Origin of the sequence: Corynebacterium appendicis CIP 107643 (genome assembly GCF_030408415.1) — a bacterium.
Lineage (GTDB): Bacteria > Actinomycetota > Actinomycetes > Mycobacteriales > Mycobacteriaceae > Corynebacterium > Corynebacterium appendicis.
The window spans coordinates 391,683-845,199 of sequence record NZ_CP046976.1; the positions used below are offsets into that span (position 1 = coordinate 391,683).

The window sequence follows — 453,517 nt, forward strand, 5'->3', positions numbered from 1 at the left end:
CGACGCGTGGCTGCTCGGCCACGTCCACGAGCGCGTCGTGCTATTCAACGACCCCTTCATCGGCTGGGTCGGCATGGGCAAGGCGCTTATCGCTTCGCTTGATGGCGGAAAAGTCTCTATCAGCGACGTTTTCTAAATGTGCGCGGAGTCACACTCGTTGCGCTAACCTCGTGCCATGCTTGGTCGCAAGAAGGAAAAGAATAAAGGGAAGTTTTCTCTTCGTGCCGCCATAATCATGGGATTGTCGAGTAACTACGAAGAGTTCATGGAGTGGACGGTCGATCCTTCTAAAGGGGACTTCAGCCACGTTGAAACGGGCGCACTCCCGGTTGAGCTGGGCCTTGGTATTTCGCTCATGATGCCGTTCGGTGAAAGTGAACCGACACCGGTGGATGCGCCCCCAAAGGTCGTGGCGGCGCAGAGCACGCCGGAGGAGCAAGGGCTGTTCGCGATGATCGCCACCATGTTGGAACAGCAGTGGGGCATTACGTCCAGCGACGAGCTGTTGGAAGCGGTGTCCTTTCTGCTGTCCAACCCGATCGATGCGGAGTATGTCGCGTTGCGCCCCTACATTCAGCAGCTTGCGGATCTGCCTGTGAAGGAACGCGATAATGCAGTCCCGCAGATCGCAGAGATGGCGGTGGCTGACTTCCGGCAAACTGAGATTCCAGAAGATGTCGTTCGGGAGGGGCTCGAAAGCTGGCTGGATTTGTACACCCAAGAGCACAACGAGTGCCTGATTCCGCAGAAGCTTCCGAGCAGTCTCGCGGGGTGGGAAATTGGACGCGCTGCGCGCGTAGCCCGAATGGGCTGCATAGTCGGGATGATCGATCCGGATCAGTACGTGAATATTTCCTCAACTGCGCTTACTCTCACCAGGGAATATTCGGAGAGCTGGCGCGACCACGTGGACCAGTTCCTTCTCGGCCGCGCGAAGTGGCAGGAATTTCTGGATGAAGAAACCCTGGACCACCGCGACATGATGCATGTGCGGTTGCAGCACCCTGATTCAATGTGGTTCAAATACCCGCTGCACGGCGACTACAGAACGGAGCCGAACTCCTAGATTCGCGACGGGTAGTTAAATCTCGTAGTTGCCGCGCTGCTTGGCCAGGTCCGTCGCGGACGGGGTCTGGTCGGCGAGCGTGATAAAGTTGCGCAGGATGTGGCCCATCTGCCGGGTTTCCACGAGGAAGGCGTCGTGGCCGACGGGGGAGACGATCTTATTCATGGCCAGCAGGTTTCCGATATTGCGGGACAGGTGCTCCTGTTGGTGGAACGGGTAGAGGATGTCGGTGTCCACGCCCACGACCATGGTGGGCACGCTGATCTGCGCCAGCGCGCGGTTGAGCCCGCCGCGTCCGCGTCCGATGTCGTGGCGGGAAAGGGACTCGGTGATGGCGACATAGGAGCCGGCGTCGAAACGCTTGACCAACTGCTCGCCCTGATAGTCGAGGTAGCTCTGCACAGCGAAGCGCTGGTGCTCGTCGCGGTAGGCGCCTAAGGGGTTCTCCCCGGGTTGGGACATGGTGCCGAAGCGCTCGTCGATCTCCTGCTCGCCGCGGTAGGTCAGGTGCGCGATGCGGCGGGCGGCGGCAAGCCCGGCGTCGGGGGCGCGGCCGGTGCCGTGGTAGTCGCCGCCCTGCCAGTCCGGGTCGCGCACGATCGAGGTGATCTGTGCGGTCTGAATACCGATCTGCCACGCGGACGCGCGGGCGGACATGGCGATCACGCAGGCGTAGTTCGCCCAATCCGGGTACATCAGCGTCCACTCGAGGGCACGTGCGCCGCCCATGGATCCGCCGACGAGCGCGTGCATGCTGTTGATACCGAGGGTCTCCAAGAACTGTGCCTCAGCGCGCACCTGGTCGCGAATGGAGATGGCAGGGAAACGCGACCCCCATGCGCCGCCATCAGGGTGCTCGCTCGACGGGCCGGTCGATCCGGAGCAGCCACCGAGAACATTCGTGCACATGACGCAGAAGCGGTCGGTGTCCAGCGGCGCGCCGGGGCCGATGAGGTCCTCCCACCACCCGGCGGCATTGGAATCGCCGGTCAGGGCGTGCTCGACCAGGATGAGGTTGTTGCGGCCGTGGGGGTCGCCGGTGAAGGCGCCCCAACGTCGATAAGCGATGCTCACATTGTGGATCGTCGCGCCGGCTTCTGTGCGCACGTCCCCGATCTTCTGGGTGGCGAGCTCGCCTTCGGGCGGGAGGTTGATCATGCGATGGCCTCGAAGCCGCGGTCGAGGTCCGCCAAGATGTCGTCGATGTCTTCGATACCGACAGACAGGCGGATCGTCGCCTGCGTGATGCCCGCGCGTGTGAGGCCGGCCTCGTTGGACTGAGAGTGCGTTGTGGTGGCCGGGTGGACGACGAGCGAGCGGACATCGCCGATATTCGCCAGGTTGGAGTGCAGCTTCAGCGCGTCGATGAACCTCCATGCCTTCGTCTTGTCATTCGCGTCGCCCTCGAGGTCGAAGGACAGCACGGAACCGGTGTACCTCAGGCCGAGCTTCTCCTTCGTTGCGTAGTGCGGTGAATCCGGCAGGCCCGCGAAGTTCACGTGCGCGACCTCGTCCTTGCCCGCAAGGTATTCAGCGACCTTCAGCGCATTCGCATTGTGCTTATCGACGCGCAGGCCCAGCGTGTCCATCCCCTGCAGCGCCACCCAGGCGTTGAACGGTGAAATGGCCGCACCTGTGTCACGGAGGATACCGGCGCGGGCTTTCAACGCGTATGCCGGTGCGCCCAGGTCCGCGTAGACGAGGCCGTGGTAGGCGGGGTCGGGGTTGACGAAGTAGGGGAAGAGCGGTTCGCCGTCGCGGGTGACGGTCCAGTCGAAGGAGCCGCCGTCGATAATTGCGCCGCCGAGGGCTGCGCCGTTGCCGGTGTAGAACTTCGTGGTGGACACGACCACGATGTCCGCGCCGTGCTCGAGCGGGCGCGCGATCGCCGCGGTGGCCATGGTGTTGTCCACGATCAGCGGCACCTGGTTATTGTGGGCGACCTCCGCGACGGCTGGGATGTCCAGCACGTCCGCGATCGGGTTGCCGAAGGTCTCGCCGTAGAGTGCCTTCGTATTCGGCTTGACTTCCGCCTGCCAGCTGGCCGGGTCATCCGGGTTGTCCACGAAGCTGACCTCGATGCCCAGGCGGGGGAGCGTGACCTCGAAGAGTGTCTCCGTGCCGCCGTAGAGGCGCGGAGAGGTGACGATGTGGTCGCCCGCACTCGCCAGGTTCGTGATCGCCGCGGTCTCCGCCGCCATACCGGAGGCGAACGCCACTGCCGCGACGCCACCTTCCAGCGACGCGATGCGGTTCTCCAGCGCCTCCTGTGTCGGGTTGGTGATGCGCGAGTAGATCGGGCCCGGATCAGCCAGAGCGAAACGGTCCTGCGCGTGCTGCGTGTCGTTGAACACGTAGGACGTGGTCATGTAGATCGGCTGGTTGCGCGCACCGGCCTCCGCGTCGACGCTCTGGCCCGCGTGGATCGCGCGGGTGTTGAAGGACCAGTCGCTCGCTGCGCTGTTGTCGTACCGGGTCTTCTGCTCGTTCGTCATGGCACCAAGCTAGGAGTCGGCACGGGAGGCTGCAAGCACTTTTGGGTGCGCCGGAGGGCTGCCGCGGCAGAAATGCGAACCAAGCTGTCTATTTGATGGTGTGGGCTGGCTGGTCTGCGTGAATCTAATTCGGCGGCGGAACCTGTTTGCTGCCGGTGCAGTCTAAAGGGGCATGGCCATAGACAGAAAAAACCAGAAAGAACTTCAGGAATGGGAAGAGAGGAAGGGGGAGCTGAGGGCGGTGATCGTCGATAGGCGGAAGCGTGTGGCCGATGAAGATTTTCAGGGCGACGTTGAGGAGCTCGCTGCCTCGATCTTCTACCCGTTGGACCAGTGGGAGAAACTGACCTACCGCGAGCAACAGTGGCTGCGCGTCGAAGCCGCAGCGATGGTGAGCACGACCGCCATTCTGACCGGGCGGTCCGCCGCGCGGAAACTCGGGATATGGGTCGTGGCAGGCACCGAGGAGAAAGTAGAAGTGAGCCTCCCGTCCCGGGGCGTGTCACGCAGCCGGATGGACTCCGGGAACTACGAATTCCGGCATTCACGCATCCAGCCGAGCGAAGTAGCGGTGTACGAGGGGCATGCAGTCACCGGCCCCATCCGCACCTTCATCGACATCGCCCGCTACCACGGCTTTCTCGAAGGGCTCATCGCCGCCGATTACTTGCTGCGCCGCGGAATCGAGCGCTCCGAGATTCTGCGCGGAATCCAGAAAATGGGGCGCACCAAGGGGATTAAGACTGCGCGCCGGTGCCTTGAACACGCCATCCCGGACTCTGATTCGCCCTACGAATCACTCGCTCGTGGGCTTCTCATCGAAGCCGACATTGGGCCCATCCAGCCCCAGTTCAAAGTGGGGAAATACTCCGTTGACCTGCTCATGGGAAGCTGGCTTGCGATCGAGATCGACGGAGAGAAGAAATACTCCGGCCCCGACGCCGAGAAAGTCCGCCAAGACGAATTCAACCGACAGAAACTCATTGCAAACCGTGGCTATGTGTTCCTCCGCTACGCCCCTTGGTTTGTGCGCAAGTACCCCGACCGGTTCCTCGCCGAGGTGCGCCAGACGCTGGCTGCCAGCGGGCTCATAGGGGAGCGCGTGGCGCAGTAGGGGGCGCAGTGGGATTCAGAAGATGTGAACGCCGGTTGTTAGCCCTCGTTGTTAGCCCCAGTTGTTAACCCCAGTTGTGAACCCCGATGAGGATGTTAACCCCAGAATTTAGTTACCCCAGGTCGGCATTTTCGGCCGTTTTTCGGCGACCAGGGGAAACTAAATTTCGGGGTTAACAACTGGAAATGCACCGCTACGCGGCGCAATGCTGGCGCCAAATGACGCGGTGCAGGCGCCAATCGACGCGGTGCTGGCACGAAAAGCCGAAGCCCGGCCCCGCAATACCAGCGGGACCGGGCCGAAGGGTCGAAACAGGCCGAAGCGGCGTGTAGTTAGTTCTCCAGCTGGTCGATAATCCGGTTGAACGTCTCGGACGGGCGCATGACCTTGGTGACCTTCTCCTCGTCGAACCAGTAGTAGCCGCCGAGGTCGGAGGGGGAGCCTTGGACGTCGAGAAGCTCCTGCAGGATGGTCTCCTCGTTGTCGCGGAGCTCGGCGGCGATCTTCTCGAAGCCGGAGGCGAGCTCGGTGTCGTCGGTCTGCTTGGCCAGCTCGTCGGCCCAGTAGCGGGCGATGAAGTAGTGGGAGCCGCGGTCGTCGATCTCGCCTGCCTTGCGGGACGGGGAACGGCCCTCGTCGAGGAAGGTCTCGATGGCGCGGTCTAGGGTGTCGCCAAGCACGCCGGCGCGGGCGTTGTCGTTCTTCTCCTGCTCGTGGCGGAAGGACTCGGTCAGGGCGAGGTACTCGCCAAGCGAATCCCAGCGCAGGTGGTTTTCGGCTTCGACCTGCTGGACGTGCTTCGGTGCGGAGCCGCCCGCGCCGGTCTCGAACAGGCCGCCGCCGGCCATGAGCGGGACGACGGAGAGCATCTTGGCGGAGGTGCCCAGCTCGAGGATGGGGAACAGATCGGTGTTGTAGTCGCGCAGCACGTTGCCGGTGACGGAAATGGTGTCCTCGCCGCGGCGGATGCGGTCGACGGTGATCTTGGTGGCTTCCTCCGGGGATGCGAAGGAGATGTCCAAGCCGTCGGTGTCCAGGTCGGCGAGCTGCTTCTCGGCGATCTGCTGGATATTGGTGTCGTGGGCGCGCTTCGGGTCGAGCCAGAAAATGGTCTTCATGCCGGACTTGCGTGCGCGGTCGACAGCCAGCTTGACCCAGTCGGCGATGGCGGGGCCGCCGGTGTGGCAGGAGCGCCAGATATCGCCCTTTTCAACGGAGTGCTCCATCAGGACGGTGCCGTCGGAGGAGACGACCTGCATGGTGCCGTCGAAAGGCATCTTGAAGGTCTTGTCGTGGGAGCCGTACTCCTCGGCCTTCTGCGCCATGAGGCCGACGTTGGGGGAGGTGCCCATGGTGGTCGGGTCGTAGGCGCCGTTTGCGCGGCAGTCGTCGATGACGGCCTGGTAGACGCCGGCGTAGGAGGAGTCCGGGATGACGGCCAGGGTGTCTTCTTCCTGGTCGTCGGCATTCCACATGTGGCCGGAGGTGCGGATCATGGCTGGCATGGAAGCGTCGACGATGACGTCGGACGGCACGTGCAGGTTGGTGATGCCCTTGGCGGAGTTCACCTGTGCTAGAGCCGGGCCGTCAGCCATGGCCTTGTCGAAGGCGGCGCGGATTTCCTCACCGTTGTTCAGGTCGTTGAGGCCGGAGTAGATGGCGCCGAGGCCGGATTCGCCGTCGAGGCCGGCCTCGAGAAGCTCGGTGCCGTATTGGTCGTAGACGTCCTTGAAGAAGGCGCGGACGGCGTGGCCGAACAGGATGGGGTCAGAGACCTTCATCATGGTGGCCTTGAGGTGGACGGAAAAGAGGATGCCCTCCTCCTTGGCGCGCTTGACGGCTTCGAGCAAGAACGCGTCGAGCGCCTTGACGGACATGAAGGTCGCGTCGACGACGTCACCGGCGGCGACCTTCACATCGTCGCGGAAGACGCGCTCCTTGTCCTCGCCGACGAGCTTCATGGTCAGCGTGTCGTCCTTGTCCAGGATGACGGACTTCTCGTTGTGGCGGAAGTCGCCGCTCGTCATGGTGGCTACGTTGGTCTTGGAATCAGCGGACCATTCGCCCATGGAGTGCGGGTGCTTGCGGGCGAAGTTCTTCACCGAGCGCGGTGCGCGGCGGTCGGAGTTGCCCTGGCGCAGGACGGGGTTGACGGCGGAGCCCTTCACAGCGTCGTAACGCGCGCGGATGTCCTCCTGCGTCTCGTTGGTGGGGTTTGCCGGGTAGTCGGGGATATCGAAGCCGGCGTCCTGCAGCTCCTTGATCGCCTTGCGCAGCTGCACGAGCGATGCGGAGATATTCGGCAGCTTCACGATATTGGCGTCGCGGGTGCCCGCCAGCTCGCCGAGCTCCTCCAGGAAGTCAGGTACCCGCTGGTCGTTGCCCAGGTAGTCGGGGAATTGCGCGAGGATGCGGCCGGCGAGGGAGATGTCGTAGGTCTCCACGTCGACGCCTGCGTTGGAGGCGAATGCTTCGACGATCGGTTTGAGGGAGTAGGTCGCTAGAAGCGGGGCTTCGTCCGTCTTGGTCCAGATGATTTTGGCCATGGGTCACCTCAAATAATCAGAATGTTCTATTTCTCAATGTGTCAGCCCACCAGCGTACCCACTAACCTTTTGGTCCGCCGACTAGGCTCCGTGCACCGCACGGTAAGGTGGGCCCGCATGAGCCTCACTATCGCATCCGTCAACGTCAACGGCATCCGCGCGGCCACGAAGGTGCGCAACGAGAACAATCCGGGCATGCTCGCCTGGCTCGAGGAGACATCGGCTGATGTGGTGCTAATGCAAGAGGTCCGGGCGACTCAGGAGCAGTCGGAGAAGGCGCTCGCGCCCGCGATCGAGCAGGGTTGGCACGTCTATTTCGCGCCCGCCGCGGCGAAGGGGCGCGCAGGCGTCGGCATCGCGTCGCGCACACCGCTTTTAAACGTCCGCATCGGCATCCCCGAGTTCGAGGATTCCGGCCGCTTCATCGCGGGCACGCTTGACGACGGCACCGTGGTCTCCTCCCTCTACCTCCCCTCCGGCAGCACCGGAACGGAGAAGCAGGACGAGAAGTGGCGCTTCTTGGACCAGTTCGAGCCGTTGCTCAACCAGTGGGCTGAAGAGAATAAGGACATGGTGATCGGCGGTGACTGGAATATCTGCCACCGCCGCGAGGACCTGAAGAACTGGAAGGGCAACCAGAAGTCCTCCGGTTTCCTGCCGGGGGAGCGCGCGTTCATGGACTCTGTCTTCGGCTGCTTCCCGGATGATGAGGCGCAGGACGTGGACGCCAAGGACGAGGCCGGTTTCTTCGGCGCTGTTGAATATGTCAGCGACCTCCGCCGCGCCGCCTGCGCCGAGCCCCGCTGGTTCGATGTGGCCCGCCGCCTGCAACCCGATGATGCTCCTTATACCTGGTGGACCTACCGCGGCCAGGCATTCAACAACAATGCGGGCTGGCGCATCGACTACCAGGCCGCCACCGCCAGCATGCTCGAGCGCGCTCAGCGCACCTGGGTGGAAAAGGCTGCGACGGTGGAGGAGCGCTGGTCCGACCACTCGCCGCTGCTCGTCGAGTACAGCTAGGAGCTACCGGTTCGCCGCAGCCCCCGGCGAAATGACGTTGAGGCCGCTGTTCTCTGCGGCCTCTGCAATGCGGTGGTCGTAGGTCACCATCGTGGTGCAGCCGCCCAGCATTGCGGCGGAGATGTGAATTGCGTCGAGCGACCTGAGGTGTTTTCCGGGGAGGGTGCCGGCGTGTTGGAAGGCCAGCCGATCGAGGTCGAAAATCTGAAGGCGGAATAGCAGATCGTTGACCGATGATGCGTCGAGTGAGGCGCGTCTTTGGCGGGCGCGGTTGAGCTCGGTGACGAGCAGCGTCGACGACGTGAGAAGAGGTTTCTCAGTGTCGATGGCCTCGACAAAGGCCGGAGATTCCTCTTCGAACACGAGCAGTTTCATTGCCGCAGATGTGTCTAAATACCAAGTGTCCATCGCGGCTACAGCCTTTTTTCCCGGAGACCATCGAGCAGTTCTGCAGTGCTGATATCGAGCTTGATCATGTTCTCGGTATTGAAGATCTGCGGCTTCGACGGCGGGGTGTAGGTCAACCGTGAACGGTAGGGCCCACGGAGGCCGGTCAGGCGGGCGACTGGGCGCCCGCGGTTGGTGATGATGAATTCGGCGCCCTGCTCTACTTCGCGCAGGATCCTGCTGCTGTCGTTGCGCAGTTCACGCTGCGGGATCGTGCGCGGCTCGGAAGGGGAGCTGGGGCCGTCGGTTGTGGGAGTGTGTGGAGTGGGTTCGGACGGATCGGACGAGTTGGGAACTGGTGCGGTAGACATGCTACGAGCGTAGCAACAGGGGCGAACCATGCGGAAGGGTTCGGTAGCGGGGCTGGTGGACAGCGCGGGGCGCGAGACCTTGATAAGCGGTGGTTCGCTCGGTCGCTAGACTGTTGCCCATGACTGCTGCTGACAACGCTTCCGCATCCGAATCCCAGAACCAGACCGGCGCAGGATCCAAGCGGGTCCTGTCGGGCATCCAGCCGACGGCGGACTCGTACCACCTGGGCAATTACCTGGGGGCGCTGAAGCAGTGGATTGACCTGCAGGACGACTACGAGGCGTTCTACTTCATCCCGGATCTGCACGCGATCACGGTGCAGCAGAACCCGGAGGAGCTGCGGGAGCGCACGCTCAAGGGCGTGGCGCAGTTGATCGCGCTGGGCATTGACCCGGACAAATCGACGCTGTTCGTGCAGTCGCACGTGCCGGAGCACGCGGAACTGACGTGGGTGCTGCAGTGCCTGACGGGCTTCGGCGAGGCCAGCCGCATGACGCAGTTCAAGGACAAGTCGCTAAAGCAGGGCCAGGACCGCACGTCGGTGGGCCTGTTCACCTACCCGGTGCTGATGGCGGCGGATATTTTGCTGTACTCGCCGCAGTTGGTGCCGGTGGGCGAGGATCAGCGTCAGCACCTGGAGCTCACCCGCACCCTGGCGGAGCGCTTCAACGGCCGTTACGGAAAGACGTTCGTGGTGCCGGAGGGTTTCATCCCGGAGGGCTCGGCGAAGATCTACGACCTGCAGGAGCCGACGTCGAAGATGAGCAAGTCTGGGTCGAACCCGAAGGGCATTATTAATTTGCTCGACGAGCCGAAGACCTCGGCGAAGCGCATCAAGTCCGCGGTGACGGACAACGACGGTGTCATCGCGTTCGACCGCGAAGGTAAGCCAGGCGTGTCCAACTTGTTGGCTATCCAGTCGGCGTTGACGGGCAACAGCATTGATTCGATCGTCGCGGGCTACGAGGGCCAGGGCTACGGCGCGCTCAAGGGCGACACAGCGGATGCGCTCGAGGCGTTCACCACGCCGCTGCGCGCCCGCTACGACGAGCTGATGGCTGACCGCGCGCAGCTCGAGGACATTCTCGCCCGCGGCGCCGCCCGCGCCCGCGAGATCGCGCAGCCTCTGCTCGCGGACGTCTACGAGAAGACGGGCTTTCTCGTTCCCCGTCGCTAGAAGCACGCTTATCGACGGCGGCGTGAACCCCACCCTCCCCACACCGGCCCGGCACCTCCCGCCACGCCATTACGGCGCAGGTGTCGGGCCGGTGCTTTACCATGTATGAGCGAAACTTAGGAAAGGACTGGAACACCCATGGCAACAGCTACGTCGCCCCGTGAGGGCTTCACGGATGAGCAGGGGATTGAGCGCGCGCACCCGACGCAGCAAGACGGCGGCGCGGTGGAGAAGGTGAAGGAGAAAGCGCCGCCGGTCGCGCACGCGATGCGCATGAACGAGCGCTTCGGGGCGCAGGGCGGCAATCAATTCGCCGCCGGCATCACGTACTTCTCCGTGTTGTCGATCTTCCCGTTGGCCATGCTGCTGTTCGCTGGCATAGGTTTCGTCCTGGCGGCGCGCCCGGACCTGATGGCGCAGCTGCAGGAGCAGATCGCCAACTCGGTCGAGGGCGAGACCGGTGAGATGGTCAATGAGGTCGTTCAAACGGCGATTGACCAGCGTGGCGCCGTCGCCGGCATCGGTTTGCTGACCACGCTGTGGTCTGGCCTGAGCTGGATGAACCACCTGCGCACGGGTATTTCCGCCATGTGGTCGCTGGACGCGAATGAGGGCGGCGGAAACTTCGTCACAAAGAAGCTCGCGGACCTGGTCGCGCTCATCGGCTTGCTCGTGTTGTTTGTGCTGGCCTTCGCGGTCACGGCGGTGGGCTCGTCCAGCCTGACCACCACGGCGATGGAGCACTTCGGCATCGGCAACTTCCCGGGCGCGCGCTTCGTGGTCTGGGTGGCAGGCCTGGTCGCCGGTATCTTCGCCAACTTCTTAGTCTTTTGGTGGATGATCGTGTTCATGCCTCGCACCAAGGTGCCGCTCAAGTCGGGCTTCAAGGGAGCGCTTTTGGGTGCCGTGATTTTCGAGCTGATCAAGCAGTTCTCCACCGTCATCATCGGCTCTGCCACCGGCAACCCGGCGGGCGCGCTGTTCGGCCCGATCATCTCTCTGATGGTCGTGCTGTACCTGGTCTGGCGCGTGGTCCTCTACGTCTCCGCCTGGACGGCGACGACGGAGGAATCTCTCGCGCAGGAGAAGCCGGCGATTCCGGAACCGGCCGTGATCAACGTCCGCGCCGGGATCAACGAGAAGGACAACACCGGCCTTAACCTGGGCATCGGTGCCGCGATCGGCGCTATTGGCGTTGCCGCCGTTTCTTTGCTGACGCGAGACTAAGCCAGGTCGCGAGCCCGGCTAGGGCCAGCACGCCGCTGAAGACGGCGATGCCTTCCCACTGGAGGGTGTCGTCGTCTTCGGCATTTCCGGAGGAGTCTTTTCGGTCCTCGCCGGGGGCATCGGTGACGGGGGTGCCGGTGTTGGAGGGCTCGGCGGTGACGTCGTCAAGCGATGCGATGGCGTCGTCGGACGTGAACTTGTAGCCCTCGTGAATGAGGTCCTGCGATTGCTCCCACGCGCGGCCCTTGTCGATGGTGGTGTCGAGCACGATCGCCATCAACCGCCGGCCGTCGCGCTCGAGCGCGCCGACGAATGTGTGCTTCGCGTCGTCCGTGTAGCCCGTCTTGCCGCCGATACCGTCCGGGTCGTTGAGGTAGAGCTGGTTGTCGTTGTAGACGTCGAAGCCCGGAAGCTCCTCGCCGTCGGGGCCCGTGTAGCCGGGGAAGGGGTACATCTCCGTATTCACGATCTCGCTGAACGTCGGGTTCTGGTACGCCTTCGTGTACGCGATGCCCATGTCCCACGCGGAGGTGGACATGCCAGGGGCGTCCAGGCCCGAGTAGCTCGCGGCGCGGGTGTCTGTCATACCCAGCTCTTGGGCCTTCGCATTGACCTTGCGCAGCGTCTCCTCGTCGCCGCCCAAAACCTGGGCTAGAGCGTGCGCGGCGTCGTTGCCGGAGACCATGAGCAGGCCGTGCATCAGGTCGTCGACCGTGTACGTCCCGTTCGGGCCGAGGCCCACTGCGGACCCCTCCTGGCCGGCGGACTCCTCGCTGACCGTGACCTCTTTGTCCAGCGGTAGCTCGTCGATGGCCACGAGCGCGAGCAGCACCTTGATGATCGACGCGGGGCGGTAGCGCCCGTGCGGGTCTTTCATCGCGATGACATCGCCCGTGTCCGCGTCCGCCACCAGCCACGATGTGGCCAGCACCTTGTCGGAGACCGTGAAGCCGTCCGGCGCGATGACGCCGCAAGGGCCGTCGTATTCGACCGGCAGTGGCGTCGGAGTCGGCATGCCGGGCGCGATGCGCTCCGACGTGCTCACCGGCTCCTGTGGCTGCGTCGCGTTCGGGCACTCGTCGGTGTTCGGGGCTTCCTCGCGCGGGTCCGGGTAGTGCGGCGCGTCCTCGTCGGTGGCTTCGGCCTGGGCGTCTGCGCCGGCCTCGGCGTTTGCCGCGGCACCCGGCGCTCCCGGCTCTTCAGCGGCCGTGACGGCAGTCTCCGCTTCCTGCGCTAGAGCGGCGGGCTGAGCGGGTAGAGTGACCGGCGTGATCGCTGCGGGGGCGATCGCCGCAGCCAGCGCGAGAGAAAGCTTCTTCTTCATCGTGCGATAAGTGTAGGAGCAGGGGTCCGAAATGCGCTTTATGACCCGCTGTGCCCCAGTTTGTATCCGCGGCAACCAAGCGCAGCCTCACCTCAAAAATGCCCTCTCACCTGCGGTAAGTTAGCCTTAACTTGCTTGCGGTGTTGACTAAGGGCCGGGTAGAACTATGGCCATGAGTGAAAAACAGAAAACTTCTGCTGCCGAGGAGCAGCAGGTCACCCCGGATGACCTCGAGAGGAACTACCTCGAGAACGACGGCTCTTCCGAGGTCGAGGTTGAAACCCACGGCATGGGGGAGAAGCTGAACCGTCTCCGCGCAGCCGTGCTCGGCGCGAACGACGGCATCGTTTCCACCGCGGCTGTCGTCGTCGGCGTCGCCGGTGCGACCGACAGCACCCGCGAGATCTTCACCGCTGGCCTCGCCGCCCTCGTAGGTGGCGCAATCTCCATGGCGCTCGGCGAGTACGTCTCCGTCTCCTCCCAGCGCGACGCTGAAAAGGCCGCCGTCGACACCGAGAAAAAACTGCAAGAGCAGGACCCCGAGGCGGAGTTCCGCCACCTGGTCCAGGCGTACAAGAACGACGGGCTATCCCCGGAGACCGCTCTCGCCGTGGCCCGCGAGCGCACCGAATCCGACCCGCTGTCCGCGCACCTGGAGGTCCACTACGGCCTCGACCAAGACGATATCGTCAGCCCGTGGTCCGCCGCGATCGCGTCGTTCCTGTCGTTCTTCGTCGGCGCGTTGCTGCCCCTCGGCGCGATCATGCTTGGCGGCGGCGCCACCACCCGCGTGGCAGTCTGCGTCGTGGTCACCCTGATCGCCTTGGCTGTCACCGGCGCGATGTCCGCGAAGCTCGGCGGTGCCAAGCCGGGCCGCGCTGTCGTCCGCCTCGTTGTCGGCGGCGGGTTGGCCCTGGCTGCGACCTTCGCGGTCGGATCGCTGTTCGGCACCGCGGTCGGGTAGTTCGGGGTGGCTTCCGGTCCGGCGTTGTTCTTGGCGCCGGCTGGAGGGGCTTTTTCAGCGACCTGGAGAAACTACATTTTGGGGTTCACATCTAGTTTTTGGCCGGGGGTTGGGCCTGAGCCTAGCCGGAGCAGCCCAGCCGGAACCTAGCCAGCAGGCCGGGCCCTAGAACCTAGAACTTCGAGAAGCGCTTCACCAGCAGATCCTCGAGCTCGCGCCACCCCTCGGCCTTGTCGGTGAAGGGGGCGGAGGGGACGTAGCCGGCTGCTTCGGTGGAGCCCATCATGTAGGCGAGGTAGTCCTGCATGCGGGGATTGGCGAGCAGGTAGGAGTTGAGCGAGTCGTCGTCGGCCCAGTCGGCGGCGTCGGCCATGAGCTCGTAGGCCTTGGACATTTGCTGGGTGTCGACAGTGTCGACACCCTTCTCGATGTCGGAAGCGATGCCGTTGAGCGAGTAGGAGTTGTCAGGGTGGACGGTGACCTCGAGCTCACCGGCGTTGGCGAGGTTCTGCAGGTCGGACCAGGTGCTCACGCGGGCGAGTTCGTGGTCGTCGTTGTCGACGATCCAGCGCAACATGTGCTTGGTGGTCGGGAAGGTGAAGATCTCGCCGAATTTGCCCAGGAAGACCGGGGCGTCGCCAAGATAAGTGCGCAAGGTGTAGACGCTCTTGCCCTGGACGGTGATCTTGACCGGGTCGATGCCGGCCTCGGCCCAAGCGGAGGAGTCGTACGGGTCGGCCGCGTCGCGGGCCTCCTCGGCGTTCTTTTCGGACTGGGCGCGCTGCTCTTCGCGGGCGGCGGTGGCGGTGGCGATGGATTCGGCGGCGGTGTGGACGCGACCGGCATTCAGCTCGCCGTCGGCGACGACGCGGACGGACTCGTCGAGCGAGGTGACGACGTTTTCCCAGTTGGCCAGCACGGCGCGGCCGACGCCGGACCACTCGTCGAGGCCGGTTGGGCCGGCGTAGTGCTCGTGGCCGCGGTGGACATTGTTCAGGATCGAGTGGGACGCGAAGAAGATGGACGCGTCCTGCGCGGCGGCGACCTCAGCGAGCGAGCGGGAAAGCTGGAAGGTGCGGGAGACCGCGGAGACATTCTCGTGGCTCGGGCGGCCGGCCAGGAAGGACGGCAGACCGACGATGTCGTAGTAATTCTTCTCGCCCGGCACGACACGGTCGTCGCCACCCGACTGGAAGGCGGACCACTTCGGGTGGTCCACCAGGTCATGGTCATCGTGGTCCTCGAGGTAGACGAGGAGCGCTTCGGGGCTATTGAAGACGAGGACGTTGTCGGCGTCGCCGAGGAAGGCCTGCCACTCGGAGCCGCCTTGGCGCCAGGTCGGAGCCCAGAGCGTGTAGAAATCGCCCTCCGTCAATGAGATCTTCACCGGGAGAATCGCGCGCGTAGTCATGGGCACTCACATTACTAAACCCGTGTCCAATTCCTCGAGCTAGGCCGTCGGCCGCCAGAACCCTTTGAACGGCATGCCGATATTGGTGGTGCGCACCGGGTTCATCTGCACGGGGTCACCAGCTTCGACCATCATGCCGTCGCCGGCGTACATGGCGACGTGCCCGGTCCAGACGATGAGATCGCCCGGCTGCAGGTCGTCGTGGCTGACTTGTTGGCCGATGGCCTGGTTTTCAGCGGTGCGCGGGATTTCGACGCCGGCTTGCCGGTAAGCCCAGGAAGTCAGCCCGGAGCAGTCGAATCCGCCGGGCGCGCTGCCGCCCCACACGTAGGGCGTGCCCAGCACGCTTTTCGCCGCGGCGACGGCGGCGCGCCCCGCTTCGCTGTCACCGGCGGGCACAGGCTCGTCGGAGAGATCGGCGGGGGTCACGGAGGGGGCCTCGGCGGCGACCGGCGTCGTCTCCAGAGCCGCAGGCTGCGTGGGAGCGGTGCGCAGCTCTTCCTCGGCGGCCTGCGCGGACGCCGACGGCACGAGCGGGTCGCGCGCCAACGCATCGGCGACCACGGTGTCCAGGCGCTCGATCAGAGGATTCAGGTCCTCTTCCAATGCATCGAGGCGCTTATCGACGTCCGCCAGCGCCCCTCCCGCCAACACCGTCAGCTCTAGGACTGCGCCGAATCCGGCTGGTCCCGCGAGCAGACCCGGCAGAAGCGGGGCGGCGTCAATGAGGAATTGCTTGCCGGTCTGGATGATGTCGGCGGCGGCAGACTCGATGAAGGGGATTGCCTCGGCGATGACGGTTTCGATTTCTCCGCGGTCGGCGGCGAGGTTTGTCGCGGCGCCGAGGAGACGCGACGGGTCCGCGCCGACGAGATCGGCAAGCGCCTGGGCAGAGGCGAACTCGGGAGTGGAGCCGACGGTGATCTCCGGCAGGGGAGTAGGTGCGGCCTCCAGGATGGAGCACAGCACCGGCTCGATCAGGGTGGAGCCGGCGGCGGCAAGCAGCGGCATGAGCCCAAGGCCGGACGCCATCGGGTCAGTCGGTGCGGTGAAGGACGGGGTCGGCGGGGAGGTCGGCGGCGAAAGTGTCAGACTCGCGGTCATGGGTGCAGGGCCTTGAAGGAGTGGGCGGTGGAGACGTCGATAAGCGATGCTTTGTCGCTGAATACCGACATGTTGTCGGCGACGCGGCGTGCTTCATCTGTGAGCAACACAGCTTGGTCGTTTGCGGCAGCCACGGCATTGGTGATCGCGGTGGCGAGGCCGGCGAGCGGGCCGGCGGCCGGCAGCTGCGGCAGGGACGTGGGCGTGAGCGCGTCGGCGTCGGCGCGCAGAGAATCGAGGTTGGTTTCTGTGGCGGCAGTGTCCAAATTCAAAATGTGCATGCCTTATTGGACTGGTTCAAGCGCCGTTCGGTTCCATCGGGCCGGAAATTTCCGCGATAGCATGGGTGCCTATGGAGATCACGATCATCGACCATCCGCTGGCCCAAGCACGTCTGACCCGGCTGCGCGACGAGCGCACGAATAACTCGGGGTTCCGCGCCGCACTGTCGGATCTGGGGGCGATGCTGGTCTACGAGGCGTCGCGCGACCTCGAAGTGGAGACCTACGAGTGCACCACCCCGGTCGGCACGGCGGAAGGGTCGCGGCTGAAGAATCCGCCGATCATCGTGCCGGTGATCCGTGCGGGTCTGGGCCTGGTGGACCCGGCGCTGTCGATGATCCCGGACGCGCAAGTCGGCTTCATCGGCCTGGCGCGCGACGAGGAGACGCATGAGCCGGTGCCGTACCTGGAGGCGCTGCCGGACGACCTGTCGGGCCAGCCGGTGTACCTGGTGGACCCGATGCTGGCCACGGGCGGTTCCCTCGTGCACGCGATTGAGCTGCTCACCGCGCGCGGCGCGGACGACATTACGGTGATCTGCGTTGTCTCGGCGCAGCCGGGTGTGGATCGTCTCGCGGAGATGGGGGTGCCGCTGCGGCTGATCACGGCGGCGGTGGACCCGGCGCTGAACGAGGACGCGTACATCGTGCCGGGTTTGGGTGATGCGGGCGACCGTCTCTACGGACCTCGTAATATTCACCTCTAGTCGTCTTGTGTGGCGCGACTCACACATTTCAATTACCTTCCAAAGCTAAGTGAAAGCTTGAAAACTTAAGGGGGGCTTAGAGTTGGATGAAGTTTTGCCGTCGCGCAATTGGGTGAGTTTCGGGTACAGCCTGTCAGCGCGTCTACGTCTGTTGCGGAATATGAGGGGGATCAGCCAGATGCGTCTGGCTGAATTAGCCGGGCTGTCGCGCAGCCTGGTGTCGAATTTGGAGCGCAACAGCTCCGGCGCGACGCGGTCGTCAGATCCGACGATGAGCACCATTTACCGCCTGGCCTACGCACTGCGCGTGCCGCCTGCGGTACTGCTGCCGGCCGTGGGGGAAGAGGTCGGCGAGCTGTGCTGGGAGGCGCTCGAACGCGTGGTGGAAAAGGCGAAAGATCTTGACACTGAAGAAGGGGAGCGAGAAGTGCGGCGCGAGTGGAGTCAACTGAGCACCACCGTCGCCTGGCCGGCCCGTCCGGAGGACACGAAGCCGTTCGCGTCGAAGAAGTGAGCGCATCCGCCGAAGCGTGTCGGCGGAGTGGACTTCTGCAAAAACCCGGCGATTATTCGCCCCGACTGTCTGTACAGCTTGGTCTAGTTGTACACTTCCACGCAGAGCAGAACTGAATGCGCGCGGACGGCTCGCGGACACTAGTCGGGGCCGGCGCGCAGACGTTGTCAAGGCGAAGGGGAGTGTGCAGGGTGTCAATAGCGGCTCAGATCGACGCATGGTTGGTGGCGCACCGTGACCAGGTCGTGGAGTGGCGCCGCCATCTGCACTCCCATCCGGAGCTGTCCCACGCCGAGATTGAGACGACGCAGTTCATCGCCGGCATCCTCACCGATCACGGTCTTGAGCCGCAGCTCTTCCCCGAAACCGGCCTCTACGTCGACATCGGCCCCGAAAGCAGCGATCGCCTGGGTTTCCGCGCGGACATCGACGCGCTGCGCGTCGAAGAGGTCTCGGGCCTGTCGTTCGCGTCGCGCACCCCGGGCATGTCGCACTCGTGCGGCCACGACGTCCACACCACGATCTGTCTGGCGCTCGCGTGCGCCTTGTCGGAGATCGACTTGCCGTTCGGTATCCGCATCATCTTCCAGCCCGCGGAGGAAGTCATGGACGGTGGCGCGCGCGATGTCATCGAGTGGGGTGGATTGAAGGGTGTGTCCAGCATCTACGCCGTCCACGTGGAGCCGAAGCTGCGCGTCGGCCAGGTGGGCGTGCGCACGGGCGCGATCACGTCCGCCGCCGATGTTTTGCGCATCGACGTCACCGGCCCCGGCGGCCACACCTCCCGCCCCCATTTGACCGCCGATGTGGTCTACACCCTGGGCAGTCTGGTCACCCAGCTGCCGGGCCTGCTCTCGCGCCGGGTGGACCCGCGCACCGGCACCGTCCTCGTCTTCGGCCAGATCGAGGCGGGCTTCGCCGCAAACGCTGTGCCGAAAACAGGCCGCGTCTCCGGCACGATCCGCACCCAGGACATCGGCACGTGGCGCTCACTGGAGCCGCTCATGCGCGAGCTTATCGACGACGTTGTCGCCCCCACCGGCTGCAATTACGAACTGTCCTACACCCGGGGCGTTCCGCCAGTGATGAACGACGACGTGGCCACCGCGGCACTGGCCGGAGCGGCGCAGAACGTCGACCCGCATGCGGTGGTGCAGGCCCCGCAGTCCAGCGGCGGCGAGGATTTCTCCTGGTACCTCGAGCACGTGCCGGGCTCCATGGCGCGACTGGGCTGCTGGCAGGGGGCTGGCCCGAAATACGATCTGCACCGCGGCGACATCATTGTCGACGAGCGCTGCATCGACGTCGGTGTGCGCCTCTTCGGATCGCTGGTCGAACGCTATGAAGGCGGTCTTATCGACCCCGCTTCCCTGTAAGCCCCGCCCAACCCCTGGCCCGGTCGGCGGCATGCGCAGCTGACAGCTACAGTGGACTCCCGGAAACTGTGCAGACGCGAAGCGCAAAGGAGACATGCGTGTCCAAAAAGATCGTGATCATCGGCGGCGGCCCGGGCGGCTACGAAGCAGCGCTCGTTGGTAGTTCGTACGGCGCGGACATCACGTTGGTCGAGGATCTCGGTGTCGGCGGTTCCGGCATTCTGCGCGACGTGGTCCCGTCGAAGGGCTTCATCGCGGGCACGAACATCAAGACCGACCTCCGCCGCGCCGACGCCATGGGTCTCAAGCACGGCCTGGGCGACGTGAACCTGTCGGTCCCAGCGCTCAACAACCGCGTGGTCGCCCTCGCCTCCGAGCAGTCGCGCGATATCCGCAACCAGGTCCAGCGCGCCGGCGTGCACCTGATCAACGGCCGCGGCCGCTTCGCCGAGAAGCAGGAAGGCCACACCACCCACCGCGTCGAGGTAGCGCTTAACGACGGCACCGAGGAGACGATCGACTGCGACATGGTCCTGATCTCCACCGGCGCCTCCCCGCGCGTGCTGCCGAAGGCGAAGCCGGACGGCCGCCGCATCCTGAACTGGCAGCAGATGTACGACCTGATCGAGATGCCGGAGCACCTCGTCGTGGTCGGTTCCGGTGTGACCGGTGCCGAGTTCGTCTCTGCCTACGCCGAGTTGGGCGTGAAAGTGACCATGGTCGGCTCCTCCGACCGCATCCTGCCGCATGACGACGCGGACGCCGCAGACGTGCTGGAGCAGGTCCTGTCCAACCGTGACGTGACCCTGGTGAAGGATGCCCGCGTGGATAGCGTGGAGAACACCGGCGAGGGCGTCATCGTCCGCACCAACGACGGCCGCGAGATCACTGGCTCCCACTGCCTTATGTCCATCGGTTCCATCCCGAACACGAAGGATTTGCGGCTCGAGTCACAGGGTGTCGATGTCACCCCGTCCGGCCACATTCACGTCGACCGCGTCTCCCGCACCAATGTCGCCGGCATCTACGCCGCCGGCGACTGCTCCGATCTCATGCCGCTTGCGTCCGTCGCTGCGATGCAGGGCCGCATCGCCATGTATCACGCGCTGGGTGAGGGAGTGGAGCCGCTGCGCATCCGCACCGTCGGCAACGCCGTGTTCACCCGCCCGGAGATAGCTGCGGTGGGCATTACGGAGCAGCAGATCCACAGCGGCGAGTACTCCGCCGACATCATCAAGCTCGATCTGGCCACCAACCCGCGCGCGAAAATGCGCTCGCTGAAGACCGGTTTCGTGAAGATCTTCGCCCGCAAGGGTTCCGGCCAGGTGCTCGGCGGCGTGATCGTCGCCCCGACCGCTTCTGAGCTGATTCTGTCGCTCACCATCGCCGTGACCAACCACCTCACTGTCGAGCAGCTGGCCAATTCCATGGCGGTCTACCCGTCCCTGTCGGGCTCCATCACCGAGGCCGCCCGCCGCTTGGTGCACAAGACAGACCTGAACTAAGCGCCTGAAACACCAGGCCGAGGGGAAATATAAGAAATATAAGCCGGCGACGACATATAAAGAGTATAAAGAATATAAGCCGTATAAAGGCTGACGCCGAAATCACTCTTCCGCTCCCTCGACCAGGAGGTTCGCCGTGGGTGCATCGCCGCGCAACCCGTTCATTCCCACCTTCGGTGTCTCGCCCAGCGTATTTGCGGGACGAAATTCTGTTGTCGAGTCGTTCGGGCGCGGGCTGGAAGGTGGTGTTGGTGATCCGCGCCGCGCATTGCTTCTGTCGGGTCCGCGCGGCATCGGCAAGACCGTCACCCTGAACGAGCTGGAGGACGAAGCGAAGCGCCGCGGCTGGGTGGTGCTCCGCGCGCAGCCGCACAACCTCGTTCAGCTCTTGGTGGACACTGCGATACCGCATGCGCTGTCGGCGTTGAGCCAGCAGCCGGAGGGGCGCCGCAGGATCACTGGCGTGAATATCGCGGGCATCGGGGGAGTGCGCAGCGAAATCGATGATGGGCACGATCCCGCACCGTCGCTCATCACGGGCCTGAATTCGCTTGCCGACGAAGCCGGCGCCGAATCCGGCATCCTGATTACCGTCGACGAGGTGCAAAGCGCGCCGTCGGACCAACTCTGGGAGCTCACCGCCGCGGTGCAGGACCTGATGCGGGACAACCGCAACATCGCCTTTGCGGCCGCTGGCCTGCCGGAGGGGATCGCCACCTTATTGCAGCACCCGGGCACGACATTTCTGCGCCGCGCGCAGCACTCTAACCTGGGGCCGATGTCTCCGGAGCAGACCGCGGAGGTGCTGTCCCAGACCGCGGAGGCGGGCGGCGCCCTATTCGACAATGAAGCATTGCGCCAGGCGGTGGGAATGAGCCGAGGATATCCGTTCCTGATCCAGCTCATCGGCTTCCATCTTTTCGAACGCGCCGGTAACGGCGGGACGATCGCGGCCGGGGATGTGGAGGCGGTGCGCGACGATGTCCTGGGCACTCTCGGCCAGCTAGTTCACGCACCCGCGCTGAGCGGTGTTCCACCGAAGCAGGAAGAATTTCTCGTCGCGATGGCGAACGTCCAAGAAGATCTGGCGGCAGTGCCGACGGCGGCGATCGCGCGCGAGCTCGGGGCCGCGCCGCAGTCGCTGACCATGGCCCGGCAAGCGCTCTTGAGGCGCGAACTGGTCTACAGCCCGAAGCACGGCTACCTGAACTTCACTATCCCGCACATGGGCCACCACCTGCTGGGGCGGGGCCTGCGCGACAGCGGCTGGGACTAGGCGTTGCCGGACAGAAAGTGGCGGAAGGCGGCCCGCGCGCCTCATTGTTTCGGCATACTAATTAATGGCGCGGAACACAACGGTGTTGCGCAGTGACATGAATCGCGGCGATATTCCCAGGAGGTTTGCTGTCCATGATCGAGCACGAGGTGCGCACACGCAGATCGGCGGAGGAGTTTCCGTACGAGGAACACCTCGCCTACAAGGTGGCCCAGGTGGCGGCGGATCCGGTGGCGGTCCCGGAAGAGGCCGCAGAGATGATCATTAATCGGATCATCGACAACGCCGCCGTCGCAGTGGCTTCGGTGGTGCGCCGGCCGGTGACGTCGGCGAGGGCGATGGCGCAGGCACATCCCGTCGATAAGCATGGCGCTTCTGTTTTCGGTGTGGACGGACGCTTCTCCGCCGAGTGGGCGGCGCTGGCTAACGGCACGGCGGTGCGCGAGCTGGATTACCATGACACGTTCCTGGCCGCGGAGTACTCGCACCCGGGCGACAATAATCCGCCGCTGCTGGCGGTCGCGCAGCACAAGGGGCTGGACGGCAAGGCGCTGATCCGCGGCATCGCCACCGGGTACGAGATCCAGGTGAACCTGGTCAAAGGTATCTCCCTCCACGAATTCAAGATCGACCACGTGGCGCACCTGGGGCCGAGCGTGGCGGCGGGCATCGGCACCATGCTGGAGCTGGACGTCGACACGATCTACCAGTCGGTCGGCCAGGCGCTGCACACGACGACGGCGACGCGCCAGTCGCGCAAGGGGCTGATCTCCTCATGGAAGGCGTACGCCCCGGCCTTCGCCGGAAAGATGGCCATTGAGGCCGTGGACCGCTGCATGCGCGGCGAGGGTGCGCCGGCCCCGATCTGGGAGGGCGAGGACGGTGTCATCGCGTGGATGCTGCACAGCCCGGACCGCACCTACACCGTCCCACTGCCTGCGCCGGGGGAGGAGAAGCGCGCGATCTTGGACACCTACACCAAAGAGCACTCCGCCGAGTACCAGTCGCAGGCGCCGATCGACCTGGCGCGGCGGATGAAGCAGACTATCGCCGACGCCGGGCGGATGACGTCGGAGATCGAGTCAATCGTCCTGCACACCTCGCACCACACGCACTACGTCATCGGCACCGGCGCGAACGACCCGCAGAAAATGGACCCGGCCGCTTCGCGCGAGACGCTCGACCACTCGATCATGTACATCTTCGCCGTCGCGCTCGAGGACGGCACCTGGCACTACCGCGACTCCTACTCGCCGGAGCGCGCCGGACGCCCGGAGACGGTCGAGCTGTGGCACAAGATCTCCACCACGGAGGACCCCGAGTGGACGCGCCGCTACCACTCGACGGACCCGAACGAGAAGGCCTTCGGCGCTAGGGCAGTGATCACGTTCAGCGACGGGGCAGTGATCGAAGACGAGCTGGCAGTGGCAGACGCGCACCCGCTCGGCGCACGGCCGTTCGAGCGCGCCGACTACATCGCGAAATTCCGCGCGCTTGCCGACGGGCTGGTCACCCCGGAAGAGCAGGACCGTTTCATCGTGGCGGCGGAGAACCTGGAAAACCTCACCGATCTGAACGAGCTCAACGTCCGCTTGACCGACGAGGCGCTGGCTACCGCGCCGTCGACGCCGGAGGGCATTTTCTAGAACCTGTCCCAGGGCCTGGCTTCATCCAGGCCCACTTTTTCACCCAAAAATTAGTTTTGTTGAGGAGAGAAACTATGTCGGAGCAACCAGAAATCCGGAAGGGCCTCAACGGCGTCGTCGCCGATTACACCGAGGTGTCCAAGGTCAATCCCGAGACGAACTCGCTGCTATACCGCGGCTACCCGGTGCACGAGCTGGCCAACAACGTCAGCTTTGAAGAAGTGGCCATGCTCTTGTGGAACGGGGAGCTGCCCAACGAGGAAGAATTGCAGGAATTCTACGATGCGGCGCGCAGCCGCCGCGTGCTCGACGAGGAGCTCATCGGCGTCATTGAGGCGATGCCGAAAGACTGCCACCCGATGGACGTCCTGCGCACGGCAGTGTCGTTTCTGGGCACCCGCGACCCGGAGAAATTCACCCCGGATTCCGACCACATCCGCGATATCGCGCTGACTCTACTGGCTAAGCTGCCCACTATTGTCGCGCTGGATATCCGCCGCCGGCGTGGGGAGGGCTACATCGAGCCGGACACGTCCAAGGGCTACGCGGAGAATTTTCTCTGGATGGTCTTCGGCGACGGGGAAGGATCGCCCGCGACGATCGCGTCGGATATCGAGGCTTTCGAGAAGTCGATGATCCTGTACGCCGAGCACTCCTTCAACGCGTCCACATTCACCGCGCGCGTGATCACCTCCACGCAGTCCGACACCTGGTCGGCGGTAACCGGCGCGATCGGCGCGCTGAAGGGGCCGCTGCACGGCGGCGCCAACGAGTTCGTCATGCACAACATGGTTGCCATCGGCGATCCAGCGAAGACTGAAGAGTGGACCCTGAACAAGCTGAAGAATAAGGAGCTGGTCATGGGGTTCGGCCACCGTGTGTACAAGAAGGGCGATTCGCGCGTGCCCACGATGGAGGAGGCCTTCAAAAAGCTCGCCTCCGAGCATCCGGAAAAAGACGGGGCGAAGTGGGTGGAGATGTACGACATTATGGCGAAAACGATGTACGAGAACACGTCCATCAACATCATGCCGAACCTGGATTTCCCCGCGGGCCCGGCGTATTACATTCTCGGTTTCGACATCGAGTTCTTCACCCCGCTGTTCGTCATGGCGCGAATCACCGGTTGGACCGCGCACATCATCGAGCAGTTCGAGAACAACACCATCATCCGCCCGCTGGCCGCATACAGCGGGCCGGCCGAGCGGCACGTCCCCGGTGCGCCGGAAACGTAGGGGAGGTCACAGGGCCGCCGCCATGCCCAGCCTTTAGAATCGTTGGGTGGTAATGCACCTTTCTAATTCAGGGGAGAAATCCATGACTGGTCCTGACCACACGGCCGGAACCGAATCGGCGCACCTGCCCACATTCAACAAGATTCTCGTCGCCAACCGCGGCGAGATCGCGGTGCGCGCCTTCCGTGCGGCCTTCGAGACGGGAGCGAAGACCGTCGCGGTGTACCCGCGCGAAGACCGCCACTCCTTCCACCGTCCGTTTGCGGACGAGGCAGTGCAGATCGGCGAGGAGGGGCAGCCAGTCCGCGCCTACCTGTCCATCGACGAGATCATCCGCGCCGCGGAGAAGACCGGCGCGGATGCGGTCTACCCGGGCTACGGCTTCCTCTCCGAGCGCGCCGACCTGGCGCGCGCCTGCGCCGAGCGCGGCATCACCTTCATCGGTCCGACTGCCGAGACACTCGACCTGACCGGTGACAAGGCCGCCGCAGTCCGCGCCGCTGAGGAGGCGGGCCTGCCGGTGCTCAAGGACTCCGAGGCCACCACCGACATCGACGAGCTGGTCAGCTGGGCGGACGATTTCGAGTTCCCGGTCTTCGTCAAGGCTGTGTCGGGCGGCGGCGGAAGGGGCATGCGCTTCGTCGATAAGCCGGAAAACCTGGCGGCGCTGGCTGCGGAAGCGTCCCGTGAAGCCGAGGCCGCGTTCGGCGATGCGAATGTGTACCTCGAGCGCGCCGTGATCAACCCGCAGCACATCGAGGTGCAGATTCTGGGCGATGCCTCCGGCGACGTCATCCACCTCTTCGAGCGCGACTGCTCCGTGCAGCGCCGCCACCAGAAGGTCGTGGAGATAGCTCCCGCGCAGCACATCACCGACGAGCAGCGGGAGCGCATTTGCCAGGACGCGGTGAATTTCTGCCGCCACATCAACTACCAGGGCGCCGGCACCGTCGAGTTCCTCGTGGACGAGCACGGCAACCACGTCTTCATCGAGATGAACCCGCGCGTGCAGGTCGAGCACACGGTGACCGAGGAGGTCACCGGCGTGGACATCGTGAAGTCCCAGATGCACATCGCGGCGGGCGCCACGCTGGAGCAGCTGGGTCTGCGCCAGGACGAGATCACGCTGACAGGCGCCGCACTGCAGTGCCGCATCACCACAGAGGACCCGAACAACGGCTTCCGCCCCGATTCCGGCGTGATCACCGGCTACCGCTCCCCGGGCGGCGCCGGCGTGCGTCTCGACGGCAATATCTCCGTCGGCGGCGAGATCACCCCGAACTTCGACTCCCTGCTGGTCAAGATGACCTGCCGCGGCAAGGATTTCGAGACCGCCGTGGCGCGCGCCCGCCGCGCGCTCAACGAGTTCTCCGTCAACGGCGTGTCTACCAATATCGGCTTTTTGCGCGCGCTGCTCTCCGAGCCGGACTTCATCAACAAGCGCATTGCCACCAGCTTCATCGCGGACCACCCGCACCTTCTCGAGGCGCCGGCGGCCCCGGACGAGGCCGGCCGCATCCTCGAGTACCTGGCGTGGACGACGGTGAATAAGCCGAACGGCCCGCGCCCGACGAATATCCGTCCGAGCGAGAAGCTGCCGGAGCTCAACTACACCTCGACCCCGCGCGGTGCGCGCGACGAGCTGCTCGAGCTCGGCCCGGAGAAGTGGGCGGAAAAGCTGCGCGGCCAGACTGCGCTCGGCGTCACCGACACCTCCTTCCGCGATGCGCACCAGTCGCTGCTGGCCACCCGCGTGCGCACGAACACGCTCGTCGCCGCAGCGAAGCACGTCGGCCACCTCACTCCGGAGCTCACCTCTGTCGAGGCGTGGGGCGGCGCCACCTACGACGTGGCCATGCGCTTCCTCCACGAATCGCCGTGGACGCGCCTCGAGGAGCTGCGCGACGCGATGCCGAACATGAACATCCAGATGCTGCTGCGCGGCCGCAACACGGTCGGCTACACGCCGTACCCGGATTCCGTGACCAAGGCATTCGTGGAGGAAGCAGCGTCCACCGGCGTCGACATCTTCCGCATCTTCGATGCGCTTAACGACGTTAGCCAGATGCGCCCGGCCATCGACGCCGTGCTGGACACCCAGACCGCCGTGGCCGAGGTCGCGATGGCGTACTCGGGCAACTTGATGGACCCGAACGAGGACCTGTACACCCTCGACTACTACCTGCGCCTGGCCGAAGAGATCGTGGAAACCGGCGCGCACGTGCTGGCCATCAAGGACATGGCAGGCCTGATGCGCCCGGCCGCCGCCGCGAAGCTGGTCGGCGCTTTGCGCGAGCGCTTCGATCTGCCGGTGCACGTGCACACCCACGACACTGCCGGCGGCCAGCTGGCCACCTACCTCGCCGCCGCCAACGCCGGCGCCGACGTGGTGGATGTGGCATCGGCTCCGCTGGCGGGCACGACTTCGCAGCCGTCCATGTCCGCTCTGGTCGCGGCCTTCGCCAACACCGAGCGCGACACCGGCCTGTCGCTCGAGGCCGTGAGCAATCTCGAGCCGTACTGGGAGGGCGTGCGCCAGCTCTACGCCCCGTTCGAGTCCGGCATCCCGGGCCCGACCGGCCGCGTGTACCGCCACGAGATCCCAGGCGGCCAGCTGTCCAACCTGCGCACGCAGGCTGTGGCACTGGGCCTGGGCGACCGCTTCGAGCTCATCGAGGACTACTACGCCGCGGTGAACGAGATGCTGGGCCGCCCGACCAAGGTGACCCCGTCCTCCAAGGTCGTTGGCGACCTCGCGCTGCACCTCGTCGGCGCCGGCGTGGACCCGGCGGAGTTCGCGAAGGACCCGCAGAAATTCGACATCCCGGATTCCGTCATCGGCTTCCTGCGCGGCGAGCTGGGCACGCCTCCGGGCGGCTGGCCGGAGCTGCGCGACCGCGCCCTCGGCGGCCGCAAGGAGACCCCGAAGGTCAACGAGGTCCCGGACGACCTGGCTCAGGACCTCGAGTCCGACAACCACCGCGTCCGCCGCGCAAGCCTGGACAAGCTGCTGTTCCCGAAGCAGTACGCCGAATTCCTGGAGCACCGCCGCACGTACGGCTTCACCGACCAGCTCGGCGACAAGACTTTCTTCTACGGCCTCCAGGAGGGCGAGGAGACCATGATCTGGTTCGGCGACCTGGAGAAGCAGCAGACCCCGCTGGTGGTCCGCCTGGATGCTGTGGGCGAGCCGGACGAGAAGGGCATGCGCCGCGTGATCATCAACGTCAATGGCCAGATCCGCCCGGTCACCGTCCGCGACGAGAACGCGGAGTCCTCCGTCGCGGAAGTGGAGAAGGCTGATTCGTCCAACCCGAACCACGTCGCCGCGCCGTTCGCCGGTGTGGTCACCGTGACCGTGAAAGAGGGCGATGAGGTCTCCGCCGGCGACCAGGTCGCCTCCATCGAGGCGATGAAGATGGAAGCCTCCATCTCCGCCCCGAAGGACGGCGTGGTCGAGCGCATCGCCTTCACCCAGGCCACCAAGGCGGAAGGTGGCGACCTCGTCGCCGTGATCCGCTAAGCGCCGCAGCCGCGTAGCACAGGCAAGCCGCTAGGCACCGCCCCAGATACGTGGGCGGAACCTAGCGGCTTTCTGCTGTGGAAGGGGGGAGGAAGGAGCGGGCTATGTGAGCAGCTCTTCCATCTCCTTCATCTCGGCGGTCTGGACGTCGACCATCTCCTGGGCCATCTCGCGCAGCGGGGCATACCCTCCGTTGTCGATCTGGTCCTGCGTCATGGGGATGACATGCTCGTGGTGGTAGTGCATCATCTCCAGGAAGGTCGTGCGCAGCTCGTCGCCCTCCAGCGAAGCGAACTCTTCGAGCTCCTCCGGCTGGAACATGCCGTTGGCGATGTGTGTGGAGTGCATCTCCATGTCGTTCTGGATGCCCCACTCGTCGGCCCAGGCGCGCATCTGCTCGTTCTCGCGCTCCTGACCGTCCTTGATGCGCTGAGCCAGGTCGCGGACCTGCTCGTCGTCGACATCGGATTCAAGCAGCACGTCGGACATGTCGATGGCCTGCTGGTGGTGGGGGACCATCATGCCGAGGAAGTGGACATCCACCTCGTTGTGCGTCCCTTCCGCCTCGTCCCCGCCGCCGCTGAAGGCCCCGCGGACCGTCGGGCCGAGCGCGGCGATGAGCAACACGAGCGCGGCGATGATAGCGAGGGCTACGACCCACGGCTTGCGGTTCGGCCGCGTCAGCTCGTCGGATTCAGTGTCGTGGACATCAAGTCCATTATTGAATTCTCTGTCTACCATTGGCATTCCCTTTCAGTGGTTCACGGTCAGCCTAGCGGTTATGCCCAGGTGAACGCCATAAAAGTGGGGCAGACCACTTATCCCTTCACACCGCCGGCGGTCAGGCCGGAGACGATGCGGCGCTGGAAAGCCAGCACCATGAGAATCAGCGGGACGGTCACCAGGGATCCGGCGGCCATGATCGCCGCATACGGGTACTCGAAGGCGTTGGGGCCGGAGAAGCGGGCAATCGCCACGGTCACCGGCTCAGTCGCGTTGGTGGACAGCTGGCGGGCGAGCATGAACTCGTTCCACGTGGCGATGAACGCGATAATCGCCGTGGTGAAAATGCCCGGCGCCGCCAGGGGCAGCAGCACGAGGCGGAAGGCCTGACCGCGGGTGGCGCCGTCGACACGCGCCGCTTCCTCGAGCTCCCACGGCAACTGGCGGAAGAAGGAGATGAGCGTGTACACCGTCAGCGGCAGCGCGAAGGAGATATTCGGGATGATCATGGCGCGGTAGGTGCCGATCCACCCGATGTCGCCGAAGAGCTGGAACAGGGGAGTGACAAGCGCGATGCCGGGGAACATCGACGCGGCGAGAATGATGCCGGTGACAATGCCCTTGCCGCGGAAGTTCAGGCGCGCCAGCGCGTAGCCGGTGAACACGCCGACCATGACGGCGAGCGCGGTGGTGATCACGGAGATGATCAGGGAGTTCATGATCGCGCCGAGGAAGTCGTTGCCCTTGTCGGTCGCGAGCGCGTCGCGGAAATTCTCCAACGTGACGTGCGTGGGCCACGGGGTGGTGTCGAATGTGTGGTTCTTATCGCGCAGCGCGGTGACCAGCATCCAGTAGAAGGGCGCGAGACCCCATACGAGAATGAAGACCACGCCGAGCTTGTGGCCGATATTGCCGAAATTCTTCTTCATCGCGCTGCCTCCGTGCTCGTCGTCGCTGTGGCCGCGGCATCACGCGCCGCCGAATCAGCTCCGTCAGCGGAACTGCTCTTGCCCCGCTGTTTCTTCGCCTGCTTCTTTGTGGCGCGTTTCTCGCGCCGTGCGCGGGTCTCCTCACCGCTGACATCGGCTCCGCCGAAGCGGACCAGCAGGAACGCGACGGTGAAGATGAGCAGGAAGATCAGGGTGGACAGCGCCGAGGCCGAGTTGAAGTTGTTCTGCCGCATGTCCTCGACCACCAGCTGGGAGATCGTGGCGGTCGGCGAGTTCGAGGAGCCGGAGATCATGATGACCGGAAGGTCGTACATGCGCAGCGCATCGAGGGTGCGGAAGAGGATCGCGACCATCAGCGTCGGGCGCACGAGCGGCAGCGTGATGCGGGTGAAGGTCTGCCACGCCGACGCGCCGTCGACACGCGCGGCTTCGTAGACGTCCTTCGGGATCATCTGCAGTCCGGCAAGAATGAGCAGCGCGACGAACGGCGTTGTCTTCCACACGTCAGCGATGATGACGGCCACGCGCGCGGCCCACGGGTCCGTCGTCCACGCGATCGACTGGCCCAACAGCGAGTTCACGATGCCGTTTGGGGCGAACATGAACTGCCACAGCTTCGCGGTCACCGCCGTGGGGATCGCCCACGGGATGAGCACGGCCGCGCGGATCAGCGCGCGCACGCGCGACGGGTGGTTCATGATCAGCGCCATGACCATGCCCAGCACGGCTTCCAGCGACACGGTCACCACAGTGAAGAACAAGGTGATGCCGAGTGCCGGCCAGAAGTCCGTCGCCAGCACCCCGGGCGGGCACTCGCCGACGGTGCCCGTCGGGGTCATGCAGCGGTTCTGGATCCAGTACAGGTAGTTGTCCAGGCCCGCGAAGCCGCCGTCGACGAAGACGCCGGTGGACGGGTCGAGGTGGCGGTTGGCCTGGAACGACAGCCAGATAGCGCGCAGGATCGGGTAGCCGATGACAATGGCCAGCACGATCAGCGCGGGTGTGACCAGGCCCCACGCTTTGCCCGCATCACTGCGCGGGCCCGCGTTCTTCTTGGCGGGCTCCGCGTTTTCCGCAGTTCCGCGCCGCTTGACGACGGTACTCATGAACTCTCCTTAACAACCAGCACGCGTGAAGATGTGTGCGCTGCGCGCACATGGTGCAGGCCCTGAAATGAACAGAGTCTGCAGCCTCAGCCCATGGAAAATGGGCCGAATCTGCAGACTGATCTTAAACTGTTCCTCCCGCCCCGCCTATGGGTATGTGCGGGGCGGGGGAGTGCGCTACACCTTATTGCTGGGCGGCCTGCTTGATGGCGGCAGCCATGTCCTTGGTGGCGTCGTCGACGCTCTTACCGGAGGTCAGTGCTGCGTAGGTGTTGTCCTGGATGGCCTTGGAGATCGCCGGGTAGAACGGGGAAACCGGACGCGGCTTCGCGTTCTCGAGGGACTCCTTGAGTGCCGGCAGGTACGGGTGCTCCTCGATCAGTGCCTCATCGTTGTAGATGGACGAGAGCACCGGCGGGAAGGACGCCTTGGCGAAGGAGAGCTGGTTCTCCTCGTTGATGATGAACTCGATGAAGTCCTTGGCAGTCGCCTTGTGCTTGGAGTTGACGTTGATGCCGTTGTTGTAGCCACCGAGGGTGGACACGCCGACTCCGGACTCGCCGACGAGCGGCTGGACCTCGAAGTTCAGGCCCTGCTCCTCTGCATTGGAGTACATGTACGGCCAGTTGATGGCGAATGCGGTCTGTCCCTCGGTGAAGGCCAGGTTGGTCTCCTCCTCGGTGGCGGCGGTGGAGCCCTTGGCAATAGTGCCGTCCTCGTACGCATCGACCAGAGCCTGCAGGCCAGCCTTGGCCTCGTCGGATTCGACGGTCGGCTCACCGTTGTCGCCGATGACGGTGCCGCCCCAGCCGTTGATGAAGCCGAGGGCGTTCACCGTCAGGCCCTCGTACTGCTTCAGCTGGGTGGTCAGGCAGTCGCCCTCGACAGCCTCGCAGGCGGACTTGAGGTCTTCGAAGGTGTCCGGTTTGGACTCGACCTTGTCCAAGTTGCGGAAGAGCAGCTGGCCGTTGGTGTTCTGCGGCAGCGCGTAGAGCTTGTCGTTGTAGGTCGCAGATTCGACGGTGGACTGCAGCAGACCGGAGGTGTCCACTTCGAAGTCGCCCTCGAGCGGCTCGAGCCACTGGTTGGCCGCGAAGTCGGCGGTCCACACGACGTCGAGTGCCATCACGTCGTAGTCGGAATTGCCTGCCTGGAGGGACTGCACGAGGGTGTCGCGCTGATCGTCAGCCTCACCGGCGAGCTCCTTGAGCGTCACCTGCTCGTCCGGGTGCTCCTCGTTCCACTTGTCGATGATCGGGGTCACCTTGTCGGTGTCGTTGCGGCCCATGGCGAAGGTGATGGGGCCGCGCTCGCCGGCGCCATCGGAGGAACCGCCGCCACCGGAGGAGCCGCCGCCATCGGCGGAATCACTGGAGCAGGCTACGAGGGTGGTGGCGGACAGAGCGACTGCGCACAGTGCGGCGCCGGTCCGGCGGGTTGCGGAGAGTTTCATGCGTACACCTTTCAGGTCGGAGGTTTCCCCAATCTTAAATAAGACGTGCCTGGAAACCGGGATTTCGTGAACTTCAAGTGAACAATCCTGCGCAAACGTCGCATCAGCTACCCCCGACACGGGGGGATTGTTCTAAACATACGCCCGTTTCGTCCCATGCGTTGTGCCTGAAACGTGGATTTCTCCCCGCCGTCCACCCCACAGTGAGGGGGATTTTCCAATGCAAAACCGCCGCGTCCCCAGCAGAAGAAGGGGCCGCGGCGGTGTGAGCGCGTCTTCGCGAGTGAACCAGGCGCTTAGGCCAGGTCGCGGTACATCACATTCGGGTTCGCCTTGGTGGGCACGAAGCCGAACTTTTCGTAGATATAGCGTGCGCGCTTATTCTCCGGCATGACTTCGAGGGCGATCCGCTTGGCTCCCTGGTCGATGGCGAGCTCGCACGCGGAGTGCAGCAGCACAGCACTCAGGCCGTAACCGTGGGAGCGCTCCTCGACGGCGAGGATCAACTCCGGGACATCCGGGCCGAGATTGGCTTCGCTGGTCGTGTCGCCTTCCTCCCAGTAGCGCAGCCAGATGCCGCCGGCCGGGGTGTGGTCCTGGTCGTGCGCGATCCAGCCACCGTCGTCCTCCGGCGACCAGTCGTCGACAAAAGCCTTCACCTGGGACTGGCCGCAACCGAGCGGCTTGGACTCGTCCCCGAACACATCCGCCAAGTAGTGCAGGCGGCGGATGTAGGTGCGGTCCGATTCAGTGGCGGGTTTCAGCTTGAACTCCATGCGGCTAATTGTAACCAAATAGATCACTGATAGGAGCTAAAAATGGAAAGCTCACATTGACATATTCAGCGACCAAGCGCATCGGCACCTAGAGCTTCGACGCGCGCACCAACGTGCACTTCGTCGGTGTGCGCGATCCGTACGCCACATAAACAAGGAGCGGAGGCCCGCAGGGATCTCGCGCTAGCGGATCTCCAGGAGCACGGCGGTCTTATTCACCTGATCACCCTGCTCCACGGCGAGCCCCTTCACGGTGCCGGACTTGTGCGCCTTGACGGGGTTCTCCATCTTCATGGCCTCGAGGACGAGCAGGATATCGCCTTCGTTGACGGTGTCGCCCTCGGCGACGTTCACCTTGACCACGGTGCCCTGCATCGGCGCGGGCACGGCGTCGCCGGACAGGGCGGCGGCGGAATTGCGGCGCTTCTTGGCCTTGCGCTTGCCGTTGCCGCCGATGACCAAGGACGAGGGGAGCGCGACCTCGATGCGGCGGCCGTCAATCTCCACAGCGTAGGTGCGCTTCGCACCCGGCTCCTCGCCGTCTTCCTCGTCGTCGGTGTACGGCGGGATCTCTGCTCCGAATTCCTCTTCGATCCAGCGGGTGTAAACATCGAAGCCGCTCTCGTCGCCGATGAACGCCGGGTCGTTCAGCACTGCGCGGTGGAAGGGGATCACGGTGGGCAGGCCGTCGACGACGTACTCGGCGAGGGCGCGGCGGGCGCGCTGGATGGCTTCCTCGCGGGTCTCGCCGGTGACGATCAGCTTCGCCAGCATCGAGTCGAACTGGCCGCCGACGACATTGCCGGCGCGCACACCGGAATCAACCCGGATGCCGGTGCCGGCGGGCTCAACGTAGCGGGTGATCGTGCCCGGAGCCGGCATGAAGTTCATGCCCGGGTCCTCGCCGTTGATGCGGAACTCGATGGCGTGGCCGCGCGGGGCGGGGTCCTCGGTGTGGCGCAGCGGCTCGCCGCCTGCGACGCGGAACTGTTCGCGCACCAGGTCGATGCCGGCGGTCTCCTCGGTGACGGGGTGCTCCACCTGCAGGCGGGTATTCACCTCGAGGAAGGAGATGATGCCCTCCGGGTGCTGCTCGTCGGCCGGGCTGACCAGGTACTCGACGGTGCCGGCACCGTAGTAGCCGGCTTCTTTGACGATGGCCTTGGCGGACGAGTGGATCGCCTCGCGCTGGGCATCGGACAGGAACGGGGCGGGGGCTTCCTCCACGAGCTTCTGGAAGCGGCGCTGCAAAGTGCAGTCGCGGGTGCCGGCGACGACCACGTTGCCGTGCTGGTCGGCGATCACCTGCGCCTCGACGTGGCGGGCGCGGTCCAGATAACGCTCGACGAAGCACTCGCCGCGGCCGAAAGCGGTGACAGCCTCGCGGGTGGCGGATTCGAAGAGCTCCGGGATCTCCTCGCGGGTGTGGGCGACCTTCATGCCGCGGCCGCCGCCGCCGTACGCGGCCTTGATGGCCACGGGCAGGCCGTGCTCGTCGGCGAATGCGACGACCTCGTCGGCGGAGTTCACCGGCTCCTTGGTGCCCGGAGCCATCGGCGCGGAGACCTTCTCCGCGATGCGGCGGGCCTCCACCTTATCGCCGAGCAGGGCAATGGCTTCTGGGGAGGGGCCGATCCAGGTCAGGCCCTCGTCGATCACTCGGCGGGCGAAGTCGGCGTTTTCCGACAGGAAACCGTAGCCGGGGTGGATTGCGTCGGCGCCGGAGGCCTTCGCGGCGCCGATGATCTTGTCGAAGCTGAGGTAGGAATCGGCGGCGGTGTTGCCGCCGAGAGCGAATGCCTCGTCGGCGAGCTCGACGAACGGGCTGTCCGTGTCCGGCTCGGCGTACACAGCCACCGACGCAATGCCGGCATCTTTCGCGGCACGGATGATGCGCACGGCGATCTCGCCGCGGTTAGCAATGAGAACCTTCGAGACGGTCGACGGTGTAGACACTCTCAACAACGCTTCCTGATCGGTGAATAATTCGTGGAGGTAGATTTCAAGAACTCTACTAGGTCCTATCGATCGGCATCCGCACCATGTTTCCCCACTCGTACCAAGACCCGTCGTAGAGGGAAACATTCTCCAGGCCAAGGGCGTAACGGAGGATGAACCACGTGTGGGCGGCAGATTGGCCGTTGCCGGAGTATGTGATCACCGGGGCGTCGGCGGGGACCTCGGAATACGCGGTGGCGAGGGAGGCGTGGTCCTTCACGCGGCCGTTCGGGTGCACGGCATCGCCCCACGGGTGGTTCACCGCGCCCGGAATGTGGCCGTGGCGCAGGACAGGGGAGGCGCGCAGGCGGTCGTTTTCCAGTTCGTTTTCGGAGCCGGAGAAGAATTCGGGGCCGCGGACGTCGATAAGCATGCTCTTTTCGTCGCGGTCCCGCACCTCGTCGACGAATGTGCGCCACGGCTTATCCGTGCGCTCGACGACCGGGTAGTTCTGCGACGGGTACTCCGGCACGGCGAACGAGGTGTCGCGTTCCTCGCCCATCCACGCGTCGCGCCCGCCATCGAGAATGCGCACGTCCGGGTGGCCGAAGAGCTCGAAGACCCACGCTGTGTACGCCGCCCACCAGTTATTGTGGTCCCCGTAAATGACCACTGTGTCGTCGCGGCCGATGCCGCGGGCGTCCATCAGCTTGGCGAACGCCTCGCCGTCGATGAAATCGCGCACGACCTCGTCGTTGAGGTCTTTGTGCCAGTCGATGCGCACTGCGCCCGGGATGTGGCCGATGTCGTAGAGGAACGCATCCTCGTCCGACTCCACCACGCGCAGGCCGTCGACACCCAGGCGGGCGGACAGCCAGGAAGCGGAGACGAATTTCTCCGGGTGCGCGAAGTCCTGGAACAGCGGGAACGGGTCAGCGGGAATTCCCATGGGATAAACCTCTCCGTGCGACGTGGGGTGCGGCGACAATGAACATCGGGGACAAAAATATGGCTACACACCTCAGTGCTGCCAGTCACTGCCAACCCTACCTGTGGACCCCCGGAGCACGGACAAGGAGCTGTGAAGTTTCGCGCGTGTGAGCTTAATTACTATCCAATTCACTCGCCCGGCGGAAGAGTGAAGAACACTTTAACCTCATGGAGGGAACCTCCGGTGAAAAAGGGACTGGGCGTTCCTCTCCGCATTCAAGCACTGATCAATAAGGGGATTCACCGTGCACAAGGCAATCGTCGTCTTCGAGGTCGAAGGCGGATCCGACAAGTACTTCGACGGGCACCGCAAGGACACCATGCCCATCGTCAACGCCATCAAGGACAAGGGCTGGAACTCCGAGGTCGTCTTCTTCCGTCCCGAGTGGTCCGACGACATCTTTGAGTACGTCTCCTCCAACTTCGACGCCTACATCTCGCGTGTGAACCCGGGCAATGTCCCCGGCGGCGAGAAGGGCTACTTCGACCTTCTCACCCGCCTGTCCGAGGCTGGCCTGGTTGGCATGTCCACCCCGGAGGAGATGGTCTCCTACGGCGCCAAGGATGCCCTGGTCAAGCTGAACAAGACCGACCTGGTCCCGGAGGACACCGCCGCGTACTACGACGTCGAGTCCTTCCACGGCACCTTCCCGACCTCCCTGTCCTACGGTGAGCGCGTGCTCAAGCAGAACCGCGGCTCCACCGGCTCCGGCATCTGGCGCGTCCGCCTCGCCGACGAGTCTCTCGCCGAGTCCGTCGAACCGGGCACTGCACTGCCGCTGGACACCAAGCTCAAGTGCACCGAGGCCGTGGACAACCACACCGAGGACCGCGAGCTGGGCGAGTTCATGGACTTCTGCGACCAGTACATCGTCGGCGACAACGGCATGCTCGTGGACATGCGTTTCATGCCGCGCATCGTCGAGGGCGAGATCCGCATTCTGCTGGTCGGCCCGCACCCGGTCTTCGTCGTGCACAAGAAGCCGGCCGAGGGCGGCGACGCATTCTCCGCGACCCTGTTCTCCGGTGCGAAGTACACCTACAACAAGCCGGAGGAGTGGCAGGAGCTCGTCGACATGTTCGCCGAGGCCCGCCCGGTCATCGCCGAGAACCTCGGCGGCGACAACATCCCGCTGATCTGGACCGCCGACTTCATGCTTGCGGACGACGACGAGACCGGCGAGGACACCTACGTCCTCGGCGAGATCAACTGCTCCTGCGTCGGCTTCACCTCCGAGCTGGACATGGGCATCCAGGAAATGGTTGCCGAGGAGGCCATCAAGCGCGTCGAGGAGAAGCACGCCTAAGCAACCTCCGGACCGCCTTCATCACCGGCACGCGCGGCCCCACTAGATCCGTTTGAAACCCCCTCCGTAAAAGCCCAGGTGGCGTGTTGCCAGTGGGGCAGGAGGGGTTCGGATTTCACACGCATCTAGTGGCGGCTTTGGTGCTGGGGCTTTTGCTGCCTGGCTGGGCCGGCCCGCCCGGCCGGGCGGGCCGGACCGGGGCACGCCGCTGGCCCCGCGCCCGCAGGGCCTATGCCTCGCCGGCGACCAGCTGCGCTGCGCGCTCACCGATGACGTAGCAGGTGATATTCGGGTTGATGGCCACGATCTGCGGCATCACCGAGGCGTCGGCGACACGGAGGTTCTTCGTGCCCTTGACGCGGAGCTCCGGGTCGAGCGGGGACATCTCGTCGTCGTCGGAACCCATGCGCACCGTGCCCACCGGGTGGTAGACGGTGTTGTGGGTCTTCGAGATGTAGTCGGCGATCTCCTCGTCGGTCTGCACGTTGGCTCCGGGGGAGAGCTCGCGGGCGACAATGTCCTTAAGGGCCGGCTGGCCGGCGATCTTGCGGGCCAGCTTGATGCCCTCGACGGCGATGCGCATGTCGTAGCCCTCGTCGTCGGTGAAGTAGCGCGGGTCGACCTTCGGCTTATCTCGGTAGTCATTGGAGCGCAGCCGCACGGTGCCGCGGGAGCGGGCGTGGCAGACATTCGGGGTCAGGGCGAATGCCTCGTCGGCCTGCGGGTAGCCCTGGCGGGCGGTGTGCATGTCGAAGGGGGTGCAGCCGTAGTGCATCATCAGGTCCGGCAGATCGGTGTCGTCGTCGATCTGGGTGAAGATGCCGATCTCCCACCACTGGGTGGAGTCGCGGACCATCGGGACCTTGGACTCGAACTGGATCACAGCCTCCGGGTGGTCCTGGAGGTTGGAGCCGACACCGGGGGCGTCGACACGCACGTCGATGTTGAACTCCTCGAGGTGCTCGCGCGGGCCGATGCCGGAGAGCATGAGCAGCTGCGGCGTGTTGATCGCGCCGGCAGAGATAATGACTTCCTTGTTGGCCGTGATGGTGGCCTTGCGGTTGAAGGAGTCGGCGAGGTACTCGACGCCGGTGGCGGTGTTGGTGTCGTCGTCCGCGAACAGGATGCGGGTGACCCACATATCGGTGAGGATGTCGAGGTTCTCGCGCTTCTCGTTCGGGTGCAGGTAGGACACGGCCGATGAGGAGCGGGTGTTGTCCTTATGCGAGTTGATCTGGAAGAACCCGGCGCCGTGCTTGACGGTCTCGCCGGTGTTGAACTGCTTGCGCGGCAGACCGGCTTCCTCACAGGCGTCGAGCACAGCGGTGCCCACCGGGTCGACCTGCGGGACGTCCATGATCTCCACCGGGCCGTCGTGGCCGTACTGGTCGCCTTCGCGGGAGTTGTTCTCCAGCTTTTTGATCAGGGGCAGCACATTTTCCGGGGTCCAGTCGTTGGCGCCCAGCTTCTCCCAGATCTCCAGGTCTTCCGCCGGGGTGTGGAAGGCGATGCAGGAGTTGTGTGAGGAGCAGCCGCCGAGCACCTTTGCGCGGGCGTGGCGCATGAAGGAGTTGCCGTTTTCCTGCTCCTCGATGGGGTAGTCCCAGTCCAGGCCGGACTCGAGCAGCTCTGGCCAGCGCTTCAGGGACAAAACCTCGTCGAATTTGCGGTCGTCCGGGCCGGCTTCGAGCAGGGCGACGGTGACGTCGGGGTTCTCGGACAGGCGGGCGGCGACAGCTGCGCCGGAGGAACCGCCGCCGACAACGATGTAATCGTAGGAATCACGGATGGCCATGAAAGATCTCCTTTGAAAACGAAGAGTGAAAACTAGGACTGCTTGTTCGGGAACCAGCCCGTCACTGCCGGCTCGGTGTTGTGGTAGATGTGCTTGGACTGCTGGTACTCCTCGAGCCCGGTGTGGCCGAGCTCGCGGCCGATGCCGGAGAGCTTGTAACCGCCCCACTCCGCCTGCGGGATGTACGGGTGGTAGTCGTTGATCCAGATCGTGCCGTGCTGCAGCGCGCGGGACACACGGTTGGCGGTGCCCATGTCGGAGGTCCAGACAGCGCCGGCGAGGCCGTAGTCGGTGTCGTTGGCGATCTGGATTGCTTCGTCCTCGGTGGAGAAGGTCTCCACGGTTATCACGGGACCGAAGCCTTCCTCCTGCACAGCCGGGTTATCGCTGGAGCACTGGTCCAGGACGGTGGGGGAGTAGAAGAAGCCGTCCTTGTGCTCCTCGCCGCCCCAGTCGTGGCCGCAGCGCAGGCGGGCGCCGGCCTTGATGCCGCGCTCGACGTAGTCGGTGACCTTGTCGCGGTGCTCCTTGGAGATCAGCGGGCCGGTCTCGGCCTTCTCGTCGAAGGGGCCGCCCATGACGATGTCCTTGGCGCGGGCGACCAGGTCGTCGACGAAGCGCTCGGCAATGGATTCTTCGATGACCAGGCGGGTGCCGGCGGAGCAAACGAGGCCGGAGTCCATGAACGCGGCGTTGAGCGCGTTGTCTAGGGCGGCATCGTAGTCGGCGTCGGCGAAGACGACGTTCGGGTTCTTGCCGCCCAGCTCGAGGGCGACCTGCTTGACACCTTCAGCCGCGGACTTCGCGATGATGCGGCCGGTCTCCAGACCGCCGGTGAAGGAGATAAGGTCCACCTCCGGGTGGGAGGAGAGCACGGAGCCGACATTGGCGCCGTCGCCGGTGACCACGTTGGCCACGCCCTTGGGCAGGCCGAGCTCGTCCATCAGTTCCACGATCTTGATGGTGGTGTGCGGGGTGAGCTCGGACGGCTTGATCACGAAGGTGTTGCCGGCGGCAATGGCCGGGGCGATCTTCCACGATGCCTGCAGCAGCGGGAAGTTCCACGGCGTGATCATGCCGCAGACACCGATCGGCTCGGTGACGACGCGGTCGATGACGGTGGCATCGGCGGCGTCGACAAGCCTGCCCGGATTGGAATCTGCGACCTTGCCGAAGTAGCGGAAGCAGTTGGCGATGTCTTCCATGTCGCCCTCGGCTTCGACGAGGCGCTTGCCGGTGTCGAGTGCCTCAGCCTTGGCGAATTCGTCCTTGCGGCGCAGAAGCTCGTCGCCCACCTTGATCAGGAAATCGCCGCGCTCGGCGGCGGGCGTGTTGCGCCACTCGCCCTTCTCAAAGGCGGCGCGGGCGGCCAGCACGGCGCGCTCGGCGTCGCCGGACGTGCCCTCGGACACGATACCGACCTCGCGGCCGTCGGCGGGACAGCGGATCTCGCGGGTCGCGCCGTTTTCGGCGGACACCCACTCACCGTCAATGAACAAGGTCTGAGCCTGCGGCATTGGAATAACGGTCCTTTCGGTTAGTGGCGGAAGCGTGAAGATGAAAAGCCCCACGCTCGTGATGCGCGAACGCCGCCCACGGCCCCGCAGAGAAATCCGCGGAAGCGAGAGCGGCGTGAAAGCGCGTTCCCTCAAACGAGGGTACCTATCTGTGGATTTACGGCTCGGTGTTCTCGGCCACATCGATGTCTGCGCCCGCGTCGTCCCACGTGGTGGGTGCCGGCACCGACGAGTCGGCGATGACCTGGCCACTGGCCTCGTCCGCCATGTCCATGTAGAAGAGGTGTCGGTCAAAGTAGTTGATCACGTCCTGGATGACCTGGTCCGTGTTGTACGTGATCACGTTGTGGCCGCGTGTGCCACGGGCGTTGAAGACCTCGACGCGGTAGAAGTGCTCCTGGCCTTCCCTGGCGTTGGTGGCGTAGCTGGGCACCTCGTAGGCCAGCGGGTAGAGCTGGTACTTGAACTCGTCGTGGTCACTGAACGCCATAGTCAGGTCGATGAACGGCAGGCCGGTGTCCGCGTTGACGTCCTTGACGAGGTGCACGTCGCTGCCCAGGTGCTTGAGCTCCGCGGCGACTTCTGCCATGGCGGGAGAGGCGATGTCGTTCATGAAGGCCACAGCATCGTCGCGGGTGGGGAAAGAAACGCGGCGGGCGAGTCGTTCCCTCCAGTCGCGGTCGTCGTCTACGACAGCAGTGCCCGTCATCGAGCGGGACACCAGCGCGCGCGTCGCGGAGTCGGCGGCGCGTTTCTCGGCGCGCAGCACCTTCGCGACAGACGCCATGAGCAGGTACATCACCACGGAGAACGGCAGGCCGATCAGGACGGTGGCGGCTTGGAGGGTGTACACGCCGTCGACAAGCAGCATGGCCAGGGTGAGCGCGCCGATGATGACGGCCCAGAAGATGCGCAGCCACGGAGCGCCGTCGGAATCGCCGCGGGTGGCGTACGAGGTCATATTCGCCATGACCAGCGCGCCGGAGTCGGCGGAGGTGACGTACAGCAGCAGGCCGACGATGACGGACAGGCCGATCAGGAAGGTCGCACCCGGGTACTGCGACAGCAGGTTGAAGTAGCCGGATTCGGGGACCTCCACGGCCTCGTTCAGGAAGGCCTCGTCGCCCGCCTGGAAGTGCGCCAGCGCGGAGTTGGACAGGATGGAGATGAACAGCAGGATGAATCCCGGCGGGACGATGAGCACGCCGATGATGAACTCACGCAGCGTGCGGCCGCGAGAGATGCGGGTGAGAAACAGACCGACGAACGGCGCCCACGCGATCCACCAGGCCCAGAAGAAGATCGTCCAGTCCTGCAGCCACTGGTCCGCCGGGTAGTCGGCGGCGCCGCCGGTGTAGCCGAAGGTGGCGAAGAGCATGTGCGGCAGCTGCCCGATCGAGTCGCCGGCGTTCTGCACGAGCTGCTTGAGCAGGGTAGGGGTGTCGCCCGCGAGGAGGATGTAGAGCAACAGGCCCAGGGCAAGGAAGACGTTGGTCTCGGAGAGACGTCGAATGCCCTTATCGACGCCTGAGACTGCCGACACCGTCGCCATTGCCACCGACACGATGATCAGCGCGATCCAGACAGTCAGGTTGTTCGGGATGCCGAACAAGGCGGTCAGTCCGTAGTTGAGGAAGACGACGCCGATGCCGAGCGAGGTGCCGATGCCGAAGATTGTGCCGATGGTGGCCACGACGTCGACGGTGTCGCCGGCAATCCCCTTGACGCGCTTGCCGAAAAGTGGGGCGAGCGCGGAGCGGATGGACAGCGGCAGGTGGTAGCGGTAGGCCGCCAGGCCGAGCGCCACGCCCATCAGGGCGTACATGGACCAGCCGGGGATGCCGTAGTGGAAGATGGTCCACCCCGGCGCCATCTGCGCGGCGGCGTCGGAAAGCGGCTCGCTGTCCGGCGGGGTCAGGTAGTTGACGGCCGGGCCGGAGATGGCGAAGAACATCAAATCCACGCCGATGCCGGCGGCGAAGAGCATCGATGCCCAGGTGAACAGGCTGAATCGCGGCCGCGAGTGGTCGGGGCCCAAGCGGATATCGCCGAATTTACTCAAGGCGACTGTGAGCACGAAGATCACGATGAGCGCGGCGGTGAGGACGTAGTACCAGCCGAAGGTGCGGCCGATCCAGTCCATGGAACCGAAGATCACGGTCTCGGCCTGGTCGGGGAAGATCGCGGACCACAGCACGAAGGCGATGATCAGGATGCCGGAGGCGATGAAGACTGGTTTGTTGACGCGGGAGTAGCCCTTGGCGCCCAGTTCTTCGTGGGCCTCGTCGTGGAAATTCTCCACGACGATCCCGTCAGTATTGTGTTTTTGTTCACCTTTAGTTTTTGCAGGGGCTGAAGCTCGTGCGCGCGACGCGTCGGGGCTCACTGTTGCTCCTTCATATTCATTTGAGAAAACGGAAAATGACAGGTGTCCTGCGCCGTGTGGGCGCACAAACACACCACAATAGCGATAAGGCGAGCGCTTATCGGTGCTGAACCGTAGACTGTTTTAGGTCTGACCGCGAAATTTTGTAAAGGATTGCTCATGTCTACTCCGTACAACCCTGAGAATTCCTCGAACCCGGACTACGGCTCCACGCCGGATTACGGTGCGAACCCGTCGACCTCCGGCGCCGATAACTCCAGCTCCGGCGCCCACGCCGCACCGGGCAATTACGGTTCCTCCGATTCCTTCGGTTCCTACGGCGCATCCAGCACTGGTGCGGCATCGACCGGCTTCGGCGCATCCAACACCGGCGCTGACGCCACCGAGACCTTCGGTGCCGCCGGCTCGTCCTCCAGCAGCCAGGACAGCGCCTCCGCTACCGGTTCAGGCGCGATCAACTCCGGCTTCGGTTCCTACGGTGCTGCCGACACCACCGCTGCCGGCAGCGGCACCGGTGCAGGCGCATCCGCGACCACCGGCGGCTTCGGCCAGACCTCCCAGCAGCCGACCTACGGCGACCAGTACGGCCAGCAGCAGTATGGCCAGACCACCCAGTTCGGCCAGACCACCCAGTTCGGCCAGGGCCAGCCTCAGAACCAGGGTTTCGGTGGCGGTGCCTTCTCGCAGGACGCACCGGCCGCTGCTGCTAAGAAGAAGGATGGCTTCTTCGGCGCACTCTTCGACTTTGAGTTCCGTCGCTTTATCACCATCGACTTCGTCAAGGTCCTGTACATCATCTACCTGGTCTTCGCTGCCCTGATGTGGGTCGGCGGCCTGATCCTCGCATTCACCGGCTTCACCGAGGGCGTCGGTATCGGTCTGCTGATGCTCTTCGGCTGGCTGATCTTCGGCACCCTGTGGGCGCTGTTCCAGGTCGTTATTTCGCGCGTGATGCTCGAGGTTCTCGTCTCGGTGGTCCGCATCGCGCAGAACACGACTGAGCTGGTGGACCAGGGCGAGGCACGGAAGTAGCAGCCTTGCGCTGACCCGCAGCGCACTGCACCAAACCGAACCGCCCCGCAACCCCGTAAGGACAAACAGTCCGCTCACGGGGGAGCGGGGCGGTTTTCGTGTGCGCCGCTAAAATTTGTGACCGTGACGTTCATCATCTTGCTCATCGTGATCATGCTGGCGGTCATCGCGCTCGCGGAACCGTTGGGGGAGCGCATCGGGGTGGTCGCTCCAGTACTTCTGCTTGTCCTCAGCGCGGCGGTGGCATTCGTGCCGCAGGTGCCGGAGGTGGTCATCGACCCGGAGATCATTCTGGAGTTGATCCTGCCGCCGCTGCTGTTCGCGACGGCGATGCGCATGCCGGTGCACGATTTCCGCCGGAATTTCAGTTCGATCTTCCTGCTGGCGGTCGTGCTCGTGGTGCTCACGGCAGTGTCGGTGGGCTGGGTGATCCACCTGATCGTCCCGGCGATCCCGCTGCCGATCGCGATCGCGGTGGGTGCCGTGGTCAGCCCGTCGGACGCGGTGGCTGTGGGCATTGTGAAGAAGGCGGGTGTGAATAGGCGCATCATCGCGATCCTGGACGGCGAGGGCTTGATCAACGATGCCTCCGCACTGGTCACCCTGGGCACGGCGCTGCTGGCGGCGCGGTCCAAGGTGACGGCGGGGGAGGTGCTGGCCAACTTCTTCTGGGCGGTGGCCGGCGCGGTGATCGTGGGCCTGCTCGTCGGTCACGGCGCGATGTTCCTGCGCCGGTTCGTCCACCATCCGACATCGAACACGGTGCTCTCGCTGGCCATCCCGTTCGCGGCGTTCCTCCCGACGGAGGAGATCGGCGCGTCGGGCCTGGTGGGCACGGTCGTGGCCGGTCTCGTGGTGGCGCGAAAGAGCGTGGGGGTGCTGGGGCCGTCGGTGCGCATGTCCGACGCGCAGACTTGGGACACGCTCGGCCTCGTCCTGGAGTCGCTGGTCTTCGTGCTGATGGGCTTGCAGATGCCGCACCTGATTGACGACGCACGGGCATCTGGCTACACGTTCATGATGTCGTTCACCGTAGCGATGGCCTGCTGGGCGACGGTGCTCGTGGTGCGCACGCTGACAGTCACCCCGATGATGTACGTGATGCGCTCGCAGGCGGAGCGCACGCTGAAGCGCATGGAGCGTCTCGACGTTCTCGACAGCCGCATCCAGGAAGTCTCCGCCGACCCCCACATGCAGGACGAGCGTGCGCAGCGCCGCCTCAGCTCAGCGCAGCAGACAGTCAGCCGCCGCTACGGAGACGCGCGCTATTTCGCGGAGAAATCGCTCGGTTTCCGCGCCGGCGCCGTCATCGTGTGGGCGGGCATGCGCGGCGCGATCACTCTGGCCGCGGCGCAGACGCTTCCGCACGACACGGAGGGACGCGGTTTCCTCGTGCTCGTCGCGTTCATCGTCGCGGGCGCATCGCTCATCGTCCAGGGTGGCACGCTGGGCTTGCTTGTCGACGTAGTCAACCCCGGGCAAGACGAGCCGAGTTCGTGGGAGGAACGCCAGCGTCAGCGCACGCTGCTCCGCGACGCGGCGACTGCCGTGCCGGTTCCGGCGGATCTGGAGCGCGCTCTGCGCTACGGCGGCCTGTCGGAGGAGAAGATTCACGCGGCGAAGGTCGAGGACCTGCTCGGCGTGCTCCGCAATCCACACGGTTTCAGCGCGGCCGCCGACGAGGAGGAAGAGGTGGACCTCAAGGCGATTCCGCAGCAGCTCGCGGACTACGGCATCGCGCGCGTGAAGGCCCAGCGCGAGGCACTCGTCGCGGACCGCGACGCCGGGCGTATCGACGCCGACGATTTCTCCTACCAGCTCCGCCGCCTCGACGGTGCTCAACTGTCCATCGAGGCCCAGTCGGAGAGCTTCCTGCGCACGGGCATCATGGGCGGGAACGAACCGGCCAGGGAGGAAGAGGAGGTCAGCGGTTAGGATCATCCGCCGAAGACCAACTCGGTCCGCGGCGGATGCGGATGGGGCCCTTCACCGTCTCCAGATCGACCGTCTGCGAGCCCTGGGTGACGATCACGGTGCCCTCAGACACCAGTTCCCCTGCGGCAGCCCGGACTGGGTCCATGAGGTCGCGCCACCCGTCGGGCGTGCCAAGCGCGCGTGCGACGTCGGAGGGGCAGATGGACGACTCCGGTTTGCGGGAGCTGAGCAGCTCGATGATGCCGCGGCGCAGTTCCGCTGCGGATGGGCGAGTGTCAAACACAGCGGCTAGACGCCCCGGGCGATGTCGATTCCGGCGCGGATGAGCGGAATCTGCAGCGGAAGCCGGCCCAGCGAGATGATCTGCCTGTGCCAGGGCTTGTCCCGCCACAGATAGGCCATGTAGAAATTGCCCGGCCACACCAACGTGAACAGCGTTGCGGCCGCGAACCCGCCCGCCTGACGCGTTGCCGGGTTAGCCAGCAGCGCAGCGGTGGCAAGCTCAGCTGCGCCGGAGGTATACGTATAGGTGCGTTGGCTACCGGGCAGTTGCGGCGGCACGATGCCGTCGAAGGACGCAGGCTTGAAGAAGTGGAGGGCACCCGCCCCGGCGAGCAGCGGGACGAGGGATTTCTTCACCGCACGATCGAGGCGGTCGGTATTGCCAAAGCTCATGGAACCAGCATAGGCGCGATCAGCGCCAGAGATCCGAGGCGTTCACACCGAAGGAGTAGAGGGCCTTCCGGAGAAGTGGCAGGGACAGGCCGATGACGGAAGTCTGGTCGCCCTCGATGGAGTCGATGAACCAGCCGCCGAGAGCCTCCAGGGTGAAAGCGCCGGCGCATTCGAGGGGTTCGCCGGAGCGGGCGTAGGCCTCGATATCAGCGTCGGTGGCGTCGCCGAAGTGGATGCTGGTGGACACGGTGTCCACCACCCACTCGCCCTTGTAGCCGATGGCGTGGCCGGTGACCAGCTCGGCGGTCTGGCCGCGCTGGGCGCGCCAGCGGCGGATCGTCTCCTCCACGGTGTGCGGCTTGCCTTTCAGCTGGCCGCCGAGCAGCAGCATGGAATCGCAGCCGACCACGATGTCATCGGGGTACTCCGGAGCCACTGCATCAGCTTTGGCGCGGGCAAGCGCCGAGACCACGTCCGCCGGGGGAGAACCTGCCAGAGACGAGATGATCGCATCCTCATCCACGTGTGCCGGGTGTTGGATGGGATCCACTCCGGCGTTGTGCAGGATCATCCGACGGGACGGGGACTGGGAAACGAGAACGAGGCGCATTATCAGTAGAGAACCTAAAGCAGGACGCAGAGCCTAGAACAGCGTTTGCGAGTTGAACGCGGACGGGTTGAACACCACCGGGCCGTGCTCGCGCGGGGTGGGGCGGCCCCACAGGTTGCGGTGGCCGCCGGAGGTGCGGGCCTTGGCGGCCTGCTGCAGGTCGGTGAGCACCTGGGTCAGCGCGGCGAGCTCCTCATCGGTGGGCGCGCCTTTAACGACGGTGAACAGTGGTTGAGCCGTGGGCTGGGACATCGCAGGTGTGACCTCCTTACAGGGTGTGATAAAGAAAACAGGAACTTAGAACGGGATATTGCCGTGCTTCTTCGGGATCGAGTAGACGACCTTGCGCTCCAGCAGGCGCAGCGCTTCCAGCACCTGGGTGCGGGTCTGGGACGGCTCGATGACGATGTCGACCAGGCCACGCTCGGTGGCCACGTACGGAGTCATGGTGGTCGTGGCGTATTCGTCGACGTCGACGGAGAGCTGCTCGCCGGCGGTGGTGGCGTCGGCAAGCGCGATCTGCGCGGTCGGCCATGCCAGCACGATATCGGCACCCAGGTCCTTCGACCCCATGGTCACGTACGACGGGCCGATTGCGCGGCGGAGGATGACGGTGACCTTGCCCACCTGTGCCTCGGCGTACGCGAAGGCGAGCGCCGCACCGTGCGCGGCGGAACCGAGGTGCTCTTCCTCCTCCGACGGGTAGAAGCCGGGGGAGTCGACGAACTCGACGATGGGGATATTGAAGGAATCGCACACGCGGATGAACCGTGCGGCCTTGCGCGCAGCGGCGTGGTCGAGGCAGCCGGCGAGCACGCTCGGCTGGTTGGCTACGATGCCCACCGCACGGCCGGAGATGTGCGCGAAACCGGTGACGATATTGTCCGCGTACCCGCGGCTGAGCTCCATCAGGCCCTTGTCGGTGACGCGGGTGATCACTTCGCGGACGTCGTAGGACTCCGCGTCCGAGTTCGGGATGAAGGTGTCCAGGTCGCCGGTCTCCGGCTCGGTGGAGCTCTCGTTGATGGGGGAGGCCGCGCGGTTATTCTCCGGCAGGAAGCCGACCAGGTCGCGGACGGTCGACATCGCCTCGAGGTCGGTCGGGGCGACCAGGTGCGCGATATTGGTGATCTTGGAGTGCACGTCGGAACCACCCAGGGACTTCGCGGTGGCCACGCGCCGGGTCACCTTCGTCACCGCACTCACGGACGTCAGATGCATGGTCGCGTCCTTGACCATCACGGTGATGTCGCTGACCGGCACGAGCAGCGCCGCCAGCGACGCGACCTCGCCCGCCACGACGGAGATCTGCGGCACCACGCCGGACGCTTCCGTCGCCTTGCGCAGGATCTTCGCCGACATCGCCGCGGTGACCACGCCTTCCTGCAGACGCCCGCCGGTCGAGTCGTGGATCGCGATGACCGGCACGCCCGTCTTAATAGCCAAGTCGTAGATTTTCAGGATCTTCTCGGCGTAGACCTCGCCCATCTGACCGTCGAAGATGGAGGAGTCGTGGGAGTAGACGGTGACCCGTCGGCCGTCGATAAGCCCGTAGCCCGTGACCACGCCGTCGGTCGCGGGCTTGGTGCGCCCCATGCCGTAGTCCTCGACGCGGTGGCGTGCCAGGGCATCGGTTTCGACGAAGCTGTCGTTGTCCAGCAGCGCCTCGACGCGCTGGCGTGCGGTGGAGATTCCCGCCTCGCCCGCGGCGCGGGTCGCTTCGCTGCCCATCGGCTCGCGCGATTCAGCGAGCCTGTTGCGCAAGTCTTCGATTTTGCCAGCGGTCGTGGTCAGGTCGGGCTTCTTGTCGGTCATAGCGCTCCACTTTACGGGCTCACAGCTTCTTCATCAGGTTCCACACCGCCTATCGGTCCGCGCGTCCCCAATGTTTCGCGAAGCGCTTATCGACGCCCCACCACGCCGCCCCCTAGTCGTAGTGGCCGAGCAGGAATTTGTTGCGGGGCTCATTCCAGTGGCCGCTGAAGTCCTTCGCATTGCCGCTCAGCGGCACCATCGTGCCATCGCGCGGCTCAATCGTTGCCGTGTAATAGGCGGTGATGCCCTCCGCGGTGGAACGGGTGCGCTCGCCCCAGGTGAAATCGACGGAGCCGTCGGGGTTGGCAGTCACACTTTCGACCTGGGTGAACAGGGTCATTTCGTCGATAGGTTCGCCGTGGACGTAGAACGCGATGCCGTTGGTCATCGAGGCGCCTGTCTGCGCGGGGTGGTCGGCGTCGCCGAGTCCGCCGCGGAAGATGATCCAGCTGACCGGGGCGCAGGGGTCGTAGTGGTTCTCAATATCCCCGATCCAGAAGTTGTAGTCCTCCCAATCCTCCGCCGGCATGCGTCCCGGCGCACTTCCGTCCGGATACTGGTCGCGCGGGTCCTTGGGCAGGGAGGCGCACTTTTCCTTCTTCTTGGGTGCGTCCTTCTTCGGCTTCTCCGCCTTTGATTCTTCCGCCGGAGCTTCCTTGGTCACCACCTCCGTGACCACTTCCTCCGCCGTATCCTCCTGGGTTGGAGCCGCAACCGTGCTCAGCGCAGGCTCCTCGAGATTCCCGGACGTGGAGCAACCCGCAGCGAATGCGGCGACAGCGGCGAGGACAGCGATGACGGGGGCGCGGTGGGTTCTCATGGGCAGGAGTGTAGCCCGGCGGCGCAACCAGTTCAGGCCAAAACCCGGTGGAGAGTCCCTCAAGAGAAAGCGAGGTGTGCCTCTACTGTTTAATTGACTCATCCAAGTACGGCGCTTATCGACGAAAGGCCGCTCATGTCCACTGCTTCCGGCACCCCAACCCCGAATTCGTCTGACAGCGGCACCGACGACCTGCCGGAGCTGCACAGCGAGGAGCACCTGGAGCAGGCCCGCGAGGAGTTCGAGATGGACCACCTCTCGGACGCCGACCGGGAGTACATCGAGGAGCAGGCGGCGAGTAGCGACGTCCCCGACGGCTCCGTGATGTCCTGGGCGCTCACGCTCTTCGGCACCGCCGTCGGCGCCGGCATTTTGTTCCTGCCTTTGGACGCCGGCACGTTCGGCTTCTGGCCGCTGCTGATCGCTACGTTGTTCATCGGCCCGCTGGTGTTCTTCTCCCACCGCACCTATGCGCGCATTGTTTCCGGCTCACCGATGCCCGGCTTGGACGTCCTGCAAGTAGTCACCGCGCTCACTGGACGCACACGCGGCTTCATCACGGCCCTGGTGTATTGGCTGGCGGTCTATCCGACGGTGCTGATCTACGGTGTGTCCATCACCAACACCATCGATAGCTTCATTGCCAACCAGTTCGACGGCCCGGAGATCAGCCGCTGGGTGCTGGCGCCCATCTGCGTGGGCATTCTCACCGGCGCATTCGCATTCGGACAGAAGGCCACCCTGGCCATGGCGAATTTCCTCGTCTACCCGCTCATCGTGGCGCTGGCAGGTGTCTCGCTGTACCTGATCCCGCGGTGGGACATCCAGAGCTTCATGTCCTACCAATCCGACACCCCGCTCTGGCAGTCACTGCTCCTACTCCTGCCCGTCCTGGTCTTCTCCTTCAGCCACATGGCCGCCCTGTCGCAGTTCGCCCTGGATGTGCAAAAGAAGCATGACGACGACGTCGCCGCAACCGAGAAAGACGTCACCAAGATCGAGCTCATCGCCGCGGCCGCGCTAGTGCTGTTCACCATGTTCTTCGTCTGGTCGTGCGCATTCGCTCTCGGCGCCGACGGTCTCGATGCCGCGGCGGAGCAGAACATCCCCGTGCTGTCTTACCTGGCGAACGAGACCGGCACCCCGCTCATGGCCTGGTTGAGCCCTATTGTGGCCATTTGCGCGATCGCCTCGTCCTACTTCGGCCACATGATGGGCACCGAGGAGGGCACGACGTACCTGCTGCGCGTCGCCGCACCGAACTTCGCCCAGCGCGTCAGCGAGAACGCCCTGCGCTGGGTGATCGACCTCTTCGTCTTCGTCACCGGCACCCTGATCGCGGTGTTCAACCCGTCTATCATGACGCTGATCTCCGTCGTCGGCGGCATCTTCGTCGCCTTCTTGGTCTACATCGTCCCGTCGCTGCTCTTCCGCCAGGCCACCGCGTACAAGCACTACGCCAACCGCCCCGACACCATCTTCGTCGGCGTCATGGGCATCGTGATCGTCGGCGTGACCATCTGGAACATGGTGCGCTAACGCCCGAGTCAGCGGGAAACCTCCCCAGGCAGTCACAACCCCCACTCCTCGAAGGCCGCCCGAACCACAGGGTGGCTGCCGAATTCGGCCTTCAGCGCGCGGACTTCTGCTTCCCAATCGATGCGGACATCTTCTGAGCCAGCGGCCTTTTCCACCGTCTTGCGCAGCATGACAATCCGCTCCGTGATTCGGGCAAGCGATGCACGCTGCACTGCCTCCGATCCCCGCACAACTGATCGTGAGAGTTGCTGGCGGATATTCACGAAGATCACGCCCACTGCCCATACCGGGTCGTATTTCATACCGACGGCCGACGCGAAATCCTCCGCCATCCTTGCACTGGGACCACCGGTGGTGATGACGTCAAAGCCGATGTCGAAACGCTCAAACCACGTTGCCGCCAGCAGTGTGTAATCCGGATTCGTAGCGACGTCTTCCACCGACTGGAGCGCGAACACCGCCTCAGCGAAGTCCACGCCGGGCGCACGGATGAAGTCGAGGAAGTACTCCAACGACGGGGCCGCGAAGAACCAGTAGCGGTGGTACATCCGCATTCCGTCATCACCGAAGTATTTCGCTGCTGCTTCATAAAGCACCTCGGGGGAGAACACAGTCGGATCGTTCGCGGATAGAGCATCCGTGACCAGCTTCTCCGCGCCTACATCCATCCCGTTGCGCGGGAGTGTCGGGAAGTTTGTGTGTGAGGCTCTGATCTAGAAGGAGTTTCACCGATAATGACTACGGTGTCACCGAAGAAAGGCCATGACCCGGCGAGGGTCAACGAGATCAGCGAGAAGCTGATGGAAAATCCTGAGCTGGCCAGCTTGATCAGCGAGCTGTCGACGTCCGCTGATGATGCAAGCGACCTGGTCAAAGGCCCGCTGCAGGCATCGATCAACGCTGGTCTGCAGGCAGAGATGGATGCACATTTGGGCTATAGCCATTCCGACCGCAAGGCCAAAGCCCAAGTGGAAACCGCGCAGGAGAGCAATCACCGCAACGGGTCGTACACCAAGACCGTCAATTCTGGCTACGGCGCAGTGGAAGTGACCGTGCCCAGGGACCGTGTCGGCACGTTTGCACCGAAGATGGTGCCCAAGGGAGCACGCCGGCTGACAGAGCTCGACGACATGATCGTCTCGCTGTATGCCGGCGGGATGACAGTGCGCGATATTCAGCACCATCTCGCAACCACGCTTGGGGTGGATATGAGCCCGGATACGATCAGCACGATTACCGATGCGGTGTTAGACGAGGTCATGATCTGGCAAAACCGCCAGCTCGACGAGTTTTACCCGGTGATCTTCCTCGACGCACTACGAGTCAAAATCCGTGACGGTCACCGCGTGGTCAACAAAGCCTGCTACATGGCTGTTGGCATCGACATCGACGGCATCAAGCACATCTTGGGATTGTGGATCGCTGATAATGAAGGCGCCGCATTCTGGGCATCGGTGTGCGCGGACCTGGCCAACCGGGGTGTCCAAGACGTGTTCATCGTCTGCTGCGACGGGCTGAAAGGTCTACCGGAAGCCGTGGAGGCAACCTGGCCAAATTCTATGGTGCAGACCTGCATTGTGCACCTGATTCGGGCTGCGAACCGGTGGGTGTCCTACCAGGACCGCAAATCTGTCTCCCGGGCGCTGCGTGAGGTCTACACGGCCGCAAACGAGGACACCGCCCGTGCCGGCTTAGACGCCTTCGAGGCCTCAGAGTTGGGCCAGAAATACCCGCAGTCGGTCAAAGTCTGGCGCGACGCCTGGGAGCGGTTCATACCGTTTCTGCAGTTCCCGCTTGCGGCACGGCGGGTGCTCTACACCACCAACTCGATCGAATCGCTCAACGCTTAAACTGCGCAAAGCCACCCGTAACCGGGGCCAATTCCCGAACGATACTGCGGCACTGAAGACGCTATGGCTGATGATCTGCAACATCGAGGACAAGCGCGCTGCCCAGCGAGCGAAGAAAGCGAAACGTGACATCGAATGCAACGGCTATATTGAAGGAGCGAAAGCCACCGGATGGAAACAAGCCATCAACCAACTAGCCGTGGCGTACCCCGACCGATTCGCGGACTACTTGTAACCCAAGCCCCCGCACACAAACAATCGGACACTCTCCCGCGACTTCTTCCCCAGATGGCTTCCAGGCTGGCGTTGGCGCACTCGCGGATCAAGTCGCGTTCGAATTCTGCCAGGATGACCGGACATACTATTCCAATGGATTTCATCTACCAGGACTACGCCCTGGAACCCCTCGGCCAGCTCTGCATCGACCTCGCCAACAGCGTCAACGAGCTGGCTCGCAGCGGACGAGCAATTACTGACGACGAACGCGCCAACATCAATGAAAAACTAAAAGCCACCGAGCCGGGAACCGCTCGGTACGAAGTCGCAAAGCTGCCAGACGACCAGAGCACCCTAGTCGCACAATCTGCCGGGGGAGCTCTCCACGCTATCGGACATATCCTCACCACTGGCGTGACAGCACCCTTAGCCCCTGCAATCCTCGCTCGAACTGCAGTAGAGAACTCTGCAGTTCTGAGCTTTCTCTGTGAGCCCGCCGATCATCTCGCTCGCGTCACCCGTGCCGTAAACCTTCTGGATAAGACTCTCAGAGAAGACGGGGCAATGAAAGCTGAACATCCCTTCTCGCCCATTCGTAATGAATTCCTTCCAGTCCAGAGCATCCTCGGGCAGATGGGATATATGAAGTCCAACGCCGCCCCGAGCGGCTACCAGAATCTGGCCGACAACCACCTTTCTCCAATGGATGGAGGAAGGCTCTACTCGGAGTTGAACAAATACGTCCACTCGAATCTGTTGACCCAACTAGCAATGGCCACTTATGCGGACCATAGGCCATGGTCCAATCATTGGAGGACGTATGACTTCGTTCTCGCTACTGCGGGCATTGTCGCCTACTCCACGAGCATGATGGAGCCTCATCGCAGCGGTAACCCCCAAGACTTTCACGCAGCCGCTCATCAAGTGACCCAGCGGGTTATGGTCTTTAATTCGGACTCACGGTTCCAAAGCCAGTAGCAAGCCACCTGACCCCTGTGCCTACTGGGCGCGAGGATCATTCTCTACTGTGAGACGCTGGGTGACGGCTTCATCGTCCAAATAGTAGTTAATATGGGCGCGGGGAAAGTCGAAGAACTGCCCCCACCCCTTCCCGTTCGCCAGGGGGTTTCCGCCCCATTCAAAGTGAAGTGTCCTGGGTTTAGTTCCGATCATTTCTAGAGAAGGATTGGAATCATGCCAAGGAAGTACAGTGACGAGTTCAAGGCCAAGGCAGTGCGTTTGGCTGAGGACCTCGTGGAGCTCGAAGGGTGTTCGAAATGGGGTGCAGCCGTAGAGATCGGTGAAAAGCTCGGCATTCCAGCGCACACGCTCAACGATTGGTTGAAGCCGAATATGGTCTCGTCCGATGTTGAGATTGGCGCCGGCGAGTCAACGGCTGACGAACTGAAGCGGCTGCGGAAAGAGATTAAGGAGCTACGCAGGGCTAATGAGATCTTGAAAACCGCGTCAGCTTTTTTCGCGGCGGAACTCGACCGTCCCACCAGAAGATGATCGAATACATCGATGCGTATCGCGATCGCTTCGGGGTCGAGGCTATCTGTCGCACATTGAAAGAGACAGAATGTGGGTTCATCACCTCTCGCGGTTACCGAGCAGCGAAAACACGAGCGCCGTCGGCGAGGAGTTTGTCAGATGCGCTGCTTATTCCTGAATTGGTGAGGGTCTACGAGGACAACTTCAGCGTCTACGGGGTCCGCAAGATGTGGAAGGCTATGCAGCGCGCCGGCTGGAACATCGGTCGTGATCAGACCGCGCGTTTGATGAAGCAAGCTGGCATTTACGGCCGCAGGCGCGGCCGCACACCGATGACAACGCTTCGGGCCAACGTGCCGGATTGCCGCCCTGACCTGGTCAACCGAGACTTCACTGCCCCCGCACCGCACCGGTTGTGGGTCGCTGACATTACCTATGTGCGCACCTTGTCTGGTTTTGCCTACACCGCGTTTATCACGGATGTGTACTCCAGAAAGATCGTCGGTGTCGCGACTCGGGCGAGCATGCGTACCGATGAACTGCCGCTGGAGGCCTTTGAGCACGCCCTGTATCACGCTGGTGATCTTCGCTCAGAAGGGCTTGTCCACCACAGTGACCGCGGCTCGCAGTATGTGTCGATCCGTTACGGTGAAGCGCTCGCCCAGGCGGGTATCGATCCGTCTGTCGGCACCGTTGGCGACTCCTATGACAACGCGTTGGCTGAAACGGTCAACGGGCTCTACAAAACAGAGCTGATTTATCCCCACCGGCCGTGGGCATCGGTCGGTGAAGTCGAGATTGCCACCCTTCGCTGGGTGTACTGGTGGAACAACCAGCGACTTCATCAATCCCTGGGATATATTACTCCACAGGAGATGGAGGACGCTTACTATCAACGGTCAGGCGCTCAAACGTTGGGCGTTAAATAAGCGGAACGAAAACCAGGACACTTCAAAGCGCACCCCGACCCCTAGAATGTAGTACGCACAAGTGCTAGCAACTACCTCCTTCGTGTGCTCGTCCTGGATCCCTATGTGTGGGGAAATCCAAAGCTCGTAAGGGAGTATCCCGCGACGTATCTGCTCGTTGCACACCACATTCAGCCGCACATCGTTCATTTCTGCGCCACCGTTGAGGAAGTTCACCATCGACTCCGGGACTGGCACACCATTAGAAACCATCCGGCATCCAAAGTGCTTGATGAAGTACCGAGCCACGTTCAACATCTCGGAGCGCCACTCCCCGCCAAAGATGTCAGGAAACGACACGTAGCCGCGATCATGAATCTCAGGTGTGGTCGCTATATACTCCGCGAACTTGTCGTAGGACAAGTCAAAGACTTGGGAGTGCTCGTTATTGCATTTTTCGCACAAGGATGGCTCGAACTTCAGCACTCTGTGCCGGTCGCGGTTGATCGCATTGCAGCCTTTGACGTCCCTCCGTGTGCCGTTGTCGTCCATCCAGACGATTGCGGCGGGATCATCTTTAAACATGACTCGGCGGAGGTCGGAGGCCTTGAACTTATGTTCTTTGGAGTCGGCGGGGCGCTCTTTGCACCACCAGCAGGTCACCTGGGAATCTAGGTCATTCACGAAGAAACACTATAAGGGGATGAACCTGCCCCTTTGGTCCCATCTTTCGACCCCGTAACAGAGTAATGCCATGATGAAGCATACCCACTGATTCCTCAGGTCTAGGCTATGCCCGGCGCATGTGTGTCATGATGCGCCTCAACGGTGACGGACCGCTCGTGTCGCGACGACGAGGCCAAGTTCGGTCCGTTCGCGAACGAGTTTTACGGCAGCGACAAAGCGGTCTGCAGCCACAAGCGCATCGACCTCTGCCCCCAACGGCTCCGGAAGCAGAACGGGAACGGGCTCCGGATTAGGTCCCCGACGGAAGAAAAAGTTCATTGGCGTAACTCCACCCTATAATCCTGGTTTTCGTTTTCGGAAGCCTCTTCATGACTCTTGCGCAACGGCGGGACGTGCCTGGCCATCAACTGTTGTTTTGGGGTACACCCCAATAGGGCAGTTTTAGAATTTCTGTCGCCCAAGCGTGGTCGAGTCCCTGCGGCAGCGGCCTTTCACAACTTCATAGGCGGTTCAGTTGATGCCGGTGAGGAAACCTAGAGAGGCCCTAGGAGCGCAGGAGATGAGCTTATTAAAGGCCGAAGGCGCCGCCGCTGAGGAGGATGAAGATACCCAGGCCGATCAAAACGATCGGGAACAGCACATGCTCCCAGCGTTCGAGAACCTCCGCGATGGGCGGACGGGTGGCCACGAACTTCGCCAACAGGACCGCATTCATCCCCTCTGGGAGCCCCTCCTCAGTGGCATCGACGCGCTCCCCTTAGACAGGGTGATTCCGCCCGGATCCTCACCCCCGTCGCCAGGTTGGATTAGCGACAAGGAGGGAGGCGCAAGGGACTTCGCTAAATTAGGACCAGCTTTTTCGAGGATCTTCCCGTGCTACCTGTCGTACCTGACTGTCGACCATGGCCCAACCGGGGTAACTCTCGTCAATGGCTCTGAGCACGGCAAGCATGTCGTTGAGTCGGCTTCGCATGTTGGTCTGCAAGAGGTTTTCTTGGTGTGACACCCTGTTGCGCAAATGCGTCAATCGCTCGAACTTCTTGCCGATGTCCTCTCGCGAGCGGTCTCCAGGATCGACGTTGGGAAAGGCTCTGTGCAGGCATTCCCTCCACAATATTTGGGCATTTGGCCGATGGACCGGTAGCGCCTCTCCCAGCAGATTGGACCAGTTGCCGAGTGTGAGCTGGGCTACAACATCATCGTGGTTGAGGGGAGCGTTCTTGCGGGCGTGTCCGTGGTGTCGACGTCTCGACTCTTTCCTCGCCCACTTCCTGGCCTGTCCCATGGGGCGGTTGAACATGGCATATAAGAGTTCCGCTGATTGGTTCTCGAGGGACCAGTCTCTGTGGCCGCATTCCTTATCGTTCCAGTCTTGGAGGGTGCGGTTCATGGCATTGCGTGTAAGGACCTCGAAGTAGGACAGCTGGGTGTGGAGAGCGCCTGCCAGGCGGGTGTTCCATCGGTACAGCTGTACTGCCTTTTCTGTGTCTTTGCTTGCAGCCAGGTAGTACGTCTCGAAGCGGGCTGCTCCGAGCATGGCGTCTAGTTTGTCTTTGCTCCTCATGGAGGTTGATGCTATCCTTGATGTAGTGAGCGTCGATGTAGATCGACGCACCGTACCCCACGACCCCGGGCCTGGTGCTCGGGGTTGTTGCATTCTGGGCGCACGGGGCGGTGAAGTGGACCTGCCTATCGTCTTGATTAGACACCGTTGTCCGGGTCTACGCCTCCTCGAGGTGCGCTCCTGGAGCGGCCAGCAGCACATTCCTGATCTCCTCTGCATTGAGGTGAAGTCGACCGCCTCGGTCTACGGCCTTACGCCAGATGGGCTTGAACTCCGCCAACATGGAACGGTATGTGGGGAGCATCTCGCTGTGGGAGTTTCCTCGCGTCTTCTCAAGGAATTCCCTTTGCTCTTCCCAGCGCCCCGTCCAGACAAGATAGTCGACGTATCCACTAAGCCTTGACTCAAGATCGATCTGGCCGTCAAATCCTTGGAATGTTCCGTAGTGCTCAGCATCGACGACGCCGATCTGTTGCCAGCCACTTTGTCCCAAGTTGCGAACGCTGAACTTGATCACCCTGAACATGTCGAGGATGTCCCATGCGAGCCTGCACTCATCGTGGCTCAATCCTTTGTCGGTGCCAGCAAAAATTTGGTGGTACTCACCCGCGTACCCGCGTTCCAAGGCTTCGACGGAGTGGCGGAAGGATTCTTCGTCATACAGCTCGGTGGGCAAGTCTCCCTGGGAGGCCAGAAGGAGCTGATACCCCAGCGCCAACGTCTTACGCTCCGCCGCGTTGAGCGATACCTCTTGGATTGGCTCCCTCCTAACCTGCCCCGCATGGGTTTCGATGAGTTGTCGTAGATAGTCGCTCTGGGTCTGCCCCTTCTTCTGCGCTTCAGCGGAGATGAGGTTTTTCAGTTCGACCGGGATGCGAATGGTTATAGATTGCATGGCCCTCCTAAGGCTGCACTCGTGTCTTACGCCAAAGAATACGCGCTTACATGGGATCGAGCAACGCTGTCCCCTTGGAGTACACCCTGTAGAACATAATTCCCCTTGTTGGGGCTTCAGTGTCTTCGCGAATGGCACGAAAAGAACATATGGCGTATTTTTTGTGTCATGAAGGGTGCAGAAGCGGCGGAGGTGGTGGGGGATCTGGCTTCCCAGCAGTGGGGTCTGGTCACCACCGCCCAGGCCACGGCCTGTGGGGTTGATCTGCAGTCTCTGCGGCGTTTGGTTACGCGCGGGGTTCTCACCCGCGTCAGGCACGGGGTCTATGCCACCACCGGGACTTCTCCCTCTGCGGAACTCGAGGTCAAGGCGCATTGGCTCGCGCTTCGCCCGGAGCTCATGGCCGCCGAGCGCACCGGTGATCCACACCTCGCCGCAGAGGCGGTGGTTTCGCACACGACCGCCGCGGAGATGTGGGGGATGGGTGATTTGTGGCCGGACGGGGCACATTTCACGGTGCGGTCGCGACGCCGCAGCCGACAGTCGGGCGTCCGGTTCCACCGCGCCGATCTGGGGGATGATGACTGGATGCTTCACCCGGTGTCGGGCCTGCCGGTCACGACGGCGGCCCGCACCATCACCAATCTCGCTGACGAGGGTCACGAACCCGGGTATCTGCTCGACCTGGTGGCGGACGCCGCCGGCGCCTCCCTGGTGGAAAAGTGGGAGCTTCTGGAGGCTCTGACAGGGAAAGAGGAGGCCTTCGACCTGCCTGCGGGGGATGCGGCGGGGTTGGAGGATGTGCTGGGGGAGTATTTCCCGGCCCCCGAGTTGGACGGGCGGATGCGCGCGGCGATCGATGAGGCGGTGCGTCCTCTCCGGGAGCAGATCGACACCCTCATGCGGTCCCTGGCTCCGCGGGTCACCGTGGGTGAGGAGGTGGCGAAGATGGTGGCCGGGACAGCTCTGCCACCCGGGTTTACAGCGGCGCTCCAGGAAAAGATCGCAGCCGGCAAAGGTGCAACACCCCTGGATCTTATTCGCCCCACAGAGTGGGAGGACGAATGGAACGACGAACTACTGGATTTGTTGAGGATACTCACTAGAACGGTCGAGCTTGGTGTACAGCAGATCCAGCTTCTCGAGGAGATTGTGCAGAGCGAACTCATCACAACCGAGCAGCTTCCCTCGCCCACGGATGCTGAACGAAAGGTGCCGAAGACAATCAAACGGGGCTACGGCCAGACTTCGCTCACCTTTTAGTACTACTGGTGGATTTCGGTTTTGGTGGGGGGATTAACGCCGCCGGCTTCGGTTTTTCCGTCGAGGAGGTCGTTGACTACTTCCCGATGGTGAAATGGGTCGATGGTGCGGTAGAGAGGAACCAGTCACCTGGAAGAGATCGATCCAGTCGCTGGTGTGCAATCTGGGAGGTAGGGTCGCGGGGTCGATTCCTCGCGAGCGCAACCATGATTGTGTTTCTGAACGTGATGAAAACAACCCTGCCCTTCGGAGAATTTCCCCTATCCCGCGTCCCCGGGCGGTGAAAACGGTGTGCACCATCGCCTGAAAGGCTTTGCGCTGCTCTATCGGAATCTTCGGGTCACCCACCCGGCGGATCACTAAGATCCCCCCGTCAACGTTTGGCTGTGGCCGGAAAGCAGACCTTGGTACTCGGGAACCAAGGTGAAATGTGAACCATGGGGACCACTGAGCGGTCATCATCGTGCTTGCGCCTACCCCGGCCCGGCGGCGAGCGACTTCCCACTGCATGAGGAGTACAGCGTCAGTCCATGCCGGCGCATGCAGCAACTTTCGAAGAATGGCAGTGGTGAGGTGAAAGGGAATGTTTCCCACGATGACGCAGGGGGTGGCGGGTAACGGGAAGTTAATGAAATCATCATGGACCACTTCGACCGCCGCCGAGGAGGTTTCTTGTGTGAGTTTGGCAGCTAGTTTTGCGTCCACTTCAACTGCCGTTATTGCCCTCCCAAAGTGGGCCATCGGGTGAGTGAGGGCACCGCTTCCTGGTCCGATCTCAATGATGGGGCCGGAGGTTTGTTTTACAAGGTCGATGATGGAGTTGATGATCTTGTGGTCGGTGAGAAAATTTTGGCCATGTTCGTGACGGCCGTGTCCGTATGCAGACATCAGGTGTGCTCCGTGGAGTTGAAAGGGAGCCGGGCATGGCAAATGGCCGCCCGGCTAGAGAACCGGAGCGGTTTTTAACCTACTGGGTAGGAAACCGCCTTAGCGGTTGGTGCGCAACCGCATGAAAGCGGTACCTGAAATCAACATGGGCCTATTATATCCATTCTGGCGGATTTCGTCTCTGGGCAACGAGGGGGAGTTACCCTACCTCCGAGCGTTTTTAAAGTACACCCGTGCGGGACCGATGAGGATTCGGCGTTGACTGTGACTTTCGCATTTAGATGGCGAGGTTATTCCGACGCTCCGTGGCGGCCTCGCTCACGCAGGCGCGCCGACGTAGTTTGAGATCGGTGGTAGGTGTGCCCCGAGGAAGGTTCGGCTTACGGGACGTTCCTTCGCGGGGGATTGGGAGAGGCTGCTGTCCTCGGTCCAGCACGAAGTCGTGGGGCTGATCCGGCAGAATCGAACCGGAGAAGTCGGGCGGAGGGGTCTCGCGTCGACGAGGATGGACGGTGAAGGGAGCGACCGTGATTAAGATCCTCAACCGCCTCGTCGATGAGATCGAGCAGCGCCTCGGTGACGACCTCGACATCGACGAACTCGCCCGCACGATGGGAACGACGGGCTACCACGCCCGTCGCATGTTCTCGTCGCTGGCCGGGATGCCGGTCTCCGACTACGTGAGGCGGCGGCGGATGACCGTCGCTGCGACTGATGTCGTCGGGGACGAGGATCTGCTCACGATCGCCGTGCGCTACGGATACGGATCGACCGAAGCCTTCGGGCGGGCGTTCCGTTCCGTGCACGGCGTGAGCCACGGCGATGTCCGTCGCAACGGTGGCCCCCTTCGCAGTCAACCGCTACTCAGGTTTCACCTGACCGTCGAAGGGAGCACTCCCATGGATACCCGAATCGTCGAACGCCCCGCATTCCGTCTAATCGGCCACGCCGCTCGGGTGCCGCTGATCTACGAGGGCGTCAACCCACACATCCAGCGGCACATCGAGTCGCTGCCCGCCTCCGAGCACGAGCGACTCAAACAGCTCAGCAACACCGACCCATCCGGGCTGCTGCAGGTCAGTGCCGATGTCGATCCCGACTACACCGAGGGAAGCGAACTGACCTATCTGCACGGCGTGGCGGTCCGCGCCGAGGCCCAGGTTCCCGAGGACCTCGACACGATCGACGTCGACGCGGGCACGTGGGTGGTCTTCCGAACCTCTGGTCCGCACCCGGCGGCCCTGCAAGAGGCGTATGCGGCGTCCGCAACAGAGTGGTTCCCCTCCAACCCTTGGCGGCTGCGCCCCGGCCCCTCAGTCGTCTCGGTGCTCGACCACGCCCCGGACTTCAGCACGGCGACGTGCGAGATCTGGATCCCCATCGAGCGCGCCTGAGCGAGATGCGGGCCGGGCTCCGGCGTTTCTGGAGTCCGGCCCGGCGCATGTGCTGCACCCGAGAGCCTCCGTACAGGCCCTGTCTACTTGGTAGGTACCGTTCGGCCATCCGCATACGGAACGCGGTCCACGGTCCGTCGCCTGCGTGAGCGAGGCCGCCACGGAGCGTCGGAAGAGCCTCGCCATTTAGCGGACGAAGTCACAGGTAGTCCGCTCGATCCGTTGTCTCTTTGGGGTACACCCAAGCGCCACAATCTGCACCGTTCGCCATGGATTGCCCCAGCTTTTTGCTGTAGTTTTTACTGCTTCTACAGAAAGCAAGCACGCTTTGAGCTCGTTCGAGTTACTGGAGCTTGAACTCTACGATGTCGACTTTGTCATCGGCAGCTAATCCGGGATAGTGAGTATCTAGCGCTTCCTGAAGCTCGGAAAGGGAGCCAAAACCGTCATTTCTAGCTTGCTTTTCCGACAATTCACTTCGCTGGGTAGAGGCAACGGACGTAACCTGTGCCTGGATAGTGACGACCTCTCCGGATTCTTTCTCGAAGACAATTTGGGCACTTCCTTCATGGAAAGGATCATCTACCCGGATGGTTTGTTGCTTTTCTCCGCTACGAATTGATTCCTCGTAGCCTTCCCACATGTAGATGCGCTGCTCTTGTTCCATATCTCGCCAGTTGAATGCGAATGGCAAGAGTTCTTCTACGGTAGGTGCTTCAAGTCCATTGCTTCCGCGCACGATGCACCGGATGGACGGATCAACATCAAAAAGCACCTGGCGGCATTTACCGCAGGGAGGAATAATTTGACCAGTAGGTCCGTATACGGCGACTACTGCTTGGATTGGGTCCTCTGGATAACTAGCAGCATGGTTGGCTAAAGCCGAGATCTCCCCGCAAGGACCACCGAGGAAATGGTGCGCGTTCAAACCGAGTACGTGTTTTCCTGATTTGGTAAGGAGCGCTGCGGCTACAGTGTGGTCTTCTCCGTCCTGAAAACGCTGTGCATGGGTGGTTGCTTTGGCCAGTAAATTTCGAAGTTCGTTGGTAATCACTCTTTAAGGGTAATAATTGCCAACGCGCTTTATCTATGTGAAGACAGAGATCGTGAACACCGGGGTTTCTGAGATGTACGGGAGTGTCAGGAAGTTTGTGTGTGAGGCTCTGATCTAGAAGGAGTTTCACCGATAATGACTACGGTGTCACCGAAGAAAGGCCATGACCCGGCGAGGGTCAACGAGATCAGCGAGAAGCTGATGGAAAATCCTGAGCTCGCCAGCTTGATCAGCGAGCTGTCGACCACCGCTGATGATGCAAGCGACCTGGTCAAAGGCCCGCTGCAGGCATCGATCAACGCTGGTCTGCAGGCAGAGATGGATGCACATTTGGGCTATAGCCATTCCGACCGCAAGGCCAAAGCCCAAGTGGAAACCGCGCAGGAGAGCAATCACCGCAACGGGTCGTACACCAAGACCGTCAATTCTGGCTACGGCGCAGTGGAAGTGACCGTGCCCAGGGACCGTGTCGGCACGTTTGCACCGAAGATGGTGCCCAAGGGAGCACGCCGGCTGACAGAGCTCGACGACATGATCGTCTCGCTGTATGCCGGCGGGATGACAGTGCGCGATATTCAGCACCATCTCGCAACCACGCTTGGGGTGGATATGAGCCCGGATACGATCAGCACGATTACCAATGCGGTGTTAGACGAGGTCATGATCTGGCAAAACCGCCAGCTCGACGAGTTTTACCCGGTGATCTTCCTCGACGCACTACGAGTCAAAATCCGTGACGGTCACCGCGTGGTCAACAAAGCCTGCTACATGGCTGTTGGCATCGACATCGACGGCATCAAGCACATCTTGGGATTGTGGATCGCTGATAATGAAGGCGCCGCATTCTGGGCATCGGTGTGCGCGGACCTGGCCAACCGGGGTGTCCAAGACGTGTTCATCGTCTGCTGCGACGGGCTGAAAGGTCTACCGGAAGCCGTGGAGGCAACCTGGCCAAATTCTATGGTGCAGACCTGCATTGTGCACCTGATTCGGGCTGCGAACCGGTGGGTGTCCTACCAGGACCGCAAATCTGTCTCCCGGGCGCTGCGTGAGGTCTACACGGCCGCAAACGAGGACACCGCCCGTGCCGGCTTAGACGCCTTCGAGGCCTCAGAGTTGGGCCAGAAATACCCGCAGTCGGTCAAAGTCTGGCGCGACGCCTGGGAGCGGTTCATACCGTTTCTGCAGTTCCCGCTTGCGGCACGGCGGGTGCTCTACACCACCAACTCGATCGAATCGCTCAACGCTTAAACTGCGCAAAGCCACCCGTAACCGGGGCCAATTCCCGAACGATACTGCGGCACTGAAGACGCTATGGCTGATGATCTGCAACATCGAGGACAAGCGCGCTGCCCAGCGAGCGAAGAAAGCGAAACGTGACATCGAATGCAACGGCTATATTGAAGGAGCGAAAGCCACCGGATGGAAACAAGCCATCAACCAACTAGCCGTGGCGTACCCCGACCGATTCGCGGACTACTTGTAACCCAAGCCCCCGCACACAAACAATCGGACACCCTCAGATGTACCAATCGCTTACATAGCAAGACAGGACCATACGAGGACGTTGAGTGGATAGAGCGTGCCGCACCCCTATATTTAAGGATGTGGAATCGCCTACCCCTCCGGGTTAGAACCCGCTAGATCCACTTCGCAATCGGGTACACCCAAAGCGAACAGTCTATGATTCATGAGAGTGCCTGTTCGTTAGGGTGGGTTTATGGATAAACGAACAGATGTGTCGCTTCCTCTAGACATTCCCGAACAACCAGAGGCTGTTGCGGGGCAGAAAATCGGCTACGCGCGTGTTAGCTCCAAAGACCAGAATCTCGACCGACAGTTGGCGGCGTTGAAGAAGGAAAAAGTCTTCCGCATCTTCACCGATACGGTGAGTGGTTCGTCCACCCAGCGCCCCGGCTTAGATGGGGCGCTTAATTATGTGCGCGCCGGCGATCAACTTGTGGTTATGAGTATGGATCGGTTGGCGCGGTCGTTGATTGACTTGCACCGCCTGGTCGATTAGCTGACCAGTCAGAATATTGTCGATTAGCTGACCAGTCAGAATATTTCGGTGAAGTTCCTGAAAGAGGGGCAAACCTATTCGTTGAATTCGACGCCGATTGCCAAGCTCATGCTCGGGTTGCTTGGCTCGGTGGCGGAGTTTGAACGCGCGATTATTCGCGAGCGCCAGGCCGAAGGTATTGCCAAAGCGAAAGCCCGCGGCGTCTACAAAGGACGCGCCACAGTCCTCAACGAGGAACAAGTAGCGCAAGCGCGCACGTGGGTGGGGGAGGGCATTCCCAAAGCGGAAGTCGCCCGCCGCCTCGGGATAGGGCGCACCACACTGTATAAGTACCTCAACCAGTAAGGCCTGACGTAACCCGGTCTCTGTGGAGCTGTGGGAGCTCCCCTAACCAGAGCACGGGATTAGCGGCGTGTGACGGTGGGTTTGTGCGGCAGGTGCCAGTTGGTGGTGTGGCTGCTACCAGGTTCCCGGTTCGGACTTGGTGAAGGAGCCGTTGAATATGTTGCGCTTGTAGTACGCCTGGTTTTTCAGGTAGTCGGTGAGGAGCCACCCGTCGCCGATGCCGGCGCCACTTTGCATCCTTAGCATATTGTCATCGCAAAAGCGGTACAGGGAGTCAGAGTCGGGGAAGGAGTCGGGGAAGTCTTCGGGGCGGATTTCTTTGTACATGGTAAGGTTTCTTGTCTTATGGTGTGGTCGTGCTGGTTCTATCAATCCAGACGGCGGCTTCCCAGTCAAGAGGGCAGGTGTATTTGTCGGTGGATTCCACCATCTGTCGGAGTCTGTGTTGATAGTCGATGTATTTCTCGGAGGTTAGTGTTGACCAGGCGTTGGGTGCCGCGGGTCGTGTGACACCTGCGCTGGCGGCTTCCTTGTAAACGTACTGATCGACAGGGACGTGCAGGTAGGGATAGAGGCGCTGCACATCGGGGTGGTCGAGGACGGCGAGATATTTCAGCGTCATGTTCAGCCACTTTTGGGCTTGGCCGTAGTGGAAGGAGAACGGCCGGCTGCCATGCTCATGGTGTGCGAAGTTGTCGCAGGTTGTGCGACACCAGTGGTCGTGCTGGGCATCGAAGCTGGCTTGCGAGTCGATGGTCGCGAGATTATCGACGAAAGATTGAATCGAAGCAATCGTTGATCTCTTGAGTTCGGAGCGTGATTGGTGGGTGCCGAAACCGCGTAGGGTGCGTTGCAGATCAGCGTAGGCGCGACGTGCGACACCGTGGATCGCCTGCTCGCTGGTGACGTTGGCTGTAGCGACCTTTGTGCCGAAGTAAAAAGCGATAAGGCTGCGACGTTGAATTTGGGTGTCCATAGCCTCATTCTTCCAAAAAACGGACGCACCCCGCCTCCTGATCAAACTTCTTCGGCATGTTCGAAGATTTTCCCATCTACTCAAACGGAACAAAACCAGGGGCACTTCACTACAAAAGCTCACATATCGCTGCTTTGCGGAGGGGTGGGATATTTCTGCACAATGTCCGGCGGGGCGGCCTTGTAGGCGTTGGGCTGTCGTGTGACCGACGGGAGGGTTGCTAGTCCATCTGTAGGACCATGCGCAGCTCCGTGAATGGTGCGGGGCAGACGCTGTGGGTGACGGTTTTTCCGCGGCGGATTTTGGTGAGTAGGCCAGCGTCGGTGAGCTTCTTCAGGTGGTGGGAGACCGTGGGCTGGCTCAGGCCGGATTGCTCAGCGAGCTCGGAAACGCTGATCGGGCCGCAGCCGTCTTCGGCGAGCTGGGAGAGGAGTCGTAGGCGTGCTGGGTCGGCGAGCACTTTGAACAGCTGGGCGTAGCGGTCGGCTTCCTCGTCGGTGAGCAGACCGGCGCTCAGCGAGCAGCAGGCTGTTGGGTCTGCTGCCGGTGGGGTGTTCGGGGAGGTCATGATTCTCTCTCTCATATTGACAGGGATCAATAATAGCATTACGTTTCGTATTGACAATCGTCGATACGAAAGGTGGGCTATGTCCGACCCAGTTGCGGCGCAGGAACCTGCGCGCATGTCATTTCTCGACCGATTTCTGCCTGTGTGGATCATCCTGGCGATGGCGCTGGGGCTTGGACTAGGGAACTGGTTCCCTGGACTCAGCGGGGCGCTGCAGGGCATGGAGGTCGGCGGGATTTCTCTGCCGATCGCGCTCGGCTTGTTGGTGATGATGTACCCGCCGCTGGCGAAGGTGCGCTACGACAAGACGAAGGAGATCACCAGCGATAAGAGGTTGATGATGGTGTCGCTCATCCTCAACTGGGTCGTCGGCCCGGCGGTCATGTTCGCGCTGGCATGGATCTTCCTCGCTGATGAACCAGAGCTGCGCACGGGCCTGATCATCGTTGGCCTGGCGCGTTGTATCGCGATGGTCCTGGTGTGGTCGGACTTGTCGTGCGCGGACCGGGAAGCCACCGCGGTGCTCGTGGCGATCAACTCGGTCTTCCAGGTGCTCATGTTCGGCGTGCTGGGCTGGTTCTACCTGCAAATCCTGCCCAACTGGCTCGGGCTGTCCACCACGTCGGTGAACTTCTCCTTCTGGGCGATTGTGACTTCCGTGTTGGTTTTCTTGGGCATCCCACTTCTTGCTGGCGTGCTCTCGCGCATCATCGGGGAGAAGACCAAGGGGCGCAATTGGTACGAGGAGAAATTCCTCCCGGCGATCTCCCCGCTGGCGCTGATCGGTTTGCTGTACACGATCGTGCTGCTGTTCTCCCTCCAGGGTGAGCAGATCATCGCCCGTCCGTGGACGGTGGCACGGGTGGCGGTGCCGTTGCTGATCTACTTCGTCGGCATGTTCGCGGTGGGACTCATCGCATCGAAGATGTCGGGGATGGGATACGCGCAGTCGGCATCGGTGGCGTTCACCGCTGCGGGCAATAATTTCGAGCTGGCGATCGCTGTGGCCATCGGCACCTTCGGCGCGGAGTCGGCGCAGGCGCTCGCGGGCACCATCGGCCCGCTGATCGAGATCCCGGTGCTTGTCGGGCTCGTCTACGTTATGCGGGGGATTGGCCCGAAGCTGTTCCCCGGCGACCCGACGCTGCCGGAACGACAGTCGTCCCCAGCGGGCGCATCCGCGTAAAAAGGAGTACATGATGGCAATTACTCCGAAGGTCCTGTTCGTCTGCGTCCGCAACGGCGGCAAATCCCAAATGGCTGCTGCATTGGCGGAAAAGCACGCGGGGGACAAGCTCGACATCCACTCCGCCGGCACGGAACCGGGGACGTCGATCAACGCTGAATCGGCCGCTTCTCTGGAAGAGGTCGGCGCCGACATGTCGGGCGGGCACCCGAAAGCGATCGACCCGGAGCTTCTCCGCACCGCGGACCGTGTCGTTGTTATCGGTGAAGAAGCACAGCTCGAACTGCCCGACGACGCAAAGGGCAGTCTCGAGCGGTGGGTGACGGACGAGCCATCTAAACGCGGAATCGAGGGCATGGAGCGCATGCGTTTGGTTCGCGACGACATTGACGCGAAAGTCCGCGCACTCGTGGGTGACGTGCTCGGGGAATAACAGTGTTGCCTGTTAGCGGCCAGCTATAAGTGGACGACCTCCACCCCGGCCCACTTTTCGGCCAGGTACTCCGCAGCCACGATGCGGTGGCAGGTGGAGGGGTCGGCCTCGGAACACAGCAAGGCCGCGTGGTCGAAAGTGGCCTTGGTGGGCATCTCCCGGTCGTCGAATTGTGCGCGGAGTTTGTCCGCAAACTCGTCGAACGGCAGACCTTCCTTCCTGTAGGCGTGCATGAGGTCTTCACTCGGCGCGAGTTCGAGAACGTGCTCGTAATCGATGTCGGCGATGGTCTTGAGGAACCAGGCGAGGTCGTCCTTCTTGGTGAAGCCGGCGAGCTGATTCGTGTTGTGCCGCCGGATGTCCACAACCCGCTTCACGCCGTTGTCGCGCAGCAGGTCGAAGAATTCCTCGGCGCTCTTCTGCGAATATCCGATGGTGTAAAGCTTCATGTCCGACATGGCGACCAGTGTAGGTCTGGCGGTGCGGCTGCGGAGCGGGACAAACACGCAGGAACTCCGCAGTGCGGAGTCGGCGGAGTGCCGGTTGCCGTTGAACTTCCTGAGTGGGGTGGTGACGCTGCGCGCCTTGCTGCAATGTCCCGATATTGTGGTGCGCATGACAGTTCAGGACATTGCTCGCATTGAATCTGAAGTAGCCCAGTACTGGGGTGAGGTGCGCTACGTGGAAACGGCGTCCTCGACGAACACGGAGCTGATGGCGTCGGGGGAGCCGGGGCACGTGCTCATCGCCGAGCAGCAGACCGGCGGCAAGGGGCGGCTCGGCCGCGTGTGGGAAGCGCCGGCGGGGGCGAGCCTGCTCATGAGCGTGGCGATCGAACTGGTGCACACCGACGACCTGGGCCTGGTGTCGTTGGCGGCGGGATTGGCCGTGACGGACGTGATCCCGAACGCCCAGCTGAAGTGGCCGAATGACGTGCTGCTGAACGGCAAGAAGTTCGTGGGGATTCTCGGCGAGATCGACACGACGGCGGAGATCCCGAAGCTCGTCGTGGGGCTCGGCGTGAACGTGGCGTGGCGTGAAGAGGACCTGCCCACCGACTGGTCGACGGCGCTGAATCTCGAGGGCATCGACGTGGACTGGGACGAGTTCACCATCGATCTGCTGGGGGCGCTGGGGCGCCGGCTCGAGCAGTGGCAGGACCGCGACGAAGCGCTTCTCGACGACTACCGCGCTGTGTCTGCCACCATTGGCCAGCGGGTGCGCTTGGACACGGTGGAGGGGATTGTCGAGGGGATCGCGGGGGACGTCGATAAGCGGGGCGCGATTGTCGTCGATGGTGTCAGCTACTCGACTGGCGACGTGACGCACCTGCGTACGAGCGATTAATCTCTTGGCCGTGGCAAAGATCAAGCTCGGTAGGGGAGAAGTCGTCCTGGCGGACATGACGCCGCCGCTGCGCGGCGTGATCTTCCCCTTCCTCGAGCTGATCATCGCGACCGCCCTGTTCTGGATGCTCATCGGGTGGATGGATGCCGCCGGGGTCGACGCGGGCATCCGCAACGCCGTCGTGGGCATTTGGTTCATCGTCGTGCTCTGGCGGTTTGTGCTTCCGCTCATCCGGCAGCGGCGCCAGCGTTTCATGGTGACCAATAAGCGCGTGATGTTTGTGCCCGGCGGGCGCGGGCGGACCGAATCCATCCCGCTCGCGCAGATCAGCGGCGTGCGCCGGCGGCGCGGCGGCATCGACATCGGTCTCCTCGGCTACGGCGAGGCCGTGCACTTTCCCGACGTCGGGCGTGCCCGGCGGGTCGAGGCGCTGATTGCGGAGAGGTTGTTTTAGGCGTCGGGTAGGTTTTGTGCCACTTATCGGTCAGGTGGTGGCACGAAAAGTGTCTATTTGATATGTTTTGTGCCATGGAGAGTGGCGAGGCGACTGAATTGTTGGGGGATCTGGCGTCTCAACAGTGGGGGTTGTTCACGTCTGCTCAGGCGCGCGATCTGGATATCAAGACATCGGATTTGCTGCGACTTGAGAAGGCCGGAGTGCTAGAGCGGGTTCGTCACGGCGTCTACGCCATAACGGGCACCGCATTGTCAGCAATGGTTGAACTCAAAGCCCAGTGGCTGGCGATCCGGCCCGACATGATGGCAGCCGATCGTTTGGGTGATGAGTCCCTTGCCAAAGAAGCAGTTGTTTCCCATTCCACTGCAGCAGATCTTTGGGGGATTGGTGACTTGTGGCCGGACGGCTACCACTTCACGGTCCAGAAAAGGCGCCGAAGCCGCCAGCCGGAGGTTCATTTCCACAGAGCCGATTTGGAGGACGGCGCATGGGAGATTCATAAAGAAGCCGGGCTGCCAATCACTACCGTCGCTCGAACAATCGCCGATCTTGCGGATGCTGGCCACGAAGCGGAGCATTTGATGAGTTTGGTCTCTGATGCGGGGAACAAGAATCTGGTTAGTCACACGGAGCTGTTCGAAGCACTCTACGGAAAAGAGACAGCCCTAGGTTTGAACATGGGAGAGGAGGACGGTCTGCGCGCACTTCTCGCCGACCGTCTTGGCACTTATGACTTCGATCCTCGAATCGCGCAAGCCATTGACCTCAGACTTCAGCCGATTAGGGAATCGTTCAGTGGAATCGCACAAGCCATCTGGAGTGACACAACGATGTCTAACGAACTCAAGTTGGCTATGAAGCAAGCAACAGAAGCAATGAACCAGTCTTTTTCCACGGGGATAAATGCTGATCAAATCCTCCGTCATGCGTTGCAAAACAACCCAAAAGGAAGCCGAGGGAAATGACTGATCGGCCCGCTAAGGTCAGGAAGACGCACAATCAGATAACCGGCGCGCTGAAGAAAGAGGCGAAGTCAAGAGGGCTGCAGCCGAACACCGTTTATAACCAGTTTTTTCGAGAGGTCTTCCTCAACGAGCTGATGCAAGCGGACGCCGGATGGGTGTTGAAGGGTGGAACTAATGTCTATTGCCGAATCCCGGGGGCTCGACATCGGACCTGACCCCTGTTTGGTAGACACCTCTGATTCCGGCTGTGTTGAGTCGGGGAAAGGTAATCTACCTCCATGCCTAGGAAGGTTTATTCGGATCAGTTCAAGCGCGACGCGGTCGCGATGTACGAGAACGATCCACAGGTGTCGTTGAACGCTGCGGCCGCTGATTTAGGGATCAACCGCTCCACGCTTCGCGTATGGGTTGATAAGTACGGAACTGGCACGAAACCCCAGCTTTCAGCGGGCTTACGTGCTGATCGTGCGAGGCAACTGACCGATGCTGAGAAGCTACGTCAGCTGCAACAGGAAAACGCCCGCCTGAAAGAAGAACGCGATATTTTGCGTAAGGCAGCCAAATATTTCATGGAAGAGACGAACTGGTGATCCGCTTCCGGTTCGTTGATGACCACCGCACCGATTACTCGGTCAAGCGGATGTGCACCGTACTCGGGTTAAACCGCAGCTCCTACTACAAATGGAAAGCTAGCAGCGCCCAGCGGCACCGCAGACTGGTTGATGATGCCATACTCGGAGCCAAGGTCCAGGCCATCTTCGACGACAAGAAGCAGCTCTACGGCGCAAAACGCATTGCCGCCGAGCTGACTTTCAACGATGCGTACAGTAGCACCGGACCGGTCAACCATAAGCGCATCGCCCGGATTATGAGGAAGCTTCAGCTGCGCGGCTACACGAAAAAACGTAAGGTCACGACAACGCAGCGCGGGAGTCATCGCTTTATATTCGCTGACCTGGTCAAGCGTAACTTCACTGCGCCAGCTGCCAATAGGATCCTCGTCGGCGATATTACCTATCTGCCGATCGCAGACGGGTCGAATATGTATCTGGCTTCTGTGATTGACTGCTACTCGCGGATGCTCGTCGGCTTCGCGATCGCAGACCACATGCGCACCGACCTCGTCGAAGAAGCGCTCGAGCATGCTCGCCGTGCCCGTGGCAGTCTCTCCGGGGCGATCTTCCACTCAGATCATGGCAGCGTGTATACCTCATCGCAGTTTCAGGCTGTCTGCCGAAGACTCAACGTCACCCAGTCGATGGGAGCAGTTGGCAGCAGCGCTGATAATTCACTCGCGGAGTCGTTTAACGCGGCGTTGAAACGAGAAGTACTCAAAGACCAGAAAGTCTTTTCCAATCAGCTAGTCTGCCGGCGCGACGTCTTCGCATGGTGTGCGCGCTACAACACCACCCGAAGGCATTCCTGGTGCAAGTACCTCACACCCATTGAGTACGAAACTCACGCTTCCTAACAATGCGCTAGAGTAAAGCCAATAATTTCACCCCCACGGTGTCTACTTTCCGGGGGCCGGGCCCGACGAAGGATCTGGATCTTTATCGACACGTAGATCCGACCTCAGCATTGAGCGCAGCAGAGTTTCTGGTGGAAGTCATGAATGGCCATCAAGCAGGGCCGTACACCTTTGATTTAGAGCGGACCTTTAGGAAAACGATGGCGGGACCTGTCGAGAACGAGCGGGTAACAGTGGCTGTTCTGCGCGGTGCGGGGAACGAATTCGCAGAATTCAATATTGATGTCAGCGGTGACCTTGATGTCAGCGGCTCCGTTGATGAGGTGACAGTGAAAGCCAGCTTTGACCTCGTCACCGATTTCTTTCCTAATGCCTTCCAAGTCACTTCGTACCCAGTGGAAAACCAGATCGCGGACAAGGTCGCTGCAATGTATGACCGTTATGGAGAAACACCACCGGGGAAAGCGTCAACCCGCTATCACGATTTCTTTGACATCGCCCTGATGGCATCAAAGCTCTCGGTTGCAGCAGATTCGCTGAGACGCGCGTTGGAACAACAATGCAAACTGCGCGGGGTAGACCTTCCAAACCAAATGAGGGAGCCTGAACCAGGGCGGGGATATGCTTACGAGCGGAAGGCGACCAAGCTCGGTTGGGGGAGCGAAGAACTTTGTGCCTTCGAAGGGGCGCTGGCGATTGCGAGTCGGCTTCTCGACCCGCTGCTAGCTAAAGCCCCGAGTGTTCACGGCGCGACCTGGGATCCCGTTACCTCCTCCTGGAAGGTTGACGGTTAGCTCTTCACTTCCGTGGTGTGGATCTGCTCGTCGATGTCGTCGGGGGAGAGGTTCCCGGCGGCGAAGTCCGCGGACAGCGGAAGGTGGAGCTCCATGTCGGTGCCGGGGCACAGCTCGATCTTTGCGTCGTCTACCGTGTAGTCGAGGACGTGGCCGCCGGACGTGCGCTCCTCGTCGATGAAGTGCACGTGGCAGCCTGGGATGCCGATGCCCTTCGCGTACTTCGGGGTGCGGAAACCGCCGATGATGCCGTGGGCGTTGTCGAACGTGATCTCCTTGTCGTCGCCCACCGCGTCGCGCATCGGCGGGTACGGCTTGGACTGCTTCGTCACCGTGCGCGTAGTCACGGTCGTGAACGTGCCCGTGATGCGCACCGCGTGGAAGTAATTGCCCGACGGCTCGAGGTCGTCGATGAACTTGGACAGCTCAGCGCGCTTCATGCCCTTCGGCGCGTCCGCGACGATCTTCGGCACGAAGTTGGTTACCTGCGCGAACGGGCTGCGCTGGTCCAGGTCGGCGATGGTGGCGGTGCCGTCGCTGCGCAGCTGGTAGCACGTGCCGTCGAGAATGAGCATCTCGCCGTCCAAGCCGTCGAAGGTGCCTAGGCCGAAATTGCCCTTGGACAGGATCTGCCCGATGGTCATCTCCCCGTCGTAGATTCCGTCGAGAAGCGCGGACATCAGGGAGTTCTGGAAAACCGTGTGGCGGCCAAATGTCGTCATGGGGCCGATGGTAGCTGTCTCGGCGGGCGGCGGGGCACTGCTGCGCGTCGGCGGCTGGGCTGAATGCGTGCGGTACCTGCTTGTTCACTACAGTGGGCAAGCGTGACTAACACGCAGAGAGATGCACAGGGAATGCCGATCATCGCGGTGATCGGCGACGGCCAGTTGGCCCGCATGATGCACACGGAGGCGATCGAGCTGGGGCTCGCGCCGCGGGTGCTCGCCGGCAGCGAGGACGCGTCGGCGGCGCAGGTCTTCGGCGACGTGCGCATCGGCGACTACACAGACCTGGACGACCTGAAGGCAGTCGTCGACGGGGCAGCGGCGGCCACGTTCGACCACGAGCACGTGCCCAACGAGTACCTGGACGAGCTGATCGCGGCGGGCGTGAGCGTGCAGCCGCAGCCGCGCGCGCTGATCTACGCCCAGGACAAGCTCGAGCAGCGCCGCAAGATGAAGGAGATCGGGGCACCGGTCCCGGAATTCGCGCCGATCGAATCCGCGGCCGACGCCGGCGAGTTCTTCGATTTCGTTTCCGGCGAGATGTGCCTGAAAGCCACCCGCGGCGGCTACGACGGCCACGGCGTGTGGTTCCCGGACTCCCGCGAGGAGGCGGAGACCCTCGTTACGGACCTGCTGGACAAGGGCACGCCGCTGTACGCCGAGCGCAAGGTCGACTTCGTCCGGGAGCTCTCCGCCATGGTCGCGCGCACCCCGTCCGGCGAGGTTCAAGCATGGCCGGTCGTGGAATCGCGCCAGCGCGACGGCATCTGCGTCGAGGCCATCGCACCCGCGCCGGGTATGAGCGACGAGAACGCCGAGTACTGCCGCGAGCTGGCTGTGAAGATCGCCACCGAGCTGGACGTGACGGGCGTGCTCGCGGTCGAGCTGTTCGCCGCGGGTGGTGAGATCACTGTCAACGAGCTGGCCATGCGCCCGCACAACACCGGCCACTGGACGCAGGACGGTTGTGTCACCAGCCAGTTCGAGCAGCACCTGCGTGCGGTGCTGGACTGGCCGCTGGGCTCGGTCGAGACCACGGCGCCGTACACCGTCATGGTCAACACCCTCGGTGCGGACACCGAGCCATCCGAGCCGATGGAGGAGCGTGTGAAAGAGGTCATGCGCCGCTACCCGGACGCCAAGGTGCACCTCTACGGCAAGGGCCACCGCCCCGGACGCAAAATGGGGCACGTCAATATCGCCGGCGACGACCTGGACACCGTGCTGGAGCGGGCCACGGCGGCGGCGGACATCATCGTCAACGGCGCTGGCGCCGCTGAGTAAGAGAGCGAGGGAGCGCACATGGAACCGCAGGTAGGAATCATCATGGGGTCCGACTCGGACTGGGACACCGTCGCGCCCGCGGCGGAGGTCCTCGCCGAGTTCGGCATCCGCTTCGAGGTCGGAGTCGTCTCCGCGCACCGCACGCCGGAGAAGATGCTGGCGTACGCCAAGGGAGCGCACGAGCGCGGCCTGCAGGTCATCATCGCCTGCGCGGGCGGAGCGGCGCACCTGCCGGGCATGGTCGCGGCCGCAACACCGCTGCCGGTCATCGGCATTCCGCGCGCGCTAAAGGACTTGGACGGCCTCGATTCGCTGCTGTCCATCGTGCAGATGCCAGGTGGGGTGCCCGTGGCCACCGTGTCCATCGGCGGCGCGAAGAACGCCGGCCTGCTCGCCGCGCGCATTCTCGGCTCCTCCGACCCGGCGATCCAGCGCCGCATGGTCGACTACCAGGCGAATATGGCCCAGGAAGTCGAGCGCAAGGACGAGGCGCTGCGCGAGCGCCTCCTCGGCGGCGGTGAGTAGCTCACCCGACCCCGTGGTGGTGCTCGGGGCGCGCATCAAGGAGGGCCGTCCCTCGCGCATGCTCGAAGCACGCTTATCGACGGCTCTTACACTCGCCCATTCCCGCCCCGCCGCTCCCGTCGTGGTGACGGGGAAGGGGGAGTCGGGCGTGATGGCCCGGTGGCTCATCGCGCACGGGCTGCCCGCCCCGCGCATCGTGGAGGAGCCCGAGGCGACCTCGACCAACGAGAACCTGGAAAACTCCCGGAAGCTCTTTCCGGATGCCGCACGCCTGGTCGTTGTCACCAACGGCTTCCACGTCGCGCGCACCAAGGTGTGGGCGGCGCATCTCGGCGTGCCCATCACAGTGGTGGCCGCGCCGACGCCGAAGAAATCGCGGCTGAAGAACTACGCCCGCGAGGTCATTGCCGTCCCGCACTCCGCCGCGCGCGTGGTGTGGCGCAAACTCGCGCGCCGCTGGTTCGGGCGGTGAGGGGTGCTGTGCGGCCCGCTGCGGCTATGCGCGGCGGGCGGTGACCTTCTCGGCCTCGGCGATCTGCTCGATGCGGTCGGCGGACGCCATGCCCGCGATGACGACGACGGAGCCGCCGGCGGCGAGCGTGGCCATGACATCGGCGTCGAATTCCTCGCGCTGCGTCCAGGCCGGAATGAGGACGCGTTCGACGGTGCTTGCTGCTGCGCCCTTCCAATCGGAAAGCTCGGGGGAGTTGCCGAAGTACTGGTCGCCGTAGAAGCGCACGGTCGGGCCGAAATCGACCACGCCGGGCGGCAGCGTCCCGCCCGTCTCCGTCACGCCGCGGCCGAACGGGTCGTCGGAGACCGCCACGACGTCTGTGCCCTGCGGCCAGTTCTCCACGCGGTCGACCGTGGTGAAGACGAGATCGGGGGCTGTTGCGGGTGCTGCGCTCTGGTCGTCTGCGCTGTTACTGCTGTTCTGGCCGACGGTGAAGGTGAGGCCGGCGTTGTAGATGCCGATGGGCAGTACGGCGGCCTGCCAGGAGACGGGAAGGTCCACAAGGATCGCCGGGGTGTCGTCGGGGTCGTCGAACTCGAATTCCTCGACGAGCATGTTGGCGATCTTGTTGGCCCAGTTTTCCAACGTCACGCCGGAGAACTCCATGCGCGTGCCGGCGGCCTCGTCATAGACCGTCAGCCGGGGGCTGGCCGGGTCGGTGGACACGATCGGTGCGAGCAGGCTCATGGCGTCCCATCGTAGGGAAAAGACTGTGGCCAGGTGAGGGCCGGGGTGCGGAACGTGGACAGTCGTCCGGGTTTTGCCAGGCGGAGGCGCTAGTTCACGCAGCGGGGGCCGGTGCCGCCGGCGTTGATCTCGGGTGCGACCTCGGCGGCGCCGAAGTCCTCGCCCGGAGTGCCTACGGTGTCCTCTTGAGTGGGTTCCTCGGCGGTGGTGTCAGTGGCGTCCACCTCGTCGGAGGCGGGGCCGGTGTAATCGTCGGCGGTGACCACGATGACAGAACCCGGGGTGAGGGACTCGTTGACCGTCACCGGCAGGCCGCCGAGCAGCTCGGCGAGCTCGTTGGCCGCCGGGTCGTCGGCGGTGGGGGCGACGATCTGCGATTCGGTGTAGATGCCCGGGGTGGCGTTGCCGATGCTCTCGATCGTCAGCTGTTTTTCCTCCAGGAAGCCGCCGACAGCGGCGGCCATGCCGGAGGCGTTGCCCGCGTTCAGGAGCGTGACCGAGGCGTTGGCCAGGTCGGGGGAGAGCTCCGTGGCGGCGCCGCCACCACCGTCGCCGTTGTCGCCAGCGTCTTGGTTCTCGCCGTCGGCGGGGGGCTCGGCCTCCTCCTGCTCCTTGGCCAGGTTCTCCATGAAGGTGTGCACCTGCTGCGGGTCGACGGTGACGATGGACTCTCCGTAATCGCCCACGCCGTTGACGGAGGTGACCGGGATGGTGGAGAACGTGACGTTGCCGGCAGCCAGGTCGGACATCTGGCTCACCAGGGACATCACATTCCAGCCGGAGTCGACGTTGACGGAGCGCTCGACTGCGTTGGACAGCTCACGCAGCTTCGCCGGGTTGGACAGCGTGCCTGCCGAGATCGCCTCGTTGACCAGGGAGGCCATGAAGACCTGCTGGCGGACGATGCGGTCCAAATCGCCGCGGGGCAGGTCGTGGCGCTGGCGCACGAACGCGAGAGCTTCCTTGCCGTCCAGGGTGGAGCGGCCGGCGGGGAATTTCGCGCCGGAGAGCGGCTCGTCGACAGCCTCGTTCAGGCAAACCTCCACGCCCCCGACAGCGTCGGTCAGCAGCACGAAGCCGAGCAGGCCCACCTGCGCGTAGTGGTCGACTTCGACGCCGGTGAGGTCGGCGACGGCGTCGATAAGCCCTTGCTGCGCGGCTTGGGCGACTTTCTCCTCGAGGTCCTTGCCTTCCTTCTCCCCGTCGGCGAGGAGCTCTTCGCGCTTGTCGTTCGCGTACTGGCCGTAGATGCCGTTGATCTTCGTGTTGCCGTACGTCGAATCGTGGATGTACGTGTCGCGCGGAATGGACACAGCGGTGGCGCGGGAACCGTCGTTGGGCACGCGGATCACCATGATCGTGTCCGTGTTCAGCTCGCCGTCGGACTCACCCGCGTTCAGGCGCGCCAACTCCTCCTCGGACAGGGGATTGCCCTGGGCGTCTGTGCGGGAATCGGAACCGACCAGCAGGATGTCCACTGCGCCGTCCTCGCCGTCGAGCTCATCGTCCGAAAGCGATAGGTCCGACGACGACAGGTTTCCGCCCAAGCGGCCCACGGAGTAGTAGCCCATGCCGGAGACGATCAGGATGAGGGCAGACAGCACCGCCAGCACCGTCTTCAGTGCCGGGTGGCCTGACTGGCTGATGTCCTTCACGCGCGACGGGGCCGGCTGGATATCGCGCACCGGCCGGTATTTCTCGCTCACGAAACGCTGCCCCTCTAAATCGTCCACACCTTTTTCGCCCCCGTCCGCGTGGTGCGCACGCTGCTGCGGGGCAGCCCGGCGCAACCCAACGCGAAGGGTTGGTCACAATAGGTGGGAAGTATAGTGCACGCATCCGCGCGCGCCGGGATCCAATAGCAGCTGTCGGTTGTAAGCTGCCACACTGTGAGTACGACTTTTGGACGAGACGCCGCGGCGGCGGGGGATGCTGCACCGCTGGCTGTGGTCACCGTGACGTTCTCGCCGGGGAAGCACCTGGCGGGGCTCGTCGATACGCTTGCTCAAGCGACGGGGCGCGCAACGCGCCTGATCTGCGCGGACAACGGCTCCACCGACGGCGTGCCGGAGGCGATGGCCGCCGAGCGGGATGACGTGGATTTCCTCCCCACCGGCGGAAATATCGGGTACGGCGCAGCGATCAACGCCGCCGCCCGGCACCTGTCCTCCGCGCGTGAAGCGGGCGAGATCGACAGCGAGTACTTCCTGATCGTCAACCCCGACGTGGAATTCACGCCCGGTTCTCTCGATGCGTTGCTCGCGTGCGCGCACGACTACCCGCGCGCCGGAGCCGTCGGCCCGCGCATCGAGGAGCTCGACGGCACCGCCTACCCGTCCGCGCGTGAAGTGCCCACGTTGCTGACCGGCATAGGGCACGCCGTGCTGTACCCGGTGTGGCCCTCGAACCCCTTCAGTAAGGCGTACAAAGCGGGGGAGAACCTCACCACCGTGCGTTCCGCCGGCTGGCTGTCCGGCTCGTGCCTGCTCGTGCGCTGGGAGACCTTCGACGCGATCGGCGGCTTCGACGAGCGCTACTTCATGTACTTCGAAGACATCGACTTCGGCGACCGCCTCGCCCGCGCCGGCTGGGACAATATCTTCTGCCCGGATTCAGTGATCTTCCACGACCAGGGCCACTCCGCGAAGAAGCACTCGCGCGTGACCGTGCCCGCGCACCACGATTCCGCCTACCGCTTCCAGGCCGACCGCCACCCGCACGCCTGGCAGGCGCCGATCCGCGCCGCTTTGTGGCTGGGCTTGAAAGGCCGGGCCATCATCGCGCGGCTGTGGGGCAGGCGCTGAATCCGGGGAGTTCGGGGCGTGCTCTTAGGTAGCGTCCAGCCTGCCGGGCCACGTCAAAGCCCTACTTTGCCCACTTGAAGCGATAGGTTAATCCGCAAGACAGGTAGCAACCAACAGAAAGGCCGCTCCACACAATGGCTCCCACGGTAGATCCCTCCCAGATCGATGCAGTCGTGCTCGTCGGCGGGCAGGGAACGCGGCTGCGGCCGCTGACAGTGTCCACGCCGAAGCCGATGCTGCCCACCGCCGGCTACCCGTTTCTGGCGCACCTACTCGCCCGCATCAAGGCAGCGGGCATCGAGCACGTGGTCATGGGCACCTCCTATAAGGCAGAGGTCTTCGAGGAGTACTTCGGCGACGGCTCCGAAATGGGCCTGGACATCGAATACGTCGTCGAGGAAGAGGCCCTGGGCACCGGCGGCGGTATCCGCAACGTCGAGTCCCACCTGCGCTACGACACCGCCATGATCTTCAACGGCGACGTTCTTTCCGGTGCAGATTTGGGCGGCATCCTGCAGACGCACGTGGACAAGGACGCGGATGTCACGCTGCACCTCGTGCGCGTGCCGGACCCGAGCCAGTTCGGCTCTGTGCCCACCGACGCCGACGGGCGCGTGGAGGCATTCCTGGAGAAGACGGAGGCTCCGCCGACAGACCAGATCAATGCCGGCTGCTACGTCTTCCAGCGCGACGTGATCCGCTCCATTCCGGAAGGCCGCGTCGTCTCCGTCGAGCGCGAGACATTCCCCGGCCTGCTCAAGTCCGGTGCGCGCGTGTACGGCCACGTCGACGCGAGTTACTGGCGCGACATGGGTCGCCCGTCCGATTTCGTGCAGGGCTCGTCGGACCTTGTCCGCGGCATCGCGCCCAGCCCGCTGCTGGAGGGGCGCACGGGGGAGGCGCTTATCGACGAATCCGCCGGCGTCGCCGGTGGCGCCATCCTGGTCGGCGGCACCTCCGTCGGCCGGGGGTCCACCATCGGTGCCGGCTGCCGCCTCGACGACTGCGTGGTCTTCGACGGTGTGACCATCGAGCCGGGCGCCATGATCCGCGACTCCATCATTGCCTCCGGAACCACCATCGGCGCCAATGCCCGCATCCAGGACTGCGTCATCGGCGACGGTGTGAATATCGGCGCACGCTGCGAGCTCCAGGCCGGCATGCGTGTGTGGCCGGGAGTGGATATCCCGGATCTCGGAGTGCGTTTTTCGCCGGACGCGTAGCGACACGCCGGGGAACCAGCGGATTAGTTGGCAGGTCTCTGACCCACCACTATATGTAGTACCCCCGACCGCCACCCCCGTAGCGTGGGTTATGTGGCGTATGTGACTGATGTGGCGCGCGACGGCCGAAACCCGCGTTAATGCCCTGCGAAGCGATAGTTTTGTCCCGCTTCGTGTTGACGCTATTTAGTGCGCGAGGGTTGAATCACACTTGTGTAATCAGCGGCGGCCACACTTTACGGGGGCGGTGCTGACGGCATCGCACCATGGCGGGCATTGGAAGTTAGTGCCACGACAGCAACACGGCGACAGACAAGACTCAGAAAGGGGACGGCGTGGAAGACATGGTTTCAGGCGCCACTCTCCGCGGCGCGGCTGCGGGCGGAATGACCCTCGACGAACTGTTCGGCACCGTCGAGCAGGAGTGGCAGGATCAGGCCCTGTGCGCTCAGACAGACCCGGAGGCGTTCTTCCCGGAGAAGGGCGGCTCCACTCGCGAGGCGAAGCGCATCTGCCAGGCATGCGCAGTGCGCGACGAATGCCTCGAGTACGCGCTCGAGCACGACGAGCGTTTCGGCATTTGGGGCGGTCTCTCCGACCGTGAGCGCCGCCGTCTGCGCAAGCAGATCGGCTAGACGGTGTTAGTGATCAGTACTGGAAACTCGGGTCGATATCCCGCGGATCCAGATTCAAATAGTGCGCGACTAGAGCGGTCAGAACCATCGTGAGTAGTTCTGACCGCTCTGTCGCATTTGTGCAGCGCTGCTCGATCGGCATGCGGAAGACCACGATGCGTGCGCGCGTCGGGTTTCCCGCGCGGTCCACGCCGGCCTGCAGCACGCGGCCCAGGGGGACGGGGCCGTCGGCGACAACCTCGTCCGGCATGATCATGTCGGAGCGCAGCCGCATGCGCGGAATCGTGTCCACGGCCAGGTCCACGCCGGTCAGGTAGTCGAAATAGCGGTTCTGCAGCGGCGCGTAGGCCTCCAGGACCGCCTGGTCGAAGTCCATGGAGCGGGAGCGGTAGCGCGGGACGGAGACCGGCATGAGCGGGCCGCGAACGCCGTGGCCGTGGCGGTCCCGCCGCACGGGCAGGCGCGCGGCTTCCGCCTTGGCCTCGAGGCGTGCGGGGTCTGCGCCGGGGTGAGTCATAGCTACCAATCTAGGACTGTGCCTGCGGCAGGCGAGTGCGGACGCGCCGCGTGGCGCATGCCCAAAACTTAAACCTTGGGTTTAGACTATGGCCCCGTGAGTACCTTCCGCCGTTGCAGTCGCCCCGGGTGTGGTCGCCCCGCCATCGCCACGCTCGTGTACGCGTACTCCGAAAAGACCGCCATTATCGGCCCGCTCGCCCCGTCGACAGACCCGCACGCGTGGGACCTGTGCCAGCGCCACTCCGAGCACATCACCGCCCCCGTGGGCTGGGAGATGGTGCGCATCGACAATATCGAGCTCTCCGACGAAGAGGAGATCACCGCCCTCGCCCAGGCCGTCAGCGAGGCCGGGCGCGTGACCACTGGCCTGGTGGACACCACGCAGGACCCGATCGAATTCGACACCGAGCGCGATTTCACCAACCCGGACACGTCCAACCACCCCGTTTACCGCACGAAGCGTGTCGGCGAGCGCCTCGCCGAGCACAAGGCCGCGCGCCGCGCGCACTTGACCGTCGTGCCCGACCCGGATGCGGACGCGGCCGGGGAAGCGGGTTCGAGCCAGGGATCTGCTGACTCCGGTAATTAGTCCCTGTGACTGCTCTGGGCATCGGCCCGTTTGAACCCGTTCGCGTTTAAGATCGGGGGACATGACTGAACAACCGTCGCAGCCCACGAACCAGACCCGCACCCGCTCCCGCGAGGACGTCGAAGCAGCCATCAAGGCCTACGACATCCGCGGTGTCGTCGAGCCGGCCGGCACAGCCACCGTCGACGAGGACTTCGTCTTCGATGCCGGTGCGGCTTTCGCGTCCATCCTGCGAGGGGAAGGGGAGACCACCCTGGCTGTCGGCCACGACATGCGCCCATCTTCCCCGGTTTTGGCCGCCGCATTCGGTCGCGGCGTCACCAGCCAGGGCATCGACGTCATCGAGCTCGGCCTGACGTCCACCGATGAGCTGTACTTCGCCGCCGGCGTCATCGGCTGTGCTGGCGCAATGTTCACCGCCTCCCACAACCCGGCGCAGTACAACGGCATCAAACTGTGCCGCACCGGCGCCACCCCGGTATCCCAGGATTCCGGCTTGGCCGAGATCACCGACATGCTCGTGGACGGCGTGCCCGCCTACGACGGCGAGCCCGGCGCGGTCAGCCAGCGCGACATCCTCAGCGAGTACGCGGACTTCCTGCGCACACTGGTGCCGGTGCCCGCGGAGAGGAGCCTCGTGGTCGCGGTCGACGCCGCCAACGGCATGGCCGGTCACACTGTTCCCGCGGTGCTGGGGTCCGAAGACAACCTGGACATCCGCCCGCTCTACTTCGAGCTCGACGGCACGTTCCCCAACCACGAGGCGAACCCGCTGGACCCGAAGAACTTGGTGGACCTGCAGGAGTTCGTCGTCACACAGAATGCGGACATCGGCCTGGCCTTCGATGGCGACGCGGACCGCTGCTTCGTCGTGGACGAGAAGGGTGAGCCGGTCTCCCCGTCCGCAATCACCGCGCTGGTGGCCGAGCGCACGCTCGAGGCTTCCCCGGGCGCGACGATCATCTACAACGCGATCACCTCGCAGGCCGTGCCGGAGCTGATCGAGGCCAAGGGCGGCACCCCCGTGCGCACCCGCGTGGGCCACTCCTACATCAAGGCCGAGATGGCCGATAAGGGCGCGCTGTTCGGCGGCGAGCACTCCGCGCACTACTACTTCGCCGAGTTCTTCAACGCCGATTCCGGCATGGTGGCGGCTCTTCACGTCCTCGCCGCGCTGGCGGAGCAGGACAAGCCGCTCTCGGAACTGATGGCCAGCTACAACCGCTACGCCGCCTCCGGCGAGATCAACTCCGAGGTCGCCGACCAGCAGGCCACGATGGACAAGGTCGTCGAGGCATTCGCCGACCGCACGGAGAATGTCGACCGCCTCGACGGCGTCACCGTCTCGCTGAAGGGCACGAAGGCGTGGTTCAACGTGCGCGCGTCCAACACAGAGCCGCTGCTGCGCCTCAATGTCGAGGCGGAGACCCAGGACGAGGTCGACGCCATCGTCGCCGACGTGCTGGGCATCATCCGCGGATAAGGTGCGAGGCATGGCCCCTGAGACGAATCCCGACCGGAGCTACTACGACCCCGCTGCGCACTACGACGTCGAGTCCGTCCGCTTCTTCGACGTCGCCCACGAAGGCGCCCACGTGCGTGCCCTCGCGCAGGCAGCCGAGATGCTCTCTGACCTGCGGGGCACCTCGCCGCGCAGTGTGGTCGTGCTCGTCACCGACGCCGTCTCCGAGGCCGCCGCGCAGTGCGCCGTGGCGCTCGTCGATTTCGGCCGCGCGCCGGTCATGGTCACCCGCGCCCTGCCCGAATTCGTCGGCGCGCTCGACGTCGTGATCGCGGTGGGCGACGCGCCCGACGCGGAGACCGTATCCCGCCAGATCAGCGCCGCAGCCGGCCGTGGTGCCGATGTCGTGCTCGCCGGTCCCACGGGCGGCCCGGTCGTGGAGGATGCCCCGCGCGGCGTCATCCTCCTGCCCGCGCCGCCCACAGCCGACGGCGCATCCCCGCTGCGCACCATCGCCGCGGTCGCTGCCGTGTGCGCCGCACTCACCGGGGCGCAAGCGCTAATCGACGGCCCCGCCGACGCCATCGACTTCGAGCTCCGCCAGCTCTCCCCGGAGCGCGACGTGTCCGTGAACGCGGCACGCCAGCTGCGCGAATTCGTCGAGGGCGCCCGCATCCTCCACACCGGCTACACCGAAACCGGCGCCGCAGTGGCCAGACTGATCGCGGCGCTGTGGTCCGCCCGCGGCCTGCCCAGCGGATTCGTCGGCCGCGAAGACCTAGCCGCGGCATTGGAGGCGGGCGCCGCTGACAGTGCCGGGGAATCCGCGGGTAACTCCGCTGGGGCCGCGGACGATATCTTCTATGACCCCTTCATCGACGGGCCGCCCGCCCAGGTTCCGGTGAAAACCATCGTCTGGGCGCAGCGCGAACCGCATCTGCTCGGGGCACGCGCGGAGTATGTCGCTGACGACGCCGTCGACGCAGACGGTGAAACAGCGGCGACTAGCGCAGTTGGTGCCGGGGACGAGTTCTCCGCGGCGCTGCGGCTGATCGTGCGTGGCCTGGCGGCCACCGCGATGCAGGTTTAGAAACCGCGACAGAAAAGCAGTAGGAGAAGAGGCGAACACACGTGGAGCTGCTCACCCCGGCGCTGCAAACGTACCCGTGGGGCTCGAGAACATTGCTGACTGAGATGCGCGGGGAGCCCTCCCCGTCGGCGACACCGGAAGCGGAACTGTGGTTCGGCTCCCACCCGGCCGCGCCCGCCACGATCGGGGGAGTGGGCCTCGACGAGGTCATCGCCGACGACCCGGCCGACCAGCTCGGCGCGCAGGTGCGCGGGCGCTACGGCGATTCACTGCCATTTCTGCTGAAGATCCTCGCGGCTGATTCGCCGTTGTCCATCCAGGCGCACCCGACCGCGGCGCAGGCGCGCGCCGGCTACGAGGGTGAGAACGCCGCCGGCATCGCGCTCGATGCGCCGGAGCGGAATTACAAGGATCCGAACCACAAACCCGAATTGCTCGTCGCGCTCACCCCGTTCCGCGCCCTTGCGGGCTTGCGCCCGGCGAAGCAGACGCTCGACTTCTTCGACTACCTCGACTGCCCGGAGCTCACCCGCTATTCGGCGATGCTCCACTCGGAGAACGAGGAGGAGGGCCTGCGCGCCCTGTTCACCACGTGGATCTCCCTGCCACGCCCGGCAAGGGTGGAGGTGATTGAGGGGGTGCGCGCGTGCGTCGATAAGCGTGCCTTCGATGGCGTCCCCGGCTGGATGCGCGAGGCTGGGCGGTGCTTTGTCGAGTTGGATGACGCCCACCCGGGCGATGTCGGTGTGCTGGCGTCGTTGCTGCTCAATTTCGTCGAGCTCGCGCCCGGCGAGGCGCTGTTTCTCGGTGCTGGGCGGCTGCACGCGTACCTGTCCGGAATGGCCGTGGAGATCATGGCCAACTCGGATAATGTGCTGCGCGGCGGGCTGACCACGAAGCATGTGGACGTGCCGGAACTGGTGCGCATCACGGATTTCTCCACGATGGCTGACCCGCGCGTGGACGCGGAGGCAGATGGCGGTGTGTGCGCATTCGATGTTCCCGCGCGCGATTTCCACCTCACCCGCTACGAGCTCGCCGCGGGAGACGGCTTCGACGCTGCCTCCGCCGGGCCCGCGATCGTGCTGTGCACGTCCGGTTCGGTCGACTGCGGCCCGCTGGAACTGAACCCCGGTATGGCCGCGTGGATTCCGGCGAGCGACCCCGATGCGCGGGTGAGCGCCGCAGGTGGTTCTGCTGGCGCGGACGTGTTCTACGCGCGGGTGGGGGAGTAGCCCGCGCTACAGCGCGGAGCTGCCGCCGGCCTACTCGGCGCCGTTGGTGTCGGCCGGAGCTTGCTGGACGCGGGTGGATGCGGAGAACGGGTCCTCCGGGCGCTTCTTCGGTGCGCCCTCTTCGTTGTCGGAGGTGATACCCAGGGCACCGGCGGCAGACTTGCCCGCGTTGATCGCCTTCTCGGCGGCATCGGATGCGATGTCTTCGCCGGCAGTCTGCGGCTCGGGCTGGTTCGGATTGTTCTCCGGCAAGCGGCCACCCTCCTCGACACCCGGAACGGGGCGCTGCGGTTCTCCCGGCTCCTCCGGCACGACCGTGGTGGGGCCGCCCGGCGTTGTGGTCGACGGGTTCGGGGACTCGCCCGGTTGCGTCGAGGGGCTGGCGCCACCCGGCTGCTGCGTCTGCTGCGGGGCAGTGGTGCGCGCCGTCGTCGGCTGCTGCGGGTTCTGCTGCTGCGGCGTTGTGGGGGCCGGCACCGCATTCGTCGGGCGGTAGTAGGAGGTTTCCACCGAGCCGCCGCGACCGCCGCCCAGGTTCGCATTCGGCGGAGCCAACGGGTCATTCACGCCGCCCGCGCCGGAGTTCGAGCCAACGTTGTCGGCCCCGCCCATATCAGTGTTCTCGTCCCCCTCGTCGTGCTCGTTGGGGGTGATATCGGTGGCGGGGCTCGGCTCCTCTTCCGTTTGTTGTTCGGAACTCGCATCGGCGGCGGCGACCGGCTGACCGGCGAGTTCCGTCTCCTGGCTATTCAGGCTCACGCCCGCGTCCGAGACCTTCCACACCAGCAGCCCCACGACGACGGCCAGCGTCAGGCCCGAAGCCAGGAAAATAGCGAAGCGGCGGTTGGTCAGTTCCATGTCCGTCCGTCTCCTTCCCGCCATGAGGTGGCTGATGAGCGCTCACGCACGATGTGCTGCGTTGTCTAGGTCCCGTTGCGAGTGTTCTGCGCTGTGCCCGATTCACCTAGTGGCACCGGCCACATAGCGCGCATAACAACTTGATAACAAGCTATCAATTAATTCCCCGGGAAGCTACCCCCAATTTCCAGCCCGGCGTGTCGCGCGTCCGCTGCCCGCCTGCCGCGAAGTGTCCGAAAGATGGTGGACATCCCGCCAGCGAGACAGTAGTAGTGGACCTTGAACTGACAGAACGACTGCACGGGACTAGCTGGAAGGGGCACGTCGTGAGCACGTGGGACATGGCCATCTTCAACGAGGATGCGAACGTCGATTTCCTCGACGACCTCGCGGACCTGGACTTCGACGAGACGGTGCAAGCCGTGCGCGACGCATGCCTTCTGGCGGGCGACAAAGACAACGCCACCGAAGAGGACATCCTCAACGGCCAGGCAGCGGCCACCATCGCGGCGATCTGGGCGGGGGCGCCGTTCAGCGCCGGGGACATCGCCGACACCTACCCTTTCCTGCGCGCGTCCTCGGTCGAACTCGACGAGAAGCTTATCGACGTAGCGGTGGCCATCCTGGAAGACGTCGACTCCGAGCAGGACGTCGACCAGTTCATCGAGGCTCTGTCCTAAGCGGCTTCGCACGGCTCCTAAGCTAGCAACGACAGTTCCGGCATTAGGCCGTTATTGTGATTGCCATAGCGCAACAACGCCCCGCGCGCATACCCGCACCCACACCTCAGCAAGGAGAGAAATACATGAACCAGGATCTCAGCCAGGACTTCAAGGTCGCCGATTTGTCCCTGCACGAGGCAGGCCGCAAGCAGATCGACCTGGCCGAGCACGAGATGCCGGGGCTGATGCAGCTGCGCCGCGAATACGCGGACGAGCAGCCGCTGGCCGGCGCACGCATCGCCGGAGCCATCCACATGACCACCCAGACGGCCGTGCTGATTGAGACCCTGACCGCCCTGGGTGCCGAGGTGCGCTGGGCGTCCTGCAATATCTTCTCCACCGAGGACCCGGCGGCAGCCGCCATCGTGGTGGGCAAGGACGGTACACCGGAGGACCCGAAGGGTGTGCCCGTCTTCGCGTGGAAGGGCGAGACGCTCGACGAGTACTGGTGGTGCATGAACCAGATCTTCAGCTGGGGCGAGGGTGTGTACCCCAACATGATTCTCGACGACGGCGGCGACGCCACCATGGCCGTGATCAAAGGTGCCGAATTCGAAAACGCTGGCGCTGTGCCGGCTGCCGCGGACACCGATTCCGACGAGCAGGTCGCCTTCTTCAACATGCTTCGAGAAACCCTGGCAGCCGAGCCGCAGAAGTGGACGACCACCGCCGAGTCCGTCCAGGGTGTCACCGAGGAGACCACCACCGGCGTCCACCGCCTCTACCACTTCGCCAACGAGGGCACGCTGCCGTTCCCGGCGATGAACGTCAACGACGCGGTGACCAAGTCCAAGTTCGACAACCGCTACGGCACCCGCCACTCCGTCATCGACGGCCTCAACCGCGGCACCGACATGCTCATCGGCGGCAAGAAGGCCCTCGTGTGCGGCTACGGCGACGTGGGCAAGGGCGTCGCAGAAGCACTCGACGGCCAGGGCGCGATCGTGTCCGTCACCGAGGCCGACCCGATCAATGCGCTGCAGGCGCTCATGGACGGCTACAAGGTGGTCACCGTCGACGAGGCGATCGCCGACGCCGACATCATCATCACCGCCACCGGCAACCTCGGCATCATCACCTTCGACGACATGCTCAAGATGAAGGACCACGCGGTGCTGGGCAATATCGGCCACTTCGACAACGAGATCGACATGGCCTCCCTGCTGCACCGCGAGGACGTCACCCGGATGAACATCAAGCCGCAGGTCGACCTGTTCACCCTGCCCAGCGGCAATTCCATCATTGTCCTGTCTGAGGGCCGCCTTTTGAACCTGGGCAACGCGACGGGACACCCGTCGTTCGTCATGTCCAACTCGTTCGCCGACCAGACCATCGCGCAGATCGAGCTGTTCACCAACAACGGCCAGTACGAGAACCAGGTGTACCGCCTGCCGAAGATCCTCGACGAGAAGGTCGCCCGCATCCATGTCGAAGCCCTCGGCGGCACGCTCACCGAGCTGACCAAGGAGCAGGCCGAGTACATCGGTGTCGACGTCGCCGGCCCGTTCAAGCCGGAGCACTACCGCTACTAACCTCGCAGAGCTCAGTTAGTAGCGAGGTGGAATGATGATCATCGCTTTAGAAGGCATTGACGGTGCCGGCAAGAACACCCTGGTCCAAAAGCTGATCCGGGAGCTCGCGGCCGCCGACGGGATCGACAGTGCGGCGACCATGTCGTTCCCGCGCTACGACGAGTCCCTCCACGCCCAGCTCGCGGCCGATGCGCTGCACGGGAAAATGGGCGACCTCACCGATTCCGCACACGGCATGGCCGTGATGTTCGCCCTCGACCGGTACGGGGTTGCGGGGGAGCTACGGCAGTGGGCGTCGTCGTCAAGCGATGTGCTCCTGCTCGACCGCTACGTCGCCTCGAATGCGGCGTACACGTCGGCGCGCACGGGGCGTATCGACGACCGCTCGTGGGTCGTCGAGCTCGAATTCGACCGCTTGGGGCTGCCCCGGCCGGACCTGCAGGTTCTCGTGGACACCGCGCCGGAGACCGCGCGCGAGCGCGCCGCGAAGCGTGAGACCTTCGACGTGTCCCGCACCCGCGACCGCTACGAGCGCGACACCGCTCTGCAAGACGCCACCTTCGCCGCCTATGTCGACATGGCTGAAAGCGGCTGGGAGGGTCCGTGGGTCCGCGCGAGCGAAACGGGGCCTATCATGCAAGCTATTGGTGCGCTTCCGCGCCCGACCGCGCGTTAAGGTATGCGGTAACGCAACGCAGCAAGGAGCTGAAGATGACGACAAAAATCCTCGTCGTGGACGACGACCCCGCCATCTCCGAGATGCTGACCATCGTGCTGGAGACGGAGGGCTTCGAAGCCAAGCCCGTCGTCGACGGCCTCGAGGCGATCCCCGCGTTCCGCAGCTACCAGCCGGACCTGATCTTGCTGGACCTCATGCTGCCGGGCATGAGTGGCGTGGACATCTGCAAGGAGATCCGCAAGGAATCCGCTGTGCCCATCGTCATGCTCACTGCCAAGACCGACACCGTCGACGTGGTGCTTGGCCTGGAATCCGGCGCGGACGACTACATCACCAAGCCGTTCAAACCCCGCGAGCTCGTCGCCCGCATCCGTGCGCGCCTGCGCCAGAACACCGAGGAAGCCACAGAGATCCTCGAGATCGGCGACCTGACTATCGATGTGCCGCAGCACATCGTCACCCGCGGCGACATGGAGATCAGCCTCACCCCGCTCGAATTCGACTTGCTCGTCGAGCTGGCCCGCAAACCCCACCAAGTGCACACCCGCGAGGAACTCCTCGAGTCCGTGTGGGGCTACCGCAACGCCTCCGACACCCGCCTGGTCAACGTGCACGTCCAGCGCCTGCGCTCCAAGATCGAGCACGACCCGGAGAACCCCGAGATCGTCCTCACCGTTCGCGGTGTGGGCTACAAGACTGGGCGTCCGGGGGTGTAACAGGCCCTGGCTACCAAACTGAAACGGGCCAGGGACAGCCTTGCCCAGCGGTGGCGGACCTCGCTGCAGGTCCGGTTCGTGGGCACGGTGCTCATCGTCTCCGCGATCGTCATGGGCTTGCTCGCGCTCGCCCTTGCGTCCGTGGTGACGCAGCGTCTCGTCGACCTGAAACTGGAAAACGCGGAATACGACCTCGAGCGCGTCCGCGGCACGGTGGAGGAGCAGCTCCGCAACACCGCCGCCACCGGCGCGTCCACGCAAGGCCGCCTGAACACCGCGCGTGCGGCGCTGGCTCAGCGCTCCCAGCAGGACCAGCCCGCCACCGGCGCGTATGAGCCGGTGCTCGTGGTACCGCAGAAAGACGGCGAGATCACCTCCCCGGAGGACTTCACGGTGCCGCAGCGGCTCACCGACTTCGTCTCCCAAGGCCAGGTGGCTTACCAGTTCAACCCAGTCAACAGCGGCGGGCGGATGTACGACGCCCTCATCATCGGCACACCCACCGACTCCGATATTCCGGGCCTGCAGCTCTACTTGGTCATGGACATGCAGTCGGAACGCCAGACGCTGGCGCTCATGCGCGGCCTGCTCGCCTCGGCCGGCATCGTGGTCGTGGTCCTGCTCGTCGGCATTGCGTGGCTGTCTTCGCAGCAGCTCGTCGCGCCCGTCAGGTCCGCGTCCCGCATTGCGGAGCGGCTCGCCGCCGGCCACCTGCGCGAGCGCATGGCCGTTGAGGGCGAGGACGAGATGGCGCGCTTGGCGCTGTCCTTCAACGACATGGCCGACAACCTGTCGTCCAAGATCACCCAGCTGGAGGAATACGGCGACCTGCAGCGGCAGTTCACCTCCGATGTCTCGCACGAGCTGCGCACGCCGCTGACCACCGTGCGCATGGCCGCCGACATGATCGCCGGCGACGAGGAGAACCTCGAGCCTCACACCCGCCGCGCGTCCCAGCTGATGATGCGCGAGCTCGACCGCTTCGAAGCGCTGCTTGCGGACCTGCTGGAAATTTCGCGTCACGACGCTGGCGTGGCCGACTTGTCCGCCGCCACCATCGACGCGCGCTCGCCGATCGAATCAGCCTGGGCCCAGACTTCTGTTCTGGCCGAGGAGCTCGATGTAGCTGTCGAGTTCGACGTGCCCGACGAACCGATGCAGATGGTCGGTGACCCGCGCCGCATCGAGCGCATCGTCCGCAACCTGCTGGCCAATGCTATCGACCACTCCGAGGGCAACCCGGTGGTCCTTGAATTGGCGGCCAACGACGAGGCTGTGGCCATCACCGTCACCGACGGCGGTGTCGGCCTGAAACCGGGGCAGGAGGAGCTGGTGTTCAACCGCTTCTGGCGCGCCGATTCATCCCGCAAGCGCCACTCCGGCGGCACCGGCCTTGGCCTGGCGATTGCCCGGGAGGACGCCCAGCTCCACTGCGGCACCCTGGACGCCGCTGGCACCGCCGGCGTCGGCTCCCAGTTCCGTCTCGTCCTTCCGCGCGACCCGGAGGCCGGGTTCACCGTAGCCCCGCTGGAGCTCCACGCCCCTGGCGCGCCCGCGGAAGAGGACACGCCTGAACTCGTGCGCACTCAGCGCGACCTGCCGTCGCTGCCTGCCGGTGATAACTCCGCGCCGTGCGCGGAGGTGGACGCATCCGAGTTCGCTATGCAAGCTGATGTCGATGCAGAGGCTGACGCTGAACCGGCGGAGTGCCCCGAGACCGGCAAGGAGCGTGATCAGTGATGCGTGCGCGTGAATCTGCGTGGGTGAGGGGAGTGCTGGGCGCGTGCTCGGCGGCGGCGCTGTTCACAGTGACAGCCTGCGCTACGCTGCCGACGAGCACCGAGCCGCATGTCCTCCACGCTTTCGAGGGCCGGCCGGACCCGCAGCTGGACATGGAACCCACCAAGGACGCCGAGCCCGATTTGCTGCTGCGCGAATTCTTCGCCGCCTCCGCGAACCCGTCGGGCCGGTACGAAGCCCCGCGCCGCTACCTGACTGGCCCGATGGCGCAGGCGTGGGAGCCGCACGAGGAAACCCTCGTCCTGGACACCTTCGAGCTCACCTCCCGGCCCATGACAGACCAGTCCAAACGGTCGTATGTGGTGCAAGGCCGCATCATCGGCAGGCTCGGCCCCGGCGGTGTGTTCCGGCCGGACAACCAGCAGTACGAAGCCACCATGGATCTCACCCAGGAAGACGGCCAGTGGCGGATAGCCGGCCTGCCCAACGACGTCGTGGTGGACCGGACCGAGCTGCGCAACCACTACGAGCCGAGCAACGTGTACTTCTACGACGCCACCGACCAGGCGCTCATCCCTGACCGCCGCTGGGTCTACGCCGCAGCCACGTCGAAGGAGGACGCGCTGCTCAACTTGTTGGTCGGCGGGCCGTCAGACACGATCGCCCCGGCCGTCAACAACGCTGTGGCCGACGATGTGGCCTACACCGGCTCCGCCGACGGCGTGTACCGCTTCACGGGCCTGGCCGAAGCGGAAGAGAAGACCCGCGCGCGTTTCGCCGCGCAGGTGGTATGGACCCTGTCCGCCGCCGGTGTGCCGGGGCCGTACCCGGTCACGCTCAACGGTGTGCCGGTGGTGGGGGAGAGCACCGAGCTGACCACCGACCAGTTCCGGGAACTGAACCCGATCAAGCCAATCGAAAGCGGTCCCGACCTGTACACGCTGAGCGACGGCAAGGTGAGCAGCGTGGACAATATTGCCGAGGGCGAAGAGCCCGATGTCGAGCCCGTCGCCGCCGTCAATTCGCTCGGCAGCGTGTCGTCCGTGGACATCGGCGACGAGGGTAATTTCGCCGCCGTGATCAATGTCAGCGAGAACGAGCAGGCGCTCGTCGCCGGTTCAGTCGACGGCGGCCACAAGGAAGTTCAGCGCGCCGGTAGCTTCACCCGTCCGACCCTGGAACCCGACCACGACGCCGCCTGGGTCGTCGCCGACGGCAAGGGCATCATCCGTGCCGAGCGCTCCGCCGCCACCGGCGAGGTGGACGTGAACAGTGTGCAGGTGGAACTGCCGGAGAACGTCGACGGTGAGATCACCTTCCTGCGCATGTCCGGCAGCGGCTCGCGCGTGGCCATGATCGTCGACGGCCATCTCATCGTCGGCGTGGTGGAGCGCCGCGAGAATGGCCAGCGGGCGGTGGTCAATACCGCGAAATACGCTGAGGTGGAGCTCGACGGCTCCGCCGTCAGCGTCGACTGGCAGCCGGATGGCTCATTGCTCGTGGGCACCTCCGCCAATCAGCGCCCGGTGGTCCGCGTCGAGCAGGACGGCTCCTCGCTCACCGCGCTCCCCTCCGGCAATGTCGGCGGTGCCGTCGTCGCTGTGGGCGCCACTGCGGACATGATGTACATCACCGACTCGAAGGTGCTCATGCGCATGCCGCTGCCCACCAAGGACTCGTTGAACTGGCGCGAGGTCCCCGGCCAGCAGGGCGTGCGCGCCGCTCCGGTGGTGCCGCGGCCGTGATCGGCGAGCTGCTCCTCCCGCGCCAGTGCGCCGGGTGCCGCGCACCCGGGTCTGCCCTGTGCCGGCGGTGCAAGGAGCAGCTGGCCACACCGCCGTTCCGCTCGAGCCCCAGTGTGGCGGTGCACGTGCCGGTCTTCGCTCTCGGCCCCTACGCCGACCCTCACCGCGGGGTGATTCTGGCGATGAAGGAGAAGAAGAACCTCGTTGTCCGGCGCCACGCCGGGGCTGTGGTCGCGGCGGCGCTGGACTACCTGGAAGCCCGCGGCGAGATCCCGCCCGGGGCACACCTCGTTCCCGCACCGACCCGGCCGAAGGCGGCCCGAGCCCGCGGCGGCGACCCGGTGGCCGCCGTCTGCTCGCATGCCGGGCGCAGCACGTACTCCGTGCTGCGCTTGGCGGACGACACCCCCGATCAGGGCGGGCTCGACGAGGCCGGCCGCAGGCGGAACCTGCAGGGAAAGGTGTCCATCTCCGCCGTCCCGCCCGGTCCCGTGGTCGTGGTGGACGACGTGGTCACGACGGGGGCGACGCTTCAAGCGAGCGTCGAAAAGCTTCTTGCCCGCGGCGGCGATGTGCGCGCGTGCCTGGTCCTCGCTGCCGCCTAAAACCTGCGTTACAGGCATGTGAATTCAGCGGAAAAAAGAGGTGGCGAACGGTATAATTCTAAGTAGAGCGAGCGATCGCGTTCGACGTGCCCTAGTAGAAGGAGGAAAGCAGATGACCTCTGCACACGAGAACAAGAACGAAGCCCTGAGCCCTTCCGCACAGGTGACCATCACGGGCCGCAACGTTGAAGTTCCGGAGCACTTCCAGGAGCGCGTGAACGGCAAGCTAGCCAAGATCGAGAAGCTCGATCCGACGCTGACCTTCTTCCACGTCGAGCTGCAGCACGAGCCGAACCCGCGCCGTGAGGCGCAGGCCAACCGCATCCAGATCACCGCGACCGGCAAGGGCCACCTCGCCCGCGCCGAGGCCAAGGAAGACAGCTTCTACGCCGCGCTCGAATCCGCGATCGGTAAGATGGAGCGCTCCCTGCGCAAGGTGAAGGTCCGCCGCGAGATCTCCATGGGTGGCCACCGCAAGCCGAAGTCCACCGGCGAGATCGCTGCCGAGCTCGCGGCTGAGGCGGAGCAGGCGCGTGCGCAGCAGGAGCAGGAAGCCGCGGCCGATCCGTACGCCGCGCAGATTGAGGACCAGCTGCCCGGCCAGGTCGTGCGAACCAAGGAGCACCCGGCCACCCCGATGAGCGTCGACGACGCACTGTCCGAGATGGAGCTGGTGGGCCACGACTTCTACCTGTTCATCAACTCCGAGACCTCCCGTCCGTCCGTGGTGTACCGCCGCCACGCGTACGACTACGGCTTGATCACCCTCGTGCCGGAGGAAGAGTCCGGCAATTAGATCGGGCTGACTGCCTGTAGTTACCTGCCCGTTTCCCCGCACCGGTTGCCGGGGGAGCGGGCAGTAGTGTTTTCACAGCTTTCTGCCAGGGCAACCGCACGCCTGAAAGTGGTCCGGAACATGCGCGTGCGTACAATGGCGCTTTGAATAACGAGCGGAGTTGTTGCGTTGACTAACACGCCTGGGCTCCTGCTCGCGCTAGATGTATCCAACCGGAAGAGGAAGACAACGTGTTCGGACTGTCCAAGCTGCTGCGCGCCGGCGAAGGCCGCACAGTCAAGCGCCTTTCCAAGATCGCGGACGACGTTCTCGCTCTGGAGGACGATTACGCCGCGTTGACTGACGAAGAGCTCAAGGCCAAGACCGGCGAGTTCAAGGAGGCGCTCGCGGACGGAAAGAGCATGGACGACATCCTCCTCGACGCATTCGCCACCGCGCGCGAGGCGTCTTGGCGCGTGCTCGGCCAGAAGCACTACAAGGTGCAGGTCATGGGTGGCGCCGCCCTGCACTTCGGCTCCGTCGCCGAGATGAAGACCGGTGAGGGCAAGACCTTGACCTCCGTTCTACCGGCCTACCTCAACGGTCTGGAGGGCAAGGGCGTCCACATCGTCACCGTGAACGATTACCTGGCCAAGCGCGACGCGGAGATGATGGGCCGTGTCCACCGCTTCCTGGGCCTCGAAGTCGGCGTAATCCTGTCCGAGATGCGCCCGCCGGAGCGCAAGCAGGCCTACGCCGCCGACATCACCTACGGCACGAACAACGAGCTGGGCTTCGACTACCTGCGCGACAACATGACAAAGTCTGTCGACGACATGGTGCAGCGCGGCCACAACTTCGCCATCGTGGACGAGGTCGACTCGATTCTCATCGACGAAGCGCGTACCCCGCTCATCATTTCGGGCCCCGTCGACGGTTCGAGCCAGTTCTACACCGTCTTCTCCCAGCTGGCCCCGCGCATGCGCGAGGGCATCCACTACGAGGTGGACCAGCGCAAGCGCACCGTCGGCGTCTCCGAGGAAGGCGTCGAATTCGTGGAGGACCAGCTCGGCATCGACAACCTCTACGCCCCGGAGAACTCCCAGCTGGTCAGCTACCTCAACAACGCTCTGAAGGCGAAGGAGCTCTTCGAGCGCGACAAGGACTACATCATCCGCAAGGGTGAGGTCCTCATCGTCGACTCGTTCACCGGCCGCATCCTGCCGGGCCGCCGCTACAACGAGGGCATGCACCAGGCCATCGAGGCTAAAGAGGGCGTGGAGATCAAGAACGAGAACCAGACCCTCGCCACGGTCACGCTGCAGAATTATTTCCGCCTCTACGACAAGCTGGCCGGCATGACCGGTACCGCCGAGACAGAAGCGGCGGAGCTCAACCAGATCTACAAGCTCGGCGTGGTGTCCATTCCGCCGAATAAGCCGAACATCCGCCAGGACAAGGACGACCTGATCTACAAGACTCAGGAAGCCAAGTTCGCCGCCGTCGCGGAAGACATCGCCGAGCACGTGGAAAACGGACAGCCGGTGCTCGTGGGCACCACGTCCGTTGAGCGCTCCGAGTACCTGTCCCAGCTGCTCGCCCGCAAGGGCATCAAGCACAACGTGCTCAACGCGAAGCAGCACGAGGAGGAGGGCCGCATCATCGCCGAGGCGGGCCTGCCGGGCAACGTCACCGTTTCCACCAACATGGCCGGACGTGGCACCGATATCGTGCTGGGTGGCAACCCGGAAGTCCTGCTGGACGCCAAGCTCAAGGAGCAGGGTCTCGACCCGTTTGAGGACGAAGAGGCGTACCAGCAAGCGTGGGACGAGCAGCTCCCGAAGGCGAAGGAGCGCTCGAAGGAGCTCGGAGACGAGGTGCGCGAGGCTGGCGGCCTGTACGTCCTCGGCACTGAGCGCCACGAGTCCCGCCGCATCGACAACCAGCTCCGCGGCCGCTCGGGCCGTCAGGGCGACCCGGGCGAGACCCGCTTCTACCTCTCCATGCGCGATGACCTGATGGTCCGCTTCGTGGGCGCGTCCATGGAGAACATGATGAACCGCCTCAACGTCCCGGACGACGTCCCGATCGAGGCAGGCATGGTCTCCCGCTCCATCAAGGGCGCGCAGTCCCAGGTGGAGAACCAGAACTTCGAGACCCGCAAGAACGTCCTCAAGTACGACGAGGTGCTCAACGAGCAGCGCAAGGTCGTCTACCGCGAGCGCCTGGAGATCCTGAAGTCCAAGGACATCAAGGACCAGATCCGCTCCATGATCGACGACACCATCGGCGCTTACGTCGACGGCGCGACCTTCGACGGCTACGTCGAGGACTGGGACTTAGACGAGCTGTGGAACGCGCTCGATTCCCTGTACGGGCCGAGCGTTACGCCGCAGGAGCTTATCGACGGCTCCGAGTACGGCTCCCCGGGCGAGCTCACCTCCTCCCAGCTGCGCCAGGCTGTGCTTGACGACGCCCACGCCTCCTACGACAAACTCGAGGACAACGTCATCTCCGTCGGCGGCGAAGACCAGATGCGCAATGTAGAGCGCATGGTGATCCTGCCGATCATCGACACCAAGTGGCGCGAGCACCTCTACGAGATGGACTACCTCAAAGAGGGCATCGGCCTACGTGCGATGGCCCAGCGTGATCCTCTGGTCGAGTACCAGAAGGAGGGCGGGGAGATGTTCAACGCCATGAACGACGGCGTGAAGGAAGAGACTGTCCGCCAGCTGTTCATGCTGCGCAAGCAGTTCGAGCAGCAGGACCAGCAACCGACGACCGAGCAGGCCTAAAGAGAGCTCACAGCACCCGGAAGGACTCCAGCCGGTCGGCGTTGATGCGCGCCACCCACGCGTAGCGCGCGCCCTGCGATTCGGCGGTGCCGAAGAATTCCTGGCCGCGCCGCCGGCTGGCAGACACAGTGACCAAACCGCGCTTCTGCATTCCGCCGATGCGCCGGGCCCGCAGATAGCTGCGCACGATCGGCGCGAACGTCCGTTTCTGCAGTGTCTGTATATCCCTGATGCCGAAGGCGGCGTCGAGCGCCACCCGGATCAACGGGTTGAACGGCGGGGACTCGCCTGAACTGCTGCCAGATCTCGCGGGTGTTGCCGCGCGCTGTTCTGTTCGCGGCAGCAGCACTTTCATGTGCGTGTAACCGGGGACGGGATAATACATTTTCGTGCCTCCTCAAGGTGGGGGCCGCGAGAAAGACGACGGTGGAATCGTCGTTGCGCGGCCGTTTCACCCCGGGGGCGGACGCGGCGTGGGCTAGGTAGTATTGTGCCAGGCTCCGGGCGCGGTGTCCGGACAAATGAGCCGCCTGATGCGCACTGAAGTAGACAATCGCTGGTGCTGTCATCAGGGCGGCGTCAATGAAACGACAGATCAAAGCGAAGGAACGGGGTCGTTGATGCAGGGTTTGATTGTGGATTACGTCGGTGTGCTCGACGTCGAGGGCGAGGACGTGAAGCGCTGGCAGGCGCTGCTCGCGGAGCTCAAGGCTAACGAGGTCAGCACCGCGATTCTCTCCAACGACCCAGGCGGCCCGGGTGCCGAGCCGATCCGCGAATGGGAATTCCGCGGCCACGTCGACGCTGTTGTTCTCTCCGGCGAGATCGGCGCGGAGAAGCCTGAGAAGGCGGCATTCCAGGCCGCTGCCGACGCGATCGGCGTGCCGCTGGAGGACTGCACCATGATCGACGACGACATTCTCAATGTCCGCGGCGCGGTCGAAGCCGGCCTGATCGGCATTCTCCACACCGCTTTCGACCGCACCGTGGTGGAGATTCAGTCCCTCTACGGCATCGAGGGCGAGTTCTAGTGCGCGTCTACATTCCCGCCACCTTCGCTATGCTCAAGGAGCTCGACGCGGACGGCGAAATCCACGCCCGCAGCGGCTGGGGCTTCGCGGCCACGCCCGCGCTGGTCGAGTTCTTCACCTCCGGCGACGAGGAGGAGATCGAGGCCGTCGCATTCGACGACGCCGCTCTGGCCTCCCTGCGCCTCTTGGCCATCGGCGACGAGCCGGATTTCCCGCACCGCCGCGTGGTCATCTCCGCCGACGTCGATGCCACACCCCAGCCCGATATGGGCGAATCTGTGGTCAAGCTGTCCGAGGCGATCACACGCGAGGATGTCGCCGCCATCCACGTCGACATCGCGGCCGCTGAGGAAGCCACGAAGAAAGCCACAGAGCTTATCGACGCCGCCGATCTCGGCGACCAAGACGCCGAACTCGCCGTGGGCGACGCACAGGACAATTACCTGGCGTTCTACCACCCGGACGAGCTGCCCTTCCTCGTCGAGCTGCTCTAGCCTCGCGCTGCTAGTCGTACGTCAGTCGTACGTCGTCTCGTTGATCCGCAGCGCCACCAGTAGGCGTCGCACAGCCTGGACGCGCCGCCCGATGACGGAGTTCGAATCGAAATCGTCCCACGCGCATTCCGGGTCCGCCGGGGGGCCGGCGTGCGTGCACCCGCGCGGGCAGCGTTCCGCCGCCTCGGCGAGATCCGGGAACGGCGCGATCACCTCGTCGGGCGAGACGTGCGCCAGCCCGAAGGACCTGATACCGGGGGTGTCGATGATCCAGCCGTGCCCGCCCGGCAATTCCAGCGCCACCGACTGAGTGGACGTGTGGCGTCCCTTGCCCACGCCGGAGACTTCTCCCGTCTCGCGGTTGGCGTCTGGGACGATGCGGTTGACCAGCGTCGACTTTCCCACACCGGAGTGGCCGATCAGGGCGGACAAGCGGCCGTCGATACGCTCTAGCAACGCCGCAATGTCGTCGTCGATGCCCGTGCGCAGGACCTCCACGTCGAGGTCGGCGAGCTCCTTCTCGAACTCGCCCGGGTCCGCCAGATCCGACTTGGTCAAGCAGACCACGGGGGTGACGCCGCCGACGAACGCGGCGACGAGCGCGCGCTCGACGAAGCCCGTTCGCGGCGGGGGATCGGCCACCGCGCAGACGATGAGGAGGACCTCCGCGTTCGCGACCACGATGCGCTCGTACGGGTCCGTGTCGTCGGCGGTGCGCCGTAGTTCGGAGGTGCGTTCTTCGCGCTTGACGATGCGCGCGAGCGTATCTTTCACCCCGCTGGTGTCGCCCACGACGCCGACGCGGTCGCCGACCTCGATCGAGGTGCGGCCCAGCTCCCGTGCGCGCATGCACACCACGCGCGTGCCGTCTTCTAACACCACGCCCCAGCGGCCGCGGTCCTTCGTGATCACCAGGCCGACGACGGCGTCCTTGTGTTTCGGTCGGTCCTTCGACCGCGGGCGCGACCCCTTGCCGGGGCGGACTTTCACATCCGATTCGTCGTAGCTGGAGAAGTCCCGTCCGCCGCGCCTAGCCATTGAGCATGTCCGCCCACATCGTCTCAAAGCCCGGCAGCGTCTTCGACGTCGTGCCGATGTCTTCGACCTGAACGCCCTCGGTGGTCAGGCCGATGATCGCGCCGGCGGTGGCCATGCGGTGGTCGGCATAGGAATGCCAGGTTCCGCCGTGCAGGTCAGCGGGGGTGATGCGCAGGCCGTCATCAAGCTCCTCACATGTGCCGCCGAGCGCTGTGATCTCAGCGCTCAGCGCGGCCAGGCGGTCCGTCTCGTGCCCGCGCAGGTGCGCGATACCTGTCAGCTCGCTCGGCGTGGACGCCTGCGTGGCCAGCGCCGCTACCGTCGGGGTGAGCTCGCCGATATCGCCCATGTCTAATTCGATGCCCTGCAGCTCGCCGGGCTCGGGGCCCGTAACAGTGAGCGTGTTGTCTTGGCCGTAGCGCTCCAGGCGGACGTGGGCGCCCATGCGCTCGAGGATGCCGCGGATCGCGTCGCCCGCCTGGGTCGTGGTGCCCGGCCAGCGCGGCACGCTCACCGTTCCACCCGTCACCGCGGCGGCGGCGAGGAACGGCGTCGCGTTGGACAGGTCCGGCTCGATCACCCAGGTACCGCCCGTGATCGGGCCCGGGTGCACGATCCACTCGGTCAGGTGTGTTTCGACCTTAACGCCCGCGGCGCGCACCATCTCCACGGTCATCTCGATGTGCGGCGTCGACGGCACACGGTCGCCGGTGTGCACGATGTGGAGGCCCTCGTCGAAACGCGCCCCCGCGAGGAGGAGAGCCGAGACGAACTGCGAGCTTTTCGACGCATCCATCTCGATCCGCCCGCCCTTCGCCAAACCTGTGCCGCGGACCGTGAACGGCAGGGCGTCGCCCTCGACGTCCACGCCCGCGTCGCGCAGCGCGTCCAGCACTGTTTGGACCGGGCGGGCTCGCGCCTGCTCGTCGCCGTCGACACGCACGTCGCCGTTCGCGAACGCCGCGACCGCCGGGATGAAGCGCATGACCGTGCCGGCCAGCCCGCAGTCGACCGTGCCGCCCGTGAGCTGCCCCGGGGTGGCGGTGAGCGTGTCGCCGTCGACCGCGAATTCCACGCCCATCGCCTCCAGCGCGCCCTGCATCAAGTCCGTGTCGCGGGAGCGCAACGCGCCCACGAGCGTGCTCGACTCGCTCGCAAGAGCCGCGAGAACGTACGCGCGGTTGGTGATGGATTTCGAGCCGGGCACCACGACAGTGCTGGTGAACGGCTCGGGGTGGAACGGCGCTGGCCACAATTGCGTCATGCGGGCCATCCTACCGAGCCGCCCGCGGGCATAATGGGATGGCATGTGCGGACGTTTCGTTCTCTTCACCACAGGCGACGACCTGATCAGCGCCGTCGGCACCCTGCCCGGCGTCACCGAAGTCGCAGCGCCCGACGGCACCCCGCCGGCGCGCTACAACATCGGGCCCACACAGCAGGTCCCGCTCATCCGCTTCGACGGCACAGAAGCGCTTATCGACGCCGCCCGCTGGGGCCTCCTGCCCACCTGGAAGAAGGACGAGAACGGACCGCCCCTATTCAACGCCCGCGGAGAGACCGTCGCCGAGAAGCCCTCCTTCCGCTCCGCCTTCAAATCGCGCCGCGGACTGATGGTGCTCGACGGATACTACGAGTGGAAAGCTGACGCCGACACGAAGACTGGGAAGCAGCCGTATTTCGTGCGCCCCGAAGACGGCCTGCTCTACGCGGCCGCGCTGTGGGAGACCGGCCTGGACAAGCTATCCACCACGATGGTCACCACCGACGCCGCCGACAATATGGCGTGGCTGCACCACCGCCTCCCGCTCTTCCTCCGCGAGGACGAGATCGACCAGTGGGTGCACGGTTCGCCCGAGGAAGCCCTCGAATTAGTCCACCCGTCCCGCGTCGCCGAGAATCTCGAGTGGCGCCCCGCCGCTTCAGAAGTGGGCAATATCCGCAACGAGTACGCGGAACTTATCGGCGACGGCTCGTTCAGCACCGACCCGGTGGAGTAGCAGCCTCAGCCTAATCAGCCGCGATATCTACGAATTCCGCGCCGCTCAGCTCCGCGAGATCCGCCGGCGACATCGCGATCGACAGGCCGCGCTGGCCCGCCGAGACGGTGATGGTCTGGGCACCGCGGACAGAGGCGTCGATAAGCGTGCTCAATTTTTGTTTCGTGCCCAGCGGCGAGATGCCGCCCACGATGTACCCGGTGAGGCGCTGCGCGACCTTCGGGTCCGCCATTTCCGCGTTCTTCCAGCCCAGCGCTTTGGCCGCGTGCTTGAGCGACAGGTGCCCGGCGACCGGCACGCAGCAGACTGCGTACTCGCGCTCGTGGTGGATGACCAGCGTCTTGAGCGTCCTCGCGGCATCGAGGCCCAGCTCCTCCACGGCGTGCTCGCCGAAATGGTCCGTGCCCGCGGCGTAGGTGAGAACCTCGTGGTCCACGCCCGCTTTCTGCACTACTTCCAACGCGTGAGTCTTCGCTGCCATAGGCTCCAGCCTAGTTGTCGCGCATGGCCGCTAGAATGGCACCCATGGCTGGAAACGATCTCGAACAGCGCTTCACCGAGGAGGCGATGCCGCTGCTGGACCAGCTCTACGGTGGCGCGCTGCGCATGACGCGCAACCCGCAAGACGCTGAAGACCTGGTGCAGGAGACCTACCTCAAAGCCTTCAAGGCGTTCGACTCCTTCAAAGAAGGAACGAACCTCAAAGCGTGGCTGTACCGGATCATGACGAACACATACATCAATTCGTACCGGAAGAAACAGCGCCGGCCGCTGGAAACCTCCGCCGAGGACGTCACCGACCGGCAGCTGTACACCACCAGCTCCCACGACTCGACCGGCCTGCAATCCGCCGAAGTCGAAGCACTGAAGAACCTGCCCGACACGCAGATCGCCGAAGCGATGAACTCGCTCAACGACGACTACCGCATGGTCGTTTACTACGCCGATGTCGAAGGGCTGGCCTACAAAGAGATCGCCGAAGTCATGGACGTTCCCTTAGGCACCGTCATGTCGCGGCTGCACCGTGGAAGAAAACAGCTGCGCGAGTTGTTGAAAGATGTGGCTAACGAACAAGGCATTGGTCTGGAGGAGCAGAAATAATGGGCGACTGCAATATCGAACCGGTACGCGCACACGCGCTACTCTGCGAATACTTCGACCCCGACACCCCTTCCGGGCGGGTGGCCGAGATCCGCGAGATCATCCAGACCTGCCCCGAGAGCTTCGCCTGGCTCAAATCCGAGACTGAGATCCGCCAGATCGTCCGCCGCTGCAACTGCCAGGACCAGGCGCCCGAGGGGCTGCGTCAGCGGATCGTGCAGTCCATTTCCATTAGCTACACGCGGTACGAGTAGCTGTGGGCTGGCTTCCGCCATCTTCGTGGAAGCCGGAATAGCGAAACTCCCTTCCACCGAATCTAACGGTGGAAGGGAGTTTCTGTGCGTTTCAACTCTTTAGGAGTTAGGACGCTTGCCGCGGTTAGCGCTCTTCTTGCGGCGGTCCTTGCGCTTACGACCACGCTTGCTCATAACGACCTCCTTGGGCCAAAGATACGGTACTGATCTAACTGTTAGTCCACTTTATCGGGCACCGGCCCGGCAACGGTAATTGGTCCGCTTTTGGGGCCGGTTCGTGCGTGGCTTACGCGGAGACGCGCTGGCGGTTGCGCTGCTTGTTGCGGCGCTTGAGGGCGCGGCGCTCCTCCTCGGACAGGCCGCCCCAGACGCCGGCGTCCTGGCCGGTCTCCAGAGCCCACTTCAGGCACTGGGAGGTGACGGGGCAGCGGTGGCACACAAGCTTGGCCTGTGCGATCTGGGACAGTGCGGGGCCGGAGTTACCGACCGGGAAGAACAGTTCGGGGTCTTCGTCGCGGCAAATTGCTTCGTGGCGCCAATCCATGGTGATCAGTCTCCTTCTAGGTCTTCAGGTAGTGCGTCGGATGTCGAGAAATGTCATGAAGCGTGCACACCACTAACAAGCCCGTCGACAGGCACAGGAATGAATGCGCGCACGGCGGCGCGACAATGAGACCTGGCTTGAGTCAGGGTTTGCGCAAGCAGATGATTTCCGGTGATGAGCGGGCGGTGTTCCCGGTGGCTTCGGGACCCGTCTTCCGTTTACCGGAAGTTAACTCCGTGGTGGCTTGGAGTTAGTGGCTAGGTAACTAGCTCGTTGTTTTTGCTACCCGAGAATAATGACACGTTTACATACATCCCGCTAGGGGTAAACGCCAAATTGTGACCGGAATCATAAAGTTTTCGCGGATTTGATGGGTTGCGGGGGCTTCCGAGGGCGCGTGGCCGCGAGTTGGTTGCCTACCAAAAATACCGTGAACTGCGCGTATCAAGCGATGCTGTGAGGTGTGATGGGACGCACTACGTCAAATCGATTGTGCCGCGAGGCTGGCCATGGTGCGGGATTTCGGGCGGGAGCGCGACGTGGCTTTAGGATGAAGGCGTGAATGCGAACGCCCCAGAACCGAACAAGAACCTGCCCAGCCCTGAGGTCGCCCGCGCAACGGCGGAAGCGCCCGCGCCGATGAAAGCGGCGGCCGTGATGGCTGTGCTTGAAGGCATCGTAGCCATCGGCTACGGCATTTACCTCGCTTTCGCGCAGGTCACCACTGGTGCCGACGAGTCCTTGGTCCAGTCCGACACCTCCGCCTTCGCCCTGGTCGGTGTGGGCACTGCGTTGTTCATTCTGTTCACGTTCGGGCCGATGGCCTACGGCGGCATTAACATCCTGCGCGGCAACCAGTGGGGCCGCAGCATCATCGTGTTTATGAATGTGCTGCTGCTCGGCATCGCCTTCTATATGTTCCTGGGTGGCGCGACTCTGCTCGGAACGGTCACTCTTCTGGCTGCCGCGATCACGCTCGTGTGCGCGCTGCACCCGGTGTCCACCGAGTGGGCCACCGCCGCGTTCGACGCGCGGCGCGGTAAGTAGGACTTTAGAGCCGCTTAGGGCTGGCGCGCGTGGGCTGGTGAGTGTCCACGAGTGAATCTGTTTACATCCGACATTTTAGGGGATGGTTATAGCTCCTGTTCACAGCGTCTTGGCGTGTGCAGTGCCAGGGGCGAAATGTAATCAGATTCACCGGCGGCGGGTGGCGGGAGTCCGCGGAGCGCGGCCTGGCGCTGGGGCGGCAGCTACTGAACGAGGTCGAGGACTGCGATCTCGCTGCCACGCTTCTCCACGACGGTGGCGCCGGCGGAAGCGATGGAGACGGTGCCGGTGTAGCCGTGGCGGTCGACGGGGATGACGTGGTCGATGGACTGGGTGTCCCAGTTCGCTACCGCGATGCCCTCGGCAGTGGGGTAGATGAGGCGGCCGCCGGCGCCGAAGCCGGTGCCGAGGGCGTCGGCGAAGATGGTGGTGACCTCGAGGGTGTCGGGGTCGAGGAGCATGAGATTCTGGCCGTCGAAGTAGCTCATGTGGTGGGGCAGGTCGGCGACCTGCGGGGTGGCGATGCCGATGGGCGAGTCGCTGAGCAGGTCGGACTGCGGCACCTGGGAGCTGGCCAGTTGCGTGCCGTCCTGTTTGTAGGACGTGGCTTTGGACGAACCCGGGTCGTAGACGGCGGCGGCTTCCTGGCCCACGGCGACGAGGTAGGCGCCCTCGGCGATCTCTACGGACTCGTGGATCTCGGGCTTGCGGGAGTCCTCCGGGGTAGCGTCCTGCATGCGCAGCCAGGAACCGTTTTCGCACTTCTCTGTGACGGCGAAGACCTCGGTGCGGGTCAGCGCGGAGGTGAGGGTGCAGCCCTCGTTGGGTTGGAAATCTGGTTCCTGTGGGGCTTCGACCTCGCCGTATTCGACGGTGCGGACAAGGTCGCTGCGCCAGATTTCGGAGCGTTCCGGGGCGACGTAGCCGACGCGGTCGTTCGAGGAGATCATGGCGACTTGCTCGGGCGCAATCGCTGAGCGGGTGTGGGAGTACTGGCCGGTCGTGGCCTTGATGGCCACCACGTCGCCGCAGCCGATATTGGTGCGGTAAACGGCCACGATCTCATCCCACGCAGAGGCTATGCCGCACAGTTCGGGTCCGCGGGTGTAGCTCCACTTCTCATCGCCGTCCGGGGTGGAGGCGGTGATGGTGCCGGTGTTCTTGTCGTAGGTGGCGATCATTCCGGCGGCGGTGACGGGGCGCAGGTTGGGGGCATCGTCGTGAAGAACTGGGCCCTCGGACAAGTCGTTCGGGGCGACGGCGAGCATGCCGTCGTTCGGAACTTCCTCAGCGGCGGGAGTCAGCTCGTCTTTGCGGATCGGTGCGGTGAAAAACGCGATGAGAAGGACGATGACCGCGACAGCGGCGATGAAGCCTGTGGCAATGAGATCGCCGCGGGTGCGACGCAGCGGTGCATTCATCGCCGGCTCCTTCGTGAACGGTTGCGGTCGCGGCTGCGACTACTGCGGCCTGCAGAACCGGAGCGGGATTCACTGCGCTTCTTGCGAACGCCATGGACGGGGCGGGCGGGGCCGACGGTGGAGCGTGCGATGTCGGGAATGTCGAGAGCTTCGGCGAGCTCGGGCGAGGTAGAAAACCAGGTCGAGGGCTCAGGTCTATCTAGGGAGAGCTCGTCGCTGATGAGTTTCCACTTCGCCTTCTCGTCGAAACCGACGAGTGTGACGGCGGTGCCGGTGCGGCCCGCGCGCCCGGTGCGGCCGATGCGGTGCACGTAGGTCATCGGGTCGTCCGGGGTCTGGTAGTTGATCACGTGGGTGACATCGTCGACATCGATGCCGCGGGCGGCGACATCGGTGGCCACGAGGATCTCCACCTTGCCGTTGCGGAACGCCTCCAGGGAGCGCTCGCGGGCCTCCTGCCCCAGGTCGCCGTGAACGGAACCGACGGCGAAACCGCGGCCGGCCAAGTCCTCGGCGACATCGGCGGCGGTGCGCTTCGTGCGGGTGAAGATGATGGTCTTGCCGCGGCCGTCTGCCTGCAGGATGCGTGCGACGACCTCGGGCTTGTCCATCTTGTGGGAGCAGAACACGACCTGTTTGGTGGTGTCGTGGACCTGGGAGGATTCGGTGGCTTCGGCGCGGATGTGCAGCGGCTTGTTCATCATCGACCGCGCAAGCGAGAGGATCTGCCCCGGCATGGTGGCAGAGAAGAGCATGGTCTGCAGCGGCTGGTTCAGCGCGCCCCAGATCTTCTGGATATCGGGCAAAAAGCCCAGGTCGAGCATCTCGTCGGCTTCATCGAGGACGAGGATGGCCACGCGGCTCAAGTCAAGGTCGCCGCGCTGGTGGAGGTCCAGCAGGCGGCCGGGGGTGCCCACGATGACGTCGACGCCGTCGTTCAGGGCTGCGAGTTGTTCGTCGTAGGGGCGGCCGCCATAGATCGTCGATAAGCGGATGGGCGTGTTCGTCGCTGCGAGCGCGAGGTCCTCGCCCACCTGGACGGCGAGCTCGCGCGTGGGCGTGATCACCAGTGCGCGGGGGGTGCCGTCGAGCTCGGCGATGGCGGCGTCGTCGAAGACGCGGTCGAGGACCGCGACGCCGAACGCCAAGGTCTTGCCCATGCCCGTGCGGGCCTGGCCGATCACGTCGCGGCCGGTCAGCGCGATGGGGAGGGTGAGCTCCTGGATGGAAAAGACGCGCTCGACCCCGTTTTCCTTAAGCGCCCCGACGATCTCCGCGGCGACGCCGAGCTCGGCGAACGTCGGCGGCTGTTGGGGCTGCTGTACAGAACGATCGGGCACGTGAACATCTTAACCACCGCTCGTTACAATATGACCATCGCCGGAGACGGCACGAAGAATCAAGCGAAGAGTAAAGGACGAAAAGCAGCATGGAAATCAAAATCGGGCTCGCTGACTCCCACCGCGAACTCTCCATCACCTCCCCGAAGGGGCAGAACGAAGTCCTGGGCGAGGTCACGCAGGCGATCGAGTCCGGCGCTCCGACTGTCTCCCTCGACGACGAGCGAGGCATGAAGTACGTCGTGCGCACCGAGCGCATCCTCTATGTCGAATTGGGCAACTCCACCCCGCGCGCTGTCGGCTTCACGGGCTAGGCGCGCGATAGATTCAGTTTCATGACCTTTCACCCCGACGGCCGCATGGACGGCGACTACAGGCATGCCGCTGGCCACAGCGGGACGGAGAAATCCGCGCTTGCGCGTTTTGTGGACGCGTACGGCTGGCGCGCCTATGCCATTCCGGTGCTGGTCGTGGTGACTGCTCTGGTGATCTGGAGCATCGCGAACACCCCGTCGGGGGAGACCGTCGGCGCGACCTCGCGCGGAACAGACGGCATCGAGGACACCGACGGCGGGACGAACATGACGGTGCCGGAGATGCCGGAAGGCGAAGTTGGCATCACGGAGCTGCCGCCCGGAGGCCCGTTCACGGAGGAAGGAAAAGGCACCTACCGGCCCGTGGGTTCGCTCGGCATGACCGCGGGCGAGGGCAAGGAGAAGGTCGTGCGTTTTTCCACGGAGGTGGAAGAGGGCATCGACACCACGAGTTTCGGCGGCGACGATTCTTTCGCCGCGCTCGTGGACGCGACCTTGTCCGATCCGCGCGGCTGGACGAACGACCCGAAATTCCGCTTCGAGCACGTCTCCGCATCCGACGACCCGGACGTGCGCATCCAGCTGACGTCCGTGGGCACGACCCGCGAGACCTGCGGAAACGCTCTCGGCCTCGAGACGTCCTGCCGTATCTTCACGGAAGAGAACGGCGACCGAGTGATCATCAACGAGTCCCGCTGGGTGCGCGGCGCCGCCCCGTACAACGGTGATCTGGGCATGTACCGCCAGTACCTCATCAACCACGAAGTCGGCCACGCGTTGGGGTATGCGGAACACGTACCGTGCGACGGCGACGGCAATTTGGCGCCGATCATGATGCAGCAAACGCTGAGCCTGAACAACAAGGATCTGTTCCAGATCGCGCCGCAGCAGGTCTACCCGGACAACGAAGACACCTGCCGCGCCAATCCGTGGCCGTACCCGCGTCCGGCGACGGTGTAGAAGGATAGAAGGAAGGTGCGCTGATGGCGATTCCGGGGCATGTGCTGACGTCGTTCCAAGTCGACGAATCCCAGGCGCAGCCGCTGGGCCCCGAGTGGGGCAACGGCGTGCGGTTCGGCCGCATCGTCGTCTCCGCCGCGCCCGAGCACACCGCGTGGTCGTCGAAGATCCGGGAGAAGGTCGCGGTCCCAGGTGTGCGCGTCGTCCGCCCGGTGCGTACCACGGACGGTCGCTTCACGGTCGCGGGCTACCGCGCCACGGACTTCGTCGAGGGGGAGCCGGGGCACCGCGTCGATGAGGCCATTTCCGCGGCGCTGCGTTTCGACGACGCGCTGTCGGATGTCCCCGCACCCACCCTCGAACGCGACGACCTGTGGGCGCGCGCCGACCGCGCCGCCTGGAAAGGGCACCTGTCACAGGGGAAAAAACTGCAGGCTGTGCACACGGACTTCCTCGCGTGCTGCCTCTTTTCCGGGTCCCTTCCACCCGCGCTCACAGACGTCGTCCCTGCCGACGGTGCGCGACCTCACGGGTACAGCGCCGCGCTGACGCTTATCGACGGCCTCTTAGCCGACGCCGTCGACGACGCCGTGTTGAGCAGGTGGTCCCATGTGCCCGACTTGATCTTCATGTGCGAACGCGCCCTCGATTACCGCGAGAATCTGAACAGGGAATTCGGCGGCTCTTCGAACATGAGTGCGAAAATTGACCGCGTTCGGGTGCTGCTCGTGTCCGGGGCGGATGCCACACTGTAGGGCATGACGCAGCCGAACGAGACCCACATCGCAGGCGTGGCCCTCCCGCCGCATCCGCAGGCCTACCTGGTGGCCCGCGAGCGCACGGTCGAGGAACGGTCCTGGCCGGTGGAGCGGCCCACGCGCGGCACCTTCAAAGTGACAGGCGCGGCCGGTTCGGGCGTGACCAGCTTCCTCATCGACACCGCGGTGAAGAAAATCCGCTCCGGGGCGGATCCCGCCGGCGTGGTGTTTCTGACCGCGTCGAAGGAATCCGGGGCCCGCGTGCGCGCGGAGCTCTCCGACCGCCTGGCCGCTTCCGGCTTCGTGGCCGACGAGCCGATCGTGCGCTCCATTCACTCGCTCGCCTTCGCGCTCGTCCGGCTGGGCGATGAGGACCAGGGCGAGGGTGCGGAGCTGGAGCCGATCCGCCTGATCTCGGGTGCGGAGCAGGACTTCGCCGTCCGCGAGCTGCTTCAGGGCCACGCCGCGGATGGCGGCGGGACGTGGCCGGAGGAACTGAGCCCGGCGCTGCCCATGGTCGGTTTCGCCCGCCAGCTGCGCGATTTCCTCCTGCGCGCCGTGGAGCGCACGCTCACCCCGGAGGACTTGCGGGAGATGGGGCGGCGACACGGCATTCCGGTGTGGTCGGCGGCGGGCGATTTTCTCGCCGAGTATCAGGACGTGATGGCTCTTTACGGCGCGCGCAGCTATTCCGCCTCGGAGCTGGTCGCCTCGGCGGTGCGCGCACCGTTGCCGCGCACGTGGCACACCGTGATCGTCGACGACGCCCAGCACCTCGACCCAGCGTCCGGCCAGCTGGTCCGCCAGCTCGCCCAGGACGCGGAGCTCACCGTGATCGGCGGCGACGAGCAGCAGTCGGTCTTCCGCTTCCGCGGCGCATCGCCGCTGTTCTTCCGGGGTCTGGACCACGACGGCTCTGTTGAGCTGATCGATCTCGGCGCCACGAAGCGCCGCCCGGAGGCAGAGGCTGACATCGCCCCGAGCGCCGCGGTGAACCACGCAGCCGTGGTGGACCGCCTGCGCCGCTGGCATCTCGAGGAAGGCGTGGCTTGGCGCGATATGTCTGTGGTGGTGCGTTCGGTGGGCATGATCGAGTCCCTGCGCCGCGCCCTGCTACAGGCCGGTGTGCCGGTGGCGGTGAACCCCACGGACGTGGTGCTGGCGGAGCAGCGAATCGTCGCCGCGATGCTGCTGGGCTTGAAGGCGTTGACCGAACCTCTCAGCATGGCGCAGTGGCGCGAGCTGTTGCTCGGCCCCGTCGGCGGCACCGACCCGGTCACGCTGCGCCGCTTGCTGCGCGGCCTGCGGCGCTGGAAACCGGACACGCGCGCAGAGGTGACGCTCTCGGAGCTGCTTGCGCTCGAGGGCGAGCTGCCGGATTTCGGCGCGGTGCTCACGCAGCGCGAACTGGACATTCTCAACCGCATCCGCGGCGTGCTCGACGCCGGGCGTAAGGCGATGCGCGAGGGCGGCAGCGTCGAGGAAATCCTCTGGGAGGTCTGGTCGGCGACGAAGCTAGCGGACAGCTTCATGGCGATCGCTCTGCGCGGCGGCGCGGCGGGTTCGCAAGCGGACCGCGATCTGGACGCGATGATGGCGCTGTTCGACGCCGCTGGCGATTTCACCGAGCGCCGCCCCAGCGCCACCGTGGAGTCCTTCATCTCGCACATCGAGGAGCAGGAACTGCCCACCGGTGTGCGCGACCGGCGCACCGCCACCCCGGACGCGGTGCCGCTGCTCACCGCCCACGGCGCAGCCGGACGCGAATTCGCCCGCGTGATCGTCTCCGGCGTGCAGGAGTTGTCCTGGCCCACGCTCAGCGAGACGGGCACGCTCATGCGCCAAGAAGACTTGGTGGACCTGGTGGACGAGGACATCGACCCCGCCACGCCGGTCTCTCATATCGCGGACCGCCTCAAAGAAGAGCGTCACCTGTTCCATTTGGCGGTCAGCCGCGCGACCGACCGGATCGTGGTCACTGCAGTGCACTCCGAGGACGGCGACGAAGTGGTGGAGCCGTCGCGCTTCGTCGACGAATTCGCCGCTGAATTCGGGATCGTCCCGCAAGAGATCGCGGCGGCGCCGGTCACCGCGCAGGAGCGTGTGGCACGGGAGGGTGCTGAAGTGCCTGCGCTCTTCGACTCTGTGGGCGGCGACAGCGACGAGCTGCGCGCCGAGGGAAGCTCTGTCCGCGTGCTCGCGGTCGAGGACATCGTGGCGGAGCTGCGCCGCGCGCTGAGGGACGAGGGCTCCAGCGAGCAGACCCGCCTCCAGGCGGCGCGCCAGTTGGCGCGGCTGGCGGAAGCCGGCATCGTTGCGGCGGATCCGGGGCAGTGGTGGGGGACCACGGAGGCGTCGATAAGCGAGCCCTTGGAACCCCCGAAGCGGCTGTCGCCCTCCCGCATTGAAGGGCTGCTGGAATGCCCGATGCGCGGCGTGCTGGAGCGCGAGATCGCGCCGGCCGCGAACGACGCGATGACGCGCGGCACGCTCATCCACTACTTCTTCGAAGCGCTCGGCAACGGGGTGGACCGGGAGCTCGCGCGCGCCGACACGATCGAGGCGTACCGTGCGCTGTTTGCCGTGCCGCCGTGGAAGGAAGCGAACGACCTCGCTGAATTCACAGCTGTGCTCGACCGCTGCGGCGAGTGGATCGACTCGACCCGCGGCACATTCTCGCAGCTCGGCGTGGAGGTCCCGGTCCACGTGGAGGTCTCGCCCGGGCTCGCCATCGGCGGGCGCATCGACCGGCTGGAACGCGAAGGCACCGCCGACGGCGACGGGCCCGTGCAGGTCGTTGATCTGAAAACGGGCAAGACCGCGACATCGCAGAAGAAGGTCGACGAGCACCCGCAGCTGATGAGTTACCAGCTCGCGTTGAGCCGGGGAGTATTCCGCGACGGTGGAATCTATACCGCCGCTGAGGAGGAGAAACCGCTTGAGGTCGGCGGCGGCACGCTGTTCTTCCCCGCGACGAATGCCAAGAAGCCGACCGTGCGCACGCAGGCGCCGAAGGACGCAGAGCAACTCGCGGAATTCGCGGAGCTGATCCGCCCGCTTGTCGACGAAATGACAGGCCCGACCCTCCGCGCCGTCACCGGCGACCACTGCTCGTTTTGCCAACTGAAATCCATCTGCCCCGCCCAGCCTGAAGGAGAGGTGACCACCCGTGGCTAACACCCCCGTCCCGCCCACAACGCTGTGGCGCTACATGGGCGAGAAATTCATGCCCACCGACCAGCAGGCCGCCGTCATCGGCGCGGAGCCGGGGCCGCTGCTCGTCGTGGCCGGCGCCGGCGCAGGCAAGACCGAGACCATGGCCTCGCGCGTGGTGTGGCTGGTGGCCAACGGGTACGTCCGCCCCGAGGAAGTCCTCGGCCTGACCTTCACCCGCAAGGCGGCCCAAGAGTTGGGTAAGCGCATCCGCACGCGCCTGGAGAAGCTCGCAGCCGACGAGCAGCTGGTGCGCCGCCTCGATCCGTCGGGTGCCCTCGCGGAATCGCTGACGGCCATCGCGCCGACGGTGTCCACCTACGACTCGTACGCCGGCAACCTGATCCGCGAATACGGTCTGCTCGTCCCCGTCGAGCCTGACGCCCGCCTGATTACCGACGCGGAACTCCACTCGATCGCCTGGGACGTGGTGAGCAACCACGGCGGCGAACTGCTCTCCGGAGTGGGGGAGAACCCCGCCATGGACACCGTGGTGGACACGCTGTTGCGCCTGGTCACCAACATGGGCAACGAGCTCTTCCCGCACGCGCGCATCGCCGAGGAAACCGACGCCTTCGTGGCCAATGTTGCTGGCATTCCGCGCGGCAAGCGCCAGGGCGAGGCATACAACAAGACGGTGCAGAGGTGGGTGGGCCGGCAGACGCTGCGCCGGGCGTACGCCGACATGGCTCTCGAACTCGGCCGCGAACTGCGCGAGCGCGGTGTGGTCACCTTCAACGAGCAGATGTCGGTGGCAGCGCAAATGGCCGCCGACCACCCGGCAGTGGGCGCCTCCCAGCGCGACCGCTTCCGCGTGGTCATGCTCGACGAGTACCAGGACACCTCGCATGCCCAGCGTGTGCTTTTGCGCAGCCTGTTCGGCGAGAACCGCGACGACGCCTCGCGGCATGCCCACCCGCTCACCGTCACCGCGGTGGGTGACCCGATGCAGGCGATCTACGGCTGGCGTGGCGCGACCGCGGCCAACCTCGCCGCCTTCGTCGAGGACTTCCCGCTGGCGGATGGTTCGCCCGCCCCGAAGGCGCAGTTGACCACCTCGTGGCGCAACCCGCCGGAGGTGCTCGCCACCGCGAACTCTGTGTCTTCCGCTGTGCTGGGCACCCCGGAGGGCGGGCAGCGCGCCGTCGAGCCGCTGATATCTAAGCCTGATGCGCAGCCCGGCACCGTCGAGCTCGGCTTCTACGCCACCGAGGACGAAGAGATCGCCGTGGTCGCCGATATGCTCGCGCAGGACTACACCGACCGGGTGAGCGCCGGGAAGCCGGTCTCCTCCGCAGTGCTCGTGCGCAAGAACAAGCACTCCGCCGGTATCGCCGAAGCGTTGGAGGAGCGCGGTGTGCCGTACGAGATCGTCGGCACCGCAGGTCTGCTCACCGTGCCGGAGGTGGCCGACACCGTCGCCGTCGCCCGCATGCTCGTGCACCCGCAGGATTCCGCCGCGGCATTGCGCATCTTAGCCGGGCCCGCCTGCGGCCTGGGTCTGAAAGACATCTCCGCCCTGGCCAGCCGCGCGGTGAACCTCGCCGGCGAACGCCGCGGAAGCGCCGTCGACGAACTGCCCACCGATGCCGACCCACGCGAGCGGCTCCAGGTGCAGCTGGCGGAGCTGATCGAGAACGCCGAGAACGCGGTGGGGGAGAACGAGCGCAGCGTGGGCCTTGGCGACGCCGTCGCCGACCTCGGCGAGCCGGAGCGCTACTCGCCGGAGGGGCTGGTGCGTCTGCAGACCCTGGCCGCGAAGCTGCGCGCCCTGCGCACCCGCAGCCTGGGCAAGCGTCTGCCGGATCTGTTCGACGACATCGTGTCCATCTTCGGCATCCGCACCGAAGTCCTGGCGCGTCCGTCCCAGACTGGCACGGTGCACCTCGACAAATTCGCCGAGGTGGTCGCCTCCTACCCGGGCGCGGACATCGAGGGCTTCTTGAATTACCTCGACCTCGCCGCCGAGCACGAGGACGGCCTCGAGCCGGGGTCGGTGACCACCAGCGACGACCGCGTGCAGATCCTCACCGCGCACAAGGCCAAGGGGTTGGAGTGGGACACCGTCGCCGTCGTTCACGCCGATACCCAGACCTACAGCGTGACCACGGAGACCTTCCTCACCTTCGTCGAGTACGTCCCGGACGACACCTACGACGTCTTCGACGCCGCCGCGGACCGCAGCGAATTCGAGAAGCTCTCCGAGGAGTACCGGAAGATGAAGAAGGCGGAGCTCGAGGAGGAAGCGGCGCGGTTGTTCTACGTCGCTGTCACCCGCGCCGCCGAACGCCTCATGGTCACCGGTTCCGCGATCGTGCCCGGCCGTGCGAAGCAAGCCGAGCCGTACCCGCACTTCCTCGCCCTGCGCGACGTGCTCATGCACCCCGGCGGCACTCCCGCAGCCGAGATCCTGCACTGGTGGGACGGCACGGAAACGGAAGACGAGCAAACGCCCACCGCCGCGCGCGAGGGCACGTGGCCGCACTACGCCGCCGACCCCGCGAGCCTGACCGCCGCCGAGCAGGTCGCCGCCGCGCGCAAGGAGCTGCCCAAACTATCGGACGGCGAGCTCTACTCCCTGTGGGAGCGCGACACCGAAGCGCTCATCGAGGAGCACAAGGCCGCCCAGCGCCCCGCCGTCCCTGTCGTCATGCCGGGAATGCTCACCGCCTCGGACATCGTCGCCCTGCGCGCCGACCCCGAGCAGTTTGCCCGCCGCGCGCGCCGCCCCGTGCCGTTCAAGCCGAACGCCTACGCCAAGCGCGGCACCGCATTCCACGAATGGATCGAGGGATTCTTCGGGGCACGCCCATTGCTTGACGACGACGAGCTGCCCGGCAACCTCGAACCCGACGTCGACGCCGCCACCCTGGTGCGCCTGAAGGAGAATTTCTCCGCCAGCCAGTGGGCGGCGCGCACGCCCGCGCACATCGAGCACCCCTTCGAGATCGACCTGGGCACTTCGACGGTCCGCGGCCGCATCGACGCAGTCTTCAAGGATGACGACGGCGGCTGGACCATTGTGGACTGGAAGACGGGCAATAAACCGCAGGCGGCGGAGATGCGGGCGGCGAAGCTCCAGCTCGCGGTCTACCGCGAGGCATGGCGCCGGATCGCAGCTGACGGAAAGCCCATCCGCGCAGTGTTCTTCTACGTCCGCACCGGCGAGGACTTCTCCCCAGGTGACCTGCCGGAACGAACGGAGCTGGAGGACCTGCTGCAAAGCGCGGCTTCCGCCGGTCTAGAGTCGTGATATGGCGCTTTCCTTTCAGCCGCGGATTTCCTTCCGCAGCCGGTTGCGCGGTGAAGAGCTCACCGCGCTGCCCGACCATGCGCTCATCAACGTCATCCGCTTGCCGCAGGAAGCGCGGACCACTCCGTGGGCACTGATTTTCCGGCGCTTCATCTACGCGATCATCCTGATGATCCTGGTCGCCGTGATCGTGTGGGCGGACAGGGATGCCTATTCGGAGCCGCTGACGTTCATCGACGCCGTGTATTACTCGGCGGTCTCCCTGTCCACCACCGGCTACGGCGACATCACCCCGGTGACGCAGACGGCCAGGCTGGTCAACATCTTCATTGTCACTCCGTTGCGGGTAGCGTTCCTGATGCTGCTCGTCGGCACCACGCTGTCGGTGCTCACGGAGGATTCCCGCAAGACGCTGCAACTTCAACGGTGGAGGAAGAACGTGCGCAACCACACCATCATCATCGGTTACGGCACCAAGGGCAGGTCCGCTGTCGAGGCATTGCTTGCCGACGGCATGTCGCCCTCCAATATCGTCGTCATCGACAGCAACAACGAATCCCTCGTGCACGCCGAGAACCGCGGCCTTGTGTGCGTCCACGGCAACGCCACCAAGTCCGATGTGCTGAAGATCGCAGGTGTGAACCGCGCCCGTTCCGTGGTGGTCGCGCCGTCCTCGGATGACACCGCGGTGCTGGTGACCCTGTCCGTGCGCGAGATCAACCCGGGCGTGAATATCGTCGCCTCTGTCCGCGAGGCAGAAAACCAGCACCTGCTGGAGCAGTCCGGCGCGGATTCTGTGGTGATTTCCTCCGAGACCGCCGGCCGCCTGCTCGGCATCGCCACCACCACACCGACGGTGGTGGAGATGATGGAGGACCTGCTCAGCCCCAATGCCGGCTTCACGGTTTCGGAGCGCCCGATCCTCGACGACGAGGTCGGCGCCAACCCGCGCCACCTCGCCGATATCGTGCTGGGCGTGGTCCGTTCCGGCGAGCTCTACCGCCTAGACTCCCCGGAAGCGGAGACGGTCGAGCCGGGCGACAAGCTGCTCTACATCCGCTACGCGCCTGAGACCCCCGACAACCTGACCGAAGCAGCGCACGAAAACGAGGATGATTAATACGTGATCGACCTCTCGCAACTCGACGAGGATCAGCGCGTCGCCGCCACCGCGCCGCGCGGGCCGGTGTGCATTCTCGCCGGTGCTGGCACCGGCAAGACCCGCACCATCACCTACCGGATCGCGCACCTGATCGACCAGGGCTTCGTCGTCCCGCAGAAAGTGCTCGCCGTGACGTTCACATCGCGCGCGGCAGGCGAGATGCGCGACCGCCTGCGCTCCATGGGCATCGGGGGAGTGCAGGCCCGCACCTTCCACGCCGCGGCGCTGCGCCAGCTGCGCTATTTCTGGCCGCAGGTGGCGGGAGACCTGCCGTGGACGCTCATCGACAATAAATTCCCGCTCGTCGCCCGCGCCACCCGCACGGTCGGTCTCGAGCCGGACAAGGAGCTCGTCCGCGACTTGCTCAGCGAGATCGAGTGGGCCAAGGCCTCCCTGGTCACGCCGGAGAGCTACGCGCAGGCCATCGAGAAAACCCATCGCGAGCCGCCCGCGGACGCCGAGAAGGCCGCCGCGGTGTACAAGCGCTACGAGGAGTCCAAGACCAGCCCCGAGGGCATGGCTCTCGACTTCGACGATCTGCTCCTCCACGTCGCCGGCGCGCTGGAGAATGCCCCGGCCGTCGCGGAGGAATTCCGCAACCAGTACCAGACCTTCGTGGTGGACGAGTACCAGGATGTCACCCCGCTCCAGCAGCGCGTGCTGGAGGGTTGGCTGGGTCAGCGCGACGACCTCACCGTCGTCGGCGACGCCAACCAGACCATCTATTCCTTCACCGGCGCGACCCCGGACTACCTGCTGAATTTCTCGCGCACCTACCCGCACGGCACCGTGGTCAAGCTGCAGCGCGATTACCGTTCCACGCCCGAGGTCACCGAGCTGGCCAACACCGTCATTGCGAAGGCGACCGGCAGGGAAGCAGGCACCCGTCTCGAGCTCGAGGGCATGCGCGCGCCGGGCCCGGAGCCGACATTCGCGTCGTACCCGGACGAGCCGTCGGAGGCGCGCGACATCGCCGCCGAGATCAAAAAGCTCATCGCGTCAGGCACGCCCGCGCGCGAAATCGCTGTGCTTTACCGCATCAACGCCCAATCAGCCGTGTTCGAGCAGGCGCTTTCCGACGCCGGGATTGTCTACCAGGTCCGCGGAGGCGAAGGCTTTTTCACCCGCCCCGAGATCCGCGAAGCGATCAATGTCTTGGTGTCTGCCACCCGCCGCGACGACCTGCCTGACGACCCGGTGGCCGTAGCCAAAGCCGCGTTCGCCCCGCTGGGCCTGTCCGCCAGCGAACCCGAAGGCGCCCGCCAGCGCGAACGCTGGCAAACCCTGAACGCCCTGGTGGAGCTGATCGGCGACATCGTCAACACCGGCGAGGCCACCTCCTTGCCGGGCGTGCTCGCCTCCCTGCGCCAACGCGCCGAATCGAAGCAGCCACCGGCTGTCGACGGCGTGACCCTGGCCAGCCTGCATGCCGCCAAGGGCCTGGAGTGGGACGCCGTCTTCCTCGCCGGGCTGGTGGAGAAGACCTTGCCGATCTCGCACGCCATCAAGGCCGGCGACGCGCAGATCGAAGAAGAGCGCCGCCTGTTCTACGTGGGCATCACCCGCGCCCGCGAGCACCTGCACTTGTCGTGGTCGCTGGCCCGCCAGGAGGGTGGCCGCGCCTCCCGCGAGCGTTCGCGCTTCCTCGACGGAATCGCCCCGCAGCTCGATGTCGAGCAATCTCCGGAGCGCCTCAAGCGCGCGAAGCGCTGCCGCGTGTGCGGCAACCAGCTGGGCACCCCGGCGGAGAAGAGCCTCGGCCGCCACGAGGACTGCGAGCCGACCTACAACGAGGCCGCGTTCTTGGCCCTCAAGCAGTGGCGCCTCGACACAGCCCGTGAGGCGCAGATCCCGCCGTTCATGATCTTCACCGACGCGACCTTGCTCTCCGTCGTCGAGGCGATGCCGGCTGGCCCGAACGAGCTACTGGACATCTCCGGCATCGGCCCGGCGAAGCTCGAACAGTACGGCGAGGACCTCCTCGACGTGCTGGAGGGGTACCGCTAGAAGCTCGCGCACACCGGGCAGCGCGGGTGCGGCTCCATTTGCAGCGGCGCCAGCGGTTCTGCGCCCAGCGGGTCGACGACCGCAGCCCACCCGGCGCCCGGCGGTTCCGCCACCACGCCCGGGGGATCGGGAATGCCAGCCAACCTGCGCACAGTCACCGCCGCTGCCGCCGCCCCCACCGCGGCCACGGCGGGGTCCATGGTGCGCGGGCCGTCGGCAAGCTGCTCGGCGGCCACGTGGGCATGCGGATCATGATCGCTGATGTGCATGTGCGCGCACATCCCGCACGCCTGGGTGGGGTGGTTGCTCACCGGACCGACGAGCACCCGCGAATCGAAACTCAGCACCGGAACCACCCAATTGCCGTGCCTTTTCACCGCCTTGCCCCACATCAAGTACTCGCGCCCGCCGTCGACGACCACCAGCGGCGAATCGACGTGCCGCTGTAAAAACGCGCGGGTCGTCTCGCGCTGCAGACGGATCCGCACGGTCGCGCCGGACGCCTCCAGGATTCTGCTGATCTCGTGCGCCAAATGCGTGTCCCCCAGCACAGCCACTGCGGTTCGTGCTGAGGGGATGAGGATGTTGTAGCCGCATAAGTCGTCGATAAGCGAGCGCGCTTGTTGCTTATCGACGTCGCACCTGCCCACCACCTCCTCCTGCAGTTCCCCGATAGATACCGGCCATTTCGTGCTGGTCAGCGTGGCAGCGAGCGCTGGTGCGGCACGCGAATCCACGATGCCGCTGCGCGTGGCGTCCATGCCGAATTGAACGGCCCCCTGTCCGCGCGCGAGAACGTGCACCCCCTGGCCGAGCGTGACTAATGTTGAATCGTCTAAACGCATGTTCTCCTCCCCCCTTGACCGACCACTATTCCAGCCTGAGGAAGCCGCCGCACCTATGAAACGTCCACTTCAGTCGACATCGTGGCCGCCAGACGGCGTGGACGTGATCCGTTCGGCGCGGCGCACGCGCACTGTGCAGGCGCGGCACGTGGGGGAGCGGATCCAGGTGCGCATTCCCGCGCGGTTCAACGCAAGCGAGGAACGCGAGGCGGTCGAGGAGATCCTGGCGAAGCTGCAGCGCCGTTCCACCTCGAATGCCGTGTCCGACGAGGACTTGCTCGCGCGCGCAAAGAAGTTGAACGCGCAGGTCCTGGACGGCAAAGCGAGAATCGGGTCCGTGCGGTGGGCGGCGAACCACAACACGCAGTGGGGCTCGTGCACCGTGTCCACGGGCGCAATCCGGATCAGCGACCGGCTGCGCGATGTGCCCGATTATGTGGTGGACGCCGTGGTCGTGCACGAGCTGGTGCACACCTTCATCCCGGGCCACGGGCCGAAGTTCTGGGAATGGGCCGACCGGGCTCCGCGCGCTGAGCGTGCGAAGGGTTACCTGGAGGCCTACCAGCGTTTCGGAGACTAGTCGTCGTCCTGCTTGCGGTCGTCCTCGCTCGGGCCCGGCTCGTCGTTGAGCATCTGCTCGAGCTTGGCGATCTCCTCATCGAATTTCGCGTCCGGCGCGTCGTCGAGCAGCGTGTCGATGAACGCCGCCGGATTGTCCAAGTGCTCCGCCGCAGGCAGGAAGTCCGGGTGGTCCCAGACTTTGTCGCGGCGGTCCACACCGACGGCGTTGGTGGCGCGGCGCCACAGGTCAGCTGCCTCGTTGGTCTTCGGGGCGCCGAGCTCGATGCCGACGATGTTGTTGAACGCGTGCTCCGCCGATCCGCCCGTCGCGCGGCGGCGCGCCCATGACTCGGTGAGCGCCGCGGTCGACGGGATGCGGTCGCGCAGCGCGTCCTCCACGACCACTTCGACCCAACCCTCGACGAGCGCGAGCAACGTCTCCAACCGTGCGGCGGCAGCGGCGTTGCGCGAGGTCACGCGCGGGGACATGTCTATGTCCTGCATGCCCTGCATCGCCTCCTGCAGCTTGGCCGGATCGCCCGACTCGAGGTCGAGGTTGCGGATCTGCTCCTCTATGTGGGAGGTATCCAGCTCCAAGCCCACCGAGTACTCCTCGACGGAGGAGACGATGCGCTCCACCAGCCACGGCACGTGCGTGAACAGGCGCTGGCGGGCGGCCTCGCGCGCGGAGATGTACACGAGCACTTCCTGACCCGGCACCGACAGCTGGTCGGAGATCGGCTCGATATTCTTCGGCACGATGCCGATCACGCCGCTCGGCGCGACGGGCAGACCGAAGTCGTTGCCGGTGAGCGCCTGGTTAGCCAGATCGCCGAGCGCCTGGCCCAGCTTGGCACCGAAGTTCATGGAGTTGAAGTGGCCGAGCATCTGCGTGATCGGCCCGAAGATCTCGCGGGCCTGTTCCGGCATCGCGTCCAGCTGCGCGCGGTCCATGTGCTCCGCGACGGGGCTGACCAGGCGCTTCCATGTGGGAAGCGTGTTCGTCAGCCAGTCGTCGGCGCTCCACGCCTCCGCCCTAGCACCCGAGTCGGGCAGGGAAGAGGCGTCGTCGAGCCACAGGTTGGCCAGGCGCGTCGACTCGGTGACCGCAGTGCGGTCATCGGCCGTCATGCCCTTCGGATCGTTGATGGACCGGCGCGCGGTGCGCAGCGCCACGTCGTAATTAACCGGATCCTGCTTCGGCTTCCCGGCGCCCTGGCCGGGCTGGCCCTGCTGGCTCATGCCGGAGAGCATCTCGCCGAACTGGCCCAGGATATCGCCCAGGTTGCCGCTGAAATTCGCGTTGCCCCCGTTGCCGAAGGCGAAGCCGAATTGGCCGAACGGGTTCGACTGGTCGCCACTGCCGCCGTTTCCGCTGTCGCCGCGCTCATTGTCACGGTCGTCATCGCGGTCGCGATCGTCGTCGTTGGGAAAAGAGAACCCGAATCCGTTAACCATGGTGGCAAGCCTACCGGCGAGTATCGGGGCAGGTCCACGATGGCAGCAACGCTGTCAGCGAACACGCGCCATGTAGGCTTTACACCCGTGGAAAAGCCCGCAGCAGACCAGACCGACCCCCAGCGCACGACCCGCCGCGCCGTCATCTGGGGCGGTGTGCCCCTCGCGGTGATGGCGCTGATCCTCATGCTCGGCGGCATCCCTGGCACGCCGATCAAGCTGACCGTGCCGTACGCCGCGGAAAGCGCCGGCCCGACGTTCAACACGCTTGCCGACGTCGACGGCACCCCCGTCATTCAGATCGACGGCGGCGAAGCCGACGAGACCTCCGGCACCCTCGACATGACCACGGTCTCTGTGCGCACAAATATGACGATGGGACAGGCCATCGGCCGCTGGCTGTTCTCCAACGACACGCTAGTGCCCATCGGCCAGATCCTCCCCAAAGACATGACGGACGAGGAGATGCGCCAGCACAACGAGGCCTCCTTCGTCGCCTCCGAGGCCGCCGCGACCGTCGCCGCGATGAAGCACCTAGGCGAACCGACGAAGGTCATCGTCCACGACGTGCTCGCCGACGGTGCCGCGGCGGGCGCGCTCCAGTCCGGCGACACCATTACCGCGATCGACGGCGAGGACGTCACCGAACCCCAGCAGATCCAGGACAAGGTCCGCGCGAAAAAGCCCGGCGACGAAATCACCGTCAGCTTCATCCGCGGCGACAGCGATAAAGAAGACGCCACCATCACCCTCGGCGAGAACCCGGAGGACAAAGAGCAGCCGCTCCTCGGCGTCACCATGACCTCCGAGCCGGCCGGCGACATCAACGTCACCTACAACCTCAACGACGTCGGCGGCCCGTCCGCCGGCATGATCTTCTCGCTCGCCGTCATCGACAAGCTCTCGCCCGGTGAGCTCAACGGCGGCCGCAACGTCGCCGGCACCGGCACCATCCGCGAGGATGGCACCGTCGGCCCCATCGGCGGCATCACCCACAAGATCGAGGGCGCGCGCGACGGCGGCGCCGAGCTCTTCCTCGCTCCCGAAAAGAATTGCGCCGAAGCAAGCAAGGTCGACAGCGGCGACATGGTCGTCGCCAAAGTAGGCACGCTTGAGGACGCCATCGCCGCCATGGAGGCCTTCTCCACCGGCGGCGACGTGCAGACCTGCGAGGCTGAGTAGGGCCGGAGCGCTCACGATTGTGTACTAAAGCCGCTCACGATTGTGCACTAATTAAGCATTCTTCGAGGTAGAGGAAATTTCCTTGGCAGCAGAGGAAGGGGAAGTTTCGGACTCGTCCGCGCCCTTCTCAGCGAGGCCGAGTTCGGAGATGCGGTCGCGGGGATCTTCCATCTCGGAGGACATCATCTGCTGGAGGACCTTGCCCTCCTCGACGTCGACGACGGTGATGACAGCGGTGCGCCCGATCATGCTCCAGCCAACGAGCTTGTTGTCGGTCTCCTCCACGATGGTGGAGCTCTTCAGACCCTCCAGAACATTCGCGGTGTCCTTCGCCATGGCCTCGGATTCGAAGAACTGGAACTGGCCGATCTCTTTGCCGCTGCAGTCGTAGGAGCTGCGGAGGCTGGTCTCGGTGCAGGTGTCGAGGTCATCGAAAAGCGACTCTGGCGCGAGCGACGCGAACGTCTCCTTGACTTCCTCCAGCTTGTCCGCGCTGCCGCCGCCGTTGAGCCAGCGACTGCTGCTGGTTGTCTCCGTCGCGGACGATTCGGTGCTCGGCTCCAATTCCGCTCCGCTGGTCGTCGGCTCGCTTGATTCCGTGGCTTCCGGCGCCTCCGACGATTCGGGGGGCGGCTCGGTCGGCTGCTCCTCATCCGACGAGCACGCGGTGAGACCGAGCGCGAGACTGAGCGCGACGGGGACGCACGCGCGGCGGGCGAAAGTGCGGGTGAACTTTGGGGGAAGCACGGCTGGGGACTCCTTTATTCGACGCGCTCTATTCTATTTCCTCGTTGTCCAAGCTGTAGCGCAGCGCGCCTAGGACAGCAGGTGCGACGCCTGGGCCGCCGCGCAGTTGAATCTCATCCTGCGCGAACGGGCCCGCTTCCGCCAATTCCTCCTCGGTGGGGCGCAGCTGCAGCAAGGTTTGCTCGATGCCCTCTTCGCGCAGAACACCGGAGAACAACCGCGCCGGGCGCGCGGATTCCGTGCTCGCGTCGGCGGTGTCTTTGAACATGATCTCCTGAGCGAGCACGAGCCCATCGATCTCCGCGGGCCACACCAAACGGGTGAGGTAATCCCCCAATTCGTCGGAGCCCGGTTGAATGTGCTCAGGCATGTCCTCTTGCACGATAAGCGTCAGCGGTGAGTCCGCTTCCTCCTCGAGCGAGGCCAGCTGGTCCGCCACCAATTCCGTCGGGACCAGCGCGAACAGGGTAGGGGAGGCGTCCCACCCTTCGGCGTGGACGAACTCCACAGCTTCCATCATGGCCTTGTTCAGAGCCTGCTGGGGGCGTAGTAACTGCGGCAAGAGGGAACCCTTCTGGTCTTTTAGGCGTTAAGCAATTTAGTGTTAAAGCTTAATAGAATGCCACAAGCCTGATAAGGAGCCTCGATTTTGGCCACGCGCCTCAACCGCCCCCGCCCGAAGCCGGGGAAGTCCTCGAATAAATTCGCGATCATCATGGGCATCATCGTCCTGGTGCTCTTCCTCGTGCCGATGCTGGTCGGTGTGTACACCGACTTCCGCTGGTTCAGCGAGCTGGATTATCGGGGGGTGTTCACAAAAACCATCCTGGCGCGCGTCGCCCTGTTCGTGGTCTTCGGCCTCGTTGGTGCCGCCATCACGTGGGCGGCCGCCTTCTTCGCGTGGCGCGGTCGCGACCGCGGCGACGACTTCTCGGTCTTCAGTGACCCGAACTCGCCGATGACCATCAACCGCGCGGCCATCCAGTCCGGCATCCGCCCGCTGGTGTTGTGGGTGCCGATCGCCGTCGGCCTGGTCACCGGCCTGCTCGGCCAGAGCACCTGGCGCACCTTCATGCTGTGGCTCAACGGCAGCGACTTCGGCTCCACCGACGCCCAGTTCGGCCGCGATCTCGGCTTCTACGCATTCGCCCTGCCCGCCCTGACCACGATCGTCAGCGTGCTGTCCATGCTGCTGGTCGTCGCGTTCCTGGTCGGCCTAGTCGGCCACTACCTGCTCGGCGGTATCCGCATCGCCAGCCAGGCCGCTGACACGAAGGGGCACATCTCCCGCCCGGCGCTGATCCAGCTCGCCGTGACGGCCGGCCTGTGGATGCTGGTCAAGGCCCTCGATTACTGGCTGCAGCGCTACAGCCTGCTGTTCGACAGCAACGATGTCTTCACCGGTGCCTCCTACACCGACATCAACGCCCAGCTGCCGGCGCGCATCATCCTCATGGTCATCGCGATCCTGGTCGCCGCCGCATTCTTCGCCTCCGTGGTCTTCAAGGACCTGCGCGTGCCGGTCATGGCGACCGTGCTGATGGTGCTGTCCTCCCTGGTCATTGGTCAGGCGTGGCCGGCTCTGCTGCAGCAGTTCTCCGTCAACCCGAACCGCCAGGAACGCGAGTCCGATTACATCGCCCGCAATATCGAGGCCACCCGCGAGGCATACGGGCTCACCGACGACAAGGTCACCTACGAGAACAACTGGGGCGCCGAGAACACGGACGACAGCGAGGTCGGCAACGATTCCGCCACCATCTCGAATATCCGCCTGCTCGACCCGGATATTCTCGGCCCCACCTTCACCCAGAACCAGCAGCTGAAGAACTTCTACGGCTTCCCGGACAGCCTCGCCATGGACCGCTACACGGTCGACGGCGAGCTGCGCGACTACGTCGTCGCCGCCCGCGAGCTCGACCCGAACGCTCTGCAGGAAAACCAGAAGGATTGGCTGAACCGCCACACCGTGTACACGCACGGCAACGGCTTTGTCGCGGCGCAGGCAAGCATTGTCGACGAGGCGGCCCAGGACGCCGGCTCCACCCGCGGCGGCCTGCCGGTCTTCACCGTCTCCGATCTGCAGGCCAACGAGAACGCGGCCGAGAAGAAGGACGCCGAGGATCTTGGCATCCGCGTCGACCAGCCGCGCGTCTACTACGGCCCGGTCATCGCTTCCGCTGAGGACGGCCTCGACTACGCCGTGGTCGGTGACGTGGGCCAGGGCCCGCTCGAGTACGACACCGATGGTTCCCAGTTCACCTATGACGGTGAAGGCGGCGTCGGCATCGGCAACTGGATCGACCGAGCCGCATACGCGATCAAATACCAGGAGCTCAACCTCATCCTGTCCGACCGCGTCGGCGGCGATTCCCGCATCCTTTACGACCGCGACCCGCGCGAGCGCGTGGAAAAGGTCGCGCCGTGGCTCACCACCGACCAGCAGACCTACCCCGCAGTTATCGACGGACGCATCAAGTGGGTCGTCGACGGCTACACCACGCTGTCGGCGCTGCCGTACTCCACCCGCACCTCCCTGCAGTCCACCACGGTGGACGCACTGAACCCGGAGGGCACTGATCAGCGTCTGGTCAACAACGAGGTCGGCTACATCCGCAACTCCGTCAAGGCCACCGTCGACGCGTACGACGGGAGCGTGGACCTGTACGCATTCGACGAGGAAGACCCGGTGCTCAAGGCATGGATGGGCGTGTTCCCGGACACCGTTCAACCGGCCTCCGAGATCACCGAGGAGCTGCGCGATCACCTCCGCTACCCGGAGGACCTGTTCAAGGTCCAGCGTGAGCTCCTTGCCCGCTACCACGTGTCCGACCCGGGCGTGTTCTTCAACAACGACGCGTTCTGGTCCGTCCCGAACGACCCGACAGCGCCGGAGGGCCGCAACGAGCTGAACCAGCCGCCGTACTACGTGGTCGCCGCCGACCCGGAGACGAAGAACCCGTCCTTCCAGCTGATCACCCCGTACCGCGGCCTGAACCGCGAGTTCCTCTCCGCCCACATGGCCGTGTCCTCCGACCCGGACAACTACGGCGACATCACAGTCCGCGTTCTGCCGACAAACACGCAGACCCGCGGCCCGAAGCAGGCCCAGGACGCTCTGATGTCCTCCGACCAGGTCGCCCGCGACCGCACCCTGTGGGAGGGTTCCAACGACCTGAAGAACGGTAATTTGCTCACCCTGCCGGTCGGCGACGGCGAGATCCTCTACGTCGAGCCGATCTATTCGCAGCGCAAGGACCAGGCCTCCGCCTTCCCGAAGCTGCTGCGCGTGCTGGTCTTCTACAAGGACCGCGTGGGCTACGCCCCGACTGTCTCCCAGGCGCTGAGCCAGGTGGGCATCGATGCCAAGGAAGCCCAGGACATCAGCATCGCCGGTGAAGGCGTGCCGGACCCGGAGACTGAACAGCCAGCTGAAGGTGCCGAGCAACAGCCCGCCGAGGACAGCCAGCCCTCCGGCGACAAGGACTCCGCCCTCAACGAGATCAACGATGCCCTCCGTGGCATCGAGGATGCCCGCGACGGCTCCTTCGAGGAGTACGGCCGCGCCCTGGACAAGCTCGACCGCGCCGTGGAGAACTACCAGAACATCCAGTAGTCCCACCGGTGAACACAGGGTGAACAATCCCCTGGCCCGCAGGCGCGGGACCAGGGGATTTGGTCTTTATCAGGCTTGTGCGTATAGTTAACGCCGTTGCCGATCACGGCAGCAGGCGAGAAGTCGCCCGACGCGGGGTGGAGCAGCTCGGTAGCTCGCTGGGCTCATAACCCAGAGGTCGTAGGTTCGAATCCTGCCCCCGCTACCATCTTCTTTGAATCCCCCTCTTCGGAGGGGGATTTTTCATTTTCCACCGGCGCCTCGACTCGACGGGGCAGAAGATCGGCGACCTCCAGGCCGAAGAAGTCGGCCGTGGCAAACAATTCTTCCAAGGTCCAACTGTTCTGGCCGTACACCTTCCTGCTGACCGCAGCCCCCGTGATGCCCAGGTGGGCTGCCAGCTCTTTACGTGTTGTCCGTGAGCGGAACATGAGCTCGTTAACCTTTGCGCCGACTGCCTCGTTGGCGGTCATCAATTGACGGGTCTGAATCATACTGCAATCGTAACACGTGTACCGAAACGGAACAAGAGAAGTGTTGCGGAACGAACTACATCCATGTAAGACTGAAAAGTATGAATGTACCGAAACGGAACGATAGGAACGCTAGCGCATGGCTGACTCCTGAGGAGTTTGGCGAGGCGATTCCAGGCTGTGAGTGCTCTTCGAAATGTAGCCCACTGGCGCTCTTTGAAAAGTAGCCCAGTGTGGTCGTAGTTATTGTGCCTGATTTGTTTGTGGTGTTGTGAGTTCGCGGCCTTTGATGCGGTGGCTTACTCCTCGGTGTTGGAAGATTTTTGCGTGGTGGACGATGCGGTCGACCATGGCAGTTGCGACGGTGACGTCTCCGAAGCATTGGGCCCATTGGGAAAACGCCAGGTTGGATGTGACGATGATGGATCCGTGTTCGTATCGGCGTGAGACGAGTTGGAAGAAGAGGTTTGCTGCGTCTGCCTCAACGGGGATGTATCCGAGTTCGTCGATGATGAGCAGGTGGTATCCGCTTAGGCGTTTGAGTACGGATTCGAGTCGTCCGGTGTTGTGTGCCTCAGTGAGTGTGTTGATCCACCCTGCGGCGGTGTCGAACAGTACTCGGTAGCCTTGCTGAGCAGCGGTTATGCCTAGGGCTGTAGCTAGGTGTGTTTTTCCGGTGCCTGGTGGGCCTAGAAGGACGACGTTTTCAGCGGTTGCGACCCAGGCACCGGTTTCTAGTCGGGCGATGTCAGCGCGGTCGATGCCGGGTTGGGCGCCGAAGTCGAAATCGGCGATGGTTTTGACTGCTGGAAAACCGGCTCGTTTAACGCGTTGGCGCGCTCCGGATTCAGCGCGTGCGGTGGCTTCTACTGAAAGTACCGCGGCGAGGTATTCCTCGTAGGTATACGATTCTGCGCGTGCTTGTTCAGCAATGGTGGCGTAAACGGTGTTGATGCGTGGGGCTTTCAGCGTCTGTGACAGGTGCGCAATCGTTGCTTGGGTGTCGTGGGCGTGCGTGTGGGGCATAGTCGAATCCGATCTTCTTTGGGGGCTAGGCGATTGAGTCGTAGATGGCTAAATCGGCTACCTCTACGTCGTTGTCTGGTGTGTGGTTGTGTCGTTGGGGTCCGGTGATTAGCTGTCGCATGCGTCGTGCGGCGTGTCGGTGGGCAGGGTCGGTGATGACGTGGTGTTTGCCCCAGTAACGCCGGTGGCAGGCAGCGATTTCGCCGGATGGTCCTGTGACAGTGATTTCTTCTAGACAGGTGCGCACGGTCACAAGCCTGTCGATGAAGGCGGGGTCGACGCTGTATTGGTTGGTGTCGACGGTGATGTAGTAGTTGCGTGGCAGGCGTACCGCAGGACGGGGGCCCGAACCCCGGAAAGTGGACACGGGGATTTAATCAAGATGCGATAGTAAGTGTAGCTGATTCGGCGGCTTCAAAGGCGTTCGGCGAGCGGTAGCCACACCACGAGTGCAACCGTTGGGTGTTGTACCGGATGCACCACTGGAACACGTCCCGGCGACACACCAGCTGACTGGCGAAAACAGGCTCGTCCTTCAGGACTTCCCGCTTCAACGAGGCGTTGAACGACTCCGCCAACGAGTTGTCCGCGCTCGTCCCGATCGTACCCATCGACTGGGTGACACCGAACCGCTCACATAACCTCCGGTACTGCTCAGAGGTATAGACACTGCCGTGATCCGAGTGAAAAATCGCCCCGTCAAGGCTACCTCGGACCCCGTGAGCCATCGTGAGGGCTGCTTCGACCAACTCGGTGCGCATGTGGTCGGCGATCGCGAAACCGGTCAACTGCCGCGAATAGCAGTCGATGACCGTGGCCAGGTACATATTCGACCCGTCCGCGATCGGCAGGTACGTGATATCGCCGACGTAGACCTTGTTCGGTTTCTCCGCGGTGAACCGGCGTTTCAGAAGGTCAGGGAATTTAGGCGCACGTTTCGCGGACACGGTGGTCTTCACCCGGCGTTTCCTGGTGTAGCCGAAAAGGCCCATCTGCCGCATCAACCTGGCAGTGTGCTTGTGATTGAGACGGTCACTATTGCCCCGGTCGTTGGCGGGATCGGCGTTGATGGCCGCAGTCACACGTTTCGCCCCGTAACAGCCGTTCTCGGCCGTGAACACGGCCTTGATCCTCGCTCCCAGCGCCGCGTCAGCGACGAGGCGTCGCCGGCGGGCAGGAGCAGCAGATTTCCATTTGTAATACGAGGACCGGTTGACCTTCAGGACCTCACATAACCGCTTGACCTCGTAGAAGTCTCGGTGGTCATCAACGAACTGAAAGCGGTTCACCAGTTCGTCTCTTCCGCGAAATATTTGGCCGCCTTGCGCAGGATCTCTCGTTCCTCCCGGAGCTTGACGTTCTCGCGTTCCAACACGCGGATCCGCTCGGCATCGGAGAGTCCTTCAGCCGGGGAGCGTTCGCTGTTGGCTGCGGCGATCGGGCTGGCGACTTTTTCACCGTTGGCGTTGGTTTTGGTGCCGGTGCCGAAGGCGTCGAGCCAGGTGCGCAGGGAGTTGCGGTTGACCCCGAGATCGGAGGCGATCGCGTTGATCGTGGCTCCGGGGGTCGACTCGTACAACGACACTGCGTCACGCTTGAACTGCTCGGTGTAGGTCTTGCGTGGCATGGTGGAAAGGTACCTCACTTTCCCAGCGAGATGCTGGTTTCAGCGTGTCCACCACCAAGGGGTCAGGTCCCGGATCCCGATCGTTGGGGTATACGGCGGAAGTGGACGCATGGACTGTTGGTCGGTGCGAAACAGATCGATCGGGCGGGTTTTCAACGTGGCATGGGTGCGGGTATTGGCCACGGTGCTAAACCATTCATCGAGCTGGTCTTGCACATCCTGCGGGTTGCTGAAGTGCCGGCCTGGGAAAAAGGAGCGCTTCATATAGCCGTTGGTGCGTTCAACGATGCCTTTCGATTCCGGATCTCTCGGCGGGGCCTGGACGATCTTGGTGCCGATTGCACCGGCGAACGCAGCGACTGGCTCACACAGGCGGGCCTTACCGATGCCAGCTTCCCGATCCCATACCAGCCGGTCGGGCACGGCTTTGAAGTCACGCTCGATGAGCTGCCACATCCCAGCTATCAGATCATCAGTTGTACGACTCGGAAGCAGACAGGCGGCGGCGAATCGGGAATGCGATGCCGCCATCACCAGCACCGGGAATGGCCGGTGCACACCGCTTGCATCGGGCAACCCGCCGGCGGCAAAAGTCAGGTCGCACTGGATTTCACGCCCAGGAAGATGGGTGAGCGTGTCCACAGGGTCTGCGGGAAGATACTCGGGTCGGATCCGGGCAATATTTTTGCGCAGCCACGATTCTGACCCGGTCCACCCAACGCGCTGTCCGATGACTTTTGCGTTCAGACGTGGAGTTTCAGCAAGCAACGCGCGTACTTGTGGTTCGAAGGCATCGAAACTCGTGGTTTTAGTCCGACGCGGCGGGTATTTCGGAGGCGAATCCGAAGCGAGCGCCCGCTCGACAGTCTTCTTCGCGCAGCCAACCTCGTTGGCAATCTTGCGTACCGATAAACCCTGCCCACGCAGGTATCGGATCTGTGCCCATTGCTCCAAAGAAATCACCCATCCAATCTTTTTCGGATGGGCTACTTTTCGGGGAGCGTTTTGGGCTACTTTTCAAAGAGCGCTGACACAGGCGGATTAGGCGCTGCTGCGGTTCGGAAGTGGGCAAGACAGGGAAGAATCCCGGGGGCCATTCAACTACCGAACGGACGCTGGCAAATCCCGGACACTGCCTTAGATGCCCTGATGGAAGGGATAGAGGCGTCATGATTGCAATAAAAAATGCCCCCGCGGCTAACAGGGGCATCGAGAACAACTCAACTGTCCGGTTGATGTTGACGTGCTCATCATCCCAAATGCGTCTCGTCTCGTCAACTCCTTCTGATCCGATGAGTGCGGGGAGGTTTGGAAATGAGCGTTAAGGCCGTTTCTTGGGTCCTTGACGACCTCCAAGGGTTGAAGCAAGGACCATCATTGGTGATGTTGGCTCTCGCGGATTTTGCGGATGAACGTAACTCGTGCTTCCCGGGCCAGGACAGGATTGCTGCGCGTGCGCGTTGCTCGAAGCGTTCGGTTATATCGCATTTGAAGGAGCTGGAAGAGCTCGGCCTGATTTCGGTGGAACGGCGAACCTATAGCAACGGCACGGGCTCCATCCGGCGCACCTCGAATCGCTATGTTTTGCATCTGGACAAGGCATATTCTGTCGAAGATGCAAAATCTGCACCTACGAGGAAACGTGCTGGTCACGCCGAAAGTGCAAAACCTGCACCTACGAGTCTCGAAGGTGCAAATAACCCCCTCTCGAAGGTGCAACCCGTTGCACTTAATGAACCCCCAGTTATAGAACCACCAGCCCTCCCCCCCAACCCCCCGCACGACTGATGGGACGGCTGCGCCGTCTGGGGCCGAGCCTGCCGGCTCGGCAGGGGAGGGGAGTTCTCTCGAGTGGACGGATCGGCTTGCCGCGATTTCGCTTGCGCTCATCGGGCAAGGCCGCTTGCCGGATGGGGTGACCGACGATGAGTTGGTTCAGGTTCGCGCTCTCCAGGCGGCGGCGTCAGATGGAAACGCTGATGGCGTGGGTTTTTCTGCGTCTGACGAGGATGTAATTACGCCGGTGGAGTCTTCTGGAGGGTCAAGTCCCGTGTAGTGGTGTAGCCGTGTGTGCTTTCGGCTCGGTATGAAGTTCGGTGTTTGATTAGGCGGTTAGCTGGTGCTGGTCACCATGGTCGTCTCCTTGTCGGTGCATGAGATGTTTGGTGTGTTCGAGTGCGGACAGTGACATGTAGCGTTTTTGCTGGATCCAATCGTCATGCTGCTCGGCAAGAACCGCCCCGACAAGCCGGATGATGGATTCGCGGTTCGGGAAGATGCCCACGACATCGGTGCGCCGGCGGATTTCCCGGTTTAACCGCTCGGTGGGGTTGTTCGACCACACCTTCGTCCACACTGGTTTCGGCGCTGCGGTAAACGCCAACACTTCATCGAGTGATTCCTCCAAATACGCCGAAACCTGTGGGAACTTCGGTTCCAGCAGGTCGACCACTTCGCGGGCTTGGGCCCAGGTGGATTGGGCGTCGGGTTGCTGGAAGATGGTCTGGAACATCGCAGAGACCATCGGCCACTGGGTCTTTGGGACTTTCTCGTAAAGGTTCTTCGCGAAATGAGTGCGGCACCGCTGCCACGACGCATCGGGCAGCACTTCGGAAATTGCGTGCTGAATGCCTTCATGGGCGTCACTGGTGATAAGGAAGACGCCGGTAAGCCCGCGGGCTTTTAAGTCTTGGAAGAAGCCTTTCCACGACGCGTTGGACTCAGCTGTGGCCACGTGCATGCCGAGCATTTCGCGATACCCATCGGCGTTGACCCCGGTAGCTAGCAGCACCGAGCATTTGACCACACGCCCGCCTTCGCGCACTTTGATCGTCAACGCGTCACACGACAGGTAGGCGTAGCCGCCGGGATCAAGCGGGCGGTTTTTGAAGTCGGCGACCATCTCGCCGAGTTCTTCCGACATGCGTGAGACTTGGGATTTCGACATATTGGCAATCCCAAGTGTTGCCACCAGGTCATTCATCCTGCGGGTGGAGACCCCCTTGAGATAGCACGTGGCAATCACCGTTGAGAGTGCCCGTTCTGCACGCGTACGGCGCTCTAACAGCCAGTCCGGGAAGAACGCTCCGTGGCGCAACTTCGGTACTGCCACATCGATCGTGCCGACACGGGTGTCAAGGTCACGGTGGCGGTACCCGTTGCGGTGGTTGACCCGCTCGGTGGAAGCAACACCGTATTCGGCGCCGCAAACGGTGTCGGCCTGGGCGGAGAGGATCTGGTTGATAAACCCTTGCAGCATCTGCCGCATCAGGTCCGGGGAAGCTTGGGCGAGCAGATCATCCAAGTAGGTTGCCGGGTCGATAGAATACGGTGCAGTGGTCATCGTCATGTGCCTTTCGGTGAGATGTGGTAGTTGAGTCGAAAGGTTACTGGCGGTGGCCACCCCACTATTTCGCAGGGCCCACCATCTGCAAGCATTACACCACACTAAGGGGCACAACCCAATGAGATCCCCAACCGACGGGCGACCTCCGAGTTCGATGCCCCGGTTGCGCATTCCAGTACGATCCGGGAGCGGAGCGCGAGGTCCTGGGTGGTTTTGCGTCGCCGGACCCAGCGTTGCAGTTGGTCGCGTTCATCATCGGTCAAGGTCAGTGGGGCTAACGCCGGTCCTCGGTGTGCCATACCCAATTCTACAATGATCCAGCAGCGAATTAACGGCGCAGGACACTAGGCGAGCTTCCCCCAGGGAACCAAACTCCCGGCGATCGTCTGACAGGCCGGAAGGAGTGTCCGGAAGTCGATGTTGATTCCAGTCCCGTCTGATATGACCCATACGGTGCCGCTGACGGGACAATCCATGAGTGAGTTCCTCTGGATAGCCCGGGGGTTGAGTGGGGGTAAGCGGTTCTCCGACAGATCGGACGGACTGTTCTCGCCACGGGCCCCACTGGTGACTCGCGGGGAGAAGCATCAGTGCGTGGGCTTTTCTTCGTGGTCGATGCCGGCGTGTTCCTGGCCCTTCTGGAAGTTGAGCAGGCGAAGCGCGTTCGCGACGACGATGAGGGTGGATCCCTCATGGATGAGCACGACGGCGCCGATATTAAGCCCAAGGAAGGTCGCGATGATGAGGAAAACGACGATGGCGAGGCTGGCGATGAGGTTCTGTCGGATGATCCGGCTGGCGGCCCGGCTCAGCCGGACAGCGAACGGGATGCGTCCGAGGTCGTCGCTCATCAGCGCGATGTCGCAGGTCTCTAACGCGACCGTCGACCCGGCAGCACCCATCGCAATGCCGACGTCAGCGCGGGCCATCGCGGGGGCGTCGTTGACGCCGTCGCCGATCATCGCGATCGGGCGGTATGTCTTGGCCAGGCTCGTGATGTGAGTGACCTTGTCCTCGGGGAGGAGCTCTCCGATCGCCGTGTCGACGCCGACTTCCTGACCTACCGCGTCGGCGACCCGCTGATTGTCGCCGGAGATCATGACCAGATGGCCGACCCCTGTGTCCCGGAGCGCGTTGAGCACCTGGGCGGATTCGGCGCGGGAGGCGTCCATCACTCCCACGACCCCCAGGAAGCGGTCACCACGACGCACGATCATCAACGTCTGCCCAGAGTCGCGGGCTTCGGCGTAGGCCTTGGCCAGCGAGGAGGGCAGTTCAAGCTGCTGTTCGTCGAACATGCGCAGGTTGCCGATTTCGACCCGCTCTCCGTCGATCGTCGCGGTGATGCCGCGGCCGGTGAGTGCCGAGAGGTCGGTGGCCACCAGCCGCCCGGTCTCGGGGACGCGGGGTGCAAGGTCGCGGACGATCGCGGCGGCGAGGGGGTGGTCGCTGAGAGATTCGACCGACACGAGTGTCGGGATCAGTTCCGATTCGGACGTGTCATCGGCGGGAACGAGCGAGGTCACTCGTGGTGCGCCCCACGTGAGGGTGCCGGTCTTGTCGAACGCTATCGCCTCTACTCGTCCGAGTGTCTCGAGCGGGGCACCGCCCTTGACGAGCACGCCGGCCCGGGCAGCGCGAGCCACACCCGCCAGGACCGCGGCTGGGGTGGCGATCGCGAGAGCACATGGACTCGCGGCGACGAGCACGGTCATGGCGCGGTAGAAAGCGTCGGAGAACGGTTGCGCGAACACGAACATCGACACCAACAAGGTGGCGATGACCCCGAGGATCACGGCGGGCACGTACCAGCGCTGGAACCGGTCGATGAACTGCTGGGTCGGGGACGCGGCCTGGTCGGCGGTGCGAACGAGCTCGACGACTTTGCTCAGCGTTGAGTCGGCGGCGGTCGCGGTGACCTCGATCTCGAGCACGCCGGACCCGTTCACGGTGCCGGCGAACACTCGATTGGCGGCGGGGAGGGTGTCAATCGTGTGCATCGTCCGCTGTGGGTCGGCCACCGGTTCCTTCTCCACGGGGATCGACTCGCCCGTGACCGCTGATTGATCAACGGCGGACATCCCGGAGATCACGAACCCGTCCGAGGGGATGCGGGAATTCGGGCGGATGACCACGATGTCTCCGACCACGAGCTCCTCCACGGGCACTTCCACGGGTTCGGTATCACCGCGGCGCACCAGGGCGCTGCGGGGGGCGAGCTCGGCGAGGGCCTCAATGGACTTGCTGGCGCGGCTGAGGGCGTACTCCTCGAGGGCGTGGCCGAGGCTGAACAAGAACAGCAGCACCGCTCCCTCCGCCCACCGGCCGATGAGGGCAGCGCCGACCGCGGCGACAAGCATGAGGAAGTCAACCTCGAACTTCCCCCGCAGCGTGGAGGAGATAGCGGTGCGGATGGTGAAGAACCCACCGAAGAAGTAGGTGGCGAGAAAGAACGCCAACGGCCATCCGACCATCGGCAGCCCCAAGGCGAACTGCGCAATCATCCCACCGGCGTAAGTGACGCCGGCGGCGATCGCGAACCCCAACTCCCAGCGTGCGGAGCCGTGGGCATGATCGCCGGTAGGGGTGGTCGGCGCTGTCGGTGTCAGGGTTGTGGGGGATCCGTTCGGGGCAGCGTAGTCGCCGGGGTCAGGGTCATGATCGTGCTCGCTCATGCCTGTAGCCTAACGGGGAAAACCCCTTATTGAAAGCTTATTAAAATCCTTGAGGGCATCCCCTCCCGCACCCTCCGTATAGACATCGAGTGGGCCGCAACGTGTGGTGCGCAAGGCTGCGCTTAGAACCGCTCGCGCCGGCGGTTGGTGAATTTCCGGGAGTGGTTCGGCTGGCTGTCGCCGTAACGGTCGTGCAACATGCGTGCACGGGCACCAGAGGATGCGGAAGTAGGGGCTTGGGCATGGGCGAGACCCTGGGTGCCATTTTCCGGGTGAGTGGTGCGGAGGGCGCCCACCGTGTCGGAATCTGTCTCTTCGTCCTGGGAGTCCCCGGTCTGCTGCGAGGATGCGGATCCGTCGGCCAGCTCGGCCTCCTCGCGGCGCACGCGGCGGCGTTCCTTTAACTCCGCCCAGATGAAGTAGCCCAGGCCGAGCGGGCCATGATGCCAAAGGCGATCCACTGGAAGGCGTAGGACAGGTGTGAGCCGCGGTCGAGCATGGGCACCGGGATGGCGTTGATCTACCCGGCCTGTCCCTCGGCCAGCTGCACATAGTCCTGTGCGAGATCTGTGCCGGTCACCTCGGCGCTCTGCTCGGTGTTGATGCCGTAGACCTGGCGGTAGCCCTGGTCCTCGATCGGCGGGGACATCGGTGTCTGCTCGGCAAATCGGGCGTGGCCGAGAATGGACTGCTCACCGGTCGGCGGGGTGTCCATCGGGGGGACACCGCCCTCGAACGGCGTTTGAAAACCACGGTTGACCAGGATCACCTCACCGGAGTTCAGCTGGAAGGGGGTCAGGGCGTGGAAGGCGGGGGAGGAGTCGACCGGACGGTTGCGCATCAAGACCTCATCCTCGGGCAGATAGTGGCCCTCAAGGATGACCCGCGCCCATTCCTCCTCAGGCTCAATGCTGCCCTGGGCGTCGAAGACCTCCTCGGCGGGGACGGGCTCGACCTCGAAGGCGGCCTCGATCTGATCGTTGCGCTCGACGATGGCACCGTCCCTGCTCAGCTGCCATGGGGCCAGAAAGGTAAAGGAGAAATAGGAGAAGGCGATGATGGCGAGGACACCGAACACCCAGCCGGGCCGGAGGAATGTCCTCCAGCCCTTCTTCTGCGCGGCCCGCTCGTACCTGCGTTCATGTGTGCTGCTCACGGCCATGACTTCTACTTCCCCGTCCGGTGAGAAAATGCATTCTTTTCCAGTGTGCTGATGGGTGAAAACACTAGTAGACCCGGGTCTTTCCGTGCGCATCCTCATCCGTGGGAACCGTGGCCGTCGCCACCGGGTTGAGGTCAGGATGCTTGGTGCGGGCGGCCCGTAGGCCGTTGGTGATGACGATGACCTCGGCCACCTCGTGGACCAGGACCACCGCCGCCAGTCCCAGCACGCCGGTGATCGCCAGCGGGAGCAAAACGATGATGATCGCCAGGGACAGGACGATGTTCTGGTTGATGATGGCCCGTCCCCGGCGGGCATGGTGCAAGGCACGGGGGATCAGGCGCAGGTCATCGCCGGTAAACGCCACGTCCGCGGACTCGATGGCGGCGTCCGAGCCCCTGGCACCCATGGCGATGCCGATGTCTGCCGAGGCCAGGGCGGGGGCGTCGTTGATGCCGTCGCCGATCATCGCCACCGGACCCCGCTCATGCAGGTCAGCCACGGCCCGGGCCTTGTCCTCCGGGCGCAGCTGCGCACGGACGTCCTGGATGCCGGCCTCGACGGCCAGGGCCTGGGCGGTGCGGGTGTTATCGCCGGTGAGCATGGTGATCCCGAAGCCTTCGGCAGTCAGTGACCTGATGACCTCGGGGGTTTCGGGGCGTAGTTCATCGCGGACCCCGACTATCCCGACGGGTTGGTCGTCGCGGTGGACGATGACCACGGTCATGCCCTGTTCTTCCAGGGACTCCACCTCGGTGGCCAGAGGCCCAGGGGAAAGCCAGCGGGGGCTACCCACGGCAATCCGGGTTCCGGTGATGACTCCGGTAATGCCCTGGCCGGCGGCCTCCGAAACCTGCTGGGCCACCGGAGGGTGGGGTGCGGCGGCGGTGATCGCCGCGGCCAGCGGATGGGTGGAGTGAGCCTCCAGTGCCGCCGCCCAGTCGAGGACCTCGGCCCGGTTGACTCCCCCGGTGGTGAGCACCTCCGTGACGGTGGGTCGGTTGCGGGTCAGGGTGCCGGTCTTGTCCAGGGCCAGATGCCGGATGCCGCCGAGGCGTTCAAAGGCGGCGCCGGATTTGATGACCACACCGAATTTACTGGCCGCCCCGATTGCCGAGACCACCGTGACCGGCACCGAGATCGCCAACGCGCACGGGGAAGCGGCCACCAAGACGACCAGGGCACGCTCGATCCACACACCGGGATCACCGAGCAGGGAACCGATGGCGGCCACGAGGATGGCCAGGATGAGGACCCCGGGCACCAGGGGGCGGGCCAGACGGTCAGCGATCCGGGCCCGTCGGCCCTTGTCGTTCTGGGCCTGCTCCACCAGCTTGACGACGGTGGTCAGGGAGTTGTCCGTGCCGGCGGCGGTGGCCTTGACCTCGAGGGCGCCGGAGGTGTTGATGGATCCGGCCAGCACCGCATCGCCGGGCCCGACTTCGACGGGGATGGATTCACCCGTGATCGCCGAGACATCCAGGCTGCTGTGACCTGAGCGGACCACCCCGTCGGTGGCCAGGCGTTCCCCGGCGGCCAGGCGCAGAATGTCCCCGGGGACGAGGTCTTCGACCTGTACGGTGCGGGCACCCCCGTGAGCAGCGACGATCGTGGCGGTCGAGGGGATGAGTGTCAGCAGGGCGCGCAGGCCCGAACGGGCCTTGTCCATCGCCTTATCCTCCAGCGCCTCGGCGATGGAGTAGAGGAAGGCCAGGGCGGCGGCCTCCTCAATGAATCCCAGCAGGACCGCACCGGTGGCGCTGATGGTCATCAGTAACCCGATGCCCAGTCGGCGAGAGGTGAACAGCCCCTTGAGTGCCCCGGGAACGAACTGGGAAGCACCCAGCAGAAGGGAAACCCAGAACAAGGTGGTGGCCATCAGTCCGGCCCCCGGGATAAACCACTCGAGGATCAGGCCGAGGAGCAGGGTCAGTCCGGAAGCCACCGGGAGGAGGATGGCGCGGTCACGCCACCACGGGGTGTGCTCATCTTCTTCGGTCATCGGTGCGGACGGTTCACAACCACAGGCAGACGTCATGACTGCTGGCCTCCGTCCGTATCGCAGCAACCGGCAACCGGGCACTGCGGGTCCAGGCAGGCGGCGTCCTCATCGACGGCGAGGGTGGTCTCCAGCAGAGCGGTCAAGGCCTGAGCCAGGTGGGCATCAGCAATGTCATAGCGGGTGCGCCGCCCCTCTGGCTCGGCGACCACGATCCCGCAGTCCCGCAGGCACGTCAGGTGATTGGAGACGTTTGAGCGCGTCAACCCTAGTTCCCGGGCCAGTTGCGCCGGATAGTTCGGGGCATCGAGCAGGGACAACAGAATCCGGGACCGCGTGGGATCGGCCATGGCACGACCCAGGCGGTTCATCACATCGAGACGGGAAGCAATGGTCAGCATGCGCTGACCATACAGTGGTGAATGACTAATCTGCAAGCATCCCCTGGCGGGGTCGTCCTCGGGTACCTGGCCAGCATCAGGTGGGGGTCCTGAGACATATCCGGAGGCAGGAAGAGGGGCCCGTGGCATGGCACATCTGCACGGGAGGATGTACCGGGTGCCTCTTTCACTCTTTAACGCGCGTCACGACGTCGGACGACCAGGACACCGGCACCGGCGATGGCCCCGAAGACGGCCAGTCCCACGAGGGTCGGGACTATCAGATCGCTCCATCCGGAGGTGTCTTCCTCGGCGGTGTTCTCGGCAGCGGGGGTCTCCTCCACCGGCTCGGCGTCACCCGTGGTGGCAGCGGCCGCGTCGCCGGCGACGGTGAAGGTGGTTGAGCTGCGGGTGGCGTGGCCGTCGGAGGAGAGGATCTGGAAGCCCACGGTGTAGTCGCCTGGTCCACCACTGATATCCGCCGGCAGGTCGAGGGTCACCAGTCGATCCTTGATGGTCGGCTCACCACTGAACAGGAGGTCACCGGAATCCTGATCGGTGATGGCCACGGTGCTGAAACCCTCCTGGGGAAGCCCCGAGAACTCCAGTTCGATGCTGCGCGGGAACTCCTCGACCACCTCACCGTCCGCGGGATTGCCACCGATCACCGAGTCATGCGCAAGGGCAGCCGGGGTGGCTACGACACTCAGGGCACCGACCGCCACCACAGCGGCGATGACACGACGAGGGAGCATGGGAGAGATGATCACGAAAGTCCTCCTGGACTGGGCCGGCTCTTCAACCGGATGTGAGCGACTAAGGCACCTGCTTGCGGGAGGTACCAAGAGAGTGGTCGGAACGGACGGGGGGAAAGTTCCCGGCCACGCCGCCTTCACCGGGTGTTGTTCTTCACAGGTAGATGCACCCCTGCAGGGGGTGAACCGGGGGAAGATACTGGTCCCTGGGCAATTTACAAGAACACCAGCAGGCCCCATTAGGGTGAACCCCACGCCAGCTTCCGAACGCATCAGGAGAGCGGAGGCGGCTTGGACGGCGAAATGGACACAGATGACCCACCCGGTAAATGACACCCCCACTGCCACGGATACGACCGCAGGGAAGACCCCCACCATCGGGAGCCGGCCTCAGGAGCGGGTACGCCCCACGTGGCCGTTGTACTTGCTCTTTCTCGCCGTCGCCGGTGCAGTCGGCGGGACGGTTGCCTACAGCTTCCTCGGCGAATCCCTCGCGGCCTTGGGGATCCCCAACCCGGGCATCGCGACCACCTTCGGGTTGCCGTTTTTCCGCGCGGTCGGTTGGATGCTCGCTGCCCTGTCGGCCGGTTCTTTCCTGTTCTCCGCTTTCCTCATCTCCCCACGGTTGCCCGGCGGTGATAACGACCGCCTGCACCAGGCCTCGTTGAGTGTGGACGGGCACCTGGCCTCGCGTACCGGTGCAGTCGCGGCCCTCTGCTTTGGGCTTGTTGCGTTATTGATGATCCCGCTGGTGATCTCGGATGTCTCCGGCACACCCCTGGCCCAGACACTGGGAATGGAAGCCCTGGTGGTGGCCCTCCAACAGGTGGCCATGGCCCAGGTGTGGCTGATCGTGGCCCTTATTGCCCTGGTCACCGGACTTACAGGCATGATGAACCGGGCGTGGATCACCCAACCCCTGCTCCTGCTCGGGGCGATTCTCATGGTCGTCCCTCTGGGCCTGACGGGACACTCTTCCTCGGGTGGTAACCACGACCACGGCACCAACTCCTACCTGTGGCACCTGATCTTCCTGGTCATCTGGGTCGGCGGGCTCATGGCCCTGCTCGCCCACGGGCGTCGCCTGGGACCTGACCTGGATATTGCGTTGCGTCGCTATTCGACGATCGCCCTGGTCTCCATCATCGTCATGGCCATGTCCGGGCTGGTCAACGCCGCCATCCGCATCGAGCTGACGGATCTGTTGACCACCCGTTACGGGTTGATCATCGTGGCCAAGACCATCGGCGTGATTATCCTCGGTGTCTTCGGGTGGATCCACCGGGCGTGGGTCATTCCGCAGGTGCAGGCCAACCCCGCTGATCGCCGCCTGTTCCGCCAGGTCGCCATCGTCGAGGTGCTTGTCATGGCGGCGGTCACCGGTATCGCCATCACCATGGGGCGCACCCCGCCGCCCCCACCGCGCATCCCGAACCTCTCGCAGATGGCCACCAAGCTCGGCTACGAGCTGTCCGAGAAGCCCACCATCCTCAACGTGTGGGGCATGTGGCGCTTTGACCTGCTGTTTGGTGCCCTCGCCCTGCTGCTGGCCGTCGGCTATCTGGCCGCTGTGTGGCGCACCCGCCAGGCAGGTCACACCTGGTCGAGTACCCCCACCGCCTGGTGGTTGGCCGGATGTGTGACCCTGCTGGTGACGATGAGCTCCGGGATCGGGCTGAATATGCCCGCGGTCTTCTCGGTGCACATGGTCGGCCACATAATCTTGTCGCTGGTCATCCCCATCTTCCTGGTGCTGGGTGCCCCGCTGACCCTGCTGATGACCGCCTTCGCCCCGGGGGCCCCGGGTAGGCCGAATATCCACGACTGGGTGCGCGCCTTCACCCGCAGCCGGTTGGTGGGGGTGATCACCCATCCGGTGGTCAACACCCTGCAGTTCCTGGTGTTCTTCTACGTCATGTACCTGTTCATCCCGCTTTATGAGCTGCTGATCTCCAAGTACGCGGGGCAGCTGATCATGAACGCCGTGCTCCTGGTCTCCGGTTGCTTCTACGTCTGGGGGATGCTCGGACCCGACCCGATCCCGCGCCGGCGCCCGGCCACCATCCGCCTGGGGTGGCTGGTTGCCTCCCTGCCTGTCCACCTGCTCGTCGGGGTCTATCTCCTGCGCCTGGACACGATTCTGGGCGAGGAGTTCTACCGCTCCCTGCTCCTGCCCTGGGAGCTCGATCTGCTCGCCGACCAACGCACCGCCGTCCTGGCCTGGGCCACAGGTGTGGTCCCACTGGCCGTCGTCGCCCTCCTGCTCATCGGCCAATGGCCGGGCACGGTCGGGAAAACCACGGGCAACGAGGAAAAGACCACCACCGGTAGCAACGCCGAGAACGAAAACCACACCGCATTCCTCGGCCCCACCGCGGACGGTAAGACCCCCACGTCCGACCACGGCACCCGGACAACCGACCAGCCTTAACCACCCCGGTCTCACCGCCGGCCCCTCACGGGGCCAGCGAGGAACTGGCCGCGTGACCTCCTCCCGGGCTCCCGCGGCCATGGCCCATGCCTCGACGAGCTCAGCGACAAGCCCGAGACAGGCCTTTCCCCTGGTGATCCCGCCCGCCCATCACAGACCCCTCTCCGACTAGGAGCCGAGGAAACTATGATATAGATCACTAAATGGACTCCGGAGGTGACTTCGGTGGGGATGAGGGGTTAACGTTACCTCCATCAGGTAACGGAACGGTCACAATTTCGTCTCTAACGAGTACAACGGTGAGATCGAGTGTGGCGGGACAACGGACAACGACGGAAGAAGATTCATGCTCATGAAGGCCCAGCGATCAGCCGGAGGAAAACACCGCAAGATCCCCACCTCGCAAACCAAGAGCCGCGTAGCCCTGGTGGCCGTGGCCACGGGAGCGGTCTCGTCCGCGGGTATCGGGGGTGCCGCCGCCGCCACGCTGCAGACCCAGGCTGAAGCCTCGATCTCCCCGCAGGACACTGTCGGTGGCGTGCAGTTGGCCACCAATGACACCGCGCTGCCCCCGGACACGACGGAGACGGCCCCGCAGATCCTGACGATCTCAGAGTATAAGCCGGTAACCAATATCAACGAGCAGTTGGACAAGGCGGTTGAGTACGCCGCCGAGCGCACCGAGGCCGCCCGCGCTGAGGCCGCACGTCTGGAAGCAGAACATTGAGGCAGAACGCCTGGCCAACGCCTCATCCGTGGTCAAACCCACTGAAGGCACCTTCACCTCCGGTTTCGGTATGCGCTGGGGCAGCCTCCACGCAGGACTAGACATCGCCAACGTCGTGGGCACCCCAATTCTTGCGGCCATGGGCGGCACCGTCATCGACTCCGGACCGGCTTCCGGTTTCGGCCAGTGGATCCGCATCCAGCACGATGACGGCTCCATTGCCGTCTACGGCCACATGGAAACCCTCGATGTCAGCGTGGGTGAGCAGGTCACCGCCGGCCAGAAGATCGCCGGCATGGGCAACCGAGGTTTCTCCACCGGTTCCCACCTGCATTTTGAGCTCTACCCGACCGGCAGCGGCGCCGTCGACCCCGCCCCCTGGTTCGCCCAGCACGGCATCACCTTCTAACCTTCCCCCCCACCCGGGAGAAAACCCGGTCCTGACCCTCAGGCCAGCGCCTGTGGTCCGGATGTAAACATGCTCCCGGTCATCTCACACTCCTCCGCCGAGGGCACCGAGGAGTAGTACAGGGGATTGTGTACTGTCTACGATTATGAGCACGGTGACCGTCATTCACACCTCGGCGTTGTCCCGGGTGGGCCATGCCCTGTCCGATGACACCCGGACCGGGATCCTGTTGGCCTTGCGCCACGGGCCCGCCCGACCCTCGGACCTGGCCCGGCAGCTGGATGTCTCCAAACAGGTGATGTCGAATCAGTTGGCCTGTCTGCGCGGATGCGGGCTGGTGGCCTCCACCCCCAGGGGCGCAACGTCTGGTATTCACTGGCTGACCCCCAACTGGGTCACGCCCTCGGTGAGTTACTCGAGTTGGTGGTCACCATCGATCCGGCCTGTTGTTCGCCGGACGGGTGCACCTGCTCATGACCGCCTCGGTCCTGGAGGACTTCGTCGCCACCTTGCCGGGTCCCCCGGGGCCCACGGCCTCGACACCCCTTAATTTCCACCAGCGATAGAACGGACCCCTCGTGAGCACCCCCACCAACCGCACCACCTCCACCCGGCCCTCCGGGAATTGGAGAAAAGCCCAGATCATTGTCTGGGCGTTATTGGCAATCGTCGTCATCGCCGGGATCGTCGCCTTTTTCCTCGGCCGATCCGACTCCGCTTCTGCGCCCGCCCCGGAAACCGTGGCCAGTGATGCGGGGCAGGTGGTCCGGGACAACAGTCGGGTGCTGTCCCAGGCGCCGAACGAGAAGGCCGTGCTGGTGGAGTTCCTCGACTTCGAGTGCGAGGCCTGCCGGGCGGCTTACCCCTTCGTGGAGGAACTGCGTGCGGAGTACTCCGACACCGTCACCTTCGTCAACCGTTACTTCCCGCTGCCGGGTCACCGCAACTCCATGCCCGCTGCCGTGGCTGTGGAGGCTGCCGCCCAGCAGGGCCAGTACGAAGCGATGTACCACCGGATGTTTGAGACCCAGTCTGAGTGGGGTGAGTCCGCCGAGGACAACAGTGCGGTCTTCCGCGGCTTCGCCGAGGACCTGGGTCTGGACATGGCCGCCTTTGACGCCGCTGTGGCCGATCCGGCCACCGAGGAACGGGTCCGACTCGATGTGGCTGACGGCACGGCCCTGGGTGTGCGCGGCACCCCGACCTTCTTCCTCGACGGTCAGCTCCTGACCCCGGACTCCCTGGAGCAGTTCCGGGCCGAGGTCGACGCGGCCGCCGCCGACTAACCCGAATCCATGACGCACCCAGCCACCGCCGACGACAATGAGGTTCTTGTGACCGAGACGAACGACGACACCTTCCTGCCGGTCTTTGCCCGCCAGCGTCCTTTCGCCCTCATCCTGCTGGTCACCGGCGTGATCGGCTGGGTGGCCTCCGGCATCCTGGTGCTTGAACGCCTGGCCCTCTACGAGGACGCCGAGCATGTCACCACCTGTGACATCAACGCCCTGGTCTCCTGCGGAAAAGTGATGGGAACCTGGCAGTCCGAACTCTTCGGCTTCCCCAACCCGTTGATCGGCATCGTCGCCTTCGCCGTGGTCATCACCACCGCGATGGCCATGCTGTCGGGGGCACGCTTCGCCGACTGGTACTGGGGAGGTCTGCAGGCGGGTGTGACCGTGGGCCTGCTGTTCATCATCTGGCTGTGGTACCAGGCGCTGTTCGTCATCCATATTTTGTGCCTGTACTGCATGGTGGTGTGGGCGATGATGGTCCCGCTGTTTATCCTGCTCACAGTACGCAACCTCGCCCACGGCCTCTTCCCCGCCTCGCCTGCTGTGGTGCGGTTTGCCTCCCAGTGGGCAGGCACCCTGATCGCCGTGGTGTACGTCGCTGTGGCCGCCTCGGTGTTTTTCAGCTTCTACTCCGATTTCACCACCCTTTGACGCTCATGCCCTGTGGTTTTTCACGCCTCTACCGACAGCCCGGGGCTCACGCAGCTGCCTGCCGGCAGCACTGACGACCCCCACCACCAGACCCGGTGACGGTGGTGTCGCTTGAGCCCTGGGGCTTTGTCCAGTGTTGGACGAGCAGCTGCTGGGCCTCGTCCTGGCTGAGTTCATTGATGACCTCAGGGGATAGACGAAGATCCTGTTCCAGGGCCTGAAGCAGCCACGGCGGCAAGGTGGAGGTCGGGAAGGTGCTGTTGCAAAGTTGGGGCGGCAGGCAAAGCGCCGTGGAATGATCGAGCCTATGGCTATCTTCTCGGGTCGACGTGTCCCTCGCGAGGTCATCCTGTGGGCAGTACGGGGGTATTGCCGCTACGGCATCAACTATCGAGACCTCGAGGAAATGATGACCGAGCGCGGCGTGCGGTTCGATCGCACCACGATTTACCGGTGGGTGCAGAAATACGCCCCTGAGCTGGACAAGCAGACACGGTGGTACCGGCAGGTACCTGATTGGCAGGCCAGTTCTTGGCGGGTGGATGAGACCTATATCCGGGTCGGCGGGAAGTGGTGCTACCTCTATCGGGCGATCACCACCGGTGGGCATACCCTGGGCTTTTATCTCTCCCTGAAGAGAAACGTGGCGGCGGCCAAGCGTTTCCTGGTCAAGACTCTGAGTCAAATACTTTAGCTGGGTATCCCAGAGTGATCAACACCGATAAAGCACCCTCCCTAGCCAGGGCAATCGCCGAGTTGAAGTCAGAGGGAATCTGCCCGCCAACAGTGGAACACCGGCAGGTGAAATACCTCAACAACGTCCTGGAAGGCGACCATGGTCGGCTGAAGCGGGTCCTCGGGCCGGAAGGCGCGTTTAAGAACCGGACATCTGCGTACCGGACGCTCAAGGGTATGGAGGCGATGCACTCATTGCGGAAAGGGCAAGGCACGATGTTTGACCTCACGGGCAGCCGAATCCGGATGCGGTGATCGTCAGCCGGGGGTTCGGGTTGTGCCCCTTAGTGTGGTGTAATGCTTGCAGATGGTGGGCCCTGCGAAATAGTGGGGTGGCCACCGCCAGTAACCTTTCGACTCAACTACCACATCTCACCGAAAGGCACATGACGATGACCACTGCACCGTATTCTATCGACCCGGCAACCTACTTGGATGATCTGCTCGCCCAAGCTTCCCCGGACCTGATGCGGCAGATGCTGCAAGGGTTTATCAACCAGATCCTCTCCGCCCAGGCCGACACCGTTTGCGGCGCCGAATACGGTGTTGCTTCCACCGAGCGGGTCAACCACCGCAACGGGTACCGCCACCGTGACCTTGACACCCGTGTCGGCACGATCGATGTGGCAGTACCGAAGTTGCGCCACGGAGCGTTCTTCCCGGACTGGCTGTTAGAGCGCCGTACGCGTGCAGAACGGGCACTCTCAACGGTGATTGCCACGTGCTATCTCAAGGGGGTCTCCACCCGCAGGATGAATGACCTGGTGGCAACACTTGGGATTGCCAATATGTCGAAATCCCAAGTCTCACGCATGTCGGAAGAACTCGGCGAGATGGTCGCCGACTTCAAAAACCGCCCGCTTGATCCCGGCGGCTACGCCTACCTGTCGTGTGACGCGTTGACGATCAAAGTGCGCGAAGGCGGGCGTGTGGTCAAATGCTCGGTGCTGCTAGCTACCGGGGTCAACGCCGATGGGTATCGCGAAATGCTCGGCATGCACGTGGCCACAGCTGAGTCCAACGCGTCGTGGAAAGGCTTCTTCCAAGACTTAAAAGCCCGCGGGCTTACCGGCGTCTTCCTTATCACCAGTGACGCCCATGAAGGCATTCAGCACGCAATTTCCGAAGTGCTGCCCGATGCGTCGTGGCAGCGGTGCCGCACTCATTTCGCGAAGAACCTTTACGAGAAAGTCCCAAAGACCCAGTGGCCGATGGTCTCTGCGATGTTCCAGACCATCTTCCAGCAACCCGACGCCCAATCCACCTGGGCCCAAGCCCGCGAAGTGGTCGACCTGCTGGAACCGAAGTTCCCACAGGTTTCGGCGTATTTGGAGGAATCACTCGATGAAGTGTTGGCGTTTACCGCAGCGCCGAAACCAGTGTGGACGAAGGTGTGGTCGAACAACCCCACCGAGCGGTTAAACCGGGAAATCCGCCGGCGCACCGATGTCGTGGGCATCTTCCCGAACCGCGAATCCATCATCCGGCTTGTCGGGGCGGTTCTTGCCGAGCAGCATGACGATTGGATCCAGCAAAAACGCTACATGTCACTGTCCGCACTCGAACACACCAAACATCTCATGCACCGACAAGGAGACGACCATGGTGACCAGCACCAGCTAACCGCCTAATCAAACACCGAACTTCATACCGAGCCGAAAGCACACACGGCTACACCACTACACGGGACTTGACCCGGCACTTGAGGTGGCGGCCAGCAGGGACGTCGACAAGCTGTCAAAGCCTATCTGCCTCGCGGTGCGCTGTGGTTGCGTGCGGGCCACCAGAAACGCTCGCCGAGCAGCTGCACGGCCGCCGGAACCACGAGTGTCCGCACGACAAGGGTGTCTAGGAGGACACCGAGACAAATCACGATGCCGATCTGCGCTAGCACTACGAGCGGGAGCACGCCGAGGGCCGCGAACACGGCGGCCAAAAGGATGCCCGCCGAAGTGATCACCCCGCCGGTGCTGGATAGAGCGCGAAGGATTGCCTCGGGGGTGCCGTACTCCTCCGACTCTTCTCTCGCGCGGGTGACCAGGAAGATCGTGTAGTCGATTCCCAGGGCCACGAGAAAGACGAATGCATAGAGCGGAGTGCTCGAATCGAAACGCTCGAAACCGAAGATGTGGTGCGAGACCCACCAGCCCAGCCCGAGAGCAGCGACGTTAGTCAGTAAGACCGAGGCGGTCATGACTAGCGGTGCGGCGAGTGATCGCAGAATGACGATAAGGCTGAGCAGGATCAAGAGGAGAACCGCGGGAAAGATGACGCGCCGATCTTCGCCCGCGGCGGTTTCGGTGTCAAACAGCTCCGCGTCTGGCCCGCCTACGCTCGCATCGATCCCGTCCAGGGCCCGGCGAACCTGCTCGGTGTCTCCCCCGGAGACCTCCAGCGATCCCTCGGCTGGTGTGACGGAGAGCCCGGCGGCCTCGAGCGCCGCGGTGGCCTCATCAGGGAAATCGGTGGACACAACAGCGGGCGTGGCAGATGCGTCGGGGAACTTTTCTCCAAGTGCCTCAGCGGCGCTGATGGATTCAGGCTTATCGATGAACTGGTCGGATTGTGTCAACCCGGTGGTCACCTGGAGAGTGCCGAGACTCATCACTCCGAGCGCGGCGAGGGCGGTGGCAAGGATGGTGGCCGGGCGCGCATGGACGAAGCCGCCAACCCGGTCGAACAGGCGGTGTTCTACTCTCTCTTCTATCCTGGGTGCGCGCGGCCAGAAGATCCACCTGCCGAACAGCACTAGGACACCAGGGAGTACGAAAGCCCCGAAAAGTAGCGCGACCGTCACACCAAACGCGGCGGCGGCGCCGAGGGCCCTTGTTGTGGGTGTCTGGGAGAATAAAAGACAGAGGACACCGAGGATCACGGTGAGCGCGGACGCGCAGATAGTCTTCACCGTGGGCAGCCAGGCGCGCGACATCGCCTCGAACCGGTCATCGTGGTGGGTGAGCTCGTCCCGGTAGCGTGAAATCAGCAAGAGCGCGTAATTCGTTCCGGCACCAAAGACGAGCACGGAGAGGATGCCACCGGTCGAATCATTCCACTGCATCCCCATGAGGTCGAGGAAGCGCGGATACATTGCGGCGACCAGTCTGTCCGCCACACCAATGACCAGAAGTGGAATGCCCCAGAGGATAGGGGAGCGGTAGGTGAACACCAGCAGCACCGCGACGATGACGGCGGTGACCGTTAGAAGCTTGAAGTTGGCCCCGGAAAAAACCCCTGACAGGTCGGCGCTGATGGCAGCCGGGCCCGTAACCTGAGATTCGACACCAGCTGGCAGATCAGCAGAAGCGCGTTCACGCAGCTGGCTGACCGCGTCGACGTTGTCACTGAGTGATTCAGATGTTACCTCCACGGGCACGATCGCGGCATCGATCGCCGCGTTGGGAACCAAGGGCCCGCCCAGCTCACTGGCTTTCCGCTGCAGTTCACCGAAGGACTCAGAGGTTAGCCCGGTATAGAGCACGATCGCTGCTGCGGATTCGTCGCCGCTCTCACCGCGCTCTGCTGCGACGCGGGTGGAGTCGAATCCATCTGGAAGCATCGCGGTGGCCGACTGCGGCGCCTCTATCGGACTGAGGGAAATAAGGAACGCAGCTAGGCCAATCAAAACTAGCGACAACCAGCGCAGTGAGCGGATAAGGGACGGCGGCACGCCAGCTCCTTCTTTCGGGGTAGTTGACTCCACCCACAATATCCGCCGACCTTTACATGCGATCCCTTTTAGTCGAGTAGTCTCGCACTCACCTCAAACGGTTCGAGGCTCCGAGGTGATTCCCAATGCTCGTTTGTTCACCTGAAATGCGGGGTCAGAACCGAAAATCACCTGTTTGGCCGAATCTAATCCGATAGCCTAGGCCTCGTCCGTTTCAATCTGCCCGCTGCCCCCAAAACTCAATCCCCTACCAGGAGAAATTCAATTCCCGGTAGGGGATTTTGCTACTTAACCCGCAGCGGCTCTAATCCTCCGCCACGGTGACGGTGACATCGATATTCCCGCGGGTGGCTTTCGAGTAGGGGCACGTCTCGTGGGCAGCGTCGGCAAGCGCTTGGGCATCCTCCGGGGTGATGCCGGGGATGGTGACCTCAAGCACGACGCTGAGGAAAAAGCCCTCGGAGCCCTTGTTGAGGGTAACGCGCGCGCCGACGGCGGAGTCGGTGACATCAGCCTTCTTGCTCTTGGCCACGGCCTTCAACGCAGAGTGGAAGCAGGCGGCGTAGCCGGCAGCGAAGAGCTGCTCAGGGTTAACGCCCTCGCCATTGCCCCCCATTTCCTTCGGGGCGTTCATGGTGAAGTCGAGGCTGGAGTCTTGGACTACAGTGCGGCCATTGCGGCCGTCGCCAGTGGAGAGCGCTTCGGTGGTGTATGCGGCGGTCATGAATAACTCCTTTGTTTGTTGACGGGGCCTTCGGCCACCGATCGTACGCGGGAAAGCAAGCTAGTTCGCCAGAGCCGTGACGAGTTCCCTCGACGTGGTGAACGCCTCACGCGAGGCGTTGTCGGAGCACTCGCGCAGGATGTAGTGGATGGCAGCGCCAGACCACATTCGCGGCTTTGTGAATTGCTCCTCACTAGTCGGTGACTGGGCTATCAATCCAACTAATGAGGAGCAGTTCAGGTGTCGCTTTCGACGCCCCATTTCTGGCGTGGACGCTAGAGCTCCGGCGACACCAAAATTTTCACCGCGGTCTCGTTGCGGTTGATAAGGGTGTCAAAGCCCTCGTCGACGACGCCGTCGAAACCGATCTTGCCGGTGATGAACGGTTTGAGGTTGACCTTGCCCTCCTCGACCAGCTTGATGGTCTTCGGGTGGTCGTGCGCGTAGCCGATGATGCCGCGCAGGGTCAGCTCCTTCATCACCACAGCGTGGATGTCGAGTTCGGCCTTCTTGGACCAGATGGACTCGACAACCAGGGTGCCCTGCAGCTTGAGGCAGTCGACGAGCTGGTCGAGCACCACATTGACCGAGGTGCACTCGAATGCGACATCAGCGCCCTTGCCGTCGGTGATCTTCTGGATCTCTTCCTTGAGGTCCTGCGACGACGGGTCGATAGCGTGGTCTGCGACGCCGGCATCGAGCGCTTTCTGGCGGCGCAGTTCCGACAGCTCGGAGACGACCACTGTGCAGCCGTATGCCTTAGCAACGGCCGCGGTGAGCAGGCCGATCGGGCCCGCGCCACCGATAAGCGCCACATCGCCTTCGTTAGCCCCGGAGGCGACGAAGCCGTGGTGGGCGACAGACAGCGGTTCAATCAACGCGGCCTCGTCGAGTGGCACATCGTTGTTGATCGGGTGCACCCAACGGCGCTGCACCGCGATCTGCTCGGACAAGCCGCCACCGCCACCGGCCAAGCCGATGAAGTTGACGTCCGGGTGCAGGTTGTACGGGCCCGGCTTCGTCGGGTCGATGTCGTCGGGGAGCACGTACGGTTCCACAATCACATGCTGGCCGACCTCGATGTCGTCCACGCCGTCGCCGAGGGCCGCGACCACACCGGAGAACTCGTGGCCAAGCGTGACCGGCATTTCCTCGCCGGTCACTGGGTGCGGGGCACCCTTATCCGGGACGAAAATCGGGCCGTCGAGGTACTCGTGCAGGTCGGTGCCGCAGATGCCGCACCAAGCGATGTCGATCAGCACCTCGCCCGGGCCTGCGACAGGCGCATCGATCTCCTCGACGCGGATGTCCTTTTGACCGTGATAGCGAACTGCTCTCATAGGAACTCCTTTCAAAATCGTACAAAGACCATTTTAGCTGGGAGTTTCCCAAGCAGAACGAGTTGTGCAGTTACTCACATGGGCCCGCTTTTCCTTAACGCCTTTCGGGGGTGACGGAAACCCAGCCGGGTCAGTGAGTTAAGCGAGCGCGCCGCTTAGAACCGCAGCAGTCCCTGCTGTGCTGTTCTGTCCTGCCGCCGAAAACGCCAGACCCTCATCGGCCACTTCTGCTCCATCACGGCACCCGGCAGATCTGGCAATTTTCCGGGTGCCACGATATCAACTTTGTTTCCTACCGCTCCCAGACGCGGTGGGAGGCGAGAAGCTCCGTCACCGGGTCAACAGCCTGGGAGGGGGAGGAGACGGCGACGATACCGGGCTGATCGACTGCGATGCGAGCGGCACCCAGTGCGACGGATGCATCCGGCCCGGCGAGGACAATCGCCTTCTTGTGGCGGTCGAACTCGCCCAGCATCGTGGCCACCTCCGGGGTGGCGGGTGGGTTGACCACCACGGCAGCGTCGAACTCGATGGACCGGGCGGTGAAATACGTGCGGGACACGGACACCTCCTTGCCATCCAGGGTGAGAGTGCCGCCCTTCGTGGAAACGATCATCGGGGTGATGCCGGCGTCGAAAAGCTCGTTGAGAAGCGAGCCGACCCCCTCCAGCGCCTGCTCCGGGCTGACCAGAACCGCTACCTGGCGACCGTCGACAGGCCAAAGCTTGCCCACCTGGGACAGCGCGGGCGACGGGGTGACCTCCGCGACCTCGTGCGGCTGCGGGTGAGGCAGGCCGAGGTTGTCCGCGACGTTCTCGGCGAGCCCCTGGTCCACGTGGGCGAGAACGTCCAGGTATCGCAGCTTCACCGCTTCCTCGTAGCATTTGCCCAGCTCGAAAGAGAACGCGTCGGTCAGGTGCTGCTTCTCCACGTCCGACAGAGACAGGTAGAACATGCGCGGCTGCGAGAAGTGGTCTTCGAAAGAAGCCGGGTTCTCACGGGTGATGTGGCCCTCAACGGGCTGCGGGACGTCGATAAGCGCACCCTCGTTGACGCTCGCCTCGGTGGGGTTGCCCTTATCCAGGCTGTTCGGCTTGTAGGGTGCGACGCCGGTGTGCGCGCCCTGCTGGTACATGCCGTCGCGGAGGTTGTCGTTGACGGGCGCGTGCGGGCGGTTGATCGGCAGCTGGGAGAAGTTCGGCCCGCCCAGTCGGCTGATCTGGGTGTCCAGGTAGGAAAACAGGCGTGCCTGCAGCAGCGGGTCGTTGGTCACGTCGATGCCCGGCACAAGGTGGCCCGGGTGGAAGGCGACCTGCTCGGTCTCTTCGAAGTAGTTGCCTGGGTTCCTGTTCAAGGTCAGGGTGCCGATGATCTCCACCGGGGCGAGCTCCTCGGGGACGATCTTCGTCGGGTCAAGCAGATCAATGCCCTCGAACATCTGCTCCTTGGTGTCCGGGAAGACCTGAACACCCAGGTCCCACTCGGGGTAGGCGCCGGCCTCGATGGCGTCGGCGAGATCACGGCGGTGGAAATCCGGGTCCACCCCGCCGGTGATCTGCGCTTCCTCCCACACCTGGGAGTGGACGCCGAGACGCGGCTTGAAGTGGAACTTGACCAAGGTGGTCTCACCGGCATCGTTGATCATGCGGAAGGTGTGGATGCCGAAGCCCTCCATGGTGCGGAAGGAACGGGGGATTCCACGGTCCGACATGTTCCAGAAGGTGTGGTGAGTGGCCTCCGTGTGAAGGCCCACGAAGTCCCAGAACGTGTCGTGCGCGCTCTGCGCCTGGGGGATCTCCCGGTCCGGGTGCGGTTTGGCGGCGTGGATGACGTCCGGAAACTTGATACCGTCCTGGATGAAGAACACCGGAATGTTGTTGCCCACCAGGTCCCAGGTGCCCTCGTCGGTGTAGAACTTGACGCCCCAGCCACGGGTGTCGCGCACACTGTCGGCGGAACCGCGGGAGCCCAGCACAGTGGAGAAGCGCACGAAAACTTCGGTTTCCTTGTCCTTGGCAAACACTCCCGCCTTAGAAATCTTGGAGGCTGCGCCGTTGGCCTTGAACACGCCATGCGCACCTGCGCCGCGCGCGTGGACCACACGCTCAGGGATGCGCTCGTGGTCGAAGTGGGTGATCTTTTCGCGGAAGTGATGGTCCTGCATGAGCAGGGGGCCACGCTCACCAGCGCGCAGCGAGTGGCTGGTCTCGCTCAGGCGCGCACCCTGAGCGGTGGTCAGGAACTCACCCTGCTGGGCGCGGGGATCGGGCTCGCCGGCCCCGATGTGGAACGGGCAGCCGGTCGGGGAGACCGCCTGCGGCGGCTGCTGGTCCGCTTTCGATTCGGGAGGCGTAGCCGGGGTAGTGGGCTGGTTCTTGTCCGGGGTGGCGTTGCCCGGGGTGCCGGGGGCCTTGTCGCCCTGCGGGGAGGCTGCGGGGTTGTTCTTCGGGGACATCTTCTCACCTACTGCAAATCGGTTGTTGCTTACGTAGGCGAGAGTAGAGAAAAGTCGCCTGACGGGTGCGCCCTTACACCCTCACCTGGGGCCCGTCGAATCTCGACGGGTGTTGTGGCGGTTTGTTGTCCGCAAGCTTGTCGATGCCCACCTGGCCCAACGCCTTGAAATCCCCTCGTCGTGCCCCGGTCCATTGTAAGAATACTAGCGTGCCGGGTGATGTTTGCTCTGGTAAACATTGAGGTCATGTCCACTTCCCGCACTGACCTGAATAAACAATCCCCGTGGGAGGTCTTCACGATCTTCACGCGCCTCGGCTGCACGTCCTTCGGCGGGCCGACAGCGCACTTGGGATACTTCCGCGACGAGTTTGTGGAGAAGCGCAAGTGGTTCTCTGACAGGCAGTACGCCGACTTGGTGGCATTGTGCCAGTTCCTGCCCGGCCCGGCGTCGAGCCAGGTGGGCATGGCGATCGGCCTGCAGCGAGCCGGGTACATGGGCATGTTCCTGGCGTGGGCGGGTTTCACCTTGCCGTCCGTGGTGCTCATGGTTGCGTTCGCCCTCGGGGTGGCGCAGCTCGGCGACATCAGCGAGGCAGGCTGGCTGCTCGGCTTGAAGGCGGCGGCCGTGGCTGTCGTGGCGCAGGCCGTGTACGGCATGGCGAAGAACCTGGTCACAGGTAAGATTCACGCGGCGATCGCCGTGGCTGCGCTGGTGCTCGTTCTGCTCGTGCCGCACCCGCTGATCCAGGTCGGCGCGATCGTGCTCGGCATCGTTGTCGGCCTGGCGTTTCTGCGCGACAAGAAAGACGCGGACAAACCGACGCCAGCTGACAGTGGCTCGCACACCGTCGGCATCGTCTGCCTTGTGCTGTTCTTCGCGCTGCTGTTCGCGCTGCCGGCTTTGGAGCACCTTGCCAGAGAGGCGGGTATTTTCAGCACCTTCTACCGCGCGGGCGCCCTCGTCTTCGGTGGCGGCCACGTGGTGCTGCCGCTGCTGGAGACGGTCACGGTTGGCGAGGGGCTCGTGGACCACGACACCTTCCTCGCCGGCTACGGTGCCGCCCAGGCGATGCCCGGCCCGCTATTCACCTTCGCGTCCTTCCTCGGCGCGAGCGCGGAGGGCATGAACTGGGCGCTCGGTGCGACGATTGCCACCGTCGCGATCTTCCTGCCGGCAGCGCTGCTCGTTCTCGGCGCGATGCCGTTTTGGGAGCGCCTCCGCACGATGCCACGCGCGGGTGCGGCGCTGGCCGGCGCGAACGCCGCTGTCGTGGGAATTCTCGGCGCGGCGCTGTACACCCCGGTCTTCACCGCCGGCATCACAGGAGTGGTCACGCTGTCCATCGCCGTGGTCTGCTACGCCGCGCTGATTTCGTGGAAGGTGCCGCCGTGGGCGGTGGTCATCGGTGCAGCACTCGTCGGTTGGGTGGTGCTATGAATCCGCTCTTCGAAGTCTCTGACACCCCGCACTGGCAGCTTCCCGGTTTCACACGCACTTTCTGGCCGGGCGAGCTCACCGTCGGCCTCACCCTGCCCATCGAGGAGGATGCGGAGTCGAATCCGCTCGACAGCCTGGATAACCAGCTGCGCCTCATCCGCAAGGCCGAGGCCGGGGGAGTGGCCGCGATCTGGGTGCGCGATATTCCGCTGCGCGTCGAGACGTTCGGCGACGTCGGACAGGTCTACGACCCCTGGATGTACCTGAGCCACATCGCCGCGCACACGGACGCGATCGCTTTGGGCACCGCAGCCATCGTCGTGCCCTTCCAGCACCCGCTGCTTTTGGCCAAGCGTGCCGGCACCATCGACCGCCTCAGCCGCGGCCGCTTTCTCATGGGCGTGGCCACGGGCGACCGCCCCGAGGAGTTTCCCGCGTTCGGCCAGGACAAAGGCAAGCGCGACGAAGAATTCCGCGAAAGAATCGCAGCTTATCGACGAGCCACCCTCACCACCCACACCCCCGTCCGCTGGTCCGGTGGCCGGATGGGCGGAGCCGATGTCGTCCCCAAACCCCAGGCCCGCGAGGTGCCCCTCTTGGCCACCGGCTCCTGCCAGCAGACTCTCGAGTGGCGCGCCGAGCACACCCACGGCTGGCTGATGTACCACAAGGGCCTGGAGATCCAACGCCAGAACGTGCGCAATTGGAACACCGCCGTGGCCGATTGGGCCGCCCGCGAAGGTGTCGCAGGGACCCCGGCCGCCTACAAGCCCTTCGCCGAGTCCCTGTGGCTCGACCTGCACGAGGACCCTGACGCGCCCGCCGCCGGCGGCAGCTTCGGTTACCGCCTCGGCCGCAACACTCTCATCGAGCTGTTGCGCTCTCAACGGGCGGCGGGGATCAGCCACGTCATGGTCAATTTCCGCTCCAGCAAGCGTTCCGCCGAGGAGCAGATCGACGAGCTGATCGAGTACGTGATCCCCGCGCTGAAGCGCTAGACCCGATCCAGCGCCTCAGCGAAACGCGCGACCGCGCCGTCCACGTCGGCCCATTTGTCCAGGCCGAAGAGGCCGATGCGGAAGGTGGAGAAACTCTCGGGCTCGCCGATCTGCAGCGGGACACCGCCGGCGATCTGGATGCCGGCCTGCTTGAACGCGGCACCGGTGGCCTGCTCCGGCGCGGCGGCGTGCATGACCACGATGGAGGAGGCCTCGAAGCCAGGGGCTGCAACAGAGACGTAGCCCTTCTCGGCCAGCAGCTCACGGACCTTAGTGCCCAGCTCGACCTGGCGCTTGGTCAGCTCATCTAGACCGATTTCCTTCGCTTCCTTCATCAGCTCGAGGTTGTGCGCGATGGTGTCGGTGGGCAGCGTTGCGTGGTAGGCGGCGGTGCCGTCCACGTAGCCCTCGGAGATGGCGGTCCACTTGGCCAGGTCCATGGCGAAGCTGTCGGAGGTGGTGTTGTCCAGCTGCGCGCGGCCGTCCTCGGAGAACATGACGTAGCCGGTGGCCGGGGAGCCGGACCAGCCCTTCTGCGGCGCGGTGATGAGGATGTCCACGCCGGTGGCCTCCATGTTGATCCACTTGGTGCCGGCGGCGACGCAGTCGAGGACCATCAGGCCGTCGGCCTCGTGGGCAGCGTCGGCAAGCTTGGAAATGTAGTCGACGGGTAGCTCGAGGCCCGCTGCTGTCTCTACGTGCGCCGCGAACACGAGGTTGGGGCGCTCGGTGCGGATGCGCTCCACGGCGTCGTCGATCGCCGGCGGGACGTAGGAAGCGCGCTCATCGTCCGAAGTCGGCTCGGCGTTGAGCACCGTGACTTTCTCGGTCACGCCGGAGGCATCGAAAATCTGCGTCCAGCGGTAGGAGAAGTTGCCGGTCCGGATGACCAGCGCCTCCTTGCCGCGTGCGAACTGGCGCGCAACAGCTTCCATCGCGAACGTGCCGCCGCCGGGAACCACAGCCACGGATGACGCGTGGTACGTCTCACGCAGGATTGCCTGAAGTTCCTGCATGATGCCGATGAACTTGGCGGACATATGGTTCAACGACCGGTCGCTGAACACGGCCGAGTATTCCAGCAGGCCGTCTGGGTCGATGTCGGGGCGGGGGAGAGTGTTGTCAGTCATGCCCCAACGCTATCGGTTTTCTCTTACGATGGTGAACGCTTACCACGAAAAAGGAGAAAACTATGGGTCGTTGGATCATCGCCATCATCGGTGCCGTTGTTGGCGCGCTGCTCACCGGTTTCATTCTCAGCCAGCTCGGTGTGACTGGCATTCTCTACACCATTCTGGTGCTCGTCGGTTCCGCCATCTGCTCGTCGCTCGCGGGCACGCTGGCCAACCGCATCAACCGTTAGAGAGCGTTCACGCCGCCAGGCAAGCTCGTCAGGGAGATTCCGCGCTCAGCTGCATGAGCTGCATGCTTATCGACGAACCCCTGCGACCTCTTCCCCGACGCGCAGTACACCACCACATCGGTGCCTTGGGGCAGAGTGTCGATGAACTCGTCGCCGAGCGCGGGATTCCCCTCCAACTCTGAGGTGGGGATGTGCCCGCTTCGCACCGCGGAAATGTCCTTCAGCGCTTTCTCGTGCTCCTCGCGCACGTCGAGGGCGACGGCAGATCCCGTCGCAACCGCAGTCAGAAGCTCTTCATTGTCGTGCGCCGGCACCGCGCACACCGCGCCCTCGTAGTCGCCGAAGCTGGTGGCCAGTTCGCGGCCGGGGTCGTGGCGGACGGCGAAGCTGCGGATCTGGGTGGTCAGGGCGTCGTACATGCGCAGGGTGCCCACCGGTGCCTCGCCGACGCCGGTGAGGAACTTGATGACCTCGGTGGACATGAGCCCGCCGACCACGCTCGTGGTCACGCCGAGCACGCCGGCGGTGGCGCAGTCTGGCACGGAGTCCGCGTCGGGCTGGTCGGGGTAGAGGTCGCGCATGCCCACGCCGTCCTCCGGGGCGCCGGGGCCGGACCACCACAGGGCCACGTCGCCGCGGTAGCGCAGCACCGACCCCCACACAAGGGGAGTGCCGGTGATCTCGGCAGCGTCGGCGGCCATGAATTTGGTGGTGAAGGTATCGGAGCCGTCGATGAGCAAGTCGATGTCCTCGAGTAGCTCTACGGCGTTGGAGGCGTCCATGCGGCCGTCGATGGTTCTCACCTCGATGCCGGGCTGGAGTTCGCGCAGGCGCTCAGCGGCCACTTCGGTCTTTTTCCGGCCCACATCGGAGGCTCCGAAGAGAATCTGGCGGTGAATATTAGTCAGGTCGACCACGTCGTCGTCGATAAGCGAAATGTGCCCGACGCCTGTCGCCGCGAGCGTCTGCATCACGGGGCAGCCGAGCCCTCCCGCTCCGATGACCAGCACATGCGCGCGGTGAAGCGCTTCTTGTTGGTCCGGCCCGAAACCGGGCAGATTCATCTGGCGGGCGGTGCGGCGGAGTTCTTGCTCAGGAAGAGAAATCACACCCCTTCACCTTAATGGCCTAAACTTTTTCGGGACATCATGACCGCCCGACTAATGATTTGGGGCCGATTCCCATGCGCAAACTTCGCGCTGATCCACTGATCTTTTTCACTGCTGTCGGATTCATCTTCGCTTTCGTGGCTCTCACTATCGGTTTCGGTGAGCGCGCCCGCGACACGTATTCCAGTGTCTCCACCTGGATGATGGACAACTTCGCCTGGCTGTACATCGGAGGAGTGTCCGCGGTGTTCATCTTCCTGATTGTCCTGTTCGTGTCTAAGTACGGCAATTACCGGCTCGGCGACGACGACGATGAACCCGAGTACTCCCTCCCCGTCTGGTTCTCCATGCTGTTCGCTGCGGGCATGGGTGCGACGCTGATGTTCTGGGGTGCCGCGGAGCCTCTGCACCACGCGTACGACCCGCCGCGCGGCGGGTACGAGTCCATGAGCCGCGACGCGATCCGCCAGGCGTTCGAGTTCACCTACTACCACTTCGGCATTCACATGTGGGTGATCTTCACGCTGCCGGGCCTGGCCATGGGCTATTTCATCTACAAGCGAAAGATGCCCGCGCGCTATTCGTCGATCTTCTCGCCGCTGCTCGGCTCCAAGGTCTACCAGTGGCCGGGCAAGCTTCTCGACGCCATCGGCATCATCGGCACCGTCTTCGGCCTCGCCGTCTCCGTGGGCCTGGGCGTGCTGCAGATCAGCGCGGGCCTGAACATCCTGTGGGGTGTGCCGCTGGTGACCTGGGTTGAACTCGGGGTCATCATTTTCATCACCGTCTGCGCCTCCGTGTCCGTGGCCACGGGCCTGGACAAGGGCGTGAAGCTGCTGTCGAACCTGAACATCATCGGTTCGATCGCGTTGCTGGCCTTCCTCTTCGTCATGGGGCCGACCCTGAAAATCATCGAGCACCTCACCGAGTCCTTCGGCATTTACGCATCGTCGTTGCCGGAGCTGATGTTCTGGGTCGACTCCTACAACGACAACCCGGGCTGGCACGCCACCTGGACCGCGTTCTACTGGGCGTGGACGATCTGTTGGTCACCGTACGTGGGTATGTTCTTCGCCCGCATTTCCCGCGGCCGCACCGTGCGCCAGTTCATTGCCGGCACGATCCTCCTGCCGACTGTCTTCGACATCGTCTGGTTCGCCACCTTCGGCCGCACCGCGATCGACGTGGAGGCGAATGACCCGGGCGTGCTCACTGGCCCAGTGGTGGAAGACGGGGAGACCCCGCAGGCGCTGTTCACCCTGCTGGCGCAGTATCCGCTGTACTTCATCAGTGGTGCGGTGGCGCTCGCGGTGATCATCTTCTACTTCGTCACCTCAATCGACTCCGCGGCGTTGGTGATGGACATGTTCACTAGCGGCGAGGAGGAAGCGACTCCGCGGTACTACCGCGTCGCCTGGGCGGTCGCAGTCGGCACGGTGACAGCTGCGTTGCTGTTCATCAACGATTCCGGCATCCAAGCACTGCAGGAAGTGGTGATCATCATCGCCCTGCCGTTCTTCATCGTGTACTTCATCATGATGTTCTCGCTGGTGAAGGCGATGAGCGACGACGCTGCAGCTGAGCGCCGCTTCCGTTCCCGCCAGTGGGAGAAGACCGACACCCCCGAGAAGTACGAGGAAGCCGACGCCAAGCCTGCCCCGGGCTACGACGAAGAGGGCAACGAGATCGACCGCCCTGAGCTCGAGTACGACTACGATAACGAGACCTGGCGCCTCACCGAGACCCTCGTCATCGAGGGCGAGGCCGAGACCGAAGAGGACGGCGAAGATGTCGTTGAAGTGGTCGAGGTAGAAGTGCCGGAGGGCACGCCGGTGGAGATTGAGGGTGAGCGTCGATAAGCGCAGTGCCCTTTGTGTGCTTAGATCACGCGGCCGCCTTATCGCCGAGAACCCCGCCGCGCACAGAGGGGTTTAGGCGGATTTCGGCCCGACGGTGGTGGGGTGGCCCAACGGCTCGACATGAATGACCGTCTCGGCATCGCCCAGGGCAGCAGCAATGCCTTCTTCCACGACATCGGCGTGGTCGTGGGAGCGGTCGACGGTCCACGCCCCGGGGACCTGCATGACCAGGTCGACGTAGCGCTGGCGGCCCGCGGAGGTGGTGCGCACGGATGTGAACTCGACTCCATTGGCGGCGGAGTAGTCAGCGAGGAATCCCTTCAGGGTGGCGACTTCCTCTTCCGGCAGAGTCTCCGACAGCAGGCCGAGAATCGCGCCGCGCAGCAGCGAGTAGCCAGTGAACAGGATGTTCGCGCCGACTACCAAAGCCACGATCGGGTCGAGGATCTCCCAGCCGGTCAGCCACACTAGCGCCATGCCGACGATGACGCCGACGGTGGTCCATAAGTCAGTGATCAGGTGGCGCCCGTCAGCGTCGAGAGCCGTGGAACGGTATTTCTTGCCCGCCCGGATGAGCACGAACCCCACGGCCGCGTTGATCACGGTCGCCACGACAGAAAAGGCCAGCCCGATCCCGAGTTGCTCGAGCGGCTGCGGCTCAATAATGCGGCCGATCGCGGCGATGATGATGACTACGGACGCGACAAGGATGAGGAAGCCCTCCACCTGCGCGGAGAGGTATTCGGCGCGAGCGTGGCCGAAGTTATGGTTGTCGTCGGCGGGTTTCGCGGCTAGCTTGATCGCCCACAGGCCAACGCAGGCGGCGATGAGGTTGATCAAGGACTCCACAGCGTCGGAAAAGAAGCCGACGGAGCCGGTGACCACCGCTGCGACTATCTTCAGCGCGATGACGAAGGCAGATGCGGCGATAGACAGCCACATGAACCGCTCAAGCAATTTCTGTTCGGACATGAGCTACAACACCTCGTCTGCCCAGCTCGCCAGGCCCACGAAGCTTGACGACGCCACCGCATGCTCCCGCTTCGGAATCCTCCCCGCGCCACGTGCGAGCATGCCGCCCTCGACCGCGAGCCTCATGGCCCTCGCCATAGCCTCCGGGTCCTGGCAGCGGTTGACGGCGCTGGCCAGCAGAACGCCGTCGCAGCCGAGCTCCATTGCCAACGCTGCGTCGGACGCAGTGCCCACACCGGCGTCGATGAGAATGGGTACTTCCGCGCGCGAGCAGATCAGCTCGATATTGTGCGGGTTCAAAATGCCCAGACCGGTGCCGATGGGGGAGCCGAGCGGCATGACCGCAGCAGCGCCCAGGTCCTCGAGCTTCTTCGCCGCCACCGGGTCGTCGGAGGTGTAGGCGAGGACGGTGAAGCCTTCGCTAATCAGCAGCTCGCACGCGTCGACCGTCTCCACCACATCGGGCAGGAGAGTGCGGTCGTCGGCGATGACCTCGAGCTTCACCCAGTCAGTGCCCAGTGCTTCCCGTGCGAGCTTCGCGGTGATCACCGCGTCGCGCGCGGTGCGGCAACCGGCGGTGTTCGGCAGCGGTGCGATATCCAGGCGGTTCAGCAGGTCGAAGACGGATTCGCCCCTGCCGTCCTGCTTCGCGGCGAAGCGTCGCATCGCCACCGTGGTCAGCTCGGTGCCCGACGCCACCAGTGCGCGCTCCAGCATGTCCTGCGAACTCGCCCCGCCAGTGCCCATGATCAGGTGCGAGTTGAATTGCTTGCCTGCGATTTCCAGCACGGGTTAGCCTCCCTGCACGGCGGTGAGGATGTCTACCTGGGCGCCGTCGTCAAGCTGTGTGAATTCCCACTCGGACTTGGGCGCGACCTCGCCGTTCACCGCTACGGCCGTTCCCGCCGGTACCTCGCCGAGACGCTCGCGCAAGAGCTCGCCGACATTCGCCGCTTCCGTCTGGACCTTTTCACCGTTAATGACTAGCTGCATTAGTTCCTCCTTGAATGGCGCAGGGGATCACAGGCCCCCAACTCTACAGGTGGTTCTTGTCCTTCGACCAGCGCGGCCCCGCACCTCGCGCCCATGGCGGCGAGCAGGATGCCGTGGCGGAAATAGCCGGTGGACACCACCACGCGGTCGCTGACCCGGCCGAGATACGGCAGGTCGTCCGGGGATCCGGGGCGCGCGCCGACGTGCGTTTCGATGAAATCGCAATCCTCGATGCCGGGCACGATCTCGCTGGCGTCACGCAACAGTTGCAAAACGCCGCCAGCCTGCGGTTCCGGGCGGTCGTCCTCGCGCGTCGTCGCGCCGATCGTGAGCGTGCCGTCCTGGCGCGGAATCAGGTACACCGGCCGGTCCTCCACGAAACCTCGGATCACGTGGTCAATCAGCGGGCGCTGGTGCTCCGGCACGCGCAGCTCCACCATGTCGCCGTAGACCGGCCGCAGCTTTAATGGATTCTCGCCATCGAACCAGCCCGTCGTCTCGCGCGCGCCGAGCCCATTGGCCAGCACGACCTGCTCGGCATCGACGTCGTTGACGTCGTTCACGGCCTCCGCCACGAATTCCACGCCCGCATTCGCGCACGCGTCCTGCAGCGCGGCCGCGAACAGCCGCGGCCACACCTGGTGGTCGCCGGGGATATGCACCGCCCCGCTTATCGACGGTGCCAGCGCCCCCTCCAGCTTCCTCGCCTCCCGCGTGGTGATCCGCTCTGTCGTCATGCCGTGGAGCTCCTGGTAGGCCTGCAGTTCCTCTAGGTGCGTCTTGTCGGCGCGGTCTTTCGCCACCACCAGCGTTCCGTCAGTGCGGTAGCCGGTCGGTTTGTCGGTGTGTTTCGCCGTCAGCTCGATCAGTTCCGGATACCACTTGCCAGCCGCGATCATCAGCGGAAACAGCGGGTCCTGCTTGTAGACCACCTCTGCCGCCGGTGCGAGCATCCCGCCCGCGTGCCAGGTCGCGCCGCTGGCAGGCTCCGGATCGTAGACGGTCACGTTGTGGCCACGATTTGCCAACGTCAGCGCGGTGGACAGGCCGACGATGCCTGCTCCGAGGATTGCAATCTTCTGTTCTGCCATATCGCCATCCAACCTACGCTCTTTTCAGAGCCAGCCATTGTCGTCGCAGGTGCGCGCGGCTGCAAAGCGGTTGGGTGCTCCAGTCTTGGTCATGATCGCCGAAATGTAGTTGCGCACCGTCCCCGTGGAGAGGTTCAACCGCGCCGCGATCTGCTTGATTTCTGCACCGGTGAGCGCCTCACGGGCGACCTCGACCTCGCGCGCAGTCAGCGGTGACGGCGGAGTGAACAGGGATTCCTCCGCGACCTGCGGATCGACGACCCGCAGACCGGCGTGTGTGCGACGCACTGCGTCGGCAAGCTGGTCTGGGGGAGTGTCCTTCACAATGAAACCGGAAGCCCCGGCTTCTAAGGCCGTGCGCAGGTATCCGGGTCGCCCAAACGTGGTCACGATGAGCACCTTGCACGAGGATCCCGCGAGGTCGGCAGCGAGCTCCAGGCCGGTGCGGCCGGGCATTTCAATATCGAGCAACGCCACATCCACATTGTGCTCCCGTACCGCTTCGACGACACCATCGCCGGAACGGCAAGTGGCTACGACCTCTATATCCTTCTCGAGGTTGAGCAATGCAGACAACGCTCCGACGAGCAGCCCTTGGTCGTCGGCGATGAGCACCCGGATCATACCGTTACCTCCAGCCGTGTTCCGGAATCAGTGGGCGGAACCACGAGTGAACCGCCCGCGGCTCGCACCCTGTCGGTGACGCTTGCTAAGCGTGTGCCCGGCGGCAAACCGATGCCATTATCGGCCACGACGAGCTTATGCGGGGTGACTGTGATCTCGCACTCCGTGGCCTGTGAGTGCCGGATCACGTTGGTGACTGCTTCCCGCAGCACCCACCCGAACAGCGGGGACTCGGTGGCTGCGTGAACGCTGATTCGCGGCTCGATTCCAGCCGCCGCCAGTGCCGAGCGCGCGGCTTCCACCTCCGTGGTGAGCGACGGCGTGTGGGATGTCCGAACAGCGCGCCGGACATCCTCAAGCGACTGGCGGGACAGATCCACGATCTCATCCAGTTCCTTCGCCGCTTCTTGCTTATCGACGTCCACCAGCTTGCGCGCCAACGACGCCTTCACGTTGATCACGGTCAGGGAATGACCCAACAGGTCGTGCACGTCCCGGTAAATCGACTCACGCTGTCGCGCCAGTTCGAGCTCGGCGGCGAGGTGGACGCGTTCGTCGCTAAGCCTGGTCGCGCTGACCTGCGTTCCCACTGTCGCCGCGATGAGCACCGACGCGCCGAAGAAAATCCATGTTGTCAGGTTGCCTATGAAAACCACGTAGACGCTGAACACCGAGATGATGGTAAGATTCACGAGCGTGTGCATGCGCAACGTCATGAGTGACCCGGTCGTGGACGTGATGTACGGCAGCATCGTTGCACCCCACACCCCCATGATGGCGGTCACCCCGATCATCGGGAGGAGGAGAGCGAGCACCCACAACGCCGCGTTGACAGTGTCGTTGCGGTGCGCGCGGATCGTGTGCGCGCACAGGTATACAGCACCGAAGCCTACGATCAATCCGGCACCGGTTGCGTACTGCCAGGTGGGGAGCTTCATGGTGAACAAGCCAGCGAGCGGGCCGACCAGAAGGATCAGCCAGATGCTAGCTTCAACGAGCCGGTAGTGCCCACCATTTGTCTTCTGGGTCACGCACGCCCTTTCTCGCGGCTATCCAAGGCCAGACTGATCACAGCGAATATGACAGTCCAGGCAATGATACTGAGCAGTGGTTGCCACAGTGGGTCGGTGACCGGGACGGGCTCACCCTGAACCAATTGCAGTCCTTCTGCGAGAGGCCACCGCGACAGCATGGTGGCGCCGTACATCGGGGTGAACCGGGAGAAGTCGATCAGGTTACTCGTCAGCGGGAACAGTGTGTTTCCTGCGAACGCCAGCAGGGTGACTGAGGTGGCGGCGATCGAGACAGCTGTGAGCGACTTCAGTGATTGCGCCCAGACCAGTCCGTAGAAGCCGAAAGGCAAGGACACCGTGACAGTGATGAGGAAGCTCCAGAACCACGCGCTGGCGTCCATCTCGGCATTCCCTAATGCTCCGGTGAGGAAGACTGCGGCCACGGGGAGGACGACGTTGACGAGGATGACGAGCAATCTCGCCACCGCAATCTGCGTGTTGGTCAACGGCGTCAGCGCGAGCTGCCGTCCCCATCCACTATTGTGCTCAACGACCACTAAGGACGATTGGGAAACAGCTCCCGAAATTCCCGCATAGAGGGCCATTCCGAGCATGACGAAGGCAGCGACGTTGCCGTTGCCCAAATCATCGCCCGAGTACTGCTGGGCTGCGCCGAAGATGAGGTAGAGGATCACCGGCAGAGCGATGTTGAAGAACAGCGAAGAGGCATCGGATTTGAGGCGTTTGAGGTTGTGTAGTGCGAACTTAAGGGTAGTCATGATTGCTCCTTGCTGTGAGCGCGATGAAGGAGTCCTCTAGGGACGTTCGGGTGATGGTCAGGTCGTGCGCGTCGGTCTCGTTGAGGAGTTTCCGGGCGTAGGAGTCGGCGTTGCTAGTGGTGACGTCGATAAGCCCCTGCGATGATTGCGCTGTGACACGCTTCTTGTTCGCGTCGGCAGTGAGACGATCTGTCGGCCCATCCGCGATGACCTGGCCGTTGTCGAGCACGATGATGCGCTCAGCCAGGTTCTCTGCTTCTTCGAGGTAGTGCGTGGAGAAGATGATGGTGCGCCCGGAGTGGGCCTGGGCGCGCATCGTGTCCCAAAATTCGTGGCGACTGGTGGCGTCCATGCCTGTCGTCGGTTCGTCGAGGATGAGGATGTCAGGCTTGCCCAGCAACGCGATCGCGAAGCGAACCCGCTGCTGCTCGCCGCCTGAGCATTTTCCAACCCGGCGATTCTGAATCTTTCGGAGATTCGCGTGCTCGATCGCCGCCTCAACCCCGATGGAATCGCGGTGGGTGGAGTCGATCATGGCGAGAGTGTCTTTGACGGTAACGGTGTCGAGGAGACCGCCGGTTTGCATTACGGCGCCGATGCGCGCTTCTCGGACCGCCTGCGCCGGAGTCGTGTTGGCAACGCGCACCGTGCCGCCGGTCGGTTTGGTTAGCCCGAGAATGAGGTCAACTAGGGTGGTTTTGCCTGCTCCGTTGCGCCCGAGCAGGCCAACGATCTCCCCGCGGCCGATGCTCAGGCTGACATCTTCAACGGCCTTCACCTGGCCGAAATGCTTGCTCACATTCTGTGTTTCGATCATGCTTCACATTCCAGTGCAGAGCTGGTAAGCGTACATAGCTCTGCTGTCACGATCTCGGCGTGACAGTTGTCATGGGTGCTAGCCTGGCTTGACAACGGAACCAATGAAATAAGGAGCAGAACGAATGTTTACCCGTTCCCGTGATGATGTTGAGACTGTTGAGTGGGGTGGCGGCACCTCCGAGCGCCTGCTGACCGCTAAGGACAACATGGGCTATGCCGTTGCTCACACCGTGGTCCGCGCCGGCACCGAGTCGAAGCTGCAGTACCGCAACCACCTTGAGGCGTGCTACTGCATTGGCGGTTCCGGCGAGGTCGAGGACACCGAAGGCAATGTCTACCCGATCACCCCGGGCACCATTTATGTCCTCGACGAGCACGACGCCCACTACCTGCGCGGCGGCAAGGACGAGGATCTGATCCTGGTGTCCGTGTTCAACCCGGCGATCACCGGCGATGAGAAGCACGAGCTCTCCGAGGATGGCTTTAGTAGCTACTAGACTTTTCAAGCATGACTGAACAGCGTATTCGCCGCGCCGTTCTGATCGTGGCGCTGCTGAATTTCGGCTACTTTTTCGTCGAATTCGCAGCGGCCATCGCGATCGGATCGGCGTCTCTTTTTGCCGACTCGGCAGATTTTCTGGAAGACACCGCCATCAACATGCTGGTGTTCTTCGCGGTGGCGTGGCCCGCTTCCAGGCGCCGTGCCGCCGGTTCCGTTCTCGCCGCCCTGATCTTGATCCCCGCGATCGCCGCGATCGTGACCGTCGTGCTCAAGATCATGAACCCGGAGCCGCCGTCGCCTGAGGGCTTGACCGGTGTCGCCGTCGGCGCGCTCGTGGTCAACCTGATCTGCGCGGTGATCCTGCTGCGCCTGCGCAATGAGGGGTCCTCGCTGGCTACCGGCGCGTGGCTCGCTGCGCGTAACGACGCCCTGGCTAACGTCCTCATTATCGTCGCCGGCCTGCTCACCTTCGTGTGGGCGACTGCCTGGTTCGACATCATCGTCGGCGCGATCATTGCCGCCGTGAACCTGTCTGCCGCCAAGGAAGTGTGGGAAGAAGCCCGCGAGGAACACGACTCCGTCGAGGAAGCTTTCGCGGATATGGAGGACTGCTGACACCTTCTCACATAAAGTGATGTGGAGCACATGCCGCTAGCGATAGGAGACAGGTCTCATGTCCACCGCCAAGAAACAACGCTCCGCATGGCTCGGCCCCGGGCTACTCATCAGTGCCTCATTCATCGGGCCGGGCACCGTCACCACCGCCACAGTCACTGGCGCAAGCTTTGGCTTCGCGCTGAGCTGGGCGATTGTGTTTTCCATCATCGCCACGATCATCCTGCAGGAAATGTCCGCCCGCCTGGGGTTGATGGGCAAGATCAGCACGGGCGAGGCCATGCGCGCCACCTTCGAGTCGCCCGTAGCCAAGCTGCTCATGATCGCGCTCATCGTCACGGCCATCGGCATCGGCGGCGCGGCGTATGCGGGCGGCGACACGACCGGCACAGCGCTAGCGCTTAGCGACGTCACCAGCCTCCCCGTCCCGGTACTCTCCGGCATCATCGCCGCAGTGCTCGTCCTGCTGCTGCTTACTGGCAGTTACAAATTCTTCGAGCGCTTCATGACTGCGCTGGTTATCATTCTTGTCGGCGTCTTCCTTGTCACCGCTGTGGCCGTGAAGCCCGATGTCGGGGCGCTTTTGCGCGGCATGTTCGTGCCAGATGTGCCTGCCGGTGCCGCTGTGACTGCCATCGCCCTGATCGGCACCACCGTTGTTCCGTACAACGTTTTTCTCCACTCCAACCTTGTGCAGGAGAAGTGGGGCGATGAGCCGCAGGACCTCGCTATGAAGAAGGCGCGCGTAGATAACGTCGTCTCGATCTCCATCGGCGGCCTGATCACCTTGGCCATTCTCACCACCGCCGCGACCGTGATGTTCAGCCAAGGTTTGGAAGCCGAGTCCGCCGCCGACCTCGCCGAACCCCTGCGCCCCATGCTTGGCGACGCCGCCCCCTGGGTTCTCGCCATCGGCCTCTTTGCCGCTGGCATGACCTCTGCCGTCGCCGGCCCTCTTGGCGCCGCCTACGCAATCTGCGGAGTCATGGGCTGGTCCCGTGACCTGAAAGACAACAAATTCCGCGCCATCTACCTCACTGTCGTCATCGTCGGCGCCATCATCGCCATCACCGGCGTCAACCCGGTGCAGGTCATCATCCTCGCCCAGGCCGCCAACGGCATCCTCCTCCCGGTCGTCGCCTTCTTCCTGCTTTACACGATGAACAACAAGAAGCTCCTCGGCGAGCATGTCAATGGCCTGGCCACCAACATCATCGGCGGCATCATCTTCCTGATCACCGTCGTCCTCGGCGGCATGACCTTGATCGACCTGTTTTAGGTGTGGTTGTAAAACTCCAGGAACTCCGCAGTGCGGAGTCGGGGAGGGGCCGACGTCGATAAGCGTTTTGCGAAACCCCAGCAACTCCGCAGTGCGGAGTTGGAAGGTGGACGTAGCGTGTGTTGCGCTGGTGACTCTAAAACCGCAGGGACTCCGCAGTGCGGAGTTGGGGATAACGCAAGCGTCGATAAGCGCTTTACGAACGCGCAGGAACTCCGCAGTGCGGAGTCTGTGACCAGGCATGTTCGAAAGAATGTGCGAGTGTGTCAAGGTTGTTTTGTATGGTTCGTTTAACGAAATCAAGCAACCATAGGGGGAACGATGTTGGTGATGGAAGCGGAGTCGGAGCTGGGGGTCCAAGCGCTGGCCGAGGGGATTGTTGATAGCTATCGCTCGATGATGCGTTCGAAGGCGGGAATGCTGGAGATGATCGGGGAGTTCGACCGCCGCAATCTCGCAGAGAAATGCGGGGCGTCGAGCACGGCGACGTGGCTGATGCGCCGTCTGGGCTTGTCGGAGTCGTCGGCGCACGAGTACGTGTACGTGGCGCGTCAGTTGCAGAACTTCGCGTATCTGGCGGAGATGTTCGCGGCCGGGAACTTGAGCTACTCGGCTCTGCGGCTGGTGCTCAAGTACCTCACGCCGGAGAACGAGGTGGAGCTCGTGGAAAAGGCGATGCAGCTGGGCTATCCGGGGCTGGAGTGTGCGTTGGCGGGGCGTGAGAAGCCGAATGAGAAAGAGGAGAAAAAGGAGTGCTACCTGCGGTTGAAGAAGCAGCCGGATGGGTTCGTGAATGTGTGGGCGCGGCTCAATCCCGTTGACGGGGAGAGTTTCTGCGCCGCCCTGAAGATCGGGCATCTCGCGTTCGCTGCCGACGAGGATGAACTTGGTGAGCTGATCGGGGAGGACGGATACGTCGACCCAGACAAGCTGGACGCTCTCATCCAGGCGAAGGAGGAAGAAGAGGAGAAGCTGCAGGCCAAGAAGGACGTTTCGGGCTACGGCTTGCCGACGGGGCGTGCGATGGTCCACGCGCTGATGGGCATGGTCAACATGGTCAGGTCGAAACCGCAGAGCAAGTTCCGTGCACCGGGCGCGCAGGTGAGCGTCATGGCAACGCTGGATGGCCGTGCCTACCTGCCCAATAACGCAGGGGCAGCATCGAAGGGGCTGGAGAACCTAGTGGCCAATGCGCTGGTGCGCCTGGACACGGTCGATGACCGCGGAATGATCATCAACGCAGGCCGCTCGACGCGTCTGGCAACGGATGGGCAGATCCGTTCGCTGCTGGCCATGTGGGGCGGACAGTGCGCGATGCCGGGCTGCACGCACACGCGCTTCATGGAATTCCACCACATGGAGGAATGGGCCAACGGTGGCCTGACCGACATGGACAATCTCATCCCGTTGTGCTCCGCGTGCCACTCACTGGTCACGGAGGGGTACGCCCAGATCACGCGCCACGGGGACGAGATCGTCTTCGACTTCGGCGACGGCAGTCGTTACGTGTCCTACAACCACTCGCTGCCGGTCCGGAACGACTCCTACGTGATGCCGGTGGTGGAAAACCGCGGATGTGCCGACAATTTCGCCAGCTAGAGGCGGCCGCGGTCGACGTTTGCGATCACGTGCTCGACGTAGTCGCGCGGGTTGTCCGCGTTCATGATGCCGCGGACGATGGCGACGCCGTCGACGCCGGTGCGGGCGAGAGCTTCGGCATCATCGACGGTGACATCGCCGATGGCGACGATGGGCAGCTTCGATGCCTCGACGAGGGCTGGGTAGCCGTCAAGGCCCAGGGGAGTGCGGCCGGAGTCCTTGGTGGGGGTGTCGCGGAACGGTCCAGCACCGATGTAATTGACGACGTCCGCAAAGTCGTTGGCGGCCTCGACCAGATCGAGAGTTCCAGTGGTCAGGCCGATGATGGCGTCGGGGCCGAGCAGATCGCGGGCGATGCGTGGGTTCAGGTCGTCTTGGCCGATGTGGACACCGGCAACGCCGTGGGGTTTAAGGGCGAGGGCGACGTCGACGCGGTCGTCGATAAGCACGTGTGTGGAGGGGTTGACCTCGTGCACAGCGGTGACCACGGACAAGCCCAGGTCGTAGAGGTCGCGCGCGCTGATGGGTTTGCTGCGCACCTGGATGATGCCGGCACCGCCCTGGGCGGCGGCGCGGGCGGTCTCAACGATCTGGTCGGGGGCGCCGGCGCCGGTGACGAAATAGCAGCGGAGGTCGAGATCTGTCATGGAGCCATTGTAGGTCGGGGGCGCGTAAGGCTTGTCGCGGTGTTTCTCTTGGACTGGCAGCGCAGAAGATGGCAATGTAGTGCTAGTTTTTCCCTTAGAAGTGAAAAGAGGTCCCCACATGAAGATTCGGGCTCTGGCGGCAGCGGCACTGGCCGCGTTGGCTTTGGTTGTTGCGCCGCAGGCGCAGGCGGGCGCGCAGACTGACCCGAATTACCAGTGGCGAACGGACCCGGCGGCGAAGGTGCTGGCGGGCAAGCCGTTCGCAGGTGGGGTGCTGCACCGCGTGCCTGGTTCCTGGTTCGATGCGCAGCGCGCACACCCGGGGGCCAAGGAAGCAGCCTCGCGTGGGCGTGCGCTGTACGGTCCGGGCGCACCGATCTACGTGGGGCTCTACGGCATGTGCACGGTCGCGGCGGTGGGCACCGACGGCGCTGGACGCAAGGTCGCGCTCACCGCGGGCCACTGCGGAAATATCGGAGATCAGGTGGTCGCCGCCGATTCCTTTGCGGCGGGACCGACGGGGCGGGTCGCGCGGAAGAACGGCGCGCTGGACTATGCGGTGATTGAGCTGGGCCCGCGCGCGGACTTGACTGCCAGCTACAACGGCACGACGATCCGCTCGACGGGCGGGGCGACTCGGACAGGTGACACGCTCTGTAAGAACGGCTACGCCACCGGCGTGACTTGCGGAATCAACTGGATCGCCGACGGGGTGCGCCAGCAGTCGCAGGTCTGTGCGATGGCGGGAGACTCGGGCGCGCCACTCTACTCCGGTACTCGCCTGGTGGGGTTGGTCAACGGCTCCTCGATCCCGCGGATGGCTAATCTGCAGTGCATGAGCCCACTGCAAGGGCCGATCCACGCGCCGACGGTGTCCACGAATATCGACGTGATTCTCCGCGATCTCAACGCCGCACCGGGCGTGGGCAACGGCTTCCGCTTGGCGGGTTAACGCAGGCGGCCGAGCACCTCGTCGTGCAGCAAGCCGTTGGTGGCCGCGGCATCGCCGCCGTGCGGGCCATCCTCCCCGGCAAGCGAGGTGAAGCGGCCGCCGGCTTCGGTCACCAGCACTGACAATGCCGCGAGGTCCCAGAGGGAGACCTCGGGCTCGGCCGCAATGTCGACGGCGCCCTCCGCGACAAGGCAGTAAGAGAAGAAATCGCCGTAACCGCGCAGGCGCCACGCATCGTCGGTGAGCGAAATCAGCTGGTCACGCAAATCGCGGTCGCGCCACCCGCTCAAGGAGGAGATGCTTATCGACGCATCCGCCAACCCGGCAACCCCCGATACTTCCAACCGAGTGACGCTGCCGTCGGCGAATGTGCGCCACGCACCGGCGCCTTCGCTGGCGTACCAGCGGCGTGCCAGGGCGGGAGCGCTGACAACTCCGACAACGGGCTTACCGTCGTCAAGCAAAGAAATCAGCGTGGCCCACACGGGCACGCCGCGCACGAAATTCTTGGTGCCGTCGATCGGGTCAATGACCCACTGGCGCCCAGAGAAGTGCACGTCGCCGCCGAATTCTTCACCGAGGACAGCGTCAGCGGGGCGGGTGGTGCCGAGTTTGTCGCGCAGCGCACTCTCGACTGCCACATCGGCATCGGAAACCGGGGTCATGTCGGGCTTCGTGTCCACCTTCAGATCGGCGGATTCGAAGCGCTCGAGAGTGATTGCGTCGGCAAGCTCGGCAAGTTCGAGGGCGAGAGCGAGGTCGTCGGAGTAGTTAGCCATGCTGTTCAAGCTTAGCCAGCACTTCGTTGACGAGCTGGCGGTTTCCGGCAATGCACCATGTGACCCCACCAGCATCGGCCTTCACGGCCTTGCCGCCAGCAGCTTCGACGAGGGCTTTGCCGGGTAGCCAATCCCAGTCGGCGACAGAGTGCTGTAGCCAGCCGCCGATTCCGCCGGACGCGACGGTGGCCAGGTCGATCGAGCCGGCGCCGAACATGCGCACCGTGGCGGCGCTGTTCGTGGCGTCCAGCCACGCGCCCCGGATGGCCTCGTCTTTCATCGATGTGGGGTGGAGGTATGTGGCGAGCGCCAGGTGGGGCAGTGGTGCGTCGATAAGCTGCTCGAGCGTGCGACCGTTCCGTGTCGCCGTGCCGTTGTCCGCGACCCACGTCGTGGCGAGCGCGGGGCGGTGAATCGCGCTGGTCAGAATACGCGCGGGGTCGCTGGCCTCGCCCTCGACCAGCGCGAGAGCAGAGCAGAAATAATCGGAGCCCGACGCGAAGTTGTACGTGCCGTCCACCGGGTCGATCACCCACGTGCGCCCGCTTGTCGACGCCTTCGTTGCGCCCTCTTCGCCCACGATCCCGTCGTCGGGGCGCAGGGCCTCGAGTGCTCCCGCGACGAAGTCCTCGGCGGCCGTGTCGGCGTTGGTGACAACGTCCGACACAGAGGTCTTCTGGCCGGTTTCGAGGCCTTCGTCGCGCATACTCAGCGCCAGACCCCCGGCTGTCTCGACGAGGGCGCGGGCGAGCTCGGCGTCGGAGGAACTACGGTGCGAATCAACGAAAGCTGCGGTAGACACAGCCGCCATTATTCCTGAACGTAGACATTCGAGCCGAGCTTGTGGAATTCCTTGGCCATCTCGCGCTCGCCGCGGCGGTAATCGGTGCCGCCGGCGAAGCTCGGGATGCCCAGGTCGGCGATGAGCGTTTTGTTCTTGTCGTCCAGCGCCTCGTCGATCGCGTCGCCGAATTCGTCGCGGATGTCCTGGCTGATGCGCATCGAGCAGAATTTCGGGCCGCACATGGAGCAGAAGTGCGCAGTCTTGGCGGGCTCGGCGGGCAGCGTCTCGTCGTGGTACGCCTGCGCGGTCTCTGGGTCGAGGGAGAGCGCGAACTGGTCGTGCCAGCGGAATTCGAAGCGGGCCTTGCTCATCGCGTCGTCCCAGTCGCGCGCGCCCGGGTGCCCCTTGGCCACGTCAGCGGCGTGGGCGGCCACTTTGTAGGTGATCACGCCGGTTTTCACATCGTCCTTATTTGGCAGGCCGAGGTGCTCCTTCGGGGTGACGTAGCACAGCATCGCGGTGCCGCCCATGGCGATATTCGCGGCGCCGATGGCGGAGGTGATGTGGTCGTAGCCGGGAGCGATATCGGTGACCAGGGGGCCGAGAGTATAGAACGGGGCACCGTCGCACCATTCCTCTTCCTTCTCGTTGTTGACCTGAATCATGTTCAGCGGCACGTGACCTGGGCCCTCGATCATCACTTGGACGTCGTGGTTCCAGGCGCGCTTGCACAGCTCGCCGATGGTCTTGAGCTCCGCGAACTGGGCGGCGTCGTTGGCGTCGGCGACGGAACCGGGGCGGAGGCCGTCGCCAAGTGAAAATGCGATGTCGTACTGGGCGAAGATCTCGCACAGCTCGTCGAAGTTCTCGTAGAGGAACGACTCCTTGTGGTGCGCGAGGCACCAGCCGGCCATGATGGAGCCGCCGCGGGAGACGATGCCGGTGACGCGCTTGGAGGTCAGCGGCACGTACGGCAGGCGCACACCGGCGTGGACGGTCATGTAGTCGACGCCCTGCTCCGCCTGCTCGATGACGGTGTCGCGGAAGATCTCCCACGTCAGGTCCTCAGCCACACCATTCACCTTTTCCAGCGCCTGGTAGATCGGCACGGTGCCAATGGGGACGGGGGAGTTGCGCAGGATCCACTCGCGTGTGGTGTGGATGTCGTTGCCGGTGGACAGGTCCATCACGGTGTCCGCGCCCCAGCGGGTGGCCCAGCGCAGCTTGTCCACCTCTTCGCGGATCGACGAGGTGACTGCGGAGTTGCCGATATTCGCGTTGATCTTGGTCAGAAACGCGTTGCCGATGATCATCGGCTCGGATTCTGGGTGGTTGATGTTGTTGGGGATGATCGCGCGGCCGGCGGCGACCTCGTCGCGGACCTTCTCCGGGGAGCAGTGCTCGCGCAAGGCGACAAAGCGCATCTCGGGGGTGATCTCGCCGCGGCGCGCGTAGTGCATTTGGGTTACGCGCTTGCCCTCCTTGGCGCGCAGCGTCGGGCGGGTCGCGCCGCGCCATTCCTCGCTGGCCTCGCCGCGCTTCATCGCGCGGGTGCCGTCGTCCTCGAGATTGCGCGCGCGTCCGTCGTATTCCTCAACGTCGTCGCGCTGCGCGATCCACTCGCCTCGCAGATCCGGCAGGCCCTCCTCTGGCTCCGCCCACGGGCCGCGCGTGCGGTAGACGCGGAAAGGCTCGTTCGGCCCTGTCGGGGAATCGTCCAGCTCGATCGCGGTTTCCGGAACTTCGAGCCCGTCCTCGACAATCGGGGCGTACGAGTGCTTCGGGTGAATTTCTGACGCGTAAATATCGGCCATGAGCCGCTCCTTACTTCCTTCGCTGGTGCTAACCAGACAGGTTCGGACGGTGCTCGCACGGCTATACATCAGTGCGATCTCAGCCCGCTGCCGCGGGCGCCCGTGTGGGTGCGACACACAGTGTAGGGGTTTCGCCGGTGTTTCGAAGGCGAATCGGGAAGTCCACTAGACTTCGCACCTATGCAGCCAGAGACCAGCAACCGGATTCAGTCCCTCGATTCCACCCTGACCACGATCGAATCGGTCATGGATCTGGACGAGATGGATGCGCGGGCGCGCGAGCTGGAGCAGCAGGCCGCCGACCCGAGCCTGTGGGACGACCCCGACCACGCGCAGAAGGTGACCACGGAGCTGTCCAACGTGCAGGCCAAGCTGCGCAAAGTCACGGGTCTGCGCCAGCGCCTCGACGATCTTCCGGTCATGTACGAACTCGCGGAGGAAGAGGGCGACGCATCGCTTGCCGACGACGAATTGGCCGATCTGGAATCCCAGATCTCCGCTTTGGAGGTGACCACGATGCTGTCGGGCGAATACGACGAGCGCGAGGCAGTGGTGAATATCCGTTCCGGCGCCGGCGGCGTCGACGCGGCGGATTGGGCGGAGATGCTCATGCGGATGTACACGCGCTGGGCGGAAAAGAGCGGCCACAAGGTCGACATCTACGACATTTCCTATGCCGAGGAAGCCGGCATCAAGTCAGCGACCTTCGTGGTCCACGGCGAGTACATGTACGGCCAGCTCTCCGTCGAGCAAGGCGCGCACCGCCTCGTGCGTATCTCGCCCTTCGACAACCAGGGCCGCCGCCAAACCTCCTTCGCCGAGGTGGAAGTCCTGCCGGTGGTGGAACAGACCGACCACATCGATATCCCGGACTCAGACATCCGCGTCGACGTCTACCGTTCCTCAGGCCCGGGCGGCCAGTCCGTGAACACCACCGACTCCGCCGTGCGCATCACCCATGAGCCCACGGGCATCGTGGTGACCTGCCAGAACGAGAAATCCCAGATCCAGAACAAGGCCTCCGCCTTGAACGTCCTGCAGTCCAAGCTGCTGGAGCTCAAGCGCCAAGAGGAAAAGGCCGAGCTCGATGCCTTGGGCGCCGGCGGCAATGCCAGCTGGGGCAACCAGATGCGCTCGTACGTCCTGCACCCGTACCAGATGGTCAAGGACCTGCGCACCAACTACGAGGTCGGCGACCCCCAGAAGGTGCTCGACGGCGACCTCGACGGGTTCTTGGAAGCAGGAATCCGCTGGCGCATGGCGGAACAGCAGGCGGAAAAATCCTAGGCCTTCGCGAGGAACCGTTCCTTCGCCATCTCGCGCAGACGTGGCTTGTCCACTTTGCCGATGGGATTGCGCGGGAGATCCCCCACGATCTCGACGTGCACAGGCCACTTCACCTTGGCCAATAGCGGCCGGATGTGGTCCATCAGCGCGGATGCGTCGACAGAAGCGGGGTCGGAATTGCTGACATAGGCGACAGGTACCTCGCCGAGAACATCGTGCGGGAGACCGACGACGGCTGATTCGACCACCGCGCTCGACGTGTTCAGCGCCGCTTCGATCTCCGACGGGTACAGATTTTCGCCGCCCCGGATGATCATGTCTTTGATGCGGTCGACGAGGAATAAGAAGCCGTTCTCGTCCAGATAACCGACATCGCCAGTGTGCAGCCAGCCGTCGACAACGGCCTTCGCAGTTTCCTCGGGACGGTTGAGATAACCGACCATCACATTGTCGCCTTTGATCACCACTTCACCGGATTCACCTGTGGGGAGGAACCCGCCCTCGCCGTCACTGATTCGCACGTCTTGGTGGGGGAGCGCGCGACCAACGGTGCCTGAGGGCGGATCGTCGTCAAGCCGCACTGCCGTCGAACCGACGGTTCCTTCGGTGAGGCCGTATGCACCCCGTATCTTCACACCGTATTTTTCCTGGAACGCCTCGATGAGCTGAATCGATGCCGGTGCAGCGCCGCACACGGCGTACTGCAAGCTGGAGAAATCGACACCGGAATCCGGCGGCAATTGGAGCAGGTACGCGAATATGGCAGGGACGGCGGAGAAATAGGTGGGGCGGAATTCGGCCACGGCATCGATGAATTCCTCCGGATCGAAGCGGTCGAGGATCGTGACGGAACCGCCGCGACTGTAGGGAGCGAGGAAGCTCACCAGAATGGCGTTGCAGTGGAACAGGGGAAGCGGCATCAGCGCATGGAACGTCTGGTCCATGCCGAAACCTTCAGTGATGCTCGCGACCATGGCGTTGATGTTCTTATGGCTGAGCAGCACGCCTTTCGGCCGGCCGGTAGATCCGGAGGTGTAGACGATCAGAGCGATATCGTCGGGTGCCGGCTGCTCGCCGCTGTTGTCAGGCTCGCCGTGATGCGGGTGCTCGGCCGACGCAGCTAACTCCGCTAGTGGCACGACCCGCGCGCCAGGGAAGTATTCCTCGGGTTTGCGGGCGGCGAATTCGTTCGTGGTCACGACGATTTTCGCGTCGGAATCCTCGATTTGGTAAGCGGATTCCGGTGGGGCGAAGGTCGGGTTCATCGGGGTGGCAGACGCGCGGAGGCGCCACGCGGCGCACATGGTGGTGACCAATTCGAGACGGTTGGGAAGGAAGGTGGCAACCACATCGCCCGGCCCGACACCCAACGATTTGAGCTGGTGGGCAATGATGTCGACCTCAGCGGCGAACTGTTGCCCGGTGAGACTCCGGAACGGGTCGCGTAGGCGGATTCCGTCGATGCTTTGGTGGAGTTCGTGCCATGGTTGGTAGCTGTAGTCGGCCAAGAGAACCTCCCTGTTGTGATGTGGGTTACATACAGCGTAGGTGCTTAGGGATAAGAAAATGATGGATTTTGCGAACCTGCTGAACGCCACCTGAATTACCTGCAGTTTTCCCGGGTTGGATTTCGTCGCGAGCAACATTTATCACTAGAGTGGCGCGTGTGATCACTTTCTCGAATGTGACAAAGGTCTACCCGACGTCGACGCGGCCGGCGCTGGACGATATCTCGCTGACGATCGACAACGGCGAGTTCGTCTTTCTCATCGGCCCATCGGGCTCGGGCAAGTCGTCGTTTCTGGAGTTGCTCATCCGCGAGGAGAACCTGACCAGCGGTGACATCCACTTCGGCGACTTCCACGTCAACGAACTGAAGGGCAAGGAGGTGAACAAGCTCCGCCAGTCCATCGGCTACGTCTTTCAAGATTTCCGGCTGTTGCCGAAGCTGAACGTGTACGACAATGTGGCGTTCGCGTTGGAAGTCATCGGTAAGCCGAAGTCGAAGATCAAGAAGCTCGTGCCGGAGGCGCTGGAGATCGTGGGCCTGGACGCGAAGGCGAACCGCATGCCGAACGAGCTGTCCGGTGGCGAGCAGCAGCGTGTGGCCATCGCGCGCGCGTTCGTGGACCGCCCGCATTTGCTGCTTGCCGACGAGCCGACGGGCAACCTCGACCCGTCCACCGCAGACGACATCATGGCGCTGCTTGCCCGCATCAACCGCATGGGCACGACCGTGATTATGTCCACGCACAATGCGCGCGCAGTCAACGACATGCGCCAGCGCGTGATTGAGCTGCACCTGGGCAAGCTTGTCCGCGACGAGAGTCACGGCGTGTACGGAACTGTGGGGGCATAACTATGAACTGGAATTTCATTTTCCGTGAGGGCTTCCGCGGCCTTGGCCGTAACCTCACTATGACGATCGCGCTGATCATCACCACCGCACTGTCGCTGGCGCTGGTCGGCGCGGGCATCCTCATGTCCAAGGTCACCAGCGAGACGAAGGACCTCTACCTCGACCGCGTGGAAGTGATGGTGGAGCTGAACGAGGAGATCTCGGCGGGGGACAAGGACTGTTCGTCGACAAGCTGCGCGGAAGTGCGAGACAAGCTGCAGGCGGACGACCGCGTCGAGTCCGTGACGTTCCGCAACCGCGAGCAGTCTTACGAGCGTTTCGTGGAGCTGTTCCAGGAATCCGACCCGGTGCTGGTGCAGGAGACGTCGAAGGACTCGATGCCGGCGGCGTTGCACGTGCGGCTGGAGGATCCGACGAACACGGAGCCGATCGATGCCGTGCGCGACATGCCGCAGGTGGACTACGTGGCCGACCAGGCCAGCGATGTGCGTGGCGTCGCCGATTCGCTCGATTCGTTCCGCAACGCGACGTTCATCATTGCCGCGGCGCAGGCGCTGGCCGCCGCGTTCCTGATCGCGAACATGGTGCAGCTGGCCGCATACAGCCGCCGCGAGGAGATCGGCATTATGCGCATGGTGGGCGCGACGCGCTGGTTCACGCAGGCGCCGTTCATTCTCGAGGCGCTGATCTCCGTGTTCATCGGCGCGGTCATCGCGACGGTGGGCGTGTGGGCGATCAAATCGCAGATCGTCGACCCGATGCTCGCGGGCGTGTACGAGAACCTGCTCATCGCGAAGCTTTCCGACGGCGCCGTGTGGACCGTCATGCCGCTCGTCGGCCTCGTCGCTCTTGTTGCATCGGGCCTGGTCGCTCAGGTAGCGTTGCGCTCTTACGTGCGAAAATAGGAGGTCAATCATGGCGAAGAAAAAGAAGAAGGACGGACCGGGCGTCATCGCGTCCAACCGCAAAGCTCGCCATGACTACAACATCCTCGACACCTACGAGGCCGGCGTCGTCTTGGTGGGCACCGAAATCAAGTCCCTCCGCGACGGCAAGGCTTCGCTCGTCGAGGCGTACGCGACCATCGACGACGGCGAAGTCTGGCTCCGCAATCTCCACATCCCCGAATATTCGATGGGGTCGTGGACGAACCACTCGCCGCGCCGCACCCGCAAGCTGCTGCTGCACCGCCGTGAGATCGACACGCTCGAAGGCAAGGTCCGTGACGGCAACCGCACGCTCGTCCCGCTGAAGCTCTACCTCAAAGACGGCCGCGTCAAGGTCGAGCTCGGCCTCGCGCAGGGTAAGCAGGACTATGATCGCCGCCAGGACATCAAGAAACGCACCGAGGACCGCGAGATCGCGCGCGAACTCGGCCGCAAATTCAAGGGGATCAAGGCATGAAAACCGCACTCATCACTGGCGCATCCCGAGGCATTGGCCGTGCCATTGCCGAGGAGCTGGGCAAAGACCACCACATCCTGGTGGGGGCGTCGACAGACGCGTCAGAGGTCGTCGATAAGCTGCCCAGCGCTGAACCGTTCGAGGTCGATCTACGCGACGAGCAGGCGATCGTCGAGGCCGCACGCACGGTCGAGAATGTCGATGTCGTCGTCCACGCCGCAGGCGTGCTGCACAAGGCGCCGTTCGATGAGCTCGACGCCGAGCAGTGGCGCGAGACGATGGACATCAACGTGCTCGCGCCCGTCACCCTCACGCGCGAGCTTCTGCCCGCTTTACGACGCTCGCGTGGTCTCCTCATCACCATCAATTCCGGCGCCGGCTTCCACGGCGTTGAAGAGAACACTGCGTACTGCGCCTCCAAATTTGCGCTGCGCGGGTTCACCGACGCCCTTCGCCTGGAGGAGAAAGGGCGCATCCGCGTGACCTCAATCCACCCGGGGCGCACTGACACTGACATGCTTGCCGACCCGAAGCACGGCGACCGCCCGAAGATGGACCCGGGCAATGTCGCGCGCGCTGTCCGTCTCGCCGTGGATGTCGACCCCGATGCGAGTGTCGAATTCTTGCGCGTCGCACCTGCTTGACGCGGTGCGCTGAACAGCGCTAGAGTTGACTCTCCTGCGGAAGATGCATGATCCCGCCGCAGGACGCGAAGGGGATGATTTTGGTTTCGACTTCGCCGACTAAGCCAGGGGAAGCGTGCCGGTGCAGGCTGGAGACCACCGATTTAAGCGTCGCAGCACTTGATAAACGCAGAGAAGAACTCTCAGCGTGACTACGCCCTCGCTGCCTAAGTAGCGACCGCGTGTCTGTCAGGCCGGGCTTGCTCCCGCCCCGGATCCTGGCATCGACTAGGGAGCTTGCCCTCTCGCCGTGCCGGTGAGGCGCGGAGGGGACACCTTTTCACCGGCTGGGCCCGTCATCCGGACATGTTCGCCTGATCCGGAGGGCCGAGCAGAGATTCTGTGCGAACTGCGCACGGAGAAGCCCTGGTGCAGTGGCGAAGGACCCGGGTTCAATTCCCGGCATCTCCACAAAGCGATGAAACCGCTGGTCAGAAACGGCCGGCGGTTTTGTCGTTTCCGATAAGCTGTGCAGCGATATGAACCGAGCAATTTTTCGAGGAGCGGTGCTCCTCACTTCAGGCGCGCTGCTTGCCGCCTGCGCAACGCCTGCCGACGAAGCGCCGCAGGTGGAAACAACGACTTCTTCTGCTTCCAACGGCTCTGTGGAGATCGAGGACAACGAGGGGGTCAAGACCGTGCCCGCTGCGCCAGAGCGTGTTGTCGCGCAAGACGCCCGCTCCCGTGAGCTGCTCGAAGCCCTCGGCGTCGAGGTGCAGGATCCGGGCGGCGACGCCGACCTCGTTGTTGCTGGAACTGCTGATGGTGCCGCTGCCGAGCGCCCGGATGGGATGTTTGTCGATCTCACGCCTCGCGACGGCATCCCCCTCGACTGGGAGATAGTCCGGCAGGTCCAGGTGCTGGGCAAGATCTTCGTCAAAGAAGATGAAGCTGCCGAACTGGACAAGGAGTTCTCCGAAGCGCGTGGTCGCGCCATCGAGGCGCGTTCCGAAAAGTGGACCTTTTCCGCGCTGACCGTCAATGGGACAGAGGTAGCTGTCCAGCCGGCCGACGGCGACGCACTCTGGCGGCCGCTATTCGAGATGCTCGAGCTCACACCCGCGTTGAAGCCGGAGGATCCCGCGGACATTCTTGCTCTGGTGAAGGCGAAGCCGAGGTTCATCTTCGTCAACGAAGTGCAGAAGGACCTCTCCGCTGAGGGCTACATTCCGCCGATGCGGGTGCTCGTTGGGAATGACGAGCTCAAAAAACTGGATCCGGTCGAAGGCGGCCGTGTGTATGTTGCTCCGCTGAATGCGCAGGACACAGCGTCAGCCATCACCTACACGCGAATGTTTAACGAACTAGCGGACCAATGGAAAAACCTTGACTGAACGGTATTGACTCTTAAAGGGCGTGTGCTAGCTTAGGCAAAGCTAACCTATTTCCGACTCGAGGAGTCCTCATGAAACGATCCATTTTCCGCCGTCCGGCATTCGGCGTTGCCGCAGTCATGGCGGCCGCCTCTCTGACTCTCGTCGGCTGCACCGCGGCGGACGACGGCAGCACCGGAACTTCGGAAACGTCGGCGGAAGCCGAAGCGGGGCAGACCGTCACCATCGAGGACAATGAAGGCAGCAAAGAAGTTCCGGTGAACCCGGCATCGGTCGTGGCGCTGGACAACCGCAGCTTCGAAATTCTGGACGAGTGGGGTGTGCAGCCAACCGCCGCGGCGCGTGCGCTGGTTCCGGAGACCATTCCGGGAATTGCGGATAACGAGGACATCGTCGACATCGGCAACCACCGCGAGCCGAACCTCGAGGCCATCGTGGCCGCTGAACCTCAGGTAATCATCTCGGGCCAGCGTTTTTCCCAGTACAATTCCGATATTGAGCAGCTAGTGCCCGACGCGACGCTGGTCGATCTCGAGCCGCGCGAAGGCGAGCCGCTGGACCAGGAGTTCATCCGCCAGGTAGAGGGGCTGGGTAAGATCTTCGGCCACGAGGAGGATGCGCAGAAGATGATCGACGACTTCAACGCGGCTCTCGAGCGGGCGCGCAACGCCTACAACAAGGACATGAAGGTCATGGCTGTCAATGTCTCCGGCGGAGAGATCGGCTACGTCGCACCGAAGGTGGGGCGCACGTGGGGCCCGCTGTTCGACATGCTCGGCTTGACTCCGGCGCTCGAGATTGAGGATGGCTCCGACGACCACCAGGGCGACGACATCTCGGTCGAGGCGATTGCCGAGGCGAACCCGGACTTCATGATGGTGCTCGACCGCGACGCCGGCGTCCGCACAGAAGACTCCGCGCCTGCCCAGAAGGTGCTCGATGACAGCCAGGCTCTCAAGAACGTCGCCGCGATCCAAAACGACGGCATCTACATCGCACCTGCGGACACCTACACCAACGAGTCGATCATCACCTACACCGAGATCCTCAATGGCCTCGCCGACAAGTGGGAAGCAGCTGCTTAGTGCCGTCCCGCTTATCGACGAATTGGGCTTTGCTGGCGGGTGTCGCCGTAGTCGCCGCACTCTTGGCGTTATCGCTGGCAGTGGGGCAGTACGACATTCGCGGCGGCGCCGACGGCGCCGAAATGTTCTGGACCACACGCGTGCCCCGCACTACCGCTCTCGTCCTTTCCGGAACAGCGATGGCGATGAGCGGAATGGTCATGCAGCTGCTCACCCAGAACCGCTTCGTCGAGCCCACCACGACCGGCACGACTGAGTGGGCCGGCCTCGGGCTGATGGCCGCTTTGTACTTCATCCCGGATTCGTCGTTGACCGTTCGTATGCTCGTTGCAGTGGCATTCGCTTTCGTGGGGACGCTAGTGTTCTTCGCTTTCTTGCGACGCGTGGCGTTGAAATCGTCGCTGGTCGTGCCCATCATCGGCATCATGCTGGGAGCTGTGGTCAGTTCAGTGTCGACCTTCTTCGCCATGCAGACCGACCTGCTCCAATCGCTCGGGGTCTGGTTCGCTGGTTCGTACACCTCCATCATCCGCGGCCAGTACGAAGTCCTGTGGATCGTCGCCGTTGTCGTGGTGGTCGTGTTCATCTTCGCTGACAGGCTCACTGTGGCAGGGCAAGGTAAAGACGTCGCCACCAATGTCGGGTTGAACTACGAGCGGGTCGTGCTGCTCGGCGTCGCGCTGGTGGCCGTCGCCTCCGGCGTGGTCACCGTTGTGGTGGGCATGCTGCCGTTCATCGGGCTGATCGTGCCGAACCTCGTGTCGATGTTCCGCGGCGACGACCTGCGCTCCAACTTGCCCTGGGTCTGCCTGGTCGGCATCGCAGTTGTCACCGTTTGCGACATCCTGGGCCGGACCATTATCGCGCCGTTCGAGATACCTGTCTCGGTCATTCTCGGCATCGTCGGTGCCGCAGTTTTCGTGATTCTCATCGTCAGGCAGGTGAAAGCGTGACAACAGAGACCACCTCCGCTCGAGTAAGGCACGTGGGGGCGTTCCAGTCGTCGACAAGCAAACGGCGCTACTGGATCATCCTGTCGTGCCTGGTGATCGCGGCCCTGCTGTGCTCGTGGGGCCTGCTCTCATACGGCAATCCGATGGATCCTTCGACGCGCGGCTACTGGCTCATCGCGCAACGGCGGGCCAACTCCATTCTGGTCATGGCCGTCGTGGCGTTATGCCAGGCGACGGCGACGGTCGCGTTCCACACCGTGACGGGCAACCGCATCATCACGCCGTCGATCATGGGATTCGAGGCGCTGTACGTGGCGGTCCACACCTCGACTGTCTACTTCTTCGGGGCGGTAGGGCTGACTAATGCCCGAAATCTCGAAATGTTCGTGATCCAGCTGGTGATCATGGTCGGCTTCTCCTTGTTGCTGTATTCGTGGTTGCTGACGGGAAGTAACAACATGCACGCGATGCTGCTCATTGGCGTGGTGATTGGCGGCGGTCTCGGGAGCTTGTCGACGTTCATGCAGCGCATGCTCACCCCAAGCGAATTTGACGTGCTCACAGCGCGCCTGTTCGGCTCGGTGAACAACGCCGACCCGGAATACTTCCCGGTGGCCATTCCGTTGGCGCTGGGAGCTGCGCTGTTGGTCTTCATTCATTCGCGCACGCTCAACGTCGTTGCTCTCGGGCGCGAACCCGCGATCAACCTCGGCGTGAATCACAAAGCGCACGCGATTTACGTGCTGGTTCTCATCTCCGTCCTCATGGCGGTCTCGACCGCGCTGGTGGGGCCAATGACTTTCCTCGGCTTCCTCGTGGCCACGCTCGCGTACCAATGCGCCGACACCTACGACCACCGCTACATCTTCCCGATGGCAGTACTCATCGGATTTGTGGTGCTGGCCAGCGCGTATTTTGTAATGAACCACATCTTCTACGCACAGGGAATCGTGTCGATCATCATTGAATTGGTGGGCGGCACAGTCTTCCTCGTCATGATCCTGAGAAAGGGGACGCTGTGATCAAACTCTCGTCGGTCCAGAAAGTCTACGGCCATGACGCCTCGATCGGTCCCATTGACCTAGAGATTCCCTCTGGGGGAATGACGGCGCTCATCGGCCCGAACGGCGCCGGCAAGTCGACCTTGCTGACCATCATCGGACGGCTCCTCGAAAAAGACTCCGGAACGGTGGCTGTAGGCGGGCGCGACATTTCGTCCATCAAGGGAAAAGATCTGGCCAAGGAACTGTCGATCCTGCGCCAAGAAAACAACTTCGTCACCAAACTCACCGTGCGCCAACTCGTCGGATTCGGACGATTCCCCTACAGCAAGGGTCGGCTGACCAGTGAGGACGAAGAGATCATTTCGCGCTACATCGACTTCCTCGGGCTCACCGAACTCGAAGGGCGTTATTTGGACCAGCTATCAGGCGGGCAACGGCAACGCGCGTACGTAGCGATGGTGCTCGCCCAAGAAACCGAGTACGTGCTTCTCGACGAACCCCTCAACAACCTCGACATTTCCCACTCGGTGGAGATGATGCGTCATTTGCACGACGCCGCACGCGATCTGGGTCGAACAGTGATCGTCGTTCTGCACGACATCAACTTCGCTGCCCGCTACGCAGATCACATCTGTGCGGTGAAAGAAGGGCAGATCGTGGCCTTCGGCACTCCTGAGCAGGTAATTCAATCGCAGCTTCTGACGGAGATCTTCGACACCGATATCGATGTGGTTGAGACATCGCGGGGGCCGGTTGCCGCGTACTTCTAAAACCGGGTTGCGCTGAAACGGCGCAGGTAGAAGCGCAATTGTCCAGCGAGTTTGCGTTTCATGAATCGATCGGGTTAATGTTCTATCTCGTCGCCGCGAGACGTTAAGGCCCGGTTAACGGGGCTGAACAGAAAGTGGCGGCGAGAAAAAATCGATATTGCGACAGAGTTGACATCGGATGTCAGCGCAAAGTAATGTCAATCAAGCCGCTAAGGGCGAGGATCGAAAGTTCCGAAGCCGAGCGTGCGTGTGTTGTGTGAGAACTCGATAGTGTGCCAATGATTTTGTTTGGTTGGTTTGTGTGACTGTGTTTGCATCGTTTTGTGGTGTGTGCTGGTCGGATGATGCCTGAACCATTGATGGGGTGTTGTTCGTCTGGTTGGTCGCATGACTGATTGGATTTTTGTTGTTGTCTTTTCTCCTCGTCGGAGGGGCAGCAACGTGTGATGAACCTTTTTGGTTTGTTTAGTAATTTTTGGATTGCCAGGCCATGCATTGTTTGTGTGTGGTGTGGTTTGTTTTGGTTGGGTTTTGGGCTTTTCACGGCTTAAGTAATCTTTTACTGATTGATGCTCGCTTTTTTGTGGGTGTTTTTGTGGAGAGTTTGATCCTGGCTCAGGATGAACGCTGGCGGCGTGCTTAACACATGCAAGTCGAACGGAAAGGCCTCTGCTTGCAGGGGTACTCGAGTGGCGAACGGGTGAGTAACACGTGGGTGATCTGCCCTGCACTTCGGGATAAGCCTGGGAAACTGGGTCTAATACCGGATAGGACGATGGTTTGGATGCCATTGTGGAAAGTTTTTTCGGTGTGGGATGAGCTCGCGGCCTATCAGCTTGTTGGTGGGGTAATGGCCTACCAAGGCGTCGACGGGTAGCCGGCCTGAGAGGGTGTACGGCCACATTGGGACTGAGATACGGCCCAGACTCCTACGGGAGGCAGCAGTGGGGAATATTGCACAATGGGCGCAAGCCTGATGCAGCGACGCCGCGTGGGGGATGACGGCCTTCGGGTTGTAAACTCCTTTCGTCAGGGACGAAGCGAAAGTGACGGTACCTGGATAAGAAGCACCGGCTAACTACGTGCCAGCAGCCGCGGTAATACGTAGGGTGCGAGCGTTGTCCGGAATTACTGGGCGTAAAGAGCTCGTAGGTGGTTTGTCGCGTCGTTTGTGGAATACCGCAGCTTAACTGCGGGGTTGCAGGCGATACGGGCATAACTTGAGTGCTGTAGGGGAGACTGGAATTCCTGGTGTAGCGGTGGAATGCGCAGATATCAGGAGGAACACCGATGGCGAAGGCAGGTCTCTGGGCAGTAACTGACGCTGAGGAGCGAAAGCATGGGTAGCGAACAGGATTAGATACCCTGGTAGTCCATGCCGTAAACGGTGGGCGCTAGGTGTGAGTCCCTTCCACGGGGTTCGTGCCGTAGCTAACGCATTAAGCGCCCCGCCTGGGGAGTACGGCCGCAAGGCTAAAACTCAAAGGAATTGACGGGGGCCCGCACAAGCGGCGGAGCATGTGGATTAATTCGATGCAACGCGAAGAACCTTACCTGGGCTTGACATACACCGGACCGGGCCAGAGATGGTCTTTCCCTTGTGGCTGGTGTACAGGTGGTGCATGGTTGTCGTCAGCTCGTGTCGTGAGATGTTGGGTTAAGTCCCGCAACGAGCGCAACCCTTGTCTTATGTTGCCAGCATTTGGTTGGGGACTCATGAGAGACTGCCGGGGTTAACTCGGAGGAAGGTGGGGATGACGTCAAATCATCATGCCCCTTATGTCCAGGGCTTCACACATGCTACAATGGTCGGTACAACGCGCAGCGATACTGTGAGGTGGAGCTAATCGCCTAAAGCCGGCCTTAGTTCGGATTGGGGTCTGCAACTCGACCCCATGAAGTCGGAGTCGCTAGTAATCGCAGATCAGCAACGCTGCGGTGAATACGTTCCCGGGCCTTGTACACACCGCCCGTCACGTCATGAAAGTTGGTAACACCCGAAGCCAGTGGCCCAAACGTGTTAGGGAGCTGTCGAAGGTGGGATCGGCGATTGGGACGAAGTCGTAACAAGGTAGCCGTACCGGAAGGTGCGGCTGGATCACCTCCTTTCTAAGGAGCTTTTTTGTGGCCCACAGTTGTGGGTGTTTGTTGGTTGAGTACACGATCGTGGTGCTGCCGACGTTTGTTTGTGAAATTCCAGGTGGACACGTACCACCCCGGCTTAAGGATGCTGGGTGGTGTGGGCACGGGGTGCATGAACCGGTAGGAACTGAACTTTTTCGACCTTTGTTGTGGTTGGTCATTGGTGCACTGTTGGGTGTCTGGGGCAGCACATGGTGCCTGCGCGCGTGTTTGTGTGTGGGTGGTTGTTCCTTTTGTGGCTCATTATTTGCTGGCTGGTCGTGTGGGCTGGTTGGTGGTGGTGGGTGTGGTGTGTGAGAACTGTATAGTGGACGCGAGCATCTTGTTTTTTGTTTGTGTGTGTTTTGTTTGTGTGTTGGGTTATTCGTGTGTGTTTGTTGTTTTAGGGCGCATGGTGGATGCCTTGGCATGCTGAGCCGATGAAGGACGTGTGAGACTGCGTTATGCCTCGGGGAGTTGTCAACAAAGCGTTGATCCGAGGGTGTCCGAATGGGGAAACCTGGCCGTGGTTATGTGCGGTTACCTGTCAGTGAATGCATAGCTGTTCAGGGGGTGACGCCGGGAAGTGAAACATCTCAGTACCGGTAGGAGAAGAAAATAAGAATGATTCTGCTAGTAGCGGCGAGCGAACGTGGATGAGGCTAAACCGTGTGCGTGTGATACCTGGCAGGGGTTGCGTGTGCGGTGTTGTGGGGTGTGGCTGGTCGTGTTCTGCCAGATACGTCCGCATGGTGTGTGTGTAAGCGGAAGTGGTCTGGGATGGCCTACCGGAGTTGGTGAGAGTCCTGTACGCGAATGCATGTGCATGTGTGGTGGCCATATTTTCCCCGAGTAGCAGCGGGCTCGTGGAATCTGCTGTGAATCTGCCGGGACCACCCGGTAAGCCTAAATACTCAGTGTGACCGATAGTGGATAAGTACCGTGAGGGAATGGTGAAAAGTACCCCGGGAGGGGAGTGAAAGAGTTCCTGAAACTGTGTGCCTACAATCCGTCAGAGCACCTCTTTGTGTGTGATGGCGTGCCTTTTGAAGAATGAGCCTGCGAGTCAGCGGCATGTCGCGAGGTTAACCCGTGTGGGGTAGTCGTAGCGAAAGCGAATGCTAATTGTGTGTTTAGTGGCATGTCCTGGACCCGAAGCGGGGTGATCTACCCATGGCCAGTGTGAAGCAGCTGTAAGAGGTTGTGGAGGCGCGAACCCACGTAGGTTGAAAACTGCGGGGATGAGCTGTGGGTAGGGGTGAAAGGCCAATCAAACTCCGTGATAGCTGGTTCTCCCCGAAATGCATTTAGGTGCAGCGTCGCGTAGGTGTGCCGGAGGTAGAGCTACTGGTTGGTTGAGCGGGACTATCATCTTAGCAATGTCAGCCAAACTCCGAATGCCGGCTTACATTTTTGCGTGGCAGTGAGACTGTGGGGGATAAGCTTCATAGTCGAGAGGGAAACAGCCCAGATCGCCGGTTAAGGCCCCTAAGGGTGTACTAAGTGGAAAAGGATGTGTAATCGCGAAGACAGCCAGGAGGTTGGCTTAGAAGCAGCCACCCTTGAAAGAGTGCGTAATAGCTCACTGGTCGAGTGGTTGCGCGCCGACAATTCAGTGGGGCTCAAGTACACCGCCGAAGCCGCGGCAGTAATTTTTTTACTGGGTAGGGGAGCGTCGCGTATGGGGTGAAGCATGATCGTAAGGGTGTGTGGACTGTACGCGAGTGAGAATGCAGGCATGAGTAACGAATGATACGTGAGAATCGTATCCGCCGAATGACTAAGGGTTCCTGGGTCAAGTTCGTCTTCCCAGGGTGAGTCGGGTCCTAAGGCGAGGCCGACAGGCGTAGTCGATGGTCAACGGGTTGATATTCCCGTACCCGTATACATGCGCCCAATGATGAACCGGTGATACTAACCACCCTGACCACCTGCCACGATGATCTTTGATCATCAGGTGGGTGTGATGCGTGGGGCCTGATCTGTAGTAGTCAAGTGATGGGGTGACACAGTGTGGTAGCTACGCCACTTAGTGGATTGTGGTGCAAGCGTGCGGCACGGCACCTAGTGAAATGCGGGTGCCATATGTGTGAGGCGTGATGCGTAACCCCAACGGGGTGATGGTAGTGATCCTGTGCTGTCGAGAAAAGCCTCTAGCGATGTGTGTGTACGGCCCGTACCCGAAACCGACACAGGTAGTCAAGTAGAACATACTCAGGCGGTCGGGTGAACTGTGGTTAAGGAACTCGGCAAATTGCCCCCGTAACTTCGGGAGAAGGGGGGCCACAACCGGTGATCCAAACATGCGTTGGTGAGCTGGTTGGGGTCGCAGAAAAGAGAGGGAAGCGACTGTTTATCAAAAACACAGGTCCGTGCGAAGACGGTTAAGTTGATGTATACGGACTGACGCCTGCCCGGTGCTGGAAGGTTAAGAGGACCTGTTAGACCCTGTGGGGTCGAAGCGGAGAATTTAAGCCCCAGTAAACGGCGGTGGTAACTATAACCATCCTAAGGTAGCGAAATTCCTTGTCGGGTAAGTTCCGACCTGCACGAATGGCGTAACGACTTCCCTGCTGTCTCAACCACAGGCCCGGTGAAATTGCACTACGAGTAAAGATGCTCGTTTCGCGCGGCAGGACGAAAAGACCCCGGGACCTTCACTATAGCTTGGTATTGGTGTTTACTACGGTTTGTGTAGCATAGGTGGGAGACTATGAAGCGCTCACGCTAGTGGGTGTGGAGTCGTCACGTGAAATACCACTCTGACCGTAGTGGATGTCTCAACCTTGGCCCATGATCTGGGTTGGGGACAGTGCCTGGTGGGTAGTTTAACTGGGGCGGTTGCCTCCCAAAGAGTAACGGAGGCGCCCAAAGGTTCCCTCAGCCTGGTTGGCAATCAGGTGTTTAGAGTGTAAGTGCACAAGGGAGCTTGACTGCGAGACCAACACGTCGAGCAGGGACGAAAGTCGGGACTAGTGATCCGGCACCTACTTGTGGATGTGGTGTCGCTCAACGGATAAAAGGTACCCCGGGGATAACAGGCTGATCTTCCCCAAGAGTCCATATCGACGGGATGGTTTGGCACCTCGATGTCGGCTCGTCGCATCCTGGGGCTGGAGTAGGTCCCAAGGGTTGGGCTGTTCGCCCATTAAAGCGGCACGCGAGCTGGGTTCAGAACGTCGTGAGACAGTTCGGTCTCTATCCGCCGCGCGCGCAGAAACTTGAGAAAGGCTGTCCCCAGTACGAGAGGACCGGGACGGACGTACCTCTGGTGTGCCAGTTGTTCCGCCAGGAGCACCGCTGGTTGGCTACGTACGGAAGGGATAACCGCTGAAAGCATCTAAGCGGGAAGCCTGTTTCAAGATGAGGTTTCATAGGTTCCCAGAAGACTACTGGGTTGATAGGCCAGATCTGGAAGCACCGTGATGTGCGAAGGTGACTGGTACTAATACACCAACCAACAAACCATGTTTCAACACCCCAACACGCGGGCGAAACACCAAAAACGCAGACAACAACTTCTGCCGCGTCCACTATGCAGTATCTGACACACCACACCAACCCATGGTGTGGCCACACAGATACATAACTCCATAACCCGCAACACCACGTTGCGACCATGACAGACCCTTATAGGTGTGTCGGTGGTTGATAGCGGTGGGGAAACGCCCGGACCCATTCCGAACCCGGAAGCTAAGCCCACCCGCGCTGATGGTACTGCACTCGGGAGGGTGTGGGAGAGTAAGTTACCGCCGACCAAAAACTTCATTTCACGCGGCGTTCTTCGAGGAATAGACTCCTCAAAGGGCGTCGCTTTTTCGTATTTACTGACTTCAGGAGTTGAATCCAGATGACCGTTTTATCCGGACTGCTGCTATTCGCCATGGGCATCATGGCCGGCATTATCAACTCCGCCGTCGGCTCTGGTTCTCTTCTGACTCTGCCCGTCCTATTGGCGATCGGCGTGCCGCCTGGGGTCGCGGTGCGTACCAACACTATCGGCATGATGTTCGCGTCGTTCGGTTCCGCGTGGGGCTTTAGGAACGAGACGAAGAAGGAATTGCCGTACCTCGGTCCCCTGATCGTCGCGACCATCGTGGGCGCCGCGGCCGGTTCCTTGCTGCTCCTGTTCACGCCGTCTTCGGCTTTGGACTGGGTCATTCCGATTCTGATTGTCGTTGCGCTGCTCCTGGTTATCTTCCAGCAGCGTTTTGTCAAGGCTTTTTCCAAGAACCAGGCGGTCTTGGAGGAGGAGAGCGAGGGGACCGTGGGGGAACCGTACAAGCGCCCCGGGCTGGTCGGTGCTATGGGGCTCGCGTCGATGTATGGAGGCTTCTTCACCGCAGCGCAGGGCGTTCTCTACATGGCGATCATGGGTGTCGGCACCGGTCATCCGTTCAAGGACGTTAATCCAGTCAAGAACTTCCTTTCGATGATCGTGAACACGGTCGCCGCGCTGGTTTACCTGATCGCTTTCCTGTTCTTCGGCGCCGAGGTGCTCTGGGTCGGAGTGCTCATCCTGGCGGCCGGTGGCCTTATCGGTGGCCTCGTGGGCTCCCGCATTGCCAAGCGTCTGTCCAATAAGTTCCTCAAGGGCCTCATTGTCGTCGTGGCTCTGTACGCGCTCGTGCGCCAGTTCGTGTAGTACATCCAGCATGGAAGAAGGCCTGTCCCGCACGGGGACAGGCCTTCTGTTTCTCTAAGGGCAGTGACTTACTTCTTCACGATGCCGTAGGAGTTGTAGAGCTCGACTTCACGCTCTTCGCCCTCGTGGAGGTCGCCCTTGACCTTGTAGAAATCGATCTTGAAGGTCTCGTCGGTGACGGTGTATACCGCGAAGCACTGGACCGTGGACTGACGGTAGTTCTCGTGCTTGTGCTCGAACTTCGGGGAATCCTGCGGCTGTTCAGCCACATCGTAGAGGCCGTTCCAGATCTCGACGTCTTCCTCAGTCATCCAGTCCAGCTTCGGGCGGACCTTGTGGACGTGGTCGACGCCCTTCTTGTAGATCGCGTCGTACGCCTTGGTGCCCGAGGTGTTCGGGATGATGTAGGTGACGCCCTCCGGGTTGACGTGGTGCTCAACGCCGTCGATGTCTTCCTTTTCAGTCTCCTCGACCTCGCCGTAGGAGAAGTTGTCCGGGGTGTAGACGAGGGACTTGGTGCGGGTCAGGTTGTGGTCGTGGCCTTGGAGCACAACGTCAACGCCGAGCTCGTCGGCGATCTTGACGAACTCTTCACGGGTGACCTGGACATCCTCGTCCTGCAGTGCGTGGTAGGACGCGGAGTAAACCGGCTTGTGGTAGGTCAGCACGATCCATTTGGCACCGGCCTCGCGGGCTGCGGAGATGTCCTGCTTGGCCCACTCCATCTGCTTCTTGCCGATGGCGCCGCCGTCCGGGTTGTCGTCGGACTCCTTGTTGTCGTTGGTGTTCAGGACAACGAAGTGGACACCGGAGTGGTCGTAGGAGTAGTAGGAGCCGCCGTCGATGGCGTCGTCGGTGACCGGAGCGTTGGTGTGCTCGTTGAAGGCGGTGAGATCTTTGTCGTCTTCCCACAGGAGGTTGTACTCGTCGTGGTTGCCGGAAGTGTAGGCATGCGGCAGGTTCATGTTCGCCTTGCGGGACATGTTGAGGTTGTCGACCCACTCGTCCTCGACCGCCGCGGTCTCGACGAAGTCGCCGGTGTGGACAGCGAAGGTGGCGTCAGGCGCGACCTCCATCGCCTTCTCCAGCGTGTTAGCGCCGTAGGCCGCCTCGTTGTTCACATTCGCGTTCCAGTACGCGTTCTGGGTATCGGTGTAGTGGATGAACTGCACCTCGTCCTTGTTCGGATCGGAGGTGGTGAAGGTGCCGGTCTCGGAGAAGCCCTCGGATTCGGAGCCGACCTGGAAGTAGTACTTCTTGCCCGGTTCGAGGCCGGTGGCCTTGCTCTTGTTGGAGTTCTCCTTCACATCCTGCAGCTCGAGGAAGCCGAGCTTCGGGCCCTCGGAGGTCCACTTGGTGTTCTCGCGGGTGATCTGCTCGTCGGTGAAGTAGCCCTTGAGCTCTTCCGGCTTGCCTTCATCGTTGAGGATGAACTTTCCGTCCTCGTCGGTGGTGGCGGAGGCGTAGATGTAGTAACCGTCCTTGTCGCGCTCCGCGTAGCGGCTGGTGACCTCGGTGGTCTCTGCCGGGAATTCCATCGCGCCGGACATGTCTTCCTGGTCGGAGACACGCAACATCGAGTCGTCGAGGTCGTCCTTCGTGTACCAGTTGAACGCCATCTCGGTGGACGGATCCTCCGTGATGTTCATGGCGATGCGGTCCGGCTCGTTGTCGACCTCGACCTCGGCGACCTCAGGCTTGTCGTCCTGGAGCTCGATCAAGTCGAGGCCGTTCTTCTCGCCGTAGACCGGGTCGACTTCCTGCGCCTCGGTCTCGGTGTTCGTCACTGTCTCGGCGTCGGTGTTGGTCTCGGATGCGTTCTCGTTATTCGGCGAGCACGCAGCCAGGACGACCGTCGTACCGGTCAGTACGGCGAGCAGCTTGAAAGATGTGGATTTGGATTGCACGGTGAAAACCCTTCGGCAGTGTTTGAATACTGTCGTTATCCACCGTGCCTGCAGAAAGTGAACCGGTAGTTTCGGATTTTTAACTTGAAAGTGAACTTAAGTCCGGGGTGTCAAGGTTTATTTAAGGGGGAGGAGGTTCATGCGGGTGGCTTTGACGTCGTCAAGCTTGGCCCGTGCTTTGTCGAGCTTGTTCCATTGCTCCTGCGGGATTGCGGCGCGCGCTTGCTTGACGACGTCGCGGTCAGGCGTGGCCCATGCGATCGGCATCGGGGTGACCTCTTGCCAATGGTCCTTATCGCGCGTGGTGCGGCGGCCGCCGACTGCGACTGACGGCACCTTGGTGCCCACCTTCGGCTCGTCGATGCCGGGGATGGAAGAGACCGTGCGTAAGGCCGCTCCGTACTTCGGCGGGATGGTCTCGTCGACGTTGATGTTGACTAGCGCCATGAGCATTACATCGCGCGGATTGACCTCGGCGATGACGGCCGGGACGAGAGGGTAGCGGTCGTAAAGCTCCTGCGCGCCGCCGACGGAGCGCGGAACCATCAGGCCGACGATGAGCATGACGATGCCGAAGGGCACGAGCCCGATCACGCCGAACCAGCCCCACGCGGAGTTATCGGGGGTGAGCGTCCACAGCAACACGGCCGCGACGACGCAGATCACGAACAGGCTGATGCCGGAAATAGTCACCTTGCGGGTGTCGCGCAGCATTTCGTTGTGCTTTTTGGCGAAGTCTTCGTCGACGTCGAAGTGAAAGCGATTCATAAGCTCCCAGTTTAGAGGTCGGCCGCGTCTACCAACCGGTAGGCGTAACCCTGTTCAGCCAGGAAGCGCTGGCGGTGCATCGCGTATTCGGCATCGAGCGTGTCGCGTGCGACGACGGTGTAGAACAGCGCTTCCGCACCATCGGCTTTCGGGCGCAGCAGCCGTCCGAGGCGTTGGGCTTCTTCCTGGCGTGAGCCGAATGTGCCAGAGACCTGGATGCCGACGGCGGCTTCCGGCAGGTCGATGGAGAAATTTGCCACCTTCGACACAACGAGAGTCTGGATCTCACCGTTCCGGAACGCGTCGAAGGTGGTTTCGCGTTTCTTGGTGGAGGTTTTGCCGTCGATAAGCGGGGCACTAGTGCGCGCAGCGATGTCTTCGAGCTGCTCGATGAAGGCGCCGATGATCAACGTTTGCTGCCCAGAATGTTGGGCAAGAAGCTTATCGACGACAGCCAGCTTCCCCTCGCTGCACGCCGCGATGCGGTAACGCTCCCGGGTCTCAGCGGTGGCGTACATCATGCGCTCGTCCTCGGTGAGCGTGGTGCGGACTTCGACGCACTCGGCGGTGGCGATGTAGCCGGCCATTTCGAGCTCTTTCCACGGGGCGTCGTAACGCTTTGGGCCGATCAGGGAAAAGACATCGTCTTCGCGGTGGTCCTCGCGCACGAGTGTCGCGGTCAGGCCCAGTCGGCGGCGCGACTGGAGATCCGCGGCCATGCGGAAGACCGGGGCGGGAAGAAGGTGGACCTCGTCGTAGATGATCAGGCCCCAGTCGCGGGAATCAAAGAGCTCGAGCGCCTTGTACTCGCCCTTCGTCTTGCGGGTGACCACCTGGTACGTGGCGATGGTCACGGGGCGGATCTCTTTACGCTCGCCGGAATACTCGCCGATTTCCTCGGGGGTCAGGGTCGTGCGGCGCAGCAGCTCATCGCGCCACTGGCGGCCCGCGACGGTGTTGGTCACCAGGATGAGCGTGGTGGTTTGCGCCTGGGCCATGGAGGCCGCGCCGACGATGGTCTTACCGGCGCCGCAGGGCAGCACCACCACGCCGGAACCGCCCTCCCAGAATGACTCGGTGGCGTATTGCTGGTAGTCGCGCAGCTCCCATCTGTCCGCTCCGTCCAATCCGGCGGTGAGCCGGATTGGGTGGGATTCGCCGTCTACGTAGCCGGCGCGGTCGTCGACAGGCCAGCCGAGCTTGGTCAGCTCCTGCTTGATCCGGCCGCGTTCGGAGGGGTGGACGGGAGCGGTGGTGTCGTCGATAAGCTTGCCCACCATGGGCTGGATCTTCTTGTTCCGGGTGATCTCGGTGAGGATCGCGGCGTCGTCCGCCTCAAGAATGAGCCCGTGCGCGGGGTGCTTGAGGAGGCGCACGCGGCCGTAGCGCGCCATGGTCTCGGCGACGTCGATGAGCAGGGCCTGCGGGACGGGGAAGCGGGAGTAGCGCTCGAGGACATCGACGGCCTGCTCGGCATCGAAGCCTGCGGCTCGTGCATTCCACAGCGCCAGGGGAGTGATGCGGTAGGTGTGCACGTGCTCCGGCGCGCGCTCGAGCTCCGCGTACGGCGCCAACGCCGCGCGCGCCGCCCCTGCTTCGGGGTGTGCGACATCGAGGAGGACAGTCTTGTCGGACTGAACAATGAGCGGGCCGTCACCTAAAGGCATACGGGACATTATGCCTGCCTGGTACTGGCGTAGTGCTGGCAGGGTTAGGGGTCCCCGGCGGTAGACACGGAGCGGATACCTAAAATTGGTACTATTGGCGCATGGCAAAGAACACGTCCGTAACCCTTGGGTCGCACTATGAGAAATTCATTGCTCAGATGGTGGAAAGTGGGCGCTACGCAACCTCCAGTGAGGTGATTCGCGCTGGCCTCCGCATGATTGAAGACTACGAGCAGCGGCTAGAGGTCCTGCGTCGTGAAATCCAGAAGGGGGAGGAGTCTGGTCTCGCAGAGGACTTTGATTTCAATGAGTTCATAGAAAGAATGAAGCGCGGCAATGACATACCGGCTTAAGGAACAAGCCGTTGAGGACCTGCGGGGAATCTGGTCCTATTCCGAAACTCAATGGGGGCCCGCACAAGCGGAGCGCTATTTGCGAACTTTGGAAAGGCAATTTGCCTGGATTGCCGATCAGCCGACTTCGGGGAAGCTAGTGCCGGGGATTTCTGGGTATCGTCAACGGGCCGCAGGCAGTCACATGATCATCTATCGTCTCGATGGTCGAGGCGTGATTGTGGTTCGCGTGCTCCATCAAAAAATGGACCCGTCCCGTCACCTCTAAGGTGCGCGGAATGGGTCCGGACAGGGAGGCTAACCCCGCAGTGCCTGCGACCACTTGGTGGTTTGGCCGTTGTTGAGGATGGTGCGGCGGTAGATGCGCGCTGCGACCCAGACGACAGCCACGGTGGCAACTGCGGCGAGGGCGAGGGATCCCGCGAGCTGGAGGGCGGTGAAGTCGCCGGCCGCATACGACAGGGGAGCAGCGAAGATGGACACCGGCGGGATCCAGCTGGCCACCTGCATCCAAGTGGCGCCGGTGGCCATCCAGCCGAATGCCGGGATGTAGGCGCTGACGATGATCAGCAGCAGGACTGGCATCTGCGTGGACTGGAGGTCTTCAGTGCGCTGGACCATCGCGCCGGCAGCGGCGTAGAGGCCGGCAAAGAAGAGCATGGCCAGCAGGTAGGACACGAGCATGATGGGCAGGATGGACCAGTCGATGCTGATATCTTCCAGCAGGCCAGTGACCTGCAGGGCGGTGAATCCAGCGCCGAGCAAGATCGCGGTGGAGATGAAGCCGAAGACGAGGTTGCCCAGGATCTTGCCCGCGAGGAAGTCGAGCGGGCGCACTGTGGACAGGACGAGCTCGACGACGCGGGAGGACTTCTCCTCAGTCACGCGGCTGCCCACCTGCGCGGCGAAGGTGATCACCATGAACACGATGAGCATGAGTAAGATGAATGCGGTGAGCAGGCGTGCGAAGTCCTGTTCGGAAGCAGTATCGTCTTTGCCTTCGTCGATATTGGCAATGTCCACAGATTCGACGTTGATCTCTGGGGAGGCGGACTGGAAGTCGGCGGGTGATATGCCCAGCTGTTCCAGCGCGGCGGTTTGTGAATAGGACTCGGCGAGGGCATCCACGGTGGTCATCACGGAAGTGTCGGGAAGACCGTCGGAGATGACCTGCCAGGTGTCGTTTTCAGCGACGAGCGCGGCATCGACATCACCGTCGCGCACGAGGTTCTCGGCTTCCGCGCGGTCGGCCGCTTCGCGCGCCTCAAGGCCGGAACCCTCGAGCGTCTGCTTATCGACGTTGACTACCGCCACCGGCGTGGCTTTGTCCTCTGGGTCCTTGTTCGTTTGCCAGGACGCGAAACCGACGGCTGCGAGAATGGCCACGAGCATGATGACCAGGGTGATGATCACAGATTTCTTGCTGAACAGAATCTAGATTTCGCGCTTAGCGGTGGTGAGGATGGTGTGGAGTGGGGAATAAGTATTCTGGTTCATTTACTTCACGACCTCCTTGAACAGGTCTGTCAGGTCGGGGACGACACGGCTGAATTCGTGGACCTCGCCGGCGGCGAGGGCGGCGTGCAGGATGCGCTGGTCGTCGGCGGCGGAATCGGTTTCGAGGGTGACGTGGGTGGGGGAATCGTCGATAAGCGTTGTGCCCTCCGGGAACCACCCGCGGGCCACGGTGCCGACCTTGTAGCGGACGGGTCCGTGTGTGCGCAGCTCGTCGACGGTGCCTTCGGCGACCATGCGTCCGCGGGTGACAATGCCGACGCGGTCGCAGAGGCGCTGGACCAGGTCGAGCTGGTGGGAGGAGAAAACGACGGGGACACCGTTGCGGGCGCGGTCGGTGAGCATGGTGCTCATGACGTCCACAGCGACGGGGTCGAGACCGGAGAACGGCTCGTCGAGGATGAGAATGTCCGGGTCGTGGATCAAGCTGGCGGCGAGCTGGACGCGCTGCTGGTTGCCCAGCGAAAGATCGTCGAGCTTGTCATTCACACGCTCGCCGAGGCCGAGTTCTCCGAGCAGTTCCGCGCCGCGCTTCTTCGCAGCGGCGCCGTCCACGCCGTGGAGCTTGGCCAGGAAGACGAGCTGATCGAGGATCTTCTCCTTGCCGTACAGGCCGCGCTCTTCCGGCATGTAGCCGATGCGGCGGCGCGTCGCGTCGTCAAGCGGGGTGCCGTCGAGGAGGACCTCGCCGGAATCGGCCTCGAGCACGCCAAGCGCGATGCGCATGGTGGTGGACTTGCCGGCGCCGTTTGAGCCGACGAAGCCGTAGAGCTCCCCGTCGCCGACGGTGAAGTTCATACCGTCGAGTGCCTGCGTCTCGCCGAAGCGTTTATGCAGGTCTCTGATTTCAAGAGTGGTCATTTTCAGTCCTCCTTGCGGTTGAAGGTGATGGCGTAGCCGATCATGGGAAGGGTGGCCACGAATAGGTAGGTGAAGATCATGTACAGCCCGGCCGCGATTAGCACGGTGACATCCACTGTGTCCCCGGCAAAGAATGCGTAGACGCAGAAACCGAATCCTCCCGCTGGATTGAGCGCTGAGAAGATCCGGAAGGCACGATTGCGCCACGTCGCAAAAATCTCGCGTTCGTATTCATCGAGCTCTGCTTCCGGGAGACGGTCCTTGCTGTCGTTTGCTCCACGGATGATGGTCCAGGCCACCGCGGAAACGAGCATCGCTGCGGTGTAACAGACCACGAACACATTTGTATCCAAGCTTGTGGCCAGCAACGCAATGAAGAGGAGCACCGCTGCGGTCAGGCCAGTGAAATACGTCGCGACCAGAACACGTGTTGCTTTCTGGTTGCGTACCCGTTCCGCGCCGGGAAAGGTCGGTGTTTGCGTCATCGGTTGTACAGCTCCTTCGACATTGGGGCGAATTCAGTACGGGAGAACACAGCCTCAACGGGAAGGTCGAAGACCTCGCAGACGCGGAAAGCGAGGTCGAGGCTGGGGGAGTGGTCGCCGCGCTCCAAAGCGCCGATGGTCTGCGGGTTCACGTCGATGAGCGCTGCGAGTTGGTTGCGCGACATGTCGCGCTCCGTCCTCAAGACGCGAACCCGATTGAAAATCGGACTCTTCGGTTGTTTTCGTGCTGCCACACAAACAAGTGTTGTATAAACACAACAATCTGTCAATGAAGTGGACGGAAAAAGTTCGGCGAACCCGATGGGGATAGCATGAGACTATGACTGCAACAATCACGTCCCCCGCCGCGCATCTGGTCCGCGAATTAGGTTCCGACCAGACGATTTCCACCCGTCAGATCGACCGGATCAAGTACGCACACGACGCGTCGCACTTCCTCTACACCCCGCAGATGGTGGCGGAGGCGCGTAATGCGAACGATGTCGCCGCGGCCTTCCGTGCGTCGATCTCCTCCGGAACTCCGGTCGTGCTGCGTGCGGGCGGCACGTCGCTGTCCGGGCAGGCCGGGGGAGGGGGCATGCTTATCGACGTCCGCAAGCATTTCCGCGGTGTCGAGGTTCTCGATTCCGGTAAACGCGTGCGGGTGCAGCCCGGCTCGACGGTGCGGCAGGTCAACGCCCACCTCGCGCCATACGGCCGCAAGATTGGGCCGGACCCGGCATCCGAGGGCGCGGCGACGATGGGCGGCGTGATTTCCAATAACTCCTCCGGCATGGCCTGCGGGACGCAGTTCAACACGTACAACACCATCGAATCGATGACGTTCGTGCTTCCGTCCGGCACCGTCATCAACACGGCGCACAAGGACGCGGAGGCGCAGTTCGCGAGGGAGGAGGCGGAGCTCGTCGCAAAGCTTGAGCAGCTGAAGCGGCGCGTGCGTGACAATCAGGAATCCGTGGACACCATCGAGCGCCACTTCGCGCTGAAGAACACGATGGGCTACAGCCTCAACGCGTTTTTGGACTACGAGTCGCCCCTGGACATCTTCATGCACCTGCTGGTCGCGTCCGAGGGCACGCTCGCGTTCATCGCGGAAGCGGTGCTGCGCACGGTGGAGGTGCCGAGGCTGAAGACCACCACCATCGCCGTAATCCTCGTACCGGCGCTTACCGGTTTCGCTACAAAAATACGAGGGGGTAATGGTGGGGACTTCTTCTCCCGTCGATGCTTGGGCATACGCGTCTCATGCCACTAGTCGAAGGCCCTGCGGCTATTTCTCACGCAGCGTCAGAGGTAATTCGCGTCGGACACCTTCGGCTCCAATATCTCCTTCATCTCGCGACTCATCGTTGATTCTTCTCACCTATTGTCGAACGGACACGACAAAGTCGCGCATCGTCTTCGCCCCATCGTCGCCGACGCTCTCGGTGAGCGAATCGATGGTGACGTGACCGAGGCTCTCCCGCCACTCTTTTTCCGCATTCAGCATCGCCTTGCGGATACCGCATTTCCCGCGGGCCTTGATTTTCTCCGCCTCGGGTTCAAAGATTCCGCGGCATCGTACGTTCTCGCAGTTAAACAGAGGCGCATCTCCTTGGATGGCGTTGAGGACATCGAGCAATGTGATGTCAATCGCCGACTTCGAAAGTCGGTAACCGCCTCGTTGCCCAGCGGCTGACGCTACGACCCCCTGCTTGACGAGGAGCTGGAGTTGCTTGGTGAGGTACTCCTCTGAGATGTCGAACATTTCGGACAATGCGCGACGTGGCACCGGGCCGACGTCATCGCACACGGCAAGAGCGACGAGGCAGTGGGCCATCCATTCGGCACCGCGGGGTAACTTCATGGGTCCACCTTATCTACCTGGACTCAGGTACGTCACGTCTAGGCACCCACCACCGGATGCTTCCTGGCCGAGTCCCGGAAACCCCAGTAGAGGTGCAGTGGTTCGCTGGCCGGGGCGACCAGCTGCTTGAGCGCGCGGATCATCACCGGGCCCTGCCTGCCGCGATGGTCACCAGCCGTTCAGCGAGATACCGCATGGCCTCATGGTTCTCCTCGGGCACTGAGGCCTGCTGCGCACCGGAGACGCTGGAGACTCCGTAGGGGTTGCCATTGAGCGGCTTCTGCTGTGCCTCTCCGGCCGCCCCGGCGGGCACGATGATCGCCCCCCAGTGGTAGAAGATGTTGTTGAACGCGAGGATCGTGGACTCCTGGCCGCCGTGGTTGGAGGCGGTCGACGCGAACGTGGCCATGAACTTATCCGCCAGGACGCCCTGCTGGTGGAGGGGCAGCGTCTGGTCGATGAAGTGCTTCAGCGGACCAGACATTGATCCGTACCGGCCAGGCGTGCCCCACAGGACCGCCTCGGCGGAGGCGAGATGATCCAGCGCCCGCGCGTGCGCCTGAGCAGTGACCTCGGCATCGTCGAGTTCCGGCAGGGCGTCCACCGTTACCGAGTGGCCGAGTGCTTCGAGGTGGTCCTTGGCTGTACCGGCGAGAGCAGCGACGTTGCCGGTGGAGCTGTGAAAGATGATCGCGACCTGCATGTCAGGTCTCCTTTCTCTCGTGGTTAGAGGCTGGTGCCCATGGAGGCGTCGATGACCTGCCCGGTGATCGCCTGGGAGGTGTCCTGGGCGAGCAGACTGACGACCTCGGCCATGTCCTCGGGGCGGGCGAGCTTCTTCACCGCACTGCCGTCACGGGTCGCGTCGGCCGCGTCCTGGTTGCCACGCAGCCAACCTGCGTTGATGTCGGTGTCGACGACTCCAGGGGCGACCACGTTGACGGTGATGCCGCGGGCGCCGAGCTCGGCGGCCATGGTGCGGGCCAGGTACTCCAAGGCGATCTTGCTCATCCCGTACCCGGTCAGGGCAGGGAACGAGTACCGGGTCAGTGCCGAGCCGGTGAAGATGTACTTCCCACCCGACGCGGTCACGAGGTCGACTAGTCCTGCGGCGAGTTCGTAGGGGGCGACGGTGTTGGTCTGGAACAGGTCGCGGAGCGCATCGGCACTCAGCTCCTGGAAGTTCCCGAACGGGGCGATACCGGCGTTGAGGAACGCCAGGTCGATCGTCTTGCCGGCCAGGGTCTCGCGCACCTGGCCCAGCAGTGCCTGGACGGCCTCGGGGTCCCCGAAGTCCGCCTGCACGGTCGTGACCGTGGTGCCGTGCTCGCGAGCAGATGCCTGCAGGTCGGTGAAGTCGGCATCGGCGGAGCGGTGGTGGGCGATGATGTCGTAGCCGAGCTGCGTCAGTCGGATGGCGCTGGCCTTGCCGATCCCGCGGCTTGCTCCTGTCACGAAGGCTGTCTTGGCTGCCATGTGGTCCTCTCCTCAGTTGGGTCTCTTCGCGTGGCAAGGGGAGCTCGCCCCGCATACCCAGCCTAGACAACGTGGACGTAGTATGTCCAGGAACGCCACGTTAGGTACGATTGAGCAATGGGCACGGTCCCGATCGCGTTGCGGACGCGAGGGCAGCACGGTCGCAGCCGCCGCCGACCGTGCTGGTAGTTGCGCCGTCGAGAACTCAACGAGGAGGACAACATGGTGGGCAACCCAGTCAGATACGACTTGGCGAGTAGCGTCCGAGATGCGCTGGCCTTTCATGCGCGTACGAGCCGAGAGCGCATCGTCACTTTCAACAATGCGAACAAGTACTCGGCCTGCGATGGTGTCAACCACGATGACGAAGCGCTGCCGGAGATCTTTGAACTCATGTGGCAGCTCAACCGCGACGGGCTCGCCGATGACTCACTTGGATCCGCTACGCACGCGTCCGGCTCCTCGCGTGACTCCCTTGCAAAGCTGACGTTCACGCTTAGAGGAGCCCCTAATGTCGATTCCCGTACCCCTGACTCTCACTACCGCTGGTTCAGGCACGTGGGCAATGGGAGGCCACTACAAGCGCCGGCCTAAGGGCTTCAACAGACCCTGGACCCGCTGGGACGACACGAGCGAAAGTGACCCCGGCGAAGCATCTTGCGGTACTATCCCGCATCCTCTAGCGGACCTCCAGCACGAGGCCTTCGTTGCGTCGCCAGCCATCACCTCGGGAGGACCAGAGGCCTCCGGAGGATCTGCGTTCGCACCGACATCAGCTAGGCTCATGCGCCTTGCAGGCTACGCTGCCAAGGCGCATCCGGTAGACTGAGCGTGCGAACAACAGGTATCCCCCTTGAGCTTCATTGGCTCGTCGAGGATCAGGATGTCTGGGTCGTGAATCAGCGACGCGGCGAGCTGGACGCGCTGCTGGTTGCCCAGCGAGAGATCGTCGAGTTTGTCGTTCAGCCGCTCACCGAGGCCGAGCTGGTCGAGCAGCTCAGTGTCGCGCTGCTTGGCGGAGGCACCGTCGACGCCGTGCAGCTTGGCCAGGAAGACCAGCTGGTCCAAGATCTTTTCCTTGCCGTACAGGCCGCGCTCCTCGGGCATGTAGCCGATGCGGCGGCGGGAGTCGTCGTCAAGCGGGAGCCCGTCGAGAAGCACCTCGCCCGAATCGGCGGCGAGCACACCGAGCGCGATGCGCATCGTGGTGGACTTGCCGGCGCCGTTGGAGCCGACGAAGCCGTACATCTCGCCGTCGTGGACGGTGAAATTCATGCCGTCGAGGGCTTGGACGTCGCCGAAGCGCTTGTTCAGGTCGCGGATTTCGATTGTTGTCACGCGTCGAAAATAACAAAGTTCGGGTGGTGGACAGAGGCGGGGCTAGCATGGATTTATGACCACAACCATTTCCTCCCCTGCAGAGCATTTGTCCCGCGAACTCGGCTCCGACCAGGCGCTTTCCACCCGCCCGATCGACCGCATCAAGTACGCCCACGACGCGTCGCACTTCCTCTACACCCCGGACGTGGTGGTGGAGGCTCGCACCGCTCGCGACGTGGCGGCGGCGTTTCGCGCCTCGGCCTCCTCCGGCGCCCCGGTGGTGTTGCGATCCGGCGGCACCTCGCTGTCCGGCCAGGCCGGCGGCGCGGGCATGCTGGTGGACGTGCGCAAGCACTTCCGCGGCGTGGAGGTCCTCGACGGCGGGGCGCGCGTGCGCGTCCAGCCCGGCTCCACGGTGCGCCAAGTCAACGCCCACCTCGCGCCATACGGCCGCAAGATTGGGCCGGACCCGGCATCCGAGGGCGCGGCGACGATGGGCGGCGTGATTGCCAACAACTCCTCCGGCATGGCCTGCGGGACGCAGTTCAACACGTACAACACCATCGAATCGATGACGTTCGTGCTTCCGTCCGGCACCGTCATCAACACGGCGCACAAGGACGCGGAGGCGCAGTTCGCGAGGGAGGAGGCGGAGCTCGTCGCAAAGCTTGAGCAGCTGAAGCGGCGCGTGCGTGACAATCAGGAATCCGTGGACACCATCGAGCGCCACTTCGCGCTGAAGAACACGATGGGCTACAGCCTCAACGCGTTTTTGGACTACGAGTCGCCCCTGGACATCTTCATGCACCTGCTGGTCGCGTCCGAGGGCACTTTGGCGTTCATCGCTGAGGCGGTGCTGCGGACGGTGGAGGTGCCGAGACTCAAGACCACGACGATCGCGGTGTACCCGACGATCGACGCGGCGACGCGCTCGCTGCCCGCGCTGTTCGATTCCAAGGCGGCCACGCTCGAGCTGATGGATTCGCGCTCCATCGCGGTCGGGCGCGGTTTTGACTCGGTGCCGGAGCAGATCACCGGCTTCGAGCTGGACCAGCATGCGGCGCTGCTCATCGAGTACCACGCGAACGAGGAAGAGCAGCTGCGCGAGTACGAGCGCGCCGGCACGAAGCTCTTGGGCGAGCTGGATCTGGCCACGCCTGCGGAATTCTCCACTGACCCGAAGCAGGCTGCGAAGGCGTGGGCCTTCCGCAAGGGCCTCTACGCCCAGGTCGCGGAGGCGCGTCCGTCCGGCACGACAGCGTTGCTCGAGGACATCGCGGTGCCCGTCGAGGACCTTGCGGACACCTGCGGCGGGCTGCAGGGGCTGTTCGACGAATACTCCTACGACGACGCCGTCATCTTCGGCCACGCCAAGGACGGCAATATCCACTTCCTCATCACCGACCGTTTCGAGGGCGATGAGAACTTGGGCCGCTACGACGGGTTCAACGAGGCGATGGTGGATCTCGTGCTCGGCGCGGGAGGAAACCTCAAGGCTGAGCACGGCACCGGCCGTGTCATGGCGCCGTATGTGCGCCGCCAGTACGGCGACGAGCTCTACGAGGTCATGGTGGAGCTCAAGCGCGCCGCCGACCCGCGCGGAGTGATGAACCCGGGCGTGATCATCACCGACGACGAGCGCGAGCACATGAAGAATTTCAAGCTCAACCCGCAGGTCGAAGACGAGATCGACTCGTGCGTGGAATGCGGCTACTGCGAACCGGTCTGCCCGTCGCGGGATCTCACCATGACCCCGCGCCAGCGCATCGTCGTCCGCCGAGCTCGTGCCCAGGCGATCAAGGACGGCGACACCGAGCTGGTCAAGCACATCGATAAAGAATACCAGTACGAGGGAATCGACACCTGTGCCGTCGACTCCATGTGCGTGACCGCGTGCCCGGTGGGCATTGACACCGGCAAGTTCATCAAGTCCCTGCGCCGCGGCCAGGCCGGCGCCGTGGAGTCGGCCGGCTGGGCGGCCGCCGCGAAGGCGTGGGGGCCGGGTAACAAGCTCGCCTCCACCGCGCTGACCGGCGCGCACTACCTGCCCGCTTCGCTGGTGGAGAAGGTCACCGACGTCGCCCGCGCGCTCGTCGGTGAGGACACCGTACCGTCCTACCGGCCGGAGCTGACCAAGGGGGGAGTTTCCCGCTCCAAGGCGTTCGGCACGCGCATCGGCGACCCGAACGCAGAGCCCGTCGGCGTGTTCGTGCCCGCCTGCGTGAACTCCATGTTCGGCCCGCAGGGCGAGGGCATCGGCGCGTCCGCGGCATTCGCGAAACTCGTCGAGCGCGCCGGGCTGGCCCTCGTCGTGCCGGAAGGCATCGACGGCATGTGCTGCGGGACCCCGTGGGCGTCGAAGGGCATGGCCACCGGCCACGATATTATGCAGCGCCGCGTCAACGACGAGCTCATTGCCGCCACCGACGGCGGCCGCCTGCCCGTCATCGTCGACGCCGCCAGCTGCACGCACGGTTTCCAGGACATGGCCGAGACCATCGGCATCACTGTCATCGACGCCGTCGCGTTCGTCAACGACAAGGTGGTGGACAAGCTCGAGGTGTCCAACAAGATCGATTCGATCACGATCCACCCGACGTGCTCGGCCAAGCACCTTTCGCTTATCGACGACCTCTCCCAGGTCGCCGCTGCCGCCGCCGAGACAGTCAATGTGCCGCGGGAGTGGAACTGCTGCGGCTATGCAGGTGACCGCGGCATGCTCCACCCGGAGCTGACCCAGGCCGCCACGAAGCGCGAAGCGGAGGAAGTCGCCGAATTCGGTGCCGAGTGCCACGCCTCGTCCAACCGCACCTGCGAGCTGGGCCTGACCGCCGCGACGGGCAAGGATTACGAGCACGTCCTCGAGGTGCTGGAGCGCGTGAGCCGCTAAGCCATCACGACCTTGGTGATGCGTGGCAGAGCGATGCGCACCACAGCGTCGGTGGCGGCGACGTGCGCGTCGACCTGCCCGGCGGACACGGACAGCGGCAGGGCGGTGAGTGTCTGCCCTCGGCCGTTCTTGTCCACGTAGCCCAGCGTGACTTGGCGCCTGCCGCGCGCCGCCGCGCGGAGCACCTCGATGGTGTCGCCGGCGGGTGCCGGCGCGGGGTGCGTACCGGGGACCTCGGAGCGTAGGCGGGCAATGATCTGGTCGGCCTGTTCGTCGGTGACGGCGGTCGGGCGCGGCAGGTGCGACGGCGTGGCCGGAACGAGCGCCGGTTCGGGCGCCATATTCAACTGTGCGCCCGTCTCGTCTTCCGCGGTGGGCTGCAGGCCCGCTTTGCGCAGGGCGTCCATGAGCTTCGGCAGCGGCAGCTGCGAGACCGCGACGGTGGGGGCGAGCGGGCGGATGATTCCGCTGAGCTTCTCGGCCGCCGTCGTGATCAGCGCCGGGTCCGCGCTGCGGAGATAGCTCATTGCTGCTCCCGCGCGGATGGAGCCGTGGGTGCGGGCGGTGTCGTCGATGAGGAATGCAATGCCCTGGGGGACCTCGCCCATGACGTGGTCATCCAGCCAGGCGTGAATCTCGTCGGCGGTCAGCCCGCTGTCCAGGCCGCGGCGGACGGAGGCGTCGGTGATGCGCCAGACGCTGGCCATGCCGGGGGACTCGAGCTCCGCAATGCTCTCCAGGAATGCGCCCATCTCCGGCTCCAGCGGTCCGGGCGCGAGCACCGTCATGTCCGCCTGAGCGATGAGTGTGTCCACCGGGGCGGGCACGAGTGAACGTGTGGCGGCGGCGATATCGGAAGTGTCGAGGAGAGCTGTCAGCGGTGTTGATGCGGCGGGCGTCGCATCCAGGGCGCCGACGAAGCGGGCTTCCTCGATGACGGTGTCAATGAACGACGGTGGCAGCTGGGAGGCCGGCAGGGGAGCGAAGTAGAAGAGACGATCGGGGTCGCCGTGCTGGCGCAGGATGGTCAACCGTGCGCCGCGGGCATCGGGGGAGTGCATCTCCGGGGAGAGCAGCTTTTCGTCCTTGTCCGTCCGCCACGGGGAGGCGGCCCATCCGGTGAGCAGGATCGCCCACTGATCGGGCAGCGTCGCGTCCAACCACGTGAGCGCATCTTTCGTGGCGGCGAGAACATCGGCGTCCTCCACATTGCCGCGGCCGATCAGCCCGGCGGATTCGCCGATGGTGATCAGTAATGCCGGGTCGAAGCCGAGTTCTTTGCTCAAGTTCGTCCGGGCGCGCACGCCGACAGAGCCGTCCTTGTTCAGTGCGACGGGCTCGGCGAGCAGCAGCGTGATCAGTTGGCGGAGTTGTCGCACGGCGTCGAGCCCCTGCGTGGTGGCTGCGGTGTCAACCCTGTCCTGATCGATGTCTGGGGCGGACGGCTGCGTCATGGGGAAGGTCCGCGGCGGGTGGCCGCGCAGCACATCTCGGACCGGGCGGGGGAGACGGACGGTGCTCGAATCGACGCGGACGAGCAAACCCTTAGCGATGAGTGTGGCGACCGGCGTGGATGGATCCGCGTCCGGGGCGGCGGCTTTGGTGGTGCCCACGCCGCCGTTGGTGGCGAGCGTCTCCAGTACCTTGCGCTCTGGCGCGGAAATTTCGGCGATGAGGTCGTCGACATTGTCCGGCACCGGATCGGTCACGCGCCAGCCCGCGGGCACGGCGCTGAGCACCCCCGGTGCAATGCGGAGCTCGTCGTCACCTCCGAAGACGAGCGCATGCGCGCGGAGGTTGTCGAGTTTCCCTTCCGCGGCCTCGCCAGCGGCATCGTACGGATCGAATTCTGCCCCGGCATCCGCTAAGCGCTCGAGAAGAGCAAGATCGGGGGCGGTCAAGCGTCGTAAAGCTCGTGCAATCGACCCTGGAAGCGCGAGGCGCGTTGCCAGGGAAGCGATCTGCGGCGGCGCGGGAAAGAACGCGTCTGGCCGGGCGGTGATGAGCCGGCGCAGCGCGTCGTCGTCGAGTGCGGTGAGCGAACGGGTGAAGGAATTCATTGCGGGGGTGAGTTTACGTGCGTTTCAGGCGGTGACGTGAAAGAATGATGTTCATGGCTCAAGACGTTGACAACATCACCCAGATCAACCCGGCGTGGCCTGCGCACACCCCGGGTAACGGCCACCCGGTGACGGAGATTTCCTCCAAGCTCACGGGCGCCAACAGCCCCTTCGGCAACGACCTGATTCTGCCCCGTCCGTGGGAGGAAACCGGTTACGTACACAACACGCTGCGCGTCAACACCGCGCAGTAAGTCGCTGTAGCTTTTCGGCCGCGCAATGCTTCGATACTGAGGCGTTGCGCGGTTTTCTTTTTCTGGGTGAATAGACCGACCGGTTTAGTCTGATGCGGCGAACCTAGACTAGTTGGTTCATAGGTTGTAGACTCCCCAGTGCATTCGCACCTTATTAAACGCACTGGAGGATTCCATGATTTTGACCGGTTTAGCGGTCGGTACCGCCCTGGGCATCGTCATGCAGCGCGGACGATTCTGCGTGACAGGCATGATGCGCGATGTCTTCCTGCAGAAGCAGGGACGCGGCCTTGTCGCGTTCTTCATCGTCATCGCTGTCCACGCCATTGGTCTTGCGGCCCTGACGTCGCTCGGCGTCATCTCACCGGAGTACCGCACCTTCGCGCCGCTTGCTGTCGCGCTCGGCGGCTTCATCTTCGGTCTCGCGATCATTCTCGCCGGCGGTTGCGCCTCGGGCACGTGGTACCGCTCTGGCGAAGGCTTGGTCGGCTCCTGGTTCGCGCTGCTGTTCTACGGTCTGTCCGCGTCCGCCATGAAGAGCGGCTTCCTCTCCGGCTTCAATGACAAGCTGAAGGAATGGGACACCGGCTGGACCACGTTGCCGCAGACATTCGGCATTTCCGTGTGGTGGTTTGCGATTCCATTCGCTCTCGTTACTGCCTACGTCGCGCAGCGCTTCCTCGCCCGCGACGCCGCGAAGCCGAAAGTCACCCTGGAGCAGCCGTGGTACCGCAAGCCGCTGCACCCGTACACCGTCGGCGCCGTCATCGGCCTGCTCGGTGTGCTGGCGTGGCCGCTGTCCGCGGCGACCGGCCGCAATACCGGCCTGAGCATCACCACCCCGTCTGCGCACCTGATGAGCTACATCACCACGGGTGAGGCCGAGTATCTCAACTGGGGCACCCTGCTGGTTCTGGGCATCCTTGTCGGCTCCTACATCGCCGCGAAGGTCTCCGGCGAATTCCGTGTCCGCGTTCCGGACGGCCGCACGTCCGTCCGCGCGATCATCGGCGGCATCGGCATGGGTGTCGGCGCGTCCCTGGCCGGCGGCTGCACCGTCGGGAACGGCATGGTTCAGACGTCGCTGTTCAGCTACCAGGGCTGGGTCGCCACAGCCTTCATCGCTCTCGGTGTCTTCGTCGGTGCGAAGCTGTGGCTGAAGCCGTCCGGCGTGAAGCAGGGGGCTGCTCAGGATTCCGGCGTGTACACCACCGACGAGTCCATCAGCGACCCGCAGCTTGCCGGCGTCGAACCGCGCGAATCGGAGGTCGAGGAGGCGCCGAAGTTCAATATCGTCTCCGCTTCCGGCGGCGTCGGTTTGAAGACGAAGCCGAAGCAGGACACCACGGCCCGTCCGCTCGGTAATGGCCGCTACATCCTGGACACCCTCGGCGATGTCTGCCCGTTCCCGCTGATTGAGGCGAAGCAGGCGATGTCCGAACTCGATCCGGGCGAAGAGCTAATCATCGACTTCGACTGCACCCAGGCGACCGAGTCCATCCCGCAGTGGGCCGCCGATGACGGCCACGGCGTGAAGGACTTCGTGCAGAACCAGAATGCTGGCTGGCAGATCACCGTTGTCAAGGATGCCGCGGACTAGAACTGAGTCCAGCTAGCGTCTGCATAGGAAAAGAGCGCCCGCCCCGCGAGGGGTGGGCGCTCTTGCCGTCCTGCTAAAAGCGATTAGCCGCCGATGTACTGCGTCTTCAGATCGGAGACGTAGTCGTTGACGTTGGACTGGATGGCGGAGGCGATGGCCTGGGTGTCGCCGGCGAGGACAGCGTCGACCAGCGGCTTGTTGGCAACGTAGAACGCGTTGTAGTCGTTGCGGTTGGCCTTGTAGGTCGCGGTGACGCTGGCCGGGACGGCGATGCCGCGGTTGTTCAGCTCGCGGGTGATGGAGGAGTAGACAGCGTCGACCTCGAGCTCGGTGCTCTTCTTAGCGGCCGGCTTCGGAGCGGCAGCCGGCTTCGGCTTGTTGGCGGAGACGTTGCGCGGGGTCGGAGCGGAGTTCAGGCCCAGACGGGCGGAGCATGCCGGCCATGCGCCCCAGCCCTGGCCGGCGAGAGTGCGCTCAGCGACAGCGATCTGCTGCTCACGGGTTGCCTGGTGCGGCAGCGGAGCGAACTCGTTGCCGCCGTAAGCGCGCCAGGTGCCGGCGTTGAACTGCAGGCCGCCGTAGTAGCCGTTACCGGTGTTGATGTGCCAATTGCCGCCGGCCTCGCACTGTGCGAGACGGTCCCAGTCGGAATCCGGGGCAGCGGAGGCGATCGGGCTGATCAGCGCGGTGGTGGCCAAGGCGGCGGTTGCGCCAGCGGCGACCTTGGTGGACAGGTTACGGTTCTGCTTGCTGTGACGTCCCATAGTGGGGTGTGTTTCCTCTCTTGTTCTACGTCTGCGAGGTGAGCTGTCGGGTTCAGGCTGAGGTTTGAATCACCTGGCCGCCCAGACGGCGGCTTCACCCCAAGCGGAGCTCGCTCCGCGGTGCACTCGCGCGTTTCACGCTGTGCTGGGTGGGTCCCCCGCTTTTGTCCTATGTACTTGTGCACTTGCGTCGTATTTCATGCCAGCCGGACAAAACTGAACGTGGCTGGCAGCGTTAAAAGGTCACGCCCGCGTTCGGGGCATGGCAAGAACTGTATCCGTTTATAACGATTGAGTCACGTTCTCGGCACGATTTGTGATGCGTGTGAAGAATGTGATTAGTGCTCGTTGTGTTTTATGCTTGGTTACCTGCGGTAATCTTGGTTTCGTGACCTGTCGCACAACCGTTGCCGTCTGCGTGTCGTGAATGGGGGACTAGGCGGTGGGGAGTGGTGGCGCTACACTGTTACCTTTGAATTCTTTCGATTATCGAGGGTGTGATCGCGCATGCCAGTAGGAAAAGTGAAGTGGTTCGACGCCGACAAGGGCTTCGGCTTCGCTTCTAACCCGGGGGACGAAGACGTCTACGTGGGCAAGAATGTCCTGCCCGAGGGCATCGACGAGCTCTTCCCGGGGCAGCGAATTGAGTTCGATTTCGCCGCTGGCCGCCGTGGCCCGCAGGCGCTCCGCGTGAGGGTGCTCGACGAGCCGCGCCGCCGCCCGGTGCACCGCCGCAAGCCGGAGGAGCTGGGCAGCATGCTCGCAGACGTGATGTCCATGCTGGAGACGCAGGTGCAGCCGGCGCTCGACGCAGGCCGTTACCCGGAGCGCAAGGAATCCCGCCAGATCGCGGAGATCCTCCGCGCCGTCGCGAAGGAGCTCGACGTCTAAGCGCTCCGCGCCTACTATTTAGCCTCCGTCGTGAACGCCCATGTGGTCACGACGGGGGTTTCTTCGCCTTTATCGTCGGCACCGACAAGCAGGGTGGAGACCTCCATGACGACAAGGTGGGTGTCGTTGCCGTCGTTGTCTGCGGTCACGGGGATGTCCACCTCGGTGGCCTCGCCCGGGGTGAAGGTGCGCTCGGAATTGGCGGCTGGGTCGTCGTAAATGCTCAGCACCGACCATTGCTGCTGGGCGACCTCGTCCGGAACGGTGATGCGGATATTCGCCGCGCCGTCGGCGTTGACGCGCGCGATGTCGCCCTCCGGGCACTCCGCGCCGAATTCGCAGACGCTGAACGGGGTGGCGGACACCTCGTCCTCTTTATCGGCGCCGTCGGCGTGAGCTGCGACCTCGATCTCGGCAGGCGGCGTGGCGGGGCGGTTCTCCTGCCAGTTCAAGAAGAAGTAGAGGCCGCCGGCAATGGCGATCACGGCGATGGCGATAGCCGCCACCGTCAACGCGGTCTTGGATGTTCCTGCCTTGCTTTCCACCATGACTATGCAGTCTAACTGGCGCGGTTCCTACTTCGGTTCGAAGGTGACTCGGTACATGTCCGGCCACCGCTTGCCGGTCAAGTAGAACTCGTTGCCGCTGTTCGGGATGAACGCGATGCCGTTGAGAACGTGGTTCGGATCGGGGGAGGCGTTGTTGGGGACAGCGGAGGCGTCGATAAGCGCCTCGACGCTTCCTGTCTCCGCATCGATGCGCACGATGTCCGTCGTGGTGAAAATATTTGCGTAAATATCGTCGCCGACGCATTCGAGCTCGTTGATGCCCTCGAGCGGTTGGCCGCCGCGGGTGACGGTGAAGCGCTCGCGTTCGGTGAGCGTGTCCGGATCCATGCGGCGCAATTCCGCGGTGCCGTCGGAGAAGATCACTTCGTTCGCGTCTTGGCGGTGGCACAGACCCCACCCCTCACCGTCGAAGGAGGTGCGCTCGAGCTCGGCGAGCGTGTCCGCGTCGCGCTTGATGGCGGTGTTGTTCTGCCAGGTCAGCTGCCACAGGTGGTCCCCGACGCGCGTGATGCCTTCACCGAAGAAGTCGGGCTCGAGGTCCTCGCTGGCCAGCTCCTCGCCCTGTGCGCTGGTGCGGTAGATGCGCGACTCGCCCTCCATGCCGGTGGCAACGTAGAGCGTGCCGTCGGGCGCGACCTCGAGGCCCTGGGTGAAGCTCGTGTCGTCGAAGGGGAGCGTCTCCTTGACGGAGACCGTCAGCATCTCCGTGCCGGCGGACTCGTGTTGCGCCGCGGTCGAGCTGCATCCGACGGCGAGGAGGGCGACGGCGGTCAGCAACGACGACAGCGCGGCGGCGTGGGGGAATTCGACCATAGGGCCTATCTTGCAACAGCGTCAGCCATAATGGGGTGCGTGCCCCGGAGAAGAAACGACAAGAACGCAGGACCGCTGCTCGGCGCCCGCGCCGTGAACACCGCGCGCGAAGCGTTGCTCGAGCTCGATCACGGTGAGGTCGGCGACCACATCGGCGTTGTCGGCCTGAGCGCGAACGTGGCCACCCACCGCTTCAAGGCCAATGTGTCCGGATACTCCGGGTGGGAGTGGAATGCGGTCGTGGCGTGCGCCACCGGATCCGACCACATCACGGTCAACGAGGTCGCGCTCGTGCCCGCGCCGTCGGGCGATGCGCTGCAAGCCCCGGACTGGGTGCCGTACACCGAACGTCTCCGCCCAGGCGACCTCGGCCCGGGCGACCTCATGGAACCCGCGCCGGACGATGAGCGGCTCACCGACGATTCCTTCTCCAAGGATGCGGTCGTCTTCATCGGCCGGGAGACGAACCAGTACCTGACCACCGCCGGGCTGAAGGCGGCGAAGCAGCGCTGGCGCCGCGGGGAATTCGGCCCCAATTCCGAGCATGCGTCCCAAGCTGCGCTGCAGTGCAAGACCTGCGCGTTCTACATTCCTGCGGCCGAGCCCGTGGGCAAGAATTTCGGCATTTGCGCCAACGAGTATTCCGCCGACGGCCACGTCGTTTCCGCAGTGTACGGCTGCGGAGCCCACTCCGAGACCAAGGTCGACAGCGAGGATGCCACGCCGAGCAGCGCGCTTTTCGACGACGAAAAACCCCTGTATTAGTTCCCGTTCTGCCCGATTCCCTGTCCGCGTCATTTTGATTTTCGCGCTGTCAGTGGGACGCTATTGCCGTTATTGACATGCAAACGTCAGGGGAATCACAGTGAGTGACACGACGAATCCGTCCGGTTCCACCAAGGTGGCCGAGACGACGAAAGAGGCAGGGGAAACCTCCGGTCTCGACCGTTTCTTCCATATTACTGAGCGCGGCTCGTCGGTCGGACGCGAGGTGCGCGCCGGCGTGGTCACCTTCTTCGCCATGGCGTACATCGTCCTGCTCAACCCGTTGATCCTGGGCACGAGCGAGGACTCCGCCGGCACCGTGCTGGGCATTCCGCAGGTAGCCGCGGCGACGGCTCTGGTGGCCGGTGTCATGTGCATCTTGTTCGGCGCCGTGGCGAATTACCCGTTCGGTATCGCCGCCGGCTTGGGTCTGAACACTCTTGTGGCGGTCACGCTGGTGGGGTCTGAGGGGCTGACCTGGGCGCAGGCGATGGGCCTCGTGGTCGTCGACGGCATCATCATCGTGCTCCTGGCCATCTCCGGCTTCCGCACCGCCGTCTTCCGCGCGATCCCGCCGTCGATGAAGGCTGCGATCGGCGTTGGCATCGGCATGTTCATCTCGCTGATCGGCTTTGTCGACGCCGGCTTCGTCCGCCGCATCCCGGACGCGGCGATGACCACCGTTCCGGTTCAGCTAGGCATCAACGGTTCGATCGCCTCCTGGCCGACGTTCGTGTTCGTCCTCGGCCTGTTCATCTGCGGCTTCATGGTGGCACGCCAGATTCCGGGCGGCCTGTTCATCGGCATCGTGATCAACACGATCATCGCACTGGTCGTCGAGGCAGTCACCGGCGCAGGTTCCTCGGCGGATAACGGCCCGACTGGCTGGAACCTCGCCGTGCCGAGCCTGCCGGACTCCTTCGGCGGCATTCCGGACCTCTCCATCGTCGGCGCAGTCGACATTGTCGGCGCCTTCACAAATATCGGCGTTGTCACCGCGTCCCTGCTGGTGTTCACCCTGGTGCTGGCCAACTTCTTCGACGCCATGGGAACAATGACAGCGCTCGGCCGCCAGGCCGGCCTGACCGACGAGAAGGGTGAGCTTCCCGACATGAAGAAGGCGCTTGTCGTCGAGGGCTTCGGCGCGATCGTCGGCGGCGCGGGCTCCGCGTCGTCCGCCACGGTCTACGTCGATTCCTCCGCGGGCATCGCCGACGGCGCACGCACCGGCTTGGCCAATATCGTCACCGGCCTGCTCTTCCTCGCTGCGATGTTCTTCACCCCGCTCTACGAGATCGTGCCCATCGAGGCAGCCGCCCCGGTCCTGGTCATCGTCGGAGCTCTCATGATGATGCAAGTCACGGAGATTGACTGGACGCAGTTCCACATCGCTCTGCCGTCCTTCCTCACCATCGTGGCCATGCCGTTCACGTACTCCATTGCGGACGGCATCGGTATCGGCTTCATCACGTTCGCCCTGTTCTCCGTATTCGCAGGCAAGGCGAAGGACGTCCACTGGCTGATGTGGCTGATCTCCGCCCTGTTCGTGGTGTTCTTCGCCATGGACCCGATCATGTCTGCGGTCTCCTAAGCCATGATCCGCATCACCGACCCCGCCGATCCGCGGCTGGATGATGTCCGTGACCTGAAAACCATGGACAACACGAAGGGCCTCATTTTCGGTGAGGGACCGATCGTGGCGGGGCGCGTGATCGATTCGCGCTACCCGCTGCGCTGCGTCGTCGGGTTCGAGAAGAAGCTCGACACGTTCTTCGCCCAACGCGAAGAGGAGGGCTTCCCGCCTGTCGACGTCCCCGTTTACGCCGTCACCCGCGAGCTGCTCGCCGAGGTCGCCGGCTACGACATGCACCGCGGGCTGATCGCGGTGGCGGGTAAGGCGCCGGAACGCGCCGTTGATACGCTCCTCGACGCCCGCACCCTCGTCGTGCTGGAAGGCGTCGGCGACCACGAGAATATCGGCGCGATTTTCCGCAACGCCGCGGGCATGGGCGTCGACGGCGTGCTACTCGGCGCGGGCACGGCGGATCCGCTGTACCGCCGCAGCGTGCGCGTGTCCATGGGGCACGTCCTGCGTCTGCCGTTCGCACATCTCGACGGCACCGTGACCACCTGGCAGCGCTCGCTTGAGCAGCTGCGCGAGGCAGGCTTCCACCTGGTGTCGCTCACGCCCGACGACAAGGCCGAGCATCTCGCCGACGCGCTTATCGACGCTTCCGGCGCCCCCTACGAGAAAATCGCCCTCCTCGTCGGCGGAGAAGGCCCCGGGCTCACGGAGCACGCCATGCGCGCCACCGATATCCGCGCCCGCATCCCCATGGCGAACGGCACGGATTCTCTGAATGTGGCCACCTCCGCCGCGATCGCGTTCTACGAACGGGACCGGTCTTTCTCGCGCTAGCTTCTAGCGGTCCGAGTGGCGGATCCGCTCCACCACGGCGTCCTTCAGGTCGCGCCAGCGGCGGGTCAGTTCGCGTCCGACGCGGCGCGCCGCCGCGGCTGAAGCCTCGGCGAATTGAGCGAATTCCCCGCCCTGTTCGTCGCCGGTGATCTCCTCGTAGTCGTCGTAATCCGCATTCGGGCTGGCGAATTTCGCAGCGACCTCCGCAACATCCTTTGTCTCCGGTTTCGGCGGTTCGACTTTCGGCTCCGGGCGTCCGTCGACGGCGTAGCCCACGACATTGATATCGGGGCCGTTCGGCGAGACATCCACCCCGAGCCATGCGGTTTCCGCCGCGTGCATGAGATCCACCGGCTCGAAGGGCAGAGAGATGCCGCCGATCTGCTCGGCGCGCTCGCCGGCCCAGAAAGGTGCTTCGAACGGCTCGGGCAGGCCGAGGTCCTCCATCAGCGCGGTGCGCGTGGCGCACAGGCTGCGGGTGACGGTACCGCCGTCGAAATGCGCGAAACCGCCGTAACTGGCACCGTCGCCGACGCCCTCGGCGAAGACGAACACGTTATCCGCCGGCACGGCGTCGCGCAGATCGGGGGAAATCTCCGAGAGCTTCCCGCAGTCCTCGACGAAAGTCTGCAGCACAGCAACTCCTGGGTAGCCGGCGATATAGAACTCGGCGCGCGACGCCTTCGTGGAACGGTTCAGCGGAAACTGCCCGATCGGCGTGATCGGCCAGCGCGGGTTGAGCTGGGAAAGAAGCTTGCGGCCGAAACCGCGGTCGGCCTTCGGCTCAGCCTCCAGCACCGCCGCAGGATTGGCGGTGCCGGCGTACCAGAATGTCACCGCTGCGGGGTAGCTCATCGCGCGTTCCTACTCAGCTCTACTTCGGGCGTTTGGTGTTGGTGCGCACGCCTAAAAGGACATCTTCCCAGTGCGGGGTGACGGCCTTGCGACGGCGCTTCTGCGGCTTCTCCTCCGGCTCCGGGTTTTGGAGGAAGTCACCCTCCGCGAAGTCGTTCGGCTGGGTTTGGGTGACGGACAGGTTGTCCTCGCCGGCCGGAATATCGTCTTGAGGGTACGATTCTTCTTCCGCGTAATCCGGCCCCGGCGCGTAGCTGTTGTGCGCGCTGAGGGAGCGCACCGGCTGCGCGAAGGACGGGTCGATGAGGTCTGCCGCGACCGGGTCGCGCGGTTCAGTGGTGGCCGGGCTGCCCATGGAGCGGCGGAAGAACCACTCCGCGCTGTGCTCCTGCAGGCCCGCCTGCCATGTCACGCGCACGACCCACGGTTCGCCCGCCTCGCGCACCGCGTCCCAGCGCGCCTCGGACAGGGCGTGTCCGCGTGTGGCGAAGGCGAGGGCCAAGACCTCGAAGAGCGTGTCCGGCGCAGTGCCGTCGTCCCGTATGGGGTGGGATTGCTTGGCGGCCTCCGCCACCTGCGCGCGCTCCAGCAGTACCGGGTGGGCGTACGGCTCGATGCGGCTTTCGGCCACGCCCATTTCCTCGGCGAGCGCGGTGGCGTCCGCGCCCGCGCGGATGCGCGCCTGGATCTCGTTCGGGCGCAGTGACAGAGGAGTGGCGAACAGGGGATCGGGTTCCACCGGCGAACGGACGAGTTCCTCTTCTGGTTCGTGTGCGGGCTCGTCAGCAGGCTCTTGTGCTGGCTCTTCGACGACGGGCTCTTCAGCTGGTTCGGGGGCGGGAGGGGTCTCCTCGGAGTCCTCAGGGTCGTCGGGCTCGTCGCCGGAGTAAACGGTGAAGGTGGGGCGCGACGGTTCGTCGACAAGCTCTGCGTCGACGAGCTCGTACTCGTCACCGGAATTATCGAAGGCGTCGGTGAAATCGGCCTCGGCGCTGGTTTCGCTGTAATCGCGTTCGGCATCGAACAGGACCGGATCCGGCTCGCCGACCTCGCGGAGATCGGCGCGGGGGATGCGGAACCGCTCGCCGTCCTCGGTGCGCAGCACCCAGACGGTGTCCGTCGATTCTTCTGCAACTACAAAGAGCTCGCGCATCCCCAACTCCTTACACCGGTGTCATTCATTGACCCACCTTAACCGATGAAAGACCCTGAACCCGGTTACTTCGCGCCGACGCCCTGGCCGAGCAAGAAGTCGATCGCGCCAGTCAGCTTGGTCACGTCATCGGTGTCGATCGCCGGGAACATGCCGATCCGCAACTGGTTGCGGCCCAGCTTGCGATACGGCTCCGTGTCGATGATGCCGTTCGCGCGCAGCACCTTCGCCAGCTCGGCGGCATCGATGGAATCGTCGAAATCGATCGTGCCCACCACGTAAGAGCGATTCTCGGCGTCTGTGACGAATGGGGTGGCGTGCGCGTGGTTTTCCGCCCAGGAGTACAGGGCCTCGGAGTTGGCGCGGGTGCGCTTGACCATGCCGTCCAGGCCGCCGTTGTCGTTCATCCACTTCACCTGGTCGGCGAGCATGAGCAGCGTGCCCACAGCAGGGGTGTTGTAGGTCTGATTCTTGCGGGAATTGTCCACGGCCGTCTGCAGGTCCAAGAACGCCGGGATGAAGCGGCCGGACTCCTTGATCTTCGCGATGCGCTCGATCGCCGCCGGGCTCATCGCAGCCAGCCACAGGCCGCCGTCGGACGCGAAGGACTTCTGCGGGGAGAAGTAATAAGCATCAGTCTGCGCAATGTCGACGGGGAGGCCACCGGCGCCGGACGTTGCGTCGATAAGCACGAGCGCGTCGGTGTCCGGGCGGGTGACGGGCACCATCGTGCCGGTCGAGGTCTCATTGTGGGCCCATGCGACGACATCGGCGTCGGTGCCGTCCAGTTCGCTCGGTTCCGGCGCGGTGCCCGGCTCCGACTCGACGACAGCCGGCTCTTCGAGCCACGGAGCCAGCTTGGAGGCCTTCGCGAATTTGGAGGAGAACTCGCCGTAGGTCAGATGCGCGGACTTCTTCTCAATGAGGCCGAATGTTGCGGCATCCCAGAACGCGGTCGCACCGCCGAGCGAGAGGACGATCTCGTAGCCGTCCGGCAGGGAGAACAACTCGGCCAGACCATCGCGGACGTGGCCGACTAAGTTCTTGACCTCCGGCTGGCGGTGGGACGTGCCCATGACAGACAGAGCGCCCTTGGTCAGCGCCTCGATCTGGGAGGGGCGGACCTTCGACGGGCCGCAGCCGAAACGGCCGTCGCCGGGCGCGAACTGTGCGGGAAGTGCTGGGTAGTCGGTCATGGGTGTCCCTCTTAACTGTCGCTTCGATGATTTCGTATTTCGTTCACCTTAACTGAAACAGCGTGTCCATCATGTGGAATTATGCAGCGGAGATTCGCGGGGTCATTGGTGTGGCAAGTCGTGGCTGGGGGAAACAGTGTCGCGGTAGTCACATCTGCTGATAGAGTTGTCTCATGTCAATTTCGGTGCATGCTTATGTGTGCAGCCAGCTTCCGCGGTTTACGGAGGTCGAGGCTGGACTAAACATGCGCCGCCCAACGACTCTGTGAAAGGTTCACTGTGGCTTCTGAGAATCAGGACAAAGCGGTACTGCATTACCCCGGCGGCGAGTACGAGATGGATTTCATCCGTGCCACCGAGGGCAACGACGGCTTCGTCCTAGGCAACCTCCTAGGCGAGACCGGCCTGGTCACCTTCGATCCGGGGTATGTCTCCACCGGTTCGACCGAGTCCAAGATCACCTACATCGACGGCGAGGCGGGCATTCTGCGTTACCGCGGTTACGACATCGCCGACCTGGCCAATAAGGCCACCTTCAACGAGGTCTCCTACCTGCTTATCAACGGTGAGCTGCCCACGCCGGACGAGCTGGAAAAGTTCAACTCCGAGATCCGCCACCACACCCTGCTGGACGAGGACTTCAAGGCCGCGTTCAACGTCTTCCCGCGTGACGCGCACCCGATGGCTGTTCTCGCGTCTTCGGTGAACATTCTCTCCGCTTACTACCAGGACCAGCTGGACCCGCTGAACGAGGAGCAGCTGGACAAGGCCACCGTCCGCCTGATGGCGAAGGTGCCGATGCTGGCGGCGTACGCGTACCGCGCTTCTCAAGGCAAGCCGTACATGTACCCGAATAACGCGCTGAACCCGCGCGAGAACTTCCTGCGCATGATGTTCGGTTACCCGACCGAGCCGTACGAGGTCGACCCGGTCGTGGTCAAGGCCCTGGACAAGCTGCTCATCCTGCACGCCGACCACGAGCAGAACTGCTCCACCTCCACCGTCCGCATGATCGGCTCCGCGCAGGCGAATATGTTCGTCTCCATCGCCGGCGGCATCAACGCCCTGGCCGGCCCGCTGCACGGCGGCGCCAACCAGGCAGTGCTGGAGATGCTCGAGGACATCCAGAACAACAACGGCGGCGACGCTTCCGACTTCATGAACCGCGTGAAGAACAAGGAAAAGGGCGTCCGCCTCATGGGCTTCGGTCACCGCGTGTACAAGAATTACGACCCGCGCGCGGCGATCGTGAAGGAATCCGCTCACGAGGTGCTGGAACACCTCGGCGGCGACAGCCTGCTCGACCTGGCGATGGAGCTCGAGGAGATCGCCCTCAACGACGATTACTTTATCGAGCGCAAGCTGTACCCGAACGTGGATTTCTACACCGGCCTGATCTACCGCGCTATGGGCTTCCCGACGGACTTCTTCACCGTCCTGTTCGCTATCGGCCGCCTGCCGGGCTGGATCGCCCACTACCGCGAGCAGCTCGCGATGAACTCTAAGATCAACCGTCCGCGCCAGATTTACACCGGCGAGACCCAGCGCGAGTTCATCCCGCGCGACCAGCGTTAACACGCTTTCCGGGTGGTTGAAACAAAGCCGCCCAAAACCTTGCGCGATTCCGCTGATCGGAGAAACCGCGCCTATAATGGCCCGGTAATCTTTTCGACGGGGTCGCGCTTTCGCATGGAATGACAGGACATCCGTGCGTGCGACACCGAATGTCAAGGAGAATCTATTATGGACAAGCCGACCATCGACGTACCCAATGCGCCGGCCCCCACTGACCTCGTGATCGAAGACATCGTCGTCGGCGAGGGAGACGAGGCGCAGGCAGGCGGCATGGTCAAGGTCCACTACTTGGGCTTTGATTACCAGACCGGCGAGGAGTTCGACAGCTCCTGGGACCGCGGCGAGGCAGCCGAGTTCCCGCTCGCGGGCCTCATTGAGGGCTGGCAGGAGGGCATTCCGGGCATGAAGGTCGGTGGCCGCCGCCAGCTGACCATTCCGCCGGAGAAAGCCTACGGTCCGGCCGGCGGTGGGCACCCGCTGTCCGGCCGCACCCTCGTGTTCATCATCGACCTGCTCGAGGCGAACTAAATGGCGGCCGCTGGTGTCTTTGAACTGAGTAGCGGCGCCACCATGCCGCGCCTCGGCCTGGGCACGTACAAGCTCGACGGCCCCGCGTCCGACACGGTCGCGCTGATCCGCCGCGCGATCGAGCTCGGCTACCGCCACATCGACACCGCTTCCTTGTACGGCAACGAGGAAGCCGTGGGGCAAGCGCTTAACGACGCTATCCGCGCCGGTGACGTCACCCGCGAGGACCTCTTTGTCACCTCGAAGGTGTGGAACGACGACCAGTTCCGCGCCGCCGAGGCCTTCGGCGAATCGCTGACACGCCTGGGCTTGGAGTACCTGGACCTGTTCATGGTGCACTGGCCGTGGCCGCAGAACGGCACGTTCGTCGATGCTTACCGCGCGCTGATCGAGGTTCGCGACCGCGGCGACCTCATCTCTGTCGGTGTCGCTAATTTCTACGAGGAGGCCCTCGACGAGATCATCGACGCAACCGGCATCTCCCCGGCAGTGAATCAGGTGGAGCTGCACACCGGTTTCACCCAGCCTGAGCTCCGCGAGTACCACGCGAAGCACGGAATCCTCACCGAGGCGTGGGCGCCGCTGGGCAGGGGAGAGATCCTCTCCGAGCTCGCGATCACAGAGATCGCCGAGGCTCACGACGCCACCCCGGGCCAGGTCGCCCTGGCACACCTTTTGGCGCACGGCATCTCTGTCATCCCGAAGACCGCTAACCCGGAGCGCCTGGTGGAGAACTTCGGCGCCCTCGACGTCGCGCTGAGCGACGGAGAGGTCGCGCGCCTCGATCAGGTGCAGGGTCACCGTCAGTCCAAGGATCCGCGCGAGTTCCCGGGTTAGGCATTCGCAGACAGCTGCGTCTGCCCCCGTCTGCCCCACAAACCCAGCTACTTGGATCCAGCTAATCGCGTTTTCACGGCCGAATAGCTGGATCCAGATAGCTGGGTTTGACTTTCGCCTCTGCCGTCACCGACTAGTTGATGAACTGGCGCGCGAATTCCGCGGCGTTCCTGATGTCCTCCGGCTTGAGATTGCGGGCGAAGTTCTGCGCCTCCGACGACACGCCCTGCGGGGTGGGGTTGGAGGAAAAGTCCGGCACCGAGGAGTTCTCCGGGATGCGGTAGGCCGGTGCCTGCTGGGCCGGAGCTGGCTGGGGCTTCGCCGGTGCCGCCGGCGCCGGGGCAGGAGTGCTTGCGCGGCCGGGCTGCCACTGGCCCCAGTCTGCGGTGTAGACGTTGTTGATGTCGCACAGGTGGCCCTCGATGTGCTTCTGCCACTTGGCCTTCTGGTGAATATTCGCCCGCGGGTGGAGCTTTCCGCCCGAGCCCCAGTCGTGCTGCCAGAAGTACGAGCCGATGCCGTCCTCGATGCACCACTGGATGACGTTGTAGTTGCCGTACACGCCGGTCTTCAGCCCTGATGCGGACAGCGCCGTCTGGAACGCACGCAGGTACGGGCGGATCTGGTTGGTGTACTGCGTTCGCGTCGGGTTGTCGTCGATGGCGACGTAGATCGGTTTGCCGTTCGGGCCGCCGGCCGCGCGGTGGAGCTGGATCGCCTGCGGGGCGTGGACCGCGGCGCCGGCGGCGCCAGGCAGCCAGTCGGCGGTCTGGGCGCGGCCGTACTGGTACACAGAGGCGGTGAACAGGCCGTTGGCGGCGAAGTCGTGGGTCTCAGAGAGACGTACCGGCTTCGCCTTCATCCAGCTCACGGAGTCGGGGCGGGGCTGGGAGACGTAGCGGACCGCACCCATGTGGCCAGCGGCCTTGACGGCGCGACCAGAGGGAATGCCGCCAGCGTAGTCGAGGACGGTGCCGATGGGTTTACGGTTCTGGGCGTCGGCGGACGGGAGGCGGGAGACTCCGGCGGCACCGGCCGCGCCGAGGAGGGCGAGGGCGGAGGCGCGGCCCAGGAAACGGCGGCGGGAGAAAGCGTTAGTAGTCACAAGCAAAACATTAGCAACATGAATAACAAGTGGCCAGCGCAAACGCCGAAAGCTCGATTTTACACTTGTTTTCCAGTCCGGAAAGTGTCATGCTTTCCTATGTGGAAAACAAGGGGCATGCCATGAATGTGACAGAGGTGAATGAATCGCTAGCGGCCGTCCGCGACATCGAGGCGCGCGCCGCGCAGCTGCCGGTCCCGTGGGGCATGGTCACTGCCGCCGGGCTGACTTTCGGTCTCGGCATCGGCCTCATGCTCGCCGGTCATGTGTGGGGGCTGCTCGTCCTTCTCGTTTCGCTAGTTTTCATGATCGTGCTTGATTTTGGCAGCAAGCGGACTGTCCGCACTGCGATGAAGCAGGACGTGCAGCAAGAAGAGAATTCGTGGAGCTGGAAGCGGTTCCTGTCGTTCTTAGTGCTCTACACGATCGCGTATATCGGGATGCAGGTCTATGCCGACCACTACCCGGACGGGAACACGGCGGTCGGCATCGTCGTGGGAATCATTGCCGCCGCAGCGATGATTACGGGCTACGGCCTGACGTGGAGGAAGTTCCATTGATCGATCCAGTCATTCATCCCCTCAACCGGCTGAAGATCTGCGCGGCACTGCGCGCTGGAGGTGCGACGGAAGGCACGACGCGCCGCGAAATGAAGTTCTCGCGGCTGCGGGATATCACTGATCTGTCGGACGCGACCTTGTCCAAGCAGCTCAGCGTCTTAGAGGAGCACGGCTACGTCTCCAGGTTCCGTGAATACGGGTCAACACGTGCGAAGGACACCGTGTGGGTGACGCTCACCAGGGCAGGGGAAAGGGCCCTCGAAGGCCACCTCGACGCGCTCAACCGATACGCTGAGCCGCATGACGATACTGACTAGGACTCCGCAGGAGCTGAAGCAAGCGCTTATCGACGCCCCCGGGGTCTCCCTCGCCCCCACCATGGGTGCCCTGCACAGCGGCCACATCTCGCTCGTCCGTAAGGCCCAGAAGCTGGGCAACCCGGTGGTGGTGAGCATCTTCGTCAACCCTCTACAGTTCGCGCCGGGCGAGGACTTAGATGCCTATCCGCGCACGCTGGATGAGGACATCGCGAAGCTCGAGGCGGAAGGCGTCGACGCGGTCTTCGCGCCGAGCGTATCGACGATGTACCCTCATGGCCCCCGCACCACCATTCACCCCGGACCTTTGGGTGCCATCCTGGAGGGAAAGACTCGCCCGACGCATTTCGCCGGTGTACTCACCGTGGTGGCCAAACTGTTCTGCCTGACCGGTGCGACCGACGCGTTCTTCGGCGAGAAGGACTACCAGCAGCTGGCTCTGATCCGCCAGATGGTCGAAGACCTTCACCTGCCGGTGCGTGTGCACGGCTGCCCGATCATCCGCGAGGACAGCGGCCTGGCGCTCTCGTCGCGCAACCGTTACCTGAGCGAAGCTGAACACCAAACCGCGCTGACCTTGTCGCGCGCGCTTAAGACGGGCAGCTATGACGCAGCCCTGGCCGAGCTCAAGGCCGCCGACGGCATTGATCTCGACTATCTCGCCGTGACCACGCCGGAGCTCGAGGAGCTTCCCGAGGGCTACACCGGCCCGGCACGCCTGCTCGTCGCCGCGAAGGTGGGGCAGACCCGTCTGATAGACAATGCGGAAATCCAGGTCTAAGCCCTAGAAGGTGTGCTCGTCCGCGGGGAATTTGCCCTCGTGGACGGCGCGCTTGTAATCTGCGGCAGCTGCGCCGAGTGCCTCGCCGACCGCACCGAATTGGCGGACGAAACGCGCGCGGTGGCCACCGGCGGGGAAATCGGCCATGTCGTGCCACACCAGCACCTGGGCGTCCGTGTCTGGGCCGGCCCCGATGCCGATCGTGGGGACCGGGCAGTTCGCGGTGATCTCCTTGGCCAGCTCGGCCGGGACCATTTCAAAGACGACCATGTCCGCGCCCGCCTCGACGACCGCGTTGGTGTCTGCCCAGAGCTGGTCGGCGTTATCATCCCGGCCCTGGACCTTGAATCCGCTCAAGTTGTCCACGGACTGCGGGGTGAAGCCCACGTGGGCGCACACGGCGAGACCAGCGTTCTTGAGGGCTTCGATGCGCGGGGCGATGCGGACACCGCCCTCGAGCTTGACCATGTGGGCGCCGCTGCGGCGGATCATTTCAGTTGCGGTGCGCACGGCTTGCTCGTCGGAAGCTTCATAGCTGCCGAAGGGGAGGTCGGCCACGACAAGCGCGTTGCCGGCTCCGCGCACGACGGCGGCGGCGAGGTAGGTCATTTCGTCGACGGATACCTGGTTGGTCGTGTCGTAGCCGTAGAAGACATTGGCGGCGGAGTCTCCGACGAGCATGCACTCGATGCCGGCCTCCGCGAAGACGCGGGCGGTGGAGTAATCGTAGGCGGTGAGCATCGCCCATTTCTCGCCGTCGAGTTTCTTCTGCTTCAGGTCCGCGACCCGAACTTTCTTGGTGGGGGCCAGGTATCCAGTCATGCAGACAGTCTAGGCACGCGCCGAGGTGATGGCGTCGATCACGTTGGGATCGGCGTCTTCCACATTCACCGCGATCGGGTCCATCGGGCCCGCATCAGTCGGGTTCTCGTGGCGGGGGAGGCGCAGCACCGGGCACACGATCGGCACGCCGGCATCATTGATGATGCGGGCGGAAATGCCGTAGACGCGCTCGAGGAGCTCGGGGGTGAGCACTTCTGCCGGGGTGCCCTTGGCGATCGCGTGCCCGTCCTTGATCACCAGCAGCTCGTCGCAGAAGCGGGCCGCCAGGTTCAGGTCGTGGAGCGCCACGAGCGCCTGACGGTCGTCGCCGCGGACTTCGTCCTGGAGGATCTGCAGCAGTTCCACCTGGTGGCGCAAGTCGAGGGCGGAGGTGGGCTCGTCGAGAAGCATAATGCGTGGCGAGCGCACGAGCATCTGCGCGACGGCGACGAGCTGGCGCTGTCCGCCGGACATGTCGGAGATCATGCGGTCGGACAGCTTCGTGATGCCCAGCCGGTGCATGACCTCCGCCGTGCTTTCCAGAGCGTTGCTGGTGCCTTCGCAGCGGCGGCGCGCGGAGACCATGACGGACTCGAAGGCGGTGAGCGTTGCGCGCGAGAGCATGTCTTGCGGTACGTAGCCGACAGCTTGGACGCGCTCTTTGGCGCTCAGCGTGCGGCCGTCGACGACGATGTCCGCGCTGCCCGCGGAGGGCTTGTTGATGCCGGCGAGCGTTTTCACGAGCGTCGATTTCCCGGCGCCGTTCGGGCCGATGAGGCCGGTGATCTTGCCGTCGTCGAGCGGGCCGAATGTCATGTCGTCGATGATCGTCGAGCGGCCGTACCGCACGGTGAGATTCGTTGCGCTGATGGCCATGGGGGCTTAAGCACTCCTTCCGCGCGAGCGGGTGAAGATCAGGAACACGAAGAACGGTACGCCGACAAGGGCGGTGATGATACCCAGCGGAATAGCCACGCCAGGAATGATCGACAGCGACACGGCGTACGCGAGGCTCATGAGCATGGCGCCGGCCGCGGCCGCGCCGGGGAGGAAGAATTTCTGGTCCTCGCCGACGATCATGCGTGCGATGTGCGGGCCGACCAGGCCGATGAAACCGATGATGCCGGTGAATGCGACGGATGCGGCGGCTAGCAGTGAGGCGACGATGAGGGTGGTCACGCGGAGGCGCTGCACGTTGATGCCAAGAGCCGCCGCGCGGTCGTCGCCGAGGCGCAGCGCGGTGAGGCGCCATGAGTTGACCACGCAGAAGGGGATCGCCAGCGCGAGCACGATGGCGATCACGATATTCGCGGTCCAGGACGCGCGCTGCATGGAGCCCATCGTCCAGAACACGATCTGCTGGAGCGCCTCGTTGCTCGCCACGTACTGCAACAGCGAAAGGACCGCCTGGAAGAAGAAGGACAAGGCGATGCCAAGCAGGATCATCGATTCCGCGCTCGCCCCGCGCCAGATCGCCGCGCCCGCGATGATAAGCACCGCGAACAGGGCGGACAGCGCTGCGGTGAGCGCGAGGTTGAGCTGCGCATTCAGGATGATGGTCCAGCCCATCACGATGGACACTGCCGCGCCGAGCGCCGCCGCAGCCGAAATGCCCAGCGTGAACGGCTCCGCCAGCGGATTGTCCAGGATCGTCTGCATTTGTGCGCCGGACAGCCCTAGCGACGCGCCGACGAGCACCGCCATCACCGCCGCCGGGAGGCGGAGGGTGCGCACGACGGTCTCAGTCTGCTGGTCGACGGAATCGGGGGAGAAGACGGCGCGGAAGACGTCGCTGAGCGAAAGCTCGATGGGCCCAACGACCACCGCGACGAGGAAGCTCGCGATCGCACCGAGGACAAGGAGCGCAATCGCGATTGCTTTACGACGGCCGCGGCGACGGTAACTTTCAATCGCACGGTCCGGCGAATCCTTCTCGTAGTCGGTCTCGGGCGCTACGCGTGTGGTCACTGAGCTCTTTTCTTATCGCTTATTCGGCTTCGTATCCGTCGAGGAAGAAGGTGCCGCTGTAGTCGATCGGCATCCACTCGGCGTTGAAGTCCTCGAAGTCCTTCGCCGGGTCTAGGTCCCCGAATTCCTCCGGGTGGAGCCACTTGGCGAATGCCTCGAGAGCGAACACGTTGTACGGGCTGTCGTAGAACTGATGGTAGACGGCGAAGAAATCACCTTCCTTAGGGGCCGTCAGTTGTTCCATGCCCGGGCCGTGGAGCGGGCCGCCGAAGGACTCGCGCGCCGCCGCCTCGTCAGCCTGGTATCCCAGCTCAACATGGCTGAATGCGTCGGCCTTCTGCGGGTCGCGCGCCCACTCGCCGCCGGTGACGATCAGCTTGTCCGGGTTGACCTCGACGAGCTTCTCCGGCGTGATCTCCGTTTCGTCGGTGCCCAGGATCTCCGGTCCGACATTGTGGCCGCCTGCCGCGTCGACGAGCTTGCCCAGGTTGGCGTCGCCTGCGATTGTGCAGCAGTCCATGAATCCGGCTGCCATCCACACCACGGTTTTGGGCTTCTCCGTGATCGCGCCGACGCGGTCGGTGATGTCGCCCGCCTTCTCGGACCAGAACTTGTTGTAGCTCTCCGCGCGGTCCGACGCACCGAAAATATCGCCGAAGAGCTTCATGGACACCTCAGTGTTGTTCAGGGGGTCCTGGCGGAAGTCGGTGAAGACGTACTTCAGGCCGACGGCGTCCATGTCGGACAAGAAACCGTTCTGCTCGGCGACCTTCTTCTGGTCCAGCGTCATCATGACGACATCCGGCTTCTGCGCTAGTAGGTTCTCCACGGTCGCGTCGCCCTTCTGAAGGGAACCGATCTGCGGCAGGTCCTTGCCCTCCGGGAATTTCTCCAGGATTTTGTCGCGCATCGCAGGCGCCGCCTTTTCGAAGTCGTCGCCGTACGCCACGACCTTGTCGAACGGGTTGTCCTGCAGGATAGAGGTGGCGAAGATGCCGCGTCCCTCAGCCAACAGGATGCGCTCGGGCTGTTTGTCGAAATCGACGGTGCGGCCCGCCGCGTCGGTAACGGTCAGAACTGCCTCACCATTTTTCTCGTCCCCGTTGGAACCTGCGGCGTCACCGCCGCTGGAATCGGAGGAGCAGCCGGCGAGCCCCAGCACTGCGATGAACGAAAACAGCAGTGCTGCGAGTGTGCGTGGAAACTTCACGATCCACCTTTCAATACAAGTAAGCCTATGCTTAGTTTCAGGTAACCCTTCGCATGGTAAGGCATGCCTAATTAGAAAACAAGATTGTGCCCTAATTCGGATTGTGGGGCGATTTCCTCGGCCAATGGGTTTTGGGTAACTCCTGCACGCAAGGGGGGGCTGGCGCGGCTCTAGGACGTCTTCGCCGGGGTACGAGCAGTTCAGGCCGTTTCTTTCATGCCGTGAACGCGGTGCGGTAACGTAGCTTCTCGTTGCCCTAGTAGCTCAGTGGATAGAGCACGGCTCTCCTAAAGCCGGTGTCGGAGGTTCGATTCCTCTCTGGGGCGCTTTGACAACGCAGGACGTGCCAACCGGTGAGGACGAGGGTGCGACGTGGCGGTGAACTTGGGCGTGAACCACAAAAGCACGCGGTGTTCACGCTGGTCCTGGTCTCGGTGCTGATGGCGGTCTCTACCGTGATGGTTGGGCCTCGTCCGACGAGGCGCTGGCGGAGGCGATCGCCGACGACCCGATCGGCGCGCTCGCCGTGGTACTTCCTACCTGGGTGCTCGTGCCGTTTTTGATCACCGCGGTGCTCGCGCTGGTCTCCGGCGCGGTGCTTGGCATCTACTCCTCGGGCCTGACGCTTTTGACTTTGGGTATTAACATCCCGCGCCCCGCGGCCGCCGCGATCGACGGCGTCATTCTCACCCTCGGCACCATCTGGGTGGTTTTCTTCGCGCAAAGCTTCCTCGGGCCGTTCCAATCCTTCCTGATCACGCTCGGGGTGCCGTTGGCCAGCTGGGCGGGCATCCTCATCGCGGACATCTACTCGCGCACGCAGGATTATGATGAGCCCGCGCTTTATCGCGTCGAAGGCCGCTACGGTGCCGTCGACTGGATCTCTATTGGGATCTTGGTGGTCTCCTCGGTGATTGGCTGGGGCCTGGTGGCCAACCTGTTCGCCGAAGAAGCCGCTTGGAACAACTGGCAGGGCTACCTCCTACCACTGGTTGGCGAGCACTGGGCGGACGCGAACCTCGGCGTGCTCGTCGCGCTCGTGTTCTCCTTTGTTGTGGCGTGGTTTGCGCGCCGGGGCCGCATCCGCCGGTAGGAGGGGAGCGTGGCATAGTGCGCTCAGGCCAGCGCCCCATGCTTATCCACGACCCCTTCGGAGCGCACACCACCAGCGCAATACACAACAACCTCGTCGCCGGGCGAGAACTGCGCAAGCGTCCTCGATACCGCTTCCGGGTTTTGCTCCACCTCGCTGAGCGGGAGGTTTATCCCCGGCACGGGCAGATCCGCGACTGCCTTCTCGTGCGGTTCACGGACGTCGATAGAGGGTAGGCGGTGGGCCGTGAGGGCGTCGAAAAGCGCTTGCCCCTCATGGCTTGCGGAACACGCCTCGGTGTAGGTGCCCAAGTGCGTGGCGAGCTCGCGCCACGGGTCGCGGGTGACGGTGAAGCGGCGCATCGTGGCGGAAAGGACGTCGTACATGTGCAGCCTGCCCACCTTTACCTCGCCGACGCCGGAGAGGTACTTCACCGCCTCGGTGGACATGAGCGAGCCGACCACCGAGGTGGTCACGCCGAGCACGCCGTCGGTGGCGCAATCCGGCACGGAATCCGCGTCCGGCTGGGGGGGTAGAGGTCCCGCAAGCCCACACCGTCCGCGGGCGCGCTGGGGCCGGAGTGCCACAGGGCGATGTCGCCGCTGTAGCGCAGCACCGAACCCCATAGAAGCGGCGTGCCGGTGACCTCCGCGGCGTCGGCGGCGAGGAATTTGGTGGCGAAGGTGTCGGAGCCATCGATGAATAAATCGATGCCCTCGAGCGCCTCGATGAAGTTGTCGGTGCTGAGCCGGTCGCGTACGGCCGTGACCTGGATGTCCGGCTGCAGCTCGAGCAGACGCTCGGCGGCCACGTCGACCTTCCTGCGGCCCACATCGGAAGCGCCGAAGAGGATCTGACGGTGGATGTTGGTCAGATCGACCGTGTCGTCGTCCCACACTGTGATGTAGCCAACACTCGTGGCCTCGAGCGTCTGCATGACGGGACAGCCCAACCCGCCCGCACCGATGACCAGCACGTGGGCCTCGTGCAGGCGCTGTTGCTGTTCCGGCCCGAAGCCAGGCAGGTTCATCTCGCGTGCGGTGCGTTTAAGTTCTCGCTCGGGCAGCACGCTACAGCACCTCGTCGGCCCAGCTGGCCAGCCCGTCGAAGGCGGAGGATGCCACGGCGTGCTCGCGCCTCGGAATCCGCCCCGCGGCGAGCACCAGTCTGCCAGCCTCCACCGCGTGCCGCATGGCCTGCGCCATCGCCACCGGGTCTTGGCAGCGGTTCACCGCGCTCGCAAGCAGCACGCCCGAGCAGCCCAGCTCCATGGCGAGCGATGCGTCGGAGGCGGTGCCCACGCAGTCGTCGATAAGCACCTTCGTATCGGGATTTGCCTCATGGGCAGCGTGTGCGACGTCGCGGGCGAGCGTGTACAGGTCACGCGCGCTGATCGGTTTGGAACGCACCTGAATGACGCCGGCGCCACCAGCTGCGGCCGCGCGGGCGCGCTCAACCACGTCGGGGCCTTGGCCGGTGACAAAGTAGCAGCGCAGATCGAGTTCGGGTGTGCTCATATGCCGGTTAATCACGCAGGGCCTCAATCAGGTCGTCTTTGGACATCTCGGAGCGGCCCTCGATGCCGAGCTCCTGGGCGCGGTCGTACAGCTCCGTTTTCGTCCACTCCTCGTACGCGTCCGCTTCGCCACCGCGCTTGCCCAATGCGGAACTCCCGTCGCGTGCCGCCGCATTAGCGATTGCCGCCGCCTTGGACTTGGAATTGCCCTCGGCGAGAAGCGCTTCGTAGAGCTCTGGATCCTTGATTGGGTCAGCCATAACGCTAAGACTATGGGCCTGTAGCAGATCTCGCCGATTGCATAGTTTTTGAGCCTATTAATTAGCGAATTTTTTTAGGCATATCCGTGAAAAGTTTTAGCAGTACGATCAGTGTGTTTTCTCGGGTAAAAGGGGGGTTTAACCCCCTAAAGGGGCTAGCGAAAATTTATAAGTCGCCCGTTAAAAATCATCAACACGATGAATAAGTGCATAATATGCAACAGATCTACTGTGGCCGAGCTTACAATTTGCTAAAAATTGTCTACGAATTAACATGGGTAACATGTCAAATATCGCAACACCAGCCAGGGCTGCGAAGCGGCAGCCCCCGCCAATCAAGCCCGTCTCTCATGGTAGGGCTGTCGCAGTCCTCGCTCTGGGCACTGCCTTCCTCGCCGCGACACCGCTTTTGGTGAAGGCCGCGAACATGGACCCTGCAACGCAGGCGTTCCTTCGTGTCTTCATCGGCTTCCTCTGCCTCCTGCCGTTCGGCATTATGGAGATTAAAAAGAAGGAAGGCCTGGCCCGCAAGGGCATCATCTACTCGGTGATCTCCGGTCTCTTCCTGGGTATCGACTTCACTGCATGGAACTACTCCATTTTCTACATCGGCGCCGGCGTGGCCGCGATTCTGCTTAACCTGCAGGTCATCATCGTGCCGATGCTTACCGCCATTTTTGATAAGTACAAGATTCCGCCGGTCTTCCTGGTGCTTGTGCCCATCATGGCCGTCGGCGTGCTTCTCACGGGTGGCGTGTTCGAACCGTCCGAGGCAACCGGCCCGGACACGATCTACGGCATCAAGACCGCAACCCTGGGTACGGCCTTCGGCCTGACCTCCGGTGTGTGCTACTCGTTCTACCTGTACTTCTCCCGCAAGGCCGGCACCTCGGCCCGCAAGGATCTCTACATCCAGCCGATGATGTACACGGCTGCGGCACAGATGGTTGCGCCGACCATCGTTGCTTACACCGTTTCCGCCCGCGGCGGCTTCGACTTCAAGAACGGCGTGCTTGTCGACGGCGTCCTCCCGGCAGTCAACCCGGAGACCGCACTCGGCGACCCGCTGACCGCCTGGAACTGGATCGCCCTGATCCTGCTGGCCACCTTCGGTCAGGCTCTTGCATGGACCTTCGTCCAGTACGGCACCGTCTGGCTTGACCCGACGCTGTCCGCAGGTATCCTCCTGCTCTCCCCGGTGACCTCCGTCATCATCGCTGCACCGTTGTTCGGCGAGGTTCCGTCTGTCCTGCAGATCATCGGTGTCCTGATGATTTTGGCTACGGTGGCTTACCAGAACGGTTTGTTCTCCATTCTGATGGGCAAGAGGAAGAAACCGGACGAAGAAAACCCGGACGAAATGTTGGACGAACAGTTGCAGCGAGAAGGGTTAGCGCCTGGGCACTCGCCTGACGATGTCCCAGACAACCCGAAAAAGCATCACCACTAAGTCCGAAATTGCGTCCCCGGCCCTTCACTCACTGGGGGCGTAACGGCAGATATATAGGAGAAAGCATGAACCTCACCCAGCGTGAACAAGAAAAGCTGCTCATCGTGGTGGCAGCCGACGTTGCTCGTCGCCGCAAGGAACGCGGCCTGAAGCTGAACCACCCTGAGGCTGTAGCACTGATCACCGATTTCCTGCTCGAGGGCGCCCGCGACGGCAAGACCGTGGCTCAACTCATGAGCGAGGGTGTAGAGGTCCTCACCCGCGATGACGTCATGGAAGGCGTCCCGGAGATGATCTCTGACGTCCAGGTCGAGGCAACGTTCCCGGATGGAACGAAGCTGGTCACAGTTCACAACCCCATCCGCTAACTCTGAAAGGTTTAAGGATCGCATCATGATTCCTGGCGAGTACTTCATTTCCGACGGTGAACCAATCACCGTGAACGCGGACCGCGAAGCAGTCACCATCGAGGTGACCAACCGCGGCGACCGCCCGGTGCAGGTCGGTTCCCACTTCCACTTTGCAGAAGCAAACTCCGAGCTTGAGTTCGACCGCGAAGCAGCGCGTGGCAAGCGTCTGGACATTCCCGCAGGCACCGCGGTTCGTCTCGAGCCTGGCGATACCAGGACCGTCGACCTGATTGACTTCGGCGGCGAACGCCAAGTCTTCGGCTTCAACAGCCAAATCAACGGCGCACTGGACAATTAAGAGTAAGAGAGGGACACAACACTATGGCATTTCAAATGGATCGCCGTCAGTACGCCGAGCTTTACGGCCCCGCCGAGGGCGACGGCGTGCGACTGGCAGACACCAACCTGGTCGCTCGCGTCGAGCGCAACATCCCCAAGCCGGGTGAGGAAGTCACCTTCGGCGGCGGCAAGGTCATCCGCGACGGCATGGGCCAGAACAGCCGTGTGACCGGTAACCAGCAGATACCGGACGTGGTCATCACCGGTCCGCTAATCATTGACTACACCGGTATTTACGTCGCTGACATTGCGATCAAGGACGGCCGCATTCTCAAGATCGGTGCTGCAGGAAACCCGGATATTCAGGACGACATCGACATCACTATCGGCGTGGGCACCGAGGTTATCGCTGGTGAGGGAAAGATTGTCACCGCGGGTGCAGTGGATACCCACATCCATTTCATCTCCCCGGGGCAGGTCGAGGCCGCACTGGACAACGGCACCACCACGCTCATCGGCGGCGGCGTTGGCCCGGCTGAGTCCACCAACGCAACCACGGTTACCTCCGGTGCGACGAACATCCGCCGCATGATCGAGGCGACCAAGGACTTCGCCGTCAACGTCGGCTTCCTGGGCAAGGGCCACGCATCTGACGTCAACCCGCTGCGCGACCAGATTCTTGGCGGCGCAATCGGCCTGAAGATCCACGAGGACTGGGGCGCGACCGCGAACACCATCGACACCGCGCTTAACCTTGCGGACGAGGCTGACATCCAGGTCGCCATTCACACCGACACCCTCAACGAGGGCGGCTTTGTGGAGGACACCCGTGCAGCCATCGGCGATCGCGTCATCCACACCTTCCACACCGAAGGTGCCGGCGGCGGCCACGCTCCGGACATCATCGAGGTAGCCAGCATGCCGAATGTGCTGCCGGCGTCCACCAACCCGACGCTGCCGTACACGGTGAACACCCTGGACGAGCACCTCGACATGATTATGGTGTGCCACCACCTCAACCCGGACCTGCCGGAGGACGTCGCCTTCGCAGACTCCCGCATTCGTCGCGAGACCATCGCGGCCGAGGACGTCCTGCACGACCTAGGCGCACTGTCGATCACGTCTTCCGACTCCCAGGCCATGGGCCGCGTCGGCGAGGTCACCCTGCGCACCTGGCAGGTTGCTCACCGCATGAAGGAGCAGTTCGGTCCGCTCGAAGGCGACTCTGAGAACAACGACAACAACCGCATCAAGCGCTACATTGCCAAGTACACTATTAACCCGGCGATCGCTCAGGGTGTTTCCCACGTTGTCGGCTCGGTGGAAGAAGGCAAGCTTGCGGACCTCGTCGTCTGGAACCCGAAGAACTTCGGTGTCAAGCCGGACACCGTGCTGAAGAGCGGCTTCATCGTCCGCTCGATCATGGGTGATTCCAACGCGTCCATCCCGACCCCGCAGCCGCGCACCATGCGTTACTCCTTCGGTGCACTCGGCCGCGCTGCAGAGCGCACTTCTGTGACGTTCCTGCCGACGCTCGCGATCGAGGCTGGCCTGCCCGAGTCCCTGAACATTGGCCGTAAGTTTGTTGAGGCCAAGGGCATGCGGAACATCTCCAAGAAGGATATGAAGCACAACGACGCCATGCCGGACATCAAGGTCGATCCGGAGACCTACGAGCTGACTGTGGATGGCAAGAAGATCACGTCTGAGCCGGCAGAGGTTCTGCCGATGGCGCAGAGGTACTTCCTGTTCTAAGCCCGATGTAGAAAGGAGAGCGGAGGGGCGAATCAGCCGCTCCGCTCTCGACCTTTTTGGAAAGGAGTGGAATTTGCTCATCACCAAAATTCTGGGCAATGTCAACGACACACCGGATGGCGCCAGGGCAACCGACTCGGTTGTCTTTGACAACGAGAGCCGCGTCAAGCGCGTTCAACGGGTTGTCACCGAGGCGGGCAGCGATCTCGGCCTGCGCCTGGACAGCGAATTCAAGGAACTGAAAGACGGCGACATTCTGTACCGCGATGGCGATGCCGTGATCGTCGCAAAGATCGCTCCCGTGGACGTGCTTGTGATCAAGCCGCGCACGATCAAGGAGGCACTGCTAGTGGGCCACACCCTGGGCAACCGCCACCTGCAGGCGCAGTTCTTCGATGCGTCGAGCGTCTTCGGCGCCGAATGCATGGTTGTCCGTTACGACCACACAGTTGAGCACACGCTCGAGCACCTCGAAGTCGACTTCGATCGCGGCGAGCACGTGATGCCGAGGCCTTTCCGTCATGCAGAGCACACACACTAAGCCGAACTCGGACCTCGTCGTCTGGCACATCACTGACTCGGCGCTGCCCACCGGCGCGTTCGCGCACTCGGCGGGTATGGAGACGTTTATCCAGGACGGTGAGATCGATGATCCCGAATCGTTCTCCGTCTGGCTGCGGGATTACCTCTACCAGGCCACGTTTGGCGAGGCGCTGTCCGCGCGTTTCGCAGCCCGGCTGGGTGCAAAGGATCTACCGCTCGAGGAGGCAGCCGAGCAGCTGCATGAACTCGACGCGCTGACGCACGCCACCCAGACACCGAAACAGCTTCGCGTGTCCATGAACTCCATGGGCCGGCGCATGTCTAAGGTCGCGCGCATCGTGGACCCCGAAAACGCGCTGGTGGAAGAGTACGATGGGGGGCTGAAGGAGCGTCGCTACAAGGGCAACCCGGGCATCGCCGCAGGGCTGCTGCTGGGGGCTGCGGGTGTCGACGAGCACACCGCAGTGCGCGCGTACCTCATGCAGATGGCCACGTCCATGGTGCAAAACGCGATTCGTGCGATCCCGCTCGGGCAGGATGCGGGCCAGCGGATCCTGGTTGAAATCTATCCCTACATCGACGCGTTTGCAGAAGTGACGCTGAAACATGACTGGCACGACTTGGGTGTCACAGCCCCGCGTCTGGAGCAGGCGCAGATGGCGCACGAGCATCTGCGCTCGCGCATGTTCATGTCTTAAACACCAACAGAAAGGAACGTAACAATGAGTGTTGTCAAAGTCGGGATTGGTGGACCTGTCGGCGCCGGTAAGACGGCGCTGATCGAGCGCATCACTCGCGCGCTCGAAGGCGAGGTCTCCATGGCCGCGATCACTAACGACATTTACACCACCGAGGACGCGAAGATTCTCGCCCGCGACGGCGTGCTTCCGGAGGACCGCATCATCGGTGTGGAAACCGGCGGCTGCCCGCACACCGCGATTCGTGAGGACACCTCGATGAACGAGGCAGCCTACGAGGAACTTCTTTCGCGCCACCCGGATCTGGAGATGGTGTTCGTGGAGTCCGGCGGCGATAACCTGTCGGCAACGTTCTCGCCGGAACTGGTGGACTTCTCCATCTACATCATCGACGTTGCCCAGGGTGAGAAGATCCCGCGCAAGGCAGGCCAGGGCATGATCAAGTCCGACCTGTTCGTGATCAACAAAACCGACCTCGCGCCGCACGTCGGTGCGGACCTTCAGGTGATGGAGGACGATTCCAAGGTCTTCCGCGGCGACAAGCCGTTCGTGCTGACGAACCTGCGTACCGACGAAGGCTTGGACGGCGTGATCAAGTGGATCCGTCACGATGTTTTGATGCAGGACCTCGCAAGCTAATGCTCCGGGACGACATCGCGACAATCCAGGACGCGGAGGAGCAGGGCTTCACCGGTGTGCTGAACCTGGGGATTGGCGAAAGCGGCGGCCGTTCGATCGCTCGCCGCCAGTACCACGCAGGTGCACTGAAGATCATCCGCCCGCACTACCTCGACGACACCGGCCAGGTGTACTACACCATTGTCAACCCGGGTGGCGGCTATGTCGGCGGCGACGGTTACTACCAACGGTTTGCGCTCGAGCCGGGGGCTTCCGCCGTCATTACTGACCAGTCCGCTACCAAGGTCTACCGCACCCCGGGCGGCCACGTGTATCAGCGCATGGCGTTCGAGGTCGAGGCCGGCGGCGTCTTGGAGTACGTGCCCGATCAGCTCATCTTGTACAGGGATGCCGATTTCCGGCAGGACACAGTGGTCAAGCTCGCCAAAGACGCGTCGTTTTTCATGTCCGAAATTGTCACGCCGGGGTGGTCGCCGGATAAGTCGATCTTCGGCTACGAGCACATGCACCTGCGCACGCAGGTTGAGATCGACGGCGAACTCGCACTCGTGGACAACCTGCGCATCGACCCGAGCTCGACCGTGCACCCGGTCTCAAGCATGGGATTTATGGGTAGCTACACCCACGTGGCTAGCGCGATCTGCTTTGATCCGCAGATTACTGACGCAACTCTGGACGCCGTACGCGACGCTCTGCCGAGCGACAACGGCGCCGAGAGTTCGATTACCGCTACAGATGAGCCGGGATTTGTCCTGCGCGCGGTAGGAAACCGCACTGAGGATCTCATGGCGACGGTTTTGGCGGCAGTGAACACGGTCCGCTCCCAGTTCCGCGGCCAGGGCCAGCTGAAGCTGCGCCAGTACTAGTGCTTGTGTGTTGCACCGATCCAGTGCAACACCGTATGCACCTGCTCATCCGCGATGGCGTAGTAGATACTGCGGCCGTCGCGGATCGAGCGCACCACCCCCGTTTTCTCCATCGCGCGAAGTGCGGCGGAAGTGGTCGCCATCTTCGTGCCGGTGAGGTCGGATAGCTCCGATACGGCCAATTGCTCCGGCCCGGCGAAATGGATTGCGCTGAGCAGCGCGAGACGCGTCGGGTCGGACAGCGTTTTAAATACCGGTGTCCAGGCCAGGATGTTTACGTCGTGTTCCCAATCTTCCACGCGTTATACTACCTCCGCAGGCGCGGTTGCTCCGTTGACAACCAGGGTCGGGGTGCCGTTGCGGCGCTCGAGTACAGCATCAATCCCGAACACCTCGTTGAGTAGGCTGGGTGTGAGCACGTCGAGGGGGTTTCCCTCCGCAACGGTTGCTCCGTTGTGGAGCACGATCAATCTATCGCAGTACTGCGCCGCCAAGGCGAGGTCGTGCAACGCGATACCGACGCTGAACCCCTCGTCCACAGTGATGGACTTCAACATCCCGAGTAGCGCGTGCTGGTGATGGAGGTCGAGGTGGTTCGTGGGTTCGTCGAGAAGCATGTGCTGCGCGCCTTGGGCGAACGCGCGGGCGGTCATCGCACGCTGCACCTGGCCGCCGGATAGCGCGGTGACGGGGCGGTCCGCGAGGTCGCTCAACCCCGCGTTGTGCAACGCGAAGTCCACGGCCTGCGCGTCGGCGCTGCTCGGTTTCCAGAACAACCCGCTGCCGGCGGAGCGTCCCATCTCGACCAGCTGGCGCACGGAGATCGCAGGCGGGGTACCGGCCGACTGCGCCACGTACGACAGCAGACGCACACGCTCGCGGTGGCTGTAGGAGGTAAACGTTTGGCCGTTGTAGCGCACCTCGCCCTCGAAGTCGGTTACTCCGGCGAGAGACTTGAGCAGCGTCGATTTCCCGGAACCGTTGGGGCCGACTAGCCCGGTCAAAGTGGCGTCGGGGATGTGCGCGTCGATGTCAAGGCGGAAATCGTCGTACGCGGCGAGAACACGAGCGTCAATCACAGCTTGGTCCTTTTTAAGATGACGAAGAAGAGCGGGACGCCGATCAAGGCGGTGATCACACCTACCGGCAGTTCCTGCGGAGCGAATAGCACGCGCGCAATCGCGTCTGCGACGACGAGGAAAATCGCGCCAACGATTGCGGAGACCGGGATGAGGCTGCGGTGCAGAGGGCCGATGAGCATGCGCACGGCGTGCGGGACGATCAGGCCGATAAAGCCGATGGCGCCGACGGATGCGACCGTCGCGGCCGTGAGCAGCGATACCGCGATAAGGACGGTGTAGCGCACGCGGACGACGGGAACGCCCATGGTGGATGCGGTTTCGTCGCCAAGCGACAGCGCGTCGAGGTAGCGCGACATCAGCCACAACAGCGTCACCCCGATTGCGCCCACGACCACGACAGCGACGAGTGTGTTCCAGCGGGCTGCGGAGAGCATGCCGAGCAGCCAGAACATGATGCCGCGGGTGGATTCAGCGTTGCCAGACGCCGTGACGACGAGCGAGGTGACGGACTCGAAAAGATATCCCACCAGCACGCCGGTGAGGACCACACGCGTGGCGTCGGCGGCGGTGTTTTTCAACAGCAGCATCAACAGGCTGAAGGAGAGTAGCGCGCCTATCGACGCACCCGCGACGATGCCCCACTGGAAGGTGGAGAAAATGATCGCCACCACGGCGCCGGTAGAAGCGCCGGAGGAGATGCCGAGCAGGTACGGGTCAGCCAGGTCGTTGTGCGTGATGGCCTGCATCGCCACACCGCACACCGCCAAGATCGCCCCAACGCACGCGGCCATGAGCACCCGCGGCAGGCGCAGATCCGTCAGCACTGAACGTTGCAGCGCGGAGAGCTCGTCGAGATGGAACAGGGAAATACCGCTCGAGCCGAGCGGCAGGGAAAGCAGGATCGCTGCGACGAGCACGAGTGCCGCCACGGCGCCGAGAATCTTCGGGTTGCGCACTTAATTGTCCGCAATCCCGGACGTGATCGCGTCGGACATGGCCTGAACCGCCTGGTAGGAGCGCGCGGACGCGGAGGTGGCTACGCCCGGCACGACGATGTAGCGCTCCTTTTTCACAGCTTGCATTTCGCGGGTGCCTGGGTTGTTCTCCAGATCGGTCACCTTCTCCTGCCAGGTATCGCCGGGCTCGCCGCGAACCGGCAAGTCCGCGATGACGATAACGTCCGGATCCGCCTGTGCGACCTCCTCCCAGGACACCTGGGGCCACTCTTCCTTGACGTCCTCGAACACGTTGGTCATGTTTACGGCGCGCCCCATTTCGGTGACGATGGACGGCCCGCCCGCCACGTACGGCGCGCCCCCGAGGGAGGAGTACAGGAGCATGAAGGTAGTGCCGTCGGGTGCCTGCTGAGCCTTGTCTAGCGTGTCTCGCTGCTGCTCAATGAGTTCTGCGACCTTGTCCTCGTGACCGAAAAGCTGGCCCAGTTCGGTCAGGTCTCGCTCGATGAGCTCGAAGGAGTTCTTGCCTGCGTTTTCGCCGTAGTCGCTGCATTCCGTGTTGGTGAGGTAGGTGGCCACGCCGGCCTTCTGCCATTCCTCGCGCGTGCCGGCGGAATCGGCGGTCCACACCAGTTCAAACGGGGAGTAGATGAAGTCCGCGTCAGCCGCACGGATCTGCTCCGCGGTGGGGATTTGGTCTGCGATCGCCTTTGGTTTGGGTAGGCCGTCGGGCGGGTTGTCCTTCTGGTGGCCGACGCCCGCGATCTGCTCGCTCGCGCCGAGCATCAGCAACGTGTCGGAGGCGCCTTGCTCCAGCGCCACCGCGCGCTGCACTGGGGTGTCCACGTGGATTTCAACACCGCAGTTATCCAGCGTGGCGGAGTTCTGTGTGGTCGTATCCTGTGCCGCTGTTTCGGAGCCATCTTCCGTGGTGCTACAGGACGCCGCTAAGAGCGCGGTAGCAATTGGGGCGACGACAAGTGCCTTCTTCACGTAGACTCCTTCAAATAATCAATCGATTATTTGAATGTAGCAGCTGCGTGCGCCGGAATCACATTCCAGGGGGATCTACACGGTCATCGGGCCAGCGCGCATGGGGTGGCCGAGCGGCTCGATGTGCACGAACGTCTCTGCACCGCCCAGCGCCGTGGCGACGCCTGTCTCCACCTCGTCGGCCCGATCATGCGAGCGCGCCACCGTACACTCGCCGGGCAGCTCCCGGTCCGCTTCAGCGATGGTGTCCACGTCCGGCTCACCGGTGGCCATCGCTGCCTCAGCCGCGTCGAGCAGCCGCTGCAGGCGGGGAACGTTGAGCTGGTACGCACCGTCGTGTTCCGGGCCTTCCACGGGTTGGATCCAGCCCGTGGCGGTGAAGATGAACAAGCGGATTTCCAGCATGTTTGCCTCCAAACCGAGTGTGTCCTTCGGATCTCCCAGGTGTGGCACGTAACCCCCTGCGGGCCGTGAAGTGCCCCGGGTTTTGGTCCTAGGCATGTGCCTTGGTTTCCTTTATTTCTTTATCGGGGTGGTGTCCCCAAAATTCGGCTTCGACTTCAGCCGGGGTGCGGTAGTGCAAGCTCTGGTGGAGCCGTGATGAGAGTGTCCGATCCCGAGGTCGTCGGCGAGGTCCACCGCTTCCTCGTCGTAAGTGTCCAGGTAGTACAGCTCGTAGGTGTCGAATCGCATGGGTCCCCCTCGGTGTCGTGCGGCAGCCCCCTGCTGCCGCCTATCTGCGACAGTAAAGGGCCCACCCGCCGCGCTCAAGCGTTAGCGCGCACACGTCAATGCGCATCCGTGGCGGAACCGGGAAAGGGGATAGGCTTGCCGTCATGGATGAACAGGCAAAGCTCGAGCGCATCTTCAACTACCGATTCGGCGACATTTACAGCAACTACCTGGCGAAAGTGGAGCGCAAAGGGCACTCCCGCGAGGAGCTCGACGACGTTTTGGGCTGGTTCACCGGCCTCGACGCGGTGGCGCTGCAGCAGGCCGCAGACGCAGAGCTGACGCTGCGCGATTTTTTCGGCACCGTCACGCTCACCACCCACGCCGAGCTGATCACCGGCAAGGTGTGCGGGGTGCGCGTCGAGGAGGTTGACGACGATCTCATGCGCTCCATCCGCCAAATGGATCTGCTTGTCGACGAGCTGGCCCGCGGCAAGAAGATCGCCAACATCAAACGCGGCTAGCGCATGTCGCGCAGCACCTCGAATGCCCGGCGAACCAGGGCTCGCCCCGCATCGGGGTCGCGGGGCTCGGGCAGCGCGAGGTACGCCTTGACCGCGGTAGCCCCCGCGATGCCGTACGCGTGGAGCAGCACCTCGGCGTCAAACGGCGTGGCCCCGGGGGTGCGGCGCCGGACGCTCGCCACGAGCGGCTCCGCGATTTCCCGCACGGTCTCCTCCGCAGGCGGCGAGGCGGCATCTGCGCGGGCTCGGTCCCCAAGGAGCACCAGTGTGGAGGCGGAGTAAAGCTCGAAGCCGTCCTCATTGAGCGCGTCGATGATGATCGCCTCGATCGCCTGCGCCGCGGAAAGCTCCGCCGGCAGCGAGGCAAGCTGCTCGGCGATGGTGGAGAACACCTTGCGCAGGAATTCCTCCAGCGCCTCGTCGATGTCCGCGAAGTAATTGTGGAAGGTCCTGGTAGACACGCCTGCGCGCTCCGAGACTCGTGCGACGGTGGTGGCGGCCGTGCCCTCTTCAAGCAGCAAGGTCGCGGTTGCCTCCGAGATCGCGCACCGGGTCGCCGCCTTTTTCTCTTCGCGCAGACTCATGACTACACCGTAACTGGCTCGGTCGTCTGCGAATGCCCGCGGTGGAGCTTCTCCCCCTCGATGTCCAGGTTCGGCAGCGCCTTATCGAGCCAACCCGGAATCTTCCAGGCGCGGTCGCCCAGCAGGTACATGGTGGCGGGGATGAGCGTCATGCGCACCACGAATGCGTCGATGAGCACGCCGGCTGCGAGTGCGAAGCCCATGGCTTTGATGAACGGCTCGTCCATGAGGACGAACGCGGCGAACACCGAGATCATGATCAGCGCGGCCGCGGTGACCACGCGGGCACCGTGCTTGTAGCCGTTGGCCACCGCGTTGCCGGCGGACTTGCCGCGGGAGACGTAGCCTTCGCGCATACGCGTGACCAGGAACACTTGGTAATCCATGGCCAGGCCGAAGGTCAGGCCGATGAGCATGATGGGCAAGAAGGACAACAGCGGCTGCGGGTCTTCGATGAGCCCGAACATGCCCTCCTGGAAGATCGCCACGGTCACGCCGAACGTCGCTGCCATGGACAGGCCGAAGCCCAGCGCGGCGAGCAGCGGCACCCAGAACGAGCGGAACACCAGCATGAGCACGATGAACGCGAGCCCCAGGACGATCGCGATGTACGGAACGAGCACGTCGGAAAGCATCTGCGAGATGTCGTCGAAGATTGGCGTGATGCCGGTGATGCCGAACGTGGCGCCGGTTTCGTCCTCGAACGGCTGCTTGAACTCGCGCAGGCGCCCCAACGTGTCGGTGGTGGCTTGGTCGGTGGCGCCGGAATCCGGCGTGATCAGGATTTGGGCGGCGTCGAAGTTGTCCGTGGTGCGCACGATCTGCGCGTTGACCACGCCTTCGGTGCCGGTGAAATCCTGCAGCAGCGTTTGGTAGGAGCCCATCCGGTCCTGCTCGGCCACGTCAGCCGCGTCCACGTACGCGATCATTGGCGCGTTGCGGCCGGGGCCGAAGGCGTCGTTCACGATCTCGTACGCCTCTCGCTGCGGGGAGCCGAGCTTCGCGGTGCCGTCGGTCGGCATAGCCAAGCGCAGGTTCGCGGCGGGGATGGCGAGGATGCCAAGCAGCACGACACCGGCGATGAGGTTCAGCCACGGACGCGCGCGGATCTGGCGTGCCCACAGCAGGCCCATGGTCGGCTTGTCGTCCTCCGGGTCGGGGACCCTCGGGCCGGGAATGCGGATAGCGAATGCCCGGGTGCCCAGCAAACCAAGCAGCGAGGGGAGGAAGGTGAGCGCAACAGGCACGGCGATCGCGACCGTCGCAGCCGCGGCAAGCGCCATGGTGGCCAGGAACGGAATGCGGATGATTGACAAGGCGGCGAGCGCGATGAGCACCGTCGTGCCCGCGAAGACCACAGAGCCGCCCGCTGTGCCGAGCGCCATCCCCATGGCGTGGGCACGCTGCTCCTTGTCCATCTTCTTCAATGCCTGCGCCAGTTCCTTCGGCGACAGGTTGTTCAGGCCGGAGGTGGAGATCAGCTCATTGCGGAAGCGGGCCAGGATGAACAGGGAGTAGTCGATGCCCACGGCGAGGCCGATCATGGACGCGAGCGTCGGCGTTATGTCGGAGATCGCATCGGTGAACAGCGTGCCCATCTGCACACCGAGGATGCCCACGCCCACGCCGATGACGGCGGCAATCAGCGGCAGGCCAGCAGCGACCAGGGAGCCGAAGGTGACCAGCAGCACGATCGCGGCGACGGCCATGCCGATGAGCTCCGAGGTCCCGTCCATTTCGCCGGCACCGCTGAACGCGTTGCCGTTGTATTTAACGGTGAGATCGGTGGCGTCGTAACGCTCGAGGATGCTTTCGACTTCGCCGAGGGTCTCCTCGGGGATGTCCATGATGTTGTCCTCGGTGAACGTGACGGACACGGTTCCGGTGCGCCCGTCGGGGCTCAGCGGCGACAGCGCAGCGAGGTCAGCGTCGATCTGCTCCTGCGGCATGCCCTGCGCGGCCTTGGCTTCGCTCATTTGCTGCGCCATGCCAGCGGCGGCGAGTACGGGGTTGACAATCGCCTCGGGCTCACGGAAGTCGCCGGTGGCCTTGAGTTCGTCGAGCATGGCATCGACCTCGGCCATCACCTGCGGGTCTTCGAGCGTTGTCCCTTCCGGTGCCTGGATCACGACGGTGCCGCTGGGCACGCTCATCGCGTCCTCGTCGCTGCCGAAGCGCTCGTTCATCTCCTCCTGCGTCACGGTGGAGTCCATGTCCGGCATGGAGAACGTCGGGCTGGGGGATTTTGCAAAGTTCACGGCGCCGAAGCCGAGGGCGCCTAAAAGGATCAGCCAGACGGCCAAAAACGGCCACACTTTTTTGTAGGACCAGCTGCCTAGCCGATAGAGAAATTCAGACATGTTGCACACAATATGCAAAGTTGCATAACGCGTGCAACATTTCGCGAATGAAAAAAGGGAGGTGGGGCGCCTCCCTGGAAGCGTCTGCGACGCGGCGGTGCCGAATTAGAGCAGCACCGAAACGCCGCGCACGGTGGAATCCCACAGTCCGATCACGGAAAAGCTGAGGTCAGAAAGTGAATCCTGCCAAGATGCCGGCAAGAAGTTGTTGGTGATGTCGGTGGGCATCATGCTCACCCCGATCATCGGCGTGATGGATTGGAAATACGCCCAAGAACACATCAATTGGGGCACCCTGGTCGTCTTCGCCGCCGGGATCTCGCTGGGTAAGTTCCTGCTGGACACGGGCGCGGCGACCTGGCTGTCGGAGGCTACGTTCGGCGCCATCGGCCTCGCGTCCATGCCGATCATCGCCACGATCGCGCTGGTGAGCCTGTTTAACATCCTCATCCACTTGGGGTTCTACTCGCGCCGGTGCATCCAGGCGCCGCCGCGGTCCAACAGCGGCGCGGCCTGGCGTCTGCAGATGCGACGGTGGACCGACCGCGAAGGCGAGGAAATCCCGGACGGCTGATCAGCTCAGGGCCGGTAGGATGGCGCCATGGCACTTATTGATCCCCGCACAAAGTACCCCTCCGATTTCCCCTCCGAGCCGCGCCAGGACAACCCCGGCCTTGATACCAAGATGGCAACCGCGCCCGATCTGGGCCAAGACTCCTACGTAGGCTCCGGCAAGCTCGAGGGTCGTCGCGCCCTGATCACCGGCGGCGACTCCGGCATCGGTGCCGCCACCGCCATCGCGTTCGCCCGTGAGGGCGCGGACGTGGCCATCTCCTATCTGCCGGAAGAGCAGGAAGACGCAGACCGCATTGTGAAGCTCATCGAGGACGCCGGCCGCAAGGCCGTTTCCATCCCCGGCGACCTGAAGGAGCTGGACAACTGCGTGGCCGCGGTAGAAAAGACCGTCGAGGGCCTCGGCGGCATTGACCTTCTAGTCAACAACGCTTCGCGCCAGGTGTGGAACGACGGGTTGCTAGGCGTCTCCGATGAGGACTTCGACGCAACTATGAGGACCAACCTGTACTCCGCGTTCCGCGTGACCAAAGAGGCGGTCAAGCACATGGAGCCGGGTTCCTCCATCATCTTCTCTACCTCCATCCAGGCGTACAGCCCGTCCAAGGAGCTGCTGGATTACGCGATGACCAAGGCCGCCTTCAACAACCTTGCCAAGGGCCTCTCTGGCGAGCTGCTGGCATCCAAGGGCATCCGCGTCAACGCCGTCGCGCCGGGTCCGATCTGGACCGTGATTCAGCCGGCGGAGGGCCAGCCGGAAGAGGTCGTGGACAACTTCGCGCAGGCCTCCGACATCGGCCGTCCGGGCCAGCCTGCGGAGCTCGCCGGCGCGTATGTCTTCCTCGCCTCGGAGGCCGCCTCTTACATTTCCGGCGAGACGCTCGCAGTTACCGGTGGCGCGCTGACGCCGTAGCGGTTGAACACTGTTCAAAAACGGCTATGAACAGTGTCGGGCGGTGCTAGGGTCCTCTCCCATGGACCCTAGCGAAATTGCCGAAATCGACGCTGCCTACATCTGGCACCCATACGCGGAGCCGGGGTAGTTCACATACCCCGTTGAAAGCGCGTCCGGCCCGCGCGTCATACTCCACGACGGCCGCGTGCTCATCGACGCGATGTCGTCTTGGTGGTCCGCCATCCACGGCCACCGCAACGCGCGGCTCGTCGGGGCGGCTGAAGCGCAGCTGGCGAAAATGAGCCACGTCATGTTCGGCGGCCTCACCAATAAACGGCAGCGCTGCTGAGCAAGCGGCTGCTCGACATCACCGGCGCCGAGTACTGGGGCCACCTGCCGGAAGGCTGCGAGCGTCTGGACCAGCAGCGGTTCGCGGAGGCGGCCTGGGGTGCGATCGGGGCGCCAATTTTTTGGGTCAATTCAACCCCAGCACATCGAGGGCTTTTGGAGTCAGAGCGAGCTCCAAAGGGCGTTTCTTCACAGCGACGACAAGACCGCTTTTCTGGAGTTCCGTCACGTGATCGCGAACGGTATCCCAGGAACGGTTGAGATATTCCTGCAAGTCTCTTGCTGCCACCGTTGCATCGGGGTCGAAGAGCTTGGCTTGGCCAAGAATGAAGAGAATCTGGCTTTGGTTTTCGGGTAGTTCTACTTTCGCTGCGTTCTCGCGAAGCGAATTCAGCAATGCCAGTTTTTCCGAAAGGGACTTCTCGAGCTGCTCTTGAGCGTCGCTCAAAATCGCGAGCATTTCGAGCAGGAAGAAGGTTCCTTCGCCTCGATTGAGAGGTGCCTCTGTCTCCTCGAACGCTTTGTAGTATTTGGAGCGCTGGATGGAAAACTGGTGCGACACTGACATTGCAGTGGGGGCGGACAGCGCCTTAATCAGAGCGAAAGCCAAGAGGAAGCGGCCGATGCGGCCGTTTCCGTCGTAGAACGGGTGAGTGTATTCGAACATGAAGTGCCCCATGAAAGCATTCACCAAGCGGTGGTTGTCCGCGATTTGCGTAGCAAGGAAGGTTTCGAGTCTCGCGGTGATGGTCAAGTCCCGTGTAGTGGTGTAGCCGTCTAGCTTTCGGCTCGGTATGTAGTTCGGGGTTGTGGTTAGGCGGTTAGCTGGTGATGGTCGCCATGATCATCTCCTGAGTGGTGCATGAGTTGTTTGGTGTGTTCGAGTGCGGACAGTGACATGTAGCGTTTTTGCTGGATCCAGTCGTCGTGCTGCTCGGCTAGGACAGCGCCGACGAGCCGGATGATGGATTCGCGGTTCGGGAAGATGCCGACGACGTCGGTGCGCCGGCGGATCTCCCGGTTTAACCTTTCGGTGGGGTTGTTTGACCAGACTTTCGTCCAGACTGGTTTCGGGGCTGCGGTAAACGCCAACACCTCATCGAGGGATTCCTCTAGATAGGCAGCGACCTGCGGGAATTTCGGTTCCAACAGGTCAACTACCTCGCGGGCTTGTCCCCAGGTGGATGCGGCATCGGGTTGCTGGAAGATTGTCTGGAACATCGCCGAGACCATCGGCCATTGTGTTTTCGGGACTTTCTCGTAGAGGTTTTTCGCAAAGTGGGTGCGGCACCGCTGCCAGGATGCATCAGGCAGTACTTCGGAGATGGCGTGCTGGATGCCTTCGTGGGCGTCACTGGTGACCAAATAGACACCACGCAGCCCGCGGGCTTTTAGATCTTGGAAGAAGCCTTTCCACGATGCGTTGGATTCCGCGGTGGCGACATGCATGCCGAGCATTTCGCGGTAGCCGTCGGCGTTGACCCCGGTGGCAAGCAGTACGGAGCATTTGACCACCCGGCCGCCTTCACGGACTTTGATCGTGAGCGCGTCGCACGACAGGTAGGCGTACCCGCCGGGATCGAGTGGGCGGTTTTTGAAATCTGTGACCATCTCGTCGAGTTCTTCCGACATGCGCGAGACGTGAGATTTCGACATATTGGCAATCCCAAGTGTTGCCACCAGGTCATTCATCCTGCGGGTGGAAACCCCTTTGAGGTAGCAGGTCGCGATCACAGTCGATAAGGCGCGTTCGGCCCGTGAGCGGCGCTCTAACAGCCAGTCCGGGAAGAACGCTCCGTGGCGCAGTTTCGGCACCGCCACATCGATGGTGCCGACACGGGTGTCAAGGTCGCGGTGGCGGTAGCCGTTGCGGTGGTTGACCCGCTCGGCAGAAGCGACACCGTATTCGGCGCCGCAGACGGTGTCGGCTTGGGCGGAGAGGATCTGGTTGATAAACCCTTGCAGCATCTGCCGCATCAGATCCGGGGAGGCCTGTGCCAGCAGATCGTCCAGATAGGTTGCAGGGTCGATAGAATGCGGAGCAGCGGTCATCGTCATGTGCCTTTCGGTGAGATGTGGTAGTTGAGTCGAAAGGTTACTGATGATGGCCGCCCCTATATCTGCCAGGGCCCACCATCAGCAAGCGTTACACCACACTAAGGGACGCAACCCGCGGTGATTTCGGCTTCGTCCGTCGGGGCGGCATGAATCTCTTTTTGCCCATCGTGAACCGAAACTGAGTGGGCACGGAATAACTGGCCGTCAGGCCTGTCGCTATCTGCAATCTCGTCGGCCAGGAGTTCGTCGTAAAGCGAGCGAAGCGCTTGTGGTGACTGGGGGAAGGCCCGTGCATCTTCCCGGGGAAAGAGCAGAGATGCGTACAAGACCGCCATTTCACGGAATCGCTTGTGCGCGGTTGTCCGTGGTTGCTTCAGTGCTTCGGCGATTTCCTGGCGAGTGGAGCGAATGCCTTCGATGCTGTTCGTTGCCTTGATCTCTTCGATGAGGAGGCCGCTTAAGGTAGTGGCTCTTGGCGGCATCGGGAAGTGATGCCCCCTTGAGGGCGATCTGCAGTTCGTTGCTCCATACCCGCTCAATCGCTTCCACGACCTCGTTCGTATGCACGACAAACAAGGGGTGGGACGCCCACGTTGAAGTCCCAGGTGACCGTTGCGGGCGAGGAAAGACGTAGCTCGTGCTGCTCCTTTGCGATTTTTTCACCGTGTTGATGGCTGTGGAAGACCTGTTTTAGCTGCTTGTAAGGGCTCATGTTGCGAACTTCCCTGGTGGTCGGGGTGCAATTTAGAGACCTATCTTAAGCCTGTAATTTGCAAAAAGCCCGCATTTTGAAAAATACGGGCTGGAGGAGGAGCTGAAAATCGCAGCTTTGCTGTTAGCTCAGCTCCGCGATCTTGGCTATCACATCGGCTGCGGGCGGGTTGGTGGCGTGGGTGCCGTCGGAGTAGAGGACCGTCGGCACGACGCGGTTGCCGTCGTTGACGGATTCGATCCACTCGGAGATGGATTCGGTGCCGGGGGCATCGACATCGACGATCTCGACGGTGCCCTCAGGCAGGTCGGCGCGATCGAGGTCGGCGATGAGCCGGGAGCAATACGGACACCAGGAGGCGGCGAAGACGGTGACGGGAAAGGTCGTTTCCGGGGTAGTAGCCAATGTTATTGGGCCTTTCGTTCGAATCGTTGGAAGCGGTAGCGCAGCGGAGAATCCTCAGCGCCCTCGATAGTCACGCGGCCGCGCTCCGAGGCGAACCAGTCGGTTTCGCTGGTCAGCTCGAAGTCCTCGCTGATCCGCGGGGCGTACACGGCATCGTGGGGGAGGTGAGGGGAAAGGGAGACGTCGATAAGCGTGCGCTCGATGATGTCGACCTCATCGAGTGTGGCTTCGTAGAGTTGTGCCCCGCCGATGATCCACGCGTCGGTGTCTAAGTCGGGTAGGTCACGGTAAACGTACGCGCCCTTCGACCACGTGTCCGCTTCGCGCGAGGAGATTATGATGTTCGTGCGGCTCGGCAGAGGTTTGAACGGGAGGGATTCCCACGTGCGGCGGCCCATGATGACGGGGCTGCCGCACGTGGTGTCCTTAAAATGCTTGAGGTCCTCCGGCAGGTGCCACGGCATGTCCGCGCCGTCGCCGATGATGCGGTCGACGGATTGAGCCCAGATTGCGCCGAGCACTGCTACACCGAGACCTTCGCCGCGATCGTCGGGTGCGGGTCGTACCCCGTGACCGCGATGTCGTCGAAACCATAGTCGAAGATGGACTCCGCCTTGGTGAGCTCCAGCTGCGGGTACGGGCGTGGCTCGCGCGAAAGCTGCTCTTTGACCTGCTCAAGGTGGTCGTTATAGATGTGGCAGTCGCCGCCCGTCCAGATCAGCTCACCGACCTCGAGACCGGCCTGCTGCGCGAAGAAGTGGGTGAGCAGCGAATAAGACGCGATATTGAACGGCACGCCCAAAAACATGTCCGCGGAGCGCTGGTAGACCTGCATGGACAGCTTGCCGTCGGCGACGTAGAGCTGGAACAGCAGGTGGCACGGCATGAGCGCCATCTTGTCCAGCTCCGAGACATTCCACGCTGAGACCACGTTGCGGCGCGATTCCGGGTCGCTGCTGAGCAAGTTGAGCGCATTCTGGATCTGGTCGATGTGTTGGCCGTCCGGGGTCGGCCACGAGCGCCACTGGACACCGTAGACCGGGCCAAGCTCGCCGTTGTCGTCCGCCCACTCGTTCCAGATCCGGATATTGTTCTCCTGCAGCCAGCGGACATTCGAGTCGCCCTTCAGGAACCACAACAGCTCGCCCACCACACCCTTGAAATAGACCTTCTTGGTGGTCAACAGGGGAAAAGAATCAGACAGGTCGTACCGCAGCTGCTTGCCGAACACACTGATCGTGCCTGTTCCGGTGCGGTCGGACTTCGGCGTGCCAGTCTCAAGGATCTCGCGCAGCAGATCTTCGTACGGGGTGGGGATGGTCGTCCCAGTCATTCACTCACTCTTTACAGGGTCGTGCGGGATGCAGCTACTTGGCGATGCCTTCGTAGCTGCCGTGCTCTTCCTTATACGCCGCGGCGTGCTCAAGAATTTCATCGGCGAGCTCCGGGCGGCAGATCAGCAGGTCAGGGACATAGGTGTCCTCGTTATTGAAGTGCATCTCGGTGCCATCCAGGCGTGTGGCGTGGAGGCCAGCGGCCTTAGCGACACCCACCGGGGCGGCCTGGTCCCATTCGTACTGGCCGCCGGCGTGGATGTATGCGTCGTAATCGCCGAGCAGAACGTGCATGGCCTTCGCGCCGGCCGAGCCGATGCCGACCGCCTCGAAGTCCATCTTCTCGGCCACGTACTTCGCCACCGCCGGAGGACGGTTGTGGGACAGGGCGATCTTGCGGGACAGCGGGCCCTCAACGTGGCGCACGTCGGAGGACTTGAACACCACGCCCAAATCCGGCAGGCCCACGGCGGCGTGGGTGGGCACGCCATTTTCGACGAGCGCGATGTGCACCGCCCAGTCCTGGCGGCCGGTGGCGAATTCCTTCGTGCCGTCCAGCGGGTCCACGATCCACACGCGCGGATTGTCCAGGCGGGCCAGGTCGTCGACAGCCTCCTCGGACAAGAAGGCGTCGTCCGGGCGGTGCTGCGCCAGTACGCGCGCGATCCAGTTCTGTGCCAGGTCGTCGCCTGCCTCGCCCAGCTCCCGGCCGCGCAGCAAGCCTACGCCGCGGATGCCCTTGAGGATTTCACCCGTTCCAAGCGCAATGAGGTTAGTCAACCGTGAGTCCGAGTACGTTGCCGTCATGGCTTAGACTTTACCGCTTGGGGCGCGTCGCCGTGCGCCGTGGCTGAACACTCTCGGCGAGGAACATAACACTTAACTTCCCACATAACATAACACTTGTGGGAAGTTGGGTGTTATGTTGAATTTCCGCTGGTAGAGGAGCGTTTGGGCTTGGCTTCCCATGAAGCTTCCCACTTAACATCACACATGTGGGAAGTTAAGTGTTATGTTCCGGCCGGTTAAGGTGAAGGCGTGCCTGACAGACCTTTCGACCGATCCGTGAGCGGGGATTCCGGTCGCATTCTCGACCGCTTCCACCCGCAGGTGGCCACGTGGTTCGAGGAGGTCTTCGCCGCGCCGACTCCGGTGCAGGAGCAGGCGTGGACATCGATCTCAGAAGGGGAGAACACCCTCGTTGTAGCCCCGACCGGTTCGGGTAAGACCCTCGCGGCGTTCCTCTGGTCGCTCAATTCGATGGTGCAGCGTTCCGGCCAGCAGGCCCTGCACTTCGGCGACAATGCGGAATTGCAGCGCAGCACCCAAGGCACGCGCGACGGGGTCAAGGTCCTTTACATCTCCCCGCTGAAGGCCCTCGGCGTTGATGTGGAGAACAACCTCCGCGCACCTCTGACCGGCATTGCCCGTGTGGCGCAGCGCATGGAGCTGGACATGCCGGATATCTCTGTGGCGGTGCGCTCCGGCGACACCCCGCAGTCGGAACGCAACCGGCAGGCCCGCAAGCCGCCGGATATTCTCATCACCACCCCGGAGAGCCTCTATTTGATGGTCACCTCTAAGGCTGCGGGAATTCTGAAGACGGTGGACACAGTCATCGTGGATGAGATTCACGCGCTCGCCGGGACGAAGCGCGGCGTGCACTTGGCATTGTCGATGGAACGCCTCCGCAGATTAGCGGGCGATTTCCAGCGCATCGGCCTGTCCGCGACGGTGCGGCCGCTGGACGCGGTGGCGAATTTCTTGGGTGAGCGCACCACGATCGTGAACCCGCCAGCGGAGAAGAAGTGGAAGCTCGATGTCCACGTGCCGGTCGAGGACATGAGCGACCTTCCCGTGCCGGAGGAGGGGTCGCCGATCGGGGAGGCGGTGATCGATACCTCGGCCATCTCCGACGATGTGCTCGACTTCAACTTGGACGGGCCGGAAACGGCAAAAAGGGACCTCGCCCCGCCGCCGACCCCGGGGCAGTCGTCGATCTGGCCACACATTGAGACGCAGCTCTACCAGGAGGTGATGGCTCACCAGTCGACCATCGTCTTCGTCAATTCCCGCCGCACCGCGGAGCGGCTCACCAGCAGACTGAACGAGATCTGGGCGTCCGAACACGACCCGGATTCGCTCAGCCCAGACACCCGCCGCCCGCCGGCGCAGCTGATGAAGTCTGTGGATGTCGCCGGCGAGGCCGCCCCCGTCATCGCGCGCGCCCACCACGGGTCGGTGTCGAAGGAAGAACGCAAGAGCACAGAGGCTGCGCTGAAAGAAGGCACGCTGCGCGCGGTCGTGTCCACTAGCTCGCTCGAGCTCGGCATCGACATGGGCGCGGTGGACCTCGTCGTGCAGGTGGAATCCCCGCCGTCTGTCGCCTCGGGCCTGCAGCGCGTGGGCCGCGCCGGGCACTCGGTCGGTGCGGTCTCCGAAGGCTCGTTTTATCCCAAGCACCGCTCGGACCTAGCCCAAACTGCGGTGACGGTGCCGCGCATGCGCCAAGGCCTCATCGAGGAGCTCCATACCCCGAAGAGTCCGCTCGATGTGCTCGCCCAGCAGACCGTCGCCGCCGTCGCGGTGGAGGACCTCGAGCTGGACGGCTGGTACGAGACCGTCACCCGCGCCTGGCCGTACCGCGACCTCGCCCGCGAGGTCTTCGACGCCGTCATCGACCTAGTCATCGGCATCTACCCGTCCACCGACTTCGCGGAGCTGCGTCCCCGCGCGATTCTCGACGGCACCACGCTCAAGGCACGCCCCGGCGCGCAGCGCGTGGCCGTCACCAATGCGGGCACCATCCCGGACCGGGGCATGTTCGGAGTATTTCTTGTGGGTACCGATGCGGAAGGGGGAGTGCCCAGACGTGTCGGCGAGCTCGACGAGGAGATGGTTTACGAGTCCCGCGTCGGCGACGTGTTCACGCTCGGCGCATCCAGCTGGCGTATCGAGAACATCACCCGCGACCAGGTGCAGGTCTCTCCCGCGCCGGGCCACACGGGACGCTTACCGTTCTGGTCCGGCGACAGTCTGGGCAGGCCGTACGAACTGGGGCTGGCGCTGGGCGCATTCCGCAGAGAAGCGAAAAGCGATCCGTCCGTCATCGATGCGAGCCTGGATGCGTACGCCCGCGACAACCTGTTGAAATACCTCGACGAGCAGGAAGAAGCGACTGGCATCGTCCCCGACGAGAAGACTCTCGTGCTCGAGCGGTTCACGGACGAGCTGGGGGATTGGCGCGTGGTGCTGCACACACCATTCGGCAAGGGCGTTAACGCCGCGTGGGCGCTCGCCACCGGATGGCGAGTGGCGCAGGAGACCGGCATGGACGCCCAAGCGGTCGCGGGCGACGACGGCATCGTGCTCCGCCTACCACAAGGGGAGAAAGAGCCCGGCGGCTCGATCTTCGCCTTCGACGCCGATAAGATCGCCGATATCGTCACCGAGCAGGTAGGAAATTCCGCGCTCTTCGCCTCCCGCTTCCGCGAGTGCGCCGCACGCGCGTTGCTCCTGCCGCGCCGCAATCCGGGCAAGCGCGCACCGCTTTGGCAGCAGCGTCAACGCGCGGAACAGCTTCTCGACGTCGCCCGTAACTACCCGTCCTTCCCGATCATCCTGGAGACGGTCCGCGAGTGCCTCCAGGACGTCTACGACCTGCCTGCGCTGCAAGATGTCATGCGCAACCTGTCCACCCGCCGCATCCGCGTCGCGGAGGTGACCACGGACCAGCCGAGCCCGTTCGCCTCGAGCCTGCTGTTCAACTACACCGGCGCGTTCATGTACGAAGGCGACACCCCGCTCGCCGAAAAACGCGCGGCGGCACTCGCGCTCGATCCGTCGTTGCTCGCGAAGCTGCTTGGCACCGTCGAATTGCGCGAGCTTCTCGACGCCGACGTCATCGCCGACGTCGATGCCTCCCTGCGCCGACTCGGAAAGGCCGAGACTTCGGAGCAATTCGCCGACACGCTCCGCATCGTCGGACCCGTTCCCGTCGACGAGCTCGAGCTCTACACCTCGGTTCCCGCCGCGGCACTCGAAGAGAGCCTGGGCAGGCGCATGATGCGCGTGCGCATCGGCGGCCGTGAGCATCTCGCGCAATCACTCGACGCGCCATTGCTTCGCGACGGCCTCGGCGTGCCCGTCCCTCCCGGCATCGCCGCCCAGGTGGCCACGATCCCGGATGCTCTCAGCCAACTGGTCACCCGGTGGGTACGCACACGTGGGCCGTTCACCCTGCGCGACCTCGCCGCCGCCTTCGGTCTGTCCGTCGGTGCTTCCTATGAGACGTTGAAGCGCCTCATCGAGGATGGGAAAGTCATCGAGGGCCGTTACCGCCAGGGTGTCGACGAGCAGGAGTACATGGGTGCAGATGTCCTGCGCATCGTGCGCACCCGCTCTCTCGCCGCGGCGCGGGCGCAGACTCGACCCGTCTCCCAGTCGGCCCTCGGCCGCTTCATGCCCGCCTGGCTCAATATCGCTCCGGCGGGGCAGCGGCCGGCACTCCGTGGCGCCGACGGCGTCTACTCCGTCATCGAGCAGCTCGCCGGGATCCGTCTGCCCGCCAGCGCGTGGGAGTCGATGATCCTGCCCAGCCGCGTCGGCGATTATTCCCCGGAAATGCTCGACGAGCTCACTTTGTCCGGTGAAGTGCAGATTGTCGGGGCTGGAAAAGCCGGCGCACGCGACCCGTGGATCATGCTGCTTCCCGCCGACTATGCCGCGCAGCTCATTCCCGTTCCGGAAGAGCCGCTGCTGAGCCTCACTCAACAGCGCGTGATGGACAAAATCAACGTCGGCGGCGGCTATCTCTTCACCGACCTGCTCGGGCCCGCCTCCGAATCGTTCACCACCTCCGATGAACTCCGTGAATCCATGTGGGACCTGGTTGAAGCTGGACTCATCGCGCCGGATTCCTTCGCGCCGATCCGTGCGCGCCTGGCCGGCGGCAAGCACGGAAAGACGGCCCACCGTGCTAAGCGTCGGCCGTCGCGAAGCCGGATCCGTTCCGGACGCACCACATTCGCGGATGTCACGCCGCCGGACATGACGGGACGCTGGGCAGCGACGCCCACGCCAGACACCGACCCCACGCAGCGCTCGCTCGCGCACGGCGAGGCGTGGCTCGACCGCTACGGCGTAGTCACCCGCGGCAGCATTGTCGCCGAAGACGTCCTCGGCGGATTCGCCCTGGCCTATAAGACCCTGTCCGGCTTCGAGGAATCCGGCAAAGCCATGCGCGGCTACCTCGTCGAAGGGCTCGGCGCGGCACAGTTCTCCACGCCCGCGACCATCGACCGTCTGCGCGGCCACCAGGATTCCGACGACCTCGTCGGTTGGCCGTCCGGCACGAAGGAGCCGAAGGTCTACGTGCTCGCCGTCACCGACCCAGCCAACCCGTACGGCGCGGCACTCCCGTGGCCCGACACCGGACCGACCCGCTCGGCAGGAGCACTCGTCGTGCTTATCGACGGCCTGCTCGCCGCCCACATCACCCGCGGCGGCAAGACCATGACCACCTTCTTCGACGGTTTTCCCGGAGGCACGGGCACCGAAGATGAATTGCTCTCCATGGTCGTGGGGGCGCTCACTGACGCGGTGGCGGCGGGAAGGTTGTCGCCGTTGACCGTCGAAAAGCTCAACGGCGAGCCTGCATTCATCCTGAAGAATCACGGTGCCGGCGCGTCCCCGCGCGGCGCGAAGATCGGCGGGAAGGCCGTCTCCTCGCCGAAGCGGCGCGGGAGGAGTGTGGCCGAGGCGCTGGAAGAACTCGACGAAAATCTCAATTTCGACGATTGACGGTGGATTCACCTTATCCCTAGAATGTAGTCATGTTGCTACGGAGGGAGTGCTGATGACACACTTGATGTCTGCTCGCGAGTTCAACCAAGAGCTCAGTCGTGCGAAACGGGAAGCGCTTGTATCCCCGGTAATCGTCACTGACCGTGGTGAACCATCCCATGTGCTTATGTCTTACGGAGAATATGAGAGGCTGACGCGTTCACCCGGGAGCTTTGTTGAAAAGCTATTGATCGATGATCCCGTCGACGTGGATATAGACAAGTCTGAGCTAGGCTTGCGGCCGGTCGAATTCTGATGTACATCCTCGACACGAACGTTATTAGCCAGTTCCATAAGCCTCGTCCTGACAAGGGAGTCTTGGCATGGGTTGGGGAGCGCAGCGAAGCAGAACTCCATATTTCCGTCATCACGGTGATGGAGATTGAGATCGGCATTCGCCGCCTCGAACGGCGTGATGGGGAACAGGCACGGCGGTTGCAGAACTGGCTTGATCACACGGTGATCCGAGCATTCCAGGGACGGATACTGCCGATCGACCTCGACGTCGCTCGTCGTTGCGCACCCCGACACGTTCCGGACCCGGCTCCGGAAAGGGATGCTCTTATCGCGGCCACTGCCTCTTCACACGGCTTCACCGTCGTGACGCGCAACGAGAAGGATTTCCGGCGGCTAGGGGTTCCGGTGCTCAACCCGTTCGAGGTGTTAGATGCCTGAAGGTGATTCCGTCTACCAGCTGTCCAAACGGCTGCAGTTCATGACCGGGCGTGAAGTGACAGCGTCATCGTTGCGGGTCCCGCGGTTTGCCACCGTCGACTTCACGGGCATGACAGTGGAGCGCGTGTGGCCGTATGGAAAACACCTCTTCATGCAGTTCGGCGCCGCCGGTCATGATGCGCAGATACTGCACACGCACCTGAAGATGGAAGGCACGTGGTCCGTCCACCGTGCTGGGGCTCGCTGGTCGAAGCCCGGCCACACCGCGCGCGTCGTGCTCCAGCTTTTCGACGACGCCGGCGACATCGAGCTCATCGGTCACTCCTTGGGGCTGGTCGATGTCTTCCCCGTCCGCGAGTACGAGACTGAGATGGGCTACCTCGGACCTGATCTTCTGGCCGAGGACTTCGACCACGACGAGGCGTTGCGTCGCATCCTTGCCGATCCGGAGCGAGAGATCGGCCGTAGTTTGCTCGACCAGTATCGCGTAGCAGGCATCGGCAATGAATACCGTGCGGAGATCTGCTTCCTCGGCGGCGTCCATCCGGCGCGGACTGTGGCTGAGGTGGGGCAGGGTGGCGTGATCAAGCTCCTGCGCATTGCGCGCCGTTTGATGTGGGCGAATAAAGACGAGGTCAAACGCGTGACCACCGGGGTGAAGCGCGCGGGCGAGACCTCCTACGTGTTCGGGCGCAACAAAAAGCCCTGCCGCCGGTGCGCCACCTTGATCACCAAGGGGTTTCTGGGCGGGCAGGGCGATTTAGAGCGCGTGATCTGGTGGTGTCCCACCTGTCAGCCGGAGCCTGACTAAGCAGTCGGTGCCTCGTTCTTCTCGCGGATCGCACGGCGGATGAAGAAGATGAGGAAACCGAGCAAGATCAGGATGAGAATCACGTAGACGACCTTGGAATACTGGTCGATGTAGCCGGTGACGGCCTCCCAGTTCTCGCCGAGCTTGAAGCCCAGGAAGATGAGGATGAAATTCCAGACGGCGGAGCCGAGGGTGGTCCACAGACCGAAGGTGAGCAGGTTCATCCGGTCCAGGCCAGCCGGGATGGAGATTAGCGAGCGGATGCCGGGGATCAGGCGGCCGAAGAGAATCGACGGCTTGCCGTATTTGTCGAACCAAGCGAGGGACTTGTCGACGTCGGACGCCTTGACCAGCCACATCCAGTCGGCGATCGCGCGCAGGCGGTCCGCGCCAAGCCAGGCGCCGATGCCGTACAACATGTACGCGCCGACGACGGAGCCGACGGTGGCCCAGATGAACACCGGGATGAAGCTCAGCGAGCCCTGGGCGACGGTGAAGCCGCCGAGCGGCAGGACCACCTCGGAGGGGATGGGCGGGAAGAGGTTCTCGAGCAGGATGGCAATGCCGACGCCGGGGGCGCCGAGCGTATCCATCAAACTGACAATCCAGTCAATGATCGCGGACATGGCAAGTATCTTGCCTTATGCGACCTCCGTCGACCAAGTATGAACCGGCGCGCCTTTCCTCTGATTTTCCAGGTAGATCCTCAAAACCTTCGCGAGAGCAACCTGACGTTCAGGTGTGCCGGGCTTCGTGCCAGCGCCGATCTTGTCCAGCATGTCGAGCTGCCAGGTCGCGCCGTTTTGGCGGTGCCAGGCGCGGCCCTCGATGACTTTCAGATACTTATCAGCCAGCTCCTCGTCGACATCGAGGGAACGCAGACCCTCGTGTGCCTGGTCGAGGAGGTGGTTGAGGACGAGGTTGGAGACGTCGATACGCCCCAGCGTCGGCCACGTCATCGTTGCGCCGATACCCTCGCGTGCGCCGGCATAGAAATTATCGCGGGCGTTCTCGAAGGTCAGACGCGACCAGACCGGACGGGTCTGCTCGCTCAAGAACTTGACCAGGCCGTAGTAGAACGCGGCGTCGGCGATGATGTCGATCGTCGTCGGCCCGGCGGCGAGCAGGCGGTTCTCCACGCGGATGTGGGACAGCTGGAGCGACGGATCGTAGATCGGGCGGTTCCAGCGCCACACCGTGCCGTTGTGCAGGTTCAGATAGTGCAGGCCCGGGCTGTTGCCGTCCATCATCGGCTTGCCCGCGTCCGTGCGGGATTCCGGAATGAGAGGGGAGAAGTACCGGACATTCTCCTCGAACAGGTCGAACACGCTCGTGATCCAGCGCTCGCCGAACCACACGCGCGGCCGGACTCCTTGGTTGACCAGCGTGTCCGTGCGGGTGTCGATCGACTGCTTGAACACCGGGATGCGCGATTCGTGCCACGTGCGGTGCCCCATGAACAGCGGCGAATTCGCACTCAATGCCACCTGCGGGCCCGCGATCGCCTGCGATGCATTCCACGCCTCCGGGAACCGGTCCGGCGCGACCTGGAGGTGCAGCTGCATCGAGGTACAGGTCGATTCCGTGGCGATGTCGTCGAAGGTGGCGCGGTAGCGCTCCTGCCGCGCGACGTCGATCTGCACGAGCTCGCCGCGCGTTTCGACGACCATATTCGACAACGCGGAATAGCGGTTCTCCTGCGTCATCCACTCGTCGCTCTGCAGGTAGTCCGTGGTCACAGTCGGCAGCGTGCCGATCATCGCCAGATTCGCGCCAGCTTTCTTCGCTGCCGTATCGACGGCCCGGAGACGCTCGTCCAGCCCCTCATGCAGCACCGTCAGCCCGTCACCGGACAGGTCCAGGGGCGGGTGGTTCAGCTCGACGTTGTAGCGGCCGACCTCAGCCTGGTATTCACCGGAAAGCTCCGCGAGCACCGCCTCGTTGCAGCCTGCCGGCGCCATGTCGTCGTCTACGAGATTGAGCTCGAGTTCGAGCCCGATCGTGCCATGGTCGACGAATTCCGCCTCCTGGAGGTGCTGGTCGAAAATCTCCAGGTCGTCCAGGAGCGCCTGACGGTATTTCGTCCGCTCTTTGGGGGTGTATGAATCGCGTGAAACGGCATCGCCCATGTGCAAAGCTTATCCGTTTCAGCAGCGCAGTCGCTGCATCAACGGCTAATTTCCATTCACGCTACTTCTTGCTGCGGTACCACCCGATGAGAGCGTCGGTGGAAGAGTCGCCGGTGTCGGGCTCCTCCGCACCGGAGACCGCGCCCGCGAGCTCGTTCGCCTGCGCCTTGCCCAGCTCCACGCCCCACTGGTCGAAGGAGTTGATGCCCCAGATCACACCCTGGGTGAACACGATGTGCTCGTACAGCGCGATGAGCGCGCCGAGCACGTGCGGGGTGAGTTCCTCGGCCAGGATCGTCGTGGTGGGGCCGTTGCCCGGCATCACCTTGTGCGGGGCCAAGTGCTTATCGACGCCCCCCGCTTCCACCTCTTCCTGCGTTTTCCCGAAAGCGAGCACCTTGGTCTGAGCGAAGAAATTGCCCATCAGCAAGTCGTGCATGGAGCCTTCGCCCGAGGCCGTCGGCAGGTCCTGCTTCGGGTTGGCGAAGCCGATGAAGTCAGCCGGCACCATCGTCGTTCCTTGGTGGATCAGCTGGTAGAAGGCGTGCTGGCCGTTCGTGCCGGGTTCGCCCCAGAAGATCTCGCCGGTGTCGCAGGTGACAGGGGCGCCGTCGATACGCGTGCTCTTGCCGTTCGATTCCATGGTGAGCTGCTGCAGGTACGCCGGGAAACGGGAGAGATCCTCGGAGTAGGGGAGCACGGCGTGGGTCTGCGCGCCGTAGAAATTGCGGTACCAGATATTCAGCAGGCCCATGAGAGCCGGCACATTCTGCTCGAGCGGTGTAGAGCGGAAGTGCTCGTCCACCGCGTGGAAGCCCTCGAGGAAACGCATGAAGTCTTGTGGCCCGATGACCGCCATGAGCGACAGGCCGATCGCCGAATCGACCGAGTAACGGCCGCCGACCCAATCCCAGAACGGGAACATGTTGTCGGTGTCGATGCCGAATTCCGCGACCTTCTCCGCATTCGTCGACACCGCCACGAAGTGCTTCGCAATGGCCGACTCATCCCCATCAAACTGCTCCAGCAGCCAGCGCTTCGCCGCATGCGCGTTGGACAGCGTCTCCTGGGTGGTGAAGGTCTTCGACGCGACGATGAACAGCGTCTCGCCCGGGTCGGCGCTATCGAGCACGCTGGTCATGTCAGCGGGGTCAACATTGGAGACGAACTCCGCGGTGATCCCCGCTGTTGCGTACGTGCGCAGCGCCTTCGCCGCCATTGCCGGGCCCAAGTCGGAGCCGCCGATGCCGATATTGACGACCTTCTTGATGGTGTGGCCGGTGTGGCCGAGCCACTCGCCAGAGCGCAGCTTGGACGCGAAATCGCGCATCCGGCCCAAGACCTCGTGCACGTCGGCGGCCACGTCCTGTCCGTCGACCTCGAGGTCATCCTCCGCCGGGATGCGCAGGCCGGTGTGGAGCACCGCGCGGTCCTCCGTGGAATTGATGTGCGCGCCGGTGAACATCTTCTCGGTCGCGCCCTTCAGGTCCGCCTCCTCAGCGAGAGCCACTAGAGCCTGGAGAATGTCCTCGTCGACCAGGTTCTTCGACAGATCCACGTGCAGTCCCGCCGCGTCGAACGTGAACCTCTCTGCTCGGTCGCTGTCGCGGTCGAACATGTCGCGCAAGGTCGTCTTGTTCTTCTCCGCGTGGAGCTTCAGCAGGTTGCTCCAGGCAGTTGTGGAGGTGATGTCGGTCATTGCCACTCCTAATGGTCGTCGAGGAATCCGCAGTGAATATCTCCCAGACTAATGAAATTCGCGTCCGCGTTTTGGCCATAATGGGTAAGCATGAGCATCGTTAAGATTAACGCAATCACCGTCCCCGAAGGCGCCGGCGAACAGCTCGAGCAGCGCTTCCAAGCACGCAAGCACGCCATCGATACCCAGCCCGGTTTCGAGGGCTTTCAGCTCCTTCGACCGGTGAAGGGAGAGGACCGCTACTTCGTGGTCACACGCTGGGCCGACGAGGAGTCCTACAAGGACTGGTGGGCCGGCGAAGGCAAGTCCGCCCACGGCCACAAAGAGGGTGAAGAGTCCCGCAAGCCGGTCGCATCCGGCGCCGAGCTCCTCGAATTCGAGGTCGTGCTTGACTCCCTCGAGCAGGACTAGGAGTTCGCTCCTAACCCAGCTTGCCCCGGCCGAGCCGCAGCAGAATTGCGGCGAGGTTGGGGCCTTCCTCTCCGAGCTCGTCGCGGAACTGGTTGATGATGGCCACCTCGCGGGTGTGGACCAGGCGCGTACCACCGGAACCCATGCGGGTCTTGCCAATGGCGGAGGAGATTTCGGAGCGGCGCTTCACGGCGTCGAGGATGACGCGGTCGAGGCCGTCGATTTCTTCACGGTAGGCCTGGATTTCCTCGTTGGACAACGGGTCGTCGGTGCCGGACGGGTGCCTGATATCGCTGTTATCCACGCTCATAACCTCTGATTCTGCCACGAATTGCACAGAGTGTTCGAGAGGACGCGGACGGATGGTTCACCCCGCCAAGTACGGTAGTAGCCATCATGGGAACAGATTTGATTTTGGGGTTGAATCCGCAGCAGAAAGCGGCAGTCGAGCACACCGGTAGTCCGCTGCTGATTGTGGCGGGCGCAGGATCGGGCAAGACGGCTGTGCTGACGCGCAGGATCGCGTACCTGCTGCAGGAGCGCGGGGTGGCGCCGTGGGAGATTCTGGCGATCACGTTCACGAATAAGGCTGCGGCGGAGATGAAGGAGCGCGTCAGCCAGCTCATCGGCCCGCAGGCGGAGCGCATGTGGGTGGCCACGTTCCACTCGGTGTGCGTGCGCATTCTCCGACAGCAAGCGCAATTGGTGCAGGGGCTGAACACCAACTTCACCATCTACGACGGGGACGATTCGCGGCGGTTGTTGAGCATGATCGCGAAGGAAGCGAATCTGGACCTGAAAAAGTTCTCGCCCCGGGCGCTGGCGAACGCGATTTCGAATTTGAAGAACGAGCTGATCGGGCCGGAGCGCGCGCAGGTGAACGCGGAGAAGACGAAGAACCCGTTCGAGACGACGGTGGCGAAGGTCTATGCCGAGTACCAGCGGCGGCTCCGGGAAGCCAATGCGGTGGATTTCGACGACCTGATCGGTGAGGTGGTCGGCTTGTTCCAGCGCCACCCGCAGGTGGTGGAGTATTATCGCCGCCGGTTCCGCCACGTGCTGGTGGACGAGTACCAGGACACGAACCATGCGCAGTACGAGTTGATCCATACGCTCGTCGGCAATGGCCCGGATGCGCCGGAGCTGGCGGTGGTGGGCGATTCGGACCAGTCCATTTACGCCTTCCGCGGCGCAACGATCCGGAATATCGAGGAATTCGAGCGCGATTACCCGGATGCGACGACGATCATGCTGGAGCAGAACTACCGCTCCACGCAGAATATTCTCGCTGCTGCCAACGCCGTGATCGCGCAGAACGCCGGCCGCCGCCCGAAGAAGTTGTGGACCGACTTGGGTCAGGGCGAGAAGATCGTCGGCTACGTCGCCGACAACGAGCACGATGAGGCCCGCTTCGTGGCCAACGAGGTGGACGCACTCGCGGACCGGGGCACGAATTATTCGGACATTGCGGTCATGTACCGCACCAACAATTCTTCCCGCGCGCTGGAGGATATTTTCATCCGCGCGGGCATCCCGTACAAAGTCGTCGGCGGCACACGCTTCTACGAGCGCAAGGAGATTCGTGACGTGGTCGCGTACCTGCGTGTGCTGGAGAACCCAGATGATTCAGTGAGCATGCGCCGCATCATCAACGTGCCCAAGCGCGGCATCGGCGACAAAGCCCAAGCAATGGTCACACTGTATGCGGACAACCACCAGATCAGCTTCGGGCGCGCGCTTGTGGACGTCGCGGGAGGCGAAGGCGACGCCATCACTTCCCGCTCCCGGAATGCGATCTCCGGTTTCGTGGATATCTTGAATGGTCTGCGCGAGGACATGGGAGAGCTGGTCAACGACGTGACCGGTATGCCGGACTTGGGCGGCCTAGTCGCGCGCATTCTCGATGTGACTGGCTACCGAGCGGAGCTTGAAGCCTCCAACGACCCGCAGGACGGGGCACGGTTGGACAACCTCAATGAGCTCGTCTCTGTGGCGCGGGAGTTCTCGTCTGACGCGGCGAACACCATGGCGTACGAGGAGTACGACCCGGAAAGCGGGGAGGCCCGTCCTGGTTCATTGCAGGCGTTTTTGGAGCGTGTATCCCTGGTGGCGGATGCGGACCAGATCCCGGATGAAGGGCAAGGCGTTGTCACGTTGATGACACTTCACACGGCGAAGGGCCTGGAATTCCCGGTCGTGTTCGTCACCGGCTGGGAGGACGGGCAGTTCCCGCACCTGCGGACATTGGGCGACCCGGACGAGCTCGCGGAGGAACGCCGGTTGGCGTACGTGGGAATCACGCGTGCACGTGAGCGTCTTTACCTCACACGCGCGATGCTGCGTTCGTCGTGGGGCTCCCCGGTGACCAACCCCGCCAGTCGCTTCCTCGGAGAGGTCCCAGAGGACCTCCTCGACTGGCGGCGGGAGGAACCGGAGCGCTCCTTCTCCTCCGATGCATGGGGCAGCCCCGTTCCCGCGCGGCGCACGCGGCGCCGGAGCGAGAGCAGCGTGAAGGTGAATAAGAACCTTCAGCTGGCCAAGGGGGACCGCGTCAACCACGCGAAGTACGGGCTCGGCACGGTCATGAGCGTCGACGGTGTCGGTCCGCGCGAGACGGTCACGATCGACTTCGGCTCGAGCGGCACTGTGCGGCTCATGCTCATCGGCGGTGTGCCGATGGAGAAGATTTAGCGCCTAGACCGTGATGCCGCGCTCGGCGAACCACGGCACCGGGTCCACCTTGGTCTCGCCGTCCGGCATGATCTCGAAGTGGAGGTGCGAACCAGTGGAGTAGCCTTCGCTGCCCATCTCGGCGATCTGCTGGCCGGCGCTGACACGGTCGCCCACGTTCACATTGAACGAGCGAATGTGGCCGTAAACACTGATGGAGCCGTCGTCGTGGCGCACGCGCACCCACTTGCCGAAGCCGCGGGCCGGGCCCGCGTTGATGACGGTGCCGTCCATGACCGCAAGAATCGGAGTGCCAAGGTCGTTGGCGATGTCGATGCCCTGGTGGACGGTGCCCCAGCGCGGACCGAAGCCGGAGGTAAAACGTCCCTGCGTCGGCATGACGACCTTATTGCCGTTGGACGTGGTTCCGGTCTGCTGCGTGACATTCGGATCCGGGACGTCGGCGATGGCCTCCTCCTCGTTGTACTCGGGGAGTGCGCGCGGGTCGTAGACGATCTTGTAGCCGGCGGCAGAGAAGGTCGCGCCCTTGGTGAAGATGTCGTCGAGAGCCGCGCCGATGGACGGCAGGGCAGGGCCGACCCCGTCGACTTGCTGCCCGTTGACGGATACGGAGATGGCGTGGGCGGGGATCGCGGTCAAGGGAATGCTCAGCGCAACGGCGGCGACGAGGAGGCGTCGTTTCATGTCGTCTGTCGTCCTTCTTCGTTTCGGTGATTCAGTGCGGAACTCGAAAACGGGCACAGATATTCTCCCGAGTGTTTCCAACTTGGAACATGCTATCGGCAGAAACCATCCCGATCAACGGCGAAATTTGCCTGTGACGTGCAGAAAAAAGGAAATACGGCACGAAATCGCAGGTGACTGCAGTAAACTACTGTAACTTAAGTGATCTATGTGAATTTCGGTCCGGGGGTGAAAAGCGCATAAAAAATTCCCCCCGGTGAAAACCGAGGGGAATCGAAAACCTCTTAGAGCTTGATGCCGCGGGCGGCCAGCCACGGTGCCGGGTCGATGGCGTCGCCGCCGTTCGGGTACACCTCGAAGTGGAGGTGGGAGCCGGTGGAGAAGCCGCGGGAGCCCATTCCGGCGATCTTCTGGCCGGCGCGGACCTTCTCGCCGACGGTGACGTCGACGGTCTCCATGTGGCCGTAGACGGTGATGGTGCCGTCCTCGTGGCGCAGGCGGACCCAGTTGCCGAAGCCGCTGGCCGGGCCAGCGTCGATGACCTCTCCGTCAGTCACCGCGACGATAGGGGTGCCGATGGCGTTGGCGATGTCGACGCCCTTGTGGATGGTACCCCAGCGCGAGCCGAAGCCGGAAGTGAATGCGCCCTCTGCCGGCTTCACGGACAGCGGCGCGCGGGCAGCCTCGTCAGCGGCGGAACGGACCTTCGCGTACTCAACAGCCTTCCCCAGCTGCTCAGACAGGTTGTCCACGGGCTTGTACTCGCTGATGGTGAGGATCTGCGGAGCTGCCTGGGCAGCTGCCTCGGAAGCGTCCTCGAGCGCTGCCTGGGCTGCGCTCGCGTGGTCTGCGTTCGCTGCGGATGCGGCGGAGATGCCGCCGGATGCAACTGCACCGGTGGCGACCGCGACTAGGGCGACGCGGCCCTTGTTCGGGCTCTGCTTGCGGTGCTTGCCTGCGGTGCGGCGTGCGCTCGAAGAGTTCAAGGTGTACCTCGTTGAGATCGTCATTGGGTAACGGTTCGTTCCGGAATCGTAACCTCTTTGTTATCTACTGGGCTGTAACACTAGCGAGTCTCGGTCCGGCTAGCAACCTAAGAGGCGAGATTTCTATATTCGTGTGCGTATCTTCATGCGTTACATAGGGGCTGACGGAGGTCACACAATCGTGTCCCAGAGCCCAATTGCACTGTCCGCGTGCCAAGGTTAAAGGCGATGAGCAAGAAATCTAGTCCGCCAAGTAGGTCGACGGCCACTGCGCCGTCGATAAGCCGTCGCCGCCTCCGCGCGGAGCGTAACGACGCCGCGAACCGCATGTCCGCAGCTGAGCAGGCCCCCACGACGATGAAGGAACGCGTGCGGCATTACCTGCCGTACGTGGGCGTGCCGAATCTCGTGGTGGTGCTGGGCGTGATCGTCGTGTGCCTGGCCACGATCCTGCTGACCGGCGGACGCCTCGCCGCGCTGCCGTCGTCGATCGCTGAACTGTGGTTCGTGCTCCACGGCGTTCCCGTTAGTTTTCAGGGCGTCACGCTCGGCGCGGTGCCGCTGGCCCCAGCGATCGGGGTGGCGGCGCTCATTGCGTGGCGCGTGCGCACAGCAACCCGCGAACGCGTGAGCATTCTCGACCTCTACGCCATTTTCGGTCTGGTCGTGCTCATTCCGTTCACGCTCGGCGCGGTCGCGTGGTTCATGGTGGACGACGCGGCATCGGTCTTCCCGCTCGCCCCGCCCGCAATCCATAAGGCGCTTTTCGTTCCTGTCTTCGTCCACCTCGCGGGCATGGCATGCGGCATGAGCGGGAAGCTGTGGAAAGCGTTGCTCACGCGTCTCGGGGCACCGGATTCGCTTTACGACGCCGCCCGCGCCACCGTTCGCCTCTCCCTCCGCCTGCTTGCCGCTGCGGCAGTCGTGTACGTGATTCTGCTCGCGCTCGGCTACGGGCGTATCACCGAGCTGCTTGGCGAGTTCCCTGTTCTGGGGGCTGGCGGCGGGTTCGCTCTCTTCGCGCTGAGCCTGCTGTATCTGCCGAATGCTGTGGTCTCCACCCTGGCTGTGCTTCTGGGCGCTCCTGTCGACATCGCGCAGGGCGGTGTCTCGCTTTTCGGTGCGGTGCTGGTGCCGCTGCCGCCGTTCCCGCTGTTCGCTGCTATTCCGGGTGATGTCCCGGTGTGGGCGCCGGTCCTGCTCGCCGTGCCCGCGGCGGTGATGATCCACTTCGTGCTCTCGCGCCGTCTGGACGCGCTCGGCATCCTTTTCGCGTCCGTGCTGGCGGCCGCTTTCGCCGCCGCGGCAGGCCTCATGTCCGGCGGCGAGGTCGGTGCGTATGGCTGGGTCGGCCCGAATCAGTGGTTCTTCGCCCTCGCCGCTGCTTTGTGGACTGCTTTCATCTCGGGCGCTGCCTGGCTCGTCGCCCAATTCATGCGGAAGAGAGACGCGGAGGAGCTAGCAGAAGAGCCCGAGGAAGAACCAGAGCCTCAAGTCATAGACGCCGAAGCGAAAGAGCTGGAAGAGGACGCGACCGAAGAACCGGAAGCTGAAGAACCGGCCGAACGATCTGAGGAACTAGAGCCTCAGGTGATCGATGCAGAAGGGATAGACGAGGACGAGCCGGAAGAAACCGAAGAAAAGCCGGAAGAAACCGAAGAAAAGCCGGAAGATGTATCTGACGGGGAAGCAGAGGACGACGAGGACGAGGGGGATATCGATAAGCCCGCTGCTTCTGAGGGCGGATCGACGGCGATCTCGGTCCTGCGCGACGAGAAGCTAGACTGATCTTCCGTGGCAGAGACTTCTCAGACTTCTGTGGCGGTGCTCGTCTCCGGATCGGGGACATTGCTCCAGGCAATCTTGGACGATCAGAGCTCGTACCGCGTGGACCTCGTGGTCGCCGACGTGGAATGCTCGGCGTTGGACCGGGCGCGGAAGGCGGGCGTGCGCACCGAGGTGGTGGCGCTTGACGGCGACCGCGACCAGTGGAACCGGCGGCTCGCTAATACGGTGGGGGACCCGGATATTGTGGTGTCCGCCGGCTTCATGAAGATCGTCGGGGAGGCGTTCCTCGAGCGTTTCGAAGGCCGCTTGATCAACACACATCCGGCGCTGCTGCCCGCATTCCCTGGAGCGCACGCGGTGCGGGACGCTCTCGCGTACGGCGTGAAGGTCACGGGAACTACCGTCCACTACATCGACGCCGGGGTGGACACCGGCGAGATCATCGCTCAGCGTGCGGTCGACGTGCGCAACGGCGAAACTGAAGAAGAGTTGCACGAACGTATCAAGGAAGTCGAGCGCGCGCTCATCGTGGACACGTTGAACCGCGCCGAAACCTCAACAACCGGAAAGGTCGAATTCCCAGCATGAGCAACCGCACTCCCATCAAACGCGCACTGATCAGCGTCTTCGATAAGACGGGCATCGAGGAACTCGCCGCAGCGCTCGCAGAGGCTGGTGTGGAGATCGTCTCCACCGGCTCCACCGCGCAGCGCATCAAAGATTCCGGTGTGGATGTCACCGAAGTCGCGGACGTGACCGGCTTCCCGGAGGTGCTCGAGGGCCGTGTGAAGACGCTGCACCCGCACGTGCACGCCGGCATCTTGGCGGACCTACGGAAAGAAGACCACGCGAAGCAGATCGCTGACCTCGGAGTGAAGCCGTTCGAGCTCGTCGTGGTCAACCTCTACCCGTTCAGCGAGACAGTTGCTTCCGGCGCGAGCTTCGACGAGATCGTCGAGATGATCGATATCGGCGGCCCGTCCATGGTTCGTGCAGCGGCGAAGAACCACCCGTCGGTGGCCATCGTTGTCGACCCCGCCAAGTACGGGGACGTTGCGGATGTCGTCAGGGCCGGAGGCTTCGACGAGGACCAGCGCCGCCAGCTCGCGGCAGATGCTTTCGCTCACACGGCACAGTACGATGCGGCTGTTTCCTCCTGGTTCGATGAGCAGCTCGGGACCTCTAAGCAGCTGCGTTACGGCGAGAACCCGCACCAGTCGGCACGCTTGCTTTCTGACGGCACGGGCCTGGCCGGCGCGACCCAGCACGGCGGCAAGGAAATGTCCTACAACAACTACCAGGACGCGGATGCCGCCTGGCGCGCCGCGTGGGACCACGAGCGTCCGTGCGTGGCCGTGATCAAGCACGCTAATCCGTGCGGCATCGCCGTGTCCGACGAGTCGATCGCTGAGGCCCACAAGAAGGCCCACGCCTGCGACCCGGTCAGCGCCTACGGCGGCGTCATCGCGGCAAACCGCGAGGTCACTTTCGAGATGGCGGAGCAGATCAAGCCGATCTTCACTGAGGTCATCATTGCACCGAGTTTTGCTGATGATGCTCTCGAACTCCTGCAGACCAAGAAGAACCTGCGCATCCTCACCGCAGAGAAGCCGGAACGTGCCGGTGAAGAGTTCAAGCAGATCTCCGGCGGAACACTGGTCCAGGACCGCGATATCTACCAGGCGGAGGGCGACAAGCCGGAGAATTGGACGCTCGCTGCCGGTGAGGCTGCGGATGAGGCAACGCTCAAGGATCTCGAGTTCGCGTGGAATGCAGTGCGCTGCGTGAAGTCCAACGCCATCCTCATCGCGCGCGACGGCGGCGCTGTCGGCGTGGGCATGGGCCAGGTCAACCGCGTCGACTCGGCGAAGCTCGCCGTCGACCGCGCCAACACCCTCGACGAGGGCCGCAACCGCACCAACGGCGCAGTCGCCGCTTCGGACGCTTTCTTCCCGTTCGCAGACGGCTTCCAGATTCTCGCGGATGCCGGTGTGAAGGCCGTTGTCCAGCCGGGCGGCTCCATTCGCGACGAGGAGGTCGTGGCCGCGGCGAACGAAGCCGGCGTCACCATGTACTTCACCGGGACGCGCCACTTCGCCCACTAGCGGCTAAACTAGGCGGCTTTAAGGACCCTTCCACGCGGATCAAAGGAAAGCCAACGTGAGCATGCCGACATGGGGCGGACCCGAACCCCAGTACCAGCAGAATGAGCAGCCCCAGCAACAGCAGGCGGCACCGAAGAGCTCGAACACTGCGTTGATCGTCGTCAGCACGATCGCAGTGCTGCTGGCCCTGGCCCTCGTCGGTTTCCTTGCGTTCTCTTTCCTCTCCGGTTCGCAGAATGAGCCAGAGGAGACCGCCGCATTGTCGAGCATCTCTGCTGAGCCTGCTCCGGAGCAGGCTCCAGCATCGAAGTCGACGGTCACACAGACGGTCGACGCGCCGCCGCCGACGAAGGAGGAAAAGCCCAAGTGCGACTATTCCTCCTGGGACGTGACGGACTCGCAGGTGACTACCCCGGGCTTTGCCGAGAATGTCTTCAGCGACTTCAAGGCTGCCTGCCGTGAAGAGGGCGGCCCGAACGTGACGCTCGTGGATGTCTACAGTCCGCGCACCGAGAAGTACTACACGATGACTTGCCGCGACCGCGGCGACCAGGTCGTGTGCACCGGTGGACGCAACGCCGCGGTCTACATCTCGTGAGAAGGACGCTCGCCGGGGGCGCGCTAGGGGTGGCGCTGGGTCTGACAGCATGCACGATCGACCAGCCCCTGGAAGAGCCAGCGACCGTGGAGGTCACCACCGTGACAGAGACCGCATCAACCGAGCAGACGACACCAGAAGCCCCTGAGAAACGAGAACCATCCGGCTCCGACGTCACTGCCGAGCTCACATCCGCTGTCGACCAGGTCGTCGCCGCGCACGGGGGAACCGCGGCGGTGTCGGTGGGGGAGTCTTCTGCCGGCGACGCATCCGGTTTCGCGTCATGGTCCACGATGAAAGTCCCTGTCGCTATCGCCGCGCTGAGAGAGCACCCGGAGATGACCGTGGAAGCCACCAACGCCATCGAGGTCTCTGACAACGGGGCAGCGGACATGCTGTGGAATACCACCTCTCCGGAAGCGGTGGAAGCGGTGCTCGCAGAAGGGGGCACCCCCGTCCCCGTAGAACGGAATATCACCCGCCCGGGCTTCTCCACCTTCGGCCAGACGCAGTGGTCGGTCGCGGACCAGGCACGGTTCGCGTCGAACCTGGCATGTGTGAACGGATCCGCGCCGATCCTAGTGATGATGGGGAATGTGGCGCAGAACTACGGTCTCGGAACCATTCCGGGGGCGCGGTTCAAAGGGGGATGGGGCCCGTCGATAAGCGGTGCGTACGAGGTCCGCCAACTGGGGCTCGTGCCGGACGCGAACGGCCGCATCATTCCTGTGGCCATTGCCGCAAGCGCGGCGGACGGCACCTACGAATCCGCGCAAGTGATGCTCACGCAGCTCGTCGTCGAGCTCGGCCCGGCCCTTGATGCCGCGCCCGAAGCCGCCTGCAGATAAAAAATCTCCCCCGCCTCCAACAGGTGGAAGTGGGGGAGATTCGTCGAAACTCTACGCTGTCATCGTCAACCCTGGCTAATTAGCGGGTGGTGAACGGCAGGAGAGCCATCTCGCGCGCGTTCTTCACAGCGGTAGCGACCTGGCGCTGCTGCTGCGGCGTCAGGCCAGTGACGCGACGCGAACGGATCTTGTGGCGATCGGAGATGAACAGACGCAAGGTCTCAATGTCCTTGTAGTCCACAGCTTCGATGCCCTTGGCCTTGAGCGGGTTCTTCTTCGGGCGGCGGGACTGCTCCATCCGCACCTTGCGGTTGTTATTGCGCTTCATTTACATGCACTCCCTTGCTTACCACGAGGACTTGCGGACGCCCGGCAGTTCACCGCGGTGGGCCATCTCGCGCATACGGACGCGGGACAGGCCGAACTTGCGGAGGTAGCCGCGGGGGCGGCCGTCGTGCGAGTCGCGGTTACGGACGCGAGCCGGGGAGGCATCGCGCGGCTGACGGTTGAGCTCAAACTGAGCTTCGAGACGGTCCTCGTCGGACGTCTCCGGGTTACGGATGATCGCCTTGAGCTCCTGACGGCGCTCAGCGTAACGCTCGACGATTTCCTTGCGCTTCTCGTTCTTAGCGATCTTAGACTTCTTCGCCATTCTTATCGCTCCTCGCGGAATTCAACGTGCTTGCGCGCAACCGGATCGTACTTCTTCAGCGTGATGCGGTCCGGGTTGTTGCGCTTGTTCTTACGGGTTACGTAGGTGTAGCCGGTGCCCGCGGTGCTCTTGAGCTTGATGATCGGGCGGATATCGTTACGTGCCATGAGCTAGATCTTCTCCCCTCGGGCGCGGATCTGAGCAACGACGGACTCGATGCCGTCGCGATCGATGATCTTCAGACCCTTGGTGGAAACATTAAGCGTGATGGTACGGCCCTCGGAGGGCAGGTAGAAACGCCGCTTCTGCACGTTGGGGTTCCAACGGCGCGAATGGCGGCGGTGCGAGTGAGACACGGTCTTGCCGAAAGACGGCTTCTTTCCCGTGACCTGGCAATGTGCCGACATTGGTTACTTCTTTCTCCTAGCCGCTTGAGCCACGGAGACTATGAGGTGGACGCCGCGCTCGCTACTGGTTACCGGCCGGAAATGTGAGGATGGCCGTGATGCGCGAGGGCGTCGCAAGTCACCGGTTGACTAAGCGTAAACGTGTACTTCGACAACAGCGAGAGTAAACACTACACGCGCAGGGTCTCATTTCATAATCGCTTGCACGCTTATCGACGATCCACTGGAGCAGCTCACGAGGCTGAGCCCGGCCAGCGGCACTGAGACTGCGAACGGCGCAAGAACGGCTCCCTTCGCAGCCACAGTTCTCCACGGGATCTCGATGCCGGAGAGGCGGAGCTGGTCATGCCACAGCAAGGTGGCGAGCGACGCCCACGGCGTGACGATCGCCCCGCAATTGACACCTATTAATAAGGCGAGAGTGTGCTGCGGGGTCGATGTCGCTGGCTCGAGGAGAAGGTAGGCCGGAATATTATTGAGGATATTCGCGGTCACTGCACCTAACGCGGCAAGGGTGGCGGGGCCCATTTCGAGGCTGAGACGGCCGCCGGCGAGAACGAGTACAGCGCCGACACTGAAAGAGAATGCCGCTGCGAGCAAGTGCGAGTTCCACGGGACAAGTGAGAGAGCCGCGCGGCAATCCGGTGAGAGAGCCGCGCGGCAATCCTCCCGGCCTCACGAAAGCAAGGAGAAGTGCCGCCGCTACCGTGCTGACCGCCCAGTACGGCAGTGGCGACACTAGCGCCGGCGGAAGCAGCGACAGCACGATGAGGGATTTCTTCAGGAGCGGGGAGGTGGGCGCAGTGCTCACCGAATCCCGCGACTCCGGTTCGGACGGGGCGAAACGGTAAACCGCTCAGGAAGCGGCGACCGCGACTGCGACCGCCGCTACAGCCGGTACGACCGCGGGCTGCCAGGTTGACCGTCACGGACATCCCCGCGACAAAAAGCAGCACCGGCGCGAGCCGGAGCGCAGTGATTTTCACCTCTTCTGAAGCTGCCACGGCCAAGTAGAGAATGCTCGCCGCCAACACCAGGAGTAGGCCCATCCGCGATTTCGGGAATGTATCCATCGCCTGTACTATGTATCAAGTTGTCTGATCAGGCGTATTCGCCCTGCTCGGATGAAAGACCATTTTCGCACCCAACTCAGGCACGATCCGGGAAGAGAGCCCGGAACCGACCTGAAGTATCAATCCTGAGGGAAACGAAGAGATGAAAAAAGACATCCACCCCGATTACCACCCGGTGATCTTCCAGGACGCAGGCACTGGCCACCAGTTCCTGACCCGTTCTACCGTCACTTCCGACCGCACCGCCCAGTGGGAGGACGGCAATGAGTACCCGCTGATCGTCGTCGACGTCACCAGCGAGTCCCACCCGTTCTGGACCGGCGCACAGCGTGTCATGGACACCGCCGGCCGCGTTGAGAAGTTCAACCGCCGCTTCGGTGGCATGGCCCGCCGCAAGAAGAAGTCCGCTAACTAACGCGCCCGGTAAAGGAGGAAAGACACCATGGCAACCCCGAAGTTCCGTAAGTCCCGTTCGAACACTCACCACCGCCGTTCGCAGTGGAAGGCCGACAACGCCGCACTGCAGGAGGTCAAGATCGACGGTCAGACCGTGCGCATCCCGCGTCGCCTGATCAAGGCCGCCGAGCAGGGCCTGATCGACGTCGAGCAGTTCTAAGCTCGGGCACGCAGCCGGTCACCACTTATGTGGTGGCCGGCTTTTCTTATGTGCAGTTGATCTTGACATAATAGAGTGCATGAAAATTTTGGTGGTCGACGATGAGCAGGCGGTCCGCGAGTCCCTGCGGCGGTCGCTGAAATTCAACGGTTATGACGTCATCTTGGCGGAAGACGGCATCCAAGCTTTGGACACGATCAAAGCAGAGCAACCAGATCTGACCATCTTGGACGTGATGATGCCGCGTCTCGACGGCCTCGGTGTGTGCCGCGAGCTCCGCTCCGCCGGGTACGACCGTCCGATCCTCATGCTCACCGCCCGCGACGGAGTCGCCGAGCGGGTCGCCGGCCTCGACGCTGGCGCGGACGACTACCTGCCCAAACCCTTCGCTCTCGAGGAGCTGCTCGCTCGCGTCCGCTCGTTGCTCCGCCGCGCCCAGGCGGATTCGGCGGGTTCGCAGCAGCGCAGCACGAGCGCCGAGCTCACTTTTGCGGACCTGCATCTCAACGCGATCTCCCGCGATGTCTACCGCGGGGACCGGCACGTCTCCCTGACTCGCACCGAGTTCTCCCTGCTGGAACTCCTCATGCGCAACCCGCGTCGCGTCCTATCCCGCCAGACGATCCTCGAGGAAGTCTGGGGCTACGAGTTCCCGTCCTCCGGAAATGCCCTCGAGGTCTACATCGGCTACCTGCGCCGGAAAACCGAGGCGGGCGGGGAATCCCGCCTGATCCACACCGTTCGCGGCGTGGGCTACGTGTTGCGGGAGACAGCCCCGTGATCCTCCGCCGCATCAGTGCGGACGGTGACACCGACTTGAGGCCGACGCGCCCGTCTCCCGTCCGCGGCAAAATCGCCGCTTTCGCCGGCGCGGGAGTGGCGGCAGCCGTGGGCACCACGGCGGTGATGTCGTATATTGCGGTGTTCGGGGCAATGGACGAACATGAGCTCAGTGCACTGAATTCCCGCACCATCGCATTGATGCGGCAGGTGGAAGACGATTCTGCGAGCGAGGAAGAACTGCATCGGATCGTCGATAAGTTCCGTTCTGATAATCCCGGCTACCGCGCGTCTGTCTCGTTGCGGGAGCACGATTTCTTTGTCGGGGACCCCGTGCCTGTCGACCGGATGGCGCGCGACGGTGGCGCGGCGAACTGGTCGCGGTTCGAAAATGGCGAAGAAATGGTGTCCGTGCTGCGTGACAATGACGGCACCACCGTGGCGGTGGCTCACAACCGCTCCGATTTCGCGCACCTGAAGGGCCGTCTCAAAGCGACGTTGGCGGGCATTGTCGGCCTGGGAACTCTGCTTGTGGCGCTGACCGGTAGCATCATCGCGCGGGGGACGTTGCGTCCCGTTGGCCGTTTGCGCCGCGCGATGGACAGGGTGTCCACGGAAGGCACGCTTGAACCGATCGAGGTGGCCGGCAGCGACGAGTACGCCAAGTTGACCGAATCGCTGAACTCGATGATGGAATCGCTCAATGAGTCCCGCATCCGCCAGGCCCAGTTGGTGGCCGACGCCGGCCACGAACTTCGCACCCCTTTGACATCGATGCGCACCAATATCGAGCTGTTGATCATGCTTCACCGCACCGGGCAGATGGCGCAGATGCCGCAGGAGGATCTCGATGAGCTCGAAGACGATGTCGAGGCCCAGATGCAGGAACTGTCGACGCTCATCGGCGACCTGGTGGACCTCGCCCGCGAGGACGACCTGCAGAAAGAATTCGAGCCCGTCCGCCTGGACTCCCTGCTCACCGAGGCCGTCACACGCGTGCAGCGCCGGCGCCCGGACGTGAACTTCCGCTACCGCGCCGACCCGTGGATCCTCGATGCCGACCGTGCAGCATTGTCGCGCGCGCCCGTGAACCTGCTCGACAACGCCGCGAAGTGGTCCCCGCCGGGCGGCGTTGTGCGTGTCTCGTTGCGGTCTGCGCAGCATAGCGCCGTGCTGATTATCGACGACTCCGGCCCAGGCATTCCCCCGGAGGAGCGCGAAAAGGTCTTCGAGCGCTTCTACCGCGCACCTGAATCGCGGTCCATGCCCGGATCGGGCCTGGGACTGGCTATTGCAGGTCAAGTGCTCGAACGCCACGGCGCGAACATCGACATCGGGGACTCCGACGACGGTGGCGCCCGCATCCGCGTCGTGTTCCCCGGCTGGCCCGCTGAACGCTCACAGTGACCGTTCAGCAACTACTACGATAAGGGCGGTTGAGAATAGAGAACTGGCACAGTGATGAAGAGGACAATGACCGACCATGACCAATCCTGGATACCCCACAAACCCCGGCTTCGCCCCGCAATACAATGAGCCGCTTCCCGTTCAGCAGCCAGCGCCGCAGAAGAAAGGGCCGGGAGCGGGCACCGTCGTCGCGATCTCGCTTATCACCAGCCTTGTCGCCGGTCTGGGCGGTGGCTTTATCGGTGCATCGCTCGCTGGGGACGACTCGTCGGTTGGCGCCAGCAACAACGACAATGCGCTGGAAGCGCCCGTGAAGAAGGAACGCACCCCGGCGCCGGACGGCTCCGTGGAGAAGGTCGCCGATTCGGTTCTCCCCGCGGTCGTGTCCATCGAAGTGGCGACGAGCAAGGGTGGGGCGGAAGGCTCGGGCTCCATCATCAGCGCCGACGGCAAGGTGCTCACGAACCACCACGTCGTCGCCGAGGCCGCGGGCGCGGGCGCGCAGATGCGCGTCACGCTCAACGACGGCACCAAATATCCCGCGAAATTCATCGCCTCCGACGTGAACACTGATATTGCCGTGATTCAGATTGAGGGTGTCAAGGATCTCCCCACGATCCAGTTCGGCGATTCGAACGATCTCGCTGTCGGTCAGTCGGTCGTGGCCATCGGTTCGCCGCTCGGCCTGTCGGCCACTGTGACCACAGGTATTGTCTCTGCTCTCAACCGGCCGGTGCGCGCGGCGCAGGGCGGGGGAGAGTCCTCCCTGATGGACGGCATTCAGACGGACGCGGCGATCAACCCGGGCAACTCCGGCGGCCCGCTCGTGGACATGAATGGACACCTGATCGGTATGAACTCCGTCATCGCGTCCCTGTCCCAGGGGGATTCGGGCGAGGCAGGCTCGATCGGCCTTGGCTTCGCTATTCCGTCGAATTTCGCCCGCCGCGTCGCTGACCAACTCATCAACGAGGGGGAGGCTCGCCAGCCGATGATGGGCGTCGAGGTGGACATCCGCGCCCAGACGGGCGGTGCGCTCGTCAGCAACGTGCAGCCGGGCAGCCCGGCCGACAAGGGCGGACTGAAGGCCGGCGACATCGTCACCCGCATCAACGACCGCCCGATCGAATCCTCCGATGCACTAGTCGCGGCAACACGTTCCTTCGATTTCGGCGAGACGGTCACGCTGGAAGTCCACTCCAAGGATTCCGAGGAATCCCGAACGGTAGAGGTGACTCTAAGTTCCGAGTAGATTCCCTAAGTAGCAAAGAAAACTAGCTATTGACCGCATCAGCCCACGAGGAGCCGGACCATGTCTAACAGTCTTGACGCGCTAGACCTTAAAGAACCCGACGAGGCTTTCTTGCTCGCAGCGGAAGCGGAAGTTGAGCTTCCGGCCCAGCCGTGTGCGCTCGCTGTTCTTATCAGCGACCACAAGCGGAACGGCGCGATCGACGAAGGCTCCGACCAGCTGGTCTTCGAGCTGCTGCAGGAGATGGGCTACAAGGTCGACGGCGTGGTCAGCGTGAAGTCGAAGAAGTCGGAGATCCGCAAGGTCATCGAGACTGCGGTGGTCGGCGGTGTCGACCTCGTGGTCACTATCGGCGGCACCGGTGTCGGTCCCCGCGACAAGGCTCCGGAGGCCACGCGCGCGGTTATCGACCAGCTCGTCCCCGGCGTCGGGCAGGCGGTGCGTGCGTCGGGCCAAGCCTGCGGCGCGGTCGACGCGTGCACGTCCCGTGGTATTTGCGGTGTTTCCGGTTCCACTGTCGTGGTCAATTTGGCGCCTTCGCGCGCGGCGATCCGCGACGGCATGTCCACCATCGCCCCGCTCGTCGCCCACTTGATCAGCGAGCTGCGTAAGTACAGCGTGCAGTAAATGGGACCGCGCCCTAGGCGTCGGATAAAACGCATCGCCGACGTTGACTACGATAGAAAAGCGGACCGTCCGGTTACTGGACGGTCCGCTGGGGACGGCGAGCGGATCGTCGAATTAGACGACGCGGTCCCGGAGGGTGAAGGAGCCGCTAACTACGAAGAGGAGCGGCCGCCGCACCACGGAGGTTAGCCCTTGATCTGTGGGTTCTTGCCCTGTGCGAGCAGATCGCGGATCTCGGTGAGCAGCTCCTGCTCGGTCGGGTCCTCGGCCTCCGGGTCGATGCCCTTGCGGCGCTTCTGCTGCTCGTCCAGCTTGTTCATCGGGGCGACGATGAGGAAGTAGACGACAGCGGCGATCAGCAGGAAGTTGATGATGGCGGTGACGAGAGCGCCGAAGTCCATGAAGGTGGCGTCGTTGCTCGGAATGATGTTGAAGCCGAGACCGGAGAAGTCGGCGCCGCCGACAGAGTTGATCAGCGGGTTGATGATGTTGTCGGAGAAGGCGGTCACGATGGCGGTGAACGCGGAGCCGATCACGACACCGACTGCGAGGTCGATGACGTTGCCGCGCATGATGAAATCTTTGAAGCCCTGGAACATGGGGGTGTCCCTCCTCGGGGAATTGAAAAAGTTTAGTGCCCGACAGAAGTTACTACAGTGATTTCGATTAGGCCATTATCAACTGTTCAAGTTCGCGGAGATTTCAACCAGAATTCGCCAAGTTCACCACCACGGCGAGCGGCGATGCGAGCGACGCAGCCGCCACCGCCGAGGCGTCGTCGTGGGCTAACAGCAGCAGCACGCCGGAGCTACCTTCCTCCTCCGTCGATCCTGCGGTGACAATGATGCCGGAGTCAGCCACAGTGCGCGGCCTGCCGTCCCCGGCGGTCACGACTGAGACGCGGTCGCCGTGGTGGAGCATCGGAATGATGCCGGGATCGGCGAGCTTCACCGGCACCATTGTGAAATTCGAAGCATCATCGCCCACAAGGGCGCTCACGAGGTCGGGGCCGATCAGCCGCGTCGCCGTCACAATTTCACCCGCGGAGGCATGCGAAGCGACGATCTGGCCGGCGGCAGCGTCGACCGTGTCCACCGTCGAAGGCGGAACGAATTCTTCCGGCAGCGGACGGACCTGAAGATCGCCGGCCTCGACGACATCGCCCGGTGCCACATCGCGCGCGAAAACGACCACACCGGGATCGGCGTCCGCCCTGCTCAGCAGAGCACTTACCGCAGCGCACGCGACCAAAAAGGCGGCAGCGCTTCTGCGCAGCACGACAGCCCGGCGGTAGCCGGGGGTCCGTAGAAAGTTCAGAGAATCAGTCAGGCCCATGCCTTATTGGACTGCCCGGCCACCCCGTCCGGTTCCCAGTTCCACGAAACCGGATTGCGTCACCGCCGCGTCGACGGGCCAGTCGTGCGGCTCGGACGGCAGCGAATCGTGCACCTCCCCGTCGTAGACGAGTGCGACGACAGGGCAGTCGACCCCGTCGAGGGCGCGGTCGTAATAGCCGGCGCCTTGTCCGAGCCGCACCCCCGAGCGATCAACACCGAGCGCGGGCACGAGCACAGCATCGAGTGAGAGCGCGCTTAACGACGGCTCGCCCGGCCCCTCCGGCTCTTCGATCCCGAAATGGGCGCCCCGGCGCAACGACCCGTCATAGAGCCCCCACCGCAATCCGCCGTGCGCCGGCGTGATCGGCAGCCACACTTCGTGCACCTCCGCCAGTGCCGGCAGCAGCTCTTTTCCGCCTGGCTCATTGGCCATCGGGGAATAAGCGGCGATGCGGCGGGCTGGGCCGAGCCATGTGAGGAGGTGGGAGACGAGGGTGGCGTCGATAAGCGAATGCTCCATTTTCGCGCGGCGGGAACGCGCCTCGGTGCGGATTGCGTCTTTTGCGGAGTGGCCTACACGGAACACGGGATCATTGTAGGTAAACTGCGCATTCATGCAGAATTCCGACCAGAGCCCGCACGCCGCCGTCAAGACCGTCGTCGTGCCGGCCGCTGGCATGGGGACGCGTTTCCTGCCGGCGACCAAGACTGTTCCGAAAGAGCTGCTGCCTGTGGTGGATACCCCGGGCATCGAGTTGATCGCGGAGGAGGCTGCCCAGTTGGGCGCACAGCGCCTGGCTGTGGTGACTGCGCCGGGTAAAGGCGAGGTCATGGAGCACTTCGGTCCGTTCGAGCAGCTTCGCGAGACCTTGCTCGGCCGCGGCAAAGAGGAACAGGCGAAGAAGGTCTCCCGTGCGGCGGAGATCATCACGGCCGAGGCTGTCGTGCAGGAAAGCCCGCTCGGCCTCGGTCACGCGGTGGGGTGCGCGGAGTCGATCCTCGACGACGACGAGGATGTCGTCGCCGTGATGCTTCCCGACGATCTGGTGCTGCCCACGGGCGTGATGGAGAAAATGGCGGACGTGCGCGCCGAGCTCGGCGGCTCTGTGCTGTGCGCGTTCGAGGTCAGTCCGGAAGAGGTCTTCAATTACGGTGTCTTCGATGTCCGGGATGTCGACGGCCACGACGACGTCAAGCGTGTGGTCGGCATGGTGGAGAAGCCGGATCCGGCTGATGCGCCGTCGAATTTCGTGGCCACCGGACGCTACTTGCTCGACCGGGAGATTTTCGACGCGCTGCGCCGGATCACCCCCGGCAAAGGCGGCGAGCTGCAGCTGACTGACGCGATCGAGCTGATGATCAGCGAGGGGCACCCGGTCCACGTCGTGGTGCACAACGGCAAGCGCCACGATCTGGGCAACCCTGCCGGCTATATTCCGGCCAACGTTGACTTCGGTCTCCGCCACGAGAAGTACGGCCCGGCGCTGTACAAGGCGATCAAGCAGATCATCGCCGATTACGAGGCGGAACTCTAGGACTTTCCAGGAGGGGACCATGCGTAGTGTCGACGACCACCTCGCCATGATCATCGATGCGACGATGACGCCCGAGCCCATCCGCATCGGCATCACCGACGCGCTCGGTCTCATGTGCGCCGAAGAGGTGCAAGCGACCTCGCCGCTGCCCGGATTCTCCCAGGCCGCGGTAGATGGCTACGCAGTCCGCGCCGTTGACGTCGGGGGCGGAACAAGCCTGGGGCACAAAGAAGATTCCCCGGCTCCTGAAGCGTCCCTGCCCGTCGTCGGTGAAGTCGCCGCAGGGTCCCAGAAGCCCCTGCGCCTCCAGCCCCGCCAGGCCGTCCGCGTCGCGACGGGTGCGCCGCTGCCGACGCTCGCCGACGCCGTTCTTCCCCTCGAATGGTCCGACCGCGGCCGCAAGCGCGTCACTCCGCACCGCCCGGTCCGCTCCGGAGATTTCATCCGCCGCGAGGGCGACGACATCCAGCCCGGTGATATTGCTGTCCGCTCCGGCGCAGTCCTGGGGCCCGCACAAATCGGCCTGCTCGCCGCCACCGGCCGCGACAAAGTGCTGGTCTACCCGCGCCCGCGCGTCACCGTCATGTCGTACGGCCTCGAGCTCGTCGACATCGACCGCAACCCCGGCCTGGGGCAGGTCTACGACGTCAGCTCCTACGCGGTGGCCTCCGCCGCGAAGGACGCTGGCGCCGACGTGAACCGTGTCGGCATCATCAACGCCGAACCCCGCCGACTCAAAGAACAGCTCGCGGTGCAGGCGCAGAAGAGCGAATTCATCGTCATCACCGGCGCCGTCGGCGGCTCCAGCGCAAAGCCGATCCAGGAAGCCCTCGGGGAGCTCGGCGGAATCGACACCACCCGCGTGGCCATGCACCCCGGCTCCGCGCAGGGCTTCGGCCTGATCGGGGAGGACCGCATCCCGGTCTTCTTGCTCCCGTCGAACCCGGTGAGTGCCCTGGTCATTTTCGAGGCACTTATCCGCCCGGCGATCCGCACATCCCTGGGTAAGCGCGTGCCCACCCGCCGCACCGTGAAGGCGCGCGCCTTGGGCCGCGTCGAATCGATCCCGGGCCGTCTCGGCTTCATTCGCGCCCGCCTCATGCGCGATGCGGAGACCCACGATTACCTCGTCGACGGCATCGGCGGTGTCTCCGGCAGCCCCGCCCACCTACTGGCAGGCCTGGCCGAAGCGAACGCCATCATCCGCATTCCCACCGATGTCTCCGAAGTGCGCCCCGGCGACATCGTCGACGTTCTCTTCCTTCAACAGCGGGCGTAAGCATGTTCAACTTCTTCGGCCGGGCGAAACACCCCGGCTGGCCTGAAGCGACCCCCACGGTGAATATCCCGGGGGCCTCGCTGCGTCTGCGCCCGTTGGCCTCGAGCGACGGCAAGCACTGGTCCCGCATGCGCATCCGCGACGAAGAGATCCTCCGGCCCGTCGAACCCACCGTCCCCGGCACATGGGAGGACGGGCATTCGCAGGCCGCGTGGCGCTCCAACTGGCAGAACCTGCGCCGTTTCGCCCACGACGGCATCATTGTCCCGCTCGCGATCGAGCTCGACGGCCGGTTCATCGGCCAGGTCACCCTGGGCAATATCCAGCACGGGGCGATCGGGGAGTGCTGGATCGGTTACTGGGTCTACTCGCGCTATTCGGGCCGCGGCATCGCCACCGTCGCTTGCGCCCTCGGCGTGGACCATGCATTCGCCCGCGTCGGCATGCACCGCGTGACCGCCACGTATCTCCCCGACAACCCGGCGTCGGGGAAAGTACTTGCCAATGTCGGGTTCCGCGAAGAGGGCTACCTGCGGGAAAATCTGCATATCGACGGCGCGTGGCGCGACCACTACTTCGTCGCCCAGAACATTGACGACCTGCCCGGATCCGCCGTGGAGCGGCTCGCTGCCCGCGGCCGCCTCTGGATCTAGAAATTCCCGCCCCGTTTCGCGGCGTGGGTCGGTCATTGCTGCGGAAGATCTCTATAACCTCAGCCTGGAAAAGTTGCCAGAAAACCAGAAAGGTCGTGGCGCACATGTCCGGCAGCCTGAGCCTGATCATCGTCCTCATCGTGGTGGTGTGGGCGATTGTTCTCGCCCCGATGGTGTTGGGGGACTCGAAGCCGATCCGCCGCTCCGGGGAGGGATACGACGAGACGCGTGTGCTGCACCAGGGCAACACTCCGCTGGCGGCACGTCGCCGTCCGCGAGTGACCAAAGACGACATCCACAGCTTCGACGAAGATGACGACTACGAGGTGCTCGACGAAGAAGCAGTGCTTATCGACGACACCCGCCCCAAAATGTCTGACAACCCTTCCGAAGAACCCGTCGACGAATCTTCCTCCGGCTCCACCTCCCTGAAGAAGCTGATCGACGGAGAGATCGTTGAGGAAACAGAGGCTGAGGCAGAAGCTGACGCCGAAGCAGAAGCAGATTCTGAAGAAGTCTCCGAAACAGACTCCGAAACAGCCGACGCTCCCGAGTACGAACTCGACGCCTCCTACCTCTCGCCGGAAGACTACGGCTACACCACCGTGACCAAGCTCGAAGAGAAGGAACCGGAGTCTGAGGAAGAGGCCGAATCTGTAGCTGAAGCAGAGGTTGAAGAAGCCTCCGAGCCCACCGAAGACGAGCTCGCTTTTGCGCGTGCGCGCCGCGGGGGCTGGGATCCGGAGATGGCCAAGCGCGTGCGCGAGGACCGTTTCCGCCGCCGTCAGCGCACCCTGCTGGGGCTGGTCGTGCTCTTCGGAACCAGCTTTGTTATCGGCATTGTCTCTGGCGGCTGGGCTTGGCTCGCGCCGGCCGCGGCTGCCGGCCTGCTGGCCTGGTACATGACCGCGCTGCGCACGACAGTGAAGAAGGAGCGCGCGCTGCAGGCCCGCCGTGTGCGCCAGCTGCGTCGTGCACGCCTCGGTGTTGTTACGGCTGCCGAGGATGCGCCGGTGCCACCGCACATGCGCCGCCCGGGCGCAGTGGTGGTCGAGGTCGACGATGAGAGCGCCGACTTCGCTAACCTTCCCACCTACACCGTGCCGCGCGAAGAATCCGAGCGGATCCGCGAAATCGCGTAGTTTTTCTACCAATACGAGGTCGTTATAGCCGGTAAAATCGCCGGGTATGACGACTACTTTTTCTTCTCAGGTAAACGATAATCCCGGCAAGTCCGCCCAACTGTGGGAGAAATTCAGCGACACGAAGCTCAAACGCCTGATCTTCTCCGCGTTCTATTCGGTGAAGGCACCGTACTTCCGCACAGTCATGCCGCGCGTGCAGGTCGCAGAACCCGGCCGCTGCGTTGTCCGCCTGGGCAAGTGGTGGGGTGTGCAGAACCATATCGGCACCTTCCATGTCATTGCCGGCCTGAACGGCGCAGAAGCGGCCATGGGGCTGCTGTGCGAGGTGACAGTGCCGGATTCGCACCGCTGGATTCCGCGCGGCATGCGCGCAGACTACCCGGCAAAGTCCACCGGCGGCCTGACCATCACCGCCACCGGCGACTTCCCGGACTTCGACACGATCACCCGCGAGAGCGGCGGCCAGCTGGTCACCATCAATTGCGAGATCGTCGACGATGCCGGCGTCGAGCCCATCACCGCCGAGATCGACGTGTGGGTCACGGCCAAGAAGTAGGCGCTTAGGAAAGCGGCTCCGCCTGCTCTTGGTCCACGCGGACGTGGAGCAGCGCCACGCGGCCGTCCTCGACTTGGCGGACGGCTTCGCTGACAATGTTGTCTACGTCGGCGGGGTCGTCGAGTTTCGCAGCCCACGCCCCGTTGGCTTCCGCGAGTGCGCAAAACTCGGGGTTCTCCAACTGTGTGCCGCTCACACGGCCGGGATAGTGCTTTTCCTGGTGCATGCGGATCGTGCCGTATTGGGCGTTGTCCACAACCACGATGAGCATCGGGGTGTGGTAGCGCACGGCGGTGATCAGCTCGTTGCCGTTCATCATGAACTCGCCGTCACCGGTGAACACAACGGTGAAGCGGTCGGGGAACGCCAGCTTCGAGGCGATACCGGCTGGCAGCGAGTAGCCCATCGACCCCAAACGATTCGCGATCATCGACGGGAACGCCCGCGTGGGGAAGAACCGCTGCGGCCAGAAGCAGTGGTTGCCGGCACCGTAGGTGCAGATGGCGTCGTCGGGAAGCTTCTTTAGCAGCGCATCCATGACGTCGTGCATATCGACGCATCCGGCAGGCTCGTCGTAACGCTCCGCGACTGTCGGCAGCGTGGAGTGCTGCACATGCAGCTCACGCGCGTGATTGAACCACTGCCTCGTGTCGGGGGTGGAATCGAGCGCGAGGCTGCCTAAGGCTTCGGCGAAGGCCTGCGGGGATGCGATGATGTGGCGCGTGACAGCGGCGGTGTGGCCGACGAGGTCCGAGTCCGGCGTGACCACAATATTGTCTGCGCTGTAGTCCTGCCGGCGGGTGAAGTTGTCCGAGGGCTTGTCCCACAGGACGCCACAGACGGTGATGAGGAGGTCAGCGTCGTCGAGAAGCTGGGCGGTCTCCTCCTTGCGTGCGGTGCCCAGCCAGCCGGCGTTGGCGGGGGAGTCGAAGTGGATACGGTCGGAGGAGCGGGTGTCGCCCACGACGGGAATCTCGTGAGCCTCAGCGAAACGCTGGACGGCATCGCAGGCCTGCTGCGTCCAGCCTTGGCCGCCCTCGAAGATGAGGGGGCGTTGCGCCTGTTCCAGCTTGTCCTTGAGCACAGCGGCATCGGCGTCGGACACGCCCCCGTGAGCGACCTGGATCGGCGGGGCGAGCTCCGCACCAGCGGGGAACTCAGCGGCCACCACATCCTCCGGCAAACCGACCACGACGGGGCCTGGCCGGCCCTGTTTAGCTAGGCGCATTGCGTTGGACACGATGCCGCTGGCCCGCTCAGGCTTGTCGATAATGAACACGCCCTTCGCAATGGACCCGAACCACTGGTGCGGATCAAACTCCTGGAAAGACTCGCGGTAGCGATCCTCGCGTGGAATCAGACCGATGAACAGCACAAGCGGGACGGCATCCTGCCAGGCGGTGTACACGCCGATCTTCGCGTTGGCGGCACCCGGGCCGCGGGTGACCATGACCACGCCGGGTTCGCCCGTCGCTTTGCCATATGCGTCTGCCATGTAGGCCGCACCGCCCTCGTGGCGACACACAATGGTGGAGATGTCGGTGTCGTGCAGGCCGTCGAGCACAGCGAGGTAACTCTCACCGGGAACAAGGAAGACTTGCTCGGTCCCGTGATTCTTGAGGGTCTGGGCGATGGCGGAACCGACGTGCATGGTTCTCCTTTGGATTTCGGGTACCGTACCCCAACCAGAGTGCCCTGCGACGCCGGATCCTGCCACTGGCTTAAAGGTCGAAGTGCAGCAGCGACGGCACAAAGGTGCGCCGCCCCGTTGCAACGAGATGGGTGTTGACAATGCCCGTCGCCTGCATGAACAGCCACACCGACTTCGGCCCGATAAAGGTGAACCCGTGGGACTTCAACTCTCTGGCCAACGCCTTAGATTCTGCAGTCGATTCCGGGATGTCCAGTATGGTTTCCGGCTGCGGCATGTCGGCGGGGCGGTGGGCCCAGACAAGTTCAGACAGGCGCTTGCCGTCCTGGCGCAGCCCCACTGTCGCCTTGGCATTAACGATCACCGCGCGGAGCTTGGTTCGGTTGCGGATCAGCGCGGGGGTGTCCATCATCTTGTCCACGTCGCCGTCAGTCATCCGCGCAACGATGTCGGGGTCGAAGCCGCTGAACGCTCGGTTGAGGGCGGGGAACTTCGCCAGCGCAGCGCGCATGGACAAACCCGACTGCAAGACTTGGAAGCACAGGGCGCGGAAGACGTCGTTCTCGTCGACAGCGGGGACACCCCAGGTCGTGTCGTAGTACAGGCGCGTCAGCGAATCAGTGGCGGCCCACGGCGGGCGGTACGTGCCGTCCTCGCACAGCACGGGGCCAACGATTGCGGGCTTGTTCTTCAGCAGCGGCGCCAAAAGGCGGGAGTGCAGCGGGCAGTCATCGATGTTCAAAAAGTCGAATGGGCGGTGGTCGTAGGAACAGGTGCAGCATGTCTCGATGTCGAAATAAGTCGTCATGCCCTAGTTAGACTGCTTGAGAGGCTCGTTTGGTTCCACGCTGTAGGGTTGAATTCATGAATAGACCGGCCGTGCGTGACTTTGCGCTGCTCCTTGCGCGTTTCATCGTCGGAGTGGTGTTCATTGCCCGGGGGTACCAGCACTGGGTTGGCGTGGGCATGCGCACTACTGCGCAGCAGTTCGCCGAGGCCGGCGTGCCGCAGCCACGGTTGGTTGCGTATGCGGCGGGTTCCGTCGAGTTGATTGGCGGCGCCATGCTCATCATTGGTTTGCTCACCACGATCATGGCGGGCTTAATGGCCGTGATGGTGCTGGTAGCCGCGTATTTTGTGCATCTTCCCAACGGGTTCTTCGCCGAAGACGGCGGTGTGGAGTACCCGCTGATTCTCGCGGTGCTGCTGGGGCTCATCGTCGTGTTCGGGGCAGGCCGCGCAAGCTTGGACCGGGTGCTGGTTGATGATTAGCCACAGCGAGGTGCAAAAAGCGCTCTCCGCGCGTATCGACGGCGAAGACCCCAGCATCGACAACTCCATCCTCGATGCGCACCTTGCCGGCTGCCCCGAATGCCTGGCGTTTTGGGAGCGGTCACTGCGCCTGACCAGCTCCCTGAGCCTTGTCGACGCTGACGGCGCCATGGCCCCTCCCGCCGACCTCTCAAAGGTCATCTTCGCCGGCGTGGAGGGCGAGTTCCGCCGCGTTTCTGCCCGGCGCGTCGTCGCCTTGGCCGTGGGCCGGATGCTCTTGGTTCTCCTGGCGGTTGTTCATGCCTTCTGGGCCGGAGAGGACATCGTTTCCCTCGTGGCTGCCACGGTGGATACCTCGATGTCGCAGCTGCTCATCGGCACGGCAGCCGTGCACGTGGGTATCACGGCGGCGTTGCTGTTCGCCGCCTGGAAGCCGAGTCAGATCCCCGGGATCCTGCTCATTGTGGGGGCCATGTTCGGTTTCACGGTCGGCTTTGTCGTGCTCGAGGCGGTCTCGGGAAGCGGCACAGCACCGTGGTGGCAGTTCGTTACGTTGCTGCTCACCTGCGCTGCGTTGGTCTTCATGTGGTTTGCGGACAAGGGGTTGAAAAACCCATTGCTCGGATTGAGCTCTCGGCCCTTGTCTTAGCCGCTTCTACTTCCAACTTCTACTTCCAACTCGGCAGCCACATGAGCTGGTTGTACCAGCTGTCGGGAATGACAAACCCGTACAGGATGGGGGAGAAGTAGAAGAACATCCCGATGACCACCGCCAGGTAACACAGCACCGCAAACTGCCCCCATGTGATCGGGTAGCCGGCGATCTTCTGCAGGCGCGGCACGGGTCCGCCCCGCTGGGCCAGGTTCCCCAACGCCAGGGCCAGCAGCACGATCGTGAAGGGGACCAGGGGCGCGGCGTAGAAGAAGTACATCTGGCGGTCGAAGGCGACGAGCCAGGGCAGGAATCCCGCGCCGAAGGCGACGAGCGGCAGGATGACGCGCCGGTCGCCACGGGAAATCCACGCCCAGATTGCCCACAGCAGCACAGGCACGGTCAGCCACCAGATGGCGGGCGTGCCGAAGAGGTAGATCATCCGCCGGCACTCCTGTCCGCCGGCGCATTCGATTCCGGTGGAGGAGTAGTAGAGGATCGGGCGGGATGCCACCAGCCAGGACCACGGCTTCGAGTCCCACGGGTGCGAGTGGCCTGACGAGGAGGTCAGTTCACTGTGGAAGTTGAGCACGGAAAAGTGGTAGTAGAGCCACCCGCCGAGCGCGTCGGGCAGGTGAGTCAGCCACGGCCAGTCGGAGTCTGCGATGGTGCCGTCGACAGCCGCGTGGCGGTACACGGAGGTCTCCGAGGCGAACCAGGCCCGCCAAGACCACATGTACACCACCGCGGGGATGAGCACGATGGAAGCCAGCGCCGAAGGCACGTCGCGTAGCAGCATTCCAGCCACTGGCTTTTCCACGCCATAGCGCCGCCGCAGCCACAAGTCATAGAAAGACGACAGCAGCCCGAAGAAGGCGATGTAGTACAGGCCGGACCATTTCACGGACAGGGCGCACCCGAGCGCGACACCGGTGGCGAACCTCCACCAGCGGAAGCCCAGGCGGGGGCCGTAGGGGGAGGAACCCATGGTGCCGGTGCGGTAGGCGCTGTCAAGCCTGCGGTGCACTTGGCGCATATCGCCGGCGAGGGTCCATGCGGCTACGACGACGGGGAGGAGAATGAACACGTCGAGCATGCCAAAACGGCCGATGACCAGCAGCACACCGTCGCACAGCGCGATGATGCCGGCGAACAGCGCCACCACCCACGACTGGGAGATACGGCGGGCCAGCAGCATGATGAACACCACGGTCAGCGCACCGAAGAGGGCCGCCACGAAACGCCAGCCGAGGGGGGAGTAGCCAAACAGGGCCTCGCCGAGCGCGGCGAGTTGCTTGCCCAACGGAGGGTGCACCACGAGGCCGTACGCCGGGTTCGATTCGATACCGCCGATGACCGGGTTGAATGAAGAGCGGAAGATGTCCCAGGCCTGCGGGGCGTAGTGCTTCTCGTCGAAGACGGGGGTGCCGCTGGACTCTGCCGTGGTCACTCCGATAAATCGCGTGAAGAAGGCGAGGATGGCGATCGCCGTCGTGGTGATCGTGTCGCGCTGGGACCACGGCACCGTCACGGGGGCGGTGGGGGCGGGGCGGTCCACGCGCACTTTCTCGGCCACTACTGTCGCACTCACGGATGAAGATCTTACTGTGTGCCTCCAGCCGCGTGTGACAAGCTGGGGGGCATGGACAACACTCTCCCCGCACACGGCGTCGTGGTGGCCGCCACTCCTTTGGGCAACATCGGTGACGCGTCGCCCCGCCTCGTGCACGCCCTCGAGCACGCGGATGTCATCGCGGCGGAGGACACACGCCGCGCTCGCAATCTCGCGGCCGCTCTCGGCGTGGAGATCCGCGGACGCGTCGTGTCGAATTTCGACCACAATGAGGACAAACGCGTTGCTGAGCTTATCGACGTCGCCCGCAACTCCACCGTCCTCATCGTCACCGACGCCGGAATGCCATTGGTTTCCGACCCAGGCCACTCCCTCGTCGCGGCTGCCCACGATGCGCAGATTCCGGTGACGTGTCTGCCTGGCCCTTCGGCGGTGACTACGGCTCTCGCCCTGTCGGGCTTAGGAGTAGGCAGGTTCATTTTCGATGGGTTCGCTCCCCGGAAACAGGGTGCCCGGCAGGCCTGGCTGGAGTCGTTGCGCAATGAAAAGCGGGCCGTGTGCTTCTTCGAGTCCCCGCACCGCCTCGAGCAAACGCTCGTTGAAGCGGCCGATGTGCTCGGGGATCGTCAGGCCGCGGTGTGCCGCGAGTTGACGAAGACCTTCGAAGAGGTCAAGCGCGGCAGCCTCGTAGAGCTCGCCGAATGGTCCCGCGAGGGCGTCAAAGGAGAGGTCACCGTCGTGATCGACGGCGGTACCGACATCGCGGAACCCGAGGACGTTCTCGGGCTCGTGCAGCAGCGCGTCGACGACGGGATGCGGGCCAAGGACGCGGTCAAGGAAGTCGCGAAGTCCGCCGGGATCAAGGCGGGCGAGCTTTACGACGCTTTCATTGCCTCGCGCAGATCCTAGCCAGCGGACGTGCACCGTGTGCACATCTCCGTTACGGTCATTTGGGCGAGAAAGGAACCCGATGAGTAGTGAAGACATGATCAAAGACCCCCACGATCCCGACGCGGATCCGCACGCCGAGGATCCGATCAAGAACGATCGCCCCGCGACGGCGGAGCTACAGGATCTCCTCGATGCGAGAAATGCGGGAGCGCAGCAGTCCATTTCCGATCCGGAGGACGCCATTGAGCGAGCCTCGGAGGACGAGAACCTGAAGATCGACTGGGCGATCGTCGGACCTATCGCCGCGATCGTCATTGCCGTCGTGATCTGGGGTCTCGCGGCGAAGGAGAGCTTCAGCGCTTTCTCGGATGCCTCGTTCACCTGGGTGATTGAGAATCTCGGGTGGGCGTTTGTCTTTTTCGGCAGCGTTTTCGTGGTCTTCATCCTCGTGATCGCACTGTCGAAGTTCGGCAAGATCCGTTTGGGCGCTTCCAACGAACAACCGGAATTCAGCACCAGGTCATGGATCGCCATGATGTTCGCTGCTGGCATGGGCATCGGTCTGATGTTCTTCGGCGCTTCCGAGCCGCTCAATTTTTACCGTGATGGTGTCCCGGGCATGGACAGTGCGGATGCCGTCGGCACCTCCATGGCACAGACGATGTTCCACTGGACCCTTCACCCGTGGTCCGTCTATGCGATCATCGGTCTCGCGATCGCATATTCCACCTTCCGTTTGGGCCGTAAACAGCTTCTGTCGAGCGCGTTCATTCCGCTTATCGGCGAGACTCGCGCCAACGGGTGGCTGGGCAAGCTTATCGACGGCCTCGCCATCTTCGCCACCATCTTCGGCACCGCGTGCTCCCTGGGACTCGGCGCCCTGCAGATCTCCACGGGTCTGGAGGCTTCGGGCTTGGTCGATTCCCCGTCGACGGTGCTCACCGCCGGAATCGTCAGTGTGCTGACTCTCGCGTTCCTGCTGTCTGCGATGTCGGGCGTCGGCAAGGGCATTCAGTGGGTGTCTAATTTCAACCTTGCAGTCGCTGCTGTGCTGGCGATCTTCGTCTTCGTCTTCGGGCCGACCTTGACCCAGCTCAATCTGCTGCCCACCGCGATTGCTTCCTACTTGGACCAGTTCTTCCTCATGGCTTCGCGCACTGCTGAATCCGCTGACACTGAAGCAGGGGAGTGGCTGGGCAGCTGGACCATCTTCTACTGGGCATGGTGGATCTCCTGGTCCCCGTTCGTGGGCACCTTCCTTGCCCGCATCTCCCGCGGCCGCACAATCCGCGAGTTCTGCCTTGGCGTCACCCTCGTGCCGGCGGGACTGTCCACCGTCTGGTTCTGCATTTTCGGTGGCACCGCCATCCAAATGGAGCAGCAGGGTGAGTCCATCTACGGCGAAGGAACATCCGAGGAACAGCTCTTCAACCTGCTGCACACGATGCCGGGCGGCTTCATCATGGGTGTCCTTGCCCTGATCCTGCTGAGCACCTTCTTCATCACCTCCGCGGATTCCGCATCCACGGTCATGGGTTCGCTGTCCCAGAACGGCAAGACCGACGCGAAGCCGATGCTCACCGGCATGTGGGGCTTGGCCACCGCAGCTGTCGGTCTGACCCTGCTCATCGCTGGCGGCGACGACGCCTTGAACTCCCTGCAGAGCGTCACCATCGCCGCAGCAACACCGTTCCTGCTGGTCCTCATCCTGCTGATGTTCGCCATCGTGAAGGATGTCAGCAACGACACCATCTACCTGGATATGAAGGAAGAGCAGCGCTTCAATCACCAGCTGGCTATTGAGCGGCGCATGCATCGCGACGCTATCGCTAAGGCACGCAAACGCCAGCGCATGTTCGGCACGAAGCAGTAGTCACTTATGCTGGGGGACATGACTGTCTCCCCGAACAATCCCACCTCCGAAAATGTCCTCGTGTGCGTGGCGTGGCCCTATGCGAACGGGCCGCGCCACATCGGCCACGTCGCCGGCTTCGGTGTCCCTTCCGATGTGTTCGCGCGCTACCAGCGAATGGTGGGGAACAACGTGCTCATGGTGTCCGGCACCGACGAGCACGGCACGCCGCTTCTCGTCCAGGCGGATAAGGAAGGCGTGACTGTCAAGGAGCTCGCCGACCGCTACAACCGCCAGATTGTGGAGGATCTCGCGGGCTTGGGCCTGTCCTACGACCTGTTCACCCGCACCACCACCCGCAACCACTACGCGGTGGTGCAGGAGCTGTTCAAGGGCCTGTATGCCAATGGCTACATGATCAAGGAGACTACCCAGGGCGCGATCTCCCCGTCGACCGGCCGCACCCTGCCGGACCGCTATATCGAAGGCACCTGCCCGATCTGCGGCGCCGACGGTGCCCGCGGCGACCAGTGCGATAACTGCGGCAATCAGCTCGACCCGGTCGATCTGATCAACCCGGTGTCCAAGATCAACGGCGAGACCCCGGAGTTCGTCGAGACCGAGCACTTCATGCTCGACCTTCCCTCGCTCCACGATGCCCTCAAAGAGTGGCTCGAGGCCCGCCGAGATTGGCGCCCGAACGTCCTGAAATTCTCCCTGAATTTGCTCGAGGACATGCGGCCCCGCTCCATGACCCGCGACATCGACTGGGGCATCCCCGTTCCCGTCGAAGGCTGGGAAAACGACCCGGGCAAGAAACTCTACGTCTGGTTCGACGCCGTCATCGGCTACCTGTCCGCCTCCATCGAGTGGGCTGCGCGCACCGGCAATCCGGACGCGTGGAAGCTGTTCTGGCAGGACCCGTCGACAAGCGGCTTCTACTTCATGGGCAAGGACAACATCACGTTCCACTCCCAGATTTGGCCGGGTGAGCTTCTCGGCTACGCCGGCAAGGGGTCGAAGGGCGGGAACCTCCACGAGCTCGGTGAGCTCAACCTGCCCACCGAGGTCGTCTCTTCCGAATTCCTCACCATGTCGGGCTCTAAGTTCTCGTCCTCGAAGGGCGTGGTCATTTACGTCAAGGACTTCCTCGCCGAATTCGGGCCCGACCCGCTGCGCTACTTCATTGCGGTCGCCGGTCCGGAGAACAACGACACGGACTTCACGTGGGACGAGTTTGTCCGTCGCGTGAACAACGAGCTCGCGAACGGCTGGGGCAACCTCGTCAACCGCACCGTGTCCATGGCCCACAAGAACTTCGGGGAAGTTCCGGAGCCCGGCGAGCTTATCGACGCCGACCGTGCCATCCTCGACCTCGCCTCCCAGACCTTCGACTCTGCCGGCCACGAATTGGGGCTTGCCCACTTCAAGGCCGCGATCACCAAGGTCATGCATGTGGTTGGCGAAGCAAATGCCTACATCGCCGATCAGCAGCCGTGGAAGCTCGCCAAGGACGAGTCCCAGCGTGAGCGTCTCGCTACTGTTTTGTGGACTGCTCTCCAGGTGGTGTCCGACTGCAATGCGCTGCTGACCCCGTTCATCCCGCACACCGCGCAGAAGGTGCACGCGACTCTTGGCCGCGACGGCATCTGGGCGGCATCCCCGCGTGTCGAGGAAGTCACCGACGATGAGGACCTTGATCTGGTCGGAGTCGGTCTGCCTGAGCAGGGCCAGACCTACCCGGTCATCACCGGCGACTACGCGACCCAGCAGGCTGTGTGGTCCCGAGTCGACGTTGTTCCGGGCACGAAGCTGGAGAAGCCGCAGCCGCTCATCGCCAAACTCGATCCGGAACTCGGCGAGACCGGCCCGGAGTGGGCTCGCGTCCAGTAGCAATCCTCACCGGTTGCGAGCGAGCCACTCTGCCATCGGGGTGAAGGGAATGTCCGCGCTGTCGCGAAGCACCGGATGCGAAAGCTTTGGCAACTCCTCTGGTGACGGATGGGTCTCATAGCCTTCGACGGCGGCCGCATTCAACCTGTCAAGGTACGCGCGGTAGTTGCCAACGAATAGGGAAGGTGGGGGCGCAGACCCTAGCGGGTCAAACCCAAACTTCTTTATTCGGCTTCCCCGCTCTCTAACCCAAGCTTGGCGGGAGTTCCCAGAAGTTGAGCGAAGGAGCTTACTTTTCTGGAATACCCGCGCCCCAAAGTGCCAGTGCGATAAGGGCTGGCTGGCCAAACAACCGGATTAGCCGCGCACGGTCGTTGTCCAAGCCGGGCATCGACTGCTTCTCGGCATACTGCCCAATGTTTCCCGGGTAGATCAACCAGTAGAAAGCGGCGAGGGTAACCCCGGTCAACTTCCGGTGCTTTGGCAGGAAGAGCTCGGCTGCGCCCGCTGCAATTTCGGCTACGCCAGACGCAAGAACCACAAAATCCTTATCCATCGGGAACCAGTTCGGTACTTGGGCCTGAAAATCCTTCCGCGCGAAGGTGAAGTGGCCAATACCTGCGGTAATCATCATGCCACCGAGGAGATGGCGGGCGTGTTTCTGGGATGCTTCACGGCTGGGAAGAAGTTTCATCATTCGTCTTTCGCGGTAGTTCTCGGGCTTGAGTATTGGTGCAGCAGCTGTGTCAGCCACAGGGTCAAGCGTAGGCCTGCTCGGCCTGCTCGGCAGCGAGCTAAGCTTACCCAACAGGATTTGCGAGCGATTCGACAGAAACATAAGCCTTTGCTTACATACCGCGCTCGCCTAACTAAGGGTGCCGAACGGGCATGTCCGGTGGTACTCGAGCCGGCGGATACCGATGGCGCGCGTGCAGGCTCCAGCTCTCGCGAGCTCTGCCCGTTGGTTCGACCTGGAAGGTGTGTGCGATGTTCTGGTAATGGCCAGCCCACAGGTAAAGGCTAATCTGAGCAGTGAAGATGTTGACGTCCCCGCATTAATGAGGGCATTGGCAACCTGGCAAATCGGTTGTGAACGAGTCCGATTTGAACAACGTGATCTTCCATCCGCGCGAGTCTGACGGCTGCGACCACACTGTCGCGGCGGCGTTGCTGAAGGCAGCGCGCAGCTCGTCTTCGAGAAAGAGTCCGGGGAGGTGGTAACTATTCCTGCGCTGGTGATCTCCGTGAACATGAAGGCCCAGTCGACGTGGTCAGCTTCGAGATCTAATTCCCCAAGAATTGCTTAATGAAGGCAGTCAACTTTCCCGGTTCCTCGTCTTCGAAGCGGGTATCCACGACCACCAGGGGTGCGGTGTACATGTCGTGGTCGGGGGAGGTGACGACGAGGTCGGTGCCGTAGTCGTCCATAAGCAATTGCCATGCGAAGTCGTGCTCGCGGATGAACGCGTCGCCGAGCGCTGTGCCGTACATGCGGGCTACGTCGCCGCGGGAATATTCGCGGCGGAGGTCGGGGTCGAGGGCGAGGTATTCGCTCAAGACCTCTTCGAATGAGGCGACGATGTCGTCGATCGATCCGTTGACGCCCGCGACGGCGGCTTCGGCGAGGTCGCGGTCGATCTGGGAGCGGGTTGCGGCATCGATGTCGTGGAACTCCATGCGCCCGAGGATAGGCTGGAATGCATGTCGAAGAAGAAACCACGCCCCACGCCCGTTCCGGCCGAGCGAGTTGCCGGGCTTATCGACGCCCACACTCACCTCGCCTCCGCTAAAGCGCGCACCAAAGAAGACGTGGATGCGATGGTGAAGCGCGCAGTCGATGCTGGTGTCGAGAGGGTCTGCACTGTCGGTGACGGGCTCGACGAGGCGGAATTGGCTCTGCACGCCGCGCATTTCAATGAGCGTGTGTTCGCGGCGTGCGCGATCCATCCGACGCGCGCGGGCGAGCTTGATGAAGCGGCGCGTACACGTCTCGCGGAAATGGCGGCGGACGAGAGGTGCGTGGCGGTGGGGGAGACCGGCATCGACACATACTGGATCAAGCATGACCCGGACAGGACGGCGCCACTCGACGTGCAGGAGGAGGCGTTCCGCTGGCATATTCAGCTGGCTGTTGATTCGGGCAAGGCGCTCATGATTCACAACCGTGAGGGCGACGAGGAGATGATGCGCATTCTCGCTGATTCGCCGCAGCCGGAACATGTCATGCTGCACTGCTTCTCTTCGCCCCTCGACGTCGCGCGCCAGGCGATCGAGCGGGGGTATGTGCTCTCGTTCGCTGGCAACGTGACGTTCAAGCGGAACGACGAGCTCCGCGAAGCTGTTGGGCTGGCTCCGGTCGGCCAGCTGCTGATCGAGACGGATGCTCCGTACATGACGCCGGAGCCGTTCCGTGGGGCACGCAACGAGCCGTCACTGATCGGGCATACCGCGAAGGTGGTGGCAGAAGCTCGTGGAATGGCGGTGGAAGATTTGGCGGAAGAGGTGCACGGAACTTTCCGCCGAGTTTTCGGAGTGTGATATGGCACACTTTTGCATTTCTGCAGGGCTGGGGTGGCGCACGTGCTTGCGGTGGCGCGTGTGATTCTTGTGGTGGTAAGCAACACTCTGGCCAGGTGAATTTCTGGCGTGAGAGCGATCTTCACCGTATTGTTATTTGAGTTCGCTTCCCCCAAGTGAGGATTTCTTTTCATGTCGCGTCATCGTCGCATCAATAAGACCTCGACCACCCGCGCCGTCATCGCCTCCACGGCTGTCGGCGCCCTCGCCATCGGCGGGGCCACCACTGCAGTCGCCGCTCAGAAGTCGGTGACGGTGGACGTCAACGGCGAGCCCATCGAGCTCACCACCTCCGCTGGCGATGTCAGCGGCGCACTTGAAGCTGCAGGCGTCGAGATCGGCGAAAAGGATCTGGTCTATCCCGCCCCCTCCGAGGCGCTGAATAGCGGCGACACGGTCACCGTGCGTACCGCGAAGCCGGTCGCAGTGACCATCGACGGCGGCCAGGCGCAGGAATTCACAACGACCGCAGCGACGGTCTCCGACTTCCTGAAGGAACTGCCGGGCGCCGGCGGCTCGGCCCACGCCTACGCGGAGGATGATCCGGTCACCGACAATATGACCATCGATCTGACTTCTCCGAAGATCGTGGCCATCCACGACGGCGGCAAGACCACCTACACCGCTGCCGCCGCGAAGACGGTCTCCGAGCTGCTCGCCGCCCGCGGCGTGCTGGTGGACTCGAACGACCGCGTTTCCCCGGGTATGGATGCGCCAGTGACCGGCAACATGGTCATCACCATCGACCGCGTTCACGTTGACGAGCGGACCTTCACCGAGGAATTCGAGCTCGAGCCGGAATACGTCGAGGACGAGAACCTGGCGGACGGCGAGGAGCAGGTCCGCGAGAAGGGCGAGAAGGGCCAGCGCGAGACCACACGCCGCGTGGTCACTGTGAACGGTGCGGTCGAATCCGACGAGATCGTGAAGCGAAAGGAGACCCGGAAGGGCCGTGCAGCAGTGATCGCCCGCGGTAAGAAAGAGTCTGCCCCCGTCGCCGCTAGTGGTTCTGCTCCCGCCGTTGCTGGTGGTTCGGTGTGGGATTCCCTCGCGCAGTGCGAGTCCGGCGGCGATTGGTCCATCAACACCGGCAACGGTTTCTACGGTGGTCTGCAGTTCACCGCGTCGACGTGGGCCGCGTACGGCGGCACCGAGTATGCGCCTACCGCGAACTTGGCCACCCGCGAGCAGCAGATCGCGGTCGCGTCCAAGGTTCAGCAGGGCCAGGGCTGGGGCGCGTGGCCCGCATGCACCGCGAGCCTGGGAATCCGCTAACCTCGGAGGACATGAATAGCCCCGATATCCAGTTGCTCGGTCCGGTGGAAATCCGGGCGCTCGCCGACGAGCTCGGGGTCACCCCGACGAAGAAGCTGGGGCAGAATTTCGTCCACGACCCGAATACCGTGCGCCGCATCGTCGGGGCGGCGGATATTTCTGCGGACGACACGGTGCTCGAAGTGGGGCCGGGATTAGGGTCGCTCACTCTCGGCCTGCTCGAAGTCGGGTGCCGGGTGGCGGCCGTCGAGATCGATTCGCGGCTGGCGGAAAGGCTGCCGCAGACTGCCGCAGAATTCGCGCCGGGGGCAGCGGGCAGGCTATCGGTGCTCAACCAGGATGCGCTCAAGGTTCAGGCCGGCCAGATCGAGGAGCCGACAGCGCTGGTGGCGAACCTGCCGTACAACGTCGCCGTCCCGGTGCTGCTGCACTTGCTGGAGGAATTCCCGAGCATCCGCCGCGTTCTCGTGATGGTTCAGCTCGAGGTCGCGGACCGGTTGGCGGCGGACCCCGGTTCGAAAATCTACGGGGTGCCCAGCGTCAAGGCATCGTTCTACGGGGACGTGCGCAAGGCGGGCAATATCGGCAAGAACGTCTTCTGGCCCGCACCCAATATCGAATCTGGGCTCGTGCGTATCGATATCCGTGACAAGGGCTGGCCAGTTTCGTTGCGTGAGCGCGTTTTTCCGCTTATCGACGCAGCCTTCGCCCAGCGGCGAAAGACCCTCCGCGCCTGCTTGGGCGGGATCTACGGATCGTCCGCAGCTGCGGAAGAAGCGCTGCGTGCAGCCGGCATTGATCCGCAGCTGCGCGGCGAGAAACTGGCAGTGGAAGATTTCGTGCGACTCACGGAGGTGGGCGGGCAGTGAAATTCACGGCACGCGCGAACGGCAAAGTGAATCTCCATCTCGGGGTGGGGGAGGTCCGCAGCGACGGTTACCACGACATGGCTACGGTGTTCATGGCTGTTGACCGGCCGGAGACGGTGACGCTGACGACGCTGGAGGGGGACGTCGACAAGCATCCCGATGCTTCTCCCTTGAGCTATGTGTCCGAGATGCGCACCACGTACCACGTGCAGGAACCCGACGAGGATCTGGACAATCCGAAGAACCTGGCGTGGAAGGCCGTGGACTCGATCACTACCGGATACATGGGGATTCTCGCGCAGGACGAGAAGCGGGAGAATTTCAAACCGGACCTGCCGATGATGCGGCTGGAGGTCGACAAAACCGTGCCTGTCGCCGGCGGGATGGCGGGCGGATCCTCCGATGCCGCCGCTGCCGTCCAGGCCATCAGCGCTTTGATCGCGCACCACGACCGGCCGATGCCTGAGGAACTGTTCACGAATCTGGTTCCGGGGCTCGGGGCGGATGTCCCGTTCGCGGAGATGGGCGGCATCGCGTTGGGGACCGGCCGCGGCGATGCCCTGGTGCCGATGATGGGGCGCGGAACGTACTGGTTCGCTTTCCTGAACCCGAAGGTGGGGCTGTCGACAAAGGCCGTGTTCGAGAAACTCGACGATCTTCGCTTCACGTACGCGTCGATGGTTCCGCACATGGACACCACCACGCTGTCGCGGGCGCTCGTGTCAGGGGATCCGCAACTGGTGGGGGCAGCAATGCACAATGATTTGGAAGCAGCGGCGCTCGCGCTGCGCCCGTCGCTTCAGCAGCTCATCCACGACGCCGAAGATGCCGGCGCGATCCGGGCGATGGTGTCTGGTTCTGGCCCGACCGTCGCGGCACTGTGTGCGGATGAGGGGACAGCGAGGGCGGTCGTCGATAAGCTCGGCTCTGCTTCGATCGAAGCTTTCGCTGCTCACGGGCCTGTTGGTGGTGCGCGGCTGCTGTAGCATGCGGGGGTATACGAATCGGTATACTTTGGGTATGGCTGAGCAGACAACGATCAAGGTGCCCGTTGATCTGCGTGATGAGATCAAGGTGATCGCGCAGCAGCGGGGGGAAAGCATGCCGAGCATTATCGAGGAAATGCTCGAGCTCTATCGGGAAGAGATGCGCATGCGTAGGCTTGAAAACCAGGTCCAGGCGACTCCCCCAGAACAGATAGAAAGTTACATAGCTGAAACTGCTGAGTGGGATAAGGCGTACGACTGGTGAGCGAAGAGCTGATGCCGGGGGACATCGTGTGGGCGGTGCTCGATCCGACAAGGGAGAATGAACAGGCTGGACGGCGTCCATGCGTGGTCGTGTCTTCCCGTAATCATCTGAGGGTGGTGCCCACGTTGGTTTCGGTAGTTCCGGTGACATCTCGAAACCGTGGGTGGGACAATCACATCCGGCTCGACCCCGCAGCGGTCTTGCCTAAAGAGAGTTGGGCAATGTCGGAGCAAATGAGGACACTCTCGCGTGATCGCGTCCAAGGAGAAATTGGCCGTGTGAGCGCTGCCTGTTTGCGTGAAATCCTTTGGTGGGCACGTGCGTTCGTTGCAGACCCAGCCCGTGTTTAGAATGGCCCCATCATGGCGAACCTGATCAACCTGGAAAATGTGTCCAAGACGTGGGGTTTGAAGACCCTGCTGGACGAGGTGTCGCTCGGTGTGCAAACCGGGGACCGCATCGGTGTGGTGGGGCTCAACGGCGGCGGCAAAACGACGCTGCTGGAGGTGCTCACGGGCATTGAGCCGCCAGACACCGGCCGGGTGTCGCACACCAACGGGCTGCGGATGGCGGTAGTCACGCAGCGGTTCACGCTCCCGGACGAGGTGACAGTCGGGCAGGCCGTCGTGGAGCCGCTCGGGCTCGAGGTCTTTGAGTGGGCGTCGAATGCGAAGGTGCGCGAGGTGCTCGCGGGCACGGGCGTTGCGGATCTGGGCTTGGACACACCGGTCGGGCAGCTCTCCGGCGGTGAGCGCCGCCGTGTGAATCTTGCGGCGGCGCTGGTGCAGGACCTGGACCTGATCGTGCTGGACGAGCCGACTAACCACCTGGATGTGGAAGGTGTTCAGTGGCTCGCGGACCACCTGCTCAAGCGCAAGGTCGCGATTGTGGTGGTGACGCACGACCGTTGGTTCCTCGACACCGTCGCCACGCTGACCTGGGAAGTGCACGATGGGCGCGTTGATGTGTATGAGGGCGGTTACAACGACTGGACGTTCGCCCGCGCTGAGCGCGCGCGCCAAGCGGACGCGATCGAGCAGCGCCGGCAGAATCTCGCACGCAAGGAACTTGCCTGGCTGCGCCGCGGTGCTCCCGCCCGCACGTCGAAGCCGCGCTACCGCATTGAAGCGGCGGAGGCATTGATCGCGGATGTTCCAGCGCCGCGCGACACGGTAGAACTCATGGCGTTCTCCAAGCAGCGCCAAGGGCGCGTGGTTGTGGAGCTGGAAGATGCACGTATCGACGCGCCGGACGGACGCACACTCGTCGACCACCTGACATGGCGCCTGGCCCCCGGTGAGCGCATCGGCCTGGTCGGCGTGAACGGTTCCGGCAAGACGACGCTTCTCCGCGCCATTGCCGGGGACTACCCGTTGGCGGAAGGCAGGCGCATCGAGGGGCAGACGACGAAGATCGGGTGGCTGAGGCAGGAGCTCGACGACTTGGATCCGTCCCGCCGGGTGATCGACGCGGTGGAGGACGTGGCCACCTACATCGCGTTGGGCAAGAAGGAGATGTCGGCGTCGCAGCTGGCGGAGCGCCTCGGATTCAGCCCGAAGCGCCAGCGCACGCCCGTGGGGGACCTCTCCGGCGGCGAGCGGCGCCGCCTGCAGCTGACGCGCGTACTCATGAGCGAGCCGAATGTGCTGCTTCTCGACGAGCCGACGAACGATCTCGACATCGACACCCTCCAGGAACTGGAGAACCTGCTCGACTCTTGGCCCGGCACCCTCGTGGTCATTTCCCACGACCGCTACCTGATCGAGCGCATTGCCGACGTCACCTACGCGTTGTTCGGTGACGGGGCCCTGACGAATTTGCCTGGCGGCATCGACCAGTATTTGGAGCGCCGTAAAGCGATGTCGAGCGAGACTGGCGTGCTCGACCTCGGTGACACCGCGCCGAAGGAGAAGCCCGCCGATGGCCTGAGCGGGCAGGAGCGCCGCGAGCTGATGAAGAAGATGAAATCGCTCGACCGCAAGATGGAGAAACTCCACGAAGAGGCAGCGGCGCTCGAGGCGGATATCACGCAGATGTCCGGGGAGGCGGACCCGGATTTCGAGGCGATCGGCGCCAAGACCGGGCAGGTCGCGGAGCTTCGCGCGCAGCGGGAGGAGCTCGAACTGGAGTGGCTCGATCTCGGTGAGAGGCTGGAAGGGTAAGCGCGCTGAACTAGATTTTGAGGAAAAATAGTTCAAAGCCCGAAAATAAATCGACATTCTCTGTACTGTTTCCGCCATGGGGAACAAGGTGAGCTGACCGGGTGGATCCCGAAGTCGCTGGCGGGCAGGCCGGGTATCGACAGGCCGGCCTGGGGCAAGGAATTCGGCGATGTGATCACCGCGACCGAGCAGGTCAAAGCCGGTGACACTGCCTCGGTGACATTCTCGTTCGCCAACCCCAACTCGGATCTGCGGCGTGGGGTCGGCTACCACACCATCACGAATGCGGCGGGCGAGATCGTGGCGGACGATTTCCACTCGAGCACGATCATCGAGTTCGTGAAGAATGCCGATGTGGTCAACGCCCGCATTTCGTGGGACACAGACGGAGTCGATCCGGGCACGTACGCCGTTAAGGTGGAAGGAGTGTCGCGCGCTATTGGCGGGTCGCTGTCGCCGTTCACCGGCAGCGCTGAAGTGACCGTCGTGTAGCTCGTACACTGGGGCACATGATTTTGATTAACGTCCGTTTCCGTCCCCTGGCCGAGAACACCGAGAACTTCCGCGAGCTCGTGAACGACTTCACCGAGGCGTCCCGCGCGGAGGAGGGCAACCTGTTCTTCGAGTGGTACCGCAGCACCGATGACCCGCGCGAGTACATCCTGGTCGAGGGGTTCAAGGACGACGCCGCGGAGGCGCACGTCAATTCCGACCACTTCAAGGCGGCCCAGGAATTGTTCCCGCAGATCCTCGAGGAGACCCCGCAGATCATCAACACGCTGATCGAGGGCAAGACCGAGTGGGACGAGATGGCCGAATTCAAGGTCCAGTAGCAGGCGTATTACCGTTGTAAGCATGACTAAACCGCCGAAACTGTCCAAGAAGGCCTACGAGACCGAGCTGCTGCGCCTCCAGGCGGAGCTGGTGAAAATGCAGCAGTGGGTCGTGGCCACCGGGGCACGCATCGTCGTGGTTATGGAGGGCCGCGACGCGGCGGGCAAGGGTTCTGCGATCAAGCGCATCACCCAGTACCTCAACCCGCGTGTGTGTCGGATTGAGGCACTGCCGAAGCCGACGGAGCGGGAGCAGACGCAGTGGTACTTCCAGCGCTACGTCGAAAAGCTTCCTGCCGCCGGCGAGATCGTGATTTTCGATCGCTCCTGGTACAACCGTGCCGGCGTCGAGCGCGTCATGGGCTTTTGCACCACGGAGGAGTACCGCCGCTTCCTGCACCAGGCACCGATTTTTGAGCGTCTGCTGGTGGAGGACGGTATTCTGCTCCGCAAGTACTGGTTCTCAGTCTCCGACGAGGAGCAGCACGCGCGCTTCGAATCGCGCCGCAACGACCCACTTCGCCAGTGGAAGCTCTCACCGATGGACCTGGAGTCCATCACCAAGTGGGAGGATTATTCCCGCGCGAAGGACGAGATGTTCATCCACACCGACATCCCGACCGCGCCCTGGTACACGGTGGAATCCGAGGACAAGAAGCGCTCGCGCATCAACGTCATCGCGCACTTGTTGTCGACGATCCCGTACGAGCACCTCGAGCGCGACCTACCGGAGGTGCCGGAGCGTCCGGAGTCCGATGACTACGAGCGCCCGCCGCGCGAAGAATTCCGCTACGTGCCGGATGTAGCCGCGAAGTTGGAAAAGAGCGCGAAGAAGAACAAGAAAGACAAAAAGCAGAAGAAGTAGCTATTTCGGGTAGCCGCGGGGCGTGCTCACCGTCTTGTTTTTGGGGATCCAGAAACGGTATGGCGCGTCCGCGTTCTTGCTGATGCCGATGCGTGGGCCAGCCACCCACTCGGGTTCGGAATCGCGCTCGCCGAGCATGATGGGGGTTCCGTTGTCTTCTAGCGACAAGCCGAGAGAGCGGCCCAAATTTCCGGGTCCGCGGGCCAGGTTCTCGTAGGCGATCGTCTTGCCGTTCGCTTGACGGCGTTCGCGTGCCAGCTCCTCGCCGCTGATGACCTCGCCACCGCGCATCAGGCAGCCCTGGCCGGTTCCCTCTGGGGCGCAGACGATATTCCCGTTCAGGTGGATGCCGTAGGAGAGGTAGACGTACAGGCGGCCGGGCGGGCCGAACATGGCGGCATTGCGGGCCGTTTTTCCTCGGTAGGTGTGCGCGGCGGCGTCATCCGACCCGAGATACGCCTCCACTTCGGTGAGCCGAATGGTCACGCCGTTGTGGGTGATCGTGCAGCCGAGTAGTTGCGGTGCCACGATATCGGCTGGTGCAGAGAAATCGATCACTGATTCAGCCACTCCTGAATCTGTTTGATGGCGCCGTACTCGGCGTTGGACGGGGCGACGATATCGGCGATCGCCTTGAGCTTGTCGTGGCCGTTCGCCATGGCGACAGCGGTGCCGGCAGTCTCGAGCATCTCGTAGTCGTTCAGGTAGTCGCCGATGGCGGCGGTATCGGCGATGTCGATGCCTAAGGTGGCGGCGAGCGCAGTTAGTGCGTTTCCCTTATTTGTGTCGGGGGACATGATGTCGACCCAATGGGCACTCGATACGGCGATGTTTTGGTCGGGAGCTGCCTGCGCGACCGGCAGGCCGTCTCGCTCCGCGTCTGTCTCGACGAAGAAGGAGACCTTGATGGTGGGCTCGGTCGATTCCTGTGCCGCGTCGATGAGGGAGACCACCGGGCGGCGGGAGTGGTAGTACCTCGAAATCTCCTCGAATGCGTGTTCCGGCATGTTTGCGCCGACGAAAGCGAATTCGGGATTGCACACAACCGGGTGGATCGGCGTCTCGGATTCGGCGGCGGTGCGGAGCAGAGCGGCCACGGCATCATCGTTGATCGGCTTCGTGGACACGATCTCGCCCTTGTGCCACACCACGCTGCCGTTTTCGGCGATGAACGTCTCCATGCCGCGGCCGGAGAACATGTCCTGCAATGTGGCCAGCTGGCGTCCCGAAGCGGGGGCGATCACCATGTTCTTGGTTTTCGCTTCGTCGAGGACGGGCCAGAATTCTTCCGGAATGTTGCCGTCCGGAGCGATAAGCGTTCCGTCCATGTCGAGCGCAACAATGCGGGGAAAAGTCATAGCAGTCCTTTACACGCTGTGGAACACTGGCTTCATGGCAGAAAGCACCAGTGGACCAGTACATATTGCCGTCCGGCAGTCTACCGGAGTGATCACTCTGGACAGGCCTAAGGCGTTGAACTCCATCAACCCGGAGATTCTCTTTCCCATCATCGAGGCGCTCGACGAATGGAGGGACGACGACGGGGTGGAACAGGTCGCCGTCACGTCCTCTGGCAAGCATTTCTGTGCGGGCGGCGACGTGCGCTACGCACGCGAGGCCGCGCTGTCCGGAGGAGGGGAAGCAGCGGACGAGTTCTTCGCCCGCGAGTACGCGATGAACCTGATGATCGCGGAGTACCCGAAGCCGTATATCTCGCTGATTTCGGGGGTGGTCATGGGCGGCGGGCTCGGCCTGTCGGCGCACGGCAGCCACGTGGTGGTCACTCCGGACGCATTCGCGTCGATGCCGGAGATGAATATCGGGTTCTTCACGGACGTGGGGATGAGCTACCGGTTGCAGCATCTGCGGAAGCGTCCGTCGCTCGATCTCGGTATGTTTCTCGCACTGACCGGGTACCGGTTGAAGGCAGACGACATGATGGCGACGGGGCTGGCCACGCATCTGGTGGACTCACTCGACGGGCTCCTTGACCGAATCATCGAGGAGGGGCCGGGGGTACTCGATGAGGTAGCCGTAGAACCGGGGGAGTCGGAACTAGAAAAGCTGTACCCGCTTATCGACGGAGCGTTTTCCGCACCCTGGTCCCAGATCAAGAAGAACATCGCCGCCGACCCGGAACTGGCGGAAGTCGTGGAGCCGCTTTTGAAGCTGGCATCCCCATCGTCGCTGGTAGCGACCGCGGAGCTGATGCTCGCGAACTCCACGAACGATCTGGCCGCAAGCCTGGAAAACGAACGCCACTACGCGGAATTGCTGCTGCGCGAGCCGGATTTCCACGAGGGGGTCCGCGCTGTCCTCGTCGACAAAACGAACGACGCCGCGTTCGCACCGGAGCCGGAGCCGGATAAATACCGGGACATATTAGAATAAAAACCGTTTGAGCAACGCGACATGTGAAAGGACGCAGCGTGAACGCTGAAAGCCCGGTCAACCCGAACCCGCACGACAACCCGATGGACGATTGGGACCACAAACTCCTCCTCGCCCAGGAGATGCTGCCGCTGATCAGCCAGCTCCACCGCGAGAACAACGTGGTCACCTCCATCTACGGCCGTCTGCTGGTGGGAATGACGGACATCGAGATCATCAAGGCGCACCGCTACGCCCGCCGCGTCGTGGCACGCGAGCTGCCGTTGGACGACACCCTGCCGATCCTGCGCGAGCTGACCACTATGAATCTGGGCACCGCCTCCATCGACCTGGGCCGGCTGGCCAAGAACTACTCCCGCACCGAGGGCACCGAGCTGCGCTCCTTCCTGGAGGAGGAGCTGGCAGAGGTCATCGGCGCTGACAGTCACCGCGTCCCGCGCGATGTGGTCCTGTACGGCTTCGGCCGCATCGGCCGCCTGCTTGCCCGCATCCTGATCGCTCGCGAGGCGCAGTACGGCGGCGCGCGCCTGCGTGCCGTGGTGGTGCGCAAGAAGGGCGACGACGACGTGGTCAAGCGTGCGTCCCTGCTCCGCCGCGACTCGGTCCACGGCGCCTTCAACGGCACCATCACCGTGGACAAGGAGAACGAGATCATCTGGGCCAACGGAACCCCGATCCAGATGATCTACTCGGACGATCCGGCGTCGATCGACTACACCGCCTACGGCATCAACGATGCGATCGTCGTGGACAACACCGGACGTTGGCGCGACCGCGCAGGCCTGTCCAAGCACTTGGAGTCCAAGGGCGTTGCGCGCGCACTGCTGACCGCGCCGGGCAAGGGCGACGTGAAGAATATCGTCTACGGCATCAACCACGACACCATCGACGATTCCGAGCAAGACCGCGTTCTGTCCGCCGCGTCCTGCACGACCAACGCGATCACCCCGGTGCTCAAGGTCGTCGGCGACCGTTGGGGCGTCAAGCACGGCCACGTGGAGACGGTCCACTCCTACACCAACGACCAGAACCTGGCCGACAACTTCCACAAGGGCCCGCGCCGCGGCCGCGCCGCCGGCCTGAACATGGTTCTCACCGAGACCGGCGCCGCCAAGGCAGTCTCCAAGGCCCTACCGGAATTCGAGGGCAAGCTCACCGGTAACGCCATCCGCGTTCCCACCCCGGACGTGTCCATGGCCGTGCTCAACCTCGACCTGGATAGCGAGGTCGACCGCGAGGAGGTCAACAACTACCTGCGCCGCGTCTCCACCGACTCGAGCCTGCGCCAGCAGATCGACTACATCCAGTCGCCGGATGTCGTCTCCACCGACTTCGTGGGCACCACCCACGCGGGCATCGTGGATGGTCTAGCCACCATCGCTACGGGCAACCACCTGGTGCTCTACGTCTGGTACGACAACGAGTTCGGGTACTCCAACCAGGTGATCCGCATCGTCGAGGAGATCGCCGGCGTGCGCCCGAAGATTCTCCCGACTCGCAAGGAACCGCAGGAGATCCGTTAAAAAGGGGACGGCCACAGTGCTCAAACTCACGGGCAAGATCCAGGATTACGCCTGGGGCGACACCAGCAGCATCGCCGACTTGCAAGACCGCACGCCTTCGGGACAGCCGGAGGCGGAGGCGTGGTTCGGGGCGCACCCGTCCGCGCCGTCGGCCACCGATGAGGGGCCGTTGGATGAGGTCATTGCGGCTGATCCGCAGGGCACTGTGGGGGAGGCCGGGCGCCTTCCATTTCTAGTGAAGCTGCTGGCGGCCGCGCGTCCACTGTCGATCCAGGCGCACCCGTCGATCGAGCAGGCGCGGGAGGGCTTTGCCCGCGAGGACGCTGCAGGCATTCCGCGGGATGCCGCGCACCGGAATTACAAGGACCCGAACCACAAACCAGAGATCCTCATCGCGTTGACGCCGTTCCGCGCGATGGCGGGATTCCAGCCGTTGGAAAAGACGGTGGCGCTGCTCGATGAGCTCGCCGTGCCGGAGTTAGCGGATGTTCGCGCAATGCTTGACGACGGCAGCGTGGCCGTCGATAAGCGCCTGCGCTCTGTGTTGTCCGGCTGGTTGCAGCTGGAGGATCCTGAGCCTGTGGTCGATGCGGTGCTGGAGCGGGCCGCGGAACTGGACTCCCCGGTCGCGCGCAATCTCGTCTTCATCGGGGAGGCGTTCCCCGGCGATGTCGGTGTGCTCGCGGCATTGCTGCTCCACCACGTGGAATTGAGACCCGGTCAGGCGCTGTTCTTGCCCGCCGGCAATGTGCACGCCTACCTGTCCGGCTTCGGCGTGGAGGTCATGGCCAATTCCGATAATGTGCTGCGCGGCGGGTTGACCTCGAAGCACATCGATGTCGACGAGCTGGAAAACATCGTCGTGTTTTCCCCGATCGACGATCCGGTGCTCGTGTCGGAGGTGTCGGGGAACCGTACGGACTTTCCTGTTCCGGTGGATGATTTCGCCGTGACGCGGTTTGAGGGGGAAGGTTCCGCGTCTGTGGCGGGGCCGGCGATTGTTCTCGCTGTGGCGGGGGAGGTCCAGCTGGGAGAATTGGTGCTTTCTTCCGGCGAGGCGGCGTTTGTTGCTGCCAATGACGGGGAGGTTGAGGCTCAGTTCTCCTCAGCGGACTTCTTCGTGGTGCAGACCTCGTAGTAGTCGACGAGCTTCTCCGTCGCCGCGCGCCAGGACCAGCGCTCGGCCTCTGCCCGGGCGGCAGCGGACATGCGGCTGGTGTCGTCGATAAGCATGCTCTCGAATGCGTCCGCCCACTGCTCAGGCGTTGCATCCCTGTCGACGAGTTCGCCTGTTTTTCCATCCTCGATGACGAACGGGATGCCGCCGGCACGTGCGCCCACGACGGGGACGCCGGACGCGAACGACTCCAGCGCGACGAGGCCGAGGGTCTCCGTCAGCGACGGGAACGCGAAGACGTCGGCGGAGGCAAAGGCTTGGGCGAGGGGAGTGCCCGACATGTAACCGGTGAAGACGGTGTAGGCGGGGTCGAATTCCTTCTTCATTTGCTCCAGCTGCGGGCCCGCGCCGACCATGGCCAGGCGGGTGCCGGGGACCTTTTCGCGCAGGATCGGCATGATGCCGTTGAGGATGGAGAGGTTCTTCTCCGCGCTCATCCTGCCGACGTAGATGAGCAGCGGGGCATCGGGGTTGCCGTCGGTGAGCGTGCTGCGCATTTCCGCGGAGTAGTTGTCTGGGTGGTAGCCGACGGTGTCGACCGCTTTCGGCCACACGGCGAGGTCGCGGAAACCATAGCCCTTCGCGGTGTCCAGCATCGGGTCGGAGGTGACCAGGTTCATCTGCGCGCGGTTGTGGAAGGCGCGGATGGCTGCTGTGGCGGGCTTTTTGACGAGCCCAATCTTCAGCGCCTCCGTGTAGGCGGGCACGTCGGTGTGGAAGGACGCGAGTAGCGGCTTTTTGAGGCGCTTCGCAAGAAGGGCTCCGTAGCCAGCGAAGAAGACCGGGTTGACGGCGTGGACGATGTCCGGGTCGAACTCCTTGAGTTTCTTCGTCACCGCCGGGGTGGGCAGGCCCACCTTGATCTCCGGGTAGATGAAATGGAAGGAGAAGCTCGGCGCGCGCACGACCGGGAAGCCGGCGTAGGTATCCGGGGTGTCGCCGGTGGCGAAGATCATCACCTCGTGGCCCATCTCCGCCAGTTGGTCGACGGTGCGGATCACACGTGTGACCACGCCGTCGATCTTGGGAAGGAAGACCTCCGTGAAAATCGCGATCCGCATCCTAGGCGTTCTCCGGGACGCCCTCTGACTGGTTGCGGGTCCACAGGGAGCGCGCCGGAATCTTGCTGCGGTCGGCGCGGTCGGCGTATTTCTTTGCCACGTCCTCGACCTCCTGCAGCAGGCCCTCGGCGAGCTTCGTCGGCTTAAGGCCCAAGCTCAGGAAGGTGTCGTTGGAGACGTGCAGTTCGTTCTCCGCGGACTCCTTGCGCGGGTTCGGGACGAGCGCGTATTCGGTGCCAGAGATCTTTGCCACCAGCTCCGCCAGGTCGCGGACCCGGTGGGTCTCGGTCATCTGGTTGAAGATCTTCACGCGGTCGCCCTTAGCGGGCGGGTTCTCCAGCGCGATCTGGACGCACTTGACCATGTCGCGGATGTGGATGAACGCGCGGGTCTGGCCGCCGGTGCCGTGGACGGTGAGCGGGTAGCCGATCGCCGCCTGCATGAGGAAGCGGTTGAGCACCGTGCCGTAGTCGCCGTCGTAGTCGAAGCGGTTGATCAGGCGCTCGTCGCGCTCCGTCTGCGGGGTGTGGGTGCCCCAGATGATGCCCTGGTGCAGGTCGGTGATGCGCAGCTCGTCGTTCTTGGCGTAGTAGGCGAACAGGTTCTGGTCCAGCACCTTGGTCAGGTGGTACACCGATCCTGGATTGGTGGGGTAGAGGATCTGCTGGTCGACCAACTCCTCGCCGGTGTCCACCTTGATATCCAGGTAGCCCTCTGGGATCTGCATGCCGGCGGTACCGTAGCCGTAGACGCCCATGGTGCCCAGGTGGACGATGTGGATGTCCAGGCCGGACTCCACAACGGCGACGAGCAGGTTGTGGGTGGCGTTGACGTTGTTGTCCACGGTGTAGCGCTTGGTCACCGGGTTCTTCATGGAATACGGTGCGGCGCGCTGTTCGGCGAAGTGGATGATCGCTTCGGGCTGCTCGGTGGAGATGAACTCTTTGAGGCCCTCGTAGTCCTGTGCGACGTCGATATTGCGGAACGCGATCTCCTTGCCGGAGACCTCTTTCCAGGCAGCGATGCGGTCCTCGATGGACACGATCGGCGTGAGCGATTCTGCGCCGAGTTCTTCGTCGATGCGACGGCGGGAGAGGTTATCGACGATGGTCACGTCGTGGCCGATGTCCGAAAGATGCAGAGATGCAGGCCAGCCGCAAAAGCCGTCGCCGCCGAGGACCGCGATTTTCATGTATCTACCTTTCCATTTTCAGGCTTCCCGGCTACGTTACCTCCCCTCCGGGTTTTCCGCCGGGTAAGTGAAAACGGCCACAACCTGGAAAGCGTTATGTATGTTTCGGGTATGAAACAAAACTCGGGAGACATCATCATCGTGGGGGCCGGATTGGCGGGCCTCGTCGCAGCGCACGAGGCGGTCAAAGCTGGCCGCCGGGTCGTGTTTGTGGAGCAGGAGAGCCGGGCGAATCTCGGCGGGCAGGCATTCTGGTCGCTTGGCGGCCTGTTCATGGTGGGCACCCCAGAGCAGAAGCTCATGGGAGCCAAGGATTTCGAGGATCTCGCCTGGGCAGACTGGGAGAATTCCGCGGATTACGACGACGAGGAGTATGACCGTTGGCCGCGCGAATGGGGCCGTGAATACGTCCGCTTCGCTTCGAATGAGATGCATGATTACCTGAAGGAATTGGGGCTTCGCGTTCTGCCGACGGTCGGCTGGGCGGAGCGCGGCTCCGGCGACGCGTCCGGTCACGGCAACACCGTGCCACGCTTCCACTTGACGTGGGGCACCGGCCCGGAGGTCGTCCGTGTCTTCCGCGAGCCCGTCGAGCGCGCCGAGCAGGCGGGCAAGGTGGAGTTCAAATTCCGCCACCGCGTCGACGACATCATCGTCGAAGGTGGGCGCGCCGTGGGCGTGAAGGGCGTGAAGCTGGCAGATGACTCAGGTGCCCGCGGCGTCGCCTCGAACAACGACGAGGTAGAGCCGTTCGAGGTGCGGGGTGCGGCAGCGGTGATCTCCACTGGCGGCATTGGCGGCAACCTGAACAAGGTACGCGAGATGTGGCCGGAGGACCGCTGGGGGCCGTGCCCGGAGGACATGGTCACCGGCGTGCCCGAGCATGTCGACGGACGCGGCATCGATATCGCGGCGGCTGCCGGCGCGAACCTGGTCAACACCGACCGCATGTGGCACTACCCGGAGGGCATGATCAACTGGGATCCGATCTGGCCGGGCCACGGCATCCGCATTATTCCGGGGCCGAGCTCCATGTGGCTCGATGCCACGGGAAAGCGCCTGCCGACGAACCTGTTCCCGGGCTCGGACAATATCGCCGCGCTCGCGCACGTCGGCCGGACCGGCTACGGCTACTCGTGGTTCATTCTCAACCAGCACATCGCAGACAAGGAGTTCATTTTCTCCGGCTCGGAGCAGAATCCGGATCTCACGGACAAGTCGCTGAAGAAGCTGGCGGGCAAGATCGGCCCGGGCACGCACCCGGCCGTCAAGGCGTTCATGGACAACGGCGTTGACTGGGTCACCGCAGACTCCGTCGAGGATCTCGTGCGCAAGATGAACGAGCTCGGCGACGACGGCGTCGAAGTCGACGGCGACCTGGTCCACAAACAGCTGGTGGAGCGCGACGCGCAGCTAACCAACAATTTCTCCAAGGACGCGCAGGTGAACTACATCCGCACCGCGCGCAATTTCTTGGGTGACAAGATCGTCCGCTGCGCGGAGCCACACCGTTTATTGGATCCGAAGAAGGGGCCGCTCATTGCTGTCAAGCTGCACATTTTGACGCGCAAGACGCTCGGAGGAATCGAGACGAACTTGGGAGGTCGGGCGTTGCTTGCCGACGGCTCCGTATTCCCCGGCCTCTACGCCTGCGGCGAGGCCGCCGGTTTCGGCGGGGGCGGAATGCACGGCAAGAACGCTCTGGAAGGCACGTTCCTCGGCGGCTGCATTCACTCCGGCAAGCGGGTCGGCGAGCACGCCGCGCGTGAGTGATCAGCGCTGCCAGTGAAGTGAGGCTGTGGCCGCCTGCCCGCGCAGGCGGTCTTTGTCTTGGTCGGGGATGAGCGAGCCGCCGGTGAGCCACACCAGGTGGGTGGCTGTGTCAGGTGCGTCGGGAAGCCGCCACGGAATGGTGAGCCCGGCGGTGGCGGACGGCTCGGCGATGATGTCGGCAGTGCGCTCCAGCCAATTGACGGCGGCGAGGAACGTGATGTCGTCGAGGGTGTGGAAGCCGCTGACGAGATGCGCCGCGTGCTCCATGGCGAGCGGGGAGGGGCTTTGGACGGCGAGGCCGTCGGCGATGGTGCGGCCGGACAGGCCGTAGTCGGCGCAGGTGACATCGGCGTTTCCCGTGAATGCGCCGAGCAGCATGCACGGGCTGGCGGTGGGCTCCACAACATGGCAGGAAACAGCCTCGCCGAATGCCATTTTGAGGCCGAAGGTCACTCCGCCCGGTCCGCCGCCGACACCGCAAGGAAGGTAGACGTAGAGGGGGTTGGCCGGAGTGAAGTGTGTGCCTTGAGCTGCGAACTGCTCCTTGAGGCGCTGACCGGCTACCGCATAACCGGCGAAAAGGCCGAGAGAGTTCTCGTCGTCGATGAAGAAGGCGTCGTGGGTATTTTCCCGCGCCTCGGCGACCGTGTCAGTGAAGAGGCCGGGGTGCTCGACAACGCGGGCGCCGCGGGAGCGCAGCAGGTCTTTCTTCCACTGCTTCGCGTCCACCGACATGTGCACCTCGGTGTCGAAGCCGAGCAGGGGACCGACGGTGCCGATCGACAGAGCGAGGTTGCCGGTGGAGGCGACGGAGAGCTTCTCGTGACGGCCTTCTTCGGCGAGACGGAACACTTCGTGGACGCCGCCGCGGGACTTGATGGACCCACTGATCGGCAAGGCGTCGTCGCGTTTCACCCACAGCTCGCTGGGAAGGTCGCGCTCCAGTAGGCGGTTCAGGTAGTCGCGAGTCTCGGGGACAGGCTGGATCTCGGATTCAATGGTGCCGTCGCCGGTCTCGGGAAAATGCTCGGCGACCCATGGCTTAAAACGGTCGAAGCGGGCGGCGGCGCCCTCCACTGCTGACACGACGTCCGGATCGAGAGCGCTGCCGGGAGCGGGGGCCCAGGAGACCTCTTGGCTGCGGGAGATGGCGTCGGGAAGCGAGAGCGGTGCGGGGGTGGGGTGAGCTGGACGATCCCAAGGCATGGTCATGGGGATCCATTGTACGAGTCGCACCGGTGTACAGTTACGTGGGTCACACCGTTCACTGTGGGTGGCGTAGGTCAGAAAGGAGACAGAATATGGATACAAAGAAGTCTCGACCGCAGCTGGTTTTCGCCAGCGTAGTGGCCTTTCTGATCACTGCCGGCTGGGCGGCGAACCACTTCGCGTCGGTGCTCGTTGTGCTGCGCGAGGACCAGCACATGTCCACGTTGCTGGTCAACAGCGCCTACGGCATTTACGCGCTCGGCCTGTTCCCGTGCTTGATTCTCGGCGGCCTCGTGGCGGACCGGTTCGGCTCGCGTCCGGCGGTGACGGTGGGCGCGATCGTCGCCGCGCTGGGCAATATCGCGCTGATGTTCTGGCAGGAGATACCGGCGGTCATGCTCGGCGCCCGGTTCGTGATCGGGCTCGGCGTGGGGCTGGTGGTCAGCGCAGGAACGGCGTGGGCAGGGCGCTTGAGGGGCGCGGCAGGCACGACACTGGCGGGCATCTTCTTGACCTCGGGCTTCATGCTCGGGCCCATCGCCTCAGGCATCATCGCGCACCTCGTCAGCGCGCACAACGCGATCTATATCCCATACATCGCCTCGATCGTGCTGTCGTTCGCCGCGGTGGTGTTTTCCATGATGGTCGGCGACGCGCCTAATACCCGCGAGGTGATCGTGGAGAAGGCTGAGCAAGAAGACGGCGTCCGGGCGCCTGCAGAGGACCGGTCCGCGAAGAAGGCTCTGCTCACCGCATTCCCGATGGGGTTATGGGTCTTCGCGTCGATGACGAGTGCGATCGTGGTGCTCTCCGGCCGCGTGGGCCAGCACTTCGAATCCAGTGCTTTCCTGCCCGGCGTGGCCGCGGTGACGGCCTTCGGTTCGGGCTTGGTCATCCAGGCGCTTGGCCGCCGCTTCGAATTCGGGCCGTCCTCCGGCGTGATCGGTGCGGTGTGCTCGGCGGTCGGCTTTATTCTCGCGGCGATCGGCGGCGCGGCCCCGTCGTTCGCAATGTTCGTGGCGGCCTCGGTGTTCCTCGGATTGGCCTACGGCCTGTGCCTGCGCGAGGGCCTGCTGGACGTGGAAACCTTCAGCCCCCCGGCAAAACGCGGCGCTGTCATCGGTGTCTACTACGTGGCCACCTACATCGGCTTCGGCTACCCGCCGCTCATCGAATGGCTGGCAGGATTCGTCGGGCCGTCGCTGCCGTACTGGGTGCTCGCGGGACTGGCGTTGTGCTCGGCGCTGATCAGGACATTGCAGATCCGCTCCGGGTACCTGCGGCGCGGCTAATTCTCCACGACGAACGCCACGTTGGTGGTGGTCAGCTCGTGCTCGTTGCCCGAAGGCAAAGCGCGCAATTCAGCCTGGGTCTCCTTTGAGACCGGAATGATCCACCCCTCATTCGGGTCGAGGACCGGTGGGCCGGATGTGCCCGGGTAGAACGTGACGGGGCGGGATGAGGGGGAGGAGAGGCGCAACGGGGCGTCGATAAGCGAAATGCGTTGAAACGCGTCTTCCTCGAGCGTGACGATCACGATGATGTCGTCCGATTCCGGGCTGATATTGGCCGTGCGGACCGACAGCGTGTCAGCGTGGTAGACGGTCATGCGGTCGCGTTTGCGGATCACGCCGAATGCGATCGCGATGGCGGGGATGGCGATCAGCATGAAGATGATAACGAGGATGAGGATCGGCTCCCAGATGCTCGTCTGGAAGCCCAGCTCAGTACTTTGCGCCCATGACATGGCCCAACCCTACAACGAGAACAGCCATGCGCCGGATAATGTGTGGAGCATGAGTCAAGAAACCGTCTCGCACGCCGCGGAATTCGTGCAACCGTACGGGCCCGGTCAGATCGAGACGGTCGAGCCCCGCTACGCGCGTGACGACCCCCTACGGCGGAGCAACCGGCTGACGAAGAAATCATGGAAGCTGATTCTCGCGCGCACCGTGTTGGACTTCGCCCCCCTCGCTCTCATGGACCGCGGCGCTACGATGACCTATTTCAGTGTGACGGCATTCGCGCCGATGCTGCTGGCGTTCTATTCCACGGTGACGCTGCTGTTTCCCGCGGACGAGAATGAGCTGCGCGACATGGTGGGCGGGCTTATCGACGAGGCTGTGCCCGAGGCACTGCGCGAGCAAGCTTTCGACCTATTTGTGTCCGTCGTGGGAACGCCGGCGCAGAGCACTGTCGCGCTGGTGATCTCCCTGCTCGTGTCGCTGCTGGCGGCATCGGCGTATGTGCGCGCATTCTCGCGCTCGACGAACGTGATCTACGGGCGGATGGAAGGCCGCGGTCTGCCCGTGACGTGGCTGACCATGTGGGCGATCACGCTGTTGCTCGTCGTCGGACTCGTTGTCGTGGTCGCCGCGCTCGTGCTGCGCGAATCCGTCATCAACGCCGTGCTCGGGCCGATTGCTGAACCCCTCGGGCTGACCGGCGCACTGGATTATCTGAACCAGATCCTGCTGCCGGTGTGGGAGTGGGCGCGGTACCCGGCGGTGGTGGTAGCCGCTGTCGTGCTTGTGACGTGCCTGTTCTATTTCGCGCCGAATGTGCGCCCCGGCCGCTTCCGCTTGCTGACTGTCGGCGCGGTATTCGCGATGCTCGTCATCGGCGCGGAATGGGCGCTGTTCGGTGTGTACTTGTCTATTTTCGGGCTGCGGAGCGCGTACGGCGCGTTCGGAACTGTGCTCACTGTCCTGGTAGCGGTGTGGGCGATGAATATCGTTCTGTTGCTCGGCGTGAAGCTCGACGCGGAGATTTTGAGGGCAAAAGAACTGCAGGCAGGATACGATTCCGAGGTCCTCATCCAGGCCCCGCCGCGCTCCCAGGACGCGGTGCTGTTTCAGCGCAAAGTGCGCCTCTGGCTGCACCGTTTGGCGGAAGATGTCAAAGAAGAAGCGGCGTCAAAACGCCACGAATAGTGTGAAGCACCTTACACTGGGGAACCATGATTGATGCACGCGATACCGCCCTCGTCATTGAGGGTGGCGGAACACGTAATTCGTACACCGCCCCTGCGATCATGAAACTCATCGAAGAAGATGTGCAATTCGGTTGGGTTGGCGGTGTCTCGGCCGGCGCGATTCACGCCATCAACTTCCTGTCGGGGGACGCGAAGCGCACCGAGGAAGCGTTCACCACGTTCATGGGCCACCCGAAGATCGGCGGCCTGCGGTCGTTGGCGATCGGCCGCGGGCTGATGAACGCGGAGTTCATGTTCCAGGACCGCGGCGGCGAACTGCCGTTCAAACTGGACGCATTCGTAGCTAACGACACCCCGGTCCACATCGAGGCGGTCCGCGCCGACACCGGCGAATCGGTGGCGTGGAAGAATGCCGACCTGCAGGACGAGGACACGATCAACCTGGTCATGCGCGCATCCTCCACCATGCCGATGCTCATGCCGATGGCGACAATAGACGGTGTTCCCTATGTCGACGGCGCCCTCGGAGACGACGGCGGCCTGCTGGTCAGCGCCGCTGAGAACGCCGGCTTTTCCAAGCTGCTCGTGCTGGCCACCAAGCCGCGCGACTACGTGCGCGAGCCGGTGAACCGCCCGGGCATGGTCCGCCGCATGTTCCCGAAGTACCCGGAGGTCGCCCGCCGCACCATCGACCGCCCGGATGCCTACAACCAGGCCAAGGCGCGTATCGACGAGCTCGCCGCCGACGGCAAGGCCTATGTCTTCTACCCGGAGAACATGATGGTGGAAAACGCCGAATTCAAGGTGCCCAAACTGCAGAAGAATTTCGCGGCGGGCAAGAAGCAATTCGACCGCGAGTGGGATGCGGTCAAGGAGTTCCTCGAGCGCTAAAAGGGGCAAGCCTTTACAATCGTCCGCATGATCGACGCCACCGACACAGCCCTCGTTATCGAAGGTGGCGGCATGCGCAACTCCTACACGGCTCCGGCGATCGTCAGATTGATCCAGGAGGATGTGCGTTTCGGTTGGGTCGGGGGCGTCTCAGCGGGCGCGGCGCACGCAGTGAATTACGTCTCGCGTGACGCCCACCGCGCGCGGGAATCGTTCACGAATTTCGTCGCGCACCAGAAATTCGGTGGCTGGGTCTCGCTGGCGCGCGGCAACGGCTACTTCAACGCGGAATTCATCTACGAGGGCTCGCACCACATTCTCCCGTTCGACTTTGAGACCTTCGAGGCGAACCACGACACGGAAGTCCACATTGAAGCTGTCCGCGCGGACACCGGCCACACGGTCACGTGGAACCGCAAGGACCTCACTTCGACGGAGATCATCGGGCAAGTCACCCGCGCATCGTCCACGCTGCCGAAGGTCATGCCCATGGGGGCCATCGACGGCATCCCGTACGTCGACGGCGCACTCGGGGTGTCGGGGGGATTGCTTATCGACGCCGCCATCGCCGCCGGCTTTTCCAAATTCCTCGTCCTTGCCACGAAAGAGCGTGACTATGTCCGGCCCGACAACACCCGGCCGATCGCGACGCGCCGGTTGTTTCCCAAGCATCCGGCGGTAGCTGAAGCGTTGATTGCCCGCCCGCCGCGCTACAACGCCTCGAAGGACACGATCCTCGAGCTGGAGCAGCAGGGCCGCGCCAAGGTGTTCTTTCCCGAGTCCATGAGCGTGGACGCCTCGGAGCGCAACGTGGTCAAACTCAGCGCCAATTACCTGATGGGTAAAGCCCAGGTAGAGCGCGAATGGGACGAGTGGGTGGATTTTCTCTCCGCTCCCGTGACCCTTTCGTGAACAAATGCCCATTGAAGTATTAGCGCGTAGGCTGGCGGTCATGGCACTCATTGATCCACGCACGAAATACCCGTCCGAATTCCCCAGCGAGCCGCGTCAGGACAATCCGGGCCGTGATACCGCGATGGTCACCGAACCCGATCTCGGCCTCGACTCCTACACAGGCAGCGGCAAGCTGGACGGCCGCCGCGCATTGATCACCGGCGGCGATTCCGGCATTGGCGCGGCAACCGCCATCGCTTTTGCCCGTGAGGGAGCCGATGTGGCGATCTCACATCTACCCGAGGAGCAGGAGGATGCAGAGCGCATCATTGCGGCCATCGAGAAGGAAGGCCGCACGGCGGTGGCGATCCCCGGTGACCTGACCGAGCTGGAAAACTGCGTCGCCGCGGTTGAAAAGACTGTTTCGGGGCTCGGCGGCATCGACATCCTGGTCAACAACGCCTCCCGTCAGGTGTGGAATGACGGTCTGCTGAACATCTCCGACGAGGACTTCGACGCGACGATGAAGACGAATATTTACTCCGCTTTCCGCGTCACCAAAGAGGCCGTCAAGCACATGGAACCCGGTTCGTCCATCATCTTCTCCACTTCGATCCAGGCCTACCAGCCGTCGAAGGAGCTGCTGGACTACGCGATCACCAAAGCCGCGTTCAACAATTTCGCGAAAGGTCTTTCAGAGGAGCTTCTTCCGTCCAAGGGCATTCGCGTGAACGCTGTCGCACCCGGTCCGATCTGGACTGTGATCCAGCCGGCGGAGGGCCAGCCGAAAGAGGTCGTGGACAATTTCGGTCAGGGCTCCAAGATGGGCCGTCCGGGCCAGCCTGCCGAATTGGCTGGCGCGTACGTCTTCCTGGCCTCCGAGGACGCATCCTATGTCTCGGGGGAGACCCTCGCTGTCACCGGCGGCGCGCTGACCCCGTAACCACCGAAGCCCTCTCAAAGGACTTGAAGGAAACCATGTCTCGGCACCGTCGATTCTTGGCGGGTTGTGGCAGCGAAGAACTGGCTGAACAGTGCTCCAGCCAGCGGAGAATACGGCAGAGAGCACCCAAGAGGAACCGCCCAGCACGACGGTCACGACGGTGTCTGAGATTGAAGCGGAAGAATCCGAAACCGAAAACAGAGACGAATCCGAAGGGGCACGAAGAGTGCGACACGGACCCGGCCAACCCCGAAATCCACAGAGCCGTCGATGAGGTCAACGACGAATACCCGAATCGATTCGGCGGCTGGAAGTTCACCCGGCGCACCACCTATGACTCGTGCAGTGACTTGAGCTACGCCTCAGTGGTTCAGGCGAAACAAGGAAACGCGCAGTTCGGCACGCTGATCCTCATGTTCCACAAGGGCGAGTACATCAGTATCGACTCCATCTATCCGCAGCAGGCGAAGGAGATCACGCCGGACGGGGACTCGTTCACGGTGCTGTACAAAGGCTGGGAAGCACTGGACGCGGCTGGCGCGGCGAATTCCGAGTCCCCGAACTACAACAGCACGGTGACTTACTACTGGGACGGAGCCAAGGTCGCGCACGAAGGACGGATTCCCAACACTTCGTTGACGGCGCGGTAGCCCACAAGCCCGGCTGAAATTACAGCTAGTCCGCGACGAGGGGCTCCATGGTCAGGTCTGGGTGCTCCTTCTCGATGAAGGCGAGCTTCCACTTGTCGCCGAACAGGGCGATGAGCTCGCCGTCGGTGCGAGTGAAGATCTCCACGCCGCGCTGGCGGCCCAGCTCCGGAGCGGATTCCGCGTCGGTGCGGCGGGCCACGGAGTAGGGGATCGGCTCGGTGACGGTCTCGACGTTGTACTCGTTTTCCATGCGGGCCTGCATGACCTCGAACTGCATGGGGCCGACGGCGGCCATGACGGGGGCGGCGTCGCCGCGGGCATCGTTGCGCAGAATCTGCACGACGCCTTCCGCGTCCAGCTGTTCGAGGGCCTTGCGGAACTGCTTGTACTTGCCCAGCGACTTCGCGCGCAGCGTACGGAAGTGCTCTGGAGCGAACTGCGGCATCGGCGGGAACTGCACCTTCTTGCCGGTGTAGATCGTGTCGCCCGGGGCGAGTGCGCCAGCGTTGACGAGGCCGATGATGTCGCCGGGGAACGCGGTTTCCACAGTGTCGCGGTTGCGGCCGAAGACGGTGAGCGCGTACTTCGTGGAGAAGCTGCGGCCAGACTGCGCGTGCGTGACCTGCATGCCGCGATCGAATTCGCCGGAGACCACGCGCATGAAAGCCAGCGTGTCGCGGTGGTTCTTGTCCATGCCAGCCTGGACCTTGAACACAACGCCGGAGAATTCGTCGCCGACCTCGCGCTCGGGGTCGATGGCCTGCCCGCCGCCGGTCTCAGCCTGCTCGATGGCCTTCGGGTCGGACTCTCGGCCCTCCGGTGCCGGGGCGATCGCGCACAGGGTGTCCAGGATCTGGTGTACGCCGAAGTTCAGCATCGCGGAGGCGAAGATCAGCGGTGAGGTCACGCACTGCTCGAAGAGCTCCTGGTTGTGGATTGCGCCGTCGGCGGCGAGCAGCTCGGCCTCCTCGACGGCGGTATCCCAGGCATCCTCCTCGCGTTCGAGAGCCTGTTCCGGGGAATATTCCTCCTCCGGCGCGATGGTGGATCCACCCGCGGTGCGGATGAAGTGGATGTACTTGTCGGCTTCTCCGTCGTCATTGACGTGCGCGAGCCCGCGGAAGTCTCCCGCTTCGCCCACCGGCCAGTACAGCGGGGTGGGCTGGAGGTCGATCTCGGTGACGATCTCGTCGACAAGCTCGAGCGGCTCGCGGCCGACGCGGTCCCACTTGTTGATCACGGTGACGATCGGCAGCCCGCGCGCTTTGCACACGCGGAAGAGCTTGAGCGTCTGCGGCTCGAGGCCTTTCGCGGCGTCGATGAGCATGACTGCGGCATCGACCGCGGAAAGAACGCGGTAGGTGTCTTCGGAGAAGTCCGCGTGACCCGGGGTGTCCACGAGGTTGATCACGTAAGGCTCGCCGTCCTGTCCCTCCGGCAAATACTCGAACTGGAGAGCCGACGACGCGATGGAAATGCCGCGGTCCTTCTCCATCTCCATCCAGTCGGACACCGTCGACTTGCGGTTGCCCTTGCCGTGCACCGCGCCGGCCTCGGAAATGATGTGCGCATGCAGCGCGAGCGCCTCCGTCAACGTCGACTTACCGGCGTCCGGGTGGGCGATGACGGCGAACGTGCGGCGGCGGGCGGCCTCGGAAACGGTGCTCATGACCTGTAGAGGGTAGTCGCTCGGGCGGTGGGAGGGCGAACCAGCAGAAAAGCGGCCGAACATCGTCTTTCTGGAATTCTTTGGACTGGTTCTCGCGTTGAAGACACCAGTTGCTCGAGCTCCGTCGCGGGAGGTTCAGATGGCCTTCACTAGAGTGGAGCTGAGATAGGTGACTTGTACACAAACGAGAGGAGACAGTATGAAGATCGGCGTGATCGTCGGATCCATCCGCAAGAGCCGTACCGCTGAGAAGGTCGCGGGGTGGATGAAAGAGAATATCGGGGAGCGCGAGGGCGCTGAATACCAGTTCATCGACCTCGCGGATTTCGAGCTTCCGCTTTACGACGGCGCCGGGCTCCCCATGCTCATGAATAAACAGTACGACAACGATGAGGTCACCCGCTGGTCGAAGGCGATCGATGCGTGCGATGCCTTCATCTTCATCACGCCCGAGTACAACCACTCCGTTCCGGCGGCGTTGAAGAACGCCGTGGACACCCTCGGCCCAGAGTGGGTGGGCAAGCCGATTGCGTTCGTCGGCTACGGCGGTGTCGGCGCGATCCGCGCGATTGAGCACTGGCGCCAGATCGCCGCGAATTTCCACATGCACGACATCCGTGAACAACTCGGCTTCATCCAGGCGATGGAGATGTGCGACGGCTTCAACCCGATGCCGCACCGCGCACAGGAGCTCGCGGCGATGTGCGACCGGCTTGAGGAGCTGACGAGCAAGCTGCGCGGTTAAGAACTGCCAATGATCTTGATGACGGCTTCGCCGCGGGCCAGCTCATCCACGATCTTGTCCATCATCCGGATCTTGCGCATGAGCGGGTTCTCGACTTCCTCGACGCGGACGCCGCACACGCTGCCGGTGATGAGTTCCGCCCCAGGGTCCAGCGTGGCCTGACCGAAGAAATCGCGCAGCGTGATGTTACCCGCTCGAGCTTCGCCTGTTCGTCCATGGCTACAGGCTAGACGGCTTTATGCAGTACTCGGTACGCGCGGCGCACGAGCTTCCTGCCTTCTTCCGGATCGCGGGGCTCCGGGAGGGAGAGATAGGCCCGCACCGCGGTTGCGCCAGCGATGCCGAACGCGTTCAGGAGTACTTCCGCGTCGAAAAATGAAGCGCCAGGCACCCGCTCGCGCATGCTCTCAATGAGGGGAGTTGCAAGCTGGCTGATCGTCTCTTCAGTGGGCGGGGCGCTCGAGGCAGCCCGGGCCTGGTCGCCGATGATCACCAATGTCGAAGCTGAATACAAGTCGAAACCCTCCTCAGCCAATGCATCGGCGATGATTGACTCCATGACCTCAGCGGCAGACATGTCGGCCGGCATCGCGGCGATCTGCTCTGCGATCGTGGCGAAGACCTTCCCCAAGAACTCGTAATAGGCCTCGTCGATGTCGGCGAAGTAATTGTGGAATGTGCGCGCAGACACTCCGGCTCTTTCCGACACCTGCGCGACGGTGACCGCTCCCATGCCTTCCTCGACCAGCAGCGTCACCGCCGCCTCCGAGATGGCGCACCGGGTCGCGGCCTTCTTTTCTTCACGCAGGCTCATGGCCTACACCGTAGCCGGTTCGGGTTGGCGGGCATGCATGTGCTGGAGCTTCTCGCCCTCGATGTCCAAGTTGGGCAGAGCCTTGTCCAACCACCCCGGGATCTTCCACGCCCGGTCGCCGAGCAGGTACATCGTGGCTGGGATCAGAGTCATGCGAACCACGAAGGCATCGAGGAGAACGCCCACGGCGAGAGCAAAGCCCATGGCCTTGATGAAGGGCTCGTCGATAAGCATGAATGCGGCGAACACGGAGATCATGATGAGCGCTGCGGCTGTGACCACGCGGGCACCGTGCTTGAAACCGTTGGAAACTGCATTTCCGGCGGTCTTGCTCCGTGAAACGTAACCTTCGCGCATGCGCGTGACCAGGAAGACCTGGTAATCCATGGCCAGGCCAAAGGTCAGGCCGATGAGCATGATCGGCAGGAACGACAACAACGGTTGCGGATCTTCGATGATCCCGAACATGCCCTCCTGGAAGATCGCGACAGTGACGCCGAATGTCGCTGCCATGGAGAGCCCGAAGCCGAGCGCGGCAATGAGAGGCACCCAGAAGGACCGGAAGACGAGCATGAGCACGATAAATGCGAGGCCAAGCACAATCGCGATGTAGGGGACGAGGACATTGGAGAGCATTTCCGAGATGTCGTCGAAGATCGGCGTGATGCCGGTGATGCCGAAGGTCGCACCGGTCTCGTCTTCGAACGGCTGCTTGAAGCCGCGGAGACGCTCAAGTGTCTGGGTCGTGGCCTCGTCGGTCGCGCCCGAATTCGGGGTGATCAGGATCTGGGCCGCGTCCATGTTGTCAGTGGTCTGCACGATCTGTGCGTTGACAACGCCTTCAGTGTCAGAGAAATCCTGGAGAAGGGTCTGGTAAGCGCCCATACGGTCTTGCTCTGCGACGTTAGCGGTGTCCACGTACGCGATCATCGGTGCGTTGCGTCCCTCGCCGAATTTCTCGGCCGTGATCTCGTAGGCTTCACGCTGCGGCGACCCGAGCTTCGCAGTGCCGTCGGTGGGCATGGCCAGACGCAGGTTCGCGGCAGGGATGGCCAAAATGCCCAACAGAAGTGCGCCAGCAATGAGGTTCAGCCACGGCCGTGCGCGGATCTGGCGCGCCCACAGCAGACCCATCGTCGGTTTCTCGTCTTCCGGGTCGGGGACCTTCGGCCCTGGGACGCGGATCGCGAAGGCGCGGGTGCCCAGCAGGCCGAGCAGCGACGGCAAGAAGGTCAGCGCCACAAGAACAGCGATCGCGACGGTCGCAGCTGCGGCGAGGGCCATCGTGGTGAGGAACGGGATCCGGATGATGGAAAGCGCCGCCAAAGCGATGAGAACGGTGGTGCCTGCGAAGACGACGGAGCCGCCAGCAGTGCCCAGAGCCATGCCCATGGCGCGGGCACGGGTGTCCTTGTCCATCTTGCGCAGCTCTTGCGCGAGTTCTTTGGGGGTCAGGTCGTTCAAGCCGGACGATGTGATCAGCTCGTTGCGGAATCGCGCGACAATGAACAGTGAGTAGTCGATTCCGACTGCGAGGCCGATCATCGAAGCCAGCATCGGAGTCATGTCCGAAATCGAGTCGGTGAGCAGCGTGCACAGCTGCACTCCCAGGATGCCGACACCCACGCCGATCACCGCGGCGATGAGCGGCAGGCCCGCTGCCACCAGCGAACCGAAGGTGACCAGCAGGACGATCGCTGCGACGGCAATACCGATCAGCTCTGCGGTGCCGTCCATTTCACCTGCACCGCTGAACGCGTTGCCGCTGTACTTCACGGTGAGATCGGTGTCGTCGTAGCGCTGCAGAATGTCCTGGACTTCGGTGAGTGTCTCCTCCGGGATCTCCATGACAGTCTCGGCGTCGAAGGTCACGTTCACAGTGCCGGTGGTCTCATCGGGACTCAGCGGGGACAATGCGGCGAGATCCGAGTCGATCTGCTCTTGAGGCATGCCCTGGGCGCTTTTCGCCTCGCCCATTTGCTGGGCCATGCCCCCAGCCGCGAGCACCGGATTGACGATGGCGTCGGGATCGCGGAAGTCACCGGTGGATTTGAGCTCGTGGAGCAGCTTGTCGACGTCGCCCATGACCTCCGGGTCCTTCAGAGTCTTTCCCTCCGGTGCCTGGACGAGGACGGTGGCGCTTGGCACGCTCATCGCGTCCTCATCCGTGCCGAAGCGCTCGTTCATCTCCTGCTGAGTGACAGTGGAGTCCATGTCCGGCATGGAGAACGTCGGGCTCGGAGATTTTGCGAAGTTGACGGCGCCGAACCCGAGAGCGCCGAGGAGGATCAACCATACAGCCAAAAAAGGCCAGACTTTTTTATACGACCATTGTCCTAGCCGATAGAGAATTTTAGACATGCTGCGCAGTGTACGCAAACTTGCATGGTCTGTGCAACTTGAGTCGGGGTGCCGTCAAATGCGGCAGGAAATCGTGCCGGAAAACTCAACCTCGCCGCTGCGGTTGACCGCGACGACGTCGCCTCGCGCGAACGTAGGGGGAGTGTGCAGCTCAATGGAGGAGAAGCGTGGAGTGGCGTGCCTCGTCGGCACTGGTTCAAACCACAGCGGCCACGGCCCATAGCCGTCGATGGCGGCAACGCGGTGGGCGCCTTGCCGGTGCACGTCATCCAGCCCAACGAGGCGGCGGATGAAGGTGAACAAGCCCTTGCGGCGGAATGTCGGCGCGACCCAGATCCATGCGGCCGCAACAGTCACGGCGTGCAGAGCGGCCAGCCCCGGCTGAACACGTAAATGAGGAAGATAGCGGTGAACCAGGCGACGACGCCGATCGCGGACCGGATCATCAGTCCGGTGTCGCCGTCGAAATACATCCGCTGATTGTCGACACGGACACCGCTGGTGAAGAGGAATACCAGGAGAAACGCGAGCGACCAGACGAGGAAGCCGTTGCCGAGAATCTTGGAAGCCACCTTGTAGCGTTTCCAGCCGTTGCCGACATCAGCGATGAGTTCGTGGTCGGGCAACATTGCGTCTCCTCCCCAGCGCGCGAGCGATGGAAAACAGTTTAGGGTGAAAACGGATTGTCCACCGGCTGAATGGCGCGCACGAGAATGGACGGGCAGGTATTGGCGCAGTCGGACACCGACATGCCGTTGAGCTCAGCGCTTGTCTTGTTCGCAGCCTCAGTTCTGGTGGTGGTCGTGATCATCGGTGTGATGCTGATTAGGGAAAACCGCAAAAAGAATAAGGCTGGCAGGGCCTTCGCGGACACGCACGGGCAGCGCGCGGGGGCATTAATCGGAGAGACCGACCGGATTATCCGGGGGATCCGCTCGCCGCTTTTGCCGCTGAATGCGCGGGCTAATTGGGATCAAGTGAAGCAGGAATTCGCGGATGATCCGCGGTCGGTCACGGCGATCGAGAAAATCTACGCCACCTACGACAACGTCCGATACGTGGCGGGGATTGAGGGAGGGGACGTCGGGTGCCGTCGTCAAGCGGTCAACGAGCTGATGACTGAAGTCCGCACGGTCAACGCCCAACCTGTGTTCCGCGATATCGCGGCGTTGCGCGGGAAGGAGGCCGCGCCGACCTTCGTCGAGGACTATGTGCGTGTGGTGCACTCCGTCGGCAGGTTTTCGAGAATGCGTTTCGGTGAGGTGCCGGTGACGATCACGAGCCGGGAATTCCGCCCCGCCGCCGGTGTGGGCGGGTTCGTGCCCGCCGGCGCGGCGTGGAATAGAACCGTGAAATACAAGGCGAAGTGGCTGGTCGACCCGGACGGGCTGCTGAGGCCGTGCACGGAAGCGCAGGTCTACCGACGGTGGCGGAGGGGAGTGGAGCGATGATCGAGACTGTTTCTGAATGGGCGCCCGTTGCCGTTGTCGGCGTGCTGATCGTCGCCGGCATCGTCGCGTTGATCCGGTACCTGAATCCGAATATCAGCCAGACCGCGCGCGGGGGTATCGAGGCGTACACCGAACCCATCATTCCGCGTGACGATGCCTTGTACCGCCGCGCTGTCAACTCCGTTCCTGCGACTGACCGGCTGATCCACCAATTGCGCTCGCCGCTGGCCGCAGGCATGGTCGAGCAGTGGAATCAGGCGAAGCAGGCGCTCACGCCGCTGCCAGAAGGCGGCAACAGCAGCGCCAAAGCGACCGGCCCGATGCGGGCGGCACGGAGGATCGACAGAATGTCGCGGCGCGTTGCAGTGCTCGCCGCGGCGGAAAATGGCGACGAGGACGCGCGGTTGACCATCGTCGACGATCTGCTGGAGGACCTTGCCTTCGCGTACGATTCCTGCTCGCTGGACGACACAAAGCGTGTCCCGGTGCGCGACGGCATTGTCGCGGTGACGCGCCGGGCGCGGGCGCTGAAGGGCGACCTTGTGTCGCCGCAGTTCTTCCAGATCTTCATGGGGATCTGCGCCGAATACGCGGCGGTCATGCGGGAGGCGCGGCCTGTGTTCAGATTCATCAAGAAGGACATCGACTATTCGCCACCCGACTTCAGCAGCGAGTTGTGGGTTTTCGGCACAGGCATCGACGGTCTCGTGCCGTGGCTGCACGCCTATGCAGTCAACGAGCAGATCGAGTTCCGCAACCGCAGCAGCACTAGCTAGCGCGCGTGGATCTGGTTCTGCGCGCGCTGCAGGCCTTCCTCAACCACGAGGCGCGCGGCGTCCGCGGCGGTGGCGATCCGCTCGTCCAGCCCCTCGTCATCGACGGGGCTGAGCACCCATTCGGGGACCGGCATGCCCTTCGGCGGGCGGCCGATGCCGATGCGCACGCGGATGTAGTCGCGGGTTCCCAGCTGCTCAGTCAGAGACTTCAGGCCGTTGTGCCCGTTCTCGTTCCCGCCCTGCTTGATGCGGACTTTCCCGGCAGGCATGTCGAGTTCGTCGTGGAGGACGATGATGCGCTCGGGCGGAATCTCAAGCTTCTCCGCCACCGGAGCAACGCCTTCGCCGCTGTTGTTCATGAAGGTCGTCGACCGCAGCGCGAGGGCAGTCGTGTCCGGCACCAGCACGCCCTGGGCTTTGAAGGAGGGCAGGGGGCGCAGGGCTTGTCCGTCGATAAGCATGTCCTGCGCCATGTAGCCCACGTTGTGGCGGGTGGCGGCATATTTCGCGCCGGGGTTGCCCAGACCTACGATGAGCCAGTCAGCGTCGAGGTCGGGTTCGTGCTGGCGGGGTGCGAAAAGGGCGCGGATTTTGTCGAACACGCAGCCCAGTCTAAGTCAGCGCTCCGCTAGAGTGGCCACCATGCCACCAGAACTTCCCGCCCGTCTGCCCCGCGTGATCGCCGCCCCCATGGCGGGTGGCCCGAGTACGCCGGAACTCGTGAACGCTGTCGGTTTCGGCTTCCTCGCGTGGGGGACGTGCACGCTCGAGCACGCGCGCGAGGAGCTTTCGCATATCGACGAACCCTTCGGCATCAACCTCTTCTACCCCCAACGGGAAACCCCGCGCCGGGAAGACTTGGAAGCAGTCGCGGCTGAGCTTAACGCGGAGATCCCTGAGCCGGATTACACCTTCGGCTTCCACGAGAAGCTCAACCTCGCGCTCGCCGACGGCCGCGCGGCGATCATTTCGTGCACCTTCGGCTGTTTCACTGAAGAAGAATTCCGCCGCATCCACGATGCCGGCATCCAGGCGTGGGTGACAGTGACGAACGAGGTCGACGCGCTCAAGGCAGCCGAACTCGGCGCCGACGGTGTGATCGTGCAGGGCCCGAAGGCCGGCGGCCACCGCTCCACGTGGAGGATCACCGAAGAGCCCGACGGGCGCGACCTGGAGCAACTGCTCAGCGGCATTTTCCGCCACGTCAACATCCCGATCATCGCCGCCGGCGGCGCCCGCACTGCTGAGGATGTCGAGCGCCTTATCGAGTGGGGCGCGAACTCCGTCGCCTGCGGCAGCGCATTCCTGCTTGCCGACGAAGCCGGCACCTCCGAAAACAACCGCGCCACCTTACGAGCCGGCGGGACCTCTGTGTCCACCCGCGCCTTCTCCGGCCGCTACGCCCGCGGCGTGGAAACCCGCTTCACCCGCGAGCACGACGATCTTCCCCCGCTGTACCCGCAGCTAAACGCCATGCAGAAACCGCTGCGCAATGATCCCGACCACGGCTACTGCCTCGTCGGCGACGATTTCGCCGGCAAACTCCACGAAGGTCCCGCCGCGGAGATCGAGGCCAAGCTGCTGGGGCGTTAGCTACGCGCTACGAGAGAGCGGCGATGAGTTCGTCGGCCGCGTCGGCAAGCGTGATGGGCAGCTCGGCTGCTTCCTGCTTGCTGAAGGGCTTGAGCACGTAATCGGCGGGGGCTTGGCGGCCGGGTGGGCGTCCGATGCCCACGGCGAGACGGTTGTAGTTCGGGGTGGCCAACGACTTGGTCACGGACTTCAGCCCGTTGTGGCCGTGGTCGCCGCCGCCGAGGCGGAGTTTGACCGTGCCGAAGTCGAGGTCGAGCTCGTCGTAAATGAGATAAATATCGGCGGGCTTGACACCGTAATAGCTGGCGAGGGCTTTCACCGGGCCGCCGGAGACATTCATGAAGCTGCGGGTGCGGGCGAGAATCGTCCGGCGGCCGGTGAGACGGCCGGCGGTGAGCTCGGCGACTTCGGTGTTCGTCTTCTTGTGCACGCTCAACTGCGCCGGCATCGGAGTGGTGCGGTCGAGCAGCTCTTCGATCACCATCACTCCCGCATTGTGGCGGGTCTGTGCGTAGATCGTCCCGGGATTGCCCAGGCCGACGATGAGAACTGGCGAAGAATCGGAAGTCACGAGAATCGAGTCTACTTACCGTGGCTCAGGTCGCGCGGGCCTTCAATCCCCTCGAGGAAGAGGTCGATGAGTCGCTCCTGAATGCGAGGCGCTGTGGCATTGATGATCGATGAATCCGGTAGCGGGCGAGAGGCGATCGCCAAGGCAAACGGGACGTTGACGGGCAGCTTCGCTATGGAGTGGCTCGCTATCTCCGCCGGTATTTTGGCTACCTCGATGCTTACTGCGGGACTCGGGGCGCTCATGGGCGTTCCCGGCGTGGGTATCGGTGCCGTCTTGACGATCTTCCTGGCGAACCCCCTGTCCGGCTTGTCGACGGGTCCGTGGCTGCTGCCGTCGGGGTGGTCCACCCTGGGCCAGTGGATGCCGATCGGTGCGACCGGCCACCTCGTCCGCTCGCTGTCGTTCTTTGACGGTGGCGGGGCAGGGGCTGCCTGGTGGGTGCTCGCCCTGTGGATCGTCACGGGACTGGTGCTTCTTTCTGTCGCTCGTCCAGAGCGGAAACAATAAAGATACAAATAGAGAAACGGCCGGCGACCCCGCGGTGGGGTGGCCGGCCGTTTAGCCGTTGGCGCCGATAAGCGATTTACTCCTCGGAGGTGCCCTCGCCCTCGCCGTCAGCCGGTGCCTCGTCCGCGGACTCGGCGCCAGCCTCAGCGCCGCCTTCCTCAGCCTCTTCAGCAGCAGCCTCGACCTCTTCGTCAACCTGCTGGTAGGTGACATTGATGGCCAGGTACTCCGGATCGGTGATGAGCTCGGCGCCCTCCGGCAGCGGCAGATCGCCGGCGAGGATCTGGTCGCCGATCTCCTTGCCCTCGATGGACACGGTGATCTCGTCCGGAATGTTCAGCGCGTCGACCTCGATCTCGACAACGTCGATCTCCTGCAGGACCACAGCATCCGGGGCAGCCTCGCCCTCGTAGACGACCGGGACCTCGACGGTTACCTTTTCGCCGCGCTTGACGCCGAAGAGGTCGATGTGGTCGATGTTCAGGGTCAGGACGTTCTGGTCGACGTGCTTGACCATCGCGAGGTTCTTGTCGCCCTCAACCTCGAGTTCGAGAATGGCGTTGGTGCCGTCGTTGCGCACGAGAGCGGTGATCTCGAGGATGTCCACGTGGAAGTGGATGTTGTCCTCGCCGTTGCTGTACAGAACGCCCGGGACGCGGCCCGCGGCGCGCAGGCGGCGAGCGGAGCCCTTGCCGAACTCGTCGCGCTTGTCAGCCTGGATGGTCGGGAACTTATTCGCCATGATGCTTTCTCCTTCTAGTGATGCTTAGATTCGATGAGCCACAGAAAAAGCCTGCGGCCACGTGTGCTCGTCGAGTGACCGCAGGCTTTTGGGAGAAAAGTCTGTGATAATTCATCGCGTCGATAACGGCCCTGCTTGCGCGAATCCGAGCAAGTGGGGTCCCTCGCCGAGACAGCTCATGAGATTAGCAGAGCGGGTAGGGCCGGACCAAACCTAGCGCTGCCAGATGAAATGGCCGGTGCGCTGCAGGTGTTCGTGGCCGGTGTCGAGAGGAATGCCGGCGCGCTCGCGGATACTCACAGCCACGGCGAGGCCGACGACGCTCGCGCCGACCAAGTAGGCGGTGATACCCCACGAGGAACCGGTGGCTTCATAGATCCAGGATGCGATGAACGGGGCGAAGGCGCCGCCGAGGATCGCGCCGATCGCGTAGGTGATCGAAGTGCCAGACGCGCGGACCGAGGCGGGGAAGAGCTCCGAATACAGCGCCGCGATCTGCCCGTAGGTGAAGCCGAGTGCCAGGGCGAGGAAGATCAGAGCAGCGTAAATCTTGCCCATCTCAGCTGTGTTCACCAGTGGGAAGAGAACGAAAGCGGCGATGATCTGGATGACAAAACCGCCGACGAGGGTGGTCTTCCGCCCGAGCCGGTCGGAGAGCCAGCCGGTGAAGAATGTGGAGACCATCCAGACTGCCCCGGCGACGGTGACGGCGAAGAGGATCGGCCCGCGCTCCATGGCCATTCCGTCCGGGTCGGTGGTGTAGTTCTGGATGTAGCCGCCGGTGGTCATGTATCCCAGCACGCTGTTCGCTGCGAAGAGAAGGGCGCCAGCGATGACGACGGGAGTGTAGTTTCGGAACAATGCGCCGATAGGATTGGAAGCTTGTCCAGCGGAAATCTCCGTCATTTCTTCGTAGACCGGGGATTCGTCCACGCCCTTGCGCACCCACCAGCCGAGCAGAACCAGCAGGGCGGAGAAGAGGAACGGCACGCGCCAGCCCCAGTCGAGGAAGGCGTCGCCCGGCGCGATGATATTCATCAGGTACAGCGCGCCGGACGACAGCAACAGGCCGGCAGGGGCGCCGATCTGCGGACCCGCGCCGAAGAGGCCGCGCTTGCCGTCCGGGGCGTGCTCGACGGCCAGAAGGACTGCCGAACCCCACTCGCCGCCGGCGGAAATGCCCTGCACCAGGCGCAGCAGAACGAGCAGGACGGGGGAGAGGACACCGATCGTCTCGTAGGTGGGAAGCAGGCCGATCAGGGTGGTGGCGCCCCCCATTGCCAGCAGCGTCACCATGAGCACAACGCGGCGGCCGAGCTTGTCCGCGAAATGCCCCGCCAAAAACGCGCCGAGCGGGCGGAACAGGAACGACAGCCCGACGGTGAGGAATGCGACTAAAGTGCCGCCGGCCGGACCCAGCGGGGCGAACATCGCGGCCTTGAACACCAGGCCGGCGGTGGCGGCGTAGAGAAAGAAGTCGTACCACTCGATGGCAGTGCCCACCGTCGTGGCTGCCACCACGCGGCGGCGTTCGGAGGTGAGGGAGGCGTCGTCGTTAAGCGGCGCGCTTGCTGCTTTCGGTGTTGAAACCATGCTTGCGAAGTTTATGCGAAAGAGCGCGCACACCGCTCGAAAACGACAGAAACCACGCCTCTTCCTGGCGTGGGCACGGGTGTGGCGCTCGAAGGCGCGCCCGGAGATGGCCGCCCAGCTGCTGGCCATCGACCCCCACTCGCCCAACGAGTTTCGCTGCAACGTGATCGCGGCCAACATCCCCGAGTTCTACGAGGCCTTCGAGGTGGACGAGGGATCCACGATGTGGATCGATCCGGCGAAGCGGGTGGCAATCTGGTGAGGAAACCGCTCGAACAGGGTTCGCTCGACGATTCCTACCCGGAAAACGTGCAGGGCGACGCCGACTTCAACGTCGGCGGCGTGGAGCGCCTCCTGCCGGACGAGCTGCAGCTGGAGCAGCTGGTCTCCTACATGGATGCGACCTACCCGCTCGAAGGCGAGCCGTCGGACAGGTACCTCGCGCTGCTGCCGGACCGGCTCACCCACGCGGCGATGCTCATGCTCGGTTCGGCCGTCGACCACGCCATGCCCGGTGTCGCCTACGCCGGCGGGGTGTCGGTGAGCGAGGTCGACCTGGGCGCTTTGTTCACCCCCTCCCACCCTTCCGGGGCATGGGCGGTGTCCTGCGCGGCGGGGCTCGGGCCGCAGGCCCGGGAGTTCCTCTGGCGCCCCGAGGTAGCTGGCGCCGCGGAGCTGTCGGGAACCACGATCCTCGACATCGCCGACCCCGCCGCAGCCGCTGCCGCGGTGCGCTCGGCCCGCGGTAGCGGCGCAACGCACGTGGTTCTGTGGGGGTTGGGCACGCTGCCCGACACGACGCTGCTGACCTTTCCGTCCGCCGAGGGGCAGGAGGCCACCGTGGTGCAAACCCGCGAGGAGTATGTCACCCGCGGCTGGATCTCCACCCGCACCCAGGCGCGCCGCCGAGTTCGCGACGCCGCAGATGTGCTGCGCTCTGCGGCTGGCCGGAACGCCGGGTGATCCCCGGGCGGCCCGGCTGTTTACTTTGCGGGCCGGCCGTCACCGCTGACGGATGAGCCCGTGCTTGCTCGGGTGGAAGAGAGCCGGGTCGTCATCCACGCCGTCGTAGACCTTCGCCGGCCGCCACGTGCGTACGGCAGCGTCGACGTCGCGGGCTGCGGCCGCAAGGAAATCCGCTGCGGCCAGGAGGACCGGCGGCTCGCAGGTAGGGCAGGAATTGACCTCGTAGACCACGAGTTCGCCCGTGGCCGTGTCCTCTCCGATGTCCACTCCCCCGATCAGCGTTCCCACGGCGCGGGATGCACGGGAGGCGAGGGCACTGATGTCCTCGGTGAGGGGGCACATCGCGATCTGGCCGCCCGCCTTCACGTTGGTCACCCACTGCCCCGCGGGCGCGTAACGGTACATCGCGAACACCGCGTGGTGGTTGACGGTGTAGACCCTGATGTCGCGGCCCGGGTTCTGAACCCACGGCATGGCGTAGTAGTTCTCCCCGCTCTGCTCCACCCCGGCCAGGACTGGCTGGAGGTCGGCGGCGGTGTCCGCGCGCTGGAGACCACGGCCGCCGAAACCGAAGACGGGCTTCGTCACGGCCGGGCCGCCGAGCTCAGCCATCCACGAGCGGAGCGCGACCGGGTCCCGGCCTGTGATGACCGGGTAGCCCAGGGCGCGCTCCGCAGCCAGGTGGGCACTGGTAACGTACTTGTTCTGCGCCCTGAAGAGGGTCAGCGCGGAGTTGATCACGGGGACTCCCGCGGCGGCGAACGCCTCCAGATGGGCCATCCCCGGGAACAACAGATCCTCCAGGACCCACCCGACCACCAGATCGGGTGTGAATTCCAGGCCCGCCGCAGAGAATGACTGCACCCCGTCCCGGATATTGACCACCAGCTCGTGAGGGTGGACGCGGATCACGGAGGTGCCCCGGTCGCGCAGGGCCGGGAAGAGCACGTTGTGGTCTTCTTCATCGGTGTCGTCGCTGAGAATAACGATCAACGGTTGGTCTGGGCGGGGCGGTTCGTTGAATCGGCTCAGCATCGCACTGGGGTACCCTTCCGAGCACTCCCGTGCTCATATGCCTACTTACTTATGTTTCTAGACATGGTAGTCGGGTGGTCCACCCCGCGCCGGGCATCCGGGAAATTCACGGCACGCGTGCCTGCGGGGCCTGCGCTGGCCGAGTAATCTCGGATTGCAAGAACGATGCAGCCCGTGGAGGACATAATGAGCACGAATTCAGACCGCAATCCCGCCGAGGACACAAACGACGCGCGCGAGCATGACGCGACTCTGTCGCCGCAGGACGACGGCGCGGCCGGGACGATGAACGTCGACGAGCTCGTCGACGAGCGCATCGACGAATCGTTCCCGGCAAGCGACCCGCCCGCCTCCTACTAGGGGCGCACCCGGCCCCGTCTACCCGTCGCGCCGCTTGAGCAGGAACGGGATCGGGTCGCCGAGATGCCACGCCTTCAGGGAGGCAGCGGATCCTCGGGCCGAAAGGCGCGTTTAAGAACCGGACATCTGCATATCGGACGTTGAAAGGGATGGAGGCGATGCACTCATTGCGGAAAGGGCAAGGCACGGTGTTTGCCTACGGGCAACCGAACCCGGACGTGGTGATCGTCAACCGGGTCTTCGAGACGGCCTGAGAACGCCCACACGCAGCGGCCATCAGGGAATGAGAAACTGAGTCTTCGCTGCTCTCCGCCCAACTTTGCAACAGCACCAACCTATTCCTGGGCGCCTATTCAGTCCCGCTGTGGCCGGTGGTGAATAGGTGCCCTGGAATAGGTACCTGGAAAATCGCGGCTAGGCCTGGCCCTCGAAGAGGGTGGTCACGGAGCCGTTCTCGAAGATCTCGTGGATCGTGCGCGCCAGCAGCGGCGCGATGGAGAGAACGGTGAGTTTGCTCCAGCCCTCCGTGGACTGCGGCAGGGTGTCGGTCGTGATGACTTCCTCCGCGCCGCAGCTGGAAAGGCGCTCGCGGGCCGGGTCGGAGAAGACGCCGTGGGTGGTGGCGATGACCACAGAACGGGCGCCGGCGTCCTTGAGCACGCCGACCGCGCCGGCGATGGTGCCGCCGGTGTCGATCATGTCGTCGAGCAGCACGCAGTCCTTGCCGTCGACGTCGCCGACGACGCGGTTGGAGACGACCTTGTTCGCGGCGTCGATGTCGCGGGTCTTGTGCACGAACGCCATCGGTGCGTCGCCGAGCGTGTTGGCCCACTTCTCAGCGGTCTTCACACGGCCGGCGTCGGGGGAGACCACAACGAGGTTGTCCAGCGGGTACTTGGACTTGATGTAGTCCGTCAGGATCGGCATCGCGTGCATGTGGTCGACCGGGCCATCGAAGAAGCCCTGGATCTGGTCCGTGTGCAGGTCGACAGACACGATGCGGTCCGCGCCAGCGGCGGTGAGCAGGTCCGCGACGAGGCGGGCGGAAATCGGCTCGCGGCCGCGGTGCTTTTTGTCCTGGCGGGCGTACGGGTAGAACGGCAGGATCGCGGTGATGCGCTTGGCGGAGCCGCGCTTCAAAGCGTCGATCATGATGAGCTGTTCCATCAGCCACTTGTTCAACGGCTGGGTGTGGGACTGCATGACAAAACAGTCGGCGCCGCGGACGGATTCGTCGAAGCGGATGAAGATCTCGCCGTTGGCGAAGTCGCGTGCGGTGGTGGGCACGAGGTCGATGCCCAGTTCCTCGGCGACCTTCTCGGCCAGGTCCGGGTGTGCCCGGCCGGTGAAGACCTTGAGGTCCTTGTGGCTTTCGACTTTCTTACCGGTCATTGGTGGTGTCACCTTTCAGTTCACTCTCGCGTGCGCGCTGGGCGGCATTGGCCGCTGCCGTTCCGGGGCGGCTCTTCTCCACCCAGCCTTCGATGTTGCGCTGGTGTCCTTCCTTGACGGCCAGGGCGCCGGCGGGCACATCTTCAGTCACTACTGTACCCGCGCCGGTGTATGCCCCATCGCCGACGGTGACGGGGGCGACGAACATGGTGTCGGAGCCGGTGCGGCAGTGATCGCCGATGGTGGTGTGGTGCTTGTTCACGCCGTCGTAGTTCACGAAGACGCTGGATGCGCCGATATTGGATTCGCGGCCGACGGTGGCGTCGCCGATGTATGTCAGGTGGGGCACCTTGGAGCCGTCGCCGATCTCGGCGTTCTTCGCCTCGACGAAGCCACCGAGCTTTCCGCGGGCGCCCAGCTTGGTGCCGGGGCGGATGTAGGTGAAGGGCCCGACGGTTGCCTCAGCGCCGACGACACCGAGCTCGCCGTGGGTGCGCACAACGGAGGCGCGTTCGCCGACCTCGAAGTCGGTCAGGGTGGTGTCGGGGCCCACGACAGCGCCGTCACCGATGACGGTGGAACCCCACAGCTGGGTGTTCGGGTGGATGACCACGTCCTGGCCGATCTCCACGTCGACGCCGATCCAGGTGGTGTCCGGGTCGACGACGGTGGCGCCGCCGCGCATGGCTTTCTCGACGAGGCGGCGGTTGAGCTCCTTGCCGGCAGCGGCGAGCTGGACGCGGTCGTTGACACCGGCGAGCTCGCGGGCGTCGGGGGCAGTGAACGCGGTGACCGTGCGGCCGTCGCCGACCGCGATGCCGAGCACATCGGTGATGTACAGCTCGCCCTGCGCGTTGTCGGAGTTGATGCGGGTCAGCGCCTCGCGCAGCACGGCGCCGTTGAACGCGAACACGCCGGAGTTGACCTCGGTGACGGCGCGCTGTTCGTCGTTGGCGTCTTTTTCCTCGACGATTTCGCGCACGTTGCCGTCAGAGTCGCGGATGATGCGCCCGTAGCCCGTCGGGTCCTCGAATTCCAGCGACAGCACGGTCACAGCGGCATCAGCGCTTTCATGCTTATCGACGAGCGCCTCCAGCGTCCCCGTTTGCAGCAGCGGCACATCGCCGTTGGTGACCACGACGGTGCCGTCGAAATCCGGGATGGCCCCGAGGCCGATTTGCACTGCGTGGCCCGTGCCGTTCTGCTCCTCCTGGACGGCCTGGAGGATCGAGACCTGCATCTCCTCCGCGATCGCGTCCACAGCGGGGGAGACCTGGTCGCGCTGGTGGCCGACGACTGCCACGAGGTGCGCGGGAGAGAGTCCACCCGCCGCGTGTAGCGAGTGGGACAGGAGACTGCGCCCGCCGATTTCGTGGAGCGTTTTCTGCGTCGTCGACTTCATGCGGGTTCCGGCGCCGGCCGCCAGGACGACGACGGCGCACTCGGAATGGGTTGCCACGCTTGGGTTCTCCTTAAAGATTCCGGGATTTTTCCGTGGACCAGCTTAACGCCTTATTCGGCCCCGGCAGAGACATCTCGGAGATTCCACGCCCCGATGACACCGATATAGCCGATGACCGCGAGGAAGATCAGCGCCGCCTGTGTGCCGAAGGCGGCGACGACCGAGGACACAGCGCCCACCACGAGGAGCATGACACCCATGACGGTGTTGGACACACCGGTGATCAGGGTGCGGTTATCGCCGGTGGCCATGTCCACTAGGTAGGTCTTGCGGCTCACGCGCACTGTCGTGTGCGCGAGGTTGACCAGGAAGAAGCCCGCCGGCATGACCCAGGCATTGACATCGGCGGAAAGAAACCGTGCGCTGAGCACGAGCAGGATCAGCACCGTCGAGGCCGCGCCAGCCGCCCAGCCCATTGCCGCCTTGGAGGATTTGTCGGACCACTTGCCGGACACGCGGCCGCCGAGCAGCGCCGCACCGCCGGAGGCGATGATGAAGGCGCCGAGCCCCGTCAGGTCGGAGCCCTGCTCCTGGCCGAGCACCACAATGAACGGCGTTGACAGTGCGGTGACCAGCATCAGCGAGCGCACCACCAGGAATTTCTGCAGGTCCTTGTCGCCCGTGACCAGCGACCACATCTCTTTGAAGCCGTGGGTGGCGGCGTTATCGTCTGTTTCAGATTCCGGTTCCTTGATGCCGGAGAAGACCAGCGAGGCGAATGCCCACGTCGACGCGCCAACGCCGAGCAGCAGCACGAGGATCCAGCGCGGCAGGTCATTCGGCAGGAAGGTCAGCGCCAAACCGACCGCCAGGGTGAACCCGCCGCCGAGAGCTGTCGCGCGGCCGGTGATGTCGCCGCGGTGCCCCTTGGAGATGGTGCGTCCTTGCACGTCCTTGCCCGCGATCGAGCAGATGGCGCGGAAGCACGCCTGGATGCCGAGCAGCACCAGAACAGCGATGCCGAGCGCCGCGCCATTCAGGAACATCGCCGCCACAGCGATGAGCGCGGCGGCGATGAACTGCCCCCAAGAGCCGATCAGCCACACCCGCTTGCGGGAGGCTGCCGAGGTCACCCACGGGCTCAGGGCGAATTGGGGGAGCATGGAGCCGGATTCGCGGATCGGTACCAGAAACGACGTGAAGCCAGCGGGAACGCCCGCGGCGGTGAACAGCCACGGCAGCACAGTTTTCGGGGCGACCACCTGGTCACCGATGTTTTGCAGGCCATTCGACCAGATGAAACGGCGCGCGTTGTGCTCTTCATGCGGCATGGGGGAAGACATAACTCGGATAGTAGGGTCGAATCTGTACACCAGCGAACTGAGAGGCAGTGAACGCTCAATGACCGGCGCGACAGGTTCGACACGACCGTTGCCGATCCAGCCGCTGTACGAAGGAACGCTCGACGGCGATGTCCGCCGCTTCGAGCTCACCGCGCAGGAAGACGAGTATGAGATCCTGCTGACCTTGGCGTACATGTACCACTGCCACATGCTCAACCACGGGACCACGGAATGATGGGGCAGCAGCTGAATTTGAGTTCCGAAAAGTAGAAACGGAGAACACACAGTGCAACGGGAATTTGGGCGACGGACCTTCTTCAAAGGCATGCTCCTCGCCACCGCGGCGACAGCTACCGCGTGCGCGGGTCCGGGCGGGGTCCGTTTCCGACAGGCGGCTCCCGAGGGTGCGAGGGAAGATTACCGCGACCTGCCCGTTCCCGAGCTCTTCGAAGGCGAACTTGAGGGGAACACACGTACTTTCGAGCTGACCGCGCAGACCGGCCAGGCGGAGATTCTCCCGGGGACAATGACCGACACATGGGGCTTCAACGGCGCATGGCTCGGCCCGACGCTGTACATGCGCCGCGGCGAGCACATCGAGATGACAGTGCGTAACGACGTCACCGAGCCCACCGTGGTCCACTGGCACGGCCTCCACCTGCCTGCGGCCGCCGACGGCGGCCCAGCGCTCATGTTCGACCCCGGCGAAACCTGGGAGCCGTCCTGGGATGTGGACCAGCCGGCAGCGACGTGCTGGTACCACCCGCACCCGCACAATGTCTCCGGCCTGCACGCCTACCGCGGTCTCGCCGGCGGGCTTATCGTCGCCGACGAGGAATCCGACGCACTCGACCTGCCGCACGAGTACGGTGTCGACGACATCCCCGTGATCATCACCGACGCGAAATTCCACGCCGGCGGCAGGCTCGACGAGACCTTGGACCCCGACTACGGGCTGCTGGGGGACACGCCGGTGATCAACGGCATCACCAAACCGCAGTTCACCGCGACCACGCGCCGGGTGCGCCTGCGCTTGGTCAACGGCGCCACCATGCGCTTCCACCAATTGGTCGTGGGCAAGCCCTTCCACGTCATCGCCACCGACCAGGGCCTGCTCGGCGAACCCGTCGAGACGGACGCGATCCTGCTCAGCCCCGGCGAGCGGGCCGAGATCCTCGTCGACCTCGAGCCCGGCGAGGAGCTCATGCTGCGCAGCGATGGTGTCCCCGATGGCGGCGGCCTGCCCAAGGAGGACACTGCCAACGGATTCGGTCTCCGCGACACCTTCGACCTGCTCAAGATCACCGGGCCCGACGAGAACGCCCCGGAGGTGGGGGAGGTGCCGGGGGCGCTGGTGGACGTCGATAAGCCTGATGCTTCTGGCGCGCCCGAGCGCGAGTTCGCACTGAACGGATTCGAGATCAACGGCCAGACAATGGACATGGAGCGCGTCGATGTGGTCATCGACCACGACGGCCCGGAGATCTGGCGGGTGTCCAACGAGAACGCCGACTGGCCGCACAACTTCCACATCCACAATGCGCGGTTCATGGTCGAATCCGTCGACGGCGGCGACGTGGCGTTCACCGCCGGCTGGCACGACACGATCTATATCCCGCCAATGTCGACTGTGACCCTGCTCGTCGAATTCGGGCACTACCCGGACCCGACGCTGGCGTACATGTACCACTGCCACATGCTCTACCACGAGGACCAGGGCATGATGGGGCAGTACGTCATCGTCGACCCCGGTAAGCAGCCGGCGCTCGGCGATCGTGCGTGAAGGTGATCCCGATTTCGTTCAACCCCCCGCCGCGGCCGGGCGGCCACTGGATCTGGCCTTCGTAGTTGTCAATGAACTCGTTCGTGACGGCGGACGGGTCGCCGGATCCTGCTCTTGCTTGGTCGCGGCCGTCTCTTTCTTCGCCTCGGAAGCGGCGTCCGAATCATGGCCGCGCGCGGCGAACACAGCGGGCGCCACCATAGTGCCCAGGACGAGAAGCGGGACGATCAGGATGGCCAGGGGGTCTTGTTGCGGTTCGTCATGGCTACTCGCAAATGATCAGATTGTCGGTGAATTCTTCGGGCGCGCCCATTTCCCGGAGCTTATCCGGATCGTGGCACTGGTGGCGGGTCTCCTTGGTTCTTTCGTCCCTTTGGAGTACTTCCCATTCCCCGTCGACAAAGTGGAAGTCTCCGACATAGTCCGAGCCGGTCAACCCCGCCGAGGCCCATGTTCCGTCGCAGTAGATGACTGTTGTGGTGTTTTCCTCCCAGTCATCCACTAACGCCGCGAATTCAGACGGGTCGCACGAGCCTTTCGCCTCGGCCGCAGTGTCGGCGTCGCCGCCGGTGAAGTCGCGGTAGAAGTCCAGGACGGGGCCGGAGCGTGCGATGCCGATTTCGCCGTCAATGGTGCCCCATTCGCTGTGGCGGAAGTCCAAAGAGCCGGTGAGTTTTCCGTCGGCGGATGTGTATTCGGCGGTGCCGCCACCCATATCGCCTGAGATGAAGTGCCAGGTTCCGCCGCTTTCACAATCGCCGACGGTGATGTTTTCGACACGGTTGTTGGGGTCAGTGCTATCGATAGTGCCGTAGCAGCCACGTCCGGGGTAGGTCACGGTGTGGGTCTCTCCATCGGAGGAGATACGGAAGATGACCTCGTCGGAGATATTCTTCGACGGGTCGTCGGCGTGGACCAACTCGATGGGCCCGGTGCTGCGCGCGGAGTACCCGGAAAATTCGATCCCGTCGGGTTCGGCGCCGGCGACTTCGGGGTTGATGCCGACCTCGCCGGAGGTCTCCTCCGGGTCGGTTTGGGGGAGTTCGGCGGAGGCTGTAGCACCGTCGGAGGTGGTGTAGGAGACGTCCATGGCGTCGTTCTCGCCAGGTTCGAAGGTCCACTCGACGCCGCTGTCGCCAGCGTCGACGTCCTCGCCGTGAACGATGTCCTCACGGTAGGTGTACTCGTCGGTCCGTGTCAGGATGGAGTGGCGCTTCAAGGTGGGGGAGGTCAGTTCGCCGGTCTCGCCGCCGTCGTGGAAACGAACGACGAGGACGACGGGGACGGGGTCGGCGGCGTCGATAAGCCCTTCTGCTTGATCGATGGTGCCGCTGTAGCGCGTCTCGTTGTACGGCTGGGCGATGTCGTTGCTGGAGCCGAACAGGCCACTGCGCACGGCGATCGTGCCGCCGATCGCCGCGAGGACGAGAAGCAGCACGACCAGAACTGCGAGGAGAATCTTATTCGTCTTCGTCACAGGTTCAGCGTAGCTGGCACACACGTTGCGAACATGGAGACAGAGGGGAATTCGATTCGCGCGGGCCATGCGGTAAGCTGTGGACCGTCTTTCCCCATGGTGTAATTGGCAACACTACGGTTTTTGGTACCGTCATTCTAGGTTCGAGTCCTGGTGGGGAAGCTTTTTTATCGCCCGGACTACGCTTTACCCAGGGGGTTCGATGGCTGACCAGCCGCAGAATGTTCCGATGCTTGCCGGGGTGCTCACCCAGGCCATGACCGACCCGAAGTTGAAGGGTCTGCGCAAAAGGGTGGGGGAGCCGTCGCTGCATGTCACAGGTATCGACCAGGTGCGACTGTGGGCGACGGCGACGATCGCGCGCGAGACCCCCGTGCTGCTCGTCACGGCGACAGGGCACGAGGCGGAGGACCTTGCGGCGGAGCTCGGCGCGCTCCTCGGCGCCGAGAAAGTCGCGCTCATGCCGGCGTACGAGACGCTGCCGCACGAGCGCCTGTCGCCCGCCGCGGACATCGTGGGCCGCCGCAACAAGGTGCTGCACGATCTCGCGGGCATGTCCGTGGTGGTCGCATCCGCGCGCGCAACGTGCCAGCCGGTGCTGCCCGCGGTCGAACCGGTCGTGATCGAGCACGGCGAGGAGTACGACTTCGAGGAGCTCACCGCTTCGCTTGCGAGCTTCGCGTACGACCACGTGGACATGGTGTCCGGCCGCGGAGAATTCGCCACGCGCGGCGGCATCATCGACGTGTTCCCGACCACGGCCGAGCACCCCGTCCGCATCGAATTCTGGGGCGACGAGGTCACGGACCTGCGCACATTCGCCGTCGCCGACCAGCGCACGATCGACGACATCGCGCGCGTCGAGCTTCATCCCGCGCGCCAATTGCTTATCGACGACGCCGTCCAGTCCGCCGCCGCCTCCCTTGCCGAGGTTCACCCCGGCAACCGGACTCTGGTGGAGCTGCTCACCCGGATTTCCGACGGCTCCTACGCCGATGGCATGGAGGCGCTCGTTCCGGCGCTGACGAAATCGTCCTATTCCGTGCTGCCGGAGCTGATGCCGGCTGGCTCCGTGGTTTTGGTGACCTCGCCGGAGAAGGTCCGCACCCGCATTTCCGACCTGCAGGCCACCGATCACGAATTTCTCGAGGCCGGCTGGGAAGCCGCGGCAATGGGTGCCGACGGTCCCGTCGCCGCCGAGGGCCTGGATGTGTCCGCGAGCTCGTACCGCTCCTTCGAGTCCCTCGAGGTGTCCGCGCGCGAGGCGGGCAACGCCTGGTGGACGTTCGCACCGCCCGGCATGTTCGCCGCGGAGGAAGACGATTCGGCGACTCTGCCGCTCGAATTCGAGCCTGCGCCCGCGCCGAAGGGCGACCCGAAGCAAATCGAGGCGCTGTACGGACAGGTGAAAATGCATTTGCAGAACGGCGGCCGCGCCGCCTTCGCCGCGCCTGCCAAGGGCACCGTCGACCGCATGGCGGAGCGCCTGCGCGAGAACGGCATCTCCGCGCGCGTGGCTACCCCGGGTCTCGAGCCCGTGGATGGCCAGGTCACTCTCTACCAGGCGCTGTCGCACGCCGGCCTGACATTTCCCGGACCCGGCCTCGTCGTATTCACCGAGACCGACGTGACCGGCAACCGCGTGGGCGATATCGCCGGCGCCAAGCGCCGCGCTCCGCGCCGCCGCAACCGCGTCGACCCGCTGGCATTGAAGCCCGGCGACTACGTCGTGCACGACACCCACGGCATCGGCCGTTTCGTGAAGATGGCCGAGCGCACCATCGGCACCGGCGACGATTCCTCGCGCCGCGAGTACATCGTCCTCGAATACCAGCCGGCCAAGCGCGGCCAGCCCGCCGACCAGCTGTGGGTGCCCATGGAATCGCTCGACCTGCTCAGCAAATACTCCGGCGGCGAGCAGCCGAGCCTGTCCAAGATGGGCGGCTCCGACTGGAAGAACACCAAGAAGAAGGCGCGCGCAGCGGTCCGCGAGATCGCCGGCGAGCTCGTGCAGCTCTACGCCAAGCGCGCGTCCGCCCCTGGCCACGCCTTCGCGGAGGACTCGCCGTGGCAGATCGAAATGGAGGACAATTTCCCCTTCGTCGAGACAGAAGACCAGATGGCCGCCATCGAGGCAGTCAAGACCGACATGGAAAAGCCAACGCCGATGGACCGAGTGATCGTCGGCGATGTCGGCTTCGGCAAGACCGAGGTCGCCGTGCGCGCCGCGTTCAAGGCTGTCCAGGACGGCAAACAGGTCGCCGTTCTCGTGCCCACCACGCTGCTCGCGCAGCAGCACTTCTCCACGTTCACCCAGCGCATGGACGGCTTCGGTGTCGAGATCCGCGAATTGAGCCGCTTCACCAGCGCCGTCGACGCGAAGAAGATCATGGCTGGGCTTGCCGACGGCTCCGTCGACATCGTCGTCGGCACCCACCGCCTCCTGCAGACCGGCGTGCAGTGGAAGAACCTGGGCCTCATCGTCGTCGACGAGGAGCAGCGCTTCGGTGTCGAGCACAAGGAGCACATCAAGGCGCTCAAATCGCACGTCGATGTGCTCACCATGACCGCCACCCCGATCCCGCGCACTCTCGAAATGTCCCTGACCGGCATCCGCGAGATGACCTCGATCACGACCCCGCCGGAGGACCGCCACCCGGTGCTCACCTACGTGGGGCCGCAGGAAGACAAGCAGGTCGCCGCCTCAATCCGCCGTGAGCTGCTTCGCGACGGACAAGTCTTCTACATCCACAACAAAGTCTCCGACATTGAGAAGACTGCCCGCCACCTGCGCACCCTCGTCCCTGAGGCGCGCATCGTCGTCGCCCACGGCCAGATGGGGGAGCAGCTGCTCGAGCAGACGGTGCAGGGCTTCTGGAACCGCGATTTCGACGTGCTTGTGTGCACCACCATCGTGGAGACTGGCCTGGACATCGCCAACGCCAACACCCTGATCGTCGAGAACGCCCAGAACATGGGCTTGAGCCAGCTCCACCAGCTGCGTGGACGCGTCGGCCGTTCCCGCGAGCGCGGCTACGCCTACTTCCTGTACCCGAAGGACAAGGTGCTCACCGAGACTTCCTACGACCGTCTGGCCACCATCGCCCAGAACAACGATCTCGGCGCTGGTATTGCCGTCGCGCAGAGGGACCTGGAGATGCGCGGCGCAGGCAACGTCCTCGGTGCGGAGCAGTCCGGCCACATCGCGGGCGTCGGATTCGACATGTATGTCCGCCTCGTCGGTGAGGCGGTGGAGACCTACAAGGCGCTCATGTCCGGCGAGGTCGTCGACGCCACCGACCAAGGCCCGAAGGAGATCCGCATTGACCTGCCCGTCGACGCCCACATCCCCGAGTCCTACATCAACTCCGAGCGCCTCCGCCTGGAGAGCTACCGGAAGCTCGCCGCCGCCCGCGACGACGCCGAACTCGCCCACGTCTCCGACGAGCTCGTCGACCGCTTCGGCGAGATGCCCGAGGAGGTCCAGCGCCTGTTCGCCGTCGCACGCCTGCGCCACCAGGCGCGCCGCGCCGGCGTCGCCGACATCACCATGCAGGGCACCCGCCTCAAATTCCACCCGGTGGACATGCCCGACTCCAAGCAGGTGCGCCTCAAGCGCCTCCACCCGGGATCCAATTACCGCGCCGCCGCCAAGGCCGTCCAGGTGCCGTTCCCGCGCGAAGGCGGAGCCAAGAAGGCACTCAACGCGCCCAACCTGCGTGATGAGGAGCTGCTGCAGTGGATCGCGGATTTCTTGAGCGGGATGTTCGACGTGGAGGAGATCGACGTGCGGGGAGCGGGCGCAGATAAGCCTGCGAAAAAGCGCGTCTTTTCCGTCAGCGAGTAGTTGTCCACGGTGTGGGCAACGTCTCTGCCCGTAGTTTCATTTACAAGCTACGGGGGCAAAAGGACGGTTCTTCAGTTAAAAATAATGCAGCGCCTGTAATCTCTCGGACATGTATGTGCTGTGCGTAGCGCCTGTTCGAGAAAATGAGCTCTACTCAGTGGAGAATCGAAATATTCTCTTCGGAGTGAACTCCACTACCGGATTTGTGAGTAGGAACCAAGAAAATTCCAATTTAACGTTTGCGTCTCGCGCTTCGGTTGTGGTCTCGCAGCGTGTGGTTAGGACTCTGGGAAGTAAATTTAGTTCTTTCGAAGTCAAGAGAGTGGATCGCTACGACCACTACGGGATGGCATTTCTCGTAGGGTGGCTGAAAGTCACTTCCCCAAGCAAATTATCGCCTGCAAATATTGCTCACTTCGAAGAAGAGACGACGGATTTTTTCAATCTGGTGAGCACCATGTACCTGGGCGAGAGAAGCGTTCGATGGGTGAATAGGACTCTCCTTTTAGAAGAAGAAGAGTCTTGTCCGCATATGTGGTTCCAGGATGACCGTCGTCAGATTGCCGAACTGGTTGATGGAAGCACATTCCACGGTGCATGGGGGAACAACCTCTATGAGAACTCTTCCGGTTCTGGCCAGGCTAAGATAATGCACCCAATTCTCCATGCACAGTACATCTGGTGTTTCCTCGCTGATGTCGAGAGCGCCTCAATCTCGTACCTGGCTCTGCTGCATTCCACCACCGCCATTAAGAGTGACCTTCTGCATGGCGTGATTTCTCTTCATTATGAGCTCGCTATGGTTTCGTTTATGAGAGAACGGACTAGAATTGAGGATCGACCCGATTTTAGAGCTGTGGTGGACGCGATTTTGGAGTCCTGGAACTTCGGCGAAGTTCTGCGGGGCGTAGACAGAAGGCTCGAACGACTGGAGCATATTGCCGGTGGTCGTTCAGAGCTACTCCAGCGTGAGCAAAGTAGGAGGATGGACTGGATACTTTTCGTCCTCGCAGGCACGACGCTGATTTCCCTCTGCCTTGATTTTATCCAGACTGCTTACTCCGAAACCCAGGACGGTGCGCGCCCTGAAGGCTGGATAATGCGATTCTTTCTCGAGACAGGGGCATCGTCAATCGTCATGGTCTCGGCCTTAATCACACTGTTGCTGGTTTTTTCCCTCTTAGGTTTTTCATCGTGGAGTAGGCGTACTTGGAAGGGTACAAACGATGTTTCGCGTTTCTGATGTATCACAGTGGGTACTTTCCGGTCATTTGGGCACACGCTTGACTGAAAAACGGGAAGTTATTGAACAACAGAGGGAACAGGTTGATCGGTATCTCGAAACAGGAGGAGTCGCCTATGGTTTCACAACGCTCTTTGGACATTTAGACGCCTTCGCAACGAGTCCCAGCGCACTACTTCTCGAAGGACATACGGTCGGAAGACCAAGCCCAATAACTCAGGATCTATTCAGATCCATTCTTGCAGTCAAGCTCTGCCAACTGTCGAATGGCGGATCTGGGATTTCGCCTGAAACTTTCGATCTCTTGATAGAAACCTTTCAGACCCCCCCGACTAACGTGGAAATTGATTTGGAGGCCTCGTACGGCTGTGGAGATGTCGTACCTGGCGCATGGTTGGCAAAATCGCTTTTCGAAAGTGAACCAGATCTACGCGCAGGGGATCTAATGTGCCTAATGAATGGCTCGTATTTTGGTGCTGGAGTCGCTCTTCATACTAACTCTGAAATGCGTGATCTATTCGAAGAAGCTTGGGAGACGCTCAACGCGGCTAGGGAAACCGCTCTTGCCGTTCAAGGAGATTCGACAGTTCAATTGCCGGTCTCCTTGAGAGACCTCCAACCTCTTCGAATCGTGATCGACAGGGCGGAAAAGAATCTTCAGATAGCTTTAGAACACAGCCTTAACGCTAACAGTGGAAACCCGTTGTTCGAGTTTGAGAGAGGAACCGCGAAGCCGGTTAGTAATTCAAGCTTTCTCGACTTTCAGCTCTCGTTGTCTTTGAATGAGACTACAGAGACCTGCAAGGTGGTTTCGTCGTACCTAGTTGGTGCTACTCGATGGTTAGATCATTTAGCTGAGGCCACTCTCGCGGACGAGGCGAAACCACTTTCGGTTCAATTTCCCAAAATTTCCAAAGCCTACCACGACACAATTGTGGCATCTTCGGGCAATGCGAGCTACGCGCAAGCTGAGTCGCGTGACATAGAAGACGTTTCCGACAGTTCTTTAATTCGTGCCCTTAAGTTGAAGCGTTTTTTGGGTCTTCTTTCCCACCAGATCGGCTTTTTGACATCTATCCTTAAGCTCTTGGAAAATTGAGGGCAACGACTCGAGAATCCTTAACCGGATAGGAATAGTGGCATGACCAACAACATTGTCGTGCTCCACGTCAGGTGCACGGCGATGGGGGAGTAGAGACGTCCGCTCCGTGAAGCCTCGTAGAAGCACACCGCGCCGAGCACGCCCGCCGCGAAAACGAGCAACGGCACGCCCATCGCGACGGTGACAGCGCAGTAGATCAGCGTGGACACGACCCCCACACCGAGCTCTGTGAACCGTCCCCGAAGTTGTCTGGGCACCGCGTCGCGGTAGATGAGCTCCTCGCCGATGCCGTTGATCACGAGCACCGCGAGCGTGGGCGCCAGGCCACCTTGATCCGGGGTGTCCAGCAATTGCGCGACGGGTCCCGCCAGGAACGGAATTCGCGCGACCACGAGGGCACCGGCGACGAACACCACCGCCAGCGCCGCGCCGAGCAGGACACCGCGGAGAATTTGGGGCGCAACACTGGGCCCGGAAAACGCGTCGCGCGAGCCCCAGAACCACCAGCCCGCGGCGTAGACGCAGGCGGTGAACACGGTGAAGGCGTAAAAGCCGACGGAACCATCGCCGGCCTGCCGCGCGGCGAACAACCCCAGCGCGCCCACCACGCACGGCAGCAGGAACCACCAGGAAGAAGTCGTTGATGTCTGAGTCATGTGCCCCCACCGGTGAGCAATCGGCGATCGATTATTCCCGCACGAGTATAGGGTGGGGGCCATGCGAGATGGGCAGCAGAAACGCACAGCGCTCGTGACAGGGGCGACAGGGTACGTGGGGGGAAACGTCGTGAAGCAATTGCTTGACGACGGCTGGCGTGTCCGCATCCTCTGCCGCAGCTCCGCCAAAGCAAGGAAGCGCTCTTGGGGAGACGAGGTAGAGATCGTCGGAGGCGACGCGACTGAGAGGAGCGATGTCGCGCGGGCGCTAAAGGGCGCGGACTGCGCCTGGTATCTGCTCCACTCCATGGACAGCGGCTCCGGATTCGCCGATGCCGAAGCCGAGATGGCCAGGCAGTTTGGCGAGGTCGCTGCCGAGCAGGGTGTCGGCCGCATCGTGTACCTCGGCGGCCTGCACCCGACCGATTCTTCCGGTGTGTCCGAGCACCTCGCCTCGCGCGTGAAGGTAGGGGAGATGCTCATGGGGTCCGGGGTTCCGACTGCCGCGCTGCAAGCCGGCGTGGTCATCGGCAGCGGGTCCCTGTCCTTCCAATTGCTGCGCCACATCACCGAGCGTGCCCCCACGTTCATCGCACCCGACTGGATCCGAAACGAAATCACCCCGATCAGCGAACGCGATATCGTCCACTACCTGGTCAAAGCGGCTGACCTCCCGGCCGATGTGAACAGGTCCTTCGACGTCGGCGGACCCGAGACCATGCCGTATGTGGACATGATGGAGCGCTACGCACAGGCTGTCGGCCTGCACCGTCGTCCGTACTTCACCGCGCCGATCATGACGCGCCGCATGGCTTCTGCGGGGCTGTCCTTTCTCACCTCGTTGTCGGACGACGAGATCCTGCCCATCTTCGAAAGCGTCTCCGTCGACACCGTGGTGAAAGAACGCGACCTCGAAGAACTCGTGGGCACGCCAGCCGGCGGCAACCAGAGTTTTGCCGAAGCTGTACGGGTCGCCGCACGGGATACCGCACCCGGCGCTTACGGTGAGGTCGCCACCACGTTCCACGTCATCGCCGCTCTCTGGTCGCTGTGGGCGCCCGGACGTGCATGGTGGTTGCCGCTCAACCTCACCCAGGCGGTGACGATGGTCCCCACAGTCGCCGACATCAACGAGCGCGACGATTCCCAGGCCCTCGAGGCCACTCTCGGCTTCGGCCCCTTCTCCGCGCCCGCCTCCCAGACTGCTTTCGCCACCGCCCTCAATCTCGACTTCAACTGGATCGCCCGCCGCTGGCCCAATAAGTGGACCCGCGGAGCGTGGCTACTCTCGTCGCTGGACTTGGCACGCCGGGTGTACAAGGAAAAGCCGCTGCGCGTGCTCGGTCTCGTGCCCTATATCGCGGCGCAATTCCTGATGGTTCGTCCCACGCGGCGGTGACCGCACCGCGTCCATGGAACACCGTTGTCAGGGTTCCGTGGGCGGTGCCGTACACTCATTGACCGTTACGCCCCTATAGCCCAATTGGCAGAGGCAGTCGACTTAAAATCGATTCAGTCAGGGTTCGAGTCCCTGTGGGGGCACTATTTCTTTCAGCGTGCGGGGTCAATGACATGGACGGCCAGTGGCGCTGTCGTGAGGCGGTACGCGCCGGGGGCGGTGTCGAGGACCGCCAGGAATTCGTGGCGCAGCGCCCGGTCGACGCTCACCGACAAGTGCGGGCCGGGATCAGGATCGTCGCCGTATTCGACGCCGGGGGAGTCGGCGGGAACGAACCGTGCCCACGCGTCATCGCCGACGACAGCGAAGGGGCGTTCGTACCCCAGCCGCCACGTCATTGCGCGGAGCAGGTGCGGGGCGGCGTGGGTGGTCAGGTCGATGCGCCCCGATTCGTCGACCGCGAAATAGCTCGAGGCCACCGCCGCGACGGAGGAACCGTCCCTCTCGGTGAGGGAGGTCAGGGGTCGGGCGAAGGAGGCGTCGTTAAGCAATGAAGGGCGATCAAGCCGACCGAGGCCGAGTGGCAGCGTCTCCCCGAGCAAACCTGCGAATTTGAGCGGGTCCCAGCGCAGGGCCGCATCGAGCTCGTCCGCGGTGACGGGCACCGCGTCGATAAAACTCAGCCGGCCCGTCGGCGCGCTGAGCGGCGGAACAAGCGGCTCGTTGACGAAGATGAAGCCAGACAACGACGCACCCTCCGCGACCGGCGCGCGTAGATCCATGTAATGGCCCGGCTCGATCGGGTTGCCCGACGCGCGTCGGTAGCGCGCAATGCGCCGCAGCTTATCCACGGCCCACCGTGCCGGCGCACCCACCGCCGGCGTGCGCAGCGTCATCTCGTCCTGCACCCCCGCGACGGGCGCCGACGAACGTGTGCTCGACAACCCGTACGTCACGAACAAATAATGAGGCACCGGCTCCTCGAAGCGGTAGACGAGCACCGCGATATCGTCCGTGAACGTCAACTCCCCGTGGACTTCTACCGGCGAGTGGCCTGAGAATTCTTCGAGGTGCTCGAGCAGGTAGTCGCCGCCCGTCGGCTTCGCCGCGCGCCCGAGAAAACCCCACCTTATGCCCATGCCCTCATACTATTTCGACGAGCGCGGGAACGAAACAGCGAGGTGATGCGTTGAACAGTATGATCGATGATCGGTTTGACCGCCGCTTGGAGATCGTTGAAAGCGGAAAGAGAAAGGAACTCCACAAGCGTGAAATCCAACAACCCAGTCCTGACGCGCCTCCCGCAGGCCCAGCAGAATGCCGGGTACGCCCAGCCCCAAGGCGGCTACCCGCAGCAATCCCCGTACGGCCAGACACAGTACGGCGACACCCCTAATTTCGGTTACGCCCAGCAGCAGGGCTACGGCCAGCCCGCCGAGCGCCCCATGACGGTCGACGACATCGTGTCCAAGACCGGTATCACCCTCGCCGTGATCGTCGCGTTCGCCGTGATCAACTTCGGCATCGGCATGTTCAATATGCCTGTCGCCATGGGCCTGACCTTCGTCGGCGCGATCGGTGGCTTCATCACCGTCCTCGTGCACTCCTTCGGCCGCAAGTACGGCTCCGCCGCAGTCACCTTGATCTACGCCGCGTTCGAGGGCTTGTTCGTCGGCGGCTTCTCCATGCTGGTCACAGGTTTGGCCAGTGACCCGGCCGCGGGCGCTTTTGCCGGCTCGCTGATTTTCCAGGCGGTCCTGGGCACCATTGGCGTCTTCGCCGGCATGCTCTTCGTCTACAAGACCGGCGCGATCCGCGTCACCCCGAAGTTCACGCGCATCATCACCGGCTGCATCATCGGCGTCGCCGTTCTCGCGCTGGGCAACTTGCTGCTGTTCATCTTCACCGGCATGTCCCCGCTCCGCGACGGCGGCCCGATCGCCATTGTTTTCTCCCTGGTCTGCATCGTCCTCGGTGCGCTGAGCTTCCTCACCGACTTCGACACAGCCGACAAGCTTGTCCGCACCGGCGCGCCCGCCAAGATGGCCTGGGGCGTCGCGCTCGGCCTGGCGGTCACCCTGGTCTGGCTCTACACCGAGATTCTCCGCCTGCTGTCCTACTTCAGGGATTAGCACTTAACTCCAGGCGGTTTCCGCGGCTCGCGCGTTGTGCGCGGGCCGCTTTCTGCATGCTTATCGACGCCTCCCGCAACCCTCCCTACCGCTCCCCTGTGGATAAGTCTGTTTGTGGGTGGGTTATCCACAGATTTTTAGGGGCTTCTTTTTCGGGGTTGTTGTTCTGTTTAGCGTGTGGGGCATGAGCGATTTTGACGCGTTTCTTGGATCACTTGGTAGCCCGATGGATGTCCTGGCTGGTTTTGACCGTCAGGCTGCTCGTGCTGCCGGCGTCAAGCCCACCTCGTATGTCGAGTGGGAGAAGGCCCACGAGGTCTACTTCGGTGCGACCCGGTTTCGCCGCCAGCAAGCTCACGCCGTGACCGTTGCTAGGCAGACGGGGAAGTCTCTGGATCAGATTCTGTTCATTGAGCAGCAAATGCGCGCTGTGTCCTCCGACCGGGAGACATGGAAACTCCGCCTGGCCCTGCTATCGGTGCGCGGCGACTACAAGACGCTGCAGCGCCGCGCCAAAGACATCATCCCCGACCCGGACGCCGATACACCCGCCGCGGAGTCCACGGTGCGGTTTGGCCGGACCCGGAAAGGCAAACGCACGGTCATCGCCACCGGTGAAGAACGCGACATCGCCGACCTGGAACACGCCCTGCGGAAGGGGCTCGACCCCAACCGGCCTGAGGGCCCGCAAATGTACGAAGCCTTCACGGAGCTGCTGCGCGGCGGTGCCGGTGTCGCGCAGGCTGTGCCGCGTCCGTTGATCCAGGTCCCGCTTTCCGAGCACACCAGGATCCTCGCCGGCGAGGGGGATGAGACGATCCTGGGGTTGTCGGACGGCACCACCATGACTGGTGCGGAGTATCTGACTCACTATTACTCGAAGGATTTGGAGGTGGCGTTGTTCCACCCGCAGGCGGGTGCGGTGAACCTGTACCACGCGAAGCGGTTCGCCAACGCCAAGCAACGCGATCTGGCGCGGGCGACGCTGACGACGTGTCCGGTGCCGGATTGTAGGCATGCGGCGGATAATTGCGAGGTCCACCACATCACACCGTGGGCGCGTGGCGGGCCGACGAACATGGACAACCTGTCGGTGTTGTGCAGGTACCACAACCGCACCAACGACGACGACCCCGACAGACACCACCGGGGTCGAATACACATGCGCAACGGCACCCCGACATGGGTCTCCCCGCGCGGAACACCAGTCCCGAACACCACCCACCAATACGGTGCCATGCACCTACTATTCGGAAAATAGCGAAACGGCCGCAGACACGGGCTGACCACGCGGGTCAGGAATGTCCACGGCCACTTCGGCGCGCGATTTTCACGGCGCAGCGTTCACGCCGCTGCGCTTACGGCTGCACGGGTGCGACTGCGGCTGTCTCGCCGGGCTCGACGACGGCGGTCTCAGCAGCATCGGTGGCGGCAGCGTCTGCGTCGGCCGGGTCGACGGCACCGGCGTCGACAGTGGACGTCTCGGTCGCCACCTCGGTGACGGTGGCGGTGCCGGTCGCGGTGGACTGGCCGGCGCTCGGAAGCGAGTCCGGGTTCTGGCTAGTCGCGGTATCGACCTTCTGATCCGAATCGTTCTGGTTCGGCGGGGTGCACGCGGTCACGACGAGGGCGGTGGTGGCTGCGACAGCGAGGGCGGCAACTTTGCGGGAAATGCGGGTAGTCACTGCGGAGTCCTTATCAGTTTCAATCAATGGGGGTGCCTCCCCGGGGAGCGCCGGGGAGGCGAAGCATGTAGCGGGCGCGGTCACTGCGCGCGCGGCGTCTTGGCCTTAACCGAATCATACGGGTTCGCGGATTCGATGGTGACGGAAATCTCGCGGCCGTTGGGGGCGGTGTAGGTGCGGGTTTCGCCTTCGGTGGCGCCGAGGACGGCAGCACCGAGGGGAGACTGCTCGGAGTAAGTCTCGAGGTCCTTGTTGTCGGTGGACGCGGCGCGGGTGCCGATGAGGAATGTCTCCTTATCGTCCTTGTCGCCGTTGTAGTAGACGTGGACGACGGAGCCGACGACAGCCATGCCGTCGACCACACCGGCGCGCTCGGTGGTGGAGTTGGCCAGCAGCTCGGAGATCTGCTTGATGCGGGCTTCTTCCTGGTCCTGCTGCTCGCGGGCGGCGTCGTAGCCTGCGTTCTCCTTGAGGTCGCCCTCTTCGCGGCGCTCGTTGATTTCGGCGGCGATCACCGGACGGTTGTCGATGAGCTGCTGCAGCTCGGCCTCGAGCTTGGCCTTCATTTCCGGGGTGATGTACTGCTGCTGCTTGTCAGCCATGGAGTTCGGACCCTCGTTTCCTCACGGTCGGTTGGTTATTCGTTCGGATATTAACATGAGCATCGCTTATCGACGCCCCCTACCTCGCCTCCACGAACTCCGTATCAGCGTCAAGGAATGACGGGATCGTGGTGGAGCATCCGTACACGCCTCCCGAGACGGGCAGGTCGCGGACGGGGATGTCGACGTACATGCGCGTCAGCTCCTCGCCGCCGGCGGGCAGCACCACGTCGCGGCGGCCGATCTCTGCGTGCTCGTAATTCAATGAGGTGATGATGCAGTAGCCGGGAACAGCAGGGTCGTTGCGGGAAACGTCGATCCAGACGCGGGAGGTGGAGTCGTCGATACGCTCGTGCGAGATGAGGCTCGCTGTGATTGGTTGCGCGCGGTTCTGCATGATGTAGCGGGCCGTGAAACCGACGATGAGCACGACGAACAGGACGCTGACGATGGCGACGATGCGTCCCGCAGTGATGGTCGGCGCGGCCTTTTTGGGGGCGCCGCCGTAGCGGGCGCGGGTGCCGTCCGCGGGCGTAGCGGACGGGGAATCGGGCTCAGCCACAGAGGGTTCTCTTTCTGATGAGGTGAGGTACTAAACTTGTCTCGCGATCAACCTTAACCCCAAGTAGAGGTGGAACACTAAGTGACGGGATACCGTTTGCTGGCCATTCACGCGCACCCGGACGACGAGTCCAGCAAGGGCGCGGCGACGATGGCGAAATACGCCCACGAGGGCAACCGCGTCAAGGTGCTGACCTGCACCGGCGGGCAGCGCGGCGACATTCTCAACCCGGCGATGGACCGGCCGGGGGTCATCGAGCGGATGACGGAAATCCGCCGCGAGGAAATGGCAGCCGCGGCCGCCGCGCTGGGCGTCGAGCACGAGTGGCTCGGCTACGAGGACTCCGGCCTGCCGGAAGGCGACCCGCTACCGCCGCTGCCGGAGGGCAGCTTCGCGCTCGAGAACCCGGTCGAGGTCGCGAAAGTGCTGGTGGGCAAGATCCGCGAATTCCGCCCGCACGTGATCATCACGTACGACGAGAACGGCGGCTACCCGCACCCGGACCACATCATGGTCCACAAGGTCTCGATGATCGCGTGGGAGGAAGCCGGCAACCCGGACTTCGCGCCGGAGCTCGGCGAGCCGTGGACGCCGCTCAAGCTGTACTACAGCCACGGCTTCGTCGCGCAACGCATGCGCCTCCTCCACGACCGGCTTGTCGACGAAGGCAAGCCCAGCCCCTACGAGCCCATGCTCTCACGCTGGGAGGAAAACGCCTCCGACATCATGCAGCGCGTGACTACGCAGGTGGAGTGCAGCGACTTCTTCAGCAACCGTGCCGAGGCGCTCACCGCCCACGCCACCCAGATCGACCCGGCTGGCGCGTTCTTGGCCAGCCCCGTCGAAGTGCAGAAGGAAGTCTGGCCGACCGAGGAATTCGAATTGGCCCAGACACGCGTGCAGACGTCGCTGCCGGAAACGGATCTGTTCGCGGGAATCGACGCAGCCGCAGCCGACGCTGAACCAGACGCCACCCGCGCGACCGGAAACGAGGGAGAGTGACCATGGGAATCGAGACGCTGACGGTGCTCGCGCAGCAGATGAATAAGGATGCGCCGGTGGGCCCGGAATTCGGGAAGGCGGAGCCGATTGGTGCGCTGATCGTGGTGAGCATGATGGCCGTCATCCTGCTCATCGGGTGGGCGTTCCACCGTCGCTATTCGCGCTTCAACCGCAGGAAGCGCTTTGCGGAGGAGCGCGGACTGGACGTGTTCGACGAGAAGGCCGTCGACGAAGCGATGGAAGCAGAGGGCCTTCTGGACCGCCGTAAGAAGTCTTTCTTCTAGCGTCCCGCCAACAGCAACCCCGCTTGAGACCTCAGCCTGAACGGGCCGTGCGGAGTAAGCTTGTGCGCGTGATTATGCTCGACCGTCTCTTGTACCCGCTCTACGAGAATCGGCTGAAGCGCGAGCTTCTCGGCGATCGAGTGAGCCGCCCCAAGCACATCGCCGTCATGGCGGACGGGAACCGCCGCTGGGCCCGCGAGGCGGGCTTCACCGATATCTCCCACGGGCACCGCGTGGGCGCGGCGAAGATCGGGGAGTTGGTGCAGTGGTCGGCGGAGATGGGGGTCGACGTCGTCACGATTTATCTACTGTCCACGGAGAACCTGTCGCGCACACCGGAGGAAGTGCAGCTGCTCTACGACATCATTTCCGGGGTCGTCGACGAGCTGTCGGGTGACGAGTACGAGGCGCGCATCCGCCTCGTCGGGCACCTCAACCTCCTGCCGGAGAAAGTGGCCAACCGCATGCGCTCCGCGGCGGCGGCGACGGAGGACAAGGACGGCATCGTCGTCAATATTGCGGTGGGCTACGGCGGGCGCCAAGAAATTGTGGATGCCGTGCAGAACTTCATCACAGCCAAGGTCGCCGAGGGAATCCCCGCAGAGCAGCTTGCCGACGAAGTCTCCGTCGAGTCCCTCTCCGCCCACCTCTACACCTCCGGCCAGCCCGACCCGGATCTGGTGATCCGCACTTCTGGTGAGCAGCGCCTTTCCGGGTTTCTGCTGTGGCAGTCAGCGTATTCGGAGATCTGGTTCACCGACACGTACTGGCCGGCCTTCCGCAAGATCGACTTCCTGCGTGCGTTGCGTGACTTCTCCCAGCGGTCGCGCCGCTTCGGCAAATAAGGGCCGCGCGGGACGCAGAACGCGGGAAGCAGGACGGGGGAAGCAGAACCGCGCGGGAATTGAATCGCGCGGGATTCAGGCAGCGACAAGCAAGGCGCGCGGAAGCGAAGCGCACAGGAATTGGGGAGCGGGGGAGCGCGGGCGTCGATAAGCGTGCTTTTAAAGCTTTCGCATGCGCACACGCTGGACCGAATGGTCTGCGGCTTTGGACAGGACGAGTGACGCGCGCACACGCGTGGGCTGAATATTCTCGACGAGGTTCGGCAGGTTGATTGTCTGCCAAATGCGGCGGGCCTCGGCGGCGGCCGCCTCGTCGGTGAGGTCGGCGAAGCGCGCGAAGTGGGCGCCCGGCTCGCGGAACGCCGTGTTCTTCAGCTTGATGAAGCGGTCGATGTACCACTTCTCGATGTCCGTCGTCCTCGCGTCCACGTACACCGAAAAATCGAACAAGTCGGACACCATCAGCGTCGGGCCGGTCTGGAGGACATTGAGGCCCTCGAGAATGAGAATGTCCGGGTGGTCCACGACCTGGTACTCGCCCGGAATGATGTCGTACGCGTCGTGCGAATAAAGCGGCGCTTTCACATTGTCGCGCCCCGCCTTGACCTCCGTGACGAAACGCAGCAGGTCGCGCCGGTTGTAGGATTCCGGAAAGCCTTTGCGCGACATCAGGTTCCGCTCGCGCAACTCGGCGGCGGGCAGGAGGAAACCGTCGGTGGTCACGAGATCCACACGCGGGTGCGAATCCCACCGTTGCAACAGCGCCTGCAGGACGCGGGCCGTCGTCGACTTGCCCACCGCGACGGACCCCGCGATGCCGATGATGAACGGCACATGCCCCGGATTCTCCCCTAAGAATGTCTCCGTGACCGCGGTGAGCTTCTGGCGTGCGCGGATCTGCAGGTGAATGAGACGCGACAACGGCAGGTAGATATCCGCGACCTCTTGCAGATCCATGCTCTCGCCGATGCCGCGGAGCTGTTCCAGGTCGTCTTCGTCGATCACCTGGGGCATTGTCGCGCGGCGCTGACTCCACGCGTCGCGCGGGAAATCCAGGTAGGGGCTCGGGTCTGCGGGTCGCGGCATGGCCACCATTGTTGCACTCGCTGGCGCAAACTTTGCCTTATGGGGCGTGTTGTGTGCCGGGTAGTGCATACTGGCGGGGAACTGCCGTACGGAAAGGAATCCCGGAACATGACTGATGATCTCCGCTACCAAGACCTCGCGTCGCTCGACCCGGATGTCTACGAGCAGATTCTCGGGGAGGTGTCCCGCCAGCGCAACACCCTCGAGATGATCGCGTCGGAGAACTTCGTGCCGCGCGCCGTGTTGCAGGCGCAGGGCTCGGTGCTGACTAATAAGTACGCCGAGGGCTACCCGGGGCGCCGCTACTACGGCGGCTGCGAGAACGTCGACGTCATCGAGGACATCGCGCGCGACCGCGCGAAGGCGCTTTTCGACGCCGAGTACGCCAACGTCCAGCCCCACTCCGGCGCCCAGGCGAACGCCGCCGTCCTCCACGCCCTGATCAAGCCGGGCGACACCATCATGGGTCTGTCGCTGGCGCACGGCGGGCACCTGACGCACGGCATGAAGATCAATTTCTCCGGTCGCCTGTACAACGTCGTGGCGTACGAGGTCGACCCGGAGACCATGCTCATCGACATGGACAAGGTCCGCGAGCAGGCCCTGGAGCACCGCCCGAAGGTGATCATCGCCGGCTGGTCGGCGTACCCGCGCACCGTGGACTTCGCGGCGTTCCGCGCGATCGCCGACGAGGTGGGCGCGTACCTGTGGACCGATATGGCGCACTTCGCGGGCCTCGTCGCCGCTGGGCTGCACCCGTCGCCGGTGCCGCACTCGGATGTCGTGTCCACCACGATCCACAAGACGCTGGGCGGCCCGCGTTCCGGCATGATCCTGGCGAAGCAGGACTACGCCAAGGCGCTCAACTCCGCCGTTTTCCCCGGCCAGCAGGGCGGCCCACTCATGCACGTCGTCGCGGCTAAGGCGACCGCGCTCAAGATCGCCGGCACCGAAGAGTTCAAGGACCGCCAGCAGCGGACCCTCAAGGGCGCGCGCATCCTGGCTGAGCGCCTCACCGCGTCCGACTGCAAAGAAGTCGGCGTCGACGTGCTCACCGGCGGCACCGACGTGCACCTCGTGCTCGCCGACCTGCGCAACTCGGAGCTCGACGGCCAGCAGGCCGAGGACCTGCTCCACGAAGTGGGCATCACCGTCAACCGCAATGCCGTGCCGAACGACCCGCGTCCGCCGATGGTCACCTCCGGCCTGCGCATCGGCACCTCAGCCCTGGCGACCCGCGGATTCGACGCTGCAGCGTTCACTGAGACCGCAGACATCATCGGCACCGCGCTCGCCCAGGGGAAGAATGCGGATGTGGAGGGGCTGAAGGGGCGCGTCGATAAGCTTGCCGCCGAGTACCCCCTCTACCCGGGCCTCGAAGACTGGAAGCTGCTCTAAGCGTCCCGCTCCTCGGCGTGCACGCGGCGCGCCTCGGAGAGCCACGCCGGCTGATCGCTCAGCAGCTCCTTGATCTCCTGGGTGGTCAGCGGCTTATCCATGCCGTTCTTCTTGAGTGCCGTAATGGAAATGCCTAGCTTGCGCGCCACCTCCGGCCGCGGGTGCGGGCCGTTCGCGCGCAGCTCTGTGAGCCACTCTGGCGGGTTGTCCTGCAGCTCGCGCAGCTCGGCGTGCGTGACGCCGCCGTCCTGGAACTCCTGCGGGGTCGCCGGCAGGTAAATGCCGAGCTTTTTCGCTGCTGTCGCGGGCTTCATCGCTGTGCTTGACGGCTGTTCGCTCATGCCCAAACGGTAGCATCGGGGCATGCTTCGCCTCGCCTTCGTCACCGGAACCGAACCCGGAAAATGGTTCGCGCGCTACCGCGACACCACCGACCACGGCCTCGAGGCGGTCCCAAGCGACGACCCATACGCATCGCTTATCGACGACACCGCCCACCTCGCCCTCCTCCGCCTCCCCGACCCCCGCATCGGCGAACCGGGGGAGCAGTTCCACCAAGTGCGGCTGTACACCGAAAAACCCGGTGTCGCCGTGCCGAAAGACTCCGTCTACGCCGAGGTCGGCGAAGCTGTTCGCCCTTCCGACCTCGCTGACGAGCACGTCAACTACCGGTTTGTTCCCGGCTCCGGCTCCGGCGCGGGTGTGGGGACGAGTGAGGGGGCGGACGCGGCTACGGACTCCGCCTCTGCTCACGTTGCGCCTTTCGGCTCCGACATCGACGAATTGCGAGCCGCGCTCCAGGTCGTCGCCGCGAACGTCGGGGTCGCGTACGCGCCCGCGCCGTTGCTCAAGGTCTTGTCGAAGAAGCAGGTCGTCGTGCTTGGACTCCGCGGAACCGGCGGGGGCGCGGCCGGGGCGGTGGAAGAGAGCCAAGAAGCAGCCGGGGCGGTCGAGGTGGAGGAAGCTCAGGGGGCGGAGACGGAGATCGCGCTCGTGTGGAAGGTCGAAAAAGACTCGGAGGCGATCCAGGATTTCGTCGGGGTGGCTAAGGGGAGGACGAGGAACTCTTCGAGGGGGAGGGGGACGTCGAAAAGCGGGCGAAGCCGATCGAAATCAAACCGTTATAATAAGAGCGAAACTGGTGCGCAGCGCAAGGGGTTCTCTGGAAATCGCCCCAAAAGAGGGGGGCGCAGGCGACGTCGATGACGCCGAGTTTGCATAATGGTGAACGGACAACATTAGAAATTGCTTACGAAAGGATACTGAGTTTATGAACCGCAAGTTTGGCGCAACTGTCGCAGCACTGGCACTGTCCGCAGGCCTCGTCGCCTGCTCCGACGGTGAGGGCGACGTCGACGAAGTCGAGGCCACCGAAACCAACACCGTGACCTCCGCTGCTGAGGACACTGCTGCCGAGGACACCGCTACCGAGGACGCAGACGCTTCCGACGCTGAAGGCGCTGGCGCCGAGGGTGACACCACCGAGCTGACCACCCAGGACGGCGAGAAGGTCGTCGTTCCGTCCGCGGCTGCCAACGCTACGGAAGAGCTGGGACTGGGCAACTGGGGCGAGCCGATCGCAGCTGAGACCAACGATGACGGCGCGACCCTGATCGAGTACGACGCAGACAAGAACATCGTCTACTCCGAGGAGACGGGTGCTGTCCCGCTGGTGGGCGAGATCGCTAATACCTGGAAGAAGGAAGGCGGCCTGAACAGCGAGGTCGGCCTGCCGACCAAGGCCGAGGATAAGCGCGACGACAACAACGGCTGGATCCAGGACTTCCAGAACGGCACCATCGAGTGGTTTGAGGAGAACGGCGAGTTCGGCCCCAAGATCAACTAACTAGCTGCGCCGACCGGAGCGATGAGGTTTAACGGAAGTTAACCTTACATCGATGTAATTTACACTTTGCCCCCCTAGTGTGGCGGGTGTCAGGCACCGCGAAGAACGGTGCTGGCTACCACCAACCGCACTAGGGGAGCAAGTTCATGTTTGACCCTTCTGTTAGCAATATCGACACCGCCGACGCTCGGATGGAAAGCATCGGCCACAATCCCGAACAACTCACCTCACCCACCGCACTGAAAACGTACGTGCTGGACACGTCGGTTCTTCTGTCCGACCCGTGGGCGTTGAGAAAGTTCGCGGAGCACAGCGTTGTCCTCCCGCTCGTGGTCGTCACAGAACTCGAGCAGAAACGTCATCACCCAGAGCTTGGCTGGTTCGCCCGCCAAGCTCTTCGTTTTTTGGAGGACATGCGCGCCGACTACGACCGGCTGGATGAGCCGATGCCGGTCAATGTCGACGGCGGCACTGTCCGTGTCGAGTTGAACCACCAGGACCAGTCCAATCTGCCGGTCGCTCTCCGCGGCCCGGAGAACGACAACCGGATCCTCGCCTGCGCCTACAACTTCATGCAGGAGGGCAAGGACACGGTTCTGGTGACCAAGGATGTGCCGCTTCGCGTGAAGGCAGGTGCTGTCGGTCTGGTGGCGCAGGAGTACCGTGCCCAGGACGTCGTGCTGACGGGTTACACGGGCATGGCTGAGCTCGAGGTTTCCGGGGAAGAGATCAACGAGCTGTACGCGACGGGGTTCGCGGCGATCAACACGGGCGATCTGCCGGTGCACTGCGGGTTGACGCTGAACGCAGGTTCGCAGTCGGCCCTCGCGCGCGTGGCACCGAGCGGAGGGGTCAAGCTCGTCCGCGGCGACGCCGACGCGTTCGGTTTGTCCGGCCGGAGCGCTGAGCAGCGGGTTGCGCTCGATCTGCTTCTCGACGACACGGTCGGCATCGTCTCCATTGGCGGCCGCGCCGGCACCGGTAAGTCGGCGCTTGCCCTGTGCGCTGGTCTGGAGTCGGTGTTGGAGCGCGGGGAGCACAAGCGCATCATTGTCTTCCGCCCGCTGTATGCGGTGGGCGGCCAGAACTTGGGTTATCTGCCGGGCGACGAGATGGAGAAGATGAATCCGTGGTCGCAGGCGGTCTACGACACGTTGGAGGGCGTCGTGTCGGATAATGTGCTCGACGAAGTCGCCTCCCGCGATCTGCTCGAGGTGCTGCCGCTGACGCACATCCGCGGGCGCAGCCTGCATGACGCGTTCGTGATCGTGGATGAGGCGCAGTCGCTGGAGCGCAATGTCCTGCTGACGGTCCTGTCGCGCCTCGGCCGCGGCTCGCGCGTGGTGCTCACGCACGATGTCGCGCAGCGCGACAACCTGCGGGTGGGGCGCCATGACGGTGTGCAGGCGGTGATCGAGAAGCTGAAGGGACAGGATCTCTTCGCGCACGTCACGTTGACGCGTTCGGAGCGTTCGCCGATCGCGGAGCTGGTCACAGACCTGCTCGAGGACCACGCCTAGGGGCCCTGAGATGCACGCTGCGCAGCCAATTCACAGGTAGGGGAGGGCGGTTGTACGATGGTCGCCATGTCGAATCGCGATTTCACGATCCGCCCGATCCGCCCTGAGGATTATCCGCAGGTCCGCGAGATCTACGAGTCGGGCTTGGGAACAGGCCATGCTTCGTACGAGACGGAGGGGCCGACGTGGGCGAAATTTGCCACAAACAAAATCATCGAGACCGTGTTCGTCGCTGTCGAACCTGACGACGACGACAAGGTTCTCGGCTGGGTCGCCGCCGCCCAGGCCTCCACGCGTTCGGTCTTTCACGGCGTGGTGGAGGACTCGATCTACACTCACGAGGATGCGCGCGGCCGCGGCGTGTCCGGCGCTTTGCTGGACAAGCTCATCGAGACCTGCAAAGCGCTGAATAAGTGGGCCATCCACTCGTGGATTTTCCCGGAGAACGAAGGGTCGGCGGGGCTGCATGTCTCGCGCGGCTTCGTCAAGGTGGGCACCTACCACCAGATGGCGAAGATGACGTACGGCGAGCTCGCCGGCACGTGGCGCGACACGGATATTTACGAGCTGCTGCTGCCGAAGCCAGGCAAGAAGCCGGCGGCAGGGGATGCGGACGCGGACGTCTAAAAAACGCTTTTCGCTTATCGGCGTCCCGTCTGCCCCACTACTTCCTATTCAACCGTTTCTTTCAGCGTGTCCTCGTGCACTGGCACAAGCAGCAGTGCTGCTGCCACGACAAGCGGGATGAGCAGGAGGAAAATGGGGGTCAAACCGTCGTTGTAGCTGGAGGCGATGGCGTCGTGAAGCGGCTGTGGCAAATGGTTGACGGTGCCGGGCGTCATCGACTGAGCGGCACCTCCGTCGAAGGCTTCGGCGTATTTCGCGCCTTCCGGGCCGAGCGCTTTGAGCGCGTCCGGGAGGCGTTCTTCCATGTTGTTTTGCATGTTGTGGATGAACACGGTGCCCACGATCGACGCGCCGACGGACATGCCGATCTGGCGGAAGAAGTTGTTCGCGGCGGTCGCGGTGCCCACGACGGAGATCGGGAACGAGTTCTGCACGATGAGAATCAGAACCTGCATGACCATGCCCAGGCCGAAGCCGTAAATGAAGATGTACGAGCCGAGTGTCCAGAGCCCGGTGTCAACGGTGAGGCGGGAGAGCAGGAAGCAGCCGACGGCGACGATGATCAGGCCCACGATCGGGAACGCCTTGTAGTGCCCGGTGCGAGTGATCAGGGCGCCGATGCCGATGGAGGTGATGATCATGCCGCCGACCATCGGGATCATCATGAGACCCGCCTCGGTCGGGGTCATGGAGTGGACCATCTGCAGGTAGGTCGGCAGGTACGCCATCACGCCCGTCATGGAGATGCCCAGCACGACGCTGGCAGCGGTGGTCAGCGCCATATTGCGGTTGCGGAACAGGTGCATCGGTACGAGTGGATCCTTCGCGCGAAGCTCCACGACGACGAAGATCGCCGCCGCGACAGCCGACGTGACCAGCAAGCCGATGATGCGGGCGGAACCCCAAGGGTACTGCAGCCCGCCCCAGGTGGTGGCGAGAATGAGTGTGGAGGTGGACACCGCCATCAGCGTTGCGCCGAGCCAGTCGAACCGGAAGCCGTCGCGGTTGCCCTTGGACAGGTCGAGAACGATCGAGGCGACGGTCATCGCGAGCAGGCCCAGCGGGATATTCATCCACAGACCCCAGCGCCATCCGGGGCCGTCGGTGAACCAGCCGCCGAGCACAGGGCCGAGCACGGAGGAGATGCCGAACACGGCGCCCATGACGCCCATGTACTTGCCGCGTTCGCGGGCCGGCACGACCTCGGCGATGATGGCCTGCGAGTTGATCATCATGCCGCCGGCGCCGAAGCCTTGGACGGCGCGGCCGATGATGAGCAGCGTCATCGTGTTGGCGAACCCGCCGAGGATGGAGCCGATCACGAAGAAGGCGATGCCGGAGATGTAGAACCATTTGCGGCCGAGGCCGTCGCCAAGCTTGCCGTAGATGGGCAGTGCGATGGTCATGGTGACCATGAACGCGGAGATGACCCAGCTCATGTGCTCGACGCCGCCGAGCTCACCGACGATGGTGGGAAGCGCCGACGAGAAGATCATTTGGCCGAGCGAGCTCATCAGCATGGTGATGATGAGCGCGGAGAAGACGAGCCCGACGTTGGGGCTTTTCTGCTGGGTATCTGCCATTCGAGCCTCCGTGCAGTGTAATTATTTAATGCGGCCTGCAACATTACTCCCGGTGTGGGAAAGCGCAATATCGCGCTTGTCGACGCAGCGTGCAGACCGAAAAGCCCCAGCGCGCCAGAATTTCTCCCGCGGCGGGGAGGTCATTTCCAGCGAGCTGGGGCGGGAAGGGGAGCGGCTAGCTCGGTGCTAGTTTCCTTGCAACTTTCCGCTAGTTGCGGTCGGTGTTAGCCATGTCGAGGACGTTGAGGCGGCGGTCCAGCTCTTCCTCGGTCAGATCGTCGCCGATGAAGCCGAGGTCGATGACGGTCTGGCGGATCGTCTTGCCTTCCTTGAGGGCGGTCTTAGCCACCTTCGCGGCGTTCTCGTAGCCGATGGCGGAGTTCAGCGGGGTCACGATGGACGGGGAGGACTCCGCGAGGGTCTGCATGCGTCCGACGTTGGGCTCGATGCCGTCGACAAGCTTGGTGGCGAACTGGCGTGCCGTGTTTGCGAGAAGGCGGGCGGACTCGAGGACGTTGCGGGCCATGACCGGGATGAACACGTTGAGCTCGAACTGGCCCTGCGTGCCGGAGAACGCGACGGCGGCGTCGTTGCCGATGACCTGGGCGGAGACCTGGGTCGCGGTCTCGCACAGGACCGGGTTGACCTTGCCCGGCATAATGGAAGAGCCCGGCTGGAGGTCCGGCAGGTGGATCTCGGCGAAGCCGGTCAGCGGGCCGGAACCCATGAGGCGGATGTCGTTGGCGATCTTGTACAGGGAGACGGCGACGGTGCGCATCGCGCCGGAGAATTCGACGAGGCCGTCGCGGTTGGCCTGCGCCTCGAAGTGGTTGCCGGCTTCGGTGAGCTCGTTGATGCCGGTGAGGCTCTTGAGCTCTTCGGTGACCTTCGCGCCGAAGTCGGCCGGGGTGTTAAGACCGGTGCCCGCGGCGGTGCCGCCGATCGGCAGCTCGCCCAAGCGCTCGAGGGTGGACTCGACGCGGGCGATGCCGAGCTCGATCTGGCGTGCGTAGCCGGAGAACTCCTGGCCGAGTGTGACCGGGACTGCGTCCATGAGGTGGGTGCGGCCGGACTTGACCACGGACTTCCACTCCTCGGCCTTCTTCTCCAGCGACTCCTGGAGGACCTTCAAGCCCGGGATGAGGTCGTTGACTGCGGCCTCGGTAGCGGCGACGTGCGTCGCGGTCGGGAACGTGTCGTTGGAGGACTGGCCCATGTTCACGTCGTCGTTGGGGTGGACCTCGACGCCGTTTTCCTTCGCGATCGACGCGATGACCTCGTTCGTGTTCATGTTGGACGACGTGCCGGAGCCGGTCTGGAACACGTCGATCGGGAACTCAGCATCGTGCTTGCCGTCGGCGATTTCTTTCGCGGCGGCGACGATGGCGTCGGCTTTGGCTGCGTCGAGGGCGCCGGAGGACTTGTTCACCGTCGCGCACGCAGCCTTGAGAAGGCCGAGCGCGCGGATCTGCTGGGTCTCGAGGCCCCGGCCGGAGATGGGGAAGTTCTCCACCGCACGCTGGGTCTGCGCGCGCCATAGAGCCTGCGCGGGGACCTTCACTTCACCCATGGTGTCGTGCTCGATGCGGTATTCCTGATCAGCCATAATCATCCTTTGCGTGAGTCGCGTGCACGTCGCGGAGCGCGCAGTGAAATGCGGCGGATCCGCGCGTGCCTTTCCACCCGTGATTATGCCCCAACCGGAGGTGATCGGGCGCATAAATGCCCGAATGGTGCCCCCGCTTTGAGGGGGCTGTGCCGGAGGTGCCGCTAGTTGGCCGGGCCGGAGTAGTCGATCGCGGAGTACTCGCGCAGTTTAGTCAGCTTATGGCGGGACTCGACGAGGCGGACGGTGCCGGACTTGGAGCGCATCGCCAGGGAGCGGGTGGTGGCGCCGTCGGCGCGGTAGGACACGCCGCGGAGCATGTCGCCGTTGGTGACGCCGGTCGCGGCGAAGAAGCAGTTGTTGGAGCTGACCAGGTCGTTGATGCCCAGCACACGGTCGAGGTCGTGGCCGGCGGCGAGGACCTTCTCGCGCTCTTCGTCGGACTGGGGCGCGAGCATGCCCTGGATTTCGCCGTCGAGGCACTTCAGGGCGCAGGCGGTGATGACGCCTTCGGGCGTGCCGCCGATGCCCATGGCGATGTCGATGGAGTTGTTGTTGCGTGCCGCGGCGATGGCGCCGGCGACATCGCCGTCCATGATGAAGCGGACCTTCGCGCCAGCCTCCCGGATATCGGCGACGAGCTGCGAGTGGCGTGGGCGGTCGAGGACCACAACGGTGACATCGCGCGTGTCGATGCCCTTGGCCTTGGCCACGACCTGGATGTTGTGCGACACCGGTGCGGTGATGTCAATCTTGCCTGCGGACTCGGGGCCGACGGCGATCTTGTTCATGTAGAACGCGTCGGTCGGGTCGTACATGGTGCCGCGCTCGGCGGCGGCGATAACGGAGATGGAGTTCGGGCGGCCTTCCGCCATGAGGCGGGTGCCGTCGACCGGGTCGACAGCGATGTCGAGAGGAGCACCCTGGCCGTTTCCGACGTTCTCGCCGTTGAAGAGCATCGGCGCTTCGTCCTTTTCGCCCTCGCCGATGACGATGACACCGTCCATGGTGACGGAGTTGATCATCTTGCGCATCGCGTCGACTGCGGCGCCGTCGCCCTCGTTCTTCTTGCCGCGGCCGACCCACCGGCCGGAGGCGAGCGCCGCCGCTTCTGTCACGCGAACGAGTTCCATCGCGAGGTTGCGGTCCGGTGCTTCGACGGAGTTGGACATTGTGTGCGCCTCCTGGGCAGTGAATGGGGGGGTAGTCCTACGGTGAGATTCGTTGAAATAATGTCACCTTTGTGTCCATTGTGGCACCTTTGGGTGCCCGGTATGTCTGGTTTCTCACCTGATCGGGGGCGCTCGACGTATTTCGGGAGTGGTGCTGCGGCGTGCCATACTGTCAGGCGTGGCTAAGGAGAAACCCCGGATTTTCCAGGACGGCAAGGACATGACGATCAATGTCATCGTCATTGTCTTGTTGATGGTCGGCGCGGTCGGCTTCACCGGCATGTGCAGTTTCAGTCCGGGACGCCCGGAGAACGGGCCTGTCCAGGAGGTCGACGGCGCGACGTTCATGGGCATGGAAGCCCGCGCGGTGAATTTCCCGGTGCGTTTCCCGCAGATGCCGGAAGGCTGGGTGAATAACTCGGCGCGCCGTTCCACGATCGGGGAGGCGCCGGCACCGGTCGTGGGCTGGGTGACACCGCAGGAGGGGTACGTGCAGATCACGCAGACGGACGCGGACGTCGACACGGCGGTTGAGCGCGTCGATTCCGCGCCGCGCGAGAAAACAGGCACGCAGCTTATCGACGACTCCCATGAAGCCACCGTCTACTCCTCCCCCGAGGAAGACATCCGCGACCTGTGGGTCGTCGACTTAGGCGATGTGCGTCTGCTGGTGAAAGGCGAAGCCGGTGAGGACGAGTTCCGTGAGCTGCTCGCCACCGCTATCAACACGGAGCCGCTGCCGCACGAGGTCGCGCCGCAGGAAGAAGCCGGAGTAGAAGCCCCGGCCGGGTCTTAGTCCTCTTCGCTGGCGTCGGCTGCGGCTTCAGCTTTTGTGGAGCCGAGGGCGGCTTCGACGCGCTGCTGGGCGCCGTCGAGAAGCACTTCGCAGCGTTTGGCGAGAGCCTCGCCGCGCTCCCAGTACTTGAGTGATTCGTCGAGGCTCATTTGGCCGAGCTCGAGGATCTTGACGGTCTCGATGAGCTCGTCGCGTGCCTGCTCGTAGGTGAGCGTGGCCGGGTCGGGAAATGCCTCGTCGCCGGGGGTGCCTTGTCCGAAGGTGTTGTCTGCCATTGTGTTCTCCTCGATGTCTGCTTGATGTGTGCGGTCACTCGGCGGGTGTGGTGGACATGCCGGCGGCGGTGATGGAGCCGTCGCCGACGCGGATGCGGAGCTGGGAGCCGGGCGGCGCCTGGTCGATGCTGGTGACCACCTGGGCCTCGGTACCGTCGCGCGGCTGGACTTGGACGACGGCGTAGCCGCGGGCCAGGGTGGCCGAGGGGCCGAGCGCTGAGACCTGGGCGCGCAACGCGCGGACCTCGGCGGATTCGGTGCTGATCAGCCGGGTGATGTCGCGGCGGATGGATACGCGGGACCGGTCGAGCTCCTCGCGGCGCTGGGTGATCGGGGTCAGCGGATTCGCCATGACGGGGCGGGAGCGGATCTGGCGCAGGCCCTCGCGTTCGCGGTGCACCCAGCCGCGTAGGGCGGCGGCCGTGCGGGAGCGGGCCTCGGCGATGAGCTCGAGCTCGGCGGCGACATCGGGCACGACGCGCTTGGCGGCGTCTGTCGGGGTGGCGGCGCGCAAGTCGGCGACATTGTCCAGCACCGGGTTGTCGGGTTCGTGGCCGATGGCGGAGACCACGGGAGTCTGGGCCGCGGCGACCGCGCGCTGGAGGACTTCCTCGGAAAAGGGGAGCAGGTCCTCGACGGAACCGCCGCCGCGGGCGATGATGATGACGTCGACGGCCGGGTCGGCATCGAGAAGCTTGAGCGCGTCGACGACCTCCGGGACGGCGTTGGCTCCCTGAACTGCTGTGTTGATGACCCGGAAGTCGACGGCGGGCCACCGGTCCTTGGCCACGGACAGCACGTCGCGCTCGGCGGCGGAGCCGCGGCCGGTGATCAGTCCCACGCGATTCGGCAGGTAGGGCAGGCGGTGCTTGCGGGAGACGTCGAAAAGCCCCTCTGCGGAGAGCATTTTGCGCAGCTGCTCGATCTTGGCCAACAGTTCGCCTTCGCCCACCTGGCGGATCTCGGTGACCCACATCGAGAACGACCCGCGCCCGGCGTAGAACGCGGGCTTGCCGCGCACGACGACGTGGTCGCCGTCTTTGAGCGGCGTCGGCATGCTGCGCAACAGCTCCGTCGACGCGGTGAGCTGCAAACTCATCTGTTCCTGCGTGTCGCGGAGTGTCAGATATGACAGCTTCCACGTCGGTTTCATGTTCACCTGGGTGAGCTGCCCTTCGATCCACAGCCAGCCCAGCCGCTCAATCCACTGCTTGACCGTCTGGTTGACCTTGGAGACCGACCACGGAGTCTCTGGCGTACTCGCCTGCGGCCCTCCCACCTGTTGTCCTGCCATCGACTTGCGCCCCCTTTCTTCTGCGATCCGATGCTGCTCGAGCAAGCCAGCTTACCTTTTAGACTGCCTTTCCATTACCCTTGGTTCCATGTCGACAACCGGAAAAAACGTCCTTCTTGCAGCCCCTCGCGGATACTGTGCCGGCGTGGACCGCGCAGTCGAGACCGTGGAGAAGGCGCTGGAGAAATACGGCGCCCCCATTTACGTCCGCAAAGAGATCGTGCACAACAAGTACGTGGTGGAGACGCTGTCGCAGCGCGGCGTGATCTTCGTCGAGGAGACCGACGAGGTTCCGGAAGGCGCCCACGTGGTGTTCTCTGCGCACGGCGTGTCCCCGGCGGTGCGCGAATCCGCGCAGCAGCGCAACCTCATGGCACTCGACGCGTCGTGCCCGCTGGTGACCAAGGTGCACAACGAGGTCAAGCGCTTCGCCCGCGACGGCTACCACATCCTGCTCGTCGGCCACGAGGGCCACGAGGAGGTCGAGGGCACCGCCGGCGAGGCGCCGGATGTCGTGCACCTCGTCGACGGTGTCGAGGGCGTCGAGGCCGCCCCGGACTTCCCGGAGGACCAGAAGCTGGTGTGGCTGTCGCAGACCACGCTGTCGGTGGACGAGACCATGGAGATCGTCACCCGCCTGCGCGAGAAGTACCCGAATCTGGAGAATCCGCCGAGCGACGACATCTGCTACGCCACCCAGAACCGCCAGGTCGCGGTCAAGGCGATCGCGGAACGCGTGGAGCTGATGATCGTCGTGGGCTCGCAGAACTCCTCGAACTCGAAGCGACTGGTGGAGGTCGCCCTCCAGAACGGCGCGGACGCTGCCTACTTGGTCGATTACGCGAACCAGATTGATGAAGCCTGGCTCGAGGACGTCGAGACCGTCGGTGTCACCTCCGGCGCATCGGTGCCGGAGATCCTCGTGCGCGAGGTCGTCGAGTACCTGGACGAGCGCGGCTTCACCGATGTCGAGCAGGTCACCACGACCACGGAGACCATCACGTTCGCCCTGCCGCGCGACCTGCGCGCACCGCGGACGAAGGCATAGCAGCGCCGGCTTTACGGCGGCGGGTTAGGAGTCGTACAGGTCGTCGCTAAGCCTGCGGCTCAACCCTCGGCTGCTCCCGCTGTCCGTTTTCTCCTTTTGGCGCTCGGCGCGGCGGGCAAGGAGCTCCTCGACCGTGACTCTCGTGTCTGTGCCCGAGCTGCGCTGACGCGAGAGTGATGCTTCGCGGCGGGTGCGCCTATTGGTTGCGGAGATGCTGCGACGCTGGCGTTCCTCGCGGGCGCGGATGTCGTCGTTCTGCTTCTTCAACAGGCGCAGGCGCAGTAGCGCGATGAGCAACGAACCAAGTGTGACGAAGAGCAGCACAGGGAAGTACTGCGTGAGTGGGTAAAGGATGAGCACCGCGGAGGTCCTGCCCAGCGATGTCTGCCCTTCGGGAAGCTGGAAGTACGCGATCAGTACGCCGGTGAGCAGCATGAAGAACGTGTACAGCAGCGGGATCGACGCGACGGTGAGGAAGAGGCCGCGGGGGTTCACGAATGTGGCGACCACAATGGAGGCGACCGTGAACAGCACGAGAAACGGCAGGCCAATTGCTTCGTTGTAGAGGGCGATCAGCCCGCCGGTCACGAGCGCGGCGACGATGATGCCGATGCCGGAACCCGTGGAGAAGCCGGTCAGCGTCGATGCAGACGTGTACGACGAGCGGGGTGAAGCATGAGACACGCTGAGACATGTTACCCGCCGGGGTTGCTGGTCCCGTGTTCACTCGGCGGGGCTACCCCTATTTTTCTTCGTCGGTGGCGCCGGTGTCCGCGCGCGGGACCGCGGAGCGTGTGCGCGAGGAGACCGGGTTCAAGGTGGTGGGGGCGGTGGCGGAATGGCCGGGAACGTCGAGGTCTTTGAGTCGCCGCGCGGTGACCATGACGCGCGAGTCCATGGAGCCGAGGGTGGCGTTGAAAGCCTCGACGGCTTTGTCCAGCGAGTTGCCGAGCCGGTTGTAGTGCTCCGCCATGGTGCCGAGGCGCGTGTGGAGCTGCGCCCCGAGCCGCTGAACCTCGTGGGCCTTTTCCGCGACGGTCTCGTGCTGCCAGCCGAGACCGACGGTACGCAGCAGCGCGAACAGCGTCGTCGGCGTGGCCAGCACGACGCCGCGGCCGAACGCGAAATCGAGCAGCTCAGGGTCCTGCTCGAGCGCGGCGTCGAGGAACGGGTCAGCCGGCATGAACAGAACCACGAATTCCGGGGTGGGGGAGAACGCCTCGACATAGCTTTTTGACGCCAACGTGTTCACATGGCTGCGCACCAGGTGGCTGTGCCGCCGCAGGTAGCCCTGCTTCTCCTCCGGATCCTCCGTGCCCAGCGCGTCTAGGTAGGCACTGAACGGCACCTTGGCGTCGACGACGATATTGCGGCCGCGGCTGAGCCGGATCACCATGTCGGGGCGCACCATCTGCCCGTCGACCCAGGCGGAGGCCTGGGCGTCGAAATCGCAGTACCGGGTCATGCCGCCGAGCTCTACGACGCGCTCGAGCTGCATTTCGCCCCACCGTCCGCGCGTGTTGGGGGAGCGCAGGGCGGCGACGAGTTGGTCAGTCCTATCGCCCAAGCGCGACGACGCCCGAGTCACCGCCTGCACTTGCCCCGCCAGGGCTGAATACGCCACGGCGCGGTCCTCGTCCATCTCGCGGAGCTGTTCCGAGAGCTGTTCCATTGTGTGGCCCAGCCGGTCGAATTCGCGCTGGCGCTGTGCCTCCAGCGCCCGCGTCTCGGGGGAGGGCTCCAGTTCGGGTGCGCGGGGCGCAGTTTGATCGGTGCGTTCAGACCGCTCTGAACGCACCGCGTAGAACGCTGCACCGACAAACGCACCGGCAGCGAACGCGAGGGCCGCGACGATCAGGATCAGGACGACGGCAGTGGTGGTGCTCATGCACCACACAATTGCACACGGCTAGGACACGTCGTCCCCGCCGCGCTTGCGGGAACCGAACACATTTTCGATCCGCCAGTCTTTGGGTGTCCGCAGGTTGATGCCCCGAACCTGCTTGACCAGCGTGTATCCGGGCCGGCTGCGGGGTGCGGGTTCACCGCGGTCCTCGTCGTCGCCGTCGAGGGTGGGCGGCGTCCAGACATGCTCGGATAGAAGCTCGGTGCGTTCGGCATCGCTCTCGCGCTCCTCAGCTTCGGCGAGCGCCCGCCCGACATCGGTGGCGAAGCTGAGATCGGCGGCGCTGACTTCGCCTGCGTGCAGGCGCAGCATGTCCTGGATATAGCGGAATACGACGGCCACGGTCGCCGCGACCGGAACGGCGAGGAAGGCGCCGACGAGGCCGAAGAGACCGCCGCCGACGGTGACGGAGACCAAGACAATCACCGGGTGAAGCTTCATCGCGCGGGATTGCAGCAGCGGGGAGAGCACATTGCCTTCCAGCTGCTGCACCGCCAAGACGATGGCGAGCACGATCAGAGCCTTGGTGAAGCCGAGGGAGACCAGGGTGATCAGGACGGCCAGGGCTCCGGCGACGATCGCGCCGACGAGAGGAATGAACCCGGCCATGAACGTGATCACCGCCAGGGTGAACGCCATCGGCACGCCGACGATCCAGATGCCGATGCCGATGAAGAGTGCGTCGATAAGCGACACGACAGCTTGCGCGCGGATATACCCGCCGAGCGTGTCCCACGCGCGCGTGAGCAGTTCCGTTGCGTGCAGACCCGCGCGGCCGCCGGTAGCGCTGCGCACCCACGGCAGGAATTTGGGTCCGTCTTTGAGGAAGAAGAAGGTCAGGACCACCACGACGACGAGCGTGATCGACATCGACGTCGCGGTGCTGATGCCGCTGAAGATGCCGCCGGCGATCGCGCCCGCGCGGTCCTGCATCCACGTGGCCACATCCTGGACGATGCTGTCGACCTGCTCCGCATCGATGTCGAACGGCAGGCTCTCTTGGTTTTGCAGCCACAGTTGGAGGCCCTGGATGCCTTGGCCAGCTTGAATCACGAGAACGCGGGAATTGCGCAGGATATCCGGCAGGATGATGGCCACGAAGAAGACGAGTACCGCGAAGAAAACGAGCAGCGAGAACAACGCCGCGAGCCCGCCGGGCACCTTGAGGCGCCGCAGCCCGTTCGTGATGGGGGAGAGCACGGTGCACACGATCAGCGCCAGGATGACCGGCAGCACGCCCGCCCAGAATTTGCCGACGAGGTAGAAGGCCGCGCCGAGCAGAACCACGATGATGAGCATCCGCAGCGAGAATTGCGCGGCGGATTTCGTCCAGGCGTTCACGATCACGGACCGGTCGACGCGGTTGGCGTATTCGTGCACGTCGCCGGAGCCGTTGGTCCGGGCGTCAGTCGCTTGCACCTTTTCGGCCAGCGCCTGCGCGTCGTCGGTCACGGCGTCCTCGCCCGCGGCGGGGCCCAACTCTGCAGAACTCACGCGCCCTATTGTGCCCTAAGGCTTCGAGGTGGGAGCTACGGGTTGGCGCATTGCTTTTCGACGAGCGCTCCAAAGTGACCCGTGCTACATTCTTGTGCGCAGACGCAGGGGAAGCTGTCTATTCCCTGTCTCACGCGTTTCCCGTACCGCTTTTGACCACTGTTCTTACGAGGTTTGACATGCGCCTGAAGACCACTGCTGCAGCCGTCGCGCTGACGCTCACCCTGACCCTCCCGTTCGCCTCCGTCCCCGATGCCGCGGCGCAGTCGTCTAGCGGATCGAACCCGGTGTCCGTGAGCCACATCGGCGTCGGCGCTACCTCCACGGACATGAACTTCTCGTGGCGCACGAACTACCGTGGCGCGGAATCCGTGAAGTACTACCCGTCGCGCCAGCCGGACGCCGCGCAGACCGTCCTGGCCGAGGAAGCCCGCTACGGCGTCGTGGGACGCTCGATGCACGCCAGCATCTCAGGTCTGCAGCCGGGACTGGAATACACCTACCAGCTCGGCTCGGACCTGGGCGGCTGGAGCGAACCCGAGACCTTCCGCGTGCAGCCGGAGGGCGACAGCTGGTCCTTCCTGAATTTCGCCGATGCCCAGATCGGCGTCGACCTCAAGGTCCGCGAGCAGGCCGACGCGTGGCGCGCCGCCGTCAAGCAGGCGACCAGCAACTACCCGGATTCCGAATTCATCCTGCACGCCGGCGACCAGACCGAAGGCTGGGGTTCTCCGACCATCCAGTGGGAAGCGTTCTTCTCGCCCGACGAGTTGCGCAACTACCCGGTCGCGATGTCCAAGGGCAACCACGAAACCTACGCACTGCCCGGCTACTTCGATGAGCGCAGCAACTTCCCGAACCAGCAGGGCAGCAGCGCGAACTACTTCTTCGAGCGCAACAACGCGCTGTTCGTCGTGCTCGACTCGAACGAGAGTTTCAGCCGCGATATCCAGCGCCACGCCGACTTCGTTCGCAAAACCGTGACTGAGCACGGCACGGACAAAGACTGGATCATCGCGGTCATGCACCACGCGCCGTATGCGCAGAGTTCCCACGCGATGAAGGACTCGGACGTGAAGCGTCTGCGCGAGGGACTTGCGCCGGTCTTCTCCGAGGCGGGCGTGGACATGGTCATGTCCGGCCACGACCACATGTACAACCGCACCCACCTTATGAACGGCCTCACCCCGACCGCACCGGACGCATACCCCGCGTCTGGCGATGTGCTCAAGCCCAAGGCAGGCGAGGTCATGTACGTCACCACCACCACAGCCGGCGGCGGAAAATACTACAACTTCCACAGCCCTGACGGCGAGGAGCACCCGCAGTACACCAGCTACACCCAGACGCGTGACACGGGCCTGCAGGCCAAGGAAATTGCCATCTGGACGCAGGACAAAACGCCGGACTACGCCGTCGTCGACGTGGACAAGAACACGCTGACCATGCGCACGTTCAACGTCGTAGACAATTCGCTTGTCGACGAATTCACCCTCGACAAGTCCTCCACCGACCGCCCCGCGCCGGGAACCCGCAACCCCGGTGTCGTCACCCCGGGCGGCGCGGGCGAAGAAGGATCCAGCGGCTCCTCCGACGGTGCCCCCGGCGAGATCTATGCCTCCTAGGCCACTGGCATCGGCATCGCGGTCCTGCTCGGCCTGATTGGCGGGGCAGTGCTTGCAGCGCCGCAGCTGCGTGATTTCGCAGCACAGATCCCGCAGGCGCGCCAGTTCGCCGCGCAGTTCGGCATCCAGCTTTAACCGCTAGCTTCAGCCGTTAGATCTGTCCGCACGCCCCGTCCACGCCCGTCGCCCGGGGTGGCTGGGGCGTGCGTTATCATTGGCCACCGTGAGCCTTACTCTTGGAATCGTCGGTCTGCCCAATGTTGGCAAGTCCACCCTGTTCAACGCACTGACCCGCAACGAGGTCCTGGCCGCGAACTACCCGTTCGCCACCATCGAGCCGAACGTCGGCCTGGTGCCGCTGCCGGATAAGCGCCTCGACCGCCTCGCCGAGATCTTCGGCTCCGAGGAGATCCTTCCGGCCACGGTGTCCTTCGTGGACATTGCCGGCATTGTCAAGGGCGCCTCGGAGGGCGAGGGCATGGGCAACGCCTTCCTCGCGAATATCCGTGAGGCGGACGCCATCTGCCAGGTCGTGCGCGCATTCTCCGACGACAACGTCATCCACGTCGACGGCCAGGTCGACCCGGCCAGCGACATCTCGGTGATCAACACAGAGCTCATCCTCGCCGACCTCCAGACCATCGAGAAGGCCCTGCCCCGCCTGGAGAAGGACGGCCGCAAGGACAAGGACCTCGCCGCCCAGGCCGAGGAGGCCAAGAAGGCGCAGGCCATCCTCGAGAACGACACGACGCTGTTCGCCGCCTCCAAGGACGGCGAGATCGACCTCGCCCTCATCCGCGACCTGCACCTGATGACCGCGAAGCCGTTCCTCTACGTCTTCAACTCCGACGAAGGCGTGCTCACCGACGACGCGAAGAAACAGGAACTACGCGATCTCGTCGCTCCCGCCGAGGCCGTCTTCCTCGACGCCCAGACGGAGACCGAGCTCCTCGAGCTCGACGATGAGGACGCCGCAGAGCTCCTCGCCGCCGTGGGCCAAGACGAGCCCGGCTTATCGACGCTCGCCCGCGCCGGCTTCGAAACCCTCGGCCTCCAGACCTACCTCACCGCCGGCCCCAAGGAGTCCCGCGCCTGGACCATCCACAAGGGCGACACCGCCCCGAAGGCCGCCGGTGTCATCCACACCGATTTCGAAAAGGGCTTCATCAAGGCCGAAATCGTCGCCTTCGACGACCTCGACGAGCTCGGCTCCATGGCCGAAGCCCGCGCCGCCGGCAAGGTCCGCCAAGAGGGCAAGGACTACGTGATGGCTGACGGCGACGTCGTGGAGTTTCGTTTCAATGTAACCTAAGGCGCGCTAGTGTTAGTCGCATGACAACACGGGCTGCCTTTTACCTTCGCATCTAGCTCGATGCTGCAATGGACGGTCTTGCCATCGAGCGTCAGCGCGAAGACTGTGAAGCCATTGCAAAGCAGCGTGGCTGGATGGTCGTGTACCCCTTATGTGGATCAGTCGATCTCGCCCTCTAAGAAAGACGTGGAACGTCCTGACTACGACGCGATGGTCGCTAGCTATGGGCGAGGCGAGCTAGGCGCGATTATCTCCTGGGACTTGGATCGTCTAACACGGCAGCCCTCGCAGCTCGAAGAGTGGATCGAGAAAGCGGAAGAGCACGGGTTGAAGCTTGTTACCGCGAATGGTGATGCGGACCTCAGTACTGACGGAGGCCGGATGTTCGCGCGCATCAAGGCGGCCGTGGCACGCGGTGAAGTCGAGCGTAAAGGGGCGAGGCTGTCACGCGCGCAACAGCAGCGTGCTGAGCAAGGGCGCTGGTGTTCAACTACTCGGGGGACACCCCCGGTGACGGTGGCCAGCACAAAGACGATGGTGAAACCGAGAATGAACAACCCGGCCGCACCCGCTACCGCCCACTGGCGTTTGGTGGCCACCGTGCCCCCTCGGCGTCGTAGTCGACCTCCTCGCCGACCACACTGGCCAGATACGACATATAGCCGGGTACCAGGGGTACGACGCACGGGGGGTGAACGATATCAGACCTGCAGCTGCTGCAGCCAGGGTGCCGATCATCAGTGGCCCGGTGGCCGCGGCATCGGCGAACTGCTGGCCGATCGCCAACTGCGCCATCACATCAACGGTCATGATGCTGGTGCCTCCTCGGCCAGCGGTAGGGCGACATCAAAGATGTCATCGGCGGTGACCTCCCTCAGGAACACCGCGGCCGGGCGGTGGCTTCGGTCCAGGACAATGGTGGTCGGGCTGACCGAGGTCGGCACACCACCCAGGGCCGCAGCGATACGAAACGGCGGATCGTAAATCGAGGGATAGGTCACCGCGTTGTCGAGTCCGAAGTCCTGGGCGATGGTCTGGTTGTAGTCACGGACGTTGATGCCCAGCACCGTGCCACCGAGGGGGTCGAGAGTCTCCAGGACAAGCTGCAGGTCATCGACTTCCGCGCGACACGGTGCACACCACTGGCCCCAAGCGTTGAGGACGACGACCTCGCCTTCAAAATCAGACAGGCTGATCTCCTCACCCTCCTCCATCAGTGACGGGCCGGAGAAGTCCGGCAGCGGGGCACGTTCCTCCTTTGCGTAGATAATCTCGGTTTGGCCTCCTGGTGAGTGGAACTGGAAGGTGCCCCCGACGGCGACGGCGTTTCGGGCACCGTCGCCTGAGGAACAGGCCGTCAGGGTCACGGCGGTGAGCACCGCGGCAACCGCGATGGCGGCTCTGCGGGGTGTGCTCGGCATGGATTAGATCTCCATATTCCGGGGCGGTGGGGAAGAAGACGGTGTTCTGGTTGTCCCGGAAGACCACAACACCGAGGAAGGTCATCGTGCTGCCCGGTGGGTGGTCTGCAGCGACTCTGTCCACCTCGGCACTCAACCCTGCTGTCGGGGTTACTCGTAGCGAAGCGAGCTGAGCATCCCGGTTTCCATGTGATAGGCGTTATGGCAGTGAAATGCCCACTCACCGGGGTTGTCAGCGATCAGGTCGGCGATCATGGTTTCACCGTGGCGGAGAAGGACGGTGTCCTTGCGTAGCCCGCCGCTGCCGGGCAGCGCCCATGTGTGGCCGTGGATGTGCATGGGATGGGGCATCATGGTCCTGTTGCGCATGACCATCCGCAGGCGCTGGCCCGCCTGCACGGTCGCGGAGGAGGATTGGCCGTCGGTGAGAATGCTCCATTCATACGGCATCATCTGCCCGCCCAGGTCGATGCTGACTTCTCGGTCTGGTGTGCCCTCGGGCAGGAGTGCACGGTCTGCTGGCTTTAGGGAGGACAGAAGCAGTCCGGTGGATGACAACTCGGGGAAGTCGACATCGGGGCGGGGGGCCTGGCCGCCGGCGGTGCGGATGACGGCGAAGGCGCGGTCGTCCTTACCCACCGCCAAAGCCGTGAGCGGGAAGATGCCGTCGCCGAGGATGACCTCGACGTCGACACGCTCGCCCATCGACAGGTAGATCGATTCGGTCTCCCAGGGCTGGACAGGGAAGCCGTCGGTGTGGGTGACGGTCATGCGGTGACCACCGAGGGCCACCTTGAAGATGGTGTCACCGCCGGAGTTGATAAACCGCAGGCGGGCCTTGTCGCCCGGGCGAGCCTCGAAGGTCCGGTGAGCACGGGGGATACGTCCGTTGATAAGGTAGTGCGGATACATCACATCGCCGGCATCCCCGCCCAGTACCCGGTCCGGGGTGCCGTGCATCATCTGGCCGTGACCTCCCATTCCCATCCTCCCGTTATGGTCGCCCGAACCCATTCCGGTGAGCTTGTCGAGCTCATCGTCGGGAGTGCCCTGAATGCCATCGACCCAGTCGTCGAGCACGATGGTCCACTCGACGTCCTGGTCCTCAGCGTCTTGCGGGTCACGGATGATCAGTGGGGCGCGGAGGCCGCGATCAAGCTGCAGGCCGGTGTGGGAATGGTAGAAGTAGGTGCCACCGTGGGGGACTTCAAAAACATAGGAGAAAGACTCGCCAGGTTCAATGGGGTCCTGGGTCATGCCGGGCACACCGTCGGCTGCGTTGTGGAGTGCGATGCCATGCCAGTGGATGGAGGTGGCCTCAGGCAGTTCATTGGTGATATCGACCTGGAGGACGTCGCCGGCGGTGGCCTCAATGGCCGCATCCCCGGTGTCAGAGACGTATCCCCACGTCTTGGCTTCGATGCCGCCGATATCCAGGGAGAGGGGCCGCGCGGTCAGCGTCCGGCGCACCGTCGGCTCACCGAGCGCAGTGGGGGTGGGAGTGGGGCGAAGAGAGGGACCTGGTGCCGAGGCAGCGGGTCCAGGGTCGCTGGTGCAGGCGGCCAAGGCCCCGGTGCCGGCGAGGACGAGCCCGCCGAGCAGAAACTGTCGTCGGGAAAACGCGTTCGTCATGATTTAACCTTCCTTGGTGCAAGATTTCAGAGACACGGGAGACAGTCGCAGGTGAGGACCCTGCTGAGCCATCACGTCAGGCGCAGGTCTGTGACACAGGTGGCACCGTCGTCGGTGGTGGAAAACTCCGTGGTGCCGGTACGCCCCTGGTAGCTGACCTCAATCAGGCCGGTGACATCATCGGGCAGCCAGAAGCCAATAAACCCGTTGTCGAAGGTGGTTGTCGCCTCGTCCACCAGCACCTCACCGGTCGCCTCATCGGTGATCGTGACCTGGATATCCTCATTGTTGAGTTCCCCCAGGCAGGTCGTGAGGCTGTGGTAGAAGCACTCGTGGGTGGAGGTGAGATAGGGTGCGATCGAGACATACGTCTGATTGTCGGGAAGATCAACCACGACTTCCTGGTCATCGCTCGAGAGCAGCAGTTCATCGTTACGCACTGAGGCGATCAGATCCGTGGGACGCTCAGTGACCTTCTGCCGGTCGAGGTGATCAATGATCTCCACCGCGTCCATGGCGGCCAGGCCATGGGTAGTCAGGAATGTATCCTGGGACACCGTCCCATCGGCGGTGGGTTCCGGGTCGGCGGCCGAACACCCCGTGAGGGCGAGGGCAAGGGCGGCGGCTGCGATCGCTGCTCGTTTCACGTCAATCTCCTTGGATCGTAGTAAGACCGTGAGAAGACACCGCCTCAAGGTCGATGCCATACCTTTATCTAGCACGGGTGCCTGACGGCCCAGAAATCAAAAACCCTGCTCACAGCCTTATAACAGGGCGAAAAGGGGGTGAATTCGGTGGGCTGGGTCACCACCCGGACACCACCCCACAGCCGTGGGCGATGTCCTTCCACCCACCCCGGGTATGCGGTGCAGGCAGTGAAATCCCTGGTGGCGCCTGCTGAACCGACCAGGGGAGGCGATGCCGCCGGCCCGGGGTGGGGCACAGGGGTGATGGCGGTCGAAGGGTGATGTTTGAAGATTTGATGAAGATTTCCCCGCCAGGCACTGAGTGAGGCTGGTATTCCCCCCGGCCGGAGCGATACTGGGGTCTATGGCTGACCGCACACCGACCACCGCCACGCCCCCGGAGCGGGTGCTGGTCGTCGATGATGAACAACCCCTGGCTCAGATGGTGGCCTCCTACCTCATCCGGGCCGGCTTCGATACCCGCCAGGCGCACACCGGCACCCAGGCCGTGGACGAGGCCCGTCACTTTTCCCCCGATGTTGTGGTGCTGGATCTGGGGCTGCCCGAACTCGACGGCCTGGAGGTGTGCCGACGGATCCGCACCTTCTCGGACTGCTACATCCTCATGCTCACCGCGCGTGGCAGCGAGGACGACAAGATCAGCGGTTTGACCCTGGGGGCGGATGACTACATCACCAAACCTTTTAGCATCCGGGAACTGGTGACCCGGGTGCATGCGGTGCTGCGCCGCCCGCGCACCAGCACCACCCCACCGCAGGTGACCACCCCCTTGATCGTTGGTGACCTCATCCTTGACCCCGTCGCCCATCAGGTGCGGGTGGGGGAGACGACCGCGGAGCTCACCCGCACGGAGTTCGAGCTGCTGGTTGCCCTGGCCCTGCGCCCCGGCCAGGTGCTGACCCGCCACGACCTGGTCGCCGAGGTCTGGGACACCACCTGGGTCGGTGATGAACGCATCGTCGATGTCCACATCGGCAACTTGCGTCGCAAGCTCGGTACCGACACCCGGGGCCGGGGGTTGATCGACACCGTGCGTGGCGTGGGCTACCGGGTGGGGCAGCCATGAATCACGGACCCGGCCTGACCTTCCGCTTCCTGGCCGCCCAGGTGTTGGTCGTGGTGATTAGCCTGCTGGTGGCCGCGGCCGTGGCCACGATGGTGGGCCCGACCCTGTTCCAGGATCATATGTTGATGACCGGCCGAGAGTACCCCTCGCTGGAGCTGTTCCATGCCGAGCAGGCCTACCGGGACGCCAACCTGATCACCCTGGCCGTCGCCCTGCCCACCGCCTTGATCAGCGCCCTGCTGGCCAGCCTGTGGTTATCGCATCGCCTTCGCACCCCCCTGCAGGATCTCACCCGCGCCGCTACCAGCCTGACGGCCGGCGACTATCGTATCCGCGTGCCCGCCGGAGAAGCAGGCCCCGAAGTCACCACCCTGGCGCATGCCTTCAACACCATGGCCGACCGGCTGGAACACACCGAACAGGTCCGCCGCCAGATGCTCTCTGATCTGGCCCACGAAATGGGCACCCCCTTATCGGTGCTCACGGTCTACCTCGATGGTCTCCAGGACGGGGCCGTGGACTGGAATAATGCCACCCACACGATCATGGCTGACCAACTCACCCGCCTGACCCGGTTGATGGAAGACATCGACGATGTCTCCCGGGCCCAGGAACACCGGATCGATTTGGACCTGGCGGAGGAAGGGCTCGGGGATCTGCTCCATACCGCCGCTGCTGCCGCGGGGGAAGCTTATGCTGACAAAGGCGTCGATTTACAGGTCGAGACCATTACGGACACCGCCCGGGTGCTCGTGGACCGGCAACGCTTCGGCCAGGTGATGAGCAATCTCCTGTCGAACGCGCTACGGCACACCCCGGCCGGCGGGCAGGTCCGGATCAGCGTCCACCGACAGGGGGCGTCCACCGCGCTCATCCACGTCGCCGATGACGGCGAGGGCATCCCACCTAGCCAGCTCGGACACATCTTCGAACGCTTCTACCGGGGGGATGCCGCCCGCAGCCGGGACAACGGCGGGGCCGGTATCGGTCTGACCATCTCCAAGGCATTGGTCGAGGCCCACGGCGGCACTCTCACCGCCACCTCCCCCGGACCCGGTCGCGGAGCGGTGTTTGCCCTCCGCCTCCCGCTGTCCCCTCCCGACAGTGAGGAGGCTGCTCGGTGACCACACCCTGCCCCGCGTGAGGGCCGTGCCCTCCACCCCTTGAAAATGTACCCCGGGGGGGTATATGCTAGCGAGCGTTACCGCATCCCACCGACCCATAGGAGCTTTCCCATGATCACCTCCCCGCCCCACCTCTTGCCGATGGCCTCTCACGGCTGCAGCTGTTGCGGACCTGCCTCACGTGCCGACACCGCCTCCATCCCTGCCGCCAGCGACTCGTCAGCAGGAGGATCCTCCCCGAGCTACCAGGTCACTGGTCTGACCTGCGGGCACTGCGCGGAAAGCGTGACCCAGGCCCTTCATGCCCTCCCCCAGGTCGACGATGTCCAGATTGATCTCGCTGCTGGTGGTGTTTCCACCGTCACGGTCACCGGTGTCGTACCTCCGGAGATGGTTCGCCGGGCCATCGAGGAGGCCGGCTACACCGTCTTATCCTGATCAGTTTTACCCATCATCTCGACCCCGACCGGGTTGAGCGGAAGGAACCTCATGAGCACTCCCCACCATTCCGATGATCACCCCACTCCGGAAACAGACCACACCCACCACCCGGATCATGCCAGCCACGAACACCACGCAGATGCCGACACCCACGGCCAGGCGATGCCCCACGATCACCCGCACTCCGCCATGGACGAAGACCACCACGTTCATGGTCACGGCGAACACGCCGGACACAGCACCGCAATGTTTCGGGACCGCTTCTGGTGGTCGCTGATTCTGTCCATTCCCGTCGTTATTTTCAGCCCCATGGTCGCCCAGCTGCTCGGCTACCACCTCCCGGCATTCCCCGGATCCACCTGGATCCCCCCGGTGCTGGGCACGATCATCTTCGTCTACGGCGGAACGCCTTTCCTCAAGGGCGGATGGAACGAACTGAAATCCCGCCAACCCGGAATGATGCTCCTGATCGCCATGGCCATCACCGTGGCGTTTGTCGCCTCCTGGGTCACCACTCTGGGGCTGGGCGATCTTGACCTGGACTTCTGGTGGGAGCTGGCCCTGCTGGTGACCATCATGCTGCTGGGCCACTGGCTGGAGATGCGTGCTCTCGGGGCCGCGTCCTCCGCGCTTGACGCGCTGGCTGCCCTGCTGCCGGATGAGGCCGAGAAAGTCATCGACGGGACCACCCGCACCGTGTCCATCTCCGAGCTGGCCGTCGACGACGTCGTGCTGGTGAGGGCCGGTGCCCGGGTGCCGGCCGACGGAACCATCCTCGACGGAGCCGCCGAATTCGATGAGGCGATGATCACCGGCGAATCCCGACCCGTCTTCCGCGACACCGGTGACAAGGTGGTCGCCGGTACTGTGGCCACCGACAACACCGTCCGCATCCGGGTGGAGGCTACCGGCGGGGACACCGCCCTGGCCGGGATCCAACGCTTGGTTGCCGACGCCCAGGAGTCCTCCTCACGGGCCCAGGCCCTGGCGGATCGGGCGGCGGCGTTGTTGTTCTGGTTCGCGCTGATCTCCGCTCTGATCACCGCGGTGGTGTGGACCATCATCGGCAGCCCGGACGATGCCGTGGCGCGCACGGTCACGGTACTGGTCATCGCCTGCCCGCATGCCCTGGGCCTGGCGATTCCGCTGGTCATTGCGATCTCCACCGAGCGGGCCGCGAAATCCGGGGTGCTCATCAAGGACCGGATGGCGCTCGAGCGGATGCGCACCATCGACGTGATACTCTTCGACAAAACCGGCACCCTGACCGAGGGAGCGCACGCGGTCACCGGTGTCGCGGCAGCTGGCGGCGTCACCGAGGGCGAGCTGCTGGCCCTGGCCGCCGCCGCCGAGGCCGACAGCGAGCACCCCGTGGCCCGCGCCATCGTGGCGGCCGCGGCCGCCCATCCCGAGGCCTCCCGTCGGCAAATCCGTGCAACTGGTTTCAGCGCCGCCTCCGGCCGGGGGGTCCGGGCCACTGTCGATGGCGCTGAGATCCTCGTGGGCGGGCCGAACATGCTGCGCGAGCTCAACCTCACCACCCCGGCCGAGCTCACCGACACCACCAGCGCCTGGACCGGGCGTGGGGCCGGTGTGCTCCATATTGTCCGCGACGGTCAGATCATCGGTGCGGTGGCCGTCGAGGACAAGATCCGCCCCGAATCCCACGCCGCCGTGAAAGCCCTGCAGGACCGCGGGGTGAAGGTCGCGATGATCACCGGTGACGCGCAGCAGGTGGCCCAGGCGGTTGGCCAGGACCTGGGGATCGATGAGGTCTTCGCCGAGGTCCTGCCCCAGGACAAGGACACCAAGGTCACCCAGTTACAGGAGCGTGGCCTGAGCGTGGCCATGGTCGGCGATGGTGTCAACGACGCCCCCGCTCTGACCCGCGCGGAGGTCGGTATCGCCATCGGGGCCGGCACGGATGTGGCCATGGAATCCGCCGGAGTGGTCCTGGCCAGTGATGACCCGCGGGCAGTGCTGTCGATGATTGAGCTCTCGCAGGCCAGCTACCGCAAGATGATCCAGAACCTCATCTGGGCCTCTGGCTACAACATCCTCGCCGTGCCGCTGGCCGCCGGCGTGCTCGCCCCGATCGGGTTCGTGCTGTCCCCGGCCGTGGGCGCGATCTTGATGTCTGCCTCGACCATCGTGGTGGCCCTGAACGCCCAGCTGTTGCGCCGCATTGATTTGGATCCGGCCCACCTGGCTCCGACCGACGGGAAGGAGGAGAAGGCTGCTGTGAGCTCTGCAGCCCCCGTCCGCTGACTTTCAATCCTTCATCGACTCCCCTATACACAACCTCCGAAAGGGAACCCCATGAAGCGCACCATCACCATCGCCGCTCTCGCCTTGACCTCCACCCTGGTTTTGTCCGCCTGCGCAGATAACACTGAGGGAGAAAACACCGATACCACGACCATCGCCACTACGTCCGCCCCCGACACCACCGAAACGACCGGGGCCACCACGGATCCTGAGACAGAGACGGGGGCGGACGGAGAGGTCTCCGCCGAGCACAATGACGCGGACATCATGTTCGCGCAGATGATGATCCCGCATCACCAACAGGCCGTGGAGATGAGTGAAATCCTCCTGGCCAAGGACGATATCCCGGCCGAGGTCATCGAGTTCGCCCAGGGTGTTATCGATGCCCAGGGCCCGGAGATCGACCGGATGAATACCATGCTCGAGACCTGGGAAGAAGATCCGGTCACCGGTGATATGGGTGAGATGGACCATGGCGGGATGAGTGGAATGATGAGCGAGGAGGACATGACAGCCCTCGAGGACGCCCAGGGCACCGAGGCTGCCCGCCTCTACCTTGAGCAGATGACCGCCCACCACGAGGGCGCGGTCGATATGGCCCGCGATGAGGTCACTGATGGCCAGAACCCGCAGGCCATCGCTCTGGCTGAGCAGGTCATTGAAGACCAGGAGGCCGAGATCGCCGAGATGGAGCAGATGCTCAACGAGCTCTGAACAAGGACATTCCCCGACCACCCCAGATGAGAAACACGACCATACGGCCATCGGGCCAAACCAGGATTTCCGGGAAGGACAATCAACATGCCGAATAAAATCAAGGTTGCAGTAAACGGGTACGGTGTCATCGGTAAACGTGTAGCCGACGCGGTGAGAGCCCAGGAGGACATGGAACTCCTCGGGGTCAGCGACGTCACCACCGATTACCGGGTCACCACCGCCATCACGCAGGGCATCCCGGTCTATGCCTCCACCGAAAAAGCCCACCAAGAGATGAGCGCTGCCGGATATCCCATCGCCGGGAAACTACCGGACCTGCTCGACAACGCGGATGTCGTGGTGGACTGCACCCCGTCCACCATCGGGGCCGGCAACCTCGACCTCTATCGCACCCATGGAGTCAAGTCCGTGTTCCAGGGCGGGGAGAAGCACAGTCTCACCGGCCACTCCTTCGTTGCCCACGCCAACTACAGTTCCACGCTTGGACGCGACACCACCCGCGTGGTTTCCTGCAACACCACCGGAACTGTCCGCACTCTGACCGCACTCCAGGACGCTGGGTTGCTGTCCAAAGCGCGGGGAGTGCTTGTCCGCCGGGCCACCGATCCGTGGGAATCCGACCACTCGGGGATCATGAACACCATAGTTCCCGAAGGTCGTATTCCCAGCCATCAAGGCCCAGACGCCCAGTCGGTGGTCCCCGACCTGGATGTGGTGACCATGGCGGCCAAGGGAGCGCACACCCACAACCACCTGCATTTCTGGACCATCGAGCTGACCCGTCCGGCAGACACAGAAGAGGTTCTCGAGGCGTTGAAGGCGATGCCGCGGATCGCTTTCGTGCGACGCTCCGATGGCATCGTGGCGGTCAACAGCACCGTCGAATTGATGCGAGATCTAGGCCGGCCGCGGGGCGATATGTATGAGGTCGCCATCTGGGAGGACATCCTGACCGTGCAGGGCAATGAGTTGTACTGGACGTACACGGTCGACAACCAGGCCATCGTCGTCCCCGAGAACATCGACGCAATCCGTGCCCTGGCTGGCACCGTGGAAGACGGTGATGAATCCATCCAGCGCACCGACCGTGCCCTGGGGGTGCGCGCGGACTTTTTCTCACCTCTGCCCAACGGCTGATTCCAGCAGGAGACACCCACGGCGGTGCCCGACCCAGATCGCTCATGTCCGGGTCGGGCACCGCTGTATAAGCAGTTGATCAGGCGCACCGCGCCTTCTCGGAAGGCGTAGTCAGGTGCGTGAGGCTTCCGCGATAGTGCCGATTGTTTCATCCAGGACAGCGTCGAATTCGACGTCGTCCTGGGTGACGGTGAGCCCTTCGGTCAGGGCGCGGGAGAAACTGGCGATTATTCCGGGGTTGCGTGCCAGGCGAGCGTTAGCTTCCGCGCGGGAGTAGCCGCCTGATAGTGCCAGCACCCGGATCACCCGCGGATGTTCCACGAGCCCGCGGTAGAAGTCATCAGTTTCGGGAAGCGTCAGTTTGAGGATGACCGCCTGGTCCTCCTTCAGCTGGTCGAGCTCTTTGCGCAGGGCCACCCGGAGCTGGTCTTCTACCTCGGTCTTGCGGGGGCTGTGGATGTCGACCTCAGGCTCGACAATGGGTACCAGCCCGAACCGGAGGATCTGCTGAGCGATCGCGAACTGCTGCGCAACGACAGCGTCCACCCCCTGCCCGGGAAGCTTGATGAACGAGCGCATTTTGGTGCCGAACATGTGCTTGCTTACCGCACGCTCGAGCAGGTTGTCCAGATCAGGGAGGGGCTTCATGACCTGAGCCCCGTGGGTTTCTTCCGCCAGGCCCTTGTCAATCTTGAGGAACGGCACAATGTCTTTGACTTTCCACAGATAATCCCCTGTAGGCATTCCCCCGATGTCGCGGTCCATTGTGTCCTCGAACAAAATCGCCCCGAGGATCCGGTCACCGTCGAAACTGGGGCTGGTGATGATGCGCGTGCGCATCTTATGCACCAGATCAAACATCTCCTCCTCACTGGAGTAGGCGTCCTCGTTGATCCCATAAAGTTTCAGCGCTTTCGGGGTACTGCCCCCGCTTTGATCCAACGCCGCGATGAAGCCGGTACCGGCCCTGACCTTGTCGTATTTTCCTACGTCCATGAAACGTCCTTCCGCCTAGCGAGTTGTGACCATGTCGTGGAGCCCACTGTGCCTCGGTCCCAGGCAACTGTGCTCGTTGTCGTATCCCGGTACGGTTCCAGTCCAGTTAGGTAAATACCGAGGATCTGCGTCATGATGGTTCTTCCCCGGTGGTGCCCGGCCAGCGTGGGTCTTCGGCAGCTGTGCTCTCCGCCGAAGGGAACCGGTCATGCTCTTGGCTTCGGCCTGCTTGGTAGACATCATGGGTTTTCTCACCTGGTTAGGTCCGGGGTAGATTTGTTCTGCAGGCCGCGTCGTGCCTCGAATAGGTCCGTTGACTCCCCGCCGGCGAGTTCCACATACGCTCCCGCGCTCCCCACGTAGATGGGTGGCGCAGTACTGGGGTGTAGTCGGATCAGGAGACTATCGATGCTCAGGGCAACATCGATCAGGTGCCCGCGGTACTGGATCTGGAATTCCACTTTTTCCAGGTGGGTAGGCAGTCGGGGATCGAAGGTAAGGGCGTTGGCTTCGGTCTGCAGACCGGCAAAAGAGCGGGTTAGGATATCCACCGTGCCCGCCATCGCACCCAGGTGAATTCCTTCGCGGGTGGTTCCCCCCTGGGTGTCATCTAGGTCCGCGACAAGGGCTTCGCGGAAAAGGGCCCAGGCCTGGTCTTCGTCGAAGCGGGAGAGCACCGAGGAATGGACCACCCGGCTGAGTGTGGATCCTTCTGAGCTGCGGGACACGTAGTACTCTACGGTGCGTTTCAGGTCAGTTTCGGAGAAAGAATAACCGAGCCTGCCGAGTTGGTTGATGACACCGGTTGGTCCCAACAGATAGATGAGCATCAGTACGTCGGCCTGTTTGGCCAGTTTATACCGATTGGTGGTGTCGTTTTCGGCTTCCAGGATCAGGTCGAGCCGACCGATATTGCCGTACTTCGCCCGGTATCGCGGCCAGTCCAATTCAAGCAGGTCCTCATACCCGTCGAACTGACTGATGACCCCGTCGGCGTGGAAGGCGACGGTCAGTGCGCTGCCCAGCTGGGACCAGTGCTGGATCTCGTCGGGGGTGATCTGCAATCGGTCGGTGAGGTCATGCTCTTGGTGGCCGGCCAGTTCCCGAAGAGCATCAACCGCCCGCTCACAGACCCAGGAGAGAAGAATGTTGGTGTAGGCATTATCGGTCAGGCCCGCTCCGGGATGATCCGGATAGCCATCGTGGTATTCGTCTGGCCCCATCACCCCGGTGAGGTGATATCTTCCGGTGGCGTCGTCGTAGGTGGCCAGTGAGGCGAACATCCTGGTTATTTCGATGATCAGTTCCGCTCCGCGGGTGGCCAGCCAGTCCCGGTCACCGGTGGCCTGAAAGTATTGCCAGGCGTTGTAGGCGATGGCGAGACCGACGTGGCGCTGTCGACTGGAGTTGTCCGGCATCCACCGGGCGGATCGTGGATTGTAGAGCCACTGGGGTGTCTCCTCCCGCCCGTCGCTGCCGCTCTGCCACGGGAACAGTGCCCCCTTGAGACCCTGCGCCCGGGCGGCGGCCCGGGCAGCGCCCAACCGTTGCCACCGGTACTCCAGAAGTGCTTGACTTACCTGCGGCAGCCGCAGCCCGATAACGGGCAGGACGAAAAGTTCATCCCAAAAGATGTGCCCGCGGTATCCTTCCCCGTGCAGGCCCCGGGCTGGCACCCCGGCATCCAGCTCGGCGGTGTGTTCTGATATTGCCTGCAGCAGGTGGAACACGTGCAGGTTGAGGCTCAGCTGGGACTGGCGGTCTCCGTCAAAGGTGACTCCGAAGCGATCCCACAGGCGACGCCAGGCTGCTTCATGGCTCTGGATCAGGATGTCGAAGTCGCCCTCATTTCGGGAGAGCTCGGTGAGTGCTGCTCTTCCCGGCGAGGCGATCGCTACATCCCTGGAGGTTACTACCGCCACGGTTTTGGTCATCGTGGCCGTTTCTCCGTCGACCAGCTGAACATCACAGTTCCGTAGGTATCTCCCGCCACCATTGTTAACGTCACTGGCCGTTACTCCCTGGCCAGGGAACTCTGTGCGCACCGCGAGGGCGATCCGAATCTGGCTCTGGTTGGTCTCCACCTCACACAGGACGGTGTGGTCGTCTATGTCGGTGACGACGGCGTTCGTCAGGTGAGCCTGCCCGCTACCGATGTAGTCACGGACGTTGGTGTTGGTGACCTGCGCATCAATTCCGGCCCGGATGCCGACCGTACCGCTGAACCCTTTTGCCGTCACCGTGGTTTGAAGCGCCGCCAGGTGGGGATTGTCCATCGAGACTAGCCGCCGCTGCACCACGATAAGCTGGGCGTTCCCGGGGCCGGTGAGGGTGGCCCGGCGGGTGAGCGTACCGCGGCGCAGGTCAAGTTCGCTGCGATCCTCGGAGACCTCCATCTCTCCGGTGGACCACCAGGGACCGTCGCCGATGCGGACGTCGACCGGCAGCCAGTTGGGGATGTTGACCAGGTGCTCTTCTTCCAGTTCGCGGCCGTGGATGATGCCGGTAGTTCGGTTGTAGACACCCGAGAGGTAGGTCCCCGGATAGTGGATCCCGTCATCGCGGCGCTCCGGACGCGCACCGCGCGTGGCCATGTAACCATTGCCCAGGGCGGTCAGAGCCTCCCGATGCCCCTCGTGGGCTGGGTCGAATCCCTCGTAGACCAGCAGCCAGGGATCGGTGCGCGATGCACCCAGATCCAACTGGCCGACACTACCCAGGACGACGTCGGCGCCCGCCGCGTCCAGTTGCTCCCGGTACCCGGCGTGGTCGATTCCTACCACCAGTCCGAAACCGCCGGCGTGTCCTGCCTTGACCCCGGACACGGCATCCTCGATGACCACGGAACGCTCCGGGGATACGCCGAGTCGACGTGCCGCCTCGAGGAACATCGCCGGATCCGGTTTGCCGGGCAAACCTTGATCTGCGGCCACCAGGCCATCAACGATCACATCAAATGCCGGCTCCAGGCCCGCGGCCTCCAACAGAGCCTGCGCGTTACGGCTGGCTGTGACGAGGCCCACGGGGATGCCGCCGCCGCGCAGGCGTTCCAGCAGCGCCACGGTTCCGGGATAGACTTCGACACCGTCACGGGCTAATGCGGTGAGGAACAGGTCATTTTTTCGGGCCCCCAGTCCGGCGACAGACCAGGCATCCGGTCCGTCCTCCGGGCTGCCTGTGGGAAGCTGGATGCCGCGGGAGGTCAGGAAGGCGCGGATGCCGTCTTCGCGGCTGCGTCCGTCCACGTAAAGCCGGTAGTCCCGGTCTGCGTCGAACGGTGGCGTATCCGCTCCCACTCCGGATCTGGAGTCGGCCAGGACGGAGTCGAAGAGCTCCTTCCAGGCCGCCGCATGCACGCTGGCGGTCCGGGTAACGACCCCGTCCATGTCGAACAGCACCGCATCATAGGGCAAAGTTGCGAGATGATTCGACGACAAGGGCGGTGATGTTGATGTCTTCCGAGGATGTGACGGTGCCATGTTAGAGCGGTTCCTCTCGTGCTTCCTGCTCGCATCGAAGGCCGGGGCCGGGGACAGCTGTCCATTGCCAGTTGTTGATTTCCGGCATGTCTTCGCCGTGGGTGCGGATGTACTGGTGGTGTTCGATCAGGGCGTTCTTGAATTTTTCGCGCACGGTGGCCGAGACGTCCTTGAGCCGCGGCACTCTGTCAATCACCGCCATGGCCAAGTGGAACCGGTCGATCCGGTTGAGTACGCACATATCGAACGGTGTCGTCGTGGTGCCTTCCTCTCTAAAGCCGTGAACATGGAAGTTCCCGTGGTTGGTCCGCCGGTAGGTGAGCCGGTGGATCAACCACGGATAACCGTGGTAGGCGAAGATCACTGGCTTGTCCGTGGTGAACAGCGCGTCGAAGTCGGTGTCCGACAGCCCGTGCGGGCCTTCGGACTCGTGTTGCAGCCGAAGGAGGTCTACGACGTTGACCACCCGGATGGACAGATCCGGGAAGTGGGAGCGCAAAAGGTCCACGGCGGCGAGGGTCTCCATGGTGGGAACGTCCCCGGCACAACCAAGCACCACATCCGGTTCCGTGTCCGGGTGTGTGCTGGCCCAGTCCCAGATGCCGATGCCCTTGGTGCAGTGAACGATGGCGTCGTCCATGTCTAGGTATTGCAGCTGTGGCTGTTTGCCGGCGACGATGACATTGACATACTGACGGCTGCGCAGACAGTGGTCGGCCACCGACAGCAGCGTGTTCGCGTCCGGTGGTAGGTATACCCGGATGACCTCGGGTTTCTTGTTGAGCACATGGTCGATGAAGCCGGGATCCTGATGGGAAAAACCATTGTGGTCCTGCCGCCAGACGTGGGAGGTCACCAGATAGTTCAAGGAGGCGATCGGCCTGCGCCACGGGATGCCATTGGTCGTGTCCAGCCACTTGGCATGCTGGTTAAACATCGAGTCCACAATATGGATGAAGGCCTCATAGCAGGAGAAGAACCCGTGCCGACCGGTGAGCAGGTAGCCTTCCAGCCAACCCTGGCAGGTGTGCTCGGACAGGATTTCCATGACTCGCCCATCACGGGCCAGATGATCATCCCCGGGGACTGTTCCGACGTTCCAGGCCCGGTCCGTGGCCTCCAAAACCGCTGTCAGGCGGTTGGAGTTGTTTTCATCCGGGGCGAAGACACGAAAATTGTGCAGATTTGTAGCCAGAATGTCCCGAAGCATCTGCCCGAGCACTCGGGTTGCCTCAACCTGACCGGTCCCGGGTTGTTCTACCGGGACAGCATAGTCGCGGAAATCGGGTATCCGCAGGTCCCGCAATAAAGCGCCGCCATTGGCATGGGGGTTGGCACTCATCCGTCTGTCCCCGGGAGGGTGCAGAATGCGGACCTCTTCGACCGGTTCCCCGGAGTCGTCGAAGAGCTCCTCCGGGCGGTAGCTGCGCAACCAGTCCTCCAGGACCTTCCGGTGGCTATCGTTTTCCCGTGCCGCACTGAAGGGAACCTGGTGGGAGCGCCAGGACCCTTCCACGTCCTGCCCGTCCACTTCGGCCGGGCCGGTCCATCCTTTGGGGGAACGCAGCACAATCATCGGCCAGCGGGGCCTTTCCGTCTCTCCGCTTTCGCGGGCACGGTGCTGGATCTCCCGAATGTCATCAAGACAGGTGTCCAGTGCTCGGGCGAAATCCTGGTGCATCTGTTCCGGATCGTGACCCTCAACGTAGTAGGGGGTATGCCCGTAGCCGCGCAGCAAGTCGTCCAACTCGTCATGGTCAATCCGTGCCAGGACGGTGGGACTAGCGATCTTGTAGCCATTGAGGTGCAGGATCGGCAAAACGGCTCCGTCGCGTGCGGGATTCATGAACTTATTGGAGTGCCAGCTGGCTGCCAGCGGGCCGGTTTCCGCCTCCCCGTCGCCCACCACGGCCGCAACAATAAGGTCGGGGTTGTCGAAGGCTGCCCCGTAGGCGTGTGAGAGAGCGTATCCCAGTTCCCCCCCTTCGTGAATGGAGCCAGGGGTTTCCGGAGCCACATGGCTGGGAATACCCCCGGGGAAGGAAAACTGCTTAAACAGCTGTTTCATCCCCTCCAGGTCCTGGCCCACGTCTGGGTAGGTCTCGCTGTAGGTCCCTTCCAGCCATCCCGCCGCCACCGGGCCTGGACCGCCATGGCCGGGGCCCATGATGTAGATCATGTTGAGATCGCGTTTGATGATGCTGCGGTTTAAATGCGCGTAGATGAAGTTCAACCCCGGGGTGGTACCCCAGTGCCCCAACAATCGAGGTTTGATGTGTTCGGGCTGCAACGGCTCGCGCAGTAGGGGATTGTCCATCAGGTAGATCTGTCCGACGGACAGATAGTTCGCTGCTCGCCACCAGGCGTCAAGGTGGGTGAGTTCGGTCGGTGTCAGGACACCACCATCAGAGTGCGTTCTAGCAGTGTTATTTATCATGTCCTCTGTGCTTTCCCTCGGATTGTCGATGATCTGAGCTACTGCCCTGCACTTCGTGGCCAAAACCGCAGGAGCGGAAGACTAGTGCTGGAGCAACGTCTCGTTCACAATGTTCCGGGAGGTCGAAAACCCCTGCATAGGAAAGATATGGCGGAAACAGTGAGCGTGGTCGTGGGTCGGGGTTAGTCCAAGGTGGCGAGCAGCTCAGTACAGGCCTGCTCGCACCGGCGGCAGGCCTCGGCGCAGACCGTGCAGTGCTCGTGCATCTCAGCGTGGCGGGCGCATTCTTCTCCACAGGCCTGGCAGGCAGTACGACAAGTCTCCAGGACGGAGCGGATAAGGGTGACATTCCAGTCGGTGGGCCGGGAGAGCATCCGGCCGGTGGCCGTACAGATGTCAGCACAGTCGAGGTTGAGGCGGATACAGGTGGTCAGCTCCGCGACCATGTCCTCACCCAGGCAGGCATCCGCGCAGGCGGTGCAGGTCTGGGCGCACTCGAAGCAGACGGCGATGCATTCGGCCAGTTTGTCCTTGTCGATCTGGCCTAGGTCCTTCGGGTGGGTCTCCAGCATGGCGCGTATGTGATGGGTCATGTCGTGCTCCATATCTCAATTCGGTCCGGGAAGGCGGGCCGGTCGAGCCGACCGGCCCACACCCTCGACCCTAGAGGCCCGACTGGCCGGAATCCAGGGCTGGACCATGAAGATTTCATGAAGAACCGCAACCTCCACCTAGCGGCTACCAGCCGCTAGAAACTCCCTAAGTAACGTGGCGAATGCTCGGCCGTAGCTACGCCGAGTGGGTCGGCCACAGGCTCCCAAGAGCCGGACGCTGCCCTACCCACAGCCTCCACCCAGTGGCACCTATCGAGCAGGAGGAGTGATAAACCACGACGCACTTGAAGCACCATCCCTCGCTGAGTCTCAGCTCCTGCACCAACCAAGAAACCTAGAAAGCATTATCATGAAGCGCACCATTGCCCTCGCCGCCCTCGCCCTGACCTCCTCCCTGGCCCTGGCCGCCTGCACGGACGACACTGCATCCGATGCCCCCGAGACCACGACCACCACCACCTCGGAGACGGCCACACAGTCCTCCGAGGAGACTGGCATGAACGATCAGATGGGTGCAGAGGGCCATGACCATCCGGCTGATGGTGGGCAACCCCCGGCAGGGATCGCAGCAGAGGAAAATCCCACCTACCCGGTGGACACCGAGGTCGTCCTCACCGCGGACCACATGCCGGGCATGGAGGGTGCTGAGGCGACGATCGCCGGTGCGTTTGACACCACGACCTACTCGGTCAGCTACACCCCCACCGACGGCGGGGACCCGGTCACCGACCACCGGTGGGTGGTCCACGAGGAGCTTGTCGATCCGGGCCAGGCCCCCCTGCCGGAGGGGTCCGAGGTCGTCTTGGATGCCGAGCACATGTCGGGAATGAAGGGTGTGGAGGCCACCATCGACTATTCCACGGATGAGACGGTCTACATGGTTGATCTCACCGTCGACGGGATGACCATGACCAATCACAAGTGGGTCACCGAAAGCGAGATCGCCCCGGCAGAGTAAGACCCACCAACCGCAACCTCAGCACCCCAGGCTCCTCCACCATCTGGTTGAGGTTCCTGGGTGCTTACCTCTTTGGTTTCTGCCCTAGGACGAGTTAGTCCTCGTCCTGGGTGAGCACCTGTCGGGCCAGTCGGTAGGCGTGGTCGTTCCATCCCTGGCGGACGACGTCGCGGACGAGTCAGGAGCATCCCACCGGTGGTGGCTGCCCGTGACGGGGATGTTCCCTTGGTGACGGCCGCTCTAGACGGCGTGGCGGATGTCCTCTGAGTGGGCAGAGACGGTACATCGTGGCCCGCTTGTCTGCCGGGTGAACCGGCCATAGCCATCAGGATGCGAAATGAGCCCCCCACCAAATCCCGCACCGGTCATCGTCACCGGGGATGACCTGGTCTCATTGGTTGGAGCTTATCTTCGCGAAGCAGCTACGTACCGTGCCCAGAGTTACTCGGGTTGTGGTCGGTGATACTCGACTTGTGTACTACGAACCGCAGGACCAGACCCCCGCCAGTGGAGCGAAGGCGGAGTGGGTCCAGACCAGCTTGTTCCAGGGCGGATTCGAAGGCATCGGCCTCGATGAGGCGGTGCGGGGAGCCATCGACGGTGCTGTTGCAAAGTTGGGGCAGTAGGAAGAGCGACGCGAAATAATCACAGCCATGGGTATCTTCTCCGGTCGTCATTTCCCCCGTGACATCATTCTGTGGGCAGTGCGGTGGTACTGCCGCTACGGGGTGAGCTACCGCGATCTGGAGGAAATGATGACTTCAGCGGGGCGTGCCGGTCGATCACACCACGATCTACTGCTGGGTCCAGAAATACGCCCCTGAGCTGGACAAGCAAACACGGTGGTACCGGCAGGTACCTGACTGGCAGGCCAGTTCCTGGCGGGTGGATGAGACCTATATCCGGGTCGGGGGAAAGTGGTGTTATCTCTATCGGGCGATCACCGCCGGTGGCCAGACCCTGGACTCTTACCTCTCTCCGAAGCGGAACGTGGCCGCAGCGAAGCGTTTCCTGGCCAAGGCCCTCAGATCCAATGCGTCAGCCGGGTATCCCAGAGTGATCAACACCGATAAAGCACCCTCACTAGCCAGGGCAATCGCCGAGTTGAAGTCAGAGGGAATCTGCCCGCCAACAGTGGAACACCGGTAGGTGAAATACCTCAACAACATCCTGGAAGGCGACCATGGTCGGCTGAAGCGGATCCTCGGGCCGAAAGGCGCGTTTAAGAACCGGACATCTGCATATCGGACGTTGAAAGGGATGGAGGCGATGCACTCATTGCGGAAAGGGCAAGGCACGATGTTTGCCTACGGGCAACCGAACCCGGACGTGGTGATCGTCAACCGGGTCTTCGAGACGGCCTGAGAACGCCCACACGCAGCGGTCATCAGGGAATGAAAAACTGAGTTTTTGCGGCTTTCCCCCCAACTTTGCAACAGCACCGGTTGATGTTGCAGGTGGGGATGTGGCCGAGGTTGTTCAGTGGCGCGATCTTTTCGACCAGCAGCACCACAGTGGCCATCAACCCGATCATGCCGCCGCTAGCAGCAGAACTCCCAGCCTCCAGCCGGCAACAGGGGCGGTCAGAGTGGCCTGGCCGCCGTTCTCGACGGGGTGTGGTGGTCGGGTCCCGGCCTGTCACCGGGCGAAACGGGCGATAGCGTCGGTGACTTCCTGGAACTTGGCGTCGGCCTCCTCTCCGCCTAACTGGGCGGCGTCACGGACGCAGTGTTTCATGTGGTCATCGAGTAGTCCCAGGGCAACGCTGCGTAGGGCAGCATTGACCGCGGAGATCTGGGTAAGGATGTCGATGCAGTACTGTTCCTCGTCGACCATGCTGTGCAGGCCCCGGGCCTGGCCCTCGATGCGCTTGAGGCGGGCGAGATAGCGATCCTTGTCGTTGATGTAGCCATGGGTGGTGTGACAGGTGTCGGCCCCACCCGAGGAGGAAACGGTCTGATCAGGGGTGCGAGTATCCACAATGGTCTCCTTGCTGAAAAAAGAGGGCAGGTATGTCCTGAGTCAGTTGCGGGTCGATCAGGATGGAAAGCCCGAGGGTATGGAATGAGGCGTGAGGACCTCATGGTCCCCACGCCCTGTGGCGTTATTCGGATAAGTAGTCGGCAAATTGTCGGCCCGGAGGGGCCTGCCGGGTGGGGCCGGGGGAGAGGTCAGGAGCAGGTACTTGGGGACGGAGGTTTGAGTGTTATTGGAGGGACTCAGCCGCAGGAGGAGGACACGGGGTTCCTTATCGCTAGAAAAGGATGCGGATTAGGCGGTGACCGGCTGCCGCACGGAGGGGCGAGCGGGCTGCGGTGAGGAACTGGTGTTGTCGTGGGAGGGCTTGAATCTACGCAGCGTGAGGGAGTTGGAGACCACGAACACCGAGGAGAAGCCCATCGCAATGCCCGCCAACCCCGGGTTGAGGAAACCGATCGCGGCGACCGGGATCAGCACGACGTTGTAGGCGAACGCCCAGAACAGGTTGCCCTTGATGGTGCCCAGCGTGCGACGTGACAGACGGATGGCATCGCCCGCGGAGCGCAGGTCGTTGTTCATTAAGGTGATATCGGAGGCCTCGATGGCCACATCCGTGCCCGCCCCCATGGCCAGACCCAGATCGGCCTGGGCCAGGGCGGCCGCGTCATTGACGCCGTCGCCGACCATGGCGACCTTCTTGCCCTCATGTTGCAGCTTCTCGATGACCGCGACCTTGTCCTGCGGCATGACCTCGGCACTCACGTTGGCCGCATCGATGCCCACCTCTTGAGCGACGGCGGCCGCGGCCTTCGCGTTATCGCCGGTGAGCAGGTACGGACTCAACCCCAGCCTGCGGAACTGGGCGACCGCTTCCGCTGAGGAGTCTTTGATGGCATCGCGCACCACGACCACACCGGCGGGCTGGTCATCGACGTAGACGGCCACCGGGGTCGCGCCCTGCGACTGTGCGTGGTCGAAGGCGGTGGTGAGGTCACGGGGCAGCTGGCCGGCGGGACGGCCGACGGTGACGACGTGACCCTTGACGGTGGCCGTGACGCCCCGGCCGGCGGTGCTGTCGAAGTCGGTGGCCTCCTGGATGTTCCCGGAGCGCTCGGCCTCGGCGACAATCGCCTTGGCGATGGGGTGCTCGGAGCCTGCTTCGACGGCCGCCGACAAGGCGAGGACCTCGTTGTTGGTGTAGCCGTCGGCGGCGTGGACGCCGGTGACCGACATGACCCCGGAGGTGACGGTGCCGGTCTTGTCCATGACGATGGTGTCGACCTGGCGGGTGGATTCGAGGACCTCCGGGCCCTTGATCAACAAGCCCAGCTGCGCGCCCCGGGAGGTGCCCACCAGCAGGGCGGTCGGGGTGGCCAGTCCCAGGGCGCATGGGCAAGCGATGATCAGCACCGCGACTGCGGCGGAAAAGGCCCAGTTCGCCCCGCTGCCGAGGGCGAGGTGGACGATCAGGGTGATGATGGAGACGACAATGACCGTCGGGACGAAGACCGAGGAAATCTTATCCACCAGGCGCTGGACCGGGGCTTTTTTCGCCTGGGCGTCAGTGACCAGCTTGGCCATCTGGGACAGCGTGGTCTCCGAACCTGTGCGGGTGACTTCGACCAGCAGTCGACCGGAGGTGTTGATCGTCGCGCCCGTGACCGGGGTGCCGGGGGCGGCCTCGACGGGAACGGACTCGCCGGTCAGCATCGACTCGTCGATGGCCGAGGTGCCCTCGATGACACGACCGTCGGTGGCGATCTTCTCACCCGGGCGGACGACGAAGACGTCACCGACTGTCAGCTGGGAGACCGGGACGCGGACTTCCTCACCGTCGCGGATCACCGCGGCGTCTTTCGCACCCATGTCCAGCAGGGACTTCAGCGCCGCGGAGGACTGGCCCTTGGCGCGGACCTCAAACCACCGGCCGAGCAACAGGAAGGTGATGACTACGGCGATGGTCTCGAGGTAGATGTGGTCCATGCCGTCATGGCGGGGCAGCAGGCTCACCTCCATGACCATGCCGGGGTGCCCGGCGTTGCCGAAAAACAAGGCCCACAGCGACCACAGATACGCAGCGGTAGTGCCCAGAGACACGAGCGTGTCCATCGTGGTCGAGCGGTGACGCAGGTTGGTTAAGGTCGCCCGGTGGAACGGGGCGCCACCGTAGAAGTAGATCAGGGTGGACATGACGAGGAGGGCCCACTGCCAATTCATGAACTGCAGGGACGGGATCATCGAGATCGCGACCACCGGAACGGAGAGGATCGTCGACCCGATCAGACGCGACTTCAGGTCTGTGGCCTCGGCCTCGCGGGCCTGTTCGTGGCGGTCACCGACCACCTCGGTGTCCTCCTCCGGGCCGCTGTCCACGGCGGAGGCGTGTTGATCCCCCATGGTGAACGCGTCGTACCCGGCACCCCGCACGGTTTCGATCAGCCGATCGGCGTCGACTTTGGTGGGGTCGTAACTGACGGAGGCGGATTCGGTGGCGAAGTTGACGGTGGCCTCCACGCCATCGAGCTTGTTGAGCTTGCGCTCCACCCGCCCTGAGCACGACGTACAGGTCATGCCGGTGACGCCCAGATCGACCTGGAGTAGGTCAACCGACGGTTGAGTCTGAATCATCAGTGATCAGTCCTTCAGCAAACAGTGGTGAGGTGCATCTCCGAGGTCCCAAAAGGCCCGCCCACAGATGCACCGTCGGGGATATCGAACCGGCATGGCTGGGCCTGATGGGCATATCCAGCAGGGTTGGCCCGGCCGTGTCTACCCGAGGCGGGGACCGGGCCCAGGGATTAGGGCTTGACGGTGTAGCCGGCTGTCGTGACAGCGGCGACAACATCGTCGTCGGTGAAGTTTTCACCCGTGACGGTCACCTGCCCGGATTCCACGGTGGCCTCCACCATGGTCACACCGGCGACCTCGCCGATCTCCTCCTCCACGGAGGACTTGCAGTGCCCGCAGGTCATGCCTTCGATGATGTACTTCTTTGTTACGGCGCTCATCAGATGATCCTTTCCTTGATGTCCTGAAGGGCAGGAGTGGAGATGCCCAACAACCTTCAACCTATACCCATGGGGGGTATCAGTCAAGGAGGTGTCTGCCCCTAAGCGTCCCGTTCGGCGGGCAGGACTTCCGGAACGGCCGCGATCGTTGCTGCACTTCTTGTACAAAATGTACGTTAAAGGGTATGGGCATCACGGTCACCCTCAGTCAGTTCCGCAGCGAACAAAGCCACTATCTTGATGCCGCCCAACGTGAACCGGTCACCATCCTCAGTCGCGGGCCCCGCCGCCGGGCGGTGGTGGTCTCCCCGGACTTCTACGACCGGGCGGTTCAGGCGCTGGAGGATGGCGAGGATATCCGTGCCGCAGCGGCTGCCCGCCAGGAGGCGGGCGGTGTCTCCCACGAGGAGTTCACGTCCGACCTCGAACTGGACTGACCTGCCTGTCCATACCTGTGCCGCGGTATTTGATCATCGATAAGCTTTCAACTGCGACAGCCCTTCGCACGCTGGCCCGGCAATGGCAGCAGTGATTGCCACCGCCATCGACGCCCTGGCCCACGTTCCGCCGTCTCGGCGGAGTGGAAAAGTTGCGGGGCGGCGACGGGGAGTGCTGTAGCTGGGTAGTCCACGGCCGTCAATGACGGTGAGCTGATCAGCGTCTCGGTTCCAAGGAAGACAGGCACTCATACTCGCATCGTTGAGTGGGATGAGACCGGTCCCTGGCGTTCCTGCGCATGACGCATGACTGCCGAACCTGAACAAATAAGGAATGGACAGCTGAGGCACGCTGCATCAGGCTGCTAGCGGGGCCTTTTTCGTTGCCCGTATCGGGTCAGACCCCGCGGCTTGTACACCGCCAGCACCGTAGCCACCAGCAATACCAAGGCTGCTGCCACGGAGTGGAGGACCGGGGAGAAATTCCGCACGGCCTCCAGCCCCACGCCCGGGTCTGCCGCCACCCGGGCAAGATACTCGAAGGTCTGCATGTACAGCACCAACACACCTGTCGCCACCACAGTGAGCCCCAGCTTGAACACCACCCAGTAGTGTCGGAACAATCCCCACGTCGTCCCCAGGGATTGAAGGACGCCGGTCACCAGCGAGGCCACCTCCAGGGGAACGAGCGCCCACCACGCCACCTGCTCCATCACCCGATACGTCCCCCGGGCCGCCATCTCATCCGCGCTCACTATCCCCATGACCGCCATCGCGATAAAGGCGAGCACCATCCCGAGCCAGCCGACCGAGCAGACCACATGTGCCACCAGCGCGGCCTTGCGTATTCGTGGGGTCATCACTCTCGCCATTAGAGGTGCTCCTGGACCAGGAACGCCCCCTCGGCCGGCATCCCCAACCCATGGCGACTGGGCCCATGGTTGCCGTCTCCAAATACCAGTACCAGCACGACCGAGTCATGCGCCTGAAGGCTTCGCGGTCATCCGGAGGAAAACACCGCACGATCACCACCTCGCAGACCAAGGGGCGTCTCACCCTCGTGGCTGTAGCCGCCGGCACGGTCTCATCCGCCGGCGTCGGTGGCGCCACGGCCGCCACCTTGCAAGCCCCGGCCGAGGTCGAGGCTCCGGTCTCCCCGGAGGCTGCCACCGTCGAGGTGGATTTGGCCACCAACGACACGGCCCTGTCCTCGAGTGGGACGCAGGCCGCACCGCAGATTCTCGCGATCTCCGAATTCAAGCCGGTCGCCAACATCGACGAGCAGCTGGACAAGGCCATCCAGTACAACGCCGAGCGGGCCGAGAACGAGCGCGCTGCCCGCGCGCCCTCGGTGGTCAAGCCCGCTGAAGGCACCTTCACCTCCGGTTCCGGCGTGCACTGGGGAACCCTCCACGCGGGTATCGACATCGCCAACGTCGTGGGTACCCCGATCCTCGCGGCGATGGGCGGCACTGTCATCGACTCCGGCCCGGCCTCCGGTTTCGGGCAGTGGATCCGCATCCAGCACGATGATGGCTCGATTGCCGTCTACGGTCATATGGAGACTCTCGACGTGACCGTTGGAAAACGCGTCACCGCTGGTCAGAGGATCGCTGGCATGGGCAACCGGGGGTTTTCCACCGGCTCTCACCTGCACTTCGAGCGTTACCCGACTGGCAGCGGGGCGGTCGACCCGTTGCCCTGGTTCGCCGAGCACGGCGTCACCTTCTAACCTTCCCGCACTCACCAGGACCGGCCCCGGCACCGGAACCGGCGGCAGTGACTGGGCGTGAGGCACCCGCCTCAGACGGCAGAGACGCTTCTCACTCATCGCCGACACAGCCCGGACTTGATAGCTTATCCAGGCAGGGCAGACCGGGGCACAGGGGAGGCAGTCCGTGCTCGTCATATATGGGGGCGGCGAGCGTCCCGCCAACGAGGAGCAGGTGCCGTAATCCACGTTTAGTGGGATACTTCCGTAACCTGCCTTCTCCTGCGCCAGCTGACGAGGCCGGTAACCGCAGGCCATGCAAGAGCCAGCATCGCGAGAACCAACAGGGGCGTATCCCCCATGCGCGCATACGGCGTCAAACCAGTATGAAGGGGAACGGTTGCCGTCAGCAGTTCGTTCGTGCCCAGGCCACTGAGTTGTGAGACTGTGCCGTCGGGCTGGATAACTGCGGAGTATCCGGTGGGGGCAGCCTGGAGAACGGTGCGGCCAAACTCGCGGGCACGCATCCGGGATGCGGCCACTTCAATTGCAGGTACTTCCTCGGTCACAAAAGACGCGGCGTTGGTCGGTGCGAGGAGTAGCTGCCCACCATTGCGAACGGCATCGGCGACCCGGTCGGCGAAGAAGACCTCATAGGAAATGACGATCCCCAATCGTGGTGTCCCGCTGGGATCGAGCACCGCCGGTCCCTCTCCGGCAATGGCGTCGCGGGGGATGAACCGTGCGTCCTCGCTGAGTCGTTCAATCAGATTGCGCATAGGGATGTACTCGCCGAACGGCACACGATGATGCTTCTCATAGCGTCCTAACCGGGTCCCGTCCGGTCCCCACACTATGGATGCGTTCCGGAAATGTTGATCCTCGAATTCGGTAATTCCGACAACGATGTTCGTGTCGAGTTGCCTAGCCAGTTCAGCGAAAGCTGCATCAACGCGCGTCCCGTCGATTGAGCCGTCGATATTGACGACGTTTTCGGGCAGCAGAACCAGATCAGGGTCCCCGGTGATATCTTCGGCAGCCTGTAGGTGCCGGCGGGTCGTATCAAACGGATCGGTATTGACCGCGCGAAGCCCGCGGGGGCCTCCACCCTGCACGAGCACGACGTCAAGGCTGCCTTCTGCCGTATCATCTGCGATCGTTGGCGCGAACGCCGGTACCGCGAGTACCACGACCACTGCGACCACGGATGCTGCACGGGCTCGTCTCGGCCCGAAGATGACAGCGGTAACAACGGCCCCCGCAACTGCGGCCAACGCGGTCACCAGGAGAGTCCCACCCAGGGGCGCTGCCGCCACGAAAGGACCATCGGTCTGGCTGTATCCGAAAGCGGACAGCGGGAAACCGCCGAACGGGAACCGGTGCTGCACAGCCTCCAATAACACCAGGGCAGCAGGGGTGAGCAGCCACCAGCCCGACCAGCGGCTGCGAAAAGCCGCCTCGTTAGGCGATACCGCGGCAACCAGCATTAACAGTAGCGCCTGAACGGCAACAACAGCAGCATATCCGGCAGTGTTGAAGTCGGTGAGCCAGCGCAGAGCAAGAGCGTAGTGCGCCACCCCGCCCAACCCACCGAGCCACAAACGGTTACGTAGTGGTTGACCTGCCAAAGCCAGCATGAACATAGTCACGCCCACCGGGAACAGCACCCACCAACCGCGTGGCGGCAGCGCCAGCCACCAGACCACCGCAGCTCCCATCATGAGCGCGGTGGGACCGGCCAATCTGCGCCAGTTATCGCCGGCTATCCCCCGGGAAAGACGTGAGACTGTCACGTCTGCTGCAGTACTAGCCTTCACCGGAGATCACGGCCTTCTTCGGGTTGCTGCTCGGTTGTGAATATATGCCCAATCTTTCGAGTCATGTTACAGCAACTTTCAGTACTTTCCCAGTGGATCTGGGGGTGTCCGGCAAAGCGTTGACGAATCCGGATTTAGTGCAGGCCGGAGACGACCAGGTTGATGAAAAACAGGTTGAAGATTATCGTGGCCGGGGCCAGGATATTGATCCACGCGGCCTTGTGATCGCGCCACTCGGCCGTGGCACGGGCATGCAGGTAGGCGGCATAGAGCACCCAGGAGATAAAGGATGCGGTCTTCTTCGGATCCCATCCTCAAAACCGGCCCCACGAGGCCTCCGCCCAGATCGCACCCAGAACAATGCCCAACCCCAGCACGGGCAACGTAATGATGGCGGACTTGTAGGCCAGGGCGTCAAGCTTTTTCGCACTCGGCAGCGGCTTGGCCACAGCACCGAAGAAGCCACGCTCCGCACCCTTCGGCTGCCAGATACGCAGCCGTTGGGAAATATGTACAAGTACATCTCCATGATCTGCGTGGACAAGCTGCAGGTCATCGACTTCCGCGCGACACGGTGCACACCACTGGCCCCAAGCATTGAGGACGACGACCTCGCCTTCAAAATCAGACAGGCTGATCTCCTCACCCTCCTCCATCAGCGACGGGCCGGAGAAATCCGGCAGCGGGGCACGTTCCTCCTTTGCATAGATAATCTCGGTTTGGGGACGATGACTGGGACGTAGTAGCTGAAGGTTTTCGGGATGCCTGCGGATCGGATGATTGGGAAATTCCACTTTGGAAATGGCACCCGCTTCTTCCGTGGGTTTTGACTCGACGCCCGCCATTTACTTGGTTCGATTTGCGCGGGACCTCCGAGTAGTCCATCAGCAGAGTTGATTGATCTGTTTGCCCCGAATAGAATTCACGGTCCGGGGAGTCGGTGGGCAAGCTTTTGGTGATATTAGCGACGAAATGCATGGGGTTCATCTCCGTGGCTAATCAAGCAAACTACGATACTGCTTACGCGCCTTCATTGAGTGGATGACGGCTTCAGTACCGTCATCCCAGAGAAGAACGACAATCTCCAGCCACCGCATAGAGGAATCAAATCCGAGCCGAGGTTCACGCTGCGGGCGATCCTCGTCGAGTGACGCTTTGTATACACATCCCGAAGTGGCTGCAGTGAGCGAGGATTCCGGTTCGATACCGTGCTTTTCAGCGCTACGGCGGACCTCGATCTCAAATGGCGTTTTTTAGAGCCTTGCGGATTGCCTGCGATCGCGACAACCCGTGTGTGGCGGCATACTGGTCGAGATGAAAGACTTCGCTAGGGGAGAGGCGGATGGAAACAACTTGCGCGGCTTCCCCATCCCGTGGTTTTCGCCCGCGTTTCCGTAGCATCTCCACGTCGTAGCCTTCTTCGGCTTCGGCTACCCATGTGTCAATCTGCTCTTCGCTAATCGGCTTGCCGTTTATCGTCTTCATGCAATATATCGTAATACGGAATTGCAGTCGATACTGTGGCCTAAAGGTGGCCGAACACTTAAAACCGGTCGAGTTCAAATTTAACGTGTAGCGTTATTGACGCTTCGCGTTATGGGGGATAGGGTGAAGCATGATTCAGTCGTTCGGGAATCGACAAACAGAACTGGTGTTTCTGCGTGAGCCGGTTCCGAAATTAGATCCTCGGATCCACAAGTCGGCGAACAAGAAACTCCACCAGCTCGATGCGGCAGTCTCTCTTGACTCCCTCGGTGTGCCGCCCGGGAACCGCCTAGAGGCGCTCAAGGGCGACAGGAAAGGGACTTTCAGCATCCGGGTCAATGACCAGTGGAGAATCACTTTTCGCTGGACGAGCGCGGGGCCGAGCAAGTGACCATCGAGGACTACCACTAAGGAACGCCATGTCGGAGAAGCTTTACCCTCCGGTTCATCCTGGGGAGATTCTTCTCGAGGATTTCATTGAGGGATTTGAAATCACTCAGCACAAGCTTGCCGTATCGATCGGGGTGCCCCCTCGTCGTATCAACGAGATCGTGCACGGGAAACGCGAAATTACAGCTGACACCGCGCTCCGGCTCGGAAAGTACTTTGGCGTCGAGCCTATGTTCTGGATGAATCTGCAGAACCAGTATGAGATTGAGGTGGCGGAGGACAAGGCCCTTGCCGAGATCGAACAGATTCAGCCGGTCCAAGCTGCCTCGGCATAGGCCCGAATTAGGGAATCTGGGGCCGTCGCCTCGTCGACTTCAGCTCCGAGCGCCGCTTCTTTGCTTCGAGACGGCGCCGTAGCGAGCCACTCGTCGGCTTCGTTTTGCGCCGCGGGAGAGGGGGGGGGCGAGGGCCTCGCGCAACAGGACGGCCATGCGTTCGCGTGCCTCAGCTCGGTTGCGCACCTGCGACGGCTGGATCGACGCAGACACGGTGAGGACGGAGCCGTCCAAGCGGTGCTCGAGGTTGCGCAAGATGCGGCGGCGTTGGGCGTCGGTAAGCGATGTGCATTCGGCGACATCGATGGAAAGCTGGACTTTGCTGTCCGTCGTGTTGACGCCCTGGCCGCCCGAACCGACGATTTCGCGAAACGCTCCGCGAGATCGGCGACGGCGATGACCGCACCGTCGGGGATCCCCGGGCCGGGCGCGATGGTCAGGTCGTTCATGCCGCCCAGCCTAGGTGCGCTACAACCCTTTCTCGTCTCGGCGGAAGCGGAGACCGCGTCGCGACGGACGGGATTCAGCCTCAGTATTATCCTCGTCGCCGGTTGCGTCGAGTGCTTTTTGCTCCTCCTTCTCCCGTCGGGCTTCGATTTCAGCGGCCTTCGCAAGCAGCCGGTCGTCGTTCATGTCGCGAATTTTCTCGGTGGCTTTCTGCGCCTGATCCACCGCAGACTGGCGGGCGCGGTTCGCGGCATTGACTGTGTCTTCCGCTAGCGACATCACAGATTGACGCCAGCCTTGGACCTGGAGACGTTCCGCATCCTCCACACTCATCCGCACATGCTGCGCGAACGCGCTGATGATGTCGTGAATACTGTTCGCGTGTGCGGTGATGTGGCGTGCGCGAATTGGGCTGGTCACCCAGACCTGATTGCTCAGTTTGGCTGCATCGCGGATGGCTGAATCCATCGCGAGCAAACGGCGGGTGGTCGATTCCAATCGAGCCTTGCGCGCTTCGACGATTCCTTCCCGATGAGAATCCAGCTGGGCCGGCTCAAACTCGTTCACGTGAGCGATCTCTATGACATATATCCGATCATGTAGGTAGATGCTCCGAGCAGCGACACCTAACCAAAGCGGTAGATCCTCCTTCAGGTCTTCAAGAAGGGCCTCAACTTTCTTGGAATTGTTCTGATGCTTCCGAAGTTGATCAACTGCGTCATCGAGTTGTTCGATGGCGTAAGACTCGATGCCATTCAGCGCTGATCCTAGGTGGTCGACCTTCGACCAAGTGGTTGCTGAAACGCTGCTACTGCGTCGGTAGAGTTCGTCAGCTTCTTCAATCGTGTACTGGATACCGCCAAGCTGGGCCAGCGCATCAATTCTGCGCTGGCGAAGGAGAACATCGAGCTTCTCATCGATAAACTCCAAATACTCCTTGATTTCCGCGAGCGGCTCGGGCTGGCTCCGAGCACGTGGGTGCGGACCGTCGTACGCGATGCCCTCCACGCCTCCCGCTCGGAGGAGTTGGACGCCGCCGTGGCGGCGGACCTGCTCGGGGTCGAGGCGCGTGTGCAGGCGTCGGCGGACGCTCGTGAGCCGGCTGCCCAGGTGCGCCCGCTGGCGATCAACGTCAACGACTTGGATCGCCGCGCGCGCCGGTGAGGCGGTGGCGCTGTCGTCGGAGGTGCCCGAGCTGATCGAGCTGCTGCGCGAGGTCCGCGCCTTGCTCGGGGATCGGACGGTCGCATGAGCACCACCCACTACAGCCCGAGCACCAGCGCCGCCGACACCGAGCACTATATCCGCGGGAAGGAGGACGAGCGGGGCGTCGCGATCACGTGCGAAGTGCCGGGAGGCCCTGGCGCATTCTCGGCGCGCGCACGGGCGCTCACGCAGAACACTACGCGCGAGGTCGAGGCGCTGCATTACCGGCAGTCTTTCAGCGACGAGGAGTTCGACCCGAAGAACCCGGAGCACGTGCAGCGGGTGAACGATCTCGGCTATCAGCTCGCGAAGAGGATGCACCCCGACTCGGACTGCCTCGTGGTCAGTCACGTGGATGGCCGGGGCAGAAAGCCGCATAACCACATCTTGGTCATCAATCACAGCAACCGGACCGGAAAGGCGCTCTCAGACTACCGGACGTTCCACGATCGCAAGGCCGGGAACCAGCGGGGCGTGCAGTCGGCGAACGACGAGCTGATGCGAGAGCACGGGCTCTCGGTCGTGAAGCGGCTGGAGCACGCGCCGAAGGACTGGGAGCTGCGCCGCGAGGACTTCGCGGAGGGCGGGCTCGACCGCGAGGACTTCGCGGAGGGCGGGCTCGACCGCGAGATGGGTGACCGGATGAGCGCCGCACTGGCCGACCCCCGCGTGGTGGACAAGGCCGGTCTCGAAGCGGTGATCGAGGAGCAGAACTAGCAGCTCGACGACGCCGGGGAACGTGTGCCGAGGATGCGGCTGCACAGCCCCGTCAGCAAGAAGGGCAAGCGCGCCGGGCAGGAGACCTGGACGCTCTACATCGAGGACCGCCGCGGCGAGTCCGGCCGCGCCGATCGCCGCAAACGCGCGAGCGCGCTCTCGGCGGACTTCACCCCGGAGGGCGCGCAGGCGTTCTTCGACTACCACCAGCAGCAGATGGAGCAGGAACATGAGCGCAGCGCTCGACAGGCTGAAGCAGCAGAACGGGCCCGTGCAGTCGCCGCAGCCGCTCGGCAGTCCGGAGACGATGGAGCTGTTGACCTCGATCCTCGCCGCCGTCGAGGCGCAGAATACGAGGATCGCCACGCTGACCGAGCAGCAGAAGAAGCTCGCGGGGTTCGTGAAGGTCATGGACGAGGAGACGACGAGGCGGCTGGAGCGGATCACGGCCCCGGCGTCGACCTCCTCGCCCTTCAGCGACGTGTCCGCGAGGATCGCGAGTATCGAGAGCAGGCAGAACGAGATCGCGAGCACGCTCGGCGAGTTCGCGCAGAGTCTCAACGGCGAGAGCTTGAACGCCGCGTCGCGGAGCTTGGTCGCGGAGGCGCAGAAGAATCGCGCGGCTACGGCCTCGGCGATTGAGGGGCTGAAGGCGCAGGCCGCGGCGAACCAGAAGCTCGTGAGCCAGGTCGGTGGCGCGGTCCAGCGGTTCGAGAAGCGGACCGAGGAGCGGGTCGAGAAGGCCGTCGAGCAGATCACTGGGGAAGCCACCGCCACGATGACCGCGAACCTCGACGCGTCGAACGCGCGGGCCGAGCGGATCATCGCCGCGACTGCGAAGCTGGAGGCGCGACAGCTCTGGTCGGCCGTCGCCGCCATCTGCCTTGCTCTCCTACCGGTGGCCGTGGTCATCGCTGGGCTCTGGATGGGCATCGCCGGGCTCATCACGGGCGTTCAGTGGGCGCAGGACGTGGACGGAAGCCTGTGGCTCGGGATCGGGCGTTGGCTCGTGGTCGGTGTGGGCCTCGCCGGGGCTGGCTACGGCCTCTTCACGTCTGTCCGCTGGGTCGCTGGCCTCGTGGAGACCTGGAAGGGCCGCGAGATGTCGAAGTGGCCGAGGTGGCAGTGATCGCTGGATCCGCTCGAACTACCGGTTCCGATCAGCGGTCGAAGGATTTTCGCAGCAGCCGGACCTGCGGCGTCGGTGCCGCCGCCGTAGCCTGACGAGCATCCCCGCCATGACGGCCATCACGACGGCGGTCCCAGCACCGATGATCCAGGGGTTACCGAGGAGCCCACCGACGCCTGCGAGTGCTCCGCCCGCCGCGATGAACGGCAGGCCGCAGCAGAGCAGCAACGGAAGCGCGCAGCATGCCAGCAAGAGCAGCCCGGTCCCTGCAGCGACGACGGGACCGGCGCGCCGTTCGTCGCGGTCCAGATCGGCGCTCATCGTCTGCACCGCTTCAGGATGAGATCTCCCCGATTGCCTGCGTTGCCGTTCATGCGCAGCACGACAGCAGCGACGGGTCGGTGGTGAAGGCCTTCGCGGCGATCCGGATGCCCTCGGCCATGGTCAGGTAGGGGGCCCAGGCGTCGGCGACCTCGGCGACGGTCCTGCCGAGCACGTGGACGCCTGCGGCGGCGAGCTCCCCGGCGTCCTTCGCGACGGCGGTCAGGCCGAGGATCTCGTTCGTCTCGGCGTTCACGACGATCTTGATGAACCCGCGGGTGTCGCGGTTCACCAAGGCGTGGGGCACGTGGTGCAGGGGCAGGACGCGGCAGTCGCAGCGGATCCCCGCGGCGAGGACGTCCTTCTCGGTCATCCCGACCGCGCCGATCGCGGGCCCGGTGAACGTCACCCGCGGCAGGCGGGCGTAATCGACGGACCGGTCGGCGTCGGCGAACGCGTTCTCGGCGACGAGGGTGCCGTGGTGGGCGGCGACGTAGACGAACTCGGGGTGCCCGGTCACGTCGCCCGCGGCCCAGATCCGCGGGTTCGAGGACTGCAGCCGGTCGGAGACGACCACCTCGCCGGAGTCTCCGGTATTCACCCCGACCGCATCGAGGTTCAGGCCATCGGTGACAGGACGGCGTCCGAGGGCGACCAGGACCTGGTCGACGCGGAACTCCTGCGAGCCGCCGGACACGGCGGCGGTCACGACGGTCTCGCCTCCCGTGCCGCGGGAGACCCGGGTGGGCACTGCGCGGCTGACGACGCGGATGCCTTCGTCGGCGAACACCTCCTGGAGCGCCTTCGACACCTCCGGCTCCTCCTTCGAGACGAGCCGGGACCGCACGAGCAGCGTGACCTGCGAGCCGAGGCGGGCGAACAGCTGCGCCTGCTCCAGGGCGACGTAGCCGCCGCCGAGCACCAGCAGCGACTCGGGGACCTCCGTCAGCTCCATCGCCGTGGTCGAGGTCAGGTAACCGGTCTCCTCCAGGCCGTCGATCGGCGGTGCCCACGGGCGAGAACCAGTCGCGACCAGGTAGTGGTGGGCCTCGATGGTCTCGACGCTTCCGTCGGCTTCGGCAACATCGAGAACCGGCGCATCAGGGGTGCCCACGAACGAGGCGTCGCCGCGGAGGACCTGCCAGCCGTAGGAGTCGGCGACGTCGGCGTACTTCTCGCCGCGCAGCGACTCCACCAACGCTTGCTTCCCAGCGATCAGCGCGGGCATGTCGACGGGATCCGCCGTCGTCGCGATCCCGGGGAACCGGGTTGCGGCGTCGTCGGCGACGTGCCGCGCGCCGGCCGCGGCGATGAGCGCCTTCGACGGGACGCAGCCCGTGTTCACGCAGGTGCCGCCGAGCGTCCCGCGCTCGATCATCACCACCGACTTCCCGAGTGTGCTGGCGCGGATCGCAGCGGCGAACGCGCCGCCTCCCGATCCGATGATGGCGAGATCGTACTTCGTAGGCATCGCTGCTCCTGTCAACTCTTGGCTTTCTGCTCTGTCTCAGCCATACTGGACCTTCCAGTGCAGGGGAAGGTCAAGCGCGGCCACGGAGGGAGACAGCAATGCGGATCGGAGAACTCGCCGAGAGGGCGGGCACTACCGCGAAGACCCTTCGCTTCTACGAGGAACAGGGCCTTCTGCCCCCGACCGAGCGCACGCCGTCCGGATACCGCGACTATGCGCCCGAGATGGTCGCTCGGATCGACTTCGTCCACCGCGGCCAGGCCGCGGGCCTCACCCTCGCCCAGATCCGCCAGATCCTCGACATCCGCGACGGCGGCCATGCGCCCTGCGAGCACGTGCGCGACCTGCTTGACGTGCGCCTCGCTGAGATCGAGCAGCAGATCGCGCAGCTCTCCGTGCTGCGCGACACTATCGCGGACCTCAGACAGGACGCCGCGCACCCGGACCCTGAAACGTGCAGCCCCGATCAAGTGTGTAGGTACTTGTAGACGACGGGAGTCAATGACTCAAACGCTACAACCCCGATATGCGCTAGCGCATGTCGATGCCGCCGGTGCCCACCTCGATGTTTTTGGTGGTGGCCGCGACAGCACACAGCAGCGGCATCGGGGCGGAGGCCTGCAGCGCGAAGTGGTGGACTCGGAAGGACGCGTTGTTCACGCCGATTTCGTCCGCAGCCTGGGTGATCTCCAGATGAGTCTTGGCGATCTTTTCCGCAGATGGCCCGCGCTAGCTGCCGAAGGCGTAATGCCCGAAGCTTAAGAAGCCGAACGCTTTCATTGGATAACACTCCTTTTGATGGTGTTAACGAGAGGGAGTAACTTTGCAACGAGATGCCGTGGAGTTCAAGTTCAACGTGTAACGCCGGGCGTTAATGACGCTTCGCGTTATTGGGGTTGTTTGAAGCGTAGCTCAGTAGTTCACCGACAAGGACGCTGAACGACTGTGGAATCGAGAGCGAGGTGGAGATTTTGACTACCACTGCCAAGCTCCCCCTATACATGAACTAGCCCCCGAAAGTTGGACTGGTTTAATTCTAGGCTGTTAGGGGTTCAAGGGTCTGATTCCGATATTGCATCGGGGTCAGGCCCTTGAGTCGTTGTTGGACGCGTTCGGTGTTGTACCACCCGATGTACTCGTCGATCGCTTGGTTGAACTCTGCGACCGTGTCGAAGACTTCACCGTGGTACATCTCTGTCTTCAAGTGTCCAAAGAAGTTCTCCATGACCGCGTTGTCGTAACAGTTGGCTTTACGCGACATCGACTGAACACCACCGTTATCGCCGATCAGGTCACGCCACGAGGAATGCTGGTACTGGAAGCCTTGATCGGTGTGCATCATCCACCCGGGTTCAGGTGCACACGCCGCGATTGCCTTGGATAAAGAATCGGTGGTAAACGCTGTCGACGGCGATGTGGCAACGGTGTGAGCGACGATGGAGCGGTCGAACAAGTCCATCACCGGTGACAAATACACCTTGCGGCCTTGGACCCTGAACTCGGTGACGTCGCTGACAAAGACGGTGTTTGGCTTATCCGGGGTGAATTTGCGGTCAAGTGTGTTGTCAGCGATGTGGCTGATCGTCCCAGCGTAGGAAACATAAGGCCTGCGTTGGCGGATCTTGGCTCGAAGACCCATCTCGCACATGAGTTTGTAGACGAGTTTGTGGTTGACCACCCAGCCCTGGTCACGCAGGTCCAGCAGCACCCGCCGGTAGCCATAGCGATGCTTGTTGCGTTCGAAGCTTTCCCGAATCGCGTCTTTGAGCACAGCATGTTTATCTGGCTCGATGAGTCGTTTCTGGTGGTAGAAGAACGTCGACCGTGGGATGCCAGCGGCGTCTAGGAGGTGCTCCAAGCGGTGGTGCGACTTGAGGATGACGATCGCCTGGACTTTCAGGCGTGTCCCTGATTCCTCAAGTCCCGCAATTTTTTTAGATAAGCGTTTTCCGCTTCCAGCCGCGCGATCTGACGGCGCAGCTTGTCTTCTTCTGTAAGCCGCTTCGGTGCGGCCGAGCCTTTGGGTCTGCCCTTCGGCTTCGGCTTCAACGCGTCATCGCCGCCTTTGCGCCATTTCCAGGACCAATCTTTGACGAGCTGGTCTGACGACAGGCCAAACTCACGTGCAAGATCCATCTTTGTCTCGCCGGCAAGGTGGCGCTGGACAACTTCCTTCTTGATGTCGAACGAGTACTGCTGCTTTGTCGGTTTCTCCACAAGACACAGCCTGCCATGCAGCTGAAACCGACGACGCAGCGTACGGACGGCGTATTTGGAGACACCAAGAGTCTTGGCAGCGGTTCCGTAGCTCATGCCTTGCTCGAAACACACCACCAGCTGCTCACGCTGATGTTCGCTCAGCGAACTTCGTGCTCTCAATGGAAACTGCTCCTCACTAGTTGGTAACTGATTTCTCAGTCCAACTAATGGGGAGCAGTTCACCCAGGCTGGCGGGGTTTTTATTTGCGCTCATTGCTGGCCACCGCCCAGGGGCCGAGCGAGACGGTGGATCTGCTGATCACTCAGCGGGGGAGCAGCGGCGGCGATGCGGCTCACGGCCGACTCGATATCCTCAAATGTCGGCTGGCGGCCGGTGGGGCGTTTGAGGGCCTCGAGGTCAGCCCTCTCGATCTTGATGCGCCCACCGATTTTGCTGGCGCGCAGATACCCCTCGGAGATGTACTTGCGGAGGGTGGAGTAGCCGCCGAAACCTTCGGCCACCGCATCCTGCAGGGTAACAAGTGTTTTCTCGTCTTCTAGTGACGGTAAGGCGAATGCGCCCATGGAAACTCCCGGTAGCGTTTCTCCTTCCGTCAAGAAGGCGCTACCGGAGCCAATCGGCGCTCCGGCCCGGGGTCCATCCCCTCAGGCGTGTTCGGCGAGCCCGTTCCGTCGCGCGGGCCAGTGGCGACCATTGTCGCCAGACGTCCAATCCAATGACGCCCCAGGCAATTACTCCCGTCATGCTGTAGATGAAGGATAGTCACACCAGCACAACGTGACGCCAGAATAACACGGATGAGCGGCCCAGAGCGTGACTGAGCGCTGTGAAGTTATAGTTATGTGAAACGTGGTGGTCCAGTTCAACATATAGTGCTCTGCCGTAATTACTCTTCTGATATTGATCAATTTGGGGCTGCGCGTTCAGGTATAAGGAATCGTTTATCCATTAAACTCTCTAAAGCTGGATCTGGAGCGACCTAGTTTATGGGGAGTAACTTGCGCGACTGGAGGCGTATCCCGTGAGGGCTAGAGCAGGCTACATTGACCGAGGTAAGCTGAAGAACTGGGCCGATACTCGTAATTCGGAGTCTGAACTCCCGCGTCTGGTTCGCCGTCTCATCCTTGAAACGACACCGGGGTTGGTCCAGCTAGGGATGCCCGCAGGCGACGGTGTGGCAGTAGGGGATTGGGACGGTTCTGTTCGAGCAACCGAAGCGACGGCTTGGGTTCCAGATGGTTTGTCGGTATGGGAGCTGTCGGTTAATTCCAGCCCTAACAAGAAGGCCGATGAGGACTATTCTAAGCGAACAGACACTCCAGACGGCACACGGACCGCTGAATGCACGTATATCGAAGTGATCCTGCGCACTTGGACGGCACGGGACAAATGGGCTACAAATAAGCGAAACGACCAGGTCTGGAGAGACGTCAAGGCTTTCGGGCTTGATGATATCGAGACCTGGCTTGAGGCCGCCCCAATTACATGGGCGTGGCTGTCGGAAGAACTGGGGCTTTCTCCATACGGACTTCGCACCGGTCTGACCTGGTGGCGAGATTGGGCAGCACAAACGAATCCAACATTGATACCGAAAGTTGTGCTCGCCGGTCGAACTGACACTGCCAAGGATCTTGAAGACCGGCTTGGTTCATCCGGCTCCGTCACTACGATTGCTGGCGCCTCGATGGAGGAAGTATGCGCCTTCATCGCTGCGATCGCCGTCAACCTTGATGACCAGGGCAGCGGCCAGATGCTCGCACGGCTCGCATTCGTCGACGACATATCCACATGGAGGCAGTTGACAACCTCGTCCCAACCGCTCGTCTTGGTCCCTCGCACGCCCGAGTTGGCAAGCGAGATCCCCGCAGGTACTGTGCACAACTTTTGTCTGCCGGTTGTCTCCAACGAAGGTGCCGACGTCACACTTCCAGCGTTGGATGCTGCTGAGGCAGCAGTCGCGCTGACGCGCGCCGGAGTCACAGATAGAGATAGGGCCGATGAGCTCGGTAGGCTCGCACGGCGAAGCTTGACCGGTCTGCGGCGAAACTTGGCTGTAAAGGCCGTCCTGCATCGACCGACCTGGGCTGATGCGAGTCCGTCCCGAAACTTCCGATCAATCCTGTTGGCTGGCTCCTGGGGAGACAATGCAGAAGGGGATCGTTCGATCCTCGAGGCGCTCACGGGAACCGACTACGAGTCGTTTAGAGAGGCGATCACAGGAATAGCCGACAATCCTACCGATCCTTTGGTAATCCGCACTGGCGAAGCTTGGCATCTTGTCTCACCGGTGGATGCTTGGATGCTGTTGGTGCCGAAGCTGACTCACGATGACATGAAGCGGTTCGAGACCATCGTCGAGAGGGTCTTCGCAGAGGACGATCCGGCCCTCGACCTACCGCGGGATCAACGGTGGAGAGCATCGATTGATGGCAAAACCCGTCGCTACTCCGGTGACCTCCGCCGCGGCCTCGCTCAGTCGCTCGCTCTATTGGGAATGTACGGCGAAACTGTCGTCTTGTCGGGTGGAGTATCAGGGTCAGACTTCGCAAACTATCTGGTTGGGAAGCTACTCGAATGGGCGTCGACAGATGATACCGGGCGAGCGTGGCAATCACTAGCTGACATCTTGCCCCTCCTCGCTGAGGCCGGGCCGGACGCCTTCCTCGATGCGGTCAGTGCAGCAACAGCGGGCGATGCCCCTCTATTGGCCACCATGTTCCAGGACAACGCCGACGAATCGGGAATCTTCTCGGGCGGAACTCCCCACAGCAATCTGCTGTGGGCGCTCGAGTGCGTGTCCTGGTCCTCTGATCATTTCGGACGTGCTGTCGATCTCCTGGCACGCCTTGACGAGATCGATCCGGGTGGTCGGCTTGCTAACCGTCCCGCGGCCTCTTTGGCTGCAATATTCCGCCCGTGGCATCCAGATAGCTCTGTCGATCCTGACCGGCGACTTATTGTCCTCGACACGTTGCGCCGAAGACGCCCTGGCGTCGCCTGGAAGTTGGAGTGCAGCATGCTTCCTGAGGGGCACGGGACACATTTCCCGATTAGTACACCTGCGTTCCGAACTTGGAGGCCGGACAAACTATCTGTGACATACGGCGAATTCTGGAAGATGACGACCGCCGCGGTAGAGCGTTGCATCGAAGATTCTGGTCAGGATGCGCAGCGCTGGTCAACGATCCTTTCTCACACGGCAGAGTTACCACCAGCAGACCGAGCGCGAGTGGTGGATGCTCTCGAATCGATGGCCGACCAGCCGCAGTTTACGGCTGACTTTCGAGAAGCGGTGTGGCGAACCCTGGTGGACCTCATCGGCCGTCACCGCAAGTTTCCGGATGCTGCCTGGACACTTCCCGACGAGGAACTCGGCAAGCTCGACGCACTGGCAGCGCGCTACCAGCCGAGGTCTGCGTATGTCCGACTGATCGGACTCTTTCAATCATGGACTCCGTATATCGGCGCTCACAAACAAGATGATTATGAAGCCTTTGAACGTGAGTTCGGGCGCCGACGCGTCCAAGCCGTAGAGAAGATCGAGGCCGAGGGCGGTTTTGACGCCATCACGAGACTGGCACGAGACGCGTCGGTGCCGGGGGCCGTTGGTATCGCCTTGGCGAAAATCGGCTCGTCGCACGATGATGAGTTGCTCGGTTGGTTGACGTCTGCCGACCAGGATCTCGCCAGCACCGCGATGTCGTATTTCTCGACTCGCTATTCCCTAGAAGGTTTCGCTCTGATCACAGACTTCCTTGAACAGAGCGATCTTACGGTCGATCAACGTGTTCGACTCCTGCTTGTCGCGCGCGACAACCTCGCGGAGGTATGGGCTCTGGTTGATACGGACCCGGATCTTGAGGCCCGGTACTGGAGGGCATTCCAGACAATCGGCTTGGGGCAAGACATTGACAAGATCGACGAGATTGCTGAGCACTTGATCCAAGTTGGCCGCCACGCCGACGTTGTACATCTCATGAGCATGTACACCCACATCGACAAGGACGGTCCGCGTCCCCAGGTAGCGAAACTCATTGTGCGAGCACTGGACGGGCTCCTGGCAGATCAAACTCCATCTGCCGCTGCTCGCGATCTATCGTCCTATGATTTTCAGCGGCTCTTCGCCTACCTCGAAGCTATGCGCGAGCACCTTGAGCCTGGCTGCCTTGTTCGACTGCAGTGGTCGTACCTTCCGGCGCTCGGTTATGACGCGAGAGTCCCAGCGCTATCCGAAAGCTTAGCTGCCGACCCTGCAAAATTCGTCGAGATCGTGTGCACTGTTTACCGTGCCCGGCCGAGCGGTGAGGACGAAGAAGGCGCCGAGGACCCGGCTGGCGAAGAACAACACGACGCTTCCCTGGCAACCAATGCGTACCGCTTACTCAATGCATGGGACACACCGCACGGCCTCGTCGATGGCGTCATGAATGCCGAGGTGCTTCGAGCCTGGCTTGATCGAGCTATGGAGCTCCTGGCTGAACGAGGCCGGACCGAGGTCGGCCTGCAGCAGATTGGCCAGGTTCTCGGCCACACCCCACCAGACGCTGACGGCACCTGGCCGGGCAACGTCGTGCGGGATCTCATTGAAGAAGTGCAGCTTGATCACATTGAGACCGGCTTGTACCTCTATATCCTTAATAGTCGTGGAGTTACTAGTCGCGGCTTGGAAGACGGCGGCGAGCAGGAGCTCAGGCTTGCTGCGGACTATCGAGTCAAGGCCCAAGCATTCGCCGACATCGCGCCTCGAGTGGCTGGTTTGTTTAGGAGAATCGCTGTCTCGTACGAAAACGACGCACGACGGAACGAGGAGGACGCAGAACGTTTCCGGCGCGGGCTGCACTGAGCGGCATAAATCGCGTCACACAGCGAGTTTGCAGGACACTGTGAGCTGGAGTGTGTATGCACATCGCTCGAGACGTTATAAGGATATGGAATGTGGTGGACTTCAAGTTCAACGTCTAGGGCCGTGGCAAGTCGGTAGCACGTTTTTCGATTCGACGCTTTGGGGCACTACCGGGGCTACCGGTGGTCTTCTTAGATTGAGCGGTTCAGATTTCCTAACCTAAAGCTCGTTTGAGCGTGCTATCCGCTGGTGTGCCTCCGATGCTGCTGCTCATAAGGTGGCGGGCGCTCCATGAATACAAGGCGTAGGTCGCGCCTGAGGTCAGGCCGAGGAGGATGCCGTGGCTGACTGAGTCGTAGTCCGAGTTTCCGCACCCCCTGGCCTCTGGTATACGCGCTAGCCCCGCTCGGGGTAGCGCACGAGGAGATCGTAGCCGATGACTGCGCCGTCGTTGAGCGTTGCCTCGCTCACCTTCGCCCCGGCTGCACCCAGGCCCATAATGTGGCCAACCTCGTCACCGTGGGCGATGAGGTGGCCGCGATGATACGCCGGTGGCAGCGCCACCACACCGCCTCTGCGCACATGATCGCGGTGGGGGTTTCGGCGGCGTTCGCCCGTAGCTGCGAGATCGCGTCCGAGAACTCCTCGCCCAGCGCATGGTTGGCGTAATTGTGGAAGCTGCGGTTACGCCAGTTGCCGTTAACCTCAAACGGCACCGAGTGGGACACGTTGCGCCGCCCGGAGAGGCCTCGCTTCTGCTGTAAGTGATGCCACATGTTGGAAGGTGTTCGGCAAGGTGGTCGCCGTTGAACCACGGGTACTTCCTGGACCCGGGCAGCTTGCGCACATCCACGATGGATGCCACACCGGCAGCCTTGATCATTTCAGCGAAGTCCTCGAACTCGAGGTTGGAGTGGCCCACGGTGAAAATGCGCATGTCGCCAATGCTACGCGCCAAGCGGTTACACCCACATCGGCGTCCAGGTATCGTGCACCGGCAGGTACTCGGACCGGTAGAACGCGGGGGTAGCAGGGAGGACGTTTAATGCATTCGCGCCCGCCTTTGCGCGGCATCAATCCTATTTACGGCCGAGCGTTCCGCACGGACCGTTCGGTTAAGTTTCAACGGATCGCTTGGGCGACATCGAAAGCCTGAATTAACCGTATGTGGGGCGAATCCCATGTACGTCTTGTTAAAGGACGCTGCTGCACGATGAGCGGGGGCTGAGGCTACCTGGTGTGCACTCTATCTTTGCCGCACATAACCGGGTGTGGTGGTTTTAGCTGCTATTCACGAATGAGAAGGTTTCTTTGCGCCGACACGCCGTGGAGTTCGAATTCAACGTTTAGCGTTTAACGCTGTTACCAGCGGAGGTACTCTCCCACCACAGCGCCTCCGAGTTCGTTGAGGTCGGGTGCGACGACGTTGGCGCCGGTGCGGTTGGCGAGGGCATCGATAAGCGAAACAAGCCCTGGATCATCCCCGAGGCGGAAGAAGGTGATCTTCGTCCCGCGTTTGGTCACCGTGTCAAGCGCATCGACTGTGCGCGCGAGCGTGATGCGGTCGGTCGGCCAGTTGAAGTAGGCCTCGCCCCATTCGGTCAGGATAGAGGTCGGCTCGCCGTCGGTGACGATGAGAAGCGTCGGGTCGTAGTTGGCGTGGCGGTTGAAGAACTCGTTAGCGAGAAGCAGCGCGTGCTGCAGGTTGGTGCCCTTTTCCTGCATCGGCGGCAGGGCGGTGAGTTCTTCGATCGTCAGCGTCTGCGCGTAGAGGCCGAAACCGATCAGCGCGAGCTCGTCGCTGCGGAACTGAGTGGTGATGAGGTGGCTCAGCGCTAGCGCGGTCTGCTTCATCGGCGTCCAGCGGCCTTCCATCGCCATGGAAAAGGAGGTGTCCACAAGGAGTGCAACGGCGTTTTTCGTACGCGCTTCGGTTTCGACCACTTCGATGTCGTTCACGGTGATCGCGAACGGCTCGCCGCTGGCGGCGCTGCGCTGGAGCGCGTTCGTGATGGTCCGGGTGGTGTCCCACGCCTGAGTGTCGCCGAACTCCCAAGGGCGGGTGCCACCGGTGGGTTCGCCCTGCTGACCGGCGAGGCGGGAATCGCGCTGGCCGCGGGATAACTGGGAGGTCGCGCCCTTCAGCAGCTCTTTGCCCAGCATGCGCAGCGCTTTCGGGGATAGCTGCAGCGACCCGGACTCGCCCTTGTTCAGCAATCCGGAGTCGCGCAACGCTTTCTCCAAGTCGCGCAGATGTTTAGCGCTGGTGGCGGTGTCAGCGCCTAAGAGGTCGGCGACCTCGTCCAAGTCAATGTCTCCGGGGCGTTCACCTCCGAGGGTGGCGGCGAGCTCGTCGAGGCGCCCGAGGTCGCGCATCGCGCGGGTGGCTTCGCCCAGGCCCATGCCGCCTGATGCCTCGTCGCCGTCGAACGATTCGGACCCGGTCCAGTCCAGGTCGGGGCGGATGCCGCGCAGGTTCGCATCCAGCTCGCCAACGAGGTTCATCAGCTCCTCCGAGCCGAAGGCTTCGGCCGCGAGCTGCATGAGTTCGGCGCGCTGATCGGGCGTCATGGAGTTGAGCAAGCGCTGGGCTGCCGCCGATCGCTGCGCAAGTAGCTCCACCAACTCCTCGATGTTGCGGGGGTTCTCTGGAAACTGATCCCCGTGCTTGGCCATGAAATCCTGAAAGTCCTGCTCCGTGGCCATGCCGGCGCGATGCTTGCCCAACAGCACGTTGAGATCGCGAAGCATCTCGGCGACGGATGCGCGATCTTCATCGGTGGCACCTTCCAGCGCCTCTTTCATGCCGGCGAAGCGCTGGTCTAAGAGTTCGCGGCCGATGAGGTCTTTGATCTGCTGGTACTTCTCGCGCGCTTCTGAGGAAGCCCAGTCGTAGCCGTTCAGTTCAGTCACCGCCGCCGCGGGGGAGACGGGCAGGTTGTCGAGTGTCATCTCCCGCATTGTGCGGTCGAGATCGTCCATATCCACATCGCGGGCGAGTTGGCCGCGTTCGGCGAGCACCGCTTCGTCGAGAAGCTTCTTCGCTTCCTGGAGCGTGCCCCCGAGGTTGGTCTTGTGCAGCAGCTCCTTGCGGCGCTCCGCGATTTGGCGCAGGAAGTCGTCGTAGCCCTCGCGGCGCAGATACTCGCGCATGGCCTGCTCGGTGGAGTAGCCATACATGACGTCGTCGGCAATGGCGCGCACCGCCTTGGTCAGGTCGGGCGGTGGGGCGAGTGGATCCGGGCCCGGGGTGTACCTGCGGTACCTGCGTTGCTTAGCCATAGATGCTCTCACCTTCGCCGGAGTCCTTCGAAATCTTTTGGGTGAGGTAGAGTGCCTCCACCGCGAGCTCGATGGCACTAGCGCGCTCGCCCTCGCTCTCGGCGTTGAATGTCGAAGCAATGTCTTCGTAAAGCGTGCCTTCGAGCTGGGGCAGGCCGTTGAGGAATTCTGCCGCCGTAATGTTTTCTCCAGTGGTGATGAAGGTGGAGCCGTCGAGCGCCTCGATCAGCGGGGTGAAGTCGAGTCCCTTGATCCGGGGGCGAAGAGCTTGAGCCACGGAGTTGCGCAGCAGGTACTCGAGGATGTCCCACACGCGGCCTTCCTCGCCGTGCTCGAACTCCACCTTGCCGCCGAGCACGTCGACGGCGGCCTCCAGGTCCACTAGGCGCGCGACCGGGGCCTCCCCGGTAATGGCGGCGCGGCGGGCAGCGGAGGCTGCGACTGTCTCGGCGCCGGCGACGGCGAAGCGGGCCGAGACGCCGGCACGCTGGTTCACCGCGTCGGATTCGCGCAGCGCGCGGGTGAACCGGGCGAGGGCTTCCATAATGGTTTGCGGAACATTGGCCGTGAGCTGTGATTCCTGCTCGATGACGCGGATCTCGTCGTCCAGCTCGACGGGGTAGTGGGTGCGGATCTCAGCGCCGAAGCGGTCCTTGAGCGGGGTGATGATGCGCCCGCGGTTCGTGTAGTCCTCCGGGTTCGCCGACGCCACCACTAGCACGTCCAGCGGCAGGCGCAGCATGTAGCCGCGGATCTGGATGTCGGCTTCCTCCATTACGTTGAGCATGGCCACCTGGATGCGCTCCGCCAAGTCCGGCAGTTCGTTGATGGCCACGATGCCGCGGTTGGAGCGCGGGATGAGGCCGTAGTGGATGGTCTCCGGGTCGCCCAGGCGGCGGCCTTCGGCCACGCGCATCGGGTCCACGTCGCCGATCAGATCCGCCACGGAGGTGTCCGGGGTTGCCAGCTTCTCGGAGTAGCGGGCCTCGCGCGGGATCCAAACGATGGGCAGCGCGTCCCCTTCATCCTTGACGCGGCGCTTCGTGGCGTCCGTCACCGGGTTCAGGGGGTGTTCGCGCAGCTCGGATCCTTCGACGGCGGGCACAAAGGCGTCGAGAAGCAAAGGAAGCGTGCGAAGCAGGCGGGTCTTGCCCTGGCCGCGCTCGCCGAGCAGCACGATGTCGTGGCCGGCGATGATGGCGCGCTCGACCTGCGGCAACACGGTGTGCTCGAGGCCGTGGAGGCCGGGCCACGGGTTTTCGCCGGCGCGCAGTATGGCGATGAGGTTGTCGCGCATCTCTTCGCGCACGGTCTTGTAGGTGTAGCCGGCGGCCTTGAGCTCGCCGAGGGTGGTGATGGATGGCCAGGAGTTGGGCGCTTCAGTCATGCCGGCCAGGGTACGCGTGTTTCCTGGGTGGGTATCCGCGATGGCTTATCATCCCTTCATGGCCACCATCTACCTCATTCGCCACGGCGAGACCCCGACGACCGGCAAAATCCTTCCTGGGCGCGCGCCGGGGTTGCACCTTTCGGAGAGGGGGTGCATGCAAGCTGCGGCTGTGGCCCAGCAACTCGCCAGCGTGGACGCGGTGTACTCCTCACCGCTCGAGCGCGCTCGGGAGACTGCCTTACCCACCTGCGAACGGTTCCAAAAAGAGCTCGTGCTTGACGACGGCCTGCTGGAAGCGGATTTCGGCACATGGACCGGCGAATCCTTGGCCGACCTTGCCACGTTGCCCGAGTGGCAGGTCGTGCTGAGGCGGCCTGGGGAGTTCCGCTTCCCTGGCGGTGAGTCGTTCGTGGAGATGCAACACCGCGTAGTAGGTTGCGTGCGCACGATCGCGGCGCGGCACCCGGGCGAGGCGGTGGCCTGCTTCACCCACGCCGACCCGATCAAGGCGGCGTTGGCGCATTTCACGGGACGGGGGTGGGGCGCGTTCCAGCAGATCCCGGCGGAACCGTGTTCGGTGTCGGAGCTTGAGCTGTGACCGCGAATGAGCTGCTTGAACTGCTTCAACACGGCGAGGTCGGTTTCGTAGGCCAGCTCGCGGAGTCCTCGAACCTCACGGTGGTTGTGGACCTCACGCTTGCTCGCGACAGTGGCCGAGAGGACTACTGCTGGGGCATCTTCAAGCCTGAGGCGGGGGAGCGTTACCTCCACGATTTCCCGGTGGGGCTGTGGCGGCGCGAGCGGGCTGCGTACCTGCTCAGCGCGTGGCTGGGCTGGGACATCGTGCCGCCCACGGTGGTGCGCGAGGTGGGCCCGCTCGGTGTCGGGTCGTTGCAGTACTACGTGGACAACGACGGCTCCCACTATTTCCCGCTGTACGAGACCCGCCCCGACCTGCATCCCCAGTTACTGCGCATGGCTGTTTTCGACTTATTGGTGAATAACACGGACCGTAAATCGGGCCACGTTTTGCTCGCCCGCTCGCAAAACGCTAACGGCGTTGACCACGTGTGGGGCATCGACCAGGGACTGTGCTTTCACCATGATCCGAAGTTGCGCACCGTGATCTGGGACTTCGGGCACGAGGCGATCCCATCCGAGCTGGTGGATGCGGTCGAGCCGCTCGCGGGGGAGGTGCCGGAGGAGGTGGCGTCGTTGTTGTCACCGGAAGAGGTGGCGGCGTTGAAATCGCGCGCCTCGCGCATCGTGCGCCTGCCGTGGTTGCCCGAGCCCCAGTCCGAGTTTCCTTACCCCTGGCCCCTGGTGTAGGCGCTACTCCCGCGCGGGGTAGCGCACGAGGAGGTCGTCGCCGACCACGGCGCCGTCGTTAAGCGTTGCTTTGCGTATCGACGCACCTTCGGCCCCCAACCCCATCACGTGCTCCACCTTGTCCCCGTGGGCGAGGAGGTGGTCGGCGATGATGCGGCGGTGGCAGCGCCACCACACCGCCTCGGAACACATGATGGCGGTCGGCGTGTGAGCGGCGTGCTGGCGCAGTTTCTCCAATGCTGTTGAGAATTCTTCACCCAGGGCGTGGTCGGCGTAGTTGTGGAAGCTGCGGTTTTGCCAGTTGGCGTTGACCTCGAACGGGATCGTCTTGGATACGTTGCGCCGCCCCGCCAGACCCTCGTTCTTCATGTAGTCGATGCCGTGCTCGGGGAGGTGCTGGCTGAGGGCGTCGTCGTTGAACCACGGGTACTTCCGTGAACCGGTCAGCTTGCGCACATCGACGACTGCCGCGACCCCGGCTGCCTGAAGCATGCGCACGAACTCGTCGAATTCAAGGTTGGAGTGGCCGACGGTGAAGATGCGCATGGGTGCCACCGTACCCCGAACCCGAGGTGCTCTTGAGCGGAGCCGCCTAAATCAGACCCGCTGGGCGAGATCGGGGTAATGTACGACCACTCCGTCACTGTCCACTTCTAATTCGACATCGACTCCACGTGTTCCACTTGCGTAGCGGACTGTCTTAGAGTCGATTGAGCTGTAGTACTGGTCCGAAGCGATCACTTCTAGCGATGGCATATCAATCCAGGCCATGATGAGTTGCGTCTTAGGAACCTGAGCTTCCAAAAGCCCCAAGCGGCGAATGGGCATCGTGTTCGTGAGCGGGCAAAGGCCGAGGTCGCAATCCAGCGCGTCTTCCAGGTCTGCTGAACGAACAATTCCGGGGGAGGGCAGATTTGTTGGCGGGGTCCCCTCTTCTTTGGTCTGCGACGACCATACGACCTGCTCGGACCTGACGAGTTTGAGGCTCCGCTCCCAACCATCGCCTTCAACGTTCACCGTCACATTTTGGGTGACCCAGTTCTCCGTGGCCTCTAGTGCCCAGGTTGCCTGGTAACCCTCTCCGTGTTGTACTCCGGTGGCCGATAAACCGGCTCCGTCAAACCGAACCGTAGCCTCGTTCTGGATGACGGGGTTGTCGATGTGCACCCACCTGTAGCTACGTTCCATGGTGGTTAGTCTATCGAGAGACCGCGCATGGGAAAGCGGGTAGTCGACTGCAACTGGGCCCGAGAAGAGTGTTGCGGGTTCTGCAGTTTTTCGGGGGACGCTGGCTACACTCGCGGGCATGAAGCGCTTGTCCATCAGAATGGTGGCGGAGATTGTGGCCTCCGCCGGTGTTGTCCCGCCTGCGTGCGGTGGCCCGCGCCAGAATGACCGTCAGGCGGCGCTTGAGGTCCCTACGGGTGCAATGGCGGTGCTCTCCAATGACTGAGCACCACACTGCCATCGTCGTCGGCGGTGGCCAGTCCGGTTTAGCCACGGCCTATTATCTGCGGCGCTTCAAAGTGGATTTCCTGGTCCTGGACAACCAGGAAGAAGCTGGCGGAGCATGGTTGCACGCATGGCCTTCGCTGACGCTTTTCTCTGCCGCGGGGTTCTCTAATCTGCCCGGCTGGCCTATGCCGCACTACCCGGGGTATCCGCCGGCACACCATGTCATCGACTACCTGGAACACTACGAACAGCGCTACGACATCCCAGTTAGGCGCCCCGTACACGTCCGCAGCGTGTCTTGTGATGGTGGGGTGTTTCATCTGGACACGTCTGCGGGTCAGTTCACAGCGGAGCACGTTGTCGCGGCCACAGGCACGTGGTCCGCGCCTTTCGTGCCCCACTATCCCGGCACCTTCCGCGGCCGCCAGTGGCACTCGTCGATCTACCCCGGGCCGGAACCATTCCGCGGTGCGAAGGTCGCGGTGGTCGGTGGGGCGAATTCGGGTGCTCAGATCGCCGCGGATCTCATCGGGACGTCGGAGGTCACATGGTACACACGTGAGCAACCGCGCTGGATGCCTGACGACATCGATGGCCGCGATCTCTTTCTCAACAGCCGCCGCCGGATTCTCGGCGGCGATCCCGGCCCGAACCTCGGGGACATTGTTGCGCTTCCTCATCTACGTGAGCTCCGCAACTCCGGTCAGCTCACCGCTACCCCCATCTTCGATAGCTTGAGCGAGCTCGACCACGACCACCTGATCTGGTGCACTGGTTTTCGTCCGGCCCTCGGCCCATTCCGCCACCTCATGCGCGGCCGCGAACCTGAAGTGGGGAATCTGCATCTAGTCGGTTACGGCAACTGGACCGGCGACGGCTCGGCAACGCTGATGGGTGTGGGGCCCTTTGCCAAACACACTGCCCAGATAGTCGCGGGCCGTGTCGATGAAGCTCGGTAGCACTCCGAATGAATGTCCGCGGTATCAAGACCGCTGAACTATTCAAGTTGCGGGGCGGAAAGAGTCTTGCAGTGACGCTTGGTCGCTGAGCAGTTCGATCCTTCCACGGTCCGCGTTGGAGACCCGGAGCGCTCGGAGGCCCGTAACCGGCTAGGGGGACGTGCCGGGCGGTGGCTCGCTCACAGCTCCCGTGCCCGCACGCATCGAGAAGGGCCAGGTGGCCGAGTACGATCCCGATTCCACGGGGGCAGACCGTGAACCCGAATGACGTGTCTGGTCCAAGGTGTGTCCGCTCGGCGTGTGGTTGAATCCCTATCAGACTTGCCGATCAAAGCCTCAGCGCTTCGCTTGCGCGGCCCGCAGGCCGTTCAAGATCACGATGACTTCGGCGACCTCGTGGACCAACACGACGGCCGCCAAGCCCAGCACGCCGCTGATCGCCAGCGGCATCAACACGATGATGATGGCCAGAGACAGCACGATGTTCTGGTTGATGATCCTGCTGCCTCGGCGGGCGTGCTGCAGCGCCTGCGGGATCAGCCGGAGGTCGTGGCCGGTGAAGGCGACGTCAGCGGACTCGATCGCGGCGTCGGAGCCAGTCGCTCCCATCGCGATGCCCACCGTTGCGCCCGCCAGTGCCGGAGCGTCGTTGATGCCGTCGCCGATCATCGCCGTCGGCGTCTTGGAGGAGAGTTCGGCTACGATGCTCGCCTTGTCCTCCGGGCGCAGCTCGGCGCGCACGTCGTCGATTCCGGCGATTTCAGCCAGTGCCCGGGCGGTGCGAGTGTTGTCACCGGTGAGCATGCTCACTTCCACGTCATTGGCGTGCAGGGTCTGCACGGCTTCGGGCACCTCGGGCCGCAGCTCGTCGCGGACCCCGATCGCCCCGGCAAGGGCGTCATCGACGGTGACCAGGACGCAGGTCTGCCCCTCGGACTCCATGCGCTCAACATCGGCCTTCAGTGGCCCGGCGTCGATCCACCGGGGGCTGCCCACCAGCACCCGTCGACCTTCGACGGTGCCGCCGATGCCATGCCCGGCTTCCTCGCTGATGTCCAAGGCAGCGGGCGCTTCGGGCCCCGCTGCCGCGATCGCCGCGGCGAGGGGGTGCGTCGATTGCTGCTCAACTGCCGCCGCGAAAGCAAGCACCTGCGCCCGATTGAATCCGTCTGCCGGGGCCACGCCGGTAACCTCGGGCTGGTTGCGGGTGAGGGTGCCGGTCTTGTCCACCGTTAGGTGACGGATGCCGCCGAGCCGCTCGAATGCCGCGCCGGACTTGATGACCACGCCAAACTGGCTGGCCGCGCCGATCGCGGCCACGACTGTCAGCGGCACGGAGATTGCCAGCGCGCACGGCGACGCGGCGACCAGGACCACCAACGCTCGGGTGATCCACGTCTCGGGGTCGCCCAGCAGCGAGCCGATCACGCCGACCAGCACCGCCAGGATCATCACCCCGGGCACTAGGGGCTGGGCAATCCTGTCGGCGATCCGGGCGCGGTCGCCCTTTTCCGCCTGCGCCTGCTCGACCAGGTCCACGAGTGTGGTCAGCGAGTTGTCCGTTCCAGCTGCGGTCGTCTCGACCTCCAGCGAACCGGCGGAGTTGATCGCTCCCGCGGGCACCTCGTCACCGGGCGCGACCTCATCCGGAATGGATTCTCCAGTGATCGCTGAGGTGTCAAGGCTGGAGCGCCCGGACCGAATGATGCCGTCCGTGGCGATCCGCTCGCCGGGGCGCACGAGCATCAGCTCGCCAACCACGAGGTCTTTCGCTACGACCTCGACCGCCGTGCCGTCGCGCAGCACCGTTGCGGTCTGCGGCACCAACTTCAACAGTGCCCGCAGTCCGCCCTGGGCCCGGTCCATTGCCTTGTCCTCCAGCGCCTCAGCGATCGAGTACAGGAACGCTAGCGCCGCGGCCTCTCCGACGAAGCCGAGGATCACCGCGCCGACCGCGCTGATCGTCATCAACAAGCCAATGCCTAGCTTGCGCTTCGTGACAAGGTTCCGGATCGCTCCAGGCGCGAACGTGTATGCGCCTAGCAGCAGACCGACCCAGAACAGTATCGTCGCGGGTGTCTCCAGCCCGGACCAGTCCAGCGCCAGGCCTATGCAGAGGGCTACGCCGGAGAAGATCGGCAGTAGCAACTCGGGGTCCTTCCACCATGGCCGATCGAGCTCTTCAATCTCCGTGGCGGTTTCGTGTTCGCATCCACACGCCGAGCTCATGCGTCCGCCCCCTTTTCACCGCAGCCGGGCACCGAGCACTCAGGGTCGATGCACGGGGCGTTTTCGTCGACAGCCAACGTTGCGTTCACCAGTGCGTCGAGCGCTGCCGCGAGGTGCGGATCGGCGATTTCGTAGCGAGTTTTGCGGCCCTCTGGCTCGGCGACGATGATGCCGCAGTCGCGCAAGCAGGTCAGGTGGTTCGAGACGTTCGAGCGGGTCAGGTCAAGGTCGCGCGCAAGCACGGCTGGGTAGCTCGGGCCGTCGAGTAGGGTCATCAGGATTCGGGAGCGCGTCGGATCGGCCATAGCCCGGCCGAGCCGGTTCATGACGTCGAGGCGTGAAGCAATAGTCAGCATGTGCTGAACTATACAGTATTCACTGAACTATTCAACATGCACTGAACTGACGGTTATGCGAAGGTCCTGCGACCTGCAGGAATTAGTCGATGGGGTAGCAGATGACTGATCCTTTGTGGTTTGGCTGCCACCCAACGCGGGAGCGACGTGGGCGGCGAGGTTCTCCAGAATCTTCACGTTGACGTCCACGCCATCCCGCAAAAGCTTTACGTGTTTCCATGCGCCCATATGTTCTCTGTGTACTGACGCAATTACTGTTTTCTGATTGTTGCAGGCTAACGAGAAAGTAACTTTGCAACTACATACCGTCGAGTTCAAGTTCAACGTTTAACGCGGTACGTTATTCACCAGAGGCGGATCTGTTTTCGGTGGTCCGCCACGGGGCAAGAAGAGGTTGAGATCGTTGACTACCACTGACAAGCTCCCTCCGGTTCATCCCGGCGAGATCCTCATGGAGGATTTTCTCAAGGAGATGGGGATTACGCAGCACAAGCTTGCTGTTTCTATCGGCGTTCCCCCTCGCCGGATCAATGAGATCGTTCATGGCAAGCGCGCTGTCACCGCTGACCAAGCCCTATGTTTGGCGAAGTTTTTCGCGGTGAGCCCGCAGTTCTGGCTCGGGTTGCAGTCCCAGTACGACCTGGCCGTGGCAGTGGACAAGATCCTCGCCGAGATCGAACAGGTGCATCCTCTTACCAATGCATCAGCGTGATCTCGTAGCCGGTGATGCCGTTGCTTGCGATGCGGCGGTCAGCCAGCACTGCGAAATTCTCGCTTGACTCTAGAGCAGCGGCGATGGGGCGGTAGGCATTATTTCGCGCAGTGAGACGGAAGATTTTCGTGCCGTCTTCGGAACTCGCTTGAATATGGGGTTTCGCGGACGAACTAGCCGGGACGGGAAGGTAGTCAAGGCGGGCGTTTTTGAATGCCCAGTGCTCGCGATCTGAGAGTTGCGCGAAGTCCTCTTCGTCCCATTCGTTGAAGGAGATTCGCTCTGCTTCTTGCGGAACCTGCTGGTAGAACTCGTAACTCTGGATCATCTTCCGGGTGGTGTCGTATCCCTCGGGAAGGTGAAGCGTCAAACCGCGGATACCGCCGTGGTCAGCAAGAGGCTTTCCCACGATGGCTTTGGCAATAAGACGAATGCCTTTCTCATGGGCGAGTTTGAGGTCCGCGTTCGAGCTGAACGTGACACCGACCGGCTGTCCACGGTGCAAGTAGCACACGGCATTCTCCTGCCGCGTGTCCACGGTTGCACCAGATTTCTTGCTGCGCAGCACCGCTTCGCCGGGGAAGAACTCGACATAAATGGAGTCGCCTTCGGAAGCGGATTGGAAAGGGGAGTCGTCGTAAACATAGAGAGTTCGTGTGAACCCACCTGGAAGCACGAGACCGGGCCCGAACCCCGGAAAGTGGACACGGGGATTTAATCAAGATGCGATAGTAAGTGTAGCTGATTCGGCGGCTTCAAAGGCGTTCGGCGAGCGGTAGCCACACCACGAGTGCAACCGTTGGGTGTTGTACCGGATGCACCACTGGAACACGTCCCGGCGACACACCAGCTGACTGGCGAAAACAGGCTCGTCCTTCAGGACTTCCCGCTTCAACGAGGCGTTGAACGACTCCGCCAACGAGTTGTCCGCGCTCGTCCCGATCGTACCCATCGACTGGGTGACACCGAACCGCTCACATAACCTCCGGTACTGCTCAGAGGTATAGACACTGCCGTGATCCGAGTGAAAAATCGCCCCGTCAAGGCTACCTCGGACCCCGTGAGCCATCGTGAGGGCTGCTTCGACCAACTCGGTGCGCATGTGGTCGGCGATCGCGAAACCGGTCAACTGCCGCGAATAGCAGTCGATGACCGTGGCCAGGTACATATTCGACCCGTCCGCGATCGGCAGGTACGTGATATCGCCGACGTAGACCTTGTTCGGTTTCTCCGCGGTGAACCGGCGTTTCAGAAGGTCAGGGAATTTAGGCGCACGTTTCGCGGACACGGTGGTCTTCACCCGGCGTTTCCTGGTGTAGCCGAAAAGGCCCATCTGCCGCATCAACCTGGCAGTGTGCTTGTGATTGAGACGGTCACTATTGCCCCGGTCGTTGGCGGGATCGGCGTTGATGGCCGCAGTCACACGTTTCGCCCCGTAACAGCCGTTCTCGGCCGTGAACACGGCCTTGATCCTCGCTCCCAGCGCCGCGTCAGCGACGAGGCGTCGCCGGCGGGCAGGAGCAGCAGATTTCCATTTGTAATACGAGGACCGGTTGACCTTCAGGACCTCACATAACCGCTTGACCTCGTAGAAGTCTCGGTGGTCATCAACGAACTGAAAGCGGTTCACCAGTTCGTCTCTTCCGCGAAATATTTGGCCGCCTTGCGCAGGATCTCTCGTTCCTCCCGGAGCTTGACGTTCTCGCGTTCCAACACGCGGATCCGCTCGGCATCGGAGAGTCCTTCAGCCGGGGAGCGTTCGCTGTTGGCTGCGGCGATCGGGCTGGCGACTTTTTCACCGTTGGCGTTGGTTTTGGTGCCGGTGCCGAAGGCGTCGAGCCAGGTGCGCAGGGAGTTGCGGTTGACCCCGAGATCGGAGGCGATCGCGTTGATCGTGGCTCCGGGGGTCGACTCGTACAACGACACTGCGTCACGCTTGAACTGCTCGGTGTAGGTCTTGCGTGGCATGGTGGAAAGGTACCTCACTTTCCCAGCGAGATGCTGGTTTCAGCGTGTCCACCACCAAGGGGTCAGGTCCATCGTTGACTGCTGGTGTGCCGGACCATGGTTGGAGCACATGGCCAGTCTTTTTAGCGCCAGATTTGAATAGGTTGGAGAAAAATCCCATGTCAGTCCCCTTCGACGATTGTCCTAGCCATCTTATGCAGAGTCCTTGTTGCCTGCTCGTATGCGGCCGCTGCCACTTTGGATGCGACACAAGTTGGTCTCTCACTCGCGGTGCTGGACGCCTGTCTGTTCGATGATCTTCGGCAGGCCGATGTGTGCACGTCTCAGCCAGACGCTGCCCGCACTATGCGATGTCCCCTATGCAATGCGTAAAAGCCCAGGTCGGATTTCGCCGAAAGACACGATCGCATAGTGCACATCGCATAGTGCGGGTGGCCGGCGCGCGCACAGGCCTCAACAGCCGCTCAAAAGCGGCGCGTCATAGAACCAGCGCAACGAAAAGAATCACCAACGGCATTGACAGTCCGAGAGCACCGAAGACGCATCCGATCTGTGTGCCGAGGTCCTGCTCCTTGAATCTGAACGGCGCGATTTTCACCCCGGTTTCTTTCATTGCTTTGCGGATCTCCAGATCCAGGTTCGGTCCGCTCTTTTTGCGTTTGACCCATTTGCCACGTTCGTCGCGCCACACCTCCCAATGCAGGTCGGCCCTAAAAGCCGTGCCCATGAAACCGGAGGTGAATTTGCTGGTCGAATTCGGTCCTTGTTCGGTGCCATGGCGAATTCTCTGACAATATTGTCCCGGCGGGTTTGGATCACCACGCTCGAAGGTGTCGTCGTGATGGTGAACATCGTTCCGAACAGACGTGGATACAAAGCGTGGGCGAGCGCGACGACGCGTGGACTGCCCCGGAACACCGGCGGCGGACCCCATTGACCCGAATCAGGGTGCGGCTTCTCCGTCACGTCTTCGGCGATATAGACAAGTACGAACGCCACGGCGAATGCGATGAAGGGTGCCAAAACGATGAGCACGACGAGCCAGTTCATAGTCAGAATTTGATGCAAATTAGACTGGTAAAATGCGATTAGTAGATGGCGAACGGGCTCGTGCTCCATGGCGGAGTCCGCGACTAGTTAGAAAGGTCCACGCTCGTGCCTGAGAATTTCGACTCGAACCAGATACGCGTCGGGGACCCGGAGCGATCCGAGGCGCTGGACCGGCTTGGGGAGCACTTCGCTAATGGTTATCTCGACGTCAACGAGTTCGAGGAGCGCACCGGCCAGGCCGCGACCGCGCGGACACAGGCGGATCTCTCGGCGCTGTTCGGCGACCTGCCGGGTGGTCAGTCGCACGAGGCGCCGGTGCCGGCCACAAGACAAGCGGGTTCCATGGGCGCGCACACCACCGCCGAGCAGGACGCGGACCGCGAGCTCGAGGAAGTGCTGGAGCGCAAGAAGAAGCTGGACCGTGCCCTGGGCATCCTGTGGTCGGTCACGACGGCGGCGTTCTTCCTGGGGCTCTTCGCCTTCGACTGGGACTTCTTCTGGGTGGTCTTCCCGATCGCGGGTCTGCTCACGTGGGGCTTGTATGAGTTCTACGACATCGGTGACGAAGAAGACGACATGCTCGACAAGATCTTGGAGGATCGGAGCAAGGAGCGCGCGGAACGCCTCCGCATCGCGTACGAGCGTCGCAAGGAGCTGGGCAAGTAGCTACACGTGCAAGCCGCGGGAGCGGCGCATGTGCCGGTTCACCAGGGCGGCCACGGTGCCCGCGACGAGGAGCACGCTGACCACCCACACGGAGTACAGACCGAACTCGACGTAGCAGCGTCCGCCGATCAACGCGCCGCACGCGAGCGAGAGCCACAGCGCGAAGTTGATCAGCCACGCGCTGTGCGGGCCGCCAAAGAACGCGGCGACGAAGCGCTGCGCCATCTTCACCAGAGTGCCGGTCATGTACGTCAGGGAGATCGACACTTCGCCGTTGCGCTCGAACGTCGAGTTCATCGCGCCGACAGTGAACGACAGGCTGTAGACCGCCATGTCTTCGTGCCCTGTCGCCACCCACACGGATGCGATCGCGGAGGTCAGGCACACGAATAGCAGGATCACTTCGCGCGTACGCGTCGGCGGCAGGTACTTCTGCCCGAGCTGACTAATCAAGGCGCCGATCGCGACCCCGACCAAGAACAGCAGCATGAGGAGGCCGGCTTTGGTGGCGACGTCGAGGTGGCCGTCGTTAAGCGCTGCGGTGAGGCGCGTCGTGTTGCCGGACATGAACGACAGGAAGAAGCCGCCTAGGTACATGAAGCCGAGCGCGTCAATGAACCCCGTGATCGACGACAAGTAGACGGCGTGGAGGTGCTCGCCCGTGCGGTAACCTTTCATGAGCTCAAGCTACAACACACGGCCGTGAAGGTTGCGGCCGTCGCACGCTTATCGACGACGGCGCTGGCCCCTAGAGCTCCTCGACCCTGCCGCGATCTTCCACCAAACGGATCGCGCCGAGCGGCATGTCGGTGCCGGAAGGGTAGCTCAGGTTTCCCTTCTCGACGATCAATCGGACGCGCTTACCCACGTACGGCTCCCACTGTTCGCTTGAGTTGGAGTAGCTGTCGTTATTTCCGAGCGAGATGATCTCATTGACTCGGGTGTAGGGTTCGGGGCCCGCCTTCCGCGCAGTGATTTCGGTGGGCTCATCGAGCACGAGCACGTAGTACCTGTCCGACGGCTTGCTGTAATCCGGGTTCGGATCCGGCGCGCCCTTTAAGACCTCTTCGGTGGTCTGCTTTTCCACCGTGCCGATGTACTCGGTTTCTCCCGGCGCGAGGTCGCTGGACTCTTGGTCCTGGGTGTCATCGTCGGCAGCGTCATTACCGTCAGCGCCGGTGTCGGCGTGCTCCTCTTCGGTGTCGGCTGCGTCGACGGCCTCAGGTTCATCCGCGTCGCCCTCGGCTTCGTCGTCGGGACCGAGAACAGTGCCGTCGTTGTACTGCGTGACTGTGACGATCTCGACATCGCCGGCAGGTTTCTCCGGCGCCGCCTGGGGCACCTCGGCGGAGTCGTTGCCTCCGCAGGCTGTGAGAAGCAAGGAGGTGCCGATGATGACGCTGGTGAAACGCGTAGCGCGGCGTCGGGAAGTCATGCAGCTCAAAGTAGCACGATTCAGACACATCGGAGAGGTCGGTAGATCGAGCTCAGGCTAGGAGCTCGAAGGGGATCGGCTCGATCTCGACACCGTTGACCACCACGGAAACGGCGTGCGGGCCGGGATAGAGAGTTCGGGTGCTGGTCACGGTGAAAGGGTGGCGCTTGGTCAGGCCGCGCTCTTCACCGGGGGCGAGGGTGAACCGGCCGAGGCGGAAGGTGGTGGGGCGGCGGGTACCGTTCTTCTTAAGGAAGTGGATGCGGTAGTCGACAAGAATGTGGCGGGGTTCATGCGAAGCATTGACCACACGCGCGGTGAGCTCGGCTTTCTCGCCGGCGGCGACACGGGGCGGGAAAGCTGCGGAGACCAGCTGGATGTTGTCGGCGGCGGCGAAACCGACGACGGCGAGGGCGCCGGGATCGCCCTGCTTGATCAACCCGCGCAGGCCGCGCTCGGCGACCCAGGAGACCTCCGGGGACGGGCTCTCGGCGAGCCAGCGCTCGGCGGTGGCGACGGCGAGTAAAGGGTGGGTGCGACCGATGTCGTTGAGGTTATTGGCCACGGAGGTGCGCACATACAGAGAAGTATCGGCGTAGAGCCGGTCGAGCACGGGAATGATGGGTGCAGGATCATCCAGAAACGGGCGGTGAACGGGGGCCCAGGGGAGGCGGGGGCGGATGCCTTCCGTCGATAAGCGGCGCACGTTGTGGCTTGTCGAGTGCGACCACTCCTCGACGCGTTCCATGGTGAGCGCGGGGTAGCGCGCAAGGTACGGGCGTACGGCCCACTCGCCGGTGAATGCGCGGGTGAGCGCCTCGGTCGCGGTAAGGGAAAGCTCAGGGTGATCGAGGCCATAGTCCTCGATGAAGCGGCTTATGGGCCACAGGTGGAATGCGTGGTTGAAGTAGCCTTCGCCTTCCGCGAGCTCGGGACCGAGCTTGTCGACGACCCCCGCCACCGCCTCCTCATAATCTCCCGGGAGCCGCTCGCGCAGGCCTCGGGCGAAGACGCCGACGCGGTCCTTGATCTCCAAGTCGTCGACGCGCGGAGCGACCCAGGCTGCGTACTCCTCGCCGTCGATGCCCAGCTGGTTGCCTAGCTTTCGGGCGGTATCGGCGCCGAAGAAATACTTCATCTTCATGGCGTTTGCTTAATCGTGCTCAGCGAGTAGCCGAACCACTTCCTTGCCCACACCCGTGGCGGACATCGGATTCTGGCCGGTGACGAGTGTGCCGTCGGTGATCACGTGCTCGGTCATGGGGATCTTCGCGGTGGTGAACTCACCCGCCTCAGTCGCGAGCTTCTCTTCCAGCGAGTAGGGGACTGCATCGGCGCGGCGGGCGAGCTTCTCCTCTGTCCAGGTGTAACCGGTGATTTTCTTACCGGAAAGGAGTGTGCTTCCTGAGGTGAGCTGCACGTCCAGCAACCCGCTCGGACCGTGGCACACCGCGGAGACGATCTTGCCGTTGTCGGCGAAGTCGGCGAGAAGATTCTTCAGTGCCGGATCATCGAAATCGAACAAGGTTCCGTGGCCGCCGATGAGGTAAACGGCGTCGAAATCGCTGGCATTGAGGTCGGCCACGGCCGCGGTGTCGTCGAGCTGCGACATGAACTCGCGGTCCTGGTACCGCTTTGACGTGCCGCCCAAGTTGATCACCGGCGGCTGAAGACTCACCGGATCAATGGGGACCTCGCCGCCGGAGATGCTGGCCAGGGTCACGTCGTGGCCTGCCTCAGTCAGAACGTCGTAGAAATGGGTGTACTCGCCGAGCCACATGCCGGTGCGGTTACCGGTCTTCTCGTAGTGGGTGGCGCTGGTGGAAATAGCTAGTACCTTCATGCCGACCCACCATAGGCGTTTCGGCGAGCTGGCGTTGCGCTACCGGTGCGGGGTTATGCGCTCTTGGATGTCTTCTTGTTCGTCTTTTTCGTGGTCTTTTCTGCGGATTTCTTGGCAGACTTTGTAGCTTTCTTCTTCGCTGTCTTCTTAGCTGCCTTCTTGGTGGACTTCTTGCCGCCTGCGTCACCGGACGTGCGGCCAAGGGAGGCTTCGAGTGCGGCCATGAGGTCGACGACATCGGCATCTTCGCCGTCACCGTCCGAGCCCGTCTTTGAGCCGGATTTCTCGCCGAAGGTCTCCTCGGTGTCGAGGGTGTCGCCCTGGGCGAATTTGGCGTCGATAAGCTTGCGCAACTCGATCTGGTAATCGTCCTCGAACTCTTCGGGCGTGAAGTCGGAGGAGTACTGCTCGACGAGCGCGGAGGAGAGCTCGAGCTCTTTTTTGCCGATCTTCGCCTTGGACTTGGCGCCCTTGAAGTCGACGTCGCGGACCTCATCGGCCCAGTGCATGCCCTGCAGGACCAGGACATTGCCACGGACGTGCAGGGCGCCCAGGCGGGTCTTTTGGCGCAGGGCGAATTTCACGATCGCGGTGCGGTCCGTCTCCTTGAGCGTTTCGCGCAGGAGCAGGTAGGACTTCGGGGTCTTGCCCTCGGGCTCCAAATAGTAGGACTTCTCCATCATGATCGGGTCGACCTGGTCCGCGGGGACGAACTGGACCACCTCGATCTCGTTGTTGTCAGCTTCCGGGAGGGCATCGAAGTCTTCGCCGGTGAGCACGACAGTCTCACCGTCTTCCTCGAAAGCCTTGTCGATGTCGCTGTATTCCACGATCTCCTCGCACACCTCGCAGCGCCGCTCATAGCGGATGCGGCCGCCGTCTTCGTTGTGGACTTGGTGGAAAGAGATGTCGTGGTCGTCGGTAGCTCCGTAGGCTTTAACGGGAACGTTGACAAGGCCGAATGTGATGGATCCGCTCCAGATTGCGCGCATGACCCGCAGTGTACGTGTTGCGCGGGGTGGTGAGTCGGCCGGCGGAGAAGGAGGTGTGTACCGCGGTGGGGAAGAACGAGTACTCGGTGGGCGGCCGGACACTGACGGTGAGCAACCTGGACAAGGTGCTCTACCCGGCGACGGGCACGACCAAAGCGGACGTGATGAAGTACTACCTCGAGGTCGCTGATGTGCTGATCCCGCAGGTGGTGCGGCGCCCGGTGACGCGGAAGCGCTTCCCGGATGGTGTGGACGTAGAGGCGTTCTTCCGCAAGGACCTGGAAGAATCCGCACCTGAGTGGATTCCGTTCGGGATTCTGACGCACAAGGAGTCCACGAACCGGTACCCGTTGGCGGAGGAACCGGCCGTTCTCGCCTGGTTCGCGCAGGTCGCTGCGTTGGAATTGCACACCCCGCAGTGGCGGTTCGGGCAGCACGGGTACCCGGACAATCCGGACCGTCTGGTGCTGGACCTCGACCCGGGACCAGGAGTGGGGCTCGCCGAGTGCGCGGAGGTGGCCCACTGGTGCAAGGAGATCCTCGACGGCATGGGTATGGAATCCGTCCCGGTCACCTCCGGCTCGAAGGGCATCCACTTGTACGCGGCGTTGGATGGCCGCAGTACCGCCGAGCAAGTGACGGCGGTGGCCAAGGAACTCGCCCGCGCACTCGAGGCCGACAATCCGGACACCGTGACATCGGTGATGAAGAAAGAACAGCGGCGCGGCAAGGTCTTCATCGACTGGAGCCAGAACAACGGCAAGAAGACGACGGTCGCGCCCTATTCGTTGCGCGGGCGCGAACACCCGACGGTGGCGGCGCCGCGCACGTGGGAGGAGCTGGAGGAGTCCGATCTGCGTCAGCTCGAATACACGGAGGTGCTCGAACGCGTCGCGGAGGGGAAGGATCCGATCGCGCGGCTCGGCGCAGAAAAGCAAGACCGCTTATCGACGTACCGTTCCATGCGCGATCCTTCCAAAACCGCCGAGCCGGTACCTGTTGATTCACCACGCGACAGGTCCGGCGAAGACCCGATCTTCGTCATTCAAGAGCACCACGCTTCCTCTTTGCACTGGGACGTGCGGTTCGAGCGCGACGGCGTGCTCGTCTCCTGGGCTGTGCCCAAGGGACCGCCGCTGGATCCGGACATGAACCGGCTGGCGGTGCAGACTGAAGACCACCCGATTGAGTACGCCACATTCTCCGGCACGATCGCGAAAGGCGAGTACGGTGCCGGTGAGGTGGAGATCTGGGATTCCGGAACCATCGAGGTGGAGAAGTGGCGCGAAGGTAAAGAGGTCATTGCTGTTCTCCGCGGGCAAAAAGACGGAGGTCTGGGAGGGGTGCCGCGCCGCTACGCCATGATTCACACCGCCGGGATGGGTGGGCGCGGTAGCTCGAAGTCGGACAACCAGTGGCTCATGAAATTCATGAAGGACCAGCCGGAGGGGGAGTCCCAGGCGGCGTCGACGCAGGTCGAAAGCGCGGAGATGACTCTGGCGGATATGCCTGAACCGATGCTGGCCACCGCAGGAAAAGAGTCAGATATCCGGCTTAGCCGCAAAGAGGGTGAGAAGTGGGCGTTTGAGATGAAATGGGACGGCTACCGGATTCTCGCCGGAGTGGGCGGCGAAAAAGTGGTGCTCTCCAGCCGGAACGGGAAGGACTACACCGACTTTTTTCCGCAGCTGCGAGAACTGGCAGAGCTAGTGCCGGGTGGGGCCGTGCTCGACGGGGAAGTCGTCGCGCTCGACGACGACGGCCGCCCGGACTTCGGGGCGCTGCAGGCATTGCATTCCGGTGATCTCGACTCCGAATCGGTCGAAATCCGGTACATGGTCTTCGACATTCTCGCGCTCGGGCATTCGGGAAACGGGGGACAATCGCTGTTGCGGACTCCGTATGAGGCGCGCCGGGAGCTCCTGCGGAAAACCGTGCCGGAAGGTGACTACGTGTCTGTGCCGCCGGCGCACACTGGCTCGCTCGCGGAAGCGATGGACGTGAGCCGGAAACTCAAACTCGAGGGAGTAGTGGCAAAACGGCTCGGATCGGTCTACTTGCCGGGAAAGCGCGGATCTGCGTGGCTGAAGATGAAATTCCAGATTCACCAGGAAGTCATCGTGGTCGGCGTCAGGGAAGGCAAGGGAAGCCGAGCGGGCGGAATCGGGTCGCTTCTTCTGGCGGTTCCCGACGACAAGACGGGGGAGCTTGTCTATGCCGGGCGCGTGGGCACTGGGTTCAGTTCCAAGCAGTTGCAGGAAATGGAGGGGAAATTGGGGGAGAAGGAGGTGGGGGAGGCGTCGATTAGCGATGTGCCCGATGCCGACCGCGACGGCGTGTGGTGGGTGGCCCCTGAGCTCGTTGCCGAGGTCGCTCTCGCTGGCCGGACTCGCGACGGCAAGGTGCGGCATGCCGTGTGGCGGGGTTGGCGCGATGACAAAGACGCCGACGAGGTTCGCTGGACAGACGAGCTTCGGCAATAAAAGGAGAAAAAATTTCGCCGGCGTAACTAAAAGCCTGAATCTTTGTTTCGCTCGTACTATATTCCTCTACAAAGTAATCTGAGTCACGTTTCGATCCGGATGCGTTTCGGAGCAAATGGATGTGGCTTGGACTACGAGGCACTACGAGGAATGAGGTACTTACGTTGAGCACGAAAGTCACCGGCGGTGATGCAGGTACTCCCCGCACTGAGCGCGGGGATCGGGCATTGGGGCCGCTCGAACGTCTGTTGATGTGGCGCCCGTTTTCTGCGGTCGCGCGCACACTCATCATCCTGGCGCTGGTCTTCCCGCTGCTGTTCGCGGGCCTGTTCATGTGGGCTATGTGGGACCCGACCGGCTCCGTCCCCAACACCAAGCTCGCGGTGGTGAACAATGACAAGGGCGTTGACCGCGGCGAGGGGGCCGGATTAGAAGAATTCGGTGCCGACGTCGTGGAAGGGTTGACCGGCCGCGACTACCTCGATTTCGACGTGGTGAACAACGAGGACGCCCGCAAAGGTCTCATGACCGGCAAGTACCTGTTC

The 453,517-nt window shown here is 63.5% G+C and carries 426 protein-coding genes, 3 tRNA genes, 3 rRNA genes, 1 other RNA gene, 22 pseudogenes and 1 riboswitch (2 of these 456 only partly in view); of the genes and pseudogenes, 237 read left to right on the top strand and 218 right to left on the bottom strand.

Annotated elements, in window-relative coordinates; genetic code table 11:
• Positions 1–136, top strand: the final stretch of a protein-coding gene (locus CAPP_RS02060; RefSeq protein ID WP_076599197.1) for a metallophosphoesterase. It extends 521 nt beyond the left edge of the window; 136 of the gene's 657 nt are visible here — the last part of the coding sequence; its start codon lies beyond the left edge, outside the window; the stop codon is at positions 134–136.
• Between the two features lie 39 nt (positions 137–175).
• Positions 176–1,066, top strand: coding sequence for a DUF1266 domain-containing protein (locus tag CAPP_RS02065; protein ID WP_076599198.1), 891 nt, complete (start codon positions 176–178; stop codon positions 1,064–1,066).
• A gap of 15 nt (positions 1,067–1,081) precedes the next feature.
• Here the strand turns inward: CAPP_RS02065 and metX are convergent, their stop codons facing one another.
• Positions 1,082–2,224: a homoserine O-acetyltransferase MetX gene (gene metX, locus CAPP_RS02070; protein ID WP_076599199.1), complete on the bottom strand. Its 1,143-nt coding sequence runs from the start codon at positions 2,222–2,224 to the stop codon at positions 1,082–1,084.
• Positions 2,221–3,561, bottom strand: coding sequence for an O-acetylhomoserine/O-acetylserine sulfhydrylase (locus CAPP_RS02075; protein ID WP_076599200.1), 1,341 nt, complete (start codon positions 3,559–3,561; stop codon positions 2,221–2,223). Before CAPP_RS02075 ends, metX begins: the two co-directional genes overlap by 4 nt.
• A 172-nt stretch (positions 3,562–3,733) precedes the next feature.
• Here CAPP_RS02075 and CAPP_RS02080 point away from each other — a divergent pair, with 172 nt between their 5' ends.
• The gene (locus CAPP_RS02080) at positions 3,734–4,675 is read left to right on the top strand and encodes a putative endonuclease domain-containing protein (RefSeq protein ID WP_076599201.1); all 942 of its coding nucleotides are present in this window, start codon (positions 3,734–3,736) and stop codon (positions 4,673–4,675) included.
• 332 nt (positions 4,676–5,007) lie between these two features.
• Here the strand turns inward: CAPP_RS02080 and CAPP_RS02085 are convergent, their stop codons facing one another.
• Positions 5,008–7,221 (bottom strand): NADP-dependent isocitrate dehydrogenase, encoded by a 2,214-nt coding sequence (locus CAPP_RS02085; protein WP_076599202.1) that lies wholly within the window; start codon positions 7,219–7,221, stop codon positions 5,008–5,010.
• Between the two features lie 117 nt (positions 7,222–7,338).
• Between CAPP_RS02085 and CAPP_RS02090 the strand changes: the two genes are divergently transcribed.
• Positions 7,339–8,244, top strand: coding sequence for an exodeoxyribonuclease III (locus tag CAPP_RS02090; protein ID WP_076599203.1), 906 nt, complete (start codon positions 7,339–7,341; stop codon positions 8,242–8,244).
• A 3-nt stretch (positions 8,245–8,247) separates the two neighbouring features.
• Here CAPP_RS02090 and CAPP_RS02095 read toward each other — a convergent pair whose 3' ends face one another.
• Both CAPP_RS02095 and CAPP_RS02100 read right to left on the bottom strand, forming a co-directional pair.
• On the bottom strand, positions 8,248–8,652 hold the full coding sequence (locus CAPP_RS02095) for a type II toxin-antitoxin system VapC family toxin (protein ID WP_076599204.1): 405 nt from the start codon (positions 8,650–8,652) through the stop codon (positions 8,248–8,250).
• 5 nt (positions 8,653–8,657) lie between these two features.
• A complete protein-coding gene (locus CAPP_RS02100; RefSeq protein ID WP_143313867.1) occupies positions 8,658–9,002 on the bottom strand; it encodes a type II toxin-antitoxin system Phd/YefM family antitoxin in 345 nt (114 codons plus the stop codon).
• A gap of 119 nt (positions 9,003–9,121) precedes the next feature.
• Here CAPP_RS02100 and trpS point away from each other — a divergent pair, with 119 nt between their 5' ends.
• Complete coding sequence (gene trpS / locus CAPP_RS02105) at positions 9,122–10,180, top strand: tryptophan--tRNA ligase (protein WP_076599205.1); 1,059 nt, start codon at positions 9,122–9,124, stop codon at positions 10,178–10,180.
• A 138-nt stretch (positions 10,181–10,318) separates the two neighbouring features.
• The gene (locus CAPP_RS02110; protein ID WP_076599206.1) at positions 10,319–11,407 is read left to right on the top strand and encodes a YhjD/YihY/BrkB family envelope integrity protein; all 1,089 of its coding nucleotides are present in this window, start codon (positions 10,319–10,321) and stop codon (positions 11,405–11,407) included.
• Here the strand turns inward: CAPP_RS02110 and CAPP_RS02115 are convergent.
• A complete protein-coding gene (locus tag CAPP_RS02115; RefSeq protein ID WP_076599207.1) occupies positions 11,367–12,731 on the bottom strand; it encodes a D-alanyl-D-alanine carboxypeptidase family protein in 1,365 nt (454 codons plus the stop codon). The two genes, CAPP_RS02110 and CAPP_RS02115, sit on opposite strands and share 41 nt — an antisense overlap.
• A 289-nt stretch (positions 12,732–13,020) precedes the next feature.
• On the opposite strand from CAPP_RS02115, the gene CAPP_RS02120 reads away from it, so the two are divergent.
• Positions 13,021–13,695, top strand: coding sequence for a VIT1/CCC1 transporter family protein (locus tag CAPP_RS02120; protein ID WP_076599249.1), 675 nt, complete (start codon positions 13,021–13,023; stop codon positions 13,693–13,695).
• A 172-nt stretch (positions 13,696–13,867) separates the two neighbouring features.
• Here the strand turns inward: CAPP_RS02120 and CAPP_RS02125 are convergent, their stop codons facing one another.
• From CAPP_RS02125 to CAPP_RS02135, 3 genes are read right to left on the bottom strand one after another with little or no spacing between them, the layout of a single operon-like run.
• Positions 13,868–15,106, bottom strand: coding sequence for a SatS C-terminal domain-containing protein (locus CAPP_RS02125; protein ID WP_076599208.1), 1,239 nt, complete (start codon positions 15,104–15,106; stop codon positions 13,868–13,870).
• 39 nt (positions 15,107–15,145) lie between these two features.
• Positions 15,146–16,210, bottom strand: coding sequence for a C40 family peptidase (locus CAPP_RS02130; RefSeq protein ID WP_234958846.1), 1,065 nt, complete (start codon positions 16,208–16,210; stop codon positions 15,146–15,148).
• Complete coding sequence (locus tag CAPP_RS02135; RefSeq protein WP_076599209.1) at positions 16,207–16,491, bottom strand: hypothetical protein; 285 nt, start codon at positions 16,489–16,491, stop codon at positions 16,207–16,209. The genes CAPP_RS02130 and CAPP_RS02135 overlap by 4 nt, the downstream gene beginning before the upstream one ends.
• Before the next feature lie 71 nt (positions 16,492–16,562).
• On the opposite strand from CAPP_RS02135, the gene upp reads away from it, so the two are divergent.
• The 8 genes from upp (at position 16,563) to CAPP_RS02175 (ending at position 28,273) form a co-directional block, all read left to right on the top strand.
• Positions 16,563–17,198: a uracil phosphoribosyltransferase gene (gene upp, locus CAPP_RS02140; protein ID WP_076599210.1), complete on the top strand. Its 636-nt coding sequence runs from the start codon at positions 16,563–16,565 to the stop codon at positions 17,196–17,198.
• Between the two features lie 82 nt (positions 17,199–17,280).
• Entirely contained in the window at positions 17,281–17,712 is a 432-nt protein-coding gene (locus CAPP_RS02145; protein ID WP_076599211.1) for a helix-turn-helix domain-containing protein, read from the top strand.
• 191 nt (positions 17,713–17,903) lie between these two features.
• The gene (locus tag CAPP_RS02150; protein WP_076599212.1) at positions 17,904–19,088 is read left to right on the top strand and encodes an amidohydrolase; all 1,185 of its coding nucleotides are present in this window, start codon (positions 17,904–17,906) and stop codon (positions 19,086–19,088) included.
• 98 nt (positions 19,089–19,186) lie between these two features.
• Positions 19,187–20,593 carry an NAD(P)H-quinone dehydrogenase gene (locus tag CAPP_RS02155; protein WP_076599213.1) on the top strand — a complete coding sequence of 469 codons (1,407 nt, stop codon included), beginning with the start codon at positions 19,187–19,189 and terminating at the stop codon, positions 20,591–20,593.
• A gap of 136 nt (positions 20,594–20,729) precedes the next feature.
• Positions 20,730–21,869: an ATP-binding protein gene (locus tag CAPP_RS02160; RefSeq protein ID WP_076599214.1), complete on the top strand. Its 1,140-nt coding sequence runs from the start codon at positions 20,730–20,732 to the stop codon at positions 21,867–21,869.
• A gap of 134 nt (positions 21,870–22,003) precedes the next feature.
• Positions 22,004–23,515, top strand: a complete 1,512-nt coding sequence (gene prpD / locus CAPP_RS02165) for a 2-methylcitrate dehydratase PrpD (protein WP_076599215.1) — start codon at positions 22,004–22,006, stop codon at positions 23,513–23,515.
• 74 nt (positions 23,516–23,589) lie between these two features.
• Entirely contained in the window at positions 23,590–24,750 is a 1,161-nt protein-coding gene (locus CAPP_RS02170) for a bifunctional 2-methylcitrate synthase/citrate synthase (RefSeq protein WP_076599216.1), read from the top strand.
• Positions 24,751–24,832: 82 nt separating this feature from the next.
• Positions 24,833–28,273, top strand: a complete 3,441-nt coding sequence (locus CAPP_RS02175) for a pyruvate carboxylase (RefSeq protein ID WP_076599217.1) — start codon at positions 24,833–24,835, stop codon at positions 28,271–28,273.
• 102 nt (positions 28,274–28,375) lie between these two features.
• On the opposite strand, the gene CAPP_RS02180 is transcribed toward CAPP_RS02175, so the two are convergent.
• The 7 genes from CAPP_RS02180 to CAPP_RS02210 all read right to left on the bottom strand — a co-directional run bounded on the left by CAPP_RS02180 (position 28,376) and on the right by CAPP_RS02210 (position 36,168).
• A complete protein-coding gene (locus CAPP_RS02180) occupies positions 28,376–29,014 on the bottom strand; it encodes a DUF305 domain-containing protein (protein ID WP_076599218.1) in 639 nt (212 codons plus the stop codon).
• A 77-nt stretch (positions 29,015–29,091) separates the two neighbouring features.
• Positions 29,092–29,925 (bottom strand): carbohydrate ABC transporter permease, encoded by an 834-nt coding sequence (locus CAPP_RS02185; RefSeq protein WP_076599219.1) that lies wholly within the window; start codon positions 29,923–29,925, stop codon positions 29,092–29,094.
• Positions 29,922–31,052 carry a carbohydrate ABC transporter permease gene (locus CAPP_RS02190; RefSeq protein ID WP_084560575.1) on the bottom strand — a complete coding sequence of 377 codons (1,131 nt, stop codon included), beginning with the start codon at positions 31,050–31,052 and terminating at the stop codon, positions 29,922–29,924. Before CAPP_RS02190 ends, CAPP_RS02185 begins: the two co-directional genes overlap by 4 nt.
• 184 nt (positions 31,053–31,236) lie before the next feature.
• Positions 31,237–32,505: an ABC transporter substrate-binding protein gene (locus CAPP_RS02195; protein ID WP_076599220.1), complete on the bottom strand. Its 1,269-nt coding sequence runs from the start codon at positions 32,503–32,505 to the stop codon at positions 31,237–31,239.
• A 296-nt stretch (positions 32,506–32,801) separates the two neighbouring features.
• On the bottom strand, positions 32,802–33,281 hold the full coding sequence (locus CAPP_RS02200) for a GNAT family N-acetyltransferase (RefSeq protein WP_084560576.1): 480 nt from the start codon (positions 33,279–33,281) through the stop codon (positions 32,802–32,804).
• A gap of 183 nt (positions 33,282–33,464) precedes the next feature.
• Complete coding sequence (locus CAPP_RS02205; protein ID WP_412459495.1) at positions 33,465–35,243, bottom strand: acetyl-CoA carboxylase biotin carboxylase subunit; 1,779 nt, start codon at positions 35,241–35,243, stop codon at positions 33,465–33,467.
• A 52-nt stretch (positions 35,244–35,295) separates the two neighbouring features.
• Entirely contained in the window at positions 35,296–36,168 is an 873-nt protein-coding gene (locus tag CAPP_RS02210) for a sulfurtransferase (protein ID WP_076599222.1), read from the bottom strand.
• Between the two features lie 286 nt (positions 36,169–36,454).
• Between CAPP_RS02210 and CAPP_RS02215 the strand changes: the two genes are divergently transcribed.
• Positions 36,455–37,516 (top strand): Cj0069 family protein, encoded by a 1,062-nt coding sequence (locus CAPP_RS02215; protein ID WP_076599223.1) that lies wholly within the window; start codon positions 36,455–36,457, stop codon positions 37,514–37,516.
• 229 nt (positions 37,517–37,745) lie between these two features.
• Here the strand turns inward: CAPP_RS02215 and CAPP_RS02220 are convergent, their stop codons facing one another.
• The 3 genes from CAPP_RS02220 to betT form a co-directional block, all read right to left on the bottom strand.
• On the bottom strand, positions 37,746–39,311 hold the full coding sequence (locus CAPP_RS02220) for a GMC family oxidoreductase (RefSeq protein ID WP_076599224.1): 1,566 nt from the start codon (positions 39,309–39,311) through the stop codon (positions 37,746–37,748).
• 32 nt (positions 39,312–39,343) lie between these two features.
• Positions 39,344–40,828, bottom strand: coding sequence for an aldehyde dehydrogenase family protein (locus tag CAPP_RS02225; protein WP_076599225.1), 1,485 nt, complete (start codon positions 40,826–40,828; stop codon positions 39,344–39,346).
• A 157-nt stretch (positions 40,829–40,985) separates the two neighbouring features.
• A complete protein-coding gene (gene betT / locus CAPP_RS02230) occupies positions 40,986–43,130 on the bottom strand; it encodes a choline BCCT transporter BetT (protein WP_076599226.1) in 2,145 nt (714 codons plus the stop codon).
• Between the two features lie 243 nt (positions 43,131–43,373).
• Here betT and CAPP_RS02235 point away from each other — a divergent pair, with 243 nt between their 5' ends.
• Positions 43,374–44,246, top strand: a complete 873-nt coding sequence (locus CAPP_RS02235; RefSeq protein WP_084560577.1) for a DUF4282 domain-containing protein — start codon at positions 43,374–43,376, stop codon at positions 44,244–44,246.
• Between the two features lie 123 nt (positions 44,247–44,369).
• Positions 44,370–46,181 carry a cation:proton antiporter gene (locus tag CAPP_RS02240; protein WP_143313868.1) on the top strand — a complete coding sequence of 604 codons (1,812 nt, stop codon included), beginning with the start codon at positions 44,370–44,372 and terminating at the stop codon, positions 46,179–46,181.
• On the opposite strand, the gene CAPP_RS02245 is transcribed toward CAPP_RS02240, so the two are convergent.
• The 6 genes from CAPP_RS02245 to CAPP_RS02270 form a co-directional block, all read right to left on the bottom strand.
• Positions 46,171–46,464 (bottom strand): DUF3253 domain-containing protein, encoded by a 294-nt coding sequence (locus CAPP_RS02245; protein WP_076599228.1) that lies wholly within the window; start codon positions 46,462–46,464, stop codon positions 46,171–46,173. The two genes, CAPP_RS02240 and CAPP_RS02245, sit on opposite strands and share 11 nt — an antisense overlap.
• Positions 46,465–46,469: 5 nt before the next feature.
• Complete coding sequence (locus CAPP_RS02250) at positions 46,470–46,856, bottom strand: DoxX family protein (RefSeq protein WP_076599229.1); 387 nt, start codon at positions 46,854–46,856, stop codon at positions 46,470–46,472.
• A 19-nt stretch (positions 46,857–46,875) separates the two neighbouring features.
• Complete coding sequence (locus CAPP_RS02255; protein WP_076599230.1) at positions 46,876–47,466, bottom strand: Maf family protein; 591 nt, start codon at positions 47,464–47,466, stop codon at positions 46,876–46,878.
• Positions 47,467–47,499: 33 nt separating this feature from the next.
• The gene (locus tag CAPP_RS02260) at positions 47,500–47,718 is read right to left on the bottom strand and encodes an acyl-CoA carboxylase subunit epsilon (RefSeq protein WP_076599231.1); all 219 of its coding nucleotides are present in this window, start codon (positions 47,716–47,718) and stop codon (positions 47,500–47,502) included.
• A 45-nt stretch (positions 47,719–47,763) separates the two neighbouring features.
• The gene (locus CAPP_RS02265; protein ID WP_076599232.1) at positions 47,764–49,281 is read right to left on the bottom strand and encodes an acyl-CoA carboxylase subunit beta; all 1,518 of its coding nucleotides are present in this window, start codon (positions 49,279–49,281) and stop codon (positions 47,764–47,766) included.
• A gap of 112 nt (positions 49,282–49,393) precedes the next feature.
• Positions 49,394–50,101, bottom strand: coding sequence for a hypothetical protein (locus tag CAPP_RS02270; RefSeq protein ID WP_076599233.1), 708 nt, complete (start codon positions 50,099–50,101; stop codon positions 49,394–49,396).
• 93 nt (positions 50,102–50,194) lie between these two features.
• Here CAPP_RS02270 and CAPP_RS02275 point away from each other — a divergent pair, with 93 nt between their 5' ends.
• Positions 50,195–51,640, top strand: coding sequence for an amino acid permease (locus tag CAPP_RS02275; protein WP_234958847.1), 1,446 nt, complete (start codon positions 50,195–50,197; stop codon positions 51,638–51,640).
• 32 nt (positions 51,641–51,672) lie between these two features.
• On the opposite strand, the gene CAPP_RS02280 is transcribed toward CAPP_RS02275, so the two are convergent.
• Positions 51,673–52,308, bottom strand: coding sequence for a hypothetical protein (locus CAPP_RS02280; protein WP_076599235.1), 636 nt, complete (start codon positions 52,306–52,308; stop codon positions 51,673–51,675).
• Between the two features lie 66 nt (positions 52,309–52,374).
• Between CAPP_RS02280 and CAPP_RS02285 the strand changes: the two are divergent.
• The 3 genes and pseudogenes from CAPP_RS02285 (at position 52,375) to CAPP_RS02295 (ending at position 56,129) form a co-directional block, all read left to right on the top strand.
• Positions 52,375–53,725: pseudogene (locus CAPP_RS02285) on the top strand (IS256 family transposase).
• Between the two features lie 134 nt (positions 53,726–53,859).
• Positions 53,860–54,684 (top strand): hypothetical protein, encoded by an 825-nt coding sequence (locus tag CAPP_RS02290; protein WP_076600051.1) that lies wholly within the window; start codon positions 53,860–53,862, stop codon positions 54,682–54,684.
• A gap of 216 nt (positions 54,685–54,900) precedes the next feature.
• Positions 54,901–56,129, top strand: a protein-coding gene (locus CAPP_RS02295) for an IS3 family transposase (RefSeq protein ID WP_290173111.1) whose coding sequence is annotated in 2 segments (ribosomal slippage) — positions 54,901–55,177 and positions 55,177–56,129 — 1,230 coding nt in all. Because the reading frame shifts where the segments join, the coding sequence is not laid out codon by codon here.
• Here CAPP_RS02295 and CAPP_RS02300 read toward each other — a convergent pair.
• The 4 genes and pseudogenes from CAPP_RS02300 to CAPP_RS02315 form a co-directional block, all read right to left on the bottom strand.
• Positions 56,100–56,792, bottom strand: a complete 693-nt coding sequence (locus CAPP_RS02300; RefSeq protein ID WP_143313942.1) for a hypothetical protein — start codon at positions 56,790–56,792, stop codon at positions 56,100–56,102. The two genes, CAPP_RS02295 and CAPP_RS02300, sit on opposite strands and share 30 nt — an antisense overlap.
• 571 nt (positions 56,793–57,363) lie before the next feature.
• A pseudogene (locus CAPP_RS02305) lies at positions 57,364–57,501 on the bottom strand (cadmium resistance transporter); the annotation flags it as partial.
• A 138-nt stretch (positions 57,502–57,639) separates the two neighbouring features.
• Positions 57,640–58,359 (bottom strand): Abi family protein, encoded by a 720-nt coding sequence (locus tag CAPP_RS02310; protein ID WP_084560790.1) that lies wholly within the window; start codon positions 58,357–58,359, stop codon positions 57,640–57,642.
• A 157-nt stretch (positions 58,360–58,516) separates the two neighbouring features.
• Complete coding sequence (locus CAPP_RS02315; RefSeq protein WP_076600015.1) at positions 58,517–59,254, bottom strand: YfbU family protein; 738 nt, start codon at positions 59,252–59,254, stop codon at positions 58,517–58,519.
• 168 nt (positions 59,255–59,422) lie between these two features.
• Between CAPP_RS02315 and CAPP_RS02320 the strand changes: the two genes are divergently transcribed.
• Positions 59,423–60,517 carry a type IV toxin-antitoxin system AbiEi family antitoxin domain-containing protein gene (locus CAPP_RS02320; RefSeq protein ID WP_076600014.1) on the top strand — a complete coding sequence of 365 codons (1,095 nt, stop codon included), beginning with the start codon at positions 59,423–59,425 and terminating at the stop codon, positions 60,515–60,517.
• Positions 60,518–60,550: 33 nt separating this feature from the next.
• Here CAPP_RS02320 and erm read toward each other — a convergent pair whose 3' ends face one another.
• Both erm and CAPP_RS11165 read right to left on the bottom strand, forming a co-directional pair.
• Positions 60,551–61,405 (bottom strand): 23S ribosomal RNA methyltransferase Erm, encoded by an 855-nt coding sequence (gene erm / locus CAPP_RS02325; protein ID WP_076600013.1) that lies wholly within the window; start codon positions 61,403–61,405, stop codon positions 60,551–60,553.
• Between the two features lie 99 nt (positions 61,406–61,504).
• Positions 61,505–61,552 (bottom strand): erythromycin resistance leader peptide, encoded by a 48-nt coding sequence (locus CAPP_RS11165; protein ID WP_076600019.1) that lies wholly within the window; start codon positions 61,550–61,552, stop codon positions 61,505–61,507.
• A 365-nt stretch (positions 61,553–61,917) separates the two neighbouring features.
• Here CAPP_RS11165 and CAPP_RS02330 point away from each other — a divergent pair, with 365 nt between their 5' ends.
• Positions 61,918–62,799, top strand: coding sequence for an AraC family transcriptional regulator (locus tag CAPP_RS02330; protein WP_234959012.1), 882 nt, complete (start codon positions 61,918–61,920; stop codon positions 62,797–62,799).
• Between the two features lie 343 nt (positions 62,800–63,142).
• Here CAPP_RS02330 and CAPP_RS02335 read toward each other — a convergent pair whose 3' ends face one another.
• Positions 63,143–63,853 carry an ASCH domain-containing protein gene (locus tag CAPP_RS02335; protein WP_076600012.1) on the bottom strand — a complete coding sequence of 237 codons (711 nt, stop codon included), beginning with the start codon at positions 63,851–63,853 and terminating at the stop codon, positions 63,143–63,145.
• A gap of 135 nt (positions 63,854–63,988) precedes the next feature.
• Between CAPP_RS02335 and CAPP_RS02340 the strand changes: the two are divergent.
• The 3 genes and pseudogenes from CAPP_RS02340 (at position 63,989) to CAPP_RS11265 (ending at position 66,221) form a co-directional block, all read left to right on the top strand.
• A pseudogene (locus tag CAPP_RS02340) lies at positions 63,989–65,339 on the top strand (IS256 family transposase).
• A 234-nt stretch (positions 65,340–65,573) separates the two neighbouring features.
• Positions 65,574–66,071 (top strand): annotated as a pseudogene (locus CAPP_RS02345) (recombinase family protein); the annotation flags it as partial.
• Positions 66,054–66,221, top strand: coding sequence for a helix-turn-helix domain-containing protein (locus CAPP_RS11265; RefSeq protein ID WP_435383747.1), 168 nt, complete (start codon positions 66,054–66,056; stop codon positions 66,219–66,221). The pseudogene CAPP_RS02345 and the gene CAPP_RS11265, both read left to right, overlap by 18 nt.
• 114 nt (positions 66,222–66,335) lie before the next feature.
• Here the strand turns inward: CAPP_RS11265 and CAPP_RS02350 are convergent, their stop codons facing one another.
• From CAPP_RS02350 to CAPP_RS02360, 3 genes are all read right to left on the bottom strand, one after another.
• A complete protein-coding gene (locus CAPP_RS02350; RefSeq protein WP_076600022.1) occupies positions 66,336–66,548 on the bottom strand; it encodes a hypothetical protein in 213 nt (70 codons plus the stop codon).
• A gap of 16 nt (positions 66,549–66,564) precedes the next feature.
• Complete coding sequence (locus CAPP_RS02355) at positions 66,565–67,197, bottom strand: hypothetical protein (RefSeq protein WP_084560791.1); 633 nt, start codon at positions 67,195–67,197, stop codon at positions 66,565–66,567.
• 220 nt (positions 67,198–67,417) lie between these two features.
• Positions 67,418–67,765, bottom strand: a complete 348-nt coding sequence (locus CAPP_RS02360; protein ID WP_076600023.1) for an ArsR/SmtB family transcription factor — start codon at positions 67,763–67,765, stop codon at positions 67,418–67,420.
• 79 nt (positions 67,766–67,844) lie between these two features.
• On the opposite strand from CAPP_RS02360, the gene arsB reads away from it, so the two are divergent.
• Positions 67,845–68,951, top strand: coding sequence for an ACR3 family arsenite efflux transporter (gene arsB, locus CAPP_RS02365; protein WP_076600024.1), 1,107 nt, complete (start codon positions 67,845–67,847; stop codon positions 68,949–68,951).
• 13 nt (positions 68,952–68,964) lie between these two features.
• Positions 68,965–69,384 carry an arsenate-mycothiol transferase ArsC gene (locus CAPP_RS02370; RefSeq protein WP_076600025.1) on the top strand — a complete coding sequence of 140 codons (420 nt, stop codon included), beginning with the start codon at positions 68,965–68,967 and terminating at the stop codon, positions 69,382–69,384.
• Between the two features lie 23 nt (positions 69,385–69,407).
• On the opposite strand, the gene CAPP_RS02375 is transcribed toward CAPP_RS02370, so the two are convergent.
• Positions 69,408–69,842, bottom strand: a complete 435-nt coding sequence (locus CAPP_RS02375) for a DUF488 domain-containing protein (protein ID WP_084560801.1) — start codon at positions 69,840–69,842, stop codon at positions 69,408–69,410.
• Positions 69,843–69,999: 157 nt separating this feature from the next.
• Here CAPP_RS02375 and CAPP_RS02380 point away from each other — a divergent pair, with 157 nt between their 5' ends.
• The 5 genes from CAPP_RS02380 (at position 70,000) to CAPP_RS02400 (ending at position 74,418) form a co-directional block, all read left to right on the top strand.
• Entirely contained in the window at positions 70,000–70,731 is a 732-nt protein-coding gene (locus tag CAPP_RS02380) for a biotin--[acetyl-CoA-carboxylase] ligase (RefSeq protein ID WP_076600032.1), read from the top strand.
• A gap of 10 nt (positions 70,732–70,741) precedes the next feature.
• Positions 70,742–71,185: a hypothetical protein gene (locus tag CAPP_RS02385; RefSeq protein WP_076600026.1), complete on the top strand. Its 444-nt coding sequence runs from the start codon at positions 70,742–70,744 to the stop codon at positions 71,183–71,185.
• A gap of 74 nt (positions 71,186–71,259) precedes the next feature.
• Positions 71,260–72,153 carry a type IV toxin-antitoxin system AbiEi family antitoxin domain-containing protein gene (locus tag CAPP_RS02390; RefSeq protein WP_084560802.1) on the top strand — a complete coding sequence of 298 codons (894 nt, stop codon included), beginning with the start codon at positions 71,260–71,262 and terminating at the stop codon, positions 72,151–72,153.
• A gap of 278 nt (positions 72,154–72,431) precedes the next feature.
• A protein-coding gene (locus CAPP_RS02395; protein ID WP_259799086.1) for an IS3-like element IS3502 family transposase occupies positions 72,432–73,624 on the top strand; the annotation gives its coding sequence in 2 pieces (ribosomal slippage) (positions 72,432–72,720 and positions 72,720–73,624; 1,194 coding nt in all).
• A gap of 38 nt (positions 73,625–73,662) precedes the next feature.
• Positions 73,663–74,418, top strand: coding sequence for a nucleotidyl transferase AbiEii/AbiGii toxin family protein (locus tag CAPP_RS02400; protein ID WP_076599782.1), 756 nt, complete (start codon positions 73,663–73,665; stop codon positions 74,416–74,418).
• Here CAPP_RS02400 and budA read toward each other — a convergent pair.
• Complete coding sequence (gene budA / locus CAPP_RS02405; RefSeq protein ID WP_076599783.1) at positions 74,415–75,140, bottom strand: acetolactate decarboxylase; 726 nt, start codon at positions 75,138–75,140, stop codon at positions 74,415–74,417. The two genes, CAPP_RS02400 and budA, sit on opposite strands and share 4 nt — an antisense overlap.
• Positions 75,141–75,242: 102 nt before the next feature.
• On the opposite strand from budA, the gene CAPP_RS02410 reads away from it, so the two are divergent.
• The 3 genes from CAPP_RS02410 to CAPP_RS02420 are packed head-to-tail and all read left to right on the top strand — an operon-like array spanning position 75,243 to position 77,424.
• Complete coding sequence (locus CAPP_RS02410) at positions 75,243–76,427, top strand: 5-(carboxyamino)imidazole ribonucleotide synthase (RefSeq protein ID WP_259798863.1); 1,185 nt, start codon at positions 75,243–75,245, stop codon at positions 76,425–76,427.
• A gap of 18 nt (positions 76,428–76,445) precedes the next feature.
• On the top strand, positions 76,446–76,952 hold the full coding sequence (gene purE / locus CAPP_RS02415; protein WP_076599785.1) for a 5-(carboxyamino)imidazole ribonucleotide mutase: 507 nt from the start codon (positions 76,446–76,448) through the stop codon (positions 76,950–76,952).
• Positions 76,945–77,424 carry a YdcF family protein gene (locus CAPP_RS02420; RefSeq protein WP_084560667.1) on the top strand — a complete coding sequence of 160 codons (480 nt, stop codon included), beginning with the start codon at positions 76,945–76,947 and terminating at the stop codon, positions 77,422–77,424. The genes purE and CAPP_RS02420 overlap by 8 nt, the downstream gene beginning before the upstream one ends.
• Positions 77,425–77,448: 24 nt before the next feature.
• Here CAPP_RS02420 and CAPP_RS02425 read toward each other — a convergent pair whose 3' ends face one another.
• Together CAPP_RS02425 and CAPP_RS02430 are read right to left on the bottom strand one after the other, a co-directional pair.
• The gene (locus CAPP_RS02425) at positions 77,449–78,153 is read right to left on the bottom strand and encodes a TIGR03089 family protein (protein WP_076599787.1); all 705 of its coding nucleotides are present in this window, start codon (positions 78,151–78,153) and stop codon (positions 77,449–77,451) included.
• 89 nt (positions 78,154–78,242) lie between these two features.
• Positions 78,243–79,859, bottom strand: a complete 1,617-nt coding sequence (locus CAPP_RS02430; RefSeq protein WP_076599788.1) for an LCP family protein — start codon at positions 79,857–79,859, stop codon at positions 78,243–78,245.
• Positions 79,860–80,042: 183 nt separating this feature from the next.
• On the opposite strand from CAPP_RS02430, the gene CAPP_RS02435 reads away from it, so the two are divergent.
• The 3 genes from CAPP_RS02435 (at position 80,043) to CAPP_RS02445 (ending at position 82,815) form a co-directional block, all read left to right on the top strand.
• Positions 80,043–80,957, top strand: coding sequence for a glycosyltransferase family 2 protein (locus tag CAPP_RS02435; protein WP_076599789.1), 915 nt, complete (start codon positions 80,043–80,045; stop codon positions 80,955–80,957).
• 134 nt (positions 80,958–81,091) lie between these two features.
• Positions 81,092–82,180: a mannose-1-phosphate guanylyltransferase gene (gene manB, locus CAPP_RS02440; protein WP_076599790.1), complete on the top strand. Its 1,089-nt coding sequence runs from the start codon at positions 81,092–81,094 to the stop codon at positions 82,178–82,180.
• Between the two features lie 344 nt (positions 82,181–82,524).
• A complete protein-coding gene (locus CAPP_RS02445) occupies positions 82,525–82,815 on the top strand; it encodes a WhiB family transcriptional regulator (protein WP_282597884.1) in 291 nt (96 codons plus the stop codon).
• 13 nt (positions 82,816–82,828) lie between these two features.
• Here CAPP_RS02445 and CAPP_RS02450 read toward each other — a convergent pair whose 3' ends face one another.
• Positions 82,829–83,227, bottom strand: a complete 399-nt coding sequence (locus tag CAPP_RS02450) for a metallopeptidase family protein (RefSeq protein ID WP_234958977.1) — start codon at positions 83,225–83,227, stop codon at positions 82,829–82,831.
• Between the two features lie 201 nt (positions 83,228–83,428).
• Here CAPP_RS02450 and CAPP_RS02455 point away from each other — a divergent pair, with 201 nt between their 5' ends.
• From CAPP_RS02455 to manA (CAPP_RS02470), 4 genes are all read left to right on the top strand, one after another.
• On the top strand, positions 83,429–83,923 hold the full coding sequence (locus tag CAPP_RS02455; protein ID WP_076599792.1) for a DUF3499 domain-containing protein: 495 nt from the start codon (positions 83,429–83,431) through the stop codon (positions 83,921–83,923).
• 61 nt (positions 83,924–83,984) lie between these two features.
• Positions 83,985–85,406, top strand: coding sequence for a phosphomannomutase/phosphoglucomutase (locus tag CAPP_RS02460; RefSeq protein ID WP_076599793.1), 1,422 nt, complete (start codon positions 83,985–83,987; stop codon positions 85,404–85,406).
• Between the two features lie 10 nt (positions 85,407–85,416).
• On the top strand, positions 85,417–86,475 hold the full coding sequence (locus CAPP_RS02465; protein ID WP_076599794.1) for a hypothetical protein: 1,059 nt from the start codon (positions 85,417–85,419) through the stop codon (positions 86,473–86,475).
• 41 nt (positions 86,476–86,516) lie between these two features.
• Entirely contained in the window at positions 86,517–87,710 is a 1,194-nt protein-coding gene (gene manA / locus CAPP_RS02470; protein WP_076599795.1) for a mannose-6-phosphate isomerase, class I, read from the top strand.
• A 30-nt stretch (positions 87,711–87,740) separates the two neighbouring features.
• On the opposite strand, the gene CAPP_RS02475 is transcribed toward manA (CAPP_RS02470), so the two are convergent.
• A complete protein-coding gene (locus tag CAPP_RS02475; RefSeq protein WP_076599796.1) occupies positions 87,741–88,568 on the bottom strand; it encodes a hypothetical protein in 828 nt (275 codons plus the stop codon).
• A 326-nt stretch (positions 88,569–88,894) separates the two neighbouring features.
• Here CAPP_RS02475 and CAPP_RS02480 point away from each other — a divergent pair, with 326 nt between their 5' ends.
• The 9 genes from CAPP_RS02480 (at position 88,895) to secA (ending at position 99,880) form a co-directional block, all read left to right on the top strand.
• Positions 88,895–89,248 (top strand): DUF4259 domain-containing protein, encoded by a 354-nt coding sequence (locus CAPP_RS02480; RefSeq protein ID WP_076599797.1) that lies wholly within the window; start codon positions 88,895–88,897, stop codon positions 89,246–89,248.
• A 125-nt stretch (positions 89,249–89,373) separates the two neighbouring features.
• Complete coding sequence (ahcY, locus tag CAPP_RS02485; RefSeq protein WP_076599798.1) at positions 89,374–90,822, top strand: adenosylhomocysteinase; 1,449 nt, start codon at positions 89,374–89,376, stop codon at positions 90,820–90,822.
• Between the two features lie 34 nt (positions 90,823–90,856).
• Positions 90,857–91,498, top strand: coding sequence for a dTMP kinase (locus CAPP_RS02490; RefSeq protein ID WP_076599827.1), 642 nt, complete (start codon positions 90,857–90,859; stop codon positions 91,496–91,498).
• A gap of 35 nt (positions 91,499–91,533) precedes the next feature.
• On the top strand, positions 91,534–92,217 hold the full coding sequence (gene mtrA, locus CAPP_RS02495) for an MtrAB system response regulator MtrA (protein ID WP_076599799.1): 684 nt from the start codon (positions 91,534–91,536) through the stop codon (positions 92,215–92,217).
• A 63-nt stretch (positions 92,218–92,280) separates the two neighbouring features.
• Positions 92,281–93,957 carry an MtrAB system histidine kinase MtrB gene (gene mtrB / locus CAPP_RS02500; RefSeq protein ID WP_290173262.1) on the top strand — a complete coding sequence of 559 codons (1,677 nt, stop codon included), beginning with the start codon at positions 92,281–92,283 and terminating at the stop codon, positions 93,955–93,957.
• Positions 93,957–95,702 carry an LpqB family beta-propeller domain-containing protein gene (locus CAPP_RS02505; RefSeq protein WP_076599800.1) on the top strand — a complete coding sequence of 582 codons (1,746 nt, stop codon included), beginning with the start codon at positions 93,957–93,959 and terminating at the stop codon, positions 95,700–95,702. Before mtrB ends, CAPP_RS02505 begins: the two co-directional genes overlap by 1 nt.
• On the top strand, positions 95,699–96,307 hold the full coding sequence (locus CAPP_RS02510; RefSeq protein WP_076599801.1) for a ComF family protein: 609 nt from the start codon (positions 95,699–95,701) through the stop codon (positions 96,305–96,307). Before CAPP_RS02505 ends, CAPP_RS02510 begins: the two co-directional genes overlap by 4 nt.
• 112 nt (positions 96,308–96,419) lie before the next feature.
• Positions 96,420–97,103 (top strand): ribosome hibernation-promoting factor, HPF/YfiA family, encoded by a 684-nt coding sequence (gene hpf / locus CAPP_RS02515; RefSeq protein WP_076599802.1) that lies wholly within the window; start codon positions 96,420–96,422, stop codon positions 97,101–97,103.
• 230 nt (positions 97,104–97,333) lie between these two features.
• Positions 97,334–99,880 (top strand): preprotein translocase subunit SecA, encoded by a 2,547-nt coding sequence (gene secA, locus CAPP_RS02520; RefSeq protein ID WP_076599803.1) that lies wholly within the window; start codon positions 97,334–97,336, stop codon positions 99,878–99,880.
• A 7-nt stretch (positions 99,881–99,887) separates the two neighbouring features.
• Here the strand turns inward: secA and CAPP_RS02525 are convergent, their stop codons facing one another.
• On the bottom strand, positions 99,888–100,265 hold the full coding sequence (locus CAPP_RS02525) for a hypothetical protein (protein WP_076599804.1): 378 nt from the start codon (positions 100,263–100,265) through the stop codon (positions 99,888–99,890).
• 235 nt (positions 100,266–100,500) lie between these two features.
• Here CAPP_RS02525 and CAPP_RS02530 point away from each other — a divergent pair, with 235 nt between their 5' ends.
• Together CAPP_RS02530 and CAPP_RS02535 are read left to right on the top strand one after the other, a co-directional pair.
• Entirely contained in the window at positions 100,501–100,911 is a 411-nt protein-coding gene (locus CAPP_RS02530) for an HAD family hydrolase (RefSeq protein ID WP_076599805.1), read from the top strand.
• Positions 100,911–101,405 carry a DUF6912 family protein gene (locus CAPP_RS02535; protein WP_200803300.1) on the top strand — a complete coding sequence of 165 codons (495 nt, stop codon included), beginning with the start codon at positions 100,911–100,913 and terminating at the stop codon, positions 101,403–101,405. The genes CAPP_RS02530 and CAPP_RS02535 overlap by 1 nt, the downstream gene beginning before the upstream one ends.
• Before the next feature lie 21 nt (positions 101,406–101,426).
• Here CAPP_RS02535 and rsgA read toward each other — a convergent pair whose 3' ends face one another.
• Both rsgA and aroA read right to left on the bottom strand, forming a co-directional pair.
• Positions 101,427–102,443, bottom strand: coding sequence for a ribosome small subunit-dependent GTPase A (gene rsgA / locus CAPP_RS02540; RefSeq protein WP_076599806.1), 1,017 nt, complete (start codon positions 102,441–102,443; stop codon positions 101,427–101,429).
• The gene (gene aroA / locus CAPP_RS02545) at positions 102,436–103,707 is read right to left on the bottom strand and encodes a 3-phosphoshikimate 1-carboxyvinyltransferase (RefSeq protein ID WP_076599807.1); all 1,272 of its coding nucleotides are present in this window, start codon (positions 103,705–103,707) and stop codon (positions 102,436–102,438) included. Before aroA ends, rsgA begins: the two co-directional genes overlap by 8 nt.
• Before the next feature lie 43 nt (positions 103,708–103,750).
• On the opposite strand from aroA, the gene CAPP_RS02550 reads away from it, so the two are divergent.
• On the top strand, positions 103,751–104,443 hold the full coding sequence (locus CAPP_RS02550) for an SOS response-associated peptidase (protein ID WP_076599808.1): 693 nt from the start codon (positions 103,751–103,753) through the stop codon (positions 104,441–104,443).
• A 10-nt stretch (positions 104,444–104,453) separates the two neighbouring features.
• Here CAPP_RS02550 and ybaK read toward each other — a convergent pair whose 3' ends face one another.
• Entirely contained in the window at positions 104,454–104,924 is a 471-nt protein-coding gene (gene ybaK / locus CAPP_RS02555) for a Cys-tRNA(Pro) deacylase (RefSeq protein WP_076599809.1), read from the bottom strand.
• Positions 104,925–104,968: 44 nt separating this feature from the next.
• On the opposite strand from ybaK, the gene CAPP_RS02560 reads away from it, so the two are divergent.
• Positions 104,969–105,544 (top strand): sigma-70 family RNA polymerase sigma factor, encoded by a 576-nt coding sequence (locus tag CAPP_RS02560; RefSeq protein WP_200803301.1) that lies wholly within the window; start codon positions 104,969–104,971, stop codon positions 105,542–105,544.
• Positions 105,544–105,798 (top strand): hypothetical protein, encoded by a 255-nt coding sequence (locus tag CAPP_RS02565; protein WP_076599811.1) that lies wholly within the window; start codon positions 105,544–105,546, stop codon positions 105,796–105,798. Before CAPP_RS02560 ends, CAPP_RS02565 begins: the two co-directional genes overlap by 1 nt.
• Before the next feature lie 99 nt (positions 105,799–105,897).
• Here the strand turns inward: CAPP_RS02565 and CAPP_RS11270 are convergent, their stop codons facing one another.
• The gene (locus CAPP_RS11270; RefSeq protein ID WP_095066802.1) at positions 105,898–105,972 is read right to left on the bottom strand and encodes a 50S ribosomal protein bL37; all 75 of its coding nucleotides are present in this window, start codon (positions 105,970–105,972) and stop codon (positions 105,898–105,900) included.
• 112 nt (positions 105,973–106,084) lie between these two features.
• Positions 106,085–106,342: a WhiB family transcriptional regulator gene (locus CAPP_RS02570; RefSeq protein WP_076599812.1), complete on the bottom strand. Its 258-nt coding sequence runs from the start codon at positions 106,340–106,342 to the stop codon at positions 106,085–106,087.
• 558 nt (positions 106,343–106,900) lie between these two features.
• Between CAPP_RS02570 and CAPP_RS02575 the strand changes: the two genes are divergently transcribed.
• A complete protein-coding gene (locus CAPP_RS02575) occupies positions 106,901–107,389 on the top strand; it encodes a hypothetical protein (protein ID WP_084560671.1) in 489 nt (162 codons plus the stop codon).
• 203 nt (positions 107,390–107,592) lie between these two features.
• Here CAPP_RS02575 and CAPP_RS02580 read toward each other — a convergent pair whose 3' ends face one another.
• Both CAPP_RS02580 and CAPP_RS02585 read right to left on the bottom strand, forming a co-directional pair.
• Positions 107,593–108,810: an Rv3212 family protein gene (locus tag CAPP_RS02580; protein ID WP_076599813.1), complete on the bottom strand. Its 1,218-nt coding sequence runs from the start codon at positions 108,808–108,810 to the stop codon at positions 107,593–107,595.
• On the bottom strand, positions 108,807–110,150 hold the full coding sequence (locus tag CAPP_RS02585; RefSeq protein WP_076599814.1) for a DEAD/DEAH box helicase: 1,344 nt from the start codon (positions 110,148–110,150) through the stop codon (positions 108,807–108,809). The genes CAPP_RS02580 and CAPP_RS02585 overlap by 4 nt, the downstream gene beginning before the upstream one ends.
• Positions 110,151–110,239: 89 nt before the next feature.
• Between CAPP_RS02585 and CAPP_RS02590 the strand changes: the two genes are divergently transcribed.
• From CAPP_RS02590 to CAPP_RS02620, 7 genes are read left to right on the top strand one after another with little or no spacing between them, the layout of a single operon-like run.
• Complete coding sequence (locus CAPP_RS02590; protein ID WP_076599815.1) at positions 110,240–110,464, top strand: DUF3107 domain-containing protein; 225 nt, start codon at positions 110,240–110,242, stop codon at positions 110,462–110,464.
• A gap of 21 nt (positions 110,465–110,485) precedes the next feature.
• Entirely contained in the window at positions 110,486–111,424 is a 939-nt protein-coding gene (locus CAPP_RS02595) for a DUF3152 domain-containing protein (protein WP_084560685.1), read from the top strand.
• 23 nt (positions 111,425–111,447) lie between these two features.
• A complete protein-coding gene (locus CAPP_RS02600) occupies positions 111,448–112,179 on the top strand; it encodes a hypothetical protein (RefSeq protein ID WP_076599816.1) in 732 nt (243 codons plus the stop codon).
• A 3-nt stretch (positions 112,180–112,182) separates the two neighbouring features.
• On the top strand, positions 112,183–115,359 hold the full coding sequence (locus CAPP_RS02605) for an ATP-dependent DNA helicase (RefSeq protein ID WP_076599817.1): 3,177 nt from the start codon (positions 112,183–112,185) through the stop codon (positions 115,357–115,359).
• Between the two features lie 34 nt (positions 115,360–115,393).
• Positions 115,394–118,648, top strand: a complete 3,255-nt coding sequence (locus CAPP_RS02610) for an ATP-dependent helicase (RefSeq protein WP_076599831.1) — start codon at positions 115,394–115,396, stop codon at positions 118,646–118,648.
• 1 nt (position 118,649) lies between these two features.
• The gene (locus CAPP_RS02615) at positions 118,650–119,768 is read left to right on the top strand and encodes a potassium channel family protein (protein WP_076599818.1); all 1,119 of its coding nucleotides are present in this window, start codon (positions 118,650–118,652) and stop codon (positions 119,766–119,768) included.
• A gap of 3 nt (positions 119,769–119,771) precedes the next feature.
• The gene (locus CAPP_RS02620; protein WP_076599819.1) at positions 119,772–121,817 is read left to right on the top strand and encodes an ATP-dependent DNA helicase UvrD2; all 2,046 of its coding nucleotides are present in this window, start codon (positions 119,772–119,774) and stop codon (positions 121,815–121,817) included.
• Here the strand turns inward: CAPP_RS02620 and CAPP_RS02625 are convergent.
• Positions 121,814–122,662, bottom strand: a complete 849-nt coding sequence (locus CAPP_RS02625) for a hypothetical protein (protein ID WP_076599820.1) — start codon at positions 122,660–122,662, stop codon at positions 121,814–121,816. The two genes, CAPP_RS02620 and CAPP_RS02625, sit on opposite strands and share 4 nt — an antisense overlap.
• A 55-nt stretch (positions 122,663–122,717) precedes the next feature.
• Between CAPP_RS02625 and CAPP_RS02630 the strand changes: the two genes are divergently transcribed.
• Positions 122,718–123,242, top strand: coding sequence for a M48 metallopeptidase family protein (locus tag CAPP_RS02630; protein WP_076599821.1), 525 nt, complete (start codon positions 122,718–122,720; stop codon positions 123,240–123,242).
• Here the strand turns inward: CAPP_RS02630 and CAPP_RS02635 are convergent.
• Positions 123,239–124,681, bottom strand: a complete 1,443-nt coding sequence (locus CAPP_RS02635) for a zinc-dependent metalloprotease (RefSeq protein WP_076599822.1) — start codon at positions 124,679–124,681, stop codon at positions 123,239–123,241. The two genes, CAPP_RS02630 and CAPP_RS02635, sit on opposite strands and share 4 nt — an antisense overlap.
• A gap of 171 nt (positions 124,682–124,852) precedes the next feature.
• On the opposite strand from CAPP_RS02635, the gene CAPP_RS02640 reads away from it, so the two are divergent.
• Positions 124,853–125,863 carry a YlbL family protein gene (locus tag CAPP_RS02640; protein ID WP_076599832.1) on the top strand — a complete coding sequence of 337 codons (1,011 nt, stop codon included), beginning with the start codon at positions 124,853–124,855 and terminating at the stop codon, positions 125,861–125,863.
• 51 nt (positions 125,864–125,914) lie between these two features.
• Here the strand turns inward: CAPP_RS02640 and CAPP_RS02645 are convergent, their stop codons facing one another.
• Together CAPP_RS02645 and CAPP_RS02650 are read right to left on the bottom strand one after the other, a co-directional pair.
• Positions 125,915–126,610 (bottom strand): hypothetical protein, encoded by a 696-nt coding sequence (locus CAPP_RS02645; RefSeq protein ID WP_084560710.1) that lies wholly within the window; start codon positions 126,608–126,610, stop codon positions 125,915–125,917.
• A 28-nt stretch (positions 126,611–126,638) separates the two neighbouring features.
• On the bottom strand, positions 126,639–127,130 hold the full coding sequence (locus CAPP_RS02650) for a PPA1309 family protein (RefSeq protein ID WP_076599824.1): 492 nt from the start codon (positions 127,128–127,130) through the stop codon (positions 126,639–126,641).
• A 129-nt stretch (positions 127,131–127,259) separates the two neighbouring features.
• Between CAPP_RS02650 and CAPP_RS02655 the strand changes: the two genes are divergently transcribed.
• Both CAPP_RS02655 and CAPP_RS02660 read left to right on the top strand, forming a co-directional pair.
• On the top strand, positions 127,260–130,226 hold the full coding sequence (locus tag CAPP_RS02655; RefSeq protein ID WP_076599825.1) for a UPF0182 family protein: 2,967 nt from the start codon (positions 127,260–127,262) through the stop codon (positions 130,224–130,226).
• A gap of 131 nt (positions 130,227–130,357) precedes the next feature.
• Positions 130,358–130,434: transfer RNA gene (locus CAPP_RS02660), tRNA-Met, on the top strand.
• Here the strand turns inward: CAPP_RS02660 and CAPP_RS11170 are convergent.
• The 5 genes from CAPP_RS11170 to istA form a co-directional block, all read right to left on the bottom strand.
• Positions 130,391–130,720 carry a helix-turn-helix domain-containing protein gene (locus tag CAPP_RS11170; protein WP_084560722.1) on the bottom strand — a complete coding sequence of 110 codons (330 nt, stop codon included), beginning with the start codon at positions 130,718–130,720 and terminating at the stop codon, positions 130,391–130,393. The genes CAPP_RS02660 and CAPP_RS11170 overlap by 44 nt on opposite strands.
• Positions 130,721–130,942: 222 nt before the next feature.
• Complete coding sequence (gene istB, locus CAPP_RS02665) at positions 130,943–131,725, bottom strand: IS21-like element helper ATPase IstB (protein ID WP_290172690.1); 783 nt, start codon at positions 131,723–131,725, stop codon at positions 130,943–130,945.
• Positions 131,726–131,750: 25 nt separating this feature from the next.
• A complete protein-coding gene (locus CAPP_RS02670) occupies positions 131,751–132,092 on the bottom strand; it encodes a Mu transposase domain-containing protein (RefSeq protein WP_290173151.1) in 342 nt (113 codons plus the stop codon).
• A 10-nt stretch (positions 132,093–132,102) separates the two neighbouring features.
• A protein-coding gene (locus CAPP_RS02675; RefSeq protein WP_143313948.1) for an IS3 family transposase occupies positions 132,103–133,352 on the bottom strand; the annotation gives its coding sequence in 2 pieces (ribosomal slippage) (positions 132,103–133,025 and positions 133,025–133,352; 1,251 coding nt in all).
• 39 nt (positions 133,353–133,391) lie between these two features.
• Positions 133,392–134,315, bottom strand: coding sequence for an IS21 family transposase (gene istA, locus CAPP_RS02680; protein ID WP_076600045.1), 924 nt, complete (start codon positions 134,313–134,315; stop codon positions 133,392–133,394).
• A gap of 351 nt (positions 134,316–134,666) precedes the next feature.
• Here istA and CAPP_RS11175 point away from each other — a divergent pair, with 351 nt between their 5' ends.
• Positions 134,667–135,140: a helix-turn-helix domain-containing protein gene (locus CAPP_RS11175; protein WP_076600044.1), complete on the top strand. Its 474-nt coding sequence runs from the start codon at positions 134,667–134,669 to the stop codon at positions 135,138–135,140.
• Between the two features lie 316 nt (positions 135,141–135,456).
• On the opposite strand, the gene CAPP_RS02685 is transcribed toward CAPP_RS11175, so the two are convergent.
• The 6 genes and pseudogenes from CAPP_RS02685 to CAPP_RS02710 form a co-directional block, all read right to left on the bottom strand.
• Positions 135,457–136,695: an IS256 family transposase gene (locus CAPP_RS02685; RefSeq protein ID WP_200803311.1), complete on the bottom strand. Its 1,239-nt coding sequence runs from the start codon at positions 136,693–136,695 to the stop codon at positions 135,457–135,459.
• A 590-nt stretch (positions 136,696–137,285) separates the two neighbouring features.
• The gene (locus tag CAPP_RS02690) at positions 137,286–139,373 is read right to left on the bottom strand and encodes a heavy metal translocating P-type ATPase (RefSeq protein ID WP_076600011.1); all 2,088 of its coding nucleotides are present in this window, start codon (positions 139,371–139,373) and stop codon (positions 137,286–137,288) included.
• A 122-nt stretch (positions 139,374–139,495) separates the two neighbouring features.
• Positions 139,496–140,535: pseudogene (locus CAPP_RS02695) on the bottom strand (SURF1 family cytochrome oxidase biogenesis protein).
• 64 nt (positions 140,536–140,599) lie between these two features.
• Complete coding sequence (locus CAPP_RS02700; protein ID WP_172808030.1) at positions 140,600–142,573, bottom strand: heavy metal translocating P-type ATPase; 1,974 nt, start codon at positions 142,571–142,573, stop codon at positions 140,600–140,602.
• Positions 142,570–142,935, bottom strand: a complete 366-nt coding sequence (gene cmtR / locus CAPP_RS02705) for a Cd(II)/Pb(II)-sensing metalloregulatory transcriptional regulator CmtR (RefSeq protein WP_035120002.1) — start codon at positions 142,933–142,935, stop codon at positions 142,570–142,572. Before cmtR (CAPP_RS02705) ends, CAPP_RS02700 begins: the two co-directional genes overlap by 4 nt.
• A gap of 173 nt (positions 142,936–143,108) precedes the next feature.
• Entirely contained in the window at positions 143,109–143,684 is a 576-nt protein-coding gene (locus CAPP_RS02710; protein WP_035120001.1) for a copper resistance CopC family protein, read from the bottom strand.
• A gap of 298 nt (positions 143,685–143,982) precedes the next feature.
• Here CAPP_RS02710 and CAPP_RS02715 point away from each other — a divergent pair, with 298 nt between their 5' ends.
• From CAPP_RS02715 to CAPP_RS02745, 7 genes and pseudogenes are all read left to right on the top strand, one after another.
• Positions 143,983–146,100, top strand: a complete 2,118-nt coding sequence (locus tag CAPP_RS02715; RefSeq protein WP_052053948.1) for a bifunctional copper resistance protein CopD/cytochrome c oxidase assembly protein — start codon at positions 143,983–143,985, stop codon at positions 146,098–146,100.
• Positions 146,101–146,446: 346 nt separating this feature from the next.
• A pseudogene (locus tag CAPP_RS02720) lies at positions 146,447–147,236 on the top strand (M23 family metallopeptidase).
• A 145-nt stretch (positions 147,237–147,381) separates the two neighbouring features.
• Positions 147,382–147,713, top strand: a pseudogene (locus CAPP_RS02725) (ArsR/SmtB family transcription factor).
• Between the two features lie 101 nt (positions 147,714–147,814).
• Positions 147,815–148,522: a thioredoxin domain-containing protein gene (locus CAPP_RS02730; protein WP_035123040.1), complete on the top strand. Its 708-nt coding sequence runs from the start codon at positions 147,815–147,817 to the stop codon at positions 148,520–148,522.
• 9 nt (positions 148,523–148,531) lie between these two features.
• Positions 148,532–149,182, top strand: a complete 651-nt coding sequence (locus tag CAPP_RS02735; RefSeq protein ID WP_035123041.1) for a vitamin K epoxide reductase family protein — start codon at positions 148,532–148,534, stop codon at positions 149,180–149,182.
• Between the two features lie 307 nt (positions 149,183–149,489).
• Positions 149,490–150,189, top strand: a pseudogene (locus CAPP_RS02740) (IS6 family transposase); the annotation flags it as partial.
• 120 nt (positions 150,190–150,309) lie between these two features.
• Positions 150,310–151,548: an IS256 family transposase gene (locus tag CAPP_RS02745; protein WP_200803311.1), complete on the top strand. Its 1,239-nt coding sequence runs from the start codon at positions 150,310–150,312 to the stop codon at positions 151,546–151,548.
• Between the two features lie 113 nt (positions 151,549–151,661).
• Here the strand turns inward: CAPP_RS02745 and CAPP_RS02750 are convergent, their stop codons facing one another.
• The 4 genes from CAPP_RS02750 to CAPP_RS02765 form a co-directional block, all read right to left on the bottom strand.
• Complete coding sequence (locus CAPP_RS02750; protein ID WP_234959003.1) at positions 151,662–153,473, bottom strand: MMPL family transporter; 1,812 nt, start codon at positions 153,471–153,473, stop codon at positions 151,662–151,664.
• A 415-nt stretch (positions 153,474–153,888) separates the two neighbouring features.
• Positions 153,889–154,308 carry an organic hydroperoxide resistance protein gene (locus CAPP_RS02755; protein ID WP_076599927.1) on the bottom strand — a complete coding sequence of 140 codons (420 nt, stop codon included), beginning with the start codon at positions 154,306–154,308 and terminating at the stop codon, positions 153,889–153,891.
• Between the two features lie 275 nt (positions 154,309–154,583).
• Positions 154,584–155,648, bottom strand: coding sequence for a 2,3-butanediol dehydrogenase (locus CAPP_RS02760; protein WP_076599928.1), 1,065 nt, complete (start codon positions 155,646–155,648; stop codon positions 154,584–154,586).
• Positions 155,649–155,940: 292 nt separating this feature from the next.
• On the bottom strand, positions 155,941–158,103 hold the full coding sequence (locus CAPP_RS02765) for a catalase (RefSeq protein ID WP_076599929.1): 2,163 nt from the start codon (positions 158,101–158,103) through the stop codon (positions 155,941–155,943).
• Between the two features lie 246 nt (positions 158,104–158,349).
• On the opposite strand from CAPP_RS02765, the gene chrA reads away from it, so the two are divergent.
• Together chrA and CAPP_RS02775 are read left to right on the top strand one after the other, a co-directional pair.
• Positions 158,350–159,543, top strand: a complete 1,194-nt coding sequence (chrA, locus tag CAPP_RS02770; protein WP_076599963.1) for a chromate efflux transporter — start codon at positions 158,350–158,352, stop codon at positions 159,541–159,543.
• On the top strand, positions 159,540–160,541 hold the full coding sequence (locus tag CAPP_RS02775; RefSeq protein ID WP_076599930.1) for an LLM class oxidoreductase: 1,002 nt from the start codon (positions 159,540–159,542) through the stop codon (positions 160,539–160,541). The genes chrA and CAPP_RS02775 overlap by 4 nt, the downstream gene beginning before the upstream one ends.
• Here the strand turns inward: CAPP_RS02775 and CAPP_RS02780 are convergent.
• Positions 160,538–161,671 carry an aminotransferase class V-fold PLP-dependent enzyme gene (locus CAPP_RS02780; protein ID WP_076599931.1) on the bottom strand — a complete coding sequence of 378 codons (1,134 nt, stop codon included), beginning with the start codon at positions 161,669–161,671 and terminating at the stop codon, positions 160,538–160,540. The genes CAPP_RS02775 and CAPP_RS02780 overlap by 4 nt on opposite strands.
• A gap of 62 nt (positions 161,672–161,733) precedes the next feature.
• Here CAPP_RS02780 and CAPP_RS02785 point away from each other — a divergent pair, with 62 nt between their 5' ends.
• Positions 161,734–161,904 (top strand): glycerol dehydrogenase, encoded by a 171-nt coding sequence (locus tag CAPP_RS02785; RefSeq protein ID WP_076599932.1) that lies wholly within the window; start codon positions 161,734–161,736, stop codon positions 161,902–161,904.
• Here the strand turns inward: CAPP_RS02785 and CAPP_RS02790 are convergent.
• Positions 161,901–163,013, bottom strand: a complete 1,113-nt coding sequence (locus CAPP_RS02790; RefSeq protein ID WP_076599933.1) for a ThiF family adenylyltransferase — start codon at positions 163,011–163,013, stop codon at positions 161,901–161,903. The two genes, CAPP_RS02785 and CAPP_RS02790, sit on opposite strands and share 4 nt — an antisense overlap.
• A gap of 74 nt (positions 163,014–163,087) precedes the next feature.
• On the opposite strand from CAPP_RS02790, the gene CAPP_RS02795 reads away from it, so the two are divergent.
• Positions 163,088–164,872, top strand: a complete 1,785-nt coding sequence (locus CAPP_RS02795) for a BCCT family transporter (protein WP_076599934.1) — start codon at positions 163,088–163,090, stop codon at positions 164,870–164,872.
• A 72-nt stretch (positions 164,873–164,944) separates the two neighbouring features.
• Here the strand turns inward: CAPP_RS02795 and CAPP_RS02800 are convergent, their stop codons facing one another.
• The 8 genes from CAPP_RS02800 to CAPP_RS02835 are packed head-to-tail and all read right to left on the bottom strand — an operon-like array spanning position 164,945 to position 171,161.
• A complete protein-coding gene (locus CAPP_RS02800) occupies positions 164,945–165,844 on the bottom strand; it encodes a cation diffusion facilitator family transporter (protein WP_076599935.1) in 900 nt (299 codons plus the stop codon).
• 3 nt (positions 165,845–165,847) lie between these two features.
• Positions 165,848–166,633 carry a thiazole synthase gene (locus CAPP_RS02805; protein ID WP_076599936.1) on the bottom strand — a complete coding sequence of 262 codons (786 nt, stop codon included), beginning with the start codon at positions 166,631–166,633 and terminating at the stop codon, positions 165,848–165,850.
• Positions 166,634–166,636: 3 nt separating this feature from the next.
• Positions 166,637–166,837 carry a sulfur carrier protein ThiS gene (thiS, locus tag CAPP_RS02810; RefSeq protein WP_076599937.1) on the bottom strand — a complete coding sequence of 67 codons (201 nt, stop codon included), beginning with the start codon at positions 166,835–166,837 and terminating at the stop codon, positions 166,637–166,639.
• Positions 166,837–167,928: a glycine oxidase ThiO gene (gene thiO / locus CAPP_RS02815; protein WP_076599938.1), complete on the bottom strand. Its 1,092-nt coding sequence runs from the start codon at positions 167,926–167,928 to the stop codon at positions 166,837–166,839. Before thiO ends, thiS begins: the two co-directional genes overlap by 1 nt.
• Positions 167,929–167,952: 24 nt before the next feature.
• Entirely contained in the window at positions 167,953–168,552 is a 600-nt protein-coding gene (locus CAPP_RS02820; protein ID WP_076599939.1) for a response regulator transcription factor, read from the bottom strand.
• Entirely contained in the window at positions 168,549–169,583 is a 1,035-nt protein-coding gene (locus tag CAPP_RS02825) for a sensor histidine kinase (RefSeq protein ID WP_076599940.1), read from the bottom strand. Before CAPP_RS02825 ends, CAPP_RS02820 begins: the two co-directional genes overlap by 4 nt.
• Positions 169,580–170,344, bottom strand: coding sequence for an ABC transporter permease (locus tag CAPP_RS02830; protein ID WP_084560773.1), 765 nt, complete (start codon positions 170,342–170,344; stop codon positions 169,580–169,582). Before CAPP_RS02830 ends, CAPP_RS02825 begins: the two co-directional genes overlap by 4 nt.
• On the bottom strand, positions 170,331–171,161 hold the full coding sequence (locus tag CAPP_RS02835) for an ABC transporter ATP-binding protein (protein ID WP_200803309.1): 831 nt from the start codon (positions 171,159–171,161) through the stop codon (positions 170,331–170,333). Before CAPP_RS02835 ends, CAPP_RS02830 begins: the two co-directional genes overlap by 14 nt.
• A gap of 124 nt (positions 171,162–171,285) precedes the next feature.
• On the opposite strand from CAPP_RS02835, the gene CAPP_RS02840 reads away from it, so the two are divergent.
• From CAPP_RS02840 to CAPP_RS02855, 4 genes are all read left to right on the top strand, one after another.
• Positions 171,286–171,660 carry an ectoine synthase gene (locus tag CAPP_RS02840; protein WP_076599942.1) on the top strand — a complete coding sequence of 125 codons (375 nt, stop codon included), beginning with the start codon at positions 171,286–171,288 and terminating at the stop codon, positions 171,658–171,660.
• A gap of 11 nt (positions 171,661–171,671) precedes the next feature.
• Entirely contained in the window at positions 171,672–172,280 is a 609-nt protein-coding gene (locus CAPP_RS02845) for a cation efflux transmembrane domain-containing protein (protein ID WP_076599943.1), read from the top strand.
• Between the two features lie 58 nt (positions 172,281–172,338).
• Entirely contained in the window at positions 172,339–173,559 is a 1,221-nt protein-coding gene (locus tag CAPP_RS02850) for an Nramp family divalent metal transporter (protein ID WP_076599944.1), read from the top strand.
• 321 nt (positions 173,560–173,880) lie between these two features.
• Positions 173,881–175,158, top strand: a complete 1,278-nt coding sequence (locus tag CAPP_RS02855; protein WP_076599945.1) for an HNH endonuclease signature motif containing protein — start codon at positions 173,881–173,883, stop codon at positions 175,156–175,158.
• Here CAPP_RS02855 and CAPP_RS02860 read toward each other — a convergent pair.
• Positions 175,155–175,805 (bottom strand): thiamine phosphate synthase, encoded by a 651-nt coding sequence (locus CAPP_RS02860; protein ID WP_076599946.1) that lies wholly within the window; start codon positions 175,803–175,805, stop codon positions 175,155–175,157. The genes CAPP_RS02855 and CAPP_RS02860 overlap by 4 nt on opposite strands.
• Before the next feature lie 118 nt (positions 175,806–175,923).
• On the opposite strand from CAPP_RS02860, the gene CAPP_RS02865 reads away from it, so the two are divergent.
• Positions 175,924–176,757: a S1 family peptidase gene (locus tag CAPP_RS02865; RefSeq protein WP_076599947.1), complete on the top strand. Its 834-nt coding sequence runs from the start codon at positions 175,924–175,926 to the stop codon at positions 176,755–176,757.
• On the opposite strand, the gene hisN is transcribed toward CAPP_RS02865, so the two are convergent.
• From hisN to thiC, 3 genes are read right to left on the bottom strand one after another with little or no spacing between them, the layout of a single operon-like run.
• Positions 176,754–177,536, bottom strand: coding sequence for a histidinol-phosphatase (gene hisN, locus CAPP_RS02870; protein WP_076599948.1), 783 nt, complete (start codon positions 177,534–177,536; stop codon positions 176,754–176,756). The genes CAPP_RS02865 and hisN overlap by 4 nt on opposite strands.
• Positions 177,529–178,347 carry an inositol monophosphatase family protein gene (locus tag CAPP_RS02875; protein WP_076599949.1) on the bottom strand — a complete coding sequence of 273 codons (819 nt, stop codon included), beginning with the start codon at positions 178,345–178,347 and terminating at the stop codon, positions 177,529–177,531. Before CAPP_RS02875 ends, hisN begins: the two co-directional genes overlap by 8 nt.
• A complete protein-coding gene (gene thiC / locus CAPP_RS02880) occupies positions 178,347–180,134 on the bottom strand; it encodes a phosphomethylpyrimidine synthase ThiC (RefSeq protein WP_076599950.1) in 1,788 nt (595 codons plus the stop codon). The genes CAPP_RS02875 and thiC overlap by 1 nt, the downstream gene beginning before the upstream one ends.
• A 180-nt stretch (positions 180,135–180,314) precedes the next feature.
• Here thiC and prfB point away from each other — a divergent pair, with 180 nt between their 5' ends.
• Positions 180,315–181,421, top strand: a complete 1,107-nt coding sequence (gene prfB, locus CAPP_RS02885) for a peptide chain release factor 2 (RefSeq protein WP_076599951.1) — start codon at positions 180,315–180,317, stop codon at positions 181,419–181,421.
• On the opposite strand, the gene CAPP_RS02890 is transcribed toward prfB, so the two are convergent.
• Positions 181,418–182,929, bottom strand: a complete 1,512-nt coding sequence (locus tag CAPP_RS02890) for a class I adenylate-forming enzyme family protein (RefSeq protein ID WP_076599952.1) — start codon at positions 182,927–182,929, stop codon at positions 181,418–181,420. The two genes, prfB and CAPP_RS02890, sit on opposite strands and share 4 nt — an antisense overlap.
• A gap of 158 nt (positions 182,930–183,087) precedes the next feature.
• On the opposite strand from CAPP_RS02890, the gene ftsE reads away from it, so the two are divergent.
• From ftsE to CAPP_RS02960, 14 genes are all read left to right on the top strand, one after another.
• On the top strand, positions 183,088–183,780 hold the full coding sequence (ftsE, locus tag CAPP_RS02895; RefSeq protein ID WP_076599953.1) for a cell division ATP-binding protein FtsE: 693 nt from the start codon (positions 183,088–183,090) through the stop codon (positions 183,778–183,780).
• Between the two features lie 2 nt (positions 183,781–183,782).
• Positions 183,783–184,685: a permease-like cell division protein FtsX gene (gene ftsX, locus CAPP_RS02900; RefSeq protein WP_076599954.1), complete on the top strand. Its 903-nt coding sequence runs from the start codon at positions 183,783–183,785 to the stop codon at positions 184,683–184,685.
• Positions 184,686–184,695: 10 nt separating this feature from the next.
• Entirely contained in the window at positions 184,696–185,184 is a 489-nt protein-coding gene (smpB, locus tag CAPP_RS02905; protein WP_076599955.1) for an SsrA-binding protein SmpB, read from the top strand.
• On the top strand, positions 185,181–185,828 hold the full coding sequence (locus CAPP_RS02910) for an SDR family oxidoreductase (protein ID WP_076599956.1): 648 nt from the start codon (positions 185,181–185,183) through the stop codon (positions 185,826–185,828). The genes smpB and CAPP_RS02910 overlap by 4 nt, the downstream gene beginning before the upstream one ends.
• A 70-nt stretch (positions 185,829–185,898) precedes the next feature.
• Positions 185,899–186,281, top strand: a transfer-messenger RNA (tmRNA) gene (gene ssrA, locus CAPP_RS02915).
• Positions 186,282–186,373: 92 nt separating this feature from the next.
• Entirely contained in the window at positions 186,374–187,201 is an 828-nt protein-coding gene (locus CAPP_RS02920) for a substrate-binding domain-containing protein (RefSeq protein WP_076599957.1), read from the top strand.
• 71 nt (positions 187,202–187,272) lie between these two features.
• Positions 187,273–188,286, top strand: a complete 1,014-nt coding sequence (locus tag CAPP_RS02925; protein ID WP_076599958.1) for a siderophore ABC transporter substrate-binding protein — start codon at positions 187,273–187,275, stop codon at positions 188,284–188,286.
• On the top strand, positions 188,286–189,239 hold the full coding sequence (locus CAPP_RS02930) for an ABC transporter permease (RefSeq protein ID WP_076599959.1): 954 nt from the start codon (positions 188,286–188,288) through the stop codon (positions 189,237–189,239). Before CAPP_RS02925 ends, CAPP_RS02930 begins: the two co-directional genes overlap by 1 nt.
• The gene (locus tag CAPP_RS02935) at positions 189,236–190,261 is read left to right on the top strand and encodes an iron chelate uptake ABC transporter family permease subunit (protein ID WP_076599960.1); all 1,026 of its coding nucleotides are present in this window, start codon (positions 189,236–189,238) and stop codon (positions 190,259–190,261) included. Before CAPP_RS02930 ends, CAPP_RS02935 begins: the two co-directional genes overlap by 4 nt.
• Positions 190,258–191,013 (top strand): iron ABC transporter ATP-binding protein, encoded by a 756-nt coding sequence (locus CAPP_RS02940; RefSeq protein ID WP_076599961.1) that lies wholly within the window; start codon positions 190,258–190,260, stop codon positions 191,011–191,013. The genes CAPP_RS02935 and CAPP_RS02940 overlap by 4 nt, the downstream gene beginning before the upstream one ends.
• A gap of 592 nt (positions 191,014–191,605) precedes the next feature.
• Positions 191,606–193,122, top strand: a 16S ribosomal RNA gene (locus tag CAPP_RS02945).
• A 404-nt stretch (positions 193,123–193,526) separates the two neighbouring features.
• Positions 193,527–196,603: ribosomal RNA gene (locus CAPP_RS02950) — 23S ribosomal RNA — on the top strand.
• A gap of 171 nt (positions 196,604–196,774) precedes the next feature.
• A 5S ribosomal RNA gene (gene rrf, locus CAPP_RS02955) occupies positions 196,775–196,892 on the top strand.
• The 16S, 23S and 5S rRNA genes sit together here, the layout of an rRNA operon.
• 92 nt (positions 196,893–196,984) lie before the next feature.
• On the top strand, positions 196,985–197,779 hold the full coding sequence (locus tag CAPP_RS02960) for a sulfite exporter TauE/SafE family protein (RefSeq protein WP_084560664.1): 795 nt from the start codon (positions 196,985–196,987) through the stop codon (positions 197,777–197,779).
• A 68-nt stretch (positions 197,780–197,847) separates the two neighbouring features.
• Here the strand turns inward: CAPP_RS02960 and CAPP_RS02965 are convergent, their stop codons facing one another.
• The 3 genes from CAPP_RS02965 to CAPP_RS02975 form a co-directional block, all read right to left on the bottom strand.
• Positions 197,848–199,686: a purple acid phosphatase family protein gene (locus tag CAPP_RS02965; protein ID WP_076599776.1), complete on the bottom strand. Its 1,839-nt coding sequence runs from the start codon at positions 199,684–199,686 to the stop codon at positions 197,848–197,850.
• Between the two features lie 117 nt (positions 199,687–199,803).
• Positions 199,804–200,454: a DUF3239 domain-containing protein gene (locus CAPP_RS02970; RefSeq protein WP_076599775.1), complete on the bottom strand. Its 651-nt coding sequence runs from the start codon at positions 200,452–200,454 to the stop codon at positions 199,804–199,806.
• A gap of 11 nt (positions 200,455–200,465) precedes the next feature.
• Entirely contained in the window at positions 200,466–202,121 is a 1,656-nt protein-coding gene (locus CAPP_RS02975; RefSeq protein WP_076599774.1) for a DNA repair helicase XPB, read from the bottom strand.
• Between the two features lie 101 nt (positions 202,122–202,222).
• On the opposite strand from CAPP_RS02975, the gene CAPP_RS02980 reads away from it, so the two are divergent.
• The gene (locus CAPP_RS02980) at positions 202,223–202,474 is read left to right on the top strand and encodes a type II toxin-antitoxin system ParD family antitoxin (protein ID WP_076599773.1); all 252 of its coding nucleotides are present in this window, start codon (positions 202,223–202,225) and stop codon (positions 202,472–202,474) included.
• Positions 202,458–202,742, top strand: coding sequence for a type II toxin-antitoxin system RelE/ParE family toxin (locus CAPP_RS02985; protein WP_076599772.1), 285 nt, complete (start codon positions 202,458–202,460; stop codon positions 202,740–202,742). The genes CAPP_RS02980 and CAPP_RS02985 overlap by 17 nt, the downstream gene beginning before the upstream one ends.
• Positions 202,743–202,771: 29 nt before the next feature.
• Here CAPP_RS02985 and CAPP_RS02990 read toward each other — a convergent pair whose 3' ends face one another.
• From CAPP_RS02990 to CAPP_RS03005, 4 genes are all read right to left on the bottom strand, one after another.
• A complete protein-coding gene (locus tag CAPP_RS02990; RefSeq protein ID WP_290173215.1) occupies positions 202,772–203,887 on the bottom strand; it encodes an ABC transporter permease in 1,116 nt (371 codons plus the stop codon).
• An 84-nt stretch (positions 203,888–203,971) separates the two neighbouring features.
• Positions 203,972–204,850, bottom strand: a complete 879-nt coding sequence (locus CAPP_RS02995) for an ABC transporter ATP-binding protein (protein WP_076599770.1) — start codon at positions 204,848–204,850, stop codon at positions 203,972–203,974.
• 2 nt (positions 204,851–204,852) lie between these two features.
• Positions 204,853–205,335: a hypothetical protein gene (locus CAPP_RS03000; protein ID WP_076599769.1), complete on the bottom strand. Its 483-nt coding sequence runs from the start codon at positions 205,333–205,335 to the stop codon at positions 204,853–204,855.
• Positions 205,332–205,589, bottom strand: a complete 258-nt coding sequence (locus CAPP_RS03005; RefSeq protein ID WP_076599768.1) for a helix-turn-helix transcriptional regulator — start codon at positions 205,587–205,589, stop codon at positions 205,332–205,334. Before CAPP_RS03005 ends, CAPP_RS03000 begins: the two co-directional genes overlap by 4 nt.
• Positions 205,590–205,675: 86 nt before the next feature.
• Here CAPP_RS03005 and CAPP_RS03010 point away from each other — a divergent pair, with 86 nt between their 5' ends.
• A complete protein-coding gene (locus CAPP_RS03010) occupies positions 205,676–206,611 on the top strand; it encodes an FAD-binding oxidoreductase (protein WP_076599767.1) in 936 nt (311 codons plus the stop codon).
• Positions 206,612–206,719: 108 nt separating this feature from the next.
• On the opposite strand, the gene CAPP_RS03015 is transcribed toward CAPP_RS03010, so the two are convergent.
• The 3 genes from CAPP_RS03015 to CAPP_RS03025 all read right to left on the bottom strand — a co-directional run bounded on the left by CAPP_RS03015 (position 206,720) and on the right by CAPP_RS03025 (position 208,678).
• Entirely contained in the window at positions 206,720–207,202 is a 483-nt protein-coding gene (locus CAPP_RS03015; protein WP_076599766.1) for an RrF2 family transcriptional regulator, read from the bottom strand.
• Between the two features lie 142 nt (positions 207,203–207,344).
• Positions 207,345–207,905, bottom strand: coding sequence for a flavodoxin family protein (locus CAPP_RS03020; RefSeq protein WP_076599765.1), 561 nt, complete (start codon positions 207,903–207,905; stop codon positions 207,345–207,347).
• Between the two features lie 23 nt (positions 207,906–207,928).
• Positions 207,929–208,678, bottom strand: coding sequence for an SDR family NAD(P)-dependent oxidoreductase (locus tag CAPP_RS03025; RefSeq protein WP_076599764.1), 750 nt, complete (start codon positions 208,676–208,678; stop codon positions 207,929–207,931).
• Between the two features lie 222 nt (positions 208,679–208,900).
• On the opposite strand from CAPP_RS03025, the gene CAPP_RS03030 reads away from it, so the two are divergent.
• Positions 208,901–209,272: a hypothetical protein gene (locus CAPP_RS03030; protein WP_076599763.1), complete on the top strand. Its 372-nt coding sequence runs from the start codon at positions 208,901–208,903 to the stop codon at positions 209,270–209,272.
• Between the two features lie 270 nt (positions 209,273–209,542).
• Here CAPP_RS03030 and CAPP_RS03035 read toward each other — a convergent pair.
• Positions 209,543–210,016 (bottom strand): annotated as a pseudogene (locus tag CAPP_RS03035) (ABC transporter ATP-binding protein); the annotation flags it as partial.
• A gap of 55 nt (positions 210,017–210,071) precedes the next feature.
• On the opposite strand from CAPP_RS03035, the gene CAPP_RS03040 reads away from it, so the two are divergent.
• Positions 210,072–212,888: an FAD-binding and (Fe-S)-binding domain-containing protein gene (locus tag CAPP_RS03040; RefSeq protein WP_290173223.1), complete on the top strand. Its 2,817-nt coding sequence runs from the start codon at positions 210,072–210,074 to the stop codon at positions 212,886–212,888.
• Here CAPP_RS03040 and CAPP_RS03045 read toward each other — a convergent pair.
• Positions 212,885–214,948: a helicase-associated domain-containing protein gene (locus tag CAPP_RS03045; RefSeq protein WP_076599761.1), complete on the bottom strand. Its 2,064-nt coding sequence runs from the start codon at positions 214,946–214,948 to the stop codon at positions 212,885–212,887. The two genes, CAPP_RS03040 and CAPP_RS03045, sit on opposite strands and share 4 nt — an antisense overlap.
• 53 nt (positions 214,949–215,001) lie before the next feature.
• On the opposite strand from CAPP_RS03045, the gene CAPP_RS03050 reads away from it, so the two are divergent.
• On the top strand, positions 215,002–215,202 hold the full coding sequence (locus tag CAPP_RS03050) for a hypothetical protein (protein ID WP_076599781.1): 201 nt from the start codon (positions 215,002–215,004) through the stop codon (positions 215,200–215,202).
• Positions 215,203–215,377: 175 nt separating this feature from the next.
• Positions 215,378–216,802: a YeeE/YedE thiosulfate transporter family protein gene (locus CAPP_RS03055; RefSeq protein WP_076599760.1), complete on the top strand. Its 1,425-nt coding sequence runs from the start codon at positions 215,378–215,380 to the stop codon at positions 216,800–216,802.
• A gap of 83 nt (positions 216,803–216,885) precedes the next feature.
• On the opposite strand, the gene CAPP_RS03060 is transcribed toward CAPP_RS03055, so the two are convergent.
• Positions 216,886–217,566 carry a resuscitation-promoting factor Rpf1 domain-containing protein gene (locus CAPP_RS03060; protein ID WP_076599759.1) on the bottom strand — a complete coding sequence of 227 codons (681 nt, stop codon included), beginning with the start codon at positions 217,564–217,566 and terminating at the stop codon, positions 216,886–216,888.
• 13 nt (positions 217,567–217,579) lie between these two features.
• Positions 217,580–217,746: riboswitch (cyclic di-AMP (ydaO/yuaA leader) on the bottom strand.
• A gap of 327 nt (positions 217,747–218,073) precedes the next feature.
• Between CAPP_RS03060 and CAPP_RS03065 the strand changes: the two genes are divergently transcribed.
• Complete coding sequence (locus CAPP_RS03065; protein ID WP_076599758.1) at positions 218,074–218,457, top strand: cold-shock protein; 384 nt, start codon at positions 218,074–218,076, stop codon at positions 218,455–218,457.
• A 14-nt stretch (positions 218,458–218,471) separates the two neighbouring features.
• Here CAPP_RS03065 and CAPP_RS03070 read toward each other — a convergent pair whose 3' ends face one another.
• Positions 218,472–219,005: a DUF2771 domain-containing protein gene (locus CAPP_RS03070; protein WP_076599757.1), complete on the bottom strand. Its 534-nt coding sequence runs from the start codon at positions 219,003–219,005 to the stop codon at positions 218,472–218,474.
• Between the two features lie 27 nt (positions 219,006–219,032).
• The gene (locus tag CAPP_RS03075) at positions 219,033–219,839 is read right to left on the bottom strand and encodes a glutaminyl-peptide cyclotransferase (RefSeq protein ID WP_076599756.1); all 807 of its coding nucleotides are present in this window, start codon (positions 219,837–219,839) and stop codon (positions 219,033–219,035) included.
• A gap of 39 nt (positions 219,840–219,878) precedes the next feature.
• On the opposite strand from CAPP_RS03075, the gene CAPP_RS03080 reads away from it, so the two are divergent.
• The 3 genes from CAPP_RS03080 to CAPP_RS03090 all read left to right on the top strand — a co-directional run bounded on the left by CAPP_RS03080 (position 219,879) and on the right by CAPP_RS03090 (position 223,023).
• On the top strand, positions 219,879–220,604 hold the full coding sequence (locus CAPP_RS03080) for a DUF3027 domain-containing protein (protein WP_076599755.1): 726 nt from the start codon (positions 219,879–219,881) through the stop codon (positions 220,602–220,604).
• Between the two features lie 136 nt (positions 220,605–220,740).
• Positions 220,741–222,195, top strand: coding sequence for an NCS2 family permease (locus tag CAPP_RS03085; protein ID WP_076599780.1), 1,455 nt, complete (start codon positions 220,741–220,743; stop codon positions 222,193–222,195).
• A 3-nt stretch (positions 222,196–222,198) separates the two neighbouring features.
• On the top strand, positions 222,199–223,023 hold the full coding sequence (locus tag CAPP_RS03090; protein ID WP_076599754.1) for a TrmH family RNA methyltransferase: 825 nt from the start codon (positions 222,199–222,201) through the stop codon (positions 223,021–223,023).
• Positions 223,024–223,026: 3 nt separating this feature from the next.
• On the opposite strand, the gene CAPP_RS03095 is transcribed toward CAPP_RS03090, so the two are convergent.
• From CAPP_RS03095 to serC, 3 genes are all read right to left on the bottom strand, one after another.
• Positions 223,027–223,878, bottom strand: coding sequence for a DUF6928 family protein (locus CAPP_RS03095; RefSeq protein ID WP_076599753.1), 852 nt, complete (start codon positions 223,876–223,878; stop codon positions 223,027–223,029).
• 19 nt (positions 223,879–223,897) lie between these two features.
• A complete protein-coding gene (gene sepH, locus CAPP_RS03100) occupies positions 223,898–225,031 on the bottom strand; it encodes a septation protein SepH (protein WP_076599752.1) in 1,134 nt (377 codons plus the stop codon).
• A gap of 65 nt (positions 225,032–225,096) precedes the next feature.
• Complete coding sequence (serC, locus tag CAPP_RS03105; protein WP_076599751.1) at positions 225,097–226,227, bottom strand: phosphoserine transaminase; 1,131 nt, start codon at positions 226,225–226,227, stop codon at positions 225,097–225,099.
• A gap of 279 nt (positions 226,228–226,506) precedes the next feature.
• Between serC and CAPP_RS03110 the strand changes: the two genes are divergently transcribed.
• The 3 genes from CAPP_RS03110 (at position 226,507) to CAPP_RS03120 (ending at position 229,167) form a co-directional block, all read left to right on the top strand.
• Positions 226,507–227,802: a citrate synthase gene (locus CAPP_RS03110; RefSeq protein ID WP_076599750.1), complete on the top strand. Its 1,296-nt coding sequence runs from the start codon at positions 226,507–226,509 to the stop codon at positions 227,800–227,802.
• Between the two features lie 168 nt (positions 227,803–227,970).
• Positions 227,971–228,330, top strand: coding sequence for an FKBP-type peptidyl-prolyl cis-trans isomerase (locus CAPP_RS03115; protein ID WP_076599749.1), 360 nt, complete (start codon positions 227,971–227,973; stop codon positions 228,328–228,330).
• Entirely contained in the window at positions 228,331–229,167 is an 837-nt protein-coding gene (locus tag CAPP_RS03120) for an aldo/keto reductase (protein WP_076599748.1), read from the top strand. It begins immediately after the preceding gene.
• Between the two features lie 133 nt (positions 229,168–229,300).
• On the opposite strand, the gene CAPP_RS03125 is transcribed toward CAPP_RS03120, so the two are convergent.
• Positions 229,301–230,278 carry a DUF1906 domain-containing protein gene (locus CAPP_RS03125; protein WP_076599747.1) on the bottom strand — a complete coding sequence of 326 codons (978 nt, stop codon included), beginning with the start codon at positions 230,276–230,278 and terminating at the stop codon, positions 229,301–229,303.
• A gap of 116 nt (positions 230,279–230,394) precedes the next feature.
• Between CAPP_RS03125 and CAPP_RS03130 the strand changes: the two genes are divergently transcribed.
• Genes CAPP_RS03130 through panC form a run of 3 tightly spaced genes read left to right on the top strand, consistent with a single transcriptional unit; the run spans position 230,395 to position 231,930 of the window.
• Positions 230,395–230,832, top strand: coding sequence for a hypothetical protein (locus CAPP_RS03130; protein WP_143313921.1), 438 nt, complete (start codon positions 230,395–230,397; stop codon positions 230,830–230,832).
• Positions 230,829–231,149 carry a transcriptional regulator gene (locus CAPP_RS03135; RefSeq protein WP_084560662.1) on the top strand — a complete coding sequence of 107 codons (321 nt, stop codon included), beginning with the start codon at positions 230,829–230,831 and terminating at the stop codon, positions 231,147–231,149. The genes CAPP_RS03130 and CAPP_RS03135 overlap by 4 nt, the downstream gene beginning before the upstream one ends.
• Positions 231,133–231,930 (top strand): pantoate--beta-alanine ligase, encoded by a 798-nt coding sequence (gene panC / locus CAPP_RS03140; protein WP_076599744.1) that lies wholly within the window; start codon positions 231,133–231,135, stop codon positions 231,928–231,930. Before CAPP_RS03135 ends, panC begins: the two co-directional genes overlap by 17 nt.
• A 3-nt stretch (positions 231,931–231,933) precedes the next feature.
• Here the strand turns inward: panC and panB are convergent, their stop codons facing one another.
• Genes panB through CAPP_RS03160 form a run of 4 tightly spaced genes read right to left on the bottom strand, consistent with a single transcriptional unit; the run spans position 231,934 to position 235,930 of the window.
• The gene (gene panB / locus CAPP_RS03145) at positions 231,934–232,752 is read right to left on the bottom strand and encodes a 3-methyl-2-oxobutanoate hydroxymethyltransferase (RefSeq protein ID WP_076599743.1); all 819 of its coding nucleotides are present in this window, start codon (positions 232,750–232,752) and stop codon (positions 231,934–231,936) included.
• Positions 232,753–232,761: 9 nt separating this feature from the next.
• Positions 232,762–233,628 (bottom strand): ABC transporter ATP-binding protein, encoded by an 867-nt coding sequence (locus CAPP_RS03150; protein WP_076599742.1) that lies wholly within the window; start codon positions 233,626–233,628, stop codon positions 232,762–232,764.
• Between the two features lie 6 nt (positions 233,629–233,634).
• The gene (locus tag CAPP_RS03155; protein ID WP_084560660.1) at positions 233,635–234,720 is read right to left on the bottom strand and encodes a FecCD family ABC transporter permease; all 1,086 of its coding nucleotides are present in this window, start codon (positions 234,718–234,720) and stop codon (positions 233,635–233,637) included.
• Positions 234,721–234,739: 19 nt separating this feature from the next.
• Complete coding sequence (locus tag CAPP_RS03160; protein ID WP_076599741.1) at positions 234,740–235,930, bottom strand: ABC transporter substrate-binding protein; 1,191 nt, start codon at positions 235,928–235,930, stop codon at positions 234,740–234,742.
• 253 nt (positions 235,931–236,183) lie between these two features.
• On the opposite strand from CAPP_RS03160, the gene CAPP_RS03165 reads away from it, so the two are divergent.
• Positions 236,184–236,256: transfer RNA gene (locus CAPP_RS03165), tRNA-Arg, on the top strand.
• 224 nt (positions 236,257–236,480) lie between these two features.
• The gene (locus tag CAPP_RS03170; protein ID WP_290173246.1) at positions 236,481–237,023 is read left to right on the top strand and encodes a purine-cytosine permease family protein; all 543 of its coding nucleotides are present in this window, start codon (positions 236,481–236,483) and stop codon (positions 237,021–237,023) included.
• A 23-nt stretch (positions 237,024–237,046) separates the two neighbouring features.
• Here the strand turns inward: CAPP_RS03170 and CAPP_RS11280 are convergent.
• The 3 genes and pseudogenes from CAPP_RS11280 to CAPP_RS03185 form a co-directional block, all read right to left on the bottom strand.
• A pseudogene (locus tag CAPP_RS11280) lies at positions 237,047–238,053 on the bottom strand (ThiF family adenylyltransferase).
• Between the two features lie 40 nt (positions 238,054–238,093).
• A complete protein-coding gene (locus tag CAPP_RS03180; protein ID WP_076599740.1) occupies positions 238,094–238,540 on the bottom strand; it encodes a thiamine phosphate synthase in 447 nt (148 codons plus the stop codon).
• A 7-nt stretch (positions 238,541–238,547) separates the two neighbouring features.
• Positions 238,548–238,799 (bottom strand): DUF7218 family protein, encoded by a 252-nt coding sequence (locus tag CAPP_RS03185; RefSeq protein ID WP_076599739.1) that lies wholly within the window; start codon positions 238,797–238,799, stop codon positions 238,548–238,550.
• 283 nt (positions 238,800–239,082) lie between these two features.
• Between CAPP_RS03185 and CAPP_RS03190 the strand changes: the two genes are divergently transcribed.
• The 8 genes from CAPP_RS03190 (at position 239,083) to CAPP_RS03225 (ending at position 245,439) form a co-directional block, all read left to right on the top strand.
• On the top strand, positions 239,083–240,249 hold the full coding sequence (locus CAPP_RS03190; RefSeq protein ID WP_143313920.1) for a DMT family transporter: 1,167 nt from the start codon (positions 239,083–239,085) through the stop codon (positions 240,247–240,249).
• A gap of 65 nt (positions 240,250–240,314) precedes the next feature.
• The gene (locus tag CAPP_RS03195) at positions 240,315–240,617 is read left to right on the top strand and encodes an urease subunit gamma (RefSeq protein WP_076599737.1); all 303 of its coding nucleotides are present in this window, start codon (positions 240,315–240,317) and stop codon (positions 240,615–240,617) included.
• A 25-nt stretch (positions 240,618–240,642) separates the two neighbouring features.
• Positions 240,643–240,957 carry an urease subunit beta gene (locus tag CAPP_RS03200; protein ID WP_076599736.1) on the top strand — a complete coding sequence of 105 codons (315 nt, stop codon included), beginning with the start codon at positions 240,643–240,645 and terminating at the stop codon, positions 240,955–240,957.
• A gap of 23 nt (positions 240,958–240,980) precedes the next feature.
• Complete coding sequence (ureC, locus tag CAPP_RS03205) at positions 240,981–242,693, top strand: urease subunit alpha (protein WP_076599735.1); 1,713 nt, start codon at positions 240,981–240,983, stop codon at positions 242,691–242,693.
• 73 nt (positions 242,694–242,766) lie between these two features.
• Positions 242,767–243,234, top strand: coding sequence for an urease accessory protein UreE (gene ureE, locus CAPP_RS03210; RefSeq protein ID WP_290173253.1), 468 nt, complete (start codon positions 242,767–242,769; stop codon positions 243,232–243,234).
• Positions 243,215–243,934: an urease accessory protein UreF gene (locus CAPP_RS03215; protein WP_076599733.1), complete on the top strand. Its 720-nt coding sequence runs from the start codon at positions 243,215–243,217 to the stop codon at positions 243,932–243,934. Before ureE ends, CAPP_RS03215 begins: the two co-directional genes overlap by 20 nt.
• A 24-nt stretch (positions 243,935–243,958) precedes the next feature.
• Entirely contained in the window at positions 243,959–244,573 is a 615-nt protein-coding gene (ureG, locus tag CAPP_RS03220; protein ID WP_076599732.1) for an urease accessory protein UreG, read from the top strand.
• Positions 244,573–245,439, top strand: coding sequence for an urease accessory protein UreD (locus CAPP_RS03225; RefSeq protein ID WP_076599731.1), 867 nt, complete (start codon positions 244,573–244,575; stop codon positions 245,437–245,439). The genes ureG and CAPP_RS03225 overlap by 1 nt, the downstream gene beginning before the upstream one ends.
• Here the strand turns inward: CAPP_RS03225 and CAPP_RS03230 are convergent.
• The 6 genes from CAPP_RS03230 to CAPP_RS03255 form a co-directional block, all read right to left on the bottom strand.
• A complete protein-coding gene (locus tag CAPP_RS03230) occupies positions 245,436–245,738 on the bottom strand; it encodes an ArsR/SmtB family transcription factor (RefSeq protein ID WP_076599730.1) in 303 nt (100 codons plus the stop codon). The genes CAPP_RS03225 and CAPP_RS03230 overlap by 4 nt on opposite strands.
• 3 nt (positions 245,739–245,741) lie before the next feature.
• A complete protein-coding gene (locus tag CAPP_RS03235; RefSeq protein ID WP_234958973.1) occupies positions 245,742–246,518 on the bottom strand; it encodes an ABC transporter ATP-binding protein in 777 nt (258 codons plus the stop codon).
• On the bottom strand, positions 246,515–247,477 hold the full coding sequence (locus CAPP_RS03240; protein WP_076599729.1) for a FecCD family ABC transporter permease: 963 nt from the start codon (positions 247,475–247,477) through the stop codon (positions 246,515–246,517). The genes CAPP_RS03235 and CAPP_RS03240 overlap by 4 nt, the downstream gene beginning before the upstream one ends.
• Positions 247,478–248,470 carry an ABC transporter substrate-binding protein gene (locus CAPP_RS03245; RefSeq protein ID WP_076599728.1) on the bottom strand — a complete coding sequence of 331 codons (993 nt, stop codon included), beginning with the start codon at positions 248,468–248,470 and terminating at the stop codon, positions 247,478–247,480.
• 75 nt (positions 248,471–248,545) lie between these two features.
• Complete coding sequence (locus tag CAPP_RS03250; RefSeq protein WP_143313919.1) at positions 248,546–248,875, bottom strand: cation transporter dimerization domain-containing protein; 330 nt, start codon at positions 248,873–248,875, stop codon at positions 248,546–248,548.
• A 111-nt stretch (positions 248,876–248,986) separates the two neighbouring features.
• Positions 248,987–249,163, bottom strand: coding sequence for a hypothetical protein (locus CAPP_RS03255; RefSeq protein WP_159437743.1), 177 nt, complete (start codon positions 249,161–249,163; stop codon positions 248,987–248,989).
• 143 nt (positions 249,164–249,306) lie between these two features.
• Here CAPP_RS03255 and CAPP_RS03260 point away from each other — a divergent pair, with 143 nt between their 5' ends.
• On the top strand, positions 249,307–249,666 hold the full coding sequence (locus tag CAPP_RS03260) for a DUF2200 family protein (protein ID WP_076599726.1): 360 nt from the start codon (positions 249,307–249,309) through the stop codon (positions 249,664–249,666).
• Here CAPP_RS03260 and CAPP_RS03265 read toward each other — a convergent pair.
• Complete coding sequence (locus tag CAPP_RS03265) at positions 249,663–250,250, bottom strand: TetR/AcrR family transcriptional regulator (RefSeq protein ID WP_084560658.1); 588 nt, start codon at positions 250,248–250,250, stop codon at positions 249,663–249,665. The two genes, CAPP_RS03260 and CAPP_RS03265, sit on opposite strands and share 4 nt — an antisense overlap.
• 2 nt (positions 250,251–250,252) lie before the next feature.
• On the bottom strand, positions 250,253–252,610 hold the full coding sequence (locus tag CAPP_RS03270; protein WP_076599725.1) for an MMPL family transporter: 2,358 nt from the start codon (positions 252,608–252,610) through the stop codon (positions 250,253–250,255).
• A 214-nt stretch (positions 252,611–252,824) separates the two neighbouring features.
• Here CAPP_RS03270 and CAPP_RS03275 point away from each other — a divergent pair, with 214 nt between their 5' ends.
• From CAPP_RS03275 to CAPP_RS03285, 3 genes and pseudogenes are all read left to right on the top strand, one after another.
• The gene (locus CAPP_RS03275) at positions 252,825–253,184 is read left to right on the top strand and encodes an anion permease (protein WP_234958971.1); all 360 of its coding nucleotides are present in this window, start codon (positions 252,825–252,827) and stop codon (positions 253,182–253,184) included.
• A gap of 27 nt (positions 253,185–253,211) precedes the next feature.
• A complete protein-coding gene (locus tag CAPP_RS03280) occupies positions 253,212–254,096 on the top strand; it encodes an SDR family oxidoreductase (protein ID WP_076599724.1) in 885 nt (294 codons plus the stop codon).
• Positions 254,097–254,244: 148 nt separating this feature from the next.
• Positions 254,245–254,427: pseudogene (locus CAPP_RS03285) on the top strand (aminotransferase class III-fold pyridoxal phosphate-dependent enzyme); the annotation flags it as partial.
• 126 nt (positions 254,428–254,553) lie between these two features.
• Here the strand turns inward: CAPP_RS03285 and CAPP_RS03290 are convergent.
• The 7 genes from CAPP_RS03290 to CAPP_RS03320 all read right to left on the bottom strand — a co-directional run bounded on the left by CAPP_RS03290 (position 254,554) and on the right by CAPP_RS03320 (position 259,742).
• The gene (locus CAPP_RS03290) at positions 254,554–255,180 is read right to left on the bottom strand and encodes a Fic family protein (RefSeq protein ID WP_076599723.1); all 627 of its coding nucleotides are present in this window, start codon (positions 255,178–255,180) and stop codon (positions 254,554–254,556) included.
• 59 nt (positions 255,181–255,239) lie between these two features.
• Entirely contained in the window at positions 255,240–256,478 is a 1,239-nt protein-coding gene (locus CAPP_RS03295; RefSeq protein WP_290173263.1) for an IS256 family transposase, read from the bottom strand.
• 104 nt (positions 256,479–256,582) lie between these two features.
• Positions 256,583–256,966 carry a hypothetical protein gene (locus CAPP_RS03300; RefSeq protein ID WP_076599253.1) on the bottom strand — a complete coding sequence of 128 codons (384 nt, stop codon included), beginning with the start codon at positions 256,964–256,966 and terminating at the stop codon, positions 256,583–256,585.
• A 353-nt stretch (positions 256,967–257,319) separates the two neighbouring features.
• Positions 257,320–257,601 (bottom strand): glutaredoxin domain-containing protein, encoded by a 282-nt coding sequence (locus CAPP_RS03305; RefSeq protein WP_084560583.1) that lies wholly within the window; start codon positions 257,599–257,601, stop codon positions 257,320–257,322.
• A gap of 2 nt (positions 257,602–257,603) precedes the next feature.
• Entirely contained in the window at positions 257,604–258,122 is a 519-nt protein-coding gene (locus tag CAPP_RS03310) for a dihydrofolate reductase (protein ID WP_076599255.1), read from the bottom strand.
• 2 nt (positions 258,123–258,124) lie between these two features.
• Positions 258,125–258,934: a thymidylate synthase gene (locus CAPP_RS03315; protein ID WP_076599256.1), complete on the bottom strand. Its 810-nt coding sequence runs from the start codon at positions 258,932–258,934 to the stop codon at positions 258,125–258,127.
• Between the two features lie 34 nt (positions 258,935–258,968).
• Positions 258,969–259,742 (bottom strand): 3'(2'),5'-bisphosphate nucleotidase CysQ, encoded by a 774-nt coding sequence (locus CAPP_RS03320; RefSeq protein WP_076599257.1) that lies wholly within the window; start codon positions 259,740–259,742, stop codon positions 258,969–258,971.
• A 231-nt stretch (positions 259,743–259,973) separates the two neighbouring features.
• On the opposite strand from CAPP_RS03320, the gene CAPP_RS03325 reads away from it, so the two are divergent.
• From CAPP_RS03325 to CAPP_RS03340, 4 genes are all read left to right on the top strand, one after another.
• Positions 259,974–264,737, top strand: a complete 4,764-nt coding sequence (locus tag CAPP_RS03325) for an Lhr family ATP-dependent helicase (protein WP_234958851.1) — start codon at positions 259,974–259,976, stop codon at positions 264,735–264,737.
• Positions 264,738–264,804: 67 nt separating this feature from the next.
• Positions 264,805–265,035 (top strand): type II toxin-antitoxin system prevent-host-death family antitoxin, encoded by a 231-nt coding sequence (locus CAPP_RS03330; RefSeq protein WP_200803278.1) that lies wholly within the window; start codon positions 264,805–264,807, stop codon positions 265,033–265,035.
• Positions 265,035–265,454 (top strand): type II toxin-antitoxin system VapC family toxin, encoded by a 420-nt coding sequence (locus tag CAPP_RS03335; protein WP_076599259.1) that lies wholly within the window; start codon positions 265,035–265,037, stop codon positions 265,452–265,454. Before CAPP_RS03330 ends, CAPP_RS03335 begins: the two co-directional genes overlap by 1 nt.
• Complete coding sequence (locus CAPP_RS03340) at positions 265,447–266,265, top strand: DNA-formamidopyrimidine glycosylase family protein (protein ID WP_076599260.1); 819 nt, start codon at positions 265,447–265,449, stop codon at positions 266,263–266,265. Before CAPP_RS03335 ends, CAPP_RS03340 begins: the two co-directional genes overlap by 8 nt.
• Here CAPP_RS03340 and CAPP_RS03345 read toward each other — a convergent pair.
• The 3 genes from CAPP_RS03345 to pgi all read right to left on the bottom strand — a co-directional run bounded on the left by CAPP_RS03345 (position 266,262) and on the right by pgi (position 270,093).
• Positions 266,262–266,891, bottom strand: coding sequence for a DedA family protein (locus CAPP_RS03345; RefSeq protein ID WP_076599261.1), 630 nt, complete (start codon positions 266,889–266,891; stop codon positions 266,262–266,264). The genes CAPP_RS03340 and CAPP_RS03345 overlap by 4 nt on opposite strands.
• A gap of 15 nt (positions 266,892–266,906) precedes the next feature.
• Entirely contained in the window at positions 266,907–268,394 is a 1,488-nt protein-coding gene (locus CAPP_RS03350; protein ID WP_076599262.1) for a glutamate-cysteine ligase family protein, read from the bottom strand.
• Positions 268,395–268,455: 61 nt separating this feature from the next.
• Positions 268,456–270,093 carry a glucose-6-phosphate isomerase gene (gene pgi / locus CAPP_RS03355; protein ID WP_076599263.1) on the bottom strand — a complete coding sequence of 546 codons (1,638 nt, stop codon included), beginning with the start codon at positions 270,091–270,093 and terminating at the stop codon, positions 268,456–268,458.
• A gap of 90 nt (positions 270,094–270,183) precedes the next feature.
• Here pgi and CAPP_RS03360 point away from each other — a divergent pair, with 90 nt between their 5' ends.
• Positions 270,184–270,504 carry an antibiotic biosynthesis monooxygenase family protein gene (locus CAPP_RS03360; protein WP_076599264.1) on the top strand — a complete coding sequence of 107 codons (321 nt, stop codon included), beginning with the start codon at positions 270,184–270,186 and terminating at the stop codon, positions 270,502–270,504.
• Positions 270,505–270,514: 10 nt separating this feature from the next.
• Here the strand turns inward: CAPP_RS03360 and CAPP_RS03365 are convergent, their stop codons facing one another.
• Entirely contained in the window at positions 270,515–270,814 is a 300-nt protein-coding gene (locus CAPP_RS03365) for a chorismate mutase (RefSeq protein ID WP_076599265.1), read from the bottom strand.
• Positions 270,815–270,900: 86 nt separating this feature from the next.
• On the opposite strand from CAPP_RS03365, the gene pcrA reads away from it, so the two are divergent.
• The gene (gene pcrA / locus CAPP_RS03370; RefSeq protein ID WP_290173254.1) at positions 270,901–273,195 is read left to right on the top strand and encodes a DNA helicase PcrA; all 2,295 of its coding nucleotides are present in this window, start codon (positions 270,901–270,903) and stop codon (positions 273,193–273,195) included.
• 3 nt (positions 273,196–273,198) lie between these two features.
• Here pcrA and CAPP_RS03375 read toward each other — a convergent pair whose 3' ends face one another.
• Complete coding sequence (locus tag CAPP_RS03375) at positions 273,199–273,879, bottom strand: M23 family metallopeptidase (RefSeq protein ID WP_076599267.1); 681 nt, start codon at positions 273,877–273,879, stop codon at positions 273,199–273,201.
• A gap of 284 nt (positions 273,880–274,163) precedes the next feature.
• Positions 274,164–274,889: a M23 family metallopeptidase gene (locus tag CAPP_RS03380; RefSeq protein ID WP_076599268.1), complete on the bottom strand. Its 726-nt coding sequence runs from the start codon at positions 274,887–274,889 to the stop codon at positions 274,164–274,166.
• Between the two features lie 204 nt (positions 274,890–275,093).
• Between CAPP_RS03380 and CAPP_RS03385 the strand changes: the two genes are divergently transcribed.
• Genes CAPP_RS03385 through CAPP_RS03405 form a run of 5 tightly spaced genes read left to right on the top strand, consistent with a single transcriptional unit; the run spans position 275,094 to position 280,204 of the window.
• Entirely contained in the window at positions 275,094–276,653 is a 1,560-nt protein-coding gene (locus CAPP_RS03385; protein WP_143313874.1) for a cell division protein PerM, read from the top strand.
• Positions 276,654–276,659: 6 nt separating this feature from the next.
• Entirely contained in the window at positions 276,660–277,241 is a 582-nt protein-coding gene (gene purN / locus CAPP_RS03390) for a phosphoribosylglycinamide formyltransferase (protein ID WP_076599270.1), read from the top strand.
• Positions 277,238–278,758, top strand: coding sequence for a bifunctional phosphoribosylaminoimidazolecarboxamide formyltransferase/IMP cyclohydrolase (gene purH, locus CAPP_RS03395; RefSeq protein ID WP_076599271.1), 1,521 nt, complete (start codon positions 277,238–277,240; stop codon positions 278,756–278,758). Before purN ends, purH begins: the two co-directional genes overlap by 4 nt.
• A 55-nt stretch (positions 278,759–278,813) precedes the next feature.
• Positions 278,814–279,356 carry a flagellar basal body-associated FliL family protein gene (locus CAPP_RS03400; RefSeq protein WP_143313875.1) on the top strand — a complete coding sequence of 181 codons (543 nt, stop codon included), beginning with the start codon at positions 278,814–278,816 and terminating at the stop codon, positions 279,354–279,356.
• A complete protein-coding gene (locus tag CAPP_RS03405; RefSeq protein ID WP_076599273.1) occupies positions 279,353–280,204 on the top strand; it encodes a serine hydrolase in 852 nt (283 codons plus the stop codon). Before CAPP_RS03400 ends, CAPP_RS03405 begins: the two co-directional genes overlap by 4 nt.
• A gap of 79 nt (positions 280,205–280,283) precedes the next feature.
• On the opposite strand, the gene rpsR is transcribed toward CAPP_RS03405, so the two are convergent.
• From rpsR to CAPP_RS03430, 5 genes are all read right to left on the bottom strand, one after another.
• The gene (gene rpsR, locus CAPP_RS03410; protein ID WP_076599274.1) at positions 280,284–280,532 is read right to left on the bottom strand and encodes a 30S ribosomal protein S18; all 249 of its coding nucleotides are present in this window, start codon (positions 280,530–280,532) and stop codon (positions 280,284–280,286) included.
• Positions 280,533–280,550: 18 nt separating this feature from the next.
• The gene (gene rpsN / locus CAPP_RS03415; RefSeq protein ID WP_076599275.1) at positions 280,551–280,856 is read right to left on the bottom strand and encodes a 30S ribosomal protein S14; all 306 of its coding nucleotides are present in this window, start codon (positions 280,854–280,856) and stop codon (positions 280,551–280,553) included.
• A gap of 2 nt (positions 280,857–280,858) precedes the next feature.
• Positions 280,859–281,023 carry a 50S ribosomal protein L33 gene (rpmG, locus tag CAPP_RS03420; protein WP_012359793.1) on the bottom strand — a complete coding sequence of 55 codons (165 nt, stop codon included), beginning with the start codon at positions 281,021–281,023 and terminating at the stop codon, positions 280,859–280,861.
• Between the two features lie 3 nt (positions 281,024–281,026).
• On the bottom strand, positions 281,027–281,263 hold the full coding sequence (gene rpmB / locus CAPP_RS03425; RefSeq protein WP_075466037.1) for a 50S ribosomal protein L28: 237 nt from the start codon (positions 281,261–281,263) through the stop codon (positions 281,027–281,029).
• 186 nt (positions 281,264–281,449) lie between these two features.
• Complete coding sequence (locus tag CAPP_RS03430) at positions 281,450–281,863, bottom strand: ArsB/NhaD family transporter (RefSeq protein WP_076599276.1); 414 nt, start codon at positions 281,861–281,863, stop codon at positions 281,450–281,452.
• A 615-nt stretch (positions 281,864–282,478) separates the two neighbouring features.
• Between CAPP_RS03430 and CAPP_RS03435 the strand changes: the two genes are divergently transcribed.
• The 6 genes from CAPP_RS03435 (at position 282,479) to CAPP_RS03460 (ending at position 287,018) form a co-directional block, all read left to right on the top strand.
• The gene (locus CAPP_RS03435) at positions 282,479–282,751 is read left to right on the top strand and encodes a type B 50S ribosomal protein L31 (RefSeq protein WP_076599277.1); all 273 of its coding nucleotides are present in this window, start codon (positions 282,479–282,481) and stop codon (positions 282,749–282,751) included.
• A 27-nt stretch (positions 282,752–282,778) separates the two neighbouring features.
• The gene (gene rpmF / locus CAPP_RS03440) at positions 282,779–282,952 is read left to right on the top strand and encodes a 50S ribosomal protein L32 (protein ID WP_076599278.1); all 174 of its coding nucleotides are present in this window, start codon (positions 282,779–282,781) and stop codon (positions 282,950–282,952) included.
• A 79-nt stretch (positions 282,953–283,031) separates the two neighbouring features.
• Positions 283,032–283,733 carry a response regulator transcription factor gene (locus CAPP_RS03445; RefSeq protein WP_076599279.1) on the top strand — a complete coding sequence of 234 codons (702 nt, stop codon included), beginning with the start codon at positions 283,032–283,034 and terminating at the stop codon, positions 283,731–283,733.
• Complete coding sequence (locus tag CAPP_RS03450; protein WP_076599280.1) at positions 283,730–285,139, top strand: HAMP domain-containing sensor histidine kinase; 1,410 nt, start codon at positions 283,730–283,732, stop codon at positions 285,137–285,139. Before CAPP_RS03445 ends, CAPP_RS03450 begins: the two co-directional genes overlap by 4 nt.
• 76 nt (positions 285,140–285,215) lie before the next feature.
• Complete coding sequence (locus CAPP_RS03455; RefSeq protein ID WP_084560585.1) at positions 285,216–286,391, top strand: S1C family serine protease; 1,176 nt, start codon at positions 285,216–285,218, stop codon at positions 286,389–286,391.
• 60 nt (positions 286,392–286,451) lie between these two features.
• Positions 286,452–287,018, top strand: a complete 567-nt coding sequence (locus CAPP_RS03460) for a MogA/MoaB family molybdenum cofactor biosynthesis protein (RefSeq protein WP_076599281.1) — start codon at positions 286,452–286,454, stop codon at positions 287,016–287,018.
• A 185-nt stretch (positions 287,019–287,203) separates the two neighbouring features.
• Here CAPP_RS03460 and mscL read toward each other — a convergent pair whose 3' ends face one another.
• The 3 genes from mscL to CAPP_RS03475 all read right to left on the bottom strand — a co-directional run bounded on the left by mscL (position 287,204) and on the right by CAPP_RS03475 (position 288,941).
• A complete protein-coding gene (mscL, locus tag CAPP_RS03465) occupies positions 287,204–287,617 on the bottom strand; it encodes a large-conductance mechanosensitive channel protein MscL (RefSeq protein ID WP_076599283.1) in 414 nt (137 codons plus the stop codon).
• Between the two features lie 103 nt (positions 287,618–287,720).
• On the bottom strand, positions 287,721–288,353 hold the full coding sequence (locus CAPP_RS03470) for an SAF domain-containing protein (protein WP_076599284.1): 633 nt from the start codon (positions 288,351–288,353) through the stop codon (positions 287,721–287,723).
• Between the two features lie 3 nt (positions 288,354–288,356).
• A complete protein-coding gene (locus CAPP_RS03475) occupies positions 288,357–288,941 on the bottom strand; it encodes a 5-formyltetrahydrofolate cyclo-ligase (RefSeq protein WP_159437735.1) in 585 nt (194 codons plus the stop codon).
• 28 nt (positions 288,942–288,969) lie between these two features.
• Between CAPP_RS03475 and CAPP_RS03480 the strand changes: the two genes are divergently transcribed.
• From CAPP_RS03480 to CAPP_RS03500, 5 genes are all read left to right on the top strand, one after another.
• Complete coding sequence (locus CAPP_RS03480; protein ID WP_076599286.1) at positions 288,970–289,890, top strand: UTP--glucose-1-phosphate uridylyltransferase; 921 nt, start codon at positions 288,970–288,972, stop codon at positions 289,888–289,890.
• Positions 289,891–289,909: 19 nt separating this feature from the next.
• Positions 289,910–291,169: a molybdotransferase-like divisome protein Glp gene (glp, locus tag CAPP_RS03485; RefSeq protein WP_076599287.1), complete on the top strand. Its 1,260-nt coding sequence runs from the start codon at positions 289,910–289,912 to the stop codon at positions 291,167–291,169.
• Positions 291,170–291,171: 2 nt separating this feature from the next.
• Positions 291,172–291,822: a GNAT family N-acetyltransferase gene (locus tag CAPP_RS03490; RefSeq protein ID WP_076599288.1), complete on the top strand. Its 651-nt coding sequence runs from the start codon at positions 291,172–291,174 to the stop codon at positions 291,820–291,822.
• Positions 291,823–291,926: 104 nt separating this feature from the next.
• Complete coding sequence (gene sepX / locus CAPP_RS03495; protein WP_076599289.1) at positions 291,927–292,964, top strand: divisome protein SepX/GlpR; 1,038 nt, start codon at positions 291,927–291,929, stop codon at positions 292,962–292,964.
• 46 nt (positions 292,965–293,010) lie between these two features.
• Positions 293,011–293,523 (top strand): hotdog fold domain-containing protein, encoded by a 513-nt coding sequence (locus CAPP_RS03500; RefSeq protein ID WP_076599290.1) that lies wholly within the window; start codon positions 293,011–293,013, stop codon positions 293,521–293,523.
• A gap of 4 nt (positions 293,524–293,527) precedes the next feature.
• On the opposite strand, the gene CAPP_RS03505 is transcribed toward CAPP_RS03500, so the two are convergent.
• Positions 293,528–295,174, bottom strand: a complete 1,647-nt coding sequence (locus CAPP_RS03505) for a thiamine pyrophosphate-dependent enzyme (protein ID WP_076599291.1) — start codon at positions 295,172–295,174, stop codon at positions 293,528–293,530.
• Between the two features lie 70 nt (positions 295,175–295,244).
• Positions 295,245–295,982, bottom strand: coding sequence for a DNA-3-methyladenine glycosylase I (locus CAPP_RS03510; protein ID WP_084560586.1), 738 nt, complete (start codon positions 295,980–295,982; stop codon positions 295,245–295,247).
• 56 nt (positions 295,983–296,038) lie between these two features.
• On the opposite strand from CAPP_RS03510, the gene CAPP_RS03515 reads away from it, so the two are divergent.
• Together CAPP_RS03515 and CAPP_RS03520 are read left to right on the top strand one after the other, a co-directional pair.
• The gene (locus CAPP_RS03515; RefSeq protein WP_076599292.1) at positions 296,039–296,446 is read left to right on the top strand and encodes a DoxX family protein; all 408 of its coding nucleotides are present in this window, start codon (positions 296,039–296,041) and stop codon (positions 296,444–296,446) included.
• Positions 296,439–297,095: a zf-HC2 domain-containing protein gene (locus CAPP_RS03520; protein WP_076599293.1), complete on the top strand. Its 657-nt coding sequence runs from the start codon at positions 296,439–296,441 to the stop codon at positions 297,093–297,095. The genes CAPP_RS03515 and CAPP_RS03520 overlap by 8 nt, the downstream gene beginning before the upstream one ends.
• Before the next feature lie 19 nt (positions 297,096–297,114).
• Here CAPP_RS03520 and pmt read toward each other — a convergent pair whose 3' ends face one another.
• Complete coding sequence (gene pmt / locus CAPP_RS03525; protein ID WP_412459496.1) at positions 297,115–298,689, bottom strand: protein O-mannosyltransferase; 1,575 nt, start codon at positions 298,687–298,689, stop codon at positions 297,115–297,117.
• Between the two features lie 51 nt (positions 298,690–298,740).
• Here pmt and rsmI point away from each other — a divergent pair, with 51 nt between their 5' ends.
• The 3 genes from rsmI (at position 298,741) to metG (ending at position 303,307) form a co-directional block, all read left to right on the top strand.
• Positions 298,741–299,580: a 16S rRNA (cytidine(1402)-2'-O)-methyltransferase gene (rsmI, locus tag CAPP_RS03530; protein WP_076599295.1), complete on the top strand. Its 840-nt coding sequence runs from the start codon at positions 298,741–298,743 to the stop codon at positions 299,578–299,580.
• Positions 299,581–299,641: 61 nt separating this feature from the next.
• Entirely contained in the window at positions 299,642–301,435 is a 1,794-nt protein-coding gene (locus CAPP_RS03535; protein ID WP_234958854.1) for a BCCT family transporter, read from the top strand.
• Positions 301,436–301,441: 6 nt separating this feature from the next.
• Entirely contained in the window at positions 301,442–303,307 is a 1,866-nt protein-coding gene (gene metG, locus CAPP_RS03540; protein WP_076599297.1) for a methionine--tRNA ligase, read from the top strand.
• A 289-nt stretch (positions 303,308–303,596) separates the two neighbouring features.
• Here the strand turns inward: metG and CAPP_RS03545 are convergent, their stop codons facing one another.
• Both CAPP_RS03545 and CAPP_RS03550 read right to left on the bottom strand, forming a co-directional pair.
• A complete protein-coding gene (locus CAPP_RS03545) occupies positions 303,597–304,001 on the bottom strand; it encodes a DoxX family protein (RefSeq protein WP_143313886.1) in 405 nt (134 codons plus the stop codon).
• A 590-nt stretch (positions 304,002–304,591) separates the two neighbouring features.
• Positions 304,592–304,984 carry a DUF3806 domain-containing protein gene (locus tag CAPP_RS03550; RefSeq protein ID WP_076599299.1) on the bottom strand — a complete coding sequence of 131 codons (393 nt, stop codon included), beginning with the start codon at positions 304,982–304,984 and terminating at the stop codon, positions 304,592–304,594.
• Between the two features lie 24 nt (positions 304,985–305,008).
• Here CAPP_RS03550 and CAPP_RS03555 point away from each other — a divergent pair, with 24 nt between their 5' ends.
• From CAPP_RS03555 to ppk2, 10 genes are all read left to right on the top strand, one after another.
• Positions 305,009–305,845 carry a TatD family hydrolase gene (locus CAPP_RS03555; RefSeq protein WP_076599300.1) on the top strand — a complete coding sequence of 279 codons (837 nt, stop codon included), beginning with the start codon at positions 305,009–305,011 and terminating at the stop codon, positions 305,843–305,845.
• A gap of 171 nt (positions 305,846–306,016) precedes the next feature.
• Complete coding sequence (locus CAPP_RS03560; protein WP_076599301.1) at positions 306,017–307,159, top strand: resuscitation-promoting factor; 1,143 nt, start codon at positions 306,017–306,019, stop codon at positions 307,157–307,159.
• 11 nt (positions 307,160–307,170) lie between these two features.
• Entirely contained in the window at positions 307,171–308,028 is an 858-nt protein-coding gene (gene rsmA, locus CAPP_RS03565; RefSeq protein WP_076599348.1) for a 16S rRNA (adenine(1518)-N(6)/adenine(1519)-N(6))-dimethyltransferase RsmA, read from the top strand.
• Positions 308,025–309,014: a 4-(cytidine 5'-diphospho)-2-C-methyl-D-erythritol kinase gene (locus CAPP_RS03570; RefSeq protein WP_076599302.1), complete on the top strand. Its 990-nt coding sequence runs from the start codon at positions 308,025–308,027 to the stop codon at positions 309,012–309,014. The genes rsmA and CAPP_RS03570 overlap by 4 nt, the downstream gene beginning before the upstream one ends.
• 34 nt (positions 309,015–309,048) lie before the next feature.
• Positions 309,049–309,279 carry a ribbon-helix-helix protein, CopG family gene (locus tag CAPP_RS03575; RefSeq protein WP_143313878.1) on the top strand — a complete coding sequence of 77 codons (231 nt, stop codon included), beginning with the start codon at positions 309,049–309,051 and terminating at the stop codon, positions 309,277–309,279.
• A gap of 11 nt (positions 309,280–309,290) precedes the next feature.
• The gene (locus CAPP_RS11190; protein WP_076599349.1) at positions 309,291–309,629 is read left to right on the top strand and encodes a type II toxin-antitoxin system PemK/MazF family toxin; all 339 of its coding nucleotides are present in this window, start codon (positions 309,291–309,293) and stop codon (positions 309,627–309,629) included.
• A 12-nt stretch (positions 309,630–309,641) separates the two neighbouring features.
• A complete protein-coding gene (locus tag CAPP_RS03580; protein ID WP_076599304.1) occupies positions 309,642–311,441 on the top strand; it encodes an ABC-F family ATP-binding cassette domain-containing protein in 1,800 nt (599 codons plus the stop codon).
• A 117-nt stretch (positions 311,442–311,558) separates the two neighbouring features.
• The gene (locus CAPP_RS03585) at positions 311,559–311,933 is read left to right on the top strand and encodes a neutral/alkaline non-lysosomal ceramidase C-terminal domain-containing protein (RefSeq protein ID WP_268753098.1); all 375 of its coding nucleotides are present in this window, start codon (positions 311,559–311,561) and stop codon (positions 311,931–311,933) included.
• A gap of 17 nt (positions 311,934–311,950) precedes the next feature.
• Positions 311,951–312,274 (top strand): putative quinol monooxygenase, encoded by a 324-nt coding sequence (locus CAPP_RS03590; RefSeq protein WP_076599306.1) that lies wholly within the window; start codon positions 311,951–311,953, stop codon positions 312,272–312,274.
• 22 nt (positions 312,275–312,296) lie between these two features.
• The gene (gene ppk2, locus CAPP_RS03595) at positions 312,297–313,139 is read left to right on the top strand and encodes a polyphosphate kinase 2 (protein ID WP_076599307.1); all 843 of its coding nucleotides are present in this window, start codon (positions 312,297–312,299) and stop codon (positions 313,137–313,139) included.
• Here the strand turns inward: ppk2 and CAPP_RS03600 are convergent, their stop codons facing one another.
• Together CAPP_RS03600 and CAPP_RS03605 are read right to left on the bottom strand one after the other, a co-directional pair.
• Positions 313,140–313,697 (bottom strand): DNA-3-methyladenine glycosylase, encoded by a 558-nt coding sequence (locus CAPP_RS03600; protein WP_076599308.1) that lies wholly within the window; start codon positions 313,695–313,697, stop codon positions 313,140–313,142.
• A complete protein-coding gene (locus tag CAPP_RS03605) occupies positions 313,694–314,497 on the bottom strand; it encodes an HAD family hydrolase (RefSeq protein ID WP_076599309.1) in 804 nt (267 codons plus the stop codon). Before CAPP_RS03605 ends, CAPP_RS03600 begins: the two co-directional genes overlap by 4 nt.
• A gap of 34 nt (positions 314,498–314,531) precedes the next feature.
• On the opposite strand from CAPP_RS03605, the gene CAPP_RS03610 reads away from it, so the two are divergent.
• The 3 genes from CAPP_RS03610 to manA (CAPP_RS03620) all read left to right on the top strand — a co-directional run bounded on the left by CAPP_RS03610 (position 314,532) and on the right by manA (CAPP_RS03620) (position 318,191).
• Complete coding sequence (locus tag CAPP_RS03610) at positions 314,532–315,530, top strand: 3-hydroxyisobutyryl-CoA hydrolase (protein WP_076599350.1); 999 nt, start codon at positions 314,532–314,534, stop codon at positions 315,528–315,530.
• 83 nt (positions 315,531–315,613) lie between these two features.
• On the top strand, positions 315,614–317,053 hold the full coding sequence (locus tag CAPP_RS03615) for a glyceraldehyde-3-phosphate dehydrogenase (RefSeq protein WP_076599351.1): 1,440 nt from the start codon (positions 315,614–315,616) through the stop codon (positions 317,051–317,053).
• A 16-nt stretch (positions 317,054–317,069) separates the two neighbouring features.
• A complete protein-coding gene (gene manA, locus CAPP_RS03620; RefSeq protein WP_076599310.1) occupies positions 317,070–318,191 on the top strand; it encodes a mannose-6-phosphate isomerase, class I in 1,122 nt (373 codons plus the stop codon).
• On the opposite strand, the gene CAPP_RS03625 is transcribed toward manA (CAPP_RS03620), so the two are convergent.
• Positions 318,149–319,291, bottom strand: coding sequence for a glycosyltransferase family 4 protein (locus tag CAPP_RS03625; protein ID WP_076599311.1), 1,143 nt, complete (start codon positions 319,289–319,291; stop codon positions 318,149–318,151). The genes manA (CAPP_RS03620) and CAPP_RS03625 overlap by 43 nt on opposite strands.
• Position 319,292: 1 nt before the next feature.
• Complete coding sequence (locus CAPP_RS03630) at positions 319,293–320,483, bottom strand: NAD-dependent epimerase/dehydratase family protein (protein WP_076599312.1); 1,191 nt, start codon at positions 320,481–320,483, stop codon at positions 319,293–319,295.
• Positions 320,484–320,594: 111 nt separating this feature from the next.
• On the opposite strand from CAPP_RS03630, the gene CAPP_RS03635 reads away from it, so the two are divergent.
• The gene (locus CAPP_RS03635) at positions 320,595–322,256 is read left to right on the top strand and encodes an FAD-binding dehydrogenase (RefSeq protein ID WP_076599313.1); all 1,662 of its coding nucleotides are present in this window, start codon (positions 320,595–320,597) and stop codon (positions 322,254–322,256) included.
• On the opposite strand, the gene dsdA is transcribed toward CAPP_RS03635, so the two are convergent.
• Positions 322,257–323,468 carry a D-serine ammonia-lyase gene (gene dsdA / locus CAPP_RS03640; protein WP_143313879.1) on the bottom strand — a complete coding sequence of 404 codons (1,212 nt, stop codon included), beginning with the start codon at positions 323,466–323,468 and terminating at the stop codon, positions 322,257–322,259.
• A gap of 89 nt (positions 323,469–323,557) precedes the next feature.
• Here dsdA and CAPP_RS03645 point away from each other — a divergent pair, with 89 nt between their 5' ends.
• Complete coding sequence (locus CAPP_RS03645) at positions 323,558–324,757, top strand: MFS transporter (RefSeq protein WP_076599314.1); 1,200 nt, start codon at positions 323,558–323,560, stop codon at positions 324,755–324,757.
• Here the strand turns inward: CAPP_RS03645 and CAPP_RS03650 are convergent.
• Positions 324,754–325,212: a hypothetical protein gene (locus CAPP_RS03650; protein ID WP_076599315.1), complete on the bottom strand. Its 459-nt coding sequence runs from the start codon at positions 325,210–325,212 to the stop codon at positions 324,754–324,756. The genes CAPP_RS03645 and CAPP_RS03650 overlap by 4 nt on opposite strands.
• Before the next feature lie 49 nt (positions 325,213–325,261).
• Here CAPP_RS03650 and CAPP_RS03655 point away from each other — a divergent pair, with 49 nt between their 5' ends.
• The 5 genes from CAPP_RS03655 to CAPP_RS03675 all read left to right on the top strand — a co-directional run bounded on the left by CAPP_RS03655 (position 325,262) and on the right by CAPP_RS03675 (position 329,778).
• Entirely contained in the window at positions 325,262–326,398 is a 1,137-nt protein-coding gene (locus tag CAPP_RS03655; RefSeq protein ID WP_076599316.1) for a YihY/virulence factor BrkB family protein, read from the top strand.
• Between the two features lie 26 nt (positions 326,399–326,424).
• The gene (locus CAPP_RS03660; RefSeq protein ID WP_076599317.1) at positions 326,425–327,291 is read left to right on the top strand and encodes a patatin-like phospholipase family protein; all 867 of its coding nucleotides are present in this window, start codon (positions 326,425–326,427) and stop codon (positions 327,289–327,291) included.
• Positions 327,292–327,318: 27 nt separating this feature from the next.
• Positions 327,319–328,203, top strand: coding sequence for a patatin-like phospholipase family protein (locus CAPP_RS03665; RefSeq protein WP_076599318.1), 885 nt, complete (start codon positions 327,319–327,321; stop codon positions 328,201–328,203).
• Between the two features lie 40 nt (positions 328,204–328,243).
• Positions 328,244–329,128, top strand: coding sequence for an SDR family oxidoreductase (locus CAPP_RS03670; protein WP_076599319.1), 885 nt, complete (start codon positions 328,244–328,246; stop codon positions 329,126–329,128).
• Positions 329,129–329,298: 170 nt separating this feature from the next.
• Complete coding sequence (locus CAPP_RS03675; RefSeq protein ID WP_076599320.1) at positions 329,299–329,778, top strand: LppP/LprE family lipoprotein; 480 nt, start codon at positions 329,299–329,301, stop codon at positions 329,776–329,778.
• Between the two features lie 25 nt (positions 329,779–329,803).
• On the opposite strand, the gene CAPP_RS03680 is transcribed toward CAPP_RS03675, so the two are convergent.
• A complete protein-coding gene (locus CAPP_RS03680) occupies positions 329,804–331,447 on the bottom strand; it encodes a peptide chain release factor 3 (protein ID WP_076599353.1) in 1,644 nt (547 codons plus the stop codon).
• Positions 331,448–331,646: 199 nt separating this feature from the next.
• On the opposite strand from CAPP_RS03680, the gene CAPP_RS03685 reads away from it, so the two are divergent.
• Positions 331,647–332,192, top strand: a complete 546-nt coding sequence (locus CAPP_RS03685; protein ID WP_076599321.1) for an NADPH-dependent FMN reductase — start codon at positions 331,647–331,649, stop codon at positions 332,190–332,192.
• Here CAPP_RS03685 and CAPP_RS03690 read toward each other — a convergent pair.
• The 5 genes from CAPP_RS03690 to CAPP_RS03710 are packed head-to-tail and all read right to left on the bottom strand — an operon-like array spanning position 332,189 to position 335,996.
• Entirely contained in the window at positions 332,189–332,377 is a 189-nt protein-coding gene (locus tag CAPP_RS03690) for a DUF2200 family protein (RefSeq protein WP_084560589.1), read from the bottom strand. The two genes, CAPP_RS03685 and CAPP_RS03690, sit on opposite strands and share 4 nt — an antisense overlap.
• 41 nt (positions 332,378–332,418) lie before the next feature.
• Entirely contained in the window at positions 332,419–333,006 is a 588-nt protein-coding gene (locus CAPP_RS03695) for a TetR/AcrR family transcriptional regulator (protein ID WP_084560590.1), read from the bottom strand.
• Positions 333,007–333,009: 3 nt separating this feature from the next.
• Positions 333,010–335,367, bottom strand: coding sequence for an MMPL family transporter (locus CAPP_RS03700; protein ID WP_076599322.1), 2,358 nt, complete (start codon positions 335,365–335,367; stop codon positions 333,010–333,012).
• A 54-nt stretch (positions 335,368–335,421) separates the two neighbouring features.
• Complete coding sequence (locus CAPP_RS03705) at positions 335,422–335,724, bottom strand: hypothetical protein (protein WP_076599323.1); 303 nt, start codon at positions 335,722–335,724, stop codon at positions 335,422–335,424.
• Positions 335,721–335,996 carry a hypothetical protein gene (locus CAPP_RS03710; RefSeq protein ID WP_076599324.1) on the bottom strand — a complete coding sequence of 92 codons (276 nt, stop codon included), beginning with the start codon at positions 335,994–335,996 and terminating at the stop codon, positions 335,721–335,723. The genes CAPP_RS03705 and CAPP_RS03710 overlap by 4 nt, the downstream gene beginning before the upstream one ends.
• 69 nt (positions 335,997–336,065) lie before the next feature.
• Here CAPP_RS03710 and CAPP_RS03715 point away from each other — a divergent pair, with 69 nt between their 5' ends.
• Complete coding sequence (locus CAPP_RS03715; protein ID WP_076599325.1) at positions 336,066–336,818, top strand: hypothetical protein; 753 nt, start codon at positions 336,066–336,068, stop codon at positions 336,816–336,818.
• A complete protein-coding gene (locus tag CAPP_RS03720) occupies positions 336,815–337,594 on the top strand; it encodes a hypothetical protein (protein WP_076599326.1) in 780 nt (259 codons plus the stop codon). The genes CAPP_RS03715 and CAPP_RS03720 overlap by 4 nt, the downstream gene beginning before the upstream one ends.
• On the opposite strand, the gene pth (CAPP_RS03725) is transcribed toward CAPP_RS03720, so the two are convergent.
• On the bottom strand, positions 337,591–338,196 hold the full coding sequence (gene pth, locus CAPP_RS03725; RefSeq protein ID WP_076599327.1) for an aminoacyl-tRNA hydrolase: 606 nt from the start codon (positions 338,194–338,196) through the stop codon (positions 337,591–337,593). The two genes, CAPP_RS03720 and pth (CAPP_RS03725), sit on opposite strands and share 4 nt — an antisense overlap.
• Positions 338,197–338,236: 40 nt before the next feature.
• Between pth (CAPP_RS03725) and CAPP_RS03730 the strand changes: the two genes are divergently transcribed.
• Complete coding sequence (locus CAPP_RS03730) at positions 338,237–339,187, top strand: nitronate monooxygenase (protein ID WP_076599328.1); 951 nt, start codon at positions 338,237–338,239, stop codon at positions 339,185–339,187.
• A 7-nt stretch (positions 339,188–339,194) separates the two neighbouring features.
• Here CAPP_RS03730 and pth (CAPP_RS03735) read toward each other — a convergent pair whose 3' ends face one another.
• Complete coding sequence (pth, locus tag CAPP_RS03735; RefSeq protein ID WP_076599329.1) at positions 339,195–339,758, bottom strand: aminoacyl-tRNA hydrolase; 564 nt, start codon at positions 339,756–339,758, stop codon at positions 339,195–339,197.
• 93 nt (positions 339,759–339,851) lie between these two features.
• Between pth (CAPP_RS03735) and CAPP_RS03740 the strand changes: the two genes are divergently transcribed.
• A complete protein-coding gene (locus CAPP_RS03740) occupies positions 339,852–340,268 on the top strand; it encodes a hypothetical protein (RefSeq protein WP_234958855.1) in 417 nt (138 codons plus the stop codon).
• Between the two features lie 76 nt (positions 340,269–340,344).
• Here the strand turns inward: CAPP_RS03740 and CAPP_RS03745 are convergent, their stop codons facing one another.
• The gene (locus CAPP_RS03745; protein ID WP_076599330.1) at positions 340,345–341,010 is read right to left on the bottom strand and encodes a 50S ribosomal protein L25/general stress protein Ctc; all 666 of its coding nucleotides are present in this window, start codon (positions 341,008–341,010) and stop codon (positions 340,345–340,347) included.
• Positions 341,011–341,223: 213 nt separating this feature from the next.
• Positions 341,224–342,603, bottom strand: coding sequence for an MFS transporter (locus CAPP_RS03750; protein ID WP_076599331.1), 1,380 nt, complete (start codon positions 342,601–342,603; stop codon positions 341,224–341,226).
• Here CAPP_RS03750 and CAPP_RS03755 point away from each other — a divergent pair.
• Together CAPP_RS03755 and CAPP_RS03760 are read left to right on the top strand one after the other, a co-directional pair.
• Positions 342,599–342,865: pseudogene (locus CAPP_RS03755) on the top strand (M13-type metalloendopeptidase); the annotation flags it as partial. The gene CAPP_RS03750 and the pseudogene CAPP_RS03755 sit on opposite strands and share 5 nt — an antisense overlap.
• Entirely contained in the window at positions 342,862–343,566 is a 705-nt protein-coding gene (locus CAPP_RS03760) for a hypothetical protein (RefSeq protein ID WP_076599332.1), read from the top strand. The pseudogene CAPP_RS03755 and the gene CAPP_RS03760, both read left to right, overlap by 4 nt.
• 39 nt (positions 343,567–343,605) lie before the next feature.
• On the opposite strand, the gene CAPP_RS03765 is transcribed toward CAPP_RS03760, so the two are convergent.
• Positions 343,606–344,604, bottom strand: coding sequence for an ATP-grasp domain-containing protein (locus tag CAPP_RS03765; RefSeq protein ID WP_076599333.1), 999 nt, complete (start codon positions 344,602–344,604; stop codon positions 343,606–343,608).
• Positions 344,605–344,790: 186 nt separating this feature from the next.
• On the opposite strand from CAPP_RS03765, the gene CAPP_RS03770 reads away from it, so the two are divergent.
• Positions 344,791–344,964 (top strand): hypothetical protein, encoded by a 174-nt coding sequence (locus CAPP_RS03770; RefSeq protein WP_159437736.1) that lies wholly within the window; start codon positions 344,791–344,793, stop codon positions 344,962–344,964.
• A gap of 83 nt (positions 344,965–345,047) precedes the next feature.
• Positions 345,048–345,218 (top strand): annotated as a pseudogene (locus CAPP_RS03775) (IS6 family transposase); the annotation flags it as partial.
• A gap of 160 nt (positions 345,219–345,378) precedes the next feature.
• On the opposite strand, the gene CAPP_RS03780 reads toward CAPP_RS03775, so the two are convergent.
• The 3 genes from CAPP_RS03780 to CAPP_RS03790 are packed head-to-tail and all read right to left on the bottom strand — an operon-like array spanning position 345,379 to position 349,101.
• Positions 345,379–346,356: a ribose-phosphate diphosphokinase gene (locus CAPP_RS03780; RefSeq protein WP_076599334.1), complete on the bottom strand. Its 978-nt coding sequence runs from the start codon at positions 346,354–346,356 to the stop codon at positions 345,379–345,381.
• The gene (gene glmU / locus CAPP_RS03785; RefSeq protein ID WP_076599335.1) at positions 346,346–347,815 is read right to left on the bottom strand and encodes a bifunctional UDP-N-acetylglucosamine diphosphorylase/glucosamine-1-phosphate N-acetyltransferase GlmU; all 1,470 of its coding nucleotides are present in this window, start codon (positions 347,813–347,815) and stop codon (positions 346,346–346,348) included. The genes CAPP_RS03780 and glmU overlap by 11 nt, the downstream gene beginning before the upstream one ends.
• A 53-nt stretch (positions 347,816–347,868) precedes the next feature.
• Positions 347,869–349,101, bottom strand: coding sequence for an MFS transporter (locus CAPP_RS03790; protein WP_076599336.1), 1,233 nt, complete (start codon positions 349,099–349,101; stop codon positions 347,869–347,871).
• A gap of 58 nt (positions 349,102–349,159) precedes the next feature.
• Here CAPP_RS03790 and CAPP_RS03795 point away from each other — a divergent pair, with 58 nt between their 5' ends.
• Entirely contained in the window at positions 349,160–349,336 is a 177-nt protein-coding gene (locus tag CAPP_RS03795; protein WP_159437737.1) for a hypothetical protein, read from the top strand.
• A gap of 90 nt (positions 349,337–349,426) precedes the next feature.
• Positions 349,427–350,884, top strand: coding sequence for a multicopper oxidase family protein (locus tag CAPP_RS03800; protein WP_076599337.1), 1,458 nt, complete (start codon positions 349,427–349,429; stop codon positions 350,882–350,884).
• A 265-nt stretch (positions 350,885–351,149) separates the two neighbouring features.
• Here the strand turns inward: CAPP_RS03800 and CAPP_RS03805 are convergent, their stop codons facing one another.
• Positions 351,150–352,361, bottom strand: coding sequence for a hypothetical protein (locus tag CAPP_RS03805; protein WP_076599338.1), 1,212 nt, complete (start codon positions 352,359–352,361; stop codon positions 351,150–351,152).
• Positions 352,362–352,563: 202 nt separating this feature from the next.
• On the opposite strand from CAPP_RS03805, the gene mfd reads away from it, so the two are divergent.
• The 3 genes from mfd (at position 352,564) to CAPP_RS03820 (ending at position 358,550) form a co-directional block, all read left to right on the top strand.
• Positions 352,564–356,208, top strand: coding sequence for a transcription-repair coupling factor (gene mfd, locus CAPP_RS03810; RefSeq protein ID WP_234958858.1), 3,645 nt, complete (start codon positions 352,564–352,566; stop codon positions 356,206–356,208).
• Positions 356,209–356,530: 322 nt separating this feature from the next.
• Complete coding sequence (locus CAPP_RS03815) at positions 356,531–357,451, top strand: hypothetical protein (RefSeq protein WP_143313882.1); 921 nt, start codon at positions 356,531–356,533, stop codon at positions 357,449–357,451.
• On the top strand, positions 357,435–358,550 hold the full coding sequence (locus CAPP_RS03820; RefSeq protein ID WP_084560592.1) for an aromatic amino acid lyase: 1,116 nt from the start codon (positions 357,435–357,437) through the stop codon (positions 358,548–358,550). The genes CAPP_RS03815 and CAPP_RS03820 overlap by 17 nt, the downstream gene beginning before the upstream one ends.
• 20 nt (positions 358,551–358,570) lie before the next feature.
• Here the strand turns inward: CAPP_RS03820 and CAPP_RS03825 are convergent, their stop codons facing one another.
• Positions 358,571–359,209 carry a CPBP family intramembrane glutamic endopeptidase gene (locus tag CAPP_RS03825; protein ID WP_076599341.1) on the bottom strand — a complete coding sequence of 213 codons (639 nt, stop codon included), beginning with the start codon at positions 359,207–359,209 and terminating at the stop codon, positions 358,571–358,573.
• Positions 359,210–359,270: 61 nt separating this feature from the next.
• On the opposite strand from CAPP_RS03825, the gene CAPP_RS03830 reads away from it, so the two are divergent.
• Both CAPP_RS03830 and CAPP_RS03835 read left to right on the top strand, forming a co-directional pair.
• Positions 359,271–360,608, top strand: a complete 1,338-nt coding sequence (locus CAPP_RS03830; protein ID WP_076599342.1) for an NmrA family NAD(P)-binding protein — start codon at positions 359,271–359,273, stop codon at positions 360,606–360,608.
• Between the two features lie 69 nt (positions 360,609–360,677).
• A tRNA-Leu gene (locus CAPP_RS03835) sits at positions 360,678–360,751 on the top strand.
• Between the two features lie 9 nt (positions 360,752–360,760).
• Here CAPP_RS03835 and CAPP_RS03840 read toward each other — a convergent pair.
• A complete protein-coding gene (locus tag CAPP_RS03840) occupies positions 360,761–361,747 on the bottom strand; it encodes a suppressor of fused domain protein (RefSeq protein WP_076599343.1) in 987 nt (328 codons plus the stop codon).
• A gap of 129 nt (positions 361,748–361,876) precedes the next feature.
• Between CAPP_RS03840 and CAPP_RS03845 the strand changes: the two genes are divergently transcribed.
• Together CAPP_RS03845 and CAPP_RS03850 are read left to right on the top strand one after the other, a co-directional pair.
• Entirely contained in the window at positions 361,877–362,740 is an 864-nt protein-coding gene (locus tag CAPP_RS03845; protein WP_076599344.1) for a Bax inhibitor-1/YccA family protein, read from the top strand.
• A gap of 184 nt (positions 362,741–362,924) precedes the next feature.
• Complete coding sequence (locus CAPP_RS03850; protein ID WP_290173255.1) at positions 362,925–364,001, top strand: HNH endonuclease signature motif containing protein; 1,077 nt, start codon at positions 362,925–362,927, stop codon at positions 363,999–364,001.
• A 97-nt stretch (positions 364,002–364,098) separates the two neighbouring features.
• On the opposite strand, the gene CAPP_RS03855 is transcribed toward CAPP_RS03850, so the two are convergent.
• The 3 genes from CAPP_RS03855 to CAPP_RS03865 form a co-directional block, all read right to left on the bottom strand.
• A complete protein-coding gene (locus CAPP_RS03855; RefSeq protein ID WP_076599710.1) occupies positions 364,099–364,425 on the bottom strand; it encodes a hypothetical protein in 327 nt (108 codons plus the stop codon).
• An 80-nt stretch (positions 364,426–364,505) separates the two neighbouring features.
• On the bottom strand, positions 364,506–365,027 hold the full coding sequence (gene greA, locus CAPP_RS03860) for a transcription elongation factor GreA (protein WP_076599709.1): 522 nt from the start codon (positions 365,025–365,027) through the stop codon (positions 364,506–364,508).
• 79 nt (positions 365,028–365,106) lie between these two features.
• Complete coding sequence (locus tag CAPP_RS03865) at positions 365,107–365,589, bottom strand: DUF4307 domain-containing protein (protein WP_076599708.1); 483 nt, start codon at positions 365,587–365,589, stop codon at positions 365,107–365,109.
• Positions 365,590–365,670: 81 nt separating this feature from the next.
• Between CAPP_RS03865 and mca the strand changes: the two genes are divergently transcribed.
• The 3 genes from mca to CAPP_RS03880 all read left to right on the top strand — a co-directional run bounded on the left by mca (position 365,671) and on the right by CAPP_RS03880 (position 367,720).
• Positions 365,671–366,591 (top strand): mycothiol conjugate amidase Mca, encoded by a 921-nt coding sequence (mca, locus tag CAPP_RS03870; RefSeq protein ID WP_076599707.1) that lies wholly within the window; start codon positions 365,671–365,673, stop codon positions 366,589–366,591.
• Positions 366,592–366,593: 2 nt separating this feature from the next.
• Positions 366,594–366,875: a hypothetical protein gene (locus CAPP_RS03875; protein WP_076599706.1), complete on the top strand. Its 282-nt coding sequence runs from the start codon at positions 366,594–366,596 to the stop codon at positions 366,873–366,875.
• Positions 366,876–366,943: 68 nt separating this feature from the next.
• Entirely contained in the window at positions 366,944–367,720 is a 777-nt protein-coding gene (locus CAPP_RS03880; RefSeq protein ID WP_076599722.1) for an isoprenyl transferase, read from the top strand.
• Between the two features lie 159 nt (positions 367,721–367,879).
• Here CAPP_RS03880 and coaA read toward each other — a convergent pair whose 3' ends face one another.
• The gene (gene coaA, locus CAPP_RS03885) at positions 367,880–368,806 is read right to left on the bottom strand and encodes a type I pantothenate kinase (protein WP_076599721.1); all 927 of its coding nucleotides are present in this window, start codon (positions 368,804–368,806) and stop codon (positions 367,880–367,882) included.
• A gap of 108 nt (positions 368,807–368,914) precedes the next feature.
• Between coaA and glyA the strand changes: the two genes are divergently transcribed.
• Positions 368,915–370,204, top strand: a complete 1,290-nt coding sequence (glyA, locus tag CAPP_RS03890; protein ID WP_076599705.1) for a serine hydroxymethyltransferase — start codon at positions 368,915–368,917, stop codon at positions 370,202–370,204.
• Here glyA and CAPP_RS03895 read toward each other — a convergent pair.
• A complete protein-coding gene (locus CAPP_RS03895; protein WP_076599704.1) occupies positions 370,201–370,545 on the bottom strand; it encodes a DUF5997 family protein in 345 nt (114 codons plus the stop codon). The genes glyA and CAPP_RS03895 overlap by 4 nt on opposite strands.
• Positions 370,546–370,567: 22 nt before the next feature.
• Between CAPP_RS03895 and CAPP_RS03900 the strand changes: the two genes are divergently transcribed.
• The 4 genes from CAPP_RS03900 (at position 370,568) to CAPP_RS03915 (ending at position 374,197) form a co-directional block, all read left to right on the top strand.
• Entirely contained in the window at positions 370,568–371,410 is an 843-nt protein-coding gene (locus CAPP_RS03900) for a LysR substrate-binding domain-containing protein (protein WP_076599703.1), read from the top strand.
• 64 nt (positions 371,411–371,474) lie between these two features.
• Positions 371,475–372,050, top strand: a complete 576-nt coding sequence (locus CAPP_RS03905) for an LGFP repeat-containing protein (protein ID WP_076599702.1) — start codon at positions 371,475–371,477, stop codon at positions 372,048–372,050.
• A 191-nt stretch (positions 372,051–372,241) separates the two neighbouring features.
• Positions 372,242–373,570 (top strand): RNA 5'-3' helicase PhoH2, encoded by a 1,329-nt coding sequence (phoH2, locus tag CAPP_RS03910; RefSeq protein ID WP_076599701.1) that lies wholly within the window; start codon positions 372,242–372,244, stop codon positions 373,568–373,570.
• 66 nt (positions 373,571–373,636) lie between these two features.
• Entirely contained in the window at positions 373,637–374,197 is a 561-nt protein-coding gene (locus CAPP_RS03915) for a GNAT family N-acetyltransferase (RefSeq protein ID WP_076599720.1), read from the top strand.
• Between the two features lie 44 nt (positions 374,198–374,241).
• Here CAPP_RS03915 and CAPP_RS03920 read toward each other — a convergent pair whose 3' ends face one another.
• The 3 genes from CAPP_RS03920 to glpX form a co-directional block, all read right to left on the bottom strand.
• Entirely contained in the window at positions 374,242–375,780 is a 1,539-nt protein-coding gene (locus CAPP_RS03920; protein WP_076599700.1) for an MDR family MFS transporter, read from the bottom strand.
• Positions 375,781–375,988: 208 nt separating this feature from the next.
• A complete protein-coding gene (locus CAPP_RS03925; protein ID WP_076599699.1) occupies positions 375,989–377,386 on the bottom strand; it encodes a class II fumarate hydratase in 1,398 nt (465 codons plus the stop codon).
• A 164-nt stretch (positions 377,387–377,550) separates the two neighbouring features.
• A complete protein-coding gene (glpX, locus tag CAPP_RS03930) occupies positions 377,551–378,558 on the bottom strand; it encodes a class II fructose-bisphosphatase (RefSeq protein WP_076599698.1) in 1,008 nt (335 codons plus the stop codon).
• A 178-nt stretch (positions 378,559–378,736) separates the two neighbouring features.
• On the opposite strand from glpX, the gene CAPP_RS03935 reads away from it, so the two are divergent.
• Positions 378,737–379,354: a DUF4245 domain-containing protein gene (locus CAPP_RS03935; protein WP_076599697.1), complete on the top strand. Its 618-nt coding sequence runs from the start codon at positions 378,737–378,739 to the stop codon at positions 379,352–379,354.
• Here the strand turns inward: CAPP_RS03935 and CAPP_RS03940 are convergent.
• On the bottom strand, positions 379,351–379,629 hold the full coding sequence (locus tag CAPP_RS03940; protein WP_076599696.1) for an exodeoxyribonuclease VII small subunit: 279 nt from the start codon (positions 379,627–379,629) through the stop codon (positions 379,351–379,353). The two genes, CAPP_RS03935 and CAPP_RS03940, sit on opposite strands and share 4 nt — an antisense overlap.
• Before the next feature lie 34 nt (positions 379,630–379,663).
• Positions 379,664–380,923: an exodeoxyribonuclease VII large subunit gene (gene xseA / locus CAPP_RS03945; RefSeq protein WP_076599695.1), complete on the bottom strand. Its 1,260-nt coding sequence runs from the start codon at positions 380,921–380,923 to the stop codon at positions 379,664–379,666.
• An 88-nt stretch (positions 380,924–381,011) separates the two neighbouring features.
• Between xseA and CAPP_RS03950 the strand changes: the two genes are divergently transcribed.
• Entirely contained in the window at positions 381,012–381,971 is a 960-nt protein-coding gene (locus CAPP_RS03950) for a 4-hydroxy-3-methylbut-2-enyl diphosphate reductase (RefSeq protein WP_076599694.1), read from the top strand.
• Between the two features lie 24 nt (positions 381,972–381,995).
• Here the strand turns inward: CAPP_RS03950 and CAPP_RS03955 are convergent, their stop codons facing one another.
• From CAPP_RS03955 to CAPP_RS03965, 3 genes are read right to left on the bottom strand one after another with little or no spacing between them, the layout of a single operon-like run.
• Positions 381,996–382,655: a DUF6542 domain-containing protein gene (locus CAPP_RS03955; protein WP_076599693.1), complete on the bottom strand. Its 660-nt coding sequence runs from the start codon at positions 382,653–382,655 to the stop codon at positions 381,996–381,998.
• A 58-nt stretch (positions 382,656–382,713) separates the two neighbouring features.
• Positions 382,714–383,859 carry a DNA recombination protein RmuC gene (locus CAPP_RS03960; RefSeq protein ID WP_084560652.1) on the bottom strand — a complete coding sequence of 382 codons (1,146 nt, stop codon included), beginning with the start codon at positions 383,857–383,859 and terminating at the stop codon, positions 382,714–382,716.
• 21 nt (positions 383,860–383,880) lie between these two features.
• Positions 383,881–385,371 carry an AI-2E family transporter gene (locus CAPP_RS03965; RefSeq protein WP_234958963.1) on the bottom strand — a complete coding sequence of 497 codons (1,491 nt, stop codon included), beginning with the start codon at positions 385,369–385,371 and terminating at the stop codon, positions 383,881–383,883.
• Between the two features lie 179 nt (positions 385,372–385,550).
• Between CAPP_RS03965 and CAPP_RS03970 the strand changes: the two genes are divergently transcribed.
• The 3 genes and pseudogenes from CAPP_RS03970 to CAPP_RS03980 all read left to right on the top strand — a co-directional run.
• Positions 385,551–386,996 carry a purple acid phosphatase family protein gene (locus CAPP_RS03970; RefSeq protein WP_076599692.1) on the top strand — a complete coding sequence of 482 codons (1,446 nt, stop codon included), beginning with the start codon at positions 385,551–385,553 and terminating at the stop codon, positions 386,994–386,996.
• 223 nt (positions 386,997–387,219) lie between these two features.
• Positions 387,220–388,308, top strand: coding sequence for a redox-regulated ATPase YchF (gene ychF, locus CAPP_RS03975; protein WP_076599718.1), 1,089 nt, complete (start codon positions 387,220–387,222; stop codon positions 388,306–388,308).
• Positions 388,309–388,368: 60 nt separating this feature from the next.
• Positions 388,369–388,731, top strand: a pseudogene (locus CAPP_RS03980) (recombinase family protein); the annotation flags it as partial.
• Between the two features lie 86 nt (positions 388,732–388,817).
• On the opposite strand, the pseudogene CAPP_RS03985 reads toward CAPP_RS03980, so the two are convergent.
• From CAPP_RS03985 to CAPP_RS04000, 4 genes and pseudogenes are all read right to left on the bottom strand, one after another.
• Positions 388,818–389,118 (bottom strand): annotated as a pseudogene (locus CAPP_RS03985) (cytochrome c biogenesis protein CcdA); the annotation flags it as partial.
• Positions 389,115–389,729: a TlpA family protein disulfide reductase gene (locus tag CAPP_RS03990; RefSeq protein ID WP_076599691.1), complete on the bottom strand. Its 615-nt coding sequence runs from the start codon at positions 389,727–389,729 to the stop codon at positions 389,115–389,117. The pseudogene CAPP_RS03985 and the gene CAPP_RS03990, both read right to left, overlap by 4 nt.
• Before the next feature lie 150 nt (positions 389,730–389,879).
• Positions 389,880–391,361: a multicopper oxidase family protein gene (locus CAPP_RS03995; protein ID WP_076599690.1), complete on the bottom strand. Its 1,482-nt coding sequence runs from the start codon at positions 391,359–391,361 to the stop codon at positions 389,880–389,882.
• Between the two features lie 71 nt (positions 391,362–391,432).
• The gene (locus CAPP_RS04000; protein WP_076599689.1) at positions 391,433–392,008 is read right to left on the bottom strand and encodes a CueP family metal-binding protein; all 576 of its coding nucleotides are present in this window, start codon (positions 392,006–392,008) and stop codon (positions 391,433–391,435) included.
• 403 nt (positions 392,009–392,411) lie between these two features.
• Here CAPP_RS04000 and CAPP_RS04005 point away from each other — a divergent pair, with 403 nt between their 5' ends.
• The 6 genes from CAPP_RS04005 to CAPP_RS04030 all read left to right on the top strand — a co-directional run bounded on the left by CAPP_RS04005 (position 392,412) and on the right by CAPP_RS04030 (position 398,821).
• Positions 392,412–393,134 (top strand): response regulator transcription factor, encoded by a 723-nt coding sequence (locus tag CAPP_RS04005; protein ID WP_076599688.1) that lies wholly within the window; start codon positions 392,412–392,414, stop codon positions 393,132–393,134.
• Positions 393,131–394,258, top strand: a complete 1,128-nt coding sequence (locus tag CAPP_RS04010; RefSeq protein ID WP_076599687.1) for a sensor histidine kinase — start codon at positions 393,131–393,133, stop codon at positions 394,256–394,258. The genes CAPP_RS04005 and CAPP_RS04010 overlap by 4 nt, the downstream gene beginning before the upstream one ends.
• A 111-nt stretch (positions 394,259–394,369) precedes the next feature.
• Positions 394,370–394,696 carry a heavy-metal-associated domain-containing protein gene (locus CAPP_RS04015; protein WP_076599686.1) on the top strand — a complete coding sequence of 109 codons (327 nt, stop codon included), beginning with the start codon at positions 394,370–394,372 and terminating at the stop codon, positions 394,694–394,696.
• Positions 394,697–394,747: 51 nt separating this feature from the next.
• A complete protein-coding gene (locus CAPP_RS04020) occupies positions 394,748–396,967 on the top strand; it encodes a copper-translocating P-type ATPase (RefSeq protein ID WP_076599685.1) in 2,220 nt (739 codons plus the stop codon).
• 51 nt (positions 396,968–397,018) lie between these two features.
• Positions 397,019–397,681, top strand: coding sequence for a DUF305 domain-containing protein (locus tag CAPP_RS04025; protein ID WP_076599684.1), 663 nt, complete (start codon positions 397,019–397,021; stop codon positions 397,679–397,681).
• Positions 397,682–397,768: 87 nt separating this feature from the next.
• A complete protein-coding gene (locus tag CAPP_RS04030) occupies positions 397,769–398,821 on the top strand; it encodes a type II glyceraldehyde-3-phosphate dehydrogenase (protein ID WP_076599683.1) in 1,053 nt (350 codons plus the stop codon).
• 111 nt (positions 398,822–398,932) lie between these two features.
• Here CAPP_RS04030 and CAPP_RS04035 read toward each other — a convergent pair whose 3' ends face one another.
• From CAPP_RS04035 to CAPP_RS04050, 4 genes are all read right to left on the bottom strand, one after another.
• Positions 398,933–399,817 carry a fructose bisphosphate aldolase gene (locus tag CAPP_RS04035; protein WP_076599682.1) on the bottom strand — a complete coding sequence of 295 codons (885 nt, stop codon included), beginning with the start codon at positions 399,815–399,817 and terminating at the stop codon, positions 398,933–398,935.
• Between the two features lie 251 nt (positions 399,818–400,068).
• The gene (locus CAPP_RS04040; RefSeq protein WP_234958962.1) at positions 400,069–403,215 is read right to left on the bottom strand and encodes a beta-phosphoglucomutase family hydrolase; all 3,147 of its coding nucleotides are present in this window, start codon (positions 403,213–403,215) and stop codon (positions 400,069–400,071) included.
• Positions 403,216–403,297: 82 nt separating this feature from the next.
• Positions 403,298–405,733: a phosphoketolase family protein gene (locus CAPP_RS04045; RefSeq protein WP_076599680.1), complete on the bottom strand. Its 2,436-nt coding sequence runs from the start codon at positions 405,731–405,733 to the stop codon at positions 403,298–403,300.
• Between the two features lie 182 nt (positions 405,734–405,915).
• Positions 405,916–406,326 carry a four-helix bundle copper-binding protein gene (locus tag CAPP_RS04050; RefSeq protein ID WP_076599717.1) on the bottom strand — a complete coding sequence of 137 codons (411 nt, stop codon included), beginning with the start codon at positions 406,324–406,326 and terminating at the stop codon, positions 405,916–405,918.
• A gap of 370 nt (positions 406,327–406,696) precedes the next feature.
• Here CAPP_RS04050 and CAPP_RS04055 point away from each other — a divergent pair, with 370 nt between their 5' ends.
• The 3 genes and pseudogenes from CAPP_RS04055 to CAPP_RS04065 all read left to right on the top strand — a co-directional run bounded on the left by CAPP_RS04055 (position 406,697) and on the right by CAPP_RS04065 (position 408,670).
• Entirely contained in the window at positions 406,697–407,305 is a 609-nt protein-coding gene (locus tag CAPP_RS04055) for a YdhK family protein (RefSeq protein WP_042622830.1), read from the top strand.
• 473 nt (positions 407,306–407,778) lie between these two features.
• Positions 407,779–407,931, top strand: coding sequence for a hypothetical protein (locus CAPP_RS04060; RefSeq protein WP_172808013.1), 153 nt, complete (start codon positions 407,779–407,781; stop codon positions 407,929–407,931).
• A 27-nt stretch (positions 407,932–407,958) separates the two neighbouring features.
• Positions 407,959–408,670, top strand: a pseudogene (locus CAPP_RS04065) (IS6 family transposase).
• 273 nt (positions 408,671–408,943) lie between these two features.
• Here CAPP_RS04065 and CAPP_RS04070 read toward each other — a convergent pair.
• The 3 genes from CAPP_RS04070 to CAPP_RS04080 form a co-directional block, all read right to left on the bottom strand.
• Positions 408,944–409,210: a metal-sensitive transcriptional regulator gene (locus tag CAPP_RS04070; RefSeq protein ID WP_076599716.1), complete on the bottom strand. Its 267-nt coding sequence runs from the start codon at positions 409,208–409,210 to the stop codon at positions 408,944–408,946.
• Between the two features lie 366 nt (positions 409,211–409,576).
• A complete protein-coding gene (locus CAPP_RS04075) occupies positions 409,577–411,913 on the bottom strand; it encodes a heavy metal translocating P-type ATPase (protein ID WP_076599678.1) in 2,337 nt (778 codons plus the stop codon).
• A 170-nt stretch (positions 411,914–412,083) separates the two neighbouring features.
• Positions 412,084–412,293 carry a heavy-metal-associated domain-containing protein gene (locus CAPP_RS04080; RefSeq protein ID WP_076599677.1) on the bottom strand — a complete coding sequence of 70 codons (210 nt, stop codon included), beginning with the start codon at positions 412,291–412,293 and terminating at the stop codon, positions 412,084–412,086.
• Positions 412,294–412,478: 185 nt separating this feature from the next.
• Here CAPP_RS04080 and CAPP_RS04085 point away from each other — a divergent pair, with 185 nt between their 5' ends.
• Entirely contained in the window at positions 412,479–412,730 is a 252-nt protein-coding gene (locus CAPP_RS04085; protein ID WP_006840758.1) for a type II toxin-antitoxin system prevent-host-death family antitoxin, read from the top strand.
• 365 nt (positions 412,731–413,095) lie between these two features.
• On the opposite strand, the gene CAPP_RS04090 is transcribed toward CAPP_RS04085, so the two are convergent.
• Positions 413,096–413,602 (bottom strand): DUF2269 domain-containing protein, encoded by a 507-nt coding sequence (locus tag CAPP_RS04090; RefSeq protein ID WP_234958960.1) that lies wholly within the window; start codon positions 413,600–413,602, stop codon positions 413,096–413,098.
• A gap of 107 nt (positions 413,603–413,709) precedes the next feature.
• Here CAPP_RS04090 and CAPP_RS04095 point away from each other — a divergent pair, with 107 nt between their 5' ends.
• Positions 413,710–414,462, top strand: coding sequence for a M23 family metallopeptidase (locus tag CAPP_RS04095; protein ID WP_076599714.1), 753 nt, complete (start codon positions 413,710–413,712; stop codon positions 414,460–414,462).
• 230 nt (positions 414,463–414,692) lie between these two features.
• Here CAPP_RS04095 and lnt read toward each other — a convergent pair whose 3' ends face one another.
• From lnt to CAPP_RS04115, 4 genes and pseudogenes are all read right to left on the bottom strand, one after another.
• Positions 414,693–416,162, bottom strand: coding sequence for an apolipoprotein N-acyltransferase (gene lnt / locus CAPP_RS04100; RefSeq protein ID WP_076599676.1), 1,470 nt, complete (start codon positions 416,160–416,162; stop codon positions 414,693–414,695).
• 230 nt (positions 416,163–416,392) lie between these two features.
• Positions 416,393–416,755: pseudogene (gene ccsA, locus CAPP_RS04105) on the bottom strand (cytochrome c biogenesis protein CcsA); the annotation flags it as partial.
• A 39-nt stretch (positions 416,756–416,794) separates the two neighbouring features.
• Positions 416,795–416,989: pseudogene (locus CAPP_RS04110) on the bottom strand (TlpA family protein disulfide reductase); the annotation flags it as partial.
• A 508-nt stretch (positions 416,990–417,497) separates the two neighbouring features.
• Complete coding sequence (locus CAPP_RS04115; protein ID WP_076599674.1) at positions 417,498–417,743, bottom strand: ribbon-helix-helix protein, CopG family; 246 nt, start codon at positions 417,741–417,743, stop codon at positions 417,498–417,500.
• Between the two features lie 130 nt (positions 417,744–417,873).
• Between CAPP_RS04115 and CAPP_RS04120 the strand changes: the two are divergent.
• Positions 417,874–418,154: pseudogene (locus CAPP_RS04120) on the top strand (type II toxin-antitoxin system RelE/ParE family toxin).
• A gap of 8 nt (positions 418,155–418,162) precedes the next feature.
• Positions 418,163–418,468, top strand: coding sequence for a HigA family addiction module antitoxin (locus CAPP_RS04125; protein ID WP_076599673.1), 306 nt, complete (start codon positions 418,163–418,165; stop codon positions 418,466–418,468).
• 7 nt (positions 418,469–418,475) lie between these two features.
• On the opposite strand, the pseudogene arfB reads toward CAPP_RS04125, so the two are convergent.
• Together arfB and CAPP_RS04135 are read right to left on the bottom strand one after the other, a co-directional pair.
• Positions 418,476–418,917, bottom strand: a pseudogene (arfB, locus tag CAPP_RS04130) (alternative ribosome rescue aminoacyl-tRNA hydrolase ArfB).
• A gap of 19 nt (positions 418,918–418,936) precedes the next feature.
• A complete protein-coding gene (locus CAPP_RS04135) occupies positions 418,937–419,845 on the bottom strand; it encodes a hypothetical protein (protein ID WP_234958958.1) in 909 nt (302 codons plus the stop codon).
• A 48-nt stretch (positions 419,846–419,893) separates the two neighbouring features.
• Here CAPP_RS04135 and CAPP_RS04140 point away from each other — a divergent pair, with 48 nt between their 5' ends.
• The 3 genes from CAPP_RS04140 (at position 419,894) to CAPP_RS04150 (ending at position 421,967) form a co-directional block, all read left to right on the top strand.
• A complete protein-coding gene (locus CAPP_RS04140; RefSeq protein ID WP_234958957.1) occupies positions 419,894–420,079 on the top strand; it encodes a hypothetical protein in 186 nt (61 codons plus the stop codon).
• 84 nt (positions 420,080–420,163) lie between these two features.
• Positions 420,164–420,838, top strand: coding sequence for a relaxase/mobilization nuclease domain-containing protein (locus CAPP_RS04145; RefSeq protein WP_234958955.1), 675 nt, complete (start codon positions 420,164–420,166; stop codon positions 420,836–420,838).
• A gap of 229 nt (positions 420,839–421,067) precedes the next feature.
• Entirely contained in the window at positions 421,068–421,967 is a 900-nt protein-coding gene (locus tag CAPP_RS04150) for a hypothetical protein (RefSeq protein ID WP_234958953.1), read from the top strand.
• An 18-nt stretch (positions 421,968–421,985) separates the two neighbouring features.
• Here the strand turns inward: CAPP_RS04150 and merT are convergent, their stop codons facing one another.
• Positions 421,986–422,288: a mercuric ion transporter MerT gene (merT, locus tag CAPP_RS11320; protein WP_076599712.1), complete on the bottom strand. Its 303-nt coding sequence runs from the start codon at positions 422,286–422,288 to the stop codon at positions 421,986–421,988.
• A gap of 49 nt (positions 422,289–422,337) precedes the next feature.
• The gene (merA, locus tag CAPP_RS04155; protein ID WP_076599671.1) at positions 422,338–423,759 is read right to left on the bottom strand and encodes a mercury(II) reductase; all 1,422 of its coding nucleotides are present in this window, start codon (positions 423,757–423,759) and stop codon (positions 422,338–422,340) included.
• A 98-nt stretch (positions 423,760–423,857) separates the two neighbouring features.
• On the opposite strand from merA, the gene CAPP_RS04160 reads away from it, so the two are divergent.
• Entirely contained in the window at positions 423,858–424,247 is a 390-nt protein-coding gene (locus tag CAPP_RS04160) for a heavy metal-responsive transcriptional regulator (RefSeq protein WP_076599670.1), read from the top strand.
• Between the two features lie 46 nt (positions 424,248–424,293).
• Here the strand turns inward: CAPP_RS04160 and CAPP_RS11195 are convergent.
• The 3 genes and pseudogenes from CAPP_RS11195 to CAPP_RS04175 all read right to left on the bottom strand — a co-directional run.
• Positions 424,294–424,539: pseudogene (locus CAPP_RS11195) on the bottom strand (LLM class flavin-dependent oxidoreductase); the annotation flags it as partial.
• A 256-nt stretch (positions 424,540–424,795) separates the two neighbouring features.
• Positions 424,796–426,138 (bottom strand): IS3 family transposase gene (locus CAPP_RS04170; RefSeq protein WP_290173257.1). Its coding sequence is split into 2 segments (ribosomal slippage): positions 424,796–425,697 and positions 425,697–426,138, totalling 1,344 coding nucleotides; the frame shifts between segments, so codons are not numbered across the junction.
• Between the two features lie 90 nt (positions 426,139–426,228).
• On the bottom strand, positions 426,229–426,480 hold the full coding sequence (locus CAPP_RS04175; RefSeq protein WP_234959008.1) for a helix-turn-helix domain-containing protein: 252 nt from the start codon (positions 426,478–426,480) through the stop codon (positions 426,229–426,231).
• A 656-nt stretch (positions 426,481–427,136) separates the two neighbouring features.
• Here CAPP_RS04175 and CAPP_RS04180 point away from each other — a divergent pair.
• Entirely contained in the window at positions 427,137–430,823 is a 3,687-nt protein-coding gene (locus CAPP_RS04180; RefSeq protein ID WP_143313940.1) for a hypothetical protein, read from the top strand.
• Between the two features lie 396 nt (positions 430,824–431,219).
• Here CAPP_RS04180 and CAPP_RS11200 read toward each other — a convergent pair.
• The 3 genes and pseudogenes from CAPP_RS11200 to CAPP_RS04205 form a co-directional block, all read right to left on the bottom strand.
• Positions 431,220–431,760: pseudogene (locus tag CAPP_RS11200) on the bottom strand (DUF488 domain-containing protein).
• Positions 431,761–432,185: 425 nt separating this feature from the next.
• Positions 432,186–434,105, bottom strand: a complete 1,920-nt coding sequence (locus CAPP_RS04200; protein WP_076599999.1) for a vWA domain-containing protein — start codon at positions 434,103–434,105, stop codon at positions 432,186–432,188.
• Positions 434,098–435,492: a MoxR family ATPase gene (locus tag CAPP_RS04205; RefSeq protein WP_076600000.1), complete on the bottom strand. Its 1,395-nt coding sequence runs from the start codon at positions 435,490–435,492 to the stop codon at positions 434,098–434,100. Before CAPP_RS04205 ends, CAPP_RS04200 begins: the two co-directional genes overlap by 8 nt.
• Before the next feature lie 58 nt (positions 435,493–435,550).
• Between CAPP_RS04205 and CAPP_RS04210 the strand changes: the two genes are divergently transcribed.
• Positions 435,551–436,093: a histidine phosphatase family protein gene (locus CAPP_RS04210; protein WP_076600008.1), complete on the top strand. Its 543-nt coding sequence runs from the start codon at positions 435,551–435,553 to the stop codon at positions 436,091–436,093.
• The gene (locus CAPP_RS04215) at positions 436,090–436,824 is read left to right on the top strand and encodes an SCO1664 family protein (RefSeq protein ID WP_076600001.1); all 735 of its coding nucleotides are present in this window, start codon (positions 436,090–436,092) and stop codon (positions 436,822–436,824) included. The genes CAPP_RS04210 and CAPP_RS04215 overlap by 4 nt, the downstream gene beginning before the upstream one ends.
• 3 nt (positions 436,825–436,827) lie before the next feature.
• Here CAPP_RS04215 and CAPP_RS04220 read toward each other — a convergent pair whose 3' ends face one another.
• Both CAPP_RS04220 and CAPP_RS04225 read right to left on the bottom strand, forming a co-directional pair.
• The gene (locus CAPP_RS04220; RefSeq protein ID WP_076600002.1) at positions 436,828–437,370 is read right to left on the bottom strand and encodes a DUF488 domain-containing protein; all 543 of its coding nucleotides are present in this window, start codon (positions 437,368–437,370) and stop codon (positions 436,828–436,830) included.
• Positions 437,371–437,421: 51 nt separating this feature from the next.
• On the bottom strand, positions 437,422–438,012 hold the full coding sequence (locus CAPP_RS04225; protein WP_084560788.1) for a putative glycolipid-binding domain-containing protein: 591 nt from the start codon (positions 438,010–438,012) through the stop codon (positions 437,422–437,424).
• A gap of 118 nt (positions 438,013–438,130) precedes the next feature.
• Between CAPP_RS04225 and CAPP_RS04230 the strand changes: the two genes are divergently transcribed.
• Both CAPP_RS04230 and CAPP_RS04235 read left to right on the top strand, forming a co-directional pair.
• On the top strand, positions 438,131–438,277 hold the full coding sequence (locus tag CAPP_RS04230; RefSeq protein ID WP_159437748.1) for a hypothetical protein: 147 nt from the start codon (positions 438,131–438,133) through the stop codon (positions 438,275–438,277).
• Complete coding sequence (locus CAPP_RS04235; protein ID WP_076600003.1) at positions 438,270–439,238, top strand: NAD(P)-binding domain-containing protein; 969 nt, start codon at positions 438,270–438,272, stop codon at positions 439,236–439,238. The genes CAPP_RS04230 and CAPP_RS04235 overlap by 8 nt, the downstream gene beginning before the upstream one ends.
• A 336-nt stretch (positions 439,239–439,574) precedes the next feature.
• Here the strand turns inward: CAPP_RS04235 and CAPP_RS04240 are convergent, their stop codons facing one another.
• Positions 439,575–441,467: a heavy metal translocating P-type ATPase gene (locus CAPP_RS04240; RefSeq protein WP_076600004.1), complete on the bottom strand. Its 1,893-nt coding sequence runs from the start codon at positions 441,465–441,467 to the stop codon at positions 439,575–439,577.
• Entirely contained in the window at positions 441,464–441,823 is a 360-nt protein-coding gene (cmtR, locus tag CAPP_RS04245) for a Cd(II)/Pb(II)-sensing metalloregulatory transcriptional regulator CmtR (RefSeq protein WP_076600005.1), read from the bottom strand. Before cmtR (CAPP_RS04245) ends, CAPP_RS04240 begins: the two co-directional genes overlap by 4 nt.
• Before the next feature lie 403 nt (positions 441,824–442,226).
• Here cmtR (CAPP_RS04245) and CAPP_RS04250 point away from each other — a divergent pair, with 403 nt between their 5' ends.
• Positions 442,227–442,535, top strand: a complete 309-nt coding sequence (locus tag CAPP_RS04250; RefSeq protein WP_076600006.1) for a HigA family addiction module antitoxin — start codon at positions 442,227–442,229, stop codon at positions 442,533–442,535.
• Here CAPP_RS04250 and CAPP_RS04255 read toward each other — a convergent pair.
• From CAPP_RS04255 to CAPP_RS04265, 3 genes are all read right to left on the bottom strand, one after another.
• Positions 442,516–443,211 carry a hypothetical protein gene (locus tag CAPP_RS04255; RefSeq protein ID WP_076600007.1) on the bottom strand — a complete coding sequence of 232 codons (696 nt, stop codon included), beginning with the start codon at positions 443,209–443,211 and terminating at the stop codon, positions 442,516–442,518. The two genes, CAPP_RS04250 and CAPP_RS04255, sit on opposite strands and share 20 nt — an antisense overlap.
• A gap of 42 nt (positions 443,212–443,253) precedes the next feature.
• Positions 443,254–444,503 (bottom strand): IS3 family transposase gene (locus CAPP_RS04260; RefSeq protein WP_143313948.1). Its coding sequence is split into 2 segments (ribosomal slippage): positions 443,254–444,176 and positions 444,176–444,503, totalling 1,251 coding nucleotides; the frame shifts between segments, so codons are not numbered across the junction.
• 478 nt (positions 444,504–444,981) lie between these two features.
• The gene (locus tag CAPP_RS04265) at positions 444,982–445,437 is read right to left on the bottom strand and encodes a hypothetical protein (RefSeq protein WP_143313925.1); all 456 of its coding nucleotides are present in this window, start codon (positions 445,435–445,437) and stop codon (positions 444,982–444,984) included.
• A 221-nt stretch (positions 445,438–445,658) separates the two neighbouring features.
• Between CAPP_RS04265 and CAPP_RS04270 the strand changes: the two genes are divergently transcribed.
• On the top strand, positions 445,659–446,219 hold the full coding sequence (locus tag CAPP_RS04270) for a DUF1707 SHOCT-like domain-containing protein (RefSeq protein WP_076599835.1): 561 nt from the start codon (positions 445,659–445,661) through the stop codon (positions 446,217–446,219).
• Here CAPP_RS04270 and CAPP_RS04275 read toward each other — a convergent pair whose 3' ends face one another.
• The 5 genes from CAPP_RS04275 to ku form a co-directional block, all read right to left on the bottom strand.
• The gene (locus CAPP_RS04275; RefSeq protein WP_076599836.1) at positions 446,220–446,897 is read right to left on the bottom strand and encodes a YoaK family protein; all 678 of its coding nucleotides are present in this window, start codon (positions 446,895–446,897) and stop codon (positions 446,220–446,222) included.
• 70 nt (positions 446,898–446,967) lie between these two features.
• Positions 446,968–447,654: a hypothetical protein gene (locus CAPP_RS04280; protein ID WP_076599837.1), complete on the bottom strand. Its 687-nt coding sequence runs from the start codon at positions 447,652–447,654 to the stop codon at positions 446,968–446,970.
• Between the two features lie 52 nt (positions 447,655–447,706).
• Positions 447,707–448,798 (bottom strand): DNA alkylation repair protein, encoded by a 1,092-nt coding sequence (locus CAPP_RS04285; protein WP_076599838.1) that lies wholly within the window; start codon positions 448,796–448,798, stop codon positions 447,707–447,709.
• A 9-nt stretch (positions 448,799–448,807) separates the two neighbouring features.
• Entirely contained in the window at positions 448,808–449,497 is a 690-nt protein-coding gene (locus CAPP_RS04290) for a type 1 glutamine amidotransferase domain-containing protein (protein WP_076599839.1), read from the bottom strand.
• A 53-nt stretch (positions 449,498–449,550) separates the two neighbouring features.
• Positions 449,551–450,489 (bottom strand): non-homologous end joining protein Ku, encoded by a 939-nt coding sequence (ku, locus tag CAPP_RS04295; RefSeq protein WP_076599840.1) that lies wholly within the window; start codon positions 450,487–450,489, stop codon positions 449,551–449,553.
• A 65-nt stretch (positions 450,490–450,554) separates the two neighbouring features.
• Between ku and CAPP_RS04300 the strand changes: the two genes are divergently transcribed.
• Together CAPP_RS04300 and CAPP_RS04305 are read left to right on the top strand one after the other, a co-directional pair.
• Positions 450,555–452,972 carry an ATP-dependent DNA ligase gene (locus CAPP_RS04300; protein WP_076599841.1) on the top strand — a complete coding sequence of 806 codons (2,418 nt, stop codon included), beginning with the start codon at positions 450,555–450,557 and terminating at the stop codon, positions 452,970–452,972.
• Between the two features lie 164 nt (positions 452,973–453,136).
• Positions 453,137–453,517: the 5' portion of a YhgE/Pip domain-containing protein gene (locus CAPP_RS04305; RefSeq protein ID WP_076599842.1), read on the top strand. Its footprint extends 1,683 nt past the window's final position; only the first 381 of its 2,064 coding nucleotides appear in the window; it begins with the start codon at positions 453,137–453,139; its stop codon lies off the right edge, out of view.

What these genes read in the sequence shown, in the direction of transcription:
- CAPP_RS02065 (WP_076599198.1), top strand. Translation starts at nt 176, where the DNA reads ATGCTTGGTCGCAAGAAGGAAAAGAATAAAGGGAAGTTTTCTCTTCGT.
- metX (WP_076599199.1), bottom strand. Translation starts at nt 2,224, where the DNA reads ATGATCAACCTCCCGCCCGAAGGCGAGCTCGCCACCCAGAAGATCGGG.
- CAPP_RS02075 (WP_076599200.1), bottom strand. Translation starts at nt 3,561, where the DNA reads ATGACGAACGAGCAGAAGACCCGGTACGACAACAGCGCAGCGAGCGAC.
- CAPP_RS02080 (WP_076599201.1), top strand. Translation starts at nt 3,734, where the DNA reads ATGGCCATAGACAGAAAAAACCAGAAAGAACTTCAGGAATGGGAAGAG.
- CAPP_RS02085 (WP_076599202.1), bottom strand. Translation starts at nt 7,221, where the DNA reads ATGGCCAAAATCATCTGGACCAAGACGGACGAAGCCCCGCTTCTAGCG.
- CAPP_RS02090 (WP_076599203.1), top strand. Translation starts at nt 7,339, where the DNA reads ATGAGCCTCACTATCGCATCCGTCAACGTCAACGGCATCCGCGCGGCC.
- CAPP_RS02095 (WP_076599204.1), bottom strand. Translation starts at nt 8,652, where the DNA reads ATGGACACTTGGTATTTAGACACATCTGCGGCAATGAAACTGCTCGTG.
- CAPP_RS02100 (WP_143313867.1), bottom strand. Translation starts at nt 9,002, where the DNA reads ATGTCTACCGCACCAGTTCCCAACTCGTCCGATCCGTCCGAACCCACT.
- trpS (WP_076599205.1), top strand. Translation starts at nt 9,122, where the DNA reads ATGACTGCTGCTGACAACGCTTCCGCATCCGAATCCCAGAACCAGACC.
- CAPP_RS02110 (WP_076599206.1), top strand. Translation starts at nt 10,319, where the DNA reads ATGGCAACAGCTACGTCGCCCCGTGAGGGCTTCACGGATGAGCAGGGG.
- CAPP_RS02115 (WP_076599207.1), bottom strand. Translation starts at nt 12,731, where the DNA reads ATGAAGAAGAAGCTTTCTCTCGCGCTGGCTGCGGCGATCGCCCCCGCA.
- CAPP_RS02120 (WP_076599249.1), top strand. Translation starts at nt 13,021, where the DNA reads ATGGGGGAGAAGCTGAACCGTCTCCGCGCAGCCGTGCTCGGCGCGAAC.
- CAPP_RS02125 (WP_076599208.1), bottom strand. Translation starts at nt 15,106, where the DNA reads ATGACTACGCGCGCGATTCTCCCGGTGAAGATCTCATTGACGGAGGGC.
- CAPP_RS02130 (WP_234958846.1), bottom strand. Translation starts at nt 16,210, where the DNA reads ATGACCGCGAGTCTGACACTTTCGCCGCCGACCTCCCCGCCGACCCCG.
- CAPP_RS02135 (WP_076599209.1), bottom strand. Translation starts at nt 16,491, where the DNA reads ATGCACATTTTGAATTTGGACACTGCCGCCACAGAAACCAACCTCGAT.
- upp (WP_076599210.1), top strand. Translation starts at nt 16,563, where the DNA reads ATGGAGATCACGATCATCGACCATCCGCTGGCCCAAGCACGTCTGACC.
- prpD (WP_076599215.1), top strand. Translation starts at nt 22,004, where the DNA reads ATGATCGAGCACGAGGTGCGCACACGCAGATCGGCGGAGGAGTTTCCG.
- CAPP_RS02170 (WP_076599216.1), top strand. Translation starts at nt 23,590, where the DNA reads ATGTCGGAGCAACCAGAAATCCGGAAGGGCCTCAACGGCGTCGTCGCC.
- CAPP_RS02175 (WP_076599217.1), top strand. Translation starts at nt 24,833, where the DNA reads ATGACTGGTCCTGACCACACGGCCGGAACCGAATCGGCGCACCTGCCC.
- CAPP_RS02180 (WP_076599218.1), bottom strand. Translation starts at nt 29,014, where the DNA reads ATGGTAGACAGAGAATTCAATAATGGACTTGATGTCCACGACACTGAA.
- CAPP_RS02185 (WP_076599219.1), bottom strand. Translation starts at nt 29,925, where the DNA reads ATGAAGAAGAATTTCGGCAATATCGGCCACAAGCTCGGCGTGGTCTTC.
- CAPP_RS02190 (WP_084560575.1), bottom strand. Translation starts at nt 31,052, where the DNA reads ATGAGTACCGTCGTCAAGCGGCGCGGAACTGCGGAAAACGCGGAGCCC.
- CAPP_RS02195 (WP_076599220.1), bottom strand. Translation starts at nt 32,505, where the DNA reads ATGAAACTCTCCGCAACCCGCCGGACCGGCGCCGCACTGTGCGCAGTC.
- CAPP_RS02200 (WP_084560576.1), bottom strand. Translation starts at nt 33,281, where the DNA reads ATGGAGTTCAAGCTGAAACCCGCCACTGAATCGGACCGCACCTACATC.
- CAPP_RS02210 (WP_076599222.1), bottom strand. Translation starts at nt 36,168, where the DNA reads ATGGGAATTCCCGCTGACCCGTTCCCGCTGTTCCAGGACTTCGCGCAC.
- CAPP_RS02220 (WP_076599224.1), bottom strand. Translation starts at nt 39,311, where the DNA reads ATGGCCATCCGTGATTCCTACGATTACATCGTTGTCGGCGGCGGTTCC.
- CAPP_RS02225 (WP_076599225.1), bottom strand. Translation starts at nt 40,828, where the DNA reads ATGCCGCAGGCTCAGACCTTGTTCATTGACGGTGAGTGGGTGTCCGCC.
- CAPP_RS02235 (WP_084560577.1), top strand. Translation starts at nt 43,374, where the DNA reads ATGTCTACTCCGTACAACCCTGAGAATTCCTCGAACCCGGACTACGGC.
- CAPP_RS02250 (WP_076599229.1), bottom strand. Translation starts at nt 46,856, where the DNA reads ATGAGCTTTGGCAATACCGACCGCCTCGATCGTGCGGTGAAGAAATCC.
- CAPP_RS02255 (WP_076599230.1), bottom strand. Translation starts at nt 47,466, where the DNA reads ATGCGCCTCGTTCTCGTTTCCCAGTCCCCGTCCCGTCGGATGATCCTG.
- CAPP_RS02260 (WP_076599231.1), bottom strand. Translation starts at nt 47,718, where the DNA reads ATGTCCCAGCCCACGGCTCAACCACTGTTCACCGTCGTTAAAGGCGCG.
- CAPP_RS02265 (WP_076599232.1), bottom strand. Translation starts at nt 49,281, where the DNA reads ATGACCGACAAGAAGCCCGACCTGACCACGACCGCTGGCAAAATCGAA.
- CAPP_RS02270 (WP_076599233.1), bottom strand. Translation starts at nt 50,101, where the DNA reads ATGAGAACCCACCGCGCCCCCGTCATCGCTGTCCTCGCCGCTGTCGCC.
- CAPP_RS02280 (WP_076599235.1), bottom strand. Translation starts at nt 52,308, where the DNA reads ATGGATGTAGGCGCGGAGAAGCTGGTCACGGATGCTCTATCCGCGAAC.
- CAPP_RS02290 (WP_076600051.1), top strand. Translation starts at nt 53,860, where the DNA reads ATGGATTTCATCTACCAGGACTACGCCCTGGAACCCCTCGGCCAGCTC.
- CAPP_RS02310 (WP_084560790.1), bottom strand. Translation starts at nt 58,359, where the DNA reads ATGAGGAGCAAAGACAAACTAGACGCCATGCTCGGAGCAGCCCGCTTC.
- CAPP_RS02315 (WP_076600015.1), bottom strand. Translation starts at nt 59,254, where the DNA reads ATGCAATCTATAACCATTCGCATCCCGGTCGAACTGAAAAACCTCATC.
- CAPP_RS02320 (WP_076600014.1), top strand. Translation starts at nt 59,423, where the DNA reads ATGAAGGGTGCAGAAGCGGCGGAGGTGGTGGGGGATCTGGCTTCCCAG.
- erm (WP_076600013.1), bottom strand. Translation starts at nt 61,405, where the DNA reads ATGTCTGCATACGGACACGGCCGTCACGAACATGGCCAAAATTTTCTC.
- CAPP_RS02350 (WP_076600022.1), bottom strand. Translation starts at nt 66,548, where the DNA reads ATGTACAAAGAAATCCGCCCCGAAGACTTCCCCGACTCCTTCCCCGAC.
- CAPP_RS02355 (WP_084560791.1), bottom strand. Translation starts at nt 67,197, where the DNA reads ATGGACACCCAAATTCAACGTCGCAGCCTTATCGCTTTTTACTTCGGC.
- CAPP_RS02360 (WP_076600023.1), bottom strand. Translation starts at nt 67,765, where the DNA reads ATGACCTCCCCGAACACCCCACCGGCAGCAGACCCAACAGCCTGCTGC.
- arsB (WP_076600024.1), top strand. Translation starts at nt 67,845, where the DNA reads ATGTCCGACCCAGTTGCGGCGCAGGAACCTGCGCGCATGTCATTTCTC.
- CAPP_RS02370 (WP_076600025.1), top strand. Translation starts at nt 68,965, where the DNA reads ATGGCAATTACTCCGAAGGTCCTGTTCGTCTGCGTCCGCAACGGCGGC.
- CAPP_RS02375 (WP_084560801.1), bottom strand. Translation starts at nt 69,842, where the DNA reads ATGTCGGACATGAAGCTTTACACCATCGGATATTCGCAGAAGAGCGCC.
- CAPP_RS02380 (WP_076600032.1), top strand. Translation starts at nt 70,000, where the DNA reads ATGACAGTTCAGGACATTGCTCGCATTGAATCTGAAGTAGCCCAGTAC.
- CAPP_RS02390 (WP_084560802.1), top strand. Translation starts at nt 71,260, where the DNA reads ATGGAGAGTGGCGAGGCGACTGAATTGTTGGGGGATCTGGCGTCTCAA.
- budA (WP_076599783.1), bottom strand. Translation starts at nt 75,140, where the DNA reads ATGACGACATTTGGCCGCCACACGGTTTTCCAGAACTCCCTGATGTCC.
- purE (WP_076599785.1), top strand. Translation starts at nt 76,446, where the DNA reads ATGGAACCGCAGGTAGGAATCATCATGGGGTCCGACTCGGACTGGGAC.
- CAPP_RS02425 (WP_076599787.1), bottom strand. Translation starts at nt 78,153, where the DNA reads ATGAGCCTGCTCGCACCGATCGTGTCCACCGACCCGGCCAGCCCCCGG.
- manB (WP_076599790.1), top strand. Translation starts at nt 81,092, where the DNA reads ATGGCTCCCACGGTAGATCCCTCCCAGATCGATGCAGTCGTGCTCGTC.
- CAPP_RS02445 (WP_282597884.1), top strand. Translation starts at nt 82,525, where the DNA reads ATGGTTTCAGGCGCCACTCTCCGCGGCGCGGCTGCGGGCGGAATGACC.
- CAPP_RS02450 (WP_234958977.1), bottom strand. Translation starts at nt 83,227, where the DNA reads ATGCCGGTCTCCGTCCCGCGCTACCGCTCCCGCTCCATGGACTTCGAC.
- CAPP_RS02460 (WP_076599793.1), top strand. Translation starts at nt 83,985, where the DNA reads ATGACTGAACAACCGTCGCAGCCCACGAACCAGACCCGCACCCGCTCC.
- CAPP_RS02465 (WP_076599794.1), top strand. Translation starts at nt 85,417, where the DNA reads ATGGCCCCTGAGACGAATCCCGACCGGAGCTACTACGACCCCGCTGCG.
- CAPP_RS02475 (WP_076599796.1), bottom strand. Translation starts at nt 88,568, where the DNA reads ATGGAACTGACCAACCGCCGCTTCGCTATTTTCCTGGCTTCGGGCCTG.
- ahcY (WP_076599798.1), top strand. Translation starts at nt 89,374, where the DNA reads ATGAACCAGGATCTCAGCCAGGACTTCAAGGTCGCCGATTTGTCCCTG.
- CAPP_RS02490 (WP_076599827.1), top strand. Translation starts at nt 90,857, where the DNA reads ATGATCATCGCTTTAGAAGGCATTGACGGTGCCGGCAAGAACACCCTG.
- mtrA (WP_076599799.1), top strand. Translation starts at nt 91,534, where the DNA reads ATGACGACAAAAATCCTCGTCGTGGACGACGACCCCGCCATCTCCGAG.
- CAPP_RS02505 (WP_076599800.1), top strand. Translation starts at nt 93,957, where the DNA reads ATGCGTGCGCGTGAATCTGCGTGGGTGAGGGGAGTGCTGGGCGCGTGC.
- hpf (WP_076599802.1), top strand. Translation starts at nt 96,420, where the DNA reads ATGACCTCTGCACACGAGAACAAGAACGAAGCCCTGAGCCCTTCCGCA.
- CAPP_RS02525 (WP_076599804.1), bottom strand. Translation starts at nt 100,265, where the DNA reads ATGTATTATCCCGTCCCCGGTTACACGCACATGAAAGTGCTGCTGCCG.
- CAPP_RS02530 (WP_076599805.1), top strand. Translation starts at nt 100,501, where the DNA reads ATGCAGGGTTTGATTGTGGATTACGTCGGTGTGCTCGACGTCGAGGGC.
- rsgA (WP_076599806.1), bottom strand. Translation starts at nt 102,443, where the DNA reads ATGGCTAGGCGCGGCGGACGGGACTTCTCCAGCTACGACGAATCGGAT.
- aroA (WP_076599807.1), bottom strand. Translation starts at nt 103,707, where the DNA reads ATGACGCAATTGTGGCCAGCGCCGTTCCACCCCGAGCCGTTCACCAGC.
- CAPP_RS02550 (WP_076599808.1), top strand. Translation starts at nt 103,751, where the DNA reads ATGTGCGGACGTTTCGTTCTCTTCACCACAGGCGACGACCTGATCAGC.
- ybaK (WP_076599809.1), bottom strand. Translation starts at nt 104,924, where the DNA reads ATGGCAGCGAAGACTCACGCGTTGGAAGTAGTGCAGAAAGCGGGCGTG.
- CAPP_RS02560 (WP_200803301.1), top strand. Translation starts at nt 104,969, where the DNA reads ATGGCTGGAAACGATCTCGAACAGCGCTTCACCGAGGAGGCGATGCCG.
- CAPP_RS02565 (WP_076599811.1), top strand. Translation starts at nt 105,544, where the DNA reads ATGGGCGACTGCAATATCGAACCGGTACGCGCACACGCGCTACTCTGC.
- CAPP_RS02570 (WP_076599812.1), bottom strand. Translation starts at nt 106,342, where the DNA reads ATGGATTGGCGCCACGAAGCAATTTGCCGCGACGAAGACCCCGAACTG.
- CAPP_RS02580 (WP_076599813.1), bottom strand. Translation starts at nt 108,810, where the DNA reads ATGAATGCACCGCTGCGTCGCACCCGCGGCGATCTCATTGCCACAGGC.
- CAPP_RS02590 (WP_076599815.1), top strand. Translation starts at nt 110,240, where the DNA reads ATGGAAATCAAAATCGGGCTCGCTGACTCCCACCGCGAACTCTCCATC.
- CAPP_RS02595 (WP_084560685.1), top strand. Translation starts at nt 110,486, where the DNA reads ATGACCTTTCACCCCGACGGCCGCATGGACGGCGACTACAGGCATGCC.
- CAPP_RS02600 (WP_076599816.1), top strand. Translation starts at nt 111,448, where the DNA reads ATGGCGATTCCGGGGCATGTGCTGACGTCGTTCCAAGTCGACGAATCC.
- CAPP_RS02605 (WP_076599817.1), top strand. Translation starts at nt 112,183, where the DNA reads ATGACGCAGCCGAACGAGACCCACATCGCAGGCGTGGCCCTCCCGCCG.
- CAPP_RS02610 (WP_076599831.1), top strand. Translation starts at nt 115,394, where the DNA reads ATGGGCGAGAAATTCATGCCCACCGACCAGCAGGCCGCCGTCATCGGC.
- CAPP_RS02615 (WP_076599818.1), top strand. Translation starts at nt 118,650, where the DNA reads ATGGCGCTTTCCTTTCAGCCGCGGATTTCCTTCCGCAGCCGGTTGCGC.
- CAPP_RS02625 (WP_076599820.1), bottom strand. Translation starts at nt 122,662, where the DNA reads ATGCGTTTAGACGATTCAACATTAGTCACGCTCGGCCAGGGGGTGCAC.
- CAPP_RS02630 (WP_076599821.1), top strand. Translation starts at nt 122,718, where the DNA reads ATGAAACGTCCACTTCAGTCGACATCGTGGCCGCCAGACGGCGTGGAC.
- CAPP_RS02635 (WP_076599822.1), bottom strand. Translation starts at nt 124,681, where the DNA reads ATGGTTAACGGATTCGGGTTCTCTTTTCCCAACGACGACGATCGCGAC.
- CAPP_RS02640 (WP_076599832.1), top strand. Translation starts at nt 124,853, where the DNA reads ATGGCGCTGATCCTCATGCTCGGCGGCATCCCTGGCACGCCGATCAAG.
- CAPP_RS02650 (WP_076599824.1), bottom strand. Translation starts at nt 127,130, where the DNA reads ATGATGGAAGCTGTGGAGTTCGTCCACGCCGAAGGGTGGGACGCCTCC.
- CAPP_RS11170 (WP_084560722.1), bottom strand. Translation starts at nt 130,720, where the DNA reads ATGATTCAGACCCGTCAATTGATGACCGCCAACGAGGCAGTCGGCGCA.
- istB (WP_290172690.1), bottom strand. Translation starts at nt 131,725, where the DNA reads ATGCCCCACACGCACGCCCACGACACCCAAGCAACGATTGCGCACCTG.
- CAPP_RS11175 (WP_076600044.1), top strand. Translation starts at nt 134,667, where the DNA reads ATGAGCGTTAAGGCCGTTTCTTGGGTCCTTGACGACCTCCAAGGGTTG.
- CAPP_RS02685 (WP_200803311.1), bottom strand. Translation starts at nt 136,695, where the DNA reads ATGACCACTGCACCGTATTCTATCGACCCGGCAACCTACTTGGATGAT.
- CAPP_RS02690 (WP_076600011.1), bottom strand. Translation starts at nt 139,373, where the DNA reads ATGAGCGAGCACGATCATGACCCTGACCCCGGCGACTACGCTGCCCCG.
- CAPP_RS02700 (WP_172808030.1), bottom strand. Translation starts at nt 142,573, where the DNA reads ATGACGTCTGCCTGTGGTTGTGAACCGTCCGCACCGATGACCGAAGAA.
- cmtR (WP_035120002.1), bottom strand. Translation starts at nt 142,935, where the DNA reads ATGCTGACCATTGCTTCCCGTCTCGATGTGATGAACCGCCTGGGTCGT.
- CAPP_RS02715 (WP_052053948.1), top strand. Translation starts at nt 143,983, where the DNA reads ATGACCCACCCGGTAAATGACACCCCCACTGCCACGGATACGACCGCA.
- CAPP_RS02735 (WP_035123041.1), top strand. Translation starts at nt 148,532, where the DNA reads ATGACGCACCCAGCCACCGCCGACGACAATGAGGTTCTTGTGACCGAG.
- CAPP_RS02745 (WP_200803311.1), top strand. Translation starts at nt 150,310, where the DNA reads ATGACCACTGCACCGTATTCTATCGACCCGGCAACCTACTTGGATGAT.
- CAPP_RS02750 (WP_234959003.1), bottom strand. Translation starts at nt 153,473, where the DNA reads ATGCTTCCAGATGGATTCGACTCCACCCGCGTCGCAGCAGAGCGCGGT.
- CAPP_RS02755 (WP_076599927.1), bottom strand. Translation starts at nt 154,308, where the DNA reads ATGACCGCCGCATACACCACCGAAGCGCTCTCCACTGGCGACGGCCGC.
- CAPP_RS02760 (WP_076599928.1), bottom strand. Translation starts at nt 155,648, where the DNA reads ATGAGAGCAGTTCGCTATCACGGTCAAAAGGACATCCGCGTCGAGGAG.
- CAPP_RS02765 (WP_076599929.1), bottom strand. Translation starts at nt 158,103, where the DNA reads ATGTCCCCGAAGAACAACCCCGCAGCCTCCCCGCAGGGCGACAAGGCC.
- chrA (WP_076599963.1), top strand. Translation starts at nt 158,350, where the DNA reads ATGTCCACTTCCCGCACTGACCTGAATAAACAATCCCCGTGGGAGGTC.
- CAPP_RS02775 (WP_076599930.1), top strand. Translation starts at nt 159,540, where the DNA reads ATGAATCCGCTCTTCGAAGTCTCTGACACCCCGCACTGGCAGCTTCCC.
- CAPP_RS02780 (WP_076599931.1), bottom strand. Translation starts at nt 161,671, where the DNA reads ATGACTGACAACACTCTCCCCCGCCCCGACATCGACCCAGACGGCCTG.
- CAPP_RS02785 (WP_076599932.1), top strand. Translation starts at nt 161,734, where the DNA reads ATGGGTCGTTGGATCATCGCCATCATCGGTGCCGTTGTTGGCGCGCTG.
- CAPP_RS02795 (WP_076599934.1), top strand. Translation starts at nt 163,088, where the DNA reads ATGCGCAAACTTCGCGCTGATCCACTGATCTTTTTCACTGCTGTCGGA.
- CAPP_RS02800 (WP_076599935.1), bottom strand. Translation starts at nt 165,844, where the DNA reads ATGTCCGAACAGAAATTGCTTGAGCGGTTCATGTGGCTGTCTATCGCC.
- thiS (WP_076599937.1), bottom strand. Translation starts at nt 166,837, where the DNA reads ATGCAGCTAGTCATTAACGGTGAAAAGGTCCAGACGGAAGCGGCGAAT.
- thiO (WP_076599938.1), bottom strand. Translation starts at nt 167,928, where the DNA reads ATGGCAGAACAGAAGATTGCAATCCTCGGAGCAGGCATCGTCGGCCTG.
- CAPP_RS02820 (WP_076599939.1), bottom strand. Translation starts at nt 168,552, where the DNA reads ATGATCCGGGTGCTCATCGCCGACGACCAAGGGCTGCTCGTCGGAGCG.
- CAPP_RS02830 (WP_084560773.1), bottom strand. Translation starts at nt 170,344, where the DNA reads ATGACTACCCTTAAGTTCGCACTACACAACCTCAAACGCCTCAAATCC.
- CAPP_RS02835 (WP_200803309.1), bottom strand. Translation starts at nt 171,161, where the DNA reads ATGATCGAAACACAGAATGTGAGCAAGCATTTCGGCCAGGTGAAGGCC.
- CAPP_RS02840 (WP_076599942.1), top strand. Translation starts at nt 171,286, where the DNA reads ATGTTTACCCGTTCCCGTGATGATGTTGAGACTGTTGAGTGGGGTGGC.
- CAPP_RS02845 (WP_076599943.1), top strand. Translation starts at nt 171,672, where the DNA reads ATGACTGAACAGCGTATTCGCCGCGCCGTTCTGATCGTGGCGCTGCTG.
- CAPP_RS02850 (WP_076599944.1), top strand. Translation starts at nt 172,339, where the DNA reads ATGTCCACCGCCAAGAAACAACGCTCCGCATGGCTCGGCCCCGGGCTA.
- CAPP_RS02855 (WP_076599945.1), top strand. Translation starts at nt 173,881, where the DNA reads ATGTTGGTGATGGAAGCGGAGTCGGAGCTGGGGGTCCAAGCGCTGGCC.
- CAPP_RS02860 (WP_076599946.1), bottom strand. Translation starts at nt 175,805, where the DNA reads ATGACAGATCTCGACCTCCGCTGCTATTTCGTCACCGGCGCCGGCGCC.
- CAPP_RS02865 (WP_076599947.1), top strand. Translation starts at nt 175,924, where the DNA reads ATGAAGATTCGGGCTCTGGCGGCAGCGGCACTGGCCGCGTTGGCTTTG.
- hisN (WP_076599948.1), bottom strand. Translation starts at nt 177,536, where the DNA reads ATGGCTAACTACTCCGACGACCTCGCTCTCGCCCTCGAACTTGCCGAG.
- CAPP_RS02875 (WP_076599949.1), bottom strand. Translation starts at nt 178,347, where the DNA reads ATGGCGGCTGTGTCTACCGCAGCTTTCGTTGATTCGCACCGTAGTTCC.
- thiC (WP_076599950.1), bottom strand. Translation starts at nt 180,134, where the DNA reads ATGGCCGATATTTACGCGTCAGAAATTCACCCGAAGCACTCGTACGCC.
- prfB (WP_076599951.1), top strand. Translation starts at nt 180,315, where the DNA reads ATGCAGCCAGAGACCAGCAACCGGATTCAGTCCCTCGATTCCACCCTG.
- ftsX (WP_076599954.1), top strand. Translation starts at nt 183,783, where the DNA reads ATGAACTGGAATTTCATTTTCCGTGAGGGCTTCCGCGGCCTTGGCCGT.
- smpB (WP_076599955.1), top strand. Translation starts at nt 184,696, where the DNA reads ATGGCGAAGAAAAAGAAGAAGGACGGACCGGGCGTCATCGCGTCCAAC.
- CAPP_RS02910 (WP_076599956.1), top strand. Translation starts at nt 185,181, where the DNA reads ATGAAAACCGCACTCATCACTGGCGCATCCCGAGGCATTGGCCGTGCC.
- CAPP_RS02925 (WP_076599958.1), top strand. Translation starts at nt 187,273, where the DNA reads ATGAAACGATCCATTTTCCGCCGTCCGGCATTCGGCGTTGCCGCAGTC.
- CAPP_RS02960 (WP_084560664.1), top strand. Translation starts at nt 196,985, where the DNA reads ATGACCGTTTTATCCGGACTGCTGCTATTCGCCATGGGCATCATGGCC.
- CAPP_RS02970 (WP_076599775.1), bottom strand. Translation starts at nt 200,454, where the DNA reads ATGAATCGCTTTCACTTCGACGTCGACGAAGACTTCGCCAAAAAGCAC.
- CAPP_RS02975 (WP_076599774.1), bottom strand. Translation starts at nt 202,121, where the DNA reads ATGCCTTTAGGTGACGGCCCGCTCATTGTTCAGTCCGACAAGACTGTC.
- CAPP_RS02980 (WP_076599773.1), top strand. Translation starts at nt 202,223, where the DNA reads ATGGCAAAGAACACGTCCGTAACCCTTGGGTCGCACTATGAGAAATTC.
- CAPP_RS02985 (WP_076599772.1), top strand. Translation starts at nt 202,458, where the DNA reads ATGACATACCGGCTTAAGGAACAAGCCGTTGAGGACCTGCGGGGAATC.
- CAPP_RS02995 (WP_076599770.1), bottom strand. Translation starts at nt 204,850, where the DNA reads ATGACCACTCTTGAAATCAGAGACCTGCATAAACGCTTCGGCGAGACG.
- CAPP_RS03000 (WP_076599769.1), bottom strand. Translation starts at nt 205,335, where the DNA reads ATGACGCAAACACCGACCTTTCCCGGCGCGGAACGGGTACGCAACCAG.
- CAPP_RS03010 (WP_076599767.1), top strand. Translation starts at nt 205,676, where the DNA reads ATGACTGCAACAATCACGTCCCCCGCCGCGCATCTGGTCCGCGAATTA.
- CAPP_RS03015 (WP_076599766.1), bottom strand. Translation starts at nt 207,202, where the DNA reads ATGAAGTTACCCCGCGGTGCCGAATGGATGGCCCACTGCCTCGTCGCT.
- CAPP_RS03020 (WP_076599765.1), bottom strand. Translation starts at nt 207,905, where the DNA reads ATGCAGGTCGCGATCATCTTTCACAGCTCCACCGGCAACGTCGCTGCT.
- CAPP_RS03025 (WP_076599764.1), bottom strand. Translation starts at nt 208,678, where the DNA reads ATGGCAGCCAAGACAGCCTTCGTGACAGGAGCAAGCCGCGGGATCGGC.
- CAPP_RS03030 (WP_076599763.1), top strand. Translation starts at nt 208,901, where the DNA reads ATGGTGGGCAACCCAGTCAGATACGACTTGGCGAGTAGCGTCCGAGAT.
- CAPP_RS03040 (WP_290173223.1), top strand. Translation starts at nt 210,072, where the DNA reads ATGACCACAACCATTTCCTCCCCTGCAGAGCATTTGTCCCGCGAACTC.
- CAPP_RS03045 (WP_076599761.1), bottom strand. Translation starts at nt 214,948, where the DNA reads ATGAATTCCTTCACCCGTTCGCTCACCGCACTCGACGACGACGCGCTG.
- CAPP_RS03050 (WP_076599781.1), top strand. Translation starts at nt 215,002, where the DNA reads ATGGCTCAAGACGTTGACAACATCACCCAGATCAACCCGGCGTGGCCT.
- CAPP_RS03055 (WP_076599760.1), top strand. Translation starts at nt 215,378, where the DNA reads ATGATTTTGACCGGTTTAGCGGTCGGTACCGCCCTGGGCATCGTCATG.
- CAPP_RS03060 (WP_076599759.1), bottom strand. Translation starts at nt 217,566, where the DNA reads ATGGGACGTCACAGCAAGCAGAACCGTAACCTGTCCACCAAGGTCGCC.
- CAPP_RS03065 (WP_076599758.1), top strand. Translation starts at nt 218,074, where the DNA reads ATGCCAGTAGGAAAAGTGAAGTGGTTCGACGCCGACAAGGGCTTCGGC.
- CAPP_RS03070 (WP_076599757.1), bottom strand. Translation starts at nt 219,005, where the DNA reads ATGGTGGAAAGCAAGGCAGGAACATCCAAGACCGCGTTGACGGTGGCG.
- CAPP_RS03075 (WP_076599756.1), bottom strand. Translation starts at nt 219,839, where the DNA reads ATGGTCGAATTCCCCCACGCCGCCGCGCTGTCGTCGTTGCTGACCGCC.
- CAPP_RS03090 (WP_076599754.1), top strand. Translation starts at nt 222,199, where the DNA reads ATGATCCGCATCACCGACCCCGCCGATCCGCGGCTGGATGATGTCCGT.
- CAPP_RS03095 (WP_076599753.1), bottom strand. Translation starts at nt 223,878, where the DNA reads ATGAGCTACCCCGCAGCGGTGACATTCTGGTACGCCGGCACCGCCAAT.
- sepH (WP_076599752.1), bottom strand. Translation starts at nt 225,031, where the DNA reads ATGCGCGAGCTCTTTGTAGTTGCAGAAGAATCGACGGACACCGTCTGG.
- serC (WP_076599751.1), bottom strand. Translation starts at nt 226,227, where the DNA reads ATGACCGACTACCCAGCACTTCCCGCACAGTTCGCGCCCGGCGACGGC.
- CAPP_RS03115 (WP_076599749.1), top strand. Translation starts at nt 227,971, where the DNA reads ATGGACAAGCCGACCATCGACGTACCCAATGCGCCGGCCCCCACTGAC.
- CAPP_RS03120 (WP_076599748.1), top strand. Translation starts at nt 228,331, where the DNA reads ATGGCGGCCGCTGGTGTCTTTGAACTGAGTAGCGGCGCCACCATGCCG.
- CAPP_RS03130 (WP_143313921.1), top strand. Translation starts at nt 230,395, where the DNA reads ATGAATGTGACAGAGGTGAATGAATCGCTAGCGGCCGTCCGCGACATC.
- panC (WP_076599744.1), top strand. Translation starts at nt 231,133, where the DNA reads ATGACGATACTGACTAGGACTCCGCAGGAGCTGAAGCAAGCGCTTATC.
- panB (WP_076599743.1), bottom strand. Translation starts at nt 232,752, where the DNA reads ATGACTGGATACCTGGCCCCCACCAAGAAAGTTCGGGTCGCGGACCTG.
- CAPP_RS03150 (WP_076599742.1), bottom strand. Translation starts at nt 233,628, where the DNA reads ATGGCCATCAGCGCAACGAATCTCACCGTGCGGTACGGCCGCTCGACG.
- CAPP_RS03180 (WP_076599740.1), bottom strand. Translation starts at nt 238,540, where the DNA reads ATGAGCACACCCGAACTCGATCTGCGCTGCTACTTTGTCACCGGCCAA.
- CAPP_RS03185 (WP_076599739.1), bottom strand. Translation starts at nt 238,799, where the DNA reads ATGGCTGACCCAATCAAGGATCCAGAGCTCTACGAAGCGCTTCTCGCC.
- CAPP_RS03190 (WP_143313920.1), top strand. Translation starts at nt 239,083, where the DNA reads ATGTCAAATATCGCAACACCAGCCAGGGCTGCGAAGCGGCAGCCCCCG.
- CAPP_RS03195 (WP_076599737.1), top strand. Translation starts at nt 240,315, where the DNA reads ATGAACCTCACCCAGCGTGAACAAGAAAAGCTGCTCATCGTGGTGGCA.
- CAPP_RS03200 (WP_076599736.1), top strand. Translation starts at nt 240,643, where the DNA reads ATGATTCCTGGCGAGTACTTCATTTCCGACGGTGAACCAATCACCGTG.
- ureC (WP_076599735.1), top strand. Translation starts at nt 240,981, where the DNA reads ATGGCATTTCAAATGGATCGCCGTCAGTACGCCGAGCTTTACGGCCCC.
- CAPP_RS03215 (WP_076599733.1), top strand. Translation starts at nt 243,215, where the DNA reads ATGCAGAGCACACACACTAAGCCGAACTCGGACCTCGTCGTCTGGCAC.
- ureG (WP_076599732.1), top strand. Translation starts at nt 243,959, where the DNA reads ATGAGTGTTGTCAAAGTCGGGATTGGTGGACCTGTCGGCGCCGGTAAG.
- CAPP_RS03225 (WP_076599731.1), top strand. Translation starts at nt 244,573, where the DNA reads ATGCTCCGGGACGACATCGCGACAATCCAGGACGCGGAGGAGCAGGGC.
- CAPP_RS03250 (WP_143313919.1), bottom strand. Translation starts at nt 248,875, where the DNA reads ATGCTGGAAATCCGCTTGTTCATCTTCACCGCCACGGGCTGGATCCAA.
- CAPP_RS03255 (WP_159437743.1), bottom strand. Translation starts at nt 249,163, where the DNA reads ATGCGATTCGACACCTACGAGCTGTACTACCTGGACACTTACGACGAG.
- CAPP_RS03260 (WP_076599726.1), top strand. Translation starts at nt 249,307, where the DNA reads ATGGATGAACAGGCAAAGCTCGAGCGCATCTTCAACTACCGATTCGGC.
- CAPP_RS03265 (WP_084560658.1), bottom strand. Translation starts at nt 250,250, where the DNA reads ATGAGTCTGCGCGAAGAGAAAAAGGCGGCGACCCGGTGCGCGATCTCG.
- CAPP_RS03270 (WP_076599725.1), bottom strand. Translation starts at nt 252,610, where the DNA reads ATGTCTGAATTTCTCTATCGGCTAGGCAGCTGGTCCTACAAAAAAGTG.
- CAPP_RS03275 (WP_234958971.1), top strand. Translation starts at nt 252,825, where the DNA reads ATGTCGGTGGGCATCATGCTCACCCCGATCATCGGCGTGATGGATTGG.
- CAPP_RS03280 (WP_076599724.1), top strand. Translation starts at nt 253,212, where the DNA reads ATGGCACTTATTGATCCCCGCACAAAGTACCCCTCCGATTTCCCCTCC.
- CAPP_RS03295 (WP_290173263.1), bottom strand. Translation starts at nt 256,478, where the DNA reads ATGACCGCTGCTCCGCATTCTATCGACCCTGCAACCTATCTGGACGAT.
- CAPP_RS03300 (WP_076599253.1), bottom strand. Translation starts at nt 256,966, where the DNA reads ATGCCGCCAAGAGCCACTACCTTAAGCGGCCTCCTCATCGAAGAGATC.
- CAPP_RS03315 (WP_076599256.1), bottom strand. Translation starts at nt 258,934, where the DNA reads ATGACTGGGACGACCATCCCCACCCCGTACGAAGATCTGCTGCGCGAG.
- CAPP_RS03320 (WP_076599257.1), bottom strand. Translation starts at nt 259,742, where the DNA reads ATGACGGCAACGTACTCGGACTCACGGTTGACTAACCTCATTGCGCTT.
- CAPP_RS03330 (WP_200803278.1), top strand. Translation starts at nt 264,805, where the DNA reads ATGTCTGCTCGCGAGTTCAACCAAGAGCTCAGTCGTGCGAAACGGGAA.
- CAPP_RS03335 (WP_076599259.1), top strand. Translation starts at nt 265,035, where the DNA reads ATGTACATCCTCGACACGAACGTTATTAGCCAGTTCCATAAGCCTCGT.
- CAPP_RS03340 (WP_076599260.1), top strand. Translation starts at nt 265,447, where the DNA reads ATGCCTGAAGGTGATTCCGTCTACCAGCTGTCCAAACGGCTGCAGTTC.
- CAPP_RS03345 (WP_076599261.1), bottom strand. Translation starts at nt 266,891, where the DNA reads ATGTCCGCGATCATTGACTGGATTGTCAGTTTGATGGATACGCTCGGC.
- CAPP_RS03350 (WP_076599262.1), bottom strand. Translation starts at nt 268,394, where the DNA reads ATGGGCGATGCCGTTTCACGCGATTCATACACCCCCAAAGAGCGGACG.
- pgi (WP_076599263.1), bottom strand. Translation starts at nt 270,093, where the DNA reads ATGACCGACATCACCTCCACAACTGCCTGGAGCAACCTGCTGAAGCTC.
- CAPP_RS03360 (WP_076599264.1), top strand. Translation starts at nt 270,184, where the DNA reads ATGAGCATCGTTAAGATTAACGCAATCACCGTCCCCGAAGGCGCCGGC.
- CAPP_RS03365 (WP_076599265.1), bottom strand. Translation starts at nt 270,814, where the DNA reads ATGAGCGTGGATAACAGCGATATCAGGCACCCGTCCGGCACCGACGAC.
- pcrA (WP_290173254.1), top strand. Translation starts at nt 270,901, where the DNA reads ATGGGAACAGATTTGATTTTGGGGTTGAATCCGCAGCAGAAAGCGGCA.
- CAPP_RS03375 (WP_076599267.1), bottom strand. Translation starts at nt 273,879, where the DNA reads ATGAAACGACGCCTCCTCGTCGCCGCCGTTGCGCTGAGCATTCCCTTG.
- CAPP_RS03380 (WP_076599268.1), bottom strand. Translation starts at nt 274,889, where the DNA reads ATGACGATCTCAACGAGGTACACCTTGAACTCTTCGAGCGCACGCCGC.
- CAPP_RS03385 (WP_143313874.1), top strand. Translation starts at nt 275,094, where the DNA reads ATGAGCAAGAAATCTAGTCCGCCAAGTAGGTCGACGGCCACTGCGCCG.
- purH (WP_076599271.1), top strand. Translation starts at nt 277,238, where the DNA reads ATGAGCAACCGCACTCCCATCAAACGCGCACTGATCAGCGTCTTCGAT.
- rpsR (WP_076599274.1), bottom strand. Translation starts at nt 280,532, where the DNA reads ATGAAGCGCAATAACAACCGCAAGGTGCGGATGGAGCAGTCCCGCCGC.
- rpsN (WP_076599275.1), bottom strand. Translation starts at nt 280,856, where the DNA reads ATGGCGAAGAAGTCTAAGATCGCTAAGAACGAGAAGCGCAAGGAAATC.
- rpmG (WP_012359793.1), bottom strand. Translation starts at nt 281,023, where the DNA reads ATGGCACGTAACGATATCCGCCCGATCATCAAGCTCAAGAGCACCGCG.
- rpmB (WP_075466037.1), bottom strand. Translation starts at nt 281,263, where the DNA reads ATGTCGGCACATTGCCAGGTCACGGGAAAGAAGCCGTCTTTCGGCAAG.
- CAPP_RS03435 (WP_076599277.1), top strand. Translation starts at nt 282,479, where the DNA reads ATGAAAAAAGACATCCACCCCGATTACCACCCGGTGATCTTCCAGGAC.
- rpmF (WP_076599278.1), top strand. Translation starts at nt 282,779, where the DNA reads ATGGCAACCCCGAAGTTCCGTAAGTCCCGTTCGAACACTCACCACCGC.
- CAPP_RS03445 (WP_076599279.1), top strand. Translation starts at nt 283,032, where the DNA reads ATGAAAATTTTGGTGGTCGACGATGAGCAGGCGGTCCGCGAGTCCCTG.
- CAPP_RS03455 (WP_084560585.1), top strand. Translation starts at nt 285,216, where the DNA reads ATGACCAATCCTGGATACCCCACAAACCCCGGCTTCGCCCCGCAATAC.
- CAPP_RS03460 (WP_076599281.1), top strand. Translation starts at nt 286,452, where the DNA reads ATGTCTAACAGTCTTGACGCGCTAGACCTTAAAGAACCCGACGAGGCT.
- mscL (WP_076599283.1), bottom strand. Translation starts at nt 287,617, where the DNA reads ATGTTCCAGGGCTTCAAAGATTTCATCATGCGCGGCAACGTCATCGAC.
- CAPP_RS03470 (WP_076599284.1), bottom strand. Translation starts at nt 288,353, where the DNA reads ATGGGCCTGACTGATTCTCTGAACTTTCTACGGACCCCCGGCTACCGC.
- CAPP_RS03480 (WP_076599286.1), top strand. Translation starts at nt 288,970, where the DNA reads ATGCAGAATTCCGACCAGAGCCCGCACGCCGCCGTCAAGACCGTCGTC.
- glp (WP_076599287.1), top strand. Translation starts at nt 289,910, where the DNA reads ATGCGTAGTGTCGACGACCACCTCGCCATGATCATCGATGCGACGATG.
- CAPP_RS03490 (WP_076599288.1), top strand. Translation starts at nt 291,172, where the DNA reads ATGTTCAACTTCTTCGGCCGGGCGAAACACCCCGGCTGGCCTGAAGCG.
- sepX (WP_076599289.1), top strand. Translation starts at nt 291,927, where the DNA reads ATGTCCGGCAGCCTGAGCCTGATCATCGTCCTCATCGTGGTGGTGTGG.
- CAPP_RS03500 (WP_076599290.1), top strand. Translation starts at nt 293,011, where the DNA reads ATGACGACTACTTTTTCTTCTCAGGTAAACGATAATCCCGGCAAGTCC.
- CAPP_RS03505 (WP_076599291.1), bottom strand. Translation starts at nt 295,174, where the DNA reads ATGCACGTCGGTTCCGCCATCGCCCAGACCCTCAAGAATCACGGGACC.
- CAPP_RS03510 (WP_084560586.1), bottom strand. Translation starts at nt 295,982, where the DNA reads ATGACGACTTATTTCGACATCGAGACATGCTGCACCTGTTCCTACGAC.
- CAPP_RS03515 (WP_076599292.1), top strand. Translation starts at nt 296,039, where the DNA reads ATGAATAGACCGGCCGTGCGTGACTTTGCGCTGCTCCTTGCGCGTTTC.
- CAPP_RS03520 (WP_076599293.1), top strand. Translation starts at nt 296,439, where the DNA reads ATGATTAGCCACAGCGAGGTGCAAAAAGCGCTCTCCGCGCGTATCGAC.
- rsmI (WP_076599295.1), top strand. Translation starts at nt 298,741, where the DNA reads ATGGACAACACTCTCCCCGCACACGGCGTCGTGGTGGCCGCCACTCCT.
- CAPP_RS03535 (WP_234958854.1), top strand. Translation starts at nt 299,642, where the DNA reads ATGAGTAGTGAAGACATGATCAAAGACCCCCACGATCCCGACGCGGAT.
- metG (WP_076599297.1), top strand. Translation starts at nt 301,442, where the DNA reads ATGCTGGGGGACATGACTGTCTCCCCGAACAATCCCACCTCCGAAAAT.
- CAPP_RS03545 (WP_143313886.1), bottom strand. Translation starts at nt 304,001, where the DNA reads ATGAAACTTCTTCCCAGCCGTGAAGCATCCCAGAAACACGCCCGCCAT.
- CAPP_RS03550 (WP_076599299.1), bottom strand. Translation starts at nt 304,984, where the DNA reads ATGGAGTTCCACGACATCGATGCCGCAACCCGCTCCCAGATCGACCGC.
- CAPP_RS03555 (WP_076599300.1), top strand. Translation starts at nt 305,009, where the DNA reads ATGTCGAAGAAGAAACCACGCCCCACGCCCGTTCCGGCCGAGCGAGTT.
- CAPP_RS03560 (WP_076599301.1), top strand. Translation starts at nt 306,017, where the DNA reads ATGTCGCGTCATCGTCGCATCAATAAGACCTCGACCACCCGCGCCGTC.
- rsmA (WP_076599348.1), top strand. Translation starts at nt 307,171, where the DNA reads ATGAATAGCCCCGATATCCAGTTGCTCGGTCCGGTGGAAATCCGGGCG.
- CAPP_RS03575 (WP_143313878.1), top strand. Translation starts at nt 309,049, where the DNA reads ATGGCTGAGCAGACAACGATCAAGGTGCCCGTTGATCTGCGTGATGAG.
- CAPP_RS11190 (WP_076599349.1), top strand. Translation starts at nt 309,291, where the DNA reads ATGCCGGGGGACATCGTGTGGGCGGTGCTCGATCCGACAAGGGAGAAT.
- CAPP_RS03580 (WP_076599304.1), top strand. Translation starts at nt 309,642, where the DNA reads ATGGCGAACCTGATCAACCTGGAAAATGTGTCCAAGACGTGGGGTTTG.
- CAPP_RS03590 (WP_076599306.1), top strand. Translation starts at nt 311,951, where the DNA reads ATGATTTTGATTAACGTCCGTTTCCGTCCCCTGGCCGAGAACACCGAG.
- ppk2 (WP_076599307.1), top strand. Translation starts at nt 312,297, where the DNA reads ATGACTAAACCGCCGAAACTGTCCAAGAAGGCCTACGAGACCGAGCTG.
- CAPP_RS03605 (WP_076599309.1), bottom strand. Translation starts at nt 314,497, where the DNA reads ATGACTTTTCCCCGCATTGTTGCGCTCGACATGGACGGAACGCTTATC.
- CAPP_RS03610 (WP_076599350.1), top strand. Translation starts at nt 314,532, where the DNA reads ATGGCAGAAAGCACCAGTGGACCAGTACATATTGCCGTCCGGCAGTCT.
- CAPP_RS03615 (WP_076599351.1), top strand. Translation starts at nt 315,614, where the DNA reads ATGGACGATTGGGACCACAAACTCCTCCTCGCCCAGGAGATGCTGCCG.
- CAPP_RS03625 (WP_076599311.1), bottom strand. Translation starts at nt 319,291, where the DNA reads ATGCGGATCGCGATTTTCACGGAGGTCTTCCTTCCCAAGATCGACGGC.
- CAPP_RS03630 (WP_076599312.1), bottom strand. Translation starts at nt 320,483, where the DNA reads ATGAAAATCGCGGTCCTCGGCGGCGACGGCTTTTGCGGCTGGCCTGCA.
- CAPP_RS03635 (WP_076599313.1), top strand. Translation starts at nt 320,595, where the DNA reads ATGAAACAAAACTCGGGAGACATCATCATCGTGGGGGCCGGATTGGCG.
- dsdA (WP_143313879.1), bottom strand. Translation starts at nt 323,468, where the DNA reads ATGACCATGCCTTGGGATCGTCCAGCTCACCCCACCCCCGCACCGCTC.
- CAPP_RS03645 (WP_076599314.1), top strand. Translation starts at nt 323,558, where the DNA reads ATGGATACAAAGAAGTCTCGACCGCAGCTGGTTTTCGCCAGCGTAGTG.
- CAPP_RS03650 (WP_076599315.1), bottom strand. Translation starts at nt 325,212, where the DNA reads ATGTCATGGGCGCAAAGTACTGAGCTGGGCTTCCAGACGAGCATCTGG.
- CAPP_RS03655 (WP_076599316.1), top strand. Translation starts at nt 325,262, where the DNA reads ATGAGTCAAGAAACCGTCTCGCACGCCGCGGAATTCGTGCAACCGTAC.
- CAPP_RS03660 (WP_076599317.1), top strand. Translation starts at nt 326,425, where the DNA reads ATGATTGATGCACGCGATACCGCCCTCGTCATTGAGGGTGGCGGAACA.
- CAPP_RS03665 (WP_076599318.1), top strand. Translation starts at nt 327,319, where the DNA reads ATGATCGACGCCACCGACACAGCCCTCGTTATCGAAGGTGGCGGCATG.
- CAPP_RS03670 (WP_076599319.1), top strand. Translation starts at nt 328,244, where the DNA reads ATGGCACTCATTGATCCACGCACGAAATACCCGTCCGAATTCCCCAGC.
- CAPP_RS03680 (WP_076599353.1), bottom strand. Translation starts at nt 331,447, where the DNA reads ATGAGCACCGTTTCCGAGGCCGCCCGCCGCCGCACGTTCGCCGTCATC.
- CAPP_RS03685 (WP_076599321.1), top strand. Translation starts at nt 331,647, where the DNA reads ATGAAGATCGGCGTGATCGTCGGATCCATCCGCAAGAGCCGTACCGCT.
- CAPP_RS03695 (WP_084560590.1), bottom strand. Translation starts at nt 333,006, where the DNA reads ATGAGCCTGCGTGAAGAAAAGAAGGCCGCGACCCGGTGCGCCATCTCG.
- CAPP_RS03700 (WP_076599322.1), bottom strand. Translation starts at nt 335,367, where the DNA reads ATGTCTAAAATTCTCTATCGGCTAGGACAATGGTCGTATAAAAAAGTC.
- CAPP_RS03710 (WP_076599324.1), bottom strand. Translation starts at nt 335,996, where the DNA reads ATGTTGCCCGACCACGAACTCATCGCTGATGTCGGCAACGGCTGGAAA.
- CAPP_RS03715 (WP_076599325.1), top strand. Translation starts at nt 336,066, where the DNA reads ATGGCGCGCACGAGAATGGACGGGCAGGTATTGGCGCAGTCGGACACC.
- CAPP_RS03720 (WP_076599326.1), top strand. Translation starts at nt 336,815, where the DNA reads ATGATCGAGACTGTTTCTGAATGGGCGCCCGTTGCCGTTGTCGGCGTG.
- CAPP_RS03730 (WP_076599328.1), top strand. Translation starts at nt 338,237, where the DNA reads ATGCCACCAGAACTTCCCGCCCGTCTGCCCCGCGTGATCGCCGCCCCC.
- CAPP_RS03745 (WP_076599330.1), bottom strand. Translation starts at nt 341,010, where the DNA reads ATGGCGAATAAGTTCCCGACCATCCAGGCTGACAAGCGCGACGAGTTC.
- CAPP_RS03750 (WP_076599331.1), bottom strand. Translation starts at nt 342,603, where the DNA reads ATGGTTTCAACACCGAAAGCAGCAAGCGCGCCGCTTAACGACGACGCC.
- CAPP_RS03765 (WP_076599333.1), bottom strand. Translation starts at nt 344,604, where the DNA reads ATGCTGAGCCGATTCAACGAACCGCCCCGCCCAGACCAACCGTTGATC.
- CAPP_RS03770 (WP_159437736.1), top strand. Translation starts at nt 344,791, where the DNA reads ATGAGCACGAATTCAGACCGCAATCCCGCCGAGGACACAAACGACGCG.
- CAPP_RS03780 (WP_076599334.1), bottom strand. Translation starts at nt 346,356, where the DNA reads ATGACCGGTAAGAAAGTCGAAAGCCACAAGGACCTCAAGGTCTTCACC.
- CAPP_RS03790 (WP_076599336.1), bottom strand. Translation starts at nt 349,101, where the DNA reads ATGTCTTCCCCCATGCCGCATGAAGAGCACAACGCGCGCCGTTTCATC.
- CAPP_RS03795 (WP_159437737.1), top strand. Translation starts at nt 349,160, where the DNA reads ATGACCGGCGCGACAGGTTCGACACGACCGTTGCCGATCCAGCCGCTG.
- CAPP_RS03800 (WP_076599337.1), top strand. Translation starts at nt 349,427, where the DNA reads ATGCTCCTCGCCACCGCGGCGACAGCTACCGCGTGCGCGGGTCCGGGC.
- mfd (WP_234958858.1), top strand. Translation starts at nt 352,564, where the DNA reads ATGGCTGACCAGCCGCAGAATGTTCCGATGCTTGCCGGGGTGCTCACC.
- CAPP_RS03820 (WP_084560592.1), top strand. Translation starts at nt 357,435, where the DNA reads ATGTTTCGCGTTTCTGATGTATCACAGTGGGTACTTTCCGGTCATTTG.
- CAPP_RS03825 (WP_076599341.1), bottom strand. Translation starts at nt 359,209, where the DNA reads ATGACTCAGACATCAACGACTTCTTCCTGGTGGTTCCTGCTGCCGTGC.
- CAPP_RS03830 (WP_076599342.1), top strand. Translation starts at nt 359,271, where the DNA reads ATGCGAGATGGGCAGCAGAAACGCACAGCGCTCGTGACAGGGGCGACA.
- CAPP_RS03840 (WP_076599343.1), bottom strand. Translation starts at nt 361,747, where the DNA reads ATGGGCATAAGGTGGGGTTTTCTCGGGCGCGCGGCGAAGCCGACGGGC.
- CAPP_RS03850 (WP_290173255.1), top strand. Translation starts at nt 362,925, where the DNA reads ATGAGCGATTTTGACGCGTTTCTTGGATCACTTGGTAGCCCGATGGAT.
- greA (WP_076599709.1), bottom strand. Translation starts at nt 365,027, where the DNA reads ATGGCTGACAAGCAGCAGCAGTACATCACCCCGGAAATGAAGGCCAAG.
- CAPP_RS03875 (WP_076599706.1), top strand. Translation starts at nt 366,594, where the DNA reads ATGGGAATCGAGACGCTGACGGTGCTCGCGCAGCAGATGAATAAGGAT.
- coaA (WP_076599721.1), bottom strand. Translation starts at nt 368,806, where the DNA reads ATGCCGCGACCCGCAGACCCGAGCCCCTACCTGGATTTCCCGCGCGAC.
- glyA (WP_076599705.1), top strand. Translation starts at nt 368,915, where the DNA reads ATGACTGATGATCTCCGCTACCAAGACCTCGCGTCGCTCGACCCGGAT.
- CAPP_RS03895 (WP_076599704.1), bottom strand. Translation starts at nt 370,545, where the DNA reads ATGAGCGAACAGCCGTCAAGCACAGCGATGAAGCCCGCGACAGCAGCG.
- CAPP_RS03900 (WP_076599703.1), top strand. Translation starts at nt 370,568, where the DNA reads ATGCTTCGCCTCGCCTTCGTCACCGGAACCGAACCCGGAAAATGGTTC.
- CAPP_RS03905 (WP_076599702.1), top strand. Translation starts at nt 371,475, where the DNA reads ATGAACCGCAAGTTTGGCGCAACTGTCGCAGCACTGGCACTGTCCGCA.
- phoH2 (WP_076599701.1), top strand. Translation starts at nt 372,242, where the DNA reads ATGGAAAGCATCGGCCACAATCCCGAACAACTCACCTCACCCACCGCA.
- CAPP_RS03915 (WP_076599720.1), top strand. Translation starts at nt 373,637, where the DNA reads ATGTCGAATCGCGATTTCACGATCCGCCCGATCCGCCCTGAGGATTAT.
- CAPP_RS03920 (WP_076599700.1), bottom strand. Translation starts at nt 375,780, where the DNA reads ATGGCAGATACCCAGCAGAAAAGCCCCAACGTCGGGCTCGTCTTCTCC.
- CAPP_RS03925 (WP_076599699.1), bottom strand. Translation starts at nt 377,386, where the DNA reads ATGGCTGATCAGGAATACCGCATCGAGCACGACACCATGGGTGAAGTG.
- glpX (WP_076599698.1), bottom strand. Translation starts at nt 378,558, where the DNA reads ATGTCCAACTCCGTCGAAGCACCGGACCGCAACCTCGCGATGGAACTC.
- CAPP_RS03940 (WP_076599696.1), bottom strand. Translation starts at nt 379,629, where the DNA reads ATGGCAGACAACACCTTCGGACAAGGCACCCCCGGCGACGAGGCATTT.
- xseA (WP_076599695.1), bottom strand. Translation starts at nt 380,923, where the DNA reads ATGGCAGGACAACAGGTGGGAGGGCCGCAGGCGAGTACGCCAGAGACT.
- CAPP_RS03950 (WP_076599694.1), top strand. Translation starts at nt 381,012, where the DNA reads ATGTCGACAACCGGAAAAAACGTCCTTCTTGCAGCCCCTCGCGGATAC.
- CAPP_RS03960 (WP_084560652.1), bottom strand. Translation starts at nt 383,859, where the DNA reads ATGAGCACCACCACTGCCGTCGTCCTGATCCTGATCGTCGCGGCCCTC.
- CAPP_RS03970 (WP_076599692.1), top strand. Translation starts at nt 385,551, where the DNA reads ATGCGCCTGAAGACCACTGCTGCAGCCGTCGCGCTGACGCTCACCCTG.
- CAPP_RS03990 (WP_076599691.1), bottom strand. Translation starts at nt 389,729, where the DNA reads ATGCCGAGCACACCCCGCAGAGCCGCCATCGCGGTTGCCGCGGTGCTC.
- CAPP_RS03995 (WP_076599690.1), bottom strand. Translation starts at nt 391,361, where the DNA reads ATGACGAACGCGTTTTCCCGACGACAGTTTCTGCTCGGCGGGCTCGTC.
- CAPP_RS04005 (WP_076599688.1), top strand. Translation starts at nt 392,412, where the DNA reads ATGGCTGACCGCACACCGACCACCGCCACGCCCCCGGAGCGGGTGCTG.
- CAPP_RS04010 (WP_076599687.1), top strand. Translation starts at nt 393,131, where the DNA reads ATGAATCACGGACCCGGCCTGACCTTCCGCTTCCTGGCCGCCCAGGTG.
- CAPP_RS04015 (WP_076599686.1), top strand. Translation starts at nt 394,370, where the DNA reads ATGATCACCTCCCCGCCCCACCTCTTGCCGATGGCCTCTCACGGCTGC.
- CAPP_RS04020 (WP_076599685.1), top strand. Translation starts at nt 394,748, where the DNA reads ATGAGCACTCCCCACCATTCCGATGATCACCCCACTCCGGAAACAGAC.
- CAPP_RS04025 (WP_076599684.1), top strand. Translation starts at nt 397,019, where the DNA reads ATGAAGCGCACCATCACCATCGCCGCTCTCGCCTTGACCTCCACCCTG.
- CAPP_RS04030 (WP_076599683.1), top strand. Translation starts at nt 397,769, where the DNA reads ATGCCGAATAAAATCAAGGTTGCAGTAAACGGGTACGGTGTCATCGGT.
- CAPP_RS04035 (WP_076599682.1), bottom strand. Translation starts at nt 399,817, where the DNA reads ATGGACGTAGGAAAATACGACAAGGTCAGGGCCGGTACCGGCTTCATC.
- CAPP_RS04045 (WP_076599680.1), bottom strand. Translation starts at nt 405,733, where the DNA reads ATGATAAATAACACTGCTAGAACGCACTCTGATGGTGGTGTCCTGACA.
- CAPP_RS04050 (WP_076599717.1), bottom strand. Translation starts at nt 406,326, where the DNA reads ATGACCCATCACATACGCGCCATGCTGGAGACCCACCCGAAGGACCTA.
- CAPP_RS04055 (WP_042622830.1), top strand. Translation starts at nt 406,697, where the DNA reads ATGAAGCGCACCATTGCCCTCGCCGCCCTCGCCCTGACCTCCTCCCTG.
- CAPP_RS04075 (WP_076599678.1), bottom strand. Translation starts at nt 411,913, where the DNA reads ATGATTCAGACTCAACCGTCGGTTGACCTACTCCAGGTCGATCTGGGC.
- CAPP_RS04080 (WP_076599677.1), bottom strand. Translation starts at nt 412,293, where the DNA reads ATGAGCGCCGTAACAAAGAAGTACATCATCGAAGGCATGACCTGCGGG.
- CAPP_RS04085 (WP_006840758.1), top strand. Translation starts at nt 412,479, where the DNA reads ATGGGCATCACGGTCACCCTCAGTCAGTTCCGCAGCGAACAAAGCCAC.
- CAPP_RS04090 (WP_234958960.1), bottom strand. Translation starts at nt 413,602, where the DNA reads ATGGCGAGAGTGATGACCCCACGAATACGCAAGGCCGCGCTGGTGGCA.
- CAPP_RS04095 (WP_076599714.1), top strand. Translation starts at nt 413,710, where the DNA reads ATGCGCCTGAAGGCTTCGCGGTCATCCGGAGGAAAACACCGCACGATC.
- lnt (WP_076599676.1), bottom strand. Translation starts at nt 416,162, where the DNA reads ATGATGGGAGCTGCGGTGGTCTGGTGGCTGGCGCTGCCGCCACGCGGT.
- CAPP_RS04115 (WP_076599674.1), bottom strand. Translation starts at nt 417,743, where the DNA reads ATGAAGACGATAAACGGCAAGCCGATTAGCGAAGAGCAGATTGACACA.
- CAPP_RS04125 (WP_076599673.1), top strand. Translation starts at nt 418,163, where the DNA reads ATGTCGGAGAAGCTTTACCCTCCGGTTCATCCTGGGGAGATTCTTCTC.
- CAPP_RS04145 (WP_234958955.1), top strand. Translation starts at nt 420,164, where the DNA reads ATGAGCACCACCCACTACAGCCCGAGCACCAGCGCCGCCGACACCGAG.
- CAPP_RS04150 (WP_234958953.1), top strand. Translation starts at nt 421,068, where the DNA reads ATGAGCGCAGCGCTCGACAGGCTGAAGCAGCAGAACGGGCCCGTGCAG.
- merT (WP_076599712.1), bottom strand. Translation starts at nt 422,288, where the DNA reads ATGAGCGCCGATCTGGACCGCGACGAACGGCGCGCCGGTCCCGTCGTC.
- merA (WP_076599671.1), bottom strand. Translation starts at nt 423,759, where the DNA reads ATGCCTACGAAGTACGATCTCGCCATCATCGGATCGGGAGGCGGCGCG.
- CAPP_RS04160 (WP_076599670.1), top strand. Translation starts at nt 423,858, where the DNA reads ATGCGGATCGGAGAACTCGCCGAGAGGGCGGGCACTACCGCGAAGACC.
- CAPP_RS04180 (WP_143313940.1), top strand. Translation starts at nt 427,137, where the DNA reads ATGCCCGCAGGCGACGGTGTGGCAGTAGGGGATTGGGACGGTTCTGTT.
- CAPP_RS04200 (WP_076599999.1), bottom strand. Translation starts at nt 434,105, where the DNA reads ATGGCTAAGCAACGCAGGTACCGCAGGTACACCCCGGGCCCGGATCCA.
- CAPP_RS04205 (WP_076600000.1), bottom strand. Translation starts at nt 435,492, where the DNA reads ATGACTGAAGCGCCCAACTCCTGGCCATCCATCACCACCCTCGGCGAG.
- CAPP_RS04210 (WP_076600008.1), top strand. Translation starts at nt 435,551, where the DNA reads ATGGCCACCATCTACCTCATTCGCCACGGCGAGACCCCGACGACCGGC.
- CAPP_RS04220 (WP_076600002.1), bottom strand. Translation starts at nt 437,370, where the DNA reads ATGCGCATCTTCACCGTCGGCCACTCCAACCTTGAATTCGACGAGTTC.
- CAPP_RS04225 (WP_084560788.1), bottom strand. Translation starts at nt 438,012, where the DNA reads ATGGAACGTAGCTACAGGTGGGTGCACATCGACAACCCCGTCATCCAG.
- CAPP_RS04230 (WP_159437748.1), top strand. Translation starts at nt 438,131, where the DNA reads ATGAAGCGCTTGTCCATCAGAATGGTGGCGGAGATTGTGGCCTCCGCC.
- CAPP_RS04235 (WP_076600003.1), top strand. Translation starts at nt 438,270, where the DNA reads ATGACTGAGCACCACACTGCCATCGTCGTCGGCGGTGGCCAGTCCGGT.
- CAPP_RS04240 (WP_076600004.1), bottom strand. Translation starts at nt 441,467, where the DNA reads ATGAGCTCGGCGTGTGGATGCGAACACGAAACCGCCACGGAGATTGAA.
- cmtR (WP_076600005.1), bottom strand. Translation starts at nt 441,823, where the DNA reads ATGCTGACTATTGCTTCACGCCTCGACGTCATGAACCGGCTCGGCCGG.
- CAPP_RS04265 (WP_143313925.1), bottom strand. Translation starts at nt 445,437, where the DNA reads ATGGGGTCCGCCGCCGGTGTTCCGGGGCAGTCCACGCGTCGTCGCGCT.
- CAPP_RS04275 (WP_076599836.1), bottom strand. Translation starts at nt 446,897, where the DNA reads ATGAAAGGTTACCGCACGGGCGAGCACCTCCACGCCGTCTACTTGTCG.
- CAPP_RS04280 (WP_076599837.1), bottom strand. Translation starts at nt 447,654, where the DNA reads ATGACTTCCCGACGCCGCGCTACGCGTTTCACCAGCGTCATCATCGGC.
- CAPP_RS04285 (WP_076599838.1), bottom strand. Translation starts at nt 448,798, where the DNA reads ATGAAGATGAAGTATTTCTTCGGCGCCGATACCGCCCGAAAGCTAGGC.
- CAPP_RS04290 (WP_076599839.1), bottom strand. Translation starts at nt 449,497, where the DNA reads ATGAAGGTACTAGCTATTTCCACCAGCGCCACCCACTACGAGAAGACC.
- ku (WP_076599840.1), bottom strand. Translation starts at nt 450,489, where the DNA reads ATGCGCGCAATCTGGAGCGGATCCATCACATTCGGCCTTGTCAACGTT.